This window comes from Kribbella koreensis, from assembly GCF_039525325.1.
Classification (GTDB): Bacteria; Actinomycetota; Actinomycetes; order Propionibacteriales; family Kribbellaceae; genus Kribbella; species Kribbella koreensis.
In genome coordinates this window covers 341,613-789,282 of sequence record NZ_BAAAHK010000013.1, presented here as the reverse complement: position 1 = coordinate 789,282, position 447,670 = coordinate 341,613, and the positions used below count along the sequence as shown (strand labels likewise).

At 67.9% G+C, this 447,670-nt stretch carries 458 protein-coding genes, 4 tRNA genes and 3 pseudogenes (2 of these 465 only partly in view); 166 read left to right on the top strand and 299 right to left on the bottom strand.

Annotated elements, in window-relative coordinates; all coding sequences use genetic code 11:
- On the bottom strand, positions 1 to 34 hold the 5' end (the start) of the coding sequence (locus ABD116_RS28135; RefSeq protein ID WP_343976609.1) for a cytochrome P450. The gene continues 1,217 nt to the left of window position 1, outside the view; 34 of the gene's 1,251 nt are visible here — the first part of the coding sequence; the start codon lies at positions 32 to 34; its stop codon lies beyond the left edge, outside the window.
- A gap of 179 nt (positions 35 to 213) precedes the next feature.
- Between ABD116_RS28135 and ABD116_RS28130 the strand changes: the two genes are divergently transcribed.
- Complete coding sequence (locus ABD116_RS28130) at positions 214 to 1,425, top strand: MFS transporter (protein ID WP_343976606.1); 1,212 nt, start codon at positions 214 to 216, stop codon at positions 1,423 to 1,425.
- Positions 1,422 to 2,522: a methyltransferase gene (locus ABD116_RS28125; protein WP_343976603.1), complete on the top strand. Its 1,101-nt coding sequence runs from the start codon at positions 1,422 to 1,424 to the stop codon at positions 2,520 to 2,522. Before ABD116_RS28130 ends, ABD116_RS28125 begins: the two co-directional genes overlap by 4 nt.
- A 2-nt stretch (positions 2,523 to 2,524) precedes the next feature.
- Here ABD116_RS28125 and ABD116_RS28120 read toward each other — a convergent pair whose 3' ends face one another.
- From ABD116_RS28120 to ABD116_RS28055, 14 genes are read right to left on the bottom strand one after another with little or no spacing between them, the layout of a single operon-like run.
- Positions 2,525 to 3,889, bottom strand: a complete 1,365-nt coding sequence (locus ABD116_RS28120; protein WP_343976600.1) for a hypothetical protein — start codon at positions 3,887 to 3,889, stop codon at positions 2,525 to 2,527.
- Entirely contained in the window at positions 3,886 to 5,259 is a 1,374-nt protein-coding gene (locus ABD116_RS28115) for a hypothetical protein (RefSeq protein ID WP_343976597.1), read from the bottom strand. Before ABD116_RS28115 ends, ABD116_RS28120 begins: the two co-directional genes overlap by 4 nt.
- A complete protein-coding gene (locus tag ABD116_RS28110; protein WP_343976594.1) occupies positions 5,259 to 6,605 on the bottom strand; it encodes a hypothetical protein in 1,347 nt (448 codons plus the stop codon). The genes ABD116_RS28115 and ABD116_RS28110 overlap by 1 nt, the downstream gene beginning before the upstream one ends.
- Positions 6,602 to 7,579: an alpha-ketoacid dehydrogenase subunit beta gene (locus ABD116_RS28105; protein WP_343976591.1), complete on the bottom strand. Its 978-nt coding sequence runs from the start codon at positions 7,577 to 7,579 to the stop codon at positions 6,602 to 6,604. Before ABD116_RS28105 ends, ABD116_RS28110 begins: the two co-directional genes overlap by 4 nt.
- Positions 7,579 to 8,529, bottom strand: a complete 951-nt coding sequence (locus ABD116_RS28100; protein ID WP_343976588.1) for a thiamine pyrophosphate-dependent dehydrogenase E1 component subunit alpha — start codon at positions 8,527 to 8,529, stop codon at positions 7,579 to 7,581. The genes ABD116_RS28105 and ABD116_RS28100 overlap by 1 nt, the downstream gene beginning before the upstream one ends.
- A 6-nt stretch (positions 8,530 to 8,535) precedes the next feature.
- The gene (locus ABD116_RS28095; protein ID WP_343976586.1) at positions 8,536 to 9,336 is read right to left on the bottom strand and encodes a DUF3050 domain-containing protein; all 801 of its coding nucleotides are present in this window, start codon (positions 9,334 to 9,336) and stop codon (positions 8,536 to 8,538) included.
- A 14-nt stretch (positions 9,337 to 9,350) separates the two neighbouring features.
- Positions 9,351 to 10,292 carry a phytanoyl-CoA dioxygenase family protein gene (locus tag ABD116_RS28090; protein WP_343976583.1) on the bottom strand — a complete coding sequence of 314 codons (942 nt, stop codon included), beginning with the start codon at positions 10,290 to 10,292 and terminating at the stop codon, positions 9,351 to 9,353.
- The gene (gene hppD / locus ABD116_RS28085; protein ID WP_343976580.1) at positions 10,289 to 11,362 is read right to left on the bottom strand and encodes a 4-hydroxyphenylpyruvate dioxygenase; all 1,074 of its coding nucleotides are present in this window, start codon (positions 11,360 to 11,362) and stop codon (positions 10,289 to 10,291) included. Before hppD ends, ABD116_RS28090 begins: the two co-directional genes overlap by 4 nt.
- Positions 11,362 to 12,621, bottom strand: a complete 1,260-nt coding sequence (locus tag ABD116_RS28080; RefSeq protein ID WP_343976577.1) for a beta-ketoacyl-[acyl-carrier-protein] synthase family protein — start codon at positions 12,619 to 12,621, stop codon at positions 11,362 to 11,364. The genes hppD and ABD116_RS28080 overlap by 1 nt, the downstream gene beginning before the upstream one ends.
- Complete coding sequence (locus ABD116_RS28075; RefSeq protein WP_343976574.1) at positions 12,618 to 14,231, bottom strand: class I adenylate-forming enzyme family protein; 1,614 nt, start codon at positions 14,229 to 14,231, stop codon at positions 12,618 to 12,620. The genes ABD116_RS28080 and ABD116_RS28075 overlap by 4 nt, the downstream gene beginning before the upstream one ends.
- Positions 14,228 to 14,755 (bottom strand): beta-ketoacyl synthase chain length factor, encoded by a 528-nt coding sequence (locus tag ABD116_RS28070; RefSeq protein WP_343976571.1) that lies wholly within the window; start codon positions 14,753 to 14,755, stop codon positions 14,228 to 14,230. Before ABD116_RS28070 ends, ABD116_RS28075 begins: the two co-directional genes overlap by 4 nt.
- Entirely contained in the window at positions 14,752 to 15,780 is a 1,029-nt protein-coding gene (locus tag ABD116_RS28065) for a beta-ketoacyl synthase N-terminal-like domain-containing protein (protein WP_343976568.1), read from the bottom strand. The genes ABD116_RS28070 and ABD116_RS28065 overlap by 4 nt, the downstream gene beginning before the upstream one ends.
- The gene (locus tag ABD116_RS28060; RefSeq protein ID WP_343976565.1) at positions 15,773 to 16,036 is read right to left on the bottom strand and encodes an acyl carrier protein; all 264 of its coding nucleotides are present in this window, start codon (positions 16,034 to 16,036) and stop codon (positions 15,773 to 15,775) included. Before ABD116_RS28060 ends, ABD116_RS28065 begins: the two co-directional genes overlap by 8 nt.
- Positions 16,036 to 16,290, bottom strand: a complete 255-nt coding sequence (locus tag ABD116_RS28055) for an acyl carrier protein (protein WP_343976562.1) — start codon at positions 16,288 to 16,290, stop codon at positions 16,036 to 16,038. Before ABD116_RS28055 ends, ABD116_RS28060 begins: the two co-directional genes overlap by 1 nt.
- Before the next feature lie 17 nt (positions 16,291 to 16,307).
- Between ABD116_RS28055 and ABD116_RS28050 the strand changes: the two genes are divergently transcribed.
- Positions 16,308 to 16,982 carry a 4'-phosphopantetheinyl transferase family protein gene (locus ABD116_RS28050; protein WP_343976559.1) on the top strand — a complete coding sequence of 225 codons (675 nt, stop codon included), beginning with the start codon at positions 16,308 to 16,310 and terminating at the stop codon, positions 16,980 to 16,982.
- On the opposite strand, the gene ABD116_RS28045 is transcribed toward ABD116_RS28050, so the two are convergent.
- From ABD116_RS28045 to ABD116_RS27990, 12 genes are all read right to left on the bottom strand, one after another.
- A complete protein-coding gene (locus ABD116_RS28045; protein WP_343976859.1) occupies positions 16,913 to 18,274 on the bottom strand; it encodes a class I adenylate-forming enzyme family protein in 1,362 nt (453 codons plus the stop codon). The genes ABD116_RS28050 and ABD116_RS28045 overlap by 70 nt on opposite strands.
- A 392-nt stretch (positions 18,275 to 18,666) precedes the next feature.
- Positions 18,667 to 19,665 carry a GNAT family N-acetyltransferase gene (locus ABD116_RS28040; RefSeq protein WP_343976556.1) on the bottom strand — a complete coding sequence of 333 codons (999 nt, stop codon included), beginning with the start codon at positions 19,663 to 19,665 and terminating at the stop codon, positions 18,667 to 18,669.
- A 42-nt stretch (positions 19,666 to 19,707) separates the two neighbouring features.
- Entirely contained in the window at positions 19,708 to 20,601 is an 894-nt protein-coding gene (gene murQ, locus ABD116_RS28035) for an N-acetylmuramic acid 6-phosphate etherase (RefSeq protein WP_343976553.1), read from the bottom strand.
- Between the two features lie 32 nt (positions 20,602 to 20,633).
- Positions 20,634 to 21,536 carry a MurR/RpiR family transcriptional regulator gene (locus ABD116_RS28030; protein WP_343976550.1) on the bottom strand — a complete coding sequence of 301 codons (903 nt, stop codon included), beginning with the start codon at positions 21,534 to 21,536 and terminating at the stop codon, positions 20,634 to 20,636.
- 35 nt (positions 21,537 to 21,571) lie between these two features.
- A complete protein-coding gene (locus ABD116_RS28025; protein WP_343976548.1) occupies positions 21,572 to 23,257 on the bottom strand; it encodes a serine hydrolase domain-containing protein in 1,686 nt (561 codons plus the stop codon).
- 35 nt (positions 23,258 to 23,292) lie between these two features.
- Positions 23,293 to 24,579, bottom strand: a complete 1,287-nt coding sequence (locus ABD116_RS28020; protein ID WP_343976545.1) for an exo-beta-N-acetylmuramidase NamZ family protein — start codon at positions 24,577 to 24,579, stop codon at positions 23,293 to 23,295.
- A gap of 23 nt (positions 24,580 to 24,602) precedes the next feature.
- Entirely contained in the window at positions 24,603 to 26,321 is a 1,719-nt protein-coding gene (locus tag ABD116_RS28015; protein WP_343976542.1) for a glycoside hydrolase family 3 protein, read from the bottom strand.
- Between the two features lie 261 nt (positions 26,322 to 26,582).
- Positions 26,583 to 27,686 (bottom strand): Gfo/Idh/MocA family protein, encoded by a 1,104-nt coding sequence (locus ABD116_RS28010; protein WP_343976539.1) that lies wholly within the window; start codon positions 27,684 to 27,686, stop codon positions 26,583 to 26,585.
- On the bottom strand, positions 27,679 to 28,470 hold the full coding sequence (locus ABD116_RS28005; RefSeq protein WP_343976536.1) for a ThuA domain-containing protein: 792 nt from the start codon (positions 28,468 to 28,470) through the stop codon (positions 27,679 to 27,681). Before ABD116_RS28005 ends, ABD116_RS28010 begins: the two co-directional genes overlap by 8 nt.
- 28 nt (positions 28,471 to 28,498) lie before the next feature.
- Positions 28,499 to 29,314: a carbohydrate ABC transporter permease gene (locus ABD116_RS28000; RefSeq protein WP_343976533.1), complete on the bottom strand. Its 816-nt coding sequence runs from the start codon at positions 29,312 to 29,314 to the stop codon at positions 28,499 to 28,501.
- A gap of 13 nt (positions 29,315 to 29,327) precedes the next feature.
- A complete protein-coding gene (locus ABD116_RS27995; protein ID WP_343976530.1) occupies positions 29,328 to 30,230 on the bottom strand; it encodes a carbohydrate ABC transporter permease in 903 nt (300 codons plus the stop codon).
- Complete coding sequence (locus ABD116_RS27990) at positions 30,227 to 31,456, bottom strand: ABC transporter substrate-binding protein (RefSeq protein ID WP_343976527.1); 1,230 nt, start codon at positions 31,454 to 31,456, stop codon at positions 30,227 to 30,229. Before ABD116_RS27990 ends, ABD116_RS27995 begins: the two co-directional genes overlap by 4 nt.
- A 227-nt stretch (positions 31,457 to 31,683) precedes the next feature.
- On the opposite strand from ABD116_RS27990, the gene ABD116_RS27985 reads away from it, so the two are divergent.
- Positions 31,684 to 32,694, top strand: coding sequence for a LacI family DNA-binding transcriptional regulator (locus ABD116_RS27985; protein WP_343976524.1), 1,011 nt, complete (start codon positions 31,684 to 31,686; stop codon positions 32,692 to 32,694).
- Positions 32,695 to 32,764: 70 nt separating this feature from the next.
- On the opposite strand, the gene ABD116_RS27980 is transcribed toward ABD116_RS27985, so the two are convergent.
- The 5 genes from ABD116_RS27980 to rplM all read right to left on the bottom strand — a co-directional run bounded on the left by ABD116_RS27980 (position 32,765) and on the right by rplM (position 36,731).
- On the bottom strand, positions 32,765 to 33,790 hold the full coding sequence (locus tag ABD116_RS27980; protein ID WP_343976521.1) for a hypothetical protein: 1,026 nt from the start codon (positions 33,788 to 33,790) through the stop codon (positions 32,765 to 32,767).
- Positions 33,791 to 33,801: 11 nt separating this feature from the next.
- Entirely contained in the window at positions 33,802 to 34,311 is a 510-nt protein-coding gene (locus ABD116_RS27975; RefSeq protein ID WP_343976519.1) for a SigE family RNA polymerase sigma factor, read from the bottom strand.
- A gap of 63 nt (positions 34,312 to 34,374) precedes the next feature.
- Positions 34,375 to 35,721, bottom strand: coding sequence for a phosphoglucosamine mutase (gene glmM, locus ABD116_RS27970; protein WP_343976517.1), 1,347 nt, complete (start codon positions 35,719 to 35,721; stop codon positions 34,375 to 34,377).
- 7 nt (positions 35,722 to 35,728) lie between these two features.
- Positions 35,729 to 36,250, bottom strand: a complete 522-nt coding sequence (rpsI, locus tag ABD116_RS27965; RefSeq protein WP_343976513.1) for a 30S ribosomal protein S9 — start codon at positions 36,248 to 36,250, stop codon at positions 35,729 to 35,731.
- A gap of 37 nt (positions 36,251 to 36,287) precedes the next feature.
- Entirely contained in the window at positions 36,288 to 36,731 is a 444-nt protein-coding gene (gene rplM / locus ABD116_RS27960; RefSeq protein ID WP_343976510.1) for a 50S ribosomal protein L13, read from the bottom strand.
- 283 nt (positions 36,732 to 37,014) lie between these two features.
- On the opposite strand from rplM, the gene ABD116_RS27955 reads away from it, so the two are divergent.
- The gene (locus tag ABD116_RS27955; protein ID WP_343976507.1) at positions 37,015 to 38,301 is read left to right on the top strand and encodes a citrate synthase; all 1,287 of its coding nucleotides are present in this window, start codon (positions 37,015 to 37,017) and stop codon (positions 38,299 to 38,301) included.
- 78 nt (positions 38,302 to 38,379) lie between these two features.
- Here ABD116_RS27955 and ABD116_RS27950 read toward each other — a convergent pair whose 3' ends face one another.
- Positions 38,380 to 38,835 carry a nuclear transport factor 2 family protein gene (locus ABD116_RS27950; RefSeq protein WP_343976504.1) on the bottom strand — a complete coding sequence of 152 codons (456 nt, stop codon included), beginning with the start codon at positions 38,833 to 38,835 and terminating at the stop codon, positions 38,380 to 38,382.
- A gap of 95 nt (positions 38,836 to 38,930) precedes the next feature.
- Between ABD116_RS27950 and ABD116_RS27945 the strand changes: the two genes are divergently transcribed.
- Both ABD116_RS27945 and ABD116_RS27940 read left to right on the top strand, forming a co-directional pair.
- Positions 38,931 to 39,494 (top strand): TetR/AcrR family transcriptional regulator, encoded by a 564-nt coding sequence (locus ABD116_RS27945; protein ID WP_343976501.1) that lies wholly within the window; start codon positions 38,931 to 38,933, stop codon positions 39,492 to 39,494.
- The gene (locus ABD116_RS27940; RefSeq protein ID WP_343976499.1) at positions 39,491 to 40,516 is read left to right on the top strand and encodes a glycoside hydrolase family 18 protein; all 1,026 of its coding nucleotides are present in this window, start codon (positions 39,491 to 39,493) and stop codon (positions 40,514 to 40,516) included. Before ABD116_RS27945 ends, ABD116_RS27940 begins: the two co-directional genes overlap by 4 nt.
- Here ABD116_RS27940 and ABD116_RS27935 read toward each other — a convergent pair.
- The gene (locus ABD116_RS27935; RefSeq protein ID WP_343976496.1) at positions 40,513 to 42,195 is read right to left on the bottom strand and encodes an ABC-F family ATP-binding cassette domain-containing protein; all 1,683 of its coding nucleotides are present in this window, start codon (positions 42,193 to 42,195) and stop codon (positions 40,513 to 40,515) included. The two genes, ABD116_RS27940 and ABD116_RS27935, sit on opposite strands and share 4 nt — an antisense overlap.
- Before the next feature lie 72 nt (positions 42,196 to 42,267).
- Between ABD116_RS27935 and ABD116_RS27930 the strand changes: the two genes are divergently transcribed.
- Both ABD116_RS27930 and ABD116_RS27925 read left to right on the top strand, forming a co-directional pair.
- On the top strand, positions 42,268 to 42,690 hold the full coding sequence (locus ABD116_RS27930; protein WP_343976493.1) for a hypothetical protein: 423 nt from the start codon (positions 42,268 to 42,270) through the stop codon (positions 42,688 to 42,690).
- Entirely contained in the window at positions 42,687 to 43,697 is a 1,011-nt protein-coding gene (locus tag ABD116_RS27925; protein WP_343976490.1) for a hypothetical protein, read from the top strand. The genes ABD116_RS27930 and ABD116_RS27925 overlap by 4 nt, the downstream gene beginning before the upstream one ends.
- Here the strand turns inward: ABD116_RS27925 and ABD116_RS27920 are convergent.
- From ABD116_RS27920 to ABD116_RS27860, 12 genes are all read right to left on the bottom strand, one after another.
- Positions 43,683 to 44,435 carry a hypothetical protein gene (locus ABD116_RS27920; protein WP_343976487.1) on the bottom strand — a complete coding sequence of 251 codons (753 nt, stop codon included), beginning with the start codon at positions 44,433 to 44,435 and terminating at the stop codon, positions 43,683 to 43,685. The two genes, ABD116_RS27925 and ABD116_RS27920, sit on opposite strands and share 15 nt — an antisense overlap.
- Entirely contained in the window at positions 44,428 to 44,961 is a 534-nt protein-coding gene (locus ABD116_RS27915) for a SigE family RNA polymerase sigma factor (protein WP_343976484.1), read from the bottom strand. Before ABD116_RS27915 ends, ABD116_RS27920 begins: the two co-directional genes overlap by 8 nt.
- A 4-nt stretch (positions 44,962 to 44,965) precedes the next feature.
- Positions 44,966 to 45,586 carry a class I SAM-dependent methyltransferase gene (locus ABD116_RS27910; RefSeq protein WP_343976481.1) on the bottom strand — a complete coding sequence of 207 codons (621 nt, stop codon included), beginning with the start codon at positions 45,584 to 45,586 and terminating at the stop codon, positions 44,966 to 44,968.
- Complete coding sequence (gene truA / locus ABD116_RS27905) at positions 45,579 to 46,391, bottom strand: tRNA pseudouridine(38-40) synthase TruA (protein WP_343976479.1); 813 nt, start codon at positions 46,389 to 46,391, stop codon at positions 45,579 to 45,581. The genes ABD116_RS27910 and truA overlap by 8 nt, the downstream gene beginning before the upstream one ends.
- A 74-nt stretch (positions 46,392 to 46,465) precedes the next feature.
- A complete protein-coding gene (rplQ, locus tag ABD116_RS41860) occupies positions 46,466 to 47,170 on the bottom strand; it encodes a 50S ribosomal protein L17, sunset domain variant (protein WP_425552162.1) in 705 nt (234 codons plus the stop codon).
- Between the two features lie 59 nt (positions 47,171 to 47,229).
- Entirely contained in the window at positions 47,230 to 48,255 is a 1,026-nt protein-coding gene (locus ABD116_RS27890) for a DNA-directed RNA polymerase subunit alpha (RefSeq protein ID WP_112243143.1), read from the bottom strand.
- Between the two features lie 106 nt (positions 48,256 to 48,361).
- A complete protein-coding gene (gene rpsD, locus ABD116_RS27885; protein ID WP_328329366.1) occupies positions 48,362 to 48,970 on the bottom strand; it encodes a 30S ribosomal protein S4 in 609 nt (202 codons plus the stop codon).
- A gap of 25 nt (positions 48,971 to 48,995) precedes the next feature.
- A complete protein-coding gene (rpsK, locus tag ABD116_RS27880) occupies positions 48,996 to 49,403 on the bottom strand; it encodes a 30S ribosomal protein S11 (RefSeq protein WP_012923659.1) in 408 nt (135 codons plus the stop codon).
- Between the two features lie 38 nt (positions 49,404 to 49,441).
- A complete protein-coding gene (gene rpsM / locus ABD116_RS27875; RefSeq protein ID WP_012923660.1) occupies positions 49,442 to 49,813 on the bottom strand; it encodes a 30S ribosomal protein S13 in 372 nt (123 codons plus the stop codon).
- A 187-nt stretch (positions 49,814 to 50,000) separates the two neighbouring features.
- The gene (rpmJ, locus tag ABD116_RS27870; RefSeq protein WP_008361054.1) at positions 50,001 to 50,114 is read right to left on the bottom strand and encodes a 50S ribosomal protein L36; all 114 of its coding nucleotides are present in this window, start codon (positions 50,112 to 50,114) and stop codon (positions 50,001 to 50,003) included.
- A gap of 34 nt (positions 50,115 to 50,148) precedes the next feature.
- Positions 50,149 to 50,370 (bottom strand): translation initiation factor IF-1, encoded by a 222-nt coding sequence (gene infA / locus ABD116_RS27865; RefSeq protein ID WP_012923661.1) that lies wholly within the window; start codon positions 50,368 to 50,370, stop codon positions 50,149 to 50,151.
- Positions 50,371 to 50,516: 146 nt separating this feature from the next.
- Entirely contained in the window at positions 50,517 to 50,855 is a 339-nt protein-coding gene (locus tag ABD116_RS27860) for a winged helix-turn-helix transcriptional regulator (protein ID WP_343976473.1), read from the bottom strand.
- Positions 50,856 to 50,939: 84 nt separating this feature from the next.
- Between ABD116_RS27860 and ABD116_RS27855 the strand changes: the two genes are divergently transcribed.
- Positions 50,940 to 51,809 carry an NAD(P)-dependent oxidoreductase gene (locus tag ABD116_RS27855; RefSeq protein WP_343976471.1) on the top strand — a complete coding sequence of 290 codons (870 nt, stop codon included), beginning with the start codon at positions 50,940 to 50,942 and terminating at the stop codon, positions 51,807 to 51,809.
- Here the strand turns inward: ABD116_RS27855 and ABD116_RS27850 are convergent.
- The 30 genes from ABD116_RS27850 to rpsL all read right to left on the bottom strand — a co-directional run bounded on the left by ABD116_RS27850 (position 51,806) and on the right by rpsL (position 70,597).
- The gene (locus ABD116_RS27850) at positions 51,806 to 52,618 is read right to left on the bottom strand and encodes a hypothetical protein (RefSeq protein WP_343976468.1); all 813 of its coding nucleotides are present in this window, start codon (positions 52,616 to 52,618) and stop codon (positions 51,806 to 51,808) included. The two genes, ABD116_RS27855 and ABD116_RS27850, sit on opposite strands and share 4 nt — an antisense overlap.
- Entirely contained in the window at positions 52,615 to 53,067 is a 453-nt protein-coding gene (locus tag ABD116_RS27845; RefSeq protein ID WP_343976465.1) for a DUF1707 SHOCT-like domain-containing protein, read from the bottom strand. Before ABD116_RS27845 ends, ABD116_RS27850 begins: the two co-directional genes overlap by 4 nt.
- 84 nt (positions 53,068 to 53,151) lie before the next feature.
- Entirely contained in the window at positions 53,152 to 53,976 is an 825-nt protein-coding gene (map, locus tag ABD116_RS27840) for a type I methionyl aminopeptidase (RefSeq protein ID WP_343976462.1), read from the bottom strand.
- Between the two features lie 10 nt (positions 53,977 to 53,986).
- Positions 53,987 to 54,559 carry an adenylate kinase gene (locus ABD116_RS27835; RefSeq protein WP_343976459.1) on the bottom strand — a complete coding sequence of 191 codons (573 nt, stop codon included), beginning with the start codon at positions 54,557 to 54,559 and terminating at the stop codon, positions 53,987 to 53,989.
- The gene (gene secY / locus ABD116_RS27830; RefSeq protein ID WP_343976456.1) at positions 54,559 to 55,860 is read right to left on the bottom strand and encodes a preprotein translocase subunit SecY; all 1,302 of its coding nucleotides are present in this window, start codon (positions 55,858 to 55,860) and stop codon (positions 54,559 to 54,561) included. Before secY ends, ABD116_RS27835 begins: the two co-directional genes overlap by 1 nt.
- A 135-nt stretch (positions 55,861 to 55,995) precedes the next feature.
- Positions 55,996 to 56,436 (bottom strand): 50S ribosomal protein L15, encoded by a 441-nt coding sequence (gene rplO, locus ABD116_RS27825; RefSeq protein WP_343976453.1) that lies wholly within the window; start codon positions 56,434 to 56,436, stop codon positions 55,996 to 55,998.
- Position 56,437: 1 nt separating this feature from the next.
- Positions 56,438 to 56,620 carry a 50S ribosomal protein L30 gene (gene rpmD, locus ABD116_RS27820; protein WP_328329386.1) on the bottom strand — a complete coding sequence of 61 codons (183 nt, stop codon included), beginning with the start codon at positions 56,618 to 56,620 and terminating at the stop codon, positions 56,438 to 56,440.
- Positions 56,620 to 57,219 carry a 30S ribosomal protein S5 gene (rpsE, locus tag ABD116_RS27815; RefSeq protein ID WP_343976447.1) on the bottom strand — a complete coding sequence of 200 codons (600 nt, stop codon included), beginning with the start codon at positions 57,217 to 57,219 and terminating at the stop codon, positions 56,620 to 56,622. Before rpsE ends, rpmD begins: the two co-directional genes overlap by 1 nt.
- Positions 57,220 to 57,252: 33 nt before the next feature.
- Positions 57,253 to 57,636, bottom strand: coding sequence for a 50S ribosomal protein L18 (gene rplR / locus ABD116_RS27810; protein ID WP_020388094.1), 384 nt, complete (start codon positions 57,634 to 57,636; stop codon positions 57,253 to 57,255).
- On the bottom strand, positions 57,636 to 58,178 hold the full coding sequence (gene rplF, locus ABD116_RS27805) for a 50S ribosomal protein L6 (protein ID WP_343976443.1): 543 nt from the start codon (positions 58,176 to 58,178) through the stop codon (positions 57,636 to 57,638). The genes rplR and rplF overlap by 1 nt, the downstream gene beginning before the upstream one ends.
- 27 nt (positions 58,179 to 58,205) lie before the next feature.
- Positions 58,206 to 58,613, bottom strand: coding sequence for a 30S ribosomal protein S8 (gene rpsH, locus ABD116_RS27800; RefSeq protein WP_164598719.1), 408 nt, complete (start codon positions 58,611 to 58,613; stop codon positions 58,206 to 58,208).
- Between the two features lie 97 nt (positions 58,614 to 58,710).
- Positions 58,711 to 58,896, bottom strand: coding sequence for a type Z 30S ribosomal protein S14 (locus tag ABD116_RS27795; RefSeq protein WP_132167346.1), 186 nt, complete (start codon positions 58,894 to 58,896; stop codon positions 58,711 to 58,713).
- 1 nt (position 58,897) lies between these two features.
- Positions 58,898 to 59,470: a 50S ribosomal protein L5 gene (gene rplE / locus ABD116_RS27790; RefSeq protein ID WP_343976439.1), complete on the bottom strand. Its 573-nt coding sequence runs from the start codon at positions 59,468 to 59,470 to the stop codon at positions 58,898 to 58,900.
- Positions 59,470 to 59,877 (bottom strand): 50S ribosomal protein L24, encoded by a 408-nt coding sequence (gene rplX / locus ABD116_RS27785; protein ID WP_343976436.1) that lies wholly within the window; start codon positions 59,875 to 59,877, stop codon positions 59,470 to 59,472. Before rplX ends, rplE begins: the two co-directional genes overlap by 1 nt.
- Position 59,878: 1 nt before the next feature.
- Positions 59,879 to 60,247 (bottom strand): 50S ribosomal protein L14, encoded by a 369-nt coding sequence (gene rplN, locus ABD116_RS27780; RefSeq protein ID WP_020388099.1) that lies wholly within the window; start codon positions 60,245 to 60,247, stop codon positions 59,879 to 59,881.
- Positions 60,248 to 60,338: 91 nt separating this feature from the next.
- Positions 60,339 to 60,635: a 30S ribosomal protein S17 gene (rpsQ, locus tag ABD116_RS27775; RefSeq protein WP_343976432.1), complete on the bottom strand. Its 297-nt coding sequence runs from the start codon at positions 60,633 to 60,635 to the stop codon at positions 60,339 to 60,341.
- The gene (gene rpmC / locus ABD116_RS27770; protein WP_343976429.1) at positions 60,632 to 60,928 is read right to left on the bottom strand and encodes a 50S ribosomal protein L29; all 297 of its coding nucleotides are present in this window, start codon (positions 60,926 to 60,928) and stop codon (positions 60,632 to 60,634) included. Before rpmC ends, rpsQ begins: the two co-directional genes overlap by 4 nt.
- The gene (rplP, locus tag ABD116_RS27765; protein WP_343976427.1) at positions 60,928 to 61,347 is read right to left on the bottom strand and encodes a 50S ribosomal protein L16; all 420 of its coding nucleotides are present in this window, start codon (positions 61,345 to 61,347) and stop codon (positions 60,928 to 60,930) included. The genes rpmC and rplP overlap by 1 nt, the downstream gene beginning before the upstream one ends.
- A gap of 3 nt (positions 61,348 to 61,350) precedes the next feature.
- On the bottom strand, positions 61,351 to 62,199 hold the full coding sequence (gene rpsC / locus ABD116_RS27760; RefSeq protein ID WP_343976424.1) for a 30S ribosomal protein S3: 849 nt from the start codon (positions 62,197 to 62,199) through the stop codon (positions 61,351 to 61,353).
- The gene (rplV, locus tag ABD116_RS27755) at positions 62,199 to 62,744 is read right to left on the bottom strand and encodes a 50S ribosomal protein L22 (RefSeq protein WP_425552157.1); all 546 of its coding nucleotides are present in this window, start codon (positions 62,742 to 62,744) and stop codon (positions 62,199 to 62,201) included. The genes rpsC and rplV overlap by 1 nt, the downstream gene beginning before the upstream one ends.
- 49 nt (positions 62,745 to 62,793) lie before the next feature.
- Positions 62,794 to 63,075 (bottom strand): 30S ribosomal protein S19, encoded by a 282-nt coding sequence (gene rpsS / locus ABD116_RS27750; RefSeq protein WP_020388105.1) that lies wholly within the window; start codon positions 63,073 to 63,075, stop codon positions 62,794 to 62,796.
- Positions 63,076 to 63,090: 15 nt separating this feature from the next.
- Entirely contained in the window at positions 63,091 to 63,924 is an 834-nt protein-coding gene (gene rplB, locus ABD116_RS27745) for a 50S ribosomal protein L2 (protein WP_343976421.1), read from the bottom strand.
- Positions 63,924 to 64,229, bottom strand: coding sequence for a 50S ribosomal protein L23 (rplW, locus tag ABD116_RS27740; protein WP_112243217.1), 306 nt, complete (start codon positions 64,227 to 64,229; stop codon positions 63,924 to 63,926). The genes rplB and rplW overlap by 1 nt, the downstream gene beginning before the upstream one ends.
- Positions 64,226 to 64,921, bottom strand: a complete 696-nt coding sequence (gene rplD, locus ABD116_RS27735; RefSeq protein ID WP_343976416.1) for a 50S ribosomal protein L4 — start codon at positions 64,919 to 64,921, stop codon at positions 64,226 to 64,228. Before rplD ends, rplW begins: the two co-directional genes overlap by 4 nt.
- The gene (gene rplC / locus ABD116_RS27730; protein WP_343976413.1) at positions 64,918 to 65,574 is read right to left on the bottom strand and encodes a 50S ribosomal protein L3; all 657 of its coding nucleotides are present in this window, start codon (positions 65,572 to 65,574) and stop codon (positions 64,918 to 64,920) included. Before rplC ends, rplD begins: the two co-directional genes overlap by 4 nt.
- Before the next feature lie 16 nt (positions 65,575 to 65,590).
- A complete protein-coding gene (gene rpsJ, locus ABD116_RS27725; RefSeq protein ID WP_343976410.1) occupies positions 65,591 to 65,899 on the bottom strand; it encodes a 30S ribosomal protein S10 in 309 nt (102 codons plus the stop codon).
- A 404-nt stretch (positions 65,900 to 66,303) separates the two neighbouring features.
- A complete protein-coding gene (gene tuf / locus ABD116_RS27720) occupies positions 66,304 to 67,497 on the bottom strand; it encodes an elongation factor Tu (RefSeq protein ID WP_343976407.1) in 1,194 nt (397 codons plus the stop codon).
- Between the two features lie 72 nt (positions 67,498 to 67,569).
- A complete protein-coding gene (fusA, locus tag ABD116_RS27715) occupies positions 67,570 to 69,651 on the bottom strand; it encodes an elongation factor G (protein WP_425552169.1) in 2,082 nt (693 codons plus the stop codon).
- A 101-nt stretch (positions 69,652 to 69,752) separates the two neighbouring features.
- The gene (gene rpsG, locus ABD116_RS27710) at positions 69,753 to 70,223 is read right to left on the bottom strand and encodes a 30S ribosomal protein S7 (RefSeq protein WP_328329424.1); all 471 of its coding nucleotides are present in this window, start codon (positions 70,221 to 70,223) and stop codon (positions 69,753 to 69,755) included.
- Positions 70,223 to 70,597: a 30S ribosomal protein S12 gene (gene rpsL / locus ABD116_RS27705; protein ID WP_012923692.1), complete on the bottom strand. Its 375-nt coding sequence runs from the start codon at positions 70,595 to 70,597 to the stop codon at positions 70,223 to 70,225. The genes rpsG and rpsL overlap by 1 nt, the downstream gene beginning before the upstream one ends.
- Before the next feature lie 547 nt (positions 70,598 to 71,144).
- Here rpsL and ABD116_RS27700 point away from each other — a divergent pair.
- Positions 71,145 to 72,878 carry a DUF1800 domain-containing protein gene (locus ABD116_RS27700; protein ID WP_343976400.1) on the top strand — a complete coding sequence of 578 codons (1,734 nt, stop codon included), beginning with the start codon at positions 71,145 to 71,147 and terminating at the stop codon, positions 72,876 to 72,878.
- Positions 72,879 to 72,892: 14 nt separating this feature from the next.
- The gene (locus ABD116_RS27695; RefSeq protein WP_343976397.1) at positions 72,893 to 74,248 is read left to right on the top strand and encodes a DUF1501 domain-containing protein; all 1,356 of its coding nucleotides are present in this window, start codon (positions 72,893 to 72,895) and stop codon (positions 74,246 to 74,248) included.
- A 64-nt stretch (positions 74,249 to 74,312) separates the two neighbouring features.
- On the opposite strand, the gene ABD116_RS27690 is transcribed toward ABD116_RS27695, so the two are convergent.
- The 18 genes from ABD116_RS27690 to ABD116_RS27605 form a co-directional block, all read right to left on the bottom strand.
- Positions 74,313 to 75,632 carry a nuclear transport factor 2 family protein gene (locus ABD116_RS27690; protein WP_343976394.1) on the bottom strand — a complete coding sequence of 440 codons (1,320 nt, stop codon included), beginning with the start codon at positions 75,630 to 75,632 and terminating at the stop codon, positions 74,313 to 74,315.
- 308 nt (positions 75,633 to 75,940) lie between these two features.
- A complete protein-coding gene (locus tag ABD116_RS27685) occupies positions 75,941 to 79,801 on the bottom strand; it encodes a DNA-directed RNA polymerase subunit beta' (RefSeq protein WP_343976391.1) in 3,861 nt (1,286 codons plus the stop codon).
- A gap of 68 nt (positions 79,802 to 79,869) precedes the next feature.
- A complete protein-coding gene (gene rpoB, locus ABD116_RS27680) occupies positions 79,870 to 83,355 on the bottom strand; it encodes a DNA-directed RNA polymerase subunit beta (RefSeq protein ID WP_343976856.1) in 3,486 nt (1,161 codons plus the stop codon).
- 273 nt (positions 83,356 to 83,628) lie between these two features.
- Positions 83,629 to 84,318 (bottom strand): hypothetical protein, encoded by a 690-nt coding sequence (locus ABD116_RS27675; RefSeq protein WP_343976388.1) that lies wholly within the window; start codon positions 84,316 to 84,318, stop codon positions 83,629 to 83,631.
- A gap of 161 nt (positions 84,319 to 84,479) precedes the next feature.
- A complete protein-coding gene (locus ABD116_RS27670) occupies positions 84,480 to 85,010 on the bottom strand; it encodes a hypothetical protein (RefSeq protein WP_343976385.1) in 531 nt (176 codons plus the stop codon).
- The gene (locus tag ABD116_RS27665; RefSeq protein WP_343976382.1) at positions 85,007 to 86,302 is read right to left on the bottom strand and encodes an MCE family protein; all 1,296 of its coding nucleotides are present in this window, start codon (positions 86,300 to 86,302) and stop codon (positions 85,007 to 85,009) included. The genes ABD116_RS27670 and ABD116_RS27665 overlap by 4 nt, the downstream gene beginning before the upstream one ends.
- Positions 86,299 to 87,570, bottom strand: coding sequence for an MCE family protein (locus ABD116_RS27660; RefSeq protein ID WP_343976379.1), 1,272 nt, complete (start codon positions 87,568 to 87,570; stop codon positions 86,299 to 86,301). Before ABD116_RS27660 ends, ABD116_RS27665 begins: the two co-directional genes overlap by 4 nt.
- Positions 87,567 to 88,754: an MCE family protein gene (locus tag ABD116_RS27655; protein WP_343976376.1), complete on the bottom strand. Its 1,188-nt coding sequence runs from the start codon at positions 88,752 to 88,754 to the stop codon at positions 87,567 to 87,569. Before ABD116_RS27655 ends, ABD116_RS27660 begins: the two co-directional genes overlap by 4 nt.
- Positions 88,751 to 89,779: an MCE family protein gene (locus tag ABD116_RS27650; protein ID WP_343976373.1), complete on the bottom strand. Its 1,029-nt coding sequence runs from the start codon at positions 89,777 to 89,779 to the stop codon at positions 88,751 to 88,753. Before ABD116_RS27650 ends, ABD116_RS27655 begins: the two co-directional genes overlap by 4 nt.
- Positions 89,776 to 90,807: an MCE family protein gene (locus tag ABD116_RS27645; RefSeq protein ID WP_343976370.1), complete on the bottom strand. Its 1,032-nt coding sequence runs from the start codon at positions 90,805 to 90,807 to the stop codon at positions 89,776 to 89,778. Before ABD116_RS27645 ends, ABD116_RS27650 begins: the two co-directional genes overlap by 4 nt.
- Entirely contained in the window at positions 90,804 to 92,120 is a 1,317-nt protein-coding gene (locus tag ABD116_RS27640) for an MCE family protein (protein ID WP_343976367.1), read from the bottom strand. The genes ABD116_RS27645 and ABD116_RS27640 overlap by 4 nt, the downstream gene beginning before the upstream one ends.
- Positions 92,121 to 92,123: 3 nt before the next feature.
- Positions 92,124 to 92,954: an MlaE family ABC transporter permease gene (locus tag ABD116_RS27635; RefSeq protein ID WP_343976364.1), complete on the bottom strand. Its 831-nt coding sequence runs from the start codon at positions 92,952 to 92,954 to the stop codon at positions 92,124 to 92,126.
- A gap of 2 nt (positions 92,955 to 92,956) precedes the next feature.
- The gene (locus tag ABD116_RS27630) at positions 92,957 to 93,730 is read right to left on the bottom strand and encodes an MlaE family ABC transporter permease (protein ID WP_343976361.1); all 774 of its coding nucleotides are present in this window, start codon (positions 93,728 to 93,730) and stop codon (positions 92,957 to 92,959) included.
- A 97-nt stretch (positions 93,731 to 93,827) separates the two neighbouring features.
- Positions 93,828 to 94,775, bottom strand: a complete 948-nt coding sequence (locus ABD116_RS27625) for an ABC transporter ATP-binding protein (RefSeq protein ID WP_343976358.1) — start codon at positions 94,773 to 94,775, stop codon at positions 93,828 to 93,830.
- Positions 94,776 to 95,035: 260 nt separating this feature from the next.
- Complete coding sequence (gene rplL, locus ABD116_RS27620) at positions 95,036 to 95,422, bottom strand: 50S ribosomal protein L7/L12 (protein ID WP_343976355.1); 387 nt, start codon at positions 95,420 to 95,422, stop codon at positions 95,036 to 95,038.
- Between the two features lie 68 nt (positions 95,423 to 95,490).
- Positions 95,491 to 96,114 carry a 50S ribosomal protein L10 gene (rplJ, locus tag ABD116_RS27615; RefSeq protein ID WP_343976352.1) on the bottom strand — a complete coding sequence of 208 codons (624 nt, stop codon included), beginning with the start codon at positions 96,112 to 96,114 and terminating at the stop codon, positions 95,491 to 95,493.
- A 239-nt stretch (positions 96,115 to 96,353) separates the two neighbouring features.
- Positions 96,354 to 97,541, bottom strand: coding sequence for an MFS transporter (locus ABD116_RS27610; protein ID WP_343976349.1), 1,188 nt, complete (start codon positions 97,539 to 97,541; stop codon positions 96,354 to 96,356).
- Positions 97,542 to 98,117 (bottom strand): TetR/AcrR family transcriptional regulator, encoded by a 576-nt coding sequence (locus ABD116_RS27605; RefSeq protein ID WP_343976346.1) that lies wholly within the window; start codon positions 98,115 to 98,117, stop codon positions 97,542 to 97,544. It lies immediately after the preceding gene.
- 89 nt (positions 98,118 to 98,206) lie between these two features.
- Here ABD116_RS27605 and ABD116_RS27600 point away from each other — a divergent pair, with 89 nt between their 5' ends.
- Entirely contained in the window at positions 98,207 to 99,094 is an 888-nt protein-coding gene (locus ABD116_RS27600; RefSeq protein WP_343976343.1) for an SDR family oxidoreductase, read from the top strand.
- A gap of 4 nt (positions 99,095 to 99,098) precedes the next feature.
- Here the strand turns inward: ABD116_RS27600 and ABD116_RS27595 are convergent, their stop codons facing one another.
- The 4 genes from ABD116_RS27595 to ABD116_RS27580 form a co-directional block, all read right to left on the bottom strand.
- On the bottom strand, positions 99,099 to 99,320 hold the full coding sequence (locus tag ABD116_RS27595) for a hypothetical protein (protein WP_343976340.1): 222 nt from the start codon (positions 99,318 to 99,320) through the stop codon (positions 99,099 to 99,101).
- 70 nt (positions 99,321 to 99,390) lie between these two features.
- Entirely contained in the window at positions 99,391 to 99,795 is a 405-nt protein-coding gene (locus ABD116_RS27590) for a RidA family protein (protein WP_343976337.1), read from the bottom strand.
- 32 nt (positions 99,796 to 99,827) lie between these two features.
- Positions 99,828 to 100,565, bottom strand: coding sequence for an IclR family transcriptional regulator (locus ABD116_RS27585; protein ID WP_343976335.1), 738 nt, complete (start codon positions 100,563 to 100,565; stop codon positions 99,828 to 99,830).
- Complete coding sequence (locus ABD116_RS27580; protein WP_343976332.1) at positions 100,562 to 101,581, bottom strand: sugar kinase; 1,020 nt, start codon at positions 101,579 to 101,581, stop codon at positions 100,562 to 100,564. Before ABD116_RS27580 ends, ABD116_RS27585 begins: the two co-directional genes overlap by 4 nt.
- Positions 101,582 to 101,696: 115 nt before the next feature.
- Here ABD116_RS27580 and ABD116_RS27575 point away from each other — a divergent pair, with 115 nt between their 5' ends.
- From ABD116_RS27575 to ABD116_RS27560, 4 genes are read left to right on the top strand one after another with little or no spacing between them, the layout of a single operon-like run.
- Positions 101,697 to 103,001 carry a type III PLP-dependent enzyme domain-containing protein gene (locus ABD116_RS27575; RefSeq protein ID WP_343976329.1) on the top strand — a complete coding sequence of 435 codons (1,305 nt, stop codon included), beginning with the start codon at positions 101,697 to 101,699 and terminating at the stop codon, positions 102,999 to 103,001.
- Complete coding sequence (locus tag ABD116_RS27570) at positions 102,998 to 104,689, top strand: N-acyl-D-amino-acid deacylase family protein (RefSeq protein ID WP_343976327.1); 1,692 nt, start codon at positions 102,998 to 103,000, stop codon at positions 104,687 to 104,689. Before ABD116_RS27575 ends, ABD116_RS27570 begins: the two co-directional genes overlap by 4 nt.
- A complete protein-coding gene (locus ABD116_RS27565) occupies positions 104,686 to 105,315 on the top strand; it encodes a bifunctional 4-hydroxy-2-oxoglutarate aldolase/2-dehydro-3-deoxy-phosphogluconate aldolase (protein ID WP_343976324.1) in 630 nt (209 codons plus the stop codon). Before ABD116_RS27570 ends, ABD116_RS27565 begins: the two co-directional genes overlap by 4 nt.
- A 45-nt stretch (positions 105,316 to 105,360) precedes the next feature.
- Entirely contained in the window at positions 105,361 to 106,755 is a 1,395-nt protein-coding gene (locus ABD116_RS27560; protein WP_343976321.1) for a GntP family permease, read from the top strand.
- On the opposite strand, the gene ABD116_RS27555 is transcribed toward ABD116_RS27560, so the two are convergent.
- Genes ABD116_RS27555 through ABD116_RS27545 form a run of 3 tightly spaced genes read right to left on the bottom strand, consistent with a single transcriptional unit; the run spans position 106,752 to position 109,410 of the window.
- Entirely contained in the window at positions 106,752 to 107,459 is a 708-nt protein-coding gene (locus ABD116_RS27555) for a DUF4097 family beta strand repeat-containing protein (protein ID WP_343976318.1), read from the bottom strand. The two genes, ABD116_RS27560 and ABD116_RS27555, sit on opposite strands and share 4 nt — an antisense overlap.
- On the bottom strand, positions 107,459 to 108,103 hold the full coding sequence (locus tag ABD116_RS27550; RefSeq protein WP_343976315.1) for a response regulator transcription factor: 645 nt from the start codon (positions 108,101 to 108,103) through the stop codon (positions 107,459 to 107,461). The genes ABD116_RS27555 and ABD116_RS27550 overlap by 1 nt, the downstream gene beginning before the upstream one ends.
- Positions 108,100 to 109,410, bottom strand: a complete 1,311-nt coding sequence (locus tag ABD116_RS27545) for a sensor histidine kinase (RefSeq protein ID WP_343976312.1) — start codon at positions 109,408 to 109,410, stop codon at positions 108,100 to 108,102. The genes ABD116_RS27550 and ABD116_RS27545 overlap by 4 nt, the downstream gene beginning before the upstream one ends.
- 133 nt (positions 109,411 to 109,543) lie before the next feature.
- Between ABD116_RS27545 and ABD116_RS27540 the strand changes: the two genes are divergently transcribed.
- Positions 109,544 to 110,146, top strand: a complete 603-nt coding sequence (locus ABD116_RS27540) for a hypothetical protein (protein WP_343976309.1) — start codon at positions 109,544 to 109,546, stop codon at positions 110,144 to 110,146.
- Here ABD116_RS27540 and srmL read toward each other — a convergent pair.
- Positions 110,040 to 111,161 carry a PheS-related mystery ligase SrmL gene (gene srmL / locus ABD116_RS27535; RefSeq protein WP_343976306.1) on the bottom strand — a complete coding sequence of 374 codons (1,122 nt, stop codon included), beginning with the start codon at positions 111,159 to 111,161 and terminating at the stop codon, positions 110,040 to 110,042. The genes ABD116_RS27540 and srmL overlap by 107 nt on opposite strands.
- Positions 111,162 to 111,519: 358 nt before the next feature.
- On the opposite strand from srmL, the gene ABD116_RS27530 reads away from it, so the two are divergent.
- Positions 111,520 to 112,551, top strand: a complete 1,032-nt coding sequence (locus ABD116_RS27530; protein WP_343976303.1) for an alpha-hydroxy acid oxidase — start codon at positions 111,520 to 111,522, stop codon at positions 112,549 to 112,551.
- 588 nt (positions 112,552 to 113,139) lie between these two features.
- Here the strand turns inward: ABD116_RS27530 and rplA are convergent.
- The 5 genes from rplA to ABD116_RS27505 all read right to left on the bottom strand — a co-directional run bounded on the left by rplA (position 113,140) and on the right by ABD116_RS27505 (position 115,966).
- Positions 113,140 to 113,862: a 50S ribosomal protein L1 gene (rplA, locus tag ABD116_RS27525; RefSeq protein WP_343976300.1), complete on the bottom strand. Its 723-nt coding sequence runs from the start codon at positions 113,860 to 113,862 to the stop codon at positions 113,140 to 113,142.
- A gap of 111 nt (positions 113,863 to 113,973) precedes the next feature.
- A complete protein-coding gene (gene rplK / locus ABD116_RS27520; RefSeq protein WP_020388147.1) occupies positions 113,974 to 114,405 on the bottom strand; it encodes a 50S ribosomal protein L11 in 432 nt (143 codons plus the stop codon).
- Between the two features lie 12 nt (positions 114,406 to 114,417).
- Positions 114,418 to 115,533, bottom strand: a complete 1,116-nt coding sequence (gene nusG / locus ABD116_RS27515; protein ID WP_343976298.1) for a transcription termination/antitermination protein NusG — start codon at positions 115,531 to 115,533, stop codon at positions 114,418 to 114,420.
- A gap of 62 nt (positions 115,534 to 115,595) precedes the next feature.
- Positions 115,596 to 115,838, bottom strand: coding sequence for a preprotein translocase subunit SecE (secE, locus tag ABD116_RS27510; RefSeq protein ID WP_328329499.1), 243 nt, complete (start codon positions 115,836 to 115,838; stop codon positions 115,596 to 115,598).
- A gap of 55 nt (positions 115,839 to 115,893) precedes the next feature.
- A tRNA-Trp gene (locus tag ABD116_RS27505) sits at positions 115,894 to 115,966 on the bottom strand.
- Between the two features lie 292 nt (positions 115,967 to 116,258).
- Between ABD116_RS27505 and ABD116_RS27500 the strand changes: the two genes are divergently transcribed.
- The 3 genes from ABD116_RS27500 (at position 116,259) to ABD116_RS27490 (ending at position 119,954) form a co-directional block, all read left to right on the top strand.
- The gene (locus ABD116_RS27500) at positions 116,259 to 117,452 is read left to right on the top strand and encodes a pyridoxal phosphate-dependent aminotransferase (protein ID WP_343976294.1); all 1,194 of its coding nucleotides are present in this window, start codon (positions 116,259 to 116,261) and stop codon (positions 117,450 to 117,452) included.
- A 77-nt stretch (positions 117,453 to 117,529) separates the two neighbouring features.
- Positions 117,530 to 118,570: an adenosine deaminase gene (locus ABD116_RS27495; RefSeq protein WP_343976291.1), complete on the top strand. Its 1,041-nt coding sequence runs from the start codon at positions 117,530 to 117,532 to the stop codon at positions 118,568 to 118,570.
- A gap of 16 nt (positions 118,571 to 118,586) precedes the next feature.
- Positions 118,587 to 119,954, top strand: coding sequence for a TrpB-like pyridoxal phosphate-dependent enzyme (locus ABD116_RS27490; protein ID WP_343976288.1), 1,368 nt, complete (start codon positions 118,587 to 118,589; stop codon positions 119,952 to 119,954).
- Here the strand turns inward: ABD116_RS27490 and ABD116_RS27485 are convergent.
- Positions 119,951 to 120,457: a hypothetical protein gene (locus ABD116_RS27485; RefSeq protein ID WP_343976285.1), complete on the bottom strand. Its 507-nt coding sequence runs from the start codon at positions 120,455 to 120,457 to the stop codon at positions 119,951 to 119,953. The genes ABD116_RS27490 and ABD116_RS27485 overlap by 4 nt on opposite strands.
- A gap of 127 nt (positions 120,458 to 120,584) precedes the next feature.
- Between ABD116_RS27485 and ABD116_RS27480 the strand changes: the two genes are divergently transcribed.
- Complete coding sequence (locus tag ABD116_RS27480; protein WP_343976282.1) at positions 120,585 to 121,925, top strand: NsdA family TPR-like regulatory protein; 1,341 nt, start codon at positions 120,585 to 120,587, stop codon at positions 121,923 to 121,925.
- 7 nt (positions 121,926 to 121,932) lie between these two features.
- Here ABD116_RS27480 and ABD116_RS27475 read toward each other — a convergent pair whose 3' ends face one another.
- The 7 genes from ABD116_RS27475 to ABD116_RS27445 all read right to left on the bottom strand — a co-directional run bounded on the left by ABD116_RS27475 (position 121,933) and on the right by ABD116_RS27445 (position 126,642).
- Positions 121,933 to 122,181 carry a hypothetical protein gene (locus ABD116_RS27475; RefSeq protein WP_343976279.1) on the bottom strand — a complete coding sequence of 83 codons (249 nt, stop codon included), beginning with the start codon at positions 122,179 to 122,181 and terminating at the stop codon, positions 121,933 to 121,935.
- On the bottom strand, positions 122,178 to 123,176 hold the full coding sequence (locus ABD116_RS27470; protein ID WP_343976276.1) for a hypothetical protein: 999 nt from the start codon (positions 123,174 to 123,176) through the stop codon (positions 122,178 to 122,180). Before ABD116_RS27470 ends, ABD116_RS27475 begins: the two co-directional genes overlap by 4 nt.
- A 5-nt stretch (positions 123,177 to 123,181) precedes the next feature.
- Positions 123,182 to 123,838 carry a hypothetical protein gene (locus tag ABD116_RS27465; RefSeq protein WP_343976273.1) on the bottom strand — a complete coding sequence of 219 codons (657 nt, stop codon included), beginning with the start codon at positions 123,836 to 123,838 and terminating at the stop codon, positions 123,182 to 123,184.
- On the bottom strand, positions 123,838 to 124,482 hold the full coding sequence (locus tag ABD116_RS27460; RefSeq protein ID WP_343976270.1) for a hypothetical protein: 645 nt from the start codon (positions 124,480 to 124,482) through the stop codon (positions 123,838 to 123,840). The genes ABD116_RS27465 and ABD116_RS27460 overlap by 1 nt, the downstream gene beginning before the upstream one ends.
- A 260-nt stretch (positions 124,483 to 124,742) precedes the next feature.
- The gene (locus tag ABD116_RS27455) at positions 124,743 to 125,819 is read right to left on the bottom strand and encodes a UDP-N-acetylmuramate dehydrogenase (protein WP_343976267.1); all 1,077 of its coding nucleotides are present in this window, start codon (positions 125,817 to 125,819) and stop codon (positions 124,743 to 124,745) included.
- Complete coding sequence (locus ABD116_RS27450) at positions 125,816 to 126,223, bottom strand: MaoC family dehydratase (RefSeq protein ID WP_343976264.1); 408 nt, start codon at positions 126,221 to 126,223, stop codon at positions 125,816 to 125,818. The genes ABD116_RS27455 and ABD116_RS27450 overlap by 4 nt, the downstream gene beginning before the upstream one ends.
- A complete protein-coding gene (locus tag ABD116_RS27445; protein WP_343976261.1) occupies positions 126,220 to 126,642 on the bottom strand; it encodes an FAS1-like dehydratase domain-containing protein in 423 nt (140 codons plus the stop codon). The genes ABD116_RS27450 and ABD116_RS27445 overlap by 4 nt, the downstream gene beginning before the upstream one ends.
- A 122-nt stretch (positions 126,643 to 126,764) precedes the next feature.
- Here ABD116_RS27445 and ABD116_RS27440 point away from each other — a divergent pair, with 122 nt between their 5' ends.
- A complete protein-coding gene (locus ABD116_RS27440) occupies positions 126,765 to 127,493 on the top strand; it encodes a hypothetical protein (protein ID WP_343976258.1) in 729 nt (242 codons plus the stop codon).
- Positions 127,494 to 127,619: 126 nt separating this feature from the next.
- On the opposite strand, the gene rpmG is transcribed toward ABD116_RS27440, so the two are convergent.
- From rpmG to ABD116_RS27365, 15 genes are all read right to left on the bottom strand, one after another.
- Positions 127,620 to 127,787 (bottom strand): 50S ribosomal protein L33, encoded by a 168-nt coding sequence (gene rpmG, locus ABD116_RS27435; protein WP_020388160.1) that lies wholly within the window; start codon positions 127,785 to 127,787, stop codon positions 127,620 to 127,622.
- A 51-nt stretch (positions 127,788 to 127,838) separates the two neighbouring features.
- Positions 127,839 to 127,912: transfer RNA gene (locus ABD116_RS27430), tRNA-Met, on the bottom strand.
- Positions 127,913 to 127,961: 49 nt separating this feature from the next.
- Positions 127,962 to 128,034: transfer RNA gene (locus ABD116_RS27425), tRNA-Thr, on the bottom strand.
- A gap of 292 nt (positions 128,035 to 128,326) precedes the next feature.
- Positions 128,327 to 129,367, bottom strand: coding sequence for an LLM class flavin-dependent oxidoreductase (locus ABD116_RS27420; RefSeq protein ID WP_343976256.1), 1,041 nt, complete (start codon positions 129,365 to 129,367; stop codon positions 128,327 to 128,329).
- A complete protein-coding gene (locus tag ABD116_RS27415; protein ID WP_343976254.1) occupies positions 129,364 to 130,143 on the bottom strand; it encodes a DUF1684 domain-containing protein in 780 nt (259 codons plus the stop codon). Before ABD116_RS27415 ends, ABD116_RS27420 begins: the two co-directional genes overlap by 4 nt.
- Positions 130,140 to 131,258 carry an LLM class flavin-dependent oxidoreductase gene (locus ABD116_RS27410; RefSeq protein ID WP_343976251.1) on the bottom strand — a complete coding sequence of 373 codons (1,119 nt, stop codon included), beginning with the start codon at positions 131,256 to 131,258 and terminating at the stop codon, positions 130,140 to 130,142. Before ABD116_RS27410 ends, ABD116_RS27415 begins: the two co-directional genes overlap by 4 nt.
- Positions 131,248 to 133,158, bottom strand: coding sequence for an FAD/NAD(P)-binding protein (locus ABD116_RS27405; protein ID WP_343976248.1), 1,911 nt, complete (start codon positions 133,156 to 133,158; stop codon positions 131,248 to 131,250). Before ABD116_RS27405 ends, ABD116_RS27410 begins: the two co-directional genes overlap by 11 nt.
- A complete protein-coding gene (locus ABD116_RS27400) occupies positions 133,155 to 134,468 on the bottom strand; it encodes an NtaA/DmoA family FMN-dependent monooxygenase (RefSeq protein WP_343976245.1) in 1,314 nt (437 codons plus the stop codon). The genes ABD116_RS27405 and ABD116_RS27400 overlap by 4 nt, the downstream gene beginning before the upstream one ends.
- Positions 134,465 to 135,520: an LLM class flavin-dependent oxidoreductase gene (locus tag ABD116_RS27395; RefSeq protein WP_343976242.1), complete on the bottom strand. Its 1,056-nt coding sequence runs from the start codon at positions 135,518 to 135,520 to the stop codon at positions 134,465 to 134,467. The genes ABD116_RS27400 and ABD116_RS27395 overlap by 4 nt, the downstream gene beginning before the upstream one ends.
- Complete coding sequence (ssuE, locus tag ABD116_RS27390; protein WP_343976239.1) at positions 135,517 to 136,572, bottom strand: NADPH-dependent FMN reductase; 1,056 nt, start codon at positions 136,570 to 136,572, stop codon at positions 135,517 to 135,519. The genes ABD116_RS27395 and ssuE overlap by 4 nt, the downstream gene beginning before the upstream one ends.
- Positions 136,573 to 136,591: 19 nt before the next feature.
- A complete protein-coding gene (locus ABD116_RS27385) occupies positions 136,592 to 137,551 on the bottom strand; it encodes an ABC transporter substrate-binding protein (RefSeq protein WP_343976236.1) in 960 nt (319 codons plus the stop codon).
- 9 nt (positions 137,552 to 137,560) lie between these two features.
- Positions 137,561 to 138,511, bottom strand: coding sequence for an ABC transporter substrate-binding protein (locus ABD116_RS27380; protein ID WP_343976233.1), 951 nt, complete (start codon positions 138,509 to 138,511; stop codon positions 137,561 to 137,563).
- Complete coding sequence (locus ABD116_RS27375; RefSeq protein WP_486327390.1) at positions 138,511 to 139,263, bottom strand: amino acid ABC transporter ATP-binding protein; 753 nt, start codon at positions 139,261 to 139,263, stop codon at positions 138,511 to 138,513. Before ABD116_RS27375 ends, ABD116_RS27380 begins: the two co-directional genes overlap by 1 nt.
- A 5-nt stretch (positions 139,264 to 139,268) precedes the next feature.
- Entirely contained in the window at positions 139,269 to 140,255 is a 987-nt protein-coding gene (locus ABD116_RS27370; RefSeq protein ID WP_343976227.1) for an amino acid ABC transporter permease, read from the bottom strand.
- Positions 140,256 to 140,378: 123 nt separating this feature from the next.
- Positions 140,379 to 140,465, bottom strand: coding sequence for a putative leader peptide (locus ABD116_RS27365; RefSeq protein ID WP_343238371.1), 87 nt, complete (start codon positions 140,463 to 140,465; stop codon positions 140,379 to 140,381).
- Positions 140,466 to 140,803: 338 nt separating this feature from the next.
- Between ABD116_RS27365 and ABD116_RS27360 the strand changes: the two genes are divergently transcribed.
- Positions 140,804 to 141,709 carry a M23 family metallopeptidase gene (locus ABD116_RS27360; RefSeq protein WP_343976224.1) on the top strand — a complete coding sequence of 302 codons (906 nt, stop codon included), beginning with the start codon at positions 140,804 to 140,806 and terminating at the stop codon, positions 141,707 to 141,709.
- A 24-nt stretch (positions 141,710 to 141,733) separates the two neighbouring features.
- On the opposite strand, the gene ABD116_RS27355 is transcribed toward ABD116_RS27360, so the two are convergent.
- The 3 genes from ABD116_RS27355 to ABD116_RS27345 all read right to left on the bottom strand — a co-directional run bounded on the left by ABD116_RS27355 (position 141,734) and on the right by ABD116_RS27345 (position 144,200).
- Positions 141,734 to 142,222 carry a GNAT family N-acetyltransferase gene (locus ABD116_RS27355; RefSeq protein WP_343976221.1) on the bottom strand — a complete coding sequence of 163 codons (489 nt, stop codon included), beginning with the start codon at positions 142,220 to 142,222 and terminating at the stop codon, positions 141,734 to 141,736.
- 155 nt (positions 142,223 to 142,377) lie between these two features.
- A complete protein-coding gene (locus ABD116_RS27350; protein WP_343976218.1) occupies positions 142,378 to 143,541 on the bottom strand; it encodes a sensor histidine kinase in 1,164 nt (387 codons plus the stop codon).
- A complete protein-coding gene (locus ABD116_RS27345; protein WP_343976215.1) occupies positions 143,538 to 144,200 on the bottom strand; it encodes a response regulator transcription factor in 663 nt (220 codons plus the stop codon). The genes ABD116_RS27350 and ABD116_RS27345 overlap by 4 nt, the downstream gene beginning before the upstream one ends.
- Positions 144,201 to 144,291: 91 nt before the next feature.
- Between ABD116_RS27345 and ABD116_RS27340 the strand changes: the two genes are divergently transcribed.
- A complete protein-coding gene (locus tag ABD116_RS27340; protein ID WP_343976212.1) occupies positions 144,292 to 144,927 on the top strand; it encodes a M15 family metallopeptidase in 636 nt (211 codons plus the stop codon).
- 27 nt (positions 144,928 to 144,954) lie between these two features.
- Here the strand turns inward: ABD116_RS27340 and ABD116_RS27335 are convergent, their stop codons facing one another.
- Positions 144,955 to 145,353, bottom strand: coding sequence for a hypothetical protein (locus ABD116_RS27335; protein WP_343976209.1), 399 nt, complete (start codon positions 145,351 to 145,353; stop codon positions 144,955 to 144,957).
- 33 nt (positions 145,354 to 145,386) lie between these two features.
- Complete coding sequence (locus tag ABD116_RS27330; protein ID WP_343976207.1) at positions 145,387 to 146,181, bottom strand: alpha/beta fold hydrolase; 795 nt, start codon at positions 146,179 to 146,181, stop codon at positions 145,387 to 145,389.
- 236 nt (positions 146,182 to 146,417) lie between these two features.
- On the opposite strand from ABD116_RS27330, the gene ABD116_RS27325 reads away from it, so the two are divergent.
- The 3 genes from ABD116_RS27325 to ABD116_RS27315 are packed head-to-tail and all read left to right on the top strand — an operon-like array spanning position 146,418 to position 148,886.
- Positions 146,418 to 147,137: a GbsR/MarR family transcriptional regulator gene (locus ABD116_RS27325; protein WP_343976205.1), complete on the top strand. Its 720-nt coding sequence runs from the start codon at positions 146,418 to 146,420 to the stop codon at positions 147,135 to 147,137.
- Between the two features lie 43 nt (positions 147,138 to 147,180).
- The gene (locus tag ABD116_RS27320) at positions 147,181 to 148,125 is read left to right on the top strand and encodes an aldo/keto reductase (RefSeq protein WP_343976202.1); all 945 of its coding nucleotides are present in this window, start codon (positions 147,181 to 147,183) and stop codon (positions 148,123 to 148,125) included.
- Positions 148,122 to 148,886, top strand: a complete 765-nt coding sequence (locus ABD116_RS27315; protein ID WP_343976199.1) for a phosphotransferase family protein — start codon at positions 148,122 to 148,124, stop codon at positions 148,884 to 148,886. The genes ABD116_RS27320 and ABD116_RS27315 overlap by 4 nt, the downstream gene beginning before the upstream one ends.
- On the opposite strand, the gene ABD116_RS27310 is transcribed toward ABD116_RS27315, so the two are convergent.
- Positions 148,883 to 149,407: a GNAT family N-acetyltransferase gene (locus ABD116_RS27310; RefSeq protein WP_343976196.1), complete on the bottom strand. Its 525-nt coding sequence runs from the start codon at positions 149,405 to 149,407 to the stop codon at positions 148,883 to 148,885. The genes ABD116_RS27315 and ABD116_RS27310 overlap by 4 nt on opposite strands.
- A gap of 39 nt (positions 149,408 to 149,446) precedes the next feature.
- Here ABD116_RS27310 and ABD116_RS27305 point away from each other — a divergent pair, with 39 nt between their 5' ends.
- On the top strand, positions 149,447 to 150,010 hold the full coding sequence (locus ABD116_RS27305; RefSeq protein ID WP_343976193.1) for a helix-turn-helix domain-containing protein: 564 nt from the start codon (positions 149,447 to 149,449) through the stop codon (positions 150,008 to 150,010).
- On the opposite strand, the gene ABD116_RS27300 is transcribed toward ABD116_RS27305, so the two are convergent.
- Both ABD116_RS27300 and ABD116_RS27295 read right to left on the bottom strand, forming a co-directional pair.
- Positions 149,927 to 150,367, bottom strand: a complete 441-nt coding sequence (locus ABD116_RS27300) for a DMT family transporter (protein WP_343976190.1) — start codon at positions 150,365 to 150,367, stop codon at positions 149,927 to 149,929. The genes ABD116_RS27305 and ABD116_RS27300 overlap by 84 nt on opposite strands.
- Positions 150,364 to 150,687 (bottom strand): DMT family transporter, encoded by a 324-nt coding sequence (locus tag ABD116_RS27295; protein WP_343976188.1) that lies wholly within the window; start codon positions 150,685 to 150,687, stop codon positions 150,364 to 150,366. Before ABD116_RS27295 ends, ABD116_RS27300 begins: the two co-directional genes overlap by 4 nt.
- A gap of 77 nt (positions 150,688 to 150,764) precedes the next feature.
- Between ABD116_RS27295 and ABD116_RS27290 the strand changes: the two genes are divergently transcribed.
- Positions 150,765 to 151,124: a MerR family transcriptional regulator gene (locus ABD116_RS27290; RefSeq protein WP_343976185.1), complete on the top strand. Its 360-nt coding sequence runs from the start codon at positions 150,765 to 150,767 to the stop codon at positions 151,122 to 151,124.
- A gap of 44 nt (positions 151,125 to 151,168) precedes the next feature.
- On the opposite strand, the gene nadC (ABD116_RS27285) is transcribed toward ABD116_RS27290, so the two are convergent.
- Positions 151,169 to 152,638, bottom strand: a complete 1,470-nt coding sequence (nadC, locus tag ABD116_RS27285) for a carboxylating nicotinate-nucleotide diphosphorylase (protein WP_343976181.1) — start codon at positions 152,636 to 152,638, stop codon at positions 151,169 to 151,171.
- A 152-nt stretch (positions 152,639 to 152,790) separates the two neighbouring features.
- On the opposite strand from nadC (ABD116_RS27285), the gene ABD116_RS27280 reads away from it, so the two are divergent.
- Together ABD116_RS27280 and ABD116_RS27275 are read left to right on the top strand one after the other, a co-directional pair.
- Entirely contained in the window at positions 152,791 to 153,051 is a 261-nt protein-coding gene (locus ABD116_RS27280; RefSeq protein ID WP_343976178.1) for a winged helix-turn-helix transcriptional regulator, read from the top strand.
- 122 nt (positions 153,052 to 153,173) lie between these two features.
- The gene (locus ABD116_RS27275) at positions 153,174 to 154,361 is read left to right on the top strand and encodes a TerC family protein (protein ID WP_343976175.1); all 1,188 of its coding nucleotides are present in this window, start codon (positions 153,174 to 153,176) and stop codon (positions 154,359 to 154,361) included.
- A gap of 10 nt (positions 154,362 to 154,371) precedes the next feature.
- On the opposite strand, the gene ABD116_RS27270 is transcribed toward ABD116_RS27275, so the two are convergent.
- Positions 154,372 to 154,851 carry a CGNR zinc finger domain-containing protein gene (locus ABD116_RS27270; RefSeq protein WP_343976172.1) on the bottom strand — a complete coding sequence of 160 codons (480 nt, stop codon included), beginning with the start codon at positions 154,849 to 154,851 and terminating at the stop codon, positions 154,372 to 154,374.
- Between the two features lie 71 nt (positions 154,852 to 154,922).
- Between ABD116_RS27270 and ABD116_RS27265 the strand changes: the two genes are divergently transcribed.
- The 5 genes from ABD116_RS27265 to ABD116_RS27245 all read left to right on the top strand — a co-directional run bounded on the left by ABD116_RS27265 (position 154,923) and on the right by ABD116_RS27245 (position 158,760).
- The gene (locus ABD116_RS27265; RefSeq protein ID WP_343976169.1) at positions 154,923 to 155,786 is read left to right on the top strand and encodes an alpha/beta fold hydrolase; all 864 of its coding nucleotides are present in this window, start codon (positions 154,923 to 154,925) and stop codon (positions 155,784 to 155,786) included.
- A 140-nt stretch (positions 155,787 to 155,926) separates the two neighbouring features.
- On the top strand, positions 155,927 to 156,271 hold the full coding sequence (locus tag ABD116_RS27260; RefSeq protein WP_343976166.1) for a VOC family protein: 345 nt from the start codon (positions 155,927 to 155,929) through the stop codon (positions 156,269 to 156,271).
- 42 nt (positions 156,272 to 156,313) lie between these two features.
- Complete coding sequence (locus ABD116_RS27255; RefSeq protein WP_343976164.1) at positions 156,314 to 157,522, top strand: hypothetical protein; 1,209 nt, start codon at positions 156,314 to 156,316, stop codon at positions 157,520 to 157,522.
- Entirely contained in the window at positions 157,497 to 158,348 is an 852-nt protein-coding gene (locus ABD116_RS27250) for a TrmH family RNA methyltransferase (protein WP_343976161.1), read from the top strand. The genes ABD116_RS27255 and ABD116_RS27250 overlap by 26 nt, the downstream gene beginning before the upstream one ends.
- 10 nt (positions 158,349 to 158,358) lie before the next feature.
- Positions 158,359 to 158,760, top strand: coding sequence for a VOC family protein (locus tag ABD116_RS27245; RefSeq protein ID WP_343976158.1), 402 nt, complete (start codon positions 158,359 to 158,361; stop codon positions 158,758 to 158,760).
- Here ABD116_RS27245 and ABD116_RS27240 read toward each other — a convergent pair.
- Positions 158,728 to 159,522 (bottom strand): class I SAM-dependent methyltransferase, encoded by a 795-nt coding sequence (locus tag ABD116_RS27240; RefSeq protein WP_343976155.1) that lies wholly within the window; start codon positions 159,520 to 159,522, stop codon positions 158,728 to 158,730. The genes ABD116_RS27245 and ABD116_RS27240 overlap by 33 nt on opposite strands.
- 170 nt (positions 159,523 to 159,692) lie before the next feature.
- Here ABD116_RS27240 and ABD116_RS27235 point away from each other — a divergent pair, with 170 nt between their 5' ends.
- Both ABD116_RS27235 and ABD116_RS27230 read left to right on the top strand, forming a co-directional pair.
- Positions 159,693 to 159,989, top strand: a complete 297-nt coding sequence (locus ABD116_RS27235; protein WP_343976152.1) for a putative quinol monooxygenase — start codon at positions 159,693 to 159,695, stop codon at positions 159,987 to 159,989.
- The gene (locus ABD116_RS27230) at positions 159,986 to 160,780 is read left to right on the top strand and encodes an isocitrate lyase/PEP mutase family protein (RefSeq protein WP_343976149.1); all 795 of its coding nucleotides are present in this window, start codon (positions 159,986 to 159,988) and stop codon (positions 160,778 to 160,780) included. Before ABD116_RS27235 ends, ABD116_RS27230 begins: the two co-directional genes overlap by 4 nt.
- Here ABD116_RS27230 and ABD116_RS27225 read toward each other — a convergent pair.
- Entirely contained in the window at positions 160,769 to 162,067 is a 1,299-nt protein-coding gene (locus ABD116_RS27225) for an AlkA N-terminal domain-containing protein (RefSeq protein ID WP_343976146.1), read from the bottom strand. The genes ABD116_RS27230 and ABD116_RS27225 overlap by 12 nt on opposite strands.
- A gap of 88 nt (positions 162,068 to 162,155) precedes the next feature.
- Here ABD116_RS27225 and ABD116_RS27220 point away from each other — a divergent pair, with 88 nt between their 5' ends.
- From ABD116_RS27220 to ABD116_RS27195, 6 genes are all read left to right on the top strand, one after another.
- Entirely contained in the window at positions 162,156 to 162,701 is a 546-nt protein-coding gene (locus ABD116_RS27220) for a P-loop nucleotide/nucleoside kinase family protein (protein WP_343976143.1), read from the top strand.
- Positions 162,702 to 162,847: 146 nt separating this feature from the next.
- On the top strand, positions 162,848 to 165,103 hold the full coding sequence (locus ABD116_RS27215) for an ATP-binding protein (protein WP_343976140.1): 2,256 nt from the start codon (positions 162,848 to 162,850) through the stop codon (positions 165,101 to 165,103).
- A gap of 48 nt (positions 165,104 to 165,151) precedes the next feature.
- Complete coding sequence (locus tag ABD116_RS27210) at positions 165,152 to 165,844, top strand: RraA family protein (protein WP_343976137.1); 693 nt, start codon at positions 165,152 to 165,154, stop codon at positions 165,842 to 165,844.
- Between the two features lie 13 nt (positions 165,845 to 165,857).
- The gene (locus ABD116_RS27205) at positions 165,858 to 166,694 is read left to right on the top strand and encodes an oxidoreductase (RefSeq protein WP_343976135.1); all 837 of its coding nucleotides are present in this window, start codon (positions 165,858 to 165,860) and stop codon (positions 166,692 to 166,694) included.
- Positions 166,695 to 166,710: 16 nt separating this feature from the next.
- A complete protein-coding gene (locus tag ABD116_RS27200; RefSeq protein WP_343976133.1) occupies positions 166,711 to 167,244 on the top strand; it encodes a hypothetical protein in 534 nt (177 codons plus the stop codon).
- A gap of 145 nt (positions 167,245 to 167,389) precedes the next feature.
- Positions 167,390 to 167,926: an RICIN domain-containing protein gene (locus ABD116_RS27195; protein WP_343976130.1), complete on the top strand. Its 537-nt coding sequence runs from the start codon at positions 167,390 to 167,392 to the stop codon at positions 167,924 to 167,926.
- A gap of 1 nt (position 167,927) precedes the next feature.
- On the opposite strand, the gene ABD116_RS27190 is transcribed toward ABD116_RS27195, so the two are convergent.
- The gene (locus ABD116_RS27190) at positions 167,928 to 168,791 is read right to left on the bottom strand and encodes an arylamine N-acetyltransferase family protein (protein WP_343976127.1); all 864 of its coding nucleotides are present in this window, start codon (positions 168,789 to 168,791) and stop codon (positions 167,928 to 167,930) included.
- Between the two features lie 60 nt (positions 168,792 to 168,851).
- On the opposite strand from ABD116_RS27190, the gene ABD116_RS27185 reads away from it, so the two are divergent.
- Complete coding sequence (locus ABD116_RS27185; protein WP_343976124.1) at positions 168,852 to 169,871, top strand: lactonase family protein; 1,020 nt, start codon at positions 168,852 to 168,854, stop codon at positions 169,869 to 169,871.
- Here ABD116_RS27185 and ABD116_RS27180 read toward each other — a convergent pair whose 3' ends face one another.
- Both ABD116_RS27180 and ABD116_RS27175 read right to left on the bottom strand, forming a co-directional pair.
- On the bottom strand, positions 169,872 to 170,195 hold the full coding sequence (locus ABD116_RS27180; protein ID WP_343976121.1) for a hypothetical protein: 324 nt from the start codon (positions 170,193 to 170,195) through the stop codon (positions 169,872 to 169,874). It lies immediately after the preceding gene.
- On the bottom strand, positions 170,192 to 171,055 hold the full coding sequence (locus ABD116_RS27175) for a phytanoyl-CoA dioxygenase family protein (RefSeq protein WP_343976118.1): 864 nt from the start codon (positions 171,053 to 171,055) through the stop codon (positions 170,192 to 170,194). Before ABD116_RS27175 ends, ABD116_RS27180 begins: the two co-directional genes overlap by 4 nt.
- A gap of 110 nt (positions 171,056 to 171,165) precedes the next feature.
- Here ABD116_RS27175 and ABD116_RS27170 point away from each other — a divergent pair, with 110 nt between their 5' ends.
- Together ABD116_RS27170 and ABD116_RS27165 are read left to right on the top strand one after the other, a co-directional pair.
- Positions 171,166 to 171,963: an AraC family transcriptional regulator gene (locus ABD116_RS27170; RefSeq protein ID WP_343976115.1), complete on the top strand. Its 798-nt coding sequence runs from the start codon at positions 171,166 to 171,168 to the stop codon at positions 171,961 to 171,963.
- 10 nt (positions 171,964 to 171,973) lie between these two features.
- A complete protein-coding gene (locus ABD116_RS27165; RefSeq protein ID WP_343976113.1) occupies positions 171,974 to 172,708 on the top strand; it encodes a GNAT family N-acetyltransferase in 735 nt (244 codons plus the stop codon).
- On the opposite strand, the gene ABD116_RS27160 is transcribed toward ABD116_RS27165, so the two are convergent.
- From ABD116_RS27160 to ABD116_RS27150, 3 genes are all read right to left on the bottom strand, one after another.
- The gene (locus ABD116_RS27160) at positions 172,705 to 173,637 is read right to left on the bottom strand and encodes a phosphotransferase enzyme family protein (RefSeq protein WP_343976110.1); all 933 of its coding nucleotides are present in this window, start codon (positions 173,635 to 173,637) and stop codon (positions 172,705 to 172,707) included. The genes ABD116_RS27165 and ABD116_RS27160 overlap by 4 nt on opposite strands.
- A complete protein-coding gene (locus ABD116_RS27155; protein WP_343976107.1) occupies positions 173,634 to 175,163 on the bottom strand; it encodes a restriction endonuclease in 1,530 nt (509 codons plus the stop codon). The genes ABD116_RS27160 and ABD116_RS27155 overlap by 4 nt, the downstream gene beginning before the upstream one ends.
- A 171-nt stretch (positions 175,164 to 175,334) precedes the next feature.
- Entirely contained in the window at positions 175,335 to 175,826 is a 492-nt protein-coding gene (locus ABD116_RS27150; protein ID WP_343976105.1) for a YajQ family cyclic di-GMP-binding protein, read from the bottom strand.
- 101 nt (positions 175,827 to 175,927) lie between these two features.
- Here ABD116_RS27150 and ABD116_RS27145 point away from each other — a divergent pair.
- A tRNA-Tyr gene (locus tag ABD116_RS27145) sits at positions 175,928 to 176,010 on the top strand.
- Positions 176,011 to 176,256: 246 nt separating this feature from the next.
- Here ABD116_RS27145 and ABD116_RS27140 read toward each other — a convergent pair.
- The gene (locus ABD116_RS27140) at positions 176,257 to 178,014 is read right to left on the bottom strand and encodes a GmrSD restriction endonuclease domain-containing protein (RefSeq protein ID WP_343976102.1); all 1,758 of its coding nucleotides are present in this window, start codon (positions 178,012 to 178,014) and stop codon (positions 176,257 to 176,259) included.
- Between the two features lie 408 nt (positions 178,015 to 178,422).
- Between ABD116_RS27140 and ABD116_RS27135 the strand changes: the two genes are divergently transcribed.
- Both ABD116_RS27135 and ABD116_RS27130 read left to right on the top strand, forming a co-directional pair.
- Entirely contained in the window at positions 178,423 to 179,529 is a 1,107-nt protein-coding gene (locus ABD116_RS27135; protein ID WP_343976100.1) for a hypothetical protein, read from the top strand.
- A gap of 319 nt (positions 179,530 to 179,848) precedes the next feature.
- Positions 179,849 to 180,061: a hypothetical protein gene (locus tag ABD116_RS27130; protein ID WP_343976097.1), complete on the top strand. Its 213-nt coding sequence runs from the start codon at positions 179,849 to 179,851 to the stop codon at positions 180,059 to 180,061.
- A gap of 52 nt (positions 180,062 to 180,113) precedes the next feature.
- Here the strand turns inward: ABD116_RS27130 and ABD116_RS27125 are convergent, their stop codons facing one another.
- The 7 genes and pseudogenes from ABD116_RS27125 to ABD116_RS27095 form a co-directional block, all read right to left on the bottom strand.
- Positions 180,114 to 181,568 (bottom strand): NADH-quinone oxidoreductase subunit N, encoded by a 1,455-nt coding sequence (locus ABD116_RS27125; RefSeq protein ID WP_343976094.1) that lies wholly within the window; start codon positions 181,566 to 181,568, stop codon positions 180,114 to 180,116.
- Positions 181,565 to 183,127, bottom strand: coding sequence for a complex I subunit 4 family protein (locus ABD116_RS27120; protein WP_343976091.1), 1,563 nt, complete (start codon positions 183,125 to 183,127; stop codon positions 181,565 to 181,567). Before ABD116_RS27120 ends, ABD116_RS27125 begins: the two co-directional genes overlap by 4 nt.
- Positions 183,124 to 184,890: an NADH-quinone oxidoreductase subunit 5 family protein gene (locus ABD116_RS27115; protein WP_343976088.1), complete on the bottom strand. Its 1,767-nt coding sequence runs from the start codon at positions 184,888 to 184,890 to the stop codon at positions 183,124 to 183,126. The genes ABD116_RS27120 and ABD116_RS27115 overlap by 4 nt, the downstream gene beginning before the upstream one ends.
- Positions 184,887 to 185,225, bottom strand: a complete 339-nt coding sequence (nuoK, locus tag ABD116_RS27110; protein WP_343976085.1) for an NADH-quinone oxidoreductase subunit NuoK — start codon at positions 185,223 to 185,225, stop codon at positions 184,887 to 184,889. The genes ABD116_RS27115 and nuoK (ABD116_RS27110) overlap by 4 nt, the downstream gene beginning before the upstream one ends.
- 2 nt (positions 185,226 to 185,227) lie before the next feature.
- Positions 185,228 to 185,728 (bottom strand): NADH-quinone oxidoreductase subunit J family protein, encoded by a 501-nt coding sequence (locus tag ABD116_RS27105; RefSeq protein ID WP_343976082.1) that lies wholly within the window; start codon positions 185,726 to 185,728, stop codon positions 185,228 to 185,230.
- Between the two features lie 236 nt (positions 185,729 to 185,964).
- Positions 185,965 to 186,180, bottom strand: a pseudogene (locus ABD116_RS27100) (4Fe-4S binding protein); the annotation flags it as partial.
- 207 nt (positions 186,181 to 186,387) lie between these two features.
- Positions 186,388 to 187,149 (bottom strand): methylenetetrahydrofolate reductase, encoded by a 762-nt coding sequence (locus tag ABD116_RS27095; protein WP_343976079.1) that lies wholly within the window; start codon positions 187,147 to 187,149, stop codon positions 186,388 to 186,390.
- Positions 187,150 to 187,183: 34 nt separating this feature from the next.
- On the opposite strand from ABD116_RS27095, the gene ABD116_RS27090 reads away from it, so the two are divergent.
- The gene (locus ABD116_RS27090) at positions 187,184 to 187,486 is read left to right on the top strand and encodes a hypothetical protein (RefSeq protein ID WP_343976076.1); all 303 of its coding nucleotides are present in this window, start codon (positions 187,184 to 187,186) and stop codon (positions 187,484 to 187,486) included.
- Positions 187,487 to 187,489: 3 nt separating this feature from the next.
- Here the strand turns inward: ABD116_RS27090 and ABD116_RS27085 are convergent, their stop codons facing one another.
- Genes ABD116_RS27085 through ABD116_RS27070 form a run of 4 tightly spaced genes read right to left on the bottom strand, consistent with a single transcriptional unit; the run spans position 187,490 to position 191,052 of the window.
- Positions 187,490 to 188,803: an RNA polymerase sigma factor gene (locus tag ABD116_RS27085; RefSeq protein WP_343976073.1), complete on the bottom strand. Its 1,314-nt coding sequence runs from the start codon at positions 188,801 to 188,803 to the stop codon at positions 187,490 to 187,492.
- A complete protein-coding gene (locus tag ABD116_RS27080) occupies positions 188,800 to 189,144 on the bottom strand; it encodes a YciI family protein (RefSeq protein ID WP_343976070.1) in 345 nt (114 codons plus the stop codon). The genes ABD116_RS27085 and ABD116_RS27080 overlap by 4 nt, the downstream gene beginning before the upstream one ends.
- Before the next feature lie 31 nt (positions 189,145 to 189,175).
- Complete coding sequence (locus tag ABD116_RS27075) at positions 189,176 to 190,399, bottom strand: sensor histidine kinase (RefSeq protein ID WP_343976067.1); 1,224 nt, start codon at positions 190,397 to 190,399, stop codon at positions 189,176 to 189,178.
- A complete protein-coding gene (locus tag ABD116_RS27070; protein ID WP_343976064.1) occupies positions 190,396 to 191,052 on the bottom strand; it encodes a response regulator transcription factor in 657 nt (218 codons plus the stop codon). The genes ABD116_RS27075 and ABD116_RS27070 overlap by 4 nt, the downstream gene beginning before the upstream one ends.
- Before the next feature lie 138 nt (positions 191,053 to 191,190).
- On the opposite strand from ABD116_RS27070, the gene ABD116_RS27065 reads away from it, so the two are divergent.
- From ABD116_RS27065 to ABD116_RS27050, 4 genes are all read left to right on the top strand, one after another.
- Positions 191,191 to 191,730, top strand: coding sequence for a hypothetical protein (locus tag ABD116_RS27065; RefSeq protein ID WP_343976061.1), 540 nt, complete (start codon positions 191,191 to 191,193; stop codon positions 191,728 to 191,730).
- A complete protein-coding gene (locus ABD116_RS27060; protein ID WP_343976058.1) occupies positions 191,730 to 192,779 on the top strand; it encodes a peptidoglycan-binding protein in 1,050 nt (349 codons plus the stop codon). Before ABD116_RS27065 ends, ABD116_RS27060 begins: the two co-directional genes overlap by 1 nt.
- Positions 192,776 to 193,441, top strand: a complete 666-nt coding sequence (locus ABD116_RS27055) for an ABC transporter ATP-binding protein (protein WP_343976055.1) — start codon at positions 192,776 to 192,778, stop codon at positions 193,439 to 193,441. Before ABD116_RS27060 ends, ABD116_RS27055 begins: the two co-directional genes overlap by 4 nt.
- A 290-nt stretch (positions 193,442 to 193,731) precedes the next feature.
- Entirely contained in the window at positions 193,732 to 194,874 is a 1,143-nt protein-coding gene (locus tag ABD116_RS27050; RefSeq protein ID WP_343976052.1) for an ABC transporter permease, read from the top strand.
- Between the two features lie 46 nt (positions 194,875 to 194,920).
- Here the strand turns inward: ABD116_RS27050 and ABD116_RS27045 are convergent, their stop codons facing one another.
- Entirely contained in the window at positions 194,921 to 195,871 is a 951-nt protein-coding gene (locus tag ABD116_RS27045; protein WP_343976049.1) for a complex I subunit 1/NuoH family protein, read from the bottom strand.
- 125 nt (positions 195,872 to 195,996) lie between these two features.
- Here ABD116_RS27045 and ABD116_RS27040 point away from each other — a divergent pair, with 125 nt between their 5' ends.
- Positions 195,997 to 196,839, top strand: a complete 843-nt coding sequence (locus ABD116_RS27040) for an SDR family oxidoreductase (protein ID WP_343976046.1) — start codon at positions 195,997 to 195,999, stop codon at positions 196,837 to 196,839.
- Here ABD116_RS27040 and ABD116_RS27035 read toward each other — a convergent pair.
- The 5 genes from ABD116_RS27035 to ABD116_RS27015 are packed head-to-tail and all read right to left on the bottom strand — an operon-like array spanning position 196,836 to position 200,730.
- Complete coding sequence (locus tag ABD116_RS27035) at positions 196,836 to 197,765, bottom strand: GNAT family N-acetyltransferase (RefSeq protein WP_343976043.1); 930 nt, start codon at positions 197,763 to 197,765, stop codon at positions 196,836 to 196,838. The genes ABD116_RS27040 and ABD116_RS27035 overlap by 4 nt on opposite strands.
- Positions 197,762 to 198,550: an NADH-quinone oxidoreductase subunit C gene (locus ABD116_RS27030; protein ID WP_343976040.1), complete on the bottom strand. Its 789-nt coding sequence runs from the start codon at positions 198,548 to 198,550 to the stop codon at positions 197,762 to 197,764. The genes ABD116_RS27035 and ABD116_RS27030 overlap by 4 nt, the downstream gene beginning before the upstream one ends.
- Positions 198,547 to 199,122, bottom strand: coding sequence for an NADH-quinone oxidoreductase subunit B (locus tag ABD116_RS27025; protein WP_425552155.1), 576 nt, complete (start codon positions 199,120 to 199,122; stop codon positions 198,547 to 198,549). The genes ABD116_RS27030 and ABD116_RS27025 overlap by 4 nt, the downstream gene beginning before the upstream one ends.
- Positions 199,123 to 199,127: 5 nt before the next feature.
- Positions 199,128 to 199,979 carry an alpha/beta fold hydrolase gene (locus ABD116_RS27020; RefSeq protein ID WP_343976039.1) on the bottom strand — a complete coding sequence of 284 codons (852 nt, stop codon included), beginning with the start codon at positions 199,977 to 199,979 and terminating at the stop codon, positions 199,128 to 199,130.
- Positions 199,980 to 199,986: 7 nt separating this feature from the next.
- Positions 199,987 to 200,730 carry an SDR family NAD(P)-dependent oxidoreductase gene (locus ABD116_RS27015; protein WP_343976037.1) on the bottom strand — a complete coding sequence of 248 codons (744 nt, stop codon included), beginning with the start codon at positions 200,728 to 200,730 and terminating at the stop codon, positions 199,987 to 199,989.
- A gap of 143 nt (positions 200,731 to 200,873) precedes the next feature.
- Here ABD116_RS27015 and ABD116_RS27010 point away from each other — a divergent pair, with 143 nt between their 5' ends.
- From ABD116_RS27010 to ABD116_RS26970, 9 genes are all read left to right on the top strand, one after another.
- Positions 200,874 to 202,343 (top strand): purine-cytosine permease family protein, encoded by a 1,470-nt coding sequence (locus tag ABD116_RS27010; RefSeq protein ID WP_343976036.1) that lies wholly within the window; start codon positions 200,874 to 200,876, stop codon positions 202,341 to 202,343.
- A complete protein-coding gene (locus ABD116_RS27005; RefSeq protein ID WP_343976033.1) occupies positions 202,340 to 202,867 on the top strand; it encodes a cysteine hydrolase family protein in 528 nt (175 codons plus the stop codon). Before ABD116_RS27010 ends, ABD116_RS27005 begins: the two co-directional genes overlap by 4 nt.
- An 8-nt stretch (positions 202,868 to 202,875) precedes the next feature.
- Positions 202,876 to 203,583: a GntR family transcriptional regulator gene (locus tag ABD116_RS27000; protein WP_343976030.1), complete on the top strand. Its 708-nt coding sequence runs from the start codon at positions 202,876 to 202,878 to the stop codon at positions 203,581 to 203,583.
- A 205-nt stretch (positions 203,584 to 203,788) separates the two neighbouring features.
- Positions 203,789 to 204,979, top strand: coding sequence for an ADP-ribosylglycohydrolase family protein (locus ABD116_RS26995; RefSeq protein WP_343976027.1), 1,191 nt, complete (start codon positions 203,789 to 203,791; stop codon positions 204,977 to 204,979).
- A complete protein-coding gene (locus ABD116_RS26990; protein WP_343976024.1) occupies positions 204,976 to 205,887 on the top strand; it encodes a PfkB family carbohydrate kinase in 912 nt (303 codons plus the stop codon). Before ABD116_RS26995 ends, ABD116_RS26990 begins: the two co-directional genes overlap by 4 nt.
- A 456-nt stretch (positions 205,888 to 206,343) precedes the next feature.
- Positions 206,344 to 206,472 carry a hypothetical protein gene (locus ABD116_RS26985; RefSeq protein WP_343976021.1) on the top strand — a complete coding sequence of 43 codons (129 nt, stop codon included), beginning with the start codon at positions 206,344 to 206,346 and terminating at the stop codon, positions 206,470 to 206,472.
- 15 nt (positions 206,473 to 206,487) lie between these two features.
- Positions 206,488 to 206,658, top strand: a complete 171-nt coding sequence (locus tag ABD116_RS26980; protein WP_343976019.1) for a hypothetical protein — start codon at positions 206,488 to 206,490, stop codon at positions 206,656 to 206,658.
- 113 nt (positions 206,659 to 206,771) lie between these two features.
- Positions 206,772 to 209,696: a helix-turn-helix transcriptional regulator gene (locus ABD116_RS26975; protein ID WP_343976017.1), complete on the top strand. Its 2,925-nt coding sequence runs from the start codon at positions 206,772 to 206,774 to the stop codon at positions 209,694 to 209,696.
- Positions 209,697 to 209,833: 137 nt separating this feature from the next.
- The gene (locus ABD116_RS26970) at positions 209,834 to 210,646 is read left to right on the top strand and encodes an NPP1 family protein (protein ID WP_343976015.1); all 813 of its coding nucleotides are present in this window, start codon (positions 209,834 to 209,836) and stop codon (positions 210,644 to 210,646) included.
- Between the two features lie 153 nt (positions 210,647 to 210,799).
- Here ABD116_RS26970 and ABD116_RS26965 read toward each other — a convergent pair whose 3' ends face one another.
- On the bottom strand, positions 210,800 to 211,069 hold the full coding sequence (locus ABD116_RS26965) for a hypothetical protein (protein WP_343976012.1): 270 nt from the start codon (positions 211,067 to 211,069) through the stop codon (positions 210,800 to 210,802).
- Positions 211,070 to 211,255: 186 nt separating this feature from the next.
- Positions 211,256 to 212,272 (bottom strand): dipeptidase, encoded by a 1,017-nt coding sequence (locus ABD116_RS26960; RefSeq protein WP_343976008.1) that lies wholly within the window; start codon positions 212,270 to 212,272, stop codon positions 211,256 to 211,258.
- Between the two features lie 68 nt (positions 212,273 to 212,340).
- Here ABD116_RS26960 and ABD116_RS26955 point away from each other — a divergent pair, with 68 nt between their 5' ends.
- A complete protein-coding gene (locus ABD116_RS26955; protein WP_343976005.1) occupies positions 212,341 to 213,246 on the top strand; it encodes an ornithine cyclodeaminase family protein in 906 nt (301 codons plus the stop codon).
- Here the strand turns inward: ABD116_RS26955 and ABD116_RS26950 are convergent.
- From ABD116_RS26950 to ABD116_RS26940, 3 genes are read right to left on the bottom strand one after another with little or no spacing between them, the layout of a single operon-like run.
- The gene (locus tag ABD116_RS26950; protein ID WP_343976002.1) at positions 213,235 to 213,792 is read right to left on the bottom strand and encodes a suppressor of fused domain protein; all 558 of its coding nucleotides are present in this window, start codon (positions 213,790 to 213,792) and stop codon (positions 213,235 to 213,237) included. The genes ABD116_RS26955 and ABD116_RS26950 overlap by 12 nt on opposite strands.
- Entirely contained in the window at positions 213,783 to 214,151 is a 369-nt protein-coding gene (locus ABD116_RS26945; RefSeq protein WP_343975999.1) for an NADH-quinone oxidoreductase subunit A, read from the bottom strand. Before ABD116_RS26945 ends, ABD116_RS26950 begins: the two co-directional genes overlap by 10 nt.
- A gap of 10 nt (positions 214,152 to 214,161) precedes the next feature.
- A complete protein-coding gene (locus ABD116_RS26940; protein ID WP_343975996.1) occupies positions 214,162 to 214,974 on the bottom strand; it encodes a hypothetical protein in 813 nt (270 codons plus the stop codon).
- Between the two features lie 309 nt (positions 214,975 to 215,283).
- Here ABD116_RS26940 and ABD116_RS26935 point away from each other — a divergent pair, with 309 nt between their 5' ends.
- The gene (locus ABD116_RS26935) at positions 215,284 to 217,251 is read left to right on the top strand and encodes a 2-oxoacid:acceptor oxidoreductase subunit alpha (RefSeq protein WP_343975994.1); all 1,968 of its coding nucleotides are present in this window, start codon (positions 215,284 to 215,286) and stop codon (positions 217,249 to 217,251) included.
- Positions 217,248 to 218,327 carry a 2-oxoacid:ferredoxin oxidoreductase subunit beta gene (locus ABD116_RS26930; RefSeq protein WP_343975991.1) on the top strand — a complete coding sequence of 360 codons (1,080 nt, stop codon included), beginning with the start codon at positions 217,248 to 217,250 and terminating at the stop codon, positions 218,325 to 218,327. Before ABD116_RS26935 ends, ABD116_RS26930 begins: the two co-directional genes overlap by 4 nt.
- Here ABD116_RS26930 and ABD116_RS26925 read toward each other — a convergent pair.
- From ABD116_RS26925 to ABD116_RS26915, 3 genes are all read right to left on the bottom strand, one after another.
- Positions 218,324 to 219,655 (bottom strand): ImmA/IrrE family metallo-endopeptidase, encoded by a 1,332-nt coding sequence (locus ABD116_RS26925; RefSeq protein ID WP_343975988.1) that lies wholly within the window; start codon positions 219,653 to 219,655, stop codon positions 218,324 to 218,326. The genes ABD116_RS26930 and ABD116_RS26925 overlap by 4 nt on opposite strands.
- Before the next feature lie 101 nt (positions 219,656 to 219,756).
- On the bottom strand, positions 219,757 to 221,004 hold the full coding sequence (locus tag ABD116_RS26920; RefSeq protein ID WP_343975985.1) for a DUF445 domain-containing protein: 1,248 nt from the start codon (positions 221,002 to 221,004) through the stop codon (positions 219,757 to 219,759).
- A 53-nt stretch (positions 221,005 to 221,057) separates the two neighbouring features.
- Positions 221,058 to 222,260: an MFS transporter gene (locus ABD116_RS26915; protein ID WP_343975982.1), complete on the bottom strand. Its 1,203-nt coding sequence runs from the start codon at positions 222,258 to 222,260 to the stop codon at positions 221,058 to 221,060.
- 99 nt (positions 222,261 to 222,359) lie between these two features.
- On the opposite strand from ABD116_RS26915, the gene ABD116_RS26910 reads away from it, so the two are divergent.
- From ABD116_RS26910 to ABD116_RS26895, 4 genes are read left to right on the top strand one after another with little or no spacing between them, the layout of a single operon-like run.
- A complete protein-coding gene (locus ABD116_RS26910; protein WP_343975979.1) occupies positions 222,360 to 222,941 on the top strand; it encodes a TetR/AcrR family transcriptional regulator in 582 nt (193 codons plus the stop codon).
- On the top strand, positions 222,925 to 224,340 hold the full coding sequence (locus tag ABD116_RS26905; protein WP_343975976.1) for a nitrilase-related carbon-nitrogen hydrolase: 1,416 nt from the start codon (positions 222,925 to 222,927) through the stop codon (positions 224,338 to 224,340). Before ABD116_RS26910 ends, ABD116_RS26905 begins: the two co-directional genes overlap by 17 nt.
- Positions 224,337 to 225,503 (top strand): alpha-hydroxy-acid oxidizing protein, encoded by a 1,167-nt coding sequence (locus tag ABD116_RS26900; protein WP_343975973.1) that lies wholly within the window; start codon positions 224,337 to 224,339, stop codon positions 225,501 to 225,503. Before ABD116_RS26905 ends, ABD116_RS26900 begins: the two co-directional genes overlap by 4 nt.
- On the top strand, positions 225,500 to 226,156 hold the full coding sequence (locus ABD116_RS26895) for an HAD family hydrolase (protein ID WP_343975970.1): 657 nt from the start codon (positions 225,500 to 225,502) through the stop codon (positions 226,154 to 226,156). The genes ABD116_RS26900 and ABD116_RS26895 overlap by 4 nt, the downstream gene beginning before the upstream one ends.
- 100 nt (positions 226,157 to 226,256) lie before the next feature.
- Here the strand turns inward: ABD116_RS26895 and ABD116_RS26890 are convergent, their stop codons facing one another.
- Entirely contained in the window at positions 226,257 to 227,018 is a 762-nt protein-coding gene (locus tag ABD116_RS26890) for a D-Ala-D-Ala carboxypeptidase family metallohydrolase (RefSeq protein ID WP_343975967.1), read from the bottom strand.
- A 207-nt stretch (positions 227,019 to 227,225) separates the two neighbouring features.
- Here ABD116_RS26890 and ABD116_RS26885 point away from each other — a divergent pair, with 207 nt between their 5' ends.
- The 4 genes from ABD116_RS26885 to ABD116_RS26870 all read left to right on the top strand — a co-directional run bounded on the left by ABD116_RS26885 (position 227,226) and on the right by ABD116_RS26870 (position 231,181).
- Positions 227,226 to 227,732 (top strand): SigE family RNA polymerase sigma factor, encoded by a 507-nt coding sequence (locus ABD116_RS26885; RefSeq protein ID WP_343975964.1) that lies wholly within the window; start codon positions 227,226 to 227,228, stop codon positions 227,730 to 227,732.
- The gene (locus ABD116_RS26880) at positions 227,729 to 229,156 is read left to right on the top strand and encodes a hypothetical protein (RefSeq protein WP_343975962.1); all 1,428 of its coding nucleotides are present in this window, start codon (positions 227,729 to 227,731) and stop codon (positions 229,154 to 229,156) included. The genes ABD116_RS26885 and ABD116_RS26880 overlap by 4 nt, the downstream gene beginning before the upstream one ends.
- A gap of 64 nt (positions 229,157 to 229,220) precedes the next feature.
- Positions 229,221 to 229,730, top strand: a complete 510-nt coding sequence (locus tag ABD116_RS26875) for a SigE family RNA polymerase sigma factor (protein WP_343975959.1) — start codon at positions 229,221 to 229,223, stop codon at positions 229,728 to 229,730.
- Positions 229,727 to 231,181: a hypothetical protein gene (locus ABD116_RS26870; RefSeq protein WP_343975956.1), complete on the top strand. Its 1,455-nt coding sequence runs from the start codon at positions 229,727 to 229,729 to the stop codon at positions 231,179 to 231,181. The genes ABD116_RS26875 and ABD116_RS26870 overlap by 4 nt, the downstream gene beginning before the upstream one ends.
- 1 nt (position 231,182) lies before the next feature.
- Here ABD116_RS26870 and ABD116_RS26865 read toward each other — a convergent pair whose 3' ends face one another.
- Positions 231,183 to 231,935, bottom strand: coding sequence for a sugar phosphate isomerase/epimerase family protein (locus tag ABD116_RS26865; protein WP_343975952.1), 753 nt, complete (start codon positions 231,933 to 231,935; stop codon positions 231,183 to 231,185).
- Positions 231,936 to 232,041: 106 nt separating this feature from the next.
- Here ABD116_RS26865 and rarD point away from each other — a divergent pair, with 106 nt between their 5' ends.
- The 4 genes from rarD to ABD116_RS26845 all read left to right on the top strand — a co-directional run bounded on the left by rarD (position 232,042) and on the right by ABD116_RS26845 (position 234,790).
- A complete protein-coding gene (gene rarD / locus ABD116_RS26860) occupies positions 232,042 to 232,989 on the top strand; it encodes an EamA family transporter RarD (protein WP_343975949.1) in 948 nt (315 codons plus the stop codon).
- A gap of 149 nt (positions 232,990 to 233,138) precedes the next feature.
- Positions 233,139 to 233,615, top strand: coding sequence for an RrF2 family transcriptional regulator (locus ABD116_RS26855; RefSeq protein WP_343976850.1), 477 nt, complete (start codon positions 233,139 to 233,141; stop codon positions 233,613 to 233,615).
- A 69-nt stretch (positions 233,616 to 233,684) separates the two neighbouring features.
- Positions 233,685 to 234,140: a cupin domain-containing protein gene (locus ABD116_RS26850; RefSeq protein ID WP_343975946.1), complete on the top strand. Its 456-nt coding sequence runs from the start codon at positions 233,685 to 233,687 to the stop codon at positions 234,138 to 234,140.
- Between the two features lie 74 nt (positions 234,141 to 234,214).
- Positions 234,215 to 234,790: an AAA family ATPase gene (locus ABD116_RS26845; protein ID WP_343975943.1), complete on the top strand. Its 576-nt coding sequence runs from the start codon at positions 234,215 to 234,217 to the stop codon at positions 234,788 to 234,790.
- A 76-nt stretch (positions 234,791 to 234,866) separates the two neighbouring features.
- On the opposite strand, the gene ABD116_RS26840 is transcribed toward ABD116_RS26845, so the two are convergent.
- From ABD116_RS26840 to ABD116_RS26760, 17 genes are all read right to left on the bottom strand, one after another.
- Positions 234,867 to 235,883, bottom strand: coding sequence for a polyprenyl synthetase family protein (locus ABD116_RS26840; RefSeq protein ID WP_343975940.1), 1,017 nt, complete (start codon positions 235,881 to 235,883; stop codon positions 234,867 to 234,869).
- Positions 235,880 to 237,475: an NADH-quinone oxidoreductase subunit NuoN gene (gene nuoN, locus ABD116_RS26835; protein WP_343976847.1), complete on the bottom strand. Its 1,596-nt coding sequence runs from the start codon at positions 237,473 to 237,475 to the stop codon at positions 235,880 to 235,882. The genes ABD116_RS26840 and nuoN overlap by 4 nt, the downstream gene beginning before the upstream one ends.
- An 11-nt stretch (positions 237,476 to 237,486) precedes the next feature.
- Complete coding sequence (locus ABD116_RS26830; protein ID WP_343975937.1) at positions 237,487 to 239,013, bottom strand: NADH-quinone oxidoreductase subunit M; 1,527 nt, start codon at positions 239,011 to 239,013, stop codon at positions 237,487 to 237,489.
- The gene (gene nuoL, locus ABD116_RS26825; RefSeq protein WP_343975934.1) at positions 239,010 to 240,881 is read right to left on the bottom strand and encodes an NADH-quinone oxidoreductase subunit L; all 1,872 of its coding nucleotides are present in this window, start codon (positions 240,879 to 240,881) and stop codon (positions 239,010 to 239,012) included. The genes ABD116_RS26830 and nuoL overlap by 4 nt, the downstream gene beginning before the upstream one ends.
- Positions 240,882 to 240,893: 12 nt before the next feature.
- Positions 240,894 to 241,193, bottom strand: coding sequence for an NADH-quinone oxidoreductase subunit NuoK (gene nuoK / locus ABD116_RS26820; RefSeq protein ID WP_020391937.1), 300 nt, complete (start codon positions 241,191 to 241,193; stop codon positions 240,894 to 240,896).
- Positions 241,190 to 241,996: an NADH-quinone oxidoreductase subunit J gene (locus ABD116_RS26815; protein WP_343976843.1), complete on the bottom strand. Its 807-nt coding sequence runs from the start codon at positions 241,994 to 241,996 to the stop codon at positions 241,190 to 241,192. The genes nuoK (ABD116_RS26820) and ABD116_RS26815 overlap by 4 nt, the downstream gene beginning before the upstream one ends.
- A 35-nt stretch (positions 241,997 to 242,031) precedes the next feature.
- A complete protein-coding gene (gene nuoI, locus ABD116_RS26810) occupies positions 242,032 to 242,580 on the bottom strand; it encodes an NADH-quinone oxidoreductase subunit NuoI (RefSeq protein WP_343975931.1) in 549 nt (182 codons plus the stop codon).
- A complete protein-coding gene (gene nuoH / locus ABD116_RS26805) occupies positions 242,573 to 243,910 on the bottom strand; it encodes an NADH-quinone oxidoreductase subunit NuoH (RefSeq protein ID WP_343975929.1) in 1,338 nt (445 codons plus the stop codon). Before nuoH ends, nuoI begins: the two co-directional genes overlap by 8 nt.
- Positions 243,907 to 246,333 carry an NADH-quinone oxidoreductase subunit G gene (locus ABD116_RS26800; RefSeq protein WP_343975926.1) on the bottom strand — a complete coding sequence of 809 codons (2,427 nt, stop codon included), beginning with the start codon at positions 246,331 to 246,333 and terminating at the stop codon, positions 243,907 to 243,909. The genes nuoH and ABD116_RS26800 overlap by 4 nt, the downstream gene beginning before the upstream one ends.
- Positions 246,330 to 247,631, bottom strand: a complete 1,302-nt coding sequence (gene nuoF, locus ABD116_RS26795) for an NADH-quinone oxidoreductase subunit NuoF (RefSeq protein WP_425552154.1) — start codon at positions 247,629 to 247,631, stop codon at positions 246,330 to 246,332. The genes ABD116_RS26800 and nuoF overlap by 4 nt, the downstream gene beginning before the upstream one ends.
- Before the next feature lie 2 nt (positions 247,632 to 247,633).
- On the bottom strand, positions 247,634 to 248,446 hold the full coding sequence (gene nuoE, locus ABD116_RS26790) for an NADH-quinone oxidoreductase subunit NuoE (RefSeq protein ID WP_343975923.1): 813 nt from the start codon (positions 248,444 to 248,446) through the stop codon (positions 247,634 to 247,636).
- Entirely contained in the window at positions 248,447 to 249,784 is a 1,338-nt protein-coding gene (locus ABD116_RS26785) for an NADH-quinone oxidoreductase subunit D (protein ID WP_343975920.1), read from the bottom strand. It abuts the gene before it with no gap.
- Entirely contained in the window at positions 249,784 to 250,491 is a 708-nt protein-coding gene (locus ABD116_RS26780; RefSeq protein ID WP_343975917.1) for an NADH-quinone oxidoreductase subunit C, read from the bottom strand. Before ABD116_RS26780 ends, ABD116_RS26785 begins: the two co-directional genes overlap by 1 nt.
- Positions 250,488 to 251,042 (bottom strand): NuoB/complex I 20 kDa subunit family protein, encoded by a 555-nt coding sequence (locus ABD116_RS26775; RefSeq protein ID WP_328329756.1) that lies wholly within the window; start codon positions 251,040 to 251,042, stop codon positions 250,488 to 250,490. The genes ABD116_RS26780 and ABD116_RS26775 overlap by 4 nt, the downstream gene beginning before the upstream one ends.
- Before the next feature lie 3 nt (positions 251,043 to 251,045).
- Positions 251,046 to 251,405: an NADH-quinone oxidoreductase subunit A gene (locus ABD116_RS26770; protein WP_164601696.1), complete on the bottom strand. Its 360-nt coding sequence runs from the start codon at positions 251,403 to 251,405 to the stop codon at positions 251,046 to 251,048.
- Between the two features lie 131 nt (positions 251,406 to 251,536).
- Complete coding sequence (locus ABD116_RS26765; protein ID WP_343975909.1) at positions 251,537 to 252,850, bottom strand: geranylgeranyl reductase family protein; 1,314 nt, start codon at positions 252,848 to 252,850, stop codon at positions 251,537 to 251,539.
- 149 nt (positions 252,851 to 252,999) lie between these two features.
- Positions 253,000 to 253,698: a demethylmenaquinone methyltransferase gene (locus ABD116_RS26760; protein WP_343975906.1), complete on the bottom strand. Its 699-nt coding sequence runs from the start codon at positions 253,696 to 253,698 to the stop codon at positions 253,000 to 253,002.
- Positions 253,699 to 253,840: 142 nt separating this feature from the next.
- On the opposite strand from ABD116_RS26760, the gene ABD116_RS26755 reads away from it, so the two are divergent.
- From ABD116_RS26755 to ABD116_RS26730, 6 genes are all read left to right on the top strand, one after another.
- Complete coding sequence (locus tag ABD116_RS26755; RefSeq protein WP_343975903.1) at positions 253,841 to 255,112, top strand: isochorismate synthase; 1,272 nt, start codon at positions 253,841 to 253,843, stop codon at positions 255,110 to 255,112.
- A 2-nt stretch (positions 255,113 to 255,114) separates the two neighbouring features.
- Positions 255,115 to 255,732, top strand: coding sequence for an MBL fold metallo-hydrolase (locus tag ABD116_RS26750; RefSeq protein WP_343975900.1), 618 nt, complete (start codon positions 255,115 to 255,117; stop codon positions 255,730 to 255,732).
- 67 nt (positions 255,733 to 255,799) lie between these two features.
- On the top strand, positions 255,800 to 256,741 hold the full coding sequence (locus tag ABD116_RS26745; protein ID WP_343975897.1) for an ABC transporter ATP-binding protein: 942 nt from the start codon (positions 255,800 to 255,802) through the stop codon (positions 256,739 to 256,741).
- On the top strand, positions 256,738 to 257,505 hold the full coding sequence (locus ABD116_RS26740; RefSeq protein WP_343975894.1) for an ABC transporter permease: 768 nt from the start codon (positions 256,738 to 256,740) through the stop codon (positions 257,503 to 257,505). The genes ABD116_RS26745 and ABD116_RS26740 overlap by 4 nt, the downstream gene beginning before the upstream one ends.
- 22 nt (positions 257,506 to 257,527) lie before the next feature.
- Complete coding sequence (locus ABD116_RS26735) at positions 257,528 to 258,766, top strand: sensor histidine kinase (RefSeq protein WP_343975891.1); 1,239 nt, start codon at positions 257,528 to 257,530, stop codon at positions 258,764 to 258,766.
- On the top strand, positions 258,763 to 259,386 hold the full coding sequence (locus ABD116_RS26730; RefSeq protein ID WP_343975888.1) for a response regulator transcription factor: 624 nt from the start codon (positions 258,763 to 258,765) through the stop codon (positions 259,384 to 259,386). Before ABD116_RS26735 ends, ABD116_RS26730 begins: the two co-directional genes overlap by 4 nt.
- A gap of 203 nt (positions 259,387 to 259,589) precedes the next feature.
- Here ABD116_RS26730 and ABD116_RS26725 read toward each other — a convergent pair whose 3' ends face one another.
- Positions 259,590 to 260,426, bottom strand: a complete 837-nt coding sequence (locus ABD116_RS26725) for a GNAT family N-acetyltransferase (RefSeq protein WP_343975885.1) — start codon at positions 260,424 to 260,426, stop codon at positions 259,590 to 259,592.
- On the bottom strand, positions 260,423 to 261,259 hold the full coding sequence (locus ABD116_RS26720) for a GNAT family N-acetyltransferase (protein WP_343975882.1): 837 nt from the start codon (positions 261,257 to 261,259) through the stop codon (positions 260,423 to 260,425). Before ABD116_RS26720 ends, ABD116_RS26725 begins: the two co-directional genes overlap by 4 nt.
- Positions 261,260 to 261,315: 56 nt before the next feature.
- Between ABD116_RS26720 and ABD116_RS26715 the strand changes: the two genes are divergently transcribed.
- The 4 genes from ABD116_RS26715 to mptB are packed head-to-tail and all read left to right on the top strand — an operon-like array spanning position 261,316 to position 265,235.
- The gene (locus ABD116_RS26715) at positions 261,316 to 261,942 is read left to right on the top strand and encodes a PadR family transcriptional regulator (RefSeq protein WP_343975879.1); all 627 of its coding nucleotides are present in this window, start codon (positions 261,316 to 261,318) and stop codon (positions 261,940 to 261,942) included.
- A 60-nt stretch (positions 261,943 to 262,002) separates the two neighbouring features.
- Positions 262,003 to 262,989 (top strand): ATP-binding cassette domain-containing protein, encoded by a 987-nt coding sequence (locus tag ABD116_RS26710; RefSeq protein WP_343975876.1) that lies wholly within the window; start codon positions 262,003 to 262,005, stop codon positions 262,987 to 262,989.
- Entirely contained in the window at positions 262,986 to 263,750 is a 765-nt protein-coding gene (locus ABD116_RS26705) for an ABC transporter permease (protein WP_343975873.1), read from the top strand. The genes ABD116_RS26710 and ABD116_RS26705 overlap by 4 nt, the downstream gene beginning before the upstream one ends.
- Before the next feature lie 48 nt (positions 263,751 to 263,798).
- Entirely contained in the window at positions 263,799 to 265,235 is a 1,437-nt protein-coding gene (gene mptB / locus ABD116_RS26700) for a polyprenol phosphomannose-dependent alpha 1,6 mannosyltransferase MptB (RefSeq protein ID WP_343975870.1), read from the top strand.
- Here mptB and menD read toward each other — a convergent pair.
- Genes menD through menE form a run of 3 tightly spaced genes read right to left on the bottom strand, consistent with a single transcriptional unit; the run spans position 265,222 to position 268,972 of the window.
- Positions 265,222 to 266,952: a 2-succinyl-5-enolpyruvyl-6-hydroxy-3-cyclohexene-1-carboxylic-acid synthase gene (menD, locus tag ABD116_RS26695; RefSeq protein ID WP_343975867.1), complete on the bottom strand. Its 1,731-nt coding sequence runs from the start codon at positions 266,950 to 266,952 to the stop codon at positions 265,222 to 265,224. The two genes, mptB and menD, sit on opposite strands and share 14 nt — an antisense overlap.
- A complete protein-coding gene (locus tag ABD116_RS26690; protein ID WP_343975864.1) occupies positions 266,949 to 267,875 on the bottom strand; it encodes an o-succinylbenzoate synthase in 927 nt (308 codons plus the stop codon). Before ABD116_RS26690 ends, menD begins: the two co-directional genes overlap by 4 nt.
- Positions 267,872 to 268,972: an o-succinylbenzoate--CoA ligase gene (gene menE, locus ABD116_RS26685; protein ID WP_343975861.1), complete on the bottom strand. Its 1,101-nt coding sequence runs from the start codon at positions 268,970 to 268,972 to the stop codon at positions 267,872 to 267,874. Before menE ends, ABD116_RS26690 begins: the two co-directional genes overlap by 4 nt.
- An 89-nt stretch (positions 268,973 to 269,061) precedes the next feature.
- Between menE and ABD116_RS26680 the strand changes: the two genes are divergently transcribed.
- Positions 269,062 to 269,934 (top strand): 1,4-dihydroxy-2-naphthoate polyprenyltransferase, encoded by an 873-nt coding sequence (locus ABD116_RS26680; RefSeq protein ID WP_343975858.1) that lies wholly within the window; start codon positions 269,062 to 269,064, stop codon positions 269,932 to 269,934.
- On the opposite strand, the gene cds1 is transcribed toward ABD116_RS26680, so the two are convergent.
- Positions 269,931 to 271,055, bottom strand: coding sequence for an L-cysteine desulfhydrase Cds1 (gene cds1 / locus ABD116_RS26675; RefSeq protein WP_343975855.1), 1,125 nt, complete (start codon positions 271,053 to 271,055; stop codon positions 269,931 to 269,933). The two genes, ABD116_RS26680 and cds1, sit on opposite strands and share 4 nt — an antisense overlap.
- Positions 271,056 to 271,159: 104 nt before the next feature.
- Here cds1 and ABD116_RS26670 point away from each other — a divergent pair, with 104 nt between their 5' ends.
- A complete protein-coding gene (locus tag ABD116_RS26670) occupies positions 271,160 to 272,182 on the top strand; it encodes a M48 family metallopeptidase (protein ID WP_343975852.1) in 1,023 nt (340 codons plus the stop codon).
- 40 nt (positions 272,183 to 272,222) lie between these two features.
- Positions 272,223 to 272,708, top strand: a complete 486-nt coding sequence (locus ABD116_RS26665; protein ID WP_343975849.1) for a GNAT family N-acetyltransferase — start codon at positions 272,223 to 272,225, stop codon at positions 272,706 to 272,708.
- Between the two features lie 62 nt (positions 272,709 to 272,770).
- On the opposite strand, the gene ABD116_RS26660 is transcribed toward ABD116_RS26665, so the two are convergent.
- From ABD116_RS26660 to hemL, 9 genes are all read right to left on the bottom strand, one after another.
- On the bottom strand, positions 272,771 to 274,324 hold the full coding sequence (locus ABD116_RS26660) for an MFS transporter (protein WP_343975846.1): 1,554 nt from the start codon (positions 274,322 to 274,324) through the stop codon (positions 272,771 to 272,773).
- A 61-nt stretch (positions 274,325 to 274,385) separates the two neighbouring features.
- Positions 274,386 to 274,997: a TetR/AcrR family transcriptional regulator gene (locus ABD116_RS26655; RefSeq protein WP_343975843.1), complete on the bottom strand. Its 612-nt coding sequence runs from the start codon at positions 274,995 to 274,997 to the stop codon at positions 274,386 to 274,388.
- Positions 274,998 to 275,249: 252 nt separating this feature from the next.
- Entirely contained in the window at positions 275,250 to 275,501 is a 252-nt protein-coding gene (locus ABD116_RS26650; RefSeq protein WP_343975841.1) for a DUF4229 domain-containing protein, read from the bottom strand.
- A gap of 3 nt (positions 275,502 to 275,504) precedes the next feature.
- Positions 275,505 to 276,584, bottom strand: coding sequence for a c-type cytochrome biogenesis protein CcsB (gene ccsB / locus ABD116_RS26645; RefSeq protein WP_343975838.1), 1,080 nt, complete (start codon positions 276,582 to 276,584; stop codon positions 275,505 to 275,507).
- Positions 276,581 to 278,176 carry a cytochrome c biogenesis protein ResB gene (resB, locus tag ABD116_RS26640; RefSeq protein ID WP_343975836.1) on the bottom strand — a complete coding sequence of 532 codons (1,596 nt, stop codon included), beginning with the start codon at positions 278,174 to 278,176 and terminating at the stop codon, positions 276,581 to 276,583. The genes ccsB and resB overlap by 4 nt, the downstream gene beginning before the upstream one ends.
- Before the next feature lies 1 nt (position 278,177).
- Positions 278,178 to 278,897: a cytochrome c biogenesis CcdA family protein gene (locus ABD116_RS26635; protein ID WP_343975833.1), complete on the bottom strand. Its 720-nt coding sequence runs from the start codon at positions 278,895 to 278,897 to the stop codon at positions 278,178 to 278,180.
- A 27-nt stretch (positions 278,898 to 278,924) separates the two neighbouring features.
- Complete coding sequence (locus ABD116_RS26630; RefSeq protein ID WP_343975830.1) at positions 278,925 to 279,497, bottom strand: TlpA family protein disulfide reductase; 573 nt, start codon at positions 279,495 to 279,497, stop codon at positions 278,925 to 278,927.
- On the bottom strand, positions 279,497 to 280,147 hold the full coding sequence (locus ABD116_RS26625) for a histidine phosphatase family protein (protein ID WP_425552153.1): 651 nt from the start codon (positions 280,145 to 280,147) through the stop codon (positions 279,497 to 279,499). Before ABD116_RS26625 ends, ABD116_RS26630 begins: the two co-directional genes overlap by 1 nt.
- A 14-nt stretch (positions 280,148 to 280,161) precedes the next feature.
- Positions 280,162 to 281,496 carry a glutamate-1-semialdehyde 2,1-aminomutase gene (gene hemL / locus ABD116_RS26620; RefSeq protein ID WP_343975827.1) on the bottom strand — a complete coding sequence of 445 codons (1,335 nt, stop codon included), beginning with the start codon at positions 281,494 to 281,496 and terminating at the stop codon, positions 280,162 to 280,164.
- Between the two features lie 271 nt (positions 281,497 to 281,767).
- Here hemL and ABD116_RS26615 point away from each other — a divergent pair, with 271 nt between their 5' ends.
- Entirely contained in the window at positions 281,768 to 283,147 is a 1,380-nt protein-coding gene (locus ABD116_RS26615; protein ID WP_343975824.1) for a lytic transglycosylase domain-containing protein, read from the top strand.
- A 155-nt stretch (positions 283,148 to 283,302) separates the two neighbouring features.
- Here ABD116_RS26615 and ABD116_RS26610 read toward each other — a convergent pair whose 3' ends face one another.
- Both ABD116_RS26610 and ABD116_RS26605 read right to left on the bottom strand, forming a co-directional pair.
- Positions 283,303 to 284,265, bottom strand: coding sequence for an LLM class F420-dependent oxidoreductase (locus tag ABD116_RS26610; protein WP_343975822.1), 963 nt, complete (start codon positions 284,263 to 284,265; stop codon positions 283,303 to 283,305).
- A gap of 148 nt (positions 284,266 to 284,413) precedes the next feature.
- Positions 284,414 to 286,255, bottom strand: coding sequence for a S8/S53 family peptidase (locus ABD116_RS26605; protein WP_343975819.1), 1,842 nt, complete (start codon positions 286,253 to 286,255; stop codon positions 284,414 to 284,416).
- Positions 286,256 to 286,393: 138 nt separating this feature from the next.
- Here ABD116_RS26605 and ABD116_RS26600 point away from each other — a divergent pair, with 138 nt between their 5' ends.
- Together ABD116_RS26600 and ABD116_RS26595 are read left to right on the top strand one after the other, a co-directional pair.
- Positions 286,394 to 287,083, top strand: coding sequence for a hypothetical protein (locus tag ABD116_RS26600; protein WP_343975816.1), 690 nt, complete (start codon positions 286,394 to 286,396; stop codon positions 287,081 to 287,083).
- Positions 287,084 to 287,193: 110 nt separating this feature from the next.
- A complete protein-coding gene (locus tag ABD116_RS26595; RefSeq protein WP_343975813.1) occupies positions 287,194 to 290,397 on the top strand; it encodes a glycoside hydrolase family 3 N-terminal domain-containing protein in 3,204 nt (1,067 codons plus the stop codon).
- 54 nt (positions 290,398 to 290,451) lie between these two features.
- Here ABD116_RS26595 and ABD116_RS26590 read toward each other — a convergent pair whose 3' ends face one another.
- Entirely contained in the window at positions 290,452 to 292,587 is a 2,136-nt protein-coding gene (locus tag ABD116_RS26590) for an MMPL family transporter (protein WP_343975811.1), read from the bottom strand.
- 238 nt (positions 292,588 to 292,825) lie between these two features.
- Here ABD116_RS26590 and ABD116_RS26585 point away from each other — a divergent pair, with 238 nt between their 5' ends.
- Entirely contained in the window at positions 292,826 to 293,389 is a 564-nt protein-coding gene (locus tag ABD116_RS26585) for a hypothetical protein (protein WP_343975808.1), read from the top strand.
- Positions 293,390 to 294,174: 785 nt separating this feature from the next.
- Here the strand turns inward: ABD116_RS26585 and ABD116_RS26580 are convergent.
- Both ABD116_RS26580 and ABD116_RS26575 read right to left on the bottom strand, forming a co-directional pair.
- Positions 294,175 to 295,092 carry a GlxA family transcriptional regulator gene (locus ABD116_RS26580; protein WP_343975805.1) on the bottom strand — a complete coding sequence of 306 codons (918 nt, stop codon included), beginning with the start codon at positions 295,090 to 295,092 and terminating at the stop codon, positions 294,175 to 294,177.
- Positions 295,093 to 295,099: 7 nt separating this feature from the next.
- A complete protein-coding gene (locus ABD116_RS26575; protein ID WP_343975802.1) occupies positions 295,100 to 295,699 on the bottom strand; it encodes a cysteine hydrolase family protein in 600 nt (199 codons plus the stop codon).
- Between the two features lie 229 nt (positions 295,700 to 295,928).
- Here ABD116_RS26575 and ABD116_RS26570 point away from each other — a divergent pair, with 229 nt between their 5' ends.
- The 4 genes from ABD116_RS26570 to ABD116_RS26555 all read left to right on the top strand — a co-directional run bounded on the left by ABD116_RS26570 (position 295,929) and on the right by ABD116_RS26555 (position 300,127).
- Positions 295,929 to 297,140: an aldose epimerase family protein gene (locus ABD116_RS26570; RefSeq protein ID WP_343975799.1), complete on the top strand. Its 1,212-nt coding sequence runs from the start codon at positions 295,929 to 295,931 to the stop codon at positions 297,138 to 297,140.
- Between the two features lie 147 nt (positions 297,141 to 297,287).
- Positions 297,288 to 298,244 carry a GlxA family transcriptional regulator gene (locus tag ABD116_RS26565; protein WP_343975796.1) on the top strand — a complete coding sequence of 319 codons (957 nt, stop codon included), beginning with the start codon at positions 297,288 to 297,290 and terminating at the stop codon, positions 298,242 to 298,244.
- Positions 298,241 to 298,768 carry a GrpB family protein gene (locus tag ABD116_RS26560; RefSeq protein ID WP_343975793.1) on the top strand — a complete coding sequence of 176 codons (528 nt, stop codon included), beginning with the start codon at positions 298,241 to 298,243 and terminating at the stop codon, positions 298,766 to 298,768. Before ABD116_RS26565 ends, ABD116_RS26560 begins: the two co-directional genes overlap by 4 nt.
- 159 nt (positions 298,769 to 298,927) lie before the next feature.
- Entirely contained in the window at positions 298,928 to 300,127 is a 1,200-nt protein-coding gene (locus ABD116_RS26555) for a cytochrome P450 (RefSeq protein WP_343975790.1), read from the top strand.
- Between the two features lie 50 nt (positions 300,128 to 300,177).
- Here ABD116_RS26555 and ABD116_RS26550 read toward each other — a convergent pair whose 3' ends face one another.
- Positions 300,178 to 301,842, bottom strand: a complete 1,665-nt coding sequence (locus tag ABD116_RS26550; protein WP_343975787.1) for a hypothetical protein — start codon at positions 301,840 to 301,842, stop codon at positions 300,178 to 300,180.
- 302 nt (positions 301,843 to 302,144) lie between these two features.
- On the opposite strand from ABD116_RS26550, the gene ABD116_RS26545 reads away from it, so the two are divergent.
- Positions 302,145 to 302,402, top strand: a complete 258-nt coding sequence (locus ABD116_RS26545; RefSeq protein WP_343975784.1) for a hypothetical protein — start codon at positions 302,145 to 302,147, stop codon at positions 302,400 to 302,402.
- Positions 302,403 to 302,702: 300 nt separating this feature from the next.
- On the top strand, positions 302,703 to 303,464 hold the full coding sequence (locus tag ABD116_RS26540; RefSeq protein ID WP_343975781.1) for a hypothetical protein: 762 nt from the start codon (positions 302,703 to 302,705) through the stop codon (positions 303,462 to 303,464).
- Between the two features lie 81 nt (positions 303,465 to 303,545).
- On the opposite strand, the gene ABD116_RS26535 is transcribed toward ABD116_RS26540, so the two are convergent.
- From ABD116_RS26535 to ABD116_RS26515, 5 genes are read right to left on the bottom strand one after another with little or no spacing between them, the layout of a single operon-like run.
- The gene (locus tag ABD116_RS26535) at positions 303,546 to 304,457 is read right to left on the bottom strand and encodes a DUF6807 domain-containing protein (protein ID WP_343975778.1); all 912 of its coding nucleotides are present in this window, start codon (positions 304,455 to 304,457) and stop codon (positions 303,546 to 303,548) included.
- On the bottom strand, positions 304,454 to 305,704 hold the full coding sequence (locus ABD116_RS26530) for a Gfo/Idh/MocA family protein (protein WP_343975775.1): 1,251 nt from the start codon (positions 305,702 to 305,704) through the stop codon (positions 304,454 to 304,456). Before ABD116_RS26530 ends, ABD116_RS26535 begins: the two co-directional genes overlap by 4 nt.
- A complete protein-coding gene (locus tag ABD116_RS26525; RefSeq protein ID WP_343975772.1) occupies positions 305,704 to 307,023 on the bottom strand; it encodes an ABC transporter substrate-binding protein in 1,320 nt (439 codons plus the stop codon). Before ABD116_RS26525 ends, ABD116_RS26530 begins: the two co-directional genes overlap by 1 nt.
- Before the next feature lie 21 nt (positions 307,024 to 307,044).
- Positions 307,045 to 307,929, bottom strand: coding sequence for a carbohydrate ABC transporter permease (locus tag ABD116_RS26520; protein WP_343975769.1), 885 nt, complete (start codon positions 307,927 to 307,929; stop codon positions 307,045 to 307,047).
- A complete protein-coding gene (locus ABD116_RS26515) occupies positions 307,919 to 308,809 on the bottom strand; it encodes a carbohydrate ABC transporter permease (protein ID WP_343975766.1) in 891 nt (296 codons plus the stop codon). Before ABD116_RS26515 ends, ABD116_RS26520 begins: the two co-directional genes overlap by 11 nt.
- Positions 308,810 to 309,002: 193 nt before the next feature.
- Here ABD116_RS26515 and ABD116_RS26510 point away from each other — a divergent pair, with 193 nt between their 5' ends.
- The 9 genes from ABD116_RS26510 (at position 309,003) to ABD116_RS26470 (ending at position 317,961) form a co-directional block, all read left to right on the top strand.
- A complete protein-coding gene (locus ABD116_RS26510) occupies positions 309,003 to 310,706 on the top strand; it encodes a hypothetical protein (RefSeq protein ID WP_343975763.1) in 1,704 nt (567 codons plus the stop codon).
- A 142-nt stretch (positions 310,707 to 310,848) separates the two neighbouring features.
- Positions 310,849 to 311,592 carry a LacI family DNA-binding transcriptional regulator gene (locus ABD116_RS26505; protein WP_343975760.1) on the top strand — a complete coding sequence of 248 codons (744 nt, stop codon included), beginning with the start codon at positions 310,849 to 310,851 and terminating at the stop codon, positions 311,590 to 311,592.
- Between the two features lie 28 nt (positions 311,593 to 311,620).
- Positions 311,621 to 311,941 carry a substrate-binding domain-containing protein gene (locus ABD116_RS26500; protein WP_343975757.1) on the top strand — a complete coding sequence of 107 codons (321 nt, stop codon included), beginning with the start codon at positions 311,621 to 311,623 and terminating at the stop codon, positions 311,939 to 311,941.
- A complete protein-coding gene (locus tag ABD116_RS26495) occupies positions 311,941 to 313,536 on the top strand; it encodes an FAD-dependent oxidoreductase (protein ID WP_343975754.1) in 1,596 nt (531 codons plus the stop codon). The genes ABD116_RS26500 and ABD116_RS26495 overlap by 1 nt, the downstream gene beginning before the upstream one ends.
- A gap of 13 nt (positions 313,537 to 313,549) precedes the next feature.
- Positions 313,550 to 314,806: an ABC transporter substrate-binding protein gene (locus ABD116_RS26490; protein ID WP_343975751.1), complete on the top strand. Its 1,257-nt coding sequence runs from the start codon at positions 313,550 to 313,552 to the stop codon at positions 314,804 to 314,806.
- Positions 314,803 to 315,744, top strand: coding sequence for a carbohydrate ABC transporter permease (locus ABD116_RS26485; protein ID WP_343975748.1), 942 nt, complete (start codon positions 314,803 to 314,805; stop codon positions 315,742 to 315,744). The genes ABD116_RS26490 and ABD116_RS26485 overlap by 4 nt, the downstream gene beginning before the upstream one ends.
- A complete protein-coding gene (locus ABD116_RS26480; protein ID WP_343975745.1) occupies positions 315,734 to 316,558 on the top strand; it encodes a carbohydrate ABC transporter permease in 825 nt (274 codons plus the stop codon). Before ABD116_RS26485 ends, ABD116_RS26480 begins: the two co-directional genes overlap by 11 nt.
- A 38-nt stretch (positions 316,559 to 316,596) precedes the next feature.
- Positions 316,597 to 317,394: a Rossmann-fold NAD(P)-binding domain-containing protein gene (locus ABD116_RS26475; protein WP_343975742.1), complete on the top strand. Its 798-nt coding sequence runs from the start codon at positions 316,597 to 316,599 to the stop codon at positions 317,392 to 317,394.
- 42 nt (positions 317,395 to 317,436) lie between these two features.
- Entirely contained in the window at positions 317,437 to 317,961 is a 525-nt protein-coding gene (locus ABD116_RS26470; RefSeq protein ID WP_343975739.1) for a dihydrofolate reductase family protein, read from the top strand.
- A 1-nt stretch (position 317,962) separates the two neighbouring features.
- On the opposite strand, the gene ABD116_RS26465 is transcribed toward ABD116_RS26470, so the two are convergent.
- Positions 317,963 to 318,340 carry a hypothetical protein gene (locus ABD116_RS26465; RefSeq protein WP_343975736.1) on the bottom strand — a complete coding sequence of 126 codons (378 nt, stop codon included), beginning with the start codon at positions 318,338 to 318,340 and terminating at the stop codon, positions 317,963 to 317,965.
- A gap of 85 nt (positions 318,341 to 318,425) precedes the next feature.
- Between ABD116_RS26465 and ABD116_RS26460 the strand changes: the two genes are divergently transcribed.
- Together ABD116_RS26460 and ABD116_RS26455 are read left to right on the top strand one after the other, a co-directional pair.
- Positions 318,426 to 319,667, top strand: coding sequence for an MFS transporter (locus ABD116_RS26460; protein ID WP_343975733.1), 1,242 nt, complete (start codon positions 318,426 to 318,428; stop codon positions 319,665 to 319,667).
- Entirely contained in the window at positions 319,664 to 320,353 is a 690-nt protein-coding gene (locus ABD116_RS26455; RefSeq protein ID WP_343975730.1) for a DUF2625 family protein, read from the top strand. Before ABD116_RS26460 ends, ABD116_RS26455 begins: the two co-directional genes overlap by 4 nt.
- Before the next feature lie 39 nt (positions 320,354 to 320,392).
- Here the strand turns inward: ABD116_RS26455 and hemB are convergent, their stop codons facing one another.
- From hemB to ABD116_RS26420, 7 genes are all read right to left on the bottom strand, one after another.
- Positions 320,393 to 321,370, bottom strand: a complete 978-nt coding sequence (hemB, locus tag ABD116_RS26450; protein ID WP_343975727.1) for a porphobilinogen synthase — start codon at positions 321,368 to 321,370, stop codon at positions 320,393 to 320,395.
- An 8-nt stretch (positions 321,371 to 321,378) separates the two neighbouring features.
- Positions 321,379 to 323,133 (bottom strand): bifunctional uroporphyrinogen-III C-methyltransferase/uroporphyrinogen-III synthase, encoded by a 1,755-nt coding sequence (locus ABD116_RS26445; protein WP_425552152.1) that lies wholly within the window; start codon positions 323,131 to 323,133, stop codon positions 321,379 to 321,381.
- Positions 323,130 to 324,011, bottom strand: coding sequence for a hydroxymethylbilane synthase (gene hemC / locus ABD116_RS26440; RefSeq protein WP_343975721.1), 882 nt, complete (start codon positions 324,009 to 324,011; stop codon positions 323,130 to 323,132). Before hemC ends, ABD116_RS26445 begins: the two co-directional genes overlap by 4 nt.
- Positions 324,008 to 325,300, bottom strand: a complete 1,293-nt coding sequence (locus ABD116_RS26435) for a glutamyl-tRNA reductase (protein WP_343975718.1) — start codon at positions 325,298 to 325,300, stop codon at positions 324,008 to 324,010. Before ABD116_RS26435 ends, hemC begins: the two co-directional genes overlap by 4 nt.
- Positions 325,297 to 326,055 carry a redox-sensing transcriptional repressor Rex gene (locus ABD116_RS26430; protein ID WP_343975715.1) on the bottom strand — a complete coding sequence of 253 codons (759 nt, stop codon included), beginning with the start codon at positions 326,053 to 326,055 and terminating at the stop codon, positions 325,297 to 325,299. Before ABD116_RS26430 ends, ABD116_RS26435 begins: the two co-directional genes overlap by 4 nt.
- Positions 326,056 to 326,170: 115 nt before the next feature.
- Positions 326,171 to 326,410: a glutaredoxin family protein gene (locus ABD116_RS26425; RefSeq protein WP_343975712.1), complete on the bottom strand. Its 240-nt coding sequence runs from the start codon at positions 326,408 to 326,410 to the stop codon at positions 326,171 to 326,173.
- Positions 326,407 to 327,855, bottom strand: a complete 1,449-nt coding sequence (locus ABD116_RS26420; RefSeq protein ID WP_343975709.1) for a class I adenylate-forming enzyme family protein — start codon at positions 327,853 to 327,855, stop codon at positions 326,407 to 326,409. Before ABD116_RS26420 ends, ABD116_RS26425 begins: the two co-directional genes overlap by 4 nt.
- A gap of 76 nt (positions 327,856 to 327,931) precedes the next feature.
- On the opposite strand from ABD116_RS26420, the gene ABD116_RS26415 reads away from it, so the two are divergent.
- The 3 genes and pseudogenes from ABD116_RS26415 to ABD116_RS26405 form a co-directional block, all read left to right on the top strand.
- Positions 327,932 to 328,807: an HAD family hydrolase gene (locus ABD116_RS26415; protein ID WP_343975706.1), complete on the top strand. Its 876-nt coding sequence runs from the start codon at positions 327,932 to 327,934 to the stop codon at positions 328,805 to 328,807.
- Positions 328,808 to 328,850: 43 nt separating this feature from the next.
- The gene (locus ABD116_RS26410) at positions 328,851 to 329,393 is read left to right on the top strand and encodes a sigma-70 family RNA polymerase sigma factor (RefSeq protein WP_020388025.1); all 543 of its coding nucleotides are present in this window, start codon (positions 328,851 to 328,853) and stop codon (positions 329,391 to 329,393) included.
- 107 nt (positions 329,394 to 329,500) lie between these two features.
- Positions 329,501 to 330,055 (top strand): annotated as a pseudogene (locus ABD116_RS26405) (DUF5667 domain-containing protein); the annotation flags it as partial.
- 37 nt (positions 330,056 to 330,092) lie between these two features.
- Here ABD116_RS26405 and ABD116_RS26400 read toward each other — a convergent pair.
- The 4 genes from ABD116_RS26400 to ABD116_RS26385 form a co-directional block, all read right to left on the bottom strand.
- Positions 330,093 to 330,656 carry a hypothetical protein gene (locus ABD116_RS26400; RefSeq protein ID WP_343976872.1) on the bottom strand — a complete coding sequence of 188 codons (564 nt, stop codon included), beginning with the start codon at positions 330,654 to 330,656 and terminating at the stop codon, positions 330,093 to 330,095.
- Between the two features lie 309 nt (positions 330,657 to 330,965).
- The gene (locus tag ABD116_RS26395; RefSeq protein WP_343975702.1) at positions 330,966 to 332,231 is read right to left on the bottom strand and encodes a lysophospholipid acyltransferase family protein; all 1,266 of its coding nucleotides are present in this window, start codon (positions 332,229 to 332,231) and stop codon (positions 330,966 to 330,968) included.
- The gene (locus ABD116_RS26390) at positions 332,224 to 333,228 is read right to left on the bottom strand and encodes an NAD-dependent epimerase/dehydratase family protein (protein ID WP_343976834.1); all 1,005 of its coding nucleotides are present in this window, start codon (positions 333,226 to 333,228) and stop codon (positions 332,224 to 332,226) included. The genes ABD116_RS26395 and ABD116_RS26390 overlap by 8 nt, the downstream gene beginning before the upstream one ends.
- A gap of 83 nt (positions 333,229 to 333,311) precedes the next feature.
- The gene (locus ABD116_RS26385; RefSeq protein WP_008356322.1) at positions 333,312 to 333,413 is read right to left on the bottom strand and encodes a 30S ribosomal protein bS22; all 102 of its coding nucleotides are present in this window, start codon (positions 333,411 to 333,413) and stop codon (positions 333,312 to 333,314) included.
- A 123-nt stretch (positions 333,414 to 333,536) separates the two neighbouring features.
- Here ABD116_RS26385 and ABD116_RS26380 point away from each other — a divergent pair, with 123 nt between their 5' ends.
- Positions 333,537 to 334,196 carry a class I SAM-dependent methyltransferase gene (locus tag ABD116_RS26380; RefSeq protein WP_343975699.1) on the top strand — a complete coding sequence of 220 codons (660 nt, stop codon included), beginning with the start codon at positions 333,537 to 333,539 and terminating at the stop codon, positions 334,194 to 334,196.
- Positions 334,197 to 334,209: 13 nt separating this feature from the next.
- On the opposite strand, the gene ABD116_RS26375 is transcribed toward ABD116_RS26380, so the two are convergent.
- Entirely contained in the window at positions 334,210 to 334,719 is a 510-nt protein-coding gene (locus ABD116_RS26375; RefSeq protein WP_343975696.1) for a GNAT family N-acetyltransferase, read from the bottom strand.
- A 100-nt stretch (positions 334,720 to 334,819) separates the two neighbouring features.
- On the opposite strand from ABD116_RS26375, the gene ABD116_RS26370 reads away from it, so the two are divergent.
- Together ABD116_RS26370 and crcB are read left to right on the top strand one after the other, a co-directional pair.
- The gene (locus ABD116_RS26370; RefSeq protein ID WP_343975693.1) at positions 334,820 to 335,299 is read left to right on the top strand and encodes a fluoride efflux transporter FluC; all 480 of its coding nucleotides are present in this window, start codon (positions 334,820 to 334,822) and stop codon (positions 335,297 to 335,299) included.
- Positions 335,296 to 335,670 carry a fluoride efflux transporter CrcB gene (gene crcB / locus ABD116_RS26365; RefSeq protein ID WP_343975690.1) on the top strand — a complete coding sequence of 125 codons (375 nt, stop codon included), beginning with the start codon at positions 335,296 to 335,298 and terminating at the stop codon, positions 335,668 to 335,670. The genes ABD116_RS26370 and crcB overlap by 4 nt, the downstream gene beginning before the upstream one ends.
- Position 335,671: 1 nt before the next feature.
- Here crcB and ABD116_RS26360 read toward each other — a convergent pair whose 3' ends face one another.
- The 3 genes from ABD116_RS26360 to dnaN are packed head-to-tail and all read right to left on the bottom strand — an operon-like array spanning position 335,672 to position 339,947.
- Complete coding sequence (locus ABD116_RS26360; RefSeq protein ID WP_343975687.1) at positions 335,672 to 336,802, bottom strand: DUF6042 family protein; 1,131 nt, start codon at positions 336,800 to 336,802, stop codon at positions 335,672 to 335,674.
- A gap of 33 nt (positions 336,803 to 336,835) precedes the next feature.
- Positions 336,836 to 338,692, bottom strand: coding sequence for a hypothetical protein (locus tag ABD116_RS26355; protein ID WP_343975685.1), 1,857 nt, complete (start codon positions 338,690 to 338,692; stop codon positions 336,836 to 336,838).
- Between the two features lie 58 nt (positions 338,693 to 338,750).
- Positions 338,751 to 339,947, bottom strand: coding sequence for a DNA polymerase III subunit beta (gene dnaN, locus ABD116_RS26350; RefSeq protein ID WP_343975682.1), 1,197 nt, complete (start codon positions 339,945 to 339,947; stop codon positions 338,751 to 338,753).
- A 265-nt stretch (positions 339,948 to 340,212) separates the two neighbouring features.
- Here dnaN and metG point away from each other — a divergent pair, with 265 nt between their 5' ends.
- Together metG and ABD116_RS26340 are read left to right on the top strand one after the other, a co-directional pair.
- Complete coding sequence (gene metG / locus ABD116_RS26345) at positions 340,213 to 341,688, top strand: methionine--tRNA ligase (RefSeq protein ID WP_343975679.1); 1,476 nt, start codon at positions 340,213 to 340,215, stop codon at positions 341,686 to 341,688.
- Positions 341,689 to 342,019: 331 nt separating this feature from the next.
- Positions 342,020 to 342,904, top strand: a complete 885-nt coding sequence (locus ABD116_RS26340) for an LLM class flavin-dependent oxidoreductase (RefSeq protein WP_343975676.1) — start codon at positions 342,020 to 342,022, stop codon at positions 342,902 to 342,904.
- A gap of 2 nt (positions 342,905 to 342,906) precedes the next feature.
- Here the strand turns inward: ABD116_RS26340 and ABD116_RS26335 are convergent, their stop codons facing one another.
- Positions 342,907 to 344,154 carry an amidohydrolase family protein gene (locus tag ABD116_RS26335; protein WP_343975673.1) on the bottom strand — a complete coding sequence of 416 codons (1,248 nt, stop codon included), beginning with the start codon at positions 344,152 to 344,154 and terminating at the stop codon, positions 342,907 to 342,909.
- 89 nt (positions 344,155 to 344,243) lie between these two features.
- Here ABD116_RS26335 and ABD116_RS26330 point away from each other — a divergent pair, with 89 nt between their 5' ends.
- Positions 344,244 to 344,750, top strand: coding sequence for a MarR family winged helix-turn-helix transcriptional regulator (locus ABD116_RS26330; RefSeq protein ID WP_343975670.1), 507 nt, complete (start codon positions 344,244 to 344,246; stop codon positions 344,748 to 344,750).
- A 69-nt stretch (positions 344,751 to 344,819) separates the two neighbouring features.
- Here the strand turns inward: ABD116_RS26330 and ABD116_RS26325 are convergent, their stop codons facing one another.
- Together ABD116_RS26325 and ABD116_RS26320 are read right to left on the bottom strand one after the other, a co-directional pair.
- Positions 344,820 to 345,035 (bottom strand): helix-turn-helix domain-containing protein, encoded by a 216-nt coding sequence (locus ABD116_RS26325; RefSeq protein ID WP_343975667.1) that lies wholly within the window; start codon positions 345,033 to 345,035, stop codon positions 344,820 to 344,822.
- Between the two features lie 169 nt (positions 345,036 to 345,204).
- Positions 345,205 to 346,380 carry an acetoin utilization protein AcuC gene (locus ABD116_RS26320; protein WP_343975664.1) on the bottom strand — a complete coding sequence of 392 codons (1,176 nt, stop codon included), beginning with the start codon at positions 346,378 to 346,380 and terminating at the stop codon, positions 345,205 to 345,207.
- 268 nt (positions 346,381 to 346,648) lie between these two features.
- Between ABD116_RS26320 and trpS the strand changes: the two genes are divergently transcribed.
- Both trpS and ABD116_RS26310 read left to right on the top strand, forming a co-directional pair.
- Positions 346,649 to 347,617, top strand: a complete 969-nt coding sequence (trpS, locus tag ABD116_RS26315) for a tryptophan--tRNA ligase (RefSeq protein WP_343975661.1) — start codon at positions 346,649 to 346,651, stop codon at positions 347,615 to 347,617.
- Complete coding sequence (locus ABD116_RS26310; protein ID WP_343975658.1) at positions 347,614 to 348,381, top strand: endonuclease/exonuclease/phosphatase family protein; 768 nt, start codon at positions 347,614 to 347,616, stop codon at positions 348,379 to 348,381. The genes trpS and ABD116_RS26310 overlap by 4 nt, the downstream gene beginning before the upstream one ends.
- Here ABD116_RS26310 and ABD116_RS26305 read toward each other — a convergent pair.
- A complete protein-coding gene (locus ABD116_RS26305; RefSeq protein WP_343975655.1) occupies positions 348,352 to 349,254 on the bottom strand; it encodes a TIGR03560 family F420-dependent LLM class oxidoreductase in 903 nt (300 codons plus the stop codon). The two genes, ABD116_RS26310 and ABD116_RS26305, sit on opposite strands and share 30 nt — an antisense overlap.
- A 10-nt stretch (positions 349,255 to 349,264) precedes the next feature.
- A complete protein-coding gene (locus ABD116_RS26300; protein ID WP_343975652.1) occupies positions 349,265 to 349,615 on the bottom strand; it encodes a winged helix-turn-helix transcriptional regulator in 351 nt (116 codons plus the stop codon).
- A 51-nt stretch (positions 349,616 to 349,666) separates the two neighbouring features.
- Here ABD116_RS26300 and ABD116_RS26295 point away from each other — a divergent pair, with 51 nt between their 5' ends.
- Positions 349,667 to 350,101: a PPOX class F420-dependent oxidoreductase gene (locus tag ABD116_RS26295; RefSeq protein ID WP_343975648.1), complete on the top strand. Its 435-nt coding sequence runs from the start codon at positions 349,667 to 349,669 to the stop codon at positions 350,099 to 350,101.
- A 49-nt stretch (positions 350,102 to 350,150) separates the two neighbouring features.
- Here ABD116_RS26295 and ABD116_RS26290 read toward each other — a convergent pair whose 3' ends face one another.
- Genes ABD116_RS26290 through proC form a run of 3 tightly spaced genes read right to left on the bottom strand, consistent with a single transcriptional unit; the run spans position 350,151 to position 352,183 of the window.
- On the bottom strand, positions 350,151 to 350,744 hold the full coding sequence (locus ABD116_RS26290) for a hypothetical protein (RefSeq protein WP_343975646.1): 594 nt from the start codon (positions 350,742 to 350,744) through the stop codon (positions 350,151 to 350,153).
- A gap of 49 nt (positions 350,745 to 350,793) precedes the next feature.
- Positions 350,794 to 351,324: a hypothetical protein gene (locus tag ABD116_RS26285; RefSeq protein WP_343975643.1), complete on the bottom strand. Its 531-nt coding sequence runs from the start codon at positions 351,322 to 351,324 to the stop codon at positions 350,794 to 350,796.
- Between the two features lie 49 nt (positions 351,325 to 351,373).
- On the bottom strand, positions 351,374 to 352,183 hold the full coding sequence (gene proC, locus ABD116_RS26280; RefSeq protein WP_343975640.1) for a pyrroline-5-carboxylate reductase: 810 nt from the start codon (positions 352,181 to 352,183) through the stop codon (positions 351,374 to 351,376).
- Positions 352,184 to 352,291: 108 nt separating this feature from the next.
- Here proC and ABD116_RS26275 point away from each other — a divergent pair, with 108 nt between their 5' ends.
- Positions 352,292 to 352,756: a hypothetical protein gene (locus ABD116_RS26275; RefSeq protein WP_343975637.1), complete on the top strand. Its 465-nt coding sequence runs from the start codon at positions 352,292 to 352,294 to the stop codon at positions 352,754 to 352,756.
- Here ABD116_RS26275 and ABD116_RS26270 read toward each other — a convergent pair.
- Positions 352,753 to 355,131: a tetratricopeptide repeat protein gene (locus tag ABD116_RS26270; protein ID WP_343975634.1), complete on the bottom strand. Its 2,379-nt coding sequence runs from the start codon at positions 355,129 to 355,131 to the stop codon at positions 352,753 to 352,755. The two genes, ABD116_RS26275 and ABD116_RS26270, sit on opposite strands and share 4 nt — an antisense overlap.
- A 199-nt stretch (positions 355,132 to 355,330) precedes the next feature.
- Here ABD116_RS26270 and ABD116_RS26265 point away from each other — a divergent pair, with 199 nt between their 5' ends.
- The gene (locus ABD116_RS26265; RefSeq protein ID WP_343975631.1) at positions 355,331 to 357,409 is read left to right on the top strand and encodes a Xaa-Pro dipeptidyl-peptidase; all 2,079 of its coding nucleotides are present in this window, start codon (positions 355,331 to 355,333) and stop codon (positions 357,407 to 357,409) included.
- Here ABD116_RS26265 and ABD116_RS26260 read toward each other — a convergent pair.
- On the bottom strand, positions 357,406 to 358,845 hold the full coding sequence (locus ABD116_RS26260) for an MFS transporter (RefSeq protein ID WP_343975628.1): 1,440 nt from the start codon (positions 358,843 to 358,845) through the stop codon (positions 357,406 to 357,408). The genes ABD116_RS26265 and ABD116_RS26260 overlap by 4 nt on opposite strands.
- Before the next feature lie 49 nt (positions 358,846 to 358,894).
- On the opposite strand from ABD116_RS26260, the gene ABD116_RS26255 reads away from it, so the two are divergent.
- On the top strand, positions 358,895 to 359,500 hold the full coding sequence (locus ABD116_RS26255; RefSeq protein ID WP_343975625.1) for a TetR/AcrR family transcriptional regulator: 606 nt from the start codon (positions 358,895 to 358,897) through the stop codon (positions 359,498 to 359,500).
- Positions 359,501 to 359,510: 10 nt separating this feature from the next.
- On the opposite strand, the gene ABD116_RS26250 is transcribed toward ABD116_RS26255, so the two are convergent.
- The 3 genes from ABD116_RS26250 to ABD116_RS26240 all read right to left on the bottom strand — a co-directional run bounded on the left by ABD116_RS26250 (position 359,511) and on the right by ABD116_RS26240 (position 361,733).
- Positions 359,511 to 359,681: a hypothetical protein gene (locus tag ABD116_RS26250; RefSeq protein WP_343975622.1), complete on the bottom strand. Its 171-nt coding sequence runs from the start codon at positions 359,679 to 359,681 to the stop codon at positions 359,511 to 359,513.
- Between the two features lie 47 nt (positions 359,682 to 359,728).
- Positions 359,729 to 360,865 (bottom strand): DNA alkylation repair protein, encoded by a 1,137-nt coding sequence (locus ABD116_RS26245; RefSeq protein ID WP_343975619.1) that lies wholly within the window; start codon positions 360,863 to 360,865, stop codon positions 359,729 to 359,731.
- Positions 360,866 to 360,926: 61 nt separating this feature from the next.
- Positions 360,927 to 361,733 (bottom strand): MerR family transcriptional regulator, encoded by an 807-nt coding sequence (locus ABD116_RS26240; protein ID WP_343975616.1) that lies wholly within the window; start codon positions 361,731 to 361,733, stop codon positions 360,927 to 360,929.
- 78 nt (positions 361,734 to 361,811) lie between these two features.
- On the opposite strand from ABD116_RS26240, the gene ABD116_RS26235 reads away from it, so the two are divergent.
- The 3 genes from ABD116_RS26235 (at position 361,812) to ABD116_RS26225 (ending at position 363,714) form a co-directional block, all read left to right on the top strand.
- Entirely contained in the window at positions 361,812 to 362,159 is a 348-nt protein-coding gene (locus ABD116_RS26235) for a nuclear transport factor 2 family protein (RefSeq protein ID WP_343975613.1), read from the top strand.
- A 45-nt stretch (positions 362,160 to 362,204) separates the two neighbouring features.
- Positions 362,205 to 362,807 carry an alpha/beta fold hydrolase gene (locus ABD116_RS26230; RefSeq protein WP_343975610.1) on the top strand — a complete coding sequence of 201 codons (603 nt, stop codon included), beginning with the start codon at positions 362,205 to 362,207 and terminating at the stop codon, positions 362,805 to 362,807.
- A 73-nt stretch (positions 362,808 to 362,880) separates the two neighbouring features.
- Positions 362,881 to 363,714 (top strand): SDR family NAD(P)-dependent oxidoreductase, encoded by an 834-nt coding sequence (locus ABD116_RS26225; protein ID WP_343975607.1) that lies wholly within the window; start codon positions 362,881 to 362,883, stop codon positions 363,712 to 363,714.
- Positions 363,715 to 363,739: 25 nt separating this feature from the next.
- Here the strand turns inward: ABD116_RS26225 and ABD116_RS26220 are convergent, their stop codons facing one another.
- Together ABD116_RS26220 and ABD116_RS26215 are read right to left on the bottom strand one after the other, a co-directional pair.
- The gene (locus tag ABD116_RS26220) at positions 363,740 to 363,937 is read right to left on the bottom strand and encodes a hypothetical protein (protein WP_343975604.1); all 198 of its coding nucleotides are present in this window, start codon (positions 363,935 to 363,937) and stop codon (positions 363,740 to 363,742) included.
- A 111-nt stretch (positions 363,938 to 364,048) separates the two neighbouring features.
- Complete coding sequence (locus ABD116_RS26215) at positions 364,049 to 364,978, bottom strand: proline dehydrogenase family protein (protein ID WP_343975601.1); 930 nt, start codon at positions 364,976 to 364,978, stop codon at positions 364,049 to 364,051.
- A 259-nt stretch (positions 364,979 to 365,237) separates the two neighbouring features.
- Between ABD116_RS26215 and ABD116_RS26210 the strand changes: the two genes are divergently transcribed.
- Together ABD116_RS26210 and ABD116_RS26205 are read left to right on the top strand one after the other, a co-directional pair.
- Positions 365,238 to 366,272 carry a DUF695 domain-containing protein gene (locus ABD116_RS26210; RefSeq protein ID WP_343975598.1) on the top strand — a complete coding sequence of 345 codons (1,035 nt, stop codon included), beginning with the start codon at positions 365,238 to 365,240 and terminating at the stop codon, positions 366,270 to 366,272.
- A gap of 37 nt (positions 366,273 to 366,309) precedes the next feature.
- Positions 366,310 to 367,269 (top strand): hypothetical protein, encoded by a 960-nt coding sequence (locus ABD116_RS26205; RefSeq protein ID WP_343975595.1) that lies wholly within the window; start codon positions 366,310 to 366,312, stop codon positions 367,267 to 367,269.
- Between the two features lie 42 nt (positions 367,270 to 367,311).
- On the opposite strand, the gene ABD116_RS26200 is transcribed toward ABD116_RS26205, so the two are convergent.
- From ABD116_RS26200 to ABD116_RS26175, 6 genes are read right to left on the bottom strand one after another with little or no spacing between them, the layout of a single operon-like run.
- Entirely contained in the window at positions 367,312 to 368,049 is a 738-nt protein-coding gene (locus ABD116_RS26200) for an ABC transporter permease (RefSeq protein WP_343975592.1), read from the bottom strand.
- The gene (locus ABD116_RS26195; protein ID WP_343975589.1) at positions 368,046 to 368,774 is read right to left on the bottom strand and encodes an ABC transporter ATP-binding protein; all 729 of its coding nucleotides are present in this window, start codon (positions 368,772 to 368,774) and stop codon (positions 368,046 to 368,048) included. Before ABD116_RS26195 ends, ABD116_RS26200 begins: the two co-directional genes overlap by 4 nt.
- A 49-nt stretch (positions 368,775 to 368,823) precedes the next feature.
- Entirely contained in the window at positions 368,824 to 369,369 is a 546-nt protein-coding gene (locus tag ABD116_RS26190) for an HDIG domain-containing metalloprotein (RefSeq protein WP_343975586.1), read from the bottom strand.
- Positions 369,366 to 370,184 (bottom strand): TetR/AcrR family transcriptional regulator, encoded by an 819-nt coding sequence (locus ABD116_RS26185; RefSeq protein ID WP_343975583.1) that lies wholly within the window; start codon positions 370,182 to 370,184, stop codon positions 369,366 to 369,368. Before ABD116_RS26185 ends, ABD116_RS26190 begins: the two co-directional genes overlap by 4 nt.
- A gap of 28 nt (positions 370,185 to 370,212) precedes the next feature.
- Positions 370,213 to 371,076: a sugar phosphate isomerase/epimerase family protein gene (locus ABD116_RS26180; RefSeq protein WP_343975580.1), complete on the bottom strand. Its 864-nt coding sequence runs from the start codon at positions 371,074 to 371,076 to the stop codon at positions 370,213 to 370,215.
- A gap of 22 nt (positions 371,077 to 371,098) precedes the next feature.
- The gene (locus tag ABD116_RS26175; protein WP_343975578.1) at positions 371,099 to 372,031 is read right to left on the bottom strand and encodes a Ppx/GppA family phosphatase; all 933 of its coding nucleotides are present in this window, start codon (positions 372,029 to 372,031) and stop codon (positions 371,099 to 371,101) included.
- 136 nt (positions 372,032 to 372,167) lie between these two features.
- On the opposite strand from ABD116_RS26175, the gene ABD116_RS26170 reads away from it, so the two are divergent.
- The 3 genes from ABD116_RS26170 to ABD116_RS26160 all read left to right on the top strand — a co-directional run bounded on the left by ABD116_RS26170 (position 372,168) and on the right by ABD116_RS26160 (position 374,349).
- Entirely contained in the window at positions 372,168 to 372,923 is a 756-nt protein-coding gene (locus tag ABD116_RS26170; RefSeq protein ID WP_343975575.1) for a DUF3109 family protein, read from the top strand.
- A 63-nt stretch (positions 372,924 to 372,986) separates the two neighbouring features.
- Entirely contained in the window at positions 372,987 to 373,619 is a 633-nt protein-coding gene (locus tag ABD116_RS26165; protein WP_343975572.1) for a VOC family protein, read from the top strand.
- A 10-nt stretch (positions 373,620 to 373,629) separates the two neighbouring features.
- Positions 373,630 to 374,349: a Type 1 glutamine amidotransferase-like domain-containing protein gene (locus ABD116_RS26160; RefSeq protein ID WP_343975569.1), complete on the top strand. Its 720-nt coding sequence runs from the start codon at positions 373,630 to 373,632 to the stop codon at positions 374,347 to 374,349.
- An 86-nt stretch (positions 374,350 to 374,435) separates the two neighbouring features.
- Here ABD116_RS26160 and ABD116_RS26155 read toward each other — a convergent pair whose 3' ends face one another.
- Together ABD116_RS26155 and ABD116_RS26150 are read right to left on the bottom strand one after the other, a co-directional pair.
- Positions 374,436 to 375,941: a WS/DGAT/MGAT family O-acyltransferase gene (locus tag ABD116_RS26155; RefSeq protein ID WP_343975566.1), complete on the bottom strand. Its 1,506-nt coding sequence runs from the start codon at positions 375,939 to 375,941 to the stop codon at positions 374,436 to 374,438.
- 105 nt (positions 375,942 to 376,046) lie between these two features.
- On the bottom strand, positions 376,047 to 377,471 hold the full coding sequence (locus tag ABD116_RS26150; protein ID WP_343975563.1) for a beta-N-acetylhexosaminidase: 1,425 nt from the start codon (positions 377,469 to 377,471) through the stop codon (positions 376,047 to 376,049).
- 100 nt (positions 377,472 to 377,571) lie between these two features.
- On the opposite strand from ABD116_RS26150, the gene ABD116_RS26145 reads away from it, so the two are divergent.
- The 3 genes from ABD116_RS26145 to ABD116_RS26135 are packed head-to-tail and all read left to right on the top strand — an operon-like array spanning position 377,572 to position 379,953.
- Positions 377,572 to 378,840, top strand: coding sequence for an MFS transporter (locus ABD116_RS26145; RefSeq protein WP_343975560.1), 1,269 nt, complete (start codon positions 377,572 to 377,574; stop codon positions 378,838 to 378,840).
- A gap of 9 nt (positions 378,841 to 378,849) precedes the next feature.
- Positions 378,850 to 379,308: a GNAT family N-acetyltransferase gene (locus tag ABD116_RS26140; RefSeq protein WP_343975557.1), complete on the top strand. Its 459-nt coding sequence runs from the start codon at positions 378,850 to 378,852 to the stop codon at positions 379,306 to 379,308.
- Positions 379,309 to 379,344: 36 nt separating this feature from the next.
- A complete protein-coding gene (locus ABD116_RS26135) occupies positions 379,345 to 379,953 on the top strand; it encodes a TetR/AcrR family transcriptional regulator (protein WP_343975554.1) in 609 nt (202 codons plus the stop codon).
- Between the two features lie 19 nt (positions 379,954 to 379,972).
- Here ABD116_RS26135 and ABD116_RS26130 read toward each other — a convergent pair whose 3' ends face one another.
- Complete coding sequence (locus ABD116_RS26130; RefSeq protein ID WP_343975551.1) at positions 379,973 to 380,770, bottom strand: SDR family NAD(P)-dependent oxidoreductase; 798 nt, start codon at positions 380,768 to 380,770, stop codon at positions 379,973 to 379,975.
- Between the two features lie 61 nt (positions 380,771 to 380,831).
- Entirely contained in the window at positions 380,832 to 381,677 is an 846-nt protein-coding gene (locus ABD116_RS26125) for a GNAT family N-acetyltransferase (protein ID WP_343975549.1), read from the bottom strand.
- A gap of 134 nt (positions 381,678 to 381,811) precedes the next feature.
- Here ABD116_RS26125 and ABD116_RS26120 point away from each other — a divergent pair, with 134 nt between their 5' ends.
- From ABD116_RS26120 to ABD116_RS26075, 10 genes are all read left to right on the top strand, one after another.
- A complete protein-coding gene (locus ABD116_RS26120; protein ID WP_343975546.1) occupies positions 381,812 to 382,453 on the top strand; it encodes a class I SAM-dependent methyltransferase in 642 nt (213 codons plus the stop codon).
- A gap of 80 nt (positions 382,454 to 382,533) precedes the next feature.
- Entirely contained in the window at positions 382,534 to 383,082 is a 549-nt protein-coding gene (locus ABD116_RS26115) for a P-loop NTPase family protein (RefSeq protein WP_343975543.1), read from the top strand.
- A complete protein-coding gene (locus ABD116_RS26110; protein WP_343975540.1) occupies positions 383,072 to 384,325 on the top strand; it encodes an ABC transporter substrate-binding protein in 1,254 nt (417 codons plus the stop codon). The genes ABD116_RS26115 and ABD116_RS26110 overlap by 11 nt, the downstream gene beginning before the upstream one ends.
- Positions 384,325 to 386,094 (top strand): sugar ABC transporter permease, encoded by a 1,770-nt coding sequence (locus tag ABD116_RS26105; protein ID WP_343975537.1) that lies wholly within the window; start codon positions 384,325 to 384,327, stop codon positions 386,092 to 386,094. Before ABD116_RS26110 ends, ABD116_RS26105 begins: the two co-directional genes overlap by 1 nt.
- A complete protein-coding gene (locus ABD116_RS26100; protein ID WP_343975534.1) occupies positions 386,091 to 387,386 on the top strand; it encodes a hypothetical protein in 1,296 nt (431 codons plus the stop codon). The genes ABD116_RS26105 and ABD116_RS26100 overlap by 4 nt, the downstream gene beginning before the upstream one ends.
- A gap of 57 nt (positions 387,387 to 387,443) precedes the next feature.
- Positions 387,444 to 388,856, top strand: a complete 1,413-nt coding sequence (gene radA / locus ABD116_RS26095; RefSeq protein WP_343975531.1) for a DNA repair protein RadA — start codon at positions 387,444 to 387,446, stop codon at positions 388,854 to 388,856.
- 153 nt (positions 388,857 to 389,009) lie between these two features.
- Complete coding sequence (locus ABD116_RS26090; protein WP_343975528.1) at positions 389,010 to 389,948, top strand: beta-ketoacyl-ACP synthase III; 939 nt, start codon at positions 389,010 to 389,012, stop codon at positions 389,946 to 389,948.
- Between the two features lie 257 nt (positions 389,949 to 390,205).
- The gene (gene disA / locus ABD116_RS26085; protein WP_343975525.1) at positions 390,206 to 391,300 is read left to right on the top strand and encodes a DNA integrity scanning diadenylate cyclase DisA; all 1,095 of its coding nucleotides are present in this window, start codon (positions 390,206 to 390,208) and stop codon (positions 391,298 to 391,300) included.
- 143 nt (positions 391,301 to 391,443) lie between these two features.
- Positions 391,444 to 392,025, top strand: a complete 582-nt coding sequence (locus tag ABD116_RS26080) for a PadR family transcriptional regulator (RefSeq protein ID WP_343975522.1) — start codon at positions 391,444 to 391,446, stop codon at positions 392,023 to 392,025.
- On the top strand, positions 392,001 to 393,509 hold the full coding sequence (locus ABD116_RS26075) for a DHA2 family efflux MFS transporter permease subunit (protein ID WP_343975519.1): 1,509 nt from the start codon (positions 392,001 to 392,003) through the stop codon (positions 393,507 to 393,509). The genes ABD116_RS26080 and ABD116_RS26075 overlap by 25 nt, the downstream gene beginning before the upstream one ends.
- Here the strand turns inward: ABD116_RS26075 and ABD116_RS26070 are convergent.
- Positions 393,496 to 394,143 carry a hypothetical protein gene (locus ABD116_RS26070; RefSeq protein WP_343975516.1) on the bottom strand — a complete coding sequence of 216 codons (648 nt, stop codon included), beginning with the start codon at positions 394,141 to 394,143 and terminating at the stop codon, positions 393,496 to 393,498. The two genes, ABD116_RS26075 and ABD116_RS26070, sit on opposite strands and share 14 nt — an antisense overlap.
- Positions 394,144 to 394,175: 32 nt before the next feature.
- Here ABD116_RS26070 and ABD116_RS26065 point away from each other — a divergent pair, with 32 nt between their 5' ends.
- Positions 394,176 to 395,156 (top strand): HhH-GPD family protein, encoded by a 981-nt coding sequence (locus tag ABD116_RS26065; RefSeq protein ID WP_343975513.1) that lies wholly within the window; start codon positions 394,176 to 394,178, stop codon positions 395,154 to 395,156.
- A gap of 174 nt (positions 395,157 to 395,330) precedes the next feature.
- Here ABD116_RS26065 and ABD116_RS26060 read toward each other — a convergent pair whose 3' ends face one another.
- Positions 395,331 to 396,284: a DivIVA domain-containing protein gene (locus tag ABD116_RS26060; RefSeq protein WP_270135943.1), complete on the bottom strand. Its 954-nt coding sequence runs from the start codon at positions 396,282 to 396,284 to the stop codon at positions 395,331 to 395,333.
- 72 nt (positions 396,285 to 396,356) lie between these two features.
- Positions 396,357 to 398,603: a kinetoplast-associated-like protein gene (locus ABD116_RS26055; RefSeq protein ID WP_343975508.1), complete on the bottom strand. Its 2,247-nt coding sequence runs from the start codon at positions 398,601 to 398,603 to the stop codon at positions 396,357 to 396,359.
- A gap of 245 nt (positions 398,604 to 398,848) precedes the next feature.
- Between ABD116_RS26055 and ABD116_RS26050 the strand changes: the two genes are divergently transcribed.
- The 3 genes from ABD116_RS26050 to ABD116_RS26040 all read left to right on the top strand — a co-directional run bounded on the left by ABD116_RS26050 (position 398,849) and on the right by ABD116_RS26040 (position 402,846).
- Positions 398,849 to 401,578, top strand: a complete 2,730-nt coding sequence (locus ABD116_RS26050; RefSeq protein ID WP_343975505.1) for a hypothetical protein — start codon at positions 398,849 to 398,851, stop codon at positions 401,576 to 401,578.
- A complete protein-coding gene (locus ABD116_RS26045; protein WP_343975502.1) occupies positions 401,575 to 402,237 on the top strand; it encodes a hypothetical protein in 663 nt (220 codons plus the stop codon). Before ABD116_RS26050 ends, ABD116_RS26045 begins: the two co-directional genes overlap by 4 nt.
- A 180-nt stretch (positions 402,238 to 402,417) precedes the next feature.
- Positions 402,418 to 402,846, top strand: a complete 429-nt coding sequence (locus ABD116_RS26040; protein WP_343975500.1) for a hypothetical protein — start codon at positions 402,418 to 402,420, stop codon at positions 402,844 to 402,846.
- 263 nt (positions 402,847 to 403,109) lie between these two features.
- Here ABD116_RS26040 and ABD116_RS26035 read toward each other — a convergent pair whose 3' ends face one another.
- The 4 genes from ABD116_RS26035 to ABD116_RS26020 all read right to left on the bottom strand — a co-directional run bounded on the left by ABD116_RS26035 (position 403,110) and on the right by ABD116_RS26020 (position 409,433).
- Positions 403,110 to 405,656, bottom strand: a complete 2,547-nt coding sequence (locus tag ABD116_RS26035; protein ID WP_328330040.1) for an ATP-dependent Clp protease ATP-binding subunit — start codon at positions 405,654 to 405,656, stop codon at positions 403,110 to 403,112.
- Between the two features lie 339 nt (positions 405,657 to 405,995).
- Positions 405,996 to 406,325, bottom strand: a complete 330-nt coding sequence (locus ABD116_RS26030) for a histone-like nucleoid-structuring protein Lsr2 (protein WP_343975495.1) — start codon at positions 406,323 to 406,325, stop codon at positions 405,996 to 405,998.
- A gap of 287 nt (positions 406,326 to 406,612) precedes the next feature.
- Positions 406,613 to 408,133, bottom strand: a complete 1,521-nt coding sequence (gene lysS / locus ABD116_RS26025; protein ID WP_343975492.1) for a lysine--tRNA ligase — start codon at positions 408,131 to 408,133, stop codon at positions 406,613 to 406,615.
- A 10-nt stretch (positions 408,134 to 408,143) separates the two neighbouring features.
- On the bottom strand, positions 408,144 to 409,433 hold the full coding sequence (locus tag ABD116_RS26020) for an MFS transporter (RefSeq protein WP_343975490.1): 1,290 nt from the start codon (positions 409,431 to 409,433) through the stop codon (positions 408,144 to 408,146).
- Positions 409,434 to 409,492: 59 nt separating this feature from the next.
- On the opposite strand from ABD116_RS26020, the gene ABD116_RS26015 reads away from it, so the two are divergent.
- Together ABD116_RS26015 and ABD116_RS26010 are read left to right on the top strand one after the other, a co-directional pair.
- A complete protein-coding gene (locus ABD116_RS26015; RefSeq protein ID WP_343975487.1) occupies positions 409,493 to 410,071 on the top strand; it encodes an ArsR/SmtB family transcription factor in 579 nt (192 codons plus the stop codon).
- Between the two features lie 86 nt (positions 410,072 to 410,157).
- Positions 410,158 to 410,847, top strand: a complete 690-nt coding sequence (locus ABD116_RS26010; RefSeq protein ID WP_343975484.1) for a DedA family protein — start codon at positions 410,158 to 410,160, stop codon at positions 410,845 to 410,847.
- Here the strand turns inward: ABD116_RS26010 and ABD116_RS26005 are convergent.
- Positions 410,833 to 412,134: a hypothetical protein gene (locus ABD116_RS26005; RefSeq protein ID WP_343975481.1), complete on the bottom strand. Its 1,302-nt coding sequence runs from the start codon at positions 412,132 to 412,134 to the stop codon at positions 410,833 to 410,835. The genes ABD116_RS26010 and ABD116_RS26005 overlap by 15 nt on opposite strands.
- A gap of 82 nt (positions 412,135 to 412,216) precedes the next feature.
- Here ABD116_RS26005 and ABD116_RS26000 point away from each other — a divergent pair, with 82 nt between their 5' ends.
- Together ABD116_RS26000 and ABD116_RS25995 are read left to right on the top strand one after the other, a co-directional pair.
- Complete coding sequence (locus ABD116_RS26000) at positions 412,217 to 412,636, top strand: TIGR03668 family PPOX class F420-dependent oxidoreductase (RefSeq protein WP_343975478.1); 420 nt, start codon at positions 412,217 to 412,219, stop codon at positions 412,634 to 412,636.
- Positions 412,637 to 412,667: 31 nt separating this feature from the next.
- A complete protein-coding gene (locus ABD116_RS25995) occupies positions 412,668 to 413,228 on the top strand; it encodes a carboxymuconolactone decarboxylase family protein (protein ID WP_343975475.1) in 561 nt (186 codons plus the stop codon).
- A 1-nt stretch (position 413,229) separates the two neighbouring features.
- Here the strand turns inward: ABD116_RS25995 and ABD116_RS25990 are convergent, their stop codons facing one another.
- The 7 genes from ABD116_RS25990 to ABD116_RS25960 form a co-directional block, all read right to left on the bottom strand.
- Positions 413,230 to 414,660 carry a multicopper oxidase family protein gene (locus tag ABD116_RS25990; RefSeq protein WP_343975472.1) on the bottom strand — a complete coding sequence of 477 codons (1,431 nt, stop codon included), beginning with the start codon at positions 414,658 to 414,660 and terminating at the stop codon, positions 413,230 to 413,232.
- Positions 414,661 to 415,089 carry a hypothetical protein gene (locus tag ABD116_RS25985; protein WP_343975469.1) on the bottom strand — a complete coding sequence of 143 codons (429 nt, stop codon included), beginning with the start codon at positions 415,087 to 415,089 and terminating at the stop codon, positions 414,661 to 414,663.
- 145 nt (positions 415,090 to 415,234) lie between these two features.
- On the bottom strand, positions 415,235 to 415,993 hold the full coding sequence (locus ABD116_RS25980; protein WP_343975466.1) for a type III pantothenate kinase: 759 nt from the start codon (positions 415,991 to 415,993) through the stop codon (positions 415,235 to 415,237).
- Complete coding sequence (gene nadC / locus ABD116_RS25975) at positions 415,993 to 416,847, bottom strand: carboxylating nicotinate-nucleotide diphosphorylase (RefSeq protein WP_343975464.1); 855 nt, start codon at positions 416,845 to 416,847, stop codon at positions 415,993 to 415,995. The genes ABD116_RS25980 and nadC (ABD116_RS25975) overlap by 1 nt, the downstream gene beginning before the upstream one ends.
- Positions 416,847 to 418,508 carry an L-aspartate oxidase gene (locus tag ABD116_RS25970; RefSeq protein ID WP_343975461.1) on the bottom strand — a complete coding sequence of 554 codons (1,662 nt, stop codon included), beginning with the start codon at positions 418,506 to 418,508 and terminating at the stop codon, positions 416,847 to 416,849. The genes nadC (ABD116_RS25975) and ABD116_RS25970 overlap by 1 nt, the downstream gene beginning before the upstream one ends.
- A 22-nt stretch (positions 418,509 to 418,530) precedes the next feature.
- Positions 418,531 to 419,358 carry a pantoate--beta-alanine ligase gene (gene panC, locus ABD116_RS25965; protein WP_343975458.1) on the bottom strand — a complete coding sequence of 276 codons (828 nt, stop codon included), beginning with the start codon at positions 419,356 to 419,358 and terminating at the stop codon, positions 418,531 to 418,533.
- Positions 419,355 to 420,215, bottom strand: coding sequence for a Rossmann-like and DUF2520 domain-containing protein (locus tag ABD116_RS25960; protein ID WP_343976831.1), 861 nt, complete (start codon positions 420,213 to 420,215; stop codon positions 419,355 to 419,357). Before ABD116_RS25960 ends, panC begins: the two co-directional genes overlap by 4 nt.
- 123 nt (positions 420,216 to 420,338) lie before the next feature.
- Here ABD116_RS25960 and ABD116_RS25955 point away from each other — a divergent pair, with 123 nt between their 5' ends.
- Positions 420,339 to 420,917: a 2'-5' RNA ligase family protein gene (locus ABD116_RS25955; RefSeq protein ID WP_343975456.1), complete on the top strand. Its 579-nt coding sequence runs from the start codon at positions 420,339 to 420,341 to the stop codon at positions 420,915 to 420,917.
- A pseudogene (locus ABD116_RS25950) lies at positions 420,914 to 421,642 on the top strand (SAM-dependent methyltransferase); the annotation flags it as partial. The gene ABD116_RS25955 and the pseudogene ABD116_RS25950, both read left to right, overlap by 4 nt.
- A 101-nt stretch (positions 421,643 to 421,743) precedes the next feature.
- Here the strand turns inward: ABD116_RS25950 and ABD116_RS25945 are convergent.
- Positions 421,744 to 423,168: a PH domain-containing protein gene (locus ABD116_RS25945; protein ID WP_425552146.1), complete on the bottom strand. Its 1,425-nt coding sequence runs from the start codon at positions 423,166 to 423,168 to the stop codon at positions 421,744 to 421,746.
- Positions 423,165 to 423,653, bottom strand: a complete 489-nt coding sequence (locus ABD116_RS25940) for a PH domain-containing protein (protein ID WP_343975450.1) — start codon at positions 423,651 to 423,653, stop codon at positions 423,165 to 423,167. The genes ABD116_RS25945 and ABD116_RS25940 overlap by 4 nt, the downstream gene beginning before the upstream one ends.
- Before the next feature lie 26 nt (positions 423,654 to 423,679).
- Here ABD116_RS25940 and ABD116_RS25935 point away from each other — a divergent pair, with 26 nt between their 5' ends.
- Entirely contained in the window at positions 423,680 to 424,873 is a 1,194-nt protein-coding gene (locus tag ABD116_RS25935; protein WP_343975447.1) for an NADH-quinone oxidoreductase subunit D, read from the top strand.
- Between the two features lie 44 nt (positions 424,874 to 424,917).
- On the opposite strand, the gene ABD116_RS25930 is transcribed toward ABD116_RS25935, so the two are convergent.
- From ABD116_RS25930 to dacB, 14 genes are all read right to left on the bottom strand, one after another.
- Entirely contained in the window at positions 424,918 to 425,307 is a 390-nt protein-coding gene (locus ABD116_RS25930) for a hypothetical protein (RefSeq protein WP_343975444.1), read from the bottom strand.
- Between the two features lie 37 nt (positions 425,308 to 425,344).
- Positions 425,345 to 425,785, bottom strand: a complete 441-nt coding sequence (locus ABD116_RS25925) for a hypothetical protein (protein ID WP_343975441.1) — start codon at positions 425,783 to 425,785, stop codon at positions 425,345 to 425,347.
- A gap of 11 nt (positions 425,786 to 425,796) precedes the next feature.
- The gene (locus ABD116_RS25920) at positions 425,797 to 426,315 is read right to left on the bottom strand and encodes a DUF3180 domain-containing protein (RefSeq protein ID WP_343975438.1); all 519 of its coding nucleotides are present in this window, start codon (positions 426,313 to 426,315) and stop codon (positions 425,797 to 425,799) included.
- Positions 426,316 to 426,317: 2 nt separating this feature from the next.
- Positions 426,318 to 426,881 (bottom strand): 2-amino-4-hydroxy-6-hydroxymethyldihydropteridine diphosphokinase, encoded by a 564-nt coding sequence (gene folK / locus ABD116_RS25915; protein ID WP_343975435.1) that lies wholly within the window; start codon positions 426,879 to 426,881, stop codon positions 426,318 to 426,320.
- On the bottom strand, positions 426,878 to 427,282 hold the full coding sequence (gene folB / locus ABD116_RS25910; RefSeq protein WP_343975432.1) for a dihydroneopterin aldolase: 405 nt from the start codon (positions 427,280 to 427,282) through the stop codon (positions 426,878 to 426,880). Before folB ends, folK begins: the two co-directional genes overlap by 4 nt.
- Complete coding sequence (locus ABD116_RS25905; protein WP_343975429.1) at positions 427,279 to 427,740, bottom strand: nuclear transport factor 2 family protein; 462 nt, start codon at positions 427,738 to 427,740, stop codon at positions 427,279 to 427,281. Before ABD116_RS25905 ends, folB begins: the two co-directional genes overlap by 4 nt.
- The gene (gene folP / locus ABD116_RS25900) at positions 427,737 to 428,534 is read right to left on the bottom strand and encodes a dihydropteroate synthase (RefSeq protein ID WP_343976828.1); all 798 of its coding nucleotides are present in this window, start codon (positions 428,532 to 428,534) and stop codon (positions 427,737 to 427,739) included. Before folP ends, ABD116_RS25905 begins: the two co-directional genes overlap by 4 nt.
- Positions 428,535 to 428,675: 141 nt before the next feature.
- On the bottom strand, positions 428,676 to 429,824 hold the full coding sequence (locus ABD116_RS25895) for a S1 family peptidase (RefSeq protein WP_343975427.1): 1,149 nt from the start codon (positions 429,822 to 429,824) through the stop codon (positions 428,676 to 428,678).
- Positions 429,825 to 429,985: 161 nt separating this feature from the next.
- Positions 429,986 to 430,558 (bottom strand): GTP cyclohydrolase I FolE, encoded by a 573-nt coding sequence (gene folE, locus ABD116_RS25890; protein WP_343975425.1) that lies wholly within the window; start codon positions 430,556 to 430,558, stop codon positions 429,986 to 429,988.
- Between the two features lie 67 nt (positions 430,559 to 430,625).
- Positions 430,626 to 432,656, bottom strand: a complete 2,031-nt coding sequence (gene ftsH, locus ABD116_RS25885; RefSeq protein ID WP_343975422.1) for an ATP-dependent zinc metalloprotease FtsH — start codon at positions 432,654 to 432,656, stop codon at positions 430,626 to 430,628.
- A 206-nt stretch (positions 432,657 to 432,862) separates the two neighbouring features.
- The gene (hpt, locus tag ABD116_RS25880; RefSeq protein WP_343975419.1) at positions 432,863 to 433,414 is read right to left on the bottom strand and encodes a hypoxanthine phosphoribosyltransferase; all 552 of its coding nucleotides are present in this window, start codon (positions 433,412 to 433,414) and stop codon (positions 432,863 to 432,865) included.
- A 4-nt stretch (positions 433,415 to 433,418) separates the two neighbouring features.
- Positions 433,419 to 434,447: a tRNA lysidine(34) synthetase TilS gene (gene tilS, locus ABD116_RS25875; RefSeq protein ID WP_343975416.1), complete on the bottom strand. Its 1,029-nt coding sequence runs from the start codon at positions 434,445 to 434,447 to the stop codon at positions 433,419 to 433,421.
- Entirely contained in the window at positions 434,419 to 435,513 is a 1,095-nt protein-coding gene (locus tag ABD116_RS25870) for a zinc-dependent metalloprotease (protein ID WP_343975413.1), read from the bottom strand. Before ABD116_RS25870 ends, tilS begins: the two co-directional genes overlap by 29 nt.
- A gap of 48 nt (positions 435,514 to 435,561) precedes the next feature.
- Positions 435,562 to 436,920 carry a D-alanyl-D-alanine carboxypeptidase/D-alanyl-D-alanine endopeptidase gene (dacB, locus tag ABD116_RS25865; protein ID WP_343975410.1) on the bottom strand — a complete coding sequence of 453 codons (1,359 nt, stop codon included), beginning with the start codon at positions 436,918 to 436,920 and terminating at the stop codon, positions 435,562 to 435,564.
- Positions 436,921 to 436,970: 50 nt separating this feature from the next.
- Here dacB and ABD116_RS25860 point away from each other — a divergent pair, with 50 nt between their 5' ends.
- A complete protein-coding gene (locus ABD116_RS25860; RefSeq protein WP_343975408.1) occupies positions 436,971 to 437,459 on the top strand; it encodes an inorganic diphosphatase in 489 nt (162 codons plus the stop codon).
- A gap of 50 nt (positions 437,460 to 437,509) precedes the next feature.
- Here ABD116_RS25860 and ABD116_RS25855 read toward each other — a convergent pair whose 3' ends face one another.
- The gene (locus ABD116_RS25855) at positions 437,510 to 437,938 is read right to left on the bottom strand and encodes a MarR family winged helix-turn-helix transcriptional regulator (protein WP_343975405.1); all 429 of its coding nucleotides are present in this window, start codon (positions 437,936 to 437,938) and stop codon (positions 437,510 to 437,512) included.
- Positions 437,939 to 438,022: 84 nt separating this feature from the next.
- On the opposite strand from ABD116_RS25855, the gene ABD116_RS25850 reads away from it, so the two are divergent.
- Positions 438,023 to 438,976, top strand: coding sequence for a quinone oxidoreductase family protein (locus ABD116_RS25850; protein WP_343975402.1), 954 nt, complete (start codon positions 438,023 to 438,025; stop codon positions 438,974 to 438,976).
- Between the two features lie 77 nt (positions 438,977 to 439,053).
- On the opposite strand, the gene ABD116_RS25845 is transcribed toward ABD116_RS25850, so the two are convergent.
- From ABD116_RS25845 to ABD116_RS25815, 7 genes are all read right to left on the bottom strand, one after another.
- Positions 439,054 to 439,275, bottom strand: a complete 222-nt coding sequence (locus ABD116_RS25845) for a hypothetical protein (RefSeq protein ID WP_343975399.1) — start codon at positions 439,273 to 439,275, stop codon at positions 439,054 to 439,056.
- Between the two features lie 87 nt (positions 439,276 to 439,362).
- Positions 439,363 to 440,691, bottom strand: a complete 1,329-nt coding sequence (locus tag ABD116_RS25840) for a C40 family peptidase (protein WP_343975396.1) — start codon at positions 440,689 to 440,691, stop codon at positions 439,363 to 439,365.
- 203 nt (positions 440,692 to 440,894) lie between these two features.
- On the bottom strand, positions 440,895 to 441,734 hold the full coding sequence (locus ABD116_RS25835; protein WP_343975393.1) for an endonuclease/exonuclease/phosphatase family protein: 840 nt from the start codon (positions 441,732 to 441,734) through the stop codon (positions 440,895 to 440,897).
- A gap of 75 nt (positions 441,735 to 441,809) precedes the next feature.
- Positions 441,810 to 442,889 (bottom strand): WD40/YVTN/BNR-like repeat-containing protein, encoded by a 1,080-nt coding sequence (locus tag ABD116_RS25830; protein ID WP_343975390.1) that lies wholly within the window; start codon positions 442,887 to 442,889, stop codon positions 441,810 to 441,812.
- Between the two features lie 427 nt (positions 442,890 to 443,316).
- Positions 443,317 to 444,621, bottom strand: coding sequence for a ThuA domain-containing protein (locus tag ABD116_RS25825; RefSeq protein WP_343975387.1), 1,305 nt, complete (start codon positions 444,619 to 444,621; stop codon positions 443,317 to 443,319).
- Between the two features lie 21 nt (positions 444,622 to 444,642).
- On the bottom strand, positions 444,643 to 446,499 hold the full coding sequence (locus tag ABD116_RS25820) for a glycoside hydrolase family 3 protein (protein WP_343975384.1): 1,857 nt from the start codon (positions 446,497 to 446,499) through the stop codon (positions 444,643 to 444,645).
- 114 nt (positions 446,500 to 446,613) lie between these two features.
- Positions 446,614 to 447,462, bottom strand: a complete 849-nt coding sequence (locus tag ABD116_RS25815) for a helix-turn-helix transcriptional regulator (RefSeq protein ID WP_343975381.1) — start codon at positions 447,460 to 447,462, stop codon at positions 446,614 to 446,616.
- Between the two features lie 99 nt (positions 447,463 to 447,561).
- Between ABD116_RS25815 and ABD116_RS25810 the strand changes: the two genes are divergently transcribed.
- A protein-coding gene (locus ABD116_RS25810; protein ID WP_343975378.1) for an SDR family oxidoreductase crosses the window boundary here: on the top strand, positions 447,562 to 447,670 show its start. The gene runs 635 nt beyond the window's last position; 109 of the gene's 744 nt are visible here — the first part of the coding sequence; the start codon lies at positions 447,562 to 447,564; its stop codon lies beyond the right edge, outside the window.

The window sequence follows — 447,670 nt, the reverse complement described above, 5'->3', positions numbered from 1 at the left end:
ACGCCAGCGCCCGCAAGATTGTGTCCGAAGTCATTTTCTCCCCCAACATTCCGGCATGCCAAAATCGCCTTGCCTGCCTTCTTTCCGCGGCATTGACGATTGCTGCGGAACACTTACCCCCATTGAATCCGTGCCGTACGCTGATTCTCGGGGGAGGACGCGACGAGCATGGGGGAGACTGTGATTCAGAAACGGCGAGCCGGGCTTTACGCATTGCTCACCGCCGACGTGTTCTCCGCCTTTGGCAGCCGATTCTCGGTGGTCGCCATTCCGTGGCTGGTACTGATCACCACGGGCAGTCCCGCGAAGATGGGCCTGGTGGCGGCGGCGGAAATGATTCCGTATTTGCTGACGAGCGTGCTGGCGGCGCCGATCGCGGACCGGTTCGGGATGCGGCGGACATCGATCACGTGCGATCTGAGCTCGGCCGTGGCGATGAGCATCGTCGCCGCGGCACCTGACTTCGGCTTCTGGCAGCTGGTGCTGCTGATCGCCGTGAGCGGCGGGATGCGGGGTGTCGGGGACAGGGTCAAGCACGTGTTGCTGCGACCGGTGACGGCGGAGTCCGGGATCCCGATGATCCGTGTGACCAGCGCATATGAGGCGATGAACCGCACTGCGGGGCTGATCGGGGCGCCGCTCGCGGGCATCCTGGTGGCAACGCTCGGGGCGCGGCACACGATCTGGCTGGACGCGGGGACGTTCCTGGCGGCGGCGGTGCTCGTGTGGGCACTGGTGCGGCCGGCGCCGGAGCCGGAGGAGGTCGCACCGGCCAAGGAACCGTATCTGAAGGCATTGCGCGGTGGATTCAGTTTCCTGCGCACGGACAAGCTGCTGCTGGGGATGATCGCGACGTTGTTCCTGATCAATTTCTTCCAGCAGGCGGCGAGTACGGTATTGCTGCCGCTGTGGGTGCAGGAAGTCTTCGGATCGCCGACCAGGATCGGAATCATCCTCGGCGTTTTCGCGGCCGGGTCGCTGGCCGGGAACGTGGTATTCACGATCTTCTCGACGAAGCTTCCGCAGATGCTTTCCTTTTTCATCGGCGCGGCGATCGGAGGTGCGCCGAGAATCCTGGTGCTGGGGTTGACCGACAACCTGGCGGTCGTCCTGGTGGTGACATTCCTCGCCGGGTTCGGAATAGCCAGCGTGAATCCGGTGGTCGGCGCGATCCTGTACGAGCGCATCCCGGTCGAGCTCCAGACCCGGGTCTTCGGCGTCGTCGCCGCGGTCGCCGTCTCCGGCATCCCCATCGGCAGCGCCCTGGCCGGCATCGCAGCAGCCAGCGCCGGCCTCAAGCCCACCATCCTCGTCGGCGGAGCCGTCCTCCTGACCCTGACCCTGATCCCCCTCGCCAGATACCGCCGAGCGTCCTCAGAACCCCTGGCCACAGAACCCGCCCGACCCGCAGGAGAAGCAGGATGACCGACCGCCCCACTCCCGGCCCGGCCGAGCTGGCCGCGATGAGCGACCTGATCATGCCGATGGCCATCCGAGTAGCCGCCACCCTCCGCCTGGCCGACCTGCTGGCGGATGGTCCCCTCACCGCAACAGCCCTCGCCTCCAAGGCAGGAGCAGACCCCGAAGCCCTCGGCCGCCTGATGCGCTATCTCGTCGCCCGCGGACTCTTCGAGTCCACGAGCGACGAGGAAGAGCGGAAGGAAGGCGCATCTGGTCAGCCCGGCGTGGGTCAAGGCGAAGGCGCTGGCGTGGAGCCGGGCGCTGGCGTAGGTCGGGGCGGACGCGCTGGTGTGGAGGCTGGCGGTCGGGGTCGGTTTGCTCTGGGTGAGGGTGGTAGGTGGTTGCTGGATGGGGCGCCGGGGTCGGCTCGGAAGTGGTTGGATTTGGAGGGGTTCGGTGGGCACATGGATCGTGCCTTCTTCGAGTTGCTCGGGACGGTTCGCGCCGGCGGGCCGGTTGCTGCGGGCAACAAGGTGAGTCTCAGCCCGGAAGCCGCCGGGTCCTATGACGAGCTGATGGCTGAGCGGGCTCGCGCGGAAGGGCCGGCGCTCGCCGAGGTGCTCGACTGGAGCCGGTTCAAGCATGTGGTTGATGTCGGCGGTGGTACGGGGGCGCAGCTCATCGCTTTGCTGACCACCTTCCCCGACCTCCGGGGCACGCTCGTGGAGTTGCCTGCGAGCATCGTCACGGCACAACAACAGTTCGTCGAAGCGGGAGTGAGCTGCGGGGTGCTCGGTGGGAACCTGTTCGAGTTGGAGTTGCCGCGGGCCGACGCCTTCGTACTGCGGTACCTGCTGCACTCCTTCGAGGACGACCAGGCCGTCGAGGCGCTCGCCAAGTGCCGCAAGGCGCTCGAGCCCAATGGGTCCGTTCTCGTCCTGGAGGCGTCCGACGCGACGCCGGCCGTCTTCGCCAGTATGGATCTGCTGATGCTCGTGCTCGGGCATGGCCGAGAGCGCACCCTTGCGCAGTACGACGACGTCGCCGCAGCCGCAGGCCTTAGCCGTAAGGCGATCCACCACCCCACGGCCGGCCCACGCGTGCTGGAGTACGTCGTCTGACATCAGGCACCGCCAAGCAGCAACGACCCGGTGACGTGCACATTGCGCTTGAGGTTGAGGACCTCCCCCTCGCCCTGACTGCCGATCCGCACATAGCACCCGGACCCGCGACGCCCGAACGTATACGGCCCGATCGAGAACGGCACCTCGGCCGTCTCGTGCTCCCCACTCGTCAGATGCACGAAGTCCATCACCATCCGGTCAGGCCGCGAGTAGTCCTGCACCAGGTGCAGCCCCTCAGCCGCCCCACGCTCGACCAGCCCCTGCCACTCCCCAGCAGACGCCTCCCGCCCAACCACAACCCCCGACCCACCGAACTCGTCAGCCGGCTTCAGCACCAACTGCTCCCGCTCGGCAACCACCGACGGCACCAGCGAAGGCGTCAGCATCCGCGTCCGCGGCAAGTGCGCCCGTACCAGCGCAGCATCAGCCGCTGGCAACGAAGCAGCGTCCTCCCACAACCAAGCGAAGACAAGCTTGTTGCTGATCAACCACGAAGCAGCCGACGTGAACAGCGACGCCGTACCACCCCGAAGCGCATCCTTGATCGCCTGCAACCCAACCGTCGGCGGCATCTCCGAACACACGAACAGCCGCAGAATCGCCTCCACCCGCCGCCCACGCCCGACAAGCGAGCCAGAGGCATCCAGCGTCAGCCAGTCCACCGGCTGCACATCCATGTCGAAGCCGTTCTCGATGCCACGCTCCACAAACGGCTGCAGCAACGCGACCAGCTTCTCCGGATCATGCGACTCCGGATACTCCCCGTCAGTCCGGAACACCATCGTCAGCCGGGCCCCCGGCTCCAACCCGAGCGTCGACCGAATCGCCGCGAACCGCCCGTCGACAGCCGACGGCGGCGCCTCAACCGGCAGCACCGAGGCCACACCGGATGTACGGAAGAGCTCCAGGAAACGCGAGGACACCTTCTCGGAGTCCCACACGCTCCCCACATCGCTACCCACGTTGAACTCGACGAACTTCGGCACCCCGCCCGTCAGCAGGATGTCCGGCCGTCCAGACATCGCCAGGTGATCCCCCAGCGGCTCCGAGTCGTCCAGAAACTCGACCCGCCCATCCGGAATCCCCAACAACTTGCGCAGCTCACCCGCAGTGCCGGCCCGCCGCCGGCAACACTCCAGCAACAGCTGCAGCATCCGATCGCTCAACGCATAGAGCTCTTCCAGCCAAGGCTTGCTCATCAGCACCGGCCGCAACGGCTTCCAGGTCTCGTTGTACGTCGCGACCTCGTCGAAGACCGTCTGCCACCCCTCAGCACCAGCCGCCAGTACCGCCGCCCGCACCTCAGCCGACAAGTTGCCCCAAGCATCGAACCCGGGACGCCCGGCCCAGTCGTAACCGCTCACGTCGTCACCAGCAGCGGCCCGGTCACATGGATCGCCCGCTTCAGGTTGAGCACCTCACCATGCTCATGCGACCCCACCCGCAAGAAGCACCCATAAGGCTTGCGCCCGAACGTGTACGGCCCCACCGAGTACGGCACCGAGACCTGCACCTGCTCGCCGGTCTCGACATGAGCGAGATCCATCGTCAACCGATCCGGCCGTACGTAGTCCTGCAACAAGAACCCACCGTCGCGCACCGCCGCGACGAGCCCCTCCCGCCACTCGGCAGGGCCGGTCTCGTGCCCAACCAGTACGCCGGCACCGCCGTACTCGTCAGCCGGCTTCAACACCAGCGAAGCGCGCTGGGCAACAGCATCCTCAAGCATCGAAGCGGTAAGCAGCCGACTCCACGGCACATGCAGCCGCACCAGCTCCTGGTCCTCAGGCGACAGCAACGAGATGTCATCCCAGAGATAGGTCAGCATGATCTTGTTGGCCAGCAACCACCCAGCCGTCGACGTGAACAGCTTCGTCTGACCCGACTCGACCGCGGCCCGAAGCGCCGCCTCACCCGGCACGTCGGGCATATCCGTGCAGACGAACAAGCGGAACACCGCATCCACCCGCCGCCCCTGGTTGACCAGCAACCCCTCCGAGTCGGTCTCCAGCCAGATCAGCGGCGCGACGTCCCCATCGATGCCGAGAGCCTTACCGCGTTCGACGTACGGGTCGAGCGATCGCACGATCGCGGGCAGGTTGTCACTACCCGGGTACTCCCCCTCAGTGCGCAGTACGGTCGTCAACCGATCGCCCGGCTTGAGCCCGAGGAGGTCGATGATCGCCTGGTACCGCCCGTCCACCGGCGAAGGCGGCGCCAGCACCTCTACAGGACCGGAAGCACCATCGAGCGTCGTCAGCCCGTGCGAGGAGAACGACGTCAGGAACCGCGTCGACACCCGCTCGGTGTCCCAGACGCACCCGGCCTCGCTCCCGACATTGAACTCGACGAACTTCGGCACCCCACCGCTGATCAGGATGTCCGGCCGCCCGGACTGGATCAGGTGCTCACCCAACTCCTCCTCGTCGTCCAGATAGCCGACCAACCCATCCGGCGTACCGAGCAGCTTGCGCAGTTCACCAGCAGTCCGCGCCCGCCGCTGCCCCGTCTCCAGCAACAACTGAAGCAGCCGATCCATCACCTCGCCGAGCGCTTCGTACGTCTTGCGATGAATCAGCACCGGCCGCAACGGACGCCACGACTTGTTGAAGGTCAGCACCCCACTGACGACCGTCTTCCAGTCTTCGGCCCCGGCCGCGAGCACCTTGTCCTTGGTTGCCTGCGGCAACTCCTCCCAGTAGTCGAAGGAAGTCGCGCTCCAGTCGAAGTCCATCACTGCTCCTCCAGATTCACGAGTAGCAGGCCGCCGGTGAGTGCGCCCTGGGTCAGGTTGACGACGCCGCCGGCACCGGGCGGCGAGAAGCGGGTGAAGCCACCGGACGGCACCCGGTCGAACTGGTACGTCGAGACGCAGTACGAGACGTCCGCCTCGACCACTTCGCCCGACTCCGGCTTGAGGAACTGCATGGTCAGCGGATCCGCCTCGATCAGCTCCTGGATGAGATGCGGCCCCTCGGCCCCGTCGACGGCGGCCTGCCAGTCCTCCGGCGAGGTCAGCGGCCCGATGAACACCCCGTGACCGCCGTAGTCGTCGGTCGGCTTGAACACCAGCCGCTCGCGCTCGTCGAGCGTGCGCTGCCGCAACTCGGGTCCGTACAGCCAGGTCCGCGGGATGTGCGCACGAACGATCTCGGCATCTTCGGCCGGCAGCTCGCCGAGGTCGTCCCACAGCCAGGCGAAGATCGTCTTGTTGCTCAGCAACCAGACCGCGGACGGCAGGAACATCCGGAAGCTGCCCGCCGCGTTCGCCGCTCTGAGCGCGGCCATCCCGGCGGACCCTTCGTCGTACGTCGGCACGAACATCCGCCAGACCGCGTCGAGCGGCCGGTCCCCCGCCAGCAGCCGGCCGTCCGCGTCCTGCACGATCCACTCGAGCGGGTAGACGATCAGATCGACACCCAGCTCGCGGCCCCGATCGGCGAACGGCCGCAGCCGGTTGATCATGTACTCCGCGTCGTCCGCGCGCGGATAGCCACCGCCGGCGGCGTAGATCATCCCGGTCGTCTTGCCCGGCCCGACATCCGCGCGGATCGCGTCGAACCGCCCGTCGATCGCCGACGGCGGCGCGGCGGCGCCCATCGCGGTGAACATCGGCTCGTCGCGATAGACCTCCATCCATCGCTTGATCACGCCATCGGCATCCAGCACCCCACCCAGCGCGCTCTCGACGTTGCACTCGACCATCCGCGGCACCCCGCGTTCGAGCAGCAGGTCCGAGCGGATCGCGTTGATCAGCCGCCCGGTCAGCGGCTCGCTGTCGTCCAGCAACTGGATCCGGTCGTCCGGCACGCCCAACACCCGACGCAGCTCACCGGCCGTCCGGGCCCGCCGCCGGCAGGCGTCCAGCACCAACTGCGAGACGCGCGCGGTGATCCGGTTCATCTCGGCGAACCCGGCGTGGGTCGCGACCGGCGAGCGGAGCGGGATCCAGTTCTGGTTCTGCAGCGCGACGTCGTCGTAGACCTGCTGCCAGTACTTGTGGCCGTAGGCAAGCAACTTCTCGCGGACCGGCTCCGGCAGAACCGGCCAGAGCTCGGCAGCCGATGGTCGAGTGGTCACGTCGCATTCCTCCCCAGTACGCCGCGGATCGCCGCGACCAAGTCGTCCCGTCCCGGCTGTACCGCCCGATCGAGGGCCGGCGCGAACGGCAGCACAGCCCCATCCGGCCGCGTCACCCGTCTGGGCGGCGCCACGAGCGAGCAACGCTCAGCGGCCACAGCCAGTACTTCCGCCCCGAACCCGCTGGTCCGATTGGAGTCGTCGACAACCACCAGTCGCCCGGTCCGCGCGACCGACGCGACCAGCCCCGAAACGTCCAGCGGGTAGACCGTCCGCGGATCGAACACCTCGATCGACGCCTCACCGGCCAACTCGTCGGCCACCGCCAACGCGTCCTGCACCAGGTGGCCGAGGGCAACCACCGTTACATCCGACCCCGGCCGCGCGATCCGCCCGACCCCGAGCGGCACCGGTGCCAAGGTCGAGAAGTCGACATCGTCGCGGAAGCCGAGTGCTCCCGACGGCGCGAACACCACGACCGGATCGTCGTCACGGATCGCCGACAACAGCAGCCCATAAGCATCCGACGGAGTCGCCGGCACCACGGTCTTCACCCCGACATGCGCGAACAGGCTGTAGGGATGGTCGGAATGCTGGCCGGCCCACCCAGTACGCGAGCCTGAGCCCGGTACGACGTACGTCACCGGCACTTTGCACTGCCCGCCGGACATCAGCGACAGCTTGTGCGCCTGATTGGCGATCTGCTCGAAGACCAGGAAGAGCAGCGACGGGATCTGGAACTCGATCACCGGCCGCAGCCCGGCCAGCGCAGCGCCGGTCGCGAAGTTGGTGAAGGCCTGCTCGGACAACGGAGTGTCGATCACCCGCTCCGCACCGAACCGGCCGAACAACCCGGCAGTCAGGTTGGAGGCTGCGACCCGCACGTCCTCACCGAGCACGAAGACGCGTTCGTCAGCCTCGAGTTCGTCGCCCAGCGCGCGGTTGAGAGCCTTCAGGTAGGACAGTTTGGGCATCAGCTGAACACCTCCGGCGACGCGTAGAGATACTGCAGAGCCGCGTCCGGATCGGGATGAGCACTGCCCAGCGCGATCCCGGCCGCCGCGTCGAGCAGCGCCTCGATCTCGGTGTCGACGGCCGCCCGGTCGTCCACGGACAGCCGAGCCCCCTGGATCTCCACCGGATCCCGCGACCATCCGGCAGCGACTTCCTCATCAGAGCGGTAGTTCAGCCGCGCCCGGTGCTCGAACGTATGGTGCGCGTCGAACCGGTACGTCGTGCACTCGAGGAAGGTCGGCCCTTTGCCGGCCCGGGCCCGCTCGACGGCAGCCGTCGTCGCCGCCAGCACCTTCTCGGGATCCTGACCGTCGATCGTGAAGGCAGGCATACCGAAAGCCTTCGCCCGGCCCGTGATGCTTCCCGCTACCGCCGAGTCCACAGGCATCGTCGTCGCATAGCCGTTGTTCTCGCACACGAACAACACCGGCACACTCCACAGCGCCGCCAGATTGAATGCCTCCAGCAACATCCCCTCGTTGACCGCGCCGTCGCCGAAGAAGGTGACCGCGACGGTCGACTTGCCCAGCCTGCGTTGGGCCCAGGCCGCCCCGGTCGCGATCGACCCGGCCGCGCCGACGATGGCGTTGGCCCCGAGGATGCCGAGGTTGAAGTCGGCCGCATGCATCGAGCCGCCGCGACCCTTGTTCAGCCCCGACTCCCGGCCCATCAGCTCGGCGAACATCCGGGCCGGGTTCACCCCCTTCGCCAGCACGTGGCCGTGCCCGCGATGCGTGCTGGTGATCAGGTCGTCGGCCCGCAACGCGGCGCACACCCCGGCGGCGATCGCCTCCTGACCGACGTACGGGTGGATACCGCCGACGATCTCGCCGGACCGGACGAACTCGATCGCACGCTCCTCGAAGCGGCGGATCAGCCGCACGGTCCGGTAGAGATCGATGGTGGTCACCGTGATTCAGCCCTTGATCGCGGCGAGGATGGCGTCCCACAGGCGGGCGCGGGCGGCGAGCGCGGTGTTGATGGTGTCCGCGCAGGCGTCCCACTTGTCCTGGTCGTCGCCGCACAGGTCGGCGACCATCTGCATCGCCATCGGGGTGTGGAACTCGCCGTCCACCTCGATGTGCCGCTCCAGGTAGTCGACGAAGGTGTTCAGCTTCTTCGACCGCTCGTTCACCGCGACGACCTGGGTGAACATGTCCGGGATCAGGTCCTCCCGGCCGAACGCGAAGGCGGCCGCCTGGCAGTGCACCGGCGCGCTCTCGATGATCGTCCAGGTGGTACCGGCGAAGTCGATCGAAGCCTGCGGTACGCCGGCCGCGGCCAGCGACTCGACCACCGGGTTGCCGTCGCGGAGCAGGCCGATCAGCTTGTCGATCGCACTCGTGTCGGCGCCGGCCTCGTGCATCCCGTCGACGTACAGCTCGAAGTGGCTGATGAACGCCGGCTTGCCGTCGTCGCCACCCAGCTCGTCGCTCTCCTCGACCATCACGATGTCGTTGATCAGCCGGCGGCTGCTGCGGTGCTCGGTCGGGATCCACGGCACCGTCACGCAGGTGAGCTCGCGCTGCAGCGACTTGAGCAGCGACATGAAGTCCCAGACGGCGAAGACGTGGTGCTCCATGAACGTGACGAGGGACTCGTGCGTGTCCAGGTTGGCGTAGAGCGGGTGCTGGACGACCTTGTCGCGGGCCTCGGAGACGGCCTTCTCCAGCTGCTCGATGCCGGGGTGGGTCTGACCCCAGTCGTAACGTGACATGTCCTTCTCCTTGGTTAGCGGTCGGCCCAGAGCGTCGGGCAGAAGTCCGGGTCGGCGTAGTCGGGCCTGCCGTCCGGGGTCCGGCGGACCAGCGCGTCGTGGTTGTACGCCGCGAGGGTGCCGTCGGAGAGCGGGAACTCCCGGTAGGAGTTGCCGCCGTCCTGCAGGTGCAGCGAGATCGCCCGGCGGGGGCGGTCGCTGACGTTCGCACCGCTGCCGTGGTACGTCCGGCAGTGGTGGAAGTTCATGTGGCCGCGCGGGATGGTGATCGGCAGCTTGACCACCTCGACGCCGTTGTACTGCGCGTTCTCGATCAGCATCTGGTCGAGCTGCGACTTGTCCCGGTCGGCGAAGTGCCGCACGACGGTGTCGTCGCTGCCGATCTCCTTCCACCGGTGCGAGCCGTCGACCATCGTGATCGTGCCCATCTCGGGCGGGCAGTCGTGGAACGGGATGAACGCGGTCAGCATCCGGTCCGACGACGAGGACGACCAGTAGTGCTTGTCGAAGTGCCAGGGCACGATGTTCGACGGCTCGCCCTCGATCGGCGGCTTGTAGATCAGCGTGGACTGGAAGATCCGGATCTCGTCGACCTGCGCCAGCCTGGCCGCGACCGCGCCGATCAACGGCTTGCCGAGGATCTTGGCGAGGCCGTCGTGTTCGTAGTGCACGTAGTCGTTGTGGCGCTGGACGTCGCCCTTGGACGGGTCCCAGTAGGCGAGCTTGGGCGGCGCGACGGGGAGGTTGCGGTCACGTTCGCCGGCGTAGTACCGCTCACTGGCGTCGACCAGCTCGTCGGTCTCGGCGTCGGTGAGCAGCTTCTTGGACAGGTACCAGCCATGTTCTTGGTAGAACGCGACATCGTCGTCCGACGGGAGCAGGTCGATCTCTTCTGCTGACAAGGTGAACTCGAGCGCGCGGGGCGGTGGGGTGGGGCTCGTATCAAAAGTGGTCATACCTCGACCCCCTGCAGCTCGCGCTCCTTGGCTTCGTACAGGGCCTTGATGTTGCCGCTGCCGAACGTCATCGCGCCGCGCCGCTCGATGATCTCCAGGAACAGGGTCCGGCGGATGTGCATCGACTCGGTGAAGATCTGCAGCAGCTGGCCCCAGTGGTCCTTGTCGACCAGGATGCCGAGCTCCTCCAGGTCCGCGATCGGCGTCTCGACCTCGCCGACCCGGTCCGGCAGCGCCTTGTAGTACGCCGACGGCGAGGCGAGGAAGTTGACCCCGCGCTCCTTCAGCGTGCCGACCGCCTCGACGATGTCGCTGGTCCGCAAGGCGATGTGCTGGACGCCGGCGCCCGCGTGCCAGGTGAGGAAGTCGTTGATCTGCCCCGGCCGGCGGTTCGGGTCGGGCTCGATCAGCGTGAACGTCACGTGCTTCGACGGGCTCTGGACGACGGTCGACTCCATCCCCTGGCCGGCCACCTCGATGTACTCGTCGAAGATCGGCACGAAGCCGAAGACGTTCTGGTAGAACTCGACGGTCGACTTCAGCTCGCCCGACGGCACGCAGATCGCCAGGTGGTCGATCTCGCTGAACAGCTTCTCGTCCGGGCCCTTCGACGGCTCGGTGATCGTGAACGCGCCGGGCAGGAACTCCCGCCGCGGCCCGTGCCGCTCGACCAGCCGGTGGATCACGTCGCCGAACCCGGCCACCTCCGCGATCACGACCGTGGTCTCGTGCTCGTCGGTGAACGTCGACGGCTCGCTCACCGAGACGGCGCCGCGGTTCAGCAGCTCGGTGTAGGCGACCGAGGCGTTGTCGACCTCGATGCCCACCACGGCGACGCCGTCACCGTGCCGCTGGACGTATTCGGCCGCGGGGTGGGTGGCGGCCAGCCCCGAGGTCAACACGATCTGTACGGCGCTCTCCCGCAGCAGCAGCGAGCGCTGGCCGGCCAGACCCGTCTCCGGTCCGCCCTGACCGTGCACCTGCAGGCCGAAGGCGTGCGCCAGGTAGAACGCCGCCTGCTTGGCGTCGCCCACGTACATCTCCACGTGGTCGATCCCGTAGATCTCCATCACCAGGCCTTCCCCTCACTCTTGATCTCTGTGCTCGGAGGTCCGAACAGCAGGCTGACGTTCTGGCCGCCGAACCCGAACGAGTTCGACAGCGCGTACTCCGGACGCGCCTCGCGCGGCTCCTTGCGCACGTGATCCAGCGGGCAGGCCGGATCGGGGTCATCGAGGTTGTACGTCGGGGGCAGCAGTCCGGTGCTGACCGCCAGCGCGCTGGCGGCGGCCTCGACGACTCCCGAAGTACCGAGCATGTGGCCGGTGAGCGCCTTGGTGGAGCTCACGGCCGGGCTGGATCCCTTGAAAGCAAGGCCGATCGCCGTCGACTCGGCGACGTCACCGAGCTTCGTGCTGGTGCCGTGGGCGTTGACGTAGCCGACTCGATCCGGGGTGATGTGACCGCTGGCAAACGCCAGTCGCATACAAGCGGCTGCGCCGGTACCGTCCGGACGCGGCGCCGTCGGGTGGTGGGCGTCGGCGTTCACGCCGTACCCCGCGACGTCGGCGTATCCACGCGCACCGCGCTTGTCGGCGTGCTCGGCGCTCTCCAGTACCAGCAGCGCTGCCCCTTCCGACAGCACGAACCCGTTCCTGCGCGGGTCGAACGGCCGGCTGGCTTCGGTCGGGTCGTCCCACCCGCGTGCCAGCGCCCGGGCATTGGCAAAGGTCTCCGCGAACGTCGGGAACAACGGCGCCTCGCTGGCCCCGCAGATCACCACGTCCAGCTCACCGCTGCGGATCAGGCGCACTCCGTCGGCGATCGCCTGAGCGCCGGAGGCACAGGCCGTACCGACTGAAGAGGTGTAGCCGCGGATGCCGAACCGGATCGCTGCCCGGGCGGCCGGCATGTTCGGCAGAATCCCCGTCAGCAGATATGGACTGACCGCAGCCCGTCCGCGCTCGGCCCTCGCCAGCACCTGCTTCTCCAGCGTCGCCATCCCACCGACCCCGCCGATGATGATGCCGATCCGCTCCGGCTCGATGTTCTCTCCAACCACCAGCCCTGCATCAGCCAACGCCTCCTCAGCAGTCAGCTGCGCCAAGATGACGGTCCGATCCATCACCTTCCCGTCCGGCCCGCCGGCAATGGCTCCCGCATCGAACTCCGGCAAGAACCCCGCCAACTCAACGGAGTCAGCCACCGGATGCCCCGCCGGCGGCCGGCTGATCCCCGACCGCCCATGCAGCAAGGCGCCGAACACATCGTCGACACCCCGCCCCACAGGCGTCACCAGCCCCATGCCGGTGATCGTGACGGCGTTCATCGGCCGGCTCCCACAACACTCTGCTCTGCTAGGCGCTCAGTGCGGAGGGCGACCTTGCGGACCTTGCCGGTGACGGTGACCGGGACTTCGTCTTCACCGACCACGTGGATGCGGCGGATCGTGCTCGCCACCTCTTCGCCTACCGCGGCGAGGATGCGTTCGTCGCGTTCCTTGATCGGGTCGGCATCAGCCGGGACCTCGAGCAGTACGTCGGTGAGGAACTGGCCGTTCTCCTGGACGATGATCACCGTGCAGTCCTGGATCTCCGGCAACGCGGCGAGGATGCGTTCCTCCGACATCGACGTGTAGAGCTGTGGACCGTCGAAGCCGGCGACCGCGTCGGGCACCCGGTCGAGGTGGAAGTAGTGCCCGGTCTCGTCGCGGTAGACCAAGTCACCCGTCAGGAACCAGCCGTTGAGCCGGAACTTGTAGGTGTTGACCGAGTCGTTCCAGTAGCCGGGCGAGACAGTCGGCGACCGGAAGCCGAGCAACCCGACCTTGCCCGGCGGAAGCTCTTCGCCGGTGGAGTCGAGGACAGTCGCCGACGCGAACTGATACGGCTTGCCGATGCATCGCCCGTAGTGATCGCTGTCGATCGTGTGCGTGATGTGGAACCCGTTGTGCCCCATCTCGCTGGATCCCAGCCCATCGACGAAGTGCGAGCCGCGGACCGTCACCCGCCCTTCCCGCGTCACCGTCTCCCGGGTGCCGACGGCAACGAGTTTGCGGATGTGCGGCTCATGCGCACAGTCACCCGTGTTGAACCACATCCGCACCGAGTCCAGATCGTGCTTACTCAAATCCTCCCGGGCCAGCCCCGCCCAGGTGACCGCAAACCCATACACACCGTGCGGCTTCCACCGCTCGATCTGTGCCAGCACCGTCGACGCGTCCTGAGTCGACAGCAGCAACATCTCGGCCCGGTTCCCCAGCACCTGATTGACCATCAGGATCGTCGCCGTGTGCGGGATCGGCAGCGCGTTCAGAATCCGGTCGGTCCCCTGCGACTGCGGCATCGTCAGCAGGTGCTTCAACGCGGCGTACAGAGTCTTGTGGCTGTGCAGCACAGCCTTCGGCACCCCGGTCGTCCCCGACGTGTGCGTGATCACCACCGGATCGTCCTGATGATGCCGGTACGCCGCCGGCGCCAGCGCCGGATCTCCAGTGCCCAAGTCGCGCGGCGCCCCGAGGATCGGCGCCTCCTGCAACAACCCACTGTGCGCCTCGTCGACCAGCACCCCGGTCACCCGCAGCCGCCGGATGTACTCCTCAGCGATCGCAGGCGCCATCTTGCCGTTCAGCAACGCGGGAATCGCCCCGATCCGGGTCAATGCGAGGAAACTCAGCACGATGTCGGCCGCCTCGGTCGCCCAGATCGCGACGACGTCCCGCCGACCGATCCCGCGCCCGTGCAACCACGCAGTACGCGCCTGCACCCGCGCGTCGAGCTCCCCGAGCGTCAGCGGATGCTCGGCCGGGAAGTCGTCGACCGCCGTGTCGAACGTCAGCCCCGGCCCGTTCAGATCGGCACCATGCGCGATCACCGTCGCCAGCACGTTGCCGGCTCCGATGGCCGGATCCGCGGCGAGTGCAGCTCTCAGACTCTTCATGAAGGTTCTCCCCCGCTCACCAGCAGGGCGACGGCGGTGTCGCCCTGACTTCCTTGTTCGACCAGCACGACCAGCACCTGGTCCGCGTCCCCGTCAGCGATCAGCAACGCGGCCTGGTCGAATCCGGCCTGCCGCGCATCACCGGCCGGGCTCAGACAGACGACCGGCCCATGCAGTCCCCAGCGCGCCGCGACGTACCCGGCCACGCTGTTCGGGACGGATTGGAAGAAGTACAACGGCCCGACTCGCTTGCCATCAGCAACGAGTTGCCGGACCTGCTCGGCCGAGGCCCGGTCCCCCGTCCTGCTGACCAGCACGATGCCGACCTTTTCCCCTTGTTTCGCGGGGACTTCGCCGTACAGGGACTGCAGGCACCGATCGGCGACGACGGCGACCAACGGGCTGAACGTCGACCCGATGAAGCCGGGCAGTACCGGCGGGCCTGCCAGCGCGTCGTCGCCCGGCTGCGGCCAGTGACTGTCCGTGATCACACGGAGTTCGGGGATTTCGACCGCGTGGCTCATCCCGCACGCACCAGCAAAGCCGTGTTGGCGCCGCCGAAGGCAGCATTCAAGGTCAGCCCGTACTGCGCGGTCGCGGGCCGCGGCGCATCGACGATCAGGTCGAGGGGGCACATCGGATCCGCAGTCGTGAACCCTGCATTGACGGGAAGCTTCCCGGCCCGTAGCGCCAGCATCGTCATCACCAGCTCGAGCAACCCCGACGCCTCCAGCGCATGCCCATGCACCGACTTCGTCGAGCTGACCGGCACATCGGTCGGGAACACCGTCCGGATCGCAGCTGCCTCCGACGCGTCGCTGAAGATCGTCCCGGTGGCGTTCGCGTTGATGTAACCGACGACGTCCGACGGCAGGTCCGCCTTCCGCAACGCAGCCTCGATCGCCGCCGCCAGCCCCTGACCATCCGGCGCAGGCTGACACGGGTGATGCGCGTCGCCGGCTCGTCCCCAACCCGCGATCTCCGCCTTGCCTTCTCCCCTTTGCAGGACGACGGCGACGACGGCATCGCCGAGCAGGAGTCCTCTGCGGTCGAGGCTGAACGGTCGTACGGTGCTGTCGTCCGACAAGGCCCGGCCCGCGTCGAACAGAGCGAACTGGTCCGGCTCGACCAGGTAGCCGGCCGCCACGACGATCCGCTCCGCATAGCCGTAGCGGATCAGCGCGGCAGCGTCAGCGACCGCAGTACTGGCTGAGACGCATGCGCTGGTGTAGATCTTCGCGGCCCTGGTCGCCAGCCCACGGACGCCGGCACGACCGTGGACCGCGAGGAACAACGGTGTCGTCGCCCGCTGGGCCGCGGTCAGGCCCGCGTCGGCGCACGCGTCGATGACCGCGTCGAGCAGTTCTTCCTCCAGCGACCGGACGTCGACAGCCGTCGCCGCCCGGGTCACTCGCCGGTTCGAGGTGTCGAACCGGCGTACCTCACCGAAAGCGGCCGCGCCGGGGAGGGCCGCCGCCAGTTGCGCCTCGGCACCACGGCCGAGCGCGCTCAGGACGGAGAAGCCCGTGACGGAGACCTGATCAGACATGGCTCTTCAGCGCTTCCGCGAGCACGGTGACGGCGTCGTCGATGGTCTTGATCCGGTCCAGCTGGTCGTCGTCCAGCTCCAGCCCGTACCGCTGCTCGACCTGATGCACGAGCCAGGCGAGCTCCATCGAGTCGATCCGTTCCCGGACCTCGCCGGGTTGGCGATCACCCAGCGCGGCCAGCCAGTCGACGATCTCGGCCCTGCCGGGCGGGGGCAGTGCGGACGGTTGGGCCGAGGGCTGGGGGATGCTGCTCATCAGACCTGCTGCGCTACCCGGCCGGCCACCGCGGTGGTGAACTCGCCGACGGTCATCAGGGCCAGCTCCTCGGACTCGTCGTCGGAGAACCGGACGCCGAACTTGTCCTCGACCCGGACCGACAGGTCGGCCAGCGCGAGCGACTCCAGGTCGACGCCGGCCGGGCCGAGCGTCGTCTCGTCGTCGATGCCCTCGACGTCGTAGTTCATGTCCTGCAGCTGCGCGAGGACGAACTCGCGAACCTCTTCCCTCATCGGGATACCTTCTTCCTGTGACTGAGCGTCCGGGCACCGATCTGGCCCCCGTGCACGTCTGGCTGAAACCCGTCGCGCGCGACCAGCGATCCGCCGCCCACGCCCTCCTCCTCGACCTCGCCGCCACCCTGCTCAGCGACGGCGCGCCGGTCCTTCGGCACGACGCCGCCGGCGGTCCGCACGTCGACCCGCTCGCCGTGAGCCTCAGCCACAGCGAGCGGCTGGTCGCGGTCGTCGCCGGCCTGGCGGGCCCAGTCGGCATAGACCTCGAAGACCGCTACCGCCGACCCGTCACCGCCCTGGCCCGGCGCTGGTTCACCCCGGCCGAGCTCGCCTGGATGCGCGTCCAGCCCGAAGAACTCGAGGCATTCCTGCACCTCTGGACGGCAAAGGAAGCGGTAGGCAAGGCCCTCGGCACCGGCCTCCGAAGCGGAGGCCTGCGCCGCCCGATGCCGTTGCTCACCGCCCCCGCGCCCGCTGGGGCTCGGCGGGGTGAGCCGCTCGTCGGCGGGCTGATCGCCTCCGCGCCGGACCTTGTGCTGGTTCATCTGCCGGTTGCGGCTGATGCGGTCGTGGCTGTTGTCGTGCCGGTCGGTACTCCGGCCGTCGAGGTGTGTGAGCATCACGGCGCCGCTTTGCGGAGTACCGCGGTGTCGCGGACGAGTTTCCCGGTGGTTGTCCGGGGCAACTGAGCGAGCACGCGCACACTGCGTGGCCGCTTGTACGACGCCAGCAGCTGCGCCAGATCGGCCTCGATCCGCGCCACGTCGCGTTGCTCGTTGAGCTGCACGTACGCCGTGATCGACCCGTCGTGGACCACCACCGCGGCCTCGACGCCGCGCAGCGTGTTCATCGTGTACTCGACCTCGGTCAGGTCGACCTTCAACCCACCGACCGACACCTGCGAGTCCAGCCGCCCCTTGATCGACACCAGCCCGGTCTCCGGGTCGATCACACCCGCGTCCTTGGTGCGCAACCACCCGTCGGCCCACCGGGTCGGATCCGACAACCCCAGATACGGCGACTCCGGCCGGCGGATGTGCAGCTCCCCATCGACGACCCGTACGTCGATGCCGGGCGCCGGCTGGATCGCCGGCCGATGCGCGCCGAACAGATCGGTGCCGATGACCCCGACCTCGGTCATCCCGTACATGTTGCCGAGCGGTACGCCGTACTTGTCCTCGAAAGCGCCCGAGACCGCCGACGGCACCAGCTCGCCACCGGTCGTCATCCGCTTGAACTGCGGCAACCGCCGCGGCTCGTTGACGGACGCCAGCAACCCGATGTGGAACGGCACCCCGAGCACCGTCGCCGGGCTCTTGCCACTGGCGATCGCCGCGACGATCGCATCCCCGGTCAACCGCGCCGGCGGGACCAGCTCGACGCCGGCGTGCAGGCCGTACATCAGCCCACCCACGAGACCGAGCACATGCACCATCGACGGCAGCAGGATCACCCGCTCGCCCCGCACCGGTACGCCGTCGATCTCGGTGTACCGGTGAACCTCTTCGATCAGGTCCTCGGCGGTCCGCCCGATCACCTTCGACGGCCCGGTCGACCCAGAACTGAGCTGGACGACGGCATGCGAGGTGTTGGCCGGGTGACCCGAGTAGCTGGCGACGGCCGTCTCGACGTCGACGAACGTGCGCAACCCGGCCGCGACCGGCCCGTCCGGCGAGACCACCACCTGCGGCACCAGCCGCTCGACCGCCCGGCGTACCTCGTAGTCGGTCAGCCGGTGATCCAGCAAGATCGCCTGCCCACCGAGCCGCCAGACCGCCAGCAAATGCGTCACAAATGCCATTGACGGAGGTAACCGCAATGCCGCGGCACCACCCGGGCGCAAACCCGATTCCGCCAATTCGGTCTGCCGTTCCAGCACCAGCCGGCGCAGCATTCCGCGATCAATTGGAGTGGGTAGCCGAAAACAGATGTCACTGGCCGCACCGGCCAGCAGCACTTCATCGACCCACTGGGCGCCCATAGTGGTTCCGGGCACCACGACAGTACCGTCCATGGTCATCCGAGCTCCGAGGTTGCCTTGAACACAAAGGATTCAGAGCACCAGAGCCCCCACCAAGGCTTGGCGATGACGTGACGATACGACACGATCACGCAGTCGGTCTACGGACCGAAAGTGATGGGAAGGCTACCCTTCGCTATGTGGCCGAGATCGCTTTTCTTTCGGTCCCCGATCAGCCATGCTGCTCCGTTTTGCGCGCCGCAAAAGTCAAACAGCCGACTAACTCAAAAACCGGTATCAAGACTCCGACCGGTTAGCTTTTACGATCAACATCCGGACCGCGAAGGGTTCCCCCCGCGGAATTCAATCCTTTGAATTCCGCACTGATCCACAACTTCGGCGGCAGAAATTTTTCAGATTTTCCGCTGCCACTCCTCGGTCCGCTCGACCGCCCGGTACCCGAGCGCGGCGTTGACCGCGTTCATCGCGGTGTTCTCCTCGGCGTTCCAGGTGTGCATCACCAGCTGCTCGGTGTTGGTGCGCTGCAGCTCGAGGTGGTTGCGGACCTTCAGCGCCAGCCCGAGCCGGTGGCCGCGATGCGCCCGCGCCACCAACGTGCCCGACTGGAAGGCGTTGACCTTCTCGTTGCCGGAGACATGCAGCTCGGTCTGCCCGGCCAGCGTTCCGTCCGGCGCGATCGCCACCGTGACCCAGGACCGACGGCCCTGTGCCCGGGCCTGGTCCTCCCGGGACCGGATCCGGGCCGCGTCGTACACCTCGGCCTCCATCTCGAGCTCCCCCATCGGCGCCTCGTCGTTGAACGTGCCCTCGAGCGCCGCGTACGCGTCCACCAGGTCGTCGGGGCAACGATCCCGCCAACTCACGAGCCGGTAGTCACGATGATGCCCGGCGACCTCAGCCGCCAGCTCCTCCAGGAATCCCTGATCGAGCGGCAACTGAAGAACCCGATGCATGTCGGAGATCCCCATCGTCATCCCCCGCGCCCGCGCGAACGCCTGCCCCGGCGCCTCCCCACCGAGCGGACAATGCACCATCGTGTGCACGATCGTCCGCCCACGCACCGCGGCCCGCTCATCGAGCAACTCGGCGAGCGCCGTCCCGTACCCCTGCCTCCGCCGCCCCGGCACAACCGCCAGCTCCACCGACACCAGCGAGGTGTTGTCCTTCTGCGGCAGATCCAGATAAAGCACCCCCGCGATCGCCCCCGCCTCGTCCCGCACGGCCCACAGCTCCCGCTCGAAGTACGGCGTACGGCGCGTCAGCGCGACCCGCATCTCCTCCAGCGGCCACCAGATGGCGAACTCCCGGCCCGCCGCCGAGGCCTCCACCAGGGCACCATGCCACTCGTCGAAAGCAGCCGAATCCGTCGGGTCGATGCGCTCAGTGATCACCCTCCCGACTCTAGGGAGACAGCGACCACCCGGCGAACGGTTTTACGCGGAGGCGCTCAGCAGGCCCAGAGCGACGGCTACCCGGCCGCCGGCCTGGGAGAGGGCTCGGCGGGCGTCAGCGATGGGAGAGCCGGTCAGGAGGTGCACCAGGGCCGGTTTGAGTTCGCCGTCGGCTTCGGCGAGGGCGGCGGCGCAGGCTTCGGGGTCGGCGCCGGTGGCCTCGCCGAGGATGCGGAGCATGCGGCCGCGGAGTTTCTGGTTCGTGGCGACCATGTCGACCATCAGGTTCGACCAGGTGCGGCCGAGTTTGATCATCAGGGTGGTCGAGAAGCTGTTCAGGATGAGCTTCTGGGCGGTGCCGGCCTTCAGGCGAGTGGAGCCGGCGATCGCCTCGGGGCCGGTGTCGGCGGCGATCACGATGTCGGCCAGCGGGGCCAGCGGGGCCGCTGGGTTGGAGGTCACCAGGGCCGTTGTGGCGCCGACCGCCCGGGCGGCTTTCAGAGCGCCGGCGACGTACGGCGTACTGCCGGATGCCGCGAGTCCGATGACGATGTCCCGGCTGGTGACGGAGGCGGCGTCGGCCGCACCGCCCTCCTCGGAGTCCTCGACGTTCTCGACCGCGCGCAGCAGCGCTTCCATGCCACCCGCGTGGTGAGCGACCACCAGGTCGTCGGGGGTGTGGAAGGTCGGCAGCAGCTCAGCAGCGTCGAGCACCGCGAGCCGGCCTGACGTACCGGCGCCGAAGTAGTGCACGCGGCCGCCGTTGCGCACGGCCTCGACGGCGGCGTCCACTGCCCGCGCCAGCTCGGGGATCACCGCGGCGACCGCGCCGGCCACCTTGGCATCCTCCGCGTTGACCAGCCGGAGTATCTCGGTGGTGCCCACCGCATCGATCGCGAGCGTCCTGGGGTTGCGCTGCTCCGTGGGTGTGATCACAGATACGATGTTAGTTTTCTACTGAAGGATTTTCAATTCTGTTGATCATTGACAGACGTCTTCAGCCGGTGACTCCGGACCGCGGTGGCCGTCTCCTCGAGCGCCTTGCGGGCGTCCGGCAGCACCGACTGGGCCACGCCGATGAACAGGCAGTCGATCACCATCAGCTGCACGATCCGGCTGGACATCGCGCCCGAACGGTAAGTCGTCTCGCGCGCGGCCGTGGTGAGCACAAGATCGGCGGTCCGGGCCAGCGGGGACCGCGGAAAGTTGGTCACCGCGACCGTGGTGGCGCCGTGCTTGGCGGCCTCCTCGAGCGCTTCGACCACCTCGGCGGTGGTACCGGTGTGGGAAATGCCGATCGCGACATCGCCTTCACCGAGCAGTGCGGCACTGGTCAGCGCGACGTGCACGTCCGACCAGGCGAAGGCCACGCGGCGGATCCGGTGCAGCTTCTGCTGCAGATCGAGCGCCACGAACGCTGAGGCGCCGGTCCCGTACAGGTCGACCCGCGGCGCCTTGGCGACCGCGGCGACGACCTTGCTCAGGGACTCGATGTCGAGCTGCTGCGCGGTCTCCCGGACGGCCTTCTCGTCGGCGAACGCGACCTTGCCGACCACGTCGGCGAGCGAGTCACCCGGCTCGATGTCGCCGCCGACCTCGGGCCGGATGTTCTCCGTGGCCGACTGAGCCGCCAGCTGCAGGCGGAGCTGCGGATAACCGGGGACGCCGATCTGCTTGCAGAACCGGATGACCGTGGTCTCCGAGGTGGACGCCACCTCGGCCAGTTCGGAGATCGTCATCGCCGCCACTCCGCCCGGGTCCGCGAGGACCGCGTTCGCCACCCGCTGCTCGGCCGGCGCCAGCGCGGGCATCACCGCGCGGACCCGGACCAGCAGCGGCCCCGTGGGTTCTGGAGAGGTAACTGAAGTCATGACGCCACCGTACGGCGATTAAGCACCGAGCGGGGTCACCGACGCGAAAGTCTCCAACCAGTTGCGACAAATGATTCAGGCGTACGTTCACCGTCGAAAAGAACCTCGTGGCCCGAGGTGATCTTCACGCCGTCCACGTAGACGCCCCGGCCTTGGTAGAGCGGATCGGAGGTGTAGCGCCAGCGCAAGGTCTGGTCACCGGCCCCGAGGTCCGCGGTCACCTGGTGCCAGTGCCGGTCGCCCGAGCCGCTGATCGAGCCGTCGGTGTCGATGACGGTCCCCCGATCGCGCACCGTGAAGGGCACCTTCGTCCAGGTCGTGCCGTCGGCGGAGCTCTCCAGGTACAGCAGATCGGAGTCCTCGGTGTCCACGAACAGGTCGAAGGACACCTTCGCGCCGGCGGCCGGTACGGCGACCTTGGCCGCGAGCGTCGTCGTACTGGCGTCCGTCGTCCCCGAGAACCAGGCATCCTTGCCATGCTGCGGCCCGACCCCGAGCGACAACGCCAGGCCCTGTACTACGGCCCTGCGGGCGGGATTGTTACTCCCCCAGTTCCGGCTCGGATGCACCCGGTTGGTCAAGAGAATCGCGAACGACCGCGAATCGAAGTCGATCACGATCGACGTCCCCGTGTAGCCGGTGTGCCCCGCCGTCCGCGGACCCGACAACCCACCCATGTACCAGCGCTGGTTCAGCTCGAAGCCCAGCCCGTGGTCGTTGCCCGGGAAGCCCTGGTTGAAGTTGGTGATCATCGCGGTGACCGAGTCGGTCTTGAGGATCCGCGCACCGCGATAGCTACCGCCGTTGAGGAACGTCTGCGCCAGCACGGCCAGGTCGTCCGCGGTCGAGAAGACCCCGGCGTGCCCGGCGACGCCGTTGAGCGACCAGGCGTTCTCGTCGTGCACCGAGCCCCAGACCATCCCGCGCGGCGGGGCCGTCTGGTACTCCGTCGCGGCGATCCGTGGCTTCTTCTTCTCGTCCGGGTTGTAGCCGGTGTCGCGCATCTGCAGCGGCTTGGTGATGCCGTCCGCGACCAGCTTGTCGAGCGTCTTGCCGGTCACCCGGTGCGCGACCTCACCCAGCGAGATCAGGTTGAGGTCGCTGTAGAGATAGGTGGTGCCGACGGGGTTCTTCAGCTTGGCCGTGAGTGCCTCGTGCAGGCGCAGCTCCGGCGTCGGCTGGTCACTCCACAGCGGCAGGAACGCGGGCAGCCCGGTCGTGTGGGTGAGCGCCTGCCGGACCGTGATCGCGGCCTTGCCGTTCTCGGCGAACTCCGGCACGTACGTCGCGATCGGGGTGTCCAGGCCGACCTTGCCCTTCTCGACCAGCTGCATCACGACGATCGAGGTGAACAGCTTGGAGACCGACGCCATGTCGAAGATGGTGTCGGTGCGCATCGGGATCTGCTGGTCGGCGGGCAGCTCGGTGCCGCTGCCGTCGGAGTACTTGATGGCCAGCCCGGTCGCCGTCTTGGTGACGATCTTGCCGTCGTGGCCGAGCAGGGTGACGGCGCCGGCGTACAGGGGTTTGGTGGTGCCGGACGGCTGGGTCCAGCCGGCCACCTGGGCGAGCGCGGCGTCGATCGGCGCGGGGTCGAGACCGGCCTTGGCCGGAGTCGAGTCGCGCAGCAGCGTCGACTTCGGCGCGTAGCCGTCGTACGGGTGGTCGAAACGTCCGGACTTGTTGCCTGAGGCAACCGCGGGGCCGGCCATGGTCAGCATGAGGGTAGAGGCTACCGTGAACACGAAGGCTCTCTTCACCGGTGATCTCCCTTGTAGAGCAGGTACTTCGCGCGGCGGGCGGTCCAGGCGTCGGTCTCGCTCTGCCAGGCGGCGACGACCGCCTCGGCGGTGGCGCCGCCGTCGACCATGGTGCGGTAGCGGTCCGAGCCGGTGAGCAGGTCGATCCAGCGGCCGGGCGGGTTGTCACCGGTACGCCAGGCGAACCCCGGGTACAGCTTCTTGGCCTCCACGATCATGTGCGTCGCCGCCACGATCGCCTCGGCGCGGTCCGGATCGGTGATCTGGATCTGCACACCGCCGCAGAGCACGTTGGCGTTCTTGGAGATGAACGGCGTGAAGTAGGCCTCGCGGAACTCGATGCCCGGGATGTTCTTGGCCTGCAGCGCCTGCGCCCACTTGTAGTCGACGTACGGCGCGCCGATCAGCTCGAACGGCCGGGTCGTACCGCGGCCCTCGGACATGTTGGTCGCCTCGAACAGACACGCGCCCGGGTAGAGCAACGCGGTGTCGGGGGTCGGCATGTTCGGGCTCGGCATCACCCAGGTCAGGCCGGTGTCGGCGTACAGCTGGTCGCGCTTCCAGCCCTTCACCTCGATCACCTGCAGCTCCTTGAGCCGCGCACCGTTCGTGTCCAGCGGCAGGTACTCGGCGTTGAACAGCCGGGCCAGCTCGCCGACGGTCATTCCGTGCTGCTGGATGATCTCCCGCTTGCCGACGCCCGAGGTGAATCCGGGCTTCAGCATCGGGCCGCGCGCCGAGCCGCCAGTGGGGTTCGGCCGGTCCAGTACGACGAACTTCGCGCCGGTCTGGACGGCCGCGAGCATCGCCTCGTACATCGTCCAGATGTAGGTGTAGAACCGCGCGCCGACGTCCTGGATGTCGAAGACGACGGTCTCGACGCCGGCCTTGGTGTAGAGCGTGGCGAGCTTGGCCGCGGCCGCGCCGTACGCGTCGTAGACCATGATCCCGGTCCGCGGATCGACGTGGTCGCCCTCGGAACCGCCGGCCTGCGCGCTGCCGCGGAAGCCGTGCTCGGGGCCGAAGACGGCGACCACATTGACCTTGCCGGACGCGTGCATGGTGTCGACGATGTGGTTGAGGTCGTCGAGGATGCCGGTCGGGTTGCTGATCACGCCGACCTTCTGGCCGGCCAGCGCCTTCCAGTTGTCCTTCGCGAGCGCTTGCGCGCCGGTCGTCACCCCCTTCTTCTTGGCAGGCTCCGCGGCGGCGGCTCCTTGGATGTCGATCAGCGGGGCTGCGGCGAGTGCTCCCGCACCGGCGAGCAGGCTGCGGCGCTTCATCGGTTCTCCTTTGGAAGTACGGGTCACCAGGACAGTCCGTGGCCGAACTTGTAGAGCGGGGTGGCGGGGTCGCCGGCGACCGGGATGTCGACCGGGAGCTTGCCGGTCGGTGCGATCTCGCCGTACAGGACCTTGGCCAGCGACTCCATCGAGACGGCCGCGTAGCCGTAGGTGGCCAGATACGTCGGCGCCGCGGTGAAGTACGCGATGTCGTACGGGTCGCGGACGGCCACGACGATGACCGTCTTGCCGGTGGCCAGCAGGTCCTTGACGAGCTTCTGCTGCTTGGCGCCCGGGTCGACCACCTTGGTGTCCCACGCCTTCTGGGTGAGGACCACGGTGACGTCGTTGGCCTGCGCCTTGCTGACCGCGTCGGCGATGGCGGCGTCGGTGGGGGCCGCGCCGGTCTGGGCGACGGTGGTGGTCGCGCCTCGCTTGGTGAGGCTGTTGGCCAGCGACTGGGTGGTGGTGACGCCCCAGCCGGTGACGAGGATCTTGCGCGGGTCCTTGGTCAGCGGGAGGGCCTTGGCGTCGTTCTTCACCAGCGTGACGGACTTGTCGACGATCTTCTGGGCGGTGGCGAGGCTGGCCGGCGTACCGACCTTGGTCGAGATCTTCGCGGGGTCGACGTACGGCTGGAAGAGGACACCGTTCTTGAGCTTCATCAGCAGGACGCGCAGCACGCTCTCGTTGACCTGGCGCTCGCTGATCCGGCCCGACTTCACGGCATCGACGACGGCCTTGAACTGGACGTCGGGGGCCGGCGGCAGCAGCAGCTGGTCGGCGCCGGCCTCGATCGCCCGGACGGCCACCTCGGCATCGCCGTACTTGGCCCGGACGGCGGCCATCTCGAGCGCGTCGGTGATGACGAGCCCCTTGAAGCCCAGCTCGCCGCGCAGTACGCCGGTGAGGATCGGCTTGCTCAGCGTCGCGGGGTCACCGGAGGGGTCCAGGGACGGTACGACGATGTGCGCGGTCATGATCGAGTCGATCCCGGCCTTGATCGCGGCCTTGAAGCTCGGTGCGTCGATCGCGTCCCACTGCGCGCGGGTGTGGTTGATCGTCGGCAGCGCGTTGTGGCTGTCGTCGACGGTGTCACCGTGGCCGGGGAAGTGCTTGGCGGTCGCCATGATGCCGGCGTCTTCTTGGTAACCCCTGACCTGCGCCACCGTCATGTCCGAGACGAGCTTCGGGTCGCTGGAGAACGAGCGGACGCCGATCACCGGGTTGAGCGCGTTGACGTTGACGTCGGCGACCGGGGCGTAGTCCTGCCGGATCCCCATCGCCTTGAGCTCGCGGCCGGTGATACCGGCGGCCGTCCTGGCGTCCTTGGTGTCGCGGGTCGCCCCGTGCGCCATGTTGCCGCCGAACTGCGTGGCCGGCGGACCGATGCGGACCACGACGCCCTGCTCCTGGTCGGTCGCGATCGTCAGCGGAAGATGCAGGCCGGTCTTGAGGGCAGCCGCTTGCAGCTGGTTGGAGTACGTCGCCAGCTGGGTCGGGCTGGTCACGTTGTCCCGGGCGTTGAAGTAGATCCACCCGCCCGGCTTGTACTTCGCCACCACCTCGGCGGGCGTCGCCACGCCGTACAGGGCGGTGTTGCGGGCGTCTGGCTTGCTCGCGTCCGGCCCGTAGGCGAACAAGACGAACATCTGCCCGATCTTGTCCTCGAGCGTCATCCCCTGCAGCGCCTTGGTGGCCAACTGCAGATTCGTGACCGGCTCAGGCGGCGGAGCACTCACCGCACTCCCCGGGACCAGAGCCCCGATGATCGCAAGACCAAGACTGCCAACGGCGAAACGGCGCAAGGCGGACATGACCGACCCCTCAGGTAATTGAATTACAACCGTGCCCCCGCACGCGAAAGTTACCCACGCGCCACGCCTGGGTCAAGGGGAACCGCGCGTCTATCCAACACTCCCCGCACCCACCCGACAACGAACCGCACCGTTCAAGCGTTTGGTCCATCACTGAAACGACGTTCTTGTCGATCGAACATCGTTTCAGTACTTCTCCGGCAGCCCGACCACCTGCTGGACCGACGACCAGGAGCGCAGCACCTCGAGCAGCACCCCGGCCGGCGTGGTCTCGATCGCCTCGGCGTAGGCAGCGGAGACGACATCGGCGATCCGGACCGGGGCGCCCGACGCCGACGAGCGGACCGCCGCCTCGACCATCGCCACGCTGACCACGTTGGTGTGCACCTCAGTCTGCGGCGTGCTGGAGGTACGCAGCGCCTGGACGAACTCGGCCAGCGACCCAGCGATCTCTTCGGGCCCGGTGCCGATCTCGGCCGGCACAGCAGGCCCTGAGGCGTTCTCGACCACCGGTGCGGAGTCGCCGTCCCAGATCGCCGTGCCGTCCGCGGAACTCGCCCGCCAGCGGCCGTTCCACGAGGTCTCCAGCCCCGGCGCGCACCAACTTCCGGTGAAGACGAACCTGGCTCCCCCGTCGAACCTGAAGACCGCGTCCGCGGCCGCGTTCCCGGCGAACCAGCTCCAGTCCGGGTTGTACGACTCGCAGTACACCGACAACGGCTCGGAGCCGATCAGCTTGCGGGCCAGGTCGAACTGGTGGATCGCCATGTCGACGAGCAGCGGCTCGGCCATCTGCTCCCGGAAGCCGCCGAACCGTGGCGCCTTGGAGAACTCGCAGGACAACGACCCGATCGGGCCGAGCCCGGCCAGCTGCCGCCCGAAGGCCTCGCCGGTCCGGAAGTACCGGCGGGACTGCGAGACCATCAGCAGCCTGCCACTCGCCTCGGCGGCCGCGACCATCGTCAGGCATTCGCGGACCGACTCGGCCAGCGGCTTCTCGCACAGCACCGGCAGGCCGCGCAGCAAGGCATCCACGCTGACCGCCGGATGGGCCGCCGGGACGGTCACGTCGATCACCGCCTCGGCACCCGTCCGCTCGGCCAGCTCGGCGACCGATGCCGCCACCGGGACCTCGGCGTACCCGTGCTCGTCTGCCGCTGCCCGGGCCAGCGGTACGTCGAGGTCGACCAGCCCGGCCAGGACGACGTCCGGGTTCTGCTTGATGTTGCGCAGCCAGGCGCGGCCCATGCCACCGGCGCCGACCTGAAGGAGCCGGAGGGATTCAGGCATCGGCACGCTCTTCATCGGACTCGGTCTCGATCGGCCCGGCGTACCCGTGACCGTTGAAGAAGTCACCGGTGTCGTACCGCAGCAGCGTCGGCAGCGCCCGCTCCGGCAGGTCGGTCCTGGCCCACTCGACCCCGTTGGCGATCACCTTGCGGACATCCTTGTGGTGGTACACCGGGTAGTCCTGATCGCCAGGCGAGAAGAAGAAGATCTTGCCGTGACCGCGGCGGAAGGTGCAGCCGGAACGGAACACCTCGCCGCCGCTGAACGTGGAGACGAAGACCAGCTCGTCGGGCACCGGGATGTCGAAGAACTCGCCGTACATCTCCTGCTGCTCGATCACGATCGGATGGGGGACGCCGCGCGCGATCGGGTGCGTCGGGTTCACCGTCCAGACCAGTTCGCGATCCTGCTCGCTGCGCCAGCGCAGCGTGCAGGTGGTGCCCATCAGCCTGCCGAAGATCTTCGACCAGTGGCCGGAGTGCAGGACGAGCAGGCCCATCCCCGACAGGACGTGCTGGTACACCCGGTCGACCACCTTGTCGTCGACCTCACCGTGCGCGGCGTGGCCCCACCAGACCAGTACGTCGGTGCCCGCCAGCACCTCCTCGGTCAGCCCGTGGTCGGGTTCGTCGAGGGTCGTCGTCGCGACCTCGACCGCGTCACCGAGATTCTCGGCGATGCCTTCCGCGATCGTGGTGTGCATGCCGTCGGGGTAGATCTCGGCGACGTGCGGCTCGACCTGCTCGTGCCGATTCTCGCCCCAGACGAGTACGCGAAGCGTCATGTCAGTAGTCCTTGATCGATGGGTCGGGTCATTTGACGGCGCCACCGATGGCGCCGGCGGCGATGTACTTCTGAGCGGCGACCAGCAGCACGATCGCCGGGACCGCGGACAGCACGGCGGTCGCCATCACCGCGTTCCAGTTCTGTACCTGCGTGCCCAGGTACTGGTAGATCCCGAGCGTGACCGGCCGCACGCCACCCTTGGTGGTCAGCGTGAGGGCGAAGAGGAAGTCACTCCAGGAGAAGAGGAAGGTGAACAGCCCGGCGGTGATGAGTGAGTTCCTGCTGATCGGCAACACGATCGCGACGAACGCCCGGAACAGGCCGGCTCCGTCCACCCGGGCCGCCTCCACCAGCGACGGTGGCAGCGAGAGCATGAACGAGCGCAGGATCAGGATCGCGAACGGGATCCCGCTGCTGCAGTTGGCCACGATCAGGCCGGGGATCGAGTTCAGCAGCCCGATCCGCTCGTAGGCCGTGTAGAGCGCGTTGGCGATCACGATCCCCGGGATCATCTGCGAGACCAGGATCGCCAGCAGCCCGATCCCCACCCAGCGGGACCGGAACTGCGACAACGCGTACGCGCACGGCGCCGAGATCAGCAAGCAGAGCACCACGGTGCCGCCCGCGATGAGCACACTGGTGACCAGATTGTGCCCCTGCTCGCTGAGCGCCCGCCGGTAGCCGGCGAAGGTCGGGTCCAGCGGCAGGAAGCCGGCCGTCAGGGTGTTGCCGGACGGCTGCAGCGAGGCGTTCACCATCCAGTAGACCGGGAACAGCATCAGGCACAGGATCAGTACGCCGATCGCGGTGTAGATCGCACGACGTACAGCCGAGTCGGACATCGTCGTACCCCTCCTATTCGTCGACGGCACGGCGGGTGCCGCGCAGGTAGACGACCGCGAACAACAGCGAGATCGCGATCAGGATGTTGCTCAGCGCCGCACCCTCGCCGAACTTGAAGTCGACGAACGAGCGCTGGTACGACTGGGTCGCCAGCGTCTGGGTGGCGTTGGCCGGGCCGCCGCCGGTCAGGCCGAGGATGATGTCCAGCACCTTGATCGTGTAGACGACGCCGAGCACCAGCAGCACGCTGGCCACCGCCCGCAGATTCGGCCAGGTGATGTGGCGGAAGGCGCGCCAGCCGGTGGCGCCGTCCAGCTGGCCGGCCTCGTACAACTCGTGCGGGATCTCTGCCAGTCCGGAGTACAGCAGGGTCACGTTGAACGGGATGCCGATCCAGATGTTCACCCCGATCACCGCGATCAGCGCCACCGACGGCGAGTTCAGCCACGGCACCGGATCGCGGATCAGGCCGAGCCCGGTCAGCGTGCGGTTCAGGATGCCGCTGTCCTGTTCGAGGATCGACCGCCAGGTCGCGCTGGAGACGATCAGCGGCAGCAGCCACGGCAGCAGGAGCAGCGACCGCAGCAGTCCGCTGAGCGGGAACCGGCGGCGGAAGAACAACGCCAGCGCCAGACCGGCGGCGAACTGGAAGGCGATCGAGCCGATGGTGAACAACGCCGTGTTCACCATCGCCTGCGAGAAGATCTGATCGGTCACCACCGTCGTGTAGTTCCGCAGTCCGACCCACGGCGCCTGCCCGGTGAAGAACGTCCGCAGGGTGTAGTCCTGCAGGCTCATCATCAGGTTCTTCAGCACCGGGTACCCGAACAGCGCGAGCATCGCCAGCGCGGCAGGCGCCACGAAGAGGACCTTGGTCAGGTCCTCACCGCGACGGCGCCGTCCCCGAGAGCTCACCCGCCGGAGGCCTTGCTGAAAGCGTCCTGCGCCGAGGCCTTGCCGGTCAGCGCCAGCGCGATCGCCTGATAGATCACCTTGGCGGCGTCGGGCCACTTCTCGCCGAGCTTGCCGGTCCGGGCCCGGGCGGTCTTGACCTGCTCGGCGAACGCCTTCATCGAGGGCACTTCCTCGGCGTACCGGTCGAGCAGCGCGATCTTGGTCGGCAGGGTGAAGCGGGCCTTGGCCCAGGCCATCTCGTTCTCGTCGGAGTTGAGGCACTTCACGAAGTCGGCGGCCTTCTGCTGCTTGGCCTGGTCCTTGTTGAGCGGGACGGTCCAGGCCTCGCCGCCCAGCGGTGCGACCGGCGTCTGGTCCGGCTTGTTCAGCGGGAACGTGACCACGTCCCATTTGACGTTCGGGGTCTTCGCCAGCGCCGGGATCTGCCACGGACCGTTCACCATCATCGCGGCCTTGCCGGCGACGAACTGGTCCTTCACATCGCCCTGCGTCCAGTTGATCACGCTCTTCGACGCCGAGCCCGACTGCACCAGATCCACCCACAGCTGCAGCGCTTCCGCGACCTGCGGACTCTTCAGGTCCGTCTCGTCGCCACCATTGGTCCACATCGCCGGCAGGAACTGCCAAGAGCCTTCGTAGGTCGCGTTGGCGTTGAAGGCGATGCCGTACCGGCCGGGCTTGGTGAGCTTCTTGGCCGCGGCCTTCAGCTCGTCCCAGGTCTTCGGCGGCTGGACGCCGGCCTCCTGCAGCAGCTGCGTGTTGTAGAACAACGCGATCGTGTTCGTCACCGGCGCCAGTCCGTAGAGCTTGCCCTGGTACGACGTCGCGTCGTTCATGCCCTCGATGACCCCGTCCCCGCTCAGGCCCAGGTCGTTCAAGGGCGCGAGCGCGCCGGTCGCGGCGATCTGCTGGACGTCGGGGTTGTCCAGCATCAGCACGTCGGGCAGTGTCTTCGACGAGGCCTGCTGCAGCACCTTCGCGATCAAGGTGTCACCAGGCACCGTCTCGCGCTGCAGCGTGATCCCGAGCTTGCCCGCGCAGGAGTCGAGCCCCTTCTGCACGAGCGCCTTGTCCGGGTCGTTGTTGTAGTAGTCGAGGACCGAGAGGCTGCTGACGCTGCCGCCGGACGAGGACGGTGACTGGTTCCCGCTGTCACCGCAGCCGGCGATGACGAGCGACAGAGCAGTCGTCCCCGCCAGGGCCGCGGCGATCCGCTGCGTGATCATGACATTGCACTCCTTGGTGAGTCGGCGACAGCCACCGTCCCGGCGCTGGTCAAGCGCTTAACCATGATCACGAAAGGAAGCCGTCGTTCAGTTGTGGGATGGCTGGCAAAGCGGTTAACTAGCCGCGTAGTCAGGGACTATGTGCCCTGCGTCACACCACTGTCAAGGGCCTGGGACGGTCCTCGTGACAGGCTGGGCGGCAGACGAGAGCGGGGTGGCAACGGCCGATGGTGACCATGCGGGACGTGGCGAAGCGGGCGGGCGTGTCCATCGCCACCGTCTCCTTCGTGCTCAACGACACCAAGCCGGTGACCCCGGCGACCCGGGAGCGGATCGAGCTCGCGATGACGGAGCTGGGCTTCCGCCGCAACATGGTCGCCCGCGCGCTGGCCAGCCGCCGTACCCGGATCATCGCGATGGCCTATCCGGCACTGGACCACCGGTTCGGATTCTCGGCAGCCGAGTTCTTCACCAGTGCGGCCGAAGCGGCGCGCCAGCAGGACTACCACCTGGTGCTCTGGCCGGTCGGGAACGACGGCGGCGAGCTGACCGAACTGGTCGGGCAGTCACTGGTCGACGGGGTCGTCCTGATGGAGGTCCAGCTCGACGATCCACGGATCGCGGTGCTGCAGCGGACCCGGACACCGTTCGCGCTGATCGGCCGGACCACCGCCCTGGAAGGCCTGACCCACGTCGACATCGACTTCGACACCACGGTCGAGGACGCGGTCGGCTACCTGCACGGCCTCGGGCACCGCCGGCTGGTGCTGGTCTCCGGCGACCTGGCCGACCCGAGATTCCACACCTACGGACCGTACGTGCGATCCGAGGCCGCCTATCGCCGGGTCGCGGCCGGGTACGGCATCGAGACCATCGTGCTGGAGTGCTCGGACTCGACCCGCGCGGGCCGGGAGGCGGCGACCAGGCTGCTGCGAGATCACCCGGAGACGACGGCCGTCCTGGTGCTGAACGAGTACTCCGCACTCGGCGTGATGTCCGGCCTGAACCGCCTCGGCCGCCGCATCCCGGACGAGATCTCGGTGCTCTCGCTGATGGCCCCGGACACAGCAGCCCTCTCGAATCCCGAGCTGACCATCATGCGAACCCCTGGCCCCGAACTCGGCCGACTCGGCACCGAAGCCCTGATCCGCCAACTGGAGGGTGCCACCCCACTCCCCCCACCCCACCTCATCCCCGCCAAACTCCACCTAGGCGAATCCACCGCCCCACCTCCGTAGCGCGCGGTAATGGCAGGGGCGGATGACGACTGAACAGTGTGCCTGAGGTGGCACACCGTTCAGTGAGTGATCACCTGAGGCTGAACTCCGGGATATGAGCGGATTCGATCAGCTTGCCGGCGGCGTTGTAGGCGGTGACGGTTGCCGCTCTGCGGGATTTGAGGTCGCCGTTGGACCACCAGAGGGCGTACCAACCGTTGCTGACTGTCAGGTCGTGGGTGGCACCGCTGACCGTCTTGAAGTGGATGCGGGTGATGGCTGGGTCGACCCGGCCATAGCCGATGTAGGTCCAGCCTCTGCACTTCGCCTTGCAACCGACCTCGCCGCTGCCCTCGTTCACGGCAACGCCAGTCAGCGACGTCAGGCTCACGTCCTGCGCTGTGAGAATGCTCGGCCTGGACGACTTCCCCTGGAGGGCTGCGTTGCCTGACGGGACCAGGTCGCAGGTAGCCGCGCTGTGGCCGGTCGGCGATACGGCCAGCACCCTCAGCACCTCGCTCATCCCCGTATAGCCAGGCTCTGCCGCCACGACCCGCCACTTCGTCAGGTCGTGCCATAGCTGGACCGAGCAGTTGAGCAACTGGCCGTCGGCGGTCTGCGGAATCGGATCCGCCTTCGCCTTCGCCAGCGCCGCGGCCGTCGGCCTCGAGTCACCCGGGACGATGCACCCCGGCCCGAACATGTTCTTCTTCCCGGGCAGCGGGCTCATCAGTCCCATCGTGGCGCGGTAGACACTGGGATGGAACCTCTCCAGCGGCTGAACGCCGTACCGGACGGTGCAGCGGCGCTCCGCCTCTGCCTGGGTGATCTTCCCCAGCGCGGCCTCGCCCTGCGGCACCCCAGGAAGCGGCGTGAACAGCGGAGCGGCCGTGCCGGCGACCTCTGACTCCCGATGCGCAGAACCAATGCCCGGTACCAACGCCAGGCCGGCGCCGATCGCGACCACCGCCGCGGTCAGTCCACTGACGGCGGCGACTCTGCGCCGGCGACGGCCGCGGCGGCCGCGTTCCAGCAGACCGGTCGCGTCGACCGGCGCCAGTGGATCCCTGCTCGCCAGCCGGTGAAGCTCGGCGCCGATCTCCGGGGCGTCCTGCATGTCCGTCTCCTTCACGAGACCCGCCCGATCGAGCGGGTCCGGTTGATGGTCTGACGGAGAGTTTCGAGTCCGCGAGCGGCCTGGCTCTTGACCGTGCCCTGCGTGCAGTCGAGGATCTCGGCGGTCTGCTCGATCGAGAGATCCTCGTAGTACCGCAGGACGATGCAGGCCCGTTGACGCGGCGCGAGCTGGAGCAGAGCCGACAGGACCTCGTCGCGCTCGGCGTAGACATCGGCCGTGTCGTCGTTGCGGGCGTACTCGGGCGGACTGTCGGTCGACACTTCCCGGCGCCAGGGGCGCCGACCGATGTCCAGGGCCGCGTTGATGACGATCCGGCGGGCGTAGGCGAGAGGATTCCCGCCGCGATCCACCTTCGACCAGGACAGGTACAGCTTGTACAACGCGTCCTGGACCACGTCATCGGCACGATGCCAATCACCGCAGACCAGGTAGGCGGTCCGGCGCAGCGTCGTACTGGACGCTACGACGAACTCGACGTAGTCCCGATCCTGATCAGGCATCGGCCCTCCACTCTCCTCTGTCTCCCTTAGTACGGCAGGCAGAGGAGGCGGAGTTGCATCGGATCAGAGCTTGAGGGACGTTTCCACGATGCCGGCCAGGTCGTGGGCTACCTCGTGGGCGGTGGCGGAGGACTCTGCCTCGACCATGACGCGGACGAGGGGCTCTGTGCCGGAGGGGCGGAGCAGTACGCGGCCGGTGTCGCCGAGGCGGGCGGTGGCTGCTGCTACGGCTGCTTGTACTTCGGCGTCCGTGCCGGCGCGGGTCTTGTCGACGTTGGGGACGTTGACGAGGACCTGCGGCAGGCGGGTCATCACGGCGGCCAGGTCGGCCAGTGACTTGCCGGTCTGGGCGATCCGGGCGAGCAGCATGACCGCGGTCAGGGTGCCGTCGCCGGTGGTCGCGTGGTCGGACAGGATCACGTGGCCGGACTGTTCGCCGCCCAGCTTGTGTCCGCCGGCCTTCATTGCCTCCAGCACGTACCGGTCGCCGACCTTGGTCTGCTCGACCGCGATCCGCTCCCGGACCATCGCCTGGACGAAGCCCAGGTTGCTCATCACGGTCGCGACCACGGTGTCGTTGGACAGCCGGCCCAGGTCGCGCATCGCCAACGCGAGCACGGCCAGGATCTGGTCACCGTCGACGAGCTCGCCGGCCGCATCCACCGCCAGGCAGCGATCCGCGTCGCCGTCGAGCGCGATGCCGAGATCGGCGCCGTGCCCGATCACCTCGCGGCGCAGACCCTCCATGTGGGTCGAACCGCAGTTGAGGTTGATGTTCAGACCGTCCGGCGCAGCGGCGTACGTGATGACCTCGGCGCCCAGCCGGCGCAATGCCTCGGGCGCGGTCAGCGAGGCCGCGCCGTTGGCGCAGTCGATGACCACCTTGACGCCGTCGAACCGGTTCGGGGCCGACCGGACCAGGTGCGAGACATACGTCTCGAAGCCCTGCCCGTCGTCGAGCACCCGGCCGACGGCGGCACCCGTCGGGCGCTGCCACTCCTCGCCGGTACGGACCTCGATCGCGTCCTCGATGACGTCGTCGAGTTTGATCCCGCCCCGGGCCAGGAACTTGATCCCGTTGTCCGGCATCGGGTTGTGGCTGGCCGACAGCATGACCCCGAGGTCGGAGCCGGTCGAGCCGGTCAGATAGGCGACGGCCGGGGTCGGCAGCACGCCGAGCCGGACGACATCGACGCCGGCGGAGGCCAGACCGGCCACCACGGCTGCTTCCAGAAACTCGCCACTGGCCCGAGGATCCCGCCCCACAACGGCGCGTGGCCGGTGCCCTTCGAAGGCACCGGCCTCGCCGAGTACGTGAGCTGCCGCGACCGAGAGGTCGAGCGCCAGCTCCGCGGTGAGATCCACGTTCGCCAGGCCACGGACTCCGTCCGTGCCGAACAAACGCGACATCAGGTGATCAGCGCTTGCTGTACTGCGGAGCCTTACGGGCCTTCTTGAGACCGGCCTTCTTGCGCTCCTTGATCCGCGCGTCGCGGGAGAGCAGACCGGCCTTCTTCAGACCCGGACGGTTCGCCTCCTCGTCGGCCGCGTTCAGGCACCGGGCGATGCCCAGCTGCAGGGCACCGGCCTGGCCGGTGATGCCGCCGCCGTTGATCCGGGCGATGACGTCGTAGGAGCCCTCGAGGCCGGCGACCACGAACGGCTCGTTCACGTGCTGCTGGTGAACCTTGTTCGGGAAGTAGACGTCGATCGGCTTGCCGTTGACGGTGATGTTGCCGGTGCCCGGGATCAGCCGGACGCGCGCAACGGCTTCCTTACGGCGGCCGGTGGCACCGGCCGGGTTGATCACCGCGACGCGACCGGACTCGGCGCGCTGCTCCGGGCTCGGGTTCGTCTCGGAGGTGTAGGCAACCGGGCCCTCGGTGTCGATGGGGACCTCGGTGTCGAGTTCTTCGGTCTCGGTGGTGATGTCGCTCACGCTGTGAATCCTCGTTTACCTGGCTCGGCGATCGCTACTACTGAGCGATCTGGGTGATCTCGAACGGCTTCGGCTGCTGGGCCACGTGCGGGTGCTCCGGACCGGCGTAGACCTTCAGCTTGCCAAGCAGCTGACGGCTCAGGCGGTTCTTCGGGAGCATGCCCCAGACAGCCTTCTCGACGGCCTTGCGAGGATCCTTCTCGAGGATCTCGCCGACCGGCGTGGCCGTCAGACCACCCGGGTGACCCGAGTGGCGGTACGCCAGCTTGTCGGTCCGCTTGTTGCCGGACAGGGCGATCTTCGACGCGTTGATGACGACGACGAAGTCGCCACCGTCGACGTGCGGGGCGAACGTCGGCTTGTGCTTGCCACGCAGCAGGGTGGCGATCTGGACGGCGAGCCGACCGAGCACGACGTCGGTGGCGTCGATCACATGCCACTCACGGGTGACGTCAGCAGGTTTCGGGCTGTACGTGCGCACGGTCGTTGACCTTCGTTTCTCAGAGGTTGACAAATCAGAACTGGTACGTCGGCGAGCGGCCCGCAATCACACCGGCGAGGACCAGGAACGCACAACAGCAGCCCAGAATACCGGCGTGGACGCCTCGGGGTCAAAGCGAGCCTGAGCCGGTCGGAGACCCCGGCTTGGAACCAACCCGGGACCGCACTAGTTTAGCGGTGAAGATTGCAGTCCGATCCGCGTCCCGCCGGCGACGATAACCCTCACTCACTCCGGCGATGCGCCAGCTTCCGAAGAGGGCATTGTGACCGAACAGTCGCTCACCGTCCGGGACAACCGGACCGGCAAGGACTACGACCTTGCCATCACCGATGGCACCATCCGTGCCGCCGATCTCAAGCAGATCAGTGCAACCGACGGGGACGGTGGCCTGGCCACCTACGACCCCGGCTTCGTCAACACCGCCTCGACCCGGTCGTCCGTCACCTTCATCGACGGCGACAAGGGCATCCTGGAGTACCGCGGTTACCCGATCGAGCAGCTCGCCGAGCAGTCGAACTACCTGGAGGTCGCGTACCTGCTGGTGAACGGTGCGCTGCCGGACAAGACCCAGTACGAGGCCTGGGTGCACGACGTGACGTATCACACGTTCGTGCACGAGAACCTGAAGACCTTCATGCAGGGCTTCCGCTACGACGCGCACCCGATGGGCATGCTGCTCGCCTCGGTGGGCGCGCTGTCCACCTTCTACCCGGAGTCGCGCGACATCTTCGACGAGGAGTCGCGGGGCCTGCAGATCCGCCGGCTGATCGCCAAGATGCCGACGCTGGGCGCGTTCTCCTTCCGGCACGCGCAGGGCAAGCCGTACGTCTACCCCGACAACGAGCTGAGCTACGCGGCCAACTTCTTGTCGATGCTGTTCAAGATGAGCGAGCCGAAGTACGCCGCCGACGACCGGCTGGTGCGCGCGCTGGAGATCCTGTTCATCCTGCACGCCGACCACGAGCAGAACGCCTCCACCAACGCGGTCCGGGCGATCGGCTCCACCCAGGTCGACCCGTACTCCGCGGTCACCGGCGGCATCGCGGCCCTGTACGGCCCGCTGCACGGCGGCGCCAACGAGGCGGTGCTGAAGATGCTGCGCCGGATCGGCACCGTCGACAACGTCGGTTCGTTCATCGAGGGCGTCAAGAACGGTGAAGAGCGGCTGATGGGCTTCGGCCACCGGGTCTACAAGAACTACGACCCGCGCGCCAAGATCATCAAGAAGGCCGCCGACGACGTGTTCGAGGTGACGGGCATCAACCCGCTGCTGAAGATCGCCGTCGAGCTGGAGAAGATCGCGCTGGAGGACGAGTACTTCGTCTCCCGCAAGCTCTATCCGAACGTGGACTTCTACTCCGGCCTGATCTACGAGGCCCTGCAGTTCCCGCCGGAGATGTTCACCGTGCTGTTCGCCATCCCGCGCACCTCGGGCTGGCTGGCGCAGTGGAAGGAGTCGCTCGGCGACACCGACCAGAAGATCGCGCGCCCGAAGCAGATCTACACCGGCGCCCGCGGCGTCCAGTACGTCCCGATGGGCGACCGCTAAACACCGGTAGCACCATTGGGAACGGCCCCGATCCGGCTTACCTGCCAGGGATCGGGGCCGTTTCTGCGCTTCTGGGTACTACGACGCAGACCGCGCCGGCACCGGTTCCCGTAGTACCGCGATGAGTTGGTCCAGCTGCCCACGGGCGCGCGCCATCGCCACGTGGTCGATGTAGTCGCGCGACTCGACGATCTCGCCGTCGCGGACCCGCAGGACGAAGACGCAGGGCACCCGGAAGCTCTCCCCCGTCGCGATCACCGTCCCCGCGTAGTCGAACTCGGCGACGATCACCTCCGGATCCTGGGTCTGATGGACCCGGATCGCGTCCGGCTGGAACCGCACCACCTCCGCCACCGCCGGACCACGGCCGTTGAAGTGCTCGCGGAGCGCGTCGCGGGTGAGCAGTGGCTGATCGCCGTACGGCGACATCGGGTGCCGGACGTCGGTCTGCTCGGCGTACAGGGCCGGCAGCGCCTCGAGGTCGCGATCGGCGACGCCGTGCACCAGGCGGAGGAAAGTCTGTTCCGGAGTCATGACTCCGAATATAAGGAGTCGCAACCCCGGTTACAACCTCTGGCTGCTTTCCGGCGTCTCCTACGCTGATGGGGTCGACGACAGCTAGGAGTGGGATGAGGCCGTTGCGCGCGGATGCCCGGGACAACCGGATGCGGATTCTGAGCGCGGCGGAGGACGTCTTCGGACAGTCGCCGGCCGCCTCCACCGACGAGGTGGCGAAGCTCGCCGAGGTGGGGATCGCCACCGTCTTCCGGCACTTCCCCACCAAGGTCGCGCTGCTCGAGGCGGTCCTCACGCAACGGCTGGAACGGCTGCGCGACCGTGCTCTCGAGCTGGCCGACAGCGACGACGCCGGCCTCGCGTTCTTCGGATTCTTCAGCCAGGTGGTCGCCGAATCGGCATCGAAGCTGGCCATCGCGGAGGCTCTGAGCGCGTCGGGAACCGTCGCCGGCGACGAGGCGAAGGCAGCAGGCCAAGGGATGCGCGAAGCCTTCGGGTCCCTGCTCGACCGGGCCCAGCAGGCAGGCGCCGTACGCCGGGACGCCGCCTTCCCCGAGGTCTACGCCCTACTGGTCGGCGCCTCTCGTGGGGCCACCGCGACCGGCCTCGAATCCGACGCCCGCGACCGCATGCTCGCCCTCCTGTACGACGGCCTCCGGGCCGGTGCGGGATCGTGAGGCGCTGGCGATCCTGGTCCCGCCGCCGACGCGTCCTCCTCAGCCTCGCGCTGGCCTTCGTCCTGCTGATCCCCTTGCCACTAAGCGCTTTGGCCGTCTCCCTGCGCATTGCCTACACCGGTGAAGCCACCGCGAAGACGAAAGGCCAAGACGCGATCTGGCTCGGCCACGCCTGGGTCGACGGCCGGAAGACCGCCGCCGACATCGCCGTCCTCGCGAATCAGCTGCAGGGCACCGGAATCCGCGACCTCTACGTCCACACCGGCCCCCTCGAACACGACGGAACGTTGCCCTTGGCAAAGGTTTCGCCGAAGGCCAAGTGGTTCACCGGCGCCGTCCACCAGGCAATGCCGAAGCTCCGCGTCCAGGCCTGGCTCGGCGACGTCCTCCAACCGGAGAAGAACCCCGGTATGGACCTCGACGACGCCGCCGTTCGCACCCGCGTGACCGAGACCTCCGAGCAGGTGCTGGCGCAGGGCTTCGACGGAATCCACTTCGACATGGAGCCCGTCCGCTCCGGCTCCAAAGGCTTCCTGGCATTGCTGGACCAAGTCCACGCCATGACCTCAGCCCGCAACGTCCCGCTCTCAGTCGCCGCAGCGCAACTCAACCCCGCACCCGGCCTCAACGGCCTGCTCGTCGGCGTCAGCGGCCAGAGCAAATGGTGGACCAAGTCGTACTTCGGCGCCGTCGCCAGCCGGGTCGAGCAGATCGCCGTGATGTCCTACGACACCTGGACCCCACTGGAATCCCTGTACGGCGGCTACGTCGCCCGCCAGACCGAGATGGCCCTGGAGGTCACCCCACCCCACGTCGACCTACTGATGGGCCTCCCCTTCTACTGGGAAGACAACTTCTCCCACCGAGGCTCCGCCGAAACAGTCCGAGCCGCCATCCGAGGCGCCCAACTAGGCCTGAACACCTCCCCCCGCCAAAACTTCGGCCTAGCCCTCTACGTCGACTTCACCGCCACCCCCGACCACTGGGCGACGTACCGCGATGCGTGGTGCGGTACGGACTAACGCGCCCGCTGGACGCGGGCTTCGTCCCAGACCGGCTCGGGCGATTCGTAGACGTTGCCGTCGCTGCCGAAGACCAGGTAGCGGTCGAAGCCGCGGGAGAACCAGCGGTCGTGGGTGACCGCCAGAACCGTGCCGTCAAAGGAATCCAGGCCTTCCTCGAGTGCCTCGGCTGACTCGACGTCGAGGTTGTCGGTCGGCTCGTCGAGGAGGAGCAAGGTGGCGCCGGACAGCTCCAGCAGGAGGATCTGGAAGCGCGCTTGCTGACCACCGGAGAGCGAGTCGAAGCTCTGCTCGGCCGCGTGCGCCAGCTCGTACCGATCCAGCTTGCGCGAGGCCAGCTCCCGGCCCATCCCCTCCCGGTGCTCGTCGCCGCGGTGCAGGATCTCCAGCAGCGTCCGGCCGGCCAGCTCGGGGTGCTCGTGCGTCTGCGCGAACCAGCCCGGCCGCACCCGCGCACCCAGCTTGGCGTTGCCGGTGTGCGCGACGGACGGGATGACCATCTCGCCGACCGGCTGGTGCTCGATGTCCGGGTCGGACCCGCCGTTGGCCAGCAATCGCAGGAAGTGCGACTTGCCGGAGCCGTTGGAGCCAAGGACGGCCACGCGTTCGCCGTACCAGACCTCGAGATCGAACGGCTTCATCAAGCCGGTCAGCTCGAGCCCGGTGGCGACGACGGCGCGTTTGCCGGTACGTCCGCCAGTGAGCCGCATGCTGACCTTCTGCTCGCGCGGGATCGCCTGCGGCGGACCGGCCTGCTCGAACTTGGCCAGCCGGGTCTGCGCCGCCTTGTAGCGCGACGCGAGCCCGTCGTTGTAGGCCGCCTTCGTCTTGTACATCAGCACGAGCGCCTTGAGCTTGGCGTGCTCCTCGTCCCAGCGGCGGCGCAACTCCTCCAGCCGCTCGAACCGGTGCTTACGCGCTTCGTGGTACGTCTGGAAGCCGCCGCCGTGCGTCCAGATGGTGTTGCCCGCGGCACCTAGTTCGACAGTGACGATCCGGGTCGCCGTGTTGGCCAGCAGCTCCCGGTCGTGGCTGATGTAGAGGACCGTCTTCTGCGTCGCGTTGAGCTGCTCCTCGAGCCAGCGCTTGGCCGGTACGTCGAGGTAGTTGTCGGGCTCGTCGAGCATCAGCACCTCGTCCGGGCCGCGCAGCAGCGCCTCGAGAACCAGCCGCTTCTGCTCGCCGCCGGACAGCGTCTTCACCTCACGCCAGCGGCAGTTGTCGAACGGGATCCCGAGCGCGCTCATCGTGCAGACGTCCCAGAGCACCTCGGCGTCGTACCCGCCGACCTCGCCCCAGTCGGAGACCGCCTGGGCGTAGCGCAGCTGGGTCTTCTCGTCGTCGGCCTCCATCATCGCCAGCTCGGCCTGGTCCAGCTTGGCCGCGGCCGCCCGGATCCGCTCCGGCGCGACGCCGAGCAGCAGGTCACGGACATTGGTCTCGTCCCGTACCGATCCGACGAACTGCCGCATCACACCCAGCCCACCGGACCGGGCGACGCTCCCGCTGTGCGCCTTGAGATCGCCCGCGATGATCTTCGTCAACGTCGTCTTGCCCGACCCGTTGGCCCCGACCAGGGCGACCTTGGCCCCGTCCCCGACCCGGAACGTGATGTCGTCCAGCAACACCCGCCCGTCCGGCAACTCGAACCCGATCCCCGCAACCTCGACGTGACCCATACCCCCAGTCTGACGGCCCGCCCCAGCCGCCCGCGACCGGTTATCGTCTTCCCTGACCGAACAGGGAGAACGATGACCGACAACCCGGCCGACTACGAGACCTTCCAGGCCGAGATGCGCCGGCTGCTCTCGGATCTCAAGGGCGCCGCCCCCGAGGTCGTCGAGGCGGAGACCGCGCGACTGCAGGCGATGGCCGAGCAGGTCCAGGACGAGCGCGGCCGCGAACGTGCCCGCTTCCGCGCCGCGGAGTTGCCGCGCCTGCTGGCCGGACCGGCCCCGGCGACCAGTGAGCAGTTCCGGCAGGCACAGATCCTGTTCGCCGAGGCGATCGACGGCGACGGACCCGCGCAGACCCGGATCGCGGAGATCGAGCGCGCGATCGAGCAGATCGGCCTGCTGTCGACCCAGGCGCCGCGCCGCGAGGCCGGTGCGATCCGCCGGATGTCCAGCCCGCTGATCCGGCTCGTCGACCACCTCCGGAGTACGGCCGGATGAGCGAGGGTCGGCCGGTCCCCCGCAACAGCAACGAGTACCTCTGGGTCCAGAGCGTGATCCGGTCGGTGGAGAAGCTCTCCGGCCGGCCGTCGCGGTGGAACGGCGAGCTGTACGAGGAGACCCGGCCGAACGTGGCCGGGAGCGCGCGGGACGACGGCGGGATGACGCTCAAGGTCAACGAGGTGCTCAAGCCGATCGGCCAGGCGTACACGGCGGGCCGTCCGCTCACCCCGGAAGAACTGATCGATGCGCAGGACGCCGTCCTGACCGTGGTCCACGAGGCGAAGCACCTCACCAATGCGCTGGGCGACGAGTCCGGGCCCGGCGCGACCGAGGTCTACTCCCCCGACACCTTGGTGGTCGAGGAGGGGCTGACCGAGACCTGGGCGCACGAGAACGTCAACGACGTCATCCAGGACATCGGCATGGACCGGGTGCAACCGGAACTCCTCGGCGTCGACTCGCCTGATTCCTACCCGGCGTACACGGCCGCGACCGACGAACTGGTTCGCGGTACGGCCGACGTCACCGGACTGTCCCAGAGCCAGGTCCGGGAGCAACTGGACCAGGCCCCACGAGCCCAGCGCTGGGGCGCGGCCGCCGATCTGGTGATCGAGAACCGGCTGAGCGACGTACTGCCACCGCAGGATCGCGAAACGGTCAGAACCGAACTACTGCAGTCCATGCGGCCCGCCATCGCCGACGTCGTCGGCACCCAACGGGACCGGAATCTTTCCGACGTCGCCAAGAGCATCGGTGGACATCAGCATGCCCAGCGGGCGGTCACGGCCCTGAGTACGACGACTGCCGGGCTTGAGGAGCAGTACCGGAATGCGGGCGCTCAGGCGCAGCAGCAGTCGCCTGAGGTGGAGCATTTGCGGAAGTTCTTGGGTGGACCGCCGCCGCAGGCTGGGAGCTATCGCGGGGGTCAGGGGGACGGCGCCGCGCCCGACAACGTGCGGTCATTGCGGGCCAAGCCGGAGAAGGGGCAGTCACCATCCCTTTAGGTGGTCGAGGTAGATGCCACCGGCTGGGCGGACCGTGCCCGTCATGAAGAGTTTGAGCGGGGCGGCGTACAGGCCGTAGGTGCGGGTGCCGGTGAAGAAGCCGGCCGACGAGCAGCCGTCGTAGCCGACCCAGACCTCGCGGATCCCCGTCGCGGTGTCGAAGCGCAGCACGATCGCTTCCTTCGGCCGGGCCGTCTGCGGCGTGCACTTGAAGACGGGCAGGCTCGGGTTGCGCTCCGGCAGCACCTTGATCGCGTCGACCACCTGCTGGGCCGTGGCCGCGTTGAAATGCGCCGACCCGAGCAGCATCTGCGCGCCCTCAAGGCGGTAGCGACAGGCCTCGAGGCCGAAGACGACGGCGTGGTCGAGATCCAGGCCGTCGCCGGACGGCAGTGCTTCGTGAGTGGGCGCCGCGAGGATCGCGTGCTGTTCCGGACACACAACGGTGGCCTCTGCCGGAGCCTCCGGCGCCATCTTCGAGCCGTTGTCCGCAGCGGAGCCGGCGGTCGAGCTCGTGGTGACCGGCGACGGACCGCCGATGACCCCCCACACTCCCCCGATCGCCGCGACGACCACTACCGCCGCAGCGGCCATCGTGAGCCGTTGCCGCCGCCTGTGGACCCGTCTGCGCGCTTCCGCGGCGTAGCCGGTACTACGCAAGCCCTGCACCGTGTGGGCCTTGCTCTGGAAGGCATCCGCGATCTGCGGGCCGAGCTCCTGCTCGTCCGGCTCAGGCATCCTCGGCTCCTTCCTTGCTCAGCGTGTTCTTCAGTACTGCCAGTGCCCGGTGTACGTGCGATCTGGCCGTGGCTTCGGCGCAGTGCAGCAGGTCTGCGATCTCGGCGTACGAGAGGTCCTCGTAGAAGCGCAGCACCACGGCAGTGCGCTGCTTGTCCGGCAAGGTCGCGCAGAGCGCCCACACAGCCTCTGCCTCGGCTCTGGAGCCGGCACCGTCCGGAGCTGCGGCAGCAGTCCTGGTCGGCTCCTCCACGGGGGCCTCCCGGCGGCGGAAGCGTCGCCACCAGGAGATGTGCGCGTTGACGACCATCCGCTTCACGTAGGCCTCAGGGTCCTCCGCCCGGCTGACCCGGCCCCAGCGCGCACAAGCGGTTGTCAGGGCGTCCTGAACCGCATCCTCGGCCAGCGTCTTGTCGCCGGTCAGGACGTAAGCGAACCGCAGCAGCGCATCGGACTTCTCCGTCACCCACAACTCGAAGTCGATAGCGCTGGATTGTGCCTCTGCTGCCGCCAAGGCTGCCTCCATACCCTCAGGACGGCGCTGGATCCTCGTTCGTTGCAGTCACCCGCAGAACCCTGAAGCCCTTCGCGCTGGCGATCCGCTCGCAGGGGTAGCCCTGCTCACCCAGCCAGCGCTGCAGCGAGTCCGCACCGAGGTTCTTGCCGACGACGAACCATCCCACGCCGTCGGGGGCAAGGCGAGCGAGCCAGTGCAGCAGCATCTTGTGCAGCTCGGGCTTGCCGATGTGGATGGCCGGGTTGGACCAGATCTGGTCGAACCGCACATCCTCCGGCACGTCTTCCACCAGGCTGGCGTGCACTCGTTCAGCAACCCCAGCAGCCTTGGCGTTCTCGGCAGTGAGCTCCAGTGCCCGGTTGTTCACGTCCACTGCCCAGACCTGCGCCTCAGGGTCCTCCACCGCCAGGGCACACGCGATCGGGCCGTAGCCGGTGCCCAGGTCGAGGTAGGTGCCGCCTGTGGTCGGTACGGGCGCCTCGCGCAGCAGGATCGACGTACCGAGGTCCAGCCGGTCGCGGGAGAAGACACCACTCGACGTGGTGAAGGTGTACTCACGTCCCCAGATCCGGGCGCCGACGGTACGCCGTACGTCGGCTGAGGTCGGCTCTGCCGTGAAAAAGTGGTCAGCCACGCGTGTGAACCTCTCCCCTGACGTTGCGAGCCTCGATGGCCCTCGCCGCCAGCTGGTCGTCTTCTGGGTACCCGACTTCTTCCAGGGTGAGCCCATGGGCGGGCAGAACGGTCACTGCCGAGTCCCGGACCTTCGCTGCCAGCACCTTGGCCGGCCAGTCCAGGTCACGGCGTCCGTCGCCCACCGGGACGATCGACCCCACCAGGGCCCGCACCATCGAGTGGCAGAAGGCATCCGCGATCACAGTGGCCTCGACCAGGCCGGGCGCAGTACGGCGCCAGCTGAACTCCTGCAGGGCGCGGACCGTACTGGCACCCTCCCGTCGCTTGCAGAAGGCGGCGAAGTCGTGCTCGCCCAGCAGCCGGGCAGAGGCCTCGTTCATCCGGTCCACGTCGAGTGGCTGCAGTACGCGCAGCACGTGGTTCCTGGTCAGCGGATCCCGGGCGATGTTGTCGTCGCAGATCCGGTAGACGTAACGGCGCCACAGGGCCGAGAAGCGGGCGTCGAACCCCTCGGGAGCTTCCATGCCCTTGATCACCCAGACATCGTCCGGCAGTACGCCGTTGAGCCGGTGGACCAGGTTCCGCGCGACGATCCCCTCGGGCAGCCAGACATGGACGACCTGGCCTCTGGCGTGGACGCCGGTGTCGGTCCGGCCGGCACAAGTCACGGACGGGAGCTCGGGCTGCCGCAGTACGGTGGCCAGCGCCTGCTCAAGCACCCCCTGGACGGTCCTGAGGCCCTCCTGACGGGCCCAGCCGTGGAATTCGGTGCCGTCATACCTGAGATCGATCCGCCAGCGCACAGGGCAATCTAACGCAGCAGCGCCCCTCCCCCCGAAAACGGGTGAAGGGGCGCTGCCGATGCGCTGCTGAGGAGTTACTTGTCCTCGGCGGTCTCGCCGGCCTTCGTGAAGCCGGCGGCCTGAGCGGCCTCTTCGGTCTGGAACCAGACCTCGGCGACCGTCTGGTCGTACCACGGCGAGTCGGTGCCGTGGTACTTCATCGAGTCCTCGTTGCCCTTGATGGTGTAGCCCTCGGGAGCGGCGCCGCCGTCCAGCGGAGCCGCGGAGCCCTCGTACTTGCCCGCGACGACGTCCTGGACCTTGGTCTCCTCGGCCGGGGTGTCCTCGACCTTGGCCTCGTCCTTGGCGGCCGCCTTCTTCGCGGTCGCCTTCTTGGCCGGAGCAGCCTTCTTCGCCGCGGCCTTGGCCTTCGGCGAGTCGGCCAGCGCCTCGACCAGCTCGATCTTCACCATGGGGGCGTTGTCGCCCTTGCGGGGGCCGAGCTTGATGATCCGGGTGTAGCCGCCCGGACGGTCCGCGTAGCGCTCGCCGATCTCGGTGAACAGCACGTGCACGACGGACTTGTCGCGAATCCGCTTCATCACCTGACGACGCGAGTGCTGGTCACCGCGCTTGGCCTTGGTGATCATCGACTCGGCCAGCGGCTGCAGGCGCTTGGCCTTGGTGGCCGTGGTGGTGATCGCGCCGTGCTCGAACAGCGAGGTGGCCAGGTTGCTGAGGATCAGCTTCTGGTGCGCCGCGCTGCCGCCGAGGCGGGAGCCCTTGGTAGGGGTAGGCATCTGTCTTTACTCCAGAAATCTCAGGCCCGGGTACGGGCCTTGGGATGGGCCTTGCTAGCTCAGTACTGCTCGGTCTCGGCGAAGCTCTCGTCCTCGTCCTCGGCGTCGTCGCCATAGGCCTCAGCGGCGGCGCGCAGGTCGAAGCCGGGGGGCGAGTCCTTCAGCGACAGGCCCATCTCGGCCAGCTTCAGCTTGACCTCGTCGATCGACTTGGAGCCGAAGTTGCGGATGTCCAGCAGGTCCTGCTCGCTGCGCGAGATCAGTTCACCCACGGTGTGGATGCCCTCGCGCTTGAGGCAGTTGTACGACCGGACGGTCAGCTGCAGGTCCTCGACCGGCAGGGCCAGGTCGGCCGCCATCTGCTCGTCGACCGGCGACGGGCCGATGTCGATGCCCTCGGCCTCGACGTTCAGCTCACGGGCCAGGCCGAACAGCTCGACCAGCGTCTTACCGGCCGACGCGACGGCGTCGCGGGGCAGCATCGACGGCTTGGTCTCGACGTCCACGACCAGACGGTCGAAGTCGGTGCGCTGCTCGACCCGAGTCGCCTCGACCTTGTACGTGACCTTGAGGACCGGGGAGTAGATCGAGTCGACCGGCATCCGGCCGATCTCGGCGTCCGCGGACTTGTTCTGGATCGCGGACACGTAGCCGCGGCCCCGCTCGACGACCAGCTCCATCTCGAGCCGGCCCTTCTCGTTCAGGGTGGCGATCTTCAGGTCCGGGTTGTGCACCTCGACACCGGCCGGCGGCGCGATGTCGGCGGCGGTCACGTCACCGGGGCCCTGCTTGCGCAGGTACATGGTGACGGGCTCGTCGTGCTCGGAGGAGACGACCAGGTCCTTGAGGTTCAGGATCAGCTGGGTGGCGTCTTCCTTCACCCCGGCGACGGTGGAGAACTCGTGCAGTACCCCGTCGACCTTGATGCTGGTGACGGCCGCGCCCGGGATGGACGACAGCAGGGTACGGCGGATGGAGTTGCCGAGGGTGTAACCGAAGCCCGGCTCCAGCGGCTCGATCACGAACCGCGAGCGGTGCTCGTCGACGACCTCTTCGGCCAGGGTGGGACGCTGCGCAATAAGCACTGTGTGTTCTTCCTTCTAGAGTTCCGCGACGACCACTATTTGAGGTCGCGAACCGAAGAAACGACCCGCGCCGCCGCCGGCTGGACAGCCGGCGGCGGCGACGGAATCAGTTCTTCGAGTAGAGCTCGACGATCAGGTGCTCGGCGACCTGGGTGTCGATCTGCGCCCGGGTGGGCAGCTGGTGAACCAGGATGCGCAGCCGCTCGGGCAGCGCGTCCAGCCAGGCCGGAACCACTCGCTCGGAGTGGGTCTCCCTGGCGATGATGAACGGGGTCATCTCGACCGACTTCGGCCGGACGTCGATCACGTCGTGCGCGGAAACGCGGTACGACGGGATGTTCACCTTGATGCCGTTCACGGTGAAGTGACCGTGCACGACGAGCTGACGGGCCTGACGACGGGTCCGGGCCAGACCGGCGCGGTACACGACGTTGTCGAGGCGGGACTCGAGGATGATCAGCAGGTTGTCACCGGTCTTACCAGGACGCCGCGAGGCCTCCTTGTAGTACAGGCTGAACTGTTTCTCGAGCACGCCGTAGGCGTAACGAGCCTTCTGCTTCTCACGAAGCTGGAGCAGGTACTCGCTCTCCTTGGGACGGCCGCGGCCGTGCATACCCGGCGGGTACGGACGACGCTCGAACGCCTTGTCGCCACCGACGAGGTCGACCCCGAGACGGCGCGACTTCTTGGTCATGGGTCCGGTGTAACGGGCCATTGTTAGTTACCTGCCTCTCTCTGGGTCAGACCCGGCGCCGCTTGGGAGGGCGGCAGCCGTTGTGCGCGGTCGGGGTGACGTCCTGGATGGTGCCGACCTCGAGGCCGACAGCTCCCAGCGAACGGATCGCGGTCTCACGGCCGGAGCCGGGACCCTTGACGAACACGTCGATCTTGCGCATGCCGTGCTCCATCGCCCGGCGCCCAGCGGCCTCGGCCGCCATCTGCGCGGCGAACGGGGTCGACTTGCGCGAGCCCTTGAAGCCGACGGTGCCCGCGGAGGCCCACGAGATGACCGCGCCGGTCGGGTCGGTGATCGTCACGATCGTGTTGTTGAACGTGCTCTTGATGTGCGCGTGGCCGGCGGCCACGTTCTTCTTCTCCTTGCGGCGCACCTTCTTCGCGCCGGCCGCGGTGCGGCTCTTGGGAGGCATAGGTCAGATACTCCTGGGGTGGTCGAAAGTCATCCGGGTCACTTCTTCTTCTTGCCGGCGATCGCCTTGCGACGACCCTTACGGCTGCGGGCGTTGGTCCGCGTGCGCTGACCACGCACCGGCAGGCCGCTGCGGTGCCGGCGACCCTGGTACGACCCGATCTCGATCTTGCGGCGGATGTCCGCGGTCACCTCGCGACGGAGGTCACCTTCGATCTTGTAGTTGCCTTCGATCCAGTCCCGGAGCTTCACCAGCTCCTCGTCGCCCAGTTCGTGGACGCGCTTGTCACCGGAGATGCCGGTGGCTTCGAGCGTCTTCAGGGCGCGAGTGCGACCTACACCGAAGATGTAGGTGAGAGCGACCTCGATGCGCTTGTCGCGCGGAAGGTCAACTCCTACGAGGCGTGCCATGTGGCGGTGTTCCTTTCGTCGGCAGAGGTGTGGTGGCGCGCTGCGTCCTTGCCCGCCTCGGTGAGTTTTTTGTCACCGGCAAGGCCCCGGCCTCTGTTCCGGGGGCAGCGTCCAGCTTGTTGCGGTGCTGGACGAGCATGCGCGCTGTGATGCGAAAGTGCTGTGTCCTGCTCGAGTACGGCTTGTATCAGCCTTGCCGCTGCTTGTGCCGCGGGTTCTCGCAGATCACCATGACCCGGCCGTGACGGCGGATCACCTTGCACTTGTCGCAGATCTTCTTGACGCTCGGATTGACCTTCATCGAGCTTCTTTCTTCGACAGGTGGTGTGGTGGTCTTACTTGTACCGATAGACGATGCGACCCCGGGTGAGGTCGTACGGCGACAGCTCCACGACTACCCGGTCCTCGGGGAGGATCCGGATGTAGTGCTGCCTCATCTTGCCGCTGATGTGCGCGAGCACCTTGTGCCCGTTGGACAGCTCAACACGGAACATCGCGTTCGGCAGGGCCTCGACGATGGTGCCCTCGAGTTCGATTACTCCCTCTTTTTTGGGCATGTCCTCGCACTTCTGTAGACGACAACTGAATTGGTGGTACTACCGACCCGCACCGCACTGGGCAGCACGAGAAGAGGCCACGAAGGGCCAAGGAAAGAGTTTACGCCACCGACCCACGAAAAACCCAATCGGGCCTCAGGACCGCCTCAGCAGGGGCGGGAGGCCTCGATCTCGGTCAGATGGTCGGCGCCCCACTGATCCAGGGGCATCAACGCGACGTTGAGCGATTCACCAAGCTTGGTAAGAGAGTACTCGACCTTGGGCGGAACCTGGTGGAACACCTCGCGGTGGACGATGTTGCGGCTCTCCAGCTCCCGCAGCTGCTGGATCAGCATCTTCTCGGTCACCCCGGTCACGTCCTTGCGCAGCTCCCCGAACCGGCGCGGCCCGTGGTGCAGCGCCCACAGGATCCTCGGCTTCCACTTCCCGCCGATCACATCCGCCGCGGCGTCCAGTCCACAGGTGTACGGCAGCACCGCGGCCATCGTCCCATCCTTACCTTTTGGTGAGTACCTGACTATTTAGTAGGTACTTGTCGACTTTATAGTCTGACGGCAAGTCTGGACCACATGAAGACACCTGTCACCGTCCTCGGTCTCGGCGCGATGGGCACCGCCCTCGCCCGGGCCTTCCTGGCCGCCGGCCACCCGACCACCGTCTGGAACCGCACCGCAGGCCGCTCCCCCGAGCTCGACGACCTGGGCGTCATCCGCGCGAGGAGCGTCGTCGATGCCGTCGTCGCGAGCCCGTTGGTCGTCGTCTGCCTACTGGACGACACCTCGGTCCGCAGCACGCTCCAGCCGGCAGCCTCCGAGCTCTCGCGGCGGACGCTGGTCAACCTCACCAACGGCACTCCCGAGCAGGCCCGGCGTGGCCTCGACTGGGCCGCACAGCACGGAGTGCAGTACCTGGACGGCGGGATCATGGCTGTCCCCGTGATGATCGGCGGGCCGGCCGCGTTCATCCTCTACAGCGGTTCGGCGGAGGCGTTCGAACAGCACCGGGACGACCTCGCGGTACTGGGCAGACCGACGTACGTCGGTGCCGACGCCGGGCTCGCTGCCCTGCAGGACCTGGCGTTGCTCAGTGCGATGTACGGGATGTTCGGCGGTGTCGCGCACGCCCTCGCGATGGTCTCCAGCGAGAAGCTCTCGCCGACCGCGTTCACTGATGACCTGCTGGTCCCCTGGCTCACCGCCATGCTCGGCTCGGTCACCAGGCTGGCCAAGGATCTCGAGTACGGCGCCGAATCGGGCGCGGCCGGCTCGAACCTCGCGATGCAGGCCGCTGCCTTCGGCAACTTCATCGATGCGTCGGAGGCTCAGGGCGTCGATCCGATGGTGCTGCGGCCGATCCACAGCTTGCTCGACCGGGCCGTCGCAGAGGGCCACGGCGATGAGGACCTGGCAGTGCTGGTGCGGCTACTCGCCAAGAACTAAAGGGATCCGGTGGCCAGCCACTGCTCGCCGGCTTGCCACACGTGCTCCGGCATCAGGTCGAGGAGGTCGCAAGCCGCGTCGAGTTGCGCGAGCGCAGTACCGGTGTCGCGGTAGGCGGGCAGGATGACGACGAAGCGGCGGCCTTCGGAGCTGAAGCCGAAGGGTGGGACCTGGGCCAGCGCCTCAGCGGCGCGGGGATGCAGGACCTGGCTGGCCAAGTCCTCGCGACCGTTGAACAGCTGGTACGTACCGGGCAGCCCTTCGATCTGGAGCTTGATCGGCAGCAGGCTGGCCGCCGCGACCGGAGCGAGCTGAGCAGGCAGCACCTGCAACGGCGGCAGCGGGCGGTCGACGGCCAGGTCGAGGAAGTCGAACCCCAGCTGGCGCCGCCCGACCTTGTGCCGGAAGCGGCCCGCCAGCAGCTCGCGGCCGCGGTGGCGCCCCGTGGTGACGTCGAAGACCTCGGCCGCGAGGTCAGTGCTGAACGGCGGGAACGGCCAGCGCTCGAGCAGTCTCGGGTCGGCCGCGCCGACCTGCCAGCCGAGCTGCTCGGCGGTCTCCGCCCAGGCCCGCCGCTGCTTGCCGTCGGACAGCCGCATCGCGACCGTGAAGATCACCAGGACCAGGAACCAGGCCAGGACCAGCCAGCCGACCCAGCGCGGTTCGACCAGCAGGCCGGCGATCACCAGCGGGATCGCGATCGCGAACCAGAGTACGAAGACCAGCGCGGACCCCTGCCGCAGTTGCCACACCCAGTCCGGCCGGAGCCGTGGACGCCGGGTGTGACGGCTGACCGGGGCCGCCGTCAACGTCGCTTTCCGAGCTGGCCGAGGATGATGAACGCCCACGGGATCAACAGCCAGACCGGCCAGAACTTCGGCCAGTCCCCGCCGTTGCCGAGCCCGACCACGAACCAGATCACCACGTTCAGCAAGACGACGCCGCCGAAGCCACCACCGAGGGCGACCAGGCCGTTCCCGCGCTTGTTCTTCGGCTGCCGCTCGGGGAAGTCACCGGGAGCCGGCGCGGGCGTCGTGTTCTGCACCACCGCAGGGGTCTGGTACGTCCGTACCGGCGGCAGGTCGCGGACCAGCGGTTCCAGCTCGCCGTACGTCTGGACGGCGTACAACTGGTCGAGCCGCGAGCTGAACTCGGGCTGATCCAGCCGGCCGTCGGCGAAGGCGTCCCGCAACCGGCCGGCGATCTTGTCGCGGTCGGCCTCGGTGAACCGCTGGTGTGGCTGGTACTGACTGGGCATGCCTCAAGTGTGCCTCAGCTCGGGAGCGCACGGCGTCCCCCGGCCGGTGGATGGCGGAGTCACTCGGAGAGTGGACCCGGTGGGTCAGTCGGCCAGCGGGCCGAACGTGACGCCGAGCTCCTTGAGCTTGGCCTCGCCGCCGTCGAGGGCGGTCAGCACCCAGGGCCCTTGCGGGGTGAGGGTGAAGGTGTGCTCGGTGTGCGCGGCGGCCAGCCCGTCGTCCGTGACGACCGTCCAGTCGTCCTCGAGCGTGTGGTTGTCCTGTTTGCCCAGCGTGAGCATCGGCTCGACCGCCAGCGCGAGACCCTCGACCAGCTTGGGCCCCTTGCCCGCCTTGCCGAAGTTCGGCACGTTCGGCGGCTGGTGCATCGCCGTCCCGATCCCGTGCCCGACGAAGTCCTCGACGATCCCGTACGCCGAGTTGGCGCGCACGTGCCGCTCCACTGCCGCCGAGATGTCGCTCAGCCGGCCGCCCAGCCTGGCAGCAGCGAACCCGTGCCACATCGACTCTTCGCAGATCCGAGCCAGCTCGAGCAGCTCCGGAGCGGCCTCGCCGACGCCGACCGTGATGGCCGCGTCGCCGTGCCAGCCGTTGACGATCGCACCGCAGTCGATCGAGATGAGGTCGCCGTCGGCCAGCACCCGGTCGCCCGGGATGCCGTGCACGATCTCGTCGTTCACCGACGCGCAGATCGAGCCGGTGAAGCCGTGATAGCCCAGGAACGAGGGCGTCGCGCCGGCCGAGCGGATCGCGTCCTCGGCGATCGCGTCCAGCTCACCGGTGGTGATACCGGGCTTGACCTCGCCGCGGAGCAGTTCCAGCGTGCGGCCGACGACCAGGCCGGCCGCACGCATGGAGATGATCTGTTCGCGGGTCTTGATCTCGATCCCGCGGTCCTTGAAGATCACTGAACTGCTCTTAACCTTCCAGGGTTTTCAGTGCAGTGAGCACTCGCTCGCTGACCTCTTCGATCTCGCCGACGCCGTCCACCTCGACCAGCAGGCCGCGCTGGGCGTACACCCGCAGCAGCGGCTTGGTCTCGGCGGTGTAGACCTCCTGGCGATGCCGGATGACATCCTCGGAGTCGTCGCTGCGCCCGTCCACCTTGGCCCGGTTGAGCATCCGGTCGACCAGTACGTCGGTGTCCGCGACCAGCGCGACCACGGCGTCCAGCTGGTGGCCGTGCTCGGCCAGGATGTCGTCCAGCGTGCCGACCTGCGGCAGCGTCCGCGGGTACCCGTCGAGCAGGAAGCCCTCACCCGCGTCCGCCTCCGACAACCGGTCGCGCACCATTGCGTTGGTGACCTCGTCGGGGACGTAGTTGCCCGCGTCCATGTACCGCTTCGCCTCGAGACCCAGCGGGGTCTCGTCCTTCACGTTCGCGCGGAAGATGTCGCCGGTGGATACGGCCGGGATCCCGAGCCGGTCCGCAAGCACCTTTGCCTGCGTACCCTTACCCGCTCCGGGCGGACCCATCAGCAACATTCTCATCAGCGCAGGAACCCTTCGTAATTACGTTGCTGCAGCTGCGACTCGATCTGCTTCACCGTGTCCAGACCGACGCCCACCATGATCAGGATCGACGTACCACCGAACGGGAAGTTCTGGCTGGCGTTGAGCAGGACGAGGGCGACCAGCGGAATCATCGAGATGATCGCCAGGTAGATCGCGCCGGGCAACGTGATGCGGGACAGAACGTAGGAGAGGTACTCCTCGGTCGGCCGGCCCGCCCGGATCCCGGGAATGAAGCCGCCGTACTTCTTCATGTTGTCTGCAACTTCCTTCGGATTGAAGGTAATCGAGACGTAGAAGTACGTGAAGAAGATGATCAGGGCGACATACGTCACCATGTAGATCGGGTGATCGCCCTTGACCAGGTTGCCCTGGATCCACTGCGCCCATGGTTTGTCCTGCCGGAACTGGCTGACCAGCACCGGCAGATACAGCAGGCTCGAGGCGAAGATGACCGGGATGACGCCGGCCTGGTTCACCTTCAGCGGGATGTACGTCGAGGTGCCGCCGAACATCTTCCGGCCGACCATCCGCTTGGCGTACTGCACCGGGATCCGGCGTTGCGCCTGTTCGATGAAGATGACCGCGGCCATGATCACCAACCCGATGACGAGCACGACGATGAAGGTGCCGATGCCCTTCGACTTGCGGATGCTCCACAGCTGGGTCGGGAAGGTGGCGACGATCTGGGTGAAGATCAGGATCGACATGCCGTTGCCGACACCGCGATCGGTGATCAGCTCACCCAGCCACATCACCACACCGGTACCGGCGGTCATGGTGAGCACCATCACGACGACCGGGAACCAGCCGTCCTTGTACAGCAGCGGTTCGCTGCAGCCCTGGAAGAGCCGGCCGGGGGTGCGGGCGAGCGCGACGAACGCGGTCGCCTGCAGGATCGCCAGTCCGACGGTCAGGAAGCGGGTGTACTGGGTGATCTTGGTCTGGCCCGCCTGGCCCTCCTTCTTCAGCGACTCCAGCCGCGGGATGACCACGGTGAGCAGCTGCAGAATGATGCTGGCGGTGATGTACGGCATGATGCCCAGCGCGAAGATCGCGAGCTGCAGCAGTGCCCCACCGGAGAACAGGTTGATCAGGTTGTACAGGTTCGCGTTCGCGCCGTTCTTACCCACGTCAATGCAGGTATGCAGCGACTTGACGTTGACGCCAGGTGCCGGCACGACGGAGCCGATCCGGAAGATCACGACGATGAAGAGCACGAACAAGATCTTCCGGCGCAGGTCCGGAGTCTTGAACGCGTTGGCAAAGGCGCCTAACACCCTGTCCTCCCACATGTTTTCCTTGCCCCGGGCAGGGCAGGGCACTAGCAAAGCAGCTGGGCAAGAGACGAACCAGGGCCCGTCCGAACTCCAGCGCACAATATACAAGCGCTGGCTCGCACGAGCCCTGGGTACTCACACCTCGGTAGTGGTTCCTCCGGCCGCCGCGATCTTCTCCTTGGCGGACTTCGAGAACTTGTGCACCGAAACTTGCAGAGCAACCGTGAGCTCGCCGTCGCCCAGCACCTTCACCGGGAGACTGTCACGGACCGCGCCCTTGGCGACCAGGTCGGCTACGCCGATCTCGCCACCGTCAGGAAACAGCTGTCCGAGCTTGTCCAGGTTAACGACCTGGAACTCCACTCGGTTCCTGCTCTTGAAGCCCTTCAGCTTCGGGAGCCGCATGTGCAACGGCATCTGGCCACCCTCGAAGTTCTCGGGGATGTTGTTACGGGCCTTGCTGCCCTTGGTACCACGGCCGGCCGTCTTGCCCTTGGAGCCCTCACCACGACCAACGCGGGTCTTGGCGGTCTTGGCTCCGGGCGCCGGACGCAGGTGATGAACCTTGAGCGCCATGTCAGTCAACCTCTTCGACGGTGATGAGGTGGCGAACCGCACGGACCATTCCGCGAACCTCGGGCCGGTCCTCGTGGACGGCGGTGTCGCCGATCCGCTTGACGCCCAGGGTGCGCAGCGTGTCCCGCTGGTTCTGCTTGCCACCGATGCCGGAACGGGTCTGGGTCACCTTCAAGCGTGCCATCAGGAGATCCCCTCCGCCCGCGCCTTCAGCAGCGCCGCCGGGGCGACGTGCTCGACCGGCATGCCACGGCGCGCGGCCACGGCTTCCGGCGTCTCCAGGGACTGCAGCGCCGCAACGGTGGCGTGAACCACGTTGATGGCGTTGGACGACCCCAGCGACTTGCTCAGGATGTCGTGGATCCCGGCGCACTCCAGTACGGCGCGCGCCGAGCCACCCGCGATCACACCGGTACCGGGAGCGGCCGGACGCAGCATCACAACGCCTGCGGCCTTCTCGCCCTGGACCGGGTGCGGGATGGTGCCCTGGATCCTCGGCACCTTGAAGAACGACTTCTTGGCCTCCTCGACACCCTTGGCGATCGCCGCGGGCACCTCCTTGGCCTTTCCGTACCCCACACCGACGGTGCCTTCACCGTCGCCGACGACCACGAGGGCGGTGAAGCTGAAGCGACGACCACCCTTCACGACCTTAGCGACACGGTTGATGGCTACCACGCGCTCGATGTAGGCGGTCTTGTCAGCTGCCGCACCACGACCACCGTCGCGGTTACGGCGCTCACCACCGGCGCCGCCTCCGCGACGCTGCTGGCCTCCGCTCATTTCGAACTACCTTCTTCCTTTTGTGTCGCCATGTCAGAAGCCGAGGCCGCCCTCACGGGCGGCGTCGGCCAGGGCCGCGATCCGGCCGTGGTACTTGTTCCCGGCGCGGTCGAAGACGACCTCGTCGATGCCAGCGGCCTTGGCGCGGTCGGCGATCAAACCGCCCACGGTCTTGGCCTTGTCCGTCTTGTTCGCCTCCGCACCGCGCAGGTCGGCCTCCATCGTGGAAGCCGAGACCAGCGTGACGCCGGCGACGTCGTCGATGACCTGAGCGAACAGGTGCTTCGACGACTTGCTGACCACCAGGCGCGGCCGGTCGGCCGTGCCGTTGACCTTCTTGCGGACGCGGATCTGGCGACGCAGCCGGGAAGAGGTCTTCTTGGCGGAGTGCTTGTTGTGACGCAATCCGATCGCCATTACTTACCAGCCTTTCCGACCTTGCGGCGCACCTGCTCGCCCGCGTACCGCACACCCTTGCCCTTGTACGGCTCGGGCTTGCGCAGCTTGCGGATGTTGGCGGCAACTTCGCCGACCGACTGCTTGTCGATTCCCTGCACCGAGAACTTCGTCGGGGCCTCGACCACGAACGTGATGCCCTCAGGGGCGTCCACGGTGATGGTGTGGCTGTAGCCGAGCGAGAACTCCAGCTGGGTCGGTCCCTTGGCCAGGACGCGGTACCCGACGCCGACGATCTCGAGCTTCTTCTCGTAGCCGTCCGTCACGCCGGTCACCAGGTTGGCGATCAGAGTGCGGGACAGGCCGTGCAGTTCCTTGCTCTTGCGCTGGTCGTCCGGACGCTTGACGGCGATCGTGCCGTCCTCGTCGCGGTCGACCACGATGGGCTCCGCAACAACGTGCGAGAGCTGGCCCTTGGGGCCCTTCACAGTGACCGTCTGGCCGTCGATCGTGACGTCGACGCCGGACGGGACCGTGATCGGGAGCTTACCGATGCGAGACATGAGAGTGGTCCTCCTTCCGGTTCTTCGTCACCAGACGTAGGCGAGGACTTCCCCGCCAACGCCCTTGTTCTTGGCCTGCCGGTCGGTCAGGAGTCCCTGCGACGTCGAGATGATCGCGACGCCGAGGCCACCGAGCACCTTGGGCAGATTGGTCGACTTCGCGTACACCCGCAGGCCGGGCTTGCTGATCCGGCGAACGCCCGCGATCGAGCGCTCCCGGCTCGGGCCGAACTTCAGATCAACAACGAGCGTCTTGCCGACGGTGCCCTCTTTGGGCTCCTCCACCTGGTAGGAGGAGATGTAACCCTCCTGCTGGAGGATGTCGGCGATGCCCTGCTTGATCTTGCTGTACGGCATCTGGGTCGACTCGTGATACGCCTGGTTGGCGTTGCGCAGACGAGTGAGCATGTCTGCGATCGGGTCGGTCATCGTCATGGCCTGGGGCCTCTTTCCCGCCGTGGTTTCGCCTCGTGGCGACCTACGGTGACTAGATTTTGAGTAGTGAGAAGAACCGTGCTGGCAGTGCGGATGGTCACCAGCTGGACTTGGTGACGCCGGGCAGCTCGCCCCGGTGTGCCATCTCGCGCAGGCAGATCCGGCACAGGCCGAACTTGCGGAAGACGGCCTTGGGCCGGCCGCAGCGCTGGCAGCGCGTGTATCCACGCACCGCGAACTTCGGCGTCCGGGCCTGCTTGACCTTGAGTGCTGTCTTCGCCACGTCAGTTCTCCTTGAACGGGAAGCCGAGCTGCCGCAGCAGCGCGCGCCCCTCGTCGTCGTTCTTGGCGGTGGTCACCACGGTGATGTCCATTCCGCGAACCCGGTCGATCTTGTCCTGGTTGATCTCGTGGAACATCACCTGCTCGGTCAGACCGAAGGTGTAGTTGCCGTTGCCGTCGAACTGCTTCGGGGAAAGACCGCGGAAGTCGCGGATCCGGGGCAGTGCGAGCGAGAGCAACCGGTCCAGGAACTCCCACATCCGGTCGCCGCGCAGCGTGACGTGCGCGCCGATCGGCATGCCCTCACGCAGCTTGAACTGCGCGATCGACTTGCGGGCCTTGGTCACCGACGGCTTCTGGCCGGTGATCGCGGCCAGGTCCTTGATGGCACCGTCGATCAGCTTGGAGTCGCGAGCCGCCTCGCCGACACCCATGTTCACCACGATCTTGGTGAGTCCGGGCACCTGCATGACGTTCTCGAAGTTGAACTCCTCGTTCAGCTTCGCCACGATCTCTTCGCGGTACTTGGTCTTCAACCGGGGCAACGTCTTCGCCTCGGGGGCTGCGGTGGTCATCAGATCTCCTCGCCGGTACGCCGCGCGATCCGAACGCTCCGGAAACCGGTGTACGTCGAGCCGTCGGGGCGCCGCTTCTGCACCTCGACGCGGTTGTAACCCACGCGGGTGGTCACCTTCTGCTTCTTGCCGTCCTTCTCGACCTCGACCAGAAGCATCACGTTGGAGACGTGGATCGGGGCTTCCTGGGTGACGATGCCACCCGTGGTGCCGCCGCGCTGGGCCTGCTGCACCTTGGTGTGCTTCTTGACCCGGTTCACGCCTTCGACGATGACCTTTTCGGCCTCGGGCAGGACCGAGATGATCTTGCCCTCGAGGCCCTTGGACTTGCCGGCGATCACGCGGACGAGATCACCCTTCTTGACGTGCAGCGAACGCTGCACCTTCTGCTGGGGCTTACCTGACATCTCAGAGCACCTCCGGAGCAAGCGAGATGATCTTCATGAACTTCTTCTCGCGCAGCTCCCGGCCGACCGGCCCGAAGATGCGGGTGCCGCGCGGCTCACCGTCGGCCTTGAGGATCACGGCGGCGTTCTCGTCGAACCGGATGTAGGAGCCGTCCGGACGCCGGCGCTCCTTCACGGTGCGCACGATGACAGCCTTGACGACGTCGCCCTTCTTGACGCCGCCGCCCGGGATCGCGTCCTTGACGGTGGCGACGATCGTGTCACCGACACCGGCGTAGCGCCGACCGGAGCCACCGAGAACGCGGATGCACAAGATCTCCTTGGCACCCGTGTTGTCGGCGACCTTCAGTCGCGACTCCTGCTGGATCATCTGTTGATCTCCTGGTTGTCTCGCTGGTTCTCACGCTCGGTGAGCCTTGCGGAACGAATGATTTCGATTGGGTACTGCGAGGCGCCGCGGTTCACTTCGCCTTTTCGAGGATCTCCACGATCCGCCAGCGCTTGGTCGCCGACAGCGGCCGGGTCTCCATCAGGAGGACCCGGTCGCCGATCCCGGCGGCATTCTGCTCGTCGTGGGCCTTGAGCTTGCTGGTACGACGGATGACCTTGCCGTACAGCTTGTGCTTGACCCGGTCCTCGACCTCGACGGTGACGGTCTTGTCCATCTTGTCGCTCAGCACCAGGCCCTCACGGGTCTTGCGGCTGCTGCGCTGCGGGGTCGTGCTCACGGTCTCGTCCTTCGCTGCATTCTCGGTCATGCCTTGCTCCCAGCCTTCTCGCTGTCGTCCGCGGTCTCTTCAGCGGTGTCATCGGCGTCAGCCGCGGCCACCGGTGCGTCGACCTCTTCGGTGATGCCGAGCGCACGCTCGGTCAGCACCGTGTAGATGCGGGCGATGTCCTTGCGGACGGCGCGCAGCCGGCCGTGGGACTCCAGCTGACCCGTGGCAGCCTGGAACCGGAGGTTGAACAGCTCCTCCTTGGCGTTACCGAGCTTCTCCAGAAGCTCGTCCTTTCCCAGGTTCCGCAGTTCGGCGGCGGTCAGGGTAGCCATCAGTTCTCACCTGCCTCTCGGGTGATGAAGCGGCACTTCATCGGCAACTTGTGAATCGCGCGGCGCATGGCCTCGCGAGCGATGTCCTCGGGAACACCGGACAGCTCGAACAGCACGCGTCCGGTCTTGACGTTCGCGATCCACCACTCGGGCGAACCCTTACCGGAACCCATCCGGGTCTCGGCCGGCTTCTTGGTCAGCGGGCGGTCCGGGTAGATGTTGATCCAGACCTTTCCGCCACGCTTGATGTGCCGGGTCATCGCGATACGAGCGGACTCGATCTGCCGGTTGGTGACGTAGTGGTTCTCCAGCGCCTGGATACCGAAGTCACCGAACGCCAGCGTGGTGCCGCCCTTGGCAGCGCCGGAGCGCTTCGGGTGGTGCTGCTTGCGGTGCTTGACCTTACGGGGGATGAGCACGGTTCAGCTCTCCGTTCCGGTCGTCTCGGCCGGCTTGTCGGCAGCCGGAGCCGCCTCGGCCTTCGGAGCCTCGTTGCGGGGGGCGCCACCATCGCGACGGCCACCACGGTCGCCGCCACGGCCACCACGATCACCGCGGTCGCCACCGCCACCGTCACGGCGGGCCGGACGGCCACGCTGCTGGGTCGCGGCGCGGGCAGCTGCCTGGGCCTCGCGCTCGGCGCGGGTGCCGGCCAGGTCGCCCTTGTAGATCCAGACCTTCACGCCGATCCGGCCGAAGGTCGTACGCGCCTCGTAGAAGCCGTAGTCGATGTCCGCGCGCAGGGTGTGCAGCGGCACACGGCCTTCGCGGTAGAACTCCGACCGGGACATCTCGGCGCCACCCAGACGACCGGAGCACTGGATCCGGATACCCAGGGCGCCGCCACGCATGGTGGTCTGCATCGCCTTGCGCATCGCGCGGCGGAACGCCACGCGGCCGGACAGCTGCTCGGCCACACCCTGGGCGACGAGCTGGGCGTCGACCTCGGCGTTCTTGACCTCGAGGATGTTCAGCTGCACCTGCTTGCCGGTGAGCTCCTCGAGGCTGCCCCGGATCCGGTCCGCCTCGGCGCCGCGGCGACCGATCACGATGCCCGGACGCGCGGTGTGGATGTCGACCCGAACCCGGTCACGGGTGCGCTCGATCTCCACGCGGGAGATGCCGGCGCGCTCCATGCCCTTGCTCAGCAGGCGACGGATCTTGACGTCCTCGCCCACGTAGTCCTTGTAGAGCTTGTCGGCGTACCAACGGCTCTTGTGGTCCGTGCTGATGCCGAGTCGGAACCCGTGCGGGTTAACCTTCTGGCCCACTATCGGGTCTCCTTCTTCTCAGCCTTTTTGGCGGTCGCCTTCTTGGCCGGCGCCTTCTTGGCAGTGGCCTTCTTGGCCGGCGCCTTCTTGGCGTCGTCAGTCTTGGCCTCGGCCTTCTTGGCCTCCGCCTTCTTGACCGGCGGCGCGATCTCGACCTTCGGGCCGACCACGACGGTGATGTGGCTGGTCCGCTTGTCGATCCGGGTGGCCCGGCCCTGTGCACGCGGGCGGTGACGCTTCAGCGTCGGTCCCTCGTCCACGAAGGCCTTCACCACGACCAGGTCGGCCCGGCTCAGGTGCTCGGTGCCCTCGGCGTTCGCCGCGGCGCTGTCGACGACCTTGTACACGGTCGCGGCAGCGGCCTGCGGGGCGAACTTCAGAGTGGCGAGTGCATCGTCGATGCCCATGCCGCGCACCAGGTCGACCACGCGGCGCGCCTTCATAGGCGTCACGCGGACGAAGCGCGCGACCGCGAAGGCCCCGGGCTCCTCGCCCAGCAGGCTCTCGCGACGGGCACTGACGGCCCTACGCTCTTGAACGCTCATGATGTTCGAATCTCTCCGTAGGTTGCTTGCGCGTAGTCACTGACCGGGGTCAGCGACGCCGTGCCTTGCGGTCGTCCTTCTCGTGACCCTTGAACGTCCGGGTCGGTGCGAACTCGCCGAGCTTGTGCCCGACCATCGCGTCGGTGACGAACACCGGGACGTGCTTGCGGCCGTCGTGCACCGCGAGCGTGTGGCCGATCATGTCCGGAATGATCATGGATCGGCGCGACCAGGTCTTGATCACGTTCTTGGTGCCCTTTTCGTTCTGCACCTCCACCTTCTTGAGCAGGTGGTGGTCGACGAACGGGCCCTTCTTCAGGCTGCGTGGCATTCTGTCCGGCTCCTATCAGCGCTTCTTGCCGGCCTTGCGGCGCCGGACGATCATGCGGTCGCTTTCCTTGCGGCCGCGGGTGCGGCCCTCAGGCTGGCCCCAGGGGGACACCGGGTGACGTCCACCGGAGGTCTTACCCTCACCACCACCGTGCGGGTGGTCGACCGGGTTCATCGCGACACCACGGACGGTCGGGCGCTTGCCCTTCCAGCGCATCCGGCCGGCCTTGCCCCAGTTGATGTTCGACTGCTCGCCGTTGCCGACCTCACCGAGGGTGGCGCGGCAGCGCACGTCGACCATCCGGACCTCGCCGGACGGCATCCGCAGGGTGGCCATCCGGCCCTCCTTGGCGACCAGCTGAACGCTGGCGCCGGCGGAGCGGGCCATCTTGGCGCCGCCACCGGGCCGAAGCTCGACGGCGTGGATGGTGGAACCGACCGGGATGTTGCGCAGCGGGAGGTTGTTGCCCACCTTGATGTCGGCCGCGGGGCCGTTCTCCACGATGGTGCCCTGCTCCAGCTTGGCCGGGGCGAGGATGTAGCGCTTCTCGCCGTCGACGTAGTGCAGCAGCGCGATCCGCGCGGTGCGGTTCGGGTCGTACTCGATCTCGGCAACCTTCGCCGGGACGCCGTCCTTGTCGTACCGCTTGAAGTCGATCAGGCGGTACGCCCGCTTGTGACCGCCACCGTGGTGCCGGGTGGTGATCTTGCCGGAGCTGTTCCGGCCGCCCTTCTTGGGCAGCGGACGCAGCAGCGACTTCTCGGGGGTCGAACGGGTGAGCTCGACGAAGTCGGCCACGCTCGAGCCACGACGGCCCGGCGTTGTCGGCTTGTATTTGCGGATACCCATTACGACTGGCCTCCGAAGATGTCGATGCGGTCGTCGCCGGCAAGGCTGACGATCGCTCGCTTGGTGTCGGGACGCTTGCCCCAGCCCGTACGGGTACGGCGGCGCTTGCCCTTGCGGTTGATCGTGTTGACGCTGGTCACGCGGACCTTGAACACCTTCTGGACCGCGAGCTTGATCTCGGTCTTGTTGGCGTCCGGGGCGACCTCGAACGTGTACTTCTGCTCGTCCAGCAGGCCGTAGCTCTTCTCGCTCACGACCGGCCGCAGCAGCACGTCCCGCGGGTCCTTGTTGACTCCGTGGCTCATGCTTCTACCTCCTGCTCGGCTTCGGTCGACGTCGCGACAGCCTTGACGGACTTGCCCTTGGGCGTACCGGCGACGAAGGTCTCCAGCGACTTGCTGGTGAAGATGACCGCGTCGTTGCACAGCACGTCGTAGGCGTTCAGCTGGTCGGCCGCGATCAGGTGCACGGTCGGCACGTTGCGCAGGCTGAGCAGCGAGACGTCGTCGTCGCGCTCGACGACCACGAGCACCTTGAGGAACTCGGTCACCTCGGCGAGGACGGCCTTCGCGGCCTTGGTCGAGGGCACGTCGCCGTCGACGAACTGGTCGACCACGTGCACGCGGCCTTCACGGGCCCGGTCCGAGAGCGCTCCGCGCAGGGCGGCGGCGATCATCTTCTTCGGGGTCCGCTGGCTGTAGTCACGCGGCGTGGGGCCGTGGACGACGCCACCACCGGTGAACTGCGGCGCGCGGGTCGAGCCCTGACGGGCGCGGCCGGTGCCCTTCTGGCGGTACGGCTTGGCGCCACCACCGGACACCTCGCCACGGCGCTTGACCTTGTGGGTGCCCTGACGGGCGGCGGCCAGCTGGGCCACGACGACCTGGTGGATCAACGGGATGTTGACCTGGACGTCGAACAGCTCGGCGGGGAGCTCGGCGGAGCCCTTCTTGCTGACCTTGTCGCCCTTCACGACGACGACGTCAACGGTGCTCATTTGGTAGCTCCCTTCGCGGCGTTGCGGATCAGCACGAGGCCGCCCTTGGGGCCGGGGACGGCGCCCTTGAGCAGGACCAGGCCGCGCTCGACGTCGATCGCGTGGACCGTCACGTTCTGCGTGGTGACCTTCTCGTTGCCCATCCGGCCGGCCATCCGCATGCCCTTGAAGACGCGACCGGGGGTCGCGCAGCCGCCGATGGAACCCGGCGAGCGGTGCTTCTTGTGCACACCGTGGGTGGCGCGCAGGCCGTGGAAGCCGTGCCGCTTCATGACACCGGCGAAGCCCTTGCCCTTGCTGGTGGCGGAGACATCGACGATCTCGCCCGCGGCGAACGCCTCGGCCTTGATCTCCTGGCCGAGCGTGTACTCGCTGGCGTCAGCGGTGCGCAGCTCGAGCAGGTGGCGGCGAGGAGTCACGCCGGCCTTCTCGAAGTGGCCGCGCATCGGCGAGGTCACCTTGCGGGGGTCGATGTCGCCGAACGCGATCTGCACGCCGTCGTAGCCGTGGCTGGCCGAGGTACGAACCTCGGTCACCACGCACGGGCCGGCCTGGATCACGGTGACGGGGACGACACGGTTGTTCTCGTCCCAGGTCTGGGTCATGCCGAGCTTGGTGCCCAGCAGACCGCGCGTGTTCTTGGTTTTGCTCATTGGCTGTTCGCGTCCCTCAGAGCTTGATCTCGATGTCGACACCGGCCGGCAGGTCGAGGCGCATCAGCGAGTCGACGGTCTTCGGCGTGGGGTCGATGATGTCGATGAGCCGCTTGTGGGTGCGCATCTCGAAGTGCTCGCGGCTGTCCTTGTACTTGTGCGGCGAGCGGATGACGCAGAACACGTTCTTTTCCGTCGGCAACGGCACCGGGCCAGCAACCTTCGCACCAGTACGCGTCACCGTCTCGACGATCTTGCGCGCCGAACTGTCGATGACCTCGTGGTCGTAGGCCTTCAGCCGGATGCGGATCTTCTGTCCCGCCATCGCTTCGCTACGTCCTTCTCTTTGTCTTCGTCTTTGTCGCTCCGACCCCCGCGGTCGGGTGTGTCGCGGACGCGGCACGCGCGTCACCACACACTTTCGACCCTGGGATGGAGATCGGGGCCCGGTCTCGGACCGGCACCTCGGCATGGTCTCCGGTCCGGCGCACCAGCCAGAAAACGTCTCTGGGGCGCGCCCCGGCAACCTCGCCTGAGCAACCTGAATATTGTGCCAGAGATCGGCATCGGAATGCCAATCGAGGTGGCTTCAGGCAGAAACCGCGCTTGATCGAGGGACCGTTCCGGAGTCACCGACCCCGACTTGCCCCGCCGATCTCGCCTGCGGATCCCGCCTAAAGCAGAGGTCCGTGAGGGCTCAAGATGCGAGCCCTCACGGACCTCATGAAATCACTTGAGGATCTTGGTGACCCGGCCGGCGCCGACGGTACGGCCACCTTCCCGGATCGCGAACTTCAGGCCCTCTTCCATGGCGATCGGCTGGATCAGCTCGACCGACATGTCGGTGTTGTCGCCCGGCATGACCATCTCGGTGCCCTCGGGCAGCGTGACGACGCCGGTGACGTCCGTGGTGCGGAAGTAGAACTGGGGCCGGTAGTTCTGGAAGAACGGCGTGTGACGGCCGCCCTCCTCCTTCGACAGGATGTAGACCGACGCGTCGAAGTTGGTGTGCGGGGTCGTGGTGCCCGGCTTGATGACGACCATGCCGCGCTCCACGTCTTCGCGCTTGGTGCCACGAAGCAGCAGACCGACGTTCTCGCCGGCTTCACCGGTGTCGAGCAGCTTGCGGAACATCTCGATGCCGGTGACCGTGCTGGTCTGCTTCTCCGGCCGGATGCCGATCAGGTCGACGGTCTCGTTGACCTTGATCACACCGCGCTCGATCCGGCCGGTGATGACGGTGCCGCGACCCGTGATGGTGAAGACGTCCTCCACCGGCATCAGGAACGGCTTGTCGATCTCGCGAACCGGCTGCGGGATGTAGGAGTCGACCGCATCCATCAGCTTCAGGATCGACTCACCCCACTTCTCGTCACCCTGCAGGGCCGGGTGGGCGGCAACGTGCACGACCGGCGCGTTGTCACCGTCGAACTCCTGCTCGGAGAGCAGCTCGCGAACCTCGAGCTCGACGAGCTCCAGGATCTCCTCGTCGTCGACCATGTCGCACTTGTTCAGCGCGACGACCATCGCCGGCACGCCGACCTGACGGGCGAGCAGCACGTGCTCACGCGTCTGCGGCATCGGGCCGTCGGTGGCGGCGACGACCAGGATCGCACCGTCCATCTGGGCCGCACCGGTGATCATGTTCTTGATGTAGTCCGCGTGACCCGGGCAGTCGACGTGTGCGTAGTGCCGGGCCTCGGTCTGGTACTCGACGTGCGCGATGGAGATGGTGATACCGCGCTGACGCTCTTCCGGCGCCTTGTCGATCTGATCGAAGGCCGACGCCTCGTTCAGGGTCGGGTACTTGTCGTGCAGCACCTTGGTGATCGCCGCGGTAAGAGTGGTCTTACCGTGGTCGATGTGACCGATGGTGCCGATGTTGACGTGCGGCTTAGTCCGCTCGAACTTCGCCTTAGCCACTGGGGCCCTCCTGGGAAATGTTGACTTACGCCGTACGCCGACGCGCTGTGGGTTGGTTGGTCCGGAGCGAGATTACTCGCCGCGGGCCTTCTTGATGATCTCTTCCGCCACGTTCTTCGGAACCTCGGCGTAGGAATCGAACTGCATCGAGTACGACGCGCGACCCTGGGTCTTCGACCGCAGGTCACCGACATACCCGAACATCTCGGACAGCGGCACCAGGGCCTTCACGGCCCGGCTGCCACCGGGGCCCTCGTCCATCGACTGGATCTGGCCACGGCGTGAGTTGAGGTCGCCGATCACTTCACCCATGTAGTCCTCGGGCGTGATGACCTCGACCGCGAACATCGGCTCCAGGATGACCGGAGTCGCCCTGCGGGCCGCGTCCTTGAACGCCATCGAACCGGCGATCTTGAAGGCCAGCTCGGACGAGTCGACGTCGTGGTAGGCGCCGTCGGTCAGGGTGACCTTGACGTCCACCATCGGGTAACCGGCCAGGACGCCGAACTCCATGGCTTCCTGCGCGCCCTCGTCCACCGACGGGATGTACTCCCGGGGGATGCGGCCACCGGTGACGGCGTTGACGAACTCGTAACCGCCCTCGCCACCCGCCTCGACCGCGGTCGGCTCGATCGTGAGGATCACACGCGCGAACTGACCCGAACCACCGGTCTGCTTCTTGTGCGTGTAGTCGACCTTCTCGACCTTCTTCTTGATGGTCTCGCGGTAGGCGACCTGGGGCTTGCCGACGTTGGCCTCGACGCGGAACTCGCGCTTCATCCGGTCGACCAGCACCTCGAGGTGCAGCTCGCCCATCCCGGCGATGATCGTCTGGCCGGTGTCCTCGTCGGTCCGGACCTGGAAGGTCGGGTCCTCGTCGGCCAGGCGCTGGATCGCGACGCCGAGCTTCTCCTGGTCGGCCTTCGACTTCGGCTCGATGGCGACCGAGATGACCGGCGCCGGGAACGTCATCGACTCGAGCAGGACCGGCTTGGCCGGGTCGCACAGCGTCTCACCGGTGGTGGTGTCCTTCAGACCCATCACGGCGACGATGTGGCCGGCGCCGACCGACGCGATCTCCTCACGCTTGTTCGCGTGCATGCGGTAGATCTTGCCGATCCGCTCCTTGCGGCCCTTGGTCGGGTTCAGCACCTGGGTGCCGGTCTCGAGCTTGCCCGAGTAGACCCGGATGAAGGTCAGCTTGCCCAGGTGCGGGTCGGCCGCGATCTTGAAGGCCAGCGCCGAGAAGGGCTCGCTGTCGTCCGGCTTGCGCAGCACGACCTCGCTGCCGTCCTTGATGTCGTGACCCTCGATGTCGGGGACGTCGAGCGGGCTCGGCAGGAAGGCGTTGATCGCGTCGAGCAGGGGCTGGACGCCCTTGTTCTTGAACGCGGTACCGGTCAGCACCGGGGTCAGCTTGGAGGCGATCGTGGCGCGGCGGATGCCGGCCATGACCTGCTCCTGGGTCGGCTCTTCGCCTTCCAGGTACATCTCCATGATCTCGTCGTCGGCCTCGGCCAGCGTCTCGATCAGCTTGTCGTGCCACTCCGCGGCGAGCTCGGTGTGAGTCGCCGGGATCTCCTCGACGGTGTAGTCCTCGCCCATCGTGGTCTCGCCACGCCAGGTCAGCGCGCGCATCCCGATCAGGTCGACGACACCGATGAAGTCGGACTCGGCGCCGATCGGCAGCTGCAGAACCAGCGGCGTCGCGGCCAGCCGGTCGACGATCATGTCGACGCAGCGCATGAACTCGGCGCCGGTGCGGTCCAGCTTGTTGACGAAGCAGATCCGCGGTACGCCGTACCGGTCCGCCTGGCGCCACACGGTCTCGGACTGCGGCTCCACACCGGCGACACCGTCGAAGACCGCGACCGCGCCGTCGAGGACGCGCAGCGAGCGCTCGACCTCGACGGTGAAGTCGACGTGCCCGGGGGTGTCGATGATGTTGATGGTGTGGTCTTTCCAGGTACAGGTCGTCGCGGCGGACGTGATGGTGATGCCGCGCTCCTGCTCCTGCTCCATCCAGTCCATCGTGGCGGCGCCGTCGTGGACCTCACCGATCTTGTACGTGATACCGGTGTAGAACAGGATCCGCTCGGTCGTCGTCGTCTTGCCGGCGTCGATGTGGGCCATGATGCCGATGTTGCGCACCATGCTCAGGTCGGTGGTGATTTGTACGGCCACCTCGGTGGTCTACCTCTCGCTTCTGTCTAGCTTCAAAAGAGTGAACGCGGGGGCCCGGAACGGGCCCCGGCTCACCAGCGGTAGTGGGCGAAAGCCTTGTTGGCGTCGGCCATCTTGTGCGTGTCCTCGCGGCGCTTGACCGCGGCACCCAGACCGTTCGACGCGTCCAGGATCTCGTTCATCAGGCGCTCGGACATGGTCTTCTCGCGACGGGCCCGGGAGTAGGACGTGAGCCAGCGCAGGGCGAGCGTGGTCGAGCGACCGGGCTTGACCTCGATCGGCACCTGGTAGGTGGCGCCACCGACGCGGCGGCTCTTCACCTCGATGCTGGGCTTCACGTTGTCCAGGGCGCGCTTGAGCGTGATGACCGGGTCGGTGCCCGTCTTCGTCCGGGTGCCCTCGAGGGCGGTGTAGACGATGCTCTGCGCGATCTGCTTCTTGCCGTCCACCAGGATCTTGGAGATCAACTGGGTGACCAGCGGGGAACTGTAGACCGGGTCGATGATGACCGGCCGCTTGGGTGCGGGACCCTTGCGGGGCATTAGCTCTTCTCCTTCTTCGCGCCGTACCGGCTGCGAGCCTGCTTCCGGTTCTTCACACCCTGGGTGTCGAGCGAACCGCGGATGATCTTGTACCGGACACCCGGGAGGTCCTTCACACGACCACCACGCACGAGCACGATGGAGTGCTCCTGCAGGTTGTGGCCGACGCCGGGGATGTAGGCGGTGACCTCGATGCCGCTGGTGAGGCGAACACGAGCGACCTTGCGAAGCGCCGAGTTCGGCTTCTTCGGTGTGGTCGTGTAGACGCGCGTGCACACACCACGACGCTGAGGGGAACCCTTCAGGGCCGGCGTCTTGTTCTTGGACACCTTGTCCTGGCGGCCCTTGCGGACCAACTGCTGGATGGTGGGCACCGCGTAGGTCTCTTTCTGTCGTCCGGTCGGTTGCTGCGCACCTGACCCCCGCGGTCGGGTGTGTCGCGAGGGCACGGACACGCCGGAGTCATAAACTTTCTGACTGTCGGCAGAAGTCCCGTGCCACGCGCTGACCCGAAAAGTACGAGGGGCACGCATGACGGCCCAGGATGACCCGGGCACGATCGTTAAGACTAGCGGCTGCCTCAAGCACGGTCAAAACAGAACACCGCGCTGTGCAGAGGCGCAGCCGCACTGCCAGTCTACCGGATCCCTGACGGCACTCTCACCGCGGCCGGACCGGGCCATTCGGATTCCTTATGTCTGATCGGCGTAAACATCGCCCGGAGCCGGTTCGGGACCGCGGACTTTGCGGCATAGTCACGCCCGTCGGGTGTAACGGCCTGATAACGGGGATCCGTCGTTGCCGCCGCTCTCGCCTGGAGAAACGCTCGTGGATCACGGTCCCGCCCCCTCGAACCGTCCCCGCCTCACCGCGGACGAGCAGCCGCCGCCGGGTCCGCCCGCCCCACGGACCCTGTCGCCGGTGGCCCGCCGGGCGGCCATCAGTGCCGTCGCCGGCACCCTGGCCGCCGGCGGGTTGGCTGCCGAGATCCTCAGCCGCCCGGACACCCTCCGCAACCGGGTGCTGGCTTCTGCCCGCACCGGCGACCCGACCGGTACCACGGTCGCCGCCCGCGCCCGGGTCGCGCAGCAGCCCAGCCTGGCCACCGACGGCGAGGACCGCGACTCCAGCTTCGTTGCCGGGAAGGGCTCCAAGGCCACCGGGCAGACCGGTAGACCCACCGAGTACGCCGGTTATGCGGCCGCGGCCAAGGCCGGCCGTGCCTCCCCCGGCCTGCTGGCCGGCAAGAGCGGTCCGCTGACCGATGCCCAGGCCCGGCGGCATCTGCTCAATCGCGTGACGTTCGGGCCGCGGCCATCCGACGTACAGGCTCTTGAGCGGCTCGGGATCGACAAGTGGCTGGCGGCTCAGTTGTCGCCGACTGCCAAGGATGCGGCCGGCGACCGGGTCTGGCGTGCTGTTCCGTTGGCGGGCGCGGATCCCGCCACTGTCCGGAGGTCCATTGATGAGTACTCGTGGGAGGCCATGTTCCACACCGGGATCGCGACGCTCGGCCGGCAGGTGTTCGGCAGCCGGCAGCTGTTCGAGGTGGTGGTGGATGTCTTCGCCAACCACCTGCATGTCGCGACGCCGTCGGATCGCGGTTGGGATGTGGCGCCGCAGTACGCGGTGTCGGTGATCAGACGGCATGCCTTCGGGCGGTACAGCGATATGTTGCAGGCCGCCATGCGGCATCCGGCGATGCTGCGGTTCCTCGACAACGACGCCTCCACGCGCGACAGCGTCAACGAGAACCTCGGCCGCGAGCTGCTGGAGCTGCACACGGTTGGGGTGTCGTCCGGCTATACAGAGAAGGACGTACGAGCTAGTGCCTATGTACTGAGTGGCAGAGGCGCCACCAAGGACGGTGTCTTCGAGTACGACGCCGACAAGCACCGGACCGGCCGGGTGAAGGTCCTCGACTGGTCTGCGGCCAACGGCTCGGGCAAAGGCGGCCTGGCCGTCGGCGACCGCTATCTCGACTACCTGGCCAAACACCCGGCTACTGCGAAGACGATCGCCCGCAAGCTCGTCGTACGGTTCGTAGACGACTCTCCCCCGGCTGGGCTTGTCAACCGGCTCGCGCAGATCTACCTGCGCAACAACACGGCCATCCTGCCGATGCTGACCGCCCTGTTCCGCAGTAGCGAGTTCTGGGACTCCCTTGGCAGTAAGACGAAGCGGCCACTCGAAGACGTGGTGAGCAGTGCGCGGGCGCTCGACCTACCGTTCGGGCCGGCCACTCCCAAGGGCCTGGAGGCCGTCTACTGGGAGCTCAACAACCTTGGCCATGCACCGCTCGCCTGGCCGTCCCCCAACGGCTACCCGGACGTGGCACCGGCCTGGGCGTCTGCCGGCCAGATGCTCGAGCGCTGGTCGATGCACCGCGCTATGACGTACGGCTGGTGGGAGGGGATGAAGCAGGCGAAGCTGCCGGCCGCCCTGCAACCCCGTAAGGGCGACACCTACCGGGAGTGGTTCGACCGGCTCGGTGTTCAGCTGCTCGGCCAGCTGCCCAACGCCCGGCAGCGCAGCGCTCTGGCGACGTTCGTCGGGGCCAAGCTCACCTCCCGGGTCGACCGGGGACGGATGGAGTGGCAGGCAGGACACGTCGTCGCCCTGGTCCTCGACTCCCCACAGTTCCTTGCTCGTTGAAGGAGTACTGACTTATGAGAGACACATTCGCCTCGCTGCATCCCGACTGCCCGGACTGGCGACGGCTGGGTCCGACACAGGCCGATGCCGCTCTGCGGGCCGGCGCTGCGGCTGTAGTGGCCGATGCGGAGGACAGGGAGTCGCAGTGGAGCAGAGGGTTCACCCGGCGTCGTCTGCTGGCTGGTGGCCTAGGAGTCGGAGTCGCTGCTACTCAACTGGTGACTACTCGCGTCTCGTGGGCTGCTCCCGGCGCTGCGCCGGGTGGCACGTTGATCGTGGTGTTCCTGCGCGGCGGTATGGACGGGTTGTCCGTGCTGGTGCCGGCTGACGATCCAGAGCTGCTCAAGGCTCGGCCGTCGATCGCAGTACGGGCCGCTTCGCTGCTCAACCTGCAGCGTGGGTTCGGCATGCACCCGGCGCTTGCTCCGCTGGTCCCGATGATGACGACGGGGTGGCTGGCCGCAGTACCGGCTGTGTCTACTCCTGACCTGACTCGCAGCCACTTCCAGGCGCAGGACTGCTTGGAGCGTGGTGGGGCTGCTAAGTCTTCTATGCAGTCCGGGTGGCTCGACAGAGTCCTGCAGGAGCTAGGGCCCGGTACTACGTTCCGCGGGCTGGGTCTTGGCACCCGGATGAGTCGGTCGCTGCTGGGGAGCTCCAACCCGATCATGCTCAGCTCGCTGAAGGACTTCACCGTCAAGGGCATCGATGGCGTGGCACCGCAGACGCTGGCGGCGCTGAAGACGCTCTATACGGGCATAGACCATCCGCTGGGGGTGCAGGGGCTGGATGCCTTGCAGGCTTCGGCGCAGGCACAGGGGTATGCCAAGCAGCAGGAGAAGCCGGCCAAGGAGCGTGGCTATCCGGATGGCGAGTTCGGGGCGTCCATGGCGACGCTGGCGCAGTTGATCAAGGCCAAGGCCGGAGTGCGGGTGGCCACGGTGGATCTGGGTGGCTGGGACATGCACACGGATCTCGGCACGGTCGACGGTGGTGACATGACGAACTCGCTCAAGACGGTGGCGACGGCGCTTGCCGCTTTTGCTGCTGAGCTCGGGCCTGAGCTGGACAACACCACGGTGGTGACCATGAGCGAGTTCGGGCGTCGGGTGGAGCAGAACGCGAACAGCGGGACGGATCACGGGCACGGTGGGGTGGCGCTGGTGCTTGGTGGGGGCGTCAAGGGCGGGGTGCACGGGAAGTGGGAGGGGTTGGCGCCCGGCGTACTGGATCAAGGTGATGTGCCGGGGACCAACGACTACCGCGATGTGCTGTCGGAGATCGTGATGCGGCGGCTGGGGCTCAGCGAAGCGCAAGCAGGCAAGGTCTTCCCGGGCTGGAAGCCGGCGCCGCTCGGCATCATGGCCTGAACAGTTCGAGCGCACTGCGTCCGGTTGGTCGCAGTGCGCTCGAACTACTTCAAGGCTTCGTGTTTCAGCTGATGAAGCGGACCTCGGTGATCAGGCCGTCCTGTACCTGGTACAGCGCGACGGTCGGGGTCTGGTTGGTGATCGTCTGCTCGATCACCCAGTCGCCGACCAGCATCCGCTGCACCAGCTCCCGCTTGCACTCCCCCGCCTCGAACTGCGGCCGGTAGTGCTCACGCAGGGAACGCCGTCCCCGCATCACCGGCCCATCAGCAAACTGCAGCAGAGCCGTCGGCGAGTACATCGCCAGGAACGCCTCCAGGTCATGAGCTTCAAACGCAGCATGCTCCCGAGCCACCACCCGAGAAGCAGCAGTCTCCTCCTGCACCACAGCCGGAGCAGAGGCGGTCGCAGTCGCACTGGTGGTGGTCGCGGGGGTACTGCTGGTCGCCGGCGCACTCTGCTGGCTGGCGGGCACAGCAGCCTTCTCGGCACGTACTTCTACCCGTGCGGCGGGAGGGGCTACCAAACCTGTGGCCGCCGAGGCAGCTTGGTTGGCTGACGCACGAGGCGCGGCTACTGCTGCCGCGGCTTTGGTGGGTTGGGGGGCTGGGATGGTGGCGGCGGGGATGGGGAGTTGGGTGGGTGCGGTGGGGTCTTCGCCCAGGTGGGCGATGGCCCAGTCGAGGGCCTTGGTCACCGCGGCGCGGGACTCTTCGCTGTGGTCGAGCATGTCGAAGCCGTGTTGCCCTTTCGGTACGTCGATGATGTCCAGCGCGGCGCCACCGGCGGAGACGAACTCCGCCACCGGTCGGGCGAGCTCTTCGCGCTCGCGCCCGACCCGAGTCAGCAGCACCGGCAGGTCCTTGTGTTTGCCGATTACCTCGGCGGCGGAAACCAGTTCGTCGACACCAGGCGGAGTGGCGAGCAAGGGATAGGTGAGGGCGACGGCGCGCAGCCAGTCGGGGCGGCTGTCTAGCCACTCCCCCGCCAGCAGGCCGGCGCCGGAGAAGAACCACAGCACGACCCGCTCGGGGTCCACCTGCGGATCGGCCCGCAGGACGCCGACAGCGGCCTCTACGTCGTCCGCGGCGGTGGCCAGCTGGTCGAGTCCACGGATCAGGCTGTGGTCGACCACGACGGCCACCTGGCCGCGCTGAGCGATGGCCGCGGCATAGCCCTGGTACACCGGCCAGTCGCGCGGCGGCACCTCGAGATCAGCAGGTCCGGGACCACCGTGGACCAACAGGATCGCGCCGGTGCGAGCAGTCCCGGCAGGCCGGTGGAAGTCGAGCTCGCCGACCCGGTCGACCCGGTGCTCCGCACCCTGCTCGACGTCCAGCACGAACGGTTGCAGGTAGGGCGGGAGGTCCGTCATACGCGTCATCTTCGCGCATCCCGCCGACACTTCCACGCCGACCCCTCGCAACACTCCGCAGCCGATCGACCACCCTCGGCGTGTCGCACCGACGCTCTCCCCGACAACCCCTGCCGGTACGGCGATCTGACCTCCGACGCCCTTGTTGCCAAGGGCAACAAGGGCGTTGAGGAAGCGAAGGAAGGCGGAGTGCGAGCCGCGCCCCGGGTGGCGGTGCCGCGGCCCGGCCCCGGGTGGCGAGGCCGGGCCGCGGCACCCGGAAATGCCCGAGGGCGGCACCCCTGGTGGGGTGCCGCCCTCGGCAGGTGTTGCTGACTTCAGTTCTGGTACGAGCCCAGGTCGAAGTCGTCGAGCGGGACCGACTGCCCGGCGGACGGGCCGAAGTCGTAGTCGTACGACTCGTAGCCGACCATCGAGTACATCGCGGCCTTCGCCTCCTCGGTGGGCTCCACCCGGATGTTGCGGTAACGGTCCATGCCGGTACCCGCCGGGATCAGCTTTCCGATGATGACGTTCTCCTTCAGACCGACCAGCGAGTCGGACTTGCCGTGGATCGCGGCCTCGGTCAGGACCCGGGTCGTCTCCTGGAAGGAGGCGGCCGACAGCCACGACTCGGTCGCGAGCGACGCCTTGGTGATACCCATCAGCACCGGACGACCCGAGGCCGGCGTACCGCCCTCGGCCACGACGCGACGGTTCTCGGCCTCGAACATCAGCCGGTCCGCCAGCTCACCCGGCAGCAGGTTCGCCTCGCCGGACTCGATCACCGTGACCCGGCGCAGCATCTGCCGGACGATGATCTCGATGTGCTTGTCGTGGATGGCCACACCCTGCGACCGGTACACCTCCTGGACCTCGTCCACCAGGTGCTCCTGCGCCTTGCGGATGCCCAGGATCCGCAGAACCTCCTGCGGGTCCGGCGTACCCTGCGTCAGCTGCTGGCCGACCTCGACGTGCTGACCGTCCTCGATCAGCAGCCGGGCGCGCTTCGACACCGGGTAGGCGACCTCCTCGGAACCGTCGTCCGGGGTGAGCACCAGCTTGCGGGTCTTGTCGGTGTCCTCGATGGCGATCCGGCCGGCGGCTTCACCGATCGGCGCCTTGCCCTTGGGCTGACGGGCCTCGAAGAGCTCGACCACACGCGGCAGACCGTGGGTGATGTCATCACCCGCGACACCACCGGTGTGGAAGGTACGCATGGTCAGCTGCGTACCGGGCTCACCGATGGACTGGGCCGCGATGATGCCGACGGCCTCACCGATGTCGACCGGCTTGCCGGTCGCCAGCGAACGGCCGTAGCACTTCGCGCAGGTACCGGTCTTGGCGTCACAGGTCAGAACCGAGCGGACCTTGACCTGCTCGATCCCGGCCTCCACCAGCAGCGCGATGGACACGTCGCCCAGATCGCTGCCCGCCGCCAGGACCAGGTTGCCCTTGGCGTCGAAGGTGTCGGTCGCCAAGGTCCGCGCGTAGGCGCTCGTCTCGACATTCTCCGCGTGCACGACCTTGCCGTCCGGACCGGCCTCGCCGATCTGCTTGGGCAGGCCACGCTCGGTACCGCAGTCCTCCTCGCGGATGATGACGTCCTGCGACACGTCCACCAGACGACGGGTCAGGTACCCGGAGTCGGCGGTCCGCAGCGCGGTGTCGGCAAGACCCTTACGAGCACCGTGGGTGGCGATGAAGTACTCGACCACCGACAGACCCTCGCGGAAGTTGGACTTGATCGGCCGGGCGATGATCTCGCCCTTCGGGTTGGCCACCAGACCACGCATACCGGCGATCTGCCGGATCTGCATCATGTTGCCTCGCGCACCGGAGTGCACCATCATCCAGATCGGGTTGGCCTTGGCGAAGTTCTCCTCCATGGCCTTACCGACCTCGGCGTTGGCGCCGGTCCAGATCTCGATCAGTTCCTGCCGCCGCTCGGACGAGGTGATCAGACCCCGCTCGAACTGCTTCTGGACCTTCTCGGCCTGGGCCTCGTAGCGAGCCATGATCTCCGGCTTGCTCGGCGGCGTGCTGAAGTCGTCGATCGACACCGTGACACCCGAGCGGGTGGCCCAGCGGAAACCGAGGTCCTTCAGCGCGTCCAGGCAGAACGCCACCTGGACCTTGGAGTACCGCTCGGCCAGATCGTTGACGATCGAGCCCAGCTGCTTCTTGCCGACCTCGGTGTCCACGAAGGTGTAGTCGCTCGGCAGCGCCTCGTTGAACAGGGCGCGACCCAGCGTGGTCTCCAGCGAGAACCCACCGTTCGGGCGCTCGGTCGAGCCGGCCGGCGCGCCGGCCTGGTCGAGCCGGAGCGTGATCTTGGCCTGCAGCGACAGCTCCTTGCGGTCGAAGGCCATCAGGGCCTCCGCCATCGAGCTGAACGCCCGGCCCTCACCGAGTTCGCCTTCCTTGAGCATCGTCAGGAAGTAGATGCCGATGATCATGTCCTGGGTCGGCATCGTGACCGGACGGCCGTCAGCAGGCTTCAGGATGTTGTTCGTCGACAGCATCAGGATCCGGGCCTCGGCCTGCGCCTCGGCCGACAGCGGCAGGTGCACCGCCATCTGGTCACCGTCGAAGTCCGCGTTGAACGCGGAGCAGACGAGCGGGTGGATCTGGATCGCCTTGCCCTCGATCAGCTGCGGCTCGAACGCCTGGATACCCAGCCGGTGCAGGGTTGGTGCACGGTTGAGCAGAACCGGGTGCTCGGTGATGACCTCTTCCAGCACGTCCCAGACCTGGGCGCGCTGACGCTCGACCATCCGCTTGGCGGACTTGATGTTCTGCGCGTGGTTGAGGTCGACCAGCCGCTTCATCACGAACGGCTTGAACAGCTCCAGCGCCATCGCCTTCGGCAGACCGCACTGGTGCAGCTTCAGCTGCGGGCCGACCACGATGACGGAGCGGCCCGAGTAGTCGACGCGCTTGCCCAGCAGGTTCTGACGGAAACGACCCTGCTTGCCCTTGAGCATGTCGGACAGCGACTTCAGCGGCCGGTTGCCCGGGCCGGTGACCGGACGTCCACGGCGGCCGTTGTCGAACAGTGCGTCGACGGCCTCCTGGAGCATCCGCTTCTCGTTGTTGACGATGATCTCGGGCGCGCCGAGGTCGAGCAGCCGCTTGAGCCGGTTGTTCCGGTTGATCACCCGGCGGTACAGGTCGTTCAGGTCGGAGGTGGCGAACCGGCCACCGTCGAGCTGGACCATCGGCCGCAGGTCCGGCGGGATGACCGGGACGCAGTCCAGGACCATGCCCATCGGGCTGTTGTTGGTGGCCAGGAACGCGGTGACGACCTTGAGCCGCTTCAGGGCGCGGGTCTTGCGCTGGCCCTTGCCGGTCTTGATCGTCTCGCGCAGGCTGTCCGCCTCGGCCTTGAGGTCGAAGGTCTCCAGGCGCCGCTGAATCGCGGCCGCGCCCATCGCACCCTCGAAGTACTTGCCGAACCGCTCCTTCATGGCGCGGTACAGGATCTCGTCGCCCTCCAGGTCCTGGACCTTGAGGTTCTTGAACCTGCTCCACACCTCGTCGAGGCGGTCGATCTCGCGCTGGGCACGGTCGCGCAGCTGCTTGACCTCACGCTCGGCGCCTTCCTTCACCTTGCGGCGAACGTCGGCCTTCGCGCCCTCGGCCTCGAGCTGGGCGAGGTCCTCCTCGAGCTTCTTCATCCGGGTCTCGATGTCGTTGTCGCGCCGGCCCTCGAGCTGCTTGCGCTCGACATCGGTCCGGCCCTCCAGCGACGTGAGGTCGCGGTGCCGCGCCTCGTCGTCGACGTCGGTGATCATGTACGCCGCGAAGTAGATGACCTTCTCGAGGTCCTTCGGGGCGAGGTCGAGCAGGTAGCCGAGTCGCGACGGGACACCCTTGAAGTACCAGATGTGGGTGACCGGCGCGGCCAGCTCGATGTGGCCCATCCGCTCGCGGCGCACCTTGGAACGGGTGACCTCTACGCCACACCGCTCACAGATGATGCCCTTGAAGCGGACACGCTTGTACTTACCGCAGTAGCACTCCCAGTCCCGGGTGGGACCGAAGATCTTCTCGCAGAACAGGCCGTCACGCTCAGGCTTGAGCGTCCGGTAGTTGATCGTCTCGGGCTTCTTGACCTCGCCGTGCGACCACTGGCGGATCTCATCCGCGGTCGCCAGGCCGATCCGAAGCTCGTCGAAGAAGTTCACGTCGAGCACGATGTGTTATCTCCCGATTGTAAAAATGGTCTGAGTGAGTTGACTGTTGATCGAAAGCGGCAACCCGCTCAGACCTCCTCGACGCTGTTCGGCTCACGCCGGGACAGGTCGATTCCCAGTTCCTCCGCCGCGCGGAAGACATCCTCTTCGCTGTCGCGCATCTCGACCCGGCTTCCGTCGGACGAGAGCACCTCAACGTTCAGACACAGGGACTGCATTTCCTTGACGAGAACCTTGAACGACTCCGGGATACCCGGCTCCGGGATGTTCTCGCCCTTGACGATCGCTTCGTACACCTTGACCCGGCCGACCACGTCGTCCGACTTGATCGTCAGCAGCTCCTGCAGCGCGAAGGCGGCACCGTAGGCCTCGAGGGCCCACACCTCCATCTCGCCGAACCGCTGACCACCGAACTGCGCCTTACCACCCAGCGGCTGCTGCGTGATCATCGAGTACGGACCGGTCGAGCGGGCGTGGATCTTGTCGTCCACCAGGTGGTGCAGCTTCAGCATGTACATGTAGCCGACGCCGACGGGCTGCGGGAAAGGCTCACCCGAGCGGCCGTCGAACAGGTTGGCCTTGCCGGTGCTGTTGACCATCCGGTCGCCGTCGCGGTTCGGCAGGGTCGAGCCGAGCAGGCCGGTGACCTCTTCCTCGCGCGCGCCGTCGAAGACGGGGGTGGCGACGTTCGTGAACGGCTCGGCTTCGCCGGCGCCGATCTTGATCAGTCGCTGGGCCCACTCTTCGGGGCTGTCCGGGTCGACCTTCCAGCCGCGGCTGGCAACCCAGCCGAGGTGGGTCTCGAGCACCTGACCGACGTTCATCCGGCCGGGCACGCCCAGCGGGTTCAAGATGATGTCGACCTGGGTGCCGTCCTCCATGAACGGCATGTCCTCGACCGGCAGGATCTTCGAGATGACGCCCTTGTTGCCGTGGCGTCCGGCGAGCTTGTCGCCGACGGAGATCTTGCGCTTCTGCGCGACGTACACGCGGACCAGCTGGTTCACGCCCGGCGGCAGCTCGTCGCCGTTGTCGCGGTCGAAGACGCGGACCCCGATGACGGTTCCGTTCTCACCGTGCGGCACCTTCAGCGAGGTGTCGCGCACCTCGCGCGCCTTCTCACCGAAGATCGCCCGGAGCAGCCGCTCCTCCGGGGTCAGCTCGGTCTCACCCTTGGGCGTGACCTTGCCGACCAAGATGTCACCGGTGGTGACCTCCGCGCCGATCCGGATGATGCCCCGCTCGTCCAGGTCCGCCAGCATCTCGTCGGAGACGTTGGGGATGTCGCGGGTGATCTCCTCCGGGCCCAGCTTGGTGTCGCGGGCGTCGACCTCGTGCTCCTCGATGTGGATCGAGGTCAGCAGGTCCTGCTGCACGACGCGCTGGCTGAGGATGATCGCGTCCTCGTAGTTGTGACCCTCCCACGGCATGAACGCCACGAGCAGGTTACGGCCCAGCGCCATCTCGCCCTCGTCGGTGCACGGACCGTCGGCCAGCGGCGAGCCGACCTCGACCCGCTGCCCGGCGTCGACCAGCGGACGCTGGTTGATGCAGGTGCCCTGGTTCGAGCGACGGAACTTCTGCAGCCGGTACGTCTGGTACGTGCCGTCGTCGGCGGCGACCTCGATCAGATCTGCCGAGACCTCCTTGATGACGCCGGCCTTCTCCGAGACGAGCACGTCACCGGCGTCGACCGCTCCACGGAACTCCATGCCGGTACCGACCAGGGGGGCGTCCGCGGTGATCAGCGGAACGGCCTGGCGCTGCATGTTGGAGCCCATCAGGGCGCGGTTGGCGTCGTCGTGCTCGAGGAACGGGATCATCGCCGTCGCGACCGACACCATCTGGCGCGGCGAGACGTCCATGTAGTCCACGTCGTCGACCAGCACGAGCTCGACCTCACCGTGGCGCCGGCGGACCAGCACCCGGTCCTCGGCGAACGCGTCGTCGTCGGTCAGTGCCGCGTTGGCCTGAGCGATGACGAACCGGTCCTCCTCGTCCGCGGTCAGGTAGTCGACCTGGTCGGTGACCCGGCCGTCGACGACCTTGCGGTACGGCGTCTCGACGAAGCCGAACGGGTTCACCCGGCCGTACGTCGCGAGCGAGCCGATCAGACCGATGTTCGGGCCTTCCGGGGTCTCGATCGGGCACATCCGGCCGTAGTGCGACGGGTGCACGTCACGAACCTCGAAGCCGGCCCGCTCACGCGACAGACCACCCGGGCCAAGCGCCGACAGGCGGCGCTTGTGGGTCAGACCCGCGATCGGGTTGGTCTGGTCCATGAACTGCGACAGCTGCGAAGTACCGAAGAACTCCTTCAGCGCCGCCACCACGGGACGGATGTTGATCAGGGTCTGCGGCGTGATCGCCTCGACGTCCTGGGTCGTCATCCGCTCGCGGACCACCCGCTCCATCCGGGCCAGGCCGGTACGGAGCTGGTTCTGGATCAGCTCGCCCACCGTCCGCAGACGGCGGTTGCCGAAGTGGTCGATGTCGTCCTCTTCGACGACGATCTCGCCCTGCGGCGCGGTCAGCTCGGTCTTGCCCTCGTGCAGCGCCACCAGGTACTTGATCGTGGCGACGATGTCGTTGATCGTCAGCACCGCGGTGTCGTGCGTCTCGTCCCGGCCGAGCTTCTTGTTGATCTTGTACCGGCCGACCTTGGCCAGGTCGTAGCGCTTGCCGTTGAAGTAGTAGTTGTCCAGCAGCGCCTGGGCAGCCTCACGCGTCGGCGGTTCGCCGGGGCGCAGCTTGCGGTAGATGTCGAGCAGCGCGTCGTCCTGGCCGGACGTGTGGTCCTTCTCCAGGGTGAGCCGGATCGACTCGTACTCGCCGAACTCCTCGAGGATCTGCGCGTCGGTCCAGCCGAGCGCCTTGAGCAGCACGGTGACGTTTTGCTTGCGCTTGCGGTCCAGCCGCACGCCCACCATGTCGCGCTTGTCGACCTCGAACTCCAGCCACGCACCGCGCGACGGGATGATCTTGGCGGTGAAGATGTCCTTGTCCGAGGTCTTGTCCGGCGTGCGCTCGAAGTACACGCCGGGCGAGCGGACCAGCTGGGACACGACGACACGCTCGGTGCCGTTGATCACGAACGTGCCCTTGCGCGTCATCAACGGGAAGTCACCCATGAAGACGGTCTGGCTCTTGATCTCGCCGGTCTCGTTGTTCATGAACTCGGCAGTGACGAACAGCGGCGCCGAGTAGGTGACGTCACGTTCCTTGCACTCGTCGACCGTGTTCTTCGGGGGCTCGAACCGGTGGTCGCGGAACGACAGCGACATGGTGCCGCTGAAGTCCTCGATCGGGGAGATCTCCTCGAAGATCTCCTCGAGGCCGGACGGGGAGGACAGATCGGTCCGTCCCTCTGCCTCGGCGGCGGCCACCCTGGCCTGCCAGGTTTCGTTTCCGACCAGCCAGTCAAAGCTGTCCACCTGCAACGCAAGAAGATCCGGAACCTCGAGAGGCTCGGAGATCTTCGCGAAGCTGATGCGACGGGGTGCGCCGGAAACATTCGTAGTGCTGTCGGACTGGGGGTTGCGCGAGGCGACCAAGGGGCGTCCTTCCACGGGCTCGCAAAGTAACTTCGAAGCGGCACTTCGGTGCTGGGAGCGCATGCCAAACGACCCTCGTCAAGTTCTGAGGATGAACAAGGGTGCGGTTAAAGGCAGCGCAAAGCAATAGGCTACCCGATCTGGGCAAGTCTGTCCAATGGGGTCCGACACTATGCCGTCGGACCACCCACTCCGTCAAGAATCGACCCGGGTTCTCCAGCAGGTAACCAGCCTGCGAGCCGCCCGGACGACCTCTCCGGAGTCACCTAGAGACTACAGTCCGGCGATCTCCTGGACCAGCCATTGATCGCCGTTTCGGACCATTGTGAATCTCGTCCGGTTCAGGTCGACCCGGGGACTACCCTTCGTGATCGTGCTGGTGGTCGTCTGGTTGACGAAGATGATCAGCGTCACCCGGTTCGCGTCGCCGTCGCGGACGCCGACCTCGCGGACCTCGGCGCGGACCGTCGCCTTGGTCTTGGTGGCCAGCTCGCCGGCCACCTTGGCGGTCGCGTCGAACTGCCCGGCGAACTCCGGCGTCATCGTCGCCCGCGCCGCCGCGAAGCTCTTGTCCAGCGTCCGGTAGTCGTAACTCAAAGCAGTCTCAGCAGCCTTCCGCCCCGCCGCGGCCGCCTGATCCCGAGCATCCTCAGCCTCTTTCCCCTTCCAGGCCTTCACACCCAGAATCGCGGTCAGAGCCAAGATCACCACCAGCAGAACCCCGAGAGCAGCCGACAACACCACCGCCGTCCGCGATCGCTCTGCGGTCGCGGACGGGGCGGAGGAGGCAGCAGAGCCCGCATCGGCAGTTGCCGGCGTTGCCATCGCAGCTGCGCCCGCGTCGGCGCGCGCGGCCTCCGCCGCCGGGGCCGCATCAGCGCCTTCGGCGTCGGTTTCCGGGGTGGTGAGCGCCCGCTCGTCGGCGGCTCCGGAGTGCGGATCCGAGGGCCCGGCGGCGGCCATTTCGTCACCGAGTGTAGTCGCGGGCGTCTCCTGTGACCGCCCCGCAGGCGCCTCGGGAAGCCCCGGTGTGGCCTGAGTCACTGGTTTGATTGGTGGGGTTTGGGGGTTGACTTCGGGGGTGGTTTCGGGGCGGCGGCGTTGGCCGGCGATTTTGCGGGGCATCAGCCGACCACCTGGAAGTCGGCGGTGAGCCAGCGGTCCTTCTCCCGGACCAGGTCGAGCTTGATCCGGTACCGGCGCTCCACCCCGTCCTTGGAGGCGGTGTTGGTGACGACGGCGTTCACGATCACCAGCACCTGGGCCGAGTCCTTGTCGTTCGACACCACCGCGGCCTCCTTCACATCGCCCTTGGAGGTCGCCTTGTTCGCGACCACCTCGGTCTTGACCGAGTCCGAGCCCGACTTGAACTCCTCCTTGAACTGCCCGGTGGAGTCGTCCAGCACCCGCTTCGCGTCGGCGTCCCAGGTGCTGTAGTCGTACGTCGTGAAGTCCAGCGCCAACTGCCGGGCCGCCTTCATCGCCCCCTCGCGCTCACTCTTGCGAGCGTCCTGCCCACGCAACGCGACCACCGACAGCGTCGCGCCGACGAGGGCGACCAGCACGAGCACGCTGAGCGCCCAGGCCACGATCATCGGGCCCTTCGGCCGCGGGCGTTCGGCCGGCGGCCGGGGGGTGACGAGCGGCGCGGTCACTTGCCGGCCACCGGTCCGAGGATGAGGGCCTTCCACGAGTCCTTACCGAGCATCTCTTCCTGTCCTCCGGTCGAGCCGAGCACCAGCGACGGCATTCCATCCGTACCACCGGCAGCGCCTGTGGCCGGGTCGTACCCGACGCCGTACCCGATCCGGTTGGCGTCGGACGACCGCGTCGACGGCGTCGGCTTGTTCTGCGAGCCGCGGACGTTGATCCCCGACCCCGGCGACGCCGTACAGCTCGCCTTGGCGTTGGCCGGCTTGTTGGTGGTGTCCTGCGGCACGCGCTTGTCCGTTCCGTTGTACCCGGCCCGGCAAGCAGGTGGGCTGAAGCCGAGTACGAGGCCGAAGTGCGCGTCGTAGTGCCCCGTCCCCGGATCCTTGCCCGGTACGACGTATCCGCCCATCGCCACCGCCGGGTAGACCACCAGCAGCTGCTCGACCGCGTCCAGCCGGACCGCGGTCAGCTCGCTCACCGTCAGCAGGTTGCCGAGCAGTACCGCGATGTCGGCCTTGTTCTCCTGGATCAGCGCGGTCAGCTGGGTCGACGCGGCCGAGCCGTTGTCGATCACGGCCCGCAGGCTGGCGTCCGAGCTGACCAGGGTGTCGGACAGCAGCGCGAGGTTCTTCGCCCAGGTCTTGATCGCGTCGCCGCTGGCCACCTGGGTGGCCAGCACGGTGTTGCCGTCGTTGATCAGCTTGATCGTCTGCAGGATGTTGGCGTCCGCGTCGCTGATCAGCGCGCCGGAGCTGTCGATGATCTTCTGCAGGTCGCTGCCCCGGCCGCGGAGCGCGTCGCCGAGCTCCTTGACGGTGGTCTTCAGGCTGTTCTTGTCGACCGAGTTCACCAGCTGGTCCAGGTTCAGCAGCAGCTCGGTGGTGTCGATCGGCAGCGCGGTGTTCTGCCGGCTGATCTTGGAGTTGTTCTGCAGGTACGGCCCGCCGTCGCGGCGCGGTTGCAGGTCGACGTACTGCTCGCCGATCGCGGACCGGTTCGCGACCACCGCGAGCAGGTCGTTGGGGATCTTGGTCTTCTTCTCGATGTCGAGGTTGACCTCGACGCCGTCGGACAGCAGCTTCAGCTCGCCGACCCGGCCGACCGGCTGGCCGCGGTACGTCACCTCGGCGCCGGAGAAGATGCCGCCGGACTCGGCGAAGCTGGCGCTGACCGTGTAGTCGTCGTCGAACAGCAGCTTGTCGACCTGCGCGTACTTGGCGCCCACGTAGGAGACCCCGAGCAGGGTGATCAGCAGGAACACCATCAGCTGGATCCGGACCGTTCTGGTGATCACTTGGCCACCCCCGGCATCAGGACCTTCGCGAGCTCCGGGTCGAACCCGGCGCGGTTGAGCTTCGGCGTACAGACCGGCAGGCCGAGGATCGTCACGCAGGTGGTCCCCGCGCCGGTCGGGACCGGTAGCTGCGGCAGACCGCCGGCCGTCGGCTTGCTGGTCGGGAACTTCGGCGGGTTGTGCAGCGGCAGGCTGATCTCGGTGGTCGGCAGGGTCAGGCCGACGTTCGGCAGGTTCAGCCCGAGCAGGCCCTGCAGCGCCTTCTGCGTGTTCACGTCGAGGGTGATGTTCAGGTTGGTGAAGTCACCCTTGACCGCACCCGTCGCGGCGTCCGGGAACGGGTAGGTGAGCATCAGCTGCAGCGCCTTGGGCAGGTTCTCACCGGCCTCGGCGAGCTTGGTCAGCAGTGGGTAGAGCGACTGCAGGTTGGCGACCAGGTCCTTCTGAGACTCGGTGATCACCCGGGTCGCGGTATTGCCCAGCGAGGCCAGCGCCTGCAGCGTCTTGACCAGTGCGGCGCGCTGCTTGTCCAGGGTGGCGATCGACTTGGGCAGCGAGTCGATCGCGGTCGCGATCGTCGTCTTCTGCGCGTTCAGCTGCTTGGCCAGCTGGTCGACGGCGGTGATCGCGGTGACGATCTTCTGCTTGTTCTGGTCCAGCGTGCCGACGAAGGTGTTCAGCTGGGTCAGCACGCTGCGGATGGCCGGCTCGTTGCCGGTCAGCGCCTTGTTCAGCTCCTGGGTGATGATCTGCAGCTGGGCCACGCCACCGCCGTTGAGCAGCAGCGAGAGCGCCGACAGGACCTCTTCGACCTCGACGTTGCTGGTCGTCCGGGACAGCGGGATCAGCTCGCCGTTCTCCAGCTTGCCGTGCGGCTTCTCGCTGCCCGACGGCTGCTCCAGCGAGACGAACTTCTCGCCCAGCAGGCTGGTCTGGCGGATCGTCGCGCGGGCGTTGTCGGGCAGGTCGAGGCTCTTCGGCAGCTTGACCCGGACCTTGGCCACGTAGCCGTCAAGCCAGACCTTCTCGACCGTGCCGACGGTGACGTCGTCGACCTTCACCGACGACTTCGGCACCAGGTCCAGTACGTCGGTGAACTCCACGGTCACCGTGTACGACGGCCCCTTGATCTTGGCGCCACCCGGCAACGGCAGGGAGTACACGCTGAAGTCGCACCCGCTGAGCAGGGTCGACATCGCAACGACACCCGCCACCAGGCCGGTACGCCGACGAGCCGCGCCGCCGCTTCTCGTAGTACGGCGCCTCATCGCGAACCACCCGGGACCAGGCCGCCGAGGGTGTCGTCGACGGGGTCGGGGCTGGGGAGCTTGGGCTGCGGGGCCGGTGCCCACGGCGTACCGGCTGGGCCGCCCGAGCCGGTGATGGCGCTCAGCAGCGGGAGCTTCGGCAACGCGTTGAAGACCGGCTTGAGCGCCGAGCAGGTCGACAACGGCTGGTTGGCCTGGAGCAGCAGCGAGCAGATGAAGGTCGCCGGGTCGTCCAGCTGGGCCAGGTTGATCCGCTGGTCCAGCGTGCCGAACTGCGGGTTGTAGACGCGGGCCAGGTTGCCCAGGCCGAGTGGCGCGGTGTCGATGATCTCGGCGAGCGCGGCCTTCTCCTTGACCAGGATCTGGGAGACGTCGGTGGCGCCCGAGATCGTCGTCTTCAGCAACGACCGGTTGTCCTTGACGAAGTTCGCGACCTCGCCGAGCGCCGCCGCCAGCGTGGACAGCGCGGCCGAGAGGTCCTGGCGTTCGCCGGCCAGCGTCGTCGTGACGCCGGCGAAGTTCGCGTTGAACTGCTTCACCAGGCCGTCGTTCGCGGCCAGCGCGGAGACGAAGGTCTGCAACTGCCGGATCGTGCTGAACAGACTCTTGGAGTTGCTCGACAGGGTCGTGGTCAGCGTCGACACGTCGGTGATGGTCTGGTTGAGCTTCTTGCCCTGGCCGTTCAGGTTGGCCGCGGACACGTCGAGCAGCCGCGACAGCGCGCCCTGGTCGTTGGCGCCCTTCGGCCCGAGCGCGACGGACAGGTCGTTGAGGCTCTGGTAGATCTGGTCCAGCTCGAGCGGCACGGCCGTGCGGTCCAGCGGGATCGACGCGCCGTCGGCCATCACGGCGCCCTTGGAGTACGCCGGGGTGAGCTGGATGTAGCGGTCCGCGACGATCGACGGCGACGCGATCACCGCCTTCGCGTCGGCCGGCACCTTGTGCTTGGCCTCCCACCAGAACTTCACCCGCACGGCGCGGCCGGCCGGCGTCACGCTCTCGATCTCGCCGACCTTGATGCCGAGGATCCGCACATCGGAGCCCGGATAGACGCTGACCGCGCGCGGGAAGTACGCCGTCGCGCTCACCCGCTCGGGGTGCGGCCACAACGAGATGACGCTGACGGCGAGGATCACCACGACCACGCCGAACGCGATCAGCCGGGACAGGGACGCAACCTTCATCGGCCCGCACCCCCGGTCAGTCCGCTGAGGATCGGTGGCAGCCCCGGGATCGGGATCTGCGGCAACGGGATCTCTGGTACCGGCACCAGGTTCTGCACGTACGTGTCGAACCACGGCCCGGTACCGAGCGTGTTGGTGAACACCCGCGCGTACGGCGCGAGCCCCTTGATGCTGGCGTCGAGCGCGTCCTGGTTCTTCAGCAGCGTCGCCAGCACCGCGTTCACCTTGGTCAGCGTCGGCGCGAGGTCCTTGCGGTTCTCCTGCACCAGCGCCCTGACCTGCGCGGCCAGCTTCTGCGTCGAGACCAGCAACTCATGGATCAGGGCCCGGCGTGCCTGCACCGCCTGGAACACGGTGTTGCCGTCCTTCATCAGCTTGATCAGCTGTTGGTTGCGATCGGCAAGGACCTTGGTGACCACGTCGGAGTGCTGCAGCAACAGCTTCAGCTGCTCGTCGCGCTTGGCCACGTTGCGGGACAGCCGGGACAGCCCGGTCAGCGAGGCCTGAACCTCTTCCGGGGTGTTCTTGAAGGTCGCCGACAAGGTGTCGAGCGCCTTCGCGAGCTGTGCGGTGTCGATTCGCTCGGTGGTGTTGGCCAGGTCGGTGAACGCGTCCACGACGTCGTACGCCGCGATGGTCCGGGCCAGCGGGATCACCGAGCCCTCCTTGAGCTCTCCCCCGCCCTCCGGGTCGAGCTTCAGGTACTTCTGCCCGAGCAGCGTCTTGATCTTCATCTCGGCGCCGGTCTTGTCGCCCAGCTTCACACCCCGGTCGACGACGAAGTCCACCCGAACGTGCGTGCCCTCGAGCTCCACCTTGCGGACCTGCCCGACGCGGACACCGGCCACCCGGATCTCGTCGTTCGGCTTCAGCCCGCCGGCCTCGGAGAACTGCGCCGAGTACTTCGTGCCGCCCCCGATCAGCGGCAGATCCTGCGCCTTGAACGCGGCCAGCATGATCAGCCCGATCACCGTCAGCCCGACCACCCCGATGGTGACCTGGTTCTGTTCCCTGAACGGCTTCACTTCGCACACCTCGCGGAGTTGACGTCGTGGCTGATCGGGATGCGGACCCCCAGTGGCAGCGTGACGTTGCCGTCGAAGCCGCACAGGTAGAAGTTGAACCAGGACCCGTACGACGCGGTCCGGGTCAGCGTCTCGAGCTTGTTCGGCATGTTCTGCAGGGTCTTCACCCAGATCGCCTGGGTGTCGTCGAGCGTGGTCGAGACCTCGCGCAGCCGGTCGAGGTCCGCCTTCAGCGGCACCCGGGTCTGCTGCAGCAGGCCGGCCGTCTTGGTGTTCAGCGAGTTGATCGAGCCGAGCGAGCCGAGGATCGGGTTGATGTCCTGGCTCAGCCCGGTGATGAACTGCTGCAGGTTGATCAGCAGCTGGGAGAAGTTCTGCTGCCGCTGCGAGACGATCTGCAGGGTCGAGGTCAGGTTGGTGATCAGGTCGCCGATCACCTGGTCGGAGTCGGCCAGCGTGGTGGTCAGCGAGGCGGTCCGGGCCAGCAGGCTCTCGATCGTGCCGCCCTCACCCTGCAGCACCTTGATCACCTCGAACGCGAACTGGTTCACGTCCTTCGGGGTGAGCGCGGTGAACAGCGGCTTGAACCCGTTGAACAGCACCGACAGGTCCAGCGCGGGCGCGGTTCGGTCCTTGTCGATGATCCCGTTCTTCTTCATCCGGGTACCGCCGCCGACGCCCTCGGTCAGCGCGATGTAGCGGTTGCCGACCAGGTTCCGGTAGCGCATCGTCGCGTGCGTCGTGGTGTCGAGGACCTGGCCGGAGTCGACGCTGAAGGTGACCATCGCCAGTTTGTCCTGGTAGATCGCGATCTTGTCGACCTGGCCGACCCGCACACCGGCGATCCGGATGTCGTCGCCCTTGTTCAGCCCGACCACGTCGGTGAAGACCGCCCGGTACTTCGTGGTCGCGTTGAAACTGATGTTGCCGATCGTCACGGCCAGCAGTGCCGTCGCGACCGTGGTGACGACGACGAAGATCGCCAGCCGCACGGTGTCGATCGAGGTCTTCTTGTCCAGCAGCTTCATTTGAGATTCACCTGCCCGCCGCGCATCAGGGGGCCCAGCATCAGGGTTGTCAGGTCCGGTACTTCGTCCGCCGGGATGCCCATCGCGGGGCCGGCCACGGCGTCGATCACCTTCTGCTCGGCCGGCGTACCGGCGCCGCCGGTGTCGCTGGCGAAGCCGGGCATCGCGCGGTTGAGCTGCAGGTTGACCGGGAAGCGGGTCTTCTTGCCGTGGTCACCGATCACGCCGTCCACACCCGTCACGTACGGCGCCGGGTTGTCCTGCGTGTACGGACCCGGGTGCTCCCCCGGCACGGTGTAGTTGCGGCCGACGCAGGTCGGGCCGCGGTGGTCGCCGAAGACCGGCGTCTCGTTCGGCTGGTACGGCGTGGGCTGGTTGGTGATCAGCTCGAGGTTGATGTTCAGCCGGCCGTCCCGGAACGTGTCGCTCAGCGTCGGGATGGTGTCGGTCATCACCTTGAGGAAGCAGGGGAACTCCGGCGAGTACCGCTCGAGCAGGTCCAGTACCGGCCTGCTCACCTCGCCGAGCCGGATCACCCGGTCCTCGTTCTCCTTGAGGAAGGCGTTGCCGGTCGTCGACAGCGTCTGCACGTCGGTGAAGAACGTCTGCAACTGCTTCTCCTTCTCCACCACCGTGTTGCCGGTGACGGTCAGGTTGCGCAGCGCGCGGGCCAGGTCGGGCGTGACGTCGCCGTAGATCTTGGCGACCTGGGTCAGCTTGGTCAGCGCCGCGATCAGGTTCGGCACGTTCGGGTTGAGCTTCTTCAGGTAGCCGTCGAGCTGGGTGAGGGTGTCGGCGATCTCGCTGCCGCGACCCTCCAGCGCGGTCGCCAGCGTGTTCAGCGTCGCGTTCAGATCGGCCGGGTCGACGGCCTGCAGCAGCGGCAGCGCGTCGTTCAGCACCTTCTCGATCTCGATGCCGACCGCGGTCTTGTCCCGCGAGATGGTGTCGCCGGCCTTGATCGCGCGGCCTTCGGGGCCGGGCGGTGGTACCAGGGCCACGTACTTCTCGCCGAACAGCGTCTTCGGCAGGATCCGCGCGCTGACCTGGGCGGAGATCTCCTTCACCTGGTCGGGCTTCAGGGCCAGGTGGACGGTGGCGAAGTCGCCGTCGGTGGAGACGTCGCGGACCTCGCCGACGATGATGCCGCGCAACTTCACGTCCGCGTGCCGGTTGAGCTGCAGGCCGATGTGACTGGTCTGCAGCTTCACGTCGACGGTCGCGGTGAAGACCTTCGCGTAGAAGGCGTAGGTCAGCCAGAGCAGGAAGCAGAGCATCAAGATGAAGGCGGTACCGAGCAGTCGTCTGGTCATCGGCTACCCCGCCAATCTGACGGTGGTCGTGGTGCCCCAGATCGCCATCGACAGCAGCAGGTCGACGACGTTGATCACGACGATGGAGGTCCGTACGGCGCGGCCGACCGCGACGCCGACGCCTGCGGGGCCGCCGGTCGCGTGGTACCCGTGGTAGCAGTGCACCAGGATCACCAGGACCGAGAAGACGAGCACCTTGCCGAAGGACCAGAGCACGTCGCCCGGCGGTAAGAACAGATGGAAGTAATGGTCGTACGTCCCGGTGCTCTGGCCGTAGAAGGTGGTCACGGTCAGCCGGGTGGCGAAGTACGAGGACAGCAACCCGACGACGTACAACGGCACGACCGCGATCAGCCCGGCGATGATCCGGGTGGTGACCAGGTAGGGCAGGGACGGGACCGCCATCACCTCGAGGGCGTCGATCTCCTCGCTGATCCGCATCGCGCCGAGCTGGGCGGTGAAGCCGCAGCCGACGGTTGCGGCGAGCGCGATGCCGGCGATCAGCGGGCCGATCTCGCGGGTGTTGATGTACGCGCTGACGAAGCCGGCGAAGGCCGAGGTGCCGATCTGGTTCAGCGCCGAGTAGCCCTGCAGGCCGACCTCGGTGCCGGTGAAGAAGGCCAGGAAGGTGATCACGCCGACGGTGCCGCCGATCACGGCGAGCGCCCCGGTGCCCAGCGTCACCTCGGCCAGCAGCCGGAGGATCTCGCGGCGGTACCGGGTGACCGACTTGCCGGACCAGGCCAGCGCCTTGATGTAGAAGGCGAGCTGCTCACCGAGCCGGTCGAGCGAGTTCAGCGGCTTCTTGACCAGGGTGTCGACGATCGAGGACATCGTCAGGCTCCCTTCGGCGGGACGAGCTGGAAGTAGATCGCCGTCATCGAGAAGTTCGCGACGAACAGCAGCATGAAGGTGATCACGACGGACTGGTTCACCGCGTCGCCGACACCCTTCGGGCCGCCGCCGGCGTTCACGCCCTTGTACGAGGCGACGACCGCGGCGATGAAGCCGAACACCAGTGCCTTCGCCTGGCCCTGCCAGAGGTCGGGCAGGTGGGCGAGCGCCGTGAAGGAGGCTATGTAACTACCGGGCGTACCGTCCTGGAGGACCACGTTGAAGACGTAGCCGCCCATCACGCCGACCACGCTGACGAAGCCGTTCAGGAAGAACGCGACCAGCATGGTGGCCAGCACCCGCGGGACGACCAGGCGCTGGATCGGGTCGATGCCGAGCACCATCATCGCGTCGAGCTCTTCGCGGATCTTGCGCGCGCCGAGGTCGGCGCAGATGGCCGAGCCGCCGGCGCCCGCGATCAGCAGCGCGGTCGCGATCGGCGACGCCTCCCGGACGACGGCCAGTACCGCGGCCGAACCGGTGAAGGCCTGCGCGCCGAACTGCTTGATCAGGCCGCCGACCTGCAGCGCGATCACCGCGCCGAACGGGATGGCGACCAGCGCGGTCGGGATGATCGTCACGCTCGCCACGAACCAGGCCTGCTGCAGGAACTCGCGCAGCTGGAACGGCCGCCGGACCGAGGCCCTAGCGGTGTCGAGCGCGAAAGCGAAGAGCGATCCTGCGTGCTTCAGCGGGGCGGTGGCGTCGACGGTCACGGGGCCCCCCGCCCTGGACTGAGGAGCGAAGCGACGAGGGAAGGGCGGGGGTTCAAGCCCCGTGACCAGCCGCGCGGCAGCGTGGCGTTCAGTGGAGTCACTGAGTCGTCACCACATCACTGGCGAAGGAGCCGGGGGGTGGCGTCACGCCGTTGTCCGCGCACCACTGGCCCGGTGGGCGCTGGGTCGGGCGCAGTACGCCGGAACTGGGCAGCTGCTGGATCGGGATCGGGGGCAGCGGCGGCAGCTCCTGGTCGGCCTCGGCCGCGAGCTCGTCGGCGTCCTTCTCCTCCGACATGCCGATCGGGCCGATCCGCTGCGCGTTCAGGAACTGGCGGACCACCGGCTCCTCGCTGGACAGCAGCATCTCGCGCGGGCCGAACATGGCCAGGTGCCGGTGGTACAGCAGGCCGATGTTGTCCGGCACCGTCCGGGCGGTGTTGATGTCGTGGGTGACGATCAGGCAGGTCGCCTGGGTCATCTCGTTCAGGTCGATGATCAGCTGGTTCAGGAACGCCGTCCGGACCGGGTCGAGGCCGGAGTCGGGCTCGTCGAAGAGCAGGATCTCCGGCTCGAGCACCAGCGCGCGGGCCAGCCCGGCCCGCTTGCGCATGCCGCCGGAGATCTCGCCCGGCAGTTTGCGCTCGGCGCCGACCAGGCCGACCATCTCCATCTTCTCCATCACGATGGAGCGGACCTCGGACTCGGACTTCTTGGTGTGCTCGCGCAGCGGGAAGGCGACGTTGTCGTACAGGTTCATCGAGCCGAACATGGCGCCGTCCTGGAACAGCACGCCGAACAGCTTGCGGACCTCGTAGAGCTGCCGCTCGGAGCAGGTCGCGATGTCGACGCCCTCGATGTGCACGTGACCCTTGTCGGGCTTGAGCAGACCGATCAGCGTCTTCAGGAATACGGACTTCCCGGTGCCGGAAGGGCCGAGCATGACGCAGATCTCGCCGGCCGGCAGGGTCAGGGACACGTCGCCCCAGATCAGCTGGCTCCCGAAGGACTTGGACAGTCCCTCGACACGGACCTCTACGCCCACCGGTCCTCCTCAACGGGTTCGTCGTGCAGCCCCGACCGACGTGCTTTCGCCGGTTCAACGAGGGCGCGGTTGCTTAGGTTACGCACGAGTACGGTTTTACGTAACCCCTGTGTGTCAAGTGTTCGATGACCGACGAGTCACGCTTCGGTCACGCACCGGAACCTTGGGAATCCTAGACCCGCCCCAGACATGCCGAAGGGCGGCCCCGTAGGACCGCCCTCCAACTGGTATCACTTCGTTGTGCGGCTGGGCCGCACAGGTCACTTGAGGGTGACGGTGGCGCCGGCGCCCTCGAGGGCTTCCTTCGCCTTCTCGGCCGAAGCCTTGTCGACCTTCTCGAGGATGGCCTTCGGCGCGCTCTCGACGAGGTCCTTGGCCTCCTTCAGGCCGAGGCTCGTGAGGCCACGCACCTCCTTGATGACCTGGATCTTCTTGTCGCCGGCCGACTCCAGGACGACGTCGAACTCGTCCTGCTCCGCGGCCTCTTCGGCCGGGGCACCCGGGGCGCCCGGAGCAGCGGCGACGGCGACGGGAGCGGCGGCGGTCACGCCGAACTCCTCCTCGAAGGCCTTCACGAACTCAGAGAGCTCGAGCAGGGTGAGGTCCTTGAACTGACCGAGCAGCTCTTCGGTGCTGAGCTTCGCCATTTTGGCGGTCCTTCCTTCACGTGTTGCTAGGTGATTACTGACTGGGGTCCTGCAGTGAATCGAACGCGTCAGCTGTCAGCTGAAGCGGTCTCCTCGGTGCTCGTCTCCTCGGCAGGTGCGTCGACCGCGTCTTGTACGGTCTCCGCAGCCGGAGCCTCGTCCGCCACGGGGGCGGCGTCGGCCGGCAGCTTGTCCTGCAGCGCCGCGAACAGGCGGGCAGCCTGTGCGAGCGGAGCAGCGAACAGCGACACCGCTTGCTGCGGGGCCGCCTTCATCGCACCTGCGAGCTTCGAGAGGAGAACCTCACGCGACTCCAGGTCAGCGAGCTTGGTGATCTCGTCGGAGCCGAGTGCCTTGCCGTCCAGCACACCGCCCTTGATGACGAGAAGGGGATTGGCCTTGGCGAAGTCACGCAGCCCCTTGGCCGCGACCACCGGGTCGCCCTTGATGAAGGCGATGGCCGACGGACCCTCGAGCAGGGAGTCGAACGACTCCACACCCGCGTCCTTGGCCGCGATCTTGGTCAGCGTGTTCTTCACCACGGCGTAGTGCACGTCGTCACCGAGCGTAGTGCGCAACTGCCGCAACTGCGCCACGGTGAGTCCGCGGTACTCGGTCAGTACGGCGGCGCCTGAGCTTCTGAAGTTCTCAGTCAGCTCCGCGACGTCGGCTGCCTTGTCCGGCCTCGCCATGGGTCTCCTTCCGCTCTGCGAATCCGCAGAGTTGGCTTCTCTTGCCGCGCAAGCCAAGACCCAGAAAATCGAAAACGCCCCTGCGCAGGCGCAAGGGCGTGAAAGAAACTGCTTCACTTACTTGTCACCTGCGCGGGCCGCCCACGAAATTCATGGGACTTTCAGTTGCTCCGGGAGCAACGACCAGCGGTCTTCGGCAGAGTCAAGAGTAACCGCCGGTGACACGACGACCAAATCGGTTACTCCGGCGCCTGCGGACGGGCCGGGATCCACCGGTTCATCGCGGTCGCGGCGCCCCAGCCGACCAGTCCCATGAAGAGTACTGCGGGCCCGAGCCCGGCCACCGCCGTCACCGCGGCGACCATGAACGGTCCCGCCCCACTCCCCGCGTCGGCGAACAACCGGAAAGCGCCGAGGAACTGCGCCCTGCCGACGGGTGGCGAGGCGTCGGCGCCGAGCGTCATGATCACGCCGGCCCCCAGGCCGTTGCCGACTCCCATCAGCAGCGCGACCGCCGTCAGCGAGGTGACCGAGTGGGTCAGCGGCAGCAGCAGGTGGGCCAGCCCGAGAACGAACATCGACGGTACTGCGACCCACTTGCGGCCGAAGCGATCCATCACGGAGCCGGCCGGATAGAAGAGCAGCATGTCCACGGCCCCGGAGATGCCGAAGATGATGCTGGTGGTCTGCGGATCCAGGCCGAGATGCTCGGCCCACAACGGGATCACGACTTGACGAGAGGCTCGGACCGCGCCGACGAGCAGTGCGCCGGAGCCGAGCGTTCGCAGTACCGGCAGATGTTCGCGGATGACGGCGGCGGTCGATTGCATGACTACTGGGTTGGCCATGCGCTTACGGCGTACGGACTCGATGTCGGGGAGGCTGAGCAGGACCACGCAGGCGAGCGCGGCGGCGACCAGATGGACCCAGTAGGCGCCGTCGGTACCGAGGAACTTCATCGCGAAGGCGCCGACGAAAGGGCCGATGAACGAGCCGATCCGGCTGACGCCACCGAGGGTCGAGAGCGCGCGGGCCCGCATGTTCAGCGGCACTGCTTCGCTGAGGTAGGCCTGGCGGGCCAGGTTCCAGACGGCTCCGGCGACCCCGGTGAGGGCGATCGCGATCGCCAGACCCCAGACCGTCGGTACGACCAGGCAGCCGACCAGCGCGGCGGTGACCAGGACGGTGGCGAGCACCATCGCGCGGCGCTCCCCGACACGGGTCGCCAGCGTGCCGGCCGGGATGTCGCCGATCACCTGACCGAGACCGGCAGCGGCGACGACCAGACCGGCGACCGCGACTGGAGCGCCGAGCTGGAGCGCGGAGAGTGCGACGACGGGCGCGATCGCCCCTGAGCCGATGCCGTACAGCAGCGCCGGCAGATAGACCGAAGGCGCGATCTTCCAGAGGCTGACGGGGTCTGCCATTTAAGGCTCGGCTGTCTCCAAGGCGAGGATCCTGAACTCACTCAACGTATCCCGGGCCACCTCGGCCAGCGATCGCGTCTCACCGTCGGCGATCCACTGCACGAAGGCGATCGAGAAGACGGTGACGCAGGTCTCTGCCGCCAGCGTCGCCGCCGGGTCCTTGATGCCGCGCTTGCGGAGTGCTTCGGTGACCGCGGTCGCGAGGCCGGCGAGCTTCAGCAGCTCGCGCTCCTTGAGGGGCTGGTTGGCCTGGATCACCTGATGCCGCTTTCTCGACCAGGTACGCCGGTCTTCGGTGAAGTACTCGGCGACCTGGGTCAGCGCGGTGGCGACCAGGCCCAGCGGGGTGCTCGGCGGCGCGGCGGCGATGCCGTCGACGAACGCCTGCCGCAGCTGGTCCTGGCCGTCGAAGAGGACTTCCTTCTTGTCGGCGAAGTGCCGGAAGAAGGTGCGCTCGGTCAGTCCGACGCTGTTGGCGATCTCGCCGACCGTCGTCTGCTCGAAGCCCTGCTCGACGTACAGCTCCAGCGCGGCGACGCGCAGCCGATCCGTCGCGCCCGGCTCCCATCGCACCATGCGGACAGTCTAGTTGATGACAGTGACTGACATAGCGAGCTAGTGTGGTTGATGTCAGCCACTGACATAACTTTTCCGAGGAGAATCCCATGCGCGTATTCGTCACCGGAGCATCCGGCTGGATCGGCTCCGCCAGCGTCGACGAACTGCTCGCCGACGGACATCAGATCGTCGGCCTCGCCCGCTCGGACGCTTCCGCGGCTTCACTGGCCGCCAAGGGCGTGGAGGTACTGCGCGGCGACCTCGACGATCTCGAGGTACTACGGACCGGCGCGGCCGGCGCCGACGCGGTCATTCACCTGGCGAACAAACACACCTTCGACGCCGCCGCGAACAACGCCGAGCGGATCGCCGTCCAGACGATCGGCGACGAACTCGCCGGGTCGGGGCGACGGCTGCTGATCGCCGGCGGAATGAACCCGGTCCCTGGCCGCGCCTCGACCGAGGCCGACCGCTCCCCGCACCACGGCCCCGATAGCCCTCGCGGCGGAGCCGAGAACCTCGCGTTGTCCTACCAGGACAAGGGCGTGCACCCGATCGTCGTACGCTTCGCCCCGACCGTCCACGGCGCCGGCGACCACGGCCTGATCCGGATGCTCGTCACCGGAGCCCGGGCGGCCGGCTTCTCGGCGTACGTCGGCGACGGCGCCAACCGCTGGCCCGCCGTCCACCGCTCCGACGCCGCCCGCTTGGTTGCCCTAGGCATCAACAAGGCCCCGGCCGGCGCCATCATGCACGCCGTCGCCGAGGAAGGCGTCCGCACCCACGCAATCGCCGGAGCAATAGCTGACGGCCTGAACCTCCCCGCCACCTCCGTCACCCCGGAGGACGCAATCACCCACCTCGGCTGGCTCGGCGGCTTCTTCGCCATGGACCTACTAACGTCCAGCACCGCCACCCAAACCCTCCTGGGCTGGACCCCAACCGGCCCAACCCTCCTGGAAGACCTGAAGACAAACAGCTATTTCCACAAGTAAGCGGTCAGGCCTTGTCTCTGGGCAGATGGAAGTCGTCTGACTCCTGGTTGACGAGAGTGTCCTGGTCAGCACGGAAAGCTTCGAGCGCGACATCCGGCGCAGAACGGGACAGCACTGCGAACTCAGGGCACGAGACGAACTTGCGCGGGGCGCCCAGCGGGGTGGAGGCAAGGTCACCGGATCCGATCGGCGACTCAGATGGCGTGCTCTCGGGCTGTCCGCTCATCTGGCCATCATCGCCGGAAGTCGGCACATGGTGCTATCGCATAAGCACCATGTGCCTGGAGCGGCCCGGGTCAGGAGAGGACGGCGAGGGCGTCGATCTCCACCAGCATCTGGGGGAGGGGGAGGCCAGTGAAGACGGTGGTGCGGGAGGGGAGGATGCCGCTCGGGGTGCGCGGGGTGACGAACTCGGCGTAGGCCTCGTTCATCGGGGCGAAGTCGTCGCGGGTGGTGAGGTAGACGCGGAGCATCAGGACGTCGTCGAAGGTGGCGCCGCCGGCCTTCAGGATCGCCTCGATGTTCTGCAGGACGCGGGTGGTCTGCGCCTTGACGTCGCCCTCGTTGACGAACGCGCCGCTCTCCGGGTCGACCGAGCCCTGGCCGGACACCTGCAGCACGTTGCCCTTGCGGACTCCCTGGGAGAACACCGGCATCGGCGCGGGGGCGTCGGGGGTGGAGATGGCGGTCTTGTCAGACATTTCGAGGGTTCCTCTCGATCAGTTGTCGTAGGTCAGTTGCTGTAGTCGGCGCCGATGGCGGCCGTGGTGGCGAGCAGGTCGGGCAGCAGTTCCAGCACCTGCTCATAGTTGAGCAGAACGTCCGGTACCGACACCGAGACGGCCCCCACCACCCGGCCGGAGCGCTCGGTGATCGGCGCCCCGATGCAGTTGATGAACGACTCGTGCTCGGCCCGGTCGTGCGCCCATCCCTGCGACCGGACCAGGTCGAGCTCGTCGCGCAGCTCGTCCGGGCCGGAGATCGTGTTCGGCGTGAACCGGTGGTACTCGATGGTGTTCAGCAGGCCTTCCCGCTGGCGCTTCGGCTGCGCGGCGAGCAGCACCTTGCCGACTGCGGTGCAGTGCAGCGCCGCCGGTACGCCGATCTGGCTGTACATCCGCACCGACTGCACACTGTCGAGCTTGTCGATGTAGATGACCTGCCCGTTCTCGTATGCCGCCAGGTGCACCGTCTGCCCGGTCCGCTGGTTGAGCTGCCGCAGATGTGGAGCAGCAACAGCCCGTACTACGTGCTGCTCCCTCGCGGAGTCGGCCAAAGAGAACAGCCGGGACCCCAGCCGGTAGCGGTGCGCCTCATCGCGGCGAACGAACCGCTCGACCTCCATGGTCCGCAGCAGCCGGAGCACTGTCGTCTTGTGGACGTCGAGCTCGGTAGCGAGCTGGTCCAGCGACCGGTCCCCCTCCCCCAGGCTCACCAGGATCTGCAGGGCTCTAGCCAAACTCTGACTCACACCACACCTCCCATCAGCGCTGGGGACCTGATCCCGGCCGGACCCACTTGGGTGTTGGCCCAGTCGTCATCGGAGCAGTCCAGCAACGCCTGCCGCACCCGGGCGTCCGGAAGCGTCGCATGGTCGTCCGGCACAGCCAGCACGGCCGCAGCACTCAGGTGTCCCAGCCGTAGCCGCTGCTCCATCGGCAACCCCTGCAGCGTCGCAGCCAAGTAGCCGGCTGCAAAGGCATCCCCTGCACCGACCGGCTCCACGACCTCGACGGTGAGCGCCGGTACTTCGGTACGCCGCCCACCCGGCTCCAGCGCGAGCGCCACATGAGCATCCGACTTCACCACGATGGTCGCGCGCGCCCCGAACAGCTCGCGCAGCTCGTCGGGATCACCGGTGCCCGCAAAGAGAGCAGCCTCGTCCGCACCGATCAGCACTACGTCAGCCGCCCGCAGCAGTCGCCACAGTGGAGCAGGATCGGTGTCCCGCCACAGCGCCGGCCGCCAGTTGAGGTCCACGCTCAAGGTGAAGCCCAGGGTGTCCCGCAGCGCGGCCAGCCGGTCCAGCAACGCAGCCGCCGTCGTAGAGATAGCCGCAGTGATCCCAGTGGTGTGCACCAGCTCCGCACCGACCAACCGGTTGCGCACTGCGGGCCGGTCCAAGAAGTCGGCATCCATAGCCGCCGCAGCGGAGCCGGAGCGGTAGTAGTGCATCCGTGTCCGGCCGTTGATCGTGTGCTTCACGTAGAGCCCGGTCGGCCGGGTCGGGTCGTCCTCTACTCCGCCTACCTCGACCCCGCGACTCTCCAGGTCGCTCAAGACGTGCCGCCCGAAGCCGTCGGCGCCGAGTCGCGAGATCCAGCCCGTCGGAATCCCCAGCGCGGCGAGTCCACCCGCGACATTGCACTCGGCGCCACCGACCGACCGGCGGAATGTCTCGACATCCTCCAGCGGGGCACCGGTCTCGGCGGCGAGCATGATCATCGCCTCGCCCAGACAGACCGCCCGAGGTACCAGATCGGCCATCGATGAGTCCTCTCGGGCGGGATGTCGTTGACGGAAGTTCTGGCGTGATGCTACAACCGAGACGTCAGAATGCGCAACGAGCGTTGCGCAGAACGCAACCAGCGCAGAGGACGTCATGTCAGCTTCGTACGATGCCGCCGCCGTCGCAGCCCTGGCCGACCAGCAGGTGAGCTGGCGGGACAAGGCGCTGCCGCCTGCTTTCTGGGGCCGGACCGTCGCCGACGTACTGGCCGGCAAGCCGCGATTGTCCGAGCTGCCGACTCCCCTGCTCACCCTGTCCGCGCCCGGCCTGCAGCACAACGTCCAGACGCTCGCCCGCTGGTGTACCGAGCACGGGGTCCAGTTGGCGCCGCACGGCAAGACGACGATGGCTCCGGCACTCTGGGCCAAGCAGCTCGAGGCAGACGCTTGGGGAATCACGCTGGCGAACGTCTTCCAGCTAGGAGTCGCCCGGGCTTACGGGGTGAGCCGGGTGATGGTCGCCAACTCGGTGGTCTCGCCGCTGCAGCTCCGGTGGATCGCCGACGAGCTCGCGGCCGACCCCGAGTTCAGCGTGATGGTGTGGGCGGATTCGGTGCGCACTGTCGAGATCATGGAGGCGGCGCGGGCAGCACACGTCGATGCGGGGGCGCGGCAGCTCGACGTACTGGTTGAGGTCGGTGGTGTCGGTGGGCGGACAGGGGCTCGTGGTGCCGAGACAGCGCTGGCTGTGGCCGCTGCAGTTGCAGCTGCCCCGACGCTGCGGCTTGCGGGGGTTGCTGGCTATGAAGGGGCGATCGCGCACGGGGCCTCCGACGAGGGGCTCGAGCATGTCCGCTCCTATCTGCGGGACCTGGCTGCTGTGCACCAGAGCCTCAAGTACGACGACGGCGTAGTACCGGTCGTCAGTGCGGGCGGTAGCGCGTACTTCGAGCAGGTGGCGCAGGTGCTCGCTCCGCTGGCTAAGGAAGGTGCAAGGGTCGTACTGCGGTCCGGCGCCTACATCGCGCACGACGACGGGTACTACCGGGAGATCTCGCCGCTGGGCCTCGACCCGCGGACGGATGGCGAGCAGCTGGTGCCGGCCATGCACGGCTGGATCCGGGTCACCTCACAACCCGAACCAGGGTTGGCGATCTTCGATGCCGGTAAGCGGGACTTGCCATTCGACGAAGGCCTGCCCGAGCCGCAGCTGCTGCGGCCGCGATCCGCCGACGAGCACGTGCGGCCGGTCGAGGGCATGACCGTGACGAAGATGAACGACCAGCACGGCTTCCTGCGCTTCCCATCGGACATCCCCCTGGTGATCGGCGACGAGTTGCGGGTCGGCCTGTCCCATCCCTGCACTACATTCGACAAGTGGGGCCTGATCCCGGTCATCGACGATCCCGCCGCAGATGACCCCGTGATCGTCGACCTTGTCCGAACCTTCTTCTCATGACAGACCTACTGATCACCGGCGCGACCGTCATCGACGGGACCGGCTCACCGGGCGTGCGGGCCGATGTGGTCGTCGACGCGGGCCGGATCGTGGCCATCGGCGACTACCTGCCGGGCAGCGTCAGTGCCGGCCGCACCATCGACGCGACCGGGCTGGTCGTGGCCCCCGGCTTCATCGACATGCATGCGCACTCGGACCTGCAGATCCTGGCCAACCCGGACCATACGGCCAAGGTCAGCCAGGGCGTCACGCTCGAGGTGCTCGGCCAGGACGGACTGTCCTTCGCCCCGATCGACGACCCGACCAGAACCGCGGTACGACGCCAGATCGCGGGCTGGAACGGCGAGCCCGACGACTTCGACTTCTCCTGGTCGACCGTCGCCGGCTACCTGGATCGGCTCGACCAGGGCATCGCCTGCAACGCGGCGTACCTGGTCCCGCAGGGCACCTTGCGGATGATGGTGGTCGGTACTGCGAACCGCCCCGCCACTCCAGCCGAGCTGGACGAGATGAAGCGGCTCCTGGCCCAGGGGCTGCAGCAGGGCGCGGTCGGGATGAGCAGCGGGCTCACCTACACGCCCGGCATGTTCGCCGACACCACGGAGCTCGTCGAGCTGTGCAAGGTGCTCGCGGAGTACGACGGCTACTACAGCCCACATCAGCGCTCCTACGGCAAGGGCGCGCTGGAGGCGTACGGCGAGATGATCGACATCGCCCGGCAGTCCGGCTGCGCACTGCATCTGACTCACGCGACGATGAACTTCGAGCCGAACAAGGGCCGCGGCGTCGACCTGCTCGCGATGATCGACGAGGCGCTCGCCGACGGCGCCGACATCACCACCGACACCTATCCATACTTGCCCGGGGCAACCACTCTGTCGGCGATCCTGCCGAGCTGGAGCGCCGAGGGCGGCTCGGACGCGCTGCTCGCCCGGCTGGCCGATCCGGCCGACCGCGAGCGGATCACCTACGAGCTGGAGCAGATCGGCACCGACGGCTGCCACGGCTGCGTCACCGACTGGAACACGATCGAGATCGGCGGGGTCAAGAACGCGACGCTCAGCGGCGCGGTCGGCAACACCGTCGCGGAGATCGCGGCCGGGATCGGCAAACCGCCGTCCTGGGTCTTCTTCGACCTGCTGATCCGCGACAATCTCGCGACGACGATCCTGCAGCACGTCGGCCACGAGGAGAACGTGCAGGCGATCATGAAGCACCCGACGCACACGGGTGGTTCGGACGCGATCCTGGTCGGCGGCAAACCGCACCCGCGGGCATGGGGCACCTTCCCCCGGTACCTGTCCCAGTACGTCCGTGAGCTGGGCGTTCTCGAGCTCGCCGACTGCATCCACCACCTCACCGGCCGGCCCGCCAAGCGGCTGCGGCTGACCGATCGGGGGCTGGTCCGCGAGGGGTACCACGCGGATCTCGTGCTCTTCGACCCCGCCGGCGTGCGGGACACCGCGACCTTCGACAACCCCCGCCAGCAGGCGGAGGGCATCCCCTGGGTGCTGGTCGACGGCGTCCCCGTCATCGAGAACGGCCACCGCACCGACGCGTTGCCCGGCCGCGCCATCCGCCGCACCGATGTCGCCTCTGCCGCCCCCGTTGCCCCCGCCGCTCCTGTTGCCCCTGCCGGCCCCGCTGCGCCTGCCGGCCCTGCCGCCCCTGAGGAAGGACCTAGATGACCACCCTTGACCTGCTCCGCGCCGATCGGGTGCTGAGCGTCGTACGCGCGCCGGCCCTCGACGACGCCCGCGACCTGTGCTCCGCACTAGTTGCCGGCGGCATCCATGTGATCGAGCTGACGTTCACCACCCCCGACCTCCCCCGGCACCTCGAGCGGGCCGCTTCCGGTGATACCGGAGCAGTGGTCGGCGCCGGTACCGTGCAGACCGCCGCGCAGGCTCAGTCAGCCATCGACGCGGGCGCGGCCTTCCTGGTCACGCCCGGGCAGGGCCCCGAGGCCGCGGCGATCGTCGCGGCCTCGAAGAACGCCGGGATCCCCATCGTGCTCGGGTCCTTCACCCCTTCCGAGGTGATGACGGCGCTGGCGCTCGGCGCGGACGCGGTCAAGATCTTCCCCGCGCACCACCTCGGCCCGAAGTACCTGAAGGACCTCAACGGCCCGTTCCCCGGCGTGCCGCTGGTGCCGTCCGGCGGCGTCAACGCCGGCAATGCCAAGCAGTTCCTCGAAGCCGGCGCGCTCGCGGTCAGCGCCGGTACCGACGTCGTCTCCCCCGCCGACATCACCGCTGCCAACTGGTCCCAGATCACCAGCAACGCCAAGGCTTTCTGCGCCGCATTGAGCTGAGTCCCGCCCCCATTCCGCCCCCACCCCACCCCTCGGAGCGTCCCCATGTCCGGAGCCATCGACTGGCTGCACCATGACACCGCAGGCTTGCTGCTGCTGTGTCTGGTGGCCATCGCGCTGCTGTTGTTCCTGATCATCAAGATCAAGCTCGAACCGTTCATCTCGCTGCTCGCCACCGGCCTGTTCCTGGCCCTGGCCGCCGGGCTGAACGTCCGGACCATCGTCGGTACGGCGCTCAAGTCGAGCGACTCCGTGCTGGAGAAGGGCTTCGGCGGCATCCTCGGCCATATCGCCGTCATCATCGGCCTCGGCACCGTGCTCGGCGCGCTGCTGGAGAAGTCCGGCGGCGCCGACGTGCTCAGCCGCCGGTTGCTGAAGCTGTTCGGGCCGAAGGGCACCCCGGTCGCGATGGGCCTGGTCGGCCTGATCTTCGGCATCCCGGTCTTCTTCGACATCGGCATCTTCGTGCTCGCGCCGCTCGTGTACGTCGCCGCGAAGCGCGGCGGCAAGTCGCTGGTGCTCTACGCCTTGCCGGTCCTGGCCGGCCTCTCGATGACGCACGCGTTCCTGCCACCCCACCCCGGTCCGACCGCCGTCGCCGGACTGCTGCACGTCGACATGGGCTGGCTGATCATCATCGGCCTGGCCTGCGGTCTGCCCGCGTTCGCCGTGGCCGGCATCGTCTGGCCGCTCTACATCGCTCCCCGGGTGCCGGTGAGCGTGCCGGACGAGTTCATCGCCGCCGAGGTCGAGGGCGAGGAGAAGCCCGAACCGTCACTGGGGCTGGTGATGGCGGTCATCCTGCTGCCGCTGGTACTGATCCTCGGCGCGACCTTCGGCACCCTGATCCTCGACCCGCATCGCGATCTGCTGAGCTTCCTCACATTCCTGGGCAACCCGGCTGTGGCGCTGTTGCTGGCCGTCCTGCTTGCGTACTACCTGCTCGGCGTACGGCGTGGCATGACGAACGCGGAGTTCAGCGAGCTGAGCAGCAACTCGCTCAAGCCGGTCGGCATGATCCTGCTCGTCGTCGGCGCCGGCGCCTTCTTCGGCGCGGTCATCTCGGCGACCGGTGTCGGTGCCGCTCTGGCAAAGAGCCTTTCCAGTGCTGGCCTTCCGGTGCTGCTGCTCGCGTACGTCATCTCGTGTGGTCTGCGGATCGCGCAGGGCTCGGCGACCGTGGCGATCGTGACGACCGGTGGCATCGTCGGCCCGCTGCTGACGACCGACGGCTACTCGCAGGCGCATCTCGCGCTGATCGCGGCGGCCATCTGCGCCGGCTCGATCATCCTCAGCCACGTCAACGACGGCGGCTTCTGGATCGTCGCGAAGTACTTCAACATGACCGTCAAGGAAACCCTGCTGACCTGGTCGGTCCTCGAAACCATCCTCTCCCTGGTCGGCTTCGGCATGGCCTCCCTGCTCTGGGTGATCATCTAGTCGGACGCTGCCACGGTGATGCTGCCGCCGGTGGTGCGCACGTGGAGCTGACGTTCAGCACCCAGCTCGTTGGGCAGGTCGAGCTGGGTGCTGCCGTTCAGTGCGGCGGCGTCGATGGCGTACGAACCGGTCGGTACGAGCAGCTGAACCGACCCGTTCGTCGTGTTCGCCACGACGTTGCGCGGCGGGCTGTCGAAGGACAGATCCACCGAGCCGTTCCGGGCGTTCACCGACACTTGCTGGCTCTGCAGCTGGACCGCGTTGATCGAGCCGTTGCCGACGACCAGCCGGACATCGCCGGCCAGCCCGACCAGGTCGACCGAGACGCCCGAGGTGGTGAGCTTCACCGAGGCGGCTCTCGGCACCCGGACGGTCAGGTCGATCCGGCAGCCCGAACCGCGGCAGGCCGTGCTGATCTGCAGTTCCTCCCCCGCCGACTTGCGCACGTCGACCGACGGCTCGAGCTTGGTGTAGGTCCCGCCGACGGTGACGTGCACCTTGTCGTCGGTGCTCGGCGTCACCGTGACCGGTACGTCGGTGACGATGCTGACCCCGTTGCGCGGCAGGGCGTAGGCCGAGGAGACGTCGTAGTCGACCTTGCCGCGAATCGTGGCGACGGTGACGGCACCACCGCCAAGGACCAGGGCGATGACCGGGATCAGGCCGAGGGTGAGCAGCCTGCGCTGGGCTCCGGTGAGACTCATCAGCTCTCCAGGAACTTCAGTACTGCGCGGACTCTCCGGTGCTCACCGTCGGTGGGTGCCAGGCCGAGCTTCGCGAAGATGTTGCTGATGTGCTTCTCCACCGAGCCTTCGCCGACCACGAGCGCCTGCGCGATGCCGGCGTTCGAACGTCCCTCGGCCATCGCTCTTAGGACGTCCTGTTCGCGCGGGCTCAGGGCTGCGAGTGGGTCAGCCTTGCGGGATCGGACCAGGAGTTGGGAGATCACCTCGGGGTCGAGCGCGGCACCACCGGCCGCGACTCGGCGGAGTCCGTCGATGAACTGGTCGACGTCCGCGACGCGGTCCTTGAGCAGGTAGCCGACACCGCCGGGGTTGTTGCCGATCAGCTCGCTCGCATACCGCTCCTCGACGTACTGCGAGAGCACGAGCACCCCGATCTCCGGCGACCGCCGGCGGATGACCAATGCTGCCCGCAGCCCTTCGTCGGTGAAGGTCGGCGGCATCCTCACGTCGACGACACAGACATCCGGCCGATGCTCATCGACCGCCTTGAGCAGCCCGTCCCCATCTCCGACCACAGCCAGTACTTCGCAGTCCTGCTCGTCCAGCAGCCGCACCAGCCCTTCCCGCAACAACACCGAGTCCTCGGCAATCACGACTCTCATCGGTCCTCCACAGGCTGTGTGTCCGGGCCACAGGGGACCTCGACGGTAAGGATGGTCGGGCCGCCGAGGGGGCTGACTACGGCGAACTTGCCGTCGACGCCGGAGACTCGGTCGGCGAGGCCGCGGAGGCCGGTGCCCAGGTCTGCGTCGGCGCCGCCTTTGCCGTCGTCGGTGACGGTGATGCGCAGTACGTCGTCGTTGCGGTGGATGCTGACCTCCGCCCGGGCTGCCTTGGCGTGCTTGGCGACATTGGTCAGCGCCTCGGTGACGACGAAGTACGCGATCGCCTCGATCGTCAGAGACGGCCTCGGCGACACCTGTACCTCCACCCGCACCGGCAACGGCGCCCGGGCCGCCACCGCCGAGATCGCCGCGTCGAGCCCGCGATCGGTCAGTACCGGAGGATGCAGCCCTCTGGTCAGATCCCGTAGCTCGCCGATCGCAAGCAACGCCTCCGCGTGCGCCTCAGCGATCAGCTCCTGCAACCCGCCATCCACACCAGCCGCTTTGTTCTTGGCCCGGCCGAGCGTCATCGCCAGCGAGACCAGCCGCTGCTGAGCGCCGTCATGCAGATCCCGCTCCATCCGGCGGCGCTCAGCCTCAGCCGAGTCCACGACCTTCTGCCGGCTCGTGACCAGCTGATCGACACGCTCGGCCAGCTCACCCGTCTCGGACCGGCCCAGGCACGCCCTGGCCAGTTGGGCATCCCTGGCCGACAGCCCGCGGATCAGCAGCGGCGAGACGAGCAGCAGGAAGACCAGCGCCACCCCTGCGACGCTCAGCGCCTCGCCGGCCGCGTCGACGGTGAACGGACCCAGCTGCGCCTGGGCAGCCGCGAACTTGGAGAAGTACAGCGGGAGCGCCATCAGCACCGGCGGTACCGACCAGGCCAGGACCACCCCGGCCAGGCCGAGCATCGCGAGCGGGAGCAGCAGTACGAAGTACAGGACCTGACGCCACAGCCCCCGGTCGGACAGTGCGGCCCGGGCGTCGGCGATGGTCGAACCGGTCCGCTGCGGCGGGATGAGCCCGCGGATCACCTGGTTGCGGGTCAGCAGTGCGCGGGACCGCTCCATGCCGCCCAGTGCGTACACGCCCCGGTTCGCCCAGACGGTGAGTGGCAGGCCGAGGTACGCCAGCGGCAACCCGAGCACCCCCACGCAGAGCAACGCCAGGACCAGCAGTCCCCCGCCGACCACGACAGCCGTGTCCAGTACCAGGTGCACGGTCGCCAGCCACAGGTACGGCGAACGCCACAGCCCCCACGGCGTCCGGGGCACGGCGCTCTCGCTGGGGGTATTGGCCACAGGCAACAACCTACGGCGCTGGGTGATCACCCGGCAGCCGGGAAACCCCCGAACCCACCGGGGGTTATCCCCCGGTCCGGTTCGTGGGTTGGCCGGGCTGTGCCATGGCACACATCGAGGAATTCTCGAGGGCATGACGACGCTGATGAACAACGTGCTGGGAGACGCCATCGACGACCGGGTCGCCGAGGCGCTGGACGACTACCTGGCCGAGGGGCGGCTGGACGGGAAGATCCGTCCGCGCCGATCCGCGGTCGGCATCGCGACCCTGGTCGCGGGCGGAGTGGCGGTCGTGCTGCTGCCTTGGGTGCTGATCCTTGCCGCCACCCTGCCGTCGACCTACGAGGCCAACAACTGGAACCTCGCCTGGATCGGGCTCGACCTGGCCATCGCGGTGACCGCCGGTCTGACTGCCTTCCTCCTGCGCCGCCACGATCCGCGCGCGGCGCTGACCGCGGTCGCGGCCGGGACCTTGCTGATCGCGGACGCCTGGTTCGACATCAACACCTCCGGTCCCGGTCTCGACCACCGACTCGCGCTCGCCCAAGGCCTGGTGCTGGAGGTCCCGCTGGCGATCTGCGCGTTCGTTCTCGCCAGCAGGACCCTCCGGCCGCGTCCCGAGCGGGTGACTATCGGCCTATCAGTTCCAGCACGGGTCCCTCGTGTAGCGCCGAGTAGACCCGATCGCGTAGTCGATTGGCCTCAGCATCGGTCAGCGTCCGGTCGAGCGGTCTGAGGACCAGCCTGACCAGCACGTTCCGCTGTCCTTTTGTGAGCTGAAGGCGTTCGCGAGCAGCCGCGGGCAGGTCGTCGTACGACGTCTCGCCGCGTACCTCGACCGACTCCGCCGCCTCGGCGTCGGCGCCCAGGGCCTGCCGGACCCGGTCGCCGAGCACCTCGTCGGAGATGTCGACGTCGGGGCCGACCACGACCGACAGGTCGCGGCGTACGGCGGGCATCGCCGAGACCGGCTTGTACGGCGTGAGGTCCAGCATTTGCTCGGCGACTCGTGGATCGGTTGACCTGAGCAAGCGGATGTCCCTGATCCCCTTGCGCAACATGAGCAGCCGGTCGAGACCGGGGCCCATCGCGAGTCCCGTCCAGCTCTCGTCCAGCCCGGCCTTGCGGAGTACCGCGGGAGCCGCGACTCCGCACTCGCCGATCTCGATCCATTGGTCGTCGAGCAGGACGTCGATCTGGCGGCCGTGGATCGTGTACGGGTGGACGGCAGGGACTGTGCGGTAGGTCTGGCCGGGGAGGACGGTCTCGACGAGCTTGGCGATCATGGCTTCCAGTTCGGGCTCGCCGAGCGTGACGTTGCGGCTGATCCGCCAGAGGTCGAGCTGGTGCGGCGTACCGGTGTGCTGCCAGTCGACGGAGTCGCGGCGGTAGCAGATGCCGGCGCAGACCATCAGCACGTCGGATGCCTCTGATGTAGCCAGCTCGCGCAGGGCGGGCGGGATCATTGCGGAGGTGTGGCTTCGCAGTACTTGGGTTGGTGAGGCGTAGCGGGTGTAGCGCTCCTCGCGGGTGACGGCGCCGGCGGCGTACCCGAGGTTGTCGTAGTTGTCGGCCAGGGTGACGACGGGGTGATCCCGGCGCGTCCAGATCTCCGTGTACGGCCAGGCCTGGCCGAGCGCGGTGCGGATCTGGTCGACGACCAGTTGGATCGCGTGCGGGCCTTGGGCCGGGTCGGCCAGGTCGCGCAGAGCAAGGTTGGCGTTCAGTTCTTCAGCGGTCAGTACAGACATTTCGGTTCTCTCCTGTGAGCAGCGGGTCCGGGGAACAGACACCCCGACCGGCCGCGGTCACCTCAGGAGAGAGCGCAGCAGCGACTCACCCCGTCGGCACCACTGTGCCGGCCGGGGCGCAGAAATCGCTGCCCGTACTGCCTCATACCCCCCACTTTACCTGCCGCCGCCAACCACGCGGCGGGTTTGTGGGGACGGGGCCACTTTGTGCTTCAGCTGAGCCAATCTGGCCGGAGGAATTGCTCAGGTCGAGCACAAAGTGGGCGAGAGACTACCGACGACCGGGTACTGGAGTTGGCGCGGAAGGCTGGCTGGGGGTGCCCGGGGTACCGCGCCGATGCGTGGAAGGATCGGTGGCATGCGATGGATCGACGGTCTGGAAGCGGCCGCTGGCGAGAAGCTCCCGGAGCCCGTGCACCGGTACTTCCGCCAGGGCTCCGCCGGCGGGATCAGTGTCGGCGAGGCGGTGGCGGCGTGGAGTTCGTACCGCTTCCGTCCGCGGGTGCTGACTGATGTGTCGACCGTTGATCTGACGACGACCGTGCTGGGGACGCCGGTCCAGCTGCCCGTGCTGGTGGCGCCGACGACGCTGCAGCGCCAGGCCGATCCGGACGGCGAGCTGGCGATGGCCGCTGGGGTCGGCGCGGCCGGGTCGGCGCTCGCGGTGTCGAGCAACGCCGGTACTACGTTCGCGGCGGTCGGCGAGGTCGGTACGCCGTGGTGGGTGCAGATCTATGTAGTTCGGAACCGCGACATCACGCTGAAGATGCTGGATGCTGCCGTCGCTGGGGGCGCGCGGGCCGTAGTACTGACCGCTGACACACCCGTGGTCGGACGCAAAGAGGATGACGGCCCGACTGTCTGGACGGTGGCCCCCACTGACCACCTGCTGGCCAACCTCCCCGCTGGCGACTATGCCGACGACGACCTGGCCAAAGCCGACGACCTCACCCCCGACGTCATCGGCTGGCTCACCGAACGCACCGGCCTCCCCGTCCTGGTCAAAGGCGTACTCCGAGGCGACGACGCCAAACGCTGCTCAGACGCCGGCGCCGCAGGCATCATCGTCTCCAACCACGGCGGCCGCCAACTGGACGGAGCAATCCCCACCGCCCAGGCTCTCCCCGAGGTAGCCGCAGCCCTCTCCGGCACTACCACCGAACTCTACGTAGACGGCGGAATCCGCCGAGGCGAACACATCCTCGCCGCCCTGGCCCTAGGCGCCCGAGCCGTCCTACTAGGCCGCCCCGCCCTCTGGGCCCTCACAGTCGACGGCTCTTCCGGAGTCACCCGCCTACTCACAGACCTAGCCGAAGAACTAGAACACGCCATGCGCCTAGCCGGCGCCCGCACCCTCACCGACCTAACCCCAGACCTCCTCACCAGCTAGCTCCCCCACCAGCACCTGTCTCTCACAACGCCCCACCACTCCGGCCATCCCACCTGCCCCGACCTGCCCGCAACTACCCCAATCAACCCCGCCCCAGACCCAAGCAAGCAACACAACAGCCTCGCGCCCAGCACCACCCCGGACACTCGCCCGCAGCATGAGCACCCCGCCGTCCTGCTCACACCTAGCCAGCTGGCGCAGGAGCACACCACCCGGTACGACGTCCGGCGGCCCTCCGACGCCCGACCTCGCTCTCACCAAGCGGGCGCAGCACGCATGTGCTCGCAAAGGGCGGGCGGGAGCGCCCGGAGCAGGGAGCGGCGTAGGAGCGAGCGGCGCTGGGCGCGTGGGGTCAGCATCACCCCAGACGGTCGCCTCTGGGCGGGACAGCACCTAGCTCTCGCCACGCGGGCGCAGCACGCGCGCACTCGCAGAAGAGCGGGCGCAGCACGCATGTGCTCGCAAAGGGCGGGCGGGAGCGCCGGAGCAGGGAGCGACGTAGGAGCGAGCGGCGCGGGGCGCGTGGGGACAGCAGAACGCCCCGGTCGGGAGACCGGGGCGTTCTGGTGAAGACGAAAAGCGGGAGGCTCAGGCCTCTACGTTCTCCTCGAGCAGGTTGCGGGTCAGGTTGGGGTCAACCTGGACGCCCGGACCCATCGTCGTCGAGAAGACGGTCTTCTTGATGTAGCGACCCTTCGAGCTGGAGGGCTTCAGCCGGAGAATCTCCTCCAGTGCGGCGCCGTAGTTCTCCACCAGCTGGGCCTCGTCGAAGGAGACCTTGCCGATGATGAAGTGCAGGTTCGCGTGCCGGTCGACGCGGAACTCGATCTTGCCGCCCTTGATGTCGGTGACAGCCTTCGTCACGTCCGGGGTGACGGTGCCGGTCTTCGGGTTCGGCATCAGACCACGCGGTCCGAGCACGCGACCCAGCCGGCCGACCTTGCCCATCATGTCCGGGGTGGCGACGACGGCGTCGAAGTCGAGCCAGCCGTCGGTGACCTTCTTGATCATGTCGTCGTCACCGACGTAGTCGGCGCCGGCGGCCAGTGCGGCCTCGGCCTTCTCACCGGTGGCGAAGACGAGGACCCGTGCCGTCTTGCCGGTACCGTGCGGAAGGTTGACGGTGCCGCGCACCATCTGGTCGGCCTTGCGAGGGTCGACCCCGAGCCGCATCGCGACGTCGATGGTCGAGTTGAACTTCTTGCCGGTCGCACCCTGCTTGGCGAGCTTGATCGCCTCGAGCGGGGTGTACAGGTGGTCGAAGTCGATCTTTTCCGCGATCGCGCGGTAGCTCTTGCTGCGCTGTGCCATTTCAAATCTCCTGTTTGCGGACGGCAACTCGTCGTCCGATGTGGTCTTGACGGGCGAACTGATCGCCCTTCCACTCCTGCTGGCTCACCGAGGTGAACCGGAAAGAGGTGCTTACTTCTCGATCGTGACGCCCATCGAGCGCGCGGTGCCCTCGATGATCTTCATCGCGGCGTCGATGTCGCGCGCGTTCAGGTCGGGCATCTTGGTGGTGGCGATCTCGCGGACCTGGTCCTTGGTGATCTTGCCGACCTTGTCCTTCTGCGGGACGGCCGAACCCTTCTGCAGGCCCGCGGCCTTCTTGATCATCTCCGGCGCCGGCGGCGTCTTGGTGATGAACGTGAAGGAGCGGTCTTCGTAGATGGTGATCTCGACCGGCACGACGTTTCCGCGCATGGACTCCGTCTGGGCGTTGTACGCCTTGCAGAACTCCATGATGTTGACGCCGTGCGGACCGAGCGCGGTACCGACCGGCGGGGCCGGCGTCGCGGCGCCGGCCTGGAGCTGCACCTTCACGAGGGCAGCGATCTTCTTCTTGGGAGGCATTCTCTCGGGTCCTTAGACTTTCTGGATCTGGCTGAAGCTGAGTTCCACCGGGGTCTCCCGGCCGAAGATCTCCACCAGCGCCTTGATCCGCTGGGCGTCGGCATTGATCTCCGTGATGGTGGCGTGCAGGGTCGCGAACGGCCCGTCGACGACCATGACCGAGTCGCCCACACCGAAGTCGGCGACCTCGACCTTCTTCTTGGCCGCGGTCTTGGTGGGTGCGGCGCCGGTCTCGGCAGCCGCTGCCTCGGCCGCCGCCACGACGGCCGGAGCGAGCATCTTCTCGACCTCTTCGAGGCTGAGCGGGACCGGCTTCTGGCTGTTCCCGACGAAACCGGTCACCGACGGCGTGTGCCGCACGGTCGACCAGGACTCGTCCGTCAGGTCCATCCGGACCAGCACGTAGCCGGGGAGCACGGTGCGCTTGACCATCCGGCGCTGCCCGTTCTTGATCTCGGCGACCTCTTCGGTCGGCACGACGATCTCGAAGATGAAGTCCTCCATGTTCAAGGAGTTGATCCGGTTCTCGAGGTTGCCCTTGACCCGGTTCTCCATCCCTGAGTACGTGTGCACCACGTACCAGTCGCCGATCTGGGAGCGCAGCGTGGCGCGCAGCTCCTCCAGCGGGTCGCCCGGCTCGGCCGGCTCGACCTCTTCTTCGGCTTCGTCCTCGTCAGCCGAGTCGGAGTCGTCACCGGCGGACGAGAAGACGACCTCGTCGACCTCGGGCTCCGCCTCGGTGGTGTCGTCCGGAGCCGTCTCGGCGGTCTCCTCGGCCAGCTCGTCCGCGGCGTCGTCGATGTCGGCCTCGGTGACCACCTCGGCGTCCTCCGCGTCGTCGGCGGCCGCTACGACCACCACCGGCTCGTCGTCGGAGTCGTCCTCGTCGGCCGTACCGTCCTCGGCCTCGTCGTCAGCCGCGTACTCGCTGTCGGCGGCCAGTGGCACGTCGTCATCGTCGCCGACCTCGACCTCGATGTCCTTGAACAGGTCGTCGTCGTCATCGTCGTCGGAGTCGTCGAAACCCAAGTCGAGATCGAGGTCGTCGTCGGAGTCAGCGGATACGTCGAACTCGTCCTCGTCGAGGACCTCGTCGTCGCGCTGGTCGGACACGTTGTACTCCGTCATCTGTGCATCGGGTGGTGGAACCGGGGTGGGCTCCGGCTGTGGTGCGGGCGGCGGCTGTGGCGTCAGCCGAAGATCTTGAACATCGCCCAGCCGAAGGCGAGGTCGAGCACCGACACGATCGCGATGACGAACACCACGAAGGTCAGTACGACCACGAAGTAGGTGGACAGCTGCTTGCGGGTCGGCCAGACCACCTTGCGGAGCTCGGCGACCACCTGGCGGTAGAAGCGCAGCAGGCGGTTTCCGCCCTTGCTCTCCGCAGGCTTGCCGGCGCCGGACGGTGCCGGGGTGCGCGTCTCCGTCACGACCTACCTCTTTCGCTAGCGGCGGCCTGACCGGCCTTGTACCGATCAGGATTTGCAGGGCACGAGGGACTTGAACCCCCAACCTTCGGTTTTGGAGACCGATGCTCTGCCAGTTGAGCTAGTGCCCTCTGCAAAGTTCCGAACGCCGCCGGACCTGATCTCGGGCATGCCGAGTCAGGGCCATCAACGCCCAGACCAGAAGAGTGTACGGGGTCGGGGCCACCTGGTCGAACTGAGCCCCAGGCTGCTCCGGGTCCCCACCACGGCGGCGAACCTCCGTGGACTTCGGGCCGGACGTCGTACTGCGGGCAGAACCTTACCGTCTCCACGCCCTTGCAACGCCAGGGGGGCCACCATGGTTCCGGTCACCAGGCGATACCCGGATGTGACCAGCGGCCGGTCAGTGCCAGGATGGGGCCCATGGTCTCCCGCATCTCCGCACGTATCGGTGCAATCAGTGAATCGGCCACCCTCGCTGTCGACGCGAAGGCGAAGGCCCTCAAGGCGGCCGGCCGGCCGGTCATCGGCTTCGGCGCCGGCGAGCCGGACTTCCCGACCCCGGACTACATCGTCGAGGCGGCCGTCGTGGCCGCCCGCGATCCGAAGAACCACCGCTACAGCCCGGCGGGTGGTCTGCCCGAGCTGAAGCAGGCCATCGTCGAGAAGACGAAGCGGGATTCGGGGTACGAGATCGAGGCGAGCCAGGTGCTCGTCACCAACGGCGGCAAGCACGCCGTCTACAACACGTTCGCCACCCTGCTCGACCCGGGCGACGAGGTGCTGCTGCCCGCGCCGTACTGGACGACGTACCCGGAGACGATCCAGCTGGCCGGCGGCGTGCCGGTCGAGGTGCTCGCCGACGAGAGCCAGAACTACCTGGTCACCGTCGAGCAACTGGAGGCGGCCCGGACCGAGAAGACGAAGGCGCTGCTGTTCTGCTCGCCGTCGAACCCGACCGGCGCGGTGGACACCCCGGAGGCGATCGAGGCGATCGGCCGCTGGGCGCTGGAGCACGACATCTGGGTGATCACCGACGAGATCTACGAGCACCTCACCTACGGCGACACCAAGTCGACCTCGCTGCCGGTCGCCGTACCGGAGCTCGCCGACCAGACCGTCGTGCTGAACGGCGTCGCCAAGACGTACGCGATGACCGGCTGGCGGGTCGGCTGGATGATCGGCCCGAAGGACGTCATCAAGGCCGCGACGAACCTGCAGTCGCACCAGACCTCGAACGTCTGCAACGTCGCCCAGCGGGCCGCGATCGCGGCGCTGACGGCCGACCTGAGCGCCGTCGAGGAGATGAAGGTCGCCTTCGACCGCCGGCGCAAGCTGATGGTCCAGTTGCTCAACGACATCCCCGGCATCGAGTGCCCGGAGCCGACCGGCGCCTTCTACGCCTACCCGTCGGTCAAGGGCGTGCTCGGCAAGGAGATCAACGGCAAGGTCGCGAACACCTCGACCGACCTGGCCGGCATCATCCTCGACGAGGTCGAGGTCGCGGTCGTGCCCGGCGAGGCGTTCGGCGCGCCCGGCTACCTGCGACTGTCCTACGCACTCGGCGACGCGGATCTGACCGAGGGCATCGGCCGGATCGCCAAGCTGCTCGGCTGACCACCGGCCGGCCCCTGGCCGACCACTGGCAGACCGCCCGGTTTCTTCTCCGGGCGGTCTGTCGGTAACCTTCTGTAATGACGGATCGGGACCTGCGGCTGCTGCCGAAGACCCACCTGCACCTGCACTTCAGCGGGTCGATGCGGCACCTCACGCTGGTCGAGCTCGCCGACAAGCACGGCGTCCGGCTGCCCGACGCCCTGCGCACCGACTGGCCGCCGCAGCTGTCCGCGGCCGACGAGCGCGGCTGGTTCCGCTTCCAGCGCCTGTACGACGTCGCCCGGTCGGTCCTGCGCACCGAGGAAGACGTCCGCCGCCTGGTCCGGGAGGCCGCCGAGGACGATCGCGCCGACGGCTCCCGCTGGCTCGAGATCCAGGTCGACCCGTCCGGGTATGCGAGCCGTTTCCGCGGCATCACCGAGTTCACCGATCTGGTGCTCGACGCAGCCCGCGACGCATCCGCGAGCACCGGCATCTCGGTCCAGGTCGTGATCGCCGCCAACCGCACGCGACATCCCCTCGACGCCCGGACCCTGGCCCGGCTCGCCGCGCAGTACGTCGGCCGTGGGGTCGTCGGCTTCGGACTCTCCAACGACGAGCGGCGCGGTACTACGTCCGAGTTCGCCCCGGCGTTCCGCATCGCCCACCACGCGGGCCTGCTGGCCGCACCTCATGGCGGCGAGCTCTGCGGTCCGGCGACCGTGCGGACGTGCCTCGACGAGCTGGGTGCCGGCCGGATCGGTCACGGCGTGCGAGTCGTCGAGGACCCCGACCTGCTGAAGCGGGTGGTCGACGCACAGGTCGCGCTGGAGGTCTGCCCGGCGTCCAACGTGTCGCTGGGGGTGTACCGGCGACCGGAGGACGTGCCGCTGCGGCAGTTGTACGAGGCGGGCGCCCGGATCGCGTTGGGGGCCGACGACCCGCTGCTGTTCGGGTCGCGGCTGGCGGAGCAGTACGAGACGGCCCGGAGCGTGCACGGCTTCACCGACGTCGAGCTGGCCGGCCTGGCGAAGGGCTCGGTGCTCGCGTCGACGGCGCCTCCCGAAGTACAGAAGAGTTTGCTCGGTGAGATCGACACGTGGCTCGGCGTCGACACTCTGGAAAAGGCTGGGCTGTAGGCCTTACTTTGCGTTCATGACGCCGACGAAGATCCTGCTGCCCGAGGACGAGCTGCCGACCCGCTGGTACAACGTGCTGCACGATCTGCCGACGCCAGCGCCGCCGGTGCTGCATCCCGGCACCGGGCAGCCCGTGGGGCCGGACGACCTGGCGCCGCTGTTCCCGATGGACCTGATCATGCAAGAGGTGTCGCAGGAGCAGTACGTCGACATCCCCGGTGAGGTGCTCGACGTCTACCGGCTGTGGCGGCCGAGTCCGCTCTATCGGGCGCATCGGCTGGAGAAGGCGCTCGATACGCCGGCCCGGATCTACTACAAGTACGAAGGCGTGTCGCCGGCCGGGTCGCACAAGCCGAATACGGCGGTGCCGCAGGCGTACTACAACGCCAAGTCGGGGGTCCGGAAGCTCACGACCGAGACTGGCGCTGGTCAGTGGGGCACCGCGCTGGCCTTCGCCTGCGCGCAGTACGGGCTGGATTGCGAGGTCTGGCAGGTGCGGGCTTCGTACGACCAGAAGCCGTACCGGCGGACGATGATGGAGGTGTTCGGCGCGACCGTGCACCCGAGCCCGTCGGACCTGACCGAGTCGGGGCGGAAGATCCTCGCCGAGAATCCTGACTCCACCGGCTCACTCGGGATCGCGATCAGCGAGGCCGTCGAGATGGCGGTCGCCGATCCTGACGTGCACTACGCGCTCGGCAGCGTGCTCAACCACGTGCTGCTGCACCAGACGATCATCGGTGAGGAAGCGCTGATGCAGCTCGCGATGGTCGGCGAGACTCCCGACGTACTGGTCGGCTGCACCGGTGGCGGGTCGAACTTCGGCGGCCTTGCGTTTCCGTTCCTCAGGGAGAAGTGGGCGGGGCGGATGTCTCCCGTGGTACGGGCCGTGGAGCCGGCCGCGTGTCCGTCACTGACGCAGGGCACGTACGCCTACGACTTCGGCGACACGATCGGGATGACGCCGCTGATGAAGATGCACACGCTCGGGCACGACTTCGTCCCGGATCCGATCCACGCCGGCGGACTCCGGTACCACGGGATGAGCCCGCTGATCAGCCACCTCTACGAGACGGGCGAGATCGAGGCGATCGCGAAGCCACAGTCGGAGTGTTTCGCGGCGGGCGTGCTGTTCGCGCGGTCGGAGGGCATCGTGCCGGCGCCGGAGCCGACGCATGCGCTGGCCGCGGCGATCGAGGAGGCGCAGCGGTGCAAGGAGTCGGGCGAGTCGAAGGTGATTCTCACGGCGCTCTGCGGGCACGGGCATCTGGATCTGGCGGCGTACGACGCCTATCTGTCCGGCGCGATGACCGACCGGGCCTGGGACGACGCCGACTTGCAGGCCTCGGTCGCGGCGGCGCTGGAGAAGCTGCCTGCGGTCTAGAAGCGGCGCCACCAGGGTTTGGGGGTCTTCGAGGGGGCGCTGAGCCAGTCCTCGGGGACCGCCCAGCCCTTGGCGGCGATCGCGTCGAAGTACTGGATCTTGAGGGTGTCCGGCAGCCAGTACGTCGCTCTGCTCTTGTCGGTCACCTCGAAATAGGTGGTCCGCCGGCCGCGGCTCCAGACGGTGGCCAGGTCGGAGCAGTACGCGAGCCGGGTGAAGTCCCAGCGGGCCTGCACGTCATCCAGGTCGTACTTGCGCTCGGCGACGACCAGGAGCCGGCGCTGCGGCTTCGGTTCGTTGCCGATGGCATCGATCAAATCCCGGACGACGGCCCGGTCGTCGGTCATCTCCTCGGGCAGGTACAGCTCTCTGGGGTCGAGCGACGCGGTCTCGAGCCGGGGGCGGGCGACCTCGAGGAAGGTCTCCAGCAGGGCGAACGCCTCTTCGGCCCGCCCGAACCGGCGCAGCTCGGCGCGCAACGTCGTCACTGCTTCTTCGGCCATCTGCCAAAGCCTAAGCGGGGTTGGGAAACGGGGCAGCTCGGGGCACCGCGGGGCAGCTTGGGGCAGCTCCTCCACAGGGGCCCTGAACACCGTCGCGGAGCGTGTCCGGGCACCTACAGTTACCGTCATGCCAGAGTCGAACGAGTTGTTGCGAGCCGCCCGGGAACGGACGCCGTCCCCCAACACGCCGGGCGCCCACCTGTCCCGCGCGGAACTGGCCGAGGCGGTCTGCGCCTGGCTGTGGGCCACCACCGATACGCGGTACGAGCTGGACGGGCACTACATCGCCAAACTCGAACGCGGCGCGGTGCGCTGGCCGGGTGCGGCGTACCGGGCCGGGCTGCGGGAGGTGCTGCACGTCGCCACCGACAGCGAGCTGGGCTTCGGCCAGGCCGGGACATTGGGACCGCTGGGCCCGGAGCTGACCACTTGCTCCATGGCCGGGATGGAGGACCAGCTGATCGACGCGGGCGACCAGTCGGTCTCGCTGCTCGCCCTGGCCGAGGAGTCGAACGTCGGCGGCCTCACCGTCGAGCAGTTGCATGCCGACATCCAGCGGATCGCGCAGAACTACCTCAAGGTGCCGACCAAGGCTCTGTTCCAGCGCAGCATCGCCGTCCGCGACCGCGCCTTCAAGCTGCTCGGCGGCCGACAGCCACCGCAGCAGACCCGCGACCTGTACGCCGCAGCCGGCTGGGCACTGACCCTGCTCGGGTGGATGTCGGTCGACCTGGGTCGCCCGGAGGTCGCGGAGAGCCATACCCGGACAGCCTGGGCATGCGCCGATGCCTCCGGCTACGACGAGCTGCGCGCCTGGGTCCGCGCCACCCAGCACACGGCCGCCTTCTGGCAGGACGACATCGACCACGCGGTGGACTTCGCCCTGGACGGCCTGCGGTACGCCTCCGGTACCTCCGCCCTGTTCCTGGCGTCGGCCGCCGCCCTGGACCTGGCCCGAGCCGGCCGCACCGACGAGGCCCGCACCATGCTCGACCAGGCCAAGCGCACCACCCCCGACCCGGCCGCACCAGAGGTAGGCGGCCTCTTCCTCTGCACCCCAGAGCGTGCCGAGGGCCTCTGGTCCGACGCCTACCTGACGCTGGGCCACCCCGACCTGACCCTCGAGCACGCCAACCGCAGCGTCGCCCTCTTCGAGTCGGCCCCGCACGCCCTGCGCAACCACGGCTCCGAACGCATGACCCGCCTCCAGCAGGTCAAGGCCCACCTCCTCCTGGGAGAGCTGGACGGCGCCCGCGAAACCCTCATCCCAGTCCTGGAGACCCGCACGGAGTACCGGATGCGCCCCCTGATCCACCGCATCAGCGAGGTGGCGGCGATGACCACCACCCGCAGCTACGTCGACGCCCCCGCGGCCCAGGCACTCCGCAACAGCATCCTCGACTTCACCCGCCACCCGGCCACGGTCCGCAGCCCCTTGGACCAGGAAACCGGCAAGGCGCTGGCCTGACCGGCCGTCACTTCCCGGTGAAGGCGGCGATCAGGTACAGGACCACGAGAACGCCGACGTTCAGCCCGCCGCCGAGAACCAACGGCCCGGGCGTCTTGCGAAGCAGCACCACGGCAGCCACCACGCCCAGCAGTGCCACCGGGAGAGCGAAGATCACCCCGAACAGCAGGCCGACGACCAGCGCCACCAGTGCCAGCCCGCCGACCGCCAGCAACGGCCGCCGCCGCACCGCCGAGTCGTTCGTCGTCGGCATCATGGGACCTCCGCTGTGTTCTTGCGGTGTCGCAGCAACCGTCGAAGCCCGAAGGTCAGCGTCAACAGCGCCACCGGGATGATCAACCACCAGCGTACCCGATCAGGGCCTCGCGGACCGGCCAGAATACTGATCTCACCGCCCGCCGGATTGTAACTGCCGATGGCCCGGACAGCGACCCGGTATTCGCCCGCGCTGTCGACCTTGATGACGAATTTCCCGCGTATTCCGGAACCCACTCCGGGGAATTTCTGATGGGATTCCCCGACCACCGACATTCCCGATCGCAAAGGACTCAGTTCGACGTCGATCGGGGCGTCGGGATGCCCGCCGCGACGGCTGACCCCGAACGGAACCTCGATGGTTTCACCGACCGCCGCCACCAGCGCCTTGTCCGGTGTCCCCAGCCCGATCTCGTCCGGCTGGGCCTTGGTCAGTTCGAGGCCGGAGGTCGGCAGCACCTCCACCGAGGTCAGTCCGGCGGCCTTCTCGGCTTCGATCCGGAACGAGAGCACGTTCACCTTGCCCGGGATCAAGCCACCGTCCTGGGCGTAGTTGACGAACTGCTCGGTCACCTCGGCCGCGTCCGTCGTCCGGGTCCGTCGGCCGCCGAGCAGGGACAGGCTGCTCACCGTCGCCTGTCCCCGCTCGACCGAGAAGTCCACCCGGGCGCCGGTGAAGCCGTTCATGTCACCGACCACCGCCCACTCGCCGCGCGCCTGGGCGGCGAACCGCAAGCGCAGGTCCAGCTTCATCAGGTACCAGTCCGGCTTGCCGTTCGCCGCACCCTCCGGAAGACGGAACTTCACGTCGTACCGCTGACCTTTGGTGCCGACCAACTGGACGCCGGTGCGCGCCGCCGGGTCGAGGTCTGCCACCGGCCACGACGCCTTCGAGGGTTCGATCGTCACCGGGGCCGGCGCCTCGGCCGCAGTAGCGACCGAGGCGAAGCACGGCAGGGCAAGACCGATGGCCAGCACTGCGAGGACTCTGCGCACGCCGCTCACATCCGGATGTAGGTGGCGTACCCGTCGCACTGCCAACGGTGCTTCTTGTTGCGTGGATCGAGGTGGTACGGCTCGTAGTTGTAGAAGTAGCTGTAGTTCCGCAGCACCGTGTAGCCCTTGCTCGCGAACCGGTTGGCGACGTCTGCCTCGGTTCCGTTGGTGTCCCCGTAGTAGTCGGCGCAGAGTTCGTTGAAGTCCTTGTGCGTCGTCGCGAAGACCCAGTAGCCCAGCCCGGTGGTGTACATCCGGTCATCCGCGTCGGCGTAGATCCGGAAGTGCCGGGTGTCACCGAAGCAACTGGGGGTGTCCGTCTTCGGTCCCCGGTCGGAGTCGTAGTAACCGCCGGCGCCGTCGTTCATGAAGGCGTACATCGAGCCGCCCGAGAACGGGTAGGAGAACCGCATCGCCGAGGAGTTCTTCACCTTGTCGACCTCGGCGTTGTTGTAGAACAGCAGCGTCACGTTCCAGTCGACCTTGTCCCAGCCGGCCCCGACCTTGGTGGTGAAGTCGTAGTTCCAGAACAGGTCGGTACCCATCCGCAGCCCCTGCGCGTTGCCTGCCTCGGCCGCCCGGGCGATCATCGGGCCGGAGACCGAGCTGACCAGAAGCAGGGCACCCGCCAGTGCGGCCAGCCGCTTGAATCGCGTTCCCATCACTGATCACCGTCTCCGGTCGGGGTCGGCCGCGGTGTCGTCTCCGGGCCAGGAGTGAAGACGGCGCCTTCGGTGGCGATCGGATCGACCTCGACCACCGCCTGGGTGTCGAAGGAGACGATCATGGTGAACTTCTGCAGGTTCGTCAGCTTGACCTGGATGGTCGACGGCTGGCCGTCGGCGGTCAGCACCGGCAACCGCGACATCAAGGTGTTGATCGGCCGGCTCAGCGTGATGTCGTAGATCGCACCGTGCATCACGCCGGTGTCGTCGTCTCGCCAGGCCCCGAACTGGTCGACCGTGTACGGCAGGCTGCTCGCGCTCTTCTTCTTGAGCGCGCTGCCCAGAACCGTGCTGTTCTGCAGGATCGTCTCGGCTTGCACCCGTTGAGCGGCGGTGAGCGCGTACCGCTGGTTCAGGGTCGCGATGTCGCGACTGGCCGCCCCCGCGTTCGGATCTACCGGCACACTGCCGGTGGCGTCCGGGGGCTGTCGCAGGTCCACCTGCCCAGAACCCGGGCTGCCCGGTTTGACCACCGGATCGCCCTCGGCCACCGTCAGATGCGCGATGGCGTTCCCGGCCGGCGTGAAGCCCACCGCCAGCGCGGCGACCGCCGCCAGCGCGAGTATTCGTTTTCTCTGCATCGTGTTCCCACCCTCCAGAGAGCTCCGCCCGGAAGGAGAAACGGTCGCGGGGACACGCGACGACACAGCGGTGGCGCGGGACAACAAGGAACCGTGGCCAATGCATTTTGCCGCGATTACCGCTGCGCTCGAGCCGGGTCTGTGCGAATTCGGGCGGATTGACTCGCACACGAATACAGCGTCATTGCCGCGAAAAATCGAATCAAGAGCGCGGCGCTGCAACAAGCAGCAACCCCATCCCCGATGAATTGATCAGCGCGTCAGAGGGCGCAGTTCACCAGGACCGGTTCGTTGACGAGGGTGATGCTGAAGGCGTGGTGGACCTGGGTGCGGACGTGGGTGGCCAGGGCCAGGAGTTCCTTCGAGGTTGCGTTGCCTCGGTTGGTCAACGCCAGGGTGTGTTTGGTGGAGACGGCCGCGTTGCCGATGGAGAAGCCCTTGGCGATGCCGGCGTGCTCGATCAGCCAGGCGGCGCTGGTCTTGATGCGGCCGTCGGGTTGGGGCCATTGGGGGGCGCCGGCGGGGACGTCGGCGGTGGTGTCCAGGAGGGGGTTGGTGAAGAAGGAGCCGGCGGACCAGGTGTCGTGGTCGGTCTCGTCCAGGACCATGCCTTTGCTGCGGCGGAGGGCCAGGACGGCTTCGCGGACCTCGGTCATGGGGGCTCGGGAGCCGGGCTCTACGTCCAGGGTGCGGGCGAGTTCGGCGTAGCCGATCGGGGCGGAGAGGTCACCCAGGGGAAGCTGGAAGGCGACCTCCAGTACGGCGTACCGGGTCGGGGCGGCCTTGAAGCGGGAGTTGCGGTAGGTGAAGCCGCAGTTGGCGGCGAAGATCGTGCGTACTGCGTTGTCGACCCGGTCCCAGACGCGGACCGAGGCGATCGTCTCGGCGACCTCGTGGCCGTAGGCGCCGACGTTCTGGACCGGTGTCGAGCCGGCCAGCCCGGGGATGCCGGACATCGACTCCAGGCCGCTCCACTCCTCGGCGATCGCGCGCTGGACGACTGCGTCCCAGTCCTCGCCGGCCTGGATGTGGATCATCGCGCCGGAGCAGGCGTCCGCGTCGACCCGGATGCCGCGGGTGGCGATCTTGATGACCGTGCCGCGGAAGCCCTCGTCGCCGATCACCACGTTGCTGCCGCCGGACAGCAGCAGCACCGGCTGGGATGCGGCGTCGGCCTCGCGGACCGCGTCGATCAGTTCCTGCTCGGTGGTCACCTCGACCAGGCGGTCGGCGGGTCCGCCGATCCGCAACGTGGTGAAGTCCGCCAGCCGGACATCCTTGGAGACGGTTGCCCCGGCAGCCGTGGCGCCGGTGACAGGAACGTTCGGAGTGGTCACGGGAGTCGCACGACCGCTCGGGCGCGGCCCAGGACTTTTTCTTCGCCGGCCAGGGCGGTGATGTCGATCTCGGCGTGGCCGTCGGTCAGCTTGTCGACCTTGGCCGAGAACGTGACGGTCGCGCCCTTGTCGTCGTCCGGTACGACGACGAACTTGGTGAACCGCACCCCGTACTCGACCAGATCCGCCGGGTCGTCCAGCCAGTCGGTGACGACCCGGGCCGCGCTCGCCATCGTGAGCATGCCGTGCGCGATCACGCCGGGCAGCCCGAGGGCCGCGGCCATCCGGTCGTTCCAGTGGATCGGGTTGAAGTCGCCGCTCGCACCGGCGTACCGGACCAGGTCCTCGCGCCGCAGCGTGACGGTCAGCGGCGGCAGCTCGAAACCCACCTCGACGGTGCTCATGAGTCCGCCCGGTTGTGCGAGATCGTCGACGTGGAGGTGGCGATCGGCTCGCCGTCCACGGTGGTCAGTGCGGTCTCGTACATGATCACCTCGACGTCACCGGCCTTGCGCACGGTGGTGATGGTGGCGGTCGCGGCGATCTCGTCGCCGGCCTTGATCGGGCGGGTGTAGCTGAACTTCTGCGCGCCGTGCACGATCCGGTCCAGCCGCAGCCCGAGCTCCTCGTCCGCGAGCAACTCCAGCAGCGCCGGGTTGGCGACCATGAAGGCGAAGGTCGGCGGCGCGACCGCGTTCACCCCCCGGTACGCCGGGTTGGGGTCGCCGATCGCGTCGGCGAACTCCCGGATCTTCTCCCGGCCGACCTGGTAGGACTCGGCGGCCGAATAGCTCCGGCCGACCATCGTGGCGTCGATCGTCATGTCCAGTAACCCTACTGGCAGACTGGGAGCCGAGTGCCGCCACCCACTCCTCCCGAGACGGAAAGGGCAGGACACGCGTGACGGCAGACAGTGTCGTTTCAAAGCGCGGAGGTGTAGCCGCTTTGGCCCGCTACGCCCCGAGGTACGGGCTGGAGATCGGTGAGCCGAGCGGGACGGACTGGCTCCGGGTCGACCGGCTGCTCGAGCCGGACGGTCCCGAACTGACCGAGCTGCTCAAACGCGACCACGACGCGAGCGACCACGTCTCGGCCCACGCGAACGCGCTCAGCCTGATGTCCTTCTACGCGGGCCGTGCCCCGGCGACCGCGCTGCTGCTCTGGGCCCTCGAAGGCCGCGTGCTCGACATCCGCCCGCACAACCTGTGGGTGAAGCCGCATGACGGCCACGGCATCGCCTCTGTCGCCATCCGCTCCGCCGACTTCCTCCCCGGCGGCCTGCAGACTCTGTACGACGTGGTGCTGACCCAGCACCTGCTCCCCCTCTCGGCCGAGCTTCACCGCCGGACCCGGGCCGGCCTGCGCCAGCTCCACGGCGGGGTGGCCGCCGGATGCGCCATGGCCTTCTGCGCCGCCACCCGCGAGCAGGAGACGGTCGCCCCGTCCTACCTCCTCGAACGCTGGCAGACCTTCGTCGCCAAGGCCCCGGCCGGGCTGGCCCGCCTGGGCGAGGTCACGGAGGCGGCCGGCAAGCTCGTGTACCTCCGCAACACCTGCTGCCTCTACTACACGAGCACCAAGGGCCGTGGCACCGTCTGCGGCTCCTGCTGCCTGACCTCGCGAGCCGACCGCCTGACCGCCTACGAGGCCGGCAAACCCATCCTCACCGTCTGACCCAAACCCCTTACGTCCGAAGAAGTCGAGTGACGTCCCTCGACTTCTTCGGACGTAAGGGGTTTGGGACAGCGAAAGGCCCGCTTCACTGGGAGTGAAGCGGGCCTGACGTGAAGACTGCTGGGATCAGCGGGTCTCGCGGTGATCGGTGTGGTCGTTGCAGCGGGCGCAGTACTTCTTCAGCTCAAGACGGTCCGGGTCGTTGCGCCGGTTCTTCTTGGTGATGTAGTTGCGCTCCTTGCAGACCGTGCACGCAAGGGTGATCTTCGGGCGGACGTCGCTTGCCTTAGCCATTACTGCCTCTTTTGTCTGGAACGCGCAACTGGAGTGATCGCGTTCTCGAAGTAGCGGGGGCGGGAGTCGAACCCGCGACACCACGATTATGAGCCGTGTGCTCTAACCACCTGAGCTACCCCGCCGGGTAAGTCCGCCATCCCACCCGGGCGACCGGGTGGGACGCGATCTCTGAGCCCCTTTACGGAATCGAACCGTAGACCTTCTCCTTACCATGGAGACGCTCTGCCGACTGAGCTAAAGGGGCGGGCCGAGGAGAGAGATTACACGGTCTCCCGCCCCGATGTGAAATCGGGGAAGAAGCGCCTTGCAGGCCCCTCGTTCCGACCAGAGAAGCATACCGGTTCCCGGGAGTGCTTCCGACCAGTTTTAGCCCCAGTGTCCTGCGTCCGGCGCTGGTCGAGTGATTGCGGTGTCCAGGTGCGTGCATCGCGGTGCTGGAGGAGCGTCCTCGATGCGGAGCATCGTGGATGCTTCGCCAGTGCCGCGAAGTGCGTGCCTGGGCGCCGCAAGCGCCGACCAGCGCCGGACGCAGGACACTAGTTCCAGACCCGACTGGGGTACGTCGCGCGGAGTACCGGTATGACCTCGGTCACGAAGGTCTCGACGCTGGCCCGGTTCTCCTCGTCGGACAGCCCGGAGACCTCCAGGGAGACGCCGGACAGCTCGTGCCCGAACGCCTCCTGGTACCGCCCGAACTTGTCGATCACCTGCTCCGGCGACCCGACCAGTACCGACCCCTGCTCGAGGAACTCCTCCAGCGTCGTGAACGGCAGCTTGTTGTGCTTGGCCCCCGGTGAGTCCATGAACGCGTCGAAGATCGGCCGGTACCCCTCCACCGCCTCCTGCGAGCTCTTCTTCACGTACAGCCCGTTGAACCCGGCCCCGACCACCGCATCGGCCGGGTCATGCCCGTACGCCTCCCAGCGCTCCCGGTAGTGCCGGATCAACCCTGCGTACTTCTCCATCGGGTGGAAGCCGTTCGCCGAGAACAGTGGCTCTCCCCACTTCGCGGCGAGCTCCGTGGACTCGGTAGACGACGCAGAGCCGTGCCAGATCGGCAGCGGCGACTGCAGCGGCCTCGGTTGAGTAGTGGCATCCACAAGCGAGGGACGGTAGGTACCGGACCAGGACACCGACTCTTCCCGCAGTAGCCGCCGCAGCAGCTCGTACTTCTCCCTGTTCCGGTCCCACTGCCCGTCGACGTCGTACCCGAACAGTGCGTTCTGATCCGGGTCGTTGCCCTTGCCGATGATGATGTCGAGCCGCCCACCCGACAGCTGGTCCAGCGTCGCGTAGTCCTCGGCAACCCGCACCGGGTCCAGCAGCGACAGCACGGTCACCGTAGTGAGCAGCCTGATCCGGCTAGTCGACGCAGCGATGTAGGAGAGCACCACCGGTGGCGAGGACGAGATGAACCGCTGCGCATGCCGCTCACCCACCCCATAGGCGTCGAAGCCCAGCTCCTCCGCCCACTGCGCTTGCCGGACCACGTGCTGGAACCGCTCGGACGTCGAGAGCTGGCGACCGCTGATCGGGTCCGGCGAGTTGTCGATCAGCGTGTACGTACAGAACTTCACCGGGGCTTCTTCTCCCCTGCTGTGACGGCTACAGCCAACTGGTTCCCAGTGACCGGCGCTGGGCAGGTGCCGTAGTCGGTGAAGGCGTAGGGCAGGTTGATGGTCCGGTTGAAGTCCACCACCACACTCCGGTCGGCCTGCACCGGTCCAGTGGTCACCGTGCGCCAGGGAGCCGTCTCGCCCCCATTGGTCTCGTCATGGAACGACAGCGACACCTTCCCCTCCCCCGCCGCAGTCGCCACCAGCTCGTACGCCGAATCGCCCAGCGCCAGGTGAACCGTCCCAATGGCCGTCACGTGCTGTCGAAGGTCAGGCCGGGCAGTAGCGACCTCAACCCGCACAGGCTCCTCGTACGGGCTGAAGTGACCGGTGACCACCCAGGACGGGTCCACCGCAAAGGTGGGCACCCCGCTGAAGCCGGCCCGGGTAGCGGCGCGTGGGTCGCGCTGGCGGATCGCGTAGCGGCCTCCGCGGAGTACTAGCTCAACCAGCTTGTCCCCTTGGAGCAGCCAGCTCAGCGAACCAGCCTCGGCGACGCTGGCCGAGACAGTGCCCTCCAACGGCTCTCCATTGAGCGTCAGGCCGTCAGCTGCCCTCACATGCGCCAGTCCGTCAGCAGTCCACCACTCACCGGGCAACCCCGGGAGCGCCGACGGCGAAGCAGGCAACCAGTTGAAGGCGACGATGGTGAGCCAGCCATAGTCGGTGTTGAGGTCCTGCTCACGCAGGGTGTGCCAGGTCTGCCAGTCCTGTTCCTGCGAAGTCGTGATGGTCATGAGGCCAGGTCCTCTCTGGTGGCGTTCTCGCGGCGGGCGACTTCCTCGCGGACGAGCGGGATCACGTAGCGGCCGAAGTCGACGGCGTCGTCGTAGATGTCGTAACCGCGGGCGGAGAAGATCCGTACGCCGAGGTCGTAGTAGTCGAGCAACGCGGCGGCGACGGTCTCCGGCGTACCGACCAGTGCGGTGGAGTTGCCGCCACCACCGGTCAGGCCGGTCGGTGCGGTCCACAGCGCGCGATCGTGCCGCTCGCCGGCCTCGACCGCCTTCAACAGTCGCTGGGAGCCTGCGTTCTCCGGCGTCTTGCGCGGATCGCGGTACCGGCCGCGGGCCGCTCCGCCGCCGGCCTGCGCGTCCTTGATCCGGCCGAGGATCCGCTCCGCCTTCGCCCAAGCCAGTTCCTCGGTCTCCGCCAGGATCGGCCGGAACGCGATCTGGATGGTCGGCCTGTCGACACGGCCGGCCTTCGAAGCCTCCGCGTCGATCGTGGCCAGCTGTTCCTTGGTACCGGCCAACGGCTCGCCCCACAGCGCGAAGATGTCCGCCTCGGACGCCCCGACGGCATAGGCAGCCGCCGACGAGCCACCGAAGGAGATCCGCGGCCGGGGCTGCTGCAACGGCTTGATGTCCGCGACGAACTGCTCGAACTGGTAGTGCTTGCCGGCGAAGTCGAAGCGCTCGTCCGAAGTCCAAGCCTGCTTGAGGATCTGGATGAACTCGCGCGTCCGACCGTACCGATCGTCCTTGGCCAGGAAGTCACCCTCCGCGGCCTGGTCGGCGGTCGACCCACCAGTGATCACGTGGACTTCGAACCGCCCGCCACTGAGGTGGTCCAGGGTCGCAAAGGTCTTCGCCGTCAACGTCGGGTAGGCCACGTTGGGCCGATGCGCCACCACCAGGTTGATCCGCTCGGTCTTGCCCGCCACGTACGCCGCGACCTGCGACGGGTCGGGCGAACCCGAGTGGTAGGCGAACAGGATCCGGTCCCACCCGTTGTCCTCGTGGGCCCTGGCGAGCTTGGCGGTGTACTCGAGATCGAGGGCGCCACCGGTTCGCGGCGTGACCTCGCTGGCCGGGTTCGTCCCGGCGATACCGAGGAACTCAACTGGCATGACGTCGACCTGCTTTCTCGGACTGAACAGCGACGAGCTGAAGGAGTTGACGGGCGACCGCGTCGTTCTGGCGGAAGCCCGGACCGTTGAAGTGTGGGCGGGAGAAGCCCGACGAACCGGCCGAGCCGGACACCGAGGGGCCGAGCAGGAACAGCGATGGATGGACCGAGCCGTCGGCCTTGATCGCGCGGCATTCGCCATCGGCTTTGAGTTGGCCGCCGCCCAGGCTCGTACCGTCGGAGGCGATCAGCTCGTCGGCGGCGAGCAGACCTGACTCGAGCAGTCCTTTCAGCAAGGGATCCGGAGTTGCGAGGACATCCGGCCGCGGCAGGCGGGCTTCCACGAAGGCGCGTGCCTCGATCTCCCTCGGCAGGGCCGGGCTGGAGGCGACGAAGCGGTCGTTGCGTAGGGCAACCTCCAGCGATGGGCCGGCGAAGCGGACCAGGCCGGCTCGGTGCAGGGCGAGCAACTCTTCCAGGCGGCGCGGTGGCGGACCGCTGGCCACGAAGGAGAAGAAGCCGTGCCACTCGGTCTCGACGTGCCGGACCCGGTCCTCGTCGGACAGCAGGCCGGCCGTGATCGCCACCGAGAGCACGCTGTAGACGCTCAGCAGTGCGTTGAAGACGGCGAGATCGGCCGAGAAGGTGGGATCGGCCCGGCGCAGCAGGTCGTCCTCGATCAGCCGCACCAACTCCCGGTCCAGCGACTCCGGATCGTCGAAGGTCAGCCCGGCCAGTGGCCGGTCGATGGCTGCCAGCACGAAGCGATCCTCGACAGCGGGGACGGCCTCGTTGACGGCAGCGATGAATTGGGGTGAGGACGGCAAGGTCCGGTCGAGCACCTCGAAGAACTGTTGCCATGGCCAGGCAGTTCGTTCCGGATGGGCCAGGAAGAGCTGCTGGTAGTGGGCGAAGGTCAGTTCCTTCTCGACCAGCGGCTGCACCTGGGTGATGAAATCGAGTGGCTCGGTGCCCAACGCCTCGGCCGTCAGGTACCGGGTGGGGACGGGGGTCGTGCCGGGGACGGTGTAGCCGAGTTTGGCGTGGTACGGGACGCCGCGGCGCGAGCCGACGTACAGGATCGGTTCGCTGCCGGAGGGGTTGTACTCGAGGCGGCCGCTGCAGCCGTCGTACCAGCCGCCGCGGCCTTCGGTCAGCAGGACCATCAGGTCGACGAACGCCTGGCCGAAGCCGCGCACGATCACCGGCTCAGCCGGGCGCAGCTCGCTCAGGTCGACGTCGGCGGTGTAGCCGGGCGGGATGTAGGTCAGACCGGCTGACGAGGCGGAGTCCGCCAGCGCCGCCTCGTCAGCCGTCGGCACCCGGTCGAGATACCCGAGAGCGAGTACGACGAGGTCCGCCTCCAGTACCTCCCCCGATGCCAGCTCCACGCGGTTGCCCCACTCCGAAGTCAGCGACACCGCCCGCTCGAGATGCGTTGTCACCGTCACCCCCGCCGGCAACGACCGCACGACCCGATCCCAAACCCAGCTCAAGTACTCCGCCTGCAACAACCGCGGCGGAAAGTCCATCGGCCCGGTCGTCTCCAACCCGGCTTCCTCCAGCAGCGTCGCCCCCACCCCGTTGGCCCAGGTAGCCAAATCCGGCCCCGGCACGATCGGCCCCTCACACACCACCGACTCGTCGGTGAAGATCGTGACGTCGGAGGCCATCGAGTTCATCCACAACAACCGCGACTGCTCCCGCCGCCAAATCCGCCCCCCACCCGCCGGATACGGATCGACGACGTGGATCTCCACCTCGCGATCGCCGAGCAATTCCTCAGCACTCGCGGCGAATCGCTCGAGCAGACCAACCGTCCTCGGCCCACCCCCGACGAAGACGATCGTCGCCGGGTCCGCGAGAGGACGATGCGGGTGAAGAACAGTCGGCGTGGTCATGCGTCGAGTCCGAGGTGGTGGCGGAGCGTCGTACCGGTGTATTCGGTGCGGAGGACTCCTCGTTCCCGCAACAACGGGACGACCGTGTCGACGAAGTCGTCCAGGCCGCCGGGGGTCAGGTGGGGGACGAGGACGAAGCCGTCGGCGGCGTCTTCCTGGACGTGGCGGTTCATCGCGGTGGCGACTGTTGATGGGGAGCCGATGAAGGTTTGGCGGTTTTGCTGGTTGATGACCGTTTGGCGGAGGGACCAGCCGTGAGCTTCGGCTTGGGCCCGCCATTCGGCGACGATGGGGGCCGGATCGTTGTAGCCGACGCGGCCTTGGGTGACAGCTGAGCCGACGACGGGGTCCTCGGCGGGTAGCGGGCCGTCGGGGTCGTAGGAAGAGAGGTCCCGGCCCCACAGGAGTTCGGCCAGGACGATCGCGGTGGGTCCGGAGACCTGCTGTTCGCGGATGTACTGCGCCTTCTCCGCCGCCTCAGCATCGGTAGCGGCGACGACAACTGTCACCGCAGGCATGATCTTCAGTGAGTCCTCGGACCGCCCGTACTGCGGCAGCCGCGCCTTCACGTCCTTGTAGAACGCCTGCCCAGCCTCGAAACTCCCATGCCGGCTGAAGATCACATCCGCGCCCTCAGCCGCGAAGTCCCGACCCTGATCGCTGTCCCCCGCCTGAATCACCACCGGATGCCCCTGCGGCGAAGGCGGCAACCCAAAACGTCCGCGGATGGAGAAGTGGGCGCCCTCGTCCGCGAAGGCCCCAGCGCCCTCACGAGCGAAGACCCCACCGTCCTGGTCCAGCACGAGTTCCGACGACCAGGAATCCCACAGCTTCCGGACCACCCGCAGCGCCTCCCGCGCCCGGACATACCGATCGCTCTTGTCCAGATACCCACCGCGCCGGAAGTTCTCGCCGGTGAACGCGTCCCATGAGGTGACCACGTTCCACGCCGCTCGACCGCCCGACAGATGGTCGAGCGTCGCGAGCCGCTTGGCCAGTTCGTACGGCTCGTTGAAGGTCGAGTTCACCGTCGCCGCCAGCCCGAGATGCGTCGTCACAGCAGCCAGCGCACTGAGCACAGTCAGCGACTCCGGCCGCCCAACCACGTCAAGGTCATGGATCTGCCCCTTGACCTCACGCAGCCGCAACCCCTCGGCCAGGAAGAAGAAGTCGAAGGTCCCCCGCTCGGCCGTCTCCGCCAGCTGCCGGAACGACGCGAAGTCGATCTGCGATCCCGATTCCGGATCCGACCACACGGTCGTGTTGTTGACGCCCGGAAAGTGCGCCGCCAGATGGATCTGCTTCGTCATCGCCCACTCCCCGCATACCGATTGGCCGGCCGCTTCAACCCGAGCCGGTTCCGCAGCGACGTCGCGCGCTCCACCGCCGGCCCGAGCAACCGCCGCTCCCGCAGCAACGGCACCAGCTGCTCCGCGATCACCGGCACGTCGAGCTCGAGCGACGCGGGCCGCAGATGGATCCCATCCACCCCAGCCGCGTTCCAGCCCTCCACCAGATCGGCCAACTCCTCGACACCACCGGCGTAATCAACCCCATCGGCCGGCCCGTCGCCGAGCGCCACACTCACCGAGAGCAGCACCCGCGGCGTCAGACTCGCCGCCCGTACCTCCGCCAGCCGATCGTCGAGGCCAGTTGCCCCCGGCAACAACACCAGATCCGCATCCGCCCCGGCTTGCAGCGCCTCAGCAGAACTCAGCCGTACTGCGACCAGCGGGTGCCCCTGCGGCGGCCGCGGCACGATCGACGGCCCCTTGATCGAGAACGCCGGCGAGCTGTAGTCGACGTAATGAATCCGATCCCGATCGATGAACCGCCCACTCGGCGCATCCCGGATGATCGCGTCGTCCTCCCACGAGTCCCACAACCGCCGGCTCACATCGACGACGTACCGGGCCTCCCGCCACGTATCAGCAGCCTCCGCCGGCTCCCGCCGCCCGATGACCGCCGCCGCCTCCGCGCTGGTCGACACCTCAGCAAGCCACCCCGCACGCCCCGCGGACACGAAGTCGAGCGTCGCAACCGACGCCTGCACATGGAACGGCTCCGTATGCGTGACCGTCACCGTCGGAATCAACCCGATCCGATCGGTCGACGGCGCGATCCGCGCTGCCAGCCCCAACGCGTCCAGCCGCGCACTGACCCGCGACGGCTCATCAGCCGGGGCCTCCAACGTGTCCACGAAGGTCGCGAAGTCGATCCCCGCCGCCTCCGCCCGCTGGACCGCACGCAAAGCCAACTCCCCCGTCAGAATCGCCGACGGATCGACCGAGGCCCCTCGCCAAGCATCAGGATGACTCCCGGCGCCATCGATCTCGATCGCCGTGATCAGTCGCCGGCTCATGACGCCACCTGCAAGCTCACCGGCAGGTTCTTGCTGAACGGCAGCGGCCCGATCGACTCCGGATCGGCGTCCACGTCGAACTGCGGCTCGAACCCGGCCGCCAGATACAACGCGCTGGCCTCCGGCTGTCGCGGCCCGGTGGTCAGGTACAACCGCCGGTACCCGAGATCGCGCGCCACCACCTCCAACTCGGCCAGCACCCGACGGCCGAGTCCTTGCCGTCGATGCAGGTGCGAGGTCCACATCCGCTTCACCTCCGCGGTCTCGTCGTCGTACCGGCGAATGGCGCCCCCGGCAACGGTCTGCCCGCCGTGCCGGAGCAGGACGAACGAGCCACCGCGCTCGGCATGGAAGTCCGACGGCGGTACTTCGGTCAGCAGGATCTGGTCGTTGCTCCGCCCGTACCGAGTGCTGTACTCGACCACCAGGTCGGCCAGTAGGGGCGCGGCCTCCGGGTCCTCGGGCCGTACCCGGACAACCTCCAGCGCCGAAGGCTGGACCGGCAGGCTCTCCACCACCTGTTCGCCTTCCACCGTGGACAGGAACGCCTCGGTCACCTGATAGAGCGGCACCGACGCCTCCGGGTCGAGCAGTAGTCCGCCCCCGTCGTACAGGCGGATGTGCGACGACAACACGAACCATCCCTGCCCGATCGAGCCCGCGCCGAGGCTGGTGAGCACCGGCCGGAGCGCGTAGTCGATCACCAGCACGTGAGCCGGCGATCCGCCCGTTGCCAACGGCAACACGGGCTTGCCCCGCAACGCGTACTGCGGGAGCAGGTCGAGGAACACCTTCAGCAGTCCCGCGTACGCCGCCTTGTAAACCGGCGTCGTCACCACCACCGCGTCGGCGGCGGCCAGTGTCTCGACCGCGCGCGCGATCGCCGGGTCGTCGGCCTGCCCCCGCAGCAGCGGCGTGGCCGGCAGGTCGCGCAGGACGATCGGCGTAACCCGATGCCCGTGGCTGAGCAGCCGCTTCGTCACATAGGAGAGCACCGCGTCGGTCCGGGACACGTCGGACGGACTGCTGGAGATGGTCGCGATAGTTGCCATGAGCCCCTTGCTCCTTCTCTCACTTCTGCTTGTTCTTCGGCAGTCCAGGCGGGTTCACCAGCGACTTCTGCACGCCCTCTGCCTCCAGGTGCCACTTGGCCAGGACCTTCGCGTAGCTGCCGTCCGCGATCGCCGCATTCAGCGCGTCCGCGAAGGGTTTGGCCAGCCCGCTGTCCTTCTTGGTGGTCACCCCGACCAGCCCCTGGATCGGGTAGCTCGACGAGACGGTGCCGACGATCTCGGTCTTGCCCGAGGTCGCCACGTGATAGGTCGCGGTCGGGTTCGGGCCGAGGTACAGGTCGATCCGGCCGGAATCCAGCGCGAGGTAGTAGTCAGTCGCCGATTGGTAGTACTTCGGGGTCGCGGGCTTCAGGCCCGCGGCGACGTTCTGCTTGTTCCAGTCGAGCAGGATCGCTTCCTGCAAGGTGCCCGAGCTGACCGCGACCGTCTTGCCGGCGATGTCGGCTGGCTTGCCGATCTTCCAGCCCGACCCCTTCTTCGCCTCCCAGGCGTGCAGCCCGAGCCGGTACGTCGCGAAGTCGTACTTCTCCTTGCGCAGCTCGGAGACGCCGATGTTGGAGATACCGGCCTGGTACTTGCCGGAGTCCAGCCCGAGGAAGAGGTTCTCCCAACTGGTGGTCTGGATCTCCACCTGCAGCCCGAGCACGCTCGCGACCAGGTAGGCGAAGTCGATGTCGACCCCGACCGGCGTCTTGTTGTCGTCGGCGGTGAAGGCCAGCGGCGGCAACCCGCCACCGGCCGAACCGCTGCCGACAACGAGCCTCCCGCTCTCCCGTACGGAGGCGGGCAACTCGGCCGCGATGCTGTCCACCTTGGCCGACGTGATGTGTGACTGCCCGGCCGAGGTGTCGAACGCGATCGCCGAAGCGTCACTGCCCTTCGGCGCCTCGGCGACCGGATCCGCGCAGCCTGCCAGCGCCAGCAACAGCACGCCCAGACCAGCAAATGCTTTCTTCATCGAAGGTCCTCAGCTCGTGATCGGAAGGCCGGGCGGATTGATCTCGGACTTGCCGACCGCTTCGTTCGACACGTTCCAGCGGGCCAGCACCTTGGCGTAGCTGCCGTCCGCGATCGCCGCATTGAGAGCAGCCTGGAAGGCCTTCACCAGCCCGCTGTCCTTCTTCGTGGTGGCCGCGATCAGCCCCTGCAGCGAGGCGCCGGCGCCGGAGAACTTGCCGATCGTCTCGGTCTGGCCGCTCGTCTTCACGTGGTAGGCGACGCTCGGGTTCGGCCCGAAGTACGCGTCGATCCGGCCCGACGAGAGCGCCAGGTAGGTGTCGGACGCGCTCTGGAAGTACTTGATCGAGGCGGCCGGCAGACCGGCCTTGAGGTTCGCCTCGTTCCAGTCGACCAGGATCTTCTCCTGGTTGGTACCACTGCCGACCGCGATCGTCTTGCCGGCCACGTCCTTGCCGCTGTCGACCTTCCAGCTGACACCCTTCTTCGCCTCGAACGAGATGTCGTCCTTGCGATAGGTGGCGAAGTCGTACTTCTGCTTGCGCTTCTCGGTCACCGTGATGTTGGAGAAGCCGACGTCGTACTTCGCGGAGTCGAGCCCGACGAACAGGTTCTCCCAGCTGGTCACCTGGAAGTCCGGCTTCAGCCCGAGCTCGCTGGCCACCAGGGTGGCGATGTCGATCTCGATGCCGATCGGGGTCTTGTTGTCATCGGCAACGAAGCCGAGAGGCGGCGTACCGACCGTTCCACCGATCACCAGGGTGCCGCGCTCGCGAACCTTGGCCGGCAGCAGCGCGGCGGCCGCGTCGTTCTTCTTCGCCGCCACCACCCGGTTCTGTTCGGGCGCCGTATTGATGCCACCGGTGTCGGCGGCGGCGTTCTGGGTATTCACCGGATCTGCACCGCAGGCCGCCAGGAGAGCTATCGGCAGCAGGGCGACGGCGAGCAAGGATCGTTTCATCAGAGAACCTTGGAGATGAAGGCGCGGGTGCGCTCGTGGGAAGGGTTGTCGAGAACTTCGTGCGGTGGGCCGGACTCGACGATCACGCCGCCGTCCATGAAGACCACCGTGTCGGCCACCTCGCGGGCGAAGCCGATCTCGTGGGTGACGACGACCATCGTGGAGCCGTCCCGGGCGAGCTCCTTGATCACGTCGAGCACCTCGCCGACCAGCTCGGGGTCGAGCGCGCTGGTGGGTTCGTCGAACAACAGCACCTTCGGTCGCAGGGCCAGAGCCCGTGCGATGGCTACTCGTTGCTGTTGCCCGCCGGACAGCTGGCGCGGGTAGACATCGGCCTTGTCGCCGACTCCGACCCGGTCCAGCAGTTCCCGCGCGACCGGCTCCACCTCGCGACGCTTGCGGCGCTGCGCCGAGACGGGGGCCTCCACGACGTTCTGCAGTGCGGTCAGATGCGCGAACAGGTTGAAGTTCTGGAACACGAACCCGACCTGCGAACGCTGGTGCAGGATCTCCCGCTCACGCAGCTCGTGCAGCTTGTCGCCACGCCGCTTGTACCCGATCAGCTCCCCGTCGATCCGGATCAGGCCGCGATCGACCTTCTCCAGGTGGTTGATCGACCGCAGCAGCGTCGACTTGCCCGACCCCGACGGCCCGAGGATCACCGTCACGGTGCCGGCCCGGACCTCCAGGTCGACGCCACGCAGTACCTCCAGTGTGCCGAAGCTCTTGTGCACGCCCTTGACGTCGAGCATGGCGGTCATGAGCTGACCCCCACTCCGGGTCGTGCCGCGGCTTTGGCCTGGACGGTCCGCCAGGTTCGGCGGATCCGCTGGATCGGGGTCGGTGGCAACGACCGGCTGGTACCGCGGGCGAAGTACCGCTCGAGGTAGAACTGTGCGATCGACAGCACGGTGGTGAGCACGATGTACCAGACCGTCGCCACCATCAGCAGCGGAACGACCCGGCTGTTGCGGCCGTAGATCACCTGGACCTGGTAGAAGAGCTCCGGGATCGCCATCACCGAGACGATCGAGGTGCCCTTGAAGAGCTGGATCACCTCGTTCGCGCCGTTCGGCAGGATCGACCGCATCGCCTGCGGCAGCACGATCCGGAAGAACTGCCTGCTGCGCGGGATGCCGAGTGCGGCCGCCGCCTCCGACTGCCCCTGGTCGACCGAGATGATGCCGCCCCGGATGATCTCCGCCGCGTACGCCGCCTGGTGCAGCGCGAGCCCCAGTACTGCGGCGCCGAGCGGGCCGAACAGGTTGTTCGTGCTGAACCGCACGAACTCCGGTCCGAACGGGATCCCGATGCTCAGCTCCTGGTACAGATAGGCCAGGTTGAACCAGAACAGCAGCTGGACGATCAACGGGATCGAGCGGAACACCCAGATGTAGCCCCAGGCAACTACTTGCAGGAACGGGCTGCTGGACAACCGCATCGTCGCGATCACCGCGCCGAGCGCGAAGCCCAGAACCGTTCCGTACAAGGTCAACTGGAGCGTCACGGCCAGGGCCGAGAAGATCGTCCTGGTGGTGAAGAACTGGAAGAACGTCGGCCAGTCCCATCCCGGGTTGGTGATCAGGCCGTGCGCGAACATGGCCAGCAGCACCAGGACGACGGCGACACCGACCCAGCGCCAGGGGTGCCGGCGCCCGATCACGGGCAGGTCGGCGTCCAGCAGGGCCGGGCTTTCAGGTGGATCGGCGGCGGCGGTCGCCGAGGTCAGCGAAGTGGTCGACACAGTTGAACTCCCGGGCGGCGGGCAGGCAGGGGTGACGCCGGTGCCGGCAGGAGCTGCGGGCACGGCGCTGCGGACGGTCGGACAGACCGTCGTGACAGTGGAAGAGGTGGCTCTAGAGAGCTGTCAGAGCAGACACAGGGCGCTGGAGACGCGCTGCAGGTCGATGTGGAGACGGTAGAAGGCGAGTTCACGCCGGGCTGGTTCTGTCATCACCGTCTCCTTTCTTCGGGCCTGGTGAACCCAGTATGCGAGGACATTGAAAGGGAAGTAAGTCGGTAGACAAACCTCTCATATTCTGGACGCCCTATAACGGCTCCGGAGGCCCCTGAGGAGCTGTGACGCGGGTGATCCCGGTCACGGCGACATTCAACTACTCTCTGGTCACTTCTACGCCTGAGCGGCGACGGATGGCGCGGATTCCGTCACCGTGGGTAGCTGGATTCGGTGATCTGATCGCAATGCGCGTTTGAGGAGTCCGTGACCTCCTCGTTATGGTCGATGGGCCGCTGGGGATGACCCTGGCGGCAACTCGACTCTGGAAGGCTCTCGTGTCCCCTCACCATGACGTGTCGGAAGCAGGACGTACGGCACCTCGTCGTACTCCGGCCGGCGCGCGTCGGGTGGCGAAGCACCGCCTGACCCGCCGTACTTCCGTCCGTGGCGTCCAACTGGTCGGCCTGACGGCCGCCCTCGCGGCCGCCGCCGGCACCAGTGCCGTCGCCCTCTCCCCCTCAGCTGGTCCGGCCAACGCCGGGACCAGCGCCACCGCAGGCCAGCTCGAAGCGATGACCGCGGCCCGGGTCGAGCGCCGTGACCTCGCCTCGCGAGACGCGTCGCGCTTCGATCTGTCGCTCGCCTCCACCCGCAAGGCGCAGATCGACGCGGCCGCCGTCGCCAAGGCTCGTCAGGCGAAGCTCACCGCGAACGCGACGCTGACCGCCCGCCGCGCGCTGGCTCTGTCGGCCGCCAAGGCACAGGCCGCGGCCAAGGCCAAGGCGCTCGCCAAGGCAGCCGCTGCGGCGAAGGCCGAGGCTCTTGCCAAGGCTGCGGCAGCTCCCAAGGTCGTGCTGCCGACGACCGGCTACCACCTGACGGCCGGCTTCGGCCAGGCAGGCGGACGCTGGGCCAGGAACCACACCGGCCTCGACTTCGCGGCCCCACTCGGTACGCCGATCCGCTCGGTGATGGCGGGTGAAGTGATCCAGGCCGACTACGAAGGCGCCTACGGCCGTCAGGTGAAGGTCCGCCACGCGGATGGCACCGTCACGTCGTACAGCCACATGTCGGAGTTCGACGTCTCGGTCGGCGACACGGTCAAGGCCGGCGACCAGGTCGGCGCGATCGGCGTCACCGGCAACACGACCGGGCCGCACGTGCACTTCGAGGTACTGCCCGGCGGCGGCGACCCGATCGACCCGAAGCCGTGGCTGCGGGAACATGGGGTCAACCCGTAATTCCCTGTCTCAGCGGGCCCTGGCTCAGAGGTCCTTGGCCAGCGTCAGCTTGTCGACATACTGGCCCTCGATCACGAACTCACGTGGGTGGGTTCCTTCGAGAACGTAACCGTGGCGCTCGTACAGCCGCCTTGCGACGGTGTTCGTACCGTGCACATTCAAGGTGATCTTGCGGGCGCCGCGGCGCGTCCCCTCCTCGGTCGCCGCGGTCAGCAGGATGGACCCGACGCCCCGGCCCTGCGCCTGTTTGGCGACCGCGACCCCGTTGATCGACAGCACGCCGTCGCCCTCGGGGAACGTGTACTTGTCCTGTAGCCGGAGATAGCCCAGCACCTCGCCGTCGTCCTCGGCCACCAGATGGGCGTCCGGCCCACTCCGTTCGTTGAAGAACGCGTCCTTGTCTGCCGGCGTCATCGACGGAAACCCCGACGACGCGTCCCACACCGTCAACTCGATCGCCAGCAGCGCCGCCTCATCACCCTCGACGGCCCGCCGCACAGTCACCTCACCCATACCCCAATCCTCACCCACCCCAGGTCCACCGAGCTGTGGGCCGCCCCGCTCCCGGCCCACCCTGGCCAACTTCGGTTCGGCTGCTGCGGGCTCTCCCGCTGCTTTCGAGCGCGCCTGCCGAGCCAACCCAGGCGGAGCGGCGCGCGCGCTTGGCTTCAGAAGGTCGTGTGCGGGGTTGGAGTCGCGGGGCGCAGGTGGACTGAGGCTGTGAGTCCGCCTACCGGTCGAGGGGCTAGGGACAGGGTGCCGCCATGGGCGGTGGTGATGGCGGCAACCAGGGCCAGGCCCAAGCCGTGGCCGCCGCCGGAGTGTTTGGCCAGGCGGGCGCCTCGGGCGAACGGTTCGGCGAGGGTGGCGACCTTCGCCGGGTCGATGACCTCGCCCGTGTTGACCACAGTCAGCCGGCCCGCCTGCACGGTCAGCTTCGCCGTACCGCCGACGGGCAGGTTGTGGCGGATGGCGTTCTGGCCGAGGTTGATGATCAGTTGGTGCAGCAGCGTCTCGTTGCCCTCGACGATCGAGCCCTCGATCGACGTGCTCAGCTCGACGCCGGCCGCCTCCGCCTCGGGCTGCAGCTCGGCGACCGCCTGCCGCGCGATCGCCGCGAGGTTGACCGGCTCCAGCTCGACCTTCCGATTGCCGAGCGCCGCCAGCGCCAGCAACGCCTCGACGATGTCGATCCCCCGCTGATTCGTCTCGTGCAGCCGGCGCGCCAACTCCCGCACGTCCTGGTGATCCGGATCCGCGATCGCCACTTCGAGCATCGTCTTCATGACCGCGTGCGGCGTCCGCAGCTCATGCGACGCGTTCGCCGCGAACCGCCGGTACTGCGTGAACGCCCGCTCCAACCGCTCGAGCATCTCGTCGAACGTGTCGGACAGATCCGTGAACTCGTCCCGCGGCCCACCCAGCCTGATCCGATGATCCAGCGACCCGTTCGCCGCCAGCCGCGCCGCCGAGGTGATCTCCTGCAACGGCCGCAGCATCCGCCCGGCGATGATCCACCCGGCGCCCATCCCGATCGCGGCCAGCAACGCCAACGCATACAGGGTCAGCTTGACGACGGTGTCGAGGATCTCGCCGCGCGTCGCCACGGGCGTCTGGTCGCGAGGGTTGGCCGCGGTCAGCGGGTAGTTCGGTACGAACCGCATCACCGCGTAGATGATGACGCCGATCACGCCACCCGCGAGCACGAGCAGCAACGCGTAGCTCAGCGTCAACCGGAGCCGCACGGTCAACCGCGGCCGCCAGCTCATCAAAGGCTCAGCCGGTACTGCGGGACGCCCGGGACCTGCCGGTACGGCGGGCGTAGTACTCATGAATCGCCGATCCGGTAGCCCACGCCCGGCACGGTGTGGATCACCCACGGGTCGCCGAGCCGCTTGCGCAGCGTGGAGATCGTGATCCGGACCGTGTTGCTGAACGGATCCGCGTTCTCGTCCCAGGCGCGTTCGAGCAGTGTCTCGGCGCTGATCACTCCACCCTTGGCCGTCATCAACACCTCCAGGACAGAGAACTGTTTGCGGGTCAGCTTCACGTAGCGCCCGGACCGGTAGACCTCCCGCCGGAACGGATCGAGGCTGACCCCGGCGTACTCGAGCACCGTCGGCGCCGACTCGGCCGGCCGCCGGGCCAGCGCCCGCAGCCGGACAACGAGCTCACGCAGCTCGAACGGTTTGGTCAGGTAGTCGTCGGCGCCCACCTCGAAGCCGCTGATCTTGTCGTCGAGATCCCCGGCGGCGGTGAGCATCAGAATCCGGACCGGCAGTCCCTCGGCGAGGATCCGGCGGGCCACCTCGTCACCGTTCGGCGGCGGGATGTCCCGATCGAGCACGACCACGTCGTACTCGTTGATGCTGATCGACTCCAGCGCGGTCTCGCCGTCGAAGGCGAGGTCGGCCGCGATCGCCTCCAGCCGCAGCCCGGCCCGGATCGCCTCGGCGAGGTACACCTCGTCCTCCACGACCAGAACCCGCATAACCACCATTGAAGCAGGCCGGACGTATCGAAAACGTATCCGGAAACGTTGACGCTCCGGCAACGTCGTGAACTGTGCACTGAATGGCATGATGCCTGACGAACTCGTTGCCACTCGCAAGAAAATGCGCCGGCTCAACGTGCTGGTCGTGGTGGCGCTCGTGGTCGCGATCGCCTGCTTCGCCCTGGCTGCCTGTACCTCGGTCGACGACACCCACTCCTCGACCTCGGAGGCGGCCGGCTCTGGCGCCCCGGATCCGGTGAAGTCCACCAAGCAGCACCGTGGCGATCCAGGGCCGGAGGACGGCGTACTGCCGGACAACGCCTCGCCGTTCGACACCTCGTTGCCAGGGGTGGCGAAGCTGAATCCCGACCTTCTGAAGGCGATCCAGGATGCTGCCCGCGCTGCCGAGAAGGCGGGGATCAAGCTGCATCTGACGACCGGGTGGCGGAGCAAGGAGTACCAGGAAGAGCTGCTGGAGAAGGCGATCAAGCGCTACGGCAGCCGGGAGAAGGCCAGCGAGTACGTCGCTACGCCGGAGGAATCGCACCACGTCACCGGCAATGCGGTCGACGTCGGGCCGACCGACGCGGACGACTGGCTGAATCGCAAGGGTGCGCGGTTCGGGCTCTGCCAGACGCTGGCCAACGAGATCTGGCACTTCGAGCTGGCCACGACGCCGGGTGGGACCTGCCCACCCATGAAGAGCACGTCCAGCAGCAGGTAGCCGCTGGACGTGCTGTCTCCTGGGATATCACGCGGCGTCGAGTGCACCGGTGATCTTGCGGGCCATGTCGGCCAGTACCGGGCTGGGCTCACCGAGGTGGGTCTGCGACGCCTCGATCGCCAGGACGACGGTGCTGCGGAAGTTGTCGGCCTCGGCCGGGGCCTGGTCCTTGAGCAGGGTCATCGCCTCGGTCAGGGCCGGCAGGACGTTGTCGGCCAGCTCGGCGACGGTCTTGCCGCTCAGGTTCATGCCCTTGGACTTCTCGTTGAGGACGTGGCCGACCAGGCCGGTCGCGGAGGTGAGGGCGATGGTGCCGTCGGTAGCGACCTTGTGCGGCTTGCTCGCGGCGGCGGCGATCAGCGAGACGGCGCCGTACGCGGCGGTACGGATGGTGTTCTTGTCCTGGTCGTTGAGGGTGATGGTCATGGCAGTTCTCCTTGTTGGTTGATGTGTAACTGGTCAGTTGTTGTGCAGCTTGTGGTCTTGCCGGGCGGCCGCGATGGTTTCGCGGACCGCCTGGGCGACGGCTTTGAAGTCCTTCTTGAGGATCTTCGAGTGGTTGCTGGGGACCTTGGCGCTGACCTGGATGTTCGGGTTGCGCTCCAGCACCGGGTCGAGGGAAGCCCGCGCGGCCTCCATCTCTTCCTCGCCGCCACCGAGGTTGGACCCGGTGGCCAGCACGTACCGCACCGGGCAGGTCACCTGATCGAGCTCCACGTCCACCGAGTCGACGATCTCGTTGATCTCGATGTTGACCTCGGCGTGCATCGCGGCACTCATCCGCGCCGCCATCCCGAACGGCCGGGCCAGCGGGAGGATGAACCGCATCTTGTGGAAGAGCTTGCGGATCCGCTCCTGCCCTTCCTCGCCGGTCAGCCCGTACGGCATCGCGCCGTCGACCATGACGACCCCGAGCACCCGGTCCGGGTGGCGGGCCGCCCAGTGCGCCGCGATGGTCGCGCCGTACGACCAGCCGACCAGGATCGGCTTCTCCACGCCGGTCGCCTCGAGGATGGCGTCGAGGTCCCGCAAGGTCCCCTCGAACGAGTAGTCCGCCGACTGCTTCGACTTGCCGCGGGCCCGCTCGTCGTACGCGATGTGCCGGTACTCGTTGCCGAGGGCCTCGATCACCGGGCGCCACGGCCGCTGGTCGGCGTACGCGCCGTTCAGGTACACGATCGCCTGGCCGGAGCCGCCGCTGTCCGTCATCGCCAGCGCCGTGTCGTCGACCGGCACCATCTGCATGTTTCCCATCACGATCTCCTAGCGCTCTTGTGTTCAGGAATCTCCGAACAAGAAGAACGCTACATTGCGTTCAGAGATCATGCAACACTGATCTCACGCTCTCTCGCCTTATTTTGGGCTTGTTTGGGCTTGCTTTGCAATGAGTATGATCGTGAACGCAATGATCTCTCCGGCGTTGCATTGCAATGGCCTGAGGGTGAATGCATACTTGGCGGACGTCCGACAGCGACAGGAGACCAGTACCGATGCCCGGAGGCAGACTCACCGAGGAGGACCGGCGGCTGATCGCCGCGGGCCTGGCCGAAGGACTCGGCTACGCGGAACTCGGCCGGCGCCTGGACCGCCCCGCTTCGACGATCATGCGAGAGGTCACCCGCAACGGCGGCCCCGACGACTACCGGGCCGACCGCGCCCAGCAGGACACCAGCACCCGCGCCCGCCGCAACAACCAGCCGCAGCCGCCGGCGCCGGCCCCCACCGACAGCAGCTACGGTCGCGACCCCAAGGCTGTCCAGGAGTTCACCGAGTCCTTCACCGACCTCCTGGTCCAGCAGGGCCTCCCCAGAATGGAAGCCCGGGTGATGGCCTGCCTGCACATCACCGACTCCGGCGCCCTCAGCGCCGCCGACCTGGTCCAACGCCTCCGCGTCAGCCCCGCCTCGATCTCCCACGCCGTCGGATTCCTGGAACAACAAGGCATGCTGCTCCGCCGGCGCGACCCCGGCGAACGCCGGGAGCGCTACGTCATCGACGACGAGATCTGGCTGCGCAACCTGCTCGCATCCCTCCAGATGAACAACGCCCTGATCGCCGCTTCCCGCCAGGCCGCCACCCTCTTGGGCCCCACCACCCCTGCGGGCGACCGCTTCGACAAATCCGCCGAACTGTTGACCTTCGTCAGCGAGGCCCTGCAACAGGCGATGGAGAAGTGGCGGGAACACCTGACAACTCGCGCGAAGCCGTAAAACCGCAGGTCTGCCGCAACGCCGGACAGCTAGGTTTGGCGTCATGACCCTGCAGACGCGTCCCCTCGGTTCTTCCGGTATCGACGTCACCACGATCGGGCTGGGCGCCTGGCAGCTCGGCAAGTCCTCGAGCTGGCCGACCGGTCCCGACCCGGACGAGGCGGTGCGGATCGTGCACGCCGCCCTGGACGCCGGGGTGAACTTCATCGACACCGCCCCGGCGTACGCGGACGGCCAGAGCGAACTGAACGTCGGCACCGCGCTGCAGACCGTCCCCCGCGACCAGGTCGTGCTCTGCACCAAGGTCGGCCCGACCCACGACGGGCGCGCCGACTGGTCGGTCGACGCGATCGCGACGTCGGTCGAGGGCAGCGCCCGGCGGATGGGCGTCAACCACATCGACATCGTCGTCCTGCACAGCCCGCCGCCCGAGGTCCTGAACAGCGCCGACCACTACGCCGCTCTGGAAGCCCTGCGCGACAAGGGTCTGATCCGCGCCTTCGGCGCCTCGGTGGACTGGGACCAGGACGTTCGAACCGTCCTGACCAACACCAACTCGCAAGCTCTGGAGGTCCGGATGTCCGCCCTCTTCCAAGAAACCTGGCCGAGCATCTCCGAAGCCCCCACCCACGGCGCCGGCGTAATCATCAAGGTCCCCCTCGAGTCAGGCTGGCTCTCAGGCCGGTACGACGCCAACAGCACCTTCACCGACGTCCGCTCCCGCTGGTCCCCCGCCGACGTAGCCCTCCGCGCGGGCCTGGTAGACGAACTCCGCGCCCTACTCCCCTCCGGCGTATCCCTGGTAGACGCCGCCCTCCAGTTCCTCCTCGCAAACACCGGCGTCACCACCGTCATCCCCGGCACCCGCTCGCTCGACCACTTGCAATCCAGCATCGCCGCAGCCTCCAACCCCCTCCCCACCGACACCGTCCACGCAATCCGCACCTGGTACACCAACCGTCTAAGCGCCCAGCACCTCGACTGGTGACGACGCCTCATACCCACCGGATCGACATCGCTGGTGAGGTTGTCATCAAGACGTACGTCGACTGGGCGCGCGACGAGCATCTGCGCGAGTGGAGCGCGTTGCAGCTGATCTCTGCCGCGAAGCCTCACCTGGTGCCGACGCCGATCGAGTTCGTAGCGCCGACACCACAGCCGTCGATCACCATGAGCCGCCTTCCGGGCGAGCCGTTGGGCGGGTCCTTGACCGCAGAACAACTGCGGGGACTGCAGGCTGCTCTGACGGAGCTCTGGTCGATCGCTCCAGCCGGCCTGGAGCCCGTCGACTACGCGGCCTTCGTCGAGCGGGTTCGGCGAGGGAACTCGTCGTGGGAGGGGTCGGGAATCATTGTCGAAGCCCAACTGGCAGCCGCCGAGTGGTTGGTCGGGTCAGCCGCGGACGAACTGATCGAGCCTGTCGACGCCATCGTCGGCCACGTCGACCCCAATCTGGCGAACTATCTCTGGGACGGGAGTCAGGTCCGCATCATCGACTTCGAGGACGCGGGCCAGAGCGATCTCGCCGTCGAACTGGCCAACCTGGTCGAGCACATCGCCTCCCGGGCCACCGATTGGACCGGCTTCCTCGCGCAGTTCTCGGTAGACGCCGAGCGGTTCCAAGATGCCCGCCGCCTCTACGCGATCTTCTGGCTCACGCTGCTCCGGCCCGATGGTCCGTCGGGCCATCGCAACCCGGCCGGGACTGCCGAGCTTCAGGCCGAGCGGGTGCTCGGGTTGCTTTCTTAGGTCGGCTCGGTGGGTGGGTCGTCGGTGGTGGCCAAGGGGCGTTGGGTCCAGTGGACGTCGTGCCAGGCGTTGTGTTTCCAGCCTATTTTTCGGTAGGTGCCGATGGGTTCGAAGCCCAGGGCTGCGTGGAGGCCTTCGCTGGCTGGGTTGGGGAGGGTCATCCCGGCGACGGCGGTGCGATAGCCGCGGGTGGTCAGGCGGTCGAAGAGGGCTTCGTACAGGGCTCGGCCGCCTCCGGTGCGGCGGCGGCCCAGCTCCAGGTAGATGCTGACTTCGCAGGACCACCGGTACGCCGCTCGCGGCTTCATGACTCCGCCGTACGCGTAGCCGACAACCGTGCCGTCGTCATCCTCGAGGACCAGCCACGCGTGGGTTCGCGTGGCCGTCTCGATTCGGGTGGCCATTTCGTCGACCGACGGCGGGTCGAGTTCGAAGGTGATGGCGGTGTCACGGACGTAGGGCGCGTAGATCGCCGCGCAGGCTTCGGCGTCCAGTGCGGTCGCATCGCGAATCTTTCCCATGCCACGATAGTAGCCATACATGCCGCTATAGTGGCAAGTATGGATGATCCGCTGTCCGCCTCGCTGGCGGCGACGTTGCAGGCCGCGCGCGTCGGTCGCGAGCTGTCGGTCAACGCGCTCGCCGACCGGTCGGGGGTGTCCCGGGCGATGATCGGGAAGATCGAGCGCGGGGAGGCGCAGCCGACCGCAGTACTGCTGGGCAGGCTCTCCGGAGCACTCGGGCTGACGTTGTCCGAGCTGGTCGCGCGGGCGGAGGGCGGGGCCGATGAGCTGCTGCGGCGAGCGGCGGATCAGCCCACGTGGACCGACCCGGCCACCGGGTACCGTCGCCGGGCGATCTCCCCCATCAGCGACAGCCCGCTCGAACTGGTCGAGGTCGAGCTGCCGCCGGGCGCCTCGGTTTCGTACCCGGCGGACGCGTACATCTTCAAGTACCAGCAGATCTGGGTTCTCGAAGGCAGCCTGCATTTCCAGGAAGGCGAGATCCTCCACCAGCTGTCGACCGGCGACTGTCTTCAGCTAGGCGCCCCCGCGCCGTGCACCTTCATCAACCCCACGCCCAGCACCACCCGGTACCTCGTTGCCTTGGTCAAAAGTCGCTGAACCAGCCGCATCGGGAGATGGCCTGGACCGGTCCGACAGCTTGAGCCAGACGACCCCGCTGACGATCACGGCGAGCCAGAACGCCTTGGTCGGGGTGAGGGTCTCGTCGAAGAAGACGGGGCCGAGCAACGCGGCGCCGACCGCGCCGATCCCGGCCCAGACCGCGTACCCGATCCCCATGTCGATCGTCCGCAGGGCGACGCTGAGCGCGAACAGCGTCAGCAGGAAGAACACCACCGCGACGAGCGACCAGGACAGCACGCTGAACCCGTGACTTCCGCCGACGGACAGGGCGTAGCCGACCTCGAACACGCCGGCGAGAAGCAGTACCAGCCATCCCCGTACCCGCGCCGTCACAGCGTGGATCCGCTGAGTTGCAGTCCGGCGACGCCGACGATGATGACGGCGATACCGATCAGTTTTCGCCGGCCGAGCCGTTGCCCGAACAGGCTTGCGCCCAAGACGGCGATCCCGATCCCGGCGACCGAGGTCCAGACGGCGTACCCGACGCCGACGTCGAAGGTCAGCAGCGCGAGGCTGAGGAAGTACGTCGCAACGCCACCGCTGACCAGCGTCGCCACGGTCCATCCCCACCGGGTGAACCCTTGCGCCTTACTCGCCGCGATCGCGACGGTGATCTCGAAGACGACCGCGACGCCGAGATGAAGCCACTCCATGATCCGTCCTTCCGTGGTCCCTGATGCGGCCCTCATCGTGAACCCTCACACCGGCGTCAACTGCAAGAATGTTCCCCATGCGCATCGGAGAACTGGCCGAAGCCAGCGGCGTCAGCCCACGCTCCTTGCGGTACTACGAGGAGCACGGCCTGATCCGGGCCGCCCGTACTCCCGCCGGCTGGCGCGACTTCGACGACGACACGGTCGAACGCGTAGTCCTCATCCAGCACCTCTTTGCCGCCGGCCTCTGCAGCACCACCATCAACGAGCTACTCCCCTGCCTGGAATCCCCACCCGAGGAACGCACCGGCGTCCTCGAGCAGCTCCTGGCCGACCAACTAGAACGCCTCGAATCCAAACGCCGAGACATCACCCGAGAGATAGAAACCCTCCAAGCCCTCCGCACCGAAACCAAGGTCTCCGCCCCACCAACCTGACGAAGCAGCCGCCCCAAGGCCACCCAGGCCGGCGACTCTCCTGGTCACTGCGGGTCGGCGGGCATCAAGACGTCAAGTCCGATATCGATCGCCGGCGCGGAATGGGTGATGGCGCCGAGGGCGATCGAGTCCACTCCGGTGAGCGCGACCTGGCGGGCATCGCTCAGGGTGAATCCGCCGCTGGCCTCGAGTCGCACGTCGCGCGGGCAGTTGCGTGCGCGTTCGACGGCGATCCCCATGTCGTTCACGGCGAAGTTGTCCAGCATGATCTGGTCAGCGCCGTGAGCGAGAGCCTCGTCGAACTGGTCCAGTGAGTCCACCTCGATCTGTACCGGCACCGCACCACGGGGGTGAGCCTCGGCGACGCGGGCGAGTGCGTTGCCGACCCCTCCGGCGGCTGCGACGTGGTTGTCCTTGATGAGGATCTCGTCGAACAGGCCGTGCCGGTAGTTGGCGCCGCCGCCGCACCGTACGGCGTACTTCTCGAGTGCGCGGAGCAGCGGTGTGGTCTTGCGGGTGTCGCGCACCACGACCCCGGTACCTTCGAGCGCGTCGACCCAGGTCCGGGTAGCGGTCGCGATTCCGCTCAGGTGAGTGAGCAGGTTCAGCGCTGTTCGTTCGACCGCCAACACGGCTCGCGCCGGCGCGCTCAGAGTCGCCAGGTGCTGACCGGGAGCGATGCGGTCTCCGTCCGTCACCAAAGGCGTGAACTTGGCCGACGGGCCGATGGCGTCGTCGCACAGCAAGGCCACCACCGGAAGTCCACAGGCCACGCCGGCGCCGCGCGAGGTGAAGCTGACCTCAAGGTCTACGTCGGTGGGGATCGTCGCCAGCGAGGTGAGGTCTCCGGCCTCGGATAGATCTTCGGCCATTGCCGCCCTCAGCAGGCTGAGCACCTCGTCCGGATCGAGGTTCGCGAGCCGCAATGCGTCACGGGCACTGCCTGCATCGTCGAGCACGCGCACGCTGTCGAAGGTGGGCGCGTTCGGTTCGAGCGGGACTCCAGCGGCGTTCGCAGCGAAGGAGATCGCGTGGTACCAGCCGCAGAGCAGCGTGATGTCGAGCAGCTCCGCCTCGGTGAACTCAACCGAGAGCAGGTCCCACAGCGGCTCCGGGATCGTGGAGTTGTCGTGGAGTGCGTCAGCCGCACGAACCAGGAGGCGGTCCCGCGTCGAGGTCCAGCAAGGGTCACCGGGGCCTCCGTGCGTCAGGGATGTGACTTGCTCCGACGAGAAGCCGACCCGCTCCGCGAAGAAGGCGACGTGAACTCCCCACTCGTACTCGCAACCGCAGCGGGCGCACGTACGGTCGATCAGGATCTCGCGGTCGCGCATGCTGATGGAGAGCGCACGGCTCAACTCGTAGGCGCCCCAGCCGTGCATCGCCTTGGTCATCGACAGGTTCTTGGCAAACGTGCGGAAGAGCCCGATCGGGGGGACACCCGGCGGCATCATCGGGGCGAGCGCAGCTGCCACCTCCGGGTCGAACGGGGCTTCCAGCGGAGTGATTCGCACGGCCGGTTCCTCATTTCGTAAATCGAAATCCTTGCTCGGCACGCTAGCATTTCTAAATCCGAAAACCTCCAGGAGGATGTGTGACGCCGACCACTCCGGCACCGGGTCATCCGGTTCGCGGTTCGTCGACCGGGCGCCCGGTCATGGCGGCCATGGACCTACTTGGCCGGAGGTGGGCGTTGCGGGTGCTGTGGGAGCTTTCCCATCAGCCGCTGCGGGCGCTCGAGCTCAAGGACAGGTGTGACGACATGTCGTCGAGCGTCCTGTACCAACGGCTACGCGAGCTGTCGGAAGCAGGACTCGTCATCCAGCACAGCGACGGCCGATTCGCCATCACACCACTGGGCGGAGACCTGCGCGCCGCCCTCGAACCCCTCGACGCATGGTCCCGCCGCTGGGCCGAACGCCCCTGACCCCCAGGCCCGCGCAGCCGGCGTGGGGGAAGCAGTCGGGGAATGTGGGTTGGTTGGGGACATTGGCTGGGTGGGCGTGATTGGGTGGGGGCGGCTGGGTCCCTCGTGATCGGATGTTGAGGATGGGCGTTTCTGCGGTGGTCTGGGTTCTGACCGTGCTGGCGATTGTCGGGCTGCTTGCCTTCGACTACTTCTTCCACGTGCGGAGCGCACACGTGCCGACCCTGCGGGAAGCGGCCGTCTGGTCCAGCCTGTACGTCGGGATCGCGATCGCCTTCGGACTCGGCACACTCGTCATCGGCGGCACCGGCATGGGCTCGGAGTACTTCGCCGGCTACATCACCGAGAAGGCGCTGTCGGTCGACAACCTGTTCGTCTTCCTGATCATCATGACCAGCTTCCGCGTCCCCCGGGAGAACCAGCAGAAGGTGCTGCTGGTCGGCATCGTCATCTCGCTGATCGCCCGGGCCGGCTTCATCTTCCTCGGCTCGGCGCTGCTCAACACGTTCGCCTGGGTCTTCTACCTGTTCGGCCTGGCGCTCCTGATCACCGCCGGCAACATGCTCAAGCCCCAGACCGAGGAATCCCACTCAGCCCAGAACGTCATCGTCCGGCTGGCCCGCAGACTCTTCCCGACCACCGAGAACTACGACGAGGACAAGCTGATCACGCACCAGAACGGCCGCCGGGTGATGACCCCGATGTTGCTCGTGATGGTCGCCATCGGCGGTACCGACCTGATGTTCGCGCTGGACTCGATCCCGGCCATCTTCGGGCTGACCCAGAACGTGTACGTCGTCTTCACCGCGACCGCGTTCAGCCTGCTCGGCCTGCGGCAGCTGTACTTCCTGCTCGACGGCCTGCTGGACCGGCTGATCTACCTGTCCTTCGGGCTGGCCGCGATCCTCGCCTTCATCGGCGCGAAACTGATCCTGCACGCGCTGCACGAGAACAACCTGCCGTTCATCAACGGTGGCGAGCCGATCGAGGTGATGGAGATCAGCACCGGCCTGTCGCTGGTGGTGATCCTGGTGGTGCTGGTGATCACGATCCTCGCGTCGCTGTTCAGCACCCGCGGCCGGACCCAGACGGCGATGGCCAACATCCGCCGCGACGCGCTCGCCTATCTCGACGCGGAGTACACCGACGACGCCAACGAGCGCGAGCGCCTGTTCGCCAGGCTGCAGGAGTCCAAGGAGCACATCATTGCCCTCGGCCCCAAAGCCAAGCAGATCGTCAAGAACGAGACCGAGCTGATGGAGCTCTGCGCCCGCGTCATCGAGACCCGCCAGACCAGCACCAAGTCCTAGCCACCACGGACTAGGTACTCCGAAGCCGGTCCTGATGCCGCCGCGCCTTCAACCGGTTCCCGCACGTTGACATCGAGCACCACCGCCGTGCGTTCGCCTTGCTCCGGTCGATGAGGAACAAGGTGCACTCGGCAACGTTCTCGCACGGCCGCAACCGGCCCTGAACCGTCGCCCACGCCAGCACCACCCGCGCCGCGAACCGCGCGCCCTCCAGCTTCCACTCCACACCGGCCTCCCCCACGACCGGCACCTGCCGCACCTCGGCGACGAACCGCTGCAGCCCAGCCGCCGGCTCCTGCCCCCGCACTACGCCCGCGATCGCATCACGCACCTCGCGCGCGGCGGCCGGCGTACCGGGGATGTCGTGCGCGCGGAGCCACTCGACTGCCCCCGCGCCGCGCAGCTCATCGGTCGGTACGCCGTCCACGATCGGCGCCGAGTTGAGCAGCGCGAGCAAGGCTGCCTCATCAGGCATAACCGCATTAACCATATTGACAGGTTACACCTCGACAGTGTTCGCTAGCCCCTGTAACCAGATAAAACTCGCAAAGGGGTTAAACGATGACCGTTCACCACCGCACCGTCGAGGTCGATGGACACGAGATCTTCTACCGGGAGGCAGGACCGGCCGACGCGCCCGTACTGCTGCTCCTGCACGGATTCCCGGCGAGTTCGCACATGTTCCGCGACCTGATCCCGTTGCTCGAAGACCGCTACCACCTGATCGCGCCCGACCACCTCGGCTTCGGATACTCGGCGATGCCATCAGCGGCCGAGTTCGAGTACAGCTTCGCCAAGCTGGCCGGCCTGACGACCGCCTTCACGGAGACGCTCGGCCTCACGCAGTACGCGCTGTACGTGCAGGACTACGGCGCGCCGATCGGGTGGCGGATGGCGCTGGAGCACCCGGAGCGGATCACGGCGATCATCACCCAGAACGGCAACGCCTACGAGGACGGGTACGTCGAGGAGATGTGGGCCGCCGTCGTCGCTTACGACGCGAACCCGACCCCGGAGACCGCCAAGGCGGCGGCCGAGATGCAGACCGAGGCGCTGGTGAAGTGGGCCTACCAACACGGCGTCAAGGACCAGACTCTGCTCAGCCCCGACGCCTGGCAGCACGACCTGTCACTGCTCGCCCGCCCCGGTGCCGAGCAGGTGCAGCTGGACCTGGTCTGCACTTATCTGGACAACTTCAAGCTCTACCCGAAGTTCCAGGAGTACTTCCGCACCAGCCAGGTCCCGCTGCTGGCAGCTTGGGGCGCAGGCGACGAGATCTTCCCACCCGCCGGCGCGAAGGCCTTCCAACGCGACCTGCCCGACGCCGAGATCCACCTTCTCGACGCAGGCCACTTCGCCCTCGAATCCAACGCCCCGGAGATCGCCGACCTGATCAAGGACTTCCTGGGCCGAAAACTCAGCTGAGAGCTCCGCCCGCCGGACTGCGCGAGCACCTGAGCATGACACCCACCGAAGCATGGCGAAGGAGCATTGTGGGCACTGGCAGGCCAGGGAGTGCGTCACTCGGACCTCGGGTGGCGGTCCGATGAGGTGAGGGTGACGTGATGTTCAAGGCTGTGCTCGCGGTGATTCCAGTGCATGAGCTCGCGCCGGCGGCTCAGTGGTACGAGTCGTTCTTCGGGCGGCCCGCGGACCAGCAGCCGATGGACACCCTGGCGGAATGGCACTTGAGCGAGTTCGGTGTGGTCCAGGTCTTCCAGGACCCCGAGCGGGCAGGTCGTACGTCGGTCAACTTCGCCGTCGACGACCTGGACACGACGCTCTCCACGCTCGCCGGCTCGGGGATCACCGCAACCGACCCTCAGATCGTCTCCAGTGGTCGCCAGCGCCTCGCGACCACGACCGACGCGGACGGCAACACGCTGGGGTTGATCCAGGTCATCGCCTGACCTCGGCGCCCCCTACGGTTCAGGGAGCAGAATCGTAGGGGGATGCGAGTGCTCCGCAAGTTGCTGATCGTTGTCGCCGTGGTGGCGACTCTGCTGTCGTTGGTGGGAACCGCGCGGTTGGTCGGCCCCCGTGGGGAGCCCACCGACGGCGCGGTCAAGCAACTGCGGTTCCTGAGGCAAGCGATCGAGAACGGGGCCGATCAGGACGCTCAGGGGATCAAGCCCGAGGGCTACTTCTTCATGAATGTGCTCTACGGGCTGTCCTGGGTGCAGGTCGGTCTCGACTCGCCGGTACGCCGGGCCGAGGCGACAGCCCAAGCGCAGTGGGCACTCAACCGGCTCTACACCGCCGACGGCACGAGACCCTTCGACCTCGCCGGACTCAGCCCCCGGTACGGCGTATTCCACGCGGGCTGGACCAACTGGCTCCGCGGCGGCATCGTCGCGCTGCAGCCGCCCGAGTCGCGCGACCTCACGGCGTACACGAAAACCTCGACCGAGCTGGCGAAAGCCTTCGATGCGTCGCAAACCCCTTACCTGGATGCGTATCCGGGTCAGGCGTGGCCGGTCGACTCGACGGTGGCGATGGCCTCTATCGCTCTCTACGACCACCTGGTGACACCTCGTTTCCAGCCGACCGTGGAGCGCTGGGTGGCCGGGGTGAAGACGCGGCTCGATCCGGCGACCGGGCTGATGCCGCACCAGGTGACGCCGGTGAGCACGGGGGCTCGGGGTACGTCGCAGACGCTGATCCATCGGTTCCTGCTGGAGATCGATCCGGGGTTCGCGCGGTCGCAGTACGAAGTGTTCCGGGAGAAGTTCGTCACGGGGCTCGGGCCGGCGATCCGGGAGTTCCCTGAGGGGACCGACGGGAGCGGGGATGTCGATTCCGGCCCGCTGGTGTTCGGGGTGAGCCTGTCGGCGACGACGGTCGGGCTCGGGGCGGCGAGGGTGCAGCACGATCGGCTGGCCGGCGTACTGGCTCGGGAGGGTGAGCTGCTGGGCGTACCGGTCTCTGGGTTGCATACGAAGCGATATGCGCTCGGGCTGATGCCGATCGGGGACGCGTTCCTGGTCTGGTCCGCGACGGCGCGACCGTTCGCGGCTCAACCACAACCGCAGGTCGGCAACGGGTTCGGAGGATGGTGGATTCCGTGGCTGGTGCTGGTCTGGCTGCCGAGCCTCGTACTGTGGGGGTTCGTTCGGCTGACCAGACGGAGGACCGATGGCCGCGGCGCAGCGGATCAGTAGCCGGAATGCTCGCTTCCAGGTGTGGGAGGCGCTGCTCACCAACCGGAACAAGCGGCTCCGGGCCGGCGAGTTCCTGGTGCAGGGAGTCCGGCCGATCAGCCTGGCGATCGAGCACGGGTGGACCATTCGGGCGTTCCTGTACGACTCGGAACGCGGACTGTCTCGCTGGGCCGGCGACCTGCTGCAGGATCATCGCAGCGTCGAGCGGGTGAGCATGGCGCCGGAGCTGCTGGCCGAACTGGGTGAGAAGGGCGAGACGCCGCCCGAACTGATCGCGGTTGTCGAGATGCCTGCGGACGACCTCGATCGGATCAAGGTCGGTCCGGACTTCCTCGGCGTCGTGTTCGATCGGCCGACCGGGCCGGGCAACATCGGGTCGATCATCCGGTCCGCGGATGCTTTCGGTGCTGACGGCGTGATCGTCACCGGGCACGCCGCCGACGTGTACGACTCGAAGGCCGTCCGGGCGAGCACGGGGTCGCTGTTCGCAGTACCGGCCGTGCGGGTGCCGTCGCAGCGCGAGGTGATGGCGTGGATCGAGGAGCAGCGCGCGGCCGGAACGCCGGTTGTCGTGGTCGGCACGGACGAGCACGGCGAGGCCGACATCTTCGACTTCGATCTCACCCAGCCGACCCTGCTCCTGATCGGCAACGAGACCTCAGGCCTCAGCGCCGCCTGGAAGGAACTCGCTGACCACCTCGTCCGCATCCCGATGACCGGCTCAGCCAGCTCCTTGAACGCCGCCAACGCAGCAACCGCCGTCCTCTACGAAACCTCCCGTCAGCGTTCCCAATCCTTCAAGACCGGCGGCAGCGGCGACTCATAACTTGGTCGCCATGACTACTCGTCCCCAACCGATGATCGCCGTCACCGACGTCGAGAAGAGCAGCACCTGGTACTGCGTTGTGCTGGGCGCGACCAGTGGCCACGGCGGCCCGGAGTACGAGCAACTGCTGGTCGACGACGCGATGATCCTCCAACTCCACAAGCTGGAACTCGGCCACCACCACGGCACCATCGGCGACCCCGGCCAGCCTCTGGGCAACGGAGTCGCGCTCTGGTTCGAGGTCGACGACCTGCACGCAGCCGCCGACCGCGCCATCACCATCGATGCCACCGTCCAGACCACGATCCACCACAACCCCAACGCCGACCACCACGAACTCTGGCTCCGCGACCCCGACGGTTACCTGGTTGTGCTGGCTTCAAGCAGTGGCCAGGATCTCGCCGTGGAGTAGAGAGATGAAGGCTGCTGGGTCGGCCGCCCAAGCCTTCCAGGCTTCGGAGATCTCATCCAGAGTCTGCTGCGGTACGCCGGAAGCGAGCGCCTGCTTCGCCATCGCCGACTGGAGGATGCGGTCGGCCCACATGCCACCCCACCAGGCCCGGTCCTCGTCGGTGGTGAAGGTCCAGTTGCTGGCTGTCGCCTCGACCTTTTCGAAGCCGGCTGCGAGGGCCCAGGAGAGCAGGCGCCGGCCGGCGTCGGGTTCGCCGCCGTTGGCGCGGGCCAGGCGTTGGTACAAGGTCATCCACTCGGCGAGCTGCGGCAGCTCGGGGAACCAGGCGAAGGCTTGATAGTCGGAGTCGCGGGCCGCGACGATGCCGCCGGGTTTGCAGACGCGGCGCATCTCGCGGAGCGCCTGGACCGGGTCGGCGACATGCTGCAGGACCTGGTGGGCGTGGACGACGTCGAAGGAGTCGTCAGGCAGGTCGAGGTGGTGGACGTCGCCGACGACGAAGTCCACCGAGATGTCGAGCTCGGCGAAGGTCGCGCGGGTGATGTCGAGCGCGCTCTCGTTCGCCTCGAGGGCCGTCGTCCGGCCCGGCTGGACGAGCCTGGCGAGGTCGGCCGTGATGGTGCCGGGCCCAGCGCCGATGTCGAGCAGGGACTGGCCGGGACGCAGCTGCGGCAGCAAGTAGCCGGCGGAGTTCTCGGCGGTGCGCCAGCTGTGCGAGCGCAGTACGGATTCGTGGTGGCCGTGCGTGTACACGTTGTTCATGACGGACTCCCTTGTCCTCGGTCGACCCGCTCAGGCTAGCGCTTCATCTTGCTCAATGAGACATATTGTCTTGAATATCGAGACGAAGATGATGACCGGATATGGCCAGACCGGGACCGGCCCGGCGGGTGATTCTTGAGTCCTGAGAACGCATCCATCAGGAGGAAGAAGTGCTGGCAAAGGTGTTTCCCATTCATCTGAAGAGCGGCAACCAGGCGAAGGCCGAGGAGCTTGTTCAGGCGTTCGCGCCGCAGGGGCCGGGGCAGGAAGAAGGGACGTTGTCGTTCCGGGTGTATCGCGATCCGGCGACGCCCGACTACCTGCTGTTCGTGGAGCACTTCGCGGACCAGGCGGCGTACGACGCGCACACCGGCTCGTCGGCGTACAAGGAACTGATCGCGGGGCAGTTCGCCGAGCTGATCGTCGAGTTCGTCGAGATCGATCACGAACTGCTGGTCAGCCTGTGAACGCCGAGCGGGCCCAGGCCCAGGCTCGGGCTTTTCGGGCACTGCATGCGGACGGGCCGCTGGTCCTGCCGAACGCGTGGGACCCGGGTTCGGCGCGGGCGATCGAGGCGGCCGGAGCGAAGGCTGTCGCGACGACGAGCGCGGGGGTTTCGTGGGCCGAGGGAGTCGCGGACGCGGGTGGTCTCACCCGCGCCGCGGCGCTCGCGGTACTGCGCCGCATCGCGGCCGTCATCTCGGTACCACTCACCGCCGATCTGGAATCCGGGTACGGCGAGACGCCGGCCGAGGTCGGCGAAACCGTCGCCGAGGTGATCGAGATCGGCGTCGTCGGCATCAACCTCGAGGACAGCGTCGCGCACGTGCTGGGCGATCCGTCCTTGCTGGCCTCGCGAATCGCCGCGGCACGCGAGGCAGCGGTTGCTGCAGGCATCGACCTGGTGATCAACGCGCGGACCGACACCCATCTGTTCGGCGACGGGACCGGGACGCTCGAAAGAGCACGCCTGTACGCCGAAGCCGGCGCCGATGTGCTCTTCGTACCAGGCGTCGGGGATGCGGAAACGATCCGCGAACTCGTCGCCGGGTCACCGCTTCCGCTGAACGTGATGACCGGCCCCGGCGGGCCGTCGATTGGCGAGCTGGCCGCGTTGGGGGTCGCTCGGATCAGTCTTGGGCCGGCTCTCAGCGCGGGCGCTTATGGGCTCGCGGCGGCGGCTGCGCAGGAGGTGCTTACCACCGGCACCTATGAGTTCTTGGGTGACCTGGGCAAGCACAACGCACTACTGCAGTAGATGAAGGTAAGCGAGAGCCCGCCACGGACGCCAGGCTTCTGAGTCCGTGGTGGGCTCGCCCGGGAAGGCATCGCGGGCGCCCAGGCGAAGGGCGATGTGGTGCGCGGCGGTCGCACTGATCCCGTCGATGCGGGTGAGGGCCGGGACCAGGGTTTCGAGCGGCTCGCCGCCGTCCAGCTTGATGTTGCCTACAGCAACTTCATTGGCCAGCGCCCGGAGGGTGTCGCCGAGGCGACCCGGCTGGTCGTACTGCCTCGCCACCGTCTCAGCCGAAGGAAACGCATGAGTGAGCCCGTACCCGAGCCCAGCCACCGGCGTACCAACCGCCTCCACCAACTGTGCGAGCGACTGACGGTGCCCGCTGGACAGCAGGTCTCGCACGACCGACGCGACGGCGATCTCGAACGGCGCCCAGGCGCCAGGCACTCGAATGCCGGGGCGGGCTTTGATGAGGGGGCCGATGGTTGGGTCGCCGGTCAGTTGGGCGGTGGCGAGGACGGGTTCGGTTTCGAGGCCGACCAGGGTGCCGGCGCGTTCTACGACGTGGATTACGCCTTCCCAGTAAGGGAGATGGGCTCGCAGGATGAGGTGCTCCGGGCCGCCGGCGGCGAGTTCGAGGAGGCCGGGGTCGCCGTCGAGGGCGATCGTGCGGCGGTAGACGCCGTCGATGACGGACTCGACGCCGGGGATCGCGCGGGCTTCGAGGAAGGCGATCATGGCCGGCCAGTCGTACGGCGGGGTGTACGGCATCCGGAGTACGAGCCCTCCGTCGGCCGCGAGCCGGTCGGTACGCCGACGCCGCTCGCGCAACTCGCGTGGGGTCGACCGGAAGATCTCCCGCATCGCCCGGTTGAACTGGCGCAGGCTGCCGAAGCCGGACGCGAAGGCGATATCGGCGATCGTCAGCTCCGAGTCGTCCAGCAGGCGCCGGGCGAAATGCGCGCGACGAGACCGGGCGAACTGATCCGGGGTGACGCCGAGATGATCGTTGAACATCCGCCGCAGATGACGCGCCGACAGCCCCAGCCGTGCGGCCAACGCGGCCTCATCCGCATCGTCGAGCACCCCAGTGATGATCAACTGGACCGCCCGGCAGACGAGTTCCGGGGCTTCGTCGGCAACGGTGCCGGCGACACGGTACGGACGGCAACGCAGGCAGGCACGATAACCGGCGGCCTCGGCGGCAGCGGGCAGCTCAAAGGTCTCGACGTTCTCCGCCAACGGCTTGGCGCCACAGCCGGGGCGACAGTAGATGCCGGTGGTACGGACTGCGGAGTACGTGGTCACTCAGCCATCGTGCTGATACTGGGCTGGTCCGTCCAGTCATATCCGGACAGATGCCGATCATCACCGGACAGGCCGCTAAGGTGCCCGGATGTCGTCGAAGCCCATGCTCATCGTGGTCAGCGGTCCCCCGGGCAGCGGCAAGACCACACTCGCCCACCGGATCGCGGCCGCTGTCGGTTGTCCGGCGATCTGCCGGGACGAGATCAAGGAGGGGATGGCGCACGCGACGCCGGGGTTCGTGCCGGGTCCCGCGGATCCGCTGACGATGCGCACGCTCGCGACGTTCTTCGACGTCATCGGCCTGCTGATCGGTCGCGGCTCGACGGTGGTGGCCGAGGCCGCGTTCCAGGATCGCGTCTGGCGGCCGGGGCTGACGCCGTTCCTAGGGCTGGCCGAACTGCGGATCGTGCACTGTGAGGTCTCCGCCGAGATCGCGCACGACCGCATCACCACCCGCGCCACCGAGAACACCCTCCGCAAGGCCCACGAGGACGGTCACCGTTCCGCGGAGACCTGGCGCCGCGGCCACACCGCGTTCGACCCGATCACGCTGCCGGTCCCCACCCTGACGGTCGACACCACCGACGGCTACCAGCCGGACCTCCCGGCGATCATCCAGTTCCTTGACCGCTAGTACGCGGCCCAGCCCCCGATAGTGCGCCACAGCTCCCCCAGCCCGTCCGACGTCCCTGTACGCCGTACAGCCTCCGCGCACCGTCCGTTGCCGCCCACCGACAAACACCCCGACAAACGCCGAACCGGCTGGCTACCATCGGACAGATGCAGCCGGCCGAGGGGGAGTTCCGCGAACTGCTGCGCGCCTACCGGCAGCGCGCCGGCCTGACCCAGGAGGAACTGGCCGAACGCGCCGGCCTCAGCGTCGACGCCATCGGCCTCCTCGAACGAGGCGAACGCCGCCGCCCCCAACGCCAAACCCTCACCGCCCTCGCCGCCGCCCTACACCTCACCCCCACCGACCGGGAGGACTTGGAACGCGCCCGCCAAGGGGAGCTGATCACCCGCTCCCCCGGCACCCCTGGCGAACGACGCCCGCTCCCGATCCCGCCCAATCCCCTCCTCGGCCGCACCACCGAGGTCGCCTCGGCCATCACGCTGCTGGCAGATTCATCAGTCCGCTTGCTGACCATCGTCGGCCCGGGAGGAGTGGGCAAGACCCGCCTCGCACTGGAGATCGCCAGCCAGTTCGCGGGTGGCGCGGCGCTCTCGCCCGACGGCGAGTTGGTAGCGGGGGCGCCAGCAGATGGCGAGGATTCAGCGGCGCCCGCGCGGCCAACGGACGTCCCGGGTCGGGCGGGGCTGGTGTTTGGGGGTGGGGTGGTGTTTGTGGGGTTGGGGGATTTGCGGGAGGTGGGGTTGGTTGGGGCGGAGGTTGTCCGGTCGCTGGGGGTGAAGGAGCGGGGTGGGACGAACGCAGTAGGCAGGGCGGTTGAGGCCATTGGGAATAGCGAGATGTTGTTGGTGGTCGACAACTTCGAGCATTTGGTGGCGGGGGCGGGGGTGGTGGCGGAGTTGCTCGCCGCGTGCCCGGGGCTTCGGGTGCTGGCGACCAGTCGGACGCCGTTGCGGGTCAGTGGTGAGCGGGTGTTCTCGTTGCGGCCGTTGGACGTTCCGGAGGAGTTGTCGGCCGGTGAGTTGCTGACACTGCCGGCGGTGGAGATCTTTGCCCGGCGGGCGCTGGCCGTCGTACCGGGATTTGCTGTGTCTGCTGGGAATTCGGGGACTGTCGCGGCGATCTGCCGGAAGGTGGACGGGTTGCCGTTGGCGATCGAGTTGGCGGCGCCGTGGGTGCGGGTGTTGTCGGAGCAGGAGCTGCTGGAGCAGCTTGGCAAGCTCGAGTTGCTGGCGGACGGGCCGCGGGATCTTCCTGAGCGGCACCAGGCATTGCGGAACACACTTGCCTGGAGCAACCAATTGCTGACGGCGGGCCAGCAGCGGGTGCTGGCCGCGTTGTCGGTGTTCGTCGGTGGTTTCAGCACAGAGGCGGCGATCGCGGTGACGGGGGCGTCGGTGCGGGATCTCGCCGCGCTCGTCGACAGCAGTCTGGTGACGCCGGACGGGGAGCGGTTCCGGTTGCTGGAGATGGTTCGGCAGTATGCCGATGAGCAGTTGCAGCCGGCGGATCGCGAGGCGGTACTGGCGAAGTACGACGCGTATTTCTTCGAGCTGACCGCCCGCGCCGAGATGGTCGGCCCGGACGAGACTCGCTGGAAGCTCCGGCTCGCCGCCGATGACGCCAATGTCGACGCTGCCGTCGGACATGTGGTTGCGACCGGGGATCCGCAGCGGTCGATCCAGTTCGTGCGGCAGCTCTGGCGGTACTGGACCTGGCACGGCCGCCTCGCCACGGCCGACCACTGGCTCGCCGCCGTCCGTGGGCTGCTGGACGATTCCGTCGACCTGCTCATCAAGGCCAAACTGCTGCTGTGGAGCGCGACGACCGCCCGGCTGCGCGGTGAGTACGACCAGGCAGAGCAGTTCTTCCTCGCCTCGGCCGAGCTCGCGACGCAGGCCGGCGACCTGAACACGGCCAACGCCGCAACCCACAACCTCGGCATCGTGTACTACGACCTCGGCCGGTACGACGAAGCGGCCGAGTACTTCCGGACGACCGTCACGAAGGCGGCGCACATGGACAGCCGCTACGGCCTGGCCTTCGGCCTGACCTCCGTCGGCGACGTCGAACGCCGACGCGGCGACTCCGCCGCTGCGGGCGCCGCGTACCGGCAAGGTCTGGAGATCTTCCGCGAAATCGACCACGACCGGGGAATCGCCCAAGCACTCCTCGGACTCGCCCACCTGGCCGCCGACGACGGCCGCACCTCCGAAGCCGGCGACCAGTTCATCGAAGCCGCCCGCCTGACCGAAGGCCTCCAGGACCCACTGGCCGCCGACTGCCTCGACGGCCTGGCCCGCCACTACACCGCCATCGGCAACCACCCCGCCGCCACCGACGCGACCACAGCCGCCACCACGCTCCGCCACCGAATAGGCGCCCAGCCCCACGTCAGTCCGTAGTACTAGAACCTGCTAGCTCCGTATCAATCATCTGACTAAAGTCAGGGAATGGTTGATCTGCTGAAGCGGTTCGAGAATCTGACCACTGCTCATGTCGCCGACGCCTGCCTGCGCGCGGACGTTCCGGTGCGGACGGTGTCGCTGCTGCCCGTCACCTCGGGGCGCGTCGCCGGCCGGGTGCTGCCCGTACGCCACGTCGGGAGCGTCGACATCTATCTGGAGGCGTTCGAGTCGGCCGAGGCCGGTGATGTGCTCGTCGTCGACAACGGCGGGCGCCGGGACGAGGCCTGCGTCGGTGACCTGGTCGCCGAGGAGGCGAAGGCGGCCGGCGTCACCGGCCTTGTCGTCTGGGGGTTGCACCGCGACACCGTCGACGTCCAGGCGGTGGGTCTGCCCGTGTACAGCCTCGGCGCGCTGCCGACCGGCCCGCTACGGCTCGATCCGCAGGCGCCTGACGCTTTGGAGTATGCGGTCGTCGGCGAATGGACGGTCACCAGGGCGGACGTAGTACTGGGTGACGAGGACGGCGTCATCTTCATCCCGGCCGGCCGCGCCGACGAACTGCTCGACCTCGCCGCCTCGATCCAGTCGACCGAACGACGCCAGGCAGAACTCATCAGAGCCGGTACTTCGCTCCGCCGGCAAGTCGGTTTCGACGCCTACCTCGCCGCCCGCAAGGAGCGTCCGTCGCTCACCTTTCGCGAGCATCTTCGCGGTGTCGGTGGCGCGATCGAGGAGTGAGTAGGCTCCTTGCGTGTCTTCTGACGAGCTGACCGCGGCCGCCGCGGGGACCTGGAAACTCGGCGACCTCACCGTCAACCGGATGGGCTTCGGCTCGATGCGGTTGGCGGGCAGTCCGGATCGCGAGGTGGCCCTCCAGGTCCTGCGGCGCGCGGTCGAGCTCGGCGTCGACCACATCGACACCGCCGCCTTCTACGGGCCGGCGCTCGACCTGATCCGGGAGGCGCTCTCGCCGTACCCGGACAACCTCGTCATCACCTCGAAGATCGGCCCCGGAGACAGCCCGGAGCGCGGTTTCCACAACGCGACGACCGCGGCCGAGTTGCGCGTCCAGCTCGACGAGAACCTGCGCCGGCTCGGCGTCGACCACCTCGACGTGGTCAACCTGCGGATCATGAACCAGCCCGGCGAGTCGCTGGCCGAACGCTTCCACTGGCTCACCGAGTTCCGCGACGCCGGCCTGATCCGCCACCTCGGCATCTCCAACGTCAGCCCGCACCACCTCGACGAGGCGGAGGCGATCGCTCCGGTCGTCTGCGTCCAGAACCGCTACTCCCTCGAGACGTCCCGCTCCGACGACGCCTTCATCCAGGTCTGCGCCGACCGCGGAGTCGCGTACGTCCCGTTCTTCGCCATCGCCGGTACGACGGGCACGGCCGCGACCGCAGTACAAACCGTCGCCAAGTCCCACAACGCCACAGACCAACAGATCCGCCTGGCCTGGACGCTCCACCAATCCCCCACCGTCCTGGCCATCCCCGGCACCGGCAACCCGGCCCACCTCGAGCAGAACATCGCCACAGCAGCCATCATGTTGTCCACGGAGGACCTCACCCTCCTGAACGCCTGACCGACCGGGGGACGTCATGCGCAAGAAGATCCTGCCCATGGCCTTGGTGCTCGTACTCGTCTTCGGCGCCTGGCTGGCAGACCATCTCAACGGCTCCTCGCTGGACGTAGGCGACGGCTCGACCACCACCGGACTGAGCAACCCGCGCAAGGGCGACGAGATCTACTACCTGGCGCCCTCCGTGGTCAACAAGAGCCGCCAGCCGCTCGAACTCGTCGCCGTCGAACCGCAGACAACCGACCCCGGCATGGAGTTCATCGAGGCCCGGCTGTACCCCGCGCCACCCCGCAAGGAGGGAGCCTGGCTCGCCTGGTCCCCCGGCTCAGGAGAGAACTCAAGCCCGCCGACCCTCCCCTCCAAGCCGATCGGCGGCCAACAGATCGCCCCCGAGTCCACCCTCGAAGGCATCATCTACCTCCGCTACCGCGTCACCTCCGACGCCCGCCCGCTGCACTCCTCCGGCGTAAAAATCACCTACCACCGAGGCTTCCGCAACCACAGCCAGGTACTGGACACGATCTACGAGGTCACCCCACCCACAAACCGCTGACGCCCCACGCCGGCCATCAGAACCCGGCCGCCCCCCTTCAGTTGCAGCCCCTGCAGCTAGTTGCAATTATCCGTTCCTCCGTTGACCCACACCCCGGGATCGCATGTCCTATGACTCCGCACCACCCGACAACGGAGGATCATCAATGCGAGCCCGGAAACGAATTGCGGGAGTCATCAGTATTGCCGCCGCCGGCTTTCTGGCGGCTGGGTTGACGGTGCCGGCGAATGCCAGTTCGGCGGCGGAGGACACTGCTCAGTTCACCCAGTTGGTGAATCTCGTGACTTGGGAGAGCCTCAAGTGTGCGGCTATTCCGGGCAACAACCCGGCCAACCAGGTTCAGGTGATTCAGTTCACCTGCGGCGATGTCAAACATCTGGAACAGCAGTGGGAAGCCACGGATGTGGATATCGACGAATTCAGTAACTTTGTCTACGTCTTCAAGAACAAGAGAACCCTGAAGTGCCTGACGGCGGCCGGTGGCGGGATCGTCTGGCAATACACCTGCATCGCGGGGAACAAGAACCAGCGGTGGGCCTACGACCGCGGCTGGAGACTGCACAACCAGGAGAGCGGGAAATGCCTCGCGGTACCCGGCGGACCAAGAGACGACACCGTCGGGCTGATCCACTTCACCTGCAGTGACAGCAAATCCCAGAAGTGGGACAAGGTCCCAGTTTGAGCTAAACGGCCGGCTGGGCGGCGAGGAAGTTCTCGTACTGGGTCCAGACCCGGCGCCATAATGCGTCGCGGTCGGCAGCGGTGAAATGCAGTAGGGGTAGCTGGAAGAGGTCGGCGAGGACTTCGTAGTACTCGGGCTGGGAATCGATGATCTTGTTGTCGATCCGGTCTTTGTACGTTTGGGTCAGGCCGACGGAGCGTAGGGCCGCCATCTGGCCGGGGCGGCGGAGGAATGCCGAGCAGGTGCGGACGAAGGGTGAGTCCGGGGACAAGGAGAGGTGTTGGTGCTGGGCTTCGAAGTCGGTGAAGGTCGCGGAGGCCGACTCGAAGTCCATGCCGATCAGGCCGGCTCGGGGGTCGTGGTCGAGGCGCCAGCCGTCGACGAGGTCCGACTTCCGCAGCGTCAGGGTGAAGGGATCCTGGTACGCCGATGCGCCGGCCTGCAACGGCATCGGGGTCAACAGGCCGTCGCCCAACCCCGCGTCGACCAACCACGTCTCCCCGTCGAGTTCGACCGTCAACACCATGTGACTCGCGTCGACGACGGCTGGTCGGGTGGCCGTCTGGACGCCACCGCGGTGCAGCGTCACGTCGTACCCGAGTGAAGTCAGCAGGTGCGCCAGGACTCCGTTGAGCTGGAAGCAGTACCCGCCGCCTTCCCGCGCGATGATGCGCTGAGCAACCGCCTCGGGTTCCATCGGCCCACCCTGTCCGAACTGGAACTGCACCGACTCGTACGGGATGGTGCCGACAAAGGCCTCGTGCAGCTCCGACAGCCCCTCGACGCTCGGGGCAACGTGCCCGGCGGCGTACGAGGTGGCATGCGACGCGAGGCCGATGCGATGCAGGAAGGCGGCGGTGTCCATGGGCTGAGCCTACGAGCCCCATGGGTGCTTGCGGTTGACTTACCTGGCAGGGTGGACGCCATGACCTCGGAGCAGATCTATGTCGGCAGTTACACCCTTCGGGACGGTGGCGGTGAAGGCATCGGGTTCGGTACCACGGAGGAGTTGCAGGTCGCCGCGGCGACCGCCAATCCGTCGTTCCTGACCATCTCGGCCGACGGCCGGTACCTCTACGCGACCAACGAACTGCCGTCCGGCCGCGTCAGCGCGTTCGCGATCGCGGACAGTGGCGTGCTGGAGTTCCTCAACCACCAGCCGACCGGCGGCGCCGACCCGTGCCACCTGGAGATCGACCCGTCCGGCAAGTTCCTGTTGTCGGCCAACTACAGCTCCGGCTCGATCGCGGTCCACCCGATCAAGGAAGACGGTTCGCTCGGCGACCCCAGCCAGATCCTGCAGCGCGAGGGCAGCGGCCCGAACGAGGAGCGCCAGGAGGGCCCGCACGCCCACCAGGTCACCTTCGACCCGTCCGGATCGTTTGCCTTCGACATCGATCTCGGGTCGGACAGCGTATACGTCTCGACGTTGAGCAAGGAGGGCCGGCTGGAAGAGGTGAGCCGGCTGCAGACCCACCCGGGCGCTGGGCCGCGGCATCTGGCCTTCCACCCGGGCGGCCATGCGGCGTACCTGATCAACGAACTCGACTCGACGCTGATCGTGCTCAGCCACGCCGAGGGCAAGCTGGCGATCGCCGAGACCGTGTCGACGCGGCCGGACGGCGCCGAGGGCGACAACTTTCCGGCCGAGGTACTGGTGTCGGCCGACGGCCGCTTCGTCTACGGCTCGAACCGCGGTGACGACACGATCGCGGTCTTCGAGACCGGCGCCGAAGGCCTCGAAGCCGAGCTGATCCAGACAATCAGCTCCGGCGGGACCTGGCCGCGGCACCTCGCCTTCAGCAAGGATGGCTTGCAGCTGTACGCCGGGAACGAGACCTCGGACACCATCGCGGTCTTCACCGTCGACCAGAGCAGCGGCGCCCTCACCGCAACGGGGACGCCGCTGAACTGGCCGAAACCGGTCTGTGTCCTGCCTTACTAGTCAGATCGCGACGAGCTTCTCGAAGAAGAACTCGTGCTTGAGGAACGACACGTCGTACTCGTGACCCGGCTGCGGCGGCAGCAGTTGCGCGGCCTGGAAGAGCCGCCAGCCGTCCTTGAGCGCGTCGAGTCCGCTGGCGTACGGCGGGACGTCGGAGTCACCCGTGGTGGGTGTCGTCGCACCGGTCCCGTCGTACGTCGACCAGCCGACCGTGCGCGAGTCCAGCGCGGATGAGGCCAGGTAGAGCACCAGAACCTGCTGGCGCACAACCTGCTCGCCGATGGCCTGCAGGCCGAGAGCTTGCTGGTCGGGGGTGATGCTCATGCCATCTCCTTCTTCGCTGCGTGCGGGTTGAGGCTGCGCTGGGCGACGACGCGGCGCGGACGGTTGGTCACCCGGGTGACCCAATAGTCCGGGTCGTAGGTGTCATCGCCGGTGAGGGCCTGCCACAGCTTGACCCGGTTGTAGATCTCCAGCCGGCCGGTGGCGTTCTCGTACCAGGGGAAGTACTGGCCGAGCTCCTGCGCGACGGCGTCGTCATACAGGTCGTCGGTGTTCCACAGCCGGACCTGGCGGACGGTCGGGTTGAAGCGGATCTTGAACATGTACCGGTCGATGGCGCTGTCGTTCTTGCGGCCGCCGTGCCAGATGCCGTGGTGGAGCAGCACGACCGTACCGGGCGGGCAGGTGAGCCGGGTCTGGCCGAGCAGGTTCTGGTACCGGCCGGTGTCGGACTCGTTGGTGCGGCGCAGGTGGCTGCCCGGGACGCTGAGGGTGCCGCCCATCTCGAGCGTCACCTCCTGCGGGTAGTACATGAGCTGGACGTCGAAGGCGTCCTCGCGGACGTCGATGATCGCGTCGCCGTGCAGGTTCTGCGCCTCGCCCTCGTGCGCCTTGCGGATGTGCACGGCGTGGTGGTCGACGGTCGGCTCGGGGCCGACCAGGCTGTGGATGGCGCCCGCGATCTCGGGCAGCTGCACCAGCCGCTGGACGAACTCGCTGTCCACGAACGCCTCCGACAGCGGGGTGCCGTACGGGACGCCGGGAATGCCGGCCTTCAGGACGTCGAGCGCCTGCTGGTTCATCTCGTCGGGCACGACGGCGTCCATCCGGAACGCGCCGGTGGCGACGAAACTCGCCATCTGGACGGAGGTGAGGAGGTTCTTGCGATGCGGATGCGGCATGTCTCTCCCTTTCGGGGCGACTAGTGCTGGTGGTTGCTACTCCTCCAGGCTAGGTTTCCTCGCGCTGTGTTTGTGTGGGTTGTGTTCACCACTGGTGGTAATTTCTCACCATGATTCCGTTGCACCTGACCGAGCCGCCGGAGCTGGTGAACGTCGGCGTCGGGGTGCACGGGGTGCGTGGTCTGCGGGATGTGTTCCGGCTGCCGGATCTGTGGCAGTTCCACCTCTACGGGTACTCGGCCGACCTGACGGTGGGCGGTACGACGTACCCGGTCGCCCCTGGATCGGTCAGCCTTACGCCTGCCGGAGTACCGGTGCAGTTCGACTACCGGGGTCGCTCGGAACACCTCTTCGCACACTTCCGGCCGCGGATCGCCGGCGAGCCGTCATACGTGCCTGTCGTCCAGGACGCCGGTACTACGGCCCCTGTCCTCTCCGACATGCTCCGCTCAGCCATCGGGGCCTCACCAAGCGGCTCTCCTCGGGTAGTGGCCGAGGTGTGGGCCGCGCTGTGGCGGGTCGCCCAACTGTCCGCGCCCCTGACCGAAGGCGGCGTAGCGGCCGGCCACTCGGCAGTGGCGGCAGCGATCAGCTACATCGAGGCCAACCTCGCACGGGCTCTCACTGTGCCCGCCCTAGCCGCCGCAGCCGGCGTATCCCACAACCACCTCACCAGACTCTTCCGCACCGAAACCGGCATGACAGTAGTCGCCTACATCCGCCAACGTCGCATGGCCCGAGCGCGCCATCTCCTTGTCTCCACCACGCTCTCCATCCCTGCAATAGCCGCCACTGTCGGCATCCCCGACCTACAGGCCTTCAACAAGACCTGTCACCGCGAACTGGGCGGCGCGCCACGCGCAGTACGGGCTGGAAATGCGGTGGCCGCTGGTACTCGGCCGGTCTAGCGTTCGGGTCATGTACGAGCTGATCCCGGTGGCTGCGGCGCCCGAACTGGATGCGGAAGCGGAGCAGCGCTTGGTGGAGGAGTGGCCGGAGTTCATCTTCCATGACGACGTGGTGAGCCAGTACCGCGATCGCCGCCGCTCCTACTTCTCCGACTGGGAGTTCTACCTCGTAGACGACACCCGCCGCCTGATCGGCGGCTGCTGGGGCGTCCCCCTCCCCTGGAACGGCACCGTCCCCGACCTCCCCGGCGGCTTCACCGACTCGTTGGTCCGCTCGGTCGACTCCTACGAGGCAGGCGCCGAGCCGGACACCTTCGTCCTGATGGCCGCCGCCGTCCGCAACGACGAACAAGGCAAAGGCCATGCCAGCCGAGTGATCACCGCCGTCAAACAACAAGCCCTGACCCGCGGCCTCACGCGCATGATCGCCCCCGTCCGCCCCACCCTGAAATCCAGCTACCCCTTGACCGACATTGCCGAGTTCATGACCTGGAACCGCGAAGACGGCCTCCCCCTGGACCCCTGGCTCCGCACCCACATCCGCCTAGGCGCCACCCTCCTGGCCCCCGCCCCCACCTCCCAAACCATCACCGGCACCATCCCCGAGTGGGAGTCCTGGACCGGCCTCGCCTTCCCCTCCACCGGCACCTACGTAATCCCGAGCGGCCTAACCACCCTCGCCATAGACAAGCCCTCCAACACCGGCCTCTACACAGAACCCAACATCTGGCTCCGCCACGCCTAGCTCAGGGCCTGTACTACGAGGCCGTCTGGGCCGAGGACTTCTTGGAGGATCTCCAGGGACTCTGCACGGTCGGGGCCGGTGATGGCTTGTTCGGCCCAGAGGGCTACGTCTTCCAGGGCTCGGGCTGAGCGGTAGTAGGTGAGGCGGGTGGGGTCTAGGGCGGCTGAGCCGTAGCCTGCGAAGAAGGCGGCTCGATCTGCTTCGGTGGTGGGGCCCAAGGAGCCCATGCCGCCGAGCATGAAGAGGAGGTCTTGCTCGATGGGGGCCAATACCGCGTCGTCCCAGTCGATCAAGTAGAGCTGCTCGGGCGTGACGAGCGCGTTGCCCAGGTGCGGGTCGGCATGGCAGATCACGCGGGGGCCTGGAGCCGGGGGCTGGGCGGTGCGCTCCACGAGGGCGTCGACCGCGCCCTGGTGGGCCAGCCAGGTGGTGGCGAGCTCAGCCTCCAGGTCGTCCTCAGGAGCCCGCGTGGCGAACCTCTGGCCGAGTTCACCGGCCAGGGCCGGCATGCGGGCGTTGATGGGGTTGAGGGGCGGCAGTAGCGCTCTGAGCCGGTCCGGTACCGCCTGAGAATGCACCTCGGCCAGCAGTCCGCCGTACTGCCTCCACTGGTCCGTGGTGAGCCCCGTCTCGGATGCGCGGGCTCCGTCGATCCAAGGGGTCAGGGAGAGGCGCCTGCCTTCGCGGGTCGTCCAGAGGGCGCCGGTGGAGGTCCTGATGGGAGCTGGGACGCCACGGACGCCGGCCTCAGCCAGGTACGACGTCACCTCGTACGCCGCCGTCGTGCCGCCGGAGGTCCACTTCACGGCGTACTCACTGCCGCCAACCGCGGTAGCTCGCCATACTTCCGCGGCGTTGTCCGCACCATGGCGGACGCGGATCAGCGTCACGAAGTCGATCCCGAAGTCAGCCGCGAGCCACTCCCTCACGGCCGCGGGTCCACCGTCCGCAGCAAGTTGATCATCCCTTGCAGACTCCGCAGCTGTTCGGTCGTCAAAGGATCGGCCGAGAAGTGCATCAACTCGTTGCGCACCTGGCGCACGGCCTCCAGGGCACCGAGGAACAGTTGGTGATCCAGACTCCACTTCAGGCAGCTGAAATTCTCCTCCGCCCTCAACAGATGACCATAGGCACCGAAGGTGAGGTTCGCGGCCGAGGAGATGTTTGGCTTCCTCGTCAGCGTCCGCAGGACCGCGAGGGTGAAAGCTTCATCGACACGTCTACGCAAGCGGCGCTCGATCTCCTCGATCAACGCAATCGGCCTGGCAATCGACGCGAACTGCAAGGTCACATCGCCGGCCGTGACAATGCCGGTGATGCTAACCCGGTCGGGACCGCGCACCAGGACATAGCCCGTGGTGTAGATGTCGTCGACGTGGGCCAGCAGGTCAGCGTCGTGATCGACAATCCTGGCAGCGACTGTCGCCTCAGCCAGAGTGATGTTCTGGCGCGCGACACTCGCTCTGGCGATCGACTCCCAGCTGACCGCTCGAACACCGCCCGGTCTGCCCTCGTGCGCTACCTCGAAGACTGCGAGTTGTGAGTAGTCGTGCGCGAGCATTCGGGTGACTGCGACGGCCAGAGGCTGGTTCGAGTCCACCCCGACGACCTCGCGATTCGCTGACTCCAGATCGCCAACCCTCAAAGAAACAGGCGGTAGCTCGTCAGCCGGCAGTATCTCCTCAATACTCAATGGATCTGCTGGTACCGCCACGGCTCCTTCTGCCGGCTCGGGCTCGGAGCTGACCCGGACAAGTCCGACTGCGTTGTCTATCCACCCTTCGGTGAACGGAGGAACGGTGGTCAGGCCGCGATCGGCGAGTTCGGCCTCGACTACGGCCACATTCCCCGCCGTGCGGCGACCGACGCCCCAGTGTCCCAGCAGCTCACGGATCGTGAGTCGAGGAGGCTCAGTGGCGTTCGCAGCTCGATCCAACAACTCGTCGCGGCTGGAAGGAACCCCGTCACCTTGATCTCGGCCTGGGTCGGCGCCAGTTTCGGCCAGGCCTGCGATCCGCCGTACAGCGTCATGTCGCTTGAGCCCGAATACGGTCAGCATTGAGCCCATCGAGCTGTGCAGATCTGGCTGCACAGCGTCACGTAGTACGTCTGTCCGCGCCCAGTTGACGGGCCGAACATGCCGAAAACCCGGTGGCGCGTCGGGCCGATACTCGTACGCACCGGCCACCGTACCGATGGCGAGTCGCTCACGGTTTTTCAGCGGTACGACGAGCAGGTCGCCTACACGTATGCGCGAGATGAATCGCCAAAGCTGGCCGGTCCAGTTCCCGATTACCGCATTGCTTCGATCGGGATACGTACTGCGTACGACCGCGCGGAGTTCAGCGCGCGACGAGACTTCCGAGAGATCGCCGAGTTCCATCCATCCGGCGATCGCCAAGCCCTCCTCGACCGCAGCATCTGCTCGCTCCCCATCGCGGCCCGCGCGCACCATCCACGCAGCTCTGTCTTCCCCCACAGCTCCCCCTCAGGCTTCGTGCGGACAGTGATATCAGTCACTACTGTCCGTGGCAATGGAGGAGCGTCGATGCAGTGGTCGGCCCGCGCCGCCGACCGGCTTGGTCAGCCGGCGCGGCGTCAGGGTTCGGCCCGCTGAGGGGCTCTGTCAGCGGTAGTTGACGAACTGGACGGCGAAGTCGAGGTCCTGGCCCTTGATCAGGGACTGGACGGCCTGCAGGTCGTCGCGGCTCTTGCTGGAGACGCGCAGCTCGTCGCCCTGGATCTGCGCCTTGACGCCCTTGGGGCCCTCGTCGCGGATCAGCTTGGAGATCTTCTTCGCGTTCTCCTGGCTGATGCCGGCGCTGATGGTGGCCTGCAGCTTGTAGATCTTGCCGGACAGCTTGGGTTCGTCGACCTCCAGGCCCTTGAGCGAGATCTGCCGCTTGACCAGCTTGTCCTTCAGCACGTCGAGGACGGCGTTGCAGCGCTCCTCGGTGTTCGCCTGCATGTCGATCGCCTCGCCGGACAACTTGATCTCGGCGCCCACGTTCTTGAAGTCGAACCGCTGGCTGATCTCCTTGGCCGCCTGGTTCACGGCGTTGTCCACCTCCTGCTGGTCGACCTTGTTCACGATGTCGAAGGAGGACTCCGAAGCCATGGGCACGTCCTTTCTGAAGCTAACTGTCGTAACCGATTTGCTGTCAGGGCCACTGTCTGTTGTATCGTCTCTCACGCCGGTTCACGAACCGGCAGCACCCTGGCGGGTTGCCCGAGTGGCCAAAGGGAGCAGACTGTAAATCTGTCGGCTTATGCCTACGCAGGTTCGAACCCTGCACCCGCCACAGGAGCTGAGCAGCCCCTGGCCTGGACTCCAGGTCAGGGGCTGCTTCTTTCGGTCGAGCATCGACTGCGGTCTACGAGTTCGCTACGTCCCGTGCTGGGCATCCAACGAGCAGGCGGGGCCGCTATCTCGGATCCACTTGTTGGCAGCCTGGAGCCCAGAGCTACCGGTGGTGTAAGGCAGGACACATTGGGCCGCGAGCGACAGGGATCAACCCCGCACCATCTGGCTAGCGCTGGGTCGCGGCCTACTCGCCATCGTCGCGGGCTACGGCGTGGCCGGTGACGCTCTCGATCACCGATACCACATCCTCTAGCCGGCGAGCGACGAACCCCACGTAGTCGTCTTCCCGCATTGGGTCGTCGTCGTCGTTGGCATCGATTAGTTGGGATCCCAGAATTTCGACGAGTTCCTTTTCGCCCACGGTATCACGAAGATCAGCGAAGTAAACGCTCGGCGCCTTTGCGCCAATGGCCTTGTTAGTAACAGGATCGATCAAGGCTCGATTGAGAGCAAGCTCCGAGTTCGCGGCTTTACCGCTATCATCTTTCATTCCCGCCAAGAAGGCCTTCGGAAAAACATGGTGCGAGTCGATTTTATCCGCTCGAACGCGATCTGCAGTAAGCTTCAAACCGGTATGAAAGTCGCGAGCGCCGGCTGTGACAGTCAAGGCTAGGAGGCCTGCATATAGCGCCTTTCGTCTAGTCGTGGCGGCCTTCAAAGTTGACGCGGACAGACTGAAGGAGGCCACTGCTTCTGGCGCCTCCTTACTCGGATCGAAAAGCCAGTACTTCAGTTTCGAATAGTCAGCACTAGCCTGACTATTGGCGCCTTGATCGTAGTTTGTCGAGAAAACCGTACACCAGAAGAACTTCTTTAACCTGCCTAGAATATTGACTTGCTCAGGGCCCTTGACTTTTGCGATGTCTTCCCAGACGGCGGCCATCGGAACCAAGATCATCGAGTAAGGCAGGAGCCTTGGCGTGACCACACCGCATTCTGCCTGCAGCAATTCGAGGGAACGAGCGAAGCCGCGGGCGACCGCGTCCCAATGTGCCTGAACGTCGGCGGCCGTCAATTTTCTCAGCACATCGCTCCGCTGGGCCGAATTATGTGCTCTCAGAGTTACGGCCTGCAGGAGGCTGTAGGCATCGACCGCGAAGTCCCCCAGGATTTCATGATCTACCAACGCCTGGTCCCACAAGTCGCGCAGATGAACCTTATCCGGGTAGTATCGGGCCGTTAGCAATTCAAATGGCCCTAGTGCCTTCCCCGTGCTATTCAGAGTCTCGAAAACTGTTGCGACTGCCTCTATCTTGGTGGTACTTGGCAGCGTTACAACCGGGAAGCCATAAGAACGCAACGGAGTCAAATAGCGTTCGCGAAACCTTCGCAAAAGAGCCTTGGTTGCTTTCTCGTCCATTTCACTGGAGTAATGCTCAGCATATTCATCAAGCCATTCGTCAAAATTTCGATGCTCATCGACAGCGATTACGTGGGCGGCAATTCTTGCCGCCCTGGTTTCCAGATTCTTCGCTTCCTTGGATTCAACGGGATACCAAAATGCGGCAGCTTCGAAATCGATTTCCTCTTGATCGCGTAGACGCCCGTCGATACTCGCCTCACTGGGCAAAGTCAAGAACTCCTGGATCGAAAGGAAAAACCTCTCGTCGCCCGCATTATTTAGCGCCCGATAGAGCGAGGTAAGCCTCTGCTGCCCATCCAGAATCAACTCTTGCGGATGCGTCGTACGAGTAGGCGCGCCTTCGATCGAGCGCCAGCCGAACATATTGTTATCTGCGCCGATTGCCCAGAACAAGAATGTGCCCGCCGGGAAGCGTGACATCATCGAGCGAAGGAGTGTTGCCGTCCTCCGCGGCTCCCACGTAAAATCCCGTTGAAAGTCGGGGATCGCCAGCGAGCCCGCATCGATCCGCTGCAGCAGGTACTCAAGATGCGCTGGATTGGCTTGGAAAACCGGATCTGCGTCGTACGCGCCCACCATGTTGCGAACCTTTCATTCAGGACAGCGAGCTAGCAGCTTAGTACCTCAGTCACACGATATCCATCGTCTCAGCGGCGTAGTCGCCCAATTCCTGATATGACGACCGACGATTTCCATCTCTGCAAGGGATATGCCTGAAACCTCTCCAAGACAGGGCAACCGTCGAGAGGCTCGGGATAGGGGGCCCGGCGACTCACCAAACATAGCTGCCGGTCAGACTCCGCCCCCTCGCTCAGGCCCATGTCCAGCCATCGCGCTGCGATCGCTACTCTCTGCATGGCGCACAAGCTGGCCAGCCGACCTACACACCATCTTCGGCGTGACTCGCGAGCCGGGCGTGGGAATAGCAGCAAGGACACCTGGAGTTGTACCAAAGTCTGGTTGGCTAGAGGTAGGAGAGAGCGGGCGATGAAACCCACCGAGTTCGTGAAGGTGAACAGTCAGTTCTGGGGGGAGCACCTCAAGAGCGTGAGTGAGCACCTGCCGGGGAGTCATGGGCGCGAGTTGGTGGGGCCGTTGCTGTATCCGCGGCAGTTGGTGCTGACGGAGACGCCGGACTGGAACATCCTGGAGCTCGTCGGAGTGACGAAAGAGTTCCGGTCGCTGGACGTCCGGCGGCAGAAGGCTGCGGGGATCGACGAGTACTTCGGTGCCGCAAAGGACCAGGCCGGTACGGTCGTGGTGCTGCGGAACGACGACCGGTACCAGGACGCGACGATCGCGACGGAGTACGGCCGCGCAGCCCTGGACAGCCGGTACCCGAGCGCTGAGCGAATCATCGGCCGCGAGCTGGTCGGCACCGGTGAGAGCAAGCTGCTGAGCTTCACCCCGGGCAACTACACGACGCTCGAGCGCGTACTGCTCGCCTCCAGCGTCGACACGTCCGTGCGGGTCCGCTGGACCTTCCTCGCGATCGCGATCCACCGCTCCGAGCCGGCCGACAAGTACCGCCAGTACCTGCAGCAGCTGGTCAACGAGGCCGCTCACCTCGACCCGATCGGCACGCTCGCCGTGCCGCGCGGTCAGGTGGAGGAGTTGCTGAAGGCCGAGCCGTTCGGGGCGACGTACCAGCACGGGCTGCACAAGACGACGGTCGGCGAGTTCCTGCAGCAGCACGAGGAGATCCTGCTGTCCGCGTTCAGCGCGACGCAACTGGTCCGCGAACCGGTGCTCGAAGCAGCAGACGGTACTTCGGTGACGCCCGACTTCATCCTCGAGCGCGAGGACGGCAGCCACATCATCGGCGACCTGGCCCTCCCCCTGCTCGAAACGGGCAAGGACGGCAAGAAGCGCCGTCGCTCGACCACCGCGCAGGACGGGGTCGCCCGACTCACGCAGTACGGGGAGTACTTCGCCAACGCGGAGAACCAGGCGTTCGCGAAGACGAAGTACAACGTGGAGGTCACCGACCCCCGCAAGCTCCTCGTCCTAGCCACCAACGAAACCACCACCGAGCCCGGCGTCGAACTGGTCGACTACGACACCATCCTGCGGCTCGCCCTCGCTGCTAAGTAGAACTGAGCTCCACGACAGCGGCTGCGGCATTGAGGCCGACGACCTTCCTGAGGTCATCGCGTCCTTCTTGCCCCAGCTGCTGCCGCCGGCAGCCCTGATGAGCAGGCCACCAGCGGGGTTGCGGCCCTGCCCGCCCGGCCAACATCGGGGCTGCAATCTCGCGCGCCCACCGGCAGGTTCTCGGGCTGCTGGCATGAAGCATCACGTCAGCGGCACCAAAACCTGCCAGCGAACGCTGTTTCTTCGCCGACTGACGCTCCACAGGTCGCCAGCGGGCGAACAACCCGCCAGCCAGCTCCAGATCAGCCTGGATGGACCCGTGAGATCCTGGTTCAGGCTCGCCAGGTCGCCCTGCGCCGACGTCAACTCGCCGATCGTCGAGCACATCACGTCGGACCGGATGACGAGCACCCGCGTCGGCACCGGCGTCGTGGTCGGGGCACTGGACGGCTGCGGCGCAGCGCCCTTCTCCTCAGCCGGGCTCGAGCACCCGGTCAGTACGAGCAGCAGTCCCAGTACGGCGACTCGATGAACCTTCGCAAAGGTCGCGCGGCCCTCAGGTGGCTCTGTCCTCAACCGGTCAACTAGTTGACCAGGGCGAACAATGTGCCGGGGAGGATTGACAGGACGACGGCGCCGCCGGCGCACAGCGAGATGACGGTGACCGCGGGGGTTTCGATGTCGACGGAGAACGGGTCGTCGGCGGGGAGGCGGACCAGTTCGGCGATCCAGCGGAGGTAGACCGCCAGGCCGATCATCACGTTGAGAGCCATCACCACGGCCAGCCAGCCGTAGTGGGCGTCGATGACGGACTGGAAGGCGGCGAACTTGGTGAAGAGGCCCGCGAGACCTGGTGGTAGGCCTGCGAGGACGACCAGGAAGAAGATGAGGGCCGTACCGAGGCCTGGCTCCGAGCGAACCATGCCCCGATAGTCCGACAGCAACAGGCCGCCCGGCCGGTGGCGCTGGACCACAGCGACCGCCCCGAAAGCGCCGAGAGTGACGACGACGTACGCCGCCAAGTACGCCACCACTGCCTGCGCATCCCCGACCGCCAAAGGCGCCAGCAGGAAGCCGACCTGGCCGATCGACGACCATGCGAGCAGCCGGACCGCCTCGACCTGGCGCAGCGCGGCCAAGTTGCCGACCGTCATCGTCAAGGCCGCCAGCACAGCCACCGCGATCCGCAGATCCGGCCCCGACGGCGTGATCCCGTACGTCACCAGCACGAGCAGCCCCGCGACACCGGCCGACTTGGAGACGACGGCGAGGAAGGCAGTCACCTCGACCGGCGCCCCGGCGTACGTGTCCGGCAGCCAGCCATGGAACGGCACCGCAGCAATCTTGAAGCCGAACCCCACGATCACGAACAACCCGGCCGCGAACGCCACCCGCCGCAGATCCGGATCGATCCCCGGCAACCGGTTCGCGATCGTCTGCAGGTAGAGCGACCCGGTCACGCCGTACAGGTAGGAAATGCCGAACAGCATCACCGCCGTCGACAGCACCGACACCAAAAAGGCCTTCAGAGCTGCCTCGGACCCGCGCCGATCCCGCCGCAACGCCACCATCGCGAAGCTCGGCAGCGACACCACCTCAAGAGCGATCACCACGGTCGCCAGATCGCGCGCCCCCGCCAGCACCGTCGCGCCGACCAGCGCGCTGAGCAGCAGGAAGTGGTACTCCCCCACCGGAATCTCAGCCGACAACAACCGGTACGCCGAAAGCCCGACGACCCCCAGGCCACCGATCAGCAGCACCGCCCACAACCCGATCGTCAGCGGATCGAGCACCAGGCTGCACTCAGCCGGACCCTCGACCGCAAAGCGGCAGAAGGCCGCCTTGAACCCGTTCCGCTGCGCCATCACGAAGGCGAGCCCGAAGACGATCACGCCCCCGGTGATCAACGTGGCCACCAGGTGCTTGGCCCGCTTGGAACCACTGCTCCAGAACCCGTCGATCAGCAGCACGGCGACAGCGCCCACCGCCAGTACCAGCGGTACGGCGATCGTCTGCCAGTCGGTCCAGGTGATCGTCATGCGAACGTCCAGTAGTCGAGCAGGAAGGGCGGCCAGAGTCCCAGGACGACGGTCAGCACGATCAGCGGCGCCCAGGTGATCAGCTCGATCCGGCTCAGGTCCACCGCGAAGGCACTGGCCGGGTTCTCGGCCGGGTCACCCTGGTTGAGCTGGCAGATGAGCTTGAGGAAGTACGCCGCGGTCAGTACCGCACCCAGCCCAGCGATCACCATCAGCACCAGGAACGTTGTCCGCGGCAACACATCCGCCGGATGGTAGGCACCCAGCAGGATCAGCATCTCGCCCCAGAACCCAGCCAGCCCGGGCAGCCCGAGCGACGCCAGGCACGCGAACGTGAGCAGTCCGCCGATGCGCGGCAACCGGGCGTACAGGGCGCGGCCGATCGCGCGCAGGTCGCTGGTGTCGTGCCGGTCCTTGATCGCGCCGGCCAGGAAGAACAGCAGGCCGGTGATGATGCCGTGGGCGATGTTCGCGTAGAGCGCGCCGGCCAGGCCCTCCGGTGACATCGTCGCGATCCCGAGCCCGATGAAGCCCATGTGGCCGACGCTCGAGTACGCGATCAGCCGCTTGACGTCCGTCTGCGCGAGGCAGGCCAGCGACCCGGCGATGATCGCGACGGTCGAGAAGCCGGCCAGGTACGGCGCGATGGTGGCCGTCGCGTCGGGCAGCACGGGGAGCAGGATCCGGATCATGCCGTAGCTGCCGAGCTTCAGCAGTACGCCGGCCAGCAGCACCGAACCGACGGTCGGCGCCTTCGCGTGCGCGTCGGGCAGCCAGATGTGCAGCGGCCACAGCGGCATCTTCACCGCGAGCCCGAGGGCGATCAGGACGGCCGCGATCAGCGCGATCCCATGCCCACCTGCGACTGGGTTCGAGCCCAGTACTTCGAGATCGAACGTCCCCGCCAGCCGATGCACCAGCAGGAAGCCGAGCAGCATCAGCGCCGACCCGAACACCGTCATGAGCACGAACGTGGTCGCCGCCCGCCGTCGCCCGGCCGGGTCGTGGTCGTCGCCCCAGATGTCGATCACCAGCCACATCGGGATCAGCACGACCTCGAAGAACAGGAAGAACAGCACCAGGTCGAGCGCCGAGAAGGTCCCGACCACACCCGTCTCGATGACGAGCAGCAGCGCGATCAGGGACCGCGTGCGGCCGATCCGCGGGGTGATCCGCAGCGAGTACAGGCAGCAGAGGAAGACGAGCAGCGCGGTCAGCACGATCAGCGGTAGCGAGATGGTGTCGACGCCGAGATGGAACCGCACGTCCAGCGCCGGGATCCACGAACTGTCGGTCTCGGCGAACGCGTGGATCTTGCCGGGCAGGGTCCGCGGCAGATCGTTGACGAAGCCGCTGATGATCACGTCAGCGGTCTCGTAGTCGGGCTTCCGAGGCCGGATCAGATCCCACCACAGCACTGCCGAACCGACCAGCACCAGCCCGGAGACAACCGATCCGACGATCGCAGCAACGCGATCACCGGTCCCAGCAGGCAGTGCCCACAGGATCGCCGCAGCCAAAGCCGGTACGACGAGCAGCGCGATCAGCAACACACTCATGAGCCGATCACCCCCGCCAGGATCGCCAGCGCGACCGCCCCGATCACGGCCGCCGTCAAGTACGTCTGCACGTTGCCCGTCTGCAGCCTCCGGAACCCGGCCGAGGCCAGTACGCCGGCCCGCCCGGCCCCACGCACATACCCCCCGATCACGTCCCGATCCCCGCCAACCGCCAGCTTCGCCAGCCACTGAACCGGTACGACGAAGACCCGCTGGTACGCCGAATCCACCCCGAACTCACGCTCGAGCACGACCGGCCGCGGATCAGCCCCCCGTTGCCACAACGAGTACGCCGGCAGCGCGCCGAACAGTCCGAGCACCGTCGTCACCAACGCGATCGGCCACTTGAGGTGGACACCATCCGTGTAGCCCAGCCCGATGGCGCCGACCGCGAGCAGCACCAGCGGCGCGAGCATCAGCCACGACCCGTCCCGCAGCTTGGCGGTATCCGGCTCCTCGAGATCGGCCATCGGGTCGTCGTCCTCGAAGGCACCGAGCGCGCCCGCCAGGGCCGGCGTACGGAAGAAGACCCACAACCACAGGCGGACGCAGTAGAACGCGGTCAGCGCGGCCGTCAGGCAGACCGAGACGAGCACGACCCAGCCGATCGTCGACCCGTCGCGCGCGTGCTCCCAGGCGGCCTCGATCACGGAGTCCTTGGAGAAGAAGCCGGCAAAGCCCGGTACTCCGGCGAGCGCGGCGAGCCCGATCGTCATCGTGACGAAGGTGACCGGCATCCGCTTCCGCAGCGCTCCGCGACGGGTGTACCGGCGCAGTACGACGAAGGCCGCGCTGCCGACCTGATGCAGGAGGACACCGGCGCAGAGGAAAAGCAGACCCTTGAAGGCTGCGTGCGTCAGCAAGTGGAAGAGCGCCGCGTGCCGTCCTTCATGGGTGCCGAGCGAGAGGCCGGCGAACATGATCGCCAGCTGGCTCACCGTCGACCAGGCGAGGACGCGCTTGACCTCGACGGCCGCCATCGCGCAGAAGGCGGCGAAGAGCATCGTCACGCAGGCGATCACGGCCAGCACGGTGAAGGTCGTCTCGGCCGCCGCGAACACGTCGTACAGGCGGGCGATCAGGAAGACGCCGGCGGCGACCATGGTGGCCGCGTGGATCAGTGCGCTGACCGGGCTCGGGCCGGGCATCGCGTCGGGGAGCCAGGTCTGCAGCGGGACCTGCGCGGACTTGCCGACGATGCCGACCAGGATCAGCAGCGTGCCGGTGGTCAGCAGGCCGGGCGAGATCGGCCGGTCGCCGAGCTCGGAGAGGGTGAAGGTCTTGTAGCCGAGGCCGAGCACGAAGATGCCGAACAGGAAGCCGACGTCGCCGAGCCGGGTCATCAGGAACGCCTTCATCGCACCCGAGCGGGCGTCGCGGCGTTCCCAGTAGTGACCGATCAGCAGGTACGAGCACGCACCCATCAGCTCCCAGCCGATGAGTAGCAGGAAGAGGCTGTCGGAGACGACCACGGTCACCATCGATGCGGTGAAGAGCGTGACGAGGGCCGTGTAGGCGGCGACACGTTCGTGGACGTAGGCGATCGAGTACACCTGCACGCAGAGCGAGACGACGCCGACGATCGCGAGCATGAAGACGGTCAGATCGTCGGTACGGACACCGTAGCTGAGGTACACGTCGCGGCTGAGGAACACACCGCCGAAGCGCTCCTGCTGCGGGTCGACACCGTAGAGCAGGCCGGCGGTCAGCAGGACGAGCAGGGAGAAGCCGACGCCGATCACGCGCCAGGCGGTGGCGATCACTGCTCGACCTCGGTGTGCTCGCCAGGAGCGGCCTCGACCAGGTCGCGAGCCGCATCCGCGTCCACATGGCCGTGGCCGCGGAAGAGCAGCAGGATGATGGCGAGGCCGAGCCCGATCTCGGCGGCGGCCAGGGTGATGACGAAGACCGCGAGGGTCTGCCCGGTCGCGAGGCCGTCGACGCGCCAGGCGTCGAACGCGACCAGGTTGAGAGTGACCGCGTTCAGCATCAGCTCGAAGGACATCAGCATGGTGATCGCGTTGCGGCGCGCCAGTACGCCGTACACGCCGATGCAGAACAGCGCGACGGCGAGCAGGAGCGGGACGATGATCGGCATGGTCAGTCGCCCTTCTTCCCCGGGCGCTGGGACAAGACGATCGCGCCGATCAGGGCGGCCAGCAGCAGGACTGAGAGGACTTCGAAGGGGAGCACCCAGTTGCGGAAGACGGCGGTACCGATGGATTCGGCGCTGCCGGTCGGTACCGGCTCGATCTTTTGGTTGCCAAAGGCAAATACCACGCCGGTGCCCAGGATCAGCGCGAGCACCAGGGCGACCGCGGCGGCGAACGGGCTGCGGCGGGTGGTCAGCGCGGGCAGCGGGTTGGTCGGCGCCTTGGTCAGCATCAGGGCGAAGAGGACGAGGACGACGATCGCGCCGACGTAGACGAGGATCTGCACCAGCGCGACGAACTCGGCATGCAGGGCGCCGAAGCAACCGGCCACCGCGCCGAGCGTGACGACCAGCCAGAGCGCGGCGTGCACGATCCGGCGGGAGGTGACCGTAATGACCGCTGCCAGCAGCGCCACCGCCCCCGCGATGGAGAAGAGCGCAGTGGTCACTCCTCGCCCTCCGCGATGGGGGGAGTCGAGCCGCCTTCGCGCGGCGCGGGCGCGCTCGCGGATCCGGCGGCCGGGGCCGCGTCGCTCGGCGCCGCCTCGGTCGCCTCGATCGGTTCGATCACCGACGGGCCCGGGTCGATCGGTTGCGGCGCGGGGACGGTCCACATCCAGTCCCGCAGCCGGTCCTTCTCGTGGGTGAGGTTGCGCAGCTCGGTCTCGGCGTACTCGAACTCCGGCGACCAGAACAGCGCGTCGAACGGGCACGCCTCGATGCAGATCCCGCAGTACATGCAGAGGCTGAAGTCGATCGCGAACCGGTCGAGCACGTTCCGGCTGCGCTCGCGGGCCTGCTCACCGACCGACGGCGCGGTCTCGGTGTGCGAGTCGATGTAGATGCACCAGCTCGGGCACTCCCGCGCGCAGAGCATGCAGGAGGTGCAGTTCTCCTCCATCAGCGCGATCACGCCGCGCGTCCGGGGCGCCAGCTCGGGCTGCACGTCCGGATACTGCTCGGTGACGGCACGGCGGCCCAGCGTCTTGGCGGTGACCTTCAGGCCATCGATCAGACCCTTGCCTGGTACGACCATGCCCCCTCCTCCCTCAGTCAGCTCTGCACGCTGACATTAGTCGGTTTCGGCCGGTGACGGTGCCAACCGGTGTCAGAGTTCGCGTTCCAGGCGTGCCGCGACCTGCCGGTAACGGCTCACCGGAATGAGATGGACACCCTGGAACGCGCCACTGTCCCGGATCCGCAGGATCTGCTCGCAGGCAGCCTCCACGCCCGCGTCGCGGTCGCGCCCGACGGCGGCGACGAGCGCGTCGGGGATGGTCAGCTGGGGCAGTTTCGCCAGGTCAGCGGCCATTTTGGCGCTCGCGAGCACCATCACCCCGGCGTACACGGGGATGTTCAGGTCCACGCTGTCGCGCCACCTGAGCAGCTCGTCGAGGTCATAGCTGACCTGCACGTAAAGGAAGTCGGCCTCGGCCTTCCAACCCGGTACCGCGCGCAGCCGCGTCGCCGCGCCGACCTGAAACGGCTCGATCCCCGGAAAGCTGGTCGCCCGGGCCTCGTCGATCATCGTCCGCACGGTGAGCTGACTGGTCCGCGCGCCTTCGGTCGGGTCGTCCCCGTGAACGAAGAGGAACTGCTCCACCCCGTACGCCGCCGCGGTGAGCAGGTCCCGGCGGAAGCCGAGCAGGTTCCGATCGCGGGAGTTCAGGCACGCGATCCCCCGAGCCCCCATCGCCTGCACCTCGTTGGCCACGGCAACGCTGCTGACCGTCGCCCGCCCGATGTGGTTGTCCGGAATCAGAAACGCATCCGCGATCGGACTCATCACCCCGATCTGGTGTCGCACCCGCTTCAGATCCGGCCGCGTCGGCGGCTCCACCTCGCAGATCAGCTCAAACCCGTCACCCATGGCAACCGACCCTAGTCGGCCGTCCGGTCTTGGGATGGGCCGATACCAGCCACTGATCTGGTGCCTGACCGGCGCAGCCACGCTGGCTGTCGCCGACGTCGCGCTCAGCTGGTTCGCGACTGCGCCTGACCACTACGAGAGGACCGATCCGGCGCTGTTTATGCCGCCGTTCCTCGCCGTCATCGGTGGGATCGCCGGCACGGTGCGTCGGCGGAGGCTGCTCCGTCGGGCTGACGGCGTCCCGAACGACAGCGAACACGCCACGCGCCCGGACGTTGCTCTCCCGCTGCTGAAGATGGGCGTGCGGATCAAGCGCCCGGATGTGGCGAGCGGGTGAATCTCAGAGGGCGTCGAGGCTGCGCTGCAGGAAGTCGCGCTCTGCCGTGTTGACGGTCAGTTCCAGCGCCGCCCGGTACGCCGAGGCCGCCTCGTCGCGCCGGTCCAGGCGCTTGAGGAGTTCGGCGCGGATCGCGTGGAAGAGGTAGTAGCCACCGAGGTCGAGGTCGTCGACCAGTGCGAGGGCAGCGGCCGGCCCGTCCACCTCGCCGACCGCGACGGCTCGGTTGAGCTCGACGATCGGGGTCGGCTCGAAGGTGAGCAGGTGGTCGTACAGCTGGACGATCTGGCCCCACTCGGTGTCGGCCGCAGAGGCGGCGTCGCTGTGGACCGCGTTCATCGCCGCTTGCAACTGGTACGGACCGGGCCGGCCGCGGCGCAGGCATCGGCGTACCAGGTCTTGCCCTTCGGCGATCAGCGCTCGATCCCAGAGGTCGCGGTCCTGGTCGGTCAGCAGGACCATTGCGCCGGTGGCGTCGACTCGGGCCGGGCGGCGGGATTCCTGGAGCAGCATCAGGGCGAGGAGGCCGACTGCTTCGGGTTCATCGGGCATCAGCTCGACGAGGAGCCGGCCGAGGCGGACGGCTTCTTGGCAGAGTTCGGTGCGGATGAGTTCGTCGCCGGACGAAGCGGCGTACCCCTCGTTGAAGATCAGGTAGACGACCGCGAGTACGCCGCGGACGCGCTCGGGGAGGTCTGCCTCGTAGGGCACGCGATACGGGATGCCCGCGGTGCGGATCTTCGCCTTCGCGCGGACGATCCGCTGCGCCATCGTCGATTCCGGGACGAGGAACGCGTGCGCGATCTCGGTGGTGGTGAGGCCGCCGAGCAGGCGCAGGGTGAGGGCGACGCGGACGTTCAGGGCCAGGGCGGGGTGGCAGCAGGTGAAGATCAGGCGGAGCCGGTCGTCGCGCACAATCCCCTCCTCCGCTGGTTCGTCCTGGGCATGCAGCAGCGCGGCCTGGGCGTGCTTGTCCTCGCGGGAGGACTCGCGTCGCAGGCGGTCGATCGCGCGGTTGCGCGCGGTCGTGATGATCCAGCCGGCCGGGCTGGGTGGGAGCCCGTCCACCGGCCATTTCTCCAAGGCCTTCGCAAAGGCCTCCTGAACCGAGTCCTCCGCGATATCCAGATCCCCGAACACCCGAGCCAGCACGGCCACAGCCCGCCCATGCTCCGCCCGAAACACACCCGCTACCTCGGCCGCAGACACCACTACCGGCTGACCGGGTACCGGTTGCTCCGGCTCCGCCGACTGCGGCGACGCGGGCCGCGGGCTCTCCGGCTGCGCGGGAGCCAGGCGCTCGGGGTGGTCGGTCATCCGGTGAAGGGGCGGACTTCGATGGACAGGGGTTTGAGGATGGCAGCTAGTTTGCGGGCCCAGGCCAGCGCCTCGTCGAGATCGGCGGCTTGCACGACGGTGAAGCCGCCGAGATGCTCCTTGCCCTCCGTGAACGGCCCGTCGGTCAGCAGGACTTCGTCGCCCTCGGCGCGGAGTACCGTCGCGGACTCCGGCGGATGCAGTCCGGCGCTGAACACCCACGCCCCAGCCGCCCGCAGTTCGTCGTTCCAGACGGCGAGATTCTTCATGATCGGCTCGAGGATCTCGGGCGCCGGCGCCGGTCCGTCAGGCTGGTAAATGCTGAGCAGGTACTGCTTCATGCTGCCTCCTTTACCTCCTACACGAACGCCCTCAGCCCGGATCGACAGGCAGTTTCACAATAATCGCCAGCCCGCCCACCTCCCGTGGTTTCGCGCTGACCGACCCGTCGTGCGCCTGGGCGACCGACTGCACGATCGACAACCCCAACCCCGCCCCCTTGGCCCCGACCAGCCGATCGTCGGCCAGCCGATGGAACGGCTTGAACAGCCCATCCACCTCGTACGGCGGAACGCTCGGCCCACTGTTCGTCACCTCGACCTCGACCCGCTCCCCCGCCGTTCGGCTGACCACGTGGACCCACCCGCCATCGGACAGGTTGTGCCGGATCCCGTTCTCCACCAGGTTGTGGACAAGGCGTTCGAGCAGGAGCGCGTCGCCGGTCGCCGGCGCATCACCAGGCTCGGTGGTGATGCTGACGCCAGCCGTCTCGGCCTCCGGCGTGAGCTGGGCGGTGACGTGCGTGATCACGTCGGCGAGATTCACCGGGTACGTGGCCGTGACCTGCTTCTCCGAATCCGCCAGCAGGAGCAGGCCGCCAATGAGCTGCTCGTGCCGGGCGTTGATCTCCAGCAACGTCTCGCCGAGTTGCCGTACGTCGTCGGAGGCGGTCTTGCGATGCATGGCGACCTCGACCAGCGCGCGGCCGAGAGTGAGCGGCGTACGGAGCTCGTGCGACGCGTTGGCGACAAACCTCCGCTGCCCGTCGAACGAGTGGTCGAGCCGCTCGACCATCGTGTCGAAGGCGTCGGCCAGATTCTTCACCTCGTCGTCCGGACCCTTCAACGCGATCCGCTCATGCAGACCGCGACCTGCTGCGGGCGCCGCCGCGATCCGCTTGGCGGTGTCGGTCACCCGATGCAGCGGCGCCAGCACCCGCCCCGCGACCAGCCACCCGAACCCAGCGGCCAGCCCGCCGACGATGACCAGGGCGATACTCCCCTGGGCCAGCAGGGTCTTCGTCGCGGCCGCTTTGACGCGCGCGTTCTGCTCCCGCATCACCTCCTCGGCGTCCGGCCCGGTCAGCACGTCGCCGGCGCTGTTCATCACGTACAGCTCTTTGGTGGGCACCTTTTCTTCGCTCGCCGTCGGCGTACTGACTGGTGGTGAGAGGTACTTACCTTGGATGATCACCCGGTGGTCTCTGGAGAGCTGGTTGCTGAAGAGGGCGTACGTGACGGCCAGGAGGAGCACACCGGCGACCAGGAAGAGGCCCGTGTAGATCAGCATCAGGCGGGCCCGGAGGGTCAGCTTCATGGGATCCGGTACCCGACGCCGGTGACGGTCTCGACAACGGCGGGGTCGCCGAGCTTGCGCCGCAGCTTGAGGATGGTGAGTCGGACCACGCCGGTGAACGGGTCGACGTGCTCGTCCCAGGCCTTCTCCAGCAGCTGTTCCGCCGACACGGTCGCGCCGTCGGCACGCAGCAGCTCGGCCAGTACGGCGAACTCCTTCTTCGCGAGCGGTACATAGCGTCCGTCCCGGAAGACCTCGTGCCGCGACGGATCCAGGGCTAGGCCGGCGCGTCGTAGTACCGGCGGATCGGCAGGGCGACTACGCCGGCAGAGGGCGAGCACGCGGGCCGCCAACTCGGGGAAGGCGAACGGCTTGGTCAGGTAGTCGTCGGCGCCGAGCCCAAGCCCGTCGACCCGGTCGGTGACGGTTGCTGCGGCCGTGAGCATCAGTACGCGAGTGGGCGATCCGGATGCGACTACCTGCTTGCAGACCTCGTCGCCGTGGACGACGGGGAGGTCGCGATCCAGTACCAGCACGTCGTACTGATTGACCGCCAGCCGCTCGAGCGCGGACTCACCGTCCGGCGCGACGTCGACGGCATGCGGCTCATCCCGCAGCCACTCCGCGATCGCTGCCGCGAGCAACGGTTCGTCCTCGGCCACCAGTACCCGCATCGCAACGCCACCTTCCGTCGTGACTGTCCATGATCCCCGACGCCGCGTTTCCCCGGTGTTACCCGAGCAGGAAACAGCAGGGAAACGCCGTCGCGACTTGTCTTGAGGCCAGCAACCCGATTCCTCAAGGAGAAGACCGTGACGCGAAAGCACTCCCTCGGCGCGCTGGCCACCATCGCCCTCGCCATCGCCCTCGCCGGCTGCGGGTCCGACACCGATGGCCAGGACAACCAAGTCGCCTCCGGCAGCGGCGCTCAGCCCACCACGAGCACGAGCGCCGGAGCCGGCACCAGCCCCGGCAGCGAGGGCCTCAGCCGGGACGAGAAGAGCGTGAAGTTCACCCAATGCCTGCGTGAGCACGGCATCGACGTGCCCGACCCGGAACCGGGCAAGGGCCCGATGATCAAGCTCGACCCGAGCAGCGGGATCAGCCAGGAGGACATGCAGAAGGCGATGGAGGACTGCCAGGAGTTCAACCCGCAAGGGGAGGCGGGGCCCGATCCCCAGCAGGAGGAGAACGGCCGCAAGTTCGCCGCCTGCATGCGGGAACACGGAGTGGAGAAGTTCCCGGACCCGAAGCCCGGTCAGCGCGGGGTGATGATCGACCGGGCGGCCGGGGAGGACCCGGACTTCCCGAAGGCGCAAGAGGCCTGCCAGCCGATCCTGGCCGGTAAGTGATGGCGCGCCGGACTGTGCTGACGGCGGTCGCGGTACTGGCTGCGGGTGGTGGACTCACAGCCGGGCTGCTGACTCGGGGCGACAGCAGTGAGGCTGCGGGCGAGAGTCCGGCGGCGCTGACCAACACCGCCAAGGTCACCCGGCAGACGCTCAAGGACACCGAGACGGCTGATGGCGAGCTCGCCTATGGGACGACCACTACGGCGACCAATCGGGCGGCCGGGACGCTCACTTGGCTTCCCGAGAGCGGAGAGCAGGTCGGGCGAGGGGAAACGCTTTACCGGGTTAACAACTTGCCCACGACTCTGTTTTACGGCGTGCTGCCGGCGTACCGGCGGTTGGCGGAGGACAGCGAGGGGGCTGACGTGCTGCAGCTTGAGCGGAACCTCAAAGCCCTTGGATACAAGGGGTTCACCGTCGACGACACGTTCACTTCGGCTACCGCGGAGGCGGTGGAGGAGTGGCAGGAGGATCGCGGGTTGCCGGAGACGGGGGTGGTTGAGCTGGGGCAGGTTGTGTTCGCGCCTTCGGCGGTGCGGGTGGACAGCCTGGAGGCGGCGGTGTCCGATCCGGTTGCGCCTGGGCAGAAGGTGCTCAGCTACACGGGGACGACGAAGGCTGTGACGGTGTCGTTGGAGGCTGCGGACCAGCGGCTGGCCAAGAAGGGCGCGACGGTGTCGGTGGCATTGCCGGACGACACGACGGTCGCGGGCAAGGTCTCCGAGGTGGCGACGGTGATCGTGCCGGCCGCGTCGCCGGATCAGGATCCGACGACCGAGGTCTCCGTGGTCATTGCCTTAGGCAACCAGAAGGCGGTGGCGGCGTACGCGTTGGCTTCGGTCGACGTGACGTTCACCGCGGCGGAGCGGAAGGGTGTACTGACGGTGCCGGTCTCGGCGCTGCTTGCCTTGCAGGAGGGTGGGTTCGGGGTCGAGGTCGCGGGCACACCGAAGTACCGGCCGGTGAAGACCGGGCTGTTCGCGGCCGGACGGGTCGAGGTCAGCGGGGCCGGGATCGTCGACGGGCTGGCCGTGGCGGTGCCGAAATGATCGAGCTCACCGAGGTGACGAAGGTGTACGCCGGTGGCGTCGCCGCGCTGGCCGGCGTATCGCTGCGAATCGAGGCCGGCGAACTGGTCGCGATCGTCGGCCCGTCCGGATCCGGCAAATCAACGATGCTGAACGTGATCGGCACCCTGGACCGCCCGACAACAGGCCAGGTCCGCATCGACCACTACGACGTGGCCCAACTGTCCGACGCGGGTTTGTCGGCGTTGCGGGCGAGCCGAATCGGTTTCGTCTTCCAGCAGTTCCACCTGGCTTCCGGTGTACCGGCCCTGGACAACGTCGCCGACGGCCTCCTCTACTCCGGCCTACGACGCCCCGAACGCCGCAAACGAGCCGCCGCCGCCCTCGAACGGGTCGGCCTGGGCCACCGCCTGACCCACCACCCCCACGAACTCTCCGGCGGCGAACGCCAACGAGTAGCCATCGCCCGAGCAGTAGCCGGCACCCCCGCCGTCCTGCTGGCCGACGAACCAACCGGCGCCCTCGACTCCACCTCCGGCGCCACTGTCATGCAACTACTCCACGACCTGAACACCACCGGCACCACCGTCGTCATCATCACCCACGACCGGGAAATAGCCGCCTCCCTCCCCCGCCAACTCCACATGCGAGACGGCCACCTAACCCAGGAGCTCCACCCATGACCGAGGACAAGCCAGGAGCCGATTGGCCAGCAGTTCCACCCGAACGGAGTGGACCCGCGGCACCGGAAGCGGGAGCGGGAGCGGCGGAGTCGCAGCCGACCGCGCCGCGAGAAGCCGGTGCCAGTGCCGACACATCCCCGCCCGAGCGGAACAGCGAGGTCGCCCCGCCCGAACCAGATGCGCAGGCAGCGTCCTCGGAACGCGGCGGACGAGCAGTCCCACCGCAGCGGGGTGGGCGGGGGCTTCAGCCTGGGCGGTTGGGGGTTGGGGATTTGGTTCGGGTTGGTGGGGTGGGGTTGCGGACTCGGCCGGGGCGGGCGTTCTTGTCGGCGTTGGGGATTGCTATCGGGATTGCGGCGATGGTGAGTGTGGTGGGGATTTCGGCTTCTTCGCGGGCCGAGCTGGATGAGACGTTGGATGCGTTGGGGACCAACTTGCTGACGGTGGCGCCGGGGACTCGGTTGACGGGGGAGGCGGCGGAGTTGCCGTTGGCGGCGGAGGGGATGGTTCGGCGGATCGGGCCGGTGGAGGCGTTGTCGGCCATCGGGTTGGTGGATGGGGCTTCGGTCTATCGGAGTGATCGGATTCCGGCGATCCAGACCAATGGGATTGCGGCGTATGCGGCGCGGACCGATCTGCTGGAGACCATCGGGGCGACCGTGCGCAATGGGCGATGGCTGGATGCGGCAACCGGGTCTTATCCGGCGACGGTGCTGGGGTCGGCGGCGGCTGAGCGGCTGGGGATCAATCGGTCGGGTGCGGACACCAAGGTGCTGATCGGGGACGAGTGGTTCACCGTTCTGGGGATCCTCGAGCCAGCCGCGCTGGCGCCTGAGCTGGACAGCGCTGCTCTCATCGGCTGGCGCGCGGCGGATTCCACGCTGGGCTTCGACGGTCACGCGACGAAGATCTACACCCGTACGCCGGACAGCCAGGTCGAGTCAGTACGCGAAGTACTCGGCGCCACCGCCAACCCCGAGGCGCCCAACGAGGTCGACGTCTCCCGCCCCTCCGACGCCCTCGCCGCGAAGCAGGCGGCCGGTGACGCGTTCACGGCACTGCTGCTCGGCCTCGGCGCGGTCGCCCTGGTCGTCGGTGGTGTCGGCGTCGCCAACATCATGGTGATCTCCCTACTGGAGCGCCGCGCCGAGATCGGCCTCCGACGCTCCCTCGGCGCGACCAGAGGCCAGATCCGCACCCAGTTCCTCACCGAGTCGCTGCTGCTCTCAGCTCTAGGCGGCGTCGGCGGAGCAATCCTCGGCAGCGCAGTAACCGCCGCCTACGCCTCGTACCAAGGCTGGCTGACAGTCCTCCCCCTCTGGGCGTTGACCGGCGGCGTCGCGGCGACCCTGTTGATCGGCGGCCTGGCCGGCCTCTACCCAGCCATCCGAGCCTCCCGCCTCTCCCCCACGGAAGCGCTGGCAACGCCCTGAGGACACCTGGCGACCCCCAGACGCGGAGACGGCAGGACGGGAGTGTTCAGTAGAAGATGACGACGCCGATGCCGGTGAGGGCTAGCTGGAGTAGCGCCACCGGCACCAGGCCCTGCCAGGCAAGTTTTTGGAGTTGGTCGGCACGTAGGCGGGGGAATGCCACGCGCACCCAGATGACCAGCAACGACACCACCGCCACCTTCAGGACGGTCCAGATCCAGCCGATGCTGTCTGGCCCCGGGCCGCTCCAGCCGCCCAGAAACAACACCGTCGTGAGGCCGGCCAGCACCACGATTCCGGCGTACTCGGCGAGCAGGAACATCGCGAAGCGGAGGCCGGTGTACTCCGTGTACGGACCGAAGATCACCTCGGAGTCGGCCACCGGCATGTCGAACGGCGGGCGTTGCAGCTCAGCGAGCCCGGCGATGAAGAAGACGACCATGCCGGGCAGTTGCCAGAGCAACCACCACGGATTCCACACCCCGACGATCCCGCTCAGGCTCAGCGTCCCGGCGGCGACAGCAACACTCGCGGCGGACAGTACGAACGGCAGCTCGTAGCTCATCAACTGCGCCGCCACCCGCAACCCGCCGAGCAGGCTGTACTTGTTGCCGCTCGCCCAGCCCGCCATCAGCGAACCCAGTACGCCGATGCTCATCACCGCGAGCACGTAGAACAGCCCCGAGTCCAGATCCGCCCCGACGATGCCCGGCGCGAGCGGGATCGCGGCGAGCGCCGCCATGTACGGCAGGATCGCGACGATCGGCGCCCACTCGAAGACGCGCTTGTCCGCGGCGGCCGGGGTGACGCTCTCCTTCTGGATGAACTTCACCCCATCGGCGACCAACTGCGCCCAGCCGTGGAACGCACCGGCGTACATCGGCCCGAGCCGCGACTGCATGTGCGCCATCACCTTGTGCTCGGCCTGCCCGACCACGAGCGGCGCGACGAGGAACGCGACCAGCACTCCCACGACCCGCACCACGAATTCGAGCATGGCGGCAGCCTATCTACTGGCCACCCCATCGCGCTGGCGCTGAGGTGGTCCGTCGCGCCGGTTTGACCTGAACCGCCGTTGAGGTCGCAGGGTGGGTGGCACCTAGTGAAGGAGTTGTTTGCGAGATGACCACCATCCTCGTCACCGGCGCGACCGGGAACGTCGGGCGTCACGTAGTACAGGGCCTGCTGGAGGCGGGAGTAGGTGTGCGGGCGCTCGTCCGCAACCCAGCACTAGCAGCCCTACCCGCGGAGGTGGAGGTAGTACGCGGCGACATCTACAACCCTGCTGCTGTCGGTCAGGCAGCTACTGGTGTCGACGCAGCCTTCCTGCTCTGGCCTGCCTTCACCGCCGACGGCGCTGCCGACGTGGTCACCGCACTGACCAAGCAGGTGAAGCGAGTCGTCTACCTCTCAGCTATGAGCGTCAGGGACGCCGACCCAGCCGCCAGCGGCGTGTGGGGCGAGCTCGAACTGCTGCTGACGGACGCAGGCGCAGACTGGACCTTCCTCCGCCCGGGCGGCTTCGCCACCAACACCCTCGAATGGGCCGACCAGCTCCGCGCCGGCAACGTAGTCCGACTGCCCTCCCCCAACGCCGCCCGTTCCCTCATCCACGAACGCGACATCGCCGAGGTAGCAGTACAAGCCCTCCTCGACGACACCCACATCGGCCGGTCCCCCACCCTCACCGGCCCAGAGGTCCTGACCCAAGCCGCCCAGGTAGCCACCCTCGCCAAAGTCCTGGAGAGGCCCCTCGGCATAGAAGAAGTCCCCACCCCTGAGGCCCGCCACTCAATGCTCACCCAAGGCCTAGACCCAGCCTTCGTCGACTCCGCCCTCACCTACTGGGAGTCTCTGGTCACCACCCCCGAACCAGTAACCACCACAGTCGAAACCCTCCTCAACCACCCCGCCCGCACCTACCGCCAATGGGCCGAAGACCACGCAGCCGACTTCAGGGGTTAGAGGGGTTGGAGGAGCCAGCCGCCTATGTTTTGGCGGCCGGCTTGGGTGGCTGCGGTGATGGCGCCGGTGTTGTTGGCGTGGATTGTGCCTATGAGGATGGGGTGGGTAGGCGGGAGGGACTGGGCCATCAGGGTGGAGAGGTGGGTGCCCAGGCCTTTGCCTCGGAAGGCGGGCGTGAGGATCAGTTCTTCTACTACGTAGGCGGGGAGGGCCAGTGCTTCCTCGCTGTCCGTCAGGGCTCCTACGTAGCCGGCCCAGGTGCCGTCGACGGTGACGTCGAAGAGGCGGCCGGCTTCTACCGACTCCTGCAGGCTCTCCTTTGATTGGAGGTGGGCCTGGGTCGGGTGCTCGGGGTGGGCCTGGTCTACGGCGTCGTAGGCTCGCTGGGCTTCCTCGTAGTGGTCCACGTTTGTGGCAGTGGTCAGTACCAGGCCGGGCGGGACGTTGCGGGGCTGTAGGTCTTTGATGAGCGCAGCGTATTGGCGGCGGTCGCGCAGCGCTCCGGGGAAGGCGTCTACTGGCTCTGCGCTCCACAGCCGCACGTAGCGCGGGTGATGGATGCCGTAGAGGTCTTGGGCTGCTGCAGCTAGGGCGGGGAGGTCGCGGGGCTCCAGTGGGCGGCTCATTGGGGTGGCGTCGACGAAGGGCTTCGTGATGTCGAGGCCCTCGAAGCGCATGCTCAGCATGGCGGAGAGGTCGTCGGCCACTGCCACCCAGTGGTTGAGCATCGCGTCTACCGGCGTACCAGGGGCCATCCGCTCAACGCGGGACTCGGCAATCGACCGGTCGGTCGCCAGGAGGATGTCCACACCCGCGTGCAGCTCGGCCAGCAATCCCAGCCGGGTCTCGTCGTCCACCCATCTCCGGGTCAGCGGGTGCTGGCGTTCGAGTGTGTAGGCAGCAAGTTCCCAAGGATCGGGGATCACTCAGTCTCCGGCTTCGGTTCGACAGGCGCCGGTTCGACAGGCGCCGGTTCGACAGGCGCCGGTTCGGCAGGCGCCGGCTCGGCAGGCGCCGGCTCGACCGGCTTCGGCTCGGTTTGTTTGGCCGTACGCCGCTCGCCCGCGGCTCGACGAGGACGTGCCGGGGTTGCCGCCGACAAGGCCGGCGCCAGCGGATCCGGATCCGGCGACCCCGGCGGCCGCGGACCCCACGACTCGGGATCGGGCACCCCCGGCGGCAACGTCCGACGCCGACTCGGCGCCCCGGCCTTCGGCGCGTGATCGGACTCGCCTGGCTCCTTCGCCCCCGGCCACGGCTTGGCGATCCGCGAGGCGAGGACGAACTCCTTGCGCAGCGGATTCCCCTCGAACCCGTCCGGCAGCAGCAGCGGGATCAGGTTCGGATGACCGTCGAAGGTGATGCCGAACATCTCGAAGGTCTCGCGTTCGTGCCAGTTCGCCCCGGCGTACAGGCCGGACAGCGAGGCCAACGACGGAGCAGCGCGCGGGATGAGCGTGCGCACGAGCAGGTGGTCGACATGCGCGCCGCCCCAGAAGTCGGCGACGTGCGTGACGACGCGGAAGCCGTCGTTGAGCTCGTCGCTCGCGGTGAGGAAGTCGAAGAAGGTCAGCCCGACCTCGTCGCGCAGCACCTCGTGCGTCGCGACCCACGCCTCAGCCGGTACGTCGATCGTCTCCGGGCCGAAGCTGTCCACCTTGGTCGCCGCGATGCCCGCCTCGGTCAGCGCGCCGACCACGTCATCACTCACTGCGATACCTCGGGCGGAGCAACCAATCCGCGGGTCAGGGCTTGCGGAGACGGCTCGTACCGCGACGTCACGTTCTCGCCTGCGATCTTCTCCTGCAGCTTGAGGATGCCCTGCAGCAACGCCTCCGGCCGCGGCGGGCAGCCTGGCACGTAGACGTCGACGGGGATGATCTGGTCGACGCCCTTGGTGACGCAGTACGAGTCCCAGTACGGCCCGCCCGAGTTGGAGCAGGAGCCGAACGAGATCACGTACTTCGGCTCCGGCATCTGGTCGTACAGCCGCTTGATCGCCGGCGCCATCTTGTCCGTCACGGTCCCCGACACGACCATCAGGTCGGCCTGCCGCGGCCCGGGCGCGAACGGGATCACGCCGAGCCGGATGAAGTCGTGCCGTCCCATCGAGGCGGCGATGAACTCGATCGCGCAGCAGGCGAGGCCGAAGTTGAAGACCCAGAGCGAGTACTTGCGGCCCCAGTTCAGCAGGTACCGCACCGGCTCGGGCGCGAGCTTCGCCAGCGCGCCCACCATCGGTCGCACCGTCGGCGTCGGCAGGTGGACCGGGCTGTCAGGCATGAGGGTCAGCCTAGTCCGACAATCTCTTCCGCGAGGATCTCCGGGTACTCGAGTGGCGCGTAGTGGCCGACGCCGTCGACCAGGCGCAGCCGGGCGTCGCTGAAGAAGTCGTCGAGCCGGTCCGACCAGGCCCGCGGGAACAGCGGATCGAACTCCGGCCACAGCACCACCGTCGGTACGCCGATCCGGTCGTACGACGCCGGAGCAGTCTCAGCCGCCGACGTCGCCACCGAGCCGGCCCCGGCCCGGTACCAGTTGATCGACGCAGTGAACGCGCCCGGCGCCGAGTACATCTCCACCAGGTGATCCAGCTCGGGTACGAAGCCCGGACCCGACCAGTGCGTCCAGAAGTGCTCCAGGTACGCCCGTACCGCCTCAGGCTGGCCGTCGACGAGCGACTCGATCACCGGCAGCTTGTGGAAGGCCTGGTACCAGAACTCCGCCTGCGCCTTCTCCGAGAACACCCGCTTCCCAATACCCGGCAGCGGCGGCGCAACCACCAGCCCGTCGACCAGCTCCGGGTGACTGCGCGCTATCCCCTGCGCAATCCGGCTACCGACGTCATACCCGGCCAGTACCGGCCGATCGAGCCCCAACTCCTCGATGAGCCCCAGTACGCTCCGCGCCTGCCCAGCGACCCCGTACTGCGCAGCCGGGTCGGCCACATGCTTGTCCGACTCCCCGAACCCGCGCAGATCCGGTACGACGACCTCATGCCCCTGCTCCACCAGCAACGGCACCAGCCGCCGGTAGTCAGTCCTGTCACCGGGCCAGCCGTGGAGCAGTACGACGGCCGGCCCCTCCCCGTCGCGGTCGTAAGCCAGCGAGAACCCGTCTACAGCTGCACTAGTCGGCATGGCTCCATCAGAGCAGATTCAGCAAGTGCCCGGGGCCGGTTGTCAGTCCGCCTTCCACCGGAAGCGTGATGCCGGTGATCCACGAAGCGTCATCGGAGGCCAGGAAGGCGATCGCCGCGGCCACGTCCTCGCCCGTGCCGACCCGGCCGAGCGGGTAGATCGCCTTGAGCTCCTCCAGCAGCGCCTCCTTGCCGATAAACCGATCAGTGGCGACAGTGGCCGGCGCGACCACGTTGAAGCGCACACCGCGAGGCCCGTGGTCAGTGGCCAGGTTGCGAACCAGGTTGGCCAGTGCGGCCTTCGCGGCGGCATAGGGCGCAGTACCGAGCGCTACCTCTCCACTGATCGACCCGACCAGCACTACGGACCCACGCGACTCCAGTAGATGCGGCAACGACGCCTCGATGCAGCGGGTCGCTCCGACGAACGTGAAGTCGTACTGCCGACCCCACTGCTCGTCCGTTCCCTCCAGCGCGAGGTTGTGACCGGCCACATTCGCCAGTACGTCGAGCCGCCCGAACCGCTCGACAGTCGCCGCTACGGCCGCCTCAACCGAGGCAGTGGAGGTGATGTCGCAATTGAGAGCTACTACGGAGCTCCCAGCCTCAGCGACGACAGCAGCGATCCCCTCGGCGTCGATGTCGGCCGCTCCGACCAACGCTCCCTCCGCCGCCAGGCGTAGTACCGTCGCCCGCCCGATCCCGTGGGCGGCGCCCGTCACGAAGGCCACCTTGTTCTCGAACCTCTGCACAGCCAGCTCCTAGCGTCGGGGGCTCCCGACGCTAGGTCCTAGAGGACGGTCTAGGTCAAACCCCAGCTCCTTGACCCCGCGACACCGCCGCCCTACCGTGAACTGGACAGGACTGGACAGGTTCATTTCGGGTTGGAGCGCGAATGGCCGATCAGCTGCGGGTCGACGCGGTCGAGGGGCGCACGGCGCTCTCGGTCGAGAGCAATGGCCTCAACGTCATCAGCGACACGGATCGCAAAGGCACGCCGCGGCAGCTCTTCTGGCCCTGGTTCGGCGCCAACGTCTCGGTGCTCGGCCTCAGCTACGGTGCCTTCGCGCTCGGCTTCGGCATCTCGTTCTGGCAGGCGGTGATCGCCGGAGTCATCGGGATCGTCTTCTCGTTCCTGCTCTGCGGGCTGATCGCCCTGGCCGGCAAGCGCGGCTCGGCGCCGACGCTGGTGCTGAGCCGGGCGGCGTTCGGCGTACGGGGCAACAAGCTCCCGTCGCTGATCAGCTGGTGGCTGACGGTCGGCTGGGAGACCGTGCTGACCATCCTCGCGACGCTGGCCACGGCGACCGTGTTCGAACGGCTCGGCTGGGGCGGCGGCTCCATCACCAAGGTGATCGCGCTGGTCGTCGTCGGCACGCTGACCGTGGCGTGCGGCGTACTGGGCTTCGACCTGATCATGCGCGCGCAGACGGTCATCACGGTCGTCACCGGCGTACTGACCGTCGTTTACATCATCCTCGTCGCCGACCAGGTCCACTGGAGCGCCGTCAGCGCGCTGCCGAGCGGCTCGGGCCAGGCGGTGGTCGGCGCACTCGTCTTCCTGATGACCGGCTTCGGCCTCGGCTGGGTGAACGCCGCCGCCGACTACTCCCGCTACCTACCCCGTACTGCGTCCAGCCGGGGCGTGGTCGGCTGGACGACCTTCGGCTCGTCGGTCGCGCCCGTAGTGCTGTTCATCTTCGGACTCCTGCTGGCCGGCTCGTCGCAGGACCTGAGCAGTGCGATCGCAGCCGACCCGATCGGCGCGCTGGCCGAGGCGTTGCCGACCTGGTTCCTGGTGCCGTTCGTGATCGTCGCGGTGCTCGGGCTGGTCGGCGGCGCAGTACTGGACATCTACTCCTCCGGCCTCGCCCTGCTATCGGTCGGGCTGCCCGCACCGCGGTACGTCGCCGCCTTCATCGACGGCCTCGTGATGATCGCCGGGACGATCTACGTGGTCTTCTTCTCCAGCGACAGCTTCCTGTCCCAGTTCCAGGGCTTCCTGATCACGCTCGGCGTCCCGGTGGCAGCCTGGTGCGGCATCATGCTCGCCGACATCGCTTCTCGTCGTCGCGACTACGCAGAGGCCGAGCTGTTCGACCGGCGCGGCCGGTACGGCGACATCCAGTGGTTGCCGATAGCAACCGTCGTGGTCGCGACGGCGATCGGCTGGGGCTTGGTCACCAACGGCCTCGCCAGCTGGCTGACCTGGCAGGGCTATCTGCTCAAGCCACTGGGTCTCGGCGGCAAGGAAGGCGCGTGGGCGTTCGCCAACCTCGGCGTACTGTTCGCGCTGGTCATCGGCTTCCTGGTCCAGTACTTCGTGGCGCGGCCGCAAGTGCGCGCTCAGGAGCAGGTCGTATGACTGTCCTCGCGCTGATCGACCTGCAACGGATCTTCGCCGAGCCGGAGAGCGGGTGGGCGACGCCCGACTTCCAGCGGGTGATCAAGCCGACGCAGCAGCTCATCGAGCTCATCCCGACCGTCGTCTTCACCCGGTTCGTCGCGCCCTCGGAGCCGACCGGGTCGTGGATCCCGTACTACGAACAGTGGCCGTTCGCGTTGCAGCCGCCGGACTCGTACGCCTATCAACTGGTGGACGAGTTCCGGGGTGCGCCGACGTTGGACAAGACGACGTTCGGCAAGTGGGGGCCGGAGTTGGCCGAGGCGGTCGGGCCGGGCGGGCAGCTGGTGTTGTCCGGCGTGACGACTGATTGCTGCGTGCTGACGACGGCACTCGCGGCGGTCGATGCCGGCGTACGGGTTCAAGTGGTTGCGGATGCCTGCGCTGGGGTTGACGAGGCGAGTCATCAGAAGACGCTCGACATCATGCGGTTGTACTCGCCGATGTTGGAGGTCGTGACGGTCGAGGAAGTACGCAACCAGTGATCCGTGGGATGAACCTCAAGCACGAGCGGATCGCGTCCATCCTGGCGCGGGAGATCCGCTCGGGGCGGGTCGGGCACGGCGATCAGCTGCCGGGTGAGGTGGAGCTGGCCCGGCGCTTTGCGGTCAGCCGCAATACGGTTCGGTCGGCTCTCGCAGTACTGAGTGAAGACGGTTTGATCACTACCCGGACCGGCAAGGGTTCATTTGTACTGTTTGACGGGCGACCGCTGGACGATCGGCTCGGGTGGTCGCACGCGCTGGCTCAGCAGGGTGTCGAGACGCGGGTGCAGATGCTGCGGCTCGCCCATGAAGAAGACCACGAACTGGCCGAACGCCTCGGCCTCGACTCCCCCGACGTCATCGTCATCCAGCGCCTGCGGGTGATCGTCGGCGGCGCCGCCATCTCCATCGAACGCAGCTGCATCCCAGCGTTGGACGAGCTCCAAGACCTCCCCGAACGCGGCCTCGACGACAACTCCATCACCGCCACCCTTGCCCGAGCCGGCCTCCACCTCGACCACGGCGAACAACGCCTCCGAGGCCGCCCCCTCGACCCCGAAGAAGCCACTCTGCTGGGCCGCCCCGAAGGCACCTGGTTCCTCCACACCCGCCGAGTCAGCTACACCCCCGACAACCGCTTCGCCGAACAGGTAGACAGCCTCCTGGACCCAGAACACTTCGAGCTGAGCCTCACGTACGCCGGACCGAACCAATGACAACACCACCCTCCGCACCAGCCACCCCTCCACCACACCCCCCACCCCCCGCCCGACCGAGCGCCCCTCCGCCATCTCAGGGGTTAACCCCTGAGGTTGTGGGTTGCCCCACCTGCATCCGAGGGGGCAACCCACCATTTGAGGGGTTAACCCCTCAAATGGCTCGCAGGAACGCGGTGCGAGCTGCGGCGAAGCGGGTGACGCCGTGAACGGCCTGGTTCCGAGCGGGGTGCCCGGCGCCGCGGGCTCACGCGCGGCGGGCGCGCTGTACGGGTTGGCGATCGGGGATGCGCTCGGGATGCCGACCCAGTCATTGCCTCGGGCACTGATTGTTGAGCGGTACGGCGAGGTGGTCGATGGGTTTCACGCGGCGCCGGAGGATCAGCCGTTGGCGGCGGGGATGGTGGCGGGGGCGGTTACGGACGATACCGAGCAGGCTGTGTTGCTGGGCCGGCTGGTGGTGGAGTCCGGTGGGAAGGTTGACGGGCGGGAACTGGCGCAGCGGTTGCTGGCGTGGGAGGACGGGATGCGGGCGCGTGGGTCGCTCGATCTGCTGGGGCCGTCGACCAAGCGCGCCATCGACGAACTCCTGCAGGGCAAGGACATCGACGAGACCGGCCGGTACGGGACGACGAACGGCGCCGCGATGCGGATCACCCCGGTCGGCATCGCAACACCTTCGGACAACCTCGACCTGCTGATCGACCGCGTGATCGCCGCCAGCGCCGCAACCCACAACACCGGCCTGGCCCTCTCCGCAGCCGCAGCAGTAGCCGCCGCCGTCAGCGCAGGCATAGACGGCGCCACCATCCCCGAAGCAACCACCGCCGCGATCGCAGCGGCCACGAAAGCCTCAACCAGCGGCCACTGGGTAGCCGGCGCAGACATCGCCACCCGCATCAAGTGGGCCACCTCCCTGGCGACCGACCCCCGCCTCACCCACCCCGCCTCTGCAGCCGACAGCAGGCCGGCAAGCTCCGGGCCCGGCGGCGGACCCGCGACCGCGGCCGCCGGCGGCGGACCGGCAACCCGCGCGGCCGACGGCGATACGGCCGTCCCCCTGATCGACACGGCGTCTGGCACTACCCCTCCTCGGCTGGGCGCCGTGTCTGCACTTCTGTACGACCTGGTCGGTACCAGCCTGGCCAGCCAGGAATCCGTACCGGCCGCATTCGCGGTCCTCGCCGCCTACCCCGACGACCCCTGGCTAGCCGTCCGCCTAGCCGCATCGGTAGGCGGCGACACCGACACCATCGCCGCCATCGCCGGCGCGATCGCAGGCGCCTGCCACGGCCTCGACGGCTTCCCCGCCCACGCCCGCTCCACCGTTGCCACCGTCAACAACCTCGACCTGGACACACTCGCCACTCAACTCCTGCAGGTCCGATCCGGATGAGACTCCTCCACCTGGGCAACGTCGTCATCGACCTGGTCCTGACCGTCGGAGACCTCCCACCCCGCGGCGGCGACGTCATCGCCTCCAGCACCGCCACCACCCCCGGCGGCGGCTTCAACGTGATGGCCGCCGCCGTCCGCCAAGGCCTCCCCACCCTGTACGCCGGTGCGCACGGCACCGGCCCCTTCGGCTCCATGGCCCGCGAAGCCCTCGCCGCAGCCGGCATCGAGTGGTTGCACCCGGCAAGGGAGGACCTCGACACCGGCTTCGTCGTCACCCTCGTCGACGCCACCGGCGAACGCACCTTCGTCACCAGCCGCGGCGCCGAGGCCACCCTCACCGGCGACGAGCTCCCGACCCCAGCCGGCGACGACCTCGTGTACCTGTCCGGGTACAGCCTGTTGCACGACTCCAACCGAGCCGCCCTCCTCCCCTGGCTAGCCAAGCTCCCGGACGACATCGAGGTCTTCTTCGACCCGGGCCCACTCGTCGCCGAGATCCCCACCAGCGCACTAGAGGCAGTACTCGACCGCATCGACTGGTGGAGCTCCAACGCCGCCGAGGCGACCCTGCTGACCGGCCAGGCGGATCCAGTCGACGCAGCTCGCGCAGTACGGGGCAAGACCTGCCGGGCCGACGTACTCGTCCGCACAGGGCCAGATGGCTGCGTGCTCGCAGTACGGGGTCAGGGCGTCACGCAGGTGGACGGGTTCGCAGTACAGGCTGTGGACCTCAATGGCGCTGGAGATGCGCATGCCGGGGCATTCCTGGCAGGGATTGCCCAGGGCAAGGAACCGGCCGAGGCGGCCCGTCGTGCGAACGCAGCGGCAGCCCTTGCGGTGACCCGGCGCGGACCGGCCACTGCACCCACTAGGGACGAGCTAGAGGCCTATCTAAGGGACCACTAGTCGGCGCATAGGGAGTAGTGCTGATGTGGCCCTCCTCCTCAGGCGAGCACAGTCATGGCATCGACTGAAGCTCCCGGAGGACACCATGTTCTATCTCACGATGCCAGCGCTCCAAGCGGAGGTCTCCTACCGCCAGGAGCGAATCAAGCGTGACTTCCAGCGTCCGATGTGGTTCAAGCGCACGCCTAGGAAGCCGGTGAGCAGCACACCGTGCCTGCCGGCGGTACAGGCCAGGCACGCGATGTGAGCGCGCGACCACCACCGACCCCCTCGATCCAGTACGGCCGAGCCCCTCACCCGGGGCTCGGCCGTACTGCTGTTCCAGCCGTTCCTAGGCGTCAACCGGATTACCTAGTAGGCCCCTAGGACCCCCGGATAGGGACTAGTTCCGATGTGCCGGTCCTCCTCAGACGAGCAGATTAGGGGCATCAACCGAAGCAGCCAGGAGGCAGCGAGATGTTCACGAACGAGTCGGTCAAGGCAGAGGTCAGCTACCGCAAGGAGCGCCTCACCCGCGACTACCGCAGGACCACCGGCAAGCCGGTGACCCGACGCATCGTCCACCTGTTCACCAAGAGCGCCTGAAGGGAGGAACACACCATGTCAATGTTCATGAGCACCCAGTCGATCCAGGCGGAGACCGCCTACCGGCAGGAGCGGATCAAGCGTGAGTACGGCCGGGCCAACGGCCGCCGGCTGCGCGCGAAGCGGGCCGAGAAGGCCGAGCCGCTGCACGCCCGCCGCACCCTGCGACCCACTACCGCGGCATGACCGCCGCGACCGCCGTTCCCGACCGGATAGCCCCGGTCGGGAACGGTGTTTTTCTGTCGGCGGACGCTCCGCGGACGGGATGCCGTCGAATTGTGTCGGTGCAAGGGGCGAAGATGGACGACGTGCCCTGGAACTCGACACCTCTCGTCGGCCGCTCGTCCGAGCTGTCCGCACTCCTCAGCGCCGTGGACGAGGCGAAGACCCGCCGCGCCGGGGCGATCCTGCTGTCCGGTGACGCCGGCGTCGGCAAGACCCGGATGCTCGACGAGGTGGCCAACGGCGCGCACGAGCGCGGCTTCGGCGTACTGGTCGGGCACTGCACCGACTTCGGCGACGCCGGTCTGCCGTACCTGCCCTTCACCGAGATCTTCGGCCGGCTGGCCGACGAGCGCCCGCAGGTGGTCGAGAGCGTCCTGACCAACTTCCCGGCGATCGGCCGGCTGCTGCCGACCCACCGCTTGATCGGCGCGCAGACGGTCCCGCAGGACGGGCAGCTCGACCGCGCCGCGCTCTTCGATGCCGTACTGGGCGCCTTCACCGCACTGTCGACCAGCGAGCCGCTGGTGGTGATCATCGAGGACGCGCACTGGGCCGACGACTCCAGTCGCGACCTGATCGGGTTCCTGATCACCCGGCTGACCTCGCAGCGGCTCGCGCTCGTCGTGTCCTACCGCAGCGACGACCTGCACCGGCGGCACCCGCTGCGCCGCCCGATCGCCGAGTGGTCCCGCAACCCCCGCGTACGCCGGGTGAGCCTGCTGCCGTTGGACGCCGCCGACTCCCGCACGCTGCTGACCGCACTGCTCACCGAGCCGCTGCCCGAGCTGGAGGAGCTCCGCATCCTCGAGCGTGCGGGCGGCAACGCGTTCTTCACCGAGGAGCTGGTCGCTGCAGCGTCGATGGGCGACGCAGACGCCGTACCGCCGGACCTGGCCGACCTACTGCTCGTCCGGCTCGACCCGCTGTCGGACGATGCCCGGCAGGTCGCCCGGGTGATCGCGGTGGCAGGCCGACGCGTTCCTCACACGCTGCTGACCGCTGTGGCCGGGCTGCCCGACCGCGAGCTGGATGCGGCGCTACGGGAGCTCATCGACGCCCACATCATCGAGCACCCGGGCAATGCGAGCTACTACTTCCGGCATGCGCTGCTGGCGGAGGCTGTGTATGACGACCTGCTGCCAGGTGAGCGCGTGCGGCAGCACGCGGCGTACGCGAAGGCTCTGAAGGACCAGACCGTCGCCGGTACTGCGGCGGAGCTGGCCGGGCACGCGACCAGGTCCCACGACCTGGCCACTGCCTTCGAGGCGCGCGTACGAGCTGGACAGGAGGCCATCTCGGTGGCGGCGCCGCAGGAGGCGCTGAAGCACTACGAGATGGCGCTGGAGCTGCTGCCGAATGCGGCGCCCGACGCGAGCATCGACAAGACCTGGCTGATCGTCGAGACGGCGACTGCTGCGGCGCTGTCGGCGCAACACCTGCGTGCGCTGAAGCTGCTGCGCAAGGCGCTGGCCGAGATGCCGGCGGACGCGCCGCGGCTCCAGCGGGCCGAGCTGCTGATGCCGCTGGCCGAGATCGCCCTCACCATCGACAACGACCAGGAAGCGCACGAGGCGATCTCGCAGGCGCTGCGGTTGACCTCGGACGAGCCCGCGACGGTGTTCAAGGCCCAGGTCGCCTCGATGTACGCGCGGGTCTCGGATGCCCTTGGGCGACCGATGGAGGCCGAGCGCTGGGCGCATGAGGCGTTGCAGATCGCCCGCGAGGTCGGCCAGGAGTCGGCGGCGAGCGACGCCGGGATCACCCTTGCCCAGTTGCGTCGGCGGGCCGGCGATCCGGTTGCCGCAGCCAAGCAGCTGGAGGAGGCGGCGGTACGGGCTCAGCTGGCCGGTGACTCCGCGGCCGAGGTCCGCAGCCGGTTCTTGCTGGGGTCGAACCACTACGAGATGGGTGACCTGGTCAGTGCCCGGACCGCGTTCCAGCTGGCCACCGGGAGAGCAGGTGAGCTGGGGCGGCAGTGGGCGGTTTATGGCTTCGATGCGCGGCGGATGCTGGCGCTGACCCAGTTCGTACTGGGCGAGTGGGATGAGGCCGCGGAGACCACGCGGACCGACTCCATGACTCCGGCTGTCGCGGACGCCGCTTTGCGTGCGGTGGGGATCGGCGTTCGTGGCGGTCGCGGCGATACCTCGGTCGCCGAGGAGCTGGAGCGGATGCGCAACATGTGGTCGCTCGACGTGCTGTCGCCACTGATCGGGCTGCAGCCGGCTGTGGACGCCTACCTCGCACTGAACCGCGTCGCCGAGGCGGAGAAGCTGATCGCCGATGTGTCGGCACTGTGCGCGGACATCTTCCAGACCGAGTGGTTCACGGCCCGGGTCCGCTTCTCGACGATCGGCCTGCAGCTGCTGAGCCATCGCGTCGTCCACGAACCGACCGCGGCCGCCGAGCTGGTGGCACGTGGCGCCGAGCTGGTCAGCGACGGCCGGACGACAGCTGAGAAGGGGATGCCTCCCGGCCGGGTGCTCGGCGCCGAGGGGATCGCATGGCTGGCCAGGCTGGAGGCGGAATGGGAGCGCCTCCGCTGGCTGGCCGACATCGATCCGCCGACACCGGCCGAGCACGTCGCGGCCTGGCTGCGCGCGGTCGACGCCTTCGGGTACGGCGACGTCCATCAGCAGGCGTGGTCGCGGCTGCACTTCTCGGCTGCGTTGCGAGCGGCCGGTCGGGTGGCTGATGCGAACGAGCAGGTGGCGCTCGCGACGGAGACCGCTCGCCGGCTCGGCGCCAAGCCGTTGCTGGATGAGTTGGGCGGAGCCGAGGGCGGCGGGGCGGGTGCGGGTCCGGCGGCGTTGACGGCGCGCGAGACCGAAGTACTGGCTCTGCTGGCCGAGGGGCGGACCAATCGGCAGCTGGCTCGGGAGCTGTACATCTCGGAGAAGACGGTCAGCGTTCACGTGTCGAACATCCTGGCCAAGCTGGGTGTCCGGAGTCGTACCGAGGCGGCCGCGGTGGCCCGGCGGGACGGCTTGCTCGAGTAGAACTGTTCACTTGGCGTGGGGGCTTGTTCACTCGGCGTCGATTCTTGTTGGCGTGAAGTATGTACTGACGTGCCCTTTTGGTGTCATCCTCTTCAACGTTCGCAACCGCCCAGCGACATCGTTGAAAAGAGCGAAGCATGGACAAGCTGTCGCCCCCTTCCGCCCCCAAGCCACAGTCCAAGCGCCGGCGCCGTGTCGCCGGCGTCGCCCTCGGTACCGCCGCGCTGATGGTCACCTCCGCGGCTCTCGCCTTCGCCGCTCCGCCTCAGGGCCTCCCGCAGAACGCCGGCGGGTGGGAGCAGTCCTTCTCCCCGGCGTACGACTACGACGGTGACGGCTGCTACGCCACCCCCGCCATCGGCGCGAACGGCACCCTGAACCCCGGCCTGAACCCGAGCGGCGCGGTCAACGGCAACTGCCGCGACCAGTCCGACCTCGACAACTCACAGACCTACGCCCGCTCGTCGTGCAACAACGGCTGGTGCGCGGTCGTCTACGCCAGCTACTTCGAGAAGGACCAGGCCGTCGCCGGCAGCGGCCTCGGTGGCCACCGGCACGACTTCGAGCACGTCATCTCGTGGATCAACCAGTCCGCCAACGAGGTCCAGTACGTGACCACGACGCAGCACTCGAGCCAGGTGACGTACGCCCGCTCACAGGTCCGTTTCGACGGCTCCCACCCGAAGGTCGTCTACCACAAGGACGGCGCCAGCACGCACTTCTTCCGCCTCGCCAACAACAACGACGAGCCGCCGGAAAATCACTACCACAACTGGCGCTACCCCCCGCTCGTCGACTGGAACGGCTGGCCCAGCCTCACCTTGCGCGACACCTTGATGAACGCCGACTTCGGCTCCGCCACCATCAAGATCACCGACAAGGACAACCGCTTCCACAACCTCCTCAACGCCTCCAAACCAGCAGGCATCCCCTTCGACCCCTGGGCCTGACCCCCTGCGGGTGCCACCACTCCCGGCGGCACCCGCAGGTACGCGAGGTGGGCACCCAGCTGCACTGTGGGGTCCGGGGCCGGGGGGTAGGTGGCCCGGGAGCCGACGTTGTGCAGGCGGGTGCCCACTATCACCGCAGGGCACGTACCAGGGTCAGTGGTGGCCGCGCGAGCGGTGCTGTGGATGGGCGGGTAGAGGGAACCAGGTCAGCCGCGGCTCCTGCCGGCGGCGGTACCTGATCAGGTCGTCGACCGTGGTCTCAGGACGGTCGGACCGTGGTCGCGGGTTCCGGTCGGAGCGTGCGCCGCTGTTGGGCTCGACGATGCGCTCGAAGACTTCTTGGGCCTGGCTGAGCTTCACCAGCAGGATGGCCGCGATGCCGCTTGCTGCCGCCGCAATCAATACCCAGAGTTGCCAAGACATACCCCACCGCCCCGTATTCGCCCCGTTCCCCCCAGTAATTACTGTAACCCCGATCTCAGCAATTGGCGATGGTCTCATCGCAATCCGTTACAGAGCGAGGTTTCCGAACACAACCGTTGACCGATGCAATAACCAAGGGTGACGAGGCAACGATCTCCACGGGGGTCCAACAACTACTCTCAGTGATCAATCCCGGTGCAGGACGCGGACCAGATTCGTCCCGAGAATCTTCCGGATGAGGGCTGAAGGCAGGCCGCGCTTCTGCAGCGCCTCGGTGACCAGCGGCATCCCGGCCGGCCCTTCCAGCCCGGGGACCAGGATCGCGGTGTCGACGCCCTCGATGATCAGCGGGCGATCGCAGGCCGGGATCTTCTCCGCGAACACCTCGTCGACGAAGTCGCTGCCCAGCCCGACATGATCCTCGCCGGCCACGCTCACGACGTACTCGATGTGGTCGGCCAGATGCTCGATCGTCGGCCGCGGATCGGCGGTCAGGAAGCCGGCGAAGAAGTTGATGCAGACGACCCCGCCGGTCGCGGCGATCCCGCGGAGCTGCTCGTCGGTCAGGTTGCGGTGATGCTCCCGTACGGCGAAAGCACTCGAGTGCGACGCGACAACCGGCTTCGTCGCCAGCTCGAGAATGTGCTCGACCCCGCGCCGGCCGACATGCGAGACGTCGATCAGTACGTCGAGCTCCTCCAGCAACCCGACCGCCTCGACGCCCGCCTTCGTCAGCCGGCTCCCGGTCGCGTCCTCGCCCGAACCGTCCCCGAGCGCGCTCCGCCCGAAGTGCGTGAACGAGGCCATCCGTACGCCGAGCCGCTCCAGCGTCTGAAAGATCTCCACATCCTTGTCGATCTGCGGACACCCCTCGAGCGCCAGCACCAACGCGATCCGCCCGGCCGCCACAGCCTCGTCGATCTCGAAACCGGTCCGGCACAGCGTCACCTGATCGGCATTGCCCTCGGCGATCCGATGCGCCGCCTCGATCATCCGCAGCGTCTCCCGCAACGCCCCCTCGGGCAGGAATTCGGAATCGAGAAACACCGGCAGCACCTGTACGTCGATCCCGCCCGCCCGCAACTGCGGAATCCACCGATCCCGGAAGTACTCGACCCAGACCTCCTTCGGCCGCCGCGCCACCAGCATCAACAGATCGTTGTGCCCATCGGCCACTACCGCGTCGCCGTGCAGGTCCGTCATCGGTGCCCCTCCAACTGTCGACTGTCCCGCCACGCTATAACGTCGCCGACCATGAAGGAGCTGAGCTGATGAAGGTCCTCACCGCGGCCGACGTACGCCGTACCGTCTCGATGCCGGCCGCCATCGACGCGGTCCGCGAAGGCTTCCTCGAGCTGGCCGCCGGGAACTTCGTCCTGCCCGCCCGGCAGATCTTCGGCGACGGCACGGTGCTCGTGATGTCGGCGTACCACTCCCCGACCGGTACCGCCGTGGTTAAGAAGATCGGCATCAACCTCAGCCAGGTACCGGCGATCCGCGCGACCGTCATCTGGACCGGCGGCGGCGAACAACTGGTGGCAGACGGCACCTCGATCACCACCCTGCGCACCGGCGCCGTCGTCGGCGTCGCCACCGACCTACTCGCCCCACCCGACGCGACCCGCCTGACCCTGATCGGCACCGGCGCCCAAGCAGCCGATCAGGTCCGAGCGGTCCTCGCCGTACGCCGAATCGCCACGACAACCATCGCCGGCCGCAACGAACGCCGCGCCACCGAATTGGCCAAGACCCTGGCCTCCGAATTCCCCACCGTCGCCTTCACCCCCACCACCTCGATCGACGACGCGATCGCCACCCCCGACATCATCTGCTGCGCGACGTCCTCCACCACCCCACTCTTCACAGCCGACGCCCTCCCGCAGAACGTCCACGTGAACGCCATCGGCGCCTTCCGCCCCACCATGCGAGAACTCCCCCGCGACCTCCTCGCCACCGCCGACCTCGTCATGGTCGACCAACGCGAGGCAGCCCTGGAGGAGTCCGGCGAAATCATCGACGCCCTGGCCAAGGGCGCACTGAAAGAATCCGACCTACTGGAACTGGGCACAGCCCTGACCACCAAGCCCAACCCCACCGGCCGCACGGTCTTCAAATCAGTAGGCGTCGGCTGCCAGGACTGGTCCATCGCCCGAGCCCTCGCCAACTCAGACGACTGAGGCCCGCGAGAGATCCATCAGGTTGGGGTCATGCTTGATCAGGAGTTCCTTGAAGGCTTCGGAGCCTTCCTCACGGATGTAGCCGGCCTCCGTAGGTGAGACGGGGATCAGCCAGGCGATGACGACCGAGTCCTGGAAGACGGCGAAGTCATCCGGCTGATACACCGGCTGGTGGACCCAGAACGCCTCCAGCGGCGACCCGGCGACGACCGGCCCGTTCGGTCCCAGGAGGTCTCCCAGCAGTACGGCGCGATGGCGCTCCATCAGCATCATGCCGACCTGCTGGAGCACCGCCGGAATCGACCCGTCGCGATGATCGTCCGTGACAAGCATCAGCAACTCCTGCCGAAGGCCCCGCCCGCTGGGTGAGTCCAGCTCGTACCCGCTGATGCCCAGTGTGCTGAAGGCACACGACCCAGCGCCTGAGCCTTGCGGGTACCGGACGACCTGAAACGGCATCGGGTGACCGTCCGGGTCAGTGTTCCAGCCGCATTCGATCTCGCCGAGGTACTTCTCGAAGTGTTCGGGGAGACCGCTCAGGTCCACGACAGGATGCCCTTGCGGTAGGCGTAGAGCAGGCCGACGGCGACGAAGGCCAGGAAGATGAACATCTCGATCAGGCTGGCTACGCCGACGGCTGCGAAGACGGTGGCCCAGGGGAAGAGGTAGACGGCGTCGACGGCGAAGATGACGTAGAGGTAGGCGAAGAGGTAGTACCGGATGTGGACCTGGGCCCAGCCTTCGCCGACCGGGTCGACGCCGGACTCGTACGTCTTCAGCTTGTCGGGCGTCGGGTAGGTGATCGTCAGCGCTTTGTTCAGCGCGAAGGCACCGAGGAGTCCGAGCAGGCCGAGGACGACGATCGCGCCGACCACGCCGTACGACTGCGACACGAGCCCGATCATGGGCAACACCCTAATTGGTGCAGAGCAGCAACGCGTCGACGGCGACGATCGGGCCGTAGCCGGATTTCACGTCGGCGATCTGCAGGCGGAGCCGGTTGACGCCGAGGATGTCCCGGTTCAGCCAGGTCTCGGACTCCTGCTTCATGTCGACCGTGCCGACAACCTTGTTGCCGTTCAGCAGGGACGCACGGATCGTGCCGTCGGTGATGTTGCCCAGCCAGGTCCGCACCCAGCGGCAGCCGGTGCTGTCGACGTCACCCCAGACGACGCCGGCCTTGTCCGCCAGCACCTCCGCCTCGGCGCGCCGCGGCCCTTCGCTCACCGGCACCACGTTGAACTGCGGATGCCCCTTGCCGCCCGCGGCGAGCAGCGGCTTCTTGAAGATCCCGCGATACACGTAGTGCGAGAACCTGGCCGTCGGCGAGACAGCAGCGGCGTACGGCGCCTGCGCACCGATCGACAGCCGGTACGTCCTGATCGACCCGGGCAGCTTCCGCGGGATCGTGATGCTCGTCCCCACTGTCACGCCGTAGCCGATCTCCTCCCACCTGCGTGCGCCCGACCAGCGCTGCAGCGAGACCCGCGACCTGGCCACCGGCGCCGGCGTGATCTGCCCGACCACCGTCAGCACACCCTTGGTCGCGTCGGTGGTCTTGATACTGGTGATCTTCACCGTCCGCACCGGCGTACTGGCGACGACGGACGGCACCGAGCGAGCGTCCTGGACGGCCATCGCGCTCTCGGCCGGCACCGCGGAGGCGGCACAGCCACTCAGCGGCAGGACCAGGACGGCCAACAGAGCAAGGATGGGACGAACGCCCATGGTGGAACTCCCTCGAGCCCGGGTGGCACCCGGGGTAGATCACAGCTTGATGAAGACACTCTTCCCGACCTGGCTGCGGATGGCAAGCGAACGATTGCCCTGCGTCACACTGAAAGGCTCGGCGGCCCGCATCGGCAGCATCGAAATGCAACTCGATATCGGCTGATCCCAGGCTGTGGACCTTCCGGTCTCATACATGGTTCCGTACAAGGGGCGAACTAAGATTGAGGTATCGCCCACTGGGGGGATCGTCCTCTTCTCCACAAGAGAACTGGCCGGCCCAAGCTTCGACTTGGAGATGACTGACACGTGACCATCGAGGTCAAGCAGCTCGACCGCGTGGTGATCCGTTTCGCCGGTGACTCCGGCGATGGGATGCAGCTCACCGGAGACCGATTCACCGCAGAGACGGCATCGTTCGGCAACGACCTGTCGACGCTGCCCAACTTCCCCGCCGAGATCCGGGCGCCTGCCGGCACCCTGCCGGGCGTCTCGTCGTTCCAGCTGCACTTCGCCGACCACGACATCCTGACCCCGGGTGACGCGCCGGACGTGCTGATCGCGATGAACCCGGCGGCCCTCAAGGCGAACCTGCCGGAGGTACCGCGCGGCGCCACCTTGATCATCGACACCGCCGACTTCACCGCGCGCAACCTGAAGCGGATCGGGTACGACGAGAACCCGCTCGAATCGGGCGAGCTCGAGGCGTACCACGTGATCGGCCTGAACCTGACCGGCATGACGGTGGAGTCGGTCAAGGAGTTCGGGCTGACCCGCAAGGACGCCTCCCGGGCCAAGAACATGTACGCGCTCGGCCTGGTCTCCTGGCTGTTCCAGCGGCCGGTCGAGTCGACGATCGCGTTCCTGCAGACCAAGTTCGCCGGCAAGCCCGACATCCGCGACGCCAACATCGCGGCGTTCCGGGCCGGCTACAACTTCGGCGAGACGGCAGAGGAGTTCTCGGTCCGGTACGAGGTGAAGCCGGCCCGGATGGCGACCGGTACATACCGCAACATCTCCGGCAACCTCGCGCTGGCGTACGGCCTGGTGACGGGCGCCCAGCGGGCGGGTCTGCCGCTGGTGCTCGGCGCGTACCCGATCACGCCGGCCTCCGACGTGCTGCACGAGCTGTCGAAGCTGAAGCGGTTCGATGTCACCACGATCCAGGCCGAGGACGAGATCGCCGGCGTCGGCGCTGCACTGGGCGCGTCGTTCGGCGGCGCGCTCGGCGTGACCACCTCGTCCGGCCCGGGCATCAGCCTGAAGTCCGAGACGATCGGTCTCGGCGTGATGCTCGAGCTGCCGCTGGTCGTCTGCGACATCCAGCGAGCCGGCCCCTCGACCGGTATGCCGACCAAGACCGAGCAGGCCGACCTGCTGCAGGTGATGTTCGGCCGCAACGGCGAGGCGCCGCTGCCGGTCGTCGCCGCCCAGTCCCCCGCGGACTGCTTCGCGATCGCCGTCGAGGCGACCCGGATCGCGGTCACCTACCGCACCCCGGTGATCGTGCTGTCCGACGGCTACCTGGCAAACGGCTCCGAGCCCTGGCAGGTCCCCGAGATCGAGAGCCTGCCGAAGATCGAGCCGAACTTCACCACCGAGCACAACTCGACCAACGACAAGGGCGAGCCGGTCTACCTCCCTTACCTGCGCGACCCGGAGACGCTGGCACGCGCCTGGGCGATCCCCGGTACGCCGGGCCTCGATCACCGGATCGGCGGGCTGGAGAAGGAGGACAAGACCGGCAACATCTCCTACGACCCGGCGAACCACGACCTGATGATCCGCACCCGGCAGGCCAAGATCGACGGCATCACCGTGCCGCCGATCGAGGTGGACGACCCAGACGGTACGGCGAGGGTGCTGGTGCTCGGCTGGGGCAGCACGTACGGCCCGATCGGCGCCGCGGTACGCCGGGTCCGCAAGGTCGGCGGCAAGATCGCGTCGGCGCATCTGCGGCACCTCAATCCGTTCCCGGCCAACCTGGGCGAGGTGCTCGCGCAGTACGAGAAGGTGCTGGTGCCGGAGATGAACCTCGGCCAGCTCGCGATGCTGCTGCGCGCGAAGTACCTGGTCGACATCGTCTCGTACGCGCAGGTCCGTGGCATGCCGCTGGGCGCCGCCGAGCTGGCCGAGGTGATCGGCAACCTGGTCGAGGAGACCGAAGGCATCGACGACGACGCGCGGCACCTCGGTGAGGCCGCCGCCGCTGTGACTCACGGCGAGGCGCTGGGTGTCCAGCCGAACGGCGTCCACCACCCGGAGGGAGCACGATGAGCACCGTTGACCTCGGCCTGCCGAGCCTGCCGGGCGGGCTGGCCGGAGTACCGGCCGCGACCGAGCCGCAGAACCGTAAGGAGTACGTGTCGGACCAGGAGGTCCGGTGGTGCCCGGGTTGCGGCGACTACGCAGTACTGGCGGCTTTTCAGGGCTTCCTGCCCGAGCTGGGAATCAAGCGCGAGAACGTCGCGATGGTGTCCGGCATCGGCTGCTCGTCCCGCTTCCCGTACTACCTGTCGACGTACGGCATGCACTCGATCCACGGCCGCGCGCCGGCCATCGCGACCGGACTCGCGGTGGCCCGGCCCGACCTGAGCGTCTGGGTGGTGACCGGTGACGGCGACGCGCTGTCGATCGGTGGCAACCACCTGATCCACACGCTCCGGCGCAACGTGAACCTGAAGATCCTGCTCTTCAACAACCGGATCTACGGCCTCACCAAGGGTCAGTACTCGCCGACCTCCGAGCCCGGCAAGGTCACCAAGTCGACCCCGATGGGCTCGGTCGACAACCCCTTCAACCCGGTCTCCCTGGCCCTCGGCGCCGAGGCGACCTTCGTCGCGCGCACCGTCGACTCCGACCGCAAGCACCTCACGTCGGTACTACGGGCAGCGGCCGAGCACCGCGGTACGGCGTTCGTGGAGATCTACCAGAACTGCCCGATCTTCAACGACAACGCCTTCGACGCCTTCAAGAACCCCGAGACCCGTGACGACGCGATCATCCCGCTCGTCCACGGCGAACCGATCCGCTTCGGCACCGACGGCCACCTCGGCGTGGTCCGCGACGGCTTCGCTTCCTTGGCGGTCCGCGAGGTGGCCGACCTCCCCGGCGGCGAATCCGACCTGGTCATCCACGACGCCCACACCGAGGACCCGGCCTACGCGTTCGCCCTGTCCCGCCTCACCGACGCCGGCGTCCTCCACCAGGCCCCGATCGGCATCTTCCGCTCGGTCGCCCGCCCGGCGTACGACGACATGGTCCGCCAGCAGGTGGAAACCTCCAAAGAAACCCAATCCGGCGGCTCCCTCCAGTCCCTCATCACCGGATCGGACACCTGGACCGTCGACTAACTCGCCTTCTTCAGCGCGGCCACCAGCGCCGCGTCGGTGACCTTGAAGTACTTGAGCAGCGCCTGGTCGCGAAGGACCGGATCGTCCGTGCCCTTCGCGACCTCGGCGTAGAACGCGTTGACCTTGGGCTGGCCGTACTTCTTCACCAGGTAGTCCACGATCAGCCAGGCGACGCCGTAGCTGTTCTCGTCGTAGTCCCCGTGGAAGACACCGTCGATCGGCAGCACCGCGAGCGCCTTGACCGCTTTGCGGTACGCGCGGCGCTCGTCGGCGACGTAGTTGCTGTAGTTGCTCTGGTCGAGCAGCCGGTACGCGACGTACTCGGCCGAGCCCTCCACCAGCCAGGTCGGCGCGCCGTCGCCGAGCGGGGCCATCGCCGCATGGGTGAACTCGTGCGCGAGCAGGAAGCGATCCGCCGTCTTCCGCTCGGTCGGGTTGATCACGATCCGGCTGCCGGTGACCTTGAACTCGGTGCCGTCGGCGTTCGTCAGCGTCACATTGCGAAGGGCCACCGCGCCGGCCGGATGCCCGCCGGTCATCAACCCTGCCCAGGACCGGGGCGCGGCCATCGCGACGACCAGGATTCCCGCCTGAGCACGCTTGGTGACGGCCTGCACCGCAGGTACCGCCGCCACAGCCTCCTGTACCAGCCGCCGGCCGTTCTTCTCTTCGCCCGGCGACGAGATCACCAGTACGCCGCGCCCGCGCGACACCTCGATCGGGCCGAGCTCCCACGGCTCCCGCGCCGGGCCGCGATCCCCTGCCTCGGCGTCGTCATCGTCCACGACCAACCACCGGCCCCCGCGCTCGGCCAACGTGAACCCCACCTGGGTCAGTCGCGGCGCCGGGTCGATCCCGGTGAGCTGCGTCTGCATCTTGATCCGGACCGCTCGCGCGTTCGCGCCGAGCTTCGGCCGCAACTCCGGCGAGAAGCTGAGCTGGCGCAGATAGCTGACGTGCTTGGCCCCGATCAGCCGAAGGTTGGCGAACACCTGCCGATCCCGCTGCAGCAGCTTGGCGTTCTTCGGATCGGAGTACGAGAGGAACTGCGCCAGCGTTCCACTCTGCAACGCGGCAGCCCGCCCCTTGAGCGCGGCGTCGATCCCCGCGATCATCTTCTGCTCAGCGAGCTCGTCGGCCGAGACCACCGGCCCGGTCGCCGACGGCGTCACCGACGTCTCCGCCGTGATCTTGGGCGACTCGTCTCGTCCGGCCACGCCGTACGTCACCCCACCGGCCACGACCGCTAGCGCTGCGGCGCCGGCGATCCATACCCCACGCCTGGGCCCGCGCTTGGTCGGCGTACCGGCTGCTCGCTCGTCATCCATCACGCAATCCCGTCTGTTCCCCCACACCGGGCCCACCCAGGCTCAGCCGGCAAAGAATACGCCGCCCGGGCGTCCACAACCCGGCGACTGAGGCAGCTCCCCTAGAGCAACTGGCTGAGGGTGTGGATCGTCAACCCCACGAGGGCCCCGACCACCGTGCCGTTGATGCGGATGAACTGGAGGTCTCGGCCGACGTGGAGCTCGATCCGGTCGGCGGCTTCGCGGCCGTCCCAGCGTTCGATGGTGTCGGAGATGATGGAGACGATCTCGGTGCCGTAGGTGCGGACCACGTAGCCGACCGCTTCGGCGGCCCGGGTGTCGATCTTGGCGATCAGGACCTCGTCGGTCTGCAGCCGTTTGCCCAGGTCCTTGATCGTCTGGGTGGCGCGCAGGCGGAGCGGGCCCTCGGGGTCGCCGATCGCGTCGATCAGGGCGGTGCGGACGGCGTCCCAGACCGCGGTCAGGCTGTGGCCCATGTCGGGGTGGCTGAGCATCCGCCGCTTGAACGCCTCGAAGCGGTCCATCATCTCGGGGTCGTGCTGCAGGTCGTCGGCGAGCTGGAGCAGCAGCCGGTCGATCGCCTTGCGGGCCGGGTGCTGCTGGTCGTCCCGTACGGCGGCCAGCCAGCTCAGCGCCTCGCGATGGATCCGGTCGATGACGATCGAGTCGACCCAGCGCGGCGACCACCGCGGCGCTCGCGGCCCGACCACATCGGCCAGCAGCTCCCGGTTCTCGGCCAGCCAGTCGTACGCCTCCACCATCAGCAGATCGAGCAGCGCGTGATGCGCCCCGTCGTCGACCACCGAGCCGAGGAAATGCCCAGCGATCGGGCTCAACGGCTCCTCCGCGAAGCGCGGCAGCAGCGAACCCCGGACGAACGCGGTCACGTCGTCGTCGCCCAGCTTCGGCAACGCCGCGCCGATCGTCCGCACACCCTCCTCGACGATCCGCTCGGCGTGGTTGCCCGCGGCCAGCCACTCGCCCGCCCGCCGGCTCACCTCGGCCGTCCGCATCTTCTCCCCGACGACCTCCTCGGAAAGGAAGTTCTCCGTGACGAACTGCTCCAGGCTCTCGGCCAGGCTGTCCTTGCGCGTCGGCACGATCGCCGTGTGCGGGATCGGCAGCCCGAGCGGACGCCGGAACAGCGCCGTCACCGCGAACCAGTCCGCCAGCGCGCCCACCATCGCCGCCTCGGAGGCCGCGTTCACGTAGGCCCAGCCGCCCTCATGGTGCAGCGTCAACACGTAGATCACCGCCGCCAGGACCAGCAGTGACAGCGCGACCATCCGCATCTGCCGCAGCCCACGCCGGCGCACCAGATCCGGCCCGCTCAACACCATTGTCGCCATATCTAGATTCAACCAACCCGGCAAAGGATCGGGCTCAGGCAACACCCCTTGACTTACCCCGTACTACGCCGCCGGCGATCCATCCGCCCCGAGACCAGGGCCAGAACCAGCCCGGCGACCGCCAGAACCGCGCCGACGCGACTCGGCCACTCGTACCCGTACCCGGCCGAGAGCACCACGCTGCCGAGCCAGGCGCCGAGCGCGTTGGCCACGTTGAGCGTCGAGTGGTTGAGCGACGCGGCCAGCGACTGCCCCTCATGGGCCACGTCCATCAGCCGCGTCTGCAGCGCCGGGATGAGGATGCTCGCGCTGAAGCCCAGCGCGAAGACCCCGACCAAGGCGCCGGCCTTCGAATGGGCCAGCCAGCCGAACGTGGCCAGCACGACCGTCACGGCCACCAACCCGCCGTACAGGCTCGGCATCAGCGCGCGGTCCGCGAGCCGGCCGCCGACCAGGGTGCCGCCGGTCATACCGATGCCGTAGACGGCCAGCACGATCGTCACTGCGGCCTCGCTGAAGCCGGCCAGGTCGGTCATCGTCGGGGTGATGTACGAGTACGTCGCGAACATCCCGCCGAAGCCCACCATGCCGACCAGCAACGCCATCCACACCTGCGGTTTGGCCAGCGCGCTCAGCTCGCTGCGGACGTTCACGTCGTTGCCGACCGGCTGCGGCCCGATCCAGAACCAGACCGCGATCAGGGTCAGCAACCCGAGGATGCCGACGGCAACGAACGGCAACTGCCAGCCGAACCTCTGTCCGAGCAAGGTGGTCACCGGTACGCCGACGATGTTCGCCACCGGCAATCCGACCATCATCATCGATACGGCCCAGGCCCGCCGATTGACCGGCACCATGGACGCGCCGACCACCGCGCCGATCCCGAAGAACGCGCCATGCGGCAGGCCGGTCAGGAATCGCGCCGCCATCAGCAGTTCGTAACTGTTGGCGACCGCCGACAGAATGTTGCCGACGACAAACACCGCCATCAGCCCGAGCAGCAGGCGTTTGCGGCCGGTCCGGGCGCCGAGCGCCGCGATCACCGGCGCCCCGACGACCACGCCGATCGCGTACGCCGAGACGATGTGCCCCGCCGTCGGGATCGAGATGTCCACCCCGTCGGCGATCTGCGGCAGCAGCCCCATCGTGACGAACTCGGTGGTTCCGATCGCGAAACCACCGGTCGCCAGAGCCAGCAGAGCCAGCCCGACGTGCCGCGCAGTCAGCGAACTGTCAGGAGTCACCGAACTTGTCACGCCTGATTGTCGCATCCACCCTCACCCCGGCAGCCTCAGGGGCGAGTTCAGGGTAATTCCCCTATACGGCGTATAGGCATTTGCGTTTGAATGGCGACCATGACCGAGGTGACCACCAAGGACCGCATCACTGCCGCCGCGAGCTACCTGCTGACCGAGAAGGGCGCCGACGGCGTCAGCATGCGCAAGGTGGCCGCCGCGGTGGGCATCACGCCGATGGCGATCTATCAGTACTTCCCCGACCGCGACGCGCTCCTGCACGAGGTCGCCGATGCCGCGTTCTCCGAGCTCGTCCGGCGCTGGGAGGCCGAGCCGCGCAGTGCCGCCGCCGACCAGCGGCTGCGCGAGATGCTCGTCGACCACGTGGACTTCGCCCTCGCCCAGCCGCGGCTCTACGACTACATGTTCACCCAGCGACGCGATCAGGCGCGGCAGTTCCCCGAGGACTTCCGGGCCCGCCGTTCGCCCACCTTCACCCTGCTGGCCGACGCGATCGCCGACGGCATCACGCAGAAACTCTTCCGCGACGACGACATCTGGGAGTCCAGCCTGATGATCGCCGCCTTCCTGCACGGCCTGATCCAGCTCTACCACGGCGACCGGATCGGCATGCCCGAAGCCGACTTCCGCGCCCTCTGCCTGAGCCTGGGCGAAAGGATGATCGATGGACTCCGCACGTAACAACCGCCTGTATGCCGCTCTGGCCGCCCTCCTCACCGGCGCCTTCCTGTACTTCGGAAGCGGCCTCACCACGATCCCCGCCCTCACCTGGCTGGCACCCCTCCCAGCCCTGCTCGTCGCCCCACTCCTCACCAAGCGACTGGCCGCGTTGACCGCCTTCACCGGCTGGTCCCTGGGCCTGGCCAACCTCTGGAGCTACCTGCTCAACGACCTCGAGCTCCCACCGGCAGCGATGAGCTTCCTCGTCCTGCTGGCCGGCGTCTTCACCCTGACCACCCTACTCTTCCGCGCCCTCATCCTGCGCGGCCGCTACGCGCTGGCAGCAGTCGCAGCACCCGCCAGCTGGGCAGCCGCCGACTACCTGATCGCGCTCGTCTCACCCCACGGCGCCTTCACCAGCCTCGCGTACACCCAAGCCGACGTCCATCCAGTAACCCAGATCGCTTCCCTGACAGGGGTTTGGGGCCTCAGCTACCTGATCCTCACCCCGACGGCCGTCGTCGCCGCGGTTGTCCATGCGCCCCGGCGTACCGGCATCAAGCTCGCAACAGCGCTCGCATTGATTGCCATGGGCACCTTCTCCTACGGCGCCTGGCGACTCTCTGGCGACGAGACCAGCCAGGCCGTCAAGATCGCGATCGTCTCGGCGAGCAACGGCCTCGACGACACCCGCTGGTCCGGCGCCAACGGACCGACGATCCTCACGGCGTACACGCAGCAGATCGAGGCAGCCGCGGCCAAGGGCGCCCAGGTGGTGGTACTCCCGGAAAAGTTCATCGACGTCGACGCCACGGCCCTCCCCGACCTGCAAGGACATCTCCAGAAGATCGCCACCGGCAGCAAGGTCGAGCTGCTGGCCGGGCTCACCGTCTTCGGTGATCACGGCAACGACTACAACCGCGCCCTCCTCTTCCACCCGACCGGCGGCGCTCCCCTCTCGTACGACAAGCACCACCTGATCCCCGGGATCGAGCTGTTCGAGCCCGGCGATCACCTCGCGATGATGGGCAGCTGGGGCGTGATGATCTGCAAGGACCTGGACTTCCCCGCGCTCGCCCGGCGGTACGGCGAGAAGAAGGCCGGCCTCCTCCTCGTCCCCGCGCTCGACTTCGACAACGACGGCTGGCTGCACAGCCGGCATGCGCTCCTGCGCGGGATCGAGAACGGCGTCCCGATCGCCCGCAACGGCAGCCAGGGCCTGCTCACCCTCAGCGACTCGTACGGCCGCGTCACCACCCAAGTAGCAGCACCGAGCGGCGCCGACGCCACGCTGCTGGGCGAGCTCCACCCCGGAATCCACAGCACCCTCTACACCCGCTGGGGTGACTGGTTCGCCTGGCTGTCGTGCCTGCTGACACTCGTGGGACTCGGGGCGTTGAGGCGGAGCAAGCGAGCATGAAAGCATCCGGCATGGCCAACTACGGCGATCACCAGCTGAGCATCTACGTGCAGGGGATGTTCCAGAACACCCTGCCCGAGATCACCACCGATCTGTCCCGGCTGGAGTCCCAGGCCGCCGGCAGCCTGTCTGCGGAGGCGATGGGCTACATCGTCCCGAGTGCGGGCAGTGGTTCGACGGCCCGCGCCAACCTGGCCGCGTTCGAGCGGTGGCGACTCGTCCCGCGGATGCTGCGCGGTAGTACCGAGCGGGACCTGTCGTGCACGATCCTCGGCACCAAGATGCCCGCGCCCGTGGTGATCGCGCCGGTCGGCGTACAGACGCTGGCGCATCCCGAAGGCGAGCTGGCGACCGCGCGGGCGGCCAGCGCGCTCGGGCTGACGTATACGCACTCGACCCAGGCCAGTCACGCGTTCGAGCAGATCGAGGCCGACAGCAAGTGGTACCAGCTGTACTGGCCGACCGACAGGGACGTCTGCCTCAGCTTCCTCCAGCGCGCCAAGGACAACGGGTACTCCGTGCTGGTGGTCACTCTCGACACCGGCACGATCGGGTGGCGCCCGGCCGACCTCGACCGCGGGTTCCTGCCGTTCCTCAAGGGTGAGGGGCTGGCGAACTACTTCAGCGACCCTGCTTTCCAGGCGAAGCTCGCCAAGCCGATCGGGGAGGACCCGACGGCGGCGGTGATGCACTGGGCCCAGATGTTCCCGAACGTCGGACTGAGCTGGGACGAGCTGTCCTTCCTGCGCGACAACTGGTCCGGCCCGATCGTGCTCAAGGGCATCACCTCGGTCGACGACGCCAAGCTCGCGGCCGAGCACGGCGTCGACGGCCTGGTCGTCTCGAACCACGGCGGTCGTCAGGTCGACGGCGCGATCGCGGCCCTCGACGCGCTCCCGGCGATCGCTGACGCCGTCGGCGAGCAGGTCACCGTGCTCTTCGACTCGGGAGTCAGGACGGGAGCCGATGCCGCGAAGGCGCTCGCGCTCGGCGCCAAGGCGATCCTCCTCGGCCGTCCCTTCCTGTACGGTCTCGCGCTCGCGGGCCAGGCCGGGGTCGAGCATGTACTGCGCTGCCTGCTGGCCGAGCTCGACCTCACCCTCGCGTTGTCGGGCTATGCGAACCACCGGGAGCTCAACCGGACGTCGGTGGTCCCCGCGTGAAGGCGGTCATCTTCGACCTCGACGACACCCTCTTCGACCACTACTCGTCCGTCGTCGCCACCTTGCGCGCCTGGGTTCCTGTGCTCGGAGGCGGCGAGTTGACCGACGAGCACGTGGCGCAGTGGTTCGTGGCGGAGCACCGCAACTTCGAGCTCTGGCTGGCCGGCGAGTTGAGCCATCAGGACCAGCGCCGGGGCCGCCTGCGCGACTTCCTCCCGGCGGTCGGCCATCCGGTACCGACGGGCGACGCTGAGCTGGATGAGATCTTCTCCGGGTTCCTCGACCGCTACCCGCAGTACTGGACTGCCTTCCCCGATGCCCTCCCGGCACTGGAAGTTGCCAAAAGCAATGGCTGGCGGATCGGCGTGCTGACCAACGGCACGGTCGGCCAGCAGAACGCGAAGCTGGCCGCGATCGGCCTGGCCGGCCACATCGACGTCGTCTCCACGTCGGAAGGACTCGGCGTCAGCAAGCCCGTTCCGGAGTCCTACCTGCTGACCTGCGCAGCCCTAGGCGTCGACCCCGCCGACGCCCTGATGATCGGCGACAACCTCGAGAAGGACGTCCTCGGCGCCCGCGCGGCCGGACTCGCCGCCGAACACCTGGACCGGGCAGCGGGCATCACGCTCACCCAGCTGGTCCGAGCAGTCTGACCCAGCGCTGGTCCGGACAGTCTGACCCAGCGCTGGTCCGGGCAGCCTGACCCAGCTGGTCCGGGCGGGCCGACCCGCCCGGACCATACTCAGCGGCCGCTCAGATGCCGCAGTTGGGTGCCGACCAGGAGTTGCTGGTACGGATGTCGACGTGGGTGTGGTCGTCGTGGCCCGGGTAGCCAGGACCGAAGATGCCGCCGAACCCGTGGTACCGGGCCTGCTTGGCCAGCGTGCACAGGGAGTGGACGCCGACCAGGTCGGCCGCGCGGCCGTACAGGTGCTGACTGCTGCTCGCACCGCCGACAGAGTTGTTGCAGGGGATGCTGCGGAAGCCACTGGTGATGTTCAGGGGCTGGTCGCCGAGCGCGTGCCGCATGGCCTCGAGCTGCCACATGGTCTGCAGGGCATTGGCCTTGGTCGCAGCAGCCGACAGTGGCCCGCCGTCCCAGCCGCTGCCACCACAGCCGTCGTCCAGTTCCGCGTAGGTGAAGTGGATCGGGGTGCAGTCGTCGTCCTGCAGCGCGTAGATCTTGCTGAACGTCGCGGGACCGGCGATCCCGTCGGCGCCCAGACCGTAGGCGGACTGGAATCGCTGGACGGCCGCCTTGGTAGCCGGACCGAAGGCACCGTCCGCGGCGATGTGCCCGCCGTACGCCGGGTAGCCGGCGACCCGGATCTGCAGCTGGCGCACATCCTCGCCGCTGGCGCCTTCGCTCAGCGTGCGGCCCCAGGTGTAGCAACCGTCGGCGTACGCCTTGGTCGCGGTCACCGCCTGGGTCGCCACCGAGCCGACCAGCAGGGCGCCGAACAAGCCGAGGATGGACAGAATTCTGATCACGCGATGACTGAAGTACTTACTCATGCCGAGAACCTCCGAACGCATTTGGGGCGAAACGCGCCTGACCCGGCCACTGTCCCGGCAAGATCCACCACTTGACCAGAGCTCGCTGGAAACTTTTCGACGAACAGCAGCTTGCGGGCAACCGATCGGACGAGCTTGCCGGTCCTCCATGATGTGACCATTGACGACAGCACGCTCACACTGCGTGCACGGGGAACGGGGCGACCGGTGACGGCTGCTGAAGGGTTCGATGCGTTCGTACTCGCGCGGTCTCGCAGACTGCTGCGGACCGCCTACCTGCTGACTCAGGACCACGCGCTGGCTGAGGACCTGGTCCAGACGGCCCTGGCCAAGGCCTGGTTCGCCTGGTCCCGGATCGAGGGCGGCGACCCGGAGCCGTACGTCCGCAAGGTGATGGTCAACACCTACGCCTCCTGGTGGCGCCGCCGCTGGAACGGTGAGCAGCCGACGGAGGAGTTGCCCGAGCACGCAGTACAGACGAGCGCCGAAGAGCGCACCGACGTGTGGCGAGCGTTGCAACGACTGCCACGCCGGCAACGCGCCGTCGTCGTACTGCGCTACTACGAAGACCTGTCCGAAGCAGAGACCGCCCGCGTCCTCGGCTGCAGCCCCGGCACGGTGAAAAGCCAGACCAGCAAGGCCTTCGCCAAACTGCGCCTGGACCCCGCGCTGCTGACCACCGACACCACCGCCGACCGGGAGGCCACGCGATGAAGCTCACGGACCTGCGCGACGAACTCAACGCCCGCGCCGAAACCACCGACGAAACCCCCGACCTCCTCTCCGGCGTCCACCGCAAAATCACCCAGACCAAACGCCGCCGCACCGCCGGCGCCGCCGGAGCCGTAGCCGGCGTAGCCCTCATCGCAGCCTTCGCCACCGGCCTGATCCCCGGCCTCACCACCACGACTCCGCAACCGGCCGAAACCCCCACACCCCGCGACTACACCAAGAACGGCATGGTCATCTCCGCGGTCGAGGGCCAGGACACGTTACTGAAGGGCTGGGTCGGCGACCTCGGCGAGAACAAGCTCGATTTCAGCTGGACGCCGCAGGAACGCCAGGACCTCAGGTTCGAGGGCCTCTGCCAGTCGGGTACGAACGAGATCCAGCACGTGAAGGTCACCGTCAACGACTTCGTCATCGGCACCAGCGAGTGCTTCCCGAGCTACCCCTCGGACCAGCCCGGCTCCGGGGTCAACGTGCAGGCCAACGACACCTTCTGGCTCGCGGTGACGCCGGGCAAGTCCGCCCGGGTCGTCGTCCAGCTCACCGACGAGTCCGGCCGGGCGATCCAGGACCGCAGCACACAAGTTGCCCTAGGCATCTATCACAGCGTGGGCACGGCGCCGGACGGCCCACCCGGCCGGATCCCGCCGACCTCCGACGCCGACTACGTCAAGGACGGTGTCCGCTACCGCGCCAAGGTCGGCGGCGACACGCTGCTCGGCGCGCTGGTCGCCGATCGTGGCAAGAACCAGTTCGACCTCACCGTCACCGCGACCGGCAGCCAGCTCAGCCTCAGTCCGCTCTGCACGGCGCTGGCGACCGGTCCGGGCGAGTTCCCGCTGTACCAGCTGTCCATCAGCTACAACGGCGGGCCGGCCTCCTCGGTCAGCTGTTCGGGCGGCTCCCTCGACGCCGGTGCCGGCAGCAGCGTCATCCTCGGCGTGGCGCCGCCCGCGGCCGGCGAGCAGGTCAAGGTGTCCGTCCGGCTGGAAGACAAGAACGGCAAGCCGGTCACCCGGGAGCACGACTGGATCGGCCTGGGCGTCTATGCCAAGGGCAAGCAGCAGACCGTCGACGACACGAACTTCGACGAGCTCCGCGAGCACGACGGACGGAACTACCGCCTCACCGAACTGAAGAAGGTCGCGTTCCCCGGCGCCAACCGCCTCACGATCGCGACGCCGGCCGATACCCCGTTCCTGGTCTCCTACGGCAGCACTGGCAAGGTCGGCCAGAACTCCATGATCGAGGTCACCGGCCTGTCCAACTCACCGGGTCGCAGCGGCGCCGGCGGCTACGGCACCGAGGGCGAGCCGGCCCGCCCAGCCGGCACCGCGACCCTCACCGCCACCGGCATCGGCAAAGGCCCCGGCCACCTCGTCATGGCGATCTACGTCCCCGCCGACTGATCCGGATGCAACCATCGGGGCCGCTCAGCCGCTCCTTGTCGGTGTGCACACGACGAGGGCTGGGATGAGCGGGCCTGCGGACTTCGAGGAGTTTGCCAGTACGCAGTACGCGGCTCTGCTGCGTACTGCGTACCTGCTCACCCAGAACCGATCCACCGCCGAAGACCTCGTCCAAGCCACCCTCGCCAAATGCTGGCTCGTCTGGAAGCGCATCGCCCACGACAACCCGATGCCGTACGTCCGCCGCACCATGCTCAACACCTACACCGCCTGGTGGCGCCGCCGCTGGAACTCGGAATACCCAACCGACGACCTCCCGCACACCCCCACCCCCAACGCCCGCACCGAGGTCGAAGACCGCACCGACCTGACCGAGGCCCTCCGCCGCCTCCCCAAACGTATGCGGGCAGTAATAGTCCTCCGCTTCTACGAAGACCTCACCGAAACAGAAACCGCCCGCCTCCTCAACTGCTCGGTGGGCACAGTCAAGAGCCAGGCCAACCGGGCCCTGGCCAAGCTCCGCATCGACCCCAGCCTGCTGGACCACAGCCCTGCGAAGGAGCGGCGCCCATGAACCTCGAAGATCTCCGCGGCCAACTCCACCAGCAGGCCGGCGAAGTAGACCCCGCCACCCCGGTACCGCTGCCGGCCATCCGCCGCCGCCGCAAAGTCCTGAAACGCCAACGCGCGGCGACAATCCTCACCACCGCGGCCGCCGCCGTCGCCGCCATCGCGGCAGTGCTGCCCGGCGCCATCGATACCTCAGCCCCAGATCCCGCCAAACCGCCGCCGGACGTCACCCGGAACGGCATCACCATCCCCGGCACCGTAGGTGCGGACCGCCTCGACAAGGCTGAGATCGCCGAGCCAGGTGCCGACAGTCTCGAGTTCAGCTGGACTCCGGGAAGCACCGACCTCACCTTCCGCTCCTACTGCCGGGCGGAGGCCGAGGGCCAGCTCGTCCGAGTCACCGTCGACACCCACGTCGTCCTGGATCAGCCCTGCGACGACACCGGCGACTCACCCCGGCACGCGTCGGCGGTGCCATCGGACCACCTTCTCTGGCTCCAGGCGAAGCCCGGGAAGGCGACCCGGGTACAGGTCTTCGTTGTCGACCGGAGCACAGGTAAGGAGAGCCCTTCCGTGGCCGGCCTGGCGATCGGTATCTATCGATCGCCCGCGCAGCCCGTGGATCCGGCTGTTGCCGGCCTACCGGTCCGGGTCCCACCGGTAGGACCCGGCGACTACGTCAAGGACGGATTCCGGTTCCCCTCGAAGGCCGCCACCGACACGCTGGTCAGCGCGGCCGTCAGCAACTTCGGGGAAGAGACCTTGACCCGACGGTTCAAAGCCCCCTCCGCCGGGATCCGCCTTCGGACCTTCTGCGCCGCAGAGATGGTGTCCGGCCAGTTCACCCTCAAGATCATCATCAACGGGAAGCCGCTGACGTCGTACCGGTGCACCGCGGAGCAGCCTGTGGTCTTCCAGCAGGCTGGTTCCGACTTCAGCGTGGTCTGGCCCCAGAACGGATACCTCGAGGTGACGCTGCAGGTCGTGGAGACCGCGACCGGAAAGCCGTTCGCGGGTGCGCCCTTGCACATCGGATTCGGCGCGTACGCATTGGGAAGCATCCAGGCGCTCATCGGCGACGGCGGACCCGCCCTCATCGACCAGGTGATCGAGTACGGCGGCTACCGCTACCTGCGGACCGACGCACGGACTGTCGCTGCGGCCGGCGGCGACGAGTTGACAATCGATACCCCGGCCGACAAGCCATACGTCATCGCCTACGGCATTGCCGCCCGCGGCCCGACGCCTGGTCAGGCACCGATTCAGGCCAAACTGCTCGGGCTAGCCAATGATCCCAGCGTCCAACTCGGAGGTGGCACCGCCAACGTCGGTCCAGGCTTCCTCACCCAGACCTACGGCGCGCCGGCCGGACCGGCCGGCAAGGTCACCCTGAAGATCGTCGACGGCCGACCTACGAAGGGGATGCTGTACCTCGCGATCTATCTGCCCGAGTAGCTCAGATCCAGTTGTGGAGTTGGGCTGCGTCGGTGGAGAACCGGTCTACGGAGTCGTCGGCTACGAACTCTAGGAGGGCGTTGATTTCTCGGGGTTCCTTCGACAGGCGGTCCAGGACTGGGCGCCAGAGGGACTCTCGGCCGGAGAGCGGGAGGCGGTTGTTCGACGGCCACCAGGAGAAGACGTGGACTGTGCTCAGCCAGGGCATCAGGGACTCGAGTTGCTCGAGGCATTGGGCGTCGCTGAGGTCCACCGGGGGTTGCCAGTACGTCGTGAGGTTCGGCGCACCCACATCGAGTAGCAGTGTGATGGTGGAGTCGACCTCATCCGTGAGGGTGCCGCGGTGGAACTCCATCGCGATCTCGATCCCCGCGCCGGCCGCGACATCGGCCAGCTCCGCCAAGCCTCGGGTGACCGCCATCCGGTCGCCGACGCCGGCTTCCGCAGTACCGACTGTTCCGGCCCACACCCTGATCCGGGGCGCGCCGAGCTCGGCCGCGGTGTTGACCGCCGTACGGATCTCCTCGCGGTCGACGCTGCCGGCCCGCAGGTACGACCCGTACGCCGCGATGGCCAGACCGTTCGCCTCGCACAGCTCACGGGCCTTGCGCGCCGCGGGCAGATCGCCGAGCGGGACATGGATGTCACCACCCCACTCGATCGCTGCCAACCCCGCCTTCTTGGCCACCTCGACGACCTCGTCGACCGCCAACTTCCGGAACGTCACCGAGACCAGACCGGTCCGCACACCCACGCCGTACCTCCTCTTTCTCCCTCTATCCAACCTCATCCGCAAAGCCCGTCTCACGTCATGAGCAAAGTGCATTGACACAAATGACGGCTCACCTAGACTCGCCAGCGTGCCAGAACAGCGCAGAGGGTTCCTCTTCGGTCTCGCGTCCTACCTGTTCTGGGGGCTGGTCCCGCTCTACTGGAAGCTGATCAGCTCGTCCGGCGCGGTCGAACTCCTCGCCCACCGCATCGTCTGGTCGCTCGTCACGATCGCCGGCTTGGTCCTGGTACGCCGTCGCTTCGGTCAAGTCCGCGCATTGCTCGCCAACCCGCGCAGCCGGTGGCCGCTGATCGCCGGCTCCGTCCTGATCACGGTCAACTGGGGCGGCTACATCTGGAGCGTCAACAACGACCGGATCATCGAGGCGTCGCTCGGCTACTTCATCACGCCGCTGTTCACCGTCCTCCTCGGCGTACTGCTCCTGAAGGAGCGCCTCCGCCCGGCGCAATGGGTGGCAGTCGCGATCGCCTTCATCGCCGTAGCCGGCATGACCATCGAAAACGGCCGCCCGCCGTGGATCGCGCTGATCCTGACCTTCTCCTTCGGCTTCTACGGCCTGGCCAAGAAGAAGGCCAACGCCGGCGCTCTCGAAGGCATGGCCATCGAGTCCGCCACCGTATCTCCGCTAGCCCTGCTCGCCATCGCCATCCTCGGCGCCCACGGCACCTCCACGGTCACCGACCACGGCCCCGGCTACTTCGTCCTGGTCCTACTGACCGGCCCCCTGACCGCAATCCCCCTGCTCCTCTTCGGCGCCGCCGCAACCCGAATCTCGATGACCACCCTCGGCCTCCTGAACTACCTCACCCCGGTCATCCAATTCCTCCTGGGCACCCTCGTCTTCCACGAACACATGTCCCCCATCCGCTGGACCGGCTTCACCCTCGTCTGGCTAGCCCTAGCCGTCTTCACCGCAGACTCCCTCACCCACCACCACCGCACCCGCCCGACGAACGCCCCCACCAACTCCCCACAACCCAGCACGCAACTCGACCCGAGAACGCTGTATCAGTAACCAACACACCGTTCCTGCAGGCCGGGCAAGGGGGTTGGGGTGGTTCTTGCCCCCGGATCGGGCGATTTGCCTCCCCAGTCCCGTAGATGATCCTCCCCAAACCGGGGTTGACACTTTTATTCTGGATATTTAGTATCTAGGTTGTGAAGATGAACGAGGGGGTCGAGTGGGCGGTGCACAGTTGCGTGAATCTGTGCTTCATCCCGGGCGAGGCGGTGACCGCCAAGCGGCTCGCTGCGTTCTACGAGCTTCCGACGGCCTATCTGAACAAGCAACTCCAGGCGCTGACCAGGGCCGGCATTCTCAGCTCCACCTCGGGGCCCAAGGGTGGGTTTCAGTTGGCCAAGGCGCCCGACAAGATCACCTTGCTTGACGTGGTGGTGGCGATCGACGGATCCGAGGACGCCTTTCGGTGCACTCAGATTCTGAAGGCCGGGCCGGGCGCCGACGAGAAGGCGGACTACCGGAAGACCTGCGTGGTCTCGATGTCCATGCGCAAGGCCGAGCTCACCTACCGGCGTGAGCTGGCCGCCAAGACGATCGCGGACCTCGTCGAGCAGGTCGAGAGCACCTACCCCGAGACCGCCGAGAACACCCGCGGCTGGTTCGCCAACCTCAAGTCCTGAGCGCCACCCGGAGCAGCAAACGCAGGACTTAATTCTGGACATCAAACGTCTACATTGAAGGAGCAAGACATGAGCATCCTCATCCGTTCCACCGACGCCGAGGTTCTCGAGGCCAGCGGTGTCACCCTGCTCGCCGACACCCCGGCCACGAACGGCCACCTCACCAGCCACCGCTCGATCTTCAAGCCTGGCAAGGAAGGCGCTCCCCCGCACCTGCACCAGGAGGCGTCCGAGCTGTTCTTCGTCCTCGCCGGCAGCCTGCGCGTACTCACCGGCGACGACCTCATCACCCTCGACCAGGGCGACTTCCTCGTCGTACCACCGAACACCCCGCACGCCTTCGAAGCAGCCGGTACGCCGGAAGCCGAGGTGCTCTTCGTCCTCACCCACGCCAAGCCCCGCTTCAACTACTACCGCCTGCTCGAAGGCGTCTACCGCGGCGAGACCGACCCCGCCGTCCTCGCCACCACCAGCGACCTCTACGACAACCACTACGTCGACAGCCCCACCTGGACCAACCGCTAGCCGTCTTCAGCGGATTCTCAGAGGGCTCTCAGAGGCCCCGGCGATGATCGGGGGAACGCCGAAGGAGGCTCCCCGTGACGGCATTGCTGAGCTCACCGAGTGTCCGCGAACTCCACTACCCACAGGACTCGGTTGTCGTCCTGGCCGGCATCCCCGGCGCAGGCAAGAGCACCCTGCTCCGGCGGCTGTTCCCGGCCGGGTCCGGCGCCGTCCGGGTCCTCGACTCCGAGCCCATCCGCAACCGCTGGAAGCCGGTACTGCGCAATCTCCCGTACGCCGCCTGGCGTCCCCTCCTCCACCTGACCTACTACGCCCAGGTACTCCGTGCACTCCGCTCCAAAGGCCCCTTGGTGATTCACGACTGCGCGACGAAGCCGCTGGCCAGACACCTGATCGGCCAGGCAGCGAAGCTCGCGGGCCGGCCGGTGCACCTGGTCATGCTCGATGTGCCGGCCGACATCGCCAGGCATGGTCAGCATGCGCGGCAGCGGGTCGTCCGGACCGCAAGTATGCAAACCCATGCCCACCGCTGGCCGGTACTACGCGAGCTGGCCGTCACCGACCCCGGCCGGGTGGTCCCCGGCGCGACCTCGGCGGTGATCCTGACCCGTGACCAAGCAGACCGACTGGCCAGGATCACCTTCAGCTGAGACTCAGAAGGGGGGCGGACAAACGTTGACGCCCGCGGAACCGGTCGGTTCCACGGGCGTCATCTGCGGCTCCGGCTCAGATCGAGCGGGTGACCACCAGGTCGCAGAGGGACTCGAGCGCTGAGCGGCCGGGGCCCTCAGGCAGATCGGAAAGCAGTTTGCGGGCGTCATCGGCGCGACGCCGTACGTCGTCCTCGGCCTGCTGCAGCGACGGATGCACCCGCAGAATCGCCAGCGCCTCGGCCAGCCGGGCGTCGTCGGTCAGGTCCGAGTCGAGCAGCTCGAGCAGCCGCGCGTCGACCGGTGACGACGGGTTGGCCTGAGCCCGGAAGATCAGCACCGGCAGCGTCGGAACGCCTTCGCGCAGGTCCGTACCAGGCGTCTTCCCGGACTCCTCGGACATGATGTCGAGGATGTCGTCGGCCAATTGGAACGCCTGCCCGATCTCCTCGCCGAACGCCCGAACAGTCTCCTGTACCTCCGCCGAGGCCCCCGCGAACCGAGCGCCGAACAAAGCCGACGTCGCAATCAGCGACCCGGTCTTGTCCGCAACCACCGACAGGTAATGCGCCAGCGGATCCTGCCCCTCCGAGACACCAAGGGTCTCCCGGATCTGCCCCTCGACCAGCCGCCCGAACGTCCGCGACTGAATCCGGACAGCCTCCGGCCCCAGCGAAGCAACCAAGTCCGAGGCGCGAGCGAAGAGCCAGTCCCCCGCCAGGATCGCGACCGAGTTGTCCCAGCGCGCGTTGGCCGTCGACGACCCACGGCGCAACGCCGCCTCGTCCATCACGTCGTCGTGGTAGAGCGTCGCCACGTGGGTCAGCTCCACGACAACGGCCGCGTCGATCACCTCGGAAGAGCCAGACGAAGGGCCGAGTTCAGCGGCGAGCAACACCAGCAACGGCCGGAACCGCTTGCCACCGGCAACCATCACGTGCTGGACGGCCTCGGTGACGAACGGCGCCTCGGACTGCGCGGAGTCGCGCAGCGCCTGCTCGACCTTGACCAGCCCAGCGCGAACCCGGGCTTCGAGCGCCTCGTCGGCGAACGTGAAGCCCAGGCTCTCGGCCGGCAGCGGGGTGGGACTCACCGGATGAACTCACCCGCCCGGGCAGCCAGGTCGAGCACCGGTCCCGGAACGATACCGAGGACCACCGTGGCGGCCAGACCCAGCGCGACGGCCGTGGTGGTCTGCCAACCCGGCAGGGCCACGTCCGGCGCGTCGGCCGGCAGGTCGGAGAAGAACATCAGCACGATGACGCGGACGTAGAAGAACGCGGCGACCAGGCTGCAGAGCACCGCGACCACGACCAGCGGCCAAGCGCCACCGGTCCACGCCGCCGTGAACACGGCCCACTTGCCGGTGAAGCCCGCGGTCAGCGGGATACCGGCGAAGCCGAGCAGGAAGAAGGCGAAGATGCCCGCCAGCAGCGGCGACTTCTTGCCCAGTCCGGCCCAGCGCGACAGGTGGGTGGCCTCGCCGCCCGCGTCGCGGACCAGCGTCACCAGCGCGAAGGCGCCGATGGTCGGGAAGCCGTAGCAGACCAGGTAGAACAGCACCGCCTGTGTCGAGGTGATGCCGTGGGTGACCCCACTGCCGGCCTGCGAGAGCCCGACGAACGCGGTCAGCAGGAAGCCGGCGTGCGCGATCGACGAGTAGGCGAGCATCCGCTTCACGTCGGTCTGGGTCAGCGCCACGATCGAGCCGACCACCATGGTGAGGATCGCGACGATCCACATCATCGGCGCCCAGTCCCAGCGCGAGCCGCCGAGGGCGACGTAGAAGACCCGCATCAGCCCGATGAACGCGGCGATCTTGGTGCAGGCCGCCATGAACCCGGTGACCGGCGTCGGAGCGCCCTGGTACACGTCCGGCGTCCACGAGTGGAACGGGACCGCGCCGACCTTGAACAGCAGGCCGACCCCGATCAGGCCGGTACCGGCCAGCAGGATCGCGTCGCCGCCGGTCTTGGTGGCCAGCGCGTCCGAGATGCCGCCGAGCGACATGGTGCCGGCGTAGCCATACAGAAGTGCGATGCCGTACAGCAGGAAGGCCGAGGCGAAGGCGCCGAGCAGGAAGTACTTCATCGCGGCTTCCTGCGAGATCAGCCGGCGACGGCGCGCCAGCCCGCAGAGCAGGTACAGCGGCAGCGAGAAGACCTCGAGCGCGACGAACAGCACCAGCAGGTCGTTGGCCGAGGCGAACAGCATCATGCCGCCGACCGCGAACAGCGTCAGCGGGAAGACCTCGGTGTGCTCGACCTTCAGCGCCGTACCCTCGCGCTCCGCCTCACTGCCCGGTACTGCGGCAGCCTGGCCGGCGAACGCCGACAAGCCACCGTCGACCGAGCGCTCGGCGAACAGCAGGATGCTGACCAGCGTCAGGGCGAGCAGCGTGATCCAGGTGAACAGCGCGGGGCCGTCCACCGAGATCGCGCCCTGCGCCGCGAGCAGTTCCTTCTTGTCGTTCATCAACAAGATGGTCCAGGCGCCGGCCGCGACGACACCGATCAGTGCGATCGCGATCTGGACCAGGTGGCGTACGTACCGGGGCACGAACGCCTCGGCCAGGACGCCGACACAGGCCGCACCGAAGACAGCGAGCAGCGGAGCCAGCTCGTTGTACTCGATCTTCGGCTTGACGAAGTCCGCCAGCGGCAGGGCTTGCGCCGCCAGCGGCATCAGAACTGCACTCACTTCTGTCCCTCCGTCGCGGGAACCTGCGGGGCCGGGTCGGTGACGCCCACCCGCTGCATCGTCGACTCGACCGCCGGCTTGATGATGTCGACCACCGGCTTCGGGTAGATACCGAACCCGATGATCAGCACGACCAGCGGTGCGATCGCGAACACCTCGCGGAAGTTCAGGTCCTTCAGCTTCTCGATCCCGTCACGGACGGGGCCGGTCATCAGGCGTTGGTACATGATCAGGATGTAGAGCGCGGCCAGCACGATGCCGAGCACCGCGATCACCGCGATCACCTTGTGCTTGCTGAACGTTCCGGCCAGCACCATGAACTCGGAGATGAACGGCGACAGACCGGGCAGCGCCAGGCTGGACAGGCCGGCGAACAGGAAGGTGCCGGCCAGGACCGGAGCCACCTTCTCGACGCCGCCGTAGTCCGCGATCCGGGCCGAACCGCGCCGCGAGATCAGGTAGCCGGCCACCAGGAACAGCGCCGCGGTGGAGAGTCCGTGGTTGAACATGTAGAGCGTCGACCCGGTCAGCCCCTGCGAGGTGAGCGCGAAGATGCCCATCACGATGAAGCCGAAGTGCGAGATCGAGGTGTAGGCGATCAGCCGCTTGATGTCGGTCTGGCCGATCGCCACCAGCGCGCCGTACAGCACGCTGATCAGGGCGAGCACCAGGACCACCGGGGTGGCCCAGCGCGACGCCTCCGGGAACAGCCCCAGGCAGAACCGGATCATCCCGAAGGTGCCGATCTTGTCCAGGATGCCGACCAGCAGCACCGACGTACCGGGGGTCGCCTCAGCGGCCGCGTCCGGCAGCCAGGTGTGGAACGGCACCATCGGCGCCTTCACCGCGAAGGCGAAGAAGAAGCCGAGGAACAGCCAGCGCTCGGTGTTCTGCGACATGTCGACCTTGACCAGGTCGGTCAGCAGGTACGACGGGTCGCCGCCGTTCTTGGCCGACACCACGTACAGGCCGACCACCGAGGCCAGCATCAGCAGACCGCCGAGCAGCGAGTAGAGCAGGAACTTCACCGCCGCGTACGACCGCTGCGGACCGCCGAAGCCACCGATCAGGAAGTACATCGGGATCAGCGTGGCCTCGAACAGCACGTAGAAGAGGAACACGTCGGTGGCGCTGAAGACGCCGATCGACAGCGCCTCCAGGCCGAGGATCCAGGCGAAGAAGGACTTCTCGCTCCAGCGACCGGTCTTCGCGTCGTTCCAGGAGGCGATCAGCACGATCGGGGTGAGCAGCGCGGTGAGCACCACCAGCACGATCCCGACGCCGTCCAGCCCGAGCGCGTAGTGCGCGCCGAAGGCCTTGATCCAGGTGTGGTTCTCCTCGTAGTCGGCGGCACCGTTCTGGTGGTAGCCGACAGCGATCACGATGGTCAGCGCCAGCGTGACGAGGGAGAAGACCAGTGCCACCTGCTTGGACAGCAGCGCCTTGGCTTTCGGCACCGCGATCGTCGCCAGGGCCCCTACCAACGGCAGGAGCAGCGTCAGGGTCAGCCAACCGATTTTCACGACAACCTCACCGCGAGGAGGGCGACGACCACGAATGCGGCGCCGAAGACCATGCTGAGTGCGTAGGAACGGACGAAGCCCGTCTGGAACCGGCGGAGCCGGCCGGACAGCCCGCCGAAGAGTGCGGCCAGCCCGTTGACCAGGCCGTCCACTCCACGGTTGTCGAGCCAGACCAGCGTCCGGGTGAGGTACTGGCCCGGGCGCATCAGGACCGCCTCGTTGAGCGCGTCGCCGTACAGGTCACGGCGGGCGAAGGTGGTGACCGGCGAGACCCGGACCGGCGCCTCGCTCGGGATGTCACGGCGGTACCGGACCACCGCGATCGCGATGCCGACGGCAACCACCGCGAGGGTGATCAGTGTCATCACGACGGCGCTGACCGGAGCGTGCTCCTCCTCGTGACCGACCACCGGCTCCAGCCAGTCGACGATCCAGTGGCCGGCGAAGTACAGCGCGCCGCCACCGAGCGAGAGGGCCGCCAGGATGATCAGCGGACCGGTCATCACCGCGGGCGACTCGTGCGGGTGCACGTCCTTCTCCCAGCGCTTCTCGCCGAAGAAGGTCATCAGCATCAACCGGGTCATGTAGAACGCGGTGATCCCGGCGCCGAGCAGCGCGCAGAGCCCGATCACGATGTTGTCCGCGAACGCGGCCTCGATGATCTTGTCCTTGCTGAAGAAGCCGGCGAACGGCGGGATGCCGAGGATCGCGAGGTAGCCGAAGGCGAACGTCACGAAGGTGACCTTCATGTACTTCGCCAGGCCGCCGTAGTGCCGCATGTTCACGTCGTCGTTCATCCCGTGCATCACCGAGCCGGCGCCGAGGAACATGTTGGCCTTGAAGAAGCCGTGCGTGAGCAGGTGGAAGATCGCGAAGACGTAACCCGCCGGGCCGAGGCCCGCGGCGAGCATCATGTAGCCGATCTGGCTCATCGTCGAACCGGCCAGTGCCTTCTTGATGTCGTCCTTGGCGCAACCGATGATCGCACCGGCCAGCGCGGTCACCGTGCCGACGATCACCACCGCGGTCGAGGCCGCGTCGGTGACTTCGTAGATCGCGTGCGAGCGGACCACCAGGTAGACGCCCGCGGTGACCATCGTCGCCGCGTGGATCAGCGCCGACACCGGGGTCGGGCCCTCCATCGCGTCCAGCAGCCAGGACTGCAGCGGCACCTGCGCGGACTTACCGCAGGCTGCCAGCAGCAGCATCAGGCCGAGCAGCGTTCCCCAGGTGCTGGAGACGTGCTCGGCGCCGGCGTTCACGGTCGCGAAGGCCGAGGAGCCGAACAGCGCCCACATGCTCATCACCGCGAGCGACAGGCCGATGTCACCGACCCGGTTCACCACGAACGCCTTCTTCGCGGCGGTCGCGGCCGAGTGCTTGTGCTGCCAGAACCCGATCAGCAGGTACGACGCCAGACCGACGCCTTCCCAGCCGACGAAGACCAGCAGGTAGTCGGCGGCCAGCACCAGCAACAGCATCGACGCGATGAACAGGTTCAGGTACCCGAAGAAGCGGCGCCTGCGCGCGTCGTGCTCCATGTAGCCGATCGAGTAGATGTGGATCAGCGACCCGACACCCGTGATCAGCAGCACGAAGAGGATGGACAGCTGGTCGACCAGCAGCGTCACGTCCACGTGCACGCTGCCGACCGAGAACCACTCGAACAGCTTGATCGTCTCGGACCGCTCTTCGCCGGACTTGCCCTGCATCTGGAAGAACAGCAGGACCCCGCAGACGAACGAGGCCAGCGACGCCGCGGTGCCCAGCAGGTGACCCCACTTGTTGGTGGCTTTGCCACCAAGCAGCAGGATCGCCGCGGACACCGCCGGGATCGCGACCAGCAGCCACGTCAGCTCATGACTCATCGGTTTCAGACCTCAGTACTTGAGCAGGTTGGCGTCGTCGACCGAGGCCGAGCGACGGGTGCGGAAGATGGCCATGATGATCGCCAGGCCGATCACGACCTCGGCCGCGGCCACCACCATCACGAAGAAGGCGGCGATCTGGCCGTCGAGGTTGCCGTGCTGGCGGGCGAAGCTGACGAACGCGAGGTTCGTTGCGTTCAGCATCAACTCCACGCACATGAAGACGACGATCGCGTTGCGGCGTACCAGCACGCCCAGCGCCCCGATGCTGAACAGCATCGCGGACAACACGATGTATGGCTCGGTCGTCACGACTTGTCTCCTTCACGGAATCCGGTGAGATCCGTACCGGTGGGCTCCGGCGGGACCTCGTCGCCCGCGTCGCCGTCGGCGATCTCGCGGACCAGGTCGACGTCGTCGCGCTCCTCGGTCTCGGGGAACACCGTGCCACGTGCCTGCAGCACCCGCGAAACCGAGGTCGGCGCGATCGACCCGTCCGGCAGCAGGGCCGGCGTGTCGACGGCGTTGTGCCGGGCCAGCACACCGGGCGTCGGCAGCGGGCCCGGGTGCACGCCGGCCTCGGCGTACTTGCGGATCCGCTCCTCGGCGTGGTCGCGCTGGGTCAGCTTCTTGGTCAGCCGCTCGCGGTGCGCCAGCATCATCGCGCCCATCGCCGCGGTGATCAGCAGCGCCGAGGTGACCTCGAAGGCGAACACGTACTTGCCGAACAGCAGCTGCGCCAGGCCCTTCACGTTCCCGTCCGGCTGCGCCTGGCCGAGCCCGACCGGGTCGCCGTACTTCACGTTGCCGACGGCGAAGACGAGCAGGATCCCGATCCCCAGGAACGCGACCCCGGCGAGCAGCCGCTGACCGCGGATCGTCTCGACCAGCGAGTCGGACGCGTCGACGCCGACCAGCATCAAGACGAACAGGAACAGCATCAGGATCGCGCCGGTGTAGACGATGATCTGGACCGCGAACAGGAACGGCGCGTCCTGCGCCGCGTACTGGATGGCCAGGCAGATCATCACGGTCGCGAGCAGCAGCGCGGAGTGCACCGCCTTGCGGACCAGGATCATCGCGATCGCGGCCAGCACCATGATCGGCGCCAGCATCCAGAACGCGACCTGGCCGCCGGTGACGAGCGGGGTCACTTGCCGTCACCACCCTCGGTCGGAACCGCGGCGCCGATCAGGCCCCGGTAGTAGTCCTTGTCGGTGGCGCCGAGCTGCATGTCGTGCGGCGGCTCGGACATCCCCGGCAGCAGCGGAGCCAGCAGGTCCTTCTTCTCGTAGATGAGGGACTCGCGGCTGCGGTCGGCCAGCTCGTACTCGTTCGTCATCGTGAGCGCCCGGGTCGGGCACGCCTCGATGCAGAGTCCGCACAGGATGCAGCGCAGGTAGTTGATCTGGTAGACGCGGCCGTACCGCTCACCCGGCGACATCCGGCCGCCGTCGGTGTTGTCAGCGCCCTCGACGTAGATCGCGTCCGCCGGGCAGGCCCAGGCGCACAGCTCGCAGCCGATGCACTTCTCCAGGCCGTCGGGCCAGCGGTTCAGCTGGTGACGGCCGTGGAACCGCGGCGCGGTCGGCTTCTTCTCGAACGGGTACTGCTCGGTGAACGTCTTCCGGAACATCGTCCGGAAGGTGACCCCGAATCCGGCGACCGGATCCCAGAGGGACTCTTTGACGCTAGCCACGGCTGCCTTCCTTGCTACGAACGTCCGTGCTCGTGGAATCGACGAGTGGTGGTGGCACCGGGAAGCCGCCGGCGAAGGCGTCGAACTCCTCGCCCTCGACCGGTTCCGGCTGGTCGGTCTTCTTCTGCGGCAGGAACATCGAGATCACCGCGATGGCCGCGACCACACCGGCCGCCACCAGCAGGTAGTTGCGCTGGTTGCCGCTGTCCACCTCACGGCCGACCGCGCGGACCGTGGCGACCAGCAGGATCCAGCCCAGCGAGACCGGGATCAGGATCTTCCAGCCCAGCTTCATGAACTGGTCGTAGCGCAGTCGCGGCAGCGTTCCGCGCAGCCAGATGTACATGAAGATGAAGCACATCATCTTGCCGACGAACCACAGCACCGGCCAGAAGCCGGAGTTCGCGCCGTCCCAGATCGAGATCGGCCAGGGCGCCCGCCAGCCGCCCAGGAACAGCGTGGTGGCCAGCGCGGACACGGTCGCCATGTTGATGTACTCGGCCAGGAAGAACATCGCGTACTTCATCGAGGAGTACTCGGTCAGGAAGCCGGCCACCAGCTCGCCCTCGGCCTCCGGCAGGTCGAACGGCGCCCGGTTGGTCTCGCCGACCATCGAGATCACGTAGATCACGAAGGACGGGAACAACAGCACGGCGTACCAGCCCGGGATCGGGATGTGCGCCCCGAACAGGTTCAGCGTCTGGTGCGAGGCCTGCGCGTTGACGATGTCCGAGGTGGACATCGAGCCGGCGAACAGGAAGACCGTCACCAGCGCCAGGCCCATCGCGACCTCGTAGGAGATCATCTGGGCGCTGGAGCGCAGACCACCGAGCAGCGAGTACGTCGAGTTGGACGACCAGCCGCCGAGCACGATGCCGTAGATGCCGATCGAGGCGATCGCCATCACGTAGAGCACCGAGACCGGCAGGTCGGTCAGCTGCAACCGGGTGTAGGTGTCGGTGAAGGGGATCTTCACGGTCGGCCCGAACGGGATCACCGCGAAGGTCAGGAAGGCCGGGATCGAAACGATCACCGGCGCCGCGACGTAGACGAACTTGTCCACGCCCTTCGGCATCAGGTCTTCCTTGAACATCAGCTTCATGCCGTCGGCCAGCGACTGGAGCAGACCGAACGGGCCGTGCACGTTCGGCCCGATCCGGTTCTGCATGTAGGCGACGACCCGGCGCTCCCACCAGATGTTGAAGAGCGTCAGCACGATCAGGAAGACGAAGATCAGCAGCACCTTGATCAGCACCACCCACCAGGGGTCGTTGCCGACCCCCGCGTCCGGTGGCGGCGCCAGCGGCAGGGCGAGCGGGATGGACATCATGCGTTCCCTCCGGCAATGGTCACGATCGAGCCGTGATCGGCATGCAGCGAGCGTCGGACATGCGAGTCGGCCGAGTTGGCCGGCAGCCAGACGACGTTGTCGGTCATCGCGGTGATCGCCACCGGCAACCGGATCGAGCCGGCGTCGGTGCTCACCACGAGCTCGTCGCCGTCGTTCACGCCGACCCGGTGGGCCGTGGTCAGCGAGATCCGTGCCACCGGCCGGCGGGCGGTCGCGACTAGGTGCGGCTCACCGTCGTTGCCGCGGCTGTCGTCGATCAGCATCCGCCAGGTGGCCAGCCGGGTCGAGTCGAACGCGCCGAGCGGCGGACCCGCCTGGTACGTCGGTTCGCCGGCCCGGTCGCCGTCCCAGCGGCCCAGCTCGTCGAACTCCTTCTTCGCCCCGTGCGGGGTGCTGAAGCCGAGCGGCGAGCCCATCTCCTGGGCCAGCGCGGCCAGTGCCCGGACATCCGGCATCGCGGCCGGCACCTTGAGCACGACCGGGAAGGACCGCTCGCGGCCCTCCCAGTTCACGAAGGTGCCGTCCTTCTCCGCCGGCGGTACCACCGGGAAGACGACGTCGGCGTGCTCGGTCACCTGCGAGTTGCGAACCTCGAAGCTGACCACGAACGGCGCGGCGGCCAGTGCGGCCAGCGCAGCCGCCGGGTCCGGCAGGTCGTCGATCTCGACACCCGCGACGACCAGTGCCTGCAGCGAGCCGGCCGCGGCGAGGATCTCGCCGACGTCCTTGCCGACCGTGCTGGGCAGGTTCTCGACGCCCCAGGCGGCCTGCAGGTCGACCCGTGCGGCCGCGTCCGACACCAGGCGACCGCCCGGCAGCAGACCCGGCAGGCAGCCGGCGTCGAGCGCACCACGGTCACCCGCACGACGCGGGATCCAGACCAGCTGGGCCCCGGTGTCCAGCGCGAGCCGCAGCGCGGCGGAGTACGCGCCCTGTACGGACGCGAGCCGCTCGCCGACGACGATGACCGAGTTGGCGCCGAGCGCGTCCAGCGCCTGCGCGCCGGTCTCACCGGTGCCGCGCAGATCGCTCAGTACCGCGGCCTCGGTGCCCGGGCTGCTCTGGACGACGACACCCGACAGCTTCTCGATGCCGCGCGATCCGAACGGCGCGACCGTGAAGACCCGGGTGCCGTTCTTCTTGACGCCCTTGCGCAGCCGCAGGAAGACCGACGGCGACTCCTCCTCGGGCTCGAAGCCCACGAGCAGTACCGATGCCGCGTTCTCCAGGTCGGCGAACGTCGTACCGAGCCCGGTGCCCGCGACCGCGGCGGCCAGGAAGTCGGCCTCCTCGGACGAGTACGGCCGGGAACGGAAGTCGATGTCGTTGGTACCGAGGGCCACCCGCGCGAACTTCGAGTAGGCGTAAGCGTCCTCGAGCGTCAGCCGGCCACCGGTCAGTACCGCTGCGTTGCCCCGCGCGGCGACGAGCTTCTTGGCCGCGAAGTCCAGCGCCTCCGGCCAGGAGGCGGGCCGCAGCTCGCCGTCCTCGCGGATCAGCGGGTGGGTCAGCCGGTCGCCGGTGTTCGCGTAGTTGAACGCGAACCGGTCCCGGTCGGAGATCCACTCCTCGTTGACGTCCGGGTCGTCACCGGCCAGCCGGCGCATCACCTTGCCGCGCCGGTAGTCGATCCGGATCGCCGCACCGGACGCGTCGTGCTCGGCGATCGAAGGCACCGAGACGAGGTCGAACGGCCGGGACCGGAACCGGTACGCCGCGCTGGTCAGCGCGCCGACCGGGCAGATCTGGATCGCGTTGCCGGAGAAGTAGCTCTCGAAGGGCTCCTTCTCGTAGATACCGACCTGCTGCAGCGCGCCGCGCTCGAGCAGCTCGATGAACGGGTCACCCGCGATCTGCTGGGAGAACCGGGTGCAGCGGGCGCAAAGCACGCAGCGCTCGCGGTCCAGCAGCACCTGGGCGGAGATGTTGATCGGCTTGGGGTAGGTCCGCTTCACACCCTCGAAGCGGCTCTCGCCCCGGCCGTTCGTCATCGCCTGGTTCTGCAGCGGGCACTCGCCACCCTTGTCGCAGACCGGGCAGTCCAGCGGGTGGTTGATCAGCAGGAACTCCATCTGCCCCTGCTGGGCCTTGTCGGCCACCGGCGAGGAGATCTGGGTCCGGATGACCATGCCGTCGGCAACGGTCAGCGAGCACGAGGTCTGCGGCTTCGGCATCCCCCGGCCGTTGCCCGCGTCGACGACCTCGACGAGGCACTGACGGCAGGCGGCGACCGGGTCGAGCAGCGGGTGGTCGCAGAACCGCGGGATCTGGACGCCGATCTGCTCGGCGGCCCGGATCGCCAGGCTGTTCTTCGGCACCTTCACCTCGACGTCGTCGATGGTGACGGTGACCAGGTCGACCTTTTCGACCTGGCCCGCCGGCGGGTTGGCTTGGATCGTCATGCGGTTGCTCCAGCGGTCGCGAAGACGGTGGACGCCATCGGGTCGAACGGGCAGCCGCCGTTCGTGAAGTGCGCGAGGTAGTCGTCCTTGAAGTGCTGGATCGAGCTGGTGATCGGCGCGGTCGCGCCGTCGGCCAGCGCGCAGAACGAGCGGCCGGTGATGTTGTCGCTCAGGTCCAGCAGTTTCTCAAGGTCGCTCTCGTCGCCCTGGCCGGCTTCCAGCCGCTCCAGGATCTGCACCAGCCACCAGGTGCCCTCACGGCACGGGGTGCACTTGCCGCAGGACTCGTGCTTGTAGAACTCGGTCCAGCGCAGCGTCGCACGGACCGGGCAGACGGTCTCGTCGAAGATCTGCAGCGCCTTGGTACCGAGCAGCGAGCCGGCGCCGGAGACACCCTCGTAGTCCAGCGGAATGTCGAGGTGATCAGCGGTCAGCAACGGCGTCGAGGACCCACCAGGGGTCCAGAACTTCAGCTCGTGGCCCTCGCGGATCCCGCCGGCCAGGTCGAGCAGCTGCCGCAGCGTGATGCCCATCGGCGCCTCGTACTGACCCGGCCGGGTGACGTGGCCGGACAGCGAGTAGATCGTCGGGCCCTTGGACTTCTCGGTACCCATCGAGCCGAACCAGTCGGCGCCGTTGTTGATGATCGAGGGAACGGATGCGATCGACTCGACGTTGTTGATGACAGTGGGGCAGCCGTACAGGCCGGCCACCGCGGGGAACGGAGGACGCAGCCGGGGTTGACCACGACGACCTTCCAGCGAGTCGAGCAGCGCGGTCTCTTCACCGCAGATGTACGCGCCGGCGCCGGCGTGCACGATCACGTCGATGTCGTAGCCGGTGCCGAGCACGTTGGTGCCGATGAAGCCGGCTTCCTTCGCCTCGGCGACCGCCTGCTGCAGCCGGCGGACGACGTGCAGCACCTCACCGCGGACGTAGATGAACGCGGTGTTCGCGTTGATCGCGTACGCGGAGATGATGACGCCCTCGACCAGCGTGTGCGGCGAGGCGAGCATCAGCGGGATGTCCTTGCAGGTGCCCGGCTCGGACTCGTCGGCGTTCACCACCAGGTACTTCGGCTTCGGGTTGTCCTGCGGGATGAAGGACCACTTCATGCCCGTCGGGAAGCCCGCGCCACCACGGCCGCGCAGACCGGAGTCCTTGACCGCGGTGACCACGTCGGCCGGCTGCATCCGCAGCGCGGTGCGCAACGCGTCGTACCCGCCGGAACGCTGGTACGAGGCCAGCTGCCAGGCGCGGATCTGGTCCCAGTTGTCGGACAGCACTGGAGTGAGCACGGTCAGTCCTCCTTGCGGCTGTCGTCGGTGTGCACAGCCTGGGATTCCTTGCCCGGCTGGTCTTCCGGACGCGGACCGGCAGCGGCTTCCGGCGAGACGCTGGCCTCAGCGGCGCGCCCGTTGCTGCTGCGGGAGTGGCTGCCTTCCGGCGCCGTCCAGTTGCGCTCACGGGCCAGCCGGAGGCCGGCCAGGGTGGCCTTGCCGCCGGTCGGGCCCTCGTCGGCACGGCCGTCGGGGAAGCCGGCCAGCACGCGCTCGGCTTCCTTCCAGGTGCAGATCGTGGCGCCCCGCGGCGACTTGACCTCGGTGCCCTCGCGCAGGTCGTCGACGAGCTGGGTCGCCGACTCCGGCGTCATGTCGTCGAAGAACTCCCAGTTCACCATCATCACCGGCGCGTAGTCGCAGGCGGCGTTGCACTCGAGGTGCTCGAGGGTGATCTTGCCGTCCTCGGTGGTCTCGTCGTTGCCGACGTCCAGGTGCTGCTTGAGGCGCTCGAAGATCAGGTCGCCACCCATCACCGCGCAGAGCGTGTTGGTGCAGACGCCGACGTGGTAGTCACCGACCGGGCGGCGCTTGTACATCGTGTAGAAGGTCGCCACCGCCGACACCTCGGCGCCGGTCAGCCCGAGCACGTGGGCGCAGGCCTCGATGCCCTCGGGGGTGATCCGGCCCTCGACCGACTGCACCAGGTGCAGCATCGGCAGCAGGGCCGAGCGGCCGACCGGGTACCGGGCGGCCAGCTCGCGCATCTCGGCGATCGTGGTGTCACCGATCTTCGTCTCGCCTGTGCTGTAGGGAACGGTTGTGTCAGCCATCTATCGGTCCACTCCACCCATCACCGGGTCAAGGCTGGCGACGGCGACGATCACGTCGGCGACCTGTGAGCCCTCGCACAGGATCGGCATCGCCTGCAGGTTTGCGAACGACGGGTCGCGGAAGTGCGCCCGGTACGGCTTGGTGCCGCCGTCGGAGACCAGGTGACAGCCCAGCTCGCCACGCGGCGACTCGATCGCCACGTAGGCCTGCCCGGCCGGGACCCGGAAGCCCTCGGTGACGAGTTTGAAGTGATGGATCAGGGCTTCCATCGACTCGCCCATGATGTGCTTGATGTGGTCGAGCGAGTTGCCCATCCCGTCGTTGCCGACGGCCAGCTGGCTCGGCCAGCCGATCTTCTTGTCCTGCACCATCACCGGCTCGCCCTCCATCTTGGCCAGGCGGTCGGCGCACTGCTCGACGATCTTCAGCGACTCCCACATCTCCTGCAGCCGCACCCGGAACCGGCCGTACGAGTCGGCGGTGTCCCAGGTCGGTACGTCGAAGTCGTAGGTCTCGTAGCCGCAGTACGGCTGGGTCTTGCGCAGGTCCAGGCCGTACCCGGTCGCGCGCAGCGGCGGGCCGGAGATGCCGAGCGCCATGCACCCGGTCAGGTCCAGGTAGCCGACGTTGCCCAGCCGGGCCTTGAAGATCGGGTTCGCGTTGCACAGCTCGGCGTACTCGGGCAGGTGCTTGTTCATCCAGGTGATGTACTCCCGGATCTTGTCCAGCGCGCCGGCCGGCAGGTCCTGGGCGACACCGCCGGGCCGGATGAACGCGTGGTTCATCCGCAGGCCGGTGATCAGCTCGAACAGGTCGAGCGTCATCTCCCGCTCGCGGAAGCCGATCGTCATCACCGTGAGGGCGCCGATCTCCATCCCGCCCGTGGCGATGCAGACCAGGTGGCTGCTGATGCGGTTCAGCTCCATCAGGAGCACCCGCATCACGTTGGCCTTCTCCGGGATCTGGTCCTCGATGCCGAGCAGCCGCTCGACCGCCAGGCAGTACGCCGTCTCGTTGTAGAACGGCGACAGGTAGTCCATCCGGGTGCAGAACGTGACGCCCTGCGTCCAGGAGCGGAACTCCATGTTCTTCTCGATACCGGTGTGCAGGTAACCGATGCCGCAGCGGGCCTCGGTCACGTTCTCACCCTCGATCTCGAGGATCAGCCGGAGCACGCCGTGGGTGGACGGGTGCTGCGGGCCCATGTTCACGACGATGCGCTCTTCGGGCTCGTCGCCGAGGCCGGAGACGACCGAGTCCCAGTCCTGACCGGTGACGGTGAAGACCTTGCCCTCGGTGGTGTCCCGGGTGGTGGCGTAGGGGTCTGTAGTGGTCATCAGTTGTACGACCTCCGCGTGTCGGGCGGCGGGATGACGGCGCCCTTGTACTCGACGTCGATACCGCCGAGCGGGTAGTCCTTGCGTTGCGGGTGGCCCGGCCAGTCGTCGGGCATCTGGATCCGGGTCAGCGCCGGGTGTCCGTCGAAGATGATGCCGAAGAAGTCCCAGGTCTCGCGCTCGTGCCAGTCGTTGGCCGGGTAGACCGAGACGACGGACGGGATGTGCGGGTCGGCCTCGGAGCAGGACACCTCGAGCCGGATCCGCCGGTTGTGCGTGATCGAGAGCAGGTGGTAGACCGCGTGCAGCTCGCGCCCGGTCTCGTGCGGGTAGTGCACGCCGGAGACGCCGGAGCAGAACTCGAACCGCAGCGCCTCGTCGTCGCGCAGGTGCTGGGCGACCTCGACCAGCCGCTCGCGGGCGATGTGCAGGGTCAGCTCGTTGTGCTGGACGACGACCTTCTCGATCGCGCCGTCGCCGACCAGGCTCTCCAGCTTCTCGGTCGCGCCGTCGAACCAGCTGCCGTAGGGCTTGGCCGATCCGCCGGGCAGCGCGACCTGGCGCTGCAGCCCGCCGAAGCCGGAGGTGTCACCGGTACCGCGGACGCCGAACATGCCCTCGCGCTGGTCGATGACCTCGGCGCCCGGCGTCTGCGCGTCCGCACCCGGCTGAGTCGCCGGAAGGTTCTCTGGTTGGGTGTCGCTCACCTGAGCAGGCCCTTCAGTTCAAGGGTGGGGGAAGCGGCCAGGGCGGCAGTCTCCTGCTCGGCCTGCAGCGCCTTCTTGTTCGCGCCGAGCTTGCCGTTCTGGATGTCCTCGTGCAGCTTGAGGAACGCGTCCAGCAGCATCTCCGGCCGCGGCGGGCAGCCGGGCAGGTACATGTCGACCGGGACCACGTGGTCGACGCCCTGGACGATCGCGTAGTTGTTGAACATGCCGCCCGACGAGGCGCAGACACCCATCGCCAGCACCCACTTCGGGTTCGGCATCTGGTCGTAGATCTGGCGCAGCACGGGAGCCATCTTCTGGCTCACCCGGCCGGCCACGATCATCAGGTCGGCCTGGCGCGGCGAAGCGCGGAAGACCTCCATGCCGAACCGGGCGGCGTCGTAGCGCGGCGCTCCGGTCGTCATCATCTCGATCGCGCAGCAGGCCAGCCCGAAGGTTGCCGGCCACAACGAAGCCTTCCGCATGTAGCCGGACAGGCCCTCGATCGTGGTCAGCAGTACGCCGGCCGGAAGCTGTTCTTCAACACCCATAGGTCAGTCCCACTCCAGTCCGCCGCGGCGCCAGACGTAGGCGTACGCGACGAAGACGGTAACGATGAAGATGACCATCTCGACCAACCCGAACAGCGCCATCTGGTCGAAGGCGACGGCCCAGGGGTAGAGGAAGATGATCTCGATGTCGAACACGATGAAGAGCATCGCGGTGATGTAGTACTTCACCGGGAAACGCCCACCACCGACCGGTTGCGGCGTCGGCTCGATGCCGCACTCGTACGAGTCGAGCTTGGCCCGGTTGTAGCGCTTCGGGCCGACCAGCGCGCTGGTCACCAAGGTGCCCGCCACGAAGATCGTCGCGAGCACACCGAGGATGAGGATCGGTACGTAAGGGTGCATCTTGGCGCTGCTCCCTCCTTACTTGCGTCCGGTACTGCGTGGGTCGGTCGTGTTCGTAGTGCCGTACTGCCTGTTGCGGTGCAGCACTGTGTTACCAGTACCGCTGTGTCTCACGTCACGCGCCCCGCCGATCAGGCGGCGGGAGCCACCTTGGTGAGACCGTTGATGATCTTGTCCATCACGTCGCCGTCGCGCGGATCCGTGAGGTTGGCAAGGAGTTTCAGGGTGAACTTCATCAAGGTGGTGCGCGGCAGACCGTACTTGGTGCACAGCCGCATCACCTCCGGGTTTCCGATCAGCTTCACGAACACCCGGCCGAGCGTGTAGTAGCCGCCGTACTCCTGCTTCAGCGCCTTCGGGTACGCCGAGAGCGCCCGCTCGCGCTGGTTCGGTTGCCGGCGCAGAGCCTGCGCCGCGACCTCGGCCGCGAACGCGCCGGACTCCATCGCGTACGGGATGCCCTCGCCGTTGAACGGGTTCACCATCCCGCCCGCGTCGCCGAGCAGCATCAGGCCGCGGGTGTAGTGCGGCTGCCGGTTGAAGCCCATCGGCAGCGCCGCCCCGCGGATCGGGATGGTCTGGAACTCGTCGCGGAACTGCCACTCGTCGGGCGTGTTCTTCAGCCACTGCTTGAGCAGGTCCGCGTAGTCGACCTTGCCGAACGCGTCGGAGGTGTTCAGGATGCCGAGCCCGACGTTGACGGTGCCGTCGCCCATCCCGAAGATCCAGCCGTAGCCCGGCAGCAGGCTGCGCTGACCCGGGTTCTTCGGGTCGTCGGTCCACAGCTCCAGCCAGGACTCGAGGTAGTCGTCGTCGTGCCGCGGGCTGGTGAAGTACGTCCGGACCGCGACGCCCATCGGCCGGTCGTCACGCTTGTGCAGGCCCATCGAGACGCTCAGCCGCGACGAGTTGCCGTCGGCGGCCATCACCAGCGGGGCGCGGAACTCGAGGTCCTCGCCGGCCCGGCGGCCGTTGTCGTCGACCGGCTTGGCGGTGACGCCGACGATGAAGCCCTGGTCGTCCAGGATCGGCGCGGTCACGTTGGTCCGCTCGCGCAACTGGGCGCCGGCCTTGACGGCCTGACGGGCCAGCATGTCGTCGAAGTCCATCCGGTTGCGGGTCAGCCCGTAGTTCGGGTGGCTGGCCAGGTCCGGCCAGTCGAGCTGCAGCTCGTGCCCGGCGCCGCGGATCCGCAGGCCGTAGTTCTTGATCCAGCCGGCCTCGGGCGAGATGTCGATGCCCATGTTGATCAGCTGCTTGGTCCCGCGGGGCGTGAGGCCGTCGCCGCACACCTTCTCGCGCGGGAACGCGGTCTTCTCGAGCAGCAGCACGTCGAGGCCCGCGTTCGCGAGATGGTACGCCGCTGCCGAGCCTGCGGGCCCGGCGCCGACGACGATCACATCAGCGGTCTCGGCCTGCTGCCTGCTAGGCACGCTCTGGCTCATCTCATCCCGGCCTGGTGGAGGGCTGTGTCACTCGTGAAGGGATTCACGAGGCCTGGTCATCCGACAGTCTAGGACTGCCTGACTTGGACACGAAACCGGCCCGGAACCCCTTGCCTGCAACCGATTTATGCGCTCTTTTCGTTGCGTAATTAGAGCGGCTTGACGGCCCGGTGGATCGCGACCAGACCACCTGTCAGGTTGCGCCACTGGACGTGGGTCCAGCCGGAGGCCGCGATCGTGTCGGCGAGCGGCGCCTGGGCCGGCCACGCCCGGACCGATTCGGCCAGGTACACGTAGGCGTCGGGGTTCGTCGAGACCGCCTTCGCGACGACCGGGACGGCCCGCATCATGTACTCCAGGTAGGCGACCCGGAACGGTTTCCAGGTCGGGTGCGAGTTCTCCAGCACCACCAGCCGGCCGCCCGGCCTGGTCACCCGGAGCATCTCGGCCAGCGCGACCGTGACGTCGTTCACGTTCCGCAGCGCCCACGAGATGGTCACCACGTCGAAGGTCTCGTCCGCGAACGGCAGCCGGAGCGCGTCGCCTGCGATCAGGTCCAGCTCGGGGTACCGGCGCTTGCCGACCCGGAGCATGCCGACCGAGAAGTCGCAGGACACCACCTCGGCGCCGGCCTCGCGCAGCTTCACGCTCGACGCGCCGGTCCCGGCGGCCAGATCGAGGATCTTCATCCCCTTCCGGGGCGCGATCTCGGCCAGTGTCTGCGGCCGCCAGTAGGCCTTCTCCAGCCCCATCGTGGCGACCGCGTTGGTCCGGTCGTAGCCCTCGGCCACGTTGTCGAACATCGCGGCCACTGCTTCGGGTTGTTTGCTGAGATCCGCCCTGGTCACCTGTCTAGTTGATCACGGCCGCGACAGGCACCGAAATTCGCCGGTTACGAGAGCGGCCTACGCTTGCCTCTCGTGAGCGAATCTCCATTGAGCCGGCCGGCCATCGCGACCCGGGGCCGGGAAGCGAGCGAGGAGTGCAACCGTGAGCCTGTCTGACCCGCTCCAACCCGGCGCGGTGCCGGCTCCGCAGCTGGTGGTTCGCAGCCAGCGCGTCGAGGGTGTGGCCGCCGCGCTGATGGACCACCTGCCGCAGACCGGCGGGCTGGCCTGGGTACGCCGTGGCGATGGGCACGTCGGCTGGGGCGTCGCCGCCCGGCTGGACGTTGCCGGCAGCAATCGGTTCGCGGAGGCCCAGGCCTGGTGGAAGGAGCTCACCGCCAACGCGGTGGTGCGCGACGAGATCGGCGTACCAGGATCGGGACTGGTCTGCTTCGGCTCGTTCGGTTTCACCGACACCGACGCCAGTGAGCTGGTGGTGCCCGAGGTGATCGTCGGCCGTCGTGGCGGGATCACCTGGGTGACCACGATCTCGGGTGCGAGCTCGCTGGCCGCGCCGCCCGAGCTGACGACGTACGAGCCGGAACCGGTCGGTGCGGTCGCGTTCGCGGACGGTGCGCGCTCCGGTACGGCGTGGTCCGGCATCGTCGCCGACGCGGTGCAGCGGATCACCAACGGCGAGCTCGACAAGGTGGTGCTCGCGCGCGACCTGATCGCGATCTCCCCCAACCCGATCGACCTCCGCTGGCCGTTGCGCCGGCTGGCCTCGGCGTACCCGAACTGCTGGACGTTCTCCGTCGACGGCCTGATCGGCGCCACCCCGGAGCTGCTGGTCCGGCGCGAGAAGGGCCTGATCACCTCCCGGGTGCTGGCCGGCACCATCCGGCGTACCGGCGACGACGCGCACGATCTGGCGCTGGCCGCCTCCCTCGCCCGGTCGAGCAAGGACCTCGAGGAGCACGAGTACGCCGTCCGCTCGGTGGCCGACGCGCTGAAGCCGCACTGCAAGTCGATGAACGTGCCCGAGACCCCGTTCGTGCTGCACCTGCCGAACGTGATGCATCTCGCCTCCGACGTGGCCGGCGTGGCCGCCAACGGAGCCTCGGCGCTCGGCCTAGCCGCCGCCCTGCACCCGTCCGCGGCGATCTGCGGTACGCCGACCGATGTCGCCCGCGACGTGATCGGCGAGATCGAGGGCATGCCCCGCGGCCGGTTCAGCGGCCCGGTCGGCTGGATGGACGCGGCCGGTGACGGCGAGTGGTGCATCGCCCTGCGCTGCGGCCAGGCCGACCCCGACGACCCGACCAGGATGCGCCTGTTCGCCGGCGCCGGCATCGTCGCCGGCTCCGACCCAGAGGCCGAGCTGGCCGAGACGAACGCAAAATTGGTTCCGATGCGAGACGCTCTGGGAGATTGATCTTGAAGCTCACGAAGTACACGCATGCCTGTGTCCGGCTCGAGAAGGACGGGAAGGTGTTGCTGGTCGATCCGGGCAGTTTCACCGAGGACGCGGCCTTCGAAGGTGTGGACGCGATCCTGGTCACGCACGAGCACCAGGACCACCTCGACGTCGACCGGGTGAAGGGGCTCGACGCGCCGATCTGGACCAACGCGGGTGTCGCCGGGCAACTCGGCGAGCTGGGCGAGCGGGTCCAGATCGTTGCCGACGGCTCCGTCTTCGAGGCGGCCGGTTTCGCGGTCCGTGCCTATGGCAAGGATCACGCGATCATCCTGCCGGAGTGGGGAGTTCCGTGTGAGAACGTCGGCTTCCTGATCGAGGACGCGGTCTACCACCCGGGCGATTCGTTCACCCGTCCGGACCGCAAGGTGCACACCAACCTGGTGCCGATCTCGGGTCCGTGGTTCGCCCTGCCGCCGGCCGTCGAGTACGCCCGCGCTGTCGACGCAGTCCAGACGATCGGCATCCACGACGCCCTGCTCAGCACGATCGGTCAGGGCATGATGCAGCGCTTCATCAACGCCGACGACCGGCCGTACCAGCAGCTCGAGCCGGGCACCACAGTCGAGGTCAACTGACATTTGTCACCGGTACCGGTGACAGCTTCACGCAGTACGGGGCCGCTCGGCCGCCAAGCTGATCCGTATGGACGAATCAGCGGTCATCCAGGTCGAGCGGCTCACCCGCCGGTACGCCGGCCGGCCCGGCTACGAGGCAGTGCGCGGGGTCGACTTCGCAGTACGCCGGGGTGAGCTCTTCGCGTTGCTCGGCACGAACGGGGCCGGCAAGACCTCCACGCTGGAGGTGCTCGAAGGACTCGCGCAACCGACCTCCGGCACCGTCCGGGTGCTCGGCCACGACCCGTACCGGGATCGGCGATTGGTCCGGTCGCGGATCGGAATCATGTTGCAGGACAGGGGTTTCGCGGCCGATCTGACCGTCGCCGAGACCACCAAGATGTGGGCCGGGACGCTCAGCACGCCGCGCCCGGTCGGCGAGATCCTCGAGCTCGTCGAGCTGACCTCGCGAGCCGGTGTCCGCGTCCGCCAACTGTCCGGCGGCGAGCGGCAACGGCTGAGCCTCGGTCTCGCGATCGCCGGCCAGCCGGATCTGCTGTTCCTCGACGAGCCGACCGCCGGTCTCGATCCGGAGAACCGGCAACGCACGTGGCAGCTGATCTCTCGGCTGCTGTCGTCGGGTACGACGGTGCTGCTGACGACGCACTATCTCGCCGAAGCCGCCGAGCTCGCCGACCGGTTGGCGATCATGCACCACGGCCGCATCGTCGGACTCGGTACGCCGGCCGAGATCGCCGGCATCCGTCCGGCCCGGATCTCGTTCCATCTCCCGGCCGACGCTCGGCTTCCTTCGCTTCCGCAGGCTGTTGCCACCGTCGACGCCGGCGGCAAGGTCTTCCTCGACACCGAGGACCTGCAGCTCACCCTCACCGCGCTGCTGGCCTGGGCAGCGCAGGCCGGTATCCAGCTGACCGAACTCACCGCCCGCCCGGCCTCGCTGGAGGAAGCCTTCCTCGCGATCGCCGCCTCGGGCCCGATCGCCGACTCGACCGAAGGAGCAGCCGCATGACCTCACTGGCCTGGTCGGAGGCTCTGCTGCTCCGCCGCAACCCGCTGGCCGTACTGGTCGCCATCGGTCTGCCGATCTTCGTCGTCCTCGGACTGCAGTCGTCGGCAGAGCTGATGTCCGTCGTCGGCCCGGACCCGGGCACGGCGATCCTCACCATGATCGCGGCCGTGTCGCTGAACCTCTTCATCTACTACAACCTGGTCAGCTCGCTGGTCGCTCGCCGCGAGGAACTCGTCCTCAAACGACTGCGCACCGGCGAAGCCACCGACCTGCAGATCCTGGCTGGTGCCGCGATCCCCGCAGTGGTCATCGCCTGGGCGCAGGCGGTGCTCGCCGCCATCGCCAGCGCGTTGCTGGTCGGGTTACCCGTACCGGTGAACCTCCTGCTGGTGGTGCTCGCCCTGTTGCTCGGCGGGGCTGTGTTCGTCCTACTCGCGGCTGCTACCACCGCCCTGACCCGCAGCGTGGAGATGGCGCAACTGACGACCCTGCCCTTCCTGATCGTTCCGCTGAACTTCAGTGGGCTGTACTTCCCGCTGTCCGAACTACCGTCGTGGCTGGACCACTTGTCACGGCTACTGCCACTGACGCCGGTGGTGGAGTTGCTGCGGCTCGGCCTGTCGGGCACCACGCCGGGTGGGAGCACAGTGAGCTTGGCGGGGTCGTTCGTACCCGCAGTACAGCCGCTGCTGGTCCTGCTGGCCTGGGTGATCGTCGGTGGGCTGGCGACCCGCCGCTGGTTCCTCTGGGAGCCCCGTCGTTGAGCAACGTGACAGGCTGACCACCATGGTTTCCGTCCCGCGCTGGTGGCTAGCGCGCAGCAGAGCCGAGCGCTTCGACATCAGCCTCCGCTGGCCGCTCTACGGCATTTGCTGTGCCGAGATCCCGATCGCCGCCCTGGCCATCTTCAGCGAGCGGCAACACCGCGTCCTGGGCGTAGTCGTCTTTCTGCTCGTCGTTGTCGCGCACACCGCGGCCAACCTCTACCTGCTTCGCGAGAGTCTCGGGCGGTACCTGCATGGAAAGCAGGTCAGCAGCCGTGCGCTGATCGGTCCGATCGCCTTGGCAGTAGCCGGGGTCCCGGCAGCGGCGCTGGCCTTCCCCAGGTTCGCTTGGATCGGCGACTCGGATCTCCGGGACGGCGTGATCCTGGTGCTGGCCGGCGGGCTGACCTTCGCACTGACGCCGATGCTGCGCTGGATGAGCCTCTTCGGGGTCATGCTCGCCGGCAGCGTTCTGACCGCGGCGTTGGCAGTTCGGGTGGAGCCGGGGTTCGCCTACCTCAGTACGGTCGCCTTCATCGCCTTCACCTGCCGCATCTCGGCCTGGACCCTCGGGCTGGGCTGGGAGATCGACCGGTCGCGGGCGGTCAGCGCTCAGCTGGCGATCGCCGAGGAGCGACTGCGGTTCGCGCGTGATCTGCACGACACGCTCGGCCACAACCTGTCCCTGGTGGCAGTACGAAGTGAGCTGGCTGCTGCACTGGCAACGCGAGGGGACGCCACCGCCGCCGACCAGATGCTCGACGTCCGCCAGATCGCCCACGACTCGCTCCGCGAGATGCGGGCCGTCGTCAGCGGCTACCGCGCCACCGACCTCGCCACTGAACTGGCCGGCGCCCAATCGGTACTCCGGTCCGCGGGCGTCAACTGCCGCATCATCGGCGACGGCTCCGCGCTGACGCCCGCAAGCCAGACGGCGCTCGGCTGGGTGGTCCGGGAAGGCACCACGAACGTCATCCAGCACAGCGACGCGACCGTCTGCAAGATCGAGCTGGACCTCAGCCCCGAGCTCACCATCCTGCGCATGGAAAACGACGGCGTCCGCACCGCCTCCTCCTCCGCTGCGTCCTCCTCCGCCGTCGACTCATCCACCACCGCTACTGCCCGCTCCACCGGCGGCGGCTCGTCCGGTACCGGTATCGCCGGTCTCCGCGAACGCCTGGGCTCCCTCGGCGGCACCCTGACCGTCGGCAGCACCCCCGGCCGCTTCATCCTCGTCGTCCAACTCCCGGCCAGCACATGATCCGCCTCCTCCTCGCCGACGACGAGAACCTCATCCGCACTGCCCTGGCCGCGCTCCTCTCCCTGGAACCCGACCTAGACGTAGTAGCCCAAGCAGCCTCCTCCGACGAGGCCCTGGCAATGGCCCGCCTCCACCACCCAGACGTAGCAGTCCTGGACCTCCAGATGCCCGGCGTAACCGGCTCCACCGCCATAGGCGGCATAGGCGTAGTCCAAGCCCTACGCACCGAACTCCCCACCTGCCACTGCCTGATCGTCACCGGCCACGGCCGCCCCGGCCATCTGAAACAAGCCCTCGCGGCAGGCGTCCGCGGCTTCCTCCCCAAGACCGTCTCCGCCCAGGTCCTGGCCGACGTCATCCGCACCATCCACACCGGCGGCCGCTACGTAGACCCCGAGCTAGCCGCCGAAGCCATCTCCGCCGGCGACAACCCCCTAACCCCCCGCGAAGCCGAAGTCCTCGAACACGCCGCGGACGGCGCCCCGATCGAACAGATAGCCCGCCGCGCCTCCCTCTCCCCCGGCACAGTCCGCAACTACCTCTCCTCAGCCGCCACCAAACTGAACACCACCAACCGCCACGAATCAGTCCGGGTAGCCCGCACCCACGGCTGGATCTAGCTTCGAGCACAAAGTCGCCTCAGAGCCTGGATCGGTGAGGAACCGGGCCGCCACGCATACACAACCCCCGCGAACCACCGCGGCGCGCCGGGGTAAGCGGTTGCCTGCCGGTATTAGGTATGCACCGCCGTCCACTAGTTGCCGCTAGCAACCACTCTTGAGACTCCACGTCGAGGGTGAGGCCCACCTGAACAGCACCGGCTTCAGCTGAGTTCGTAGACGACGAAGTCGTTCACGGGCCGGTAGCCGATGGCGGCGTAGATCTTGTTGGACGTGGGGTTGGCGAGATCGGTATTCAGGCAAACCTCGGAGCCCGTGGCTCGGAGGACCTGGGTGACGTGGGCGGTGAGAGCGCTGGCGTACCCGTGGCCGCGGGCGGAGGGAGGGGTATAGACGGGGCCCACCCGGGTTGAGTTGAAGAGGGTCTGCTGGTGGCCGACGACGCTGACCACGCGGCCTCCGTCTTCCCAGAGCCATAGTCGGCCGCGTTCGATCCTGGTACGAACCCAGCGCTCCTGCTCGTCGGGTGACAGGGGATGTCCGAGCTCGATTCCGTAGGCGACCAGCAGAGGCACAACAGTCTCCGCATCCGCCGCAACCGCCTGGCGGGCGGTGCCTTCCGCGTGCTGTTCGACGAAGGTGCCGAGCTTGTGCAGCCGCATGCCGGTTGTCCGGCGGAAGGTTCTGCCGGCGTGCGCGGCAAGCAGTTCAGCCAGCAGGAGGGCGGCGCTCGCAGTACCGGCGATGACGTCTGGGTTGGGTGCTTGGGCGGCGCAGGTGTCGGCGATCGCCGGGACCAAGGCATCAGGTAATGCGCCGAGTTGGATGCCGCGGAGTGCGGTGCAGAAGGCGGCGCCCAGCACCGCGTCCGTGTCGTCGTGGATCGACAGGAACACCGGCGGCGCGGGGTCGTGCAGGATGCCGTTGATGCGATCCTCGGTGTTGCTGAGGATGTAGGAGTTGAGGACCGGATCGCGTTGCAGGAAAGGGTAAACGGTCGCCTTGAACTCCGCCGGGTCGGCGGTTACGCGGACCTTCATGGGGTGAAGATCAAGTCGACGAAGTCGGTGACGGGGAGGTAGCCGAGTTGGGCGTAGATTTTGTTGGAGGTGGGGTTGGCGAGATCGGTGTAGAGGCAGGGTTTGATGCCTTGGGCAAGGAGTTTGGCGGTGACCTCGCCGGTGAGGGCGCCGGCGTAGCCGTGGCGGCGGTGGGTGGGTGGGGTGTAGACGGGGCCGACGCGGCTGACGCCGAAGACGGGGGTGCGGTGGGCGGCCATGCATACCGGTTCGTCGTCGGCTTCCCAGAACCAGAGAGTGCCTTGCGCGAGTTTGTGTTCGGCCCAGTCGGGTTCCAGGAAGGGGGCCTCCTCGGGGAAGCCGTCGAGCATCCACTCGTGGGCGAGTTGGATGTCGGTCTCGCGCATCGGACGGATGGCGCCGGGGGCCGTCAGTGGGGTGAGCGTCTCGAGTTGGTGCAGTCGGGTGCCCGCTGACTCCGTCCAAGGTGCACGGTCTGCGCCGGACAGCTCCGCCCAGCGTTGGCCGAAGGCGGTGACGGCGGCGCGGTCGCCGGCGACGCCGCCGAGTCCGGGGAGCACCTCGAAGTACGCCTCGGCTACTTCGGCCGCGAGGTCCGCTCGGAGGGCGCCGACGTAGACGCGCCGGCCGGGAGTCCGCATCGCGGCGCCGGTCACCTCGCCGGTGTCGTCGTCGTGGACGGAGACGAAGTACGAGGGCTCGGGCTCGTACTGATTGGCGGCACGGTCGGCCACGTTGCTCAGGATGAGGGTGTGCCGGACCGGATCGCGGGTCAGGAACGGGAAGACGGTCGCCTGGAAGTCTGCCGGATCGGTGGTCAGCCGCGTGCTCATGCCCAGTCACCCTACGGGCAGCAACGGACACGGGCAGGTGAATTTACACTGCGATCATGTCCACCACGCGATTGCTCCTGCTCGGGGTCGTCCGGATCTTCCAGCCCGCGTACGGGTACCAGCTGCGCCGCGAGCTGATGACCTGGCAGGTGGAGCACTGGGCGAACATCAACCCCGGCTCGATCTACACCGGGCTGCGCACGCTGGCCAAGCACGGCTACCTGATGGAGCTGGAGGAAGGCGCCGGGCACAAACCCGGCAGGACGTCGTACAAGCTGACCAACGACGGCGAGTCGGAGTACTTCTCGCTGCTGCGATCGGCGCTCTGGACGGTCAACGGCTTCCAGCCCGGCCAGATGCAGGCCGCGCTCAGTTTCCTCTGGTCGCTGCGTCGCGACGAGGTGCTGGCCGCCCTGGAGTCCCGCATCGTGCAGCTGGAGCAACTCGAGAAGGCCGAGCCGTTCTCCGAGCGCCAGATCGCCGAAGACCCCGGTACGCCGAACCACGTGGTCGAGATGTTCCGTATCTCCAGCGCCCGCGACCGGGGCGAGCTGGAGTGGACGCGCGGCTTCCGCCAGCGGGTGGCCGACGGGGAGTACTCGTTCGCCGGCGAGCCGCCGAGCTGGGAGCCGCCTCCCGGGCTCACGACCCATTGGGGCACCATCCCCGACCCGCCCGGCTGAGCCAGGTTTCAGATTTAATCAACATTGACTATTCAATGTTGATTGTTCGACACTGTCCGCATGATGATCGAAGCTCGCGGACTCGTCCGCACCTTCAAGACCAAGCGCGGGCCGGTGCAGGCCGTGCAGGGGGTAGACCTGGATGTCGCCGACGGGGAGATCGTCGGCTTCCTCGGCCCGAACGGGGCCGGCAAGACCACCACGATGCGGATGCTGGCGACCCTGATCACGCCGACCAGCGGGACCGCGACCGTGGCCGGCTGCGACCTGGCCAAGGATCCGGTCGGTGTCCGCCGGCGGATCGGGTATGTCCCGCAGAGCGGCTCGACGCTGCCCGAAGCGATCGCCGGCGACGAGGTCGTCGACCACGCCCGGCTGTACGGCGTGAGCAAGAAGAAGGCAGCCGCCGACGGCCAGGCGCTGTTCGACGAGCTGGACCTGCCGGGCCTGTGGCGGCGGCAGTGCAAGACCTTGTCGGGCGGCCAGCGGCGCCGGCTCGACATCGTGATGGGGCTGATCCACGACCCCAAGCTGATCTTCCTGGACGAGCCGACCACCGGCCTCGACCCGCAGGCGCGGGCGAACCTGTGGGAGCACATCCGCGGCCTGCGCGACCGGGGCGCGACGATCTTCCTCACCACCCACTACCTGGACGAGGCGGACGCGCTCTGCGACCGGATCCTGGTCATCGACCACGGCAAGATCGTCGCGGCCGGCAAGCCCGAGGAGCTCAAGCAGCAGGTCTCCGGTGACGGCGTACGGCTGAGCCTGGCCGATGCCGCGCAGGCGCCTGCGGTGAGCAAGATCGTGGCGGAGCTGCCGGGTGCGGTCGCTGTCGAGACCGACGGTGATGTGGTGGGCTTCCGGATCCCCAAGGGCGGTTCGGTACTTCCGTCGCTGCTCCGCTCGATCGATGCCCAGGGCATCGAGTTGCACGGCGTCGAGGTACACCGGCCGACCCTGGACGACGTGTTCCTGACGATGACCGGCCGTTCCCTGCGCGACGAGGACACCTCCTCGGCGGATGACAAGGAGGAGGCCGCATGAAGGTCCTGACCGACACCTGGATCGTCTTCAACCGCGCGATGCGGCTGTCGCTGCGCAATCCGATGTGGTCGATCCTGATGCTGAGCCAGCCGCTGATGTACCTGTTCCTGTTCGGCCCGCTGCTCAAGCCGATCACCGCGCAGATCAGCCAGGGCGCGACCACGAACGCCTACCAGGTGTTCATCCCTGGCCTGATCGTCCAACTCGGCATGTTCGGCGCGATGTTCGTCGGCTTCGGCCTGATCGCGGAGTACCGGGCCGGCGTGATCGAGGCCGACCGGGTCACGCCGGCCTCCCGGATCGCGCTGATGGCAGGCCGCGTACTACGAGACGTCGTGGTACTCGTCGTGCAGTCGATCCTCCTGCTGCTGGCCGCGCTGCCACTGGGACTGCGCGCACCGTGGGGCGGCGTATTGCTGTCGCTGGTGATCGTCGCCCTGCTCGGCGCGACCTTCGCCTCGCTCTCGTACTCCGTAGCGCTCATCACCAAGAGCGAGGACGCCCTGGCGCCGCTGCTCAACGGCATCGCCATGCCGCTCCTGCTGCTGTCCGGCATCCTGCTGCCGATGCAGATCGGCCCGACCTGGCTGCAGCGGCTGTCCGACATCAGCCCGCTCAAGCATGTCGTCAACGGGGTCCGTGCGCTCTTCCGCGGCGACATCTCCAGCAGTGCGTCCCTGTGGGGCCTCTTCTGGGTAGTACTGCTCACTGTCGTCGGCCTGGCCGTGGGAGCCCGCACCTTCCGCAAGGAATCCGCCTGACCCCTCGTGTTCATCAGAGGGTCGTTTTAGCGAACTAGCGTCGGCGGTATGCGGGTACCGCTGGCGCTGGTTCGTGGGGTGATTGGCTCATGCGTTGTCGCCGCCGCCTCCTTGGTGACCTCGGTGGTGCCGGAGTCGTCGTGGGTGGCGTCGTTGCCGATTGCCAGTGACCTGCGGTCGACGCTGCCGGGGCGGATGACCGGGCTGGCGTTCATGGTGGCTGGGCTGGGGCTGATGGTTTGGGCCTGGCTGTCGGTCGGACGGCAAGTGCTGGCGGGGGTCCGGTACCGGTTGACGCCGTTCATCGTGTGGACGAGTGTGCCGCTGCTGCTCGGGCCGCCCCTGTTCAGCAGGGATGTCTGGAGCTATGCGGCGCAGGGCGCACTGGTCGCGGAGGGGTACGACCCCTACAGCGTCGGCCCGGGTGTGCTGTCCGGGCATGTGATCGAGGCTGTCGACCCGATGTGGATGCAGACGCCTGCGCCGTACGGTCCGATACCGCTCGCGTACGGCGGTCTCGTCGCGCGGCTGACCATGGATCCGTACGTACTCATGCTGGCGCACCGGCTGCTCGCAGTACTGGGCTTCGTACTGATCGCCTGGGCCGTGCCACGGCTCGCCACCGCCTGCCGGGTCAACCCGGCCATCGCAACCTGGCTAGTCGTCGCCAACCCGATGCTGATCGCGCACGGGTTGGGCGCGGCCCACAACGACATCCTCATGCTGGGACTGGCCTGCGCTGCCTTCGCGATAGCCCTCACTGGTCATTGGGGCACAGCTGCTGTCCTCGCCGGTATTGCTGCGGCCGTGAAGCTCCCGGGTGGGCTCGTGGTCGTCGCCATCGCCGCAGTGATGAGTCCGCTGGCTGGGCGCGCTCGCCTGCGACTGGCCAGCCTGACGATTGCGGGGGCGATCTCTGTACTGACCCTGGTGACCGTTGGCGAGCTGACCGGGGTGGGGTCGGGGTGGCTCAGTGCGCTCGATGTTCCAGGGCTGATCAAGTCGCCTTTGTCGATTTCCAACTTGATTGCGTTGGGGGCTTCCGGCGTACTGGGGTGGCTCGGCGAGGACACCGCTGCCCAGCAGGCGCTGCAGATCGTGCGGTTGCTGGCGATGCTCATCGCGATCGGGCTGATCGCGGTACTGGGGTTGCGGTCGTCGATCCACAACGCTGCTCGGGCAGTGGGGATTGCCTTGCTGGCACTGGTTCAGCTGGGGCCGACTGCGCACGACTGGTACTTCATCTGGTGCCTACCGTTCCTGGCGGTGGCCCGCCCCGGCCGCAAGCTCGCCACTGCCTTGATAGGCGTCAGCATCGTCCTGACGATCGCCTCGCCGCTCAACTCCTCACTGCGCGGCGCAGTCATCCCCATCCTGGTCACCACGGCCTTGGTACTAGTCGTAGTCGGCTGTCTACTCGGCCGACTCCGCACCCTCCAGCCGGCTCTCCCCACACGAACCAAAGTTGCAGCTACAACTGGCTGACTGCCTGGTGTAGGTCAGCATGTAGCTCTCGATGAGCCGAGCGATCCACTCTGACCTCTACAACGTCGATGCCGGCCACCGTGCGAGCCAGTACCTCCCGCAACTCGTCTGCTGTCTCCACTAGTTGGTGTGGCGTACCGGTGGCGGCGCAGAGCGCTGCGAGGTCGACGTCATGCGGCGTACCGAAGACGCGCTCGAAGTAGTCGGCGTGGTCGCCACCACCCTGCTCGAGCGTGGCGAAGATCCCACCCCCGTTGTCGTTGAGCACCACAATGCGAAGGTCGGGCCGAGGCTCAGCCGGCCCGATCACCAGCCCGTTGGAGTCATGCAGGAAAGCAAGATCCCCCACCAGCGCATGCGTCGCCCCCGCGTTGGCCAATGCGGCACCCACCGCCGTGGAGAGCGTCCCATCGATCCCCGCCAGCCCCCGGTTGGCCACCGTCCGAATCGGCACCACCGGAGCCAGATCAAGATCCCGCACCGCATTGGAAGAGGCAACAACAAGCATCCCGTCAGCCCCGACCGCTTCCCCAACCACCGCCGCAACCAGCGGCCCCGACAACCCACCGGCCGCCCCGGCCCGCCCACCGACCGGAGCAAGCACCTTGTCCATCGCAGCCCGCGCCAGCTGGTCGGCATGCAGCCACCGGTCCAGCCAGTCGGTCTGATCGGAGCCGATCACCTCAAGCCCGGTGACGACCGACGCCGCCCGATGCGCAGCATCAGGCCAGAGCCCGGTCGGCGCAACCACGATCACCTCAACGTCCGGCCGTGCAAGCAACTTGGAGATCGGCCGCGACAAGGTCGGATGCCCGAACACAATCACCCGCTCGATCTCCGCCCCGAGCGAAGCCACCGCCTCAGCCGCCGTCCCCGGCGTCGACGGTGCCGCCTGCGCGGTTGCAGCCGGAGACGTTGCTGCAAGCAACAATCGGTAGGCGGAGATGACCGCCGGGCCGGTCCTCGCCCGGCTGGAGGGTTCAGCGAACAGCGGCCAGTTGCCGGCCTCGGCCGCCAACCTCGCCGCCTGGGAGGCGCCGTCGCCTGCGACCACAACCGTCTTGGGGCCGGGGGCTACGGCGGAGGGCTGCGCGCCCGTCGCGTGCACACTCGTCCAGGGGCCGGTGGTGCGGCCGTCGAGGGGTTCGGGCCAGTCGCCGTCGTCGGTGGGGACCAGCGGCTCGACTAGTGGGCAGTTGAGCTGGACCGGGCCTGGGTCGGCGGTGCGGGCGCCGACGGCTGCCGAGACGGCGCGGGCGATCGACGAGCGCCAGTAGGCGACCTGCCCGAGCTGCTTGCTCGGCGTACCGAGTTCATGGAAGAGGCGGACGGCGTCGCCAAAGACCTTGAGCTGGTCGGTCGTCTGGTTGGCACCCGTCCCCCGCAGCTCCGGCGGGCGATCTGCGCTCAACACGATCAGTGGCAGACCACTGTGGGATGCCTCGAGCACCGCGGGGTAGAGGTTGGCTACCGCAGTCCCGGAGGTCGTCAGCACCGGTACCGGCAGACCGGTGCCACGGATCAGGCCGATCGCCAGGAAGCCCGCAGTACGTTCGTCGATGCGTACGTGGAGCCGCAGACGCCCGTCGCGGTCGGCAGCGGCCAGCGCGAGAGCCAGCGGGGTGCTGCGGGACCCGGGAGCCAGTACGGCCTCACGGACCCCGGACCTGATCAGCTCGTCGACCACTACAGTCGCGAATGCCGTGGACGGGTTCATCTGGTTCCTCTCAGTGCTTCTACCCTCGCGAACCGCGCTTCCCACTTGGCTGTGGTCGCTTGGTCAGCAGTTGGCAACTCTGGAGCCGGCACGAGCCGCTTAACCGGCAGGAAGCCGTTGACCGGCAGCAGCGGCTCGTCGACGACCTCTGCCGTGAACATGGAGACAGTGGCAAGACCGCACGCGTACGGGAGCTCAGGGAGAGCCGCTGCAAGCGCAACCCCGGCAGCGATCCCGATAGAGGTCTCCAACGCGGAGGAGACGACCACTGGCAGCCCGATCTGCTCAGCGATGTCCAGACAGGCCCGGACGCCGCCGATCGGCTGCACCTTCAGTACGGCGATGTCGGCCGCCTCAAGCTTCTTGACCAGCAAGGGATCCTCGGCCCGACGGATGGACTCATCGGCAGCAACCAGTACGTCGGTACGCCGCCGTACAGCCGCCAGGTCCTCCACCGAAGCACACGGCTGCTCCACATACTCCAGGTCGAACCGCTGCAGCTCCTTCAACGCCCGCAGCGCCTCATCCACAGACCAGGCCCCATTGGCATCGATGCGCACCTGCCCGCCACCAATGGCATCGCGGACAGCCTCCACCCGCTCCAAGTCATCCCTGAGCGTCTGCCCCGGCTCAGCCACCTTCACCTTCGCCGTCCCGCACCCCGACGCCCGCACGATCGCCGCAGCCTTCTCCGGTCCGATCGCCGGCACAGTGCAGTTCACCGGTACTTCGGAACGCACCGCCGCAGGCCACCCGTCATAAGCGGCCTCGTACGCCGCCCGAAGCCAAGCCACACACGTCGCATCGTCGTAGTCCAGAAACGGCGACCACTCGGCCCACCCCGCCGGCCCCTCGAACAACATCCCCTCGCGCACCGTGATCCCGCGAAACCGGTTCTTCAACCCGATCGCATAAGTGATCACCGCACACCGTCCAGCAACCTCTGCCGATCAACCTTGCCCGAAGCAAGCATCGGCAACGCGCTCAACCCCACCACCTGCCGAGGCGCCCACGTCCGAGGCAACACCTCACCCACAAAATCCCGCAGCTCCTCGCGCCCGACCTCCCCCACCACGAACGCAACCACCCGCGAACCCCATTCACTGTCAGGAACCCCAAGCACAACAGCATCCTTGACCCCCGGATGCTCCAGCAACCGCGCCTGCACGGCAGTAACCGTCACATTCACCCCACCAGAGATGACGACATCATCCACCCGCCCCACCACCCGCAGCCGGCCATCAACCAACTCACCACGGTCCTGAGTCCGAAACCACCCGTCCCGCAGCACCTCCGCCGTCAACTCAGGCTGCAAGCGGTAGCCGGAGAAGAGCGTCGGCCCCTTGATCAGAATCCTCTGGTCGTCCAGCCGCAGCGAGGTCCCCGCCAACGGTTCGCCGGCATATACACACCCACTGCCCGTCTCTGTCATCCCGTACGACGGAATCGCGGTCACGCCCGCCTCGGCCGCCTCGGCCTTCAACCCGGCCGGCATCGCCGCCCCGCCGATCACGATCGCATCGAAGCCCCGCAGCACCTCGACATCCGTCCGCAGATACCGCGCCAACTGCGTCGGCACCATCGCCGTGTAGCGCCGCTCCCCCGTCATCGCCGAGGCCCCCGCCGCGAAGTCCGGGTAGTCGCTCGCGACCACTGGTGTGTAGCCGGCCAGCACTGACCGGGTGAGGACCTGCAGCCCCCCGACGAAGTACGGCTGCATCGGGAGCAGCCACTGGCCGGGGCCGCCAAGCCGCTCATGCGTGGCCGTGGCCGACGCGACCAGGGCAGCCGTCGAGAGCAAGACACCCTTCGGCTCGCCCGAGGACCCGGAGGTCGCCAGCACCACGCCGACCCCGGAAGACTCGAGGGGCTCGTCCGGTACCACCGCCTGGCCGACGCGCGCCGCAGCGGCCGGATCGCCCGGCAACGGGGCGAACGCAGTACCGGTACCGTCCAGCAAGGCGGTCAGTGCCGACAGGACGGCATCCGGGGTGCCAGGGACCAGGCGCAACGTAGACATGTCCCTCCGAGCGTACGGCGCACCCCGCGCGACCCCGCGTCCCGTACCGGCTGCAAGCCCTTACCGACCGGCTGACAGAATCGTTTGCCATGGCCACCCCTGCCCAGTGGATCGAAGGCGCTCGCCCTCGCACCCTGCCCGCCGCGATCGCTCCCGTGCTCGTCGGTACCGGCGCAGCCGCCTACCTCGATGCTTTCGTCTGGTGGAAGGCCCTGCTCGCACTCGGCGTCGCCCTGATGCTCCAGATCGGCGTCAACTACGCCAACGACTACAGCGACGGCATCCGCGGCACCGACGAGAACCGGGTCGGCCCGCTCCGCCTAGTAGGTGCCAAGGTCGCCACCCCGCAGCAGGTGAAGACCGTAGCGTTCACCTGCTTCGGCATCGGCGCAGCACTCGGCCTGGTACTAGCCATCACCACCACCTGGTGGCTACTGGTCCCAGGAGCCGCATCCATCCTCGGCGCCTGGTTCTACACCGGCGGCAAGAAGCCCTACGGCTACCGCGCCCTCGGCGAGATCAGCGTCTTCCTGTTCTTCGGCCTGGTCGCAGTACTCGGCACGACCTACGTCCAAGCCGAAAAGCTCCACTGGACCGCAGTAGCCGGCGCAGTAGCCATCGGCAGCATCGCCTGCGCACTCCTGGTCGCCAACAACCTCCGCGACATCCCCACCGACTCAGTAACGGGCAAGCGCACCCTGGCCGTAGTACTGGGTGCAGCCAACTCAAGACGCCTGTACGCCGCCCTGATCGCCCTAGCCTTCATCCTGGCAGCCGTCTCAGCCGTGGCAACCCCCTGGACTCTCCTAGCCCTGGTTGCCCTGCCCCTGGCCGCCAAGGCCGCCAAAACGGTCCTAAGCGACGCAGTAGGCCCCGCACTCATCCCCGTGCTCCAGGGCACCGGCCTCACCGAACTGGTCTACGCCATCGGCCTGACCGTCGGCCTCTTCCTGGGCAACTAGCGCACAGGCTCCCGCCACCGCCCAGTCTGAGCAAACCCCTCCAGCGTCTCGGTGTACGGCGCCAGATCGATCCCACTGCGCTTCAGCCAGTCGTCGTCGTAGTAGGTGTCGCCATACAGCCCGCCGCTGTCGCACAGCAACGTCACGATGCTCCCCTGTACGCCGGTACGCCGCATCTCCGCCGCCAGCCGCAACGACCCCCACAGGTTGGTACCGGTAGATCCGCCCACCAACCGCCCGGTCACGGCCGAGCAGAACCGCATCGCCGCGATCGAAGCAGCATCCGGCACCGCGATCATCCGGTCGACCACCCCGAGCACGAACGACGGCTCGACCCGCGGCCGCCCGATCCCCTCGATCCGCGACGGCCGCCCGGTGGCGAAGTCACCGTCCAGCGACTCGAAGGCCGGGAAGAAGGCCGAGTTCTCCGGGTCGACCACCGCGACGGACGTCTCGTGCCGCTGGTACCGGACGTACCGGCCGATCGTCGCCGACGTGCCGCCGGTCCCCGCGCCGACCACGATCCAGGTCGGGACCGGGTGCTGCTCGAGCGAGAGCTGGTTGAAGATCGACTCGGCGATGTTGTTGTTGCCCCGCCAGTCGGTCGCCCGCTCGGCGTAGGTGAACTGGTCCATGTAGTGGCCGCCGGTCTCCTCGGCCAGCCGCTTGGCCTCGCCGTAGATCTGCCCGGAGCGCTCGACGAAGTGGCAGCGGCCGCCGTAGAACTCGATCAGCCCGATCTTCTCCGGGCTGGTCGAGGCCGGCATCACCGCGATGAACGGCAGCCCGAGCAGCCGGGCGAAGTACGCCTCGCTGACCGCTGTCGAGCCGCTGGACGCCTCGATCACCGTGGTGCCCTCGCCGATCCACCCGTTGCAGAGCGCGTACAGGAACAGCGACCGGGCCAGCCGGTGCTTGAGCGAGCCGGTCGGATGGACCGACTCGTCCTTCAGGTACAGGTCGACCCCGACCGAGGCCGGCATCGGGAAGGCGTGCAGGTGGGTGTCGGCACTGCGGTTGGCATCGGCCTCGACGAGCCGGATCGCCTCGGAGACCCAGGCCCGAGCCTTGTCGTCGCGCCGATCAACCTCCCGAGACGGCATTGGACGGTTGCTACTCATCTGGTCAGGCTAGGACAGTACCGACAGTTTAGGTATTCCTACTCTCTGCAACCGGACCCCGAAGCGAGCTAGGTTGGTGGTCTACGCCGACCCGTGGGGGATTGATGAGTGAGAACGAAGAGCGGCCGACCCGGCCGCGGGTGACTCTGACCGACATCAGCTCGCGGGCCTGGGAGCACCCCGCCGACCGCGGCGCGCTGGTCGCGCTGCGGCAGCTGAAGGGCTTCGACTTCATCCTGCGGAAGATGTCCGGGCTGATCAACGAGCGGGCCTTCCGGCTGCAGTTCCTCGGTTCGGCGATCCGGGTCGACGAGCGTCAGTTCCCCAAGATCCACACCCTGTACACCGAGGCCGCGACGACGCTCGACGTCCGTCAGCTGCCCGAGCTGTACGTCACCAACAGCCCGGTGTGGAACGCGGTCACGATCGGCATGGACAAGCCGTTCATCGTGCTCAACAGCGCGCTGATCCAGGGCCTCGACGACGAGGAGACCCGGTTCATCCTCGGCCACGAACTCGGCCACGCGCAGAGCGGGCACGCCCTGTACCAGTCGCTGCTGCTCTGGTTGATGCGGCTCACGGGCGCCGTCAACTGGATGCCGATCGGCGCCTTCGGGTTGCGGGCGATCATCGCTGCACTGCACGAGTGGTCCCGCAAGGCGGAGCTGTCCGGCGACCGGGCCGGCCTGCTCGCAGTACAGGACCCGGCGGCAGCGCTGCGGGTGCAGATGAAGCTCGCCAGCGGTGGCCAGCTCGACCAGCTCGACACCACCGCGTTCCTGGCCCAGGGCACGGAGTACGAGAGCTCCGGCGACCTGCGCGACAGCGTGCTCAAGCTGCTGCTGCTCGAGGCGCAGTCGCACCCGCTGGCCGTCATCCGCGCGCACGAGCTGCGCCGCTGGGTGGACGAGGGCGAGTACACCTCGATCGTCTCCGGCACCTACCCGAAGCGGCAGGAGGACGGCGACGCCTCGATGACGCAGGAGGCGAAGAACGCCGCCAAGTCGTACTCCGACTCCTTCGCCCGCTCCCAGGACCCGCTGGCCAAGCTGCTGCGCGACATGGGCGACGGCCTCGGCGGCGTCCGCGACTGGGTCTCCTCGAAGTTCCAGCCCCCGCGGTCTTAGTCATTTGAGCACGACCCCGTCAGCGCGAGAGGCTGGCGGGGTGATCGAACTCCGCGAACTCACCACAGACGACTGGCAGCTCTGGCGTGAGCTGCGCCTGGCCGCCCTCGAGGAAGCCCCCTACGCCTTCGGCTCGCAGCTGGCCGACTGGGTCGACGCCGAGGAAGAGCGCTGGCGCGCCCGGCTCGACCTCCCCGGCTCCCGCAACTTCGTCGCGGTCCTCGACGGTACGCCGGTAGGCATGGCCAGCGGCGTCCGCACCGACGAGAACGGCGTCGTCGAGCTGATCTCGATGTGGATCGCGCCGACCGGCCGTGGCCGCGGCATCGGCGACCAGCTGATGGCCAAGGTCGAGCAATGGGCCCGCGACCAGGCCGCCGCCCACACCCTCCAGCTGTCCGTTGCTGATGGCAACGACAAGGCCCACGCGCTCTACCTGCGCAGCGGTTTCGCCGACACCGACATCGAGGGCGAACTGATGCCCGACGGCGTCCACCACGAAGTCGTGATGCGCAAACCGCTCTAGCCGGGCATGACGAAAGGCCGCCTCCCCCTCCGGAAGACGGCCCTTCGCGTACTACGGTGACGTCAGCCGACGTGGACCGGCTTGCCGTCGTTGGCCAGGTCCTGGTGCTTGACCGAGAGACCGACCAGGGTGAACAACGCGGCACCGACGAACATGATCGCCGACACCATGAACGCGGTGGTGAAACCGTGCGTGGTGGCGACGGCCTCGGCCTGCTTGGCCAGTACGCCGGCCTGATCCGGTGCGGCCTGCGATGCCTTGGCCAGCCCCGGCGCGAGCTCGGTGAACTTGTCCTTGATCGCGTTGGTGGAGACCGTGCCCAGCAGCGCCAGGCCGACCGCACCACCGATCTGCTGGACCGTGTTCAGGACCGCGGATCCGACCCCGGAGTCCTCGTCCGCGACCCCACTGACCGCGGTCAGCGTGAGCGGTACGAAGATCAGGCCCATCCCGAAGGACAGCAGCAGGATGTACGGCAGCAGGTGAGCGGCGTAGCTGGAGCCCACCTCGAGCTGGGTGAAGCCGAACATGCCGCCCGCGGCGATCGCTGCACCGGCACCGGAGATCCAGCGCGGGTCCATCCGGGCGATCAGCGTGGAGGCGAGCTGGGCCGCGACCACGATGCCGAAGCTGAACGGCAGGAAGGCGAAGCCGGTCTTCAGCGCGCTGTAGCCGAGCACGTTCTGGATGAAGATGCCGAGGAAGTAGAACATCGAGAACAGCGCCGCGCCGACGATCAGCATCACGAAGAAGCTGATCCCACGGGTCCGGTTCGCGAGGATCCGGAACGGCATCAGCGCGTGCCGCGAGCGGGCCTCGATCAGCAGGAAGACACCGATCAGGGCGACGCCGCCGATGATGAACGCGAGGGTGGCGCTGTTGCCCCAGCCCTTGCTGCCGGCGTGGGTCAGACCGTAGACCAGCGAGGTCAGACCGATGGTGCCGGTGATCGCGCCGGGCAGGTCGAACTTGCCGTGCTGACGCGCCGACTCACCGAGGTACCGGATCGCCAGGACCGCGACGATCAGGCCGATCGGGGTGTTGATGAAGAAGGTCCAGCGCCACGACGCCTCGGTCAGCAGACCACCGAGAATCAGGCCGACGGCGGCACCCGCGCCGGACATGGCGGCGTACACGGCCATCGCGCGGTTGCGCTCCTTGCCGGCCGGGAAGGTGGTGGTGATCAGGGCGAGCGCGTTCGGTGAGGCCGCCGCGGCACCCAGGCCCTGCAGGACCCGGCTGGCCAGCAGCAGGGTCTCGTTCTGCGCGATACCACCGAGGAACGACGCGACGCCGAACAGCACCACACCGAACATGAACACCTTGCGGCGGCCGAGGATGTCCCCGATCCGGCCACCGAGCAGCAGCAGACCACCGAAGGCGAGCGCGTACGCGTTGACGACCCACGGCAGCGAGCCGTTGGTGAAGCCGAGGTCCTTCTGGATGTGCGGGAGCGCGATGTTGACGATGGTGCCGTCGAGCACCACCATCAGCTGCGCCATGGAGATCAGCGCGAGCGCGATACCGAGATTGCGGTGGCCGTGGGTAGCCGGTTCGGCCACCGAGTCGACCGGTCGCCCCTCTGGCGGGTCGGCCTTGATGACGTCTTCAGACATGCTGCAATATCCCCTCTTGGGTGTAACTGGCTTTTAGGTCGCCGGCCGGCCCCTCACCGGCTCAGCTCACCTGCGACCCCCGCGCCGCAGGCATGATCACGTTGTCGATCACTCGGAGAATGAGGTCCTCGGTCGGCTCGATGCCGAGTACGAAGGCTTGGTGGACGACGATCGCCGGCAGCGTGACCGAGAGCAGCTCGACATCCACGTCGGGCCCGATCTCGCCCCGCTCCACAGCGCGCCGGTAGACCCCGTTGGTGATCGCGATCCGGGGCGCCAGGAACAGCTCCTGGAAGGCCCGCTTGAGATCCTCGTCGCGGTGCAGCGCGGTCATCAGACCGGCCATCACCGACATCGGCATCTCCTCGGTGAACCCGCCCTCGCCGCACGACATCGAGATCAGGTCGCCGCGCAGGCTCCCGGTGTCGACGTCCTCGGGCATCGGGCAGCCCTTGGCGCGGCTGATCGCGTCCACGACCAGCTCCGCCTTGGTCGACCATCGCCGGTACAGCGTCGCCTTGCTGGCCTTGGCGGCCGTCGCCACCGCGTCCATCGTCAGCCGGTCGTAACCCAGCTCGGCCAGCGTCGCGACCGTCGCGTCGAGGATCTCGTCCTCGCGCCCGCCCTCGACCCGCGGCCGCTGGCGCGGACCTGCATCGGCAACATCGGCCATGGTCTCTGTATCACCCTCGGTAGTCGTTTGATTGCTGATAGAACGAAACGGTTTCGTTTCATCAACTACGTTACGACTCATGTGAAGGACTGCACAAACGATTTTCTTCCGGAGGCTTCTGTGTCCTACGTCACTCTGAGTACCAGCGATCCACTGGTCTTACTCATCCCCGCCTGAACAGACGCAAACAGCCGGCCGCCATCAGGCGAGCCGGCTGTCCGATATCCGGTACTGCGAAGTCCCGTACTGCTGTCAGTCCTCGTCCTCGGCCGCCCGGGCGGCCTCCATCCGGGACGCAATCCGGCCGGCTCGCTCGTCGATCTTGGCGGCGAGCCGGTCGCGGGCGGAGCGGAGGACGAACAGGGACAGGATGGCGGTGATGAACAGGGCGAGCAGGGCCAGCGGCCAGGCGCTCAGCCAGGTGTGGAAGGCGACCCAGAGGATGCCGAAGGAGACCAGGAACAGCACCAGCCGCAGGCCGGTGTAGATGGCGAATTCCTTCATGGCTCAGACCCCGGCGTAGGAGTGCAGGCCGGACACGAGCAGGTTCACGCCGACGAAGTTGAAGATGAAGACGAACCAGCCGACGATCGCGATCGTCGCGGCCCGGCGGCCACGCCAGCCGGCCGTCGCGCGAGCGTGCAGGTACGCCGCGTAGACGACCCAGGTGACCAGCGACCAGACCTCCTTGGGGTCCCAGCCCCAGTACCGGCCCCAGGCGTACTCCGCCCAGATCGGCCCGGCCACCAGCACGCCGAAGGTCCACAGCGGGAAGGCGAACGCCAGCACCTTGTACGCCGTACCGTCCATCGCCTCGGCACTCGGCAGCCGCTTCAGCGACGCCGACATCGTCCCGCCGTCCAGCACCCGCCGCTCGGCGCGCGCCTTGACCAGGTACAGGATCGAAACCAGCCCGCCGATGGTGAACGCGCCACCGGAGATCGCCGCGGCCGACACGTGGATCACCAGCCAGTACGAGTGCAGCGCCGGCACCAACGGCCCAGCCGGCGTATAAAGCGCCAAGGTCGCCAGCCCCAGCACCGCGGCCACGAACAACGTGACACCCAGCCCCAGCCACTGCAGCTTGGCCCGATGCACGAACAACAAATAGACAGCCGCTACCGCCAGCGAAGAGGTGATGGAGAACTCATACATGTTCCCCCAAGGCACCCGCCCAGCCGCGAGCCCTCGAGTAACCACCCCAGTCAAATGCAGCAAAAACGCCAACCAGGTCAGCAACAACCCAACCCGACTAGCAGCATCAGCCCGCTCCGACCGCCCCGCATCTCCGCCGCCTGCGGCGGAGATGCCGGAGATGGTGGAGGTGGCAGACGCCCCAGCGGAGCCAGAGGCTGAAGTAAGCGTGCCGGCTGACGTAACACCATCTGCGCCGCCGGCGGACCCGGCCCGTGCGGAGGTGCCGGCGCCGACGGCGGATGTGACCAGAGCGTCTCCTGCAACTGCTTTGGTCACCACAGCCCGGCCCATCGCCCATTCGAGGGTGTGGGAGACCATCGCGAGGATGTAGATGACGGTTGCCGTCGGGATGACCAGGTTGGAGAGGTGTGCGTAGTTCTCCGGGCTCATGGCTTCTCCTGCATCGGTTCTGCTGATTGCGGCGCTGGCTTCAGGGCGACTGCGATGGCCTGGATCTCGTCCCCGAGGCCGCGTTCGGGCCCCCGGTCCAGCCCGGCGACCTCGACCACGGTACGCCCGTCCTGCGTCCGGACCCGCACCCAGGTACGCCGTGGGTGGATGAACAGCGACCCCATCAACCCGAGGATGGCGAGCAGGATCCCGGCCAGCGCCAGATGCAGACCCGGAGTGTGACTGATCTGCAGCTTCACCCACCGGTCGTACGAGTCGAAGGTGATCGAGCCACGGTTGTCCGGCAGCTTGAAGCTCTGCCCCGGCGCGAGCTGGAAACGCAGCTTGTCCCCACCGTCGCCCGAGAACTGCGTCAGCTTCGACTTGTCCAACTGATAGACCGACTGCGGCTTGCCCGTCTCCACCGACGGCCGGCCGTAGTACGCCGTCATCGCCAGCACCGGGTTGAGCGCATCAGGGAAGACCGACGTCGGCCCACGCTGCGGATCGATCACCCCGGTCGGCAGGAAGAACCCTTCGAAACCGAGCTGTTCCGGCCGCGCGTCCGGCGCCTTGATCACCCCGAACGACGAGAAGTTGCTGTCCTGCGGCAGGAACGGCGCCGGCCCGGAGAACGCGACCTCACCCTTCCCGTCCCGAACCGTCACCTTCGGCGCATACCCGTGCCCGAGCAGGTGTACATCGGTACCGTCGACCTGCAACGGATGATTCACCTGCAGGTCGTACGACTTCTCCGGCGAGTCCGGCGTCTCCTGGTACGTGATCGGCGCCTTGAACTCACGCGCCGCCCCGCGCTGCGGACCGTCGGTCTGGAACTTGACCGTGAAGCTGTCCACCTTCAGCGAGAACGGCGGCAGATCGTCCGGCTTGAACACCCGGCCCGGGCTGAAGTCGTCGTACTGCGCGATCGAGTTCGAGAACTCGTTGCCCACGACAACCAGCACGGTGCCGTGGTATCCGAACAACGCACCCCAGGCCGCGCCGATCAGCGCCAGGATCAAGGAGAAGTGGAAGAGCAGGTTGCCCGCCTCGCGCAGGTACCCCCGCTCGGCCGCCACCGCGCCGTCGTACAGCTCGACCCGGAAACGCCGCCGGCGCAGCTCGGTCGCGGCCAGCTCCAGCACATCGCCGTCGGTACCGGCCTCGAAGGACTGGTATCCCGCCAGCCGGTTGAGGTTGCGCGGCGGCTTCGGCGGCCGGGCCCGCATCGCCTTCAGGTAGACCTGAAGCCGCGGCACCACACAACCGATCAGCGAGATGAACAGCAGCAGGTAGATGGCCGAGAACCAGGCCGACTTGTAGACCGAGAAGAGCCCGAGCTTGTCGTAGAACGGACCCAGCTTGGGGTGCGCCTCGAGGAAGTCGGAGACCTTGACCGGATCGATCGCGGTCTGCGGGATCAGCGAGCCCGGCACCGCGCCGAGCGCGAGCAGGAAGAGCAGCACCAGCGCGGTCTTCATCGAGGTGAGCTGCCGCCAGGTCCAGCGCAGCCAGCCGATCAGGCCGAGCTTGGGCAGGTCGGGCTGATCTGGCGGCGTCGGCGCCTCGACGCGATCCTTCACGTCCGTCACGTCACACCGCCGATCCGAAGTTCGCGACCCATTGCCTGAGCTCGGCGGTCATCGAGTCCCACACTCCTGTCAGCAGCAGTAGCCCCACGGCGATCATCAGCACGCCGCCGATCCGGATCACCATCACCTGGTGCTTGCGCACCCAGGCGACCGCGCCGAGCATCCGCCGGAAGGCGAGCGCCGCGACGATGAACGGGATGCCCAGCCCGAGGCTGAACACCAGCGCCAGGATCGCACCCCGGCCGGTACTTCCCTCGGTCGCGGCCAGGTTCATCACCGTGCCGAGCGTCGGCCCGATGCAGGGCGTCCACCCGAAGCCGAACAGCACGCCCAGCAACGGCGCCGCCGCGATCCCGACGGCCGGCACCCGGTGCACCCGCACGTCGCGCTGCGCGAAACCGAAGCCACCAAGGAAGATCAGGCCGAGGACGACCGTCGCGCCACCGAGCACCTTGGTGATCACTGCCTGGTGATCGAGCAGTGCGTTGCCGACGGCACCGAACAGCACGCCGGTCAGGATGAACACGGCGGAGAAGCCCGCGACGAACAGGCTCGTCCCAGCCAGCATCCGGCCGCGGCGCTCGGACCCGAGCTCGGCCGCGGACAGCCCGGTCACGTAGGACAGGTAGCCCGGTAACAGCGGAACCACGCAGGGTGAGAAGAACGAGATGGCACCGGCCAGCACCGCGATCGGCAGTGCCACCAGCATCGAACCAGTCATCGACTGGGCGAACCACTCACCCACGGGTCAACTCGCGTCCTTCACCATGCCGAGCAGGGTCTGCTTGGTCACGCTGCCGATCACTCTCGACGCGACCTTGCCCTGCTTGTCGATCACGATCGTCGCCGGGATCGAGCTCGGCGAGATCTTCTGGCCCCGGAACAGCAGCAACTGCTTGCCGGACGGGTCGTAGATGCTCGGGTACGGCACCTCGAACGCCTCGACGAACTTCTTCGCCGGAGCCGGGTCGAGATCGCGCGTGTTCAGGCCGATGAACTGGACGCTCGCGCCGAGCTCCTTGGCCGCGGCGCTGAAGTCCGGCGCCTCCTTGCGGCACGGTGGGCACCACGATCCCCACACATTCAGCACGGTGACCTTGCCGGTCTGGTCGGCGAAGTTCCATTCCTTGCCGTCGAGCGTGGTGCCCTTGAAGTCGGGCGCCTTCTCCCGGTCGGCCGGCGCGAAGCTGGAGACCCGGCCGCTGCCGCTGACGAAACCGGTCTGGCCCTGGCGGGTGTCCTTCACGTCCTGACCGGAGCTGCAGGCCGTGGCGGCCAGCAGCACGGCGGCCGCGACGGACGTAGTACGGAGCAAACGCATCAGGCGCCGCCCGAGAACTTCTTGGGGTTCTTGACCGGGAGCAGGTCCTTGGCGGGCTCGGCGTAGCCGACCGAGACGATCGCGTCGCCGTGGAAGGTGAACGAGGTCAGGCTGGCCAGGCTGCACTGCCGCTTGCGCGGGTCGTGCAGCATCCGGCGGTGCTCCACCGCGGACCGGACGATCCAGATCGGCAGCTGGTGCGACACGATCAGCGCCTCGTGCCCGGCCGCCTTCTGCCGGGCCGTCTCGATGGCGTCGCGCATCCGGCGTACCAGCTGGCTGTAGGGCTCGCCCCAGGACGGCTTCCACGGGTTGCGCAGCAGCCACCAGGCACTCGGCTGGCGCAGCGCGCCGTCGCCGACGCCGAACTTCTTGCCCTCGAACTGGTTGGCCGCCTCGATCACCCGCTCGTCGATGTCCGGCGTCAGGCCGAACACCTTGGCGATCGGCTCCATCGTCTCCTGGGCCCGCTCCAGCGGCGAGCTGACCAGGTGCACGATGTCGCGGCCGGCCACGTGCTCGGCGACCCGGTCGGCCATCTTGCGGCCGAGCTCGGACAGGTGGAAGTCGGGGATCCGGCCGTACAGCACGCCGGTCGGGTTGTGCACCTCGCCGTGACGCATCAGGTGCACGACCGTCGTTTCGGTCACCGTTGCCGGTCCCTTCAGTTCTCTACGGCCGCTGCCGCGCGGGCGGCGGAGGCAAGTGCGGTCTCGAGCTGGGCCAGCGCGTCGTCGTCGATGGCGGCGCTCACGAACCAGGCCTCGAAGGCGCTCGGCGGCAGGTAGACGCCGGCGTCCAGCATGGCATGGAAGAACGCAGCGAATCTGGGCAGTACCTGGGCTCCGGCCCCGGCGAAGTCCCGAATCGGCCCTGCTGATGTCACGGCGCCTTCTGAAGACTCCACGAAGAAGACGCTGAAGAGGTTCCCGGCGTTCTGTATGTGATGGGGCACACCCTCCTTGGACAGCGCCGTCGTGACGAGCTGCCGGATGGTCGCCGAGGTCTCGTCCAGCCTGGCGTAGACCTCGTCCGTGGCCAGCCGCAGCGTGGTCAGGCCGGCCGTGGTGGCGATCGGGTTCCCGGACAGCGTCCCCGCCTGGTAGACCGAGCCCTCCGGCGCCAGGTGCGACATCAGGTCGGCCCGGCCGCCGAACGCGGCCGCGGGGAAGCCACCGCCCATCACCTTGCCGAACGTCATCAGGTCCGGCACGACGCCGTCGACGCCGTACCAGCCGGACTTGGTGATCCGGAAGCCGGTCATCACCTCGTCGGAGATGAACAGTGCGCCGTTGTCCTTGCAGGTCTTGGCGAGGAAGGCGTTGAAGTTGTCCAGCGGCGGGACGACGCCCATGTTGCCGGGCGAGGCCTCGGTGATGACGGCGGCGATCTGGTCGCCGTACTGGGCGAAGGCGGCGGTGACGGCTGCCTGGTCGTTGTACGGCAGGACGATCGTGTCGGCGGTGGTCGCTTCGGTGACGCCCGGCGTACCGGGGATGCCGAGCGTGATGACGCCCGAGCCCGCCTGGGCGAGCAGCGCGTCGACGTGGCCGTGGTAGCAGCCCGCGAACTTCACGATCTTGGCCCGGCCGGTCGCGCCCCGGGCCAGCCGGAGCGCTGACATGGTCGCCTCGGTGCCGGACGACACCAGCCGGACCTTGTCCACCGGCGTGCGGGAGACGATCTCCTCGCCGAGCTCGACCTCGGGACGGGTCGGGGTGCCGTACGACGTACCGCGGCTGACCGCCTCCTGCACGGCGGCCGTCACCTCCGGGTGCGCGTGGCCGAGCAGCATCGGCCCCCAGGAGCAGACCAGGTCGACGTAGGTGTTGCCGTCGACGTCGGTGATGTGACATCCGTCACCGGAGGCCATGAAGCGCGGAACGCCGCCGACGGCGCGGAACGCGCGGACCGGGGAGTTCACCCCGCCCGGAGTGACGGCGGAGGCTCGGTCGAACAAGCTGGCGGACTGCTCAGTGAGGTCGGGCACGGCGGCCATTCTCCCCGACAGACCAGTGCGCCGGGTGGGCGGGGAGCACGCTCTCATCGGGCAGTTCTGCGAGTAAGCGGTCTCCAGGGGGTTCACAGCTGGCTTGTTACGCGCCAGTATGGGTACCCGGTGACCGTGCGTGCACTGTCTGCGCCCGACTCGTAACCCACACACGGGACGTGCGTTAGACCCGATAACGGACGGTGGCACCGGTACAGACGAGAAGATTTGTCCGCAGTGTGGGGCGGGGCAGGTCGATGAGTCACGGAGGGGATCATCGATGGCGAAGGGCAAGCGTCGCGCCATGGGCGGGAGCGGGTGGCGTCAGGTGGCGCCACTGATCCCGCTGGCGTTGTTCGCGAGCGCGTTCACCGTCAGTGCCACCGACGATCCGGCGGTCGCGACCGCGGCGCTGGATCAGGGGTTGGGGAAGAACAACCCGGTCGTCGTACCGAAGCAGCCGATCGAAGACCCCGCGAACGTGGCGGTCAACGGTGTGGTCGGCAACGGTGTCGACCCCGGTGAGCAGCCGACCCAAGTGGTCTCCGGCCTGTCTCGCAACGGCATTCCCAACGCGGCACTGAAGGCGTACTCGCGGGCTCAGCAGGTGATGGCGCAGGCCGATCCGACCTGTCAGTTGCCCTGGACCCTGGTGGCCGCGATCGGCCGGGTCGAGTCGAACCACGGACGTTTCGGCGGCAACTCGCTGATGACGAACGGGGTCGTCACGCCGGGCATTCTCGGCCCGCGGCTGGACGGTTCGGGCACGGCGAAGATCACCGACACCGACGGCGGCAAGCTCGACGGCGACGCGGCGTACGACCGCGCGGTCGGGCCGATGCAGTTCATCCCGCAGACGTGGCAGATGATGGGCGTCGACGGCGACGGCGACGGGGTGAAGAACCCGCAGGACATCGACGACGCGGCGATGTCGACGGCCGTCTACCTGTGCTCCGGCACCGGGAACCTGTCCAAGGCTGCCGACCTCAATGCGGCCGTCCTGCGCTACAACCACTCGCAGCAGTACGTCGACCTGGTGATCAGCATCGCCAAGGCGTACGCGGGCGGCAGCTGGATCGCCGTCGGCAACGGCACCGAGGGCGACGATCAAGGTGTCGACCGGGCCGGTGGCGTGGTCGACGATCCGAACATCGACGCTCCGGCCGACCAGAACCTGCCGCAGGCGGTCAACCTCCCGACGTACCCGGGGGTCAAGCCGACCCCGACGCCGACCATGGTCCAGGGCGGCGACGGCAAGCCGACCACGTCCCCGACCAAGCGGCCGCCGACGACCTCGAAGCCGTCGACCCCGCCCACCACGTCGAAGCCGCCGACGAGCAAGCCCAGCACTCCGCCGGCCAGCAAGCCGCCGACGACCAAGCCGCCGGCCGCGCCGCCGGTGGTCGCGAAGCTGCAGACCTCGGTCGGCCTGATCGTCGGCACGGTCGGCAGCACGCTGACCGAGCTGACCAAGGCGACCACCTACTGCCAGTCGGAGCTGTCGAAGGTCACCATCACCCACCCGACCCAGCAGCAACTGCAGAAGTGCGTGACCGCGTTCCAGACCGGCGGCACCAAGGCCGTCGACCAGGTCATCCGCAACCTGCTCTCGCTGCTCGGTCTGCTCGGCGTCCTCGGAGGCGGCCTCCTCGGCGGCTGAGCAGACACCCCAAGGCCGGCGCGCCTGCCCCCACCCCTCCCTTAGGCGCGCCCCTGGCGACGCCACGGAACCTCTCCCCCCGGTTTCGTGGCGTCGCCCTTTACGTGATCAAGCGCTTAGTTGAGGATGTTTCAGCTTTGCCTTGCAGGCCGGCCTCAGGCGAAGCGCTTGGTGATCTGTTCCATCCGGTCGACCAGGTCGAGGTCGTAGGCCACGCCGGGGACGTAGAAGATCACGTAGTCGGCGCCGGCCTCGAGGGCCGCCTCGACCTTGTTCGCGATCTCGTCCTCGGTGCCGATCAGGTTGTCCTTGTCGAACCGCTCGCGGTCCATCGGGCCGAGCGCCTTCCCGGTCGCCTTGACCGGGTCGTCGCCCTTGTCGATCGGGAACGCGTTGATCCCGGTCGACTTGATGATCTCGTCGTAGTCGCGGCCGATCGCGTCGCAGTGACCCTTGAGGATCGCCGCCTTCTCCTTGATCACCTCGGGGTTGCCGCCGCCGATGTTGGCCGCGTCGGCGTACTTGGCGACCAGCTTCAGGGTGACGTTCGGGCCGCCGCCGCCGATCCAGAAACTCGGGTGCGGCTTGCGGACACCCTTCGGCTCGTTGATCGGCTTGTCGATCGAGTAGTACTTGCCGTCGAAGACCGGCTCGTCCTCGGTCCACATCTTGTAGATGATCTCGGTGGCCTCGCGGAACGCGCCCATCCGGTCCTTGAGCTCCGGCCACTCGTAGCCGTACGCCTTCCATTCGTGCTCGTACCAGCCCGCGCCCAGTCCGGCGTACAGGCGGCCGTGGCTGGCGACGTCGACGGTGGAGGCGATCTTGGCGTAGAGCGCCGGGTTGCGGTAGCCGTTGCAGCCGACCATCTGGCCGATGTTCACCCGCTTGGTGTCACGGGACAGCGCCGCGGTCGTGGTCCAGGCCTCGAAGGTGCTCTCGGTGCTCGGCTCCGGCACCGTGTGGAAGTGGTCGAACAACCAGATCGAGTCCCAGGACCCCTCGTCGGCCTTCTTCGCGACGGCGGTCATCGCCTCCCACTGCTCGACGGGGTCGCTGAACCCCGCCAGATCCATCTTCCACCCTTGTGGAACGAACAATCCAAACCGTGTTGTCATGCCTCCATCCAATAGGTGAGGTGCTGAACCGGTCCAGCACCCCACCTACTGAATTCCTGCTGAATAACCCCACTCCAGCTTCTTAATCCCTCTTACGTCCGAAGAAGTGGAGGTGACGTCCCTCCACTTCTTCGGACGTAAGGGTCGGTTAGCGGGCGCTCAGGACGCCGGCTCCGAAGGCGGCGCCGTCTCGGTGGACGGCTCGGGCTGCGAGGATGGTGTTCAGTACGACGGGATGGATCTTGCCGCCGAACTCCTGCCTGGTGAGGGCGGCCACTCCGGCCGCTGACGGGGCCGCGGCGGACGTACCGAAGAAGCGGCACTGGCCTTCCACCGCGGTCGGGCAGGTGCCGGAGCCGAACGGTCCTACGCCGCTGACCGAGACGCCGTCAGAGGCCGTCCAGTACGGCGCCGGGAAGCTCTGGGACAGCGGTCCGCTGACTCCCTTGCACGGACCGGGCTTGCCGCCCGGGCAGCGCGTGGTGGTGATGATCTGGGTCGGGCCGGCCGCGCTGAACGCCTCCAGCGCGATCGTCTTCGGGTCGACCGAGGTGCTGGCGTTGACGGCGCCGGCGCTGGTCGCGAAGCCCAGGTAGTTGGAGTCCGGGTTCATCGAACCGGCCCGCTCCGGCGGGTCGATCGTCTGGACGCCGGCCGACAGCGCGCGCCAGCGCAGGTCGAGCACCGGCGCCTTCTTGGCCGACGAGGTGCCCTGGACGTCCACGACGAGCTTGGCGGGCTGCGCCACCCCGGTCGTGTTCTCGTAGATGAACTGCTCGATGGTGTCGCCGACGCCATCGGCCTGGACGGCGTTGCTGGCCGCGAGGCACTTGGTGCCGGTGGCATCCATCAGGTACAGGTTGAGGTCGGTGAACCCGCCCTGGCCCGCGGTCGGGAAGACGGCGCGCGGCTCACTCCACTGCAGCGTCGGCATGACCGTCGCCCCCGGCAGCAGGTTGAGGTCGTACGTCGTGTCGTCGCCACGCAGCTTCACCACGTTGTCGACCGCGTTCGGGCAGCCGGTGAACGGACCCACTGCGCCGTCGGCTCCCTTGCCGGTGCCGATGGCGGTGACCCGCGGCGCATGCCGGCCACCGAGGTTGCCGGCCGACGAGCTGACCCAGATGCCGTGCGCGGCCAGGCCCTCCGCCGTCGCAGCGCCGATGCCCTGCTGGAAGGCCGGCTCGTCGTCGAGGGCGATGTCCTCGGCGATCATCGTCACGCCCGCGTTGGCGAGCTCGTGGAACGCCTCGACGTACTCGGCCGTGGTGTCCCGCGTGCTGGCGTAGGCGAGCTTCGCGTCCGGGGCGATGTCGTGGATGATCTCGAGCATCGCGGTGCCCTCGTCATCGTCGTACGCCGCCTGCCGCAGAACCTGTACGTCGGCCGGCAACTCGCCCTGCGCGATCGACTCGGCCAGGTGATCGACATCGCCGGAGATGGCGCCGACCTTCTGCCCCTTGCCGGTCAGCCCGCGGGCCTGTGCCAGGTCGGCCTTGTGCAACTGCACGCTCTCAGCCTCGATCGGCCCGACGTCGACCGCCGGCCGCAGCGAAGGCCGCAACGCGCTGACCCAGCCGAGCGACGCCACCGCGTCGAGCTTGTCGTACGGAACGGTCGTCGACAGCAGACCGGTCGTCGGCAGATCAGCGCCCGGCACGGCCTTGAAGTCGGCCGAGTTCTTCAGCACCGACACCCCGAGCGAGGTGAGCGACGCCTCCTGCTGAGCCGTCACCGGCGCAGCCGCATAAACCTGTACTCCGATCCGCCCGTTGCCGCTGATCCCCAGCGAACGCGCCTCCGGCGAGGCCGTATTGACCTTCGCCTTGGCAGCCGCGCCCGCAAGCGCCGCGCTGTCCCTCAACAGTGTCGGAATCTTGGACGGCTGAGCCGCCACCGGCGCGGCCACAGCGGGTTGCACCACCGCCGCCGTCACCAAAGCCGGAGCAATCAGCAACAAACTGCTCACCAGATACGTCGACTTCTTCACAGAGCCCCTCCCCTAGCTTCGCGAACCTCGCACCACCGTGACGCAGCAACCAGACCCTGTCCAGAGCTCCATCCGACAACGAGGGGAATCCCCATCAACCCGCCGAAGTTCAATCAACTGTTCACCGAATCCACCCCTTTGATCGCCCAGGGCAACCACACCCGCGACACCCCGCCCGAGGAAGGCGGCCGCTGGCCGGTCAGCGTCGTACTACGCCCGCCGGCCGACTCCCCGCTGAGCCGAACCCTCGACCAGCTGACAGCGGAGGCGGCAGCCCTGGCCAACGGGCCGGACGCCGGCGCTGACGGCCACTGGCAGACCGGCCAACTCGGCTCCGCCCACCTCACGGTCCGCGCGCTCGAGCTTTACCGCCCCACCGTCGACCCCGACGAGCCGGCCATCAAGCGTTACCTGTCCGCCATGGAACGAGCCGCCACCGGCCCTGCCCGCGTCGAGGTCACCGGCCTCACCCTCACTCGCGGCACCGTGATGGCTTGCGCCGTCCCCCTCGACGACCAGGCCGACCTCTTCATGGACCGGCTCAAGGACGAGCTCGGCGACGACGCCTGGCACGAACTCCCCGACGGCCGGCGCGACATCTGGTATCTCAACCTCGTCCACTTCACCACCGGCATCCCCGACCCCGGCCGACTCATCGACTGGGTGCGGGCCCGCCAAGACACCGCCTTCGGGGAGGTCGTCATCGACCGGGCCGAGCTCGTCCGGTTCTGGCATGCGCCGGGTGGCTCACGGCCGTACATGCGGCCCGAAGTACTGGGCAGTGCTTACCTCAGGAACCGGCTCCATGGGCGGAATCTTGCGGAGTGAGAGCGCTCTAGTTCCGGAACCGCCGGGGTATTGACGCCATCGGTTCGAGGGCTGAGAGTCGGGCGCGACGCGTGCGTGAGGCTCGCGCAGCGAAGCTGGAGGAGTCGCCCATGCCCAGGTGGCCTGTCAATCGATCGATTCGTTCCAGACGGCGGACGGCGGTGGTCAGCTCCGTCGCGCTGCTGGCCGGCCTGCTGCCGCTCGGAGTGGCTGCTCAGGCCAACGCCGACGACCCGGCGCCGCTCGTGCTGGCGGCGTTCGAGGGCGGCGAGCAGTTCGCCTCGCCGCCCAACGCCGGCATCTTCGGGTGGGGCAGCGATGCCGACGACCCGCCCACGATGGAGTTCCAGGCCCGCGCCGACGCGCCGGTCGGCGGCAAGGTGCTGCACGGCACGTACAACATCAGCGGGTACGGCGGTTTCAGCCACGACGTGCAGTACGACCAGAACCCGCAGGACTGGTCGGCGCACAAGGGCATCCGGTTCTGGTGGTACGGCCAGAACACCGCGCCGCTGCCGCCCGGCTCGGGCAAGCGGATCTTCTTCGAGATCAAGGACGGCGGCGCGAACGCCGAGGCGTCGGAGCTGTGGAACACCAGCTTCACCGACGACTGGCAGGGCTGGCACCTGGTCGAGATCCCGTTCGCCGACCTCGCCTACCGCGGTGACTACCAGCCCGTCGGCGGCATCGACCACGTGCTCAACCTCGACAAGATGTGGGGCTATGCGATCACCATGCCGGTCGGGACTCCTGGTGAGTTCGCGATCGACCAGGTCGAGGTCTACGGCAAGGCGGATCCGGCGCTGAAGGCGAGCATCGTCACCGACGCGGACGTCTACCCGGTCAAGGAAGGCGGTACGGCGAAGGTCAAGATCAGCCTCGCCACCACCGGCTCGGTACCGATCGAGGAGCCCGTCACCGTCGAGTACCGGACCGGAACCGGCACCGCCGGAGCAGGCGACTACACCCCGGTCTCCGGCGTCATCACCTTCCCGGCCGGTACGCCGTCAGGCACCTCCCAGACCGTCAAGGTCATCACCCAGCGCGACACCACGGCGGAGGTCGCCGAGACGATCCCGCTGGACCTCACCGTCACCGGTGCGAAGCCGCCGGTCACCCAGCCGAAGGTCGTCATCAACGCGCACGACCTCCCGTACCTGAACCCGGCCCTGCCCGTGGCGACCAGGGTCCAGGACCTGCTCGGCCGGATGACCCTGGCCGAGAAGGTCGGCCAGATGACCCAGGCCGAGCGCAACGCGCTGCGTTCCAAGAGCGACATCGCGACCTACGCCCTCGGCTCGCTGCTGTCCGGCGGTGGCTCCGTACCGTCGCCGAACACCCCGGCCGCCTGGGCCGCGATGATCGACACCTTCCAGCTGAACGCGCAGGCCACCCGCCTGCAGGTCCCGCTGATCTACGGCGTCGACGCGGTCCACGGCCACAACAACGTGATCGGCGCGACGATCCTCCCGCACAACGTCGGGATCGGCGCGACCCACGACGAGGAGCTGGCCGAGAAGACCGGTGCGGTGACCGCGGCCGAGGTCCGGGCCACCGGCATCCCGTGGGACTTCGCCCCCTGCCTCTGCGTCGTCCGCGACGACCGCTGGGGCCGCTCGTACGAGGGCTACAGCGAGGACCCCGCGCTGGTGAAGGTGATGGCCAGTGTCGTCACCGGCATGCAGGGCAAGGCCGACGGCAGCGAGCTGAGCAAGTACAACAAGGTGCTCGCGACCGCCAAGCACTATGTCGGCGACGGCGGTACGACGTACGGGTCGTCCACGACGGGTAGCTACAAGATCGACCAGGGCGTCACCCAGGTGACCCAGAAGCAGCTCGAGGACATCCACCTCGCGCCGTTCAAGACCGCGGTCGATCTCGGCGTCGGCACCGTGATGCCGTCGTACTCGAGCGTCGAGATCCTCGACGACAACGGCGCGACCATCAGCGGCCCGACCAAGATGCACGGCGACGCCGCGCTGATCAACGGCACGCTGAAGGACAAGCTGGGCTTCAAGGGGTTCGTGATCAGCGACTGGCAGGCGATCGACCAGCTGCCGGGCGACTACCCGAGCGACATCCGGACGTCGATCAACGCCGGGCTCGACATGATCATGGTGCCGACCAACTACCAGGGCTTCACCCAGGGCCTGACCGACGAGGTCACCGCCGGCCGGCTCACCCAGGCCCGGGTGGACGACGCCGTCAGCCGGATCCTGACCGAGAAGTTCAAGCTCGGGCTGTTCGAGCACCCGTACGCCGACAAGACCCGGCTCGGCACCGTCGGCTCGGCCGCCAACCGCGCGGTCGGTCGCGAGGCGGCCGCCAAGTCGCAGGTACTGCTCAAGAACGACGGCAACCTGTTGCCGTTGGCACCGACCGCCAAGGTCTACGTGGCCGGCAGCAACGCCAACGACCTGGGCAACCAGATGGGCGGCTGGAGCATCACCTGGCAGGGCGGCTCCGGCAACACCACCACCGGTACGACGATCCTCGACGGGATCAAGCAGGTCGCACCGACCGCCACGTTCAGCCAGGATGCCTCGGCTCCGCTGACCGGGTACGACGTGGGCGTGGTCGTCGTCGGTGAGAAGCCTTATGCCGAAGGGATCGGCGACGTCGGCAACAACGGCCGGACACTCGGCCTGACCGCCGCCGACAAGGCTGCCGTCGACAAGGTGTGCGGCGCGATGAAGTGTGTCGTGCTGGTCGTGTCCGGCCGCCCGCAGGTGATCGCCGACCAGCTCGGCAAGATCAACGCGCTGGTCGCGTCTTGGCTGCCCGGTACCGAAGGCGCCGGCGTGGCGGACGTACTTTTCGGCACGAAGCCGTTCAGCGGCCGGCTGCCGGTCACCTGGCCGAAGTCGGAGGCCCAGGAGCCGATCAACGTCGGCGACGCGGCGTACGACCCGCAGTACCCGTTCGGCTGGGGTCTCACGACGCAGGCCTCCGCCCGGGAGAACGTCTCGGACACGCGGAACGATCTGCGGCGCCGGGCTGGGTCCGACCCGAACGTGGTTGCGGCCACCGCGCATCTCGACCAGGCGCTGAAGGTGAAGGACTGGTCGGGGCCGCAGGCAACGACTGTGCTGGCCGAGCTCGGTCAGGCGGCAGCGGCTCTGCAGTTGACGACGGCGGACACCTCCAACCAGGACGACGCTATCGTCACCGGCGCCCGCTGGATCGCTCAGAACAAGATCGGGCAGAACCTCGACGAGGCTGCGTCGAAGCTCACGTCGGATGCTGAGCACCTGGCGTTCGACGGCCAACTGAGCAACGCGATCGCGAAGCTGACCGCGGCGTACAACCTGTAGCCGGACAAGGACGAGGGGGTCGGCGAGTTGCACCTCGCCGGCCCCCTCAGCTGTTCATACGGTGACAAGCTCACGGTCGTCGGAGGGTGCCGGCCGAGCCGCGGAGAGCTTGTTCGGCCACCAGGCCTTGCGGCCGAGCAGGACCATGATCGACGGCAGCATCACGATCCGGACCAGGGTGGCGTCGACCAGTACGGCGACCGCCAGGCCGACGCCCATCTGCTTCATCTCGATCATCCCGAGCGAGGCGAAGACGGCGAACACCGAGACCATCACGGCCGCCGCGCTCGTCACCACGCCCGCCGATTCGGTGATGCCCTTGCGCACCGCCTCCTGCGGCGACAGCCCGTCGCGGACCCCTTCGCGGATCCGCCCGAGCACGAACACGTGGTAGTCCATCGACAACCCGACCAGGATGACGAAGAGGAACACCGGGATCCACGACACCACGAACCCGGGCGAGGTGAAGTCCAGCAACCCTTCGGCCCAGGTGTGCTGGAAGACCAGCGACAGTACGCCGAAGCAGGCCGCCACCGATGCCAGGTTGAGCAACGTCGTGACGAGCGCGATCGCCAGGCTGCGGAAGGTGAACGCCATCATCACCAGCGTCAGAATGAGCACGAACGCAATCACATAAGGCAGTTGATCCCGCTGGTGCTGCCCGTAGTCCGCCGACTGCGCCGTCTCCCCACCGACCGCCCATCGCGTCGACCCCAGCGTCTGCGGAGCCAGCTCGTCACGCAGCTTGTCCAGGGCCAGCCGCGCGTCCTCACTCGTATCCGGACGCACCGACACCAACGTCAGTACCGCGGTATCGCCCGCCTGCCTCACTTCACCGCCGGGCACAAACTCCTTGCTCGCAACCGCCGCGTCCTGCAACTTCACCAGACCGGCCGCCGCGTCTTTGCCTTGCGCAACGATATCGAAGGGCATGCCCTGCGACGGGAAGCTCTTCTGCAGCGCAGTCATCGTCTTCACCTCAGGGATGCTCTGCGGCAAGGTGCTCAACCCACCCGGCTCGGTCTTCATCCCCAGCGCCGGTACTGCCAGCGCCACCACCGCGACGGTCGAGATCACCAGCGCGACCTTGGGGAAGCGCAGTACGGGAGCCAGAATCCGCCGGCTGATGCCACCCGGACCGATGCGACGGTTGAGCCGCCACAGCAACGGTACGCGCGGGCGGTCGACCCGATGGCCGAGCTTCACCAGCAGTGCCGGAAGTACGGTGAGCGATCCGAGAACTGCAACTGCGACAACAACGATCGTCGCCGTGGCCATCGAGGAGAAGACCGGGTCCTGAGCGACGTACAGGCCGGCCATCGAGACGATGACCGCGAAGCCGGAGACCACTACCGAGTGTCCCGAGGTGGCTGCGGCGATCTCGACGGCGTCGACCGTGCCATGACCTCGTCGCCGTTCTTCGCGCTCGCGTTTGAGGTAGAAGAGCGAGTAGTCGACGCCGACCGCCATACCGATCAGCAGGACGACGTTCGCCACCGAGCCACCGTCCGGGAAGGCGTAGGACAGCGGCGCGTAGAAGCCGAGTGCCGCGCCGACGGCCGAGAACGCCAGCAGTACAGGGATCCCGGCCGCGATCAGCGCACCGAAGGCGAGCAGCATCAACCCGAACGTCAACGGCAGGCTGATCTTCTCCGCCCGCGCGAGGTCGTCGCCGACCTGCTTCCAGATTCCCTTGTCCAGCGACGCGCCACCGGCCTGCTCGATCGTCAGCTCCGGATTGGACTTCTGCACCTCAGTGGTTGCTGCAAGCAACTTGTCGATGTTGTCGGCGGCGTCGTCCTCGTTACCCTTCAACGAGATCGGCAGCAGCGCGGCCTTGCCGTCGCCCGACCAGACCGGTTGCCCCACCGAGGCCACCGCGTCGATCGCCGTCATCTTCTGCCGCAACTGCGCGAACGCCGCCGTCGCTGCCACCTTGTCCAGCTTTTGGCCGGCATCGGTCACCAGAACGGTTTCGCTCGGCTTCCCCTCCAGCCCTGCATCGCGGATCAGCTCCGAAGCCGTCCCCGACTGACCGATCCAGGTGTCTTCGGCCTTCGTCTTCTGGGTGGGTATCGCGACCATCAGTCCGACCGCGACGACGACGAGCATCAGCCACAAGCCGATCGCCCGCCATGGATGGGTAGCACTCCAGCGCGCGACGCGCACCGTCACCGATCCCCTGCTCATCCTGGTTAGCCCTCTCGCCGTCCCCGTACGGGCGCTGTACCCGCTCACGACGAGCCTGGCGGCTGGCTGCCGAGTTCTCAGGAGTGGCAGCCCCCGTGGGCCGGTGGTGCTAGGCCTACCTTCGCCCCTCTTGCCCGAACGGACACGTGGGCAAACTGCTCCCAACTTTTCGCAGAACCGCGCGTCTCAGTTGTGCCAGGCCAACGGGGCACGGCAACGAGAGCAGAAAGTACGAACCATGAACAAGCACTTCACCCGGGTCCTGGCCACCGCCGCGATGCTCGGCACCGCAAGCATGCTCGCCACCGTCCTCCCCAGCGACGCCGCCACCCCGACCTACACCTACAAGTGCTGGGGCACCTCGGCAGACCACTGCAACGTCACCGTGCAGGCACCGAAGGGCTGGAAGTTCACCAAACTCGACAAGTTCCAGGCCCGCTTCACCAACGGCACCTCGCAGCTACGCGTCCGCGCGATCTACAGCAAGTACAGCCCGCGCTCCGTACAAGCCCAAAAGCTCGCCGCCCTGAAGAAGGTCCCCGGCCTGAAAATCATCTCCCAGAGCTCCGGCAAAAAGCCCACCCTCGTCCAGGGCAACGCCCCCACCGTCGCCTACTACGACATCACCTACACCTACCGCGACACCACCGGCGCCCAGCGCCTCGCCACCACCCGCTACGCCGACCAACTAGGCGACGGCCGAGCCTACGTCGAACTAACCGTAGGCGGCCGCCCCACCGACAAAACCGCCCTAACCCAAACCCTCAACCACGCAACCCAAACCGTCACCCTCGTCGGCTAACCCACCGACCATACGCAGCCCCACCCGTACTCGCCTTGCGCGTACAGTCTTGAGCCCACCCGAACCACCCGCGGTGTGCTGTATCGGCCAAAGGACTCGAACGGCTTGCTCCGATCGACGCACCTCGCTCACCCGTACTCGCATCGTGCACCCGCCGCAGTGCCCCCTCCCGACTTGGGGAGGGGGCACTGCCCCGTTACGTCCTCGGACCTGCGGACGGGCTGCCGCATTGCGCACCCCGCTGAGCTGGAGAGGGCGGAGCACTACGACCTGGCATTAGCAGCCACCCCATGCCCACACCACCCCAAGCGGTCCATCCCCCGACAACGGACTCACCCCGCCGTCAGCATCCGGAACCAGCCGATGTGGCGCCCAGCGCCACGAGGCCGACGGCGGCGGCAACCCATTCGAGTCTTGGCCTGACGGCGCCCGCCACCGGCAGTTCGGGTTGGCCGAATGTGATGCCTGCCGGGCCAAGCACGCCAAATAACTCGGACACTGCTGGGTTCTGGCGCCAGTGGCACGAAGTATCAGGCCACGGGACGAACCCCGCGAGCGAACGCCGGTTGTTCGGCGACTGCCCGCCTACAGGACGTCAGCCGCCGAACAAGTCGCCAGCCGACCCCCGCCAGCCAGGGTGCGAGTAGGGCGCGATGATCGCCCGCACCCACCGAGGCGACAAGGACACCAACGGCAACGCGACCATCGCCAAGTGACCGGCTGGGCACTGCACGCCAACCCGGGCCGGCCATCCGAGTCCCCCACCCGACGCGGCACACCGCCAGTCAGGCTGGGATTGTTCTGGAGCGGAGGCGTCTGAGCATTCGGGCGTCTTCGAAGCCGACGGCTCGGGCTGCGGCTTCTACCGTGGTGCCGTGGCTGATCAGGTGTTCGGCTCGTTCTAGGCGGAGGAGTTGTTGGTAGCGCAACGGGGTGAGGCCGGTGGCGGTCGTGAAGAGTCGGGTCAAGGTCCGCTCGCTGACGCCTACGCCGGCGGCCAGGTCGGCTAGGCGGAGCTGGTCGGCGTACCGGCTGTCGATGATGTCTTGGACTCGGTGGGCCAGGTCGCTGAGGTGGCCGCGGTGGCGGAGCATCGCGCTCTCCTGGCGGTCGTCGCCGTTGCGACGGGCGTAGACGACCATCTGGCGAGCGACTCGGGCCGCCGCCTCGGCTCCGCGAGCGGCGGCGACCAGGTGCAGCGCCAGGTCGATGCCGCTGGCGATCCCGGCCGAGGTGATCACCCGGTCGTCAACGACGTACAGGACATCGCGGACCATGTGCGCCTTCGGGTAGCGCGCGGCCAGCTCATCAGTGAGGTCGTGATGCGTCGTGTAGCGCCGCCCGTCGAGCAGCCCGGCGGCACCCAGCGCATCGGCGCCAGAACACACGCTGGCCACCGAACCACCGGCCGCATGATGAGCCCGCAGCCGATGCTTGGCCATCGCGGACATGTGCGGAGTCGGCGTGAAGGCAGGCGACCTCCAGCCCGGTACGACGATCAGGTCGGCGCACCCAAGCTCCGGCCACTCCAACTGCGCCTTGACCGGCACCCCTTGGGCCGTGACGATCTCCACCGACTCCGCGACGTACGTCAGGTCGTAGCCGTACCCGAGATCGTTCGCGGTCGAGAACACCTGGGCCGGACCGGCGAGGTCCAGCAGGTGCAGTTTCGGCAGCAGGAAGAAGACGACCCGGGTAGGCATGATCCGGTCAGGATGCCAGAACCGGTGGCGCAACCTCGTCCAGTGTCCGGATGGTGGCGAACCGGCCGGCCAGCACGTACTCGGTCCGCTCCACGATCGTCTCCGGGGAGAGGGTCCGCGGGTCGGCCAGTACGTCGGCCAGGGTCGCGTCGGCCGGCATCGTCCAGTGCGGCAACGGCGTGGTCGCGGTCGCCTCGGTCACGAACGTCACGTCGTACCCGAGATCGGAGGCGACCCGCGCGGTCGTCTCGCAGCACTGCTCGGTACGGATCCCGCTGACGACGACCTCGCGGACGCCGTGCTGGGTGAGGAGCTGCTGCAGATTGGTCGTGGTGAAGGCGTTGTGTGAGGTCTTGGTCAGCAACGGTTCGCCCTCGGCGGGCTCGAGTCCGTCGATGAACCGGACGTGACCGTTGGCCGGATCGAAGGCGCCGCCGGTCCCGGGTTCGGTGTGCAACACCCAGACGACCAGTTCGCCGTTCGCGCGCGCGGCGTGGACGAGGCGGTTCACCCGGTCGGCGATGTCGGGGTGGTTCACCTCGCTCCAGTTCGGCCGGACCCGGAAGGATTCCTGGACGTCGATCACGAGTAGCGCTGTCTGAGTCATGGCTCCATCGTCGGCGCCGAGCCCCACCGTCGGTAAGGCTTCAACCAGCCCCGAGCCGGACGGATCTGGTCAATACGACAGTCACACTGGCCGATACCGGCCAGTCATCGGACGAATTCGAACCGTTACAAACTATTCCAAACACTGGACAACCCTGCTTACAGTGCCCGGGTCGGCCATGTGCACGCTCTCCCCGCCGACGACCGCCCAGCACAAGTGAGGGGATTCCATGTCAGACAACCTGCCCCGCCGACAAGTACTGCGCACCGCCGGCGCGCTCGGTCTCGGCGCCGCCGCGGCCGGTGCGCTGAGCAGCACCGCGGACGCGAGCCCGGATAGGGTCGCCGCCATGAATGCGCAGCACGGTCACGGAAAGCTGGAGATCCGCAAGGATCCGTTCGGCACCACTCCCGAAGGCGTCGGCGTGGACGTCTACACGTTCACCAACGGCCGGACCACGATCTCGATGCTGACCTGGGGGGCGACCATCCAGCGGGTCGAGACGCCGGACCGGCGCGGCCGGACCGAGAACATCAGCCTCGGCTTCGACAACCTGCCCGACTACGCGGCCCTCAGCCCGTACTTCGGCGCCACCGTCGGCCGGTACGGGAACCGGATCGCCAAGGGCAAGTTCACCCTCGACGGTCACACGTACCAGATCCCGGTCAACAACGGCGAGAACGCGTTGCACGGCGGCACGATCGGCTTCGACAAGAAGGTCTGGAAGGCCAAGGTCGTGAAGACCGACAAGGTGGTCGGCGTCGCGTTCACCTATGTCAGCCCGGACGGCGAGATGGGCTTCCCGGGCGAGTTGACCAGCACGGTCACGTACACGCTCGACAAGCAGGACAACCTGCGGATCGACTACCTCGCGACGGTCGCCGGCAAGCCGACCGTGCTCAACCTGACCAACCACGTGTACTTCAACCTCGCTGGCGAGGGCACCGGCTCGATCGACGGCCACGTGCTGGAGCTGAAGGCCGCGAAGTACACGCCGGTGGACGCCGGCCTGATCCCGACCGGCGAGCTGGCTCAGGTGGCCGGTACGCCGTTCGACTTCAACACCCCGACGGCGATCGGCAAGCGGATCCGCGACGACCACCCCCAACTGGTGATCGGGCGTGGCTACGACCACAACTTCGTCCTCAGCGGCAAGCCCGACCACGAAGGCCTCCGCTTCGCCGCCCGCTTCTGGGAGCCCACCGAGGGCCGCACGGTCACCGTCCACACCAGCCAGCCCGGCGCCCAGTTCTACAGCGGCAACTTCCTCGACGGCACCTTCCAGGGGATCGGCAACAAGTCGTACCGCCAGGGCGACGCCTTCGCCTTCGAGACCCAGCACTTCCCCGACTCCCCCAACCACCCCACCTTCCCCTCCACCGTCCTCCGCCCCGGCCAGACCTTCACCTCCACCACCATCTACACCTTCGGCACGAAGTAGTACTCCGGGAGCTGCGTGGCCCTCCCCACGCAGCTCCCCACCAACCGACCGCGGCTCTCGTTCCAGCAACCAGTACGCAAGGTCGGTCCCGGCCGGCCACCCACTGCCGAGAGTGGCTCGATGGACTGCGTTGGCTAGATTCGAGCCATGAGGACAGTTGCGGTGCTGGCCATCGAAGGTGTCGTCGGGGTCGAGCTCACGGGCGCTTGCCAGGTGTTTGCGGCTGCTCATGACCCGGCCAGCGGAGAGCCGTTGTACGACGTGCGCGTCTGCGGCGACCGGGCCGGTACGACGGTGCGCGCGCACCGTTTGGAGATCTTCCGCGCCCAAGCCCCGTACAGCTTCGAGGAAGCGCTGGAGGCCGACACGATCATCGTGCCCGCGGCGTACAAGGCATCGGCCGAGGTCGTCGCGCTCGTGCGGGAAGCGCATCGGCGAGGGATCCGGATCGCATCCATCTGCACCGGTGCGTTCACGCTGGCCGAGGCCGGTCTGCTCGATGGACGGATGGCCGCGACCCACTGGGCGCACGCGGAGCGGCTCGCGAGCGAGTATCCGCAGGTCGAGGTGGCGACCGATGTGCTCTACCTCGACGACGGCGACCTGCTGACCTCGGCAGGGGTGACGGCCGGGCTCGACCTCTGTCTTCACCTGGTACGCCGGGACTACGGCTCGGCGATCGCGGCCAACGTGGCACGGCGACTGGTGATGGCACCCCATCGCGATGGTGGGCAGGCGCAGTTCATCACCGCGCCGACCGTCGCCGGCGAGGGTTCGCTCGAGCCGGTGATGCGGTGGATGCAGGAGAACCTGGCCGAGCCGCTGTCCCTCGCCTCGATCGCCGCGCAAGCGTCGATGAGCACGCGCACTCTGAGCCGCCAGTTCCGAGCGCAGACCGGCAGTACTCCGCTCCAGTGGCTCATCCGCCAACGCATCACCCGTGCCCAGGAGCTGCTCGAGACGACCGGCCTCACCATCGACCAGATCGCCACCTCGTGCGGCTTCGGCAGCCCGCTCCTCCTCCGCCAGCACTTCGCCAAAACCCTCGCGACGACTCCGACGGCGTACCGGAGGACCTTCGCCCCGATTAGCCTGCCTGGGTGACGATTCTGGCGGAGTACGACGAGGCCTGGGCCGGGCAGTATGCGGCGTTGGCCGCGGAGTTGCAGGAAGCCTTCGGGGACGCGGTCACCGAGCTGGAGCACATCGGCAGTACGGCGGTGCCGGGCCTGGTCGCAAAGCCCGCCATCGACATCGCCGCCCGGGCCGTCTCGCTGGAAGTTGCCTCAGGCAAGGATCCGCAACTCGCGGACCTCGGCTTCCACCACGAGCCCGCCGGCCCGCCCGGCCGGCGCACCTACACCCGCGTTGTCGATGGCATCCTCACCAGCAACCTGCACGTCTTCCCGGATGAGGTCTGGGACGGCCTCAACCAGCGCATCCTGCACGACCACCTCCGCGCGACCCCCGAGGCCGTCCGCCGGTACTCCGAACTGAAACGCCGACTCGCCACCGAAGGCCTCTCCGGCTTCGACTACACCGCCGCCAAGACGACCCTCATCCAAGAACTCACCGACGACGCCCGCCAACTCCGCGGCCTGCCCTCCGTCCCCGTCTGGGAAACCTAGGCTGTCTTGATCGCTCCACCGCCGATGCCGGCGAGGCCGACACCGACGCGCTGGCAACCCGACTGATCGACACCCTCCTCCGCGGCCTCGGCGGCGACACCAACCCGACCCGCTGGAGCGTTGAGCGAAGGGTTACCTAACCCGCTTAGGGTCGGAGGTATGACGGAACCGGTGCTTGATATCCCGTTCGCCGACGCCTTCCAGTTCGACCCCTCGCCGACCTTCGCCGAACTGCGCGAAGGCCGCCCGGTCGCGCGCGTGCGGACGCTCGCGGGAGCCGAGGTCTGGCTGGTGACCCGGTACGACGACGTGCGCATGGTCCTCGCCGACCCCCGATTCTCCCGGGCAGCAGTCGTCAAGCAAGGCGCCCCGAGAGTCGCGCTGGCCAAGCCGATGCCGAACAGCCTCACCACCACCGACCCGCCCGAGCACACCCGGCTGCGCAAACTGGTCTCGACGACCTTCGCGCACCGGCGCATCGAACGCACCCGCCCCTGGGTCGCCGAGCTGTCAGCGCAACTGGCCGACGACGTCGCCAAGGCAGGCGACGGCGCGGACATCCGCGAACTCGTCGCGCTCCCGTTGCCGATCCAGGTGATCTGCCAACTGCTCGGCGTCCCGTACGCCGACCGCGACCAGTTCCGCGAATGGACGGAACTCGGCTACAGCATGCGGATGGCCGAGAAGGATCTCGTCGAACAGGCGATGACCGACCTGACGGCGTACATCGACGAGCTGGTCACCCGCAAGCTCGCGACCACCGACCAGCCCGCCGAGGACCTGCTCGACGAGCTCGTCCGGGCGCGCGAGGAAGGCGATCGGCTCAGCCATGACGAGCTGATCTCGTTCGGCGTCAACCTGCTCGTGGCCGGCCACGAGACGTCGGCGAACCAGATCTCGAGTTGCGTCGCGACCCTGCTGCGCTGGCCGGAGAACTGGGCCCGGCTGGTCGGCAACCACGAGCTGGTGCCGTCCGCGGTCGAGGAGCTGCTGCGCTTCAACCGGTTCAGCGAGGTCGGCCAGTTGCGCGTGGCTGTTGAGGATGTCGAGCTGCACGGAGTACAGATCAAGGCTGGTGAAGGCGTGATGGCCGCGCTGAACTCGGCGAACCGGGATCCGCGTCAGTTCGAGAATCCCGACGAGTTGCAGCTCGATCGCAAGGACAACAAGCAACTGTCGTTCGGCTTCGGGCCGCACTTCTGCCTCGGCGCGCAGCTCGCCCGGATCGAGCTGCAGGAGTCCCTGCTCGCGCTTCTGCGCCGCTTCCCGAAGATGAGCCTCGCCAAGCCCGCCGAGGAGCTCAAATGGCGCCGGGTGCTGGTGAGCGGCCTCGCGGAACTCCCGGTCAACCTCGGCTAACTGGAAAGGAGGGGTGGCCCAGGCGGCCACCCCTCCTTCACAGCAACAACTCAGTTCTGCGAGTTGGCGACCAGCGTGAGGTTGCTGGAGCCGTTCTCCTTGTCGTACTCCGCGAGCAGCCGCGCCGCGTCAGTCTCGGACGACGCGATCGCCGACGCGAGGGTCGCCGCGGTGCGCGGACGGTCCTCGGGCCAGTCGGACAGCAGCGCCCAGGCGCGCATCCGCTTCTTCTCCAGGTCGCCACCGGCGCCGTTGGACTTCGGCCGCGGCGCCGCCGGACGCGACGGAGTCGTCCGCGCGGTGACCTCACGAGCGATGACGGCCGGCTCTTCGACCTGCTGGGTGACGACCGGCTGGGTGACGACAGGCTGCGTGACAACCGGCTCGACCTGAGCCTGCTCGACCACGGACGCGGCCGGCTTGGCCGCACCGTTACGGACGACGGCCTTCTTCTTCGGCGCCGCAGCAGCCGTCTTGGCCGCCGCAGGCTCAGCAGCCGCCGGCTTGGCAGCCGGCCTCCGGGCCGGCCGCTTGTCGACAGCAGGCGGCTGCTCGTCGACCGGGTGCTCGGCGAACGGAGACTCCGGCCGCGGCTTGGCCACGACCGGCTGCGCCGCTGCGACGGCTGCTGCCTCGGCGACCGCTGCAGCCTCAGCCGCGGCGGCCTCCTCGATCACCTCGGCCTCGTCGGCTTCTTCGGTACTACGGTCGTAGGGCAGGTAGTCGACCGCCATCAACTCGCCGGTCATCGCCTCGCCCCACTGCTCGTCGTCGCGCAGCGGTACTCCGCCGGTCGGCCGGACCTGCTGGGCCGGCAACTGCTGAACGGGGATCTGCTGCACCGGTGGCGGCGTCGTGCCCTCGACGACCCACACGGCCGCGCGCAGGTCGCCACGCTCCTCCGGCTTCGGCTCCGGCTCGGGTGGCGGCGGCGGTGAGATCGCCAGCGTCAGCTTGTTGGTGATGACCTCGTAGTTGATCCGCTCCTCGAGCATCCCGGCCAGCCGGTCCGCGTCGTACGTCGTCTCGGCGATCTTCGCGAGCCGCTCGTCCTGGTGCTCCGAACGGATGTACTCGGCGACGGTTCCGGCGATGGCGTCGCGGCGCGCGTTGTTGCGCCGCTGCACCCGGGCGGCCCGCAGGCTCTCGTACAGGCCGAGGCCGTGCTCGAGTGCGATCGAGCGCGCGGCCCAGGTGACCTTGGGCTCGCGGGCCCACTGGACCACGCCGTAGACGGGTCCGGTGGTGGCCATCTGGCCGGCCTTGCGCAACGCGTCGCGGCGGCGCGCGGAGCTGTGGATCAGCCAGAGCACGTAGGCGAACGCGGACAGGCCACCGAAGCCGAAAGCCAGGAAGCGCTCCTCCGGCCGCCAGTGCCCGACGACGTTGAAGACGAGCGCGACGATGGCCGCGAACAGCGACATCGCCCGGTAGGCGTAGGCCTGCTCACCCTTGCGACGGCGCAGGTCGGCAAGAGCGGCGGTGGCGACACCTCCGAGCTCGATGACCGCGACGGCCGGCGTGACCAGGGCGATCTTGAGGAACGGCGAGAAGCCCTCGTCCGGCCACGGGATGTGTGTGACACCGGCCCAGACCTGTCCGACGAGGGCGGCTGTGGCGGCGGTGGCGTAGAAGGCGTAGGCGACTTTGTCAGCACCGGTAAGGGGTACGTTGGCGAGCTCGCCAGTACTGGTGCTGGTGGTGTTCTCCTGCAAGACGTGGTCTCCTGACCGGTTTGGGCTCTCCGGCAGTTTCGTCGGTGGTGGTTACAGCGATGCCATCCAGGTGGCTGGATGAGGCTACCGGTTCCCGGGCCCTTCAGGGGAGGCGATACCGGAAACGATTCTCTACCGCTACCCCTACCTCCCCATCAAGCGATCACTTCACACCTGGTAGAGGGTGGAAATCGGGCTGATCGAGTTCGTTCGAAAACCGCGACGCCGCCGGCCGCGCGGACAAGGCTCTCAGCCAAGCCGGTGTCCCCACGACACCGATCCCCCTGCTCAAGGAGCCGCCCATGCGTATCACCGCAGCACTGACCAGCGCCGGTCTGGCCACCCTCGGACTGCTCGTGCTTGCCCCGGCAGTGTCGGCCCAGGCCGCAGCTACGGCCGGTACGTCGGTCTCGGTCGTCACCGGTTGGCAGGCGATCGCGAAGTACCCGAACTACCGCCGGTGCGTGGACGCCGGGCAGCAGTACGTCCGCGAAGGCTTCAACGACTGGGACTGCCGGCCGGCCGGTCCGAGCGGCGAGTACTGGCTCTTCGTGCGCTGACTGGAGCTGAGCTGAGTCGGGCTGGAACGCCGGGGGCGGGGTTCCAGCCCGACTGGGAGATCAGCTGGAGCACCACGCCTTCTTCAAGCTATACACACCCAAGTCCGAGGCAGTGCCTCGGCCGTCTGGAACGATCGATTGCCGACACGTAGAGGCGCTGTCCTCCCGGACGCCTGCCATCAGTCTTCGATAAGCTGCAGTGTCGATGGCTCAACCACCGGCGATCTGACCCGTTGCTTGATACGACTCAAACCGCTGGCCAGGTCAACGTACATACGCGTAGGTCGCGAGGAAGCACCGATGGCTGCAGCAGCTAAATCCCAGGACCGAATCCCGAAGCTCACCAGGGTTCAGCTGACGCCGCTCGGTCGCAAGCCACATGGCTGCCCGGCTGCGGTGACTCCCAGCTGGGCTCGGTTGACAGCTACACACAAGGCGATAACGGGTCTGTTCGACACCCTTCACGTACTCCGCGAGAGGTCAGCCGAAGAGGGAAATCCGCGCCGCCTAACAGAGGATCAACTTGACCAGGTCCGTGCCGCCATCGTCTTCACGTCCGCCGGACTCGACGCTTGCCTCCGGCGACTACTCCGAGACGCATTGCCAGACCTCATCCACGCGGGCGGCGCAGCGGACGGCAAGTTCACCGGCTATATGCACGAGCACCGGCTTCGCGGCGAGCTGACCAAAGCAACCAAGAGCGCGATCACATCCGCAGACCCACGAGCGCGTCTGATCGACCTTTATGTCGAAGATCTGGCCGGCTCAAGCCTCCAATCTTGGCAGGATCTCCAGTCAGTTCGCGATGCTCTCGGACTGACTGCACGAACTCTTGTGGATAGTAACCTCCAGAACCTCAAGCCCTTCTTCGCGGCACGTAACGAGATTAGCCATGAGCTAGATCTGGTCGATCCCAGCGGACGAGGCAACCGCGGGCGCCGGCACAGGGAGATGACAGCTGTCGGCTCTCAATGCGACCTGGTGATTCACGTGATCGAGGACTTCCTGGTAGACACGAGCAAAGCCATCAAAGCCATCCCTGCATCAACCCCAATTGCCTAATACTTCAGTGCGATCGAGTCGTTCCACCTGCCTTACCCATCTCCAACTGAGTACTCGGCGGGGTTCCCGGCCCGATCTCGTTCACGCGGTGAGCGCCTTGGTCGCCTGGGTGGCGAGGAGGGTGGAGCGGGTGTCGTCCGAGCCTTCGTCGGCGACGATGGTGGCGTAGCGGAAGGTCAGGGTCTCGCCCGCGCGGAAGGGGAGTTCCTCGGAGAAGAAGGGCGCCGGGCAGACGGCCGCGAAGTCCTCGGAGCGGACGAACCATTCCGGTGGGTGGTTCGGGTTGTCGGAGGCGTCGACGATGATCAGCGTGGAGGCCCGGTCGACATCGTCGTGCTTGCCGGAGAAGCCCATCCAGGTCGCGCGCTGGCCGCGGAGTTCGTCGCCGCCCAGGCCTTGGGGTGCGAGCACCGTACCGCCGGTGAAGGATCGTGGGCCGCGCCAGAACAGGCCGCCGTACCCCGCGTTGGGCCGGCCTGCTGTCGTCGGGCTGCCGATCTGGACCGTGTCGCCGGAGACGTTCGTCATCGCCGTCTCGTAGACGAGCACCCAGCCGTCGTCGGCCAGCCGGGTGGTCAGCGTGCGTTGCTCGTCGACGACGTGGACGCCGTCCTGCCGATGCCACGACAGGTGATGCGAGAAGCGGACGAACTCGTCCGTGACGTCGAGCGCGTCGATCCGGTCGTGGTCCATCGAGCCGTTGTTGTCGAGCTGTTCATAGCCGTTGTCGATCGAGAACGTCGGTCCACCCCAGAAATTCTCGTGCCCGAAGTGCGGCAGCGACCAGGTCATCCCCTTGTGCCAGACGTGATCGTGCGGCCGGAAGACGGAGACCAGGTCGCCGCCGAGGGTACGGATCGGGTGCAGGTACGGCCGCGGCGACTCCAGTTGCGGGTCGGTCGGCCGGTACACGTAGGTGAACAGCTCGCGATCAGCCGCCGTGACCTGGATGGACCGGCCGATGGCGTGGTTGCAACCGAGGTTCTGCGTCATCTGTCGAAGCTCCGATTCTCTGTTGGTTGTGCCCAAGGCGCGCCGAGTTCGCTGAACAACTGCTGCCGCTCGGCCGCCTGCTCTATCCACTTCTCGATCCCCGGTACTACGGGATGCCGCTCATCCCCATCCCCCACCCAACTGGCCGCCACCTCCCCCGGCGCCGGCGCCGACCGAACAGCGTCAAGCACCCGCATGAACCCGCCCGTCTCCTCGAGCGGCGCGATCAACGCCACCCCGTCGCGCCGATGATCGAGGAGGTTCTCCAGCAGGTCATCCCGCCCGTACTGCGTCGTGCTGCCGCCCACCTCCAGCTCGTCGGTCGTGTAGCTCAGTACTGCCTGGCCCTTCGACCCGTAGACGGTGATCTTGGGCGGCTCGTCGTCGGCCGCGCAAAGGGTGAGCGCGGCAACGATCGCCGTACCGCGAGTCGTCCGGATCCGGACCGTCGAGGTGTCGTCGGCCTCGATCTCGTTGGCATGGAACAGCTCGGTCTCAACCCCTGCGACCTGTTCCGCACGCCCCGATCCGTCAATCAGCAACGCGGCCGCCACCGAGTGAGCGAACGCGTTCGTCACCACCCCGTCCACCACCGGTATGCCGTCCAACGTCCGCCGACCGGCCCACTTGGCTCGCTGCCAGTAGGCCCGTCTGCGCACCCACTTCCCCGTCGCGCCGATCCCTTCGATCTCACCGAAGGCGCCCTCGGCAACCATACTGGCGAGCGCGCGAACGGCCCCCGATCCATGCGCCTGAAACCCGACCTGACAACTCCGCCCGGTCTCCTCCACCACCTCTGCCAACCGCTCGAACTCCGCCAGAGAAGCCACCGGCGGCTTCTCCACCAACACATCGGCCCCCGCTCGCAACGCCAACTCCGCAAGCGCTGCATGCGTATGAATCGGAGTGCTGAGCACGACAACATCAACATCCTCAGCACGCAACAAATCCGGCAGACCCGAGTAGACCCGGGGCTCAACCCGGCGGTCAGCCTCGGGCTCGGCGGCGGGCGCCCCGCCCGCCGGCGTGGCGGCCGGGGGCGCCAGCGGCGAGGCAGCCACGGGCGAGGTCCCCGCGATGGGGGGCCGGGTGCCCAGCAGCGAGGCGAGTTCTTCGGGGGTTGGGGGGCGGGGATCAGCGACTGCTACGAGGCGGCAGGCACCAGCTGCGGTGAGGTGGATGGCTCGGCGTACGTGGGAGGCGCCGTGGCCGTGGATGCCGACCACGGCCACCCGTGGCAAGGACACTACTTGAGCTCCCCGCTGATCTCGTCCAGCATCGCCTTCGCTGCCTTGTCGGGCGACTGGCGACCGAACAGCACCTCGGTCGTGTACCGCTGGACGATCTTCTCCGCCTGCCCGCCACCGACCGGCGGCGCAGGCGACGGCTCGCCGAGCTCCTTGCCGATGTCCTGGATGAACTTCGCGGACGTGGCATCGGCAGGCTGCAGCTTCGACGCCACCGCCTTTCGGATCTCAGTGTTCGGCGGTACGCCGCGTTCGGCCAGCAGGATGTTCCCGGCCGCACTCGCATTGGCCAGATAGTTCACGAACTCGGCCGCCGCCTTCTGCTGCTTGGACCGCGACGAGATCGACCAGAACATGGATCCCTTGTAGTACGAGCCGTTGTCGGCCGCCTTGCCGTCGGTACTCGGGATCCGCAGCAGCTTCATCTGCTGTCCGGACGCCTTGTCCATCGCGAGCAACTGGTTGCTCCAGATCAGGCTCATCGCCAGCTTGCCGGTCGCCATCATCGACTGGTCGAGCGCCGCGTTCAGATCCTGCGAGACCGCCTCGGCCGACGGCAGTGCCTTCGCGTCGCGCAACTTCAGCACGTACTGGAAGAAGCTGGTCGCCTTGTCCTCGGAGACGCCGAGCTTGCCGTCCTTCGTCCACAGCGACTCGCCGTTCTGCCGGGCCCACAGATTCAGCGACGCCTCGTTCTGCCCGAGCGTGCCGGTCCCCCACGCCTTGCCGTTCAGCTTCGAGGAGATCTCGGCGGAGATCCGCGCATAGTCGTCCCAGGTCCAGGTGGTGTCGTCCGGCAGCGCCACCCCCGCGGCCTTGAAGACAGCAGGGTTCGCGATCACGGCGAACGAGTTGATCCCGGCATTCAGCCCGTACAGTCCGCCGTCGAACTCGCCGGCCGCCAAGGTGTCCGGCTCGAACTTGCCGGTGTCGAGGCCGTCGGCCTTCTTCAAGTCGAGCAGCGCGCCGCGATCGGCGTACTCGCGCAGGTACTTCTCGTCCATCTGGATGATGTCGGGCGCGTTGTTGGCCGCGACCGTGGTGGCGAGCTTGTCCCAGTAGCCGGACCATTCGCCGAACTCGCCCTTGATGGTGACGTCGGGATGATCCTTCTGGTACGCGTCGATGGCCTGCTGGGTGAGCTTGGTCCGGGTGTCCGATCCCCACCAGGTGAACCGGAGCGTGACCTTGCCACCGTCGGACGATGACGACGGACCACCGGAGTCGCCACCACAAGCACTGGCGGCGAGCAGGGCAGACGCCAGCGCGAGGGCGGTGGCGGCACGTAGTACTCGCGGGGTTCTGCGAGGGAGCGGCATGACGAGCACCTTTCGGAGGGGTTACTTGATGCCGGTGGTCGCGATGCCCTTGATCAGGAACCGCTGACCGAGCAGGAAGGCGAGGAAGACCGGGACCAGGGAGACGACCGACATGGCGAACATCGATCCCCAGGACGTGCTCGTGGTGGCGTCGACGAACGAGCGCAGCGCGACCGGGACGGTGTACATCTTCGGATCGGTCAGGTAGATCAGCTGGCTGAAGAAGTCGTTCCAGGTCCAGATGAAGGTGAAGATCGCGGTGGTCGCCAGGGCCGGCACCATCAGCGGCAGGATCACCCGCAGGAAGATCCCGGCCCGGCCGCAGCCGTCGATCCGGGCCGCCTCGTCCAGCTCCCGCGGGATGCCGCGGATGAACTGCACCATCAAGAAGACGAAGAACGCGTCGGTGGCCAGCAGCTTCGGGACGACGAGTGGCAGGAACGTGTTGATCCAGCCGGCCCGCGAGAACAGGATGTACTGCGGCACGATCACCACGTGGATCGGCAGCATGATGCTGAGCAGCATGATCGCGAACCAGAGCCTCTTCGCGGTGAACTCCAAGCGGGCGAAGGCGTACGCCGCCATCGAGCAGGAGACCAGGTTGCCCAGGATCGCGCCGAGCACCACGACCGCGGAGTTGAGCAGGTACCGGGTGAACGGCTCGGTCAGGGCGTTCCAGCCGACGCGGTAGTTCTCGATCTTCAGGTCCTTCACCAGGATGCCGGGGTCGCGGAAGATCTCGTTGCCCGGGCGCAGTGAGCTGACCACCATCCAGATGACCGGGTAGAGCATCACCAGGGCCGACCCGGCCAGCACGACATGGATCACCACCGGCCGGACCCTGGCCCAGGTGATACCGGTCTGCCGTCGCGCGGCCACTGTGGTTCGGAGCGTCTCAGTCGTCATAGAACACCCAGTACTTCGAAGCGAAGAAGTTGACCGCGGTGAAGATGCCGATGATCACCAGCAGGAACCACGCCATCGCGGAGGCGTAGCCCATGTCGAAATGGCCGAAGCCCCGGTCGTACAGGTAGAGCGTGAAGAACATCGTCGAGTCGGACGGGCCGCCGGTGCCGCCGGAGACGACGAACGCCTGGGTGAACGACTGGAACGCGTGGATGATCTGCAGCACCAGGTTGAAGAAGATGATCGGGGTGAGCAGCGGCAGCGTGATGCTGAAGAACCTGCGCAGTACGCCGGCGCCGTCGACGGACGCGGCTTCGTAGTACATGGCCGGGATCTGACGCAGGCCGGCCAGGAAGATCACCATCGGGGAGCCGAAGGTCCAGACGTTGAGCACGACGAGGGTGCCGAGCGCCGTACTGGGGTCGGAGATCCAGCCCTTGCCGTCGATCCCGATCGTCGCGAGCACCTGGTTGAGCAGGCCTTCGGTGCCGAACACCTGGCGCCACAGGACCGCGATCGCGACGCTCGAGCCGAGCAGCGACGGCAGGTAGAAGATCGAGCGGTAGAAGCCCATCCCGCGGACACCGCGATCCAGTACGACCGCCAGCAGCAAGGCGATCGAGAGCTGGATCGGGACCGAGACGAAGACGTAGGTGAAGGTGACCCGGAGCGAGTTGTGCAGGCGCTCGTCGGACAGCATCCGGGTGAAGTTCTGCAGGCCGATCCACTCCGGCGACTGGATCAGGTTGTAGTCGGTGAAGGCGAGGTAGAGGGACGCGAGCATCGGGCCGATCGTGATCACGAACAGTCCGAGCAACCACGGCGACAAGAACAGGTAGGCCGCGAGATTCTCTTTCTTCTTCTCGGTCAGAGCGCTCAACGTCTCCACCTCCGGGCGGCTGTGAGGCTACTGGAAAGCGTTTGCCGATTTGTCAGAAGTTAGTCCACCGAACCGGTTCAGACAAGACCTTTCCCGGTTTTACCGTGACCGGTTCCGGACCCCGCCCGCCCCTGGACGCCGGCCACCGCGGCGAGGACAGTACCGTGCTGCTTTTCTGCCCGCGGAGGTCTCGATGGAGCGCGACGAAGCATTTCTGGGCTTGTTGACGAAGCTGAACGAGGCTCAGATCCCAGCCGTCCTCGAGACCTGCCGGAGCCCTGCGGACAGCGTCCGCGCCAGCGCGCGGAAGGCCCGGCGACTGGTCTCGGGCTACGTCTGGGAGCAGTCCGCGCATCACCACGACGAGACCTTGATCGAGCCACTGGAATTCCTGGCCGAACGATTGTCGGCCTCGCAGCACGACGACGGCACGTGGGATCTCGGGAACCTGCATTCGCCGCCCGACAGTGCTTTCGCCATCCAGGACCTCTGCCTGAGCTGGGCACTGCTCGACGGCGACGGGCAGCCTGCCACTGAGAGATCTCGCGATGTTCTCGAGTGGGTCATTCGTCAGGCCGGGCCGGCGCTCGCTACCGGAGGCGTGCACACTCCCAACCATCGCTGGGAGGTGTCGGCGGCGCTCGCCCGGGTCAATCAGCTGTTTCCTGATCAGCGGTACGCCGATCGCATCGACGAGTGGCTGGCCGAAGGGATCGACGCGACGCCGGACGGGAGCTACAGCGAGCGGAGCTCGACCTACGCGTCGGAGGTGACGAATCCGTCGCTGCTGACGATCGCGCGGTTGCATCGGCGGCCGGAGCTGATCGCCTTCGTCCGCAGGAACCTGGACGCCACGCTGTACCTGCTGGAGCCCAACGGCGAGGTGGACACGATCGCCTCCCGGCGCCAGGACCAGACCAGGATCAGGGACATCTGGTGGTACCTGACCCAGTTCCGTGAACTGGCTCTGCTCGATGGCGACGGACGGTTCGCAACAGTTGCCAAAGGCATCGAAACCCGCACCGCCGACTCGCTGGACGCCGGCGGCCCGGACGCCGGCGCGGTCGGCGCGGTCGGTGACTTTCTTGCCGAGGTCGTCGAGCGGCCGCAGCTCGCTGGTGTTCTGCCGGTCGCAGTGCCGGTGCCGGATGACTTCGTCCATGAGTTTCCGTCCCAGCAACTCGCCCGGATTCGCCGAGGCAGCCGTACAGCGTCGGTCTTCGGTGGTACCGACTTCCACGACGTGCCGGTGATCGCGTCCGGCCTGTCGACCAATCCCACGTTCTTCAAGTTCCGTACCGGCGCCGCCGTCCTCGACTCCGTCCGGTTGTCACCGCAGTTCTTCGGCACCGGCCACTTCCGCAGCAATGGACTCCGGCGGACCGGGCCGGCGAGTTTCGAGCTCGGCGACGAGGTGCGGGTGCCGTATCACTTACCGCTGCCTCAGCAGTACCGGAGCGACGACGGCGGGTACGCGCTGAGCAGCGACGGCCGGTTCTACTCGTCGATGGATTTCGGATGGCGGCCGAAGCAGTACCGCAGTCTCCGCACCACGGTCGCGGTGACCGAGGTGGCCGGCGGGTTCGACCTGGACTTCGAGCTGTCCGGGTCCGACGTACCGTTCGCGATCGAGCTGTGTTTCCGGGCGGGTGGGGTGCTCGGCGGGGTCGATGCGCTCGATGCTGACGGCAACTATCAGCTGGTCGGTGGTACCGGGGTGTACTCGGTCGGCGAGGACTCGATCGAGTTCGGTCCTGGCAACGGGGCGACGCGGGTGGCGATGGATCCGGGTGAGCAGTACACCCAGCTCAACGGCTCGCTGGTGCCGGACGGTCTGCGGGTCCACCTCACCGGGCGCGCACCGGCGTACTACACGCTCAACCTGCGCGCCTCCTGAGCCTGCCTGGCTGATCACTTACTCACGCCCGTTTGCTAATTCGTATTAGCACGCGCTTGCGGTCTTGACGGTGGCGAACGCGCCGGTCTACCGTTCCGGATCACATGGCTGGCAATACGTATTACTCAAGGGAGGTCGGCGGATGAGCGAGCGGTTGACGCAGCGCGACATCGCGCGGCTGGCGCGGGTCAGCCAGACGACCGTCTCGCTGGTGCTGAACAACCGCACGGCGGCGTCAGCGCGGATCCCGACCGAGACGCGGGACCGGGTGCTGAAGGTGATCCGGGAGACCGGGTACGTGGCGGATCCGCTCGCCCGCCGGTTGCTGCAGCAGCGCAACCAGATCCTCGGGGTGTTCACCTACGAGTCGGTGTTCCCGAGCGCGAGCGCCGACTTCTACCACCCGTTCCTGAGCGGCATCGAGGAGAGCGCCGAAGAACTCGGCTGCGACCTGCTCCTGTTCACCAGCGCCCCCGTCACCGACGGCCACCGCCTCGTCTTCCACGAGAACAACCGTCTCCGGATAGCAGACGGCTCCCTCCTCCTGGGCCGCCGAATCCCCGCCACAGAACTAAGCCGCCTGGTCTCCGAAAACTACCCCTTCGTCTCAGTAGGCCGCCGCAACAACCCGGCACTCTCGGACGGCACCTCCACCGTCATCCCCTACGTAGGCGCCAACTACACAACAGCCACCGCCACAGTCACGACCCGCGCCCTACAACTCGGCCACCAACAATTGGCCTTCGTAGGCCCTGGCCAAGGCGCAGAATCCTCAGCCGACCGCCTACTCGGCTTCCACCAGGTAGCCCCCCCGAGGCCTACACCTCGCACCACCCGCTCCTGCGGAGCTCGAAATCGGCGTGGGCCGGCCCTCCTCCCCCTCTAGCCCGCCCGCGCAGCGGGCGGTTGGTGAGGTGCTCGACGAGCTGCTGGGGCGCGGGGTTACTGCGGTGTTTGTCGAGGATCTCGCCGATGCGGCTGCTCTTGCACATGCCGCGCGGGAGCGCGGGCTGGAGGTTCCCAGGGACCTTTCGGTGGTGGCTTTGGGGGATGCGAGTCGGCCGGTGAAGGGGGACGGGGAGTACTCGGGGTTTCACATTCCGCGGAAGGAGATGGGGCGGCGGGCCGTGGGGTTGCTGGAGTCGGTCTTGTCCGGTGAGGAGGTCGAGCTGCAGCAACTGCTGGATTGTGAGCTCGTCGAGGGAAGCACGCTCGGCAAGGTGAAGGGGTTCTGATGGAGACGGATGTGCTGGTGATCGGCGGCGGTCTCGGTGGGGTGGCCGCGGCTTTGGCTGCGCTGAGGGCTGGGCGGTCGGTGGTGATGACCGAGGAGTACGACTGGCTGGGTGGGCAGTTGACGAGCCAGGCGGTACCACCGGACGAGCACACCTGGGTGGAGCAGTTCGGCGTCACAGCGTCGTACCGGGGGCTGCGAGACGGCATCCGCGACTACTACCGCCGGTACTACCCACTGACCGCCGAATCGAGAGCGGCCGCGGAACTCAACCCCGGCGCCGGCTACGTCTCCAAGCTCTGCCACGAACCGCGAGTCGCCGTAGCGGTCCTGGAGTCGATGCTCGCCCCGTACCGGTCCAACCGAAAGCTCCAGATTCTCCAACCCTACAAGCCGATCGCCGCCACGACCGATGGCGACCAGGTCACGTCGGTGCAGGTCGAACACCGCGACACCGGCGACCAACTAACCCTCACCGCGCCCTACGTCCTCGACGCCACCGAGACAGGAGAACTCCTCCCCCTCACCGGCACCGAGTACGTCACCGGCTTCGAATCGCAGGCCACCACCGGCGAGCCCAGCGCACCAGCAGAAGCGCAACCACTCAACATGCAAGCCGTCTCCTTCTGCTTCGCGGTAGACCACGTCGACGGCAACCAGGTCGGCGACAAGCCGGCCAACTACGCCTACTGGCGCAACTACCAGCCACCCTTCTGGGGCGACCGCATGCTCTCCTGGAACGCCCCAGACCCACGCACCCTCGCCACCTCACGCCGGACCTTCACCCCTAACCCAGACGACGACCCACTCGCAGTGGTCGCGGACCAGCGGCGTACCGGCGGTGACACCAACCTCTGGACGTTCCGGCGGATCGCAGCCCGCCGACACTTCCAGCCAGGCGCCTACGAGTCCGACATCTGCCTGGTGAACTGGCCGATGATCGACTACCTCGACGGCCCGGTCTTCGACGTACCGGACGCCGCCAAGCATCTACTCAAAGCCAAGGAGCTGTCCCAGGCAGTCTTCTACTGGCTCCAGACCGAGGCGCCCAGACCCGACGGCGGCACAGGGTTCCAAGGCCTGCGTCTCCGGGGCGACCTCCTCGGGTCCAAGGACGGCCTGGCCCAGGCGCCCTACATCAGAGAGTCGCGGCGCATCGCAGCGGAGTACACGGTCGTCGAGCAGGACCTGTCGGTCGCAGTACGAGGAGCTAAGGGCGCAGCGGAGTACGGCGACAGTGTGGGCGTCGGGATGTACCGGATCGACCTGCACCCGTCCACTGGCGGCGACAACTACATCGACGTGGCCAGTAGCCCGTTCCGGATCCCACTCGGGGCGTTGATCCCGCAGCGGGTCGAGAACCTGCTGCCGGCGAGCAAGAACCTCGGCACCACCCACATCACCAACGGCTGCTACCGGCTGCACCCGGTCGAGTGGAACATCGGCGAGGCCGCGGGACTGCTCGCTGCCTTCTGCCTGGACCGTCGCGTCAGCCCGCGCGCGGTCCGCAACTCCCCTGCTCTGCTCAGCGACTTCCAGGCAGTACTGGTCGCCCAGGGCGTCGAACTGAGCTGGCCGGACGTCTCCGGCTACTGATGGAGGACTGATCATGAAACTCCGACTGCTGACAGCGGCAGCAACCACCGCCGCATTACTGATGGTGGCAGGCTGCGGCGGATCAGACGGCGACAGCCCGGCCGCGTCCGGCCCGATCGACCTGCGGATGACCATCTGGAGCGCGAACGCCAAGCACACCGCGCTCTTCGACCAGATCGCCACCGCCTACAAGAAGGACCACCCGGAGATCGGCAAGATCACCTTCGAGTCGATCCCGTTCGACAGCTACACCACCGCCTTGACCACCCAGATCGGCGGCGGCAACGCACCCGACCTCGCCTGGATCCTCGAAAGCACCGCGCCCGACTTCGTCACCTCCGGCGCATTGGAGCCGATCGACAAGGACCCAGATCTGTTGCCTAGCGCAACCGCTACCTGGGAGCAGGACGGCAAGCTCTTCGCCTATCCCTTCTCCACTTCGCCTTTGGGGGTCTTCGTCAACACCGACCTGGTGACGGCGGCTGGACGACCGACCCCCGCGCAGCAGATCGCGGCCGGCGCCTGGACCTGGGACCAGGCGGTCGCGACCGGCGCCGCAGTACAGGCGAAGACCGGCAAGGGCGGCATCGTCGTCGGCGACTTCGACTACAAGGGCTGGGACACGCTCAACACGATCTGGGCCGGCTGGGGCGCCCGGCCGTGGAGTGAGGACGGCAAGAGCTGCGGGTTCGACCAGCAGCCGATGGTCGACGCGATGACGTTCGTCCACAAGACGATCTTCACCGACAAGGCGATGCCCGGCCCGGGGCGTACGACGGACTTCTTCGCCGGCGACGCGTCGATGGTACTGACCCAGATCAGCCGCGCGGCCCTGCTGGAGAAGGCGAAGTTCAAGTGGGACCTGGTACCGCTGCCGAAGGGCCCGGCCGGTGAGTACTCGGTCGTCGGCCAGGCCGGCATCGGTGTGATGAAGCGTGGCAAGCACGCCGACGCGGCGAAGAAGTTCCTTGCCTACTTCACCGATCAGGAGAACTCGGCCAAGCTCGCCCAGTTCTTCCCGCCGCCGCGCAAGTCGCAGCTCACCACCTCGCTACTGGCCAAGGCGAACCCGCTGCTCAAGCCCGAGCAGCTGCAGAGCGTCGTGATCGACGGCATCGAGCGCGGCGACCTCAAGACCAGCCACACCGGGTACGCCGAACTGCAGCAGACCGTCCGTGCCGCCCTCGACCCGCTGTGGAAGCCGGACGCCGACGTCAAGGCCGTCCTGTCCGGCGTGTGCTCGAAGATCAACCCGCTGTTGAGCAAATGACGCTGCTACTCGACGACAAGCAGGTCGCCCCGCCCAGGACGGCGAGCAGCGTGCCGTACTGGACCATGCGGCGGCGCGACGAGCTGGCCGGCTGGCTGTTCATCGCGCCGCAGCTGGCCGGGATCGCCGCCTTCGTCATCGTCCCGCTCGGGCTCGTGGTCTGGTACAGCCTGCACGAGTGGAACGTGCTGGCCGGCACCTTCGACTTCGTCGGTGCCGGCAACTACCAGGCGCTCGCCGACGACCCCCGGCTGGGTCCGGCGCTTCGGGCGACCGGAACCTTCTCGCTCGGGCTGGTGGTGCTCAACCTCAGCCTCGCGCTGTTCCTCGCGGTACTGCTCAACCAGAAGCTCCGCGGGACGGTCTTCTTCCGCACGCTGTTCTTCTCGCCGGTCGTGGTGACGCTGGTCGCCTGGACGATCGTGTGGGGCTTCCTGCTGCAGGACAACGGCGGGATCAACGGCTTCCTGGATCTGATCGGCATCGACGGCCCCAACTGGCTGCGCGGTGACGCGACGGCGATGATCTCGGTCGTCGTCGTGCAGCTCTTCAAGGGCGTCGGGCTCAACATGGTGCTGTTTCTCGCTGCCCTGCAAGGGGTTCCGGCCGAGCTCTACGAGGCCGCTCGGATCGACGGCGCCTCGGCGTGGGCGCGGTTCCGGCGGGTGACGGTACCGTTGATCAGCCCGACGATCCTGCTGACGTCGATCCTGACGGTGGTCGGTTCGCTGCAGGTGTTCGCGCAGATCGCAGTACTGACGCAGGGCGGGCCGGGGACGTCTACGACCGTCCTCGTCTACTACCTGTACCAGCAGGCCTTCCAGTTCCATCACTTCGGCTACGGCGCCACGATCTCGCTGCTGCTCTTCGTCATCGTCCTCGCGTTGACGGCACTGCAATGGCGCATGCGTAGGAGGTGGGTTTTCCATGAGTCGTAAGGGCAAGCTGATCCTGTACGGCGTACTGCTGGTCTGCTGCGTGCCTTTCGTCTTCCCCACCTGGTGGATGGCGACGGCCTCGCTCAAGCCGGTGAACGAGATCTTCGCCTTCTCGCTCTTCCCCCACACGGTCACGCTGGACGCGTACCGGCAGGTCTTCGAGCTGCAACCGTTCGGCCGGCAGTACCTGAACAGCTGCTACATCGCCGTCGTCGTCACCCTCGGCACGCTGGTCGTCTCGTCGCTCGCGGGCTACGCCTTCGCCCGGATCAAGTTCCGCGGCGCCGGCGTCGTCTTCATGATCGTGCTGGCCGGCCTGCTGGTCCCGAACGAGGTGACGATCATCCCGCTGTACCGGATGTTCGACTCGCTCGGCCTGGTCAACACGCACTGGCCGCTCCTCCTGATCCCGATGCTCGGCGCCCCGAGCGTCCTGGCGACCTTCATCATGCGCCAGTTCTTCATCACCCTCCCCCGCGAACTCGAGGAAGCCGGCCGGATGGACGGCCTGGGCCGCCTAGGTCTGTTCTGGCAGGTCTCCCTCCCGCTCGCCCGGCCCGCAATCGGCGCGGTCGCGATCTTCACCTTCCTGCACAGCTGGAACCTCTACCTAGAACCGATCGTTTTCCTCTCCAGCAAAGACCGCTTCACCATCCCCCAGGCCCTCACCCAGTACGTCGACGCCTACGGCGGCGCCATGTGGAACGTCCAACTGGCCGCCGCCACCCTGTCGGCCCTCCCCGTCCTCATCATCTTCGTCCTGGCCCAACGCCAATTCGTCGAAGGCCTGACCCAAACCGGCCTCAAAGGCTGACGGGAATACCTCCGGTACGCCGGAAGCTGTCACCAGGCATGACCAAGATCCTGGTGACCGGTGCCACCGGCAACGTCGGCCGCGAGCTGATCCGGCAACTCCCGGCCGCGGACGTTCGCCCCTTCTCCCGTCAGACCGGCGGAGATCTGTCGAAGGTGGAGAGCCTTCGGGACGCACTGGACGGGGTCGACACGGTCTTCCTGATCTGGCCGTTCCTGACGGCGGACGCGGCGCCGGCGGTGCTGGAAGAGGTCGGCCGGGGGCGGCGGGTCGTCTACCTGTCGTCGTCCGGGGTGGCCGAGGGGCACGGGGATCCGATCAATCGGATGCATGCGGAGCTCGAGGCGTTGGTGGAGGGGGCTGCGGCGAGCTGGACCATTCTGCGGGCGAACACGATCGCCTCCAACGCGCGGGGGTGGGCGGCGCAGGTTCGCAGTACGGGTGTCGTGCGGGGCCCGGACATCCCCGCCACGGCGGTTGTCCATGAGCGCGACATCGCCGCCGTCGCGGCCCGCGCGTTGACGTCAGCCGACCTCGACGGGCAGCGGTTGATACTGACCGGCCCGGCGGTCGTCAGTCGCGCGGAGCAGGTCGCGGCAATTGGTACTGCGCTCGGGCGGGAGCTGCGGTTCGAGCCGGTCGCGGCCGGGGATGCGCGGGCGCAGATGCTCGCGGACGGTCGTCCGGCGGCGTTGGTCGAGGCGTTGCTCGCCAATGTCGGCCGGCCGCCGTCGACGCTGATCACGGCGACGGTTGAGGAGGTCAGCGGGCGGGCGGCGCGGAGCTTCGGTGAGTGGGCAGCCGAGCATGTGGACGAGTTTCGTCAAAAGCGCTGACTCTCGCTGTGGTCTGTCGGTGGCAGGCTGTACAAAAGAGGAGTGACTTTTCATGCCGCGGTTTTCATCGCGACCAGCCTGGACGGATTCATCGCGCGCCCGGACGGGTCGATCGACTGGCTGACCGAGCGGGGCGAGCAGGCGGGCGACACGGGGTACGACGAGTTCATGGCGGCGGTGGACACCGTCGTCGTGGGGCGGAACACGTACGAGAAGGCGCTCAGCTTCGGCTTCTGGCCGTACGAGGGCAAGCAGGTCGAGGTGCTCAGTACGACGCTGGACGCCGATGCGGACGAGCGCATCATCGTGCACCGCACCCTCGACGGCCTGGTCCAGACGCTGGAGGACCGCGGCGCCAAGCGCGTCTACACCGACGGCGGCCGAGTCATCCAGACCTTCCTCCGGGCCGGGCTGCTCAACGAGCTGACCATCACCGTCGTCCCAGTCCTGCTCGGCTCCGGCTTCTCGCTGTTCGGCGACCTCGACCACGACATCAACCTCACCCACAACGCCACCCGCACCCTGGGCGCCGGCCTGATCCAGTCCGACTACACCGTCAAACGCTGACCTACCAGAGCAAGAACGACGGCGCGATCAGGAGGGTGGCCGTCAGCAGGGTGAGGGCGGCTTTCGTAGTGCCGGATGCCGGGTGGAGGCGCCGGAACAGCGGCAGGTTGATTCCGATCAGGACCGCCAGGATGACGAGTGCGGCGACGATGCCGAGTGGGATGAAGCCGTCGGCCTCGCCGCCCTGGATCTCGTTGTTCGAGAACGGGGAGTCGGGGCGGTCGAAGAGCATCGCCCGGGCGTGCAGGCCGATCAGGGCGAGCAGCAGGAACGGGTAGGCGAACAGCACGCCGAGGGCGGTGTTGACGACCGCCCAGATGCCGTACCACGTGGCGGGCCGTCGCTTGGTCGCGATGAGTTCCGGTGCTGCTGTCGTCACGTCGCCTCCCCTGGTCCTGTACATCGTGCCGGACGGCGTCAAATCCGTTTGCCCGGTCGCGGGTGTGAGGCGAGAATCGACGTTTGTGCCTGGACTGTTCGCCGATGTGACGCCGTTGCGGGAGTCGGTGGAGTTCCGGTGGTTGTGGGCGGGGCAGTCGCTGTCCTCGATCGGTAGTTTCATGACGATGGTCGCGGTCGCCATTCAGACGTACGACCTGACCGGATCGTCGGTGGCGGTCGGCGCGATCAGTCTGGCGTCGCTGGTACCGACGTTGCTGCTCGGGTTGTTCGGCGGGTCGCTGGCTGACGCGGTCGATCGGCGGCGGCTGGTGTTGCTCACCGGGTGCGGGTTGATGAGCGTCTCGCTGCTCTTCGCCGTCCAGGCGTTGCTCGACTGGCGCCAGGTCTGGTTGCTTTACTTGCTCACGGCAACTTCTGCCGCGGTGTCGGCAATCGACGTACCTGCCCGTCGGACGTTCATCCCACGAGTACTGCCGGTGAAGCGGCTGCAGGCTGCTGCCGCGCTGTCACAGTTGTCGTTCCAGGTGGCGGTGATCGCCGCGCCGGTGCTGGCCGGAGTGCTGATCGCGTCGGCCGGGCTCGAAGCGGCGTACGGGCTTGATGCGTTGACCTTCGTCGCCGTACTGGTCAGCGTCCGGCGGCTGCCCCCGATGCCACCCGACAGCGGCGGTTCGAAGCTCGGCCTGCGCTCGGTGGTGGAGGGCGTGAAGTACGCCGTCAACCACAAGCTGATCGGGATGATCTTCTTGATCGACCTCAACGCAACGGTCCTCGCGATGCCGACCGCCCTGTTCCCCGCCCTCGCCGCCACCCGCTTCGGTGGCGGACCGCGAACCGTCGGCTACCTCTTCGCCGCCATCGGAATCGGCGGCCTGATCGCCGCCATCCTCTCCGGCCCGCTGGCTCGTCTCCGCCACCAAGGCCGCGCCATGCTCATCTCCGTGGCGATCTGGGGCGCCGGCATCGGCTCAGTAGGCCTCACCCACAACCTCTGGCTAGCCGTCACGTTCCTGGCCATCGCGGGTGCCGCCGACATCGTCACCACGGTCTTCCGCGCCACCATCCTGCAAACCAAAACCCCCGACGACCTCCGCGGCCGCCTCAACTCCCTCGACTTCATCATCGGCCTGGGAGGCCCCAACCTCGGCAACGTCCGAGCAGGCACAGTCGCAGGCCTGGCCGGCCCAACCATCAGCATCCTCACCGGCGGCGCAGCCTGCGTCCTAGGAGTCCTCCTCCTAGCCACCAACAGAACCTTCCGCCGCTACGACGCGAAGGCCCCTGATGGGAGTATCGGTGAATGACGGACGCAGCCTGGCCCTGGATCTTGGGACTGATCTCCTCGAGTGAACTGGAGGTTCAGATCCTGCCTGGCGTCGCGGTGGACGGCCAGCGTTGTCTGGCGCAGCTCCAGGTCACGGAACGATCCGCACTCGGCGGGTTGGCCCTCAACTCCGGCGGGCTCGTCGTGGACCACGGCTGGATCCGTGTGCTCGGCGGATCGGTTGCTAATGGAAACAGCATGGCCGAGGTCAACCGTTTCCCCAGCGAGCCGGACATCAACTGGACACCGCAAGACGGTCTCGTCGTCGGGTACGACGTACTGGGCGGTGTCTTCACCCTCAACGGCATGCATCCGGAATCGGCCGGTCGCCCGGGCTCTCCCGGTCAGATCCTGTACTTCGCCCCGGACACCCTCGAATGGGACGCGCTTCCGATGACCCACAGCCAATGGCTCGAGTGGCTCTTGTCCGGCCAAACCACCCAGTTCTACGAATCGCTGCGGTGGTCCGGCTGGGAAAAGGAAAGCCAATCCCTCACACTCGCCCAGGGAATCTCTGTCTATCCGTTCCTGTGGTCAGCCGAAGCCCACGCCGATCTGGCGGCCACCAGCCGCCGTCCGGTCCCCTTCTCCGAACTCATCCACCTCACGGCCGAGTTCACCGCTCAAGCCGCCCTGTCAGCCCCAGGCTTCCTCGGGAGCTACTAGGTCATCACGCCGTGATGGCGAGGCGCCGCCAGAGGTGAGTTACCTGAGGAGCGTGGCTGCTTCGGCTGCCCAGTAGGTGAGGATGGTGTCGGCGCCGGCTCGGCGGATCGAGTTGAGGGTTTCGAGGATGGCTCGTTCGCGGTCGATCCAGCCGTTGGCGGCGGCGGCTTCGACCATCGCGTACTCGCCGGAGATGTTGTACGCGGCGACCGGGACCGTGACGTGGTCGCGGACCTGGCGGATGATGTCCAGGTAGGCGAGGGCCGGCTTGACCATCACGATGTCGGCGCCCTCGGCGATGTCGAGGTCGACCTCGCGGATCGCGTCGCGGGAGTTGGCCGGGTCCTGCTGGTAGGTCTTGCGATCGCCCTGGAGGGACGAGTCGACGGCCTCGCGGAAGGGGCCGTAGAAGGCCGACGCGTACTTCACGGCGTACGCGAGGATCACCGTGTCGAGGAAGCCGGCGCCGTCGAGCGCGGTGCGGATCGCGCCGACCTGGCCGTCCATCATCCCCGAAGGGCCGACGACGTGAGCACCGGCGGAAGCCTGCGCGACACCCATCTCGGCGTAGATCTTCAAGGTCGCGTCGTTGTCCACGCGGCCCGCGGAGTCCAGTACGCCGCAATGCCCGTGATCCGTGAACTCGTCGAGGCAGAGGTCCGACATCACGAGCAGGTCGTCACCCGCCTCGGCCACGGCATCCCGGATCGCCACGTTCAGAATGCCGTCCGGATCGACCGCACCGGAACCGACAGCGTCCTTCGACGTCGGTACTCCGAACAGCATCACCCCGCCGAGGCCCAGTGCGGCAGCCTCGGCGACCGCCTTCCGGGCCGTGTCCCGCGTGTGCTGGTAGACGCCCGGCATCGAGCTGATCGCGATCGGCTCGCGCGCGCCTTCCCGGACGAACATCGGCAGGATCAGCTGCCGCGGCTCGATGGTGGTCTCGGCGACCAGCCGACGGACCGCTGCCGACGACCGCAGTCGCCGCGGACGAACCTCCGGGAAACCAGCCATGGCGGAACCTAGCTCTTCCTGCGAGAACCCGAGCGGCGCTCGGACGGACGGGTGACCGGCTCCCCGGCCTCCAGCATGGTGTCACGACGATCGGCGCCGAAGCGAGCGAGTGCGTCGGCCAGTTCCTCGGCCGACGGGGCCTCGGCCATCGCGTCCACGCGCAGGCCGTGCTCCTCGGCGGTCTTCAGAGTCGCCGGGCCGATCACCGCGATCACCGTCGACGCGTGCGGCTTGCCGGCGATGCCGACCAGGTTGCGCACGGTCGAGGACGAGGTGAAGACGACCGCGTCGAACTTGCCCGACTTGATCGCCTCACGCGTCGGCGCGGGCGGCGGCGCGGCCCGAACGGTCCGGTACGCCGTGACGTCGTCGACCTCCCAGCCGAGATCGGTCAGCCCGGCCACCAGGGTCTCGGTCGCGATGTCCGCCCGCGGCAGGAAGACCCGGTTGATCGGGTCCAGCACCTCGTCGAACGGCGGCCAGTCCTCGACCAGCCCGGCGGCGGACTGCTCACCCGACGGCAGCAGGTCCGGCCGGATGCCCCAGGCACCGATCGCCTCGGCGGTCTTCTCGCCGACCGCGGCGATCTTCAGCCCGGAGAACGCCCGGGCGTCCAGACCGTACTCGTCGAACTTCTCCCGGACCGCCTTGACCGCGTTCACCGAGGTGAAGGCGACCCACTCGTAGCGGCCCTCGACCAGGCCACGGATGGCCTTGTCCATCTGCTGCGGGTTGCGCGGCGGCTCGACCGAGATGGTCGGCACCTCTTCCGGCATCGCGCCGTAGCGGCGCAGCCGGTCCATCAGCGGGCCGGCCTGGTCCTTGGTGCGCGGCACCAGGATCCGCCAACCGAACAGCGGCTTGGTCTCGAACCAGGACAGCGACTCGCGCTGCTCGACGACGGCGCCGACCACGATCACGGCCTCGCCGACCAGCTTGGCGGCCCGCAGGTCCGCGACGATCGTGCCGAGCGTCCCGACCACCGAGGTCTGCGCGGTGGTGGTGCCGCCGACGGTCGCGGCGACCGGCGTACCGGCGTCGAAGCCGGACTCGATCAGCGCGGCGGTGGTGTCCTTCAGAACCTCGGTCGCGTTCAGCAGTACCAGCGTCTGCTTGGGGTGCAGCCGGCTGAAGTCGAGCTTGGCCTCGGCCAGGTCCAGCACCGTGACCTCGCGGTCGCTCTTCATCGTCAGCGGGATCCCGGCGTACGCCGGAACGGCGCTCACCTCGCTGACCCCGGGAACCACGTTGAAGCTGATGCCGGCCTTGCGGCAGGCGGACGCCTCCTCGGCCCCACTGGAGAAGGTGAACGGGTCGCCGGTCAGCAACCGGACCACGTTCGACGAGGCCTTGGCGGTCTTCACCACCAGCCGGGCCCGGGCCGCGACCCGCAGCGCCCGGCTGCCCTCGGCGCCGGAGCCGTCGATGACCTCGACGCCCGGCTTGCAGTACGCCAGGAAGGCGTCGTGCTCAGGACCCTCGACCACGACGGCGTCGGCGTTGGCCAGCACGTCCCGGCCGGCGATCGTCAGCAGGCTGGGATCGCCCGGGCCGACGCCGACGAAGGTCACGTGGCCGAGTGGCCTGGTCTGCTTGGCGGTCGTGGTGCTGGCGGCGATCTTGGCCGGCACCTTCTGGGGTGCCGGGGTGGCCGCTGTCTTCGCGCTGCTCACGTCTGCTGTCGCCTTTGCCCTTGTCCTGCTCGTCTTCGTGCTCGTACCCGTACTCGTGCTCGCGTGCGTCGTTCCCCGTGCCGGTGTCATGTCTGCTCCAGCAACTCGTTCGCGAGGCGCCGGCCCAGAGCCCGTGGGTCGTCCACCGGCCCGTTCGCCGACAGCCGCCGTACGCCGCCGTCCTGGCCCAACGCTCCCCGCAGCCACAGCTCCGGCCCGTCCTCACCCTCGACCACCTCGGCGAGCGCGCCGACCGGAGCCGTGCACCCTGCCTCGAGCGTGGCCAGCATCTGCCGTTCGGCCGTCACCGCTGCGCGTACTGCGGGATCCTCCAACGGTGCAAGGGCTTTGAGCACCACGTCATCGTCGTCGCGGCATTCGATGCCCAGGGCACCTTGTCCCGGTGCCGGCAGCACCTGGATCGGATCCAGCGTCTCGGTGACCTCCGAAAGCCGGCCCAACCGGGCCAACCCTGCCCTTGCGAGCACCACCGCGTCCAATTTGCCATCCGTGACCATTGCTATCCGCGTGTCGACATTGCCGCGGATCCCGGTCAGCTCCAGGCCCAGTCCGAGGGCTTCCAGCTGCGCCACCCGGCGCGGCGAACCCGTCCCGACCAGGGCGCCGGTCTGCAGCTCGCCGAGGCTCAACCCGTCGCGGGCGACCAGCACGTCGCGCGGGTCCTCCCGCTGCGGGATCGCACCGAGCGTCAGCCCGGCCTCGGGGGTGGTCGGCAGATCCTTCAGCGAGTGCACGGCGATGTCGATCTCACCGGCCAGCAGGGCGTCGCGCAGCGCGCTGACGAAAACGCCGGTACCGCCGATCTGCTCCAGCGGCGCGCGATTGGTGTCGCCGGTGGTGACGATCGGGACCAGCTCGACGTCATGCCCGAGGGCCCGCAGCCGGTCGGCCACATCGGTCGCCTGGGCGGTCGCGAGCGCCGACCTGCGCGTTCCGAGCCTGATCATGCGGGATCACCTCCGGTTGCCTGCGAAGTCTTGGGAGCGGTGACCGCGTCCACGGTGGCGGGATCGAGCGCGAACAGCTCCCGCAGCGCGTCGGCGTAGGTCGGGCCGCCCGGATCGGCGGCCAGTTCCTTCACCCGGACGGTCGGCGTGTGCAGCACCTTGTCGACCACCCGCCGGATGGTCCGGGCCACCTCGCCGCGCTGGATCTCGTCCAGCCCGGGCAGCCTGCGGTCCAGCCTGGCCAGCTCGGCGTCGACCAGCTCGCTGGCCATCGTCCGGAGCGCGACCACGGTCGGCAGCACCGACGCGGCGCGGCGGGTCGCCTCGAAGGCACCCGTCTCCTCGCCGACGATCCGGCGTACCTCGTCGATGTCGTCCGCGCTGCCGCCCGCCGTCCGGGCGAGGTCGGCCAGCGTGACCAAGGTGATGCCCTCGATCCGCGCGGCCGCGGGATCGACGTCGCGGGGCAGCGCGATGTCCAGTACGCCGAGCGGCCGGCCGTCCGCGGCGTCGCGAACCATCTCTTCGGTCAGCACCACGCCCCGCGCGCCGGTGCAGGAGACGATCAGGTCGGCCTCGCGCATGGCGGAGGGGACGTCGGCGAGCTTGATCGCCGTACCGCCGATCCGGTCCGCCAGCGCGACGGCGCGGTCGTAGTTGCGGTTCGCGATCGTCACGCTGGCCGCACCGCCCGCGAGCAGCGTCTGGGCTGCCAGCGAAGCCATCGAGCCGGCCCCGACGACGAGGGCGCGACGGCCTTCGTAGCCGCCCACGGCCTCGAGCCCCGCGGACACGACCGAGCGCCCGGCCGCGTCGATGCCGGTCTCGGACCGGGCTCGCTTGCCGACCCGCAACGCCTGCTGGAACAAGGGGTTCAGGGCGGAGCTGATCGTCTCCAGGTCCTGACCGATCCGCAGCGTCTCCTTCAGCTGGCCGAGGATCTGGCTCTCGCCGACGATCATCGAGTCCAGCCCGACCGCGACCTGGAACAGGTGCGAGACGGCGCCTTCCTCGAAGTGCACGTAGAGGTGCTCGGCCAGGTCGAGCAGCGGTACGCCGGTGACGTCGGACAGGATCGCGGTGACCTCGTCCATGCCGGCGTGGAAGCGGTCGACGTTCGCGTAGACCTCGGTGCGGTTGCAGGTGGCCAGGACGGCCGACTCGGTCACCGCCGGGGTGTGCTGGACCGCGAGCGCGAGCTTGGTCGCCGCGTCCGGATCGAGGGCCACCCGCTCGAGTACAGAGATCTCAGCGGACCGGTGCGAGATCCCGACGACCAAGTAGCTCATGCGCCGACACCCCCGCCGACGCTGGGCAGATCGGAGACCACACCGTTCATCGCTGGCAGTTCGGGCACCTCGGGGAGCGCCGCCTCTCCGGACTTTCGTTGTTCGTGGTACGCCAGGATCTGCAACTCGATCGAGAGGTCCACCTTGCGGATGTCGACGCCGGTCGGCACGGTCAGTACCACCGGTGCGAAGTTGAGGATGCTGGTGACGCCGGCTGATACAAGCCGGTCGCAGACCTCCTGGGCCGGACCGGCCGGCGTGGTGATCACGCCGATCGAGACCCGGTCGGCCGCGACGATCTCCTCGAGCTCGGCGAAGTCCCGGACGATCATGTCGCCGATCTGCTCGCCGACCAGGGTCGGATCCGCGTCCAGCAGGGCGACGATCCGGAAGCCGCGGGTGCCGAAGCCGGAGTAGTTGGCCAGCGCGTGGCCCAGGTTTCCGATCCCGACGATGACGACCGCCCAGTCCTGGGTGACGCCGATCTCGCGGGCGATCTGGTAGCGCAGGTACTCGACGTCGTAGCCGACCCCGCGGGTGCCGTAGGAGCCCAGGTAGGACAGGTCCTTGCGCAGCTTGGCCGAGTTGACCCCGGCGGCGGTCGCCAGATCCTCGCTCGACGCGGTGGCGATGCCACTGTCCGACAAGGCGGTCAGGGCCCTCAGATACACCGGCAAGCGCGCGACAGTGGCCTCGGGAATGCCGCGTTCGGTTCTCGTCGGCGCGCCGGGGCGACGGCTGCGGGCAGGCGTCACAATTCTCCTGGAAAAGGTGGTTCGCGAGTCACCGCCTCACGGCTGGCGACGACCCCACTCTAGGAGCTTGTGAACGTGAGAACAAAATCGAGAACCGCGCAAGTGGTCAAGAGCACTAACTTGTCAAGGCCCTCTTCAGCCTGATCGGGTCGACCCGCCAGAAGTCGTGCTGACGGCCGTCGACGAAGGTGACCGGGATCTGCTCGCCGTACTCCTTGAAGAGCTGTTCGTCCTGGGTGATGTCGATCTCACTCCAGGTGACCCCGAGCTCGGCGCAGACCGCGGCGACGATCGCCCGGGCGTCGTCGCAGAGGTGGCAGCCGGGCTTGCCGTAGAGGGTGACCCGGTCGCTCATCGGTCCGCCTCGCGCAGCCGGCCCTTCGCGACCTTGCCGGTGACCGAGTGCGGCAGGTGGTCGACCACCTCGATCTCGACCGGGCACTTGAACCGGGCCAGCCGGGTCGCGGCGTACTCGCCGATCGCGACCGGGTCGAGCGCCGCGCCGGTCGCCGGTACGACGAACGCCTTGACCGCCTCGCCGGTGTCCTCGGACGGTACGCCGATGACGGCGGCCTCCCGCACCCCCGGCGCTTGGACGAGGACCTCCTCGACCTCGCTCGGGAACACGTTGAAGCCGGACACGATGATCAGCTCGCGGAGCCGGTCGACCAGGAACAGGTCGCCGTCGGCGTCCAGGAAGCCGACGTCGCCGGTGCGGTACCAGCCCTCGTCGTCCGGGCCGTCGACCCCGTCCGGCCAGTAGCCGGAGAACAGGTTCTCGCCACGGATCAGGATCTCGCCCGGGTCGTCGCCCTCGACGTCCTCACCCTGCTCGTCGGCGATCCGCAGCTCCACGTGCGGCAGCGGCCGGCCGACCGAACCCGGCTTCGGCTCGTCTTCACCGAGTGTCGTGGTGACGCCGGGCGAGGCCTCGGTCAGGCCGTAGCCCTGGTGCACGAACAGTCCGCTGGCCTGCTCGAAACGGTCCGCGAGCCCTCGTTCGAGGGTCGACGCGCCGGTGAGCACGACCTTGACCGTACTGAGCGCTTCCTTCAGGTCCGGGCGGGCGATGAACGCGTTCAGAGCCGGTGGGGCGAGCGGGAGGCGCGTCACGGCGTACCGGCGGATCAGGTCGACGGTCGCGGTGGAGTCGAAGCGTGCCTCGATGACCAGTTGCGCTCCGGTCGCGACGGCCCAGCCGAGCACCGCGTTGAGGCCGAAGGCGTGGAACATCGGCAACACGCCGAGCACGACGTCTTCGGGACCCATCCGGTCCTCGCCGAGATCGGCCAGGTTCCGGACGTTCGCGCCGAGCGCCCGGTGGGTCAGCATCGCCGCGCGCGGGTCGCCGCTCGTCCCGGACGTGTAGAGCAGGACCGCGAGGGCCTCCGGGTCGGTCTGTGGCGTAAGCGGAGCGTCACCGGTGAGCTCACCGGGCCGGACCACTCTGACCCCTTCGAGCTTGTCCGCGAGGTCCCCGTCGGCGACCGCCAGACGGGCTCCGGAGTGCGCGATCACGTTGCCGATCTCGCCCTTGGTCAGGCCCGTGTTGAGCGGTACGGCGACCAGTCCGGCGCGAAGACATCCCAGGTAGGAGGTAACGAACTCGATGCTGTTCGCCATCAGCAGCACCACCCGGTACCCCGGTACGAGACCGGCCGCCGAGTACCCCCGGGCAGCCGCGTCGACGGCCTCGTCGAGCTGGCCGTAGGTCAGCCGCCGATCCCCGTCGACCAGCGCCTGACGTTCGCCGTGACGTCGCGCTGTGTCACGAAGAACATCCGCGAAGTTGAAGTTCACCAGGCGAGTCTGTCACGACAGCGCTAGGGTCCATCCTGTGACTCGACCAACGACGCGCGATCTGCGCGCCCGGTCGGTGCTGGCCGGGGAGGCGAGCGCCGCCGCCGCCGAACTGGAGGCTGCGCTGCAGACCCCGCCGGTGACGCATGCGGCCGCGTTCTTCGACCTGGACAACACCATGCTGCAGGGCGCCTCGGTGTACCACCTGGCCAGAGGTCTGTACCGGCGCAAGTTCTTCACCGGCGCCGAGATCGCCCGCAAGGCGGTCGACCAGCTCAGGTTCCGGCTGCAGGGCGAAACGCCCGAATCGGTCGCCAACGCGCGCTCGTCGGCGCTCTCGTTCATCGCCGGGCACCGGGTGGCCGAAGTACAGATCCTGGTCGAGGAGATCTTCGACGAGCTGATGGCCGACAAGATCTGGCCGGGCACCAAGGCCTTCGCCCAACAGCACCTGGACGCGGGCGAGCGGGTCTGGCTGGTGACCGCCTCGCCGGTCGAGGTGGCCCGCCTGATGGCCCGCCGGCTCGGTCTGACCGGAGCGCTGGGAACGATTGCAGAAACGCGAGACGGGGTCTATACAGGACATTTGGTCGGCGATATCTTGCATGGTCCGGCGAAGGCGGAGGCGGTCCGCGCGCTGGCGGCGCACGAAGGGCTTCACCTGGCCGATTGTGCGGCCTACTCGGATTCGGTCAACGATCTGCCGATGCTCGAGTTGGTGGGCCATCCCTGCGCGATCAACCCCGATTCCAGGCTCCGCCGGCATGCCGAGGTGGCCGGCTGGAAGGTGCGTGATTATCGGACCGGACGGAAGGCGGCACGCCGCGCGCTGTTGACAGCGGGTGCCTTAGGCGTAACGCTCGGTGCTGTCTCAGCCGCTGTGGCCATCCGCGGCAGTGTCTTGCAAGAACGTGTCATCAGTGGGCGTGTCAGACGCAGACGTGTCAGTTGAACGGGGAGAGAACTTGACGACGCCGGAGCCAAGCCCGGACGGGATGAGACGCGCAGAGCTCGTCGATCGCGCCCAGGCAGGGGACGTCGGTGCGTTCGGCGAGCTGTACGACGAGTACTCGCTGACCGTGTATCGCTACATCTACGCGCGGGTGTCGTCGTCGGCGCTCGCGGAGGACCTGACCAGTGAGACGTTCGTCCGGGCGCTGCGCGCGCTGGACTCGTTCCGCTGGCAGGGCCGGGACTTCGGCGCCTGGCTGGTGACGATCGCCCGGAACCTGATCACCGACCACTACAAGTCGGGCCGGGTCCGGCTCGAGGTGGTCACCGACGAGATCGAGACGCACGACCGGCAGACCGAGGGCCCGGAGGTGGACGTGCTGGCCGCGGCCACCGCCGAGGTGCTGCGGGACGCCGTGGCCGCGCTGCCCGAGGAGCAGCGCGACTGCCTGACGATGCGATTCTTCGCCGGTCTGTCGATCGCGGAGACGGCCAAGGCGCTGGAGAAATCCGAGGGCGCCGTCAAGCAACTGCAACTGAGGGCCGTCCGGCACTTGGCGAAGGTTATCCCCAAGGACTTGAGGTGAGGAGGATGACAACGAATGTCTTTCGTAACCCGTCAGGGAGTTTCCTCGTTTGCCTGTGTGAGGACCTTTCGGTGACCCCGATCGGCCATTGAGGAGAACGAGAACTCATGAGTGACCTACACAGGGCTCGAGCGCGCGCGGAGACCTTCGCGCACGCCGTCGATCACGGGCCCCGTCACTCTTCGCGACTGAGCGATGACCCTGAGCTGATGGATGCTGTGGAGCTGGTCGGACGGCTGAGGACCGCCGGCGCAGTGACACCGCGACCGGAGTTCGCTGCCGAGCTGAGGCACCGCCTCCTCGAGCAGGCCGCGGCGCGAGCCGCGACCACGACTCCGACCGTGGTACCCAGCATTCCGCAGAACTCGGACGATCCGCCCGAGCGCGAGGACGACGACGCGTCCGTGACAGATATCCGCCATCGTCACGGCCGGCGTATCCGGCTGGTGGCCAGTACCGCCGCGCTGGTCCTGCTCGGAGGTGGCATCGGTTCTGCCGCCGCCGCTCAGCAGGCGATGCCCGGCGACGCGCTGTACGGCATGAAGCGCGGCATCGAGAACGTCTCCACCAACGTCAGCGTCGGGGACGGTTCCCGGGGCCGGCGCGAGCTCGACCACGCCAAGACCAGGCTGACCGAGATCCAGGCGCTGGTGAACAACGGTGGCGACGTGTCCACCATCAACAGCACCCTGGCGGACTTCACCATCCAGGCCGCAAGGGCATCACCAGGCTCGTCGCGTCGTACCAGCAGGACGGCGATCCGGCCTCCATCGCGGAGGTCACCGCGTTCATCACCAGCGCCCGCCAGGCCATCGGTGAGCTCGCTCCGAAACTGCCGCCCGAGTCGCTCAAGCCGGCCGTCGAGGCGTTGTCGATGCTGGAGAAGCAGGCCGGCGTCACGGCGCGGGCCTGCCCGAAGTGCGACAAGCCGAAGCCGGCCAAGAACAGCGGCCCGGCCCCGGCGATCAACCCCGGCACGGAGCCGAGCACGCCGATCAAGGCGGGCTCGTCGCCGAGCGGAAAGACCACGACAGCGCCGTCGGCCAAGCCGCCGAGCTCCGGGGTCACCACGGTTCCGTCCCAGACGGTGGACACCACCATCGTCCAGGAGCCGACCACCCGGCCGACCGACCTGAAGACGCCACCCAGGCCATCGACGAAACCGAGTTCGACACCGTCGGGACCGACCGTCCCCACGCTGCCGACCCCCGGCACCCCGAGCTGGCCCTGGCCCTTTCCGACGCTGAACCTCCCGACGATCAACCTGCCGGGCGTCCTCCAGACGCTCCTGCCACCCTGGAACTGATCACCACCCGAAGAGCCCGGCTTCCCTCGGAAGCCGGGCTCTCCGCATCCCCACCGCATCCCCACCGCCCCCCGCCCGCCGTCGCCCGCCTGTCGCGGCCCGGCTCTCTCGCGCGTCATTTGAGGGGTTAACCCCTGAGACGGTGGGTTGCCCCGTCAGAATCCGAGGAGGCAACCCACCAGCTGAGGGGTTAACCCCTCAAACGTCGGCTTTGCGAGTCGGCGCTCGGGCGGTGGGGTGGGGTGGGGTGGGGCAGCGGGGCGGGGTTAGAAGAAGACGCTGCGGCGTTGCATCAGCAGGGTGTAGAGGGTCTGCTGGATGGTTTCGCGGACCTGGTCGGTGACGTTGAAGACCAGCATCGGGTCGTCGGCGGCGCCGTCGGGGAACTCGTCGGTGCGGATCGGCTCGCCGAACTCGATCAGCCACTTCGACGGCAGCGGGATCAGGCCTAGTGGGCCGAGCAGCGGGAAGAACGGTGTGACCGGGATGTACGGCACCCCGACCAGGCGAGCCAGCGACGCCATGTTGCCGACCAATGGGTAGATCTCCTCGGCGCCGACGATCGAGCACGGCACGATCGGTACGCCGGTCCGCATGGCCGCGCTGACGAAGCCGCCGCGACCGAACCGCTGCAACTTGTACCGCTCGCTGAACGGCTTACCGAGTCCTTTGAAGCCCTCCGGCCAGACCCCGACCAGGTTGCCCTGCCGGAGCAGCCGCTCGGCGTCGTCGTTGTTGGCCAGTGTCGCCCCGCCCTTGCGGGACAGCTCGCCGACGAACGGAGTCTTGAAGACCAGGTCAGCGGCCAGCGTCCGCAGCGGCCGGTTCGTGTGGTCGGCCACGACCAGCTGGGTGATCAGCCCGTCGATCGGCATCGTGCCGGAGTGGTTCGCGACGATCAGCGCGCTGCCGGTCTCGGGGATGTTCTCGATCCCGCGCACCTCGACCCGGAACCACTTCTCCGCGAGCGGGCGCAGGAACTTCAGCATCACGTGGTCGGTCAGGTCGGGATCGAAGCCGAACTCGTCGACCTCGTACTCCCCCGTCAGCCGCCGCCGCAAAAACGCCAGGAACTCGGCCAGCTGCCGCTCCCCGTCGGCCCCCAACGTCTCCCGCACGATCTTCTCGAACGCCGCGAAGTCCTTCAGGCCGCGCGGCACAGCACTGGTCTGGCCGAAGTCGCCGGCCTGCGGGCCGAACCCGGCCGCCAGCTCCTCTGCCGCTGCCGCCGATGGGCCCACGCCCGGGGCGTCATCGGCCGGCCCGTGCGCGGCTGCCTGACCGCGAGCTCCGGCAGCGCCCTTGCCGACCCGGGCCTTGCCGGGCCGCTTCGCCTTGCCGAGCTCAGCCGGCTGGACGGCTTCGGCATCAGCACGGGCCTTGGCTGTCCGGTTGCGGGCTCGCTCTGCCCTGTCCTTGACCGCTTCGGGGCCCGCGAGGGCGCGGGCTGCGGCGGACGGCGTGGTGCGGCGTCCGCTGCCGCGGCCTGGGCGGCCGCCCGATCCGATCGGGATGACGTCGGCGTCAGCCACGCAGTGCTCCCAACCCGGCGCTCAGTCCAGCAGTGAGCAGGCGGGAGGCCTGCGTGACGGCGCCCGTACCGAGGTGGGCGCGGAAGTCGTCGAAGGCGCCGGCGGTCGTGTACTCCGGCTCGAAACCGAACTCGGCCCGCATCCGGGTGGTGTCCACCGCGCGGCCGTAGGTCAGGAAGGTGATCTGGTCCGGCGAGAAGTCGGCCAGCCGGGCCCGGCGTACAACGGCCGCTGTACTTGCCGCGGTGAACGACGGGAGCCGGAACGCGGGCCGGCCGAGGCGACGGATCGCCTGGGACAGCGTGACCACGCCGTCGCCGGCCAGGTTGAAGGTGCCGGGCAGATCGTGCGCGGTCGCGTGGTGGATCGCCTCGACGCCGTCGTTCTCGTGCAGGAACTGGAGCCGGGCGTCGAAGCCGAAGACGGTGGGCACGACCGGCATCGCGAAGTACCGGGTGATCGGGGAGTCGGTCTGCGGGCCGATCCAGTTGGCCATCCGCAGGGTGGTGACGCAGACGTCGGGGCGGCGCCGGGCGAACCCGCGCACGTACCCCTCGACCTCGACCGCGTCCTTGCTCAACCCGGTCTGATGGATCGCCCGCGGCGCCATCTCCTCGGTGAACATCGCGGGGTCGCGCGGACCGGCGCCGTACACCGTGGTCGACGACTTGACCACGAGCTTGCGTACGCCGGGCGCCTTCTGGCACGCGGCGAGCAACTGCATGGTGCCGATGACGTTGATCTCTTTCATCGACGACCGTCCCCCGGCGCTGCCAGGGGTCGCCACGACGCCCGTGTGGACGACTGTGTCGACGTCCTCACCGGCGATGACTTTCGCGATGACGGGGTTGCGGATGTCCGCCCGGACGAACCGGACCCGGCCGAGCTCGGCGCGTGGCGGCACCACATCGATGCCGATCACGGTGTCGATCCCGGGGTCGGCAGCGAGTCTGCGGGCACAACGAGCACCGGCATCTCGAGAGACGCCGGTAACCATCACTACCTGTGCCACGAGTGACCCCCAGCCAGACAGCAACAACTCCGTCAACGCCGCCCTGGATCCCAGGACGGCGGGAACTGCTACTTGCCGAGCTTGCGGCGCTGCACCCGCGTCTTCTTCAGCAGCTTGCGGTGCTTCTTCTTCGCCATCCGCTTACGGCGCTTCTTGATTACAGAACCCACAGTTGGACCTTCCAAACTTAAAGAGAGCGTCAGGAAAGACTACCTGCAGGTCACCTCCCTGACCTAAGTGAGGCTGGTCGCCCGCCTGGATAGGATGGTTTCTCGTCGACTGGGGAGGCCTCGATGGGCGCTCGCTACAACGGTTTGGCCGATTGGTACGACGCCCGCTTCGTCGTCGGAGCACCCCGCCACCAGCCCGGTCTGCTGGAGCTGCTCGGCCCCGGTTCGGGCCCCTGCCTCGACCTCGGCTGCGGGACCGGGCGCAACTTCGACACCATCCGCGACAGCGGCCGGACGGTGGTCGGGGTGGATCGCTCGTCCGACCAGCTCCGGCTGGCCCGCACCCGCACCGACGGCCCGCTGATCGAGTCGGACGCCGCGCTGCTCCCGTTCGCCGCCGGCTCCTTCGACACCGTGATCGCGATGTGGATCTCCACCGACCTAGATGATTTCCCGAGCGCCCTGGGCGAGGCGGTCCGCGTACTACGCCCTGGCGGGTTGCTGGTCTGCTACGGGGTCCACCCCGCCTTCAACGGCCCGCATGTCCAGTGGAACGAAGACGGTACGCGGCTCATCCACCCGTCGTACCGGACCCCCGGCTGGCACGACGAGTCACCGGCCTGGGCCGACGACGGCATCCGCAAGCGCGTCGGCATGCGCCACCTCCCCCTGCCGGACCTACTCAACGCGTTCCTCCACCCCGAACTGACCCTCGAACGCGTCGAAGAGCCCGAAGGCATGCCGGTCCCGCACGCCCTCGCCCTGAAGGCCCGCCGAAACTGAACCGCGCGGCCGCTCAGGCGAGGTGCTCCCACGTGTAGAGCAGCAGGTCGCGTCCCTTCTCGGTCACCGGTGTGGGCTCAGCGTCGGTCAACTCGTAGCCGGCCCCACGAGCCACCGCGTTGCTGGCTTCGTTCTCGGCCTCGATCTCCAGGAGCACCCGGGGCATTCCAGCGACCTCATGGGCGTACGCGGTGATCAGCTTCACGGCCCGTACTGCGAGGCCTTGCCCGCGGAACTGCGAGCCGACGGAGTACCCGACACTCAGCGTCTTCGGCATCAGCAGCACCTCGCCGAGCGGCCGTTCGCCGTCGGTGGTGATCGCCAACTGGATCCGTCCGTTGTCCGCCTGTGCCACCTCGAGATAAGCCTTCGCCGCCTGCTCGTCGAACGGTGTCACGAGCGGCGTCCAGTACGCCACGGCCGGATCGTCGAACAACTCGACCATCGCCGGGAGATCCGCCTCCACCCATTCCCGCAGGATCAGTCCGTCACCGGCCAGCCGTACACCAGTCATCTCGGTCATGTTCGCCATCCTCTCCTACCCGCCGGTCCGCGGACGAGGCATTTCCGTCCGGTGCTGATCCAGCGGGCTATCGTGCTGTCACCAAGGCCGGGAGGTGGGAGTGCAGAAGGATCCGTCGCCGCGGGAGCCGGTTGACTCCGACGTCGATCTGCGGCACCCGGCGGGCGTAGTACCGGTCCGGCGGGGTGAGGCCGCGGTGGTCGGGGCGATCGCGGCCGGTGGTGCGATCGGGGCGTCGGCGCGTTATGGCGTTGGCGTCGCGTGGCCGGCCGCCGCGGGATCATGGCCTTGGGCAACGATGATGATCAACGTGGTGGGGTGTGCGCTGATCGGCGTACTGATGGTGCTGGTGTCCGAGGTGTGGATCGGGCAGCGGTTGCTGCGGCCGTTCGTGGGGACCGGGATCCTCGGCGGGTTCACCACCTTCTCGACGTACGCCGTCGACCTCCAGCGGTTGCTCGCCGACGGGCATGCGCTGATCGCGGTGGGCTATCTGTTCGCGACCGTGGCCGGGGCGATCGCCGCCGTCTTCGCCGGTACGCATGTCACGCGCGCGCTCGTCCGGCGGAGCCGTCGATGAAGGTCTTGTTCGTCATCGCGGGTGCTGTTGCCGGTGCTCCCCTGCGGTATCTGACTGATCGCGCGGTTCAGTCGCGGCACGACAGTGACTTCCCCTGGGGCACGTTCACCGTCAACGTCGTCGGCTCGGCGATCCTGGGCTTCGTCGTGGGCGCGAGCACCGCGGCCGATGCTCCGCATTGGGTGCAACTGTTGGTCGGTACCGGGTTCTGCGGCGCATTGACGACCTACTCGACGTTCTCGTACGAAACGCTGCGGCTGTGGGAACAGAACGCCAGACTCGCCGCCGTCGCCAACGTCACGGCCAGCATCCTGGCCGGCCTCGGCGCCGCCTATCTGGGCCTGGCGATCAGCGACAGCATCTGGCGCTGACTCAGTGCGCCTGGGCCGCGAACACGGTCAGGGTGAACTCTCCGGCCGGGTCGCCTTCAACGGCCATCAGCTTGCGTAGTACGGCATCGCCGAGCGCTCCTCGTACTTCCTCCGGCGAGGCGAGCGTGCGCTCCGCGAGGGCTGCCACGGTGGTCTGATCGGCGCCGCCCCACAAGGCGATCGTCATCAGGTCGGAGGTGAAGGAGGTGTACTTGGCCATGCTCTGGTAGGTCTCGAGCGCGGTCAGCGTCTCGGGTGGAATCCGCAGTACCTCCTGGGGTAGCGGCTCAACTGGTGATCGGCGGTAGCGGTCGCCACCGAAGGTGAGACAGCCGAGTGCCGTGAACAGCGGCGGCAGCATCCGGCGGCTGGTCGGCTCTGCTCGGCCGAGCTGTTCGGCGACGGTCGCCAGCGTCATCAGCTGGTACGCCCGGTCGGCCGGCGTGAGCGGCTGGTCGAGCCAGTCGTCGCCCCACGAGTGGGTCGAGGCCCACTCCGCCAGCTCCTCCAAGGACGTCCCGTCGTCCCGTCCGCTGACGTACTCGAGAGTGGTGATCACCCCGGCTGCCTCATATCCGAGCAGATAGCCCCACCCCGGGTCCCCTGCCGGCACGGCCGGCTTGCTCCGTCGAAGCCAGCGCGGTGGCTCCACCTCGGCGACCGGCCAGAAGTCCAACTGCCACAAGCTCCAAGGGCCTATCGGCTCCCCGGCCTCGTCTGTCGCAGTCGGTCGAGGGAGCTCTTGGTGGGCGACGCGGACCCGGTACGGTCCGGGGGCACCGAGCGGCAGATGCTCCTCGGGCCAGGAGCCCGTCACCGAGGTCAGACCGATCACACCACTGGCGCTGCGATACGGAAGCTCGACCAGCTCCACCCACTCGAGTGGTTCGTCGAGGTTCGGTGGGCTGTCGTGGACTTGGATGCGGACGTGACAGGGAAGGTCGCCTGAGGCGGCCTCCAGCCAGCCGGCGCCGGCGCGGGCGATCGTCCCGCACGGCTGAGCCTCGGTGGCGTACTGCTCCAGCAGCCCGGCGTCGACATACTCGACGTGGCCACTGGCGGCGTCCCGCACCGTCAGCGTGCCGAACTCCGGCAGGTAGTCGTCATCCTCGAACGTCCCCAACACCGCCATCCATCAACGCTAGCCGTTGTGGACCTGGTCCGTTCACCCAAGCCATGCTGCCAGCCGCGCGGCCTGGGCACTCCCTTCGGCCGCGAGCTCGTTCAGGATCGGGAGTACCGGGGTCATCAGCGAGATCTCCAGGACAGTCCCGTCGCCCAGCGACTTGGTCTCACGCACCGCGACGAGGACGCGAACAGCGGTCTCGGCGTCGCCGGTCACCTTGAACCAGGCTTTGGAGGCCTGGACCCGGATGTCGACCCAAGGACTCGGGTCCACCTCGGACAGCAGCGTCCGTAGTACCGGCTCCGCGGCCCGCGCGGCCGGTCCGAGCTGATCGATCCACATCAGGGCCAGGTAGTCGAGGCCTATCCCACCCTCACCGAGAGCCGGCTCGTTCGGCGGCACCTTCGTCGACCGCCTGGGATGGTCGGTGATCACCGAGACCAGGATCGGCACGACCTCATCGGCCGGGTGCCTCAGGTCCATCAACGCCCTGGCCGCCCAGGCCCGCGACTCCAGATCACTCCCCGCGCCGACCGTCAGCAGGGCAGCGCGTACCGCTGGATCCGCCTCGCCGACCCGCCCGAGCTGCTGGCAGAGCATCACCATCACCTTGATGACGTCCGGGTTGCGAGTGGTCTGACCCTCGCTGAACCGCAGCAGAGCGAGCAGCTTCTCGGTCAGCTCGGGACGCACCGCCTGCTTGTCCGGGAAGGCGTCCACCAACCGTTCGAGCTGGTCGAACTGCTTCTCCTGCCGGAATCGCGCAACCAGCGGTGGGGTGAGTGCGGTCGCGTGCCCGGCGGCCGACCCGAGCACCTCGCTCGACTCGTTCGAGAGCCGCCGGTCGACCAACTCCAGCAGGAACTGCTCCGCTCGGGGATGCCCGGCCGCGACGAGAATCCTCCGCAGTCCGAGCGTCGGTGTGCGGTCGTTCAGGTTCGCCAGCTGATCGAGCAGGACGACCAACCGCCGATCGCCGCGGTCCCAGGGGATCGGGCCGTCGGGTCCCTTCCGATCCTTGAACCAGGCCATCAGGTCCGGTACGCCGGTCGACACGATCCCCAGATCGGTCGTCGCCACCAGGTCGATGATCCGCGGCACCAGCTCGATCGCCAGGTCCGGATGCGTCTGGTACAGATGCGTGGCCATCAGGACGAGCGAGCCAGGATTCCCGAACAGCGTCGGGTCGGTCGCCCAGGGGAGGTCGAGCATGCGCTGCAGCCAGTACCGCAGAGCAGTCGGCGGCAGCGTCGGTTGAACCGCCCAGAGTGCCCACGAGCCGCCGCCTTCCGCCCACGGCAGCTCCATCGTCATCGTCCGGCCGGCCGGTCCTGCGCAGAGCACCAGCGCGTCGAGCACCCGCTCGGGGATCTCCGACCCACCCTCGGTCTGTCGATTCAGCAACGGCAGCTCGGCCTGTGCGGGCCGCGATGCCGGATCGGCCTGCCGGTGCCGCAATGTCAGCCCGTACGCGGCACCGAGCCGGTCCGTGTCGGAGTTGCCCGGTTCCGTGAAGGCCAGCACTCGGCCGGCGTCCCGGTCGGCGAGGCTGACCAGGAGCGCCATCCGGGCGGCCGCGTCCTGTTCGTCGGCCAGCGCGTTCAGCAGTTGCGTCGTGATGTCGTCGTCGACGTAGGTGAGCAGGTAGGCGGTGATCCGCCGTACCACCGGATCGGGATGCCGCAGGCAGCCGAGGAGCGGCACCAGTCCGACAGAGTGCACCGATTCGAGCTGCTGTTCCCACCGCTCTGCCTCGGCGGGTCTGGCGCGCTCGAGCTTCTCGCCGAGAGCTGCTTTCAGTCGCTCCAGCGCGCTGTGGTTGAGCGGACCGGGCTCGCCGTACTCGTCGAAGTCGTCATCGAAATCCGCTGACAACTTCCGGCTGTCGAATCCCATGCTGCCGCCCCCCGCCTCGTCGAGGGTGACGATAATACGGGTTATCAGGGCCAGTTGGTCAGTTGTTGTGGAGGCGGACCGGCATCAGGATGTAGCGGAAGTTGGTCAGGGGGTCTTCCTCGAGGTCGGTGGCGCCGGTCAGTTCGGCAGGCTTGGTGGGGTGGGTGAAGGCGAGTTGGGCGACTGGGGTGCCGATCGCGTGCAGGCCGTCCAGCAGGTACGTCGGGTTGAAACCGACCGTCACCGGTTCACCGATGAGGCGGGCCTCGATGGACTCCGATGCTTGGGCTTCCTCACCGCTGCCGGCGTCGAGGGTTGCTCCCTCCTCGCTGAAGGTGATGCGGATCGGCGCATTGCGCTCGGCCACCAGGGCGACGCGTTTCACCGCTTCGACCAGCGTCGCCGTACCGACCCGGACCCGGGTCTGGATCGCATCCGCGGCCGGCATCAGATTGCGGACCTTGGGAAAACTCCCGTCCAGCAATCGTGTGGTCGTCCATCGACAGCCACCGGAAACCTCACCCGAGAACCCCGCCAGACCGTCCCCACCGGCGGCCTCCCGGTCGAGCGACAGGGTGAGCGTCGAGCCAGTCATCGCCTTGGCGGTGTCCGACAACACCCGCGCGGGAATCAAGATGGTGGCCGCCAGCGGGGCAGGGGCTGACGTCGGAGCCGGGGCGGTGGCCGGGGGCGCGGGCGGGGTGGCTGGGTCCCATTCCAGTTCTCGGATGGCCAGGCGGTACCGGTCCGTGGCCAGCAAAGTGATGGTGGAGCCTTCGATCTCCATGCTGACGCCGGTGAAGGTGGGCATGGTGTCGTCGCGGCTGGCTGAGCCGGCCACCTGGGCGACTGCTTGGGCGAACACGTCGCTGCGGAGGGCACCGCTGGTCGGTGGTTGTGCCGGCAGCTCCGGATACTCGTCCACCGGCAAGGTTTGCAGCGTGAAGCGGGCCGTGCCGCAGGTGAGCAGTGCCTTCGCTCCGTCGACGCTGAAGTCAATCGCTTGATGGGGAAGGCTCTTCACGATGTCGGCGACCAGCCGGCCCGACACCAGGCAGCGCCCGGGATCGGCCACCTGCGCCGGCAGCGTGACCCGATGCGACGTCTCGTAGTCGAAGCCGGACAGCGTCAGCTCCCCCTCCGACGCCTCCATCAGCAACCCCGCCAGAATCGGCACATTCGGCCGGCTGGGCAGGCTCTTGCCCACCCACGCCACCGACTCCACCAGCAGATCCCGCTCCACCCGTACCTTCATGCCGACCGCCTCCCAGCTTCCTCACCGGGTTCCACTCAAGCACCGGCCACCGACAGTTTCCGCGGCCGCCGAATCGACTAGGGGCTCAACCACCAGCCTGGTAATCTCGAACACGTGAACAGCTTCCCGTCGCAGCAGATGATGCCCCGCCAGCGCGGGGTTCAGCGACGGACGTAGTCGATCCGAGGCCCCGAGTCGGGGCCTCGTTCGCGTTTCACCGGGCGGCGTCGTCCCGGCTCTCCTTCCATCCCAGCAGGAGATTCCGATGACGCGTTCCTACTTGACCACCACCATCCCGTTCGTCAACGCCCGCCCGCACCTGGGGTTCGCCCTCGAGCTGGTCCAGGCCGACGTCCTCGCCCGGCATCGCCGGCGCCGCGGCGACGAGGTCCGTTTCCTCACCGGAACGGACGACAACTCCCTCAAGAACGTGCTCGCCGCCGAGGCGGAGGGCATCGGAGTACAGGAGTTCGTCGACCGCAACGCCGCGGCCTTCGAAGAGCTGCGCGAGCCACTCGCCCTGTCCTTCGACGACTTCATCAGGACCAGCAGCGACCCGCGCCACCGGGTCGGGGTCGAGCGCATCTGGCAGCGCTGCGCCGACGCCGGCGACCTCTACCGCAAGCATTACGAGGGCCTGTACTGCGTCGGCTGCGAGCAGTTCTACCAGCCCGAGGACCTCACCGACGGCCGCTGTCCCGACCACGGCACCGAGCCCCAACTCGTCTCCGAGGAGAACTGGTTCTTCCGCCTCTCCCGGTACTCCGAACAGCTCCGCGACCTGATCACCACCGGCAAGCTGCGGATCGAGCCGGCCACCCGGCGCAACGAAGTACTGGCCCTGATCGACGGCGGGCTGCACGACTTCTCCGTCTCACGCTCGCAACGAAGGGCTCGTGGTTGGGGCATCCCGGTCCCTGGCGATCCCGACCAGGTCGTCTACGTCTGGTGGGATGCCCTGGGCAACTATGTGTCGAGCCTCGGCTACGGCACCGACAGCCCCGACCTGGAGCATTGGTGGCAGACCTCCGACGACCGGATTCACCTGCTGGGCAAGGGAGTCGTCCGTTTCCACGCCGTCTACTGGCCCGCGACGCTGCTCTCAGCCGGACTCGAGCTACCGACCGAGATCCTCGTCCACGACTATCTCACCGTCGACGGCCGCAAGATCAGCAAGTCCGCCGGTACGACGATCGACCCGGCCGAACTCGTCGAGGAAGTCGGCACCGACGCCGTCCGCTGGTGGCTGCTGCGCGACGTCCCGAGGATCGGCGACGCGGACTTCACCCGCGAACGCCTGATCGCCCGCAGCAACTCCGACCTCGCCGGCGGCCTCGGCAACCTCGTCAACCGCGTCGTCTCCCTCATCCACCGGTACTACGACGGCCGCGTACCCAACCTCCAGCCGGCCCCCGGCGAGCTCCGGACGGCCGTCGCCAACGCACCCGCCGAAATCGAGACCGCCCTGGCGAACTACGACTTCCGCAAAGCAGCCACCGCGCTGTGGGACATCGTGGAGTCCGCCAACCGCTACATCGAAACCACCGAGCCGTGGCAGCTGGCCAAGACCCAAGATCCCTTGCTGGCAAAGGTCCTGGCCACCCTCCACCACGCCTGCCTGTCCCTAGCCGGCGAGCTGTCCCCCTTCCTCCCCAGCGCAGCCGCCCGCATCACCACCCAGTGCACCCCGATCGACGGCGTGCTCCCGCCAGCGACCCCGCTGTTCCCCAGGCTCATCTGAGCTTACGCAGCGGTGAGAGGAGAAAGGTCAACGGCGAAAGGCACAACCCCCAGCGCAGCAAGCAACAACGCGGCGCGATTCCCGAGGTGGGCGGCCAGCACGCCGCCCTGCCTGGGCAGGGAAAATGGCTCACGGTGCCACCAGAGTGGGCAGCACGCGGTGACTGACTACGTCAACGCGTGCGCGAACGACCGGGAATGTCCAACACCTCCTGCATCACGCCCGCAGGCTAGGCACCGGCCCCGCCGCGGACAACCGGATTTCAGCGTTGCACGCGAGGTCGTTAGCCGACTAGGCTTTTATTTGTCCAGCTAATCAACTGGAGGCGTGGATGGTGGAGTTCGGGATCAAGACGGTGCCGGCGCAGATCGGGTACGACGAACTGGCGGCGGTCTGGCACGAGGCCGACGCCGTCGAGGTGATCCGGGACGCGTGGCTGTGGGATCACCTGCTGCCGTTGATGGGCCCGAAAGGTGGGCCGATCTTCGAGGGCTGGACGCTGCTGGCGGCCCTGGCCGCGCAGACCGGGCGCTTGCGGATGGGCCTGCTGGTGACGAGCAACCGGCTGCGCCCACCCGCCATGCTGGCGAAGATCGCGGCAACCGTTGACGCGATCTCGCACGGCCGCCTGGTGGTCGGGCTGGGGGTCGGCGGTACACACCAGGACGGCGAGAACCCGGCGCTGGCGGAGTACGCCGCCTATGGATTCGACTTGGTACCGCCGGCCGAAGGCATCGCGCGACTCGACGAGACCTGCCGGATCCTTCGCAGGTTGTGGACCGAAGAGGTCGTCGACTTCGACGGGAAGTACTACCGGCTGCGGGAGAACTACTGCTCGCCGAAGCCTGTCCAGCACCCCGGACCGCCTCTGCTGCTGGGAGGCTGGGGCGACCGGACCCTCCGCGTGGTCGCCGAGCACGCGGACATCTGGAACATCCCCGGTCCGCCGCACAACGACACCGCGCTGATCGCCGAGCGGGGCAGGGTTCTTGACGAGCACTGCCGGGCGATCGGCCGGGATCCACGCGAGATCACCTGGTCGGTCCAGACCCACGCCTTTCCCGACGACGTCGAGCGAACCCGGCGTACCGTCCTGGAGCTCGCCGACATCGGCGTCGGGCACGTAGTACTGAATCTCCTGAAGCCGTTCCGCCCAGGCCTCGCGACCTGGGCGGCCGAAGAGATCATTCAGCCCATACAAGCGAAACTCGCCTGAACTCAGGCTGCACGGAGGTGTTCCGCGGTACTGCGGACGGCCGCCAAGGTGGACTCGAGGTCGGGGTGGAGCAGGTGGCCGTCGCGTTTGACGGGATTGCCGGCCACCAGGACGGTGTCGATGTTGCCCGGGTGGGCTGAGGTGACGACGGTGGCGATCGGGTCGTGGAGGCCGCCGATCAGGTTGATGTCGGAGGCTCGGAGGAGGACGAGGTCGGCCTGCTTGCCGGGGCGCAGCGAGCCGATCCGGTCGGACAGGCCCAGGGCGCGGGCGCCGTCCAGGGTGGCGATTCGGAGTACCTCGGCGGCGGTCAGCGTTTGGTAGCCGAGGGCGAGGACCGAGCGCATCGCGTTGAACATGTCGCCGGGAGCGGTGGTGACGACGTCGATGCCGAGGCCGGTGGTGACACCGGCGGACTTCAGGCGGCCGGCGATCGGGTCACCCATCTCCATCCGCGCCTCGACCACCGGAGTGACAGCGACCGCCGCGCCGGAGTCCGCGATCAGCTTCAGCTCGGAGTCGGGCAGGTTGTTGCCATGGATGTAGAGGACATCGGAGCGCAGCAGGCCCTTGTCCTGCAGGAGTTGCAGCGGGTACGGCGCCAGCGGGCCGCTCATGATGTGCACGACGATCGGCACGCCGAGCTCGGCCGCCAGGGCCCAGTCGGCCTGGGTGATCTCGAACGGCGCGAACGCGGGCCCGATCGCGGCGAGGGCCGGCGTGATCAGCCCTGATGCCCGGTCCACGACGTGCCGCATCCCGGCCGGATCAACCGCTGCGCCTGCCGTAGCCGACGGACCATAGCCGAAGACCGCGCGGATGCCGCTCGAGGCGAGGCCGTCCAGAGCCGCGTCGGTGTGGTCGCGGCTGTGTTGCACGTGCGAGTAGTCCTGCACGGTGGTGATCCCCGCGTCCAGGCACTCCAACGCCCCCGCGAGGTTGCCGGTGGCAACGTCTTCCGGCCGGTACCTCGCACCGTACCCACCGAGCACCTGCTCGATGTACCCCATCAGGTCCATGTCGACCGCCGTTCCCCGCAGCGCGGTCTCCCACAGGTGCCGATGGGTGTCCACGAAGCCGGGCAGCACGATCCGGTCGGTCGCGTCGATCACCTCGGCATCCGTCACCGCCAGGTCGGGCCCGACTGCGGCGATCCGGCCGTCCTCGATCAGTACGTCGGTGTCGCGGTGGACGGTCACGGTCGGCTCGGTGTCGATCACGAGTCCGCCACGGAGCAGCGTTCGGTTCATCCCGATCAATCCCCTCACTAGAAAGCTTTATTGAAAGCTATCACCAAAGGCAGATAAGCTGTCAACCAAGCGAGCGACGGGTGGGAGCGATGACGGCAGACCGGGTAGACCAGTTGATCGCGGCGTGGGAGCGCGAGTTGCCTGCTGCGCTCCACCCGACGACCGAGCTGTCCAAGCGGCTCCTGCTGCTGGCCGCCGCGGTGGACGAGTCGGCCCGAGCGGTCCTGCCCGAGCTGGGGCTGACGATGGCGGAGTTCGACGTGCTGGGCACGCTGCGGCGGTCCGGCGAGCCGTGCCGGATGAAGCCGACCGAGCTCAGCCGGAGCCTGCTGCTGTCGTCCGGAGGTACGAGCAACGTGGTCAATCAGCTGGCCAACCGCGGACTGGTGGTGCGCGAGCCCGATCCGGACGACGGGCGCGGGACGCAGATCCGGTTGACCGACGAGGGCGTCGCGATGGCCGAGAAAGCGGTGCTGGCGGGCGCCGCGGCGCATGCCGAGGTCTGGGCGGGCGTACCGGCCGAGGTGCTGGATGCCGCGACCACCGCGCTGCGCGCACTCCACCAAGCGACCGGCCCGACAGCACGGCGCGGCTAGTCGGCAGCAAGGCAGACAGGCGAAGCGGCCGGTCCCTCACGGGGATCCGGCCGCTTTCGCTTCTCGTGGTTATCCGGTTTGGAAAAACGCGCCCTTGAGGTAGTCGTGCACCGCGCCCTCAGACACCCGGAACGACCGACCCACCCGCACCGCGGGCAGCTCTCCGGAGTGCACCAACCGGTACACCGTCATCTTGGACACGCGCATGGCCGTGGCGACCTCTGCCACGGTCAGGAACTTCACCTCGGCGAGCGGCGACTCACCACCGGACTTCTTTGATGCCATAACGCACCGCACTTCCAGCACGAGTCGTGCGCCGGCTTCCCCTCCGGCACCTCCGCGCGTGCATGAACAGAGCGTAGTGGCTGTTGGTGCGAATGGGAAAGAGGGTGCCTGGTGTGACTGGATGGTTCATCCGGATCAGAGTGTCGCAGCAGCCCGATCCGGGCCCGGTCTAGTACGTCGGATCGAGCCCGAGCAGCGGGAAACTGATGTCCCGGGTCGCCTTGATCGAGCGGTCCAGCCAGGTGTCGGGGTTGTACCCGGTCGACCAGTCCGCGTACGTCGGAGCGCGGCCATCCGTCATCCGCATCGGCGCGACCCGGTCGAACCGGAGCCGGATGTCCTCACGCCACGACTCCGGCACCGCCGTCTCCGGGTCGATCGGCTCACCGGCCACGATCGCCAGCAGATGGGTCCAGGCGCGCGGTACGACGTCGACGATCGCGTAGCCGCCACCACCGGTCGACACCCACTTGCCGTCGCAGACCTGGTGGGCCAGGTCGTGCAGGGCCAGGTACGCCGCGCGCTGCCCGTCCACCGTCTTGGTCAGGTGCGCCAGCGGGTCCTCGGCGTGGGAGTCGCAGCCGTGCTGGGTGACGAGCACCGACGGCTTGAACGCCTTCACCACGTCCGGCACGATCGCGTGGAACGCCCGCAGCCAGCCCGCATCCCCGGTACCAGGCGGCAGCGGGATGTTGACCGCACTGCCCTCCGCATCCGGCCCACCGGTCTCCCCCGGCCCACCAGTGCCCGGGAACAGGGTCGTCGGCGACTCGTGCAGGCTCACCGTAAGTACCCGCGGGTCGTTGTAGAACACGGTCTGTACGCCGTCCCCGTGATGAACGTCCACGTCGACGTACGCGACCCGCTCGGCGCCATGGTCGAGCAGCCACTGGATCGCGACGGCCGGGTCGTTGTAGACGCAGAAGCCGCTGGCCATCCCCGGCATCGCGTGGTGCAGCCCGCCGGAGATGTTGGCGGCGTGCAGCACGTCTCCCTCCCAGACGGCCCTGGCAGCCTCGACGGACGCCCCGACCACATGCGCCGACGCTTCGTGCATCCGCGGGAAGCAGTACGTGTCGTCGGTGCCGAGCCCGTGCTCCGGGTCCGGGTGATCAGGATCCTGCCCGGCCCGCTTGACGGCCTCGATGTACTCGGCCGTGTGCACGGTCCGCAGCAGCGCGTCGTCCGCCACCGGCGCGGGTACCACCTTCAGCTGATCGAGTACGCCGAGCGCGCGGGCCAGCCGGATCGTCAGATCCACCCGGACCGGACTCATCGGATGCCCATGGCCGAAGTCGTACGCCGTCAGACCCTCGTCGAAGACCAGCATCGCCTCACCGCTCATGCCCCGACCTTAGCCCGCGAGCGCGCTACGGGCTTGCGCTCAACCGATCGGTTGTGTCCGCCGGACTGCCGCGCGCCGACGGCGGCGGGTGGCGGTGTGAGCCTGGGACGGGCTATGGTTTTCGGGTGAACGCTTTCAGCTTGCAGCAGTGGTGGGCCGCTTAGGCGGACCCTCCTGCGTTCACGCGCACCCACCAGGCCGCCTCGCCGAGGCGGCCTTTTTCGTGTGCCCGTCGGTCGGTGAGGCCCGATCGACGAAGGACAAGACCATGACCTCGCTCTCCGGTATCACCCCGTCCGGCCGGCTCACGCTCGGGAACCACCTCGGTGCGCTGCGCCGGTTCACCGACCCGGACGGGTTCTACTTCGTCGCGAACCAGCACGCGATGACGACCAAGCACGATCCACGCCGGCTGCGAACGCTGACCCGCGAGATGGCGACGCTGATGCTCGCCGCCGGGTTGCCGCCGGGCACGGTGTTCGTGCAGTCCGACGTACCGGCGCATGCTCAGCTCGCGTACCTGCTCGAGTGCACCTCGTACGTCGGGGAGCTGTCGCGGATGATCCAGTACAAGGAGAAGGGCCGGGGCAGACCGATGACCCGCGCCTCGCTGTTCACGTATCCGTGCCTGATGGCCGCGGACATCCTGTTGTACGGCACGGATCGCGTCCCCGTCGGCGGCGATCAGGACCAGCACGTCGAGCTGGCGCGCGATGTCGCGATCCGGTTCAACCGGGAGTACGGCGAGACATTCGTCGTACCGCAGCTGCAGAAGGCGGCGCTGGCGATGCGGATCAAGGATCTCGCCAATCCCACCGCGAAGATGAGCAAGTCCGACGAGGACAACGCCGTCGGCACGATCCGGCTGCTCGACCCGCCGGACGTCATCCGCCGGCAGGTGATGCGTGCGGTGACCGACTCGGACGGGGAGGTGCGTCACGACGAGGAGAACAAGCCCGGTATCACCAACCTGCTGGAGATCCTGGCCGCCTGCACCGACGGCGATCCGGTCGAACTGGCCGGCTCGTACGAGACGTACGGCGCTCTGAAATCCGACGTAGCGGACGCCGTGCTGGCGGTCATCGAGCCGCTCCAGAAGGAGTACGCACGGCTGGCATCCGACCCCGGCGCGGTCGACGCGGCGCTCGCCCAGGGGCGGGACCGGGCGATCGAAGCGAGCGCACCGCGACTCCGGGCAGCGACGGTCGCGATGGGTTTGGCAGGATCGACGATGTGAGACTTCGTGTGGCGACGTTCAACATCCGGAACTCCTCGGCGGCCGACGGCGACGACTCGTGGGTACTGCGGCGCGAGGCGACCGCGGCCGCGATCGAGGAGCTGGCGGCCGATGTGGTCGGACTGCAGGAGGTGCTGCCCGACCAGTTGGAGTACTTGCGCGAGCGGTTCGCGGAGTACGAGATCGTCGGGGCCGGGCGGGATGACGGCGCCCACGCGGGCGAGCACTCGGTGGTGATGATTCGGCGCGGTCCTTGGCAGTTGGACTCGCACGAGACGCGCTGGCTGTCCGGGGCGCCGTCGACGCCGGGGTCGGTCGGGTGGGATGCGGATCTCACCCGGATCGCCACGCTCGTTCGCCTGTCGACCATCGACGGCTCCCGGGCCGGGATCGTCAACACGCACTACGACCACATCGGCGAGGTGGCTCAGCTCGAGTCGTCGAAGCTGATCGATCGGTGGACGGCCGCCGAGCCGGAGCTGCACTGGGTCGTGCTCGGCGACCTCAACGTCGGGCCGGAATCCCTTCCCCTGAAAATGTTCCTGGAGGCAGGCTGGCGGGACGCCGTACCGGCCGAGGCCGGCGGCACCTTCCACGACTTCACCGGCGCCACCGACCGCGAACGCATCGACCACATCCTGATCAGCAAGAACTGGCACGTCGTCGACGCCGAGGTCTCGCACCACCGGCCCGGTGGTCGCCTGCCGAGCGACCACTGGCCGGTCGTGGCGACACTAAATCTTGGTGAAGACCTCTTCGCGTAGGCGTTCGAGCTGGTCGAAGCGCTTGGAACCGCTGCCGAGCGAGCCGTCCGGGACCAGGAACTCGTCGATGCCGGCCGCGGGGTAGCGGGAGACCACGTCGAGCACGTAGCCGGCCGAGCCCATGATCGTCGGGCGGCCGGCCGCGAGCAGGCTGTCCCGCCGGCCCTCGGCCTCGGTGTCGCCCGGCTCGATGATCTCGATCATGGCCTGGGTCGAGCGGCGGACCGTCGACGGGTCCCGGCCGATCCGCTCGCAGTGCTCACGGAACACGCTGCCCTTGTGCTCGGCGAGCTCCGGCAGACCCCAGTGGTTCCACTCGTCGGCGTACTTCGCAACGATGCCCAGGGCAACCTTTTCGCCGGAGGCGCCGATCAGCACCGGGAGCTTGGCCGGCTTGGGTTCCAGCGGCGCCTCGGTGATCTGGTAGTACTTGCCGTCGAAGGTCGTACGGTCCTGGGTGAGCAGCCCGGTGATCACCTGGCAGGCCTCCTCGAACCGGGCCAGCAGCTCCTTCACCGGCGGCAGGTCGATCCCGTACACCTGGTGCTCGTTGACCTGCCAGCCCGCGCCGAGGCCGAGCACGAACCGGCCGTTGCTCATCTGGTCGAGCGTCGCGGCCTGGTTCGCCACCACGGCCGGGTGCCGGTAGGTGTTGCCGAGCACCATCGAGCCGATCCGGACCCGCTCGGTCTTCACCGCCAGCCCGGCCAGCAGCGCGAAGCACTCGTTCATCGGGATCGAGAAATCACCGTTGTTCATCATGAAGTGGTCGGCCATCCAGACGGCCGACCAGCCCGTCCGTTCGGCGTACTCCGCGCCGTCGAGTACTTCCTGCCAAGTCCGGGTGGCGCTGGGCCAGAGAGAGAAGTCCATGCCCCCGACCTTATGCACTCTCTTGTGCGGCGAGGACGGCCTCCCCGTTGTCGGCGGCCCAGGTGGTGAGCATCCGGATCGGCTCCATCAGGGTCTTGCCGAGGTCGGTCAGGTCGTACTCGACGCGGGGCGGTACGCCGCCGTAGTCGTGGCGGGCGACCAGCCCGTTGGTCTGGAGCCGGCGCAGGGTCTGGGTGAGGACCTTCTTCGAGATCCCACCGATCAGGTCGACCAGCTCGCCGTGCCGCCGCGGCCCTTCGCTGAGCCCCCACAGCACCACGACCGCCCACTTGTCCGCGATCACCTCGACCGCCAGCCGCGCCGGACAGTCCGCGAGAAAGACGTCACCGATGCCATCCACAGTGCCCAAGGGTACCGAGGGGTTCCCGTTGCGCTGGCTAGCGTCGGCGGCATGATCCCTTTGCCTGAGAGCACTCATCGACTCTTCGCGACCGACAACCACGCAGTCCTCGTCACGGTCGACGCGGACGGTTCACCGCAGGCATCCCTGGTCTGGGCCGAGCGCGACGGCGACCAGGTGCTGATCGGGATGGAGGGGTACCAGCGCAAGGCGGCGAACTTGCGGCGGGATCCCCGCGTCACAGTGATCATCGAGGACGACCAGCCCAGCCGGCGGGGGCTTGCGCAGTACCTGGTGATCCGTGGACGGGCAGAGATCACCGGGCCGGGGATCGGCGAGGAGTGGACCGCATTGATGGACAAGCAGGCACAGCGGTACCTGGGCAAGGAGTACCCGTTCGAGAACCGGTACTCCGAAACGGCGGTGATCGCTCGCGTCACGCCGGAGAAGATCACCGGCGAAGGGCCGTGGGCAGCGCGTGGCTAGCGTGACGCCCGGCGCAGCGCCGGAGCAGGTGGACAGCGGTGGGGCGAGGTCAGAGCAGGTGCCAGCGGAGGAGGAAGGCGCCGACCGCCAGCACGAGGTATGCCAGGACGAAGACGACGCCGATGCCGGGGCGCGGGCGGGAGCGGCGTACCGGCTGGTTGTCGGCTGCGGCGCGGGCTGCCTGCATGACGGCGGCGGAGTTGAGGGTCTGGCCCTTGGCGATGCCGTTGATCTCGTTCTCGTCCTTGCCGCTGGTCAGCACGACGGAGTCGTCGACGATCTCGATGTCGTCGACGTCCTGCCAGGCGAGGCTGCGGACGAGCAGACTGGTGCGGGCCTTCAGGGCGGTGGCGGTGATCTCGACCCTGTACAGCACGACCCCACCGGCGACCCGGACGACGGAGGCGCCGATGATGGTGAAGAGGCCGACGGCGAGGAAGTCCCGGGCCCCCATCCACAGCCAGGAGTTCAGCGCCGGAACGGCAACGAATGGCACCACGAACAGCGCCCAGGCCCACCACGGAGCCGGATCCAGCGGCACCCGCCACGGCAACGCGGGCAGCGCGGCTTCTTCGGGGCTGGTGACAGGGCTGGTTACAGGGCGCGCGGCAGCGTCATCGGTGCCGCTCGAACGATTTCCCATGGGCGGGACCCTAGACCCCTCAGCGTGGATTAGCTGATCCGACATCGACTTACCCCTTGATCAACGCCCAGGCGGTCGCGGCGGCGACCGCCACAACCGCAGGCAGAAAGACCACGGCGCCCCAGGATAACGACACCCGGTAACTGGTCAACGCCGAGGTGTTGTAACTCCGCAGTCGCTCGACCACCGCGGCCACCTGGTCGGCGTCCGGCCGGCCGCCTTTGCCGTCGTACTTGAAGGTCCGGGCGCCCCGGTGTCCCAGGTCGACGATCACCTTCTTCTCGCCGCGCCGCCGGACGCCGTCGACCGCCTTCCAGCTGTACCGGCGGCGCAGCACCGGGCCCCGGAGCACCAGCTCATCGGTCCGTACCGTCAGCCGGTCGGTCACGACGGCGAGCGCGCCCCACAGCAGGAACAATGCGACCGGGCCGGAGACCCACTGCCGCCAGCCAGGATCCTCCGTCCTGGTCAGGTCGATCACGGTCAGCACGACGCCGAACACGAAGATCAGCCAGAACGGCTCGCGGTACAGATGGTGTTCCAGCCGGGGCGACCAGGGCAGTGGCGGTACTGCCTCCATCGGAGCTGGGGTGACGCGGGCGGGCGCCTTGCGGTTCGGCTCGCCCGGGCTACTCGGCGGCAAGGTCCCGGGAACGGTTGCGGGCGGCTTCGATGGCGGAGAGGAAGGCGGCTCGGACCTTGTGGTCTTCGAGTTCGCGGACCGCGGCGGCTGTCGTGCCACCCGGGGAGGTGACGCGCTCTCGCAGTACGGTCGGGTGCTCGCCGGTTTCGCGGAGCAGCTTGGCCGAGCCGAAGAGGGTCTGGACGACCAGGTCCGTGGCGGTCGAGCGCGGCAGGCCCATGTGCACGCCCGCCTCGATCATCGACTCGACCACGAAGAAGATGTACGCCGGACCCGACCCCGAGATCGCCGTCACCGCGTCCTGCTGCTTCTCGGGAACCCGGATGACTCGCCCGGTCGCGGCCAGCAGTCCCTCGGCGAGCACCAGGTGGCTCTCGTCGCAGTGCGCGCCCCGGGAGATCGCCGCCATCCCCTCGTCGACCAGGGCCGGCGTGTTCGGCATCACGCGGACGACGGCGACGCCCTCCGGCAGCCGGGACTCGATGAAGGTGGTGGTGATACCGGCCGCCAGCGAAACGACCGTCTGCGATGACCGAATCGCCGGAGCGATCTCCGCGAGCAGGTCGGGCATGTCCTGCGGCTTGACCACCAGGACCAGCGTGTCCGCCTTGGCCGCGGCCTCCACGTTCGTCACCACGTCCACGCCGTACCGCTCGCGCAGCTCGGTCGCACGCTCCGCACGCCGCTCGGTGATCAGCAGCTCGCCCGGTCGCCGTCCGGCGCGCAGCAGCCCGGACAACAACGTCTCACCCATCACACCGGCGCCGAGAATGGCCACCTGACCGTCGCTACTCATGCGCTCAGGTTAGCGCCGCCGCTGTTCGAGTTCGTTCGAATTCCGCGACCCGGTCGGTCACCGGGTTGCATGCTCCTTCGGCCACCGCCCCGCCGAAAGGACCTCCGCATGCCCCGCACCGCAGCACGCACCCGCCCCGGTTCCGACACCGGCTGGGGTCTCAGCACCTTCCGCCGTACGTCCGCAGTGCTCGCCGGGGCCGTCGTCCTGCTGGCCGGCGGGATGAGCGCCGCATCGGCCACGACGACCGGCGCACCACCGCCGGCAGGCACCTGCGCCGGCGGCCTGATCACCGAGTACGCGGCCACCTGCTTCCAGTGGGTCGGCGACAAGCAGTGGATCGAGGATCGCGACGCCAACGGCTGGGCGGCCATCGTGCACAGCCAGACCAACTACGGCAAGGACCGGTACTGCCAGGCCAGGCCCGCCGCCGAAGGCTGGAACTACTGCGACTACGACCACATCGAAGGCAAGTGCGTCCGCTTCATGCTGTACGAGGAGAAGGACGGCGTGACCCGCAACCCGTCCATCTGGAGTGCCTGGATCGGCACGGAGTACGGGTCGCCCTGCTAGCCGATCGCGGCCAGAGCGGCCTCGGCACGGCGTAGTTCGTGGCGGTCTTCGATGCGTTCGGCGTCCTCCAGCGCCGTGCGGTGTTGTTCGACCGCCTCGGCTACCCGGCCGGCTGCGGTCAGGGCGTGGCCGTAGTCGTTGCGGACCTCGATCGTGAACGGCCTGCTGCCCTGCCGGACGGCCAGATCCAGCGCCTGTTCATGGAACTCGATCGCTTCGCCGACGCGGCCGGCTGCCAGGTGCAGCCGGCCGAGGCAGTTCAGGCAGTCGCTCTCGCAGTTGACGAAGGCGATCCGGCGGGACAGCTCCAGCGCCTGCTCGAACCCCTGCCGCGCCTCGTCCAGCCGGCCCAGCGCCTCGTGCGCGGCCGCCACGTTGTTGAGGGCGAACGCCTCCTCGAAGGTGTCCGTGCCCAGCTTCCGGCTGACCGCAAGCCCGTGCTCGAACAACTCCAGCGCGATCTCGGGCCGGCCGAGCCGTAGCTGCGGCCAGCCTTCACCGGCCAGCGTCGTCGTCATCCCGCTCAGATTGCCCTCGGCTTCGAACAGCGCGAAGGCCTCGCGCTGACTGGTGATCGCCTGCTCGTAGTCGCCGAGTCGATAGTGGCCTAGAGCAACGTTCGACAAGCCGCTCGCCTCACCGACCCGGTTGCCCGCGAGCCGGGCGTAGTCCAGCGCCTGTTGATAGGCGGCGCGGCCGTCGGCGTACCGGCCGAGACGCCAGTAGAGCGCGCCGAGGCTGTTGTACGACCGGCCGCGCACCTGGTCGGACTCGGCGCAGCGGATGGCGGTGAGGTGGAGGATCTCCGCGCCGCTGAACAGGCTCGCGGTGCCGAGGTAGTACATGAGCATGGCCGAGATACCGGTCGCGTACTCGGGGCGGTCGTGGTCGGCGGCATACAGAGCCGTGGCGATCAGGTTGGAGCGCTCGGCCTCCAGCCAGTTGCGCGCCTCTTCACGGTCGGCGAACTGCAGCTCGGACAGGCCCGGTTGCTGGGTCATCTCGATCCGCGCCCGGTCCTGGGGCGCATACACCGTGGCGGCGGTGGCCACTGCTTTGCGGTAGTAGTCGAAGAGGCCGTCGATGGCGGTCCGGCGTACCGACGCAGGATCCTCGTCTCGCGCCTGATCGGAGGCCAGCAAGCGGATCAGGTCATGCAACTCGTAACGCCCGGATCCGTGCTCCTCCAGGAGGTTCGACCGGACCAGCCGGGCCAACTCCTCGCGTGCTTGGTCGATGGGCGCGCCGGCCAGCGCCGCACCGGCGTACGCGTCGAAGTCCCGGCCGGGATGCAGCGCCAGCAGCCGGAGCATGCGACGAGCGGCCGGCGGCAACGCCTGGTACGAAAGGGAGAGCGAGGCCGCGACGCCGTTGTCGAGCCTGAGCCTTGCCGTGTGCTCCTGCAATCGCTCGAGGTGGTCGCCGAGAGTCCACTCGGGCTGCGCCTTGATGCGGCCGGCGAGCACCGCGAGGGCGAGCGGGAGATGGCCGACGAGCTCCGCGATCCGGGTGGCCGCCGCCGGCTCGCGATCGACCTTGTCTCCGGCCGCCCGCCGGATCAGTACGGCCGATTCAGCCGGCTCGAACACCTCCAGCCCGATGCGGTGAGCCTTCAAGCGCCGTCGACTGGTGACGAGGGTGAGCGCGTTGGGCGCGGTGAGCGGCTGCACCTGGTCGTCGGAGGCCGCGTTGTCGAGCAGTACCACCGCCCGCCGCCCGTCCAGCAACTGGTTGAACAGCGCCGATCGAGCCGAGAGGTCCAGCCCGTGGATGCGGCTTCCCGATACACCGAGCCGCCGCAGGAAACCGTCCAGTACCGCCGCAGGGTCGGCGGGCGGCCGTGCCGGGTCGAACCCGCGCAGATTGACGAAGAACTCGAGCTCCACGTCCTGGACCTGCCCGGCGACCCGGGTCGCGAGCGTGGTCTTGCCGACTCCGGGCATCCCGTCGATGCAGATCAGCCGGTGCGTCCGCAGCGCCTCCGCCGCAGCTGCGACCGTCGAGGACCGCCCGACGAAGGCGTCGCCGTCGGACTCCACTCGGCCGCCGACCTGCACGACCGAGGCCTCCGCGGCCAGCCCGGAGACCACCTGATGCGCCTGCCGCCACTCGGCCGCCCGCGACTCGTCGCCCAGGATCGCCCGCGCGATGTCGACCACCAGCTCGACGTCGAGCCGGGTCCGCCCCGGCGACAGGCACCGGTACGTCGTGTTGAACGCCGGCAGCTCAGCGATCCCGCGCTCCTGCCGCGACCGCACCAGCCGCCGATGGATCTCCCGGTAGGACAGCCCCGACCAGACCTGCAGGGCCCGCAACCGCGCCCCGAGCTCGTCGACGGTCCGCACTCCGCCCGGCTCCGGCGCCCGACCCTGCACTCAGCCTCCCCAGTTCGGAAGACAGCCACCCTAGCCACCCCGCTCAGCCTCTCCAGTCACCTCCTGGCCACTCTCGTCCGGCTTCGAAGGAATTCCCTTGCGCTCGGTCCGCGGCCGTTAATTAATTGCCGGGCCCCGGACGGCACCGGATGATGCAGCCAACAGGTTCGGGGGCCGACGACAACGTGAGGTGGACCGAATGAGACGACGTGTTCGTGGGGTGACCGGCGCCGCGGCGGCGGCCGCCCTGGTGGCGGGGGCATTGCTCGCCACTGCGCCGGTGGCTGCGCAGGCGCAGGGTGTGACACCAACTTTCGTGAACGGCTTGGCCCAGGATGTGTTCTCGACCAACCCGGCCGACTGGTACAGCGGCGAGGTCTGGGTGCAGACGACCTTCGACTCCGACCGGGACGGCCGCCCCGACCGGATCCACGCCGACTTCACCGCACCCGGCGAGGTGCTGACCGACGGCCTGAAGGTGCCGGTCATCTTCGAGGACAGCCCGTACTACGCCGGCCTCAACGACGCGGCGAACTGGGGAGTCGATCACCCGCTCGGCCAGCCGCCGGCATCGCGGATCGCCACCCCGTTCCAGGCCGGGCGTGAGACCAGCCCGGTGATCAGCACCATCTACGAGTCCCGCTGGGTGCCGCGCGGCTTCGCGGTCGTCCACGCCGAGTCGCCGGGGACCGGGCACTCGGACGGTTGCCCGACCTCGGGCGGCAGCAACGAGACGCTGGCCGGCAAGGCGGTGATCGACTGGCTGAACGGTCGCGTACCGGCGTACACGACTCGGGACGGTGACACGCCCGCGGTCGCTTCGTGGACGACCGGCAAGGTCGCGATGATGGGGACGTCGTACAACGGGACGATTCCTGAGGCGGTTGCGACCACCGGCGTACAGGGTCTGGAGGCGATCGTGCCGATCTCGGCGATCTCCGACTGGTACGACTACTACCGCGCCAACGGCATGGTCCGGGCGCCCGGTACGTTCCAGGGCGAGGACCTCGACGTCCTGGCCGACGCGGTGTACTCGCGGCTGGACGAGACCACCCAGCGGACGATCTGCCAGCCGGTGCTCGACGAGCTGAAGGCGAACCAGGACCGGGCGACCGGCGACCGCAGCGCCTTCTGGCAGGAACGCAACTACATGAAGGACGTGCAGAACGTGCACGCCGCCGCATTGGTTGCGCATGGCAACAACGACTTCAACGTGATGACGAAGAACGCGGCCCAGTTCTACGACGCCTTGAAGAAGCAGGGCGTGCCGCACATGTTCTACTTCCACCAGGGCGGCCACGGTGGCGCGCCGCCGGACGTGCTGATCAACTACTGGTTCACGCGGTACCTGTACGGCGTACAGAACGGTGTCGAGCAGCTGCCTCGCTCGTGGGTCGTCCGCGAACCTGCGGCTTGCCCGGCCCGGCAGAGCACGGTGACCGGCGACCAGGCGAACACCGCCACGTTGACCGTTGCGGACACCAGCGCGTTCCGGATCGGGTTCACGCTGACCGTTCCGCAGACCAACGCCAACGGGACGATCACGAACACCACCCGGCTGATCACCAACATCCCTGACAGCACCCACCTGACGCTGACCTCGGCCGTCGCGACCGGCGCCGGCCAGAAGGTTGCCGGCGGCACCGTCGTCAACCTGGTCTGCAACACCTCCAACCCCACCCCGTACGCCGAATGGCCCGATCCGGCCACCGGCGGGGTCGATCTCCGGTTCACGCCGGGTGGCAACGCCCGGGGCGGCCTCACCGTCGGCAAGGACGGCAGCACTCGCGAGACTCTCGTGGACAACGTCTCAATCTCGGCGACCGCTTCGGCCAACGCGGCTGCGTCTCCGGAGCGACTGATCTACCAGACCGGCGCATTGACCAAGCCGGTCCGGATCAGTGGTACGCCGACTGTGTCACTCAAGGTCGCCTTCGACGCGCCCCGGGCGAATCTGTCCGTCGCGCTGGTCAGCTACGCCCCCAGCGGCGCGGCCACCATCCTCACTCGCGGCTGGCGCGATCCGGCCAACCGTGATTCGGACTGGGTCGAGACGCCGATCCGGATCGGCGCCACCGATCGGGTCGACGTCGACCTGCAGCCGAAGGACGTCGTCGTACCGGCGGGCAACCGCCTGGGTCTGATGGTGCTGTCCAGCGACCAGGAGTTCACGATCCGGCCGCCCGCGGGGACCAAGCTGACGCTCAACCTGCACGGCAGCTCGTTCAATTTGCCGGTCGTGGGCGGGATCAGCGCGTTCAAGGCAGCCACTTCTTAGCTGACCTTCCTCGAGCGGAGGATGCCCCAGGCAACTAGTGCGGCCGCGACGGCGGTGATGGTGAGACCCGCGACCATCACCGCCTCGCGGAACTGGCTGGTCTGATCGGCGGTCCAGTGCGAGGTGGCGATGCTGCCGGTGAACAGTGCGGCCAGGATGGTGCCGGTGATGGCGATACCGGCACCGGAGGTGACCTCACCGGCAGTATCGACCAGGGCCGCGCCGATCGTGGTGCGGTTCTCCGGGAGGCCGCGGAGGACGTTGGTACCGGCGACCAGGCCGACCACTCGCATACCTGCTGCTACCAGCACGAGCGCTGCGGCGATCCAGGGGTAGCCGTACCTGCCAAGCAGCGCGTAGACGGCGAGCCCGGCGACAACTGCTGTGGCGCTGAGGCGGGCGGCCCAGTCGAGACCGACCAGCTTCACGAACGGGTTGACGAACGCGCTGCCTGCCAGCAACACGATGACCTGCGGCAACATACCGATCGCTGCCAGAGCCGGTGACCACCCCCAGTCGAGCTGCAGTTGCAGCGTCACCAGGTAGCTGAGGCCGGCAACCGCCAGCGCTGACGCTGCCTTGAACGCCAGACCGCTCGAGACCAGTGGGTGGGCAACGAGCTTCGGGTCGAGCAGTGGGTAGCGCGCAGAGCGTTCGCGGAGGTAGTACGCGATGGCGCTTGCGGCAGCGACTGCCGTTGTGGTCCAGGGGATCCAGGATTTGGTGCCCTGGTTGACGAAGAGCGTCGGCGCGACGAGGGCGAGCACGATCGTCGCCGTACCGAGCAGCGCACCCGTGACGTCCAGCGGATCGCGGTGGAGCTCGAGCGGGTCGTCGGCGGCGATACCGGTCCGGATGCCGATGATCGCGAGCACTGCGATCGGAACGTTCACCAGCAGGAGGACCTGCCAGGGCGCAATGGCCAGCACGAAGCCGCCAGTGGTCGGCCCGACCGCGAGCCCGACCATGCCTACCGTCGAGATCAGGTTCAGCGCGCGAAGCCGGAGCCCGTCGTCACCGAACAACCGGAACGCGAGCGCCATCGACCCAGGCGTGGTCATGGCGGCCGCGATGCCCATCGCGACCCGCACCGCGATCAACTGCTCTGCCGTGGTGACGAACGCGGTGGCCAGGCTCGCGAGGCCGAGCAGGACCAGCCCGATCAGCATGATCCGCCGCCTGCCGAACCGGTCGGCGATCGCGCCGGCCGCCAGCATCAGACCACCGAACACCACGGCGTACGCCCCGGTCGCCCACTGCAAGCTCGTGGTCGAGGCGTGCAACTCGCGGCCGATGGTCGGCAGCGCGACGTTCAGGATCGAGTTGTCGAGCATCTCGAAGAGAAACACCGCGGCGAGCCCCGCCAGGGCCACCCAGGCCTCCCGTAACGACTGAGGCTCGCGGACGACAATGGCGGTGGACTGTTGAGCTGACATGCGACTAGCTTAGGTCACTAAATTTAGTCACACAAGAGAGTGAGTCTTCATGCCCCGGACAAGTGCACGCGGCGGACCCCAGACCCGAGCCCGGATCCTGTCCGTAGCAACCACCCTGTTCCTGGAACGCGGCTACGACCCGGTCACCGTCGCCGAGATAGCCCGCGAAGCCGGCGTCTCCAGCGTCACCGTCTTCAACCACTTCCCCCGCAAGGAAGACCTCTTCCTGGACCGCGTAGACGACGCCCACGACTTCCTCCGCGCGGCCGTCGTCGCCGGGGTCGACGTACTGGACTCCCTCCGCGATCTGACCTTCCAATTGGCCGACGAGACCCACCCACTGTCCGGCCTGAACGACCGCTCCGTCTCGTTCTTCCGCACAGTCGCCGGCTCCCCCGCCCTGATCGCCCGAGCCCGAGAACTGTCCGCCGACCTCCAACAAACCCTCACCGACGCTTTGTCTGCCGACGCGACCTTCAAAGGCGACCCGGTACTACTGGCCGCCTTCTTCATCGCCGGCTACACCACAGTCCTCCTCGAAACAGCCCGCCAACGCATCGCCGACCTCCCGGCCACAGACATCAACTCCAACCACCGCACCCGCCTAACCACCCTCTTCACCACCCTCCGCGAAGGAACCCTCCCTCGGCCGTGAAGTGCAGGTTCTACCGGATCTGCCAGCGAGATTCACTGAGATTGACGGTCACTCGCTCGCCCGCGCGGTGAAAGGGGATGCCTTCGTCCTCGTAGTGCTGGGCGGCTGTCTCTTCGGAGTTCTGGGGTGGATGTCCGCTTGCGTCGACCACTTTCCACCACGCGAGGTCGTGTCCGTCCATCGTTGACCTCCTCACGGTTGATGCTCCGCCCTTTGAGTGACGCGCGATTACCCGAGTAGCTCGAATTCGGCGGCGCCATGTCGCCGCCCGTTCACCTGCAACTCGATGCTGTGCGCTCCGGGATACAGCGCGCGCGTGGTGGTGAGGGCGAAGGACCGGCGTTTCGCCAACTCCGTGGTTTCGCCGGGGTCAAGGTTCACGGTCGCCATCTTGAAGACCTTGGGGGCTGTCTGGCCGCGGGCCTTGCGGTAGTTGACGACGAAATCGACGGCGAGGCGGGTCCGCGCTGAGCCTGTGTTGGTCAGGATCGCTCGAACCTCGAGGTCTTCGCCGACTCGTAGCGATCGTCGGTCAAGCAGCGGCCCTGTCACCTCGGCGTCTCCATCGAAACCCATCGCGGTGAGGGCTCCCGGGTCGCCGGCTTTGATGAGGGTGCGGAACGCTTTCTTGACCAGCGCTTCGGTGTTGGGGTCCGGTGCTGCAAGCCACCGCTTGCCGATCTCGACGGCCAGTTCTGGATGACCCCTGGACAGGTCATTGAGGTGGTTCGCGACTGAGCGGCGCACATAGGTGCTGTCGTCGCGGTAGAGCGCGTCGATGATCGGCACCGTGAGCGTTGGATGAAGATGGAGCTCGGTGACCTGTCTGGCCCAGGGCAGGTAGCTTCGGGTGCCCTCGCTGGTCAGACGTCGTACGTGTTCGTCCGGGTCGGAGCACCAGCTGGTGACGACGTCGATCGTGCGGGCAGCGTCGGCGTTGAGGAAGATTCGGAGTGCGAACTCTGCGCTGAGCCGGCTTGTCAGTCTCCGCATCAGTTCCAGGCCCGCCTCGAATGCTCCGGGAGCCGCTTGATCGGTTCCTGCAGCGGCGGCGTCCACGGCCAGTTGTGCCACGGCCTCGGTGACAGGCCAGATCATCCAGCCTTTGAAGCGGTCCTGTTGCAGGCTCCTATCGACGACGTCCGTGAGCAGGTCGAAGTCGTGTTCGACGTCTTCGATGATCGCGTCGCGCACGGTGTCCACGCGCGCACGCAGGGGCCTGTTTTGCAGTGCGCGGCCACTCTTCTTCAGCGCTGGCCACTCGGGGTGGCGACGCGTCGAGGGGAGGTGGGAGGCGTCGAAGATGCCGTGCAGTTTTGCCACGAGGTTCGGGTTGATCATTTCATCCATCGCGCCCATGAGCATGCCGCCTCTTCAGTGGGTTGTGGGTTCGTTCGAGCCCCGGTGCTCGGCCGCGCCGGGTAGGTCAGGGATTGTTGGCCAGGCGGAACACGGGCCATCCGATCTCGGTGCGCCAAGCGGCGCTGTCGTCGGTGTCGCGCGGGCCGACCAGGTAGCGTTCCCGCACCGGTCCGGCAACGGTGAGCGCGTTGTCCACGACCCAGGAGCCGAGTTCGCCGTAGGTGACGTCGATGCCCTCGTGTTCACCTTGGTGGGTAGTGACCACCAGTTCGGCGGCGGGCAGGGTGAAGGGGTGGACGCGCCCGCGGGTGGGGGGCTCTGCGGCGGGCCGGTAGAGCAGCAGGTGCCCTCGGCCGTGCTCGAAGAGCGCGTTGTCGTAGAGACCGCCGGGCGGTCCGTCGCCCGCCGGCGGGCCGAGTACGGCGTCGAGCTCGGCCATCGCCCCGGCGTACCAAGCCGGAACGTCGTCTTCGCCGACCTCGTCCTCGACCGCCGCCACCGTCACAGCGGGCTCCGCGCGCAGCTCCACCTGCAGCGGCGCCGGCTCCGGGGACAGCAGACGTCGTAAAGAAACAACCGCCGCGCGGGTGCGGGCCAGCTCGGACTCCAAACGCTCGACGTGCTGAGCAACCAGCGCAGCTCGCTGGTCCGGGTCGGGCGAGCGCAAGATGCGCTGAACGTCGGAGAGTGGAACGTCGAGCTCACGCAGCCGGTGGATGACCTGCGCAACCGGGATCTGGGCACCCGAGTAGTACCGGTAGCCGGTGAAGGGGTCCACCACCTCCGGCTCCAGCAATCCCACCTCGTGGTAGCGCCGCAACGTACGGACGCTGAGGTGTGTCATCTGTGAGAACTCACCAATCGCCAACATGGCAGCAGTCTGGACTCTCTCCCTGGGGGAGAGTCCAGTTCTTGACTCTCGCGCGGCGCGAGCCAGCACGCTCCAGACATGGACACCAACAAGCACACCGAACAGTTGCCCACCACGATCCGCGCCTTCCTGAAGGCCCAGGAAGCCCGCGATCCCGACACCGCCCTCGCCCTTCTCACCCCGCAGGCCGTGATCGCCGACGTCGGGGAGTCCTTCAGCGGCGACAACGAGCTGCGCCGCTTCATCACCGAGGCAGGAGCCGAGTTCACCGTCACCACCGAGATCACCAAAGTCGCCCGCGACGGCGAGATCTGGGTGGCCAGCCACCACCTCGAGGGCGACTTCCCCGGCGGCAAGGCAGACCTCGACTACCGATTCACGCTCCAGGGTGAGCACATCGACCGGCTCGACATCGTCCTCGGCTGACCCCTCGCCCAGCGCTCGAGCCATCACTACCTGGAAGGATCAATGATGTCCGACGACAACGCAGAACTCAGTACTGACGGAGCGGTGAAGAACGTCGTGCTTGTGCACGGCGCATTCGCCGACGGTTCAGGCTGGCGCGGCGTGTACGACAACCTCACCAGCCGGGGTCACCGGGTGACGATCGTCCAGATCCCGCTCACCTCGCTCGAGGATGACGTCGCGGCCACAACCCGGGTCCTGGACCAGCAGGATGGTCCGGCCGTCCTCGTCGGCCACTCATGGGGCGGCACCGTCATCACGCAAGCCGGGACCCACGACAAGGTCGCTGGGCTGGTCTATGTCGCCGCGCTTGTACCCGACGCCGGCGAGACCGCCGCGCAACAGTACGAGAGATTCGCCCCAACGCCCGAGTTCGTCATCGACGTGGGCGACGACGGATTCGGCTTCCTCAACCGCGAGCAGTTCAAGGCGGTCATCACCACTGAGGACAAGGCATTCGACCAGGCGATGCTCCGGCACATGGCCCAGCGCGCCGGCGCAACAATCACCACGGTCCCAGGCAGCCACGCGGTGTATGCCACTCAGGCAGAGGCCGTCTCAGAGGTCATCCTCTCCGCAGCGCAGAACGCGCTGGTCGGAGCGCACTGAGCCAACCCTCGTGCGTGCTCTCAACCATCCATCAACAGCGACACATGACACGTATAGCAAAAGGAGAAAGTCCATGAGGACTTGGTTCATTACTGGTGCAACGCCTGGCGGGTTCGGCCTGACGTATGCCGAGGCCGCGCTAGAACTGGGCGATCAAGTGGCCGTGACCGCACGGCGACCGGCCGAACTGCAGGAGTGGGCCGACCAGTACGGCGACCGGGTGCTGGTCGTCGAGGTGGACGTGACCGACGCGGCTCAGGTGCAGGCGGCGGTCAGGACCGCGGAGCAGCGGTTCGGCGGGATCGACGTGCTCGTCAACAACGCCGGCCGAGGCTGGTTCGGTTCGGTCGAGGGCGCCCGGGACGACGTGATCCGCCGTACGTTCGACCTGAACCTGTTCGGAGTGGTCGAGGTCGTGCGGGCGGTTCTGCCGGGGATGCGGGCGCGGGGTGACGGCTGGATCGTGAACATGTCGTCGGTCGCAGGCCTGGTCAGTGCCCCAGGGTTCGGCTATTACGCGGCGGCCAAGTTCGCTGTCGAAGGGCTGTCGGAGGCCTTGCGTTCCGAGGTCGAGCCGTTCGGGGTGCGCGTGCTCCTCGTGGAGCCGGGAGCGTTCCGCACCAAGGCCTTCGCCGGCTTCCATGACGCGCCCGTCGACGAGACCGTCGACGCCTACGTACCGATGATCGAGGGCATCAAGGCGGCGTTCGTCGACCAGAACGGCAAGCAGGCAGGTGATCCCGTACGCGGCGTGCAGGCCGTGATCAGCGCGATGAACACACCCGTTCCACCGCAGCGAATCGTCCTCGGCAACTTCGGCTACGACGCCGTCGTCGCCATGCACGAGAACGCACTCACCGAGCTCCGTCAGAACGAGAAGCTCTCGCGAAGCGCGGACTTCTCGTAGGGCGCGGCCCTACCGCGTCGAGCGACTAACCAGCGGAGGCCCCGTCGGCCGGGCGAACCAGCACCCCGGCCGACAGCCGAAAGGGCAACGAAGCCCTCGCGCTTGACCCAGTGGACTCGACCAGTTCGGACTTCCAGAACGCGCTGTCAGCAGTCTTCAGCGCCGGCGCGATCGTGTCCAACGGCATGTCGGACTCGAAGGCGGTCGTGATCACGGCCGCCACCTCAGTGGTCACCTTCGCGCGCAGCGCAAAACACCGGGTGGGTGGGAGCGCCCAGAGCAGGAGCGACGTAGGAGCGGATGCGGCGGGCGCGTGGGATACCCGCGTGGGGGGTTACTTCTTGCTGATGAGGGAGCGGGCGAAGAATTGGAGGTTGGCGGGGCGTTCGGCCAGGCGGCGGACGAGGTAGCCGTACCAGTCTTCGCCGTAGGGGATGTAGACGCGGACGGTTTGGCCGTCGCGGGCCAGGCGGAGCTGCTCCTCGGGGCGGATGCCGAAGAGCATTTGGTACTCGTACGAGCCGCGCTCGCGGCCGGCGCGGTCGGCGAGGGAGCCGGCGATGGCGATCAGGCGGGGGTCGTGGGAGGCGATCATCGGGTAGCCGGCGCCGTTCATCAAGACCTTCATGGCCCGGACGTACGCCTTGTCGACGGAGCGCTTGTCCTGGAAGGCGACCGACTCGGGCTCCTTGTAGGCGCCCTTGCAGAGGCGGACGCGCGAGCCGGCGTGGGCGAGGTCGACGCAGTCGGCTTCGGTACGACGGAGGTACGCCTGCAGCACGGCTCCCGTCTCGGGGAAGTCCTGGCGCAGCTCACGCAGGATGCTCAGCGTGGAGTCCGTGGTGGTGTGGTCCTCCATGTCCAGCGTCACCGTCGTACCGGCGTTGCGGGCCGCGTGGCAGATGGACCGGGCGTTCTCCAGCGCGATCTTCTCGCCGTCACCCGGCAGCGCCTGGCCGACGGCGGACAGCTTGACCGAGACCTCCGCGTTGGCGGTGAGGCCGGCGGCGGACAGCTGCTTGAGCAGGGTGAGGTAGGCGTCGGCCGTCGCGGTGGCGGCGGCGATGTCGGTGACGTCCTCGCCGAGGTGGTCGAGAGTGACGTTGAGGCCGTTGCTGACCAGCTTCTCGGTGGCCAGGACGGCCTCCGGAGCGGTCTCACCGGCCACGAACCGGGCCACGATGCCGCTGGAGACCGGCATCGCCGAGACGGCCTTCTTGATCTGGGGGCTGCGGGACACGCCCAGCAGGACTCGCCGAAGCACTTCGCGTTCCTCCTCGTTTCCCGTCCCACCCGGCCCCATGCCGCGCGATGAATCAGGGGTGTCAGCAGGCTACGCGCCTGAACCAGGCCGTCCCTAATGGTGCGGCTCAATCCCGCCAGGAGTGTGGCCAGAACCACACCAGTACGCCGAGTGGTCCGTGCTCCGAGAGTAGGGCCTGGACCGCCGCCGGCCCAGCCGCCACACCCCGGTACGACACGGCGTGGTTCCGCTTGGACTGAGGGCGAGAGAGGATGCGGGCATGCCTTTGTTCCGGCGGCGCAAGGCCGCGACCGGTGACCCGATCGGCGAGTTCTGGGCCTGGTGGACCGCGACCGGCGCGGCCGCGGTGGCCACGGCGGTCGCCAACCAGGACCCGAGCTCGACCGCCGAGGAGCTGTCCCGCCGCGTCTCGCGGATCCACGGCAACCTCGATTGGGAGCTCGGCCCCGGCCTGCACGCCGCCCATGTCCTCGTGGTGACCGCCGCCGGCGACCCCGGTACCCGCGCCTTCGCCCGCCGCTGGCTGCGGGCCGCACCGCCGTCGGACCAGACCTGGGAGTACGCCGATATGCGCCGCCCGGCGCCTGACGTGACGATCCGATTCGAGGGCATGCCACCGGTACAGATCGACGCCGCGCTCGTCACGATCGAGGCCGACACCCGCGAGGCGGCACTGCACGTCGGCGTCCATCACCCGGCCTTCAGCGAGCTTCCCGAAGACCTGCAGAAGCGGGTGACGTTCCTCCTGCTCGACCTGGTGCTCGGCGAGGAGCTGGTCGAGACCTGGGTCGGCGCGATCGAGACTGCGGTCGAGCGCCCGGCGGACGCAGTACCGATCGCCCAGTTGCTGCCGGCTGTCGCACAGTTCGCGGCAGATCATGTGGCTGAGGACGGCGGGCCGAGCTGGCGGTTGATGGAGGGTACGACGGCCGCTGGACACCGGCTGGTCGCGACGGCGATGGTCCCGCTCCGGTCGGTGCAGTTACCGCATCTGGATACGCATGTGGCCGTATCGGTTCCGTACAAGGCGGCTCGCGAGGACGGGCTGCCGCTGGACGAGACGCTCAGCCATCTGCGCGACTTCGAGGATCATCTGAGCGACCGGCTCGGCGATTCCGGGCGACTGCTCGCCCATGAGACCGCTGATGGCCATCGGATCCTGCACTACTACGTCGACGGTACGACGCCTGCGGCCGCCCAGCTCGAGGCGGCGGTGACCGGCTGGCCCGACGGCAAGGTGGCCCTCGACGTCTCCCAGGACGCCGGCTGGGAAGGCGTCCGCCACCTGAGCTGAAGGCAACCTTCTGCCAACACTCGGCATCGAGCTAGGCATGCGAACCCTCCCAGCCGTCCTCACCACGCTCAGCCTGGCCGTCGGGGCCACCGGCTCCCTGGCGGCTGGCCCCGCGGCCGCAAGCATCGGCGCCCCGCCCCGGGCGGTCGAGGCCAACACGACCGCGGCCGCGAACTGCCGGATCGTCGTGGGGAGTGCGACAGCGGGCGGGTACCACGTGCGTACTCCGATCACCTCGACGACGCCGCCCGTCATCGGCACCAGCACGTACCAACCGCACACCTACCCGAGCGGCTGGGTGCGGCTCAGCACCACCTTCAACAACTGGCCGAAGGCGGGCGGCAAGGAAGCGCGCTACGGCTGGTTCGTGCACGGCGACACCCTCTACACCCACCACTACGGCCTCAAGAACGGTGCACCGGATCCCGCCCTGCCCGCCAAGTACACGAAACTCGGCGGCGGCTGGGGCCCGTATTCAGCCCTCGAGGTGTCGAACTACTACCGCGGCCAGACCCTGGCCCGGCAGACGGCGTATGCGCTGCGCACAGACGGCACCCTCCGCCGCTGGTCGATCAGCAGCACCGGCAAGTGGACCCCGACCGGGGCGGCAACCGGGTTCTCTGCAGTCCGGTCGATCGCGCTGATCAGCCGGACCGCGACCTACGACACCTTCATCGCCAACCTCCGCGGTGGCGCCCTCTACACGATCCACCTGCCGACCACGGCGCCGCTGAAGCCGGTGGTCAAGCAGGTCCGGACGACCGGCTGGGGAGAGTTCGAGCAGCTCGTCGCGGCCACTTGTGGCAAGGGTTCGCTGGTGATCGGCGTCGACAGACAGTCCAAGTACGGCCAGCTGTACGCCGTCGGGCACGCGACCGGCCTCTCCACGCCGATCAAGCACCTCGGCGAGCTCGACGCACTGATGTTCCGCACCCCCGACCCGGCGTTCTTCCGCTGGACCGACAACCCACCGACCGACGCCTTGGCCGGCGAGTGACCCAACAGGTACGTCTCCTTGAGCGCCCGATAGGCCACTCGACTACGCCGTACGCCGCTTGAGCGTCGCCGCGCCAAGTGCCAGCGCAGCCACGATGAACGCGACCACGATCAGCGTGTCCACGCCGGCGCCGGCGCCGAATCCGTTGCCCTGGGCAACACCGACGACGGCGTCGACGGCGTACGACAGCGGAAGGATGTCGCTCACCGCATGCAGGACGCCGGGCAGCCGGTCGCGCGGGAGCAACAGGCCGCAGAGCAGCAACTGCGGGATCATCACGGCCGGCATCATCTGCACGGCCTGGAACTCGGTGGCCGCGAAGGCACTGGCGAACAGGCCCAGCGCAGTACCGAGAACTCCGTCGAGAACGGCCACCACACCGAGTTGCCAAGCGGCGCCGCGGATGTCCAGATCCAGGGCATACAAGGAGATCGAGACCACCACGACGGCCTGGACGACGGCGATCAGCGCGAAGGCCAGCGCGTAGCCGAGCAGAAAGTCGAGCTTGCCCATCGGCATCGTGAACAGCCGGGCCAGTGTGCCGGTCGACCGCTCGCGCAGCGTCGCGACCGAGGTGACGATGAACATGATGATCGCCGGGAACACCGCGAGCAGCGGCCCGCCGACCCGGTCGAAGGTGTTCGGGGTGTCGTGGAACATCCACCACATCAGGCTGACCAGTAGGGCGGGAAGCACGATCAGCATCGCGACCGTGCGGTGATCCCGGCGCAGTTGGGCGACCACCCTGGTCGCCACGGCGAACGTCACTCGCGGAGTCATCGGGCTGCCGCCTTCCGGTCGATCAAGGTGAGAAAGGCCTGCTCCATGTCGTCGGCGCCGGCCGACTCGAGCAGCGCCCGCGGAGTGTCGTCGGCGAGTAGTTCACCGTCGCGCATCAGCAGCAACCGGTCGCAGCGGGCGGCCTCGTCCATCACGTGACTGGAAACCAGCAAGGTCGCGCCACCGTCCGCGAGGCGATGGAACAGCTCCCACAGATCGCGGCGCAGGACCGGGTCGAGGCCGACGGTGGGCTCGTCGAGGACGAGCAACTCGGGTTCGCCGAGCAACGCGGCCGCCAGCGAGGCTCGCGATTGCTGGCCTCCGGAGAGGCGATCGACGCGGGCGTCGGCGTGACTGCGGAGGTCGACGGCGTCGATGACGCGGTCGATGTCGGCGGCTGCGACGCCCAGTACGGCGGCGAAGAAGCGCAGGTTCTCGGTGACGGTGAGGTCGCCGTACACGCTGGGCTCTTGAGTGACGTAGCCGATCCGGCCGCGCAGTTTGGGCGCGCCCGCAGGCAGGCCGAGCACCTGGACGGTGCCGGTGACCTTGGCTTGCAGACCGGCGATCGACCGGATCAGCGTCGTCTTGCCACAGCCGGACGGACCGAGCAGGCCGGTGACCGACCCGGCCTTGAGGTCGAACCCGACACCGTGCAGGACCTCGCGGTCCCCACGCACCACCACGACGTCCCGGCAGGACACCGCCACCGCGTTATTCATCATGTGATGAATTTAGCGTGCGAATGTCTCGCTGGCAACTGCTCGGGGTGGGTCAGGCGGGGAGGTCGGGTTCGCCGTAGCGGGCGACGAGGTCGGTGAAGCGGGCGGACTTGGCGGCGCCGAAGCGTCGTACGGAGCTCTGGTACGCGGCTGCGGTGACGAAGGTCGGCGGGTTGGTCTTGCTGTGGAACTTGTCGGCGTACATGACCAGTTCCTCCTCCACGGTGTCGGCGAGGTAGTCGCCGGGTGGGATCGGGAGGTTCTGGTCGGCGATGTCCTCGCGGGTCAGGCCGACGCCGGTGTGGTGGGAGCAGAAGCGGCTGAGGGTCTCGGGGAAGTCCAGGGAGCGGAGGAGTTCGTAGCCGAGTACGCCGTGGCGGATGTAGGCGGAACCTTCGAGGCGGTAGACGCCGATGTCGTGCAGGAGGGCACCGGCTCGGATGAGGTCGCCGTCGACCGAGAGCCTGTTCGCCTTGAGGACCTGTTCGGCAAGGTCGCAGACGATCTGGCAGTGGGTGTGGACCAGTTCGAAGGCGGCGCGGGTGGGCGCGTACTGGGCGTGCAGGTCGCGGATCTCGCTGTCGGTGGGGAGATTCACGCGGTGAGGTAGTGCTGGAGGACGGGGGCCATCCGGTCGATCAGCTCGGGCATCTCGGTGGAGGCGAGTGGTTCGAGCCCGATCAGGTAGCGGGTCAAGGCCAAGCCGATCAGTTGGGTGGCGACGAGGGAGACGCGGAGCGAAGCATCCGGTACGCCGAGAGCCTGGCCGACCGGTTGCATGATCAGCTCGGTCACGCCCTCTCGCATCATCCGGGCGACGTCGTCGCTGCTGACCACGCTGCGCAGGACCGCCTTCATCCGCTGCTGCCCTTCAGCCGACTCCCAGACACCGAGGAAGACGGTGATGATCCGCCGTCCGAGCTCCTCCCGAGGCCCGTCGAGCACATGCGCCGCCACCTGCCGAGGATCGATCGGCAAGGCCATCGACTCGACGAACAACGCGTCTTTGCTGTCGAAGTAGTGGTGCACCAACGCCGCATCCACACCAGCTTCTCTGGCGACCGCTCGCAGTGACGTGGAGGTAAATCCCTTGCCGGCAAAGGATTCCCGGGCGGCGCGCAAGATCTCCCCACGGGTATCCGGCCCGCCGGGCCGGCGGCCGGGAGCGCGGGGGGAGGGAGCGCGCCGCTTGCCGGCGGCTGCCTTGGTCGGACGAGCTCGCCCGGCGGCATCGCCGGTTCCGACGGCGCCCGGGGCGGGCTTCACCATGCCCGCGGCAGGCTTCACTGTGCGCGGGGCGGGCTTCGGCGCGCGGGCCCGGGCGGTGCCTCGCGCCGCGGCTGCGCCGGAGGCGGACGGCTTCGGCGTACCGGGATCGACCGGTTCCGGCCTCGCGGCGTTCTGCGGGCTCACGAGTCGAGCTCCGGCCGTGGCGTGCTGCTCACGAGTCGAGCTCCGACACCTCACCGGAGCTGGAGACGGCGAAGGCTGAGCGGCGGGCGGAGGGGGTGTCGGTGGTGCGGGTGAAGTGTTTGCGGGTGAAGTCGAGGGACTCGATCAGGTCGACCTCGCGTTCGGAGCGGCTGGGGGCGCGGCGGGTGTTGATCTCGATGATGATGTGACCGTCGAAGTCCTGGTTCGCCAGCACTTGCAGCAGGTCGGCCGCACGTTGGGTGCCGCGGCCCGGTACCAGGTGTTCGTCCTTCGCCGAGCCCGTGCCGTCGGTCAGGTGGACGTGCCTCAGCGTGCTGCCCATCGTCGCGGCCAGCTCGACGCAGTCCTGCTCCGCCGTCGACGCGTGCGACAGGTCGAGCGTGGTGTGCGCGTAGGTCTGCTCGGTCGGGTCCCAGCTCGGCGCGTACGCCTGCAACCCCTTGCCGGGGGCACGCCAGGGGTACATGTTCTCGACCGCGAAGATGATCCCGGTCTCCGCCTCCAGCCGCGCGATCCCCTCGACGAACCCGCGGGCGTAGTCCCGCTGCCACCGGAAGGGCGGGTGTACGACGACCACGTCGGCGCCCAGCTCGGTAGCCGCCTCGGCGCTGCGCTCGAGCTTGCCCCACGGGTCCGTGCCCCAGACCCGCTGGGTGATCAGCAGGCAGGGCGCGTGGATCGCCAGCACCGGCAGCTGGTGGTAGTCGACGAGCCGCTGGATCGCGTCGATCTGGGTGCTCAGCGGATCGATGCCGACCATCACCTCGACGCCGTCGTATCCGAGCCGGGCCGCCAGCTCGAAGCAGCTGGCGGTCGACTCCGGGTACACCGAAGCGTTGGAGAGGCCGATCTTGACGGTGTCGCGGGTCATCAGTACTTGCCTTCGTGGTAGTTCATCGGGGCTGCAACTGGTCGAGGCGGGACAGGATCACGCCTTCGCGCAAAGCCCACGGGCAGATCTCGAGCGAGGTCAGGTCGAAAAGGTCCATCACGGCGTCGGCGACGAGCGCGCCGGCGACCAGCTGGCTGGCCCGGCCGGCCGAGACACCCGGCAGCGCGGCCCGGTCGGTCTCGGACATCGCGATCAGCTTCGGCAGCCATTCGGTCAGGCTGTCGCGGCTGAGCGAGCGCGGGACGTACGGGCCGTCGTCGGACGGGGCCGCGCCGGTGATCCTCGCCAGGGAGCGGAAGGTCTTGCTGGTGGCGACGGCACGCTGGGGCTTGCCTGCCCGGAGTACGTCGCCGGCGACCGCCGCCATCTCGACCCGGATCCGGCGGCGCAGGGCCCGTACTTCGTCCTTGTCCGGCGGGTCCTGCGTCAGCGACTCGCGGGTCAGCCGGCCGGCTCCCAGCGGCACGGACACCGCGACCGTCGGCTCCTCGTCGGACCCGGCCGCGATCTCCAGCGACCCACCGCCGATGTCGAAGACGGCGAGCCGGCCGGACGACCAGCCGAACCACCGGCGAACGGCGAGGAAGGTCAGCCGCGCCTCGTCCTGGCCGGTCAGCACCTGGAGGTCGACCTCGGTCTGCTCGCGGACCCGGTCGAGCACCTTCTCCCCGTTCGGCGCCTCGCGCAGCGCGGAGGTGGCGAACGCCATCACCGACTCGCAGCCCTTGTCGGCGGCCAGCTCGGCCGCCTCGGAGATGAACGAGACCAGCTCGTCGGCCCCGGACTGGGCGATCCGGCCGTCCTTCTCGAGGTGCTCGGCGAGCCTCAGCTCGGTCTTGTGCGAGTACGCCGGGAGCGGCGCGGCACCACGATGCGCGTCCACCACGAGCAGGTGGACGGTGTTGGATCCGACGTCGAGTACACCGAGGCGCATACCCTCCACGCTACTTGACTCCGGGCGTTCACCTGGTGGGCGTGTGGCCGTCTTCCCCGAGATTTGATTCAGCCGCCGCTTACGCAGTACTGGTTTCGATGACCGGGTATCGCGATGGGCGGCGTACTCTTTCCGGGTGCCCGAGGTATCTCTTGACTTCCCCCGCGCCTATGTCGAGTTCGTCGACCCAGACGACGCCGACCAGGTGTTCCGGTGTGACCTGACCTGGCTGACCTCCAACTGGACCTGCATCTTCGGCGGTGGTTGCAAGGGCATCTACAAGGGCCGGCCGAACGACGGCTGCTGCACGCTCGGCGCGCACTTCTCCGACGAAGACGACGAGAAGCGGGTCAAGGGCTACGTCAAGCAGCTGGGCAACGAGGACTGGCAGTTCCGCAAGGAAGGCAAGAAGAACGGCTGGGTCGAGACCGACGACGAGGGCGACCGCAAGACCCGCGTCTGGGAGGGTGCCTGCATCTTCCTGAACCGGCCGGACTTCCCCGCCGGCGGCGGCTGCGCGCTGCACGGACTGGCGCTCAAGCAGGGCGTGCACTTCGTCGAGACCAAGCCGGACGTCTGCTGGCAGCTGCCGATCCGGCGGACCTTCCGCGAGGTCGAGCGGCCGGACGGTACGTCGTACACGGAGGTCGGGATCGGCGAGTACGACCGGCGCGGGTGGGGGCCGGGTGGGCACGACCTGGACTGGTACTGCACCGGCAACACCGAGGCGCATATCGCGGTCGAGGCGGTCTTCGAGTCGAGCAAGGTCGAGCTGCAGACGCTGATGGGGCTGAAGGCGTACGACGTACTCGCGGAGTACTGCCGGCAGCACCTGGAAGCCACCCGTCCGTTGCTCCCGCACCCTGCTTCGCTACCTCTGACAAACAAGTAAGGGTTACCTTTCTTCGACACCCCGGATCTGCGGTGCCGGTGGTTGGCGGACAGAATGATCGGCATGCGCCTTGATCACTTGTCTTACGCGGCCGGACCCGACGGGTACAAGGCAACGGTCGAACGGCTCTCCGCCGTGCTCGGCGCGGAGTTCGTCGACGGTGGCGTGCACCCGCGCTTCGGCACGGTGAACCACATCCTGCCGCTGGAGAACGACCGCTACATCGAGGTCGTCGACGTGCTCGACCACCCGTCCTCGGACAAAGCGCCGTTCGGGCAGGCCGTCCGGGCCCGCAAGGAGCTCGGCGGCGGCTGGCTCGGCTGGGTGGTCGCCGTCCGCGACATGGCCCGGATGGAGCAGCGCCTCGGGCGTGAAGCGGTCCCCGGCAACCGGCACCGGCCGGACGGGGCGAACATCACCTGGCGCCAGATCGGCGTCAAGGGCCTGATCGCCGACCCGCAGCTGCCGTTCTTCATCCACTGGGACGACCTGACCCAGCACCCGTCCGTCGGCGGCAAGGGCGTCAAGCTGACCGGCCTCGAGATCGCCGGCGACCCGACCCGGGTCACGGACTGGATCGGCCACCCGGCCGACCACCTGCTCGACGACCTCGACGTCGCCTGGGTCGGCCCGAACGGCCAGCCGGGCCTGGTCGCGGCCGTCTTCCAGACGCCGGACGGCATCGTCCGCCTCTGACCGGCCTCCGGTGACCTCGACGCAGATCTTCGCGATCTCCGGCATCCTGACCGGAGATCGCGCCCGCACCCGCGATCTGATCTCGTACGCCGTATCGCTCGCCGGCATCACCGGCCGCCCGGCCCGGTTCTGCTTCATCCCGACCGCCGAGGGCGACAATCCCTATGTCCTCGACTGGTTCAAGGGTGCCTTCGGCAACGACCCCTCCGTCGAGGCCGGCACGCTGACCCTCTTCACCCGGCCGAACGTCCCCGACGTCCGCAAGCACCTGCTGTCCCAGGACGTCGTCTGGGTCGGCGGCGGCAGCGTCGTCAACCTGATGGCGGTCTGGCGGGCCCACAACCTCCCCGAGATCCTGCACGAGTGCTGGCAGAACGGCGTCGTGATGGCCGGCCAGTCCGCCGGCAGCCTCTGCTGGCACATCGGCGGCCCCACCGACTCCTTCAGCGGCTCCTTGGATGCCTACAGCAACTGCCTGGGCTGGCTCCCCTGGAGCAACGGCGTCCACGACGACCTAGCCGACCAGCCCCGGCGTACGACGTACCGGCGACTGGTGGCCTCTGGCGAGCTTCCACCCGGCTATGCAACCGAGGACGGTGTGGGCCTGCACTACGTGGACGGCACTTTGCGCGAAGCCGTTTCCGTACTACCGGACGCACGCGCCTGGAAGGTCGACCCCGATGGCTCCGGTGGCCACGCCGAGACCGAGATCGTGCCGCGACTGCTGTGATGGATCACCTCGTCTAGGCGACGCCCGACCTCGCGCCGACCGTCGCCACCTTCACCGCGGCGACCGGTCTGACGGTGGCTTGGAAGCTAGAGGAGCTCTAGTTCGGCTAGGGACGTCTCCAGGTGAGCCAGTAGGCGTTGGAGGTGGGGGACGGTGCGGCGGCAGCCTATGAGGCCGAAGTGGAGTTGGTGGTCGTAGCTGGTGACGCTGATGTTGAGGGCCTGGCCGTTGAGGACGATGGAGGCCGGGTAGGTGCCCAGGAGGCGGGAGCGGTTCCAGTAGAGGGGGCTCTCGGACGGGCCGGGGATGTTGGAGATGACCAGGTTGTACGGCGGTGGGGTGCGGCCGGCCAATCCCGGGATGACGGCGGCGGGGCCGGCCGAGCCTAGGCCTAGGGCGCCGAGCATGAGGTTTTGCGTGGGGCTGAGTTGGGAGAGGACGCTCTTGCCGTACGTGGTCGAGTCCATGATCCGGCGGATGCGTGCCTCGGGGTCGATCTCATCGGTTGCGAGGTCGGCGATGAGGGTGGCCAGCGAGTTGCCACCGCCGGTACCGGAGCCGTCCGCGGATCGGAGTGACACTGGGACCATGGCCGTCAAACCCTTGTCCGGAAGGGCTTTGAGGTCCAGCAAGTAGTTGCGCAAGGCACCTGAACACATCGCAAGCATCACGTCGTTGAGCGTCGCTCCGGTCATCGCGCGGACCTTCTCCAACCGCTCCATCGGCCACGACTGCGCGGCGAACCGCCGAGCCGCACTGATCGGCTGGTTGAAGACAGTCTGCGGCGCCTGGAACGCCACCGACGAATGCTCGTGCTGCAACGCCCGCAACGCACTCCGCAACCCCACCGGCGACAACCCGGCAACATCCGCCAGCAGCCGCCCAACTCCCCCAACAGCCCCGACCGCCTCGCCCGGCAACCGCCCAACAGCCGCAAACATCTCAGCCGCTGTCGGCAACCCGCCCGCCAGACCAGCACCCGCTGCTACCCCGGAGCCGCCGCGACGGGGTGGCTCGCCGAAGTCCGCGCCGCCGGAGTCCGCGCCGGGAGCTGCGCGGAGGGCGTAGGTAGCCGGCATACCCGTCCGAGTCGGGTCTGGGGTGAGCGTGTTCTGCATCCACTTCAGGGCGGTGACGCCGTCGATCAGGGAGTGGTGGATCTTGCTGTAGACGGCGAAGCGCCGGCCCTGGACGCCCTCGATCAGGTGGATCTCCCAGAGTGGCCGGTGGCGGTCGAGCAGCGTGCCGTGCAGGCGGCTGGTCAGCTCGAAGAGCTCCCGGTACCGCCCGGGCCGGGCCAGCCCCGACAGCCTCACGTGGTACTCGAGATCGATGTCCCGATCCTGGTCCCACGACCAGTACCCGAGGTCCAGCGCCCGGTGCCGCACCCGCCGGGTGAAGAGCGGATTGACGGTCTGATCCTGGGTGATGTCCTCGTACAGCCGCGACACGTAGTCGCGCGTACCGTCCGGAAAGACCTGGTCCCGGGCGCCCTCCGGTAACTCGAAGAGCATCAGCCCGCCGACGTGCATGGCCTGCTCGCGCGTCTCGCCGAGCAGGAACATCGCATCCAGCGGCCCCACTGCGGTCATCCGTCCTCCGCCCCGACCAAAAGTCGCCTCAGGCTGTTACCCGTGCTAACCAGCCTGAGGCGACTTTAGTTACCCCCGCAGCATCTGCAAGGTCAGGGACCAGGTTCAGTCGAGCGGCCGGTACGTCAGCCCGAGCGCCTCGACGCGCGCCAGGTGCGGCCGCAGCCGGCCCAGGAACTCGTCGTACGACGTCTTGGGCGACCCCCACGCGCGCTCGGCGAAGGCCGACAGCCGCGGCAGCAGCATGTAGCCGACCCGCTCGGGGCCCTCCATGTACTCCGTCCACACCTGGCACTGGGTCCCGACGATCCGGGCCTCCTCCTCAGCGGTCAGGCCGGGCGGGATCACCTCGAAGTCGTACACCTTCTCCAGCGGCGTGAAGTGCCCGATCGCCAGCGGTTCGGTCGACGGGTCGCCCTGGTAGTAGTCGAAGTACACCGACTGGTTCGGCGCCATCACCACGTCGTGCCCCGCCTTCGCCGCGACCTCACCACGGTCCGGCCCACGCCACGCCATGATCACCGCGCTCTTCGGGCAGTCCGTCTCGACCATCTCGTCCCAGCCGACCAGGCGCCGGCCGTCCTCGGTCAGTACGGACGAGACCTGCTCGGTGAACCAGCCCTGCAGCTGCCCGGCGTCGCTCAGCCCCAGCTCGGCCTGCCGCGCCTGGGCCGCCTCCGACACCCGCCACTGGCCGTCGGGGCACTCGTCACCGCCCAGGTGGATGTACGGGCCGGGGAAGATGTCGAGCACCTCCCGCAGGACCGTCTTGACGAACTCGACGGTCTGGTCGTTGACGTTCAGCACGTCCTCGCTGATGCCCCAGACCTGCCGTACGCCGAGCTGCTGGTCCGGGTTGTTGCCGAGCTCCGGGTACGCCGCGATGGCCGCCTGCATGTGCCCCGGCAGGTCGATCTCCGGTACGACGGTGATGCCTCGCTCATCGGCGTACGCGACGATCTCCCGCAGGTCGTCCTTGGTGTAGAAACCGCCGTGCCGCGTCCCGTCGTACTCGAACTCCGTCTGGCCGTGCGACATCTTTCCGACCATGGTCTCCGGCCGCCACGCGCCAACCTCGGTGAGCTTCGGATACGCGTCGATCTGGACCCGCCAGCCCTGGTCGTCGGTCAGGTGCAGGTGCAGCACGTTCATCCGGTGCAGCGCGATCACGTCGAGCACCTGCAGCACGAACTCCTTCGGCATGAAGTGCCGGGAGACGTCGAGCATCATCCCGCGCCAGCCGAACCGGGGCGCGTCGGCGATGTGCACGGCCGGTACGGCGAGCCCGCCCTCGACCTCCGTCGCCGCGTCGAGCAGCTGCCGGTAGGTCTGCTCCGCGTAGCGCAGGGACTCCTCGGAGCCGGCCGACAGCCGGGCGCCGTCCGGCGTCACGTCGATCCGGTACTCCGTATCGCCCAGGTTCTCCACGACGGTACGGACGGCGTCGCCGGCCGGGTCGGCGCTGACCCATTGGCCGTCGGCGGTGACGAGCTCCCGGGGGGCGGGGACGATCGCGATCTGTTCGGACATCCGGACTCCAAGTGAGGACGACAGGCTGACAAACGAAGACTGGCGACATAAAGCCGCTGCGGCGACCCTACCCGCACCTTTCGGGTGAGAAGGTGGGCGAGTGTCCGCCGACCAAGACTCCACCGACCCTGCCCAGCCGGTGCAGGACGTAGTACCGGCTACTGCGGCTTCTCTGCAGCGGGGGACGTTGCGGGTTCTGGTAGCCAGCAATGTGCTTGGTGGAGTGGCTGTGGCCAGTGGGTTCGCGGTGTCCGGGCTGCTGGCGGAGAACATCTCGGGGTCGACCTCGATGGCCGGATTCGTGTCCACCACGACGACGCTCGGGGCGGCAGCGCTCGCCGTACCGCTGGCCAAGCTGGCCCGGTCGCAGGGGCGGCGCAGCTCGCTGACTGCCGGCTACCTGATCGCCACCGCCGGCGCACTACTCAGCATCGTCGCCGCACAGATCGGCTCACTGGCCCTGCTGCTCTTCGCCGGTTGCCTGTTCGGCGGCGGCTCCGCAGCGAACCTGCAGTCCCGGTACGCCGCGACCGACGCCGCCGACCCCAAACACATCGCCAGCTCCCTGTCGGTCGTCGTCTGGGCCACCACCATCGGCGTCATCGTCGGCCCCAACCTCACCGGCGTCGGTGGGTCGGTCGGTACGTCGCTCGGTGTGCTCGCCCTGGCCGGACCGTACGTCTTCTCCGTCGTCGCCTTCGGTCTCGCCCTGGCCACCGTCTGGTTCGGCCTGCGCCGCCTCCAACAGGTCACCGTCCGGACCACTCTGGAACGCCAGCCACTCGCCGCCACCTTCCGCCGCGTGATGGCCATCCCGCACGCCCGGCTCGGCCTGCTCGCGATCGCCTCCGCGCACGCGGTGATGGTCGGCGTGATGTCGATGACGTCGGTCCACCTGCGCCACCACGGCGCCTCGCTCACCATCGTGGGCTTCGTGATCAGCGGCCACGTCGCAGGGATGTACGCCCTCTCCCCCCTGATGGGCTACCTCGCCGACCGGATCGGCCGCATCCCGACGATTGCCACCGGCCTGGTCATCCTGGCCGGCGCGATGACAGTCGCGGCCTTGGCGCCGGACGACGCCCACGGGCTGACCGCGATCGCTCTGTTCCTACTCGGCCTCGGCTGGTCCGCGTGCCTGGTCGCCGGCTCGACGCTGCTCTCCCGCTCGGTCCCGGACGACATCCGCACCTCAGCGCAAGGCCTGTCCGACCTGACGATGGGCATCTTCGCCTCGCTCGCCGGCACCGGCGCGGGCCCGATCCTGGCCCAATTCGGCTTCCACTGGCTCGCAGTTCTGTGCGGCCTCCTGCTCGTCCCGGTCGCCCTCCTCACGCTCACCACAAGAACTGTCCGTACCGCGAGTTAGCGTGCTCGCATGACTGAGGTGACCCTGCGGCCGATCACGCCGGACGACCTGCCCGCATTGTTCGAGAACCAGTACGACCCGGCCAGCGCGGCGATGGCCGGCGTACCGAGCAAAGAGGAAGCGGACTTCTACGCCCACCGCGAGCGGGTCCAGGCGAACCCCGACAACATCACCCGCGTGGTCGTCGTCGACGGCGAGGTGGCCGGTGACGTGGTCAGCTGGGCCGACGAGGGCGGCCGGCACGTCGGGTACCGGATCGCCCAACGGTTCTGGGGCCGCAGAATTGCGACCGACGCGCTGCAGTTGTTCCTCAGAGAGGTCATCGAGCGCCCGCTCAATGCCGACCTCGTGCAGAGCAACGTCGGCTCCCGCCGTGTCCTGGAGAAGAACGGATTCCGGCTGCTCGGCCCGGACGAGCAGCCGGCCGAGGCCGAGCCGGACTCGTACTACTTCCGCCTCGACGCCTGAGGGACAATTGCCTGCGGCAACATCTACGGAGGGTCGATGGCGGCACCGAAGCGGCTGACACCCAAGGGCGCGGCGACCCGGGACCGGATCGTGGCCGGCGCGGCCGAGTTGCTGCGCCGGCAGTCCGTCGTCACCACCACGCTCGACGACGTGCTCGCTCATACCCGGAGCAGCAAGAGCCAGCTCTTCCACTACTTCCCCGACGGGAAGGACCAACTGCTGCTCGCGGTCGCGCAGTACGAGGCTGATCGGGTGATCGACGAGCAGCAGCCGCAGCTGAGCAACCTGGGCAGCTGGGAGGCCTGGCAGGAGTGGCGCGAGGTGGTCGTGGAGCGCTACCGCTCGCTCGGCGACAACTGCCCGATGGGCACCCTGTTCCTCCAGGTCGGCCGGAACAGTCCCGGCGCCCAGGCGATCGTGCGGCAACTGCTCACGGATTGGCAGCGGTACCTCGCGACCGGACTCGAGGCGCTGCAGGCCAACGGCCACCTCGGTCCGATCGACATCGACCAGGCCTCGGCCGCGCTGCTCGCCGGCATCCAGGGAGGGGTCGCCATCATGCTGTCGACCGGGCAGACCACCTACCTGGAAGCAGCGATCGACCAGTGGCTCGCGCGACTACGGCAGGCCGACGCGCACGCCTGAGCACGCGCCGGCCCAGCGGTCAGGCCGCCGGTACGTCGTACCAGCCGCCGTCGACCTGCATGGTGGTGCCGGTGATGGAGCCTGCGAGCGGGCTGGCCAGGTAGAGGACCGCGCTGGCGATCTCGTGCGGTCGGCTGATCCGGCCGACGTCGTTCGGGGCGAGCGCGCGGAGCAGATTCGGCTCGATCTCCGTCCAGGTCGTGCCCCAGCCCTGCGCCTGGCCGAGTGCGGTCAGGTTCCGCTCGCTCACCTCGGTCAGGATGCCGCCGGGCGCGACCGCGTTCGAGGTCACGCCGGTCTCCTTGAGCTCACGAGCCAGCGACGACGCGAGCGCGTGACGCGCGGCGTTGCTGGCCGCGTAGTGGGGTTGACCGGCCTGCGGCATGATGCCCACCGCGCTGCCGATCTGGATCACGCGACCCCAGCCGCGCTCGCGCATCCCCGGCACCAGGTGCTGGATCAGCCGCACGCTGGACAGGACGTTCACGTTGTAGATGTCCGCCCAATCGCTCGCCGCCAGGTCACCCCAGCCGCGGGCGGGCTCGAAGTACCCGGCGTTGTTGACGAGGATGTCGACCTCGCCGGCCGCCGTGGCGACCTGCGCCGCACCCTCGTCGGTCCCGAGGTCACCGACGACGACGGTCCCCTGGCCGCCGTCGGCCTCGATCGCCTTCAGTACCTGCTCGGCCTTGTCCCGGTCGCGTCCGTGCACGACGACGCTCGCCCCTTCGGCCGCGAGCAGCCTCGCGACCGACTCGCCCAGCCCCGCGCTCGAGCCGGTGACGAGCGCCTTCTTCCCGGCCAACTGCAGATCCACGATCCGTTCCTTCCACGTCCGACGGTCTTTGTCCCATCAGTGTGGAAAGCCGAAAATGGACTCACAAGTCCAATTTCTGGCCGACGTAGTCGACGGTCCGCAGCCCCGGCCGGAAGCCGATGCTCTGGTAGAGCTTGGCCGGGATCGGGTAGCCGTCGTCGCCGCGGGGACAGACGCGTGCCTCGACGCCGCCCAGCTCCTTCAACGCGTGCAGCGCGCCCAGATTGACCGCCTGCCCCAATCCGAGCCGCCGGTACTGCGGTGCGCAGCCGACCGGCTCGACCAGGCCCGCCCGGTGCTGCTCGTCGAGCCAGATCAGCGCGCTGGCCACGAAGACACCGTCGGAGTTCTCGACGACCCAGTCGAGCTCGGGGCGGTACGGCCAGGTGCTCATCACCGCTGCCATTGCCTCGGCCGTCATCTTCGACGGAGCGACGTCGGACCAGGCGGCGCGATGAACGGCCGCCCGCTTCTCGATCTCGTCGGCACGGACATGGCGCAAGGTGAAGCCGTCCGGGACGACCGGCGTACCGAGGTCGTCGAGGGTGATGTTGTGGTGGGTGTAGTACGGGCGACCGTGCTCGAGGACGAAGCCGGCCTTCTCGATGGCGTCGATCAGGTGCGTCTCGCTCTCCAGCACACTGGTCAGTCGTTGCACCGCGGGGCCGGTTTCTTCGCGGAACCAGTCGAGTACGTCGCCGGCCACCTCGGGCCGTGCCGGATCGACGACGAGCAGCAGCCCGTTGCCCTCGATCCAGCCCCACGCGACATCCTGGTCGCCATCACTCCACAACGCGATCCGCCAGCCGGCCTGCCGCTCCGGCGGGACCGAGGCCAGCTCCCACCCGATATCGCCGATGTGGAAGCGCGATCCGGCGCCGTAGATCCGCTGGACCAGATCCTGCATCGCCCGGTCATCGGCTGATCCATGGTGGTCGCGACGGTGCACGAGAGCCTCCGGGGGCGGTTGATTAGGGTTGCGGCGTGGCGAACATAGCGGACGGTGGGATCCCGAGTCCCAACATTTGGCACCATCCCGCCGTGTACGAAGTGGAGAACCGCGCCGTCGATCCGGACGGGGTGATCGAGCCGGCGATGCGGGCGATCCGCGACTGGGCCGGGGCGACCGTGCTGGACCTCGGGTGCGGGACCGGGTTCCACCTGCCGATGTTCGCGGCCACGGCCGGCCGGGTGATCGGGGTCGAGCCGCACGGGGAGCTGGCGGCGATCGCGCGGCGGCGTACCAAGGATCTGCCGACGGTCGAGATCCGGCAGGGGACGGCGCAGAAGGTACCGGTCGAGGACGCGTCGATCGACGTGATGCATGCGCGCTGGGCGTACTTCTTCGGGCCGGGCAGCGAGCCGGGGCTGGCCGAGCTGGACCGGGTGATGCGCCGGGGCGGGACCGCGTTCGTGATCGACAACGACGGCTCGCGGTCGACCTTCGGGCGCTGGTTCAGCCAGAGCTACCCGATGATCAAGCCTCCTGAGGTAGAGCGCTTCTGGCTCAGCCGTGGCTGGCAGCGGACTTCGCTGGACATGGGCTGGCGATTCGAGCGCCGCGAAGACCTGGAGGCGGTGATCCGGATCGAGTTCAAGCCGGCCGACGCCGAGCACTACATCGCCTCCCACATAGGCCTCGAGGTCGACTACGCGATCAACCTCTGGAGTAAGGCCTACTGACATTGCGGCACGCGTTGAAGCTGCGGTGGCCCTGGCCCTCTACTACGGTGAGCAGCCCGACGTAGGAGGCGCCAGGCCGGATGGACGGACTGCTGCTCAAGGGGTTGCCCGGTCTGCCACGGGAGCTTCAGCTAGTCCGAGGCGAGCAGCGAGCCCTGGTGGTTAAGGATGCGACTACTGCACGCCTGTTAGCCGATCTGATCACCGGGCTGGAGCAACCGCCGCCAGACGCGACCATCGATTGCACCGGCGACATCCGGCTCGTACCGGCCGAAGGCGGCTTGCTGCCCCACCTCGACGTGCTCGGCAACATCGTCCATGGCCACACCGTCACCCACCGAGTCACCCGCCGGGCAGCCGAGGAAGAGAGCCGCGAGACCGCAGCCCGTTGCGGTCTGGGAGACGTACTGGACCGCTACCCCCACGAGATCACCCCCGGCCGTCGCCGCCTGGCCGGAGTCGCCCGTGCACTGCGTGCGCACCCCACCGCGATCGTCCTCGAGGATGCACCCGGCCTACCCACGTGGGGATCACTGCTGTGGTTCGAGAACCCGGAGCTGTGGTTCCCGACTCTCCTACTCATCACTACCGACCCAGCCCGTACTACGGGGTTCCAGCATGCCGACTAGCCGCCGCGCCTTCCTGGGTGCCTCCGCCGTACTCCTGGCCACCGGCTGCTCCGGTACTGCGGACGTGCTCGGTCTCCGTCGCCCCGTACGCATCGCAGTGAGCTGGAGCGGTCAGGAACTGCGCGCCTTCCACTCGGTGCTCGACGGGCTCGGGCGGCTGGACTACCCGGTTGAGGTCGTCCCACTCGGCGACGACATCTCCACTGCCTTCGGACCTCGCTCTGCTCGCCGACCCGACTTGGTGATGCTGCCGCAGCCGGGGCTCGTCCCATCTCACCAGAAGGATCTGGAATCGATGCCGGACGACCTGGCCGAGCGGGGCCGAGCGCGGCTCTGGGATGAGCTACTGGTCGTCGACGGAACGACGTACGGGCTGCCGTTCAAGACGGCTCACAAGTCCGCGGTCTGGTACCGGCCATCCGTGCTGAAGAAGGCAGGACTCGAGCCGCCCACCCAGTGGAGTGAGTGGCTCGCGATGAACAGGGTCTTGTCGGATGAAGGCATCAGGCCATTGGCGCTGGCCGCTGGAGATGGCTGGGTGCTCACCGACTTCCTGGAGAACGTACTGCTGGGCTCCTCGCCATCCACCTACCGCGCACTGGCCACTGCCGCTCACCCACGGCCATCCGAGCAGCCTGGCTTTGCTGCGGCTCTGCGGCTCCTGGGGACCATGTGGTCGGCACCTGGAGCGCTGGCGGGCGGCGTGGAGCGGTCGCTGGTACAGCAGTTCCCCGATGCGATCGTGGAGGTCTTCGGGCATCGCAGGGCAGCCATGGTGCTCGCATCCGACTTCGCCGAACCAGTGGTGCGCTCCTTCGCCGCAGACCCCGACGACATCGGCATCTTCACCTTCCCGCCGATCAGTCCCGGCGCGGCGCCACCAGTAGTGGTCGGTGGCGACGTCATGGTGCTGCCCAAGCCGACCAGCGACGACGCCCGAGACCTCGTACGCCGGTTGGCCGCGCCCGCCGCTGTCGATCCGTGGATCGCAGAGGGTGGCTTCCTGGCGGACGGGGTGACCAGTGGGTACTCCCCTGAACTCACCCGGCTCGCGCAGCAACTGGTGGCGCCCGGTGCGTCGCTGCAGTTCGACCTGTCCGACCGGCTCGGACGCCTGGGCGACATCAATGGGCTGTGGCGAGTGCTGACCGACTTCCTCGTCCGGATCGGCGGCCGCGGTAGCGACGTCGTACCGGAGGCCGTTGACGACGCGCTGGCCGAACTGAAGAAGGTGGAGAGCTGATGGGGCTGCAGAGCAACGGCCTGACGCTCGAGATCGTCGGGCGCGAGATCAGCGGCCGGCCGGTGCCGGGTAAGCCACGGCGACCACTAGGCCCTTATTTGCTTGGGCTTCCGGCATTGCTGTTGAGCTCGTTGCTGCTCATCCCCATTGCGGTGACCGTGGTGGCTGCGTTCAGGCGTCCGGACGGTACCTTCGGGCTCGGGAACTTCGCGGTGATGGGCGACCCGGCCGCATTGCATGCCGTCGGCAACAGTCTGGCCTGGATCGCGGTGGCGCTCGGACTGGTCGTGGTCGGCTTCCTGCTGGCGCTCGTCAGCTACCGGCTGCCGGGGTTGTCGACGTTTCTCCAGCCGGCGTTGGTGATTCCGTTCGCTGTGTCGGTGCTGGTGTCAGGGGTGACCTTCCGGCTCATCTACGACCCGACGCCCGAGCGTGGCACGGTGACGGCCGTCTGGACCAAGCTGTTCGGCTCCAGCCCGGTATGGCTCGGGCCTGGGCTGTTCTGGCTGGTGCTGGTGTCGGCGTTCGGCTGGACCTGGCTCGGGTACGTCGTATCGCTGTTCCGGGCGGGCCTCGACGCGATCCCGGATGACGTGAGCCGGACCTTGGCGGCAGAGGGCGTCACCGGGTGGCGACGGCTGCTGGCACTGGAGTTGCCCTTGCTCAGGCCGATCACTGGCGTGGTAACGCTGACCCTGGTGATTGCGGCGGTGCGGGTGTTCGACCTGGTGCTCATCGTCGTCCCTGGACCGATGCAGCGCGATGCCGACGTACTGGGGTTGAACTGGTGGCGCGCTACCAGCACGGGTGAGCCTGCCGGTCGTACTGCGGCTCTGGGTGTGGTGCTGTTCGCGATCGTGGCTGCTGTCGCGGTCATCGGTGTCCGCGGGTTGCGGCGACGGCGGTGGGCGATGCCGGTGAGTGTGGTCCGGCCTGTCCTCGCGCGCTCCAGGCCTAGCCGGCGGGTGCGGCGGATCGGGTGGACGGTCGGGTTCGCGGTGAGCCTGATCTGGATCCTGCCTGCCGTTGTGCTCGTGGCGACTGCGCTGCATTCGCCGCGGGAGGCCGGGCTGCGTGGGTGGTGGTCGCTCGACGGGGTCGGGGTGGACTCCTTCACGGCCGCCGTCAACGCGGGCTTGCTGCGGGCGCTGCTGTCGACACTGCTGATCTCTTCCGTGGCAACCCTTGTTTTGCTGGTGATTGCGGTGCCTACTGCGTACCTGGTGGCCTGGGGTGGGTTACCGCACTGGTTGGGGCGGCTGGTCTCGTCGTCCTTTGTGGTGCTCGCGGTGACGCCGGTGCAGATGTATGCGGCTCCGCTGCGGGATGCGATCGGCACGGCGGGGTTAGCCGGGTCGCGGGTGGCGTTGGCCTTGGTGCATGCGGCGGCCGGGTTGCCGTTCGCAGTACTGCTGCTGCGGTCGGCGTTTGCTTCGGCGCCGCCGGTGCTGGTGGCTGAGGCGTTGCGGGGGCCGGCTCGGCAGAGCGCAGTACTGGCTACTGTGCAGCGGACGTACCGGCCTGCTCTGGTTGCTGTGGCGGTGCTGGAGTTCGCGCTCGTGTGGAATGACTTCATCGTGGGGTTCTTGATCAGCGGGCCTGGCACTACGCCGCTGTCGCTGGTGTTGTGGGGAGAGGCTCGGCAGTTCTCGGCCTCCAGCGGGACAGTGGCCGCTGCTGCGGTGGTGGCGTCGGTGGTGCCAGTGGCGTTGCTGCTGACCTTCTGGCGGACGGTTGTGCGCGGGCTGACCGTGGGGAGCAAGCCGTGACGTCACCTGACCCTTCGGGCAAGCCGTCTGACCAGGAACCGCGTCGGCGGGGCGACATCCTCGGGATCAGCGCGCTCGCGGCCGGGCTGTTGTCGGGACTGGCCGGGGACAAGCTCTCCCAGAGCATCGACAGCAGCGGCTGGATCAAGGTCGCCGGGATCAGCCTGACCATCGTGCTGGGGCTGATCTGGGCGATCTACAACGCTCCGGTCGGATTGCGGCGGTATCGGCGCTGGCGGTCTCGGGCACCGCGAGAGCCTGGCGCGTTGCATGTTGCGGCTGAGGAGGCTGAGCAGTGGCTGGTGTCGCTCGGCTCGGATGCAGGTGGGTTGGCGGCCTCGGAGTGGTTCCAGCAGGAGGAGCCGCGGTTGCGGGAGCTACTGGAGGTGGAGAAGGCTCGTACCGACAACGTGGATGACTTCGCCCGGATCTGCGATGCGCTGGAGGCTTGGTACCTGCGGCGGCAGGACAGTCGTGGACTGCTGGAGCTCAGTGAACTGCTGACGGCGGCGGGTGATGCCTGTGCTCGGCGCGACCTGGCGGAGCTCGCTGCGGCGCGGGCGGCAACGGCGTACCGGTTGATGGGTGATCTGGAGACGGCGAGCACTCGGCTCGGGGTGTCTTCCAATGTGGCGACCCGTGGTCGGACTGCGGCGGCACTGACCACTCGGCGGCAGGTGGAGCGGGCGCTGCTGCATTTGGCGCGGGCCGAGCAGGCACCGGCCGGCAGCGATCGGGACGAGGCGGTACTGAACGCACGGGACCGGTTGGACGACGCACGCCTGCGACGCCCCGGGCCGGATCTGGCAGGCGAGATCGCCATCCAGATCAACCTCGCGATCGTCCACCTCTACCAACAGGATCCTGAAAGCGCCCTGGACCGCCTACGAGCCGCAGCTGCCCGGGCCACCGCCGCCGGTGACGCCAGCGCACGAGCCCACGCCCTGGAACTCCACGGCGTAGCAGCCTGGATGCAACGCAGCCCCAAAGAAGCCAAACAGTGGTGGCGAGAAGCCGCCAACCTCTACGCCGAGGTAGACGAACCCGAAGGCCGGGCCCGCTGCCTCCAGCACCTCGGCTCAGCCGAGATCATCAACAACCTCCCCGACAACGCCCGCGCCTACCTCGAACAAAGTGCCGACCTCCGCGGCGGCACAACCGGCCACCCTCTCCTCGCCCACTACCTCAAAGCAGCCCGCGACGCCGGCGACCAACCACCCCCACCCGAATCCCCACCCCACCGAACCGCCACCAACTGGCTCCGCCGAAAACTCTCCCGTTGGTTCACCTGAGCAAACCTGTGGATAGGGAGATCAAGTTTGTCGGTGGGTTCAATTAGGTTGGGCCGCATGGTGAAGGCAGCGGGGTCGGCCAGGTCGAAGGCGGCGGGGAAATCGCCGTTCGCGTGTAGTGAGTGTGGGTGGACTACCGCGCGCTGGATCGGGCGGTGCGGGGAGTGTCAGGCGTGGGGGACGGTGGCCGAGGTCGGGGCGCCCAAGGCTGCTCGGATTACTGCGGGGCCTGTGTCGTCGCCGGCGATGCCGATCGGGAAGGTGTCGGCGGTTGAGGCGGAGTCTCGGCCGACAGGGATCGGTGAGCTGGATCGGGTGCTTGGCGGCGGGGTTGTGCCGGGGGCAGTGATTCTGCTCGCGGGCGAGCCGGGGGTTGGCAAGTCGACGCTTTTGCTGGAGGTGGCAGCGCAGTCGGCGCGACGAGGACAACGCACGTTGTACGTGTCCGGCGAGGAGTCCGCAGCCCAGGTCCGGCTCCGGGCAGGACGCACGGACGCGTTGGTGGACGAGCTGTACCTCGCGGCCGAGACAGACCTCGGAGCGGTCGTCGGCCAAGTGGACGCCGTCGACCCGACCTTCCTGGTGATCGACTCCGTGCAGACGATGGCGCACCCCGAGGTCGACGGCGCGCCAGGCGGTGTCACCCAGGTCCGCGAGGTGACAGGCGCACTCGTCCGGCTGGCGAAGGAGCGGAACATCGCCGTCGTCCTGGTCGGGCACGTGACCAAGGACGGCGCGATCGCCGGACCACGGATGCTGGAGCACCTGGTCGACGTGGTGCTGGCGTTCGACGGCGACCGGCACTCCGGGTTCCGGATGGTGCGGGCGACCAAGAACCGGTTCGGCCCGTCCGACGAGGTCGGCTGCTTCGACATGGTCGACACCGGCATCGTCGAGGTGAGCGACCCGACCGGCCTGTTCGTGTCCGAGCACGCCGAGCCGGTCGCGGGCACCTGCGTGACCGTGATGATGGAAGGACGCCGGCCGTTGCTGGCCGAAGTACAGGCTCTGGTCGGGCCGTCAGCGGCACCACAACCACGGCGTACGACGTCAGGGCTCGAGTCGTCGCGGGTGGCGATGGTGCTCGCCGTGCTGGGCAACCGCGCGGGGCTGAAGCTGACCGACCAGGAGGTGTACGTCGCGACCGTCGGCGGGGTGAAGATCACCGAGCCCGTCGCGGACCTCGCGGTCGCCATCTCGGTCGCGTCGTCGGTGATGGACAAGCCGATCCACCCCGGCCTGATCGCGATCGGCGAGGTCGGCCTGGCCGGCGAGGTGCGCCGCGTCGGCGGGCTGGAGAAGCGGCTGGCCGAGGCCGCCCGGCTCGGCTTCACCAAGGCGATCATCCCGGCCGACGTGCCGAACCGCTCCAAGGAGTCCAAGCCGATGGACATCGAGGCCAAGTACGGCCTGCGCACGTTCGCAGCCGGCGACATCCGCGCCGCCCTCACCGCCGCCGGCCTCACCTGACCACCGGGGCTGGACCCTGTGGTCCAGTTCACAGCGGGGGCATGAGCGTGAGACGGGTATCTACGCACCAGTAGTAAGGAACGTATTCTGAGGGTGCCCCCACCCCAAACGGCCACCGCCCCAGGCCGTCCCCCTCCCGGAGGAGCACGCGAGATGACCGGTTCCAGAGTTGTCGCCCTCGGCCATTACCAACCCGAGCGGGTGCTCACCAACGCCGAGCTGTCCACCATGGTGGAGACCAACGACGAGTGGATCCAGAGCCGGGTCGGGATCAAGGAACGCCGGATCGCGGCGCCGGACGAGCAGGTCGACGAGATGGCCTGGCGCGCCGCCGAGAAGGCCGTCGCCAACGCCGGCATCGACCTCGCCGAGATCGACCTGGTCGTCGTCGCGACCTGTACGGCGATCGACCGCTCCCCCAACATCGCCGCCCGGGTCGCCGCCCGCCTCGGCCTCGGCAGCCCCGCCGCGCTCGACGTGAACACCGCCTGCTCCGGCTTCAGCCACGCGCTCGCCACGGCCGACCACGCGATCCGCGCGGGCGCCGCCTCCAAAGCGATCGTGATCGGCGTCGAGAAGCTGAGCGACTTCACCGACTGGACCGACCGGACCACCTGCGTGCTGATCGGCGACGGCGCCGGCGCTGCCGTCCTGGTCGCCAGCGACGAGCCGGAGATCGGCCCGGTCGTCTGGGGCTCGGTCCCGGAGATGTCCGACGCGGTCCGGATCGAGGGCCGCGACGGCAAGTTCGCCCAAGAAGGCCAGAGCGTCTTCCGCTGGACCACCACCCAGCTCCCGGTGATCGCCCGGCAGGTCTGTGAGAAGGGCGGAGTCACCCCCGAGGCGCTCGGCGGCGTCGTCCTCCACCAGGCCAACCTGCGGATCATCGAGCCGCTGGCCAAGCGCCTCGGCGCGGTCAACGCGGTGATCGCCCGCGACGTGATCGAGTCCGGCAACACCTCGGCAGCGAGCATCCCGATCGCGTTGTCGAAGCTGGTCGAGCGGCGCGAGATTCCGGCCGGTGCGCCGGTGCTGCTGTTCGGGTTCGGCGGCGGCCTCTCGTACGCCGGACAGATCATCCGCTGCCCGTAGTACCGGCCCGGCAGCAGCGACACGCGGTACACCGCGAGTTGCTTCAGCTGTTATCCGATCGGTGATCGAACACCGCCCCCGATCACCTTCCGGACCCGCCGGGTACCGAAACGACGCTCAGCCGACCACTGCACGATGCGGTTGCACGATGCGATGCACGTGCGTTTGCAAACGCGACCGAATCGCCGGAGCCCACCGGCCTGCAAAGCTGGTGGGTCGGTCACAGTACGGCGCGCAGCCGCATAGACTCAGGGACCGTGGCCCCGAATTCCGACAAGAACAGCACCGACGCCCGGATGCGCGCGACCCTCGCCGCCGTGGCGCCCGGTACCGAATTGCGTGAAGGCCTGGAACGGATCCTGCGGGGCCGGACCGGTGCCCTGCTGGTGCTCGGCCAGGACAAGGTGGTCGACTCCATCTCCACCGGCGGCTTCGAGATCGAGGTCGAGTTCACCGCGACCGGCCTGCGCGAGCTGAGCAAGATGGACGGCGCGATCATCCTCGACCGCGACATGTCCCGGATGCTGCGCGCCGCCGTCCACCTGATGCCGGACCCGTCCATCCACACCGAGGAGACCGGCACCCGGCACCGCACCGCCGACCGGGTGGCCCGGCAGACCGGCTTCCCGGTCATCTCGGTCTCCCAGTCGATGCACATCATCGCCTTGTACGTCGACGACCAGCGCTACGTGCTCGAGGACTCCGGCGCCATCCTGTCCCGGGCGAACCAGGCGCTGGCCACCCTCGAGCGCTACAAGCTGCGCCTCGACGAGGTCTCCGGCACGCTGTCCGCGCTCGAGATCGAGGACCTGGTCACGGTTCGCGATGTCGCCGCGGTCGCCCAGCGGCTGGAGATGGTCCGCCGGATCGCCACCGAGATCGACGGGTACGTCGTCGAGCTCGGCACCGACGGCCGGCTGCTCACTCTGCAGCTCAACGAGCTCGTCGCCGGTGTCGCCGGTGAGCGCGAGCTCGTCGTCCGCGACTACCTGCCGCCCGCGGCCGGCCGCCGCCCGAAGACGGCCGAGGACGTCCTGCTCGAGCTCGACGCGGTCAGCCCGACCGACCTGCTCGACATCGGCCAGGTCGCGCGCGCCCTGCAGCTCGGTGGCGCCGAGCAGCTCGACGCGGCCGTCACCCCGCGCGGCTACCGCCTGCTGGCCAAGGTGCCGCGCCTCCCCGGCGCGGTCATCGACCGCCTGATCGAGCACTTCGGCCACCTGCAGAAGCTGCTCGCCGCCAGCATCGACGACCTGCAGACCGTCGACGGCGTCGGCGAGAACCGCGCCCGCACGGTCCGCGAGGGCCTGTCCCGCCTCGCCGAGTCCAGCATCCTGGAGCGCTACGTCTAGACGCTCTTCCTGTACTACGTAACGCAGCGCCGGCTGACCCATCAGCCGGCGCCGCGTCTCTTTGTGCTGCCCGTAGGGGACTTGCCTGAGCACCTCTCGGCGAGTAATACTCCACGTGGAATAGTTCGCACGGAATGATCGGAGTGGGCGATTTGGCCTCCCTGACGCCACTGGCGATCGCGGTGCTGGCGTTGCTGGTCGAGCGCCGGATGCACGCCTACGAGATGTACCAACTGCTGCTGCACCGGCGGAACGACCGGCTGATCAAGGTCAAGCCCGGTTCGCTCTACCACACCGTCGAGCGGCTGACCGGCCAGGAACTCGTCCGCGCGACCGGCACCGAACGGGCCGGGAACCGCCCCGAGCGGACGACGTACGAGATCACCGCCGCCGGCCGGGAGGCGCTCGAGGAGCGCGTCCGGACCGGGATCGAGACCTACGAGTACGAGTACCCACTGTTCCCCGTCGTGCTGAGCGAGGCGCACAACCTCGAAGTGAAGGACGCAGCGGAACGCTTCCGGCGCCGGCTGTGCGAGATCGAGGAGCAACTCACCGAGGTCGAGTCCGCGATCGCGGACGTGACCGAGCGGCAGGTGCCCGAGCCGTTCTGGCTCGCCGCGGGCTACAACCGGGCCGTGCTCGCCGCCGAGCGGGACTGGCTGACCACGCTTCTTCAACGGATCGAGAGCAAGGATCTTTCATGGCAACACCGCAAGAACAAGTGACACCCGACGTCCGGCCGTGGCCGGCGTTGTGGGCGCTGGTACTGGGCTTCTTCATGATCCTGGTCGACTCCACCATCGTCTCGGTGGCGACCCCCTCGATCCTGACCGACCTGCACACCGACGTCGGCAACGTCGTCTGGGTGACGAGCGCCTACCTGCTCGCCTACGCCGTGCCGCTGCTGATCACCGGCCGGCTCGGCGACCGGATCGGGCCGAAGAAGCTCTACCTGGCCGGCCTGACCCTGTTCACCCTCGCGTCGGTCTGGTGCGGGCTGACCAACTCGATCGAGATGCTGATCATCGCCCGGGTCTTCCAGGGACTGGGCGCGTCGATGATGACGCCGCAGACGATGGCGGTGATCACCCGGATCTTCCCGGCGAACGAGCGCGGCAAGGCGATGAGCCTGTGGGGCGCCACCGCCGGCGTCGCGACGCTGGTCGGCCCGATCCTCGGCGGCGTGCTCGTCGACGGGCTCGGCTGGCAGTGGATCTTCTTCATCAACGCGCCGATCGGCGTCCTCGGTTTCGTGCTGGCCTGGCGGCTCGTCCCGGACCTGCCGACGCACGAGCACAGGTTCGACCTGGTCGGCGTCGCGCTGTCCTCGATCGGCCTGTTCTGCCTGGTGTTCGGCATCCAGGAGGGCCAGAAGTACGACTGGGGTCAGATCAGCGGACCGATCTCGGTCTGGGGCCTGATCATCGTCGGCCTGCTGGTGATCGGGATCTTCCTGTTCTGGCAGGCGAAGAACAAGGGCGAGCCGCTGCTGCCGCTGTCGCTGTTCAAGGACCGCAACTTCTCGCTGGCCAACACCGCGATCACCACCGTCGGCTTCGCGATCACCGCGATGACGTTCCCGCTGATGCTGTACGCCCAGAGCGTGCGCGGCCTGAGCCCGACCCGGTCGGCGCTGCTGCTCGTGCCGATGGCGGTCATCTCCGGCCTGCTCGCACCGTTCGTGGGACGCCTGACGGACAAGACCCACCCGCGGTACCTGGCCGGCTTCGGCCTGCTGTGCTGCTCGGTCTCGCTCTTCTGGCTCAGCCAGGTGATCGAGCCGGACGTGGCGATCTGGAAGCTACTGCTGCCGATCGCGTTGCTCGGTGTCGCCAACGGCTTCATGTGGGCGCCGCTGGGCAGCACTGCGACTCGTAACCTGCCGATGCATCAGGCCGGTGCGGGCGCGGGCGTCTACAACACCACGCGGCAGGTTGGTGCGGTGCTGGGCAGCGCGGGCATCGCCGTACTGATGGAGTCGCGTCTGGCCAGCAATCTCCCTGCACTGCAAGGGACTGCGGTCGAAGGTGCAGGCAAGCTGCCCGAGGCGCTACGGCAGGGCTTCAGCGACTCGATGGCGCAATCGATCATGCTGCCGGCTGCTGTTCTGCTGATCGGACTCGCCGCGTCACTGCTCTTCGCCAAGCCGGCCTTCATGAACAAGCCGGCCGACATTCCTTCTGCAACAGGGACTGCTAGACGATCGTGAAGGCCTGGAGGGCCGAGGCGTTCCCGTCGTAGACCGCCTTGGCCACATAGGTTCCCGGCTTGGCCTGCAGCTGTCCGGGCAGGCAGCCGGGGCGCGACCGGCGGCCGTCCCACGGGATGGTCACCGTCGACTGCTTGCCCTTGGCAAGGATCAGGATTGCTCGCGGAACCACCTTCTCGCAGTGCTCCGTGGTCCAGATCTGGTCCTTGCCGGAGGTGATCGTCAGCGACAGTACGGTCGGGTCGACGGCGATCCGGCACTCCTCGCGGACGGCGCTCAGCTGGATCACCAGGTTCATCGAGTTGCCCGAGGTGAGCGTCCGGGTGGCCGGTACGACCTCGATCCGCACGTCCCTGCCGATGCAGGTGACGTCCTTCGGAGTCTTGGTCGACGTCTCCGTCGCCTTCTTGGACTCTGACGTCTTCGAGCTGGGTGTCTGCGTGGGGACGACGGTCGGGGCCGATGTCGGGTTCTGGCCGGGGTCCGTGGCCGCTGAGTTCTTGGGGTCGTCGCCACCGCCGAGCACCCGGACCAGGACGAAGAGCAGCGCCACCAGTACGGCGAGCACAAGTGCGCGCCGGAACCAGTACACGCTGGCGGGCAGATGCCCGACCGGTCGGAGCAGGCTGCTCATGTTCGAACCTTAATGTCAGGATTGTGCCCGACATGTCAGACTCGCCGCTCCCCCACACACCAGCCCGCACGCCACGCTCAGCCTCGTCGGCTCCGGCGGCCCGCTCAGCCTCGGCGCGCTCGTCGGCTCCGGCGGCCCCCTCCGCCTCGGCCCTGCACGAGCCGATCCTCGACTGGTACGCCGAGAACGCCCGCACCCTGCCCTGGCGCGAGCCCGATGCCGGTGCCTGGGCCGTGATGGTCAGCGAGTTCATGCTGCAGCAGACACCGGTCGCCCGGGTGCTCCCTGCGTACGAGCGGTGGATGCAGCGCTGGCCGAAGCCGGCTGACCTCGCCGCGGAGGCTCCAGGTGAGGCTGTGCGGGCTTGGGACCGTCTGGGGTACCCACGGAGGGCCCTGCGGCTCCATGCGGCGGCTAAGGCGATCGTGGAGGAGCACGGGGGCGTAGTACCGGATGACCACGCGGCACTGCTCGCACTGCCGGGGGTGGGGACGTACACGGCGGCTGCGATCGCGTCGTTCGCGTATGGGCAGCGCCATGCGGTGGTGGACACCAACGTGCGCCGAGTCTTCGCCCGGGCCATCACTGGGTCGGCTCAGCCGACCATCTCGCCCACTGCGGCCGACCTGCGGCTAGCTATCTCCGCACTGCCCGCCGACGAGTCGACAGCCGCCCGCTGGGCCATCGCCACAATGGAGCTAGGCGCCCTCATCTGCACCGCCCGAACCCCGCGATGCGCCGACTGCCCGATCCAGAGCAACTGCGCTTGGGTGCTGGCGGGCAGCCCGCCCTACGACGGCCCACCCCGCAAGGGCCAGACCTACGAAGGTACGGATCGCCAGGTGCGTGGCCGACTGCTCGCAGTGCTGCGTGCTGCGCAGGGCCCGGTCCCGAAGAGCGAACTGGATGCGTGCTGGCCAGAGCAGATCCAACGCGAGCGAGCCCTCGACGGCCTGGTTGCCGACGGCCTCGTCGACCCGGTAGCCAACAACAGCTACCGCCTCCCGGCCTGACCCAGCCCACGCCGGCTGCTCGCGAAGCGAGCTAACCCGGGTGGCACCCGGCCGGCACCAACAGCCCAGGCCGGGTGAGCCATCGCAAAAGCCCGAGCGGCTGCTGCCGATCGGGCGGGGTGCCGATGGCCGGCCCGGGGTCGGGCCGGCCTCAGCAGGTCGTACAGGTGGTGATCAGTTCTTCTTGCTGCTGTTCGCCGTCGCCTCGTCGGCGTCGTCGGTGAGCAGGTCCAGCGGCATCGCCGGGCTGCCGGACAACGTGGCCAGCATCTGCCGGACGTTGGTCAGCTGCGCGTTGATGCTGTCGCGACGCTGGGTCGCGGCGGCCAGCTCGCGCTCGGACTCGGCGCGGATCCGCTCGGACTTGTCCTTCGCGGCCGCGACGATCTCCTGCGCCTGACGGTTGGCGTCGGCCAGCTGCTGCTGGGCCAGGCGCTCCGCCTCGGACCGGGACCGGTCGGCTTCGCGCTGCACCTGGGCCGCACGGTCGGTGACCGCCGCCAGCTGCTGCTCGGCCAGTGCCGTCCGGGCCGCGAACTCCTGCTCGACCTTGCCCCGGCGCTCGGCCAGGGTGGTCTCGAAGGCAGCCGCCGCCTGAGCGGACTTGGCGCGCTCCTGCTCGTACAGCGCCTGCGCCTCGCTGCGGCGCGCGGTCGCGTCGCGCTCGGCCTCGTCGCGCATGTCGTCGGCCTGGGTGCGGGCCTCCTCGAGGATGCGGGCAGCCTCGGCGTCGACCTCGCTCTTCCAGTCCAGCGAGTACTGCTCGGCCTCCTTGCGGACCTTCTTGGCGTGCACGTCGGCGTCGGCGACGATCGCGTCGGCGTCGGTGCGGGCCCGGGTTACCAGATCGCGGGCCTCGTCGTCGGCCAGCGACAGGATCTTGGCGACCCGCTCACCGAACTCGGTGAAGGTGGGCGTGCGGTCCTTGTTGTCCTCCTGGGCGGTGATGACGGCCGACTCGGCCGCGTCCGTCCGGGACTGCAGCTCCTGAACGTGGCGCTGCAGCTGCTCCGACTGCTGCTGCAGTGCGGTCAGCGAGGTGGTCAGCTCACGAACGTGCTGGTCCACCTGGGCAGGCTCGTAGCCACGCAGAACGGTGCGGAACGGGGTTGGGGATTCACTGCTCATGTCTTCTGATGCTCACTTCGGTGGGTGGGTGGATCACACATTGTCACTGACAAGGATCTGACTGTCACGTCCTCATCCTGATTCCCCCGTGGAACCCTCGCTACCGGACATTCCACCACCTGCGTGGAACCCAGGGATAGCGAGTGCCTCGATCACACCCGAAAGCTGGGTGAGCTCCTTGGTGATCTCGTCGCGGCGCTGGTTCAGCGCCGCGACCCTCGCCTCGGCGTCGGCGAGAAGTTTTCGGGCCTGCTGGCGCAGCTCGTCGGAGTGCTCGCGGGCCTGCGCCTCGAGGCCCTGGGCCTCGGCACGGGCCTTGCGGATCAGCTCGTGCGACTGCCGCTGCGCGTTGGCCAGATCGTTGGCGGCCTGCTCGCGGAGTACCTGCGTGCTGACCTTCGCCTCGGCCTCGCGGCGGTTGGCGCGGGTGATGATCTCCTTGGCCTCGACCTCGGCGTTGGCCTTCAGCCGGTCGGCCTTCGCCTGCGCCTGCGCGGTCACCTTGTCGGCCTGCTGGGTGACACTGGCGAGCGTCGCCTCGGCCTGCTGGTTGGCCGACGCGAGCGTCTTCTCGGCGAGCGCGGTCAGCTCCGCGTTCTCCTTGGCGATCGCGGCCTGGGTCTCCTTGAGCCGGCTGGTCGAGCGGCTGACCACACGGCGCAGATGCGCGCGCTTGGCGCGGGCCAGCTCGGCGACCTCGATCGCCGCCCGGTCGCGGATCCCCCGGGCCTCCTGCTCGGCGGTGGCGACCAGGTCGTCGACGGTCTTCTTGCTCCAGGCCGTCTGCTTCTCGGCCTCGGCGAGCGCGGTCTCGGCCGCCTTGTTCGCGTCCTCGACGATCCGCTGCGCCTCGGCCGACGCCGTACGCCGATCCGCCTCGATACTGTCGACGACCAGCTTGGCCTGCGCTCGCGCGTCGGCCATCAGCCGCTCGTTGGCCTCTTCGGCCTCGGCCTTCTTCGCGGCGATCTCCTCGACCGCGGCGGCGCGCAGCTTGTCGATCTCGAGCGAGATGGCGGCCATCTTGGCGCGCTCGGTCTCCTCGAGCTCGGCGGTCCGGCGCTCGAGCTCGGTCCGGTTCTCACCGCGCAGGCGCTCGATCTCGGCATGCGCGGCGGCGATCTGCGCCCGGGACTTCTCCCTGGCCGCCTCCGCCTCGCGCTCGACCGTGGTCCGCAGGGCGATCGCCTCCGACTCGGCCCGGGCGATCAGCTCGGCCTCATTGCGAACCGCTGCCTGCGAAACGAGCGCGGCCTGCTCGCCGGCGTCGGCGACGAGCTGCTGCGCCTCGCGGCTCGCGCGCTCGACTGCCGCAGCGGCCGCCTCGCGGGCCTGCTTGGCCTCCTCGACGATCTCGTCGGCTTCTTCCTTCAGCCGCGCGGCCTCCGCCTCGGCCGCGGCGATCCGCCGATCCGCCGCCGCCTGCGACTCCTCGCGCAACCGGTCGGCCGCGGCGTGCGACTCGGTGTGCAACTGTTCCGCGGCCGCCTTGACCTCGATCCGGCGCTGAGCCACCTCGGAGTCGACCGTGCTGCGCAGTTCCTCGGCAGCAGCCTCCGACTCGGCCTTCAGCCGCTCGGCAATCGCGGTCGCCTCGGACCGTACCCGCTCGGCCTCAGCCGTCGACTCCGCCCGCAACCGCTCGGCGGCCTCGGTCGACTCTGCTGTCAGTCGCTCGGCCGCGGCCTGGGCCTCGCCAAGAATCCGCTCGGCCTCGGCAGTCGAATCGGCACGGACTCGCGCCGCTTCAGCAGCCGCCTCGGAACGGAGCCGCTCGGCCTCAGCCTTCGAGTCGGCCAGCAGCTTGCCGGCGGCCTCAGTCGACTCGGACCGCAACAACTCGGACGCTGCCGTCGACTCGGCCCGAAGTGTCTCGGCTGCGGCAGTGGACTCCTGCTCCAGGCGCTTGGCCAGAGCCTGGGCTTCGGTACGGACCCGGTGGGCCTCGGCCTCGGACTCGCTCCGGAGTTGCTCGGCGGCGCGCTCGGCATCGCTGAGCAAGCGCTGGGCTCCGGAGTGAGCATCGGAGCGCAGCTTCTGGACCGCTTGCTCGGCCTCCGCGCGCAGTGCCTGCGTCTCCTCCTCAGCCGCCGCGCGTAGCTCCTGCGCATGCCGCTCGGCCTCCGCCTTCACCCGCTCGGCCTCGGCGCGGATCCGCTCCGCCTCTTCCAGCGCGGTGTCGTTCTCGTACTCCGCCTGCTCGCGCAGGGTGTCCGCGATCCGCTGTGCGCGCTCCAGCACGCCGCCCGCTTGCCGCACGCCAAAGGAACCGGCGTCGGGGACCGGTTCCTGGGTCAGCGGCAGACGCGGTGCGTCCATGCGACGAGATGATTCCATCTCCGGCCCCCTCTCCAACAGTCCGGGTCCCAAAGCCGTGGTCACGTAGCTACAACGAGCGAGTTCGGGTGACGGGTTAACTTTCCTTCATGCCGCTGCGCGATCTTCCCACCGAATCGAAGGCCGCGGCGGCCCTGCTCCGCACGGAGGAGCTGGCACACCGAAGGACCTTACGACGAACCCAGTGGCAAGGTGTAACCCTCGCGTGTCTCTCAGTGGTCTGCACGGTGGCCGTCCTGTTGCCGGGCAGCGCGAGCACAGGCTGTTACCTCTGGCGCGCGACGACCCAGCCGGTGAGCGGTCGCGGCGCGGCCCTGGCCCTACCCCTCACGCTGATCGCGCTGGTGCTCGCGGATCGCTTGTCTGCGGACAGAATCGTCCTTCGCCGGCAGGTCCGCGGCTGGGGTGCCGTGGCGGTTGCTGTCGTCTCCGCGACCGCATGGACCGGCCTTGCCTGGCAGGGCCGATCGGGCTGCGGCACCTCACCGGCTGTGATCGGTTTCCTCGCCTCCGCCGCCTTGGCCGCGGTCATCGCCGCCTATTGGGCGACCTGTTCGCCAACTGTTTCACCACTGCTCGGCAGCCCTTCGGAAGGCCGCGAAAACTCGTCGGAAGAAAGTCTCGATCAGTCCGAATTGCGAGCAATCTTCGTCGAATTGACCTCTTCGACCGAGCCTCCGCCGGTCTCCCGCCCGGTCGTCGCCCCCGTTCTGGCCGGCTCGCTGGCCGCGATCCTCCTTCTTTCAACCGTCCTCCCCTGGCGCGAACTGCTCGATCCCGTCGCCCTCGGCCCGGCCGGCGCAGAGGCGGGCATGATCCGCGTCCAGCTCTGGGAGATCCCGTACGCCGAAACGTGGGCCGCCCTACTCGCCCTAACCGCCGTGGCCGTGCTCGGCGCATCCATAGCGCGCTACCTGCCCGTGCTCCGGCCTGCGTCCGCACTAGCCGGCGCTCTCGCAGTAGCCGGCGTCCTCTCGGCACTGGTCCAACTGCCGGACCAACTGTCCGACGGCGTGGGCTATCGCCCAGGGATCGGCGCCTGGCTCGCACTTGCATCTGGTGTGGTGCTGCTAGGCCTTGGCGCCCAAGCTCGCCGACGCGAACTGCTTGCTGTCTTGCTAGCCGGGGCTGTTGGCGTAACGGCTGGAGTACTCGCGCCAGCGACAGCAGCACCGGAGTACAAACCCCTAGCGTTTGCAGGGATTCCGCATCGACTGCTGGACCTGCAGGGCGGGCAACTGGTCGACCGGCTCGGCATGCGCGTCGCCATCGGTACGTCGGACCCGCTGGACTCGATCGCGGGACGGTTGGACGGCGGACCGGGTCAATGGCTTCTGGGCCGTACTGGTTCGGAAGGGTCGACTCTGTTCGAGTACCGCGACGGGGTGGCGTTCCCTCGCGTCACCTTGAGCCACGGTGTGACACCACCCGCATTGCTCGGCGTCGAGGACGACAAGATGGTCATGCTCGCTGGCGGAGCAGGCAGTCGACCCTGGGCGATCCTCGCCGTCCCACTGACGCTAGTGGCTGCTGATGTGAGCCTGAGCCACAAGAACCCCGACAACACGTACTACGTGACGCCCGACGTCGACGTCCTGGCGACCGGCCAAGGCCCTGCACTCACGCATCGCAACGCGGACCGGTCGATCGTCATCTGGGGAGGCACCACCACCTGGCAGATCCCAGCCGATCGCTTGCGTCCCGGTCTGGATCTCAGCGCCTACGTGGTGGACCCAGGACCCGGCGCACCCGGCAACGCGGTGTCTACCGGGCCTGACGGCACTACTGCTTGGCGAACCAGTCGGACGGGCCTGGCTCTGCTGCGGCCCGGCTCTTCTATGGCGCAGCAGCTCACTGGTGTCGCTCCTGCTGCCTGCTCGCTGAGCAGAGACGCGGCCAGCTCGTCGCTGACGGTCGAGGCCTTCGCTGTCGACGTCCGCGGCAACGTGTGGCTCGGTGGTGGTTCGCCGACCGCAGTGGTCACGCCAGACGGCGTGCTGCGACTGCTGCCGGGTGGAGCTGCTGGAGTCGACAGCATCGAGGCACGGCCGGATGGGTCGGTGTTGCTGGGGACGTCGCCGGGTGGGGGCGACCAGGTCCTTGAGATCACAGGTGCGGCCGATGCTGCTGAGTCGTATCCGGCTGCACCCGAGCCAGACGCCCGGTGCGACCGACGGACGCCGGCTCTTGGGAGTACGGCGTACAAGGCGACCGTGGTGCCGGTCGTGCCCGCTGTGGATCCGCCGGGGAAGGTGGCGACGGGGACGGCGACTCAGCTGGGTCTGGACGGGCATGGGCGGCTGGTGCAGGTTCGACTGCCTATTGCGGCGCATGCGTGGGCTCCGGACGGCCTGGGCGGCGTCTGGTGGACTACGAGTGGCCCGGGCAAGGCGTCCAACGAGATCGGCGTTCATCTGGTGGGCGGGTCGACCAAGGTCGTGCGAGACCCTGCGCCTGAGCTGCCCAACCAGCGGGGTGAGTTCGCGGCCGCTGCTGGGGATCGGCTCGTCACTGCGATCGGTGGGAACCTGTACAACTTCTACGGGCCGGGCGAGCAGGTCAGCCGGGTCAAGGTCGCCGGTGGGCTGCGGCCGGACGGGCTGGTTCAGTTGAGTTCTGGGGATGCGGCGATGGTGCTCGACGAGCGGCTGGTGCTGGTGAGCCGGAGCGGGCGAACCACTGCGCTGTTCGGTGGAGCCACCACGGGCTGGCCGATCTCGTCGACCAGCGTCGCGCCGAGCCAGTGGACCACGGACGGCAACTGGTTCGCGGGTCCGGACGGGAAGCTCTGGGGGTACGACGGCAGCCATCTGGTGCGCGTCGACGGTCCTGGGCGAATCACGACGATCGCCGGACCGGCCCAAGGAGTACCGCAGGCGGCCGACGAGGTCACCGTCATCGGCCGCTCACTATTCTTTGCCTTGGGCAACGATATTGTCCGGCTGGATCCGCGATGACCGAACTGCCGCCCGATGAGCAACTCCCACCGAAGCTCGACGCCCTGGAGCGCGAACTGGGTGCTCAGCAACATCGATGGTTCGCCTTGGCGATGCTGCTTGCAGCCATCGCGACCGGTGTCACGCTGCTACTCCCCTGGACGTTCAGCCGCCGCCTAGGTCTGTCCGTCTGGCAACTCGGCATCGAGACCCAACCAACCCTCGCCCTCACCTGGGCAGCCGGCCTGCTCGCCACCATCCTCACCCTCGCCCTGCCGCCCGGCCCGAAATCCCAAGCCGCTGCGGCGATCACCGGCGTCATCACCCTCATCTACCTCGCCGGCTGCTGGCAGGCCCGCGATCTCGAGCAACTGACCGACACCTGGCCAGGCCCCGGCCCCACCCTCGCCCTAACCACCGCCATCATCTGGCTCCTCATCACCTCAGCCCACCTCCTGGCCACCCACCTCCACCACCCACCCCCCACCGAAGAAGCCCTGACCATCGCCCACTCCCGCCTCCGCCGCATACCCACCCCGCCCAGCCACTCCAGCCCGACCAGCACCCCGAACATGCCTAGCCGAGCCGGCCGACCCACCCGATCCACCACGCCCGGCACCCCCACTGCATCCGAGCTACCCGGACCATCCAGCGGCCCACCCAACCGGGGAGACCAATAGCCCGATCCGGGCGTACAACCCACCCCAATGCCGGCCAGAAACCTCCCCGACCCAACGGTTGCGGACGGTCCCCGGGCAGAGCGCTTACGGAGGGCGTGGCTGGTCGGGTCACCCGGTGGAGTGAGGGGAGTCCCTCGCGGAGTTGAGGTGGTGGGGGCTGGGGAGCGCGAAGGTGGAGTGGTGAGCGTCATCGCCGTCCGCCGGACGCAGGTCTGGCTACCAATCGCAGTGGCCTGCATGTCGCTGGCTCTCGGTGCCTATGGAGTCGCCAGGCTGCTCAGCGCTGACCCCCTCGGCATCGAAGAGTTCGCTGGGCTGTTCGGCGTCGATGCGCTCGGACTCAGCTTCGTGCCGAAGCGGGTGGATGCCGGGGCTGTGGCAGTACTGGGCTTGATCGGAGTACCGGCTGCCGTCGGGCATGCGCGGACCGAGTGGAGCCCATCGGCGTACCGGCCGTTGTTGTGGTTCACCGCCGTGGAGGTGGTTGCGGCTGTGGGGCTGCTCCTGGCGCCAGGAGCAGCCGTCACGGCGAGAGTGCTAGCGGTTGCGCTGGCTGCAGGCTGGACAGCACTCGGCATCCGAGGCCTGCGCTACACCCGCACCACCTGAACCGCAGTACGGCGTACCCGCCCGGCCCCGGCGCCACAGCCCCACCGCTCGTACCCCAGTACGTCGCACCGCCCGGTTCTCGGCCACAGCCGTGCCGTCCGATCCCGGCGGCGGCCGTGTCACTCCGGCCTCAGCTGCTGCCGTGCGCGCCGATCGTCCGTTGTGGTGGTGCTGCTTGGGGCTTGGTCGTGTTGGGTGGGTGGGAACGGCGGAAGGCCCCACGGACGGGTGTCCGTGGGGCCTTCCGGTTGGTGCTAACGGGCTCAGGTGTCCTGGAGGCCCGAGGTGCCGCCGCCGGCGATCTCGGTGAGTTCCAGGTCCGGGTCCGCAGCGGTGCTCTTCTGAGCGCCGGTGAAGGTGAAGAACTCCGGCACGCCGTCCTCGCTGACGGTGCCCTCGGGGGCGACGTCGACGAGCACGATCTGGCCGGGACGCAGTTCCCCGAACAGGATCTTCTCGGCCAGCACGTCCTCCACGTCACGCTGCAGCGCGCGACGCAGCGGGCGGGCACCCAGGATCGGGTCGAAGCCACGCTCGGCGACCAGAGCCTTCGCCGCCGGGGTGAGCTCGATGCCCATGTCCTTGTCCTTCAGCCGCTCTTCCACCTGCGCGACCATCAGGTCGACGATCTGGACGATCTCTTCCTTGCCGTGCTGGTGGAAGACCACGATCTCGTCGACGCGGTTCAGGAACTCGGGACGGAAGTGCTGCTTCAGCTCGTCCGTCACCTTCGCCTTCATCTTGTCGTACGACCCGACCACGTCGTTGGCTCGCTGGAAGCCGGTGCTGACCGACTTGGCGATGTCGCGGGTGCCCAGGTTCGTGGTCATGATGATCACGGTGTTCTTGAAGTCGACCACGCGGCCCTGGGCATCGGTCAGCCGACCTTCGTCCAGGATCTGCAGCAACGAGTTGAAGATGTCCGGGTGGGCCTTCTCCACCTCGTCGAACAGCACCACGCTGAACGGCTTGCGGCGGACCTTCTCGGTCAGCTGGCCGCCCTCTTCGTAGCCGACGTACCCAGGAGGCGAACCGAACAGCCGCGAGGCCGTGTGCTTCTCGGAGTACTCCGACATGTCGAGGCTGATCAGCGACTTCTCGTCGCCGAACAGGAACTCGGTCAGTGCCTTGGACAGCTCGGTCTTACCGACACCCGACGGTCCCGCGAAGATGAACGAGCCGCTCGGCCGGCGCGGGTCCTTCAGACCCGCACGGGTCCGCCGGATCGACCGGGACAGCGCCTTCACGGCGTCGACCTGACCGATGTACCGCTTGGCCAGCTCCTCCTCCATCTTCAGCAGTCGCGAGGACTCCTCCTCGGTCAGCTGGAAGACGGGGATGCCGGTCGCGGTGCTGAGCACCTCGGCGATCAGCTCCTCGTCGACCTCGGCGACGACGTCCATGTCGCCGGCCTTCCACTGCTTCTCCCGCTCGGCCTTCGCGTTGATCAGCTTCTTCTCGTCGTCGCGAAGAGAGGCCGCCCGCTCGAAGTCCTGGGCGTCGATCGCCGACTCCTTCTCCCGGCGCACGTTCGCGATCTTCTCGTCGAACTCGCGCAGGTCCGGCGGAGCGGTCATCCGGCGGATCCGCAACCGGGAACCGGCCTCGTCGATCAGGTCGATCGCCTTGTCCGGGAGGAAGCGGTCCGAGATGTACCGGTCGGCCATCTGCGCCGACGCGACCAGGGCCGGGTCGGTGATGGTGACCCGGTGGTGCGCCTCGTACCGGTCGCGGAGGCCCTTGAGGATCTCGATCGTGTGCGCGATCGATGGCTCGGCCACCTGGATCGGCTGGAACCGGCGCTCCAGCGCGGCGTCCTTCTCGACGTACTTGCGGTACTCGTCGAGGGTGGTGGCGCCGATGGTCTGCAGCTCGCCACGGGCCAGCATCGGCTTCAGGATGCTGGCCGCGTCGATCGCGCCCTCGGCGGCACCCGCACCCACCAGGGTGTGGATCTCGTCGATGAACAGCACGATGTCGCCGCGGGTGCGGATCTCCTTGAGGACCTTCTTGAGGCGCTCCTCGAAGTCACCGCGATAGCGCGACCCGGCCACCAGCGCGCCGAGGTCGAGCGTGTAGATCTGCTTGTCCTTCAGGGTCTCGGGCACGTCGCCACGCACGATCGCCTGGGCCAGGCCCTCGACGATCGCGGTCTTGCCGACGCCCGGCTCACCGATCAGGACCGGGTTGTTCTTGGTCCGCCGGGACAGCACCTGCATGACCCGCTCGATCTCCTTCTCGCGCCCGATCACCGGGTCGAGCTTGGACTCGCGGGCGGCCTGGGTGAGGTTCCGGCCGAACTGGTCGAGCACCAGAGAGCTGCTCGGGGCACCTTCGGTGGCCCCGGAGCCGGCGGTCGCCGTCTCCTTGCCCTGGTACCCCGAAAGCAGCTGGATGACCTGCTGCCGGACCTTGTTCAGGTCCGCTCCGAGCTTGACCAGGACCTGCGCGGCGACACCTTCGCCCTCACGGATGAGGCCGAGCAGGATGTGCTCGGTGCCGATGTAGTTGTGGCCCAGCTGCAGGGCCTCACGCAGGGAGAGCTCCAGTACCTTCTTGGCGCGAGGGGTGAACGGGATGTGGCCGCTCGGAGCCTGCTGTCCCTGGCCGATGATTTCCTCGACCTGAGAGCGGACAGCCTCCAGCGAGATACCAAGGCTCTCCAGAGCCTTGGCGGCGACACCCTCACCCTCGTGGATCAGGCCGAGCAGGATGTGCTCGGTCCCGATGTAGTTGTGGCTGAGCATCCTGGCCTCTTCCTGAGCCAGGACGACTACCCGACGGGCGCGGTCCGTAAATCGTTCAAACATCGCCAAAGCGCTCCTTGCCTCAGAGGAGTCGGACGTGCCGTGTAGGCCGACCCCCGTACATGCATGCTAGTCCCCGGCACCGACAGGCTCGCTCTCAGCGAACAAGCGACGACCTCCGGTACGGCCGCGAAGTGGGGATCACAAGGGAACAACCCCGCTCAGTGCCCCGGTGTTCCCGACGCGCTGAGTGTTCGCCACCAGCGAATTCATCCCTTTACCTGCCCGGTCAGGCACCGGCTCGCACCGACCCGCCGAACTGTGTCCACACTGTGAAACGGCCGGAATGCGGACGGTCCCGGCGCCATACCTGGCACCGGGACCGGCAAAGTCCGGAAAAACTTACTTGGCGTCGTTGTAGGCCGCGCGCACCTCGGCCGAGATCCGGCCCCGCTCGCTGACCTCGTAGCCGTTGTCCTTGGCCCACGCGCGGATGTCCGCGGAGTCGGTGGCCGAGCGGCCACGGCCGCGCGTCCGGCCGGCCCCGCCCCGGCGCCCGGAGACCCGGCGCCCGGCGCCGACGTAGCCGGACAGGGCGTCGCGCAGCTTGGCCGCGTTCTTTTTCGACAAGTCGATCTCGTACGTCGAACCGTCCAGTCCGAAGGTCACGGTCTCGTCGGCCTTACCGCCGTCGAGATCGTCCTCGAGAACCACCTGAACCCTTTGCGCCATCTTGTGACAGTCCTTTCCGCGCCCGCCACCGGGCACAATCCCCCTGCCGAATTTCTTGTTACTGATTTCTACAGCACAAACCGGCAAGTTGTCATTCAACAGGCGGAATGGGCAGGAAAGATGTGACTAAAGCCTCCGGTTCCGCCGACGCTGCGCATCCGTCGTGACGATGGGTATTCATCGCGCTCACCCGCCGGATCGTGGAAAGAATCGGCCCCGGGAATGGATTTGACCGTTGGTTGTGCTATGCAACAGCCCGGGGCCGCCTTTCAGATCAGCGGAGGAAACTACTCCGGCCGGAGCAGCGGGAACAGAATCGTCTCCCGGATCCCGGCCCCGGTGAACAACATCACCAGCCGGTCCAGGCCCATCCCCATACCGCCGGCCGGCGGCATCCCGAACTCCATCGCGCGGAGGAAATCCTCGTCCAGTTCCATCGCCTCGGGATCGCCGGCCGCGGCCAGCAACGACTGTGCCACCAGGCGTTCCCGCTGGATCACCGGGTCGTTCAGCTCCGAGTAGCCGGTGCCCAGCTCGACCCCGTTGATGATCAGGTCCCAGGCCTCGACCAGGCCCGGAATTTCGCGGTGCGGCTTGGCCAGCGGCCGTACCGACTCCGGATAGTCGCGTACATAGGTGGGCTGGATCAGGGTGTGCTCGACCAGCTTCTCGTAGATCTCCAGGGCGATCTCACCGGCATTCCAGGCCGGCTGCAGCTCGACCTCGTGCTGCTCGGCGATCTTGATCAGCCGGGCCGTCTCGGTGGTCGCGTCGACGGTCTCACCGACCGCTTCGGAGACCAGCTCGAATAGCGTCGCGTGCCGCCACGGCTGGTCCAGATCGATCTGCGAACCGTCGCGCGCGGTGACCACGCTGCGGCCGACCGCACGGGCCGCGTTCCGGATCAGCTCCTCGGTCACTTCGGCGATCGAATCGTAATCGCCATAGGCCTGATAGGACTCGATCATCGAGAATTCCGCCGCATGGGTCGAGTCGAGACCCTCGTTGCGGAAGGTACGGCCGATCTCGAACACCCGGTCGACGCCGCCGATCATCGCCCGCTTCAGATCCAGCTCGAGCGCGATCCGGAGCTTCATGTCCTGGTCGAACGCGTTCAGGTGGGTCGTGAACGGCCGGGCCGCGGCGCCGCCGTTGGTCAGCTGCAGGACCGGCGTCTCCACCTCGATGAACTCGTGGCTGTCGAAGGTCGAGCGCAGCGACTTGAGCACGGCGGCCTTGGTACGGACCATCTCCCGCGCCTCCTGGCGCACGATCAGGTCGACGTACCTCAGGCGGACCCGGGCCTCCTCGTTCAGCGGCTTGTGCTCGTTCGGCAGCGGGCGGAGCGTCTTGGCCGCCATCTGCCAGCTGGTCGCCTGCACGGACAGCTCGCCGCGCCGGCTGGTCACCACCTCGCCCTGCACGGAGATGAGGTCGCCGATGTCGACCAGCGCCTTGTACCGGGCCAGCTCCTCCTCGCCGACCTCGGCCAGCGACAGCATCACCTGCAGCTCGGTACCGTCGCCCTCGCGCAGCTGGGCGAAGCAGAGCTTGCCGGTGTTGCGCTGGAAGATCACCCGGCCGGTCACCGCGACCAGCTCGCCGGTCTTGAAGTCGTTCTCCAGCTCCTGCACGTCGTACTTCGCCCGCAGGTCCTTCAGCAGGTGCGTCCGCGGCACCGAGATCGGGTAGGGCTGTACCCCCTCGGCCAGCAGCCGGTCACGCTTCTCCCGGCGTACCCGGATCTGCTCGGGCAGGTCGTCCTGCCCGCTGTCGGGGGTCGCCGGGTTCTCACGTGATTCAGTCATGCCTCAAAGGCTAGTGACTTAACGCCTCCACCAACGAATCCTTTGTCCGTACTACGTCCCTCCGGGCCACCAGACCCGCCGTAACAGCCGCGCAAAGGACGGCGAGCACCCCGGCGAGGACAAAGGTCGCCCGAGGCCCGACCAGCGCCCCGACGGCACCGCCCAGCAATAAAGCCACCAGCGAGCAGGCCCGCGCCGTACCACTCAATGCAGCCACCACCCGGCCACGCAGAGCATCCAGCGACCGGGTCACCACCAAGGTGCTCGTGGCCGCGTTGAGCATCCCGCCCCCGAACCCGACCGCCACCGCACCGATCACCAGCGGGACCACCCCACCCGCCAGGCCCATCAGGACGCAGGAGACGCCGATGGCCGCAGTACCGGCCAGCACTGCGCGGGTGCGGGCCAGGTCGCTCCTCAACCGGCCGGTGTACCAGGCGCCGGCGATGGCACCCGCTCCCTGGGCGGCTAGCACCAGGCCGTAGCCGGTCGGGCCGAGTCTTATCTCGTTTCTGATCAGCAGGACCTCGACCACATTGACCGCCTCCCCGACCAGGATGAACACCCAGAGCGCTGGCACGAGCACCTGCAACAGGTTGTCGGCGAAGAGGCTGCGCAGACCAGCAGTCATGCCCCCTCGCTCCTTCGGTGCCCCGGGCAACGGAGTACGCCGGGTGCGCACCAGCCGGGCAACGACCGCCAGACCGACAAAGGTCGAGGCGTCGACCAGCAAAGCGACCCGATCCCCGGACATGCCGACCAGTAGGCCGCCTGCTGCCGACCCTGCCAGGGTGGCCGCACCGATGAGCGCCTGGCTCACCCCGGTTGCCCGGCCGACCAGGTCGTCGCCGACGATCCGTGGGATCAGCGCCGCCCAGGCCGGACCGGCGACGGCTTGGCCGACCTGCAGCACGCAGACCAGTGCCAACGTGGCCGCGAGTCCGTGGGAAAAGGCGATCCCGACACCGGCGGCCGCCTGCAGCAGCGACGCCCACACCAGGACCCGGCGCGAGTCGTACGCATCCACTATCCGGCCCGCGAACGGGATCATCACGACCGTCGGCACGGCGAAGGCCAGCAGCAGGGCGGTGATCGCCGCCGTGGCCGAGAGTCCGGAGCCAGAGCCGCCGCCTGCGCCGGTGCCCGTGCCGTCGCCCGAGACGCGGAGCATCAACGCCACCAGGGCGATCGCGTCACCGGCGTACGAGACCGCGCGGGCCGGCAGCACCAGCCGGATGTCTCGGTGCGACCAGAGCGAGGCGGCGGCCGGCGTACCGGAGATGTGAAGTGGTTGCTTCATAACTATGAAGTTAATGCTTCAGATATCGGATCGTCAAGGGACCGGCTACGCTGTCGGGCGTGGCCGCGAAGAAGAAGCGCGTGGTGCTGACCGACCCGCGAGCGATCCGCGCCCTGGCGCACCCGGCCCGGCAGCGGATCATCGACGAGCTGTACAGCGGACGGGTGCTGACCGCGACGGAGTGCGCCGAGCTGGCCGGGCTGACCCCGTCGGCGACCAGCTACCACCTGCGCGCGCTGTCGCGGTGGGGCATCATCGAGCGCGCCGAGGGCTCGCCCGACGGGCGGGAACGGCCCTGGCAGGCCCCGGCCACGAGCCTGGTGATCTCGTCGCAGTCGACCGGCGCCGGCCGGCTGGCCAGCCAAGCGATGATGCGCAGCAACATCGACCGGGTGATGGAGCAGTTCGAGGAGCTCCCCGGCGACGACCCGTGGGACGGCGTCAGCGCGATGAACCGCAGCCGCCTGTGGCTCACCAAGGCGGAGACCGAGCAGCTCGACAAGGATCTGATGGAGGTCGTCAACCGCTACCGCCGCGGCCGCTCGGCGGCCAGCCACCCGGCCGGAACCCGGCAGGTGAGCACCCTGATCGCGATCGTCCCCACCGGCAAGCCACCCGCCAACGGTGACGCAGAGTGATCAGTTCAACCTGAGGGACCCTGAAATTCCCCCGGAATAGCTCACAGATCAGCTATTCGCTTGCTCCGCGGTGCCAGGATGGGGGTATGGGGGCAACGACATTGCATGCGCTGGCGATCGCGATCCCGACCGGCGGGGTCGCGATCCTCGCCTATCTGGTGGTCGGCCTGGTGATCGGGGTCGAGTCGATGGGGGTGCCACTGCCCGGCGAGACGACGCTGATCGCCGCCGCGCTGCTGGCGTCGCAACACGACCTGAACATCGTCTTCGTGATCGCCGCGGCCGCGGCCGGCGCGATCATCGGCGACTCGATCGGGTACTTCATCGGCCGGAAGGCCGGTCGCGGGCTGTTCGAGCGACTCGGCCGGCGGTTCCACCACTTCTCCGAGGAACGCATCGTCAAGGCGGAGAAGTACTTCCACAAGTACGGCGTCTGGACGGTCTTCTTCGGCCGGTTCGTCGCGCTGCTGCGGATCTTCGCCGGGCCGATGGCAGGCATGTTGCGGATGCACTATCCGCGGTTCCTGGCCGCCAACGCGGCCGGTGGCATCGCCTGGTCGACCACGATCGGCGTGGTCGCGTACAAGATCGGCGACAACGCGGACAAGATCTTCGGCGAGGTCTCGGTCTGGGCGCTGGTGGTGATCGGCGCCGCGCTCGTCGTGGCGTACGCGGTCTACAAGATCCGCAAGCGGCGCAACGCGGTGCACGAGGCCAAGCCGGCAGTGGCCGCCGGCGACGCGGACGTAGTACCGGCCGAGTCAGCGGACGCTTAGAGCCAGCGTCTGGGTCGTCTTGCCGAGCAGCGGGCGGCCCAGCGACATCGCCTTGGGGATCACGAAGCGGTAGGCGAAGATGCCGGGCTGGGTGACCTTGAAGGCGACCACCGCGGTGCCGCGTCGCATCGGGACGCGGAGGCCGGCCCAGTGCCTGGTCACCTTGTTCCAGGACTGGAACGTCACCACGGTGTTCATGGCCGGCCTGACCACGACGATCGCGGTCACCGTCTCGCCGCGCTTCTTCATCGCGCCGCCGAGGAAGCCGGTCGTCTGGATCCGGGTGACGGTCTGGGTCAGCCGCGCCTTGCTGGTCGACTGCGAGGCGACCGAGCCGATCTCGCTGTAGTCCTGCGTCATCACCTTGTACGGCCGGCTGGCGCTCGTCACGACCGGGATCTCGTAGTGCCCGCCGGAGGTGGTCTTGCCGCGGCCGGCCGGTGTCCAGCGCCCGTGCGGCGTCACCTGGGTCAGCAGCACCACGGGCAGCCCGGACATCGTCGTTCGTTGCTGCACGCAACTACCTTCGTCGGCGCAGACGACCTCCTGGAGGATCGACCGGCCACGGATCCTGATCGGCAGACCGTACTGCGCGGCGGCGGGGATCGAGGCTTCGGTCGTGCTGCTTCGGGCCGAGATCTGGCCACCGACGGCGGTCGACCACTCGTTCTGGGCGCGCAGCTGGAAGAGGTACGGCGGCTTGAGGTCCTTGACGACCTGACGCATCGAGGTGGTGCCCGGTCCAGCGGTGCGCAGGGGTTGGCCTGGGCGGCCGACGACGGGCACGTACAGCTGGGTCTTGGCCGGCACGTCGAGTGGGTCGTGGGGGCTGAAGTCCTCGGGCGTCGGCGGGACCGTCCAGCGGATCAGGACGTCGCCCTTGCCGGTCGGGGTCGCGGACGCGCCACTCGGGCGGACCGGTCCGCTGGTGTCGAAGACCGGGGAGCTGGCGAGCTTGCTGGACATGCCGCCGGTCGACGTACCGATACCGACGGACACCTTGTAATTGCCGTCCGGCGGGAAGGCCGAGACCGGGATCGCCCAGGTGTTGGGGGCGTCCGCGGCGACGAACTTCACGTACGACGGGCTGGTGCTGAGCACGCCCTCGATGGTGATCCGGTTCGGGGCGTCGGAGTCGGCCCAGCTGACCTTCACCTCTTGCCGGGTGCTGTCGGCCCACGCGACGGTCACCTTCGTCGGTACCGGATCCGACGAGCATGCGGTCAGCAGGGTCGCGCCGATGACGGTCGCCAGGGCGGCCGACAAGACGCTGCGGAACCTCACCATCTGGCCTCACCCAAACTCGTGGACGGTCGCGTAGACCATACCTACCGGCCCCAACCCGGATTGCGGCAGTAGGGTCGGCAGCGTGCGACTGAGTGCGGACAGCTGCCGCGAACGGTTCACCACCGCCGATCACGCCTACCTGGCCAGTATCAGCCCGGGCGACCCGCTCCGGCCGCATCTCGTACCGGTCGTTTTCGCGGTCTCTGCCGACCCGGACCTGGTCGTGATCGCCGTCGACCAGAAACCCAAGTCGACCACCGACCTGCGCCGGCTCCGCAACATCTCCGCCAACCCCCAGGTCGCCCTGCTCTGCGACCGGTACGACGCCGACTGGAGCCGACTCTGGTGGGTCAGAGCCGACGGCCACGCCCGGGTCGACTTGGAAAACCCAGCGGCTCTGGAGCTGCTCGCGGCGAAGTACCCGCAGTACCGCACCGATCCCCCGCGCGGCCCCGTCATCACCGTCGCCATCGAGACCTGGTCCGGCTGGTCCTTCAGCTAACTTGGTAAGTCAGATCCGAGGGGGAACTCAGATGGCATTCATCAATCCGTCCACACCACCACCCGGCTTCCTGGACGACAACCGCGCCCCGGCCGGCCACATCCCGAACTTCGTCAAGACCTTCGCCTCCCGCCCCGACGTCTACGAGGCCTGGAAGCAACTCAACGGCGCGATCAAGGCCTCCATGGACCTCCGCCGCTACGAACTGGCGACCCTGGCCGCCGCGACGGCCCTGAGATCCAGCTACTGCAGCCTCGCCCACGGCCAGGTCCTGGCCGAGAAGTTCTTCACCCCCGACGAAGTCGCGGCCCTGGTCGACTCCCCCGCCCCCGACCCCGTCGACCGCGCCGTCATGGCCTTCGCCCGCAAGGTAGCCCTGGCCGCCGACACCGTCACCCAGACCGACATCGACGACCTCCGCGCGCTCGGCCTGTCCGACGACGACATCCTCGACGTCTCCCTGGCAGCCGCCGCCCGCTCCTTCTTCTCCAAAACCCTCGACGCCACCGGCACCACCCCAGACCCGACCTTCAAAACCCAACTCCCCGCCGGCCTCGCCGAAAAGCTCTCGGTAGGCCGTCCCATCGACTGACCTACTCCGGTTGGTTGCCGGTGGGGCCGTCGAGATGGAAAGGCGTCGTCACACCTTCGTACATCAAGTGGGTGACCAGCCCCTGCGAAGCGTGGGGGAGGTTGTGGCAGTGGTCCATCCAGATGCCTGGGTTGTCGGCGAGGAAGGCGATCTCGTAGGTCTCGTTGTCTTCTACGTTGAGGGAGTCGGTCCACCAGGGGCTGCCGGTGGCTTGGGCGCCGTTGCGGGTCAGGACCAGGACGTGGTGGCCGTGTAGGTGCATGGGGTGGACTTGGCCGGAGGTGTTCTTGACGGTCATGGTGACCAGGTCGCCTTCGGTGACCATGAACATGGGGACCTTGGGGTACTGGTGGCCGTTGATGGTCCACCAGAGGCCGGGTTTGCCGTTGAAGAAGCCTGGGCGGCGGCCGATGGTGTAGTTGAAGTGGCGGGTCGCCTTCGCGGGGTCGAAGGGCAGGGCGGCTGGTTTGCCGTAGGTGAGGAGGTCGACTCGGTCTTTGGGTTCGGGGGCGGTGGGGGCATCGCCGTCGCCGATGACCAGGGTGGTCGGGCCGCCGCCTAGGCCGATGCGGACTGCCTTGCCGGGTGGCAGGGTGAGTTCCAGGTCGATGCGGCCGCCTGCGGTGACCAGGACCGACTTGCCTTCGACAGGGGGTGGGTCGTTGACCGCAGTGCCGTCTACTGCGACTACTCGGTACCCGGTGCCGTCTACCCAAGCCGCCATCGGGCCGTTGTCGGTGTTGATCAGCCTTAGCCGCACAGTGCCAGTTGCGGCGACTCGGCGCTCGCCGTAGCCGCCGTTGACGGTTCGGACCTTGTCGTAGGTGTGCACGGCGGCCACTACGTCGGTAGTACCGGGTGAGATGACCAGTACGCCGTACAGGCCCTTCTTCACCTGCTCATGCGACAACTGGTGCGAGTGGTACCAGTACGTGCCCGCATCGACCGCCACGAACCGGTAGGTGAACGTCTGCCCCGGCTGGACCGCGTCCTGCGTGATCCCGGCGACCCCATCCTCGGCAGCCGGTACGTCGACCCCGTGCCAGTGCAGCGTCATACCGTCCGGCACGGACTCGTTGACCAGGGTGACCTCGATCAGGTCGCCTTGTTTCGCGTTGATCTGTGGACCGGGCGAGGTGTGGTTGAGCGTGTAGCCGTCCATCGGGCCGCGGCCGGGGATGTCGAAGCGCTCCTTGCGGGCGACCAGCCGGACCGACACGTCGGCGGCCCGATCGGCGGCCGGCTTGAGCTCCGCCACGCTGCTGCCATGGTGGTGCCCAGCCGGCATCGCGGGTCCGCCGCCGTAGTCGGCGTACCCCATGTCCATCGCCGACAGGCCGTCCGGCACCAGGCTCTGCTGCCAGAACCACCCGATCGGGGCAAGCACCACCAGCGTGGCCGCGATCGCGACCACGGTGCGGCGATGCTTCATCTAGATGGTCGCCTCGGTGCCGACCTTCTGCTGGCTGGGTGCCGCTCGTCTGGCGGCGATCCCCGCGACGCCGGCCAGCGCCACCGCGTTCGCGGCGTGCAGCGCTCCGATCACCGGTACCGAGAAGGACGCGAAGGCCAGCGCGATCTGCAGCGCGACCAGGCCGAACACGATCAGCGCCCATTTGATCCCGGCATCGACCCGGGCGAAGAAGGACACGATCAGGAGCAGGATCGCCAGCAGCGGGATCACCATCGAGCCGACGATGCCGTGCAGCTGGTGGCCGAAGTTGCCGTCGTAGTTCTTGTCGATCACCAGGCCGTCGTCCACGTCCTTGAGAGCCGTGAACCAGGCCAGCCCGATCGCCATCACCTGGATCAGGACGCCGAGCGCGATCAGATTCGCGAGGGCGCGATAAGTGGATTTCATGATCCTCCCCCGGACCACGCGACCCGCGTGTTGCGACCACGATGCCCTGTGGCCCCGGGCCTCCCCGCCCAGGTGTCGCTGATCACATCGTGATCCTGTGACAGGCAGTATTCAAGAGCCTTGCGCCGTGAGTTAAGGGTAGCTCTCAGTGGTTGCGCGTGAAGGCCTGGTGCAGGCCGTGCAGGGTCAGGAAGGGCTCGTGGTGCTGGATCTGGCTCGACTCCCCGACGATCAGCGGTGCCAGGGCGCCCGTGGCGACCACGGTCACCTGGTCGAAGCCCTGCTCCGCGATGATCCGGGTGATCAGCCCGTCGACGAGCGACGCGAAGCCGAAGACGGCACCTGATTGCAGCGCTTCGACGGTGTTCTTGGCGACGACCGAGCGCGGCCGGACGAGCTCGATCCGGCGCAGTTGGGCCGCGGAGGCGCCGAGGGCGTCGACGGCGGTCTCGATCCCGGGCGCGATCGCCCCGCCGATGAAGGCGCCATTGGCGTTGACGACATCGACGGTGGTCGCGGTACCGAAGTCGGCGACGATGCAGGGAGCGCCGTACCGGTTGACGGCGGCCAGTGCGTTGGCGATGCGGTCGGTGCCGACCTCACGCGGGTTGTCGACGAGCACCGGCAGGCCGGTCTTCACACCGGGCTCGACGACGACGCTCGGTACTTCGTGGTAGTACCGAGCGACAACATCCCGCAACTCGTGCAGCACATGCGGTACTGCGGAACACACCGCCACCCCCGACACCGGGGACTCGCCGGCGAGCAGCCCTTCGAGCAGGACGGCCCACTCGTCCGCAGTACGGCGTGGATCCGTCCCCACCCACCAGTGGCGCTTGACCGTGCCCTCGAAGATCAGGCCGACCAGAGTTCTGGTGTTCTCAACGGCAACGGCGAGCAACATCAGGCAGCCTGGAGATCCATCGCGATGTCCAGCACGGGGGCCGAATGGGTCAGTGCGCCGACCGCGAGGAAGTCGACGCCGGTCTCGGCGACCTCGCGAGCCACCTCGAGCGTCAGCCCGCCCGACGCCTCGAGACGAGCCCGGCCGGCCACCTTCTCGACGGCCTCACGTAGTACCGCGATCGGCATGTTGTCGAGCAGGACCAGCTCGGCCCCGGACTCCACCGCGATGATCGCGTCCTCGACGGTGTCCACCTCGACCTCGACGGACAGATCCGGATAGGCCTTGCGGACCAGCCGGAACGCCTCCGCGACCCCGCCGGCGGCGATCACGTGGTTATCTTTGATCAGAGCCGCGTCCGACAACGCCATCCGGTGGTTCTGCCCGCCGCCGCAGCGGACCGCGTACTTCTCCAGCTGGCGCAGCAGCGGCATCGTCTTGCGGGTGTCCCGGATGATCGCCCCGGTGCCGGCAACGGCCTCGACCCAGCGACTGGTCAGCGTGGCCACACCCGAGAGGTGGCAGAGCAGGTTGAGCGCAGTGCGCTCGGCCGTGAGCAGCTGCCGGGTCTTGCCGCGCACGGTCATCAGCACCGCGCCCGCCTTGACCTGCGCGCCGTCCACGACGGAGTGCTCGATCTCGACCTCGTCCTTGCCCGCGATCAGCCGCACCACCAGTTCGGCGATCTCCAGGCCGGCCACGACACCGTCGGCCCGGGCCACGAACTCGGCGACCGAGACCTGGTCCGCCTCGACCGTGGCGGTGGTGGTCACGTCGACCCCGCCCGCCAGGTCCTCCTCGATGGTGGCCCGGACGAGGTCCTCGACCCATTGCTTGTCGAGCGTGTCATCCATTACTTGTTCCCCTCAGGTGCTGCTTGCGCCACGAACGTCGCGGCAGGCCGTGCCGAATCATCCTCGGCCGGCAGCGTCAGGTCCAGACTGCCCGACCAGTGCTCGTCGTCGCGATCCGGGTGGTCCTCCCGCCAGTGCGAGCCGCGGCTCTCCTCCCGGGTGGTCGCCGCCTCGATCAGCGCGGAGGCCACCGTGGCCAGGTTCGTCGCTTCCCAATCGGGAGTTCCAGGCTGCTCGGCCGGCTGCTCGATCAGCTTGGCGAGTCTGTCACCAGCCTCCGACAGTCCGCCAGCGCTTCTGATCACCCCGGCGCCGACGGTCATCACGCGCTGCAACTCCGGTACTACGTCCGCCGCAACCAGCCCGGGAACGCGGTGATCGGGGGCCGGCTCACGTAGTACCGGCAAGTGCTCGGCAAGCGACGCAGCGATCCGCCGGGCGAAGACGAGACCTTCGAGAAGCGAGTTGGAGGCGAGCCGGTTCGCACCGTGTACGCCGGTGCAGGCCACCTCGCCACAGGCGTACAAGCCGGGCACCGAGGTCTGGCCGTGCAGATCCGTCCAGACCCCTCCGGACGAGTAGTGGCAGGCCGGCGCGACCGGGATCAGCTCGTGCACCGGGTCGATGCCGTGCGAGCGGCAGGAGGCGAGGATGGTCGGGAAGCGCACCCGCCACTTCTCGTCGCCGAAGCCGCGGGCGTCGAGGAACATGTGATCCTTGCCCGAGGCAAGCATCTGGCGCATGATCGCCTTCGCCACGACGTCGCGCGGGGCCAGGTCGGCCAGCTCGTGCTGACCCTGCATGAACCGCTTGCCCTCGTGGTCGACCAGGAACGCGCCCTCGCCGCGGACAGCCTCGGAGACCAACGGCTGCTGGCCTTTGGCGCCCTTGCCGAGCCACAGCACGGTCGGGTGGAACTGGATGAACTCGAGGTCGCGCACCTTCGCACCGGCCCGCAGGGCGAGCGCCATACCGTCACCGGTCGAAACACTGGGGTTGGTCGTCGCGGCGTACAGCTGGCCTAGTCCGCCCGAGGCGAGGATCACTGCGCGGCTGCGGATCGCGCCGACGCCGTCCAGCTGTCCCTCGCCCATGACGTGCAGCGTGACCCCGGCAACCGCGCCATCGTCAGAGAGCAGCAGGTCAAGTACCAGCGCGTGCTCGATGATCCGGATGTCCGGTGCCCGCTTCACCGCAGCGACCAGTGCGCGCTCGATCTCCGCACCGGTGGCGTCACCACCCGCATGCGCGATCCGGTTGCGGTGGTGGCCGCCCTCGCGGGTCAGTGACAGGCCTCCCCCGGCACCGGTGTCGAATACGGCTCCCAGGTCGATCAGGTCCCGTACTGCCTCCGGACCCTCGGTCACCAGCACCCGGACGGCCTCTGGGTCCGACAGCCCGGCCCCGGCGACCAGGGTGTCGTTCAAGTGGTCCTCTGGCGAGTCCTCCGGGCTGAGCGCCGCAGCGATCCCGCCCTGCGCCCACTGGGTCGACCCGGAGGCGACGACGTCCTTCGTCACCACCAGCACCGAACCGAGCTCACGAGCCCTCAGGGCGGCCGTCAGCCCCGCTATCCCCGAGCCGATCACCACCACGTCGACCGTGTCGGTCCAACCGGGTTCAGGCGCAGCCAACCGCTGCGGCACAGCAGGAGCAGTCATCCCGCGACGGTATCAATCGATTTCACCGGAGCGTGATGGAAATGTTGTCAATGAGACGAGTACTACCTACGCGGGCCGCTATGAGCATGCGGGCCTCACCGGGGCCGATCACTGGGCCCAGGTCTGGTGCCCTGAGCGCTAGATAGTCGATCTGCACCGACGGGACCGCCTCCAGCTCGGCATGAGCAGCAGCCAGTACTGCGTCCGGCCCGTTCATCCCGGCCTTCGCACCGGCGGTCAGGGCGCGGTACAGGACCAGTGCCTCGTCACGCTCGGTCTCGTCCAGGTAGCGGTTGCGTGAGGACAGCGCTAGTCCGTCAGGCTCGCGCACGGTCTGCACCGGTACGACATCCACGTCCATGTCGAGGTCGCAGACCATCTCGCGGATCAGCGTGAGCTGCTGGTAGTCCTTCTCGCCGAACAGCGCCAGGTCGGGCGAGGTCAGGTGCAGCATCTTCGACACCACCGTCAGCACCCCGGTGAAGTGCCCCGGCCGGACCTGTCCCTCGAGCTCGTCGGCCAGCGGGCCGGGATGCACGGTGATGGACGGCTCGTTCGGGTAGAGCTCGTCGCGGGACGGGTTGAAGACCAGGTCGACCCCCTCGTTCTTGGCGATCGCCAGGTCGCTGGCCAGCGTCCGCGGGTACCGGTCGAAGTCCTCGGACGGCCCGAACTGCAAGGGATTCACGAAGATCGTCAGCACCACGCTGCCGTCCGGACCGACCCGTTCCCGGGCCTCGGCGAGCAACGCCGCGTGGCCCTCGTGCAGCGCGCCCATCGTCATCACGACCGCCCGCGGCCGGATCGCCGCCGCCGCTCGCAGCTCGGCCTTGGTCTGGGTGAGTCTCACCGTGGTGCCTCCCCTGTTCGATCCCGCTCAAGCACCTCTGCTCGTTGCAGTACTTCGTAGAACCGATCGGCCGTACTGCGCTCCAGCCGGCCGTCCGCCGTCGCCAGGTCCACCGTCGCCCGGGCCAGCTCGGCGTACGTGCTCGCGGTGCGCCCCCTGAGTACCGCCAAGTGGGCTGCCACCGTCTCGACGTCGCCGCGCGCTATCGGCCCGGTGAGCGCATCATGACCGGAGCGCAGCGTGTTGTCGAGAGTTGCGGTCAGCAAGGGTCGCAGTGTCGCGGCCGGGTCGGTGATGCCGGCGTCTCGTAGTACTGCGAAAGCCTGTGCGAGCAGAGTGGTCAGGTGGTTCGCCCCGTGCACCAGACCCGCGTGGTAGCGGGCGCGCTGGTCCTCGGCGACCCACTGGAGATCGGCGCCCAGCGCCTTCACCAGTCGCTCCACTACCGGCTTTGCCCTTTCGGGCGCAGTTGCGGTGAAGGTGATGGCGCTGAGGTCGGGGCGGTCGCCAGTGAAGGTCATGGGCGGGTGCAGCGCTACAGGGATCGCCACTGTCGGCTGCAGGACGGATAGGCCGTGCGCGCCGGACAGATGGACGACGTACTGCTCTGCTGTCAGCGGGAGACTCTGGGCGACCTCACTGATCGCACTGTCCGGTACCGCGACGAGCACGACGTCCGCGCGAGCCGTCACCTCGGCAGGCGACAGGATCGGGACGTCCGGAAGGAGCCTCGCGGCGCGATCCAGCGATGCCTGCGAGCGTGCTGTGACCCCGGTGACGGGATGTCCGACGGACGCCAGGGCTGCTCCCAAGGCGGCGCCGGCCCGGCCGGAGCCGATGATGCCGATGCGTTCCATGTCCACTCTCGTACGTTCCAGTCCTCTGCCGAGGTACCAGACGAATTGATGCGGTTCAGGACAGCGTAGTGCTCATTTGTGGGGTTGGGTCGAGTGTTAAGTCACAGGTGGGACTATTGGCCGGTGAGTGGACAACCTGACCCCTGGGCGGCGCGGACAGGACTTACTGCGATCTTGATCGCGGTACCCGAGCTGACCGAGTTCACCGACCGGTGGCGCTCGGTCTCCTTCTCCTCAGCGCGGCCAACAGCCGCCCTCACCGAACTGGTCCCGCCGCATGTGACGGTGCTCGTGCCCTGGTTGCAGGACCCGTCCCCTGAGGACGTACAGCGGCTGCAGGACGCAGTCGTTGACATCGAGCCGTTCGACCTGTGTTTCAAGACGGCCGGGCAGTTCCCCAACGGCACGACCTGGCTCCGCCCCGAGCCCTTCGACCAGGTTCACGACCTGGTGGCGACCGTACTGGCTGCCTTCCCCGAGTGCCCGCCCTATGGTGGCCAGTTCCCGGACCCGCATCCCCACCTGACGATCTCCTCGTCGGACCGGGGCGGCCCCGGCCTGGTCGCCGAGGCCCAAGCTGCCCTTGAGGCTGAGGAGGTCCCGGCGGTCCGACTGGACGACCTCACCATCTGGCGCGAAGGCGACGACGGCATCTGGCAGCTCACCGGCTCAGTACCGCTGGGCGGGGATCCTGCGCTGTGAGGTTCCGCGAGGCCTGGCAGGCGGCCCTCTACGGCCCCACCGGCTTCTACCGCCGTGAACGCCCCGCCGCTCACTTCCGCACCTCAGTGCACGCCTCACCCCTGTTCGGCCAAGCAGTAGCCCGATTGGCCGAGCAGATCGGCGCGAAGCAGGTGACCGACATCGGTGCCGGCGAAGGCGAACTAGGCCGCGTACTACGAGCCGCCAGCCTCACCGTGGTCGACGTGGAGCTGGACGACGACCTACCGCCCCGCCTCACCGGACTCGTGATCGCCAACGAGTGGCTGGACAACATCCCGTGCGAGGTCGCCGAGCTGGACGACGCCGGAGTGCCCCGGTACCTGCTGGCCGACCAGACCCTGGGCGATGTTGTCGAAGGCAACGACCTGGCCTGGCTGGAGAAGTGGTGGCCACTCGGCGAGGTGCAGCTGGCCGGCGGAGTGAGCGAAATGGGCGCGCCGGGTGACCGAGCCGAGATCGGCCTCACCCGCGACGAGGCCTGGGCCGACGTGGTAAGCCGTCTGGACGACGGCATCGCGCTCGCGATCGACTACGGCCACGTCCTGCGGCCGGAGGACGCCTCCCGGGGCGGGCGACACGGCACGCTGGCCGGGCGGCCGCCGTACGGGACGCTGACCGGCTTCCGGGCCGGCCGCGAGTGCGAGGTCCTCCTTGACGGCTCCTGCGACATCACCGCCCACGTAGCCCTCGACTCCCTTGCTGCCGCGGTCGGCGGCGAGCTGACCACCCAGCGCGAGGCACTGCAGGCGCTCGGCCTCTCAGCAGTGCGCCCCAGCCAGGAGCTCGCCCGCACCGACCCCCTGAGCTACCTCGCCGAGTTGTCGTCAGCAGGAGAAGCGGCCGAGTTGTTGAACCCGTCCGGCCTCGGCTCGTTCGGCTGGGTCTGGGCGGGCATCGAGTCCGCAATACGGCGTGCTTCTCGGGCCCTGATCGCCTGAGCCTGCACCAGCGCCGCAGCCTCCTCCTGGTCCCGGTGGAGCGCAATAGCGTCCGTCGGCCCCTCAGGGGTGTCCACGTGGACGTTGGCGAGCCGTAGACGCCGCTGGAGCGGTCCCTGGTGCAACCGGACCGACTGGGTCTTGTGGTGGAGCACGATCGACGTACGGCGGCTCACCCAACCCCGAGTGGTCACCAGTACCTGGTCGTCGAACCCGTAGGCCAGGTACCGCCAGCCGACCGGCCGCAGCCACTTCGCTCGCGACGGCGCCTGATGCATCGGCACAGCGGACAGGTTGAAGCCGGGCAGCACCCGCGCCAGCACCCCGATCACTTCCTGATGCGGACCGACCGGCAACAGCTGGGAGCCCTCGTGCTCGTCCTCGCCGTCCCCCTTGGAGCCGGCCACCCCGGCAATGTCCAGGTCGACCCGAGACCAGCCCAGCAGCCGCCAGATCAACGGCTCGGTGATCAGCAGGCCCTGCACGCGTCCCGGCGGCACTGTCTGTCGCTGTACGTCGAACAGCCCGCGCTTGGTACGCAGCCCCTCATGCGTCTCCGACAGCGTGAACCCGTGGTTGCCGACGACCTGCTTCCAGATCGGCTGCACGACGCCGAGCAGCAGCGGCAGACCGGCGAACAGCCCGGCATGCGCATCCAGCACGGTGACAGACACGATCAGCACGACCAAACCACCGGCACTGGCGAGCACTGTCGACGACAGCAGGGTGGCACCGAGCAGGCGTCCGGTCGGGACGACCAGTAGCGGCTCGGGCTCGACCTCATCGGCCGGGTGCTGCTGGACGGCGTGCTCGCCCTTTGCCCGGACCAGCAGGGTCGCGCGCAGCTTCTGCGCCTCGTCGTACGTGAAGTAGCTCAGCCGGCCGTCGTTCTTGCCGCCGCCGGCCACATCCATCCGCAGCTCGGCCATCCCGAACAGCCGGGCGACGAACGGCTGCGCGACGTCGATGGTCTGGATCCGGTCGAACCGGATGATCCGGGTCCGCCGGAACAGGAAGCCGCTGTCGACCCGGATCGCGTCGCCGGTGAGCTGCCACTTGGTGAACCACCACGACAGCGCGCCGAGCAGGATGCCACCGACCAGGACCGCGCCCAGGCCGATCCCGGCGATCTTCAGGTTGGTCCGCAGGCCCTCGTTGTTGGCCATCGCGATCGCCGCGACGACGAAGTACCCCCAGCCCTTCACGAACGGCGTCAGCGGATGCAGCCGCGCGCCCATGACCTCCTCGGTCAGCTGCGGAGGTTGAGTCAGTTCCTGCGGCGGCTCGGTCACAGGCCCCACGCCTGGGCTTGGCCGAGCGCGGACAGGCGGTCACGCAACCGGCTCGCCTCGTCCGGATGCAGCCCGGGGATCTTCGCGTCGGTGGCCGGCGTCGCCGTGTGCAGCTCGACCGTTGCGATCCCGAACGACCGCTCCAGGGGACCAGCCGCGACATCCACGAACTGCATCCGCCCGTACGGCACCACGACCAGCTGGCGGAACATGATCCCGTGGCTGACCAGCAGCTCGTCCTCGCGCTCGGCGTACTTCCAGGACCGCTGGTTGCGCCCGATCAGCACCCACGCCCACAGGTAGCCGAGCACGACGAGCACCACCGCCAGTACGCCGTACAGCCAGTCCAGCAGCATCCCGAGCAGCAGGAGTCCGGCGACGGCCAGTACGCCGAACATGATCGCCGCGCTGACCCGGCGTACCGCCGCAAGCTTGGGCGAGACCGGCGTCCAGCTGACATCCGAAGGAGCAAAGAGGTCGTCCACCCTCTAAGCCTGTCACGATAGGGGTCATGAGTACCGAACGTGTGGTGGGAATCGGGGCCGGTGCCGCTGCCTTCGAGCGGGGTGGGACCGATCCGGGGTCCGAGCTGCCGACCACCGACATGGTGCTCAACATCGGGCCGCAGCATCCCGCGACGCACGGCGTACTGCGGTTGCGGCTGACCCTGGACGGCGAGCGGATCGTCGGTTGCGAGCCGATCGTCGGCTACATGCACCGGGGCGCGGAGAAGCTGTTCGAGGTCCGTGACTACCGGCAGATCATCGTGCTCGCGAACCGGCACGACTGGCTGTCGGCGTTCTCCAACGAGCTCGGCGTGGTGCTCGCCGTGGAGCGGATGATGGGGCTGGAGGTCCCGGTCCGCGCGGTCTGGCTGCGGACCCTGCTGACCGAGTTGAACCGGATCCTCAACCACCTGATGTTCCTCGGCTCGTATCCGCTCGAGCTGGGCGCGATCACGCCGGTCTTCTACGCCTTCCGCGAGCGCGAGACGATCCAGGCCGTGATGGAGGAGCTGTCCGGCGGGCGGATGCACTACATGTTCAACCGGGTCGGCGGGCTGAAGGAGGACCTCCCCTACGGCTGGCTGGATCGGGCGGGGGCAGCGTCTTCCGCAGTACGGCGCCGGCTGCCCGACATCGAGAACCTTGTCCTGGGCAACGAGATCTTCCGGGCCCGGACGGTCGGGGTCGGCCGGCTCTCGCCGGAGCTGATCGCGGCGTACGGGGTCTCCGGCCCGATCGCGCGCGCCTCGGGAGTCGACGCCGACCTACGCCGCGACGAGCCGTACCTGGCCTATGAGGAGCTCGCGCGCGACGGCGTACTCCGCGTAGTCACCCGCACCGACGGTGACTGCTTCTCCCGCTTCTCCGTCCTGCTGGAACAGGTGAAAGTCTCCCTGGACCTGGTGGACGCCTGCCTCGACCGCCTCCGCACCATGCCGGCCGGCCCGGTCAACGTCCGCCTGCCCAAGATCCTCAAGGTCCCCGAAGGCCAGACCTACACCTGGACCGAGAACCCGCTGGGCATCAACGGCTACTACTTGGTCTCCCGCGGCGACAAAACCCCGTGGCGCCTCAAACTCCGCTCCGCGAGCTTCAACAACATCTCGGTCCTCCCCGAGATGCTCCCCGGCACCATCGTCGCCGACATGATCGCCATCCTCGGCAGCATGTTCTTCGTCGTCGGCGACATCGACAAGTAACCCGTACTCCGCCGCTGCCGCCGACGAAAACCCACCGCCGCCGATCAGCTCCGGCCGGTCCTCCGTCGCCAAGCAGCCGCGGCTGCGACCGCGCCGATGGCCAGCAACCCAGCACCGGCCACCTGCCCGCCCTTCCGGGCGCAGCCGACGTTGGCGCAGTCGGGCGGTGTGTACGGCACCCCTGGGTTCAACTCATGCGTCTCGTCGGCCGACACATAGGCCGTAGTCGCCGGAAAGTCCCAACCCTCCGCACTCAGCAGCCGATACCAGTACGCGTCGTCCCAAGCTTTCGTCCGGCAGACCACGTTCACCGATGGCGACTGATACGGCGATGGGCCCAGATGCCCGATCGGCACGTGGTCCTGGTTGTAGACGGTGACCGTGCCTTGCGGGTCGTTCATCGTCACTGCCGGGAAATTCGCGTCCAACCCCATGAGTACCCCTCCCCTTCCCAGCAGTATGGGAGGGAGGTCAGGAAGCTGCCAGGCCTCGGAGCTTGAGGTCGACGACCGTCGGGGCGTCGGCGTGGGAGTGCTTGTCGCCGGCGGCGACGACCGTGGCGACCTCTTCGTCGATCTTGTCGAGGCGCTGGTCGATGGTGTCGAGGCGGCGCTGCATCAGATCGACGAACTCGGCGTTCTCGACGACGCGGGCGCTGGTGATACGGGAGTACTCCTGGGCCACCTGGGCGCGTTCGTCGCTGTGCGCGAGGCGTTCGATCAGGAGCTGGTGGCGGGTCAGGACGGAGGCGCCGATCGCGACCGCGACGGCGGCCACGGCGGCGGCGCGCAGGATCCACTGGTTCTGCGAGAACAGGGAGACGCTGACGCCGACGCAGATCATCACGAGCAGCACGTTGGCGACCACGAGAACCGTGGCCCTGGTACGACGGCGGCTACCCCTTGACCCCATGGACCGACATGTTAGGGGGTCTCGTCCGGGTCATCGGGGATCCGACACGCGCGTTCGAGCATCAATCCGGCCGTGACGACCAGCACAGAGATCACCGCCGCAGCACCGGCTGTGATCACACGGTTGCGCGGGCCCGAGGAGCTGACCGCGCCCAGGAAGGATAACGCGAACCCTGCGTAAACACCGCTACACAACGCGCCGACGAACGCGCTGGCTTTGCCGATCAGCAGCAGGAAGACCGCCCGCGACGCCTCGACCCGTTCGCGCCGGACCTGGATCCGCTGATGGGTGTTGCGGGCTGCGACGAACAGCAGCGCGGCCAGGAAGCTCCAGGCGACCAGCGTCAGCCAGGAGACCGTCGGCGCGACGCCGCCGCCGGACTCGATCGCCTTGACCAGGGTCCAGCCGATCGCCGCCCCGAGGACGACGATCGCGACCAGCAGCCGGCGCGACGTCGGCCGGACCGAGCCGGGGCGCGGCGGCTCCTTGCCCGCCCCCGGCGCCCGGTTCGGACCGGTACCGCCCGACACCACTACTGCAGCTCGATGGTGAGATCGTCGAGCTTCTTCACCCCGTCGCTGCCCACCTTGGCGAGCAGCTCGGCCACCGGGCCCACGCCGGGCAGGACCGCGTCGGGCTCGATGTCCAGCCAGGGCGCGAGCACGAAGGCGCGTTCGTGCGCACGCGGGTGCGGCACGGTCAGCTCCTCGGACTCGATCGTCTTCTTGCCGAAGGTGATCAGGTCGACGTCGAGAGTCCGGGGCGCACCAGGTGCCTCGTACTCACGGCCGAAGGCCTGCTCGACGGCATGCGCGCGGTCCAGCAACGTGTCGACCGACAAGGTGGTGTCGGCCAGCAGCACGATGTTCAGGTACGGGCCGGACTCCTCCGGGCCGATCGGCTGGGTCTCGTAGACCGGGGAAACGTCCACGACGACCACGTCCGGGGTGTCCCGCAGCGCGTCGACGCCGCCCTGCAGGTTGGCTTCCCGGTCTCCGAGATTGCTACCGAGCGACAGGATCACCTGCCGGATCGGCTTGAGGCCACCGCTCAGGGTGTCCGCGTCGATCACGTAGGGGCTAGGGGTCTCAGTCACGAGGATTCTCCGGCTCTGCGCTGCACGGTCAGGACAACGTCGTCGAACGGCACCGTGATCGGCGCCGAAGGTTTGTGGATGGTGACCGCGGCACCCGTCACCCGCCGGTCGGCGAGGCACAGATCCGCGATCCGTTGGGCCAGTGTCTCAATCAGATCCACCGGGTCGCTCTCGATGGCCGCATGCACCTGCTCGGCCACCAGACCGTAGTTCACGGTGTCGGCGAGCTTGTCGGAGGCCGCCGCGGGCCGGGTGTCCAGCTCCAGCCGGACGTCCACGACGAATTCCTGCCCGTCGGCCCGCTCGTGCTCGAACACCCCGTGCCGGCCGAATCCACGGATGCCACGGATCTCGATCACGTCCGGCGGCCGCACCTCAAGGGGCAGCGCGGGACCGCTCACTCTGCCTCCTCTTGTCGACCCCCTGACGACAGTACCGGGGAGGCGTGGTGGATCCACAACCGCCAGCCGGAAGTCGTCTTGCGGAAGACGTTGGTGGCCAGTGCCTTGCCACCGGCGAAACCCTCCTCCGGCGCCCCTTCGCCGGACGACAGGACATTCTCCGTACACGTGACGTAGGCCACGTCTTCATCCACTCTTACCTGAACGTCGGTCAGGAAGAACTGGATGTACGGCGTATTGGCGAAGATCATCGCCCAGGCCCGCATCATCTCCGGATACCCGTAGATCGCCGCGTTGCCCGGATGGATGCAGACCGGATCGGGTTCCGGCAGCCAGACAGCCGCCATCAGGTCCAGGTCGCCCGCCTCGAACGCGTTGTAGAACGCCGTGTTGGCGTTCAGCACCACGGACTCCGCGGTCGCGGTCCCTCGGCGCGTACCGTCCGGCTCTTCGCTCATACCGCTCCCCACCGGCGCGCCACCCGTACCGCATCCGCACTCGGCGCCACCGCGTGAGCCCGGACACACCAGGCTCCGGCCGCGGCGGCGAGGGCGGAGACGGCCGCGCTCGCGTCGTCTCGTCGTACGGCCGGTCTCGGCTCGCCGGTCTCCTCGTCGGCGAGCAGCCTACCCAGGAACGCCTTCCGCGAGGCACCGATCAGCAACGGCCTTTCCAGTACGCCGAACTCGCGCAACCGCCGAAGCACCTCCCAGTTGTGGTCCGCGTTCTTCGCGAATCCGATCCCGGGGTCGACCGCGACCTGGTTCAAGTCCACTCCAGCCTCGCTGATCGCCTCCAGCCGCGCGGCCAGCTCGGCGATCACCTCGGCCACCACGTCCTGGTACTGCGCTCGCTCCTGCATCTGCGCCGAGTGCCCACGCCAATGCATACACACGTACGGCGTACTACGCTCCGCCACCAGGCCGAGCATGTCGGGGTCGGCCAGCCCGCCGGACACGTCGTTGACCATCACCGCACCGGCATCGAGCGCCAAAGCGGCCACGTCGGCACGCATCGTGTCGATCGAGATCAGCGCCCCCTCGGCGGCCAGCGTCTCGATCACGGGCAGCACCCGGCGGATCTCCTCGGCCGGCGCGGGCCGCTCGGCACCCGGCCGGGTCGACTCACCGCCCACGTCGAGCAGGTCGGCGCCCTCGGCCATCAGCTCGCGGCCGTGCTTGATCGCGGCCGACGGCTCGAACCACTCACCGCCGTCGGAGAACGAGTCCGGGGTCACGTTGACGACGCCCATCACCAGACATCGATCCGGTCTGGGCAGGCCTTCGAGCTGATTCGGTGGGGCAGTTCGCACCCGACCACCGTAGTGGCCTTGCCCGAACTACCCCACCTAGGTACCAGGCCCCCATCGGCTCCGGGCTCCCGCCCGGGGCCGCTAACCCAGTACCAGCGAGGCGCCGCTAGCGGACAGCGCCTCACCGATCGGTTGTGAGTAGGACTCGTTCTGCTGTCCATGTTTGTCGAGGCACTGCCCGCTGATCAAGGCGGCGCCGCTGGTGATTCCCTGCGCGTAGTCACCGGTCATGTTGGCGCCGCCGGAGTCACCGGCCTCGACGCACGCGGTGTGCTCGATCAGTCCGCGGACGACTTTGTTGTTGCCGTAGTTGACGGTCACGTTGCGGGCGACGATCTTGCCGCAGGTCCAGCCGGTGCTCTTGCCGGACTTGCACAGGTCGGACCCGACCATCGCGTCCGCGGTGCCGCGGACCTGGACGTCGGTCGCGCCCCAGCGCTCGACCCGGCCCTGCTGGTCCCAGCCCTCGATCACGCTGACCGTGCCGAAGTCGTTGCCGGGGAAGCTGGAGCTGCGGGTGTTGCCGATGATGTAGCCGTTGCGGGAGAAGGACGGCTTGCCCGCCGTACAGTGCCCCGCGGTGACGAAGATCCGGCCGCCGTCGCTCGTGGTGGCGTTGAAGCCCAGGGAGCAGGTGTAGCCGGTGTTCTTGTCGACCTGGTAGCCGCCCAGGAGCCCGAACTGCTCGTCCGTGGTGGTGACGACGCCAGGGGTCCGGCGCACCGTCACCTTGCCGCCGTTGGCCTGTGCCTTGCGCAGGAACCGCTTGGTGATCGAGTCCCGGACGCCCTCGGGCACGGAGACGACGACGGTGCCGCTGATCGGATCGACGTACCAGGACTTGACCTGGCCCGCCGTCGAACTGGTCGCGAGGTGATCGAGCTGCTTCTGTACTGCGAAGAGCTGCTCGGCCGTGTAGCGGACGAGCTTGGGGATCGCTCCGGCCTGCCGGACGAGCGCCGCGGTCGCCTCGTCGGACACCGCGACCACCAGGGCCCCGGTGTCGTCGACGTAGCTACCGATCGCGCGCGAGCCGAGCATGCCGTCGAGCGCCTGTGCCTGGTCCTGAATCTGCAGCAGCTGCTGGTCCGCCGTCGGGAGCTTGGCGGCTCCGACGGGGCCACCGGCCCGGTGCTGATCAGCCTGGGCGCCGTTCGCCGCGATCAGTCCGGCAGCCGTCAGTACGACGATCCCGGTGAGTGCGGCGCCGACCCGAAAACGCCCTGACATCCAATCCTCCTCACGCCGGCGCCCTGCACCCGAGTCAGAACGCCACTACGGACCGTAGGCGTTCGGACACGGAATGTCCATGGGAAACGGCTTCGGAAGTTCAACGAACCTGCGGCCGCCGGGGCTACGCGCTTCCGGGAACTTCCTGCCCGGGCAGCGAGTCAGCCGACGATCAGGCTCATCGCCTCGGCCCGGGTGACCGGGTTGCGGAGCTGGCCGCGGACCGCGGAGGTGATCGTCTTCGCGCCCGGTTTCCGGACGCCGCGCATCGTCATGCACAGGTGCTCGCACTCGATCACGACGATCACGCCGCGCGGCCGGAGAATCTCCACCAGCGACTCGGCGACCTGGGTGGTCAGCCGTTCCTGCACCTGCGGCCGCTTCGCGTAGACGTCAACCAGCCGGGCCAGCTTCGACAGCCCGGTGATCCGGCCGTCCGTACCGGGGATGTAGCCGACGTGGGCCACCCCGGTGAACGGCACCAAATGGTGCTCACAGACCGACCAGACCTCGATGTCCTTGACCAGGATCAGCTCGTCGTGGCCGAGGTTGAACGTCGTCTGCAGCACGTCCTCGGCGGTCTGGCCGAGGCCGGCGGTGATCTCGGCGTACGAGCGCGCGACCCGGGCCGGGGTGTCCTTCAGCCCTTCCCGGTCCGGGTCCTCGCCGATCGCGATCAGCAACTCCCGGACGGCGGCCTCGGCACGCGCATGATCGAAGGTCGGCGAAGTCATTTCGCCAACATAGGCGATGCCCCGGGATCCACTACGGATCCCGGGGCATCACCTCGTCCTCGCGGCGTCACTCACCCACGGGTGGGGTGGGCCCTCCGCCGTAGTTCGGGCCCTTGGCGGCCTCGTCCGGTCCGATCGATCCACCCGGGATGACGTCCTGGAGCGAGCCGTTCTGCTCGGCCCGCGGCAGCGGCATCACCGGCGGCTGCTCGGACGGGACCCGGGTCGAGGACCCGGTCCAGGCCGGCCGCAGCTCACGCTTCTGGATCGGCGCGAAGACCCGGGCGATCTCGCCCTTGTCCAGGGTCTCCTTCTCGAGCAGCTCCTCGACCAGCGCGTCGAGCACCGCACGGTTCTCGACCAGGATGTCGAAGGCCTCCTGGTGCGCGTTCAGGATCAGCTTGCCGACCTCCTCGTCGACCGCCGCGGCGATCTCCTCGGAGTAGTTGCGCTGGCTGCCCAGGTCGCGGCCCAGGAACGGCTCGCCGGAGTCCTGGCCGAACTTGATCGCGCCCAGCCGCTCGGTCATGCCGTACTGCGTGACCATCGCGCGGGCCAGTGCGGTCGCCTTCTCGATGTCGTTGCTCGCGCCCGTGGTCGGGTCGTGGAAGACCATCTCCTCGGCGGCCCGGCCACCGAGCATGTAGGCCAGCTTGTCGAGCATCTCCGACCGGGTGGTCGAGTACTTGTCCTCGTCCGGCAGCACCATCGTGTAGCCCAGCGCGCGACCGCGCGGCAGGATCGTCACCTTGTGCACCGGGTCGGAGTGCGGCAGCGCGGCAGCCACCAGAGCGTGTCCGCCCTCGTGGTACGCGGTCAGCACCTTCTCCTTGTCGGACATCAACCGGGTCCGGCGCTGCGGTCCGGCGATCACGCGGTCGATCGCCTCGTCGAGCGCGTTCTTGTCGATCTGCTGCTTGTTCAGCCGGGCCGTCAGCAGCGCGGCCTCGTTCAGCACGTTGGCCAGGTCGGCGCCGGTGAAGCCCGGCGTACGGCGGGCGACCGCGCGCAGGTCGGCGTTCTCCGACATCGGCTTGCCGCGGGCATGCACCTTCAGGATCTTCTCGCGACCCGGCAGGTCCGGCGCGTCAACGGCGATCTGCCGGTCGAAGCGGCCCGGGCGCAGCAGCGCCGGGTCGAGCACGTCAGGCCGGTTGGTCGCGGCGATCAGGATCACGCCGCCGCGGACGTCGAAGCCGTCCATCTCGACCAGCAGTTGGTTCAGCGTCTGCTCGCGCTCGTCGTGCCCACCACCGAGGCCCGCGCCACGGTGCCGGCCGACGGCGTCGATCTCGTCGATGAAGACGATCGCCGGCGCGTTGGTCTTGGCGGTCTCGAACAGGTCGCGGACCCGGCTCGCACCGACACCGACGAACATCTCGACGAAGTCCGAACCGGAGATCGAGTAGAACGGCACGCCGGCCTCACCGGCGACCGCACGGGCGAGCAGGGTCTTACCGGTACCCGGCTGGCCGTAGAGCAGGACGCCCTTGGGGATCTTGGCTCCCACGGCCTGGAACTTGCCAGGCTCCTGCAGGAACTCCTTGATCTCGCCGAGCTCCTCGATCGCCTCGTCGCAGCCGGCCACGTCCGCGAAGGTCGTCTTCGGGGTGTCCTTGGTGATCAGCTTGGCCTTGGACTTGGCGAAGCTCATCACCCGCGAGCCGCCGCCCTGCATCGAGTTCATCAAGAAGATGAAGACGACCGCGATCAGCAGGAACGGGATCAGCGTCGAGAACACCTGGCCGATGAAGCTCGGCTTCGGGTTCTCCACGTCGTACTTCTCGATCTTGCCGTTCTGGAACAGGGTCTGCAGGTCGGAGCCGAGCGTGCTGCCCTGCCCGTCGACCCAGTGCGCCCGGACCTTGGTCCCGTCGGTCTTCTCGATCCGGATCTCCTGATCCGGGTCGATCAGCGTGACGGACTTGATCGTCTTGTCGCTCGACGACGTGGCCTGCTGGATCAGTTGCACGACCTGGCCCGTGGGCTCGGTCTTGAATCCGGTCGAGCCGGTCAGGAGCTGTCCGATCACCAGCACGCCCAAGAAGGCGATGACGATCCAGAACAGGGGTCCGCGGAAGATGCGCTTCACGTCCATGATCAGGGCAGGCGCCCCGTCCCTCCTAGCTCAGCAGGCCCGGGATAACGGGCTTGTGACGGTAATACCAGCTCAAGTGTCTCGTGTCGGGCAAGCGTGCCCACCACGAGGGTCACCGAACGACGGTACGACCCTGTCTACAGCCTGTCACCAAGTCCCCGTCGTGAGGTCCTTGACGGGTCAGCATGCCAGGGGTGGCGCGGAGGTCAGGAATAGACGTGCGGGGCGAGCGTCGCCACGCAGCGCAGGTTGCGGTACTTCTCCGCGTAGTCGAGCCCGTACCCGACCACGAACTCGTCCGGCAGCTCCAGGCCGACGTACTTCACCGGAACCGCCATCTTGGCCGCGTCCGGCTTGCGGAACGCGGTGCAGATCTCGACCGAGGCAGGCTTGCGGGACTGCAGGTTGCTGACCAGCCAGGTCAGCGTCAGCCCGGTGTCGATGATGTCCTCGACGATCAGCACGTGCCGGTTGGTGATGTCGGTGTCCAGGTCCTTCTGGATCCGCACCACGCCCGACGACTTCGTCCCCGAGCCGTAAGACGAGACCGCCATCCAGTCCATCTCGACGTGCCGGCTGAACGAGCGGGCGAGGTCGGCCATCACCATCACGGCGCCGCGCAGGACGCCGACCAGCAGCAGATCCTTGCCCTCGTAGTCCTGCTCGATCCGCCCGGCCAGCTCCCGGAGCTTCTCCTGGATCTGGTCCTCGGTGAAGTGAATCTGGGCCAGGTCCTTCTCGATGTCCGACGCATCCACGAGCTCAGCCTGTCATACCTTTTGCCAGGATGAGGAATCCGCCCTTCCTTGCTGCTTTGACAGCTTGTGGGAGGTCGATCCAGCGCTGGCCGCGCCAATCGGTGACGAGGGCATCGACGGCCGCGATGTGGCCGGCGGTGAGATCGTTTGCCCGGCAACCTGCTTCCAGAGCAGCTTGTCTGAGCACCCGGGTTCGGAGCGCTGTGGGTTCCTCCTCCAGCACCGACACTTCGCAGAGCACTTCACCCTCGGCATGCTGCACCGCGGTCTCTGCCAGGTCAGCCGCCAGTGCGTCGAGCGCGTCGGCGTCGGCCCGCAGCAGGCCCGCCGTACGAGCCAGCGCCTCTGTCACACCCGGGCCCAGCGCTTCCTCGAGGACAGGCAGTACTTCGTGCCGCACCCGGACCCGCCTGTATTGCGAATCGTCGTTGTGCGGGTCGTGCCATGGCCGCAGCCCCGATGCGATGCACGCGGCGGCCGTAGCGCTCCGCGGCACCTCCAACAGCGGCCGGCGCAGCAGCCCCGCCGTAGGAGCCATCCCCGCCAACGACCGAGCCCCCGACCCCCTCGCTAGCCCGAGCAACACCGTCTCAGCCTGGTCATCCCGGGTATGCGCGAGCAGGACGACATCCGCCCCCAACTCATCAGCCACATCCCGCAACGCCTCATACCGAGCAGCCCGCGCCGCCCCCTCAGGCCCACCCTCACTCCCCACCACCACAGCCCGCACCACCACAGGCTCCAGCCCCAACCCCCGACACTGCTCCGCAGCAGTCTCAGCAGTCTTGTCCGACCCATCCTGCAGCCCGTGATCCACCACCACAGCCCCAGCCGTCAACCCCAGCTTCGGAGCCTCAAACGCAGTAGCCGCAGCCAGAGCCAACGAGTCAGCTCCCCCAGAACAGGCAACAAGCACGGTGGTCCCGTGCGGCAGGTCGGCCAAGGCAACCCGAGTAGCCTCCCGCACCCTCGCAACCGCGGGGTGTAGGCGAGGTCTCCGAGGGTCAGCCGTGGAGTCGGGTGACCCAGGCATCGGGGTTGGCGATTTCGGTTTTGGTGGGGAGGGTGTTGGGGGCGGTCCAGATCTTGTTGAAGCCTTCCATGCCTACGCGGTCTACGACGCGGCGGACGAAGGCGGCGCCGTCTTGGTACTGGCGCATTTTGGCGTCCAGGCCGAGGAGTTTCTTCAGGAGCTGGTCGAGGGGGTTGCCGCCGGTGCGGCGGGAGGTGAACTTGGAGCGGATGGTGTCGACGGTGGGGATGACGGAGGGGCCTACGCCGTCCATGACGAAGTCGGCGTGGCCTTCCAGGAGGGACATCACGGCAGTCAGGCGGTCCAGGACGGCGCGCTGCTCGGGGGACTGCATCAGGTCTACGAGGCTCAACTCCGCCTCGCCCTTGACCGACCGGCCGAGACGCTGGACAGCCTCGCGGAACATCGCTGCGTACGCCGACGCGTCCAGCTCCGCCTGGTCGAGGAAAAGCGCGATCTCCGACCGCAGGTGATCCCGCAGCCACGGCACAGCGGTGAACTGCACCCGGTGGGTCTCCTCATGCAGGCACACCCACAACCGGAAGTCCCGCGGTACTACGCCCAGCTCCGACTCGACATGCATCACGTTGGGCGCGACCAGCAACAGCCGCCCAGTCAGGTCAGGCCGAGCCGGATCGGGCTCCGACGGGTAGAACGGGTCGAACTGACCGAGCACCCGAGAAGAGAGGAACGCCAGCAGGGCCCCCGCCTCGATCGCGGTGACCCGGGAGCCGACGCTGGCGGACAGCCCGCCCATCCGCTCCTGCTTCTCGCGCAGCTTGTCGGCCAGCGGCTGCAGTACCGTCCGGAAGCCGTCCGCGTTGGCCTGCACCCAGCCCGGCCGGTCCACGATGACCACGGGAGCCGTGGCCGAAGTAGCAGTCAGCCCGGTGAACTCACGCACGTGGTGCTCCGAGTCGGCGGCGAACTGCCTCAGCTCGGCAACCACCTGGTCCGCCTCGGCCCGACTGACCGCAGGCCCCGGCCGGAGCAGCTTGCGAGCCACCCCGATCGCCAGCTGCCAGTCGACCATCTCAGTCGCGGTACTACCTTCAGCCGTACTCATACATCGACCCTAGTGGCATGTTCCAACATACGCCCGGTAAGTGCGCGGTCAGCAGCCGCAGGCTGCGAGGGCTGACGTCACCCGGTCCAGCGCAGCGCGGGCGTCCAGTGCCTTGGCAGGCGGCGCACTGTCGGTAGCAACCGCGAAGACCAGCAGCGTCCCCGACTTGTCCCGGGCATACCCGGCCAGGGAGTGGACCCCGGTAAGCGTGCCCGTCTTAGCCCGGACCATGCCGGTACCAGTGGCCGTCCCCGGCCCGGCAAACCGCTCCCTGAGACTCCCGGTGAACCCAGCGATCGGCAGCCCGGTCAGCAGGTGCCGCAGCTGCGGGTTGTCCTCGGACGCCGCCACCCGCACAGCACCGGCCAGTACCTCCAGCGGCACCTGGTTAGTACGAGACAGCCCGCTCCCGTCCTCGATCCGCGCCCCGGTGAGGTCCAGCCCCAGCTTGGTCAACGTCGCCCGTACTCCGGCCACGCCACCCGTATAGGAGCCACCGTTCTTCGTCGCCAGCCCGACCTGACGCAGCATGACCTCTGCGCCGTCGTTGTCGCTGTGCAGGTTGATGTACTCGACGATGTCCCCCACCGTCGGCGAATCCACCTGCGCGAGAGCCTTGGCCCCTGCCGGCGCCACTGCCGCCTTCAGGCCGGCCGCCTTGATCCCCACCTTCGCCAACTGAGCAGCGAACGCAGTGGCGGCCGCAGCGGCCGGAGAGTCGGCCCGCTTGGCCATGCCGGCCGACAGTCGCCCCTCATTGACCCAGAGCGCCGACGTCCGGGCAGCGATGCCCTCGGTCAGGTAGTTCGGCTCCCACTTCGGGTTGGCCGAGGGCCCGGTGAACAGGCTGGCGTCGTACCCGAACGTGACGTTGGACACTCCCTGTGCCTTCAGCGCCTTCGCAGTACTGGCCGCCAGGTCCTGCAGCGACGCACGGACCGGGAAGTCCAGCTCGTCGGTCTGCCGCTTGGTGACCAGCAGCGGGTCGCCACCACCGACCAGGATGATCGACTTGCCGGACTGCACGACCTTCGTCGAGAACCGGTGCTCCGGGCCGATGGTCTCCAGGGCCGACACCGTCGTCAGGAGTTTCATGGTCGACGCCGGGACGTAGGGCTTCACAGTACCGAGCGAGTAGAGCAGCTTGTCGCGGGACGCGTCGTACACGTAGACGCCGTGGTGCTTGCCCAGTGACGGGTCAGCCAGGGCGGCGGCCACTGCCTTGGCCACTCCGGCTGAGGTCGGTGCAGCGCCCTCGGTCTTGGCAGGGGCGAGCACTGGCGGCGCTGCCGTAGTACCGGCTGCTGTCTGCGATGCGCCAGGTACTGCTTGTGCACTAGTGACCAGCCCGGTCAATACTCCAGCGGTCAGCAGCGTGACGAAGACCGCACGGGAAGGACGGGCCACCGGGCTACTCCTGTCATTTCATCGGTCGGAACCGTGACAGTATCTGCCGTATGGAGTTCGACGTCTTCATCGAGATCCCCAAGGGCACCCGCAACAAGTACGAGCTGGACCACAAGACGAACCGGCTGCGGCTCGACCGCACCCTGTTCACGTCCACTCAGTACCCCTCCGACTACGGGTTCATCGAGGACACCCTGGGTCAGGACGGTGACCCGCTGGACGCTCTGGTGCTGCTGCCGGAGCCGACCTTCCCCGGCTGCCTGATCAGGGCCCGGGCGATCGGCATGTTCCGGATGACGGACGAGAAGGGGCCGGACGACAAGGTCCTCTGCGTCCCGGCCGGCGACCCGCGCCAGGAGCACCTGCGCGACATCCACCACGTGCCGGAGTTCGACCGGCTGGAGATCCAGCACTTCTTCGAGGTCTACAAGGACCTCGAGCCGGGCAAGTCGGTCGAAGGCGCCAGCTGGGTCGGCCGCGCGGACGCCGAGGCCGAGGTCACCGCGTCCTTCGAGCGCCTGAAGCGCGAAGGCCACTGATCTACTGCCGCTCCCGGGCGGCAGAGCAGTCCAACCCACAGCCGCTTGGTTCAGTCCTGAGCCAAGCGGCTGAGTAACGCCAGGAGAGTCTTGCGCTCGGCGGCGGTCAGCGGCTCCAGCAGCCTGGCCTCCGCCGCGTAGACCAGCTGATCCATCTCGATCAGCAGCTTCTCCCCCGACTCGGTGATGGCGACGATGTTGCGGCGCCGATCCGTCGGGTCGGTCCGGCGGACGACGTGACCCAGCCGCTCGAGCTCGTCGAGCACCGAGACGAGATCGCTGCGGTCGAACGAGATCCGGTCGGCGAGCGCCGCCTGCGCCGCGTCGCCGTCGTCGGCCAGGCTCGCGAGCACGTGGTAGTACTGCGTCCGCACGTTCGCCGCCGCCAGCTCACGCCGGGCCAGCCGCTGCCAGTGCTGGCTCGCCCTGGCCAACTGCCAGACGACCCGATCGCCGAGGCGGTGCTGGGACGACTTCACCTGCTCACTCTAGGGCTGACCTCCGCCATCCCTTATCGTAGGAGATACCCATCATTTAGATCTCCCATGATTTGGAGCCGGCAGATGCGCGCGATCCGGTACTACGAACACGGCGGCCCCGACGTCCTCCAGCTGGCCGACGTCACCGCCCCCGAGCCGGCCGACGGTCAGGTGCTGATCGAGGTCGAGGCGGTCGGCGCGAACGCGATCGACTCGACCTTCCGTAGCGGCAACAGCCCGTGGCCCCGGCCGCTGCCCGGTGCGCTCACCGGTGATGCCGTCGGCCGCATGACCCGACTCGGGCCGGGCGCGCCTGCCGGCGTACAGGTTGGTCAGCGGGTGGCTGCCTTGTCGGAGGACGCCTTCGCCGAGCAGGTGGCGGTCGACGCCGAGTGGCTGGCGCCGATCCCCGAGGACACCGACGCGGGCGCGGCGACGACGCTCTCCATGCCGGCTCCTCTGGCGCTTCGACTGCTCAAGGCGGGACGCCTACAGCCCGGCGAGACCGTGCTCATCCAGTCAGCGGCCGGCGGCATCGGCCACCTGGCGGTCCAGCTGGCCCGAGCGCTCGGCGCCGGAACAGTCATCGGTACTGCGTCCTCCGCCGCCAAACTCGACTTCATCCGCGAGCAGGGCGCCGACCTCGCCATCGACCTGAGCGACGGCGACTGGACAAAACAGCTGCCACCGGTCGACCTCGTCTTGGACTCGGTGGGCGGCAAGGTCTTCGACCAAGGCCTCGAGGCCCTGGCCCCACTCGGCCGGATGGTGACCTACGGCGCGATCAGCGGCGAACTCCCAACCGTCAACGCCACCAGCCTTTTCAGCCTGATCTCCGTCACCGGCATCTCGATGCTCGCCTGGCGCTCCGCCCGCCCGGCCGAAGCACGAGCCGACATCACCGAGGTCACCCGCCTCCTGAAGTCCGGAGACCTCCACCCGGTCACCAGCACCCACTACCCGCTCACCGAGACCCGCCGACTCCACGAAACCCTCGACGCCCGCACAAACCTCGGCCGGCTGATCGCGACCATCTAGGTCCGGTCGCGACCATCCACCCGGGCACCGTGGAGCGGCTGCCACCTCGTCAGCACGGCCGCTGCTGTCGGCGACGCCTACCAGCCGATCAGCGAGTACGACATCGGCGCCGGGTTCAACGACGCCCTCGAGTCGGTGGTGTCGTCGGCGCTCGCACAGCTCGCCTCGGCGGGGCCGAAGGCCGGCGTACCGGTCTGCACCGCCGACGCGGGAGCCGCGACGGGCCGACGGCGGCCGGTGGGCCGGACCATCATGGACATCGCGGAGGCGAGCATCGTCTTGCCACGCAAGGGATTCATCACTGGTACCGTCCTGCACGCCGACGGCGGAAACCGGCTGGTCTAGTGGATTCGAGCTGAACTGCCTCACGCAGTACCGGCCACAAGTCAGGGCCGGCCGAAGAAGTCGGGCGCCTCCCAGTAGTAAATGCTGTCCGTCGTCACCGGCCGGCCGGGCCGCGGCGCGTGGATCATGCGGCCACCACCGAGATACATGGCCACATGGAAGATCGTGCCGGGATCGCCGGAGTCCTCGGCCCAGAAGATCAGGTCGCCGGGCCGCAGGTCGTCCTCGGAGATGTGCTTGATCTGCTCGTACTGCGCGACGCTGTAGTGCGGCAGTTGCACGCCGGCCTTCTTCCAGGCGCCCATCGTCAGGCCCGAGCAGTCCCACGAGCTCGGGCCGGCGGCGGCCCAGATGTACGGCTCGCCCAGCTGCGCGAGCGCGAAGTCGATAGCGGCTCGGGCACCGCGCGAGTTGTGCCCGGAGCCACCATCGTTGCCACCGCCGCCCTTGCTGGGCCTGTGCTTCTTCGGCTTCTTCTTCGAGCCCTGGTGCTTGTCGTTGTTCCGCTCTTCGCGAGCCTTCCGCGCGGCCTCTTCACGAGCCGCGCGAGCCTCGGCCGCTTCCCGGGCGGCGATCCGCCGGCGCAGTTCCTCGGCCTTCTTCGCGGCCAGCGCCGCGGCCCGCTGCCGGGCCAGTTCCTCCAGCCCACGCTGCCGCTGCGTGGCCACCTGCACCGAGGTGTTCCGCAGTACGGCGAGCTGAGCGATCTGCTGCCGACGCTGTACGCCGATGGCCGCGACAGCCGACCGCTGCTCGGCCTCAGCCGCCTCGGCCGCCTGCTTGGCCTTCGCCGCTTCGTCGGTCGCCGCCTGCACCTTGGTGACGGCCTGGTCCTTCTGCAGCTTGAACGCGTTGGTGACGACCTGGCTCGCGGTGTACCGGAGGTACGAGCCCTGCATCGCCTGCGACACCGAACGGGCGGCACCTGCCGAGTCGAGCAGCTCCTGCGGACCGTTCGCGGTGAACAGCGGCCCGATCTTGGCCAGGTCACCACCACCTTGGTACGACGCTGCCGCGAACCGGCCGATCTGCTGCCGCTGAGCCGCCAGCGTCTTCTCGGCCCGGTCAGCGCGGTCCCCAGCGGCCTTCGCCTCGGCCTGCGCCTGCTGCAGCCGGTACATCGCGCCGTTGTAGACCTCGCCGGCCTTGGCCGCCTGTACGCCGAGCTGCTCGAGCCGGGCTCCCGCACTGGCGAGCTGCTGCTCGATGGCATTGACCTGCGCGGCCTTCGCAGCGGCTGCCTTCTTGGCCGCGTCGACGGTGGACTGGGACGGAATGACCGGCGGCTTGGGATCAGCCTGCGCCGGGACGGCGATCAAACCCATGGTTCCCACCAGGGAGACCGCCAGCACCCCCGAGATCGTCCGCATCGGGTCTTCCTTCCGCCGAGCCCTTTTGGTCCATCTGGACCCAATACGTGACACTAGTTGCCTCTAGCCCCATTGGGAACACTAATCCCACTAATAACTTTGTTGCACCTGCGTGTCGGCTTGACAAACTACAAGCTTGTAATTCCCGCGCAGCAAAATCGGCGCCCACCGAGACCGGTGGACGCCGATTGCTGAGCCGAAAGCTAGTTGAGCGTGAAAGTCGCGACGACCGGCAGGTGATCGGACCCGTTCGTGGTGATCACCGCGGACGACAGGGGCTCTACTCCCTGGCGGGTGTGCAGCAGATAGTCGATCCGTCCGGTCGGGTTGTCCGCCTCGATCGTGTAGCCCGGTCCGACGCCCACCTCGGCCCAGGTGTCGCGCCAGACCTTGGTCAGCGTGGCCATCTCCGGCGCGGTCGGCCGCGCGTTCAGATCGCCGACCAGGATGGTCGGGATCTTCGAGTCGTCCAGCAACTCGACGACCTTCTTCGCCTGCTCGAGCCGCTCGGCGTTGTTGTTCGAGGTCAGGTGGGTGTTCGCGAGCCGCAGGTAGACGCCACGGATCTTGATCGCCGCCACCGACAGCCCGCGCTGCTCACCGGTCGGGTAGAGCGGCAGCAGCGTGTTCTTGAAGTCCTTGATCGGGTTCTTCGAGAACACCGCGGTCCCGTACTGCCGGCGCGGCTCCCCCGGATGCAACGGCGGCAGATCGAGGTTCGCCGCATACGCGTAGTGCATGTTGAGCCGGGCCGCGAACCACGCCGGCTGGTTCACCCAGTTGCTGCGCTCGCTCCAGTGGTTGTCGACCTCCTGCAGCCCGACCAGGTCGGCGCCGGAGTTCTCGATCACCTTGGCGATCCGCTCGAGATCCAGGACGCCGTCCGTCCCGGCGCCGTGGTGGATGTTGTAGGTCAGCACCTTCAACGGCTGGCCGGGCTTGTCCGTCCGGTCACTGCCGCGCGAGCTGGCGTCGGCGGCCGTCGGCAGCACCATCAGCAGTCCCGCGAACGTGGCGAGCAACCGGGTAGGAAGTTTTCGCATGAGCCCATCCTGGCCGTCACCAGGCGACACCCGCGCGAAGTACGGGTGTCGCCACGCTGAAATAGCGAGTGACGGTCAGCGACCGACGGACAGCCGGGCGACCCGGCCGTCCTTGCCGGAGCCCCAGCAGCCGGCCTTGTAGCCGTGACCCGCGCACTCCACGCTGTCGAAGTACCCGTCGTCGAACTGCGTCCAGCTCCGCCCGCCGTCCAGGCTCACGTCACTCCCGGTCGGTCCGACCGCGACGAAGGTCGCCGCCGACCACGGCACGAAGGCGGAGCCGCTGCGGTACTTCTTCGGCGCCTTGTCCGCCGGCACCAGCTTCCAGCTCCGGCCACCGTCGGTCGTGTACGACGCCGCCTTCACCGCGTCGCCGGTCGTCCCGAAGTCGCCACCGACCGCTACCCCGTGCACCTGGTTGCGGAAGGACAGGCTGAAGATGCCGGCCGCCTCGCCACTGGCCATCGGCGAGTCGCTGACCTTCCAGGTCCGCCCACCGTTGACGGTCCGGAACACCCGCGGCACCGCACCTCCACCGGTCGCGAACCACGCCGTCCGACCGGCGCCCGCCACCAAGCAGGTCCCGCTCGCCGCGAAGGCGAACTCACCGGGCAAGGCCGCCGGCATGCCCTTGCCCGACTGGACCTTCCACGACTTGCCACCGTCGGAGGTCGCCGCGATCTGGAACTTTCCGTTCACCGGGTCGCTCAACGCGAGTCCGTCGCGGGAGTTGTTGAAGTCCAGGCAGTCGTAGAACCCGGTCGGCTCCGCGTTGCGGAACGTCTCCGCCCAGTGCTTGCCACCATCCGCGGTCCGGAAGATCCGAGAGTCCTCACCAAGCCCGATCGCCAGTACGACCGCATGCTGCGCATCGAACGCCTCGACGTCCCGGAACAACAGCGTCTGTCCAGGCGGGCTCACGTTCTGCCAATGGCGCCCGCCGTCGAGAGTACGAAGCACCTGCCCCGCACTCCCCGCGACCCACGCGACGTCCTTGTTCACCGCTGCCAGCCCGCGGAACTGCGCCGTACTCCCCGTCGGTTTCAGATCCCACGTGTACTTCACCCCGTGCTGCCCGACGGCTTGCGCCGGCACCAAGGGGGACATCGCGAGCAGGACTCCGGCCGCAAGCGCGGCGATGCGCAGGGTCTTCATGCCGGGAAACGTAATACACCGACCCGACAGAACAGAAGGACCGGCCTTGCGAACGACGTTTCAGTGGCTGTCGGTCGCCAGGGGCCGACGGTTCGTCACGAAACCCTGGTGTTTGGGGGAGGTTGCCGAGGTGACCGTGGTTCGCGGTCTCCGCTGATCCCGCGGAGGGTATTGGCCACTGAGCCACCTTGGCGAAGCCGGTCGAGTCGCGGGGGAACGGTGGCATGGGGTTGGGGTGGGTTTTACCCCCGAATCAGGCGAATTGCCTCCCCAGCCTCGGGCAGGATCCTCCCCGAAACGGTTCAGGGCGGTGTCGTCGGGCGACGCGATCCACGGTCCTCACCAGCAGCGACCCCGATTCCAGAACAGAAGCACTGCGCCCGAAGTACCGGAGAGCTCTGGTACTTCGAACGCAGTGCGTAGTCGGTCAGCTCAGTTTGAAGGACTGCGTGGCGCCTCCGTTGCAGGTCAGCTGGACGAGTTGGGTGCTGTCGGCGGTGGAGCCTCCGGGGACGGTCAGGCACTTGCTGCTGAGGCGGCTGACGAAGTGGAAGTAGCCGCTGCCTTCCGAGACCGCCTGCCACTGCTGGTTGTTGCCGCTGCTGTACGTCCACAGCTGCAGGCCCGCGTTGTCGGCCGACGACACGTCCGTCACGTCGATCACCTTGGTGGCGTCGTTGTGGTTGTTGACCCGGGTGAAGCCGCCCGAGGTCGGCTGGAACTGGAACTGCTGGGCCAGCGTGCCGTTGCAGGTGTACTGCTGGATGACGGTGCCGTTGGCGGTACCGGCCGCGCGGGCGTCGATGCACTTGCCGTTGCCCTTGTTGACAGCGGTGTACCAGGCATTGGGGTCCGGCTGGTCGACCGGCGGGACGGTGGTACCGCCGCCACCGAGCCACTTGATGGCGTCCATCAGGAACTGGTTCTGCGCCGGGCTGTCGAAGGTCGACGAGGTCCTGGTGTTGGTCTCGTAGTTCATCGCGTTGTGCCCGAAGTTGGCGTAGATCACCTTGTAGTTCTTGTTCGTCCAGACGATCGGGTAGTAGCCGCTGGTCCAGACCTGCGTGGTGCCGACCGGGAAGCTGGACGGGTCGATCGACGCCAGCACCTGGATGTTCGGGTTGTTGCGCAGGTCGTTCTGCCAGCTGTACCACTCACTGACCGACGAGCGGAACGTCGCCGGGGTGTTCGCCAGCGCCGGGTGCGAGCGGTTCTCGGCCTTCAGCGTGACCGCGGTCGGCAGCCAGGTGTTGCTGACGAACCGGCCGGTGCCCAGCAGGGTGTTGTTGAACCACGGCCAGCCACCGCTGGAGTCGTTGTAGTTCGAGACATGGAAGCCGAGGAAGCCACCACCGTTCTCGATGTAGCGCTGGAATCCGGTCCGCTGCGCGTCGCTGTGCGGGGAGTCGTCCAGGAACATCACCACCGCGGCCTGCGTGGTGGTCAGGGTGTTCAGCCGGTCCCAGTTGTTCGTCTGCTCGTAGGTGAAGCCGTTCGCGGCACCGAACTGCGGGAACCGGACCGCCGCCTCCTTCTCGAAGTCGATGTGCGCGGCGTCGAACGTGCCGCTGTAGAACGCGAGCACCTTGAAGGTCGCCTGGATCTGATTGGACCCAGTGACCTTGTCGGGTGCGGTGACCCGGGCGAACGCGCTGGCTGAGGTCAGGCTCAGGCAGGCGACCACCAGGAGCGCCAGTAGTCGGGCGATAGTGCTCTTGCGGACCAGATGCATGGGGGCGGGTCCTTCCGTGAATTACTGCTGTGGGCGATAACGGAGTCCGTATCCGAACGGAAACAGCGGCGCCTGCCCGTCGCCGACGTTGATGGGTTGTTGCGCGGCGCTCTTCATCCACGTCACCGGCAGCTGGCCGGTCGGGTTGTAGTCGCCGAACAGGACGTCCGCGACGCCCTGCCCCTCGGTGCCGGGCAGCCAGGCGGCGATCAGCCCGGCCCAGTCCGGCAGCTGTGCTGTGATGTCGAGCGGCCGCCCGGAGACCAGCACGACGACCACCGGTACGCCGGTCGCCTTCAACCGGGCCAGCGTGTCCAGGTCGGCCTGGTCGAGTCCCATCGAGCCGGGCCGGTCACCCTTGCCCTCGGCGTACGGGGTCTCGCCGATCACCGCGACAGCGACGTCGTACGAGTCGTCGATCCCGGTCGCGTCCTTGCTGTAGGCAACGGTCGTCGACGGTGCCGCCGAGTGCCGGATGCCTTCCAGGATGGTGGTTCCCGGCGTGACCGGGCCGCTCGCGCCCTGCCAGCCGACGGTCCAGCCGCCGGACTGGTTGCCGATGTCGTCGGCGTTCTTGCCGGCCACGAAGATCTTCTGGTTGTCCTTCGCCAGCGGCAGCACCCGCCCGGCATTCTTCAGCAGGACCTGCGATTCGCGGACCGCCTGGCGGGCCAGGTCGCGGTGTTCCTTGCTGCCGATGGTGTCGAGGAAGGTCCGATCGGTGTACGGGTGCTCGAACAGCCCGAGCTCGAACTTCTTGGTCAGGATCCGCCGGTTCGCGTCGTCGATCCGGGCCTGCGGGATCCGGCCGGCCTGTACTTCGGCGCGCAGCGTGTCGATGAACTGCTTCCACGCGAACGGCACCATCACCATGTCCATGCCGGCGTTGATCGACGCGGTCACCTCGGCCGGCGTGAACCCGGCCTGGCCGTCGATCTTGTCGATCCCGTTGTAGTCCGAGACGACGATCCCGTCGAAGCCCAGCTCGCCCTTCAGCACGTCGTTGATCAGGTAGCTGTTGGCGTGCATCTTGACCGAGTTGAAGCTGCTGTAGGAGATCATCACCGAGCCGACGCCGCGGCGGACGGCCTCCTTGAACGGCGGCAGGTGGATCGCTCGCAGCTCGGCCTCACTGATGTTCGTCTCGCCCTGGTCCTTGCCGCCAACCGTGCCCCCGTCGCCGACGTAGTGCTTGGCGGTCGCGAGCACCGAGCCCGGATCGGACAGGGACTTGCCCTGCATACCGTTGATGATCGGCGCCATCGTCCGGGCCAGCATCGGCAGTTCGCCGAACGACTCGTACGTCCGCCCCCACCGGTCGTTGCGCGCCACACACAGGCACGGCGCGAAGTTCCAGTCGATGCCGGTACCGGAGACCTCCTCGGCCGTCGCCCGGCCGATCTTCTCGGCGAGCGCTCCGTCCCGGGTCGCGCCGAGCCCGATGTTGTGCGGGAAGATCGTCGCGCCCTTGACACCGTTGTGCCCGTGCACCGCGTCGACCCCGTAGATCAACGGGATCCCGAGCGGCGACGACAACGCGGTTCGCTGGAACCCGTCGTACATGTCCGCCCAGGCCTCCGGCGTGTTCGGCGTCGGCTGCGAGCTGCCGCCGGACAGCAACGACCCGAGCCCGTACGTCGCCACGTCGGCCGGGTTGGTGATCCCCAGCCGCTCGGCCTGGATCATCTGGCCGAGCTTGTCGTCCAGGGTCATCCGCGCCATCAGGTCCTGCACGCGCACCTTCACCGGCTGACTCGCGTCCTTGTAGGCCGGTACCTCATCCGGAACCGGCGAGGCCGGCGCAGGCGCGGGAACGGCCAGCACCAGAGCACCTGTCAGGACTCCGACGAGGGCAGGCAACAGCTTCCGAGCGAGCATTGGGCGGATCCCCTCAGTGAGCGTGGTGTTACGTAGGGTTCAGAAATTCAGGGCTTAAATTAACCCACGACCGAACCCCCGTAAAGACTTCGGCAAGCCTTTTCCGAAAGATCCTCAGTTTTCCGCGGTGAGCAGCTGCTGGCTGCCGAGGACGGCGAGCAGTTCGAGGCGCTCGGCGCTCTCGCTGCCCGGCTCCGCGGTGAAAATGATCAGCGTCTGCTGCTGGTCCCGGTTGTCGATGACCTCGCAGTACAGCTCGAGCTCACCGACCACCGGGTGCTGGAAGCGCTTGGTCTGGCTGTGCGGCGGGACGACCTCATGGGTGTCCCAGATCGCCGCGAACTCCGGGCTCAGCTCCTGCAGGGTGCGCGCGATCGAGGCGGCGTACGACTTCGGCCCGTCGGCCGTGACGACCGCCCGCAACATCGAGACCAGGAGCCGGCTGTGCTTGCTCAGCTCGGGGTCCCGGTAGAGCGCTCGCGACTCCGGGTGGACGAACCAGCGGTAGGCCTCGCTGCGCTCCATACCGTCGTAGTTCGTCTGCTCGCCCGCGAAGGCGACGTGGGCGGGAGTCTGGGCGACTGTCTCGCCGCAGCGATTCAGCAGCAACGCCGGGGTGTCGTGCAGCCGGTCCATGATCCGCAGCATTCCTGGGTCGACGTGGCAGGCACGGGTCGTGCGCGGCGGCGTACCGTGGCCGGCCAGCACGAAGAGGTGGTCGCGCTCGTCGAGCGTGAGCCGGAGCGCGCGGGCGATCGCGCCGAGCATTTCGACCGAGGGTTGTGGACCACGGCCGCCTTCGAGCCGGCTGTAGTAGTCGGTCGACATGGAGGCGAGTGACGCTACCTCTTCGCGGCGCAGCCCCGGCGTACGGCGCCGTCGGCCGCGCGGCATCCCGACATCCTCGGGCTGCAGCGCCTCCCGGCGTTTGCGCAGGAAATCGGACAGATCGGCGTACTCCATGTCTCCAGTGTGGCGAACTCACCGGAGTTATCCACTGCCTGCCGAGCAGTGGCTGAACCGGGCCTGGTTGCCCACCGGGATCCGCTCAAGGCTGGAGACATGAAAACGACAGGGAACACGATCTTCATCACCGGCGGTACTTCGGGACTCGGGCTGGGCCTGGCGTTGCGCTGGCACGCTCTCGGTAACCACGTGATCATCGGTGGCC

Coding starts and splice junctions, on each gene's coding strand:
- ABD116_RS27560 (WP_343976321.1), top strand. CDS start 105,361: ATGTCCGGAGCCATCGACTGGCTGCACCATGACACCGCAGGCTTGCTG.
- ABD116_RS27415 (WP_343976254.1), bottom strand. CDS start 130,143: ATGACCATCACGACTTCGCAGGAACAGGACTGGCAGACCTGGCACACC.
- ABD116_RS26960 (WP_343976008.1), bottom strand. CDS start 212,272: ATGACGGACCTGCACGGCGACGCGGTAGTGGCCGATGGGCACAACGAT.
- ABD116_RS26730 (WP_343975888.1), top strand. CDS start 258,763: ATGATCCGCCTCCTCCTCGCCGACGACGAGAACCTCATCCGCACTGCC.
- hppD (WP_343976580.1), bottom strand. CDS start 11,362: ATGGAGATCTACGGGATCGACCACGTGGAGATGTACGTGGGCGACGCC.
- ABD116_RS25905 (WP_343975429.1), bottom strand. CDS start 427,740: ATGAGCGAAGAGCCGGACGGTACGCGCCGAGGGACCGCGACCGCGGAG.
- srmL (WP_343976306.1), bottom strand. CDS start 111,161: ATGTCTGTACTGACCGCTGAAGAACTGAACGCCAACCTTGCTCTGCGC.
- ABD116_RS26380 (WP_343975699.1), top strand. CDS start 333,537: ATGGGCGCTCGCTACAACGGTTTGGCCGATTGGTACGACGCCCGCTTC.
- ABD116_RS27975 (WP_343976519.1), bottom strand. CDS start 34,311: ATGCCTGATCAGGATCGGGACTACGTCGAGTTCGTCGTAGCGTCCAGT.
- ABD116_RS27305 (WP_343976193.1), top strand. CDS start 149,447: ATGGATGATCCGCTGTCCGCCTCGCTGGCGGCGACGTTGCAGGCCGCG.
- ABD116_RS26770 (WP_164601696.1), bottom strand. CDS start 251,405: ATGCACCCTTACGTACCGATCCTCATCCTCGGTGTGCTCGCGACGATC.
- lysS (WP_343975492.1), bottom strand. CDS start 408,133: ATGACTGAATCACGTGAGAACCCGGCGACCCCCGACAGCGGGCAGGAC.
- rplW (WP_112243217.1), bottom strand. CDS start 64,229: ATGAGCCACGGAGTCAACAAGGACCCGCGGGACGTGCTGCTGCGGCCG.
- rpsS (WP_020388105.1), bottom strand. CDS start 63,075: ATGCCACGCAGCCTGAAGAAGGGCCCGTTCGTCGACCACCACCTGCTC.
- ABD116_RS27005 (WP_343976033.1), top strand. CDS start 202,340: ATGACTGTCCTCGCGCTGATCGACCTGCAACGGATCTTCGCCGAGCCG.
- ABD116_RS28125 (WP_343976603.1), top strand. CDS start 1,422: ATGACCGACCGCCCCACTCCCGGCCCGGCCGAGCTGGCCGCGATGAGC.
- ABD116_RS27175 (WP_343976118.1), bottom strand. CDS start 171,055: ATGCCGCATCCGCATCGCAAGAACCTCCTCACCTCCGTCCAGATGGCG.
- ABD116_RS26870 (WP_343975956.1), top strand. CDS start 229,727: ATGAACCTCGAAGATCTCCGCGGCCAACTCCACCAGCAGGCCGGCGAA.
- ABD116_RS26155 (WP_343975566.1), bottom strand. CDS start 375,941: ATGACCGCAGTGGGGCCGCTGGATGCGATGTTCCTGCTCGGCGAGACG.
- ABD116_RS27060 (WP_343976058.1), top strand. CDS start 191,730: ATGGCGCGCCGGACTGTGCTGACGGCGGTCGCGGTACTGGCTGCGGGT.
- nuoN (WP_343976847.1), bottom strand. CDS start 237,475: ATGCCGCTGGCGGCGCAAGCCCTGCCGCTGGCGGACTTCGTCAAGCCG.
- ABD116_RS27920 (WP_343976487.1), bottom strand. CDS start 44,435: ATGCCTGAGCCGGACGAGCAGGAGCTCGGCCCGCAGATCGCGGATGCC.
- ABD116_RS26320 (WP_343975664.1), bottom strand. CDS start 346,380: ATGAGCGGTGAGGCGATGCTGGTCTTCGACGAGGGTCTGACGGCGTAC.
- nuoK (WP_343976085.1), bottom strand. CDS start 185,225: ATGCCGATCATCGTCCCGCTCCTGCTCGCCGTCGCGCTGTTCTGCATC.
- ABD116_RS27570 (WP_343976327.1), top strand. CDS start 102,998: ATGACAGACCTACTGATCACCGGCGCGACCGTCATCGACGGGACCGGC.
- rplJ (WP_343976352.1), bottom strand. CDS start 96,114: ATGGCGAGGCCGGACAAGGCAGCCGACGTCGCGGAGCTGACTGAGAAC.
- ABD116_RS26855 (WP_343976850.1), top strand. CDS start 233,139: ATGAACGAGGGGGTCGAGTGGGCGGTGCACAGTTGCGTGAATCTGTGC.
- ABD116_RS27180 (WP_343976121.1), bottom strand. CDS start 170,195: ATGAGCATCACCCCCGACCAGCAAGCTCTCGGCCTGCAGGCCATCGGC.
- ABD116_RS26235 (WP_343975613.1), top strand. CDS start 361,812: ATGGACACCAACAAGCACACCGAACAGTTGCCCACCACGATCCGCGCC.
- rplR (WP_020388094.1), bottom strand. CDS start 57,636: ATGGCGATCGGATTGCGTCACAACAAGCACTCCGCCAAGAAGACCTCT.
- ABD116_RS26410 (WP_020388025.1), top strand. CDS start 328,851: ATGAGACGCGCAGAGCTCGTCGATCGCGCCCAGGCAGGGGACGTCGGT.
- ABD116_RS27020 (WP_343976039.1), bottom strand. CDS start 199,979: ATGCCGACTAGTGCAGCTGTAGACGGGTTCTCGCTGGCTTACGACCGC.
- nuoH (WP_343975929.1), bottom strand. CDS start 243,910: ATGATGTCCATCCCGCTCGCCCTGCCGCTGGCGCCGCCACCGGACGCG.
- menE (WP_343975861.1), bottom strand. CDS start 268,972: ATGTCTACGTTGCGCCTGGTCCCTGGCACCCCGGATGCCGTCCTGTCG.
- ABD116_RS26815 (WP_343976843.1), bottom strand. CDS start 241,996: ATGCTGGCGCCGATCATGGTGCTGGCCGCGATCGCGATGATCCTGGTC.
- glmM (WP_343976517.1), bottom strand. CDS start 35,721: ATGTCGCGTTTGTTCGGCACGGACGGAGTCCGTGGCCTGGCGAACGTG.
- ABD116_RS27395 (WP_343976242.1), bottom strand. CDS start 135,520: ATGAGCCGGCGACTGATCACGGCGATCGAGATCGATGGCGCCGGGAGT.
- ABD116_RS28030 (WP_343976550.1), bottom strand. CDS start 21,536: ATGACTTCAGTTACCTCTCCAGAACCCACGGGGCCGCTGCTGGTCCGG.
- ABD116_RS27090 (WP_343976076.1), top strand. CDS start 187,184: ATGGGCCGATACCAGCCACTGATCTGGTGCCTGACCGGCGCAGCCACG.
- ABD116_RS27280 (WP_343976178.1), top strand. CDS start 152,791: ATGGACCTACTTGGCCGGAGGTGGGCGTTGCGGGTGCTGTGGGAGCTT.
- ABD116_RS26250 (WP_343975622.1), bottom strand. CDS start 359,681: ATGGACGGACACGACCTCGCGTGGTGGAAAGTGGTCGACGCAAGCGGA.
- metG (WP_343975679.1), top strand. CDS start 340,213: ATGACGCGTTCCTACTTGACCACCACCATCCCGTTCGTCAACGCCCGC.
- hemB (WP_343975727.1), bottom strand. CDS start 321,370: ATGGCTGGTTTCCCGGAGGTTCGTCCGCGGCGACTGCGGTCGTCGGCA.
- ABD116_RS27185 (WP_343976124.1), top strand. CDS start 168,852: ATGACCTCGGAGCAGATCTATGTCGGCAGTTACACCCTTCGGGACGGT.
- ABD116_RS26710 (WP_343975876.1), top strand. CDS start 262,003: ATGATGATCGAAGCTCGCGGACTCGTCCGCACCTTCAAGACCAAGCGC.
- ABD116_RS27155 (WP_343976107.1), bottom strand. CDS start 175,163: ATGGTGCGCGCGGGCCGCGATGGGGAGCGAGCAGATGCTGCGGTCGAG.
- ABD116_RS26575 (WP_343975802.1), bottom strand. CDS start 295,699: ATGACTCAGACAGCGCTACTCGTGATCGACGTCCAGGAATCCTTCCGG.
- ABD116_RS27590 (WP_343976337.1), bottom strand. CDS start 99,795: ATGTCTGACAAGACCGCCATCTCCACCCCCGACGCCCCCGCGCCGATG.
- ABD116_RS27240 (WP_343976155.1), bottom strand. CDS start 159,522: ATGAACAACGTGTACACGCACGGCCACCACGAATCCGTACTGCGCTCG.
- ABD116_RS25850 (WP_343975402.1), top strand. CDS start 438,023: ATGCGCGCGATCCGGTACTACGAACACGGCGGCCCCGACGTCCTCCAG.
- ABD116_RS27350 (WP_343976218.1), bottom strand. CDS start 143,541: ATGAGTACTACGCCCGCCGTACCGGCAGGTCCCGGGCGTCCCGCAGTA.
- ABD116_RS26735 (WP_343975891.1), top strand. CDS start 257,528: ATGGTTTCCGTCCCGCGCTGGTGGCTAGCGCGCAGCAGAGCCGAGCGC.
- hemC (WP_343975721.1), bottom strand. CDS start 324,011: ATGATCAGGCTCGGAACGCGCAGGTCGGCGCTCGCGACCGCCCAGGCG.
- ABD116_RS27580 (WP_343976332.1), bottom strand. CDS start 101,581: ATGGCCGATCTGGTACCTCGGGCGGTCTGTCTGGGCGAGGCGATGATC.
- ABD116_RS26010 (WP_343975484.1), top strand. CDS start 410,158: ATGGGGGCAACGACATTGCATGCGCTGGCGATCGCGATCCCGACCGGC.
- ABD116_RS28105 (WP_343976591.1), bottom strand. CDS start 7,579: ATGCCCAAACTGTCCTACCTGAAGGCTCTCAACCGCGCGCTGGGCGAC.
- ABD116_RS27165 (WP_343976113.1), top strand. CDS start 171,974: ATGTACGAGCTGATCCCGGTGGCTGCGGCGCCCGAACTGGATGCGGAA.
- nusG (WP_343976298.1), bottom strand. CDS start 115,533: ATGACGGAGTACAACGTGTCCGACCAGCGCGACGACGAGGTCCTCGAC.
- folE (WP_343975425.1), bottom strand. CDS start 430,558: ATGACTTCGCCGACCTTCGATCATGCGCGTGCCGAGGCCGCCGTCCGG.
- ABD116_RS26900 (WP_343975973.1), top strand. CDS start 224,337: ATGAAAGCATCCGGCATGGCCAACTACGGCGATCACCAGCTGAGCATC.
- ABD116_RS26930 (WP_343975991.1), top strand. CDS start 217,248: ATGAGCACCGTTGACCTCGGCCTGCCGAGCCTGCCGGGCGGGCTGGCC.
- ABD116_RS28080 (WP_343976577.1), bottom strand. CDS start 12,621: ATGAACGCCGTCACGATCACCGGCATGGGGCTGGTGACGCCTGTGGGG.
- ABD116_RS26055 (WP_343975508.1), bottom strand. CDS start 398,603: ATGGACGCACCGCGTCTGCCGCTGACCCAGGAACCGGTCCCCGACGCC.
- ABD116_RS26955 (WP_343976005.1), top strand. CDS start 212,341: ATGAAGGTCCTCACCGCGGCCGACGTACGCCGTACCGTCTCGATGCCG.
- ABD116_RS26910 (WP_343975979.1), top strand. CDS start 222,360: ATGACCGAGGTGACCACCAAGGACCGCATCACTGCCGCCGCGAGCTAC.
- ABD116_RS27540 (WP_343976309.1), top strand. CDS start 109,544: ATGACGACGCTGATGAACAACGTGCTGGGAGACGCCATCGACGACCGG.
- ABD116_RS26680 (WP_343975858.1), top strand. CDS start 269,062: ATGGCCACCCCTGCCCAGTGGATCGAAGGCGCTCGCCCTCGCACCCTG.
- ABD116_RS26920 (WP_343975985.1), bottom strand. CDS start 221,004: ATGGCGACAATGGTGTTGAGCGGGCCGGATCTGGTGCGCCGGCGTGGG.
- ABD116_RS27385 (WP_343976236.1), bottom strand. CDS start 137,551: ATGAAGAAAGCATTTGCTGGTCTGGGCGTGCTGTTGCTGGCGCTGGCA.
- ABD116_RS27480 (WP_343976282.1), top strand. CDS start 120,585: ATGCCAGAGTCGAACGAGTTGTTGCGAGCCGCCCGGGAACGGACGCCG.
- ABD116_RS27380 (WP_343976233.1), bottom strand. CDS start 138,511: ATGAAACGATCCTTGCTCGCCGTCGCCCTGCTGCCGATAGCTCTCCTG.
- tilS (WP_343975416.1), bottom strand. CDS start 434,447: ATGCCTGGGTCACCCGACTCCACGGCTGACCCTCGGAGACCTCGCCTA.
- ABD116_RS27075 (WP_343976067.1), bottom strand. CDS start 190,399: ATGAAGCTGACCCTCCGGGCCCGCCTGATGCTGATCTACACGGGCCTC.
- ABD116_RS26965 (WP_343976012.1), bottom strand. CDS start 211,069: ATGTCTTGGCAACTCTGGGTATTGATTGCGGCGGCAGCAAGCGGCATC.
- ABD116_RS28060 (WP_343976565.1), bottom strand. CDS start 16,036: ATGAGCAGCATCCCCCAGCCCTCGGCCCAACCGTCCGCACTGCCCCCG.
- ABD116_RS26520 (WP_343975769.1), bottom strand. CDS start 307,929: ATGACGACTGAGACGCTCCGAACCACAGTGGCCGCGCGACGGCAGACC.
- ABD116_RS26740 (WP_343975894.1), top strand. CDS start 256,738: ATGACCTCACTGGCCTGGTCGGAGGCTCTGCTGCTCCGCCGCAACCCG.
- ABD116_RS26340 (WP_343975676.1), top strand. CDS start 342,020: ATGGTGGAGTTCGGGATCAAGACGGTGCCGGCGCAGATCGGGTACGAC.
- ABD116_RS27485 (WP_343976285.1), bottom strand. CDS start 120,457: ATGGCCGAAGAAGCAGTGACGACGTTGCGCGCCGAGCTGCGCCGGTTC.
- ABD116_RS27040 (WP_343976046.1), top strand. CDS start 195,997: ATGACCACCATCCTCGTCACCGGCGCGACCGGGAACGTCGGGCGTCAC.
- ABD116_RS26360 (WP_343975687.1), bottom strand. CDS start 336,802: ATGGCGGTGTTGGGGACGTTCGAGGATGACGACTACCTGCCGGAGTTC.
- ABD116_RS27675 (WP_343976388.1), bottom strand. CDS start 84,318: ATGGCCGCCGCCGGGCCCTCGGATCCGCACTCCGGAGCCGCCGACGAG.
- ABD116_RS26570 (WP_343975799.1), top strand. CDS start 295,929: ATGTCAGACAACCTGCCCCGCCGACAAGTACTGCGCACCGCCGGCGCG.
- ABD116_RS26140 (WP_343975557.1), top strand. CDS start 378,850: ATGACTGAGGTGACCCTGCGGCCGATCACGCCGGACGACCTGCCCGCA.
- ABD116_RS27490 (WP_343976288.1), top strand. CDS start 118,587: ATGACGCCGACGAAGATCCTGCTGCCCGAGGACGAGCTGCCGACCCGC.
- ABD116_RS26195 (WP_343975589.1), bottom strand. CDS start 368,774: ATGATGAATAACGCGGTGGCGGTGTCCTGCCGGGACGTCGTGGTGGTG.
- ABD116_RS26090 (WP_343975528.1), top strand. CDS start 389,010: ATGACCGGTTCCAGAGTTGTCGCCCTCGGCCATTACCAACCCGAGCGG.
- ABD116_RS28065 (WP_343976568.1), bottom strand. CDS start 15,780: ATGTCTGATCAGGTCTCCGTCACGGGCTTCTCCGTCCTGAGCGCGCTC.
- ABD116_RS26445 (WP_425552152.1), bottom strand. CDS start 323,133: ATGACACCGGCACGGGGAACGACGCACGCGAGCACGAGTACGGGTACG.
- ABD116_RS25820 (WP_343975384.1), bottom strand. CDS start 446,499: ATGCTCGCTCGGAAGCTGTTGCCTGCCCTCGTCGGAGTCCTGACAGGT.
- ABD116_RS27400 (WP_343976245.1), bottom strand. CDS start 134,468: ATGACGAAGCAGATCCATCTGGCGGCGCACTTTCCGGGCGTCAACAAC.
- ABD116_RS26775 (WP_328329756.1), bottom strand. CDS start 251,042: ATGGGTGTTGAAGAACAGCTTCCGGCCGGCGTACTGCTGACCACGATC.
- ftsH (WP_343975422.1), bottom strand. CDS start 432,656: ATGGACGTGAAGCGCATCTTCCGCGGACCCCTGTTCTGGATCGTCATC.
- ABD116_RS26890 (WP_343975967.1), bottom strand. CDS start 227,018: ATGAGTAAGTACTTCAGTCATCGCGTGATCAGAATTCTGTCCATCCTC.
- ABD116_RS27200 (WP_343976133.1), top strand. CDS start 166,711: ATGCGCAAGAAGATCCTGCCCATGGCCTTGGTGCTCGTACTCGTCTTC.
- ABD116_RS27310 (WP_343976196.1), bottom strand. CDS start 149,407: ATGGGAAAGATTCGCGATGCGACCGCACTGGACGCCGAAGCCTGCGCG.
- ABD116_RS27405 (WP_343976248.1), bottom strand. CDS start 133,158: ATGACCACGCCGACTGTTCTTCACCCGCATCGTCCTCTCGCGGACCCG.
- ABD116_RS27055 (WP_343976055.1), top strand. CDS start 192,776: ATGATCGAGCTCACCGAGGTGACGAAGGTGTACGCCGGTGGCGTCGCC.
- ABD116_RS28020 (WP_343976545.1), bottom strand. CDS start 24,579: ATGAAGCGCCGCAGCCTGCTCGCCGGTGCGGGAGCACTCGCCGCAGCC.
- ABD116_RS26725 (WP_343975885.1), bottom strand. CDS start 260,426: ATGAAGGTCCGCGTAACCGCCGACCCGGCGGAGTTCAAGGCGACCGTT.
- ABD116_RS28095 (WP_343976586.1), bottom strand. CDS start 9,336: ATGTCACGTTACGACTGGGGTCAGACCCACCCCGGCATCGAGCAGCTG.
- ABD116_RS26200 (WP_343975592.1), bottom strand. CDS start 368,049: ATGACTCCGCGAGTGACGTTCGCCGTGGCGACCAGGGTGGTCGCCCAA.
- rplA (WP_343976300.1), bottom strand. CDS start 113,862: ATGGCACAGCGCAGCAAGAGCTACCGCGCGATCGCGGAAAAGATCGAC.
- ABD116_RS26480 (WP_343975745.1), top strand. CDS start 315,734: ATGAGTCGTAAGGGCAAGCTGATCCTGTACGGCGTACTGCTGGTCTGC.
- ABD116_RS28090 (WP_343976583.1), bottom strand. CDS start 10,292: ATGACCACTTTTGATACGAGCCCCACCCCACCGCCCCGCGCGCTCGAG.
- ABD116_RS26610 (WP_343975822.1), bottom strand. CDS start 284,265: ATGACAACACGGTTTGGATTGTTCGTTCCACAAGGGTGGAAGATGGAT.
- ABD116_RS27935 (WP_343976496.1), bottom strand. CDS start 42,195: ATGGGTCACGTCGAGGTTGCGGGGATCGGGTTCGAGTTGCCGGACGGG.
- proC (WP_343975640.1), bottom strand. CDS start 352,183: ATGAGTAGCGACGGTCAGGTGGCCATTCTCGGCGCCGGTGTGATGGGT.
- rplB (WP_343976421.1), bottom strand. CDS start 63,924: ATGGGTATCCGCAAATACAAGCCGACAACGCCGGGCCGTCGTGGCTCG.
- ABD116_RS27325 (WP_343976205.1), top strand. CDS start 146,418: ATGCCCGGAGGCAGACTCACCGAGGAGGACCGGCGGCTGATCGCCGCG.
- ABD116_RS27330 (WP_343976207.1), bottom strand. CDS start 146,181: ATGGGAAACATGCAGATGGTGCCGGTCGACGACACGGCGCTGGCGATG.
- ABD116_RS27220 (WP_343976143.1), top strand. CDS start 162,156: ATGTCGTCGAAGCCCATGCTCATCGTGGTCAGCGGTCCCCCGGGCAGC.
- ABD116_RS26985 (WP_343976021.1), top strand. CDS start 206,344: ATGTTCACGAACGAGTCGGTCAAGGCAGAGGTCAGCTACCGCAAGGAG.
- ABD116_RS26355 (WP_343975685.1), bottom strand. CDS start 338,692: ATGGGATTCGACAGCCGGAAGTTGTCAGCGGATTTCGATGACGACTTC.
- ABD116_RS25960 (WP_343976831.1), bottom strand. CDS start 420,215: ATGGAACGCATCGGCATCATCGGCTCCGGCCGGGCCGGCGCCGCCTTG.
- rplN (WP_020388099.1), bottom strand. CDS start 60,247: ATGATCCAGCAGGAGTCGCGACTGAAGGTCGCCGACAACACGGGTGCC.
- ABD116_RS27265 (WP_343976169.1), top strand. CDS start 154,923: ATGACCGTTCACCACCGCACCGTCGAGGTCGATGGACACGAGATCTTC.
- ABD116_RS26030 (WP_343975495.1), bottom strand. CDS start 406,325: ATGGCGCAAAGGGTTCAGGTGGTTCTCGAGGACGATCTCGACGGCGGT.
- ABD116_RS28005 (WP_343976536.1), bottom strand. CDS start 28,470: ATGACGCTTCGCGTACTCGTCTGGGGCGAGAATCGGCACGAGCAGGTC.
- rpsM (WP_012923660.1), bottom strand. CDS start 49,813: ATGGCACGCCTCGTAGGAGTTGACCTTCCGCGCGACAAGCGCATCGAG.
- ABD116_RS25970 (WP_343975461.1), bottom strand. CDS start 418,508: ATGACTGCTCCTGCTGTGCCGCAGCGGTTGGCTGCGCCTGAACCCGGT.
- ABD116_RS26325 (WP_343975667.1), bottom strand. CDS start 345,035: ATGGCATCAAAGAAGTCCGGTGGTGAGTCGCCGCTCGCCGAGGTGAAG.
- ABD116_RS27465 (WP_343976273.1), bottom strand. CDS start 123,838: ATGGGAACGCGATTCAAGCGGCTGGCCGCACTGGCGGGTGCCCTGCTT.
- ABD116_RS27045 (WP_343976049.1), bottom strand. CDS start 195,871: ATGCTCGAATTCGTGGTGCGGGTCGTGGGAGTGCTGGTCGCGTTCCTC.
- ABD116_RS27655 (WP_343976376.1), bottom strand. CDS start 88,754: ATGAAGGTTGCGTCCCTGTCCCGGCTGATCGCGTTCGGCGTGGTCGTG.
- ABD116_RS26225 (WP_343975607.1), top strand. CDS start 362,881: ATGAGGACTTGGTTCATTACTGGTGCAACGCCTGGCGGGTTCGGCCTG.
- ABD116_RS26535 (WP_343975778.1), bottom strand. CDS start 304,457: ATGACGCAGAACCTCGGTTGCAACCACGCCATCGGCCGGTCCATCCAG.
- ABD116_RS27945 (WP_343976501.1), top strand. CDS start 38,931: ATGAGGCCGTTGCGCGCGGATGCCCGGGACAACCGGATGCGGATTCTG.
- ABD116_RS26425 (WP_343975712.1), bottom strand. CDS start 326,410: ATGAGCGACCGGGTCACCCTCTACGGCAAGCCCGGCTGCCACCTCTGC.
- dnaN (WP_343975682.1), bottom strand. CDS start 339,947: ATGAAGGTACGGGTGGAGCGGGATCTGCTGGTGGAGTCGGTGGCGTGG.
- ABD116_RS26455 (WP_343975730.1), top strand. CDS start 319,664: ATGACGGACGCAGCCTGGCCCTGGATCTTGGGACTGATCTCCTCGAGT.
- rpmG (WP_020388160.1), bottom strand. CDS start 127,787: ATGGCTAAGGCAAGCGACGTCCGCCCGAAGATCACCCTTGCGTGCACG.
- ABD116_RS26285 (WP_343975643.1), bottom strand. CDS start 351,324: ATGGAGGCAGTACCGCCACTGCCCTGGTCGCCCCGGCTGGAACACCAT.
- ABD116_RS25935 (WP_343975447.1), top strand. CDS start 423,680: ATGAGTACCGAACGTGTGGTGGGAATCGGGGCCGGTGCCGCTGCCTTC.
- ABD116_RS26490 (WP_343975751.1), top strand. CDS start 313,550: ATGAAACTCCGACTGCTGACAGCGGCAGCAACCACCGCCGCATTACTG.
- ABD116_RS26475 (WP_343975742.1), top strand. CDS start 316,597: ATGACCAAGATCCTGGTGACCGGTGCCACCGGCAACGTCGGCCGCGAG.
- ABD116_RS27610 (WP_343976349.1), bottom strand. CDS start 97,541: ATGGCAGACCCCGTCAGCCTCTGGAAGATCGCGCCTTCGGTCTATCTG.
- ABD116_RS27445 (WP_343976261.1), bottom strand. CDS start 126,642: ATGACGATCGACGCCACGATGGTCGGCCGGAGCTATTCGGCCGCCGAG.
- ABD116_RS27255 (WP_343976164.1), top strand. CDS start 156,314: ATGCGAGTGCTCCGCAAGTTGCTGATCGTTGTCGCCGTGGTGGCGACT.
- crcB (WP_343975690.1), top strand. CDS start 335,296: ATGAAGGTCTTGTTCGTCATCGCGGGTGCTGTTGCCGGTGCTCCCCTG.
- ABD116_RS27690 (WP_343976394.1), bottom strand. CDS start 75,632: ATGACGCGTATGACGGACCTCCCGCCCTACCTGCAACCGTTCGTGCTG.
- ABD116_RS26305 (WP_343975655.1), bottom strand. CDS start 349,254: ATGGACTTCTCTCTCTGGCCCAGCGCCACCCGGACTTGGCAGGAAGTA.
- ABD116_RS27335 (WP_343976209.1), bottom strand. CDS start 145,353: ATGACCATCACCCTCAACGACCAGGACAAGAACACCATCCGTACCGCC.
- ABD116_RS27985 (WP_343976524.1), top strand. CDS start 31,684: ATGGTGACCATGCGGGACGTGGCGAAGCGGGCGGGCGTGTCCATCGCC.
- ABD116_RS26485 (WP_343975748.1), top strand. CDS start 314,803: ATGACGCTGCTACTCGACGACAAGCAGGTCGCCCCGCCCAGGACGGCG.
- ABD116_RS27095 (WP_343976079.1), bottom strand. CDS start 187,149: ATGGGTGACGGGTTTGAGCTGATCTGCGAGGTGGAGCCGCCGACGCGG.
- folP (WP_343976828.1), bottom strand. CDS start 428,534: ATGGGCGTCGTCAACGTGACCCCGGACTCGTTCTCCGACGGCGGTGAG.
- ABD116_RS28070 (WP_343976571.1), bottom strand. CDS start 14,755: ATGAGCCACGCGGTCGAAATCCCCGAACTCCGTGTGATCACGGACAGT.
- ABD116_RS27365 (WP_343238371.1), bottom strand. CDS start 140,465: ATGACAGAACCAGCCCGGCGTGAACTCGCCTTCTACCGTCTCCACATC.
- ABD116_RS26105 (WP_343975537.1), top strand. CDS start 384,325: ATGGGGCTGCAGAGCAACGGCCTGACGCTCGAGATCGTCGGGCGCGAG.
- ABD116_RS26020 (WP_343975490.1), bottom strand. CDS start 409,433: ATGAAGCAACCACTTCACATCTCCGGTACGCCGGCCGCCGCCTCGCTC.
- ABD116_RS27275 (WP_343976175.1), top strand. CDS start 153,174: ATGGGCGTTTCTGCGGTGGTCTGGGTTCTGACCGTGCTGGCGATTGTC.
- ABD116_RS27930 (WP_343976493.1), top strand. CDS start 42,268: ATGACCGACAACCCGGCCGACTACGAGACCTTCCAGGCCGAGATGCGC.
- ABD116_RS25845 (WP_343975399.1), bottom strand. CDS start 439,275: ATGAATCCCTTGCGTGGCAAGACGATGCTCGCCTCCGCGATGTCCATG.
- ABD116_RS26135 (WP_343975554.1), top strand. CDS start 379,345: ATGGCGGCACCGAAGCGGCTGACACCCAAGGGCGCGGCGACCCGGGAC.
- ABD116_RS26255 (WP_343975625.1), top strand. CDS start 358,895: ATGCCCCGGACAAGTGCACGCGGCGGACCCCAGACCCGAGCCCGGATC.
- ABD116_RS26330 (WP_343975670.1), top strand. CDS start 344,244: ATGACGGCAGACCGGGTAGACCAGTTGATCGCGGCGTGGGAGCGCGAG.
- ABD116_RS25840 (WP_343975396.1), bottom strand. CDS start 440,691: ATGCGGACGATCTCGGGGGTGCTGGCGGTCTCCCTGGTGGGAACCATG.
- rplK (WP_020388147.1), bottom strand. CDS start 114,405: ATGCCTCCCAAGAAGAAGATCGCTGCCCTCGTGAAGGTGCAGCTCCAG.
- ABD116_RS26580 (WP_343975805.1), bottom strand. CDS start 295,092: ATGCCTACCCGGGTCGTCTTCTTCCTGCTGCCGAAACTGCACCTGCTG.
- ABD116_RS26670 (WP_343975852.1), top strand. CDS start 271,160: ATGAGTGAGAACGAAGAGCGGCCGACCCGGCCGCGGGTGACTCTGACC.
- ABD116_RS27500 (WP_343976294.1), top strand. CDS start 116,259: ATGGTCTCCCGCATCTCCGCACGTATCGGTGCAATCAGTGAATCGGCC.
- ABD116_RS26245 (WP_343975619.1), bottom strand. CDS start 360,865: ATGCTCATGGGCGCGATGGATGAAATGATCAACCCGAACCTCGTGGCA.
- ABD116_RS27695 (WP_343976397.1), top strand. CDS start 72,893: ATGAGAGACACATTCGCCTCGCTGCATCCCGACTGCCCGGACTGGCGA.
- ABD116_RS27575 (WP_343976329.1), top strand. CDS start 101,697: ATGTCAGCTTCGTACGATGCCGCCGCCGTCGCAGCCCTGGCCGACCAG.
- ABD116_RS26260 (WP_343975628.1), bottom strand. CDS start 358,845: ATGTCAGCTCAACAGTCCACCGCCATTGTCGTCCGCGAGCCTCAGTCG.
- rpsD (WP_328329366.1), bottom strand. CDS start 48,970: ATGGCCCGTTACACCGGACCCATGACCAAGAAGTCGCGCCGTCTCGGG.
- ABD116_RS26630 (WP_343975830.1), bottom strand. CDS start 279,497: ATGCGTTTGCTCCGTACTACGTCCGTCGCGGCCGCCGTGCTGCTGGCC.
- ABD116_RS25815 (WP_343975381.1), bottom strand. CDS start 447,462: ATGGAGTACGCCGATCTGTCCGATTTCCTGCGCAAACGCCGGGAGGCG.
- rpsG (WP_328329424.1), bottom strand. CDS start 70,223: ATGCCCCGCAAGGGTCCCGCACCCAAGCGGCCGGTCATCATCGACCCG.
- mptB (WP_343975870.1), top strand. CDS start 263,799: ATGCGGGTACCGCTGGCGCTGGTTCGTGGGGTGATTGGCTCATGCGTT.
- ABD116_RS25980 (WP_343975466.1), bottom strand. CDS start 415,993: ATGTTGCTCGCCGTTGCCGTTGAGAACACCAGAACTCTGGTCGGCCTG.
- ABD116_RS26635 (WP_343975833.1), bottom strand. CDS start 278,897: ATGACTGGTTCGATGCTGGTGGCACTGCCGATCGCGGTGCTGGCCGGT.
- ABD116_RS26180 (WP_343975580.1), bottom strand. CDS start 371,076: ATGACCCGCGACACCGTCAAGATCGGCCTCTCCAACGCTTCGGTGTAC.
- ABD116_RS27605 (WP_343976346.1), bottom strand. CDS start 98,117: ATGGTGCGATGGGAGCCGGGCGCGACGGATCGGCTGCGCGTCGCCGCG.
- rplO (WP_343976453.1), bottom strand. CDS start 56,436: ATGGCGCTCAAGGTTCATCACCTGCGTCCGGCGCCCGGAGCCAAGACC.
- ABD116_RS27375 (WP_486327390.1), bottom strand. CDS start 139,263: ATGCTCGACGTCAAGGGCGTGCACAAGAGCTTCGGCACACTGGAGGTA.
- ABD116_RS27290 (WP_343976185.1), top strand. CDS start 150,765: ATGCGCATCGGAGAACTGGCCGAAGCCAGCGGCGTCAGCCCACGCTCC.
- ABD116_RS26035 (WP_328330040.1), bottom strand. CDS start 405,656: ATGTTTGAACGATTTACGGACCGCGCCCGTCGGGTAGTCGTCCTGGCT.
- ABD116_RS26990 (WP_343976024.1), top strand. CDS start 204,976: ATGAGACTCCTCCACCTGGGCAACGTCGTCATCGACCTGGTCCTGACC.
- ABD116_RS26545 (WP_343975784.1), top strand. CDS start 302,145: ATGCGTATCACCGCAGCACTGACCAGCGCCGGTCTGGCCACCCTCGGA.
- rplV (WP_425552157.1), bottom strand. CDS start 62,744: ATGAGCGTTCAAGAGCGTAGGGCCGTCAGTGCCCGTCGCGAGAGCCTG.
- ABD116_RS26275 (WP_343975637.1), top strand. CDS start 352,292: ATGCCCCGCACCGCAGCACGCACCCGCCCCGGTTCCGACACCGGCTGG.
- ABD116_RS26115 (WP_343975543.1), top strand. CDS start 382,534: ATGGACGGACTGCTGCTCAAGGGGTTGCCCGGTCTGCCACGGGAGCTT.
- ABD116_RS27355 (WP_343976221.1), bottom strand. CDS start 142,222: ATGGGTGAGGTGACTGTGCGGCGGGCCGTCGAGGGTGATGAGGCGGCG.
- ABD116_RS27595 (WP_343976340.1), bottom strand. CDS start 99,320: ATGAGCGGACAGCCCGAGAGCACGCCATCTGAGTCGCCGATCGGATCC.
- ABD116_RS27085 (WP_343976073.1), bottom strand. CDS start 188,803: ATGACCGACCACCCCGAGCGCCTGGCTCCCGCGCAGCCGGAGAGCCCG.
- rpsK (WP_012923659.1), bottom strand. CDS start 49,403: ATGCCTCCCAAGAGCCGCACCGCGGCCGGCGCGAAGAAGGTGCGCCGC.
- ABD116_RS28045 (WP_343976859.1), bottom strand. CDS start 18,274: ATGGGCGCCCAGTGGGTCGATGAAGTGCTGCTGGCCGGTGCGGCCAGT.
- ABD116_RS27120 (WP_343976091.1), bottom strand. CDS start 183,127: ATGAGTGTGTTGCTGATCGCGCTGCTCGTCGTACCGGCTTTGGCTGCG.
- ABD116_RS25830 (WP_343975390.1), bottom strand. CDS start 442,889: ATGAAGACCCTGCGCATCGCCGCGCTTGCGGCCGGAGTCCTGCTCGCG.
- ABD116_RS26875 (WP_343975959.1), top strand. CDS start 229,221: ATGAGCGGGCCTGCGGACTTCGAGGAGTTTGCCAGTACGCAGTACGCG.
- ABD116_RS26230 (WP_343975610.1), top strand. CDS start 362,205: ATGTCCGACGACAACGCAGAACTCAGTACTGACGGAGCGGTGAAGAAC.
- ABD116_RS26650 (WP_343975841.1), bottom strand. CDS start 275,501: ATGAAGGAATTCGCCATCTACACCGGCCTGCGGCTGGTGCTGTTCCTG.
- menD (WP_343975867.1), bottom strand. CDS start 266,952: ATGAACCCGTCCACGGCATTCGCGACTGTAGTGGTCGACGAGCTGATC.
- ABD116_RS26290 (WP_343975646.1), bottom strand. CDS start 350,744: ATGGGAAATCGTTCGAGCGGCACCGATGACGCTGCCGCGCGCCCTGTA.
- ABD116_RS26785 (WP_343975920.1), bottom strand. CDS start 249,784: ATGACCACTACAGACCCCTACGCCACCACCCGGGACACCACCGAGGGC.
- rplC (WP_343976413.1), bottom strand. CDS start 65,574: ATGAGCAAAACCAAGAACACGCGCGGTCTGCTGGGCACCAAGCTCGGC.
- ABD116_RS27980 (WP_343976521.1), bottom strand. CDS start 33,790: ATGCAGGACGCCCCGGAGATCGGCGCCGAGCTTCACCGGCTGGCGAGC.
- ABD116_RS27530 (WP_343976303.1), top strand. CDS start 111,520: ATGCGATGGATCGACGGTCTGGAAGCGGCCGCTGGCGAGAAGCTCCCG.
- ABD116_RS27600 (WP_343976343.1), top strand. CDS start 98,207: ATGCGCGTATTCGTCACCGGAGCATCCGGCTGGATCGGCTCCGCCAGC.
- ABD116_RS27475 (WP_343976279.1), bottom strand. CDS start 122,181: ATGATGCCGACGACGAACGACTCGGCGGTGCGGCGGCGGCCGTTGCTG.
- nadC (WP_343975464.1), bottom strand. CDS start 416,847: ATGGATGACACGCTCGACAAGCAATGGGTCGAGGACCTCGTCCGGGCC.
- ABD116_RS27135 (WP_343976100.1), top strand. CDS start 178,423: ATGAAACCCACCGAGTTCGTGAAGGTGAACAGTCAGTTCTGGGGGGAG.
- ABD116_RS28000 (WP_343976533.1), bottom strand. CDS start 29,314: ATGTCCGACTCGGCTGTACGTCGTGCGATCTACACCGCGATCGGCGTA.
- ABD116_RS27990 (WP_343976527.1), bottom strand. CDS start 31,456: ATGATCACGCAGCGGATCGCCGCGGCCCTGGCGGGGACGACTGCTCTG.
- ABD116_RS27010 (WP_343976036.1), top strand. CDS start 200,874: ATGGCCGATCAGCTGCGGGTCGACGCGGTCGAGGGGCGCACGGCGCTC.
- ABD116_RS26005 (WP_343975481.1), bottom strand. CDS start 412,134: ATGGTGAGGTTCCGCAGCGTCTTGTCGGCCGCCCTGGCGACCGTCATC.
- ABD116_RS26660 (WP_343975846.1), bottom strand. CDS start 274,324: ATGTCTGAAGACGTCATCAAGGCCGACCCGCCAGAGGGGCGACCGGTC.
- ABD116_RS27410 (WP_343976251.1), bottom strand. CDS start 131,258: ATGCCAGTTGAGTTCCTCGGTATCGCCGGGACGAACCCGGCCAGCGAG.
- ABD116_RS25895 (WP_343975427.1), bottom strand. CDS start 429,824: ATGTCAGGGCGTTTTCGGGTCGGCGCCGCACTCACCGGGATCGTCGTA.
- rplQ (WP_425552162.1), bottom strand. CDS start 47,170: ATGCCTACCCCTACCAAGGGCTCCCGCCTCGGCGGCAGCGCGGCGCAC.
- hemL (WP_343975827.1), bottom strand. CDS start 281,496: ATGGCCGCCGTGCCCGACCTCACTGAGCAGTCCGCCAGCTTGTTCGAC.
- ABD116_RS26165 (WP_343975572.1), top strand. CDS start 372,987: ATGCGCCTTGATCACTTGTCTTACGCGGCCGGACCCGACGGGTACAAG.
- ABD116_RS26045 (WP_343975502.1), top strand. CDS start 401,575: ATGACCGAACTGCCGCCCGATGAGCAACTCCCACCGAAGCTCGACGCC.
- ABD116_RS27190 (WP_343976127.1), bottom strand. CDS start 168,791: ATGGACACCGCCGCCTTCCTGCATCGCATCGGCCTCGCGTCGCATGCC.
- ABD116_RS25870 (WP_343975413.1), bottom strand. CDS start 435,513: ATGAGTACGGCTGAAGGTAGTACCGCGACTGAGATGGTCGACTGGCAG.
- ABD116_RS26615 (WP_343975824.1), top strand. CDS start 281,768: ATGGCGAAGGGCAAGCGTCGCGCCATGGGCGGGAGCGGGTGGCGTCAG.
- rplE (WP_343976439.1), bottom strand. CDS start 59,470: ATGACCACCGCAGCCCCCGAGGCGAAGACGTTGCCCCGGTTGAAGACC.
- ABD116_RS26495 (WP_343975754.1), top strand. CDS start 311,941: ATGGAGACGGATGTGCTGGTGATCGGCGGCGGTCTCGGTGGGGTGGCC.
- ABD116_RS26745 (WP_343975897.1), top strand. CDS start 255,800: ATGGACGAATCAGCGGTCATCCAGGTCGAGCGGCTCACCCGCCGGTAC.
- ABD116_RS27125 (WP_343976094.1), bottom strand. CDS start 181,568: ATGACGATCACCTGGACCGACTGGCAGACGATCGCCGTACCGCTGGTA.
- ABD116_RS27320 (WP_343976202.1), top strand. CDS start 147,181: ATGACCCTGCAGACGCGTCCCCTCGGTTCTTCCGGTATCGACGTCACC.
- ABD116_RS26590 (WP_343975811.1), bottom strand. CDS start 292,587: ATGAGCAGGGGATCGGTGACGGTGCGCGTCGCGCGCTGGAGTGCTACC.
- ABD116_RS26295 (WP_343975648.1), top strand. CDS start 349,667: ATGATCCCTTTGCCTGAGAGCACTCATCGACTCTTCGCGACCGACAAC.
- ABD116_RS26585 (WP_343975808.1), top strand. CDS start 292,826: ATGAACAAGCACTTCACCCGGGTCCTGGCCACCGCCGCGATGCTCGGC.
- ABD116_RS25985 (WP_343975469.1), bottom strand. CDS start 415,089: ATGAAATCCACTTATCGCGCCCTCGCGAATCTGATCGCGCTCGGCGTC.
- ABD116_RS27915 (WP_343976484.1), bottom strand. CDS start 44,961: ATGGAGGCAGCCTTGGCGGCAGCAGAGGCACAATCCAGCGCTATCGAC.
- ABD116_RS27295 (WP_343976188.1), bottom strand. CDS start 150,687: ATGGAGTGGCTTCATCTCGGCGTCGCGGTCGTCTTCGAGATCACCGTC.
- ABD116_RS28115 (WP_343976597.1), bottom strand. CDS start 5,259: ATGGACTTCGACTGGAGCGCGACTTCCTTCGACTACTGGGAGGAGTTG.
- ABD116_RS27555 (WP_343976318.1), bottom strand. CDS start 107,459: ATGAGTCTCACCGGAGCCCAGCGCAGGCTGCTCACCCTCGGCCTGATC.
- ABD116_RS27150 (WP_343976105.1), bottom strand. CDS start 175,826: ATGGCTTCGGAGTCCTCCTTCGACATCGTGAACAAGGTCGACCAGCAG.
- ABD116_RS28075 (WP_343976574.1), bottom strand. CDS start 14,231: ATGAAGAGTCTGAGAGCTGCACTCGCCGCGGATCCGGCCATCGGAGCC.
- ABD116_RS26940 (WP_343975996.1), bottom strand. CDS start 214,974: ATGGGCGTTCGTCCCATCCTTGCTCTGTTGGCCGTCCTGGTCCTGCCG.
- ABD116_RS26655 (WP_343975843.1), bottom strand. CDS start 274,997: ATGGCCGATGTTGCCGATGCAGGTCCGCGCCAGCGGCCGCGGGTCGAG.
- ccsB (WP_343975838.1), bottom strand. CDS start 276,584: ATGAGCCCGGAGAACTACGCACACCTCTCCAACCTGGTCATCCCGACG.
- ABD116_RS26540 (WP_343975781.1), top strand. CDS start 302,703: ATGGCTGCAGCAGCTAAATCCCAGGACCGAATCCCGAAGCTCACCAGG.
- ABD116_RS26850 (WP_343975946.1), top strand. CDS start 233,685: ATGAGCATCCTCATCCGTTCCACCGACGCCGAGGTTCTCGAGGCCAGC.
- ABD116_RS27210 (WP_343976137.1), top strand. CDS start 165,152: ATGGTTGATCTGCTGAAGCGGTTCGAGAATCTGACCACTGCTCATGTC.
- ABD116_RS26060 (WP_270135943.1), bottom strand. CDS start 396,284: ATGAGCAGTGAATCCCCAACCCCGTTCCGCACCGTTCTGCGTGGCTAC.
- trpS (WP_343975661.1), top strand. CDS start 346,649: ATGACCTCGCTCTCCGGTATCACCCCGTCCGGCCGGCTCACGCTCGGG.
- ABD116_RS25995 (WP_343975475.1), top strand. CDS start 412,668: ATGGCATTCATCAATCCGTCCACACCACCACCCGGCTTCCTGGACGAC.
- rplF (WP_343976443.1), bottom strand. CDS start 58,178: ATGTCTCGCATCGGTAAGCTCCCGATCACGGTCCCGTCCGGCGTCGAC.
- ABD116_RS26210 (WP_343975598.1), top strand. CDS start 365,238: ATGCCTTTGTTCCGGCGGCGCAAGGCCGCGACCGGTGACCCGATCGGC.
- ABD116_RS27860 (WP_343976473.1), bottom strand. CDS start 50,855: ATGGCCGCGGTGCTGCCGTACACCTGTGGACTGGACGCCGCGGCGGAT.
- ABD116_RS27245 (WP_343976158.1), top strand. CDS start 158,359: ATGACTACTCGTCCCCAACCGATGATCGCCGTCACCGACGTCGAGAAG.
- ABD116_RS27195 (WP_343976130.1), top strand. CDS start 167,390: ATGCGAGCCCGGAAACGAATTGCGGGAGTCATCAGTATTGCCGCCGCC.
- nuoL (WP_343975934.1), bottom strand. CDS start 240,881: ATGAGTCATGAGCTGACGTGGCTGCTGGTCGCGATCCCGGCGGTGTCC.
- ABD116_RS27345 (WP_343976215.1), bottom strand. CDS start 144,200: ATGCGGGTTCTGGTCGTGGAGGACGAGGTGTACCTCGCCGAGGCGATC.
- ABD116_RS27340 (WP_343976212.1), top strand. CDS start 144,292: ATGCCTGACGAACTCGTTGCCACTCGCAAGAAAATGCGCCGGCTCAAC.
- ABD116_RS27645 (WP_343976370.1), bottom strand. CDS start 90,807: ATGAAGCTGCTGGACAAGAAGACCTCGATCGACACCGTGCGGCTGGCG.
- ABD116_RS26880 (WP_343975962.1), top strand. CDS start 227,729: ATGAAGCTCACGGACCTGCGCGACGAACTCAACGCCCGCGCCGAAACC.
- nuoE (WP_343975923.1), bottom strand. CDS start 248,446: ATGGCTGACACAACCGTTCCCTACAGCACAGGCGAGACGAAGATCGGT.
- ABD116_RS26705 (WP_343975873.1), top strand. CDS start 262,986: ATGAAGGTCCTGACCGACACCTGGATCGTCTTCAACCGCGCGATGCGG.
- ABD116_RS27925 (WP_343976490.1), top strand. CDS start 42,687: ATGAGCGAGGGTCGGCCGGTCCCCCGCAACAGCAACGAGTACCTCTGG.
- ABD116_RS26075 (WP_343975519.1), top strand. CDS start 392,001: ATGGCAACACCGCAAGAACAAGTGACACCCGACGTCCGGCCGTGGCCG.
- ABD116_RS27640 (WP_343976367.1), bottom strand. CDS start 92,120: ATGACCAGACGACTGCTCGGTACCGCCTTCATCTTGATGCTCTGCTTC.
- ABD116_RS27845 (WP_343976465.1), bottom strand. CDS start 53,067: ATGCCCAGTCAGTACCAGCCACACCAGCGGTTCACCGAGGCCGACCGC.
- ABD116_RS26975 (WP_343976017.1), top strand. CDS start 206,772: ATGGACGACGTGCCCTGGAACTCGACACCTCTCGTCGGCCGCTCGTCC.
- rpsJ (WP_343976410.1), bottom strand. CDS start 65,899: ATGGCGGGACAGAAGATCCGCATCCGGCTGAAGGCCTACGACCACGAG.
- ABD116_RS25835 (WP_343975393.1), bottom strand. CDS start 441,734: ATGCGAAAACTTCCTACCCGGTTGCTCGCCACGTTCGCGGGACTGCTG.
- rpsE (WP_343976447.1), bottom strand. CDS start 57,219: ATGAGCGGAGGCCAGCAGCGTCGCGGAGGCGGCGCCGGTGGTGAGCGC.
- ABD116_RS28055 (WP_343976562.1), bottom strand. CDS start 16,290: ATGAGGGAAGAGGTTCGCGAGTTCGTCCTCGCGCAGCTGCAGGACATG.
- rpmC (WP_343976429.1), bottom strand. CDS start 60,928: ATGGCTACCCTGACCGCCGCCGAACTGCGGAACCTGGGAAAGGACGAG.
- ABD116_RS26565 (WP_343975796.1), top strand. CDS start 297,288: ATGAGGACAGTTGCGGTGCTGGCCATCGAAGGTGTCGTCGGGGTCGAG.
- ABD116_RS26065 (WP_343975513.1), top strand. CDS start 394,176: ATGTCAGACTCGCCGCTCCCCCACACACCAGCCCGCACGCCACGCTCA.
- rpmJ (WP_008361054.1), bottom strand. CDS start 50,114: ATGAAGGTCAATCCGAGCGTCAAGAAGATCTGCGACAAGTGCAAGGTG.
- ABD116_RS26720 (WP_343975882.1), bottom strand. CDS start 261,259: ATGAGCACGCGGCTGACCACCGATCCGGCAGACTTCCAGGCGACCGTC.
- ABD116_RS25990 (WP_343975472.1), bottom strand. CDS start 414,660: ATGAAGCATCGCCGCACCGTGGTCGCGATCGCGGCCACGCTGGTGGTG.
- ABD116_RS27660 (WP_343976379.1), bottom strand. CDS start 87,570: ATGAGGCGCCGTACTACGAGAAGCGGCGGCGCGGCTCGTCGGCGTACC.
- ABD116_RS26175 (WP_343975578.1), bottom strand. CDS start 372,031: ATGCGCCTCGGTGTACTCGACGTCGGATCCAACACCGTCCACCTGCTC.
- rpsQ (WP_343976432.1), bottom strand. CDS start 60,635: ATGACCGAGAATGCAGCGAAGGACGAGACCGTGAGCACGACCCCGCAG.
- ABD116_RS26150 (WP_343975563.1), bottom strand. CDS start 377,471: ATGTCCGAACAGATCGCGATCGTCCCCGCCCCCCGGGAGCTCGTCACC.
- ABD116_RS26125 (WP_343975549.1), bottom strand. CDS start 381,677: ATGCAGGATCTGGTCCAGCGGATCTACGGCGCCGGATCGCGCTTCCAC.
- ABD116_RS26375 (WP_343975696.1), bottom strand. CDS start 334,719: ATGACCGAGATGACTGGTGTACGGCTGGCCGGTGACGGACTGATCCTG.
- ABD116_RS27270 (WP_343976172.1), bottom strand. CDS start 154,851: ATGGTTAATGCGGTTATGCCTGATGAGGCAGCCTTGCTCGCGCTGCTC.
- ABD116_RS27000 (WP_343976030.1), top strand. CDS start 202,876: ATGAACCTCAAGCACGAGCGGATCGCGTCCATCCTGGCGCGGGAGATC.
- ABD116_RS27215 (WP_343976140.1), top strand. CDS start 162,848: ATGCAGCCGGCCGAGGGGGAGTTCCGCGAACTGCTGCGCGCCTACCGG.
- ABD116_RS27855 (WP_343976471.1), top strand. CDS start 50,940: ATGAAGACACCTGTCACCGTCCTCGGTCTCGGCGCGATGGGCACCGCC.
- radA (WP_343975531.1), top strand. CDS start 387,444: ATGGTGAAGGCAGCGGGGTCGGCCAGGTCGAAGGCGGCGGGGAAATCG.
- ABD116_RS27450 (WP_343976264.1), bottom strand. CDS start 126,223: ATGAGCACCGTCGAGGTGGGTTTCGAGCTGCCGCCGCTGACCGTCACG.
- ABD116_RS26510 (WP_343975763.1), top strand. CDS start 309,003: ATGGAGCGCGACGAAGCATTTCTGGGCTTGTTGACGAAGCTGAACGAG.
- ABD116_RS26715 (WP_343975879.1), top strand. CDS start 261,316: ATGTCCACCACGCGATTGCTCCTGCTCGGGGTCGTCCGGATCTTCCAG.
- ABD116_RS27635 (WP_343976364.1), bottom strand. CDS start 92,954: ATGTCCTCGATCGTCGACACCCTGGTCAAGAAGCCGCTGAACTCGCTC.
- ABD116_RS27260 (WP_343976166.1), top strand. CDS start 155,927: ATGTTCAAGGCTGTGCTCGCGGTGATTCCAGTGCATGAGCTCGCGCCG.
- rpmD (WP_328329386.1), bottom strand. CDS start 56,620: ATGGCACGCTTGAAGGTGACCCAGACCCGTTCCGGCATCGGTGGCAAG.
- ABD116_RS26980 (WP_343976019.1), top strand. CDS start 206,488: ATGTCAATGTTCATGAGCACCCAGTCGATCCAGGCGGAGACCGCCTAC.
- ABD116_RS26525 (WP_343975772.1), bottom strand. CDS start 307,023: ATGCCGCTCCCTCGCAGAACCCCGCGAGTACTACGTGCCGCCACCGCC.
- ABD116_RS27550 (WP_343976315.1), bottom strand. CDS start 108,103: ATGAGAGTCGTGATTGCCGAGGACTCGGTGTTGTTGCGGGAAGGGCTG.
- ABD116_RS25930 (WP_343975444.1), bottom strand. CDS start 425,307: ATGGGGTTGGACGCGAATTTCCCGGCAGTGACGATGAACGACCCGCAA.
- ABD116_RS26390 (WP_343976834.1), bottom strand. CDS start 333,228: ATGGTTACCGGCGTCTCTCGAGATGCCGGTGCTCGTTGTGCCCGCAGA.
- ABD116_RS26265 (WP_343975631.1), top strand. CDS start 355,331: ATGAGACGACGTGTTCGTGGGGTGACCGGCGCCGCGGCGGCGGCCGCC.
- ssuE (WP_343976239.1), bottom strand. CDS start 136,572: ATGGCAACTATCGCGACCATCTCCAGCAGTCCGTCCGACGTGTCCCGG.
- rplD (WP_343976416.1), bottom strand. CDS start 64,921: ATGAGCACCGTTGACGTCGTCGTCGTGAAGGGCGACAAGGTCAGCAAG.
- ABD116_RS27565 (WP_343976324.1), top strand. CDS start 104,686: ATGACCACCCTTGACCTGCTCCGCGCCGATCGGGTGCTGAGCGTCGTA.
- ABD116_RS27080 (WP_343976070.1), bottom strand. CDS start 189,144: ATGAAGCAGTACCTGCTCAGCATTTACCAGCCTGACGGACCGGCGCCG.
- ABD116_RS26205 (WP_343975595.1), top strand. CDS start 366,310: ATGCGAACCCTCCCAGCCGTCCTCACCACGCTCAGCCTGGCCGTCGGG.
- ABD116_RS27250 (WP_343976161.1), top strand. CDS start 157,497: ATGGCCGCGGCGCAGCGGATCAGTAGCCGGAATGCTCGCTTCCAGGTG.
- rplL (WP_343976355.1), bottom strand. CDS start 95,422: ATGGCGAAGCTCAGCACCGAAGAGCTGCTCGGTCAGTTCAAGGACCTC.
- ABD116_RS25925 (WP_343975441.1), bottom strand. CDS start 425,785: ATGGGGTCAAGGGGTAGCCGCCGTCGTACCAGGGCCACGGTTCTCGTG.
- ABD116_RS26905 (WP_343975976.1), top strand. CDS start 222,925: ATGGACTCCGCACGTAACAACCGCCTGTATGCCGCTCTGGCCGCCCTC.
- ABD116_RS27835 (WP_343976459.1), bottom strand. CDS start 54,559: ATGAGAATGTTGCTGATGGGTCCGCCCGGAGCGGGTAAGGGTACGCAG.
- ABD116_RS28025 (WP_343976548.1), bottom strand. CDS start 23,257: ATGCTGACCATGGCCGGCCCCGCGGTTGCCTCAGGCAACAAGTCCGGA.
- ABD116_RS26555 (WP_343975790.1), top strand. CDS start 298,928: ATGACGGAACCGGTGCTTGATATCCCGTTCGCCGACGCCTTCCAGTTC.
- ABD116_RS25860 (WP_343975408.1), top strand. CDS start 436,971: ATGGAGTTCGACGTCTTCATCGAGATCCCCAAGGGCACCCGCAACAAG.
- cds1 (WP_343975855.1), bottom strand. CDS start 271,055: ATGAGTAGCAACCGTCCAATGCCGTCTCGGGAGGTTGATCGGCGCGAC.
- ABD116_RS26970 (WP_343976015.1), top strand. CDS start 209,834: ATGGACAAGCTGTCGCCCCCTTCCGCCCCCAAGCCACAGTCCAAGCGC.
- ABD116_RS27495 (WP_343976291.1), top strand. CDS start 117,530: ATGACGGATCGGGACCTGCGGCTGCTGCCGAAGACCCACCTGCACCTG.
- ABD116_RS26335 (WP_343975673.1), bottom strand. CDS start 344,154: ATGAACCGAACGCTGCTCCGTGGCGGACTCGTGATCGACACCGAGCCG.
- rpsH (WP_164598719.1), bottom strand. CDS start 58,613: ATGACGATGACCGACCCGATCGCAGACATGCTCACTCGTCTGCGCAAC.
- fusA (WP_425552169.1), bottom strand. CDS start 69,651: ATGGTGCGCAACATCGGCATCATGGCCCACATCGACGCCGGCAAGACG.
- ABD116_RS26435 (WP_343975718.1), bottom strand. CDS start 325,300: ATGAGCTACTTGGTCGTCGGGATCTCGCACCGGTCCGCTGAGATCTCT.
- ABD116_RS27025 (WP_425552155.1), bottom strand. CDS start 199,122: ATGCCTGACAGCCCGGTCCACCTGCCGACGCCGACGGTGCGACCGATG.
- ABD116_RS26800 (WP_343975926.1), bottom strand. CDS start 246,333: ATGACGATCCAAGCCAACCCGCCGGCGGGCCAGGTCGAAAAGGTCGAC.
- ABD116_RS26070 (WP_343975516.1), bottom strand. CDS start 394,143: ATGAGCAGCCTGCTCCGACCGGTCGGGCATCTGCCCGCCAGCGTGTAC.
- ABD116_RS26925 (WP_343975988.1), bottom strand. CDS start 219,655: ATGGATGACGAGCGAGCAGCCGGTACGCCGACCAAGCGCGGGCCCAGG.
- ABD116_RS27070 (WP_343976064.1), bottom strand. CDS start 191,052: ATGCGGGTACTGGTGGCCGAGGACGAACCGTTGCTCGCGGCAGCGATC.
- ABD116_RS27140 (WP_343976102.1), bottom strand. CDS start 178,014: ATGGTGGGCGCGTACGACGCAGATCCGGTTTTCCAAGCCAATCCAGCG.
- ABD116_RS25825 (WP_343975387.1), bottom strand. CDS start 444,621: ATGCATCTGGTCCGCAAGAGCACTATCGCCCGACTACTGGCGCTCCTG.
- ABD116_RS26240 (WP_343975616.1), bottom strand. CDS start 361,733: ATGTTGGCGATTGGTGAGTTCTCACAGATGACACACCTCAGCGTCCGT.
- rplX (WP_343976436.1), bottom strand. CDS start 59,877: ATGTCAGGTAAGCCCCAGCAGAAGGTGCAGCGTTCGCTGCACGTCAAG.
- ABD116_RS26765 (WP_343975909.1), bottom strand. CDS start 252,850: ATGAGCCAGAGCGTGCCTAGCAGGCAGCAGGCCGAGACCGCTGATGTG.
- ABD116_RS27460 (WP_343976270.1), bottom strand. CDS start 124,482: ATGCAGAGAAAACGAATACTCGCGCTGGCGGCGGTCGCCGCGCTGGCG.
- ABD116_RS26595 (WP_343975813.1), top strand. CDS start 287,194: ATGCCCAGGTGGCCTGTCAATCGATCGATTCGTTCCAGACGGCGGACG.
- ABD116_RS26945 (WP_343975999.1), bottom strand. CDS start 214,151: ATGATCGGGCTCGTGTCGCAGTCGTACGGCGTGGTCGGCGCGATCGTC.
- ABD116_RS27170 (WP_343976115.1), top strand. CDS start 171,166: ATGATTCCGTTGCACCTGACCGAGCCGCCGGAGCTGGTGAACGTCGGC.
- infA (WP_012923661.1), bottom strand. CDS start 50,370: ATGCCCAAAAAAGAGGGAGTAATCGAACTCGAGGGCACCATCGTCGAG.
- ABD116_RS28010 (WP_343976539.1), bottom strand. CDS start 27,686: ATGCCTGAATCCCTCCGGCTCCTTCAGGTCGGCGCCGGTGGCATGGGC.
- ABD116_RS26110 (WP_343975540.1), top strand. CDS start 383,072: ATGCCGACTAGCCGCCGCGCCTTCCTGGGTGCCTCCGCCGTACTCCTG.
- ABD116_RS26505 (WP_343975760.1), top strand. CDS start 310,849: ATGAGCGAGCGGTTGACGCAGCGCGACATCGCGCGGCTGGCGCGGGTC.
- ABD116_RS27950 (WP_343976504.1), bottom strand. CDS start 38,835: ATGACTCCGGAACAGACTTTCCTCCGCCTGGTGCACGGCGTCGCCGAT.